The sequence below is a fragment of the Roseobacter fucihabitans genome (assembly GCF_014337925.2).
Classification (GTDB): domain Bacteria; phylum Pseudomonadota; class Alphaproteobacteria; order Rhodobacterales; family Rhodobacteraceae; genus Roseobacter; species Roseobacter fucihabitans.
In genome coordinates, this window is the sequence record NZ_CP143423.1 from 1,810,302 (window position 1) to 2,269,378 (window position 459,077).

The 459,077-nt window shown below is 58.1% G+C and carries 437 protein-coding genes, 6 tRNA genes and 19 pseudogenes (2 of these 462 cut by a window edge); 262 read left to right on the forward strand and 200 right to left on the reverse strand.

The window, feature by feature from the left end; translation table 11 throughout:
- The 3 genes from ROLI_RS08805 to ROLI_RS08815 all read right to left on the reverse strand — a co-directional run.
- Positions 1–428 (reverse strand): IS3 family transposase gene (locus tag ROLI_RS08805; RefSeq protein ID WP_338469255.1). Its coding sequence is split into 2 segments (ribosomal slippage): positions 1–182 and positions 182–428, totalling 1,131 coding nucleotides; it reaches 702 nt to the left of the window's first position; the frame shifts between segments, so codons are not numbered across the junction.
- A gap of 501 nt (positions 429–929) precedes the next feature.
- Positions 930–1,793 carry an MBL fold metallo-hydrolase gene (locus tag ROLI_RS08810; RefSeq protein WP_187429864.1) on the reverse strand — a complete coding sequence of 288 codons (864 nt, stop codon included), beginning with the start codon at positions 1,791–1,793 and terminating at the stop codon, positions 930–932.
- A gap of 64 nt (positions 1,794–1,857) precedes the next feature.
- Positions 1,858–2,100, reverse strand: a complete 243-nt coding sequence (locus ROLI_RS08815; protein WP_187429865.1) for a hypothetical protein — start codon at positions 2,098–2,100, stop codon at positions 1,858–1,860.
- 309 nt (positions 2,101–2,409) lie between these two features.
- Between ROLI_RS08815 and ROLI_RS08820 the strand changes: the two genes are divergently transcribed.
- Positions 2,410–2,694, forward strand: coding sequence for a DUF2312 domain-containing protein (locus ROLI_RS08820; protein ID WP_187429866.1), 285 nt, complete (start codon positions 2,410–2,412; stop codon positions 2,692–2,694).
- A 171-nt stretch (positions 2,695–2,865) separates the two neighbouring features.
- On the opposite strand, the gene ROLI_RS08825 is transcribed toward ROLI_RS08820, so the two are convergent.
- The 3 genes from ROLI_RS08825 to ROLI_RS08835 are packed head-to-tail and all read right to left on the reverse strand — an operon-like array spanning position 2,866 to position 7,187.
- The gene (locus ROLI_RS08825) at positions 2,866–3,942 is read right to left on the reverse strand and encodes an ABC transporter ATP-binding protein (protein WP_187429867.1); all 1,077 of its coding nucleotides are present in this window, start codon (positions 3,940–3,942) and stop codon (positions 2,866–2,868) included.
- Positions 3,939–6,158 (reverse strand): iron ABC transporter permease, encoded by a 2,220-nt coding sequence (locus ROLI_RS08830; RefSeq protein ID WP_187429868.1) that lies wholly within the window; start codon positions 6,156–6,158, stop codon positions 3,939–3,941. The genes ROLI_RS08825 and ROLI_RS08830 overlap by 4 nt, the downstream gene beginning before the upstream one ends.
- A gap of 3 nt (positions 6,159–6,161) precedes the next feature.
- Entirely contained in the window at positions 6,162–7,187 is a 1,026-nt protein-coding gene (locus tag ROLI_RS08835) for an ABC transporter substrate-binding protein (protein WP_187429869.1), read from the reverse strand.
- 898 nt (positions 7,188–8,085) lie between these two features.
- Here ROLI_RS08835 and phnD (ROLI_RS08840) point away from each other — a divergent pair.
- From phnD (ROLI_RS08840) to ROLI_RS08925, 18 genes are all read left to right on the forward strand, one after another.
- Positions 8,086–9,060 (forward strand): phosphate/phosphite/phosphonate ABC transporter substrate-binding protein, encoded by a 975-nt coding sequence (gene phnD, locus ROLI_RS08840; RefSeq protein WP_187429871.1) that lies wholly within the window; start codon positions 8,086–8,088, stop codon positions 9,058–9,060.
- 66 nt (positions 9,061–9,126) lie between these two features.
- Entirely contained in the window at positions 9,127–9,921 is a 795-nt protein-coding gene (gene phnC, locus ROLI_RS08845) for a phosphonate ABC transporter ATP-binding protein (RefSeq protein ID WP_187429872.1), read from the forward strand.
- Entirely contained in the window at positions 9,918–10,739 is an 822-nt protein-coding gene (gene phnE / locus ROLI_RS08850) for a phosphonate ABC transporter, permease protein PhnE (RefSeq protein ID WP_187429873.1), read from the forward strand. The genes phnC (ROLI_RS08845) and phnE (ROLI_RS08850) overlap by 4 nt, the downstream gene beginning before the upstream one ends.
- Positions 10,739–11,554 carry a phosphonate ABC transporter, permease protein PhnE gene (gene phnE, locus ROLI_RS08855; RefSeq protein ID WP_187429874.1) on the forward strand — a complete coding sequence of 272 codons (816 nt, stop codon included), beginning with the start codon at positions 10,739–10,741 and terminating at the stop codon, positions 11,552–11,554. The genes phnE (ROLI_RS08850) and phnE (ROLI_RS08855) overlap by 1 nt, the downstream gene beginning before the upstream one ends.
- A gap of 217 nt (positions 11,555–11,771) precedes the next feature.
- Positions 11,772–12,572 (forward strand): DeoR/GlpR family DNA-binding transcription regulator, encoded by an 801-nt coding sequence (locus ROLI_RS08860; protein ID WP_262386491.1) that lies wholly within the window; start codon positions 11,772–11,774, stop codon positions 12,570–12,572.
- Entirely contained in the window at positions 12,569–13,630 is a 1,062-nt protein-coding gene (locus ROLI_RS08865) for an ABC transporter ATP-binding protein (RefSeq protein ID WP_187429875.1), read from the forward strand. The genes ROLI_RS08860 and ROLI_RS08865 overlap by 4 nt, the downstream gene beginning before the upstream one ends.
- 53 nt (positions 13,631–13,683) lie before the next feature.
- On the forward strand, positions 13,684–14,970 hold the full coding sequence (locus tag ROLI_RS08870; protein WP_187429876.1) for an ABC transporter substrate-binding protein: 1,287 nt from the start codon (positions 13,684–13,686) through the stop codon (positions 14,968–14,970).
- Between the two features lie 73 nt (positions 14,971–15,043).
- Positions 15,044–15,919, forward strand: a complete 876-nt coding sequence (locus tag ROLI_RS08875; protein WP_187429877.1) for a carbohydrate ABC transporter permease — start codon at positions 15,044–15,046, stop codon at positions 15,917–15,919.
- Entirely contained in the window at positions 15,916–16,728 is an 813-nt protein-coding gene (locus ROLI_RS08880) for a carbohydrate ABC transporter permease (RefSeq protein WP_187429878.1), read from the forward strand. The genes ROLI_RS08875 and ROLI_RS08880 overlap by 4 nt, the downstream gene beginning before the upstream one ends.
- Before the next feature lie 43 nt (positions 16,729–16,771).
- Positions 16,772–17,551 (forward strand): phosphodiesterase, encoded by a 780-nt coding sequence (locus ROLI_RS08885; RefSeq protein ID WP_187429942.1) that lies wholly within the window; start codon positions 16,772–16,774, stop codon positions 17,549–17,551.
- Complete coding sequence (locus ROLI_RS08890; protein ID WP_187429879.1) at positions 17,548–18,357, forward strand: inositol monophosphatase; 810 nt, start codon at positions 17,548–17,550, stop codon at positions 18,355–18,357. Before ROLI_RS08885 ends, ROLI_RS08890 begins: the two co-directional genes overlap by 4 nt.
- Before the next feature lie 370 nt (positions 18,358–18,727).
- The gene (ugpB, locus tag ROLI_RS08895; RefSeq protein WP_187429880.1) at positions 18,728–20,032 is read left to right on the forward strand and encodes a sn-glycerol-3-phosphate ABC transporter substrate-binding protein UgpB; all 1,305 of its coding nucleotides are present in this window, start codon (positions 18,728–18,730) and stop codon (positions 20,030–20,032) included.
- Between the two features lie 44 nt (positions 20,033–20,076).
- Positions 20,077–20,958 carry a sn-glycerol-3-phosphate ABC transporter permease UgpA gene (gene ugpA, locus ROLI_RS08900; protein WP_187429881.1) on the forward strand — a complete coding sequence of 294 codons (882 nt, stop codon included), beginning with the start codon at positions 20,077–20,079 and terminating at the stop codon, positions 20,956–20,958.
- 17 nt (positions 20,959–20,975) lie between these two features.
- On the forward strand, positions 20,976–21,812 hold the full coding sequence (gene ugpE, locus ROLI_RS08905) for a sn-glycerol-3-phosphate ABC transporter permease UgpE (RefSeq protein WP_187429943.1): 837 nt from the start codon (positions 20,976–20,978) through the stop codon (positions 21,810–21,812).
- Positions 21,813–21,815: 3 nt separating this feature from the next.
- The gene (gene ugpC / locus ROLI_RS08910; RefSeq protein WP_187429882.1) at positions 21,816–22,826 is read left to right on the forward strand and encodes a sn-glycerol-3-phosphate ABC transporter ATP-binding protein UgpC; all 1,011 of its coding nucleotides are present in this window, start codon (positions 21,816–21,818) and stop codon (positions 22,824–22,826) included.
- A gap of 146 nt (positions 22,827–22,972) precedes the next feature.
- Positions 22,973–23,890 (forward strand): hypothetical protein, encoded by a 918-nt coding sequence (locus tag ROLI_RS08915; protein ID WP_187429883.1) that lies wholly within the window; start codon positions 22,973–22,975, stop codon positions 23,888–23,890.
- Complete coding sequence (locus tag ROLI_RS08920) at positions 23,887–25,020, forward strand: hypothetical protein (RefSeq protein WP_187429884.1); 1,134 nt, start codon at positions 23,887–23,889, stop codon at positions 25,018–25,020. Before ROLI_RS08915 ends, ROLI_RS08920 begins: the two co-directional genes overlap by 4 nt.
- The gene (locus ROLI_RS08925) at positions 25,017–27,956 is read left to right on the forward strand and encodes a P-loop NTPase fold protein (RefSeq protein ID WP_187429885.1); all 2,940 of its coding nucleotides are present in this window, start codon (positions 25,017–25,019) and stop codon (positions 27,954–27,956) included. The genes ROLI_RS08920 and ROLI_RS08925 overlap by 4 nt, the downstream gene beginning before the upstream one ends.
- 6 nt (positions 27,957–27,962) lie before the next feature.
- Here the strand turns inward: ROLI_RS08925 and ROLI_RS08930 are convergent, their stop codons facing one another.
- The 4 genes from ROLI_RS08930 to ROLI_RS08945 all read right to left on the reverse strand — a co-directional run bounded on the left by ROLI_RS08930 (position 27,963) and on the right by ROLI_RS08945 (position 31,120).
- A complete protein-coding gene (locus tag ROLI_RS08930; RefSeq protein WP_187429886.1) occupies positions 27,963–29,438 on the reverse strand; it encodes an alpha/beta hydrolase in 1,476 nt (491 codons plus the stop codon).
- Positions 29,439–29,594: 156 nt separating this feature from the next.
- Positions 29,595–29,975, reverse strand: a complete 381-nt coding sequence (locus ROLI_RS08935) for a VOC family protein (protein WP_187429887.1) — start codon at positions 29,973–29,975, stop codon at positions 29,595–29,597.
- Positions 29,976–30,058: 83 nt separating this feature from the next.
- A complete protein-coding gene (locus ROLI_RS08940; protein WP_187429888.1) occupies positions 30,059–30,799 on the reverse strand; it encodes an AraC family transcriptional regulator in 741 nt (246 codons plus the stop codon).
- A 147-nt stretch (positions 30,800–30,946) separates the two neighbouring features.
- On the reverse strand, positions 30,947–31,120 hold the full coding sequence (locus ROLI_RS08945) for a hypothetical protein (protein WP_187429889.1): 174 nt from the start codon (positions 31,118–31,120) through the stop codon (positions 30,947–30,949).
- 46 nt (positions 31,121–31,166) lie between these two features.
- Between ROLI_RS08945 and ROLI_RS08950 the strand changes: the two genes are divergently transcribed.
- Positions 31,167–32,198 carry a histone deacetylase family protein gene (locus ROLI_RS08950; protein WP_187429890.1) on the forward strand — a complete coding sequence of 344 codons (1,032 nt, stop codon included), beginning with the start codon at positions 31,167–31,169 and terminating at the stop codon, positions 32,196–32,198.
- A 217-nt stretch (positions 32,199–32,415) separates the two neighbouring features.
- On the forward strand, positions 32,416–33,075 hold the full coding sequence (locus tag ROLI_RS08955) for a hypothetical protein (protein WP_187429891.1): 660 nt from the start codon (positions 32,416–32,418) through the stop codon (positions 33,073–33,075).
- A gap of 114 nt (positions 33,076–33,189) precedes the next feature.
- On the opposite strand, the gene ROLI_RS08960 is transcribed toward ROLI_RS08955, so the two are convergent.
- The 8 genes from ROLI_RS08960 to pyrC form a co-directional block, all read right to left on the reverse strand.
- On the reverse strand, positions 33,190–34,215 hold the full coding sequence (locus tag ROLI_RS08960; protein ID WP_187429892.1) for an extracellular solute-binding protein: 1,026 nt from the start codon (positions 34,213–34,215) through the stop codon (positions 33,190–33,192).
- A 28-nt stretch (positions 34,216–34,243) separates the two neighbouring features.
- The gene (locus ROLI_RS08965; protein ID WP_187429893.1) at positions 34,244–35,050 is read right to left on the reverse strand and encodes an ABC transporter permease; all 807 of its coding nucleotides are present in this window, start codon (positions 35,048–35,050) and stop codon (positions 34,244–34,246) included.
- Positions 35,043–35,945, reverse strand: coding sequence for an ABC transporter permease (locus ROLI_RS08970; protein ID WP_187429894.1), 903 nt, complete (start codon positions 35,943–35,945; stop codon positions 35,043–35,045). The genes ROLI_RS08965 and ROLI_RS08970 overlap by 8 nt, the downstream gene beginning before the upstream one ends.
- On the reverse strand, positions 35,942–36,997 hold the full coding sequence (locus ROLI_RS08975; RefSeq protein ID WP_187429895.1) for an ABC transporter ATP-binding protein: 1,056 nt from the start codon (positions 36,995–36,997) through the stop codon (positions 35,942–35,944). The genes ROLI_RS08970 and ROLI_RS08975 overlap by 4 nt, the downstream gene beginning before the upstream one ends.
- A gap of 202 nt (positions 36,998–37,199) precedes the next feature.
- Positions 37,200–37,994, reverse strand: coding sequence for a DUF1194 domain-containing protein (locus ROLI_RS08980; RefSeq protein WP_187429896.1), 795 nt, complete (start codon positions 37,992–37,994; stop codon positions 37,200–37,202).
- A gap of 48 nt (positions 37,995–38,042) precedes the next feature.
- Positions 38,043–39,536 carry a replicative DNA helicase gene (locus tag ROLI_RS08985; RefSeq protein WP_187429897.1) on the reverse strand — a complete coding sequence of 498 codons (1,494 nt, stop codon included), beginning with the start codon at positions 39,534–39,536 and terminating at the stop codon, positions 38,043–38,045.
- A 244-nt stretch (positions 39,537–39,780) separates the two neighbouring features.
- Positions 39,781–40,458 carry an orotate phosphoribosyltransferase gene (locus ROLI_RS08990; protein ID WP_187429898.1) on the reverse strand — a complete coding sequence of 226 codons (678 nt, stop codon included), beginning with the start codon at positions 40,456–40,458 and terminating at the stop codon, positions 39,781–39,783.
- Positions 40,459–40,496: 38 nt separating this feature from the next.
- On the reverse strand, positions 40,497–41,531 hold the full coding sequence (gene pyrC, locus ROLI_RS08995) for a dihydroorotase (RefSeq protein ID WP_187429899.1): 1,035 nt from the start codon (positions 41,529–41,531) through the stop codon (positions 40,497–40,499).
- Positions 41,532–41,836: 305 nt separating this feature from the next.
- Here pyrC and ROLI_RS09000 point away from each other — a divergent pair, with 305 nt between their 5' ends.
- From ROLI_RS09000 to ROLI_RS09010, 3 genes are read left to right on the forward strand one after another with little or no spacing between them, the layout of a single operon-like run.
- Positions 41,837–42,745, forward strand: coding sequence for a MoxR family ATPase (locus tag ROLI_RS09000; RefSeq protein WP_187429900.1), 909 nt, complete (start codon positions 41,837–41,839; stop codon positions 42,743–42,745).
- Complete coding sequence (locus ROLI_RS09005; RefSeq protein ID WP_187429901.1) at positions 42,742–43,269, forward strand: hypothetical protein; 528 nt, start codon at positions 42,742–42,744, stop codon at positions 43,267–43,269. The genes ROLI_RS09000 and ROLI_RS09005 overlap by 4 nt, the downstream gene beginning before the upstream one ends.
- Positions 43,262–44,524, forward strand: a complete 1,263-nt coding sequence (locus ROLI_RS09010; protein WP_187429902.1) for a VWA domain-containing protein — start codon at positions 43,262–43,264, stop codon at positions 44,522–44,524. The genes ROLI_RS09005 and ROLI_RS09010 overlap by 8 nt, the downstream gene beginning before the upstream one ends.
- Before the next feature lie 3 nt (positions 44,525–44,527).
- Here the strand turns inward: ROLI_RS09010 and purL are convergent, their stop codons facing one another.
- The 3 genes from purL to ROLI_RS09025 form a co-directional block, all read right to left on the reverse strand.
- Positions 44,528–46,687 carry a phosphoribosylformylglycinamidine synthase subunit PurL gene (gene purL / locus ROLI_RS09015; protein WP_187429903.1) on the reverse strand — a complete coding sequence of 720 codons (2,160 nt, stop codon included), beginning with the start codon at positions 46,685–46,687 and terminating at the stop codon, positions 44,528–44,530.
- Positions 46,688–46,879: 192 nt separating this feature from the next.
- On the reverse strand, positions 46,880–47,794 hold the full coding sequence (locus tag ROLI_RS09020) for a DMT family transporter (RefSeq protein ID WP_187429904.1): 915 nt from the start codon (positions 47,792–47,794) through the stop codon (positions 46,880–46,882).
- Between the two features lie 257 nt (positions 47,795–48,051).
- Positions 48,052–48,957: a LysR family transcriptional regulator gene (locus ROLI_RS09025; RefSeq protein WP_187429905.1), complete on the reverse strand. Its 906-nt coding sequence runs from the start codon at positions 48,955–48,957 to the stop codon at positions 48,052–48,054.
- Positions 48,958–49,129: 172 nt separating this feature from the next.
- Here ROLI_RS09025 and ROLI_RS09030 point away from each other — a divergent pair, with 172 nt between their 5' ends.
- Positions 49,130–52,549, forward strand: a complete 3,420-nt coding sequence (locus tag ROLI_RS09030) for an indolepyruvate ferredoxin oxidoreductase family protein (protein ID WP_338469256.1) — start codon at positions 49,130–49,132, stop codon at positions 52,547–52,549.
- Positions 52,550–52,642: 93 nt separating this feature from the next.
- Here the strand turns inward: ROLI_RS09030 and ROLI_RS09035 are convergent, their stop codons facing one another.
- Complete coding sequence (locus ROLI_RS09035; RefSeq protein ID WP_338469257.1) at positions 52,643–52,792, reverse strand: hypothetical protein; 150 nt, start codon at positions 52,790–52,792, stop codon at positions 52,643–52,645.
- A 157-nt stretch (positions 52,793–52,949) separates the two neighbouring features.
- Between ROLI_RS09035 and murI the strand changes: the two genes are divergently transcribed.
- The 8 genes from murI (at position 52,950) to ROLI_RS09075 (ending at position 59,868) form a co-directional block, all read left to right on the forward strand.
- A complete protein-coding gene (murI, locus tag ROLI_RS09040) occupies positions 52,950–53,759 on the forward strand; it encodes a glutamate racemase (RefSeq protein WP_187429908.1) in 810 nt (269 codons plus the stop codon).
- Between the two features lie 30 nt (positions 53,760–53,789).
- Positions 53,790–54,818 (forward strand): N-acetyl-gamma-glutamyl-phosphate reductase, encoded by a 1,029-nt coding sequence (argC, locus tag ROLI_RS09045; RefSeq protein ID WP_187429909.1) that lies wholly within the window; start codon positions 53,790–53,792, stop codon positions 54,816–54,818.
- Positions 54,819–54,825: 7 nt separating this feature from the next.
- Complete coding sequence (gene ccmE, locus ROLI_RS09050; RefSeq protein WP_187429910.1) at positions 54,826–55,269, forward strand: cytochrome c maturation protein CcmE; 444 nt, start codon at positions 54,826–54,828, stop codon at positions 55,267–55,269.
- A gap of 80 nt (positions 55,270–55,349) precedes the next feature.
- Entirely contained in the window at positions 55,350–55,961 is a 612-nt protein-coding gene (locus tag ROLI_RS09055; RefSeq protein ID WP_187429911.1) for a holin-associated N-acetylmuramidase, read from the forward strand.
- Positions 55,952–56,542 (forward strand): holin family protein, encoded by a 591-nt coding sequence (locus ROLI_RS09060; RefSeq protein ID WP_187429912.1) that lies wholly within the window; start codon positions 55,952–55,954, stop codon positions 56,540–56,542. Before ROLI_RS09055 ends, ROLI_RS09060 begins: the two co-directional genes overlap by 10 nt.
- A 58-nt stretch (positions 56,543–56,600) precedes the next feature.
- Positions 56,601–58,568: a heme lyase CcmF/NrfE family subunit gene (locus ROLI_RS09065; RefSeq protein WP_187429913.1), complete on the forward strand. Its 1,968-nt coding sequence runs from the start codon at positions 56,601–56,603 to the stop codon at positions 58,566–58,568.
- A complete protein-coding gene (locus ROLI_RS09070; protein ID WP_187429914.1) occupies positions 58,565–59,020 on the forward strand; it encodes a cytochrome c-type biogenesis protein in 456 nt (151 codons plus the stop codon). Before ROLI_RS09065 ends, ROLI_RS09070 begins: the two co-directional genes overlap by 4 nt.
- A 71-nt stretch (positions 59,021–59,091) precedes the next feature.
- Positions 59,092–59,868 carry an enoyl-CoA hydratase-related protein gene (locus ROLI_RS09075; RefSeq protein ID WP_187429915.1) on the forward strand — a complete coding sequence of 259 codons (777 nt, stop codon included), beginning with the start codon at positions 59,092–59,094 and terminating at the stop codon, positions 59,866–59,868.
- Positions 59,869–60,023: 155 nt separating this feature from the next.
- On the opposite strand, the gene gltA is transcribed toward ROLI_RS09075, so the two are convergent.
- Together gltA and gltX are read right to left on the reverse strand one after the other, a co-directional pair.
- The gene (gltA, locus tag ROLI_RS09080) at positions 60,024–61,319 is read right to left on the reverse strand and encodes a citrate synthase (RefSeq protein ID WP_187429916.1); all 1,296 of its coding nucleotides are present in this window, start codon (positions 61,317–61,319) and stop codon (positions 60,024–60,026) included.
- Positions 61,320–61,404: 85 nt separating this feature from the next.
- Positions 61,405–62,817, reverse strand: a complete 1,413-nt coding sequence (gltX, locus tag ROLI_RS09085; protein ID WP_187429917.1) for a glutamate--tRNA ligase — start codon at positions 62,815–62,817, stop codon at positions 61,405–61,407.
- An 89-nt stretch (positions 62,818–62,906) separates the two neighbouring features.
- Here gltX and ROLI_RS09090 point away from each other — a divergent pair, with 89 nt between their 5' ends.
- Positions 62,907–64,955: a ComEC/Rec2 family competence protein gene (locus tag ROLI_RS09090; RefSeq protein WP_187429918.1), complete on the forward strand. Its 2,049-nt coding sequence runs from the start codon at positions 62,907–62,909 to the stop codon at positions 64,953–64,955.
- Here ROLI_RS09090 and lexA read toward each other — a convergent pair.
- The 7 genes from lexA to ROLI_RS09125 all read right to left on the reverse strand — a co-directional run bounded on the left by lexA (position 64,949) and on the right by ROLI_RS09125 (position 70,452).
- Entirely contained in the window at positions 64,949–65,650 is a 702-nt protein-coding gene (gene lexA, locus ROLI_RS09095; RefSeq protein ID WP_187429919.1) for a transcriptional repressor LexA, read from the reverse strand. The genes ROLI_RS09090 and lexA overlap by 7 nt on opposite strands.
- A 77-nt stretch (positions 65,651–65,727) precedes the next feature.
- Positions 65,728–66,900: a gephyrin-like molybdotransferase Glp gene (gene glp, locus ROLI_RS09100; RefSeq protein ID WP_187429920.1), complete on the reverse strand. Its 1,173-nt coding sequence runs from the start codon at positions 66,898–66,900 to the stop codon at positions 65,728–65,730.
- A complete protein-coding gene (moaC, locus tag ROLI_RS09105; protein ID WP_187429921.1) occupies positions 66,897–67,376 on the reverse strand; it encodes a cyclic pyranopterin monophosphate synthase MoaC in 480 nt (159 codons plus the stop codon). The genes glp and moaC overlap by 4 nt, the downstream gene beginning before the upstream one ends.
- Position 67,377: 1 nt before the next feature.
- A complete protein-coding gene (gene trpC / locus ROLI_RS09110) occupies positions 67,378–68,190 on the reverse strand; it encodes an indole-3-glycerol phosphate synthase TrpC (RefSeq protein ID WP_187429922.1) in 813 nt (270 codons plus the stop codon).
- Complete coding sequence (locus tag ROLI_RS09115; protein WP_405049007.1) at positions 68,187–68,858, reverse strand: uracil-DNA glycosylase; 672 nt, start codon at positions 68,856–68,858, stop codon at positions 68,187–68,189. The genes trpC and ROLI_RS09115 overlap by 4 nt, the downstream gene beginning before the upstream one ends.
- Positions 68,855–69,874 carry an anthranilate phosphoribosyltransferase gene (trpD, locus tag ROLI_RS09120; RefSeq protein ID WP_187429923.1) on the reverse strand — a complete coding sequence of 340 codons (1,020 nt, stop codon included), beginning with the start codon at positions 69,872–69,874 and terminating at the stop codon, positions 68,855–68,857. The genes ROLI_RS09115 and trpD overlap by 4 nt, the downstream gene beginning before the upstream one ends.
- Positions 69,871–70,452 carry an aminodeoxychorismate/anthranilate synthase component II gene (locus ROLI_RS09125; RefSeq protein ID WP_187429924.1) on the reverse strand — a complete coding sequence of 194 codons (582 nt, stop codon included), beginning with the start codon at positions 70,450–70,452 and terminating at the stop codon, positions 69,871–69,873. Before ROLI_RS09125 ends, trpD begins: the two co-directional genes overlap by 4 nt.
- A 290-nt stretch (positions 70,453–70,742) precedes the next feature.
- Between ROLI_RS09125 and ROLI_RS09130 the strand changes: the two genes are divergently transcribed.
- Positions 70,743–72,377: a divergent polysaccharide deacetylase family protein gene (locus ROLI_RS09130; protein WP_316247439.1), complete on the forward strand. Its 1,635-nt coding sequence runs from the start codon at positions 70,743–70,745 to the stop codon at positions 72,375–72,377.
- 31 nt (positions 72,378–72,408) lie between these two features.
- Here ROLI_RS09130 and ROLI_RS09135 read toward each other — a convergent pair whose 3' ends face one another.
- From ROLI_RS09135 to fabI, 7 genes are all read right to left on the reverse strand, one after another.
- The gene (locus ROLI_RS09135; RefSeq protein ID WP_187429925.1) at positions 72,409–73,446 is read right to left on the reverse strand and encodes a succinylglutamate desuccinylase/aspartoacylase family protein; all 1,038 of its coding nucleotides are present in this window, start codon (positions 73,444–73,446) and stop codon (positions 72,409–72,411) included.
- 3 nt (positions 73,447–73,449) lie between these two features.
- Positions 73,450–74,961: an anthranilate synthase component I gene (gene trpE / locus ROLI_RS09140; RefSeq protein ID WP_187429926.1), complete on the reverse strand. Its 1,512-nt coding sequence runs from the start codon at positions 74,959–74,961 to the stop codon at positions 73,450–73,452.
- 3 nt (positions 74,962–74,964) lie between these two features.
- On the reverse strand, positions 74,965–76,806 hold the full coding sequence (locus tag ROLI_RS09145; RefSeq protein WP_187429927.1) for a peptidyl-prolyl cis-trans isomerase: 1,842 nt from the start codon (positions 76,804–76,806) through the stop codon (positions 74,965–74,967).
- Between the two features lie 78 nt (positions 76,807–76,884).
- Positions 76,885–78,066, reverse strand: a complete 1,182-nt coding sequence (locus tag ROLI_RS09150; protein WP_187429928.1) for an aminotransferase — start codon at positions 78,064–78,066, stop codon at positions 76,885–76,887.
- Positions 78,067–78,156: 90 nt separating this feature from the next.
- Positions 78,157–78,684, reverse strand: a complete 528-nt coding sequence (gene gpt, locus ROLI_RS09155) for a xanthine phosphoribosyltransferase (protein WP_187429929.1) — start codon at positions 78,682–78,684, stop codon at positions 78,157–78,159.
- A gap of 1 nt (position 78,685) precedes the next feature.
- Positions 78,686–79,291, reverse strand: coding sequence for a LysE family transporter (locus ROLI_RS09160; protein ID WP_187429930.1), 606 nt, complete (start codon positions 79,289–79,291; stop codon positions 78,686–78,688).
- Between the two features lie 3 nt (positions 79,292–79,294).
- Positions 79,295–80,101 (reverse strand): enoyl-ACP reductase FabI, encoded by an 807-nt coding sequence (fabI, locus tag ROLI_RS09165; protein ID WP_187429931.1) that lies wholly within the window; start codon positions 80,099–80,101, stop codon positions 79,295–79,297.
- Positions 80,102–80,253: 152 nt separating this feature from the next.
- On the opposite strand from fabI, the gene pdxH reads away from it, so the two are divergent.
- The 6 genes from pdxH (at position 80,254) to ROLI_RS09195 (ending at position 87,171) form a co-directional block, all read left to right on the forward strand.
- The gene (gene pdxH / locus ROLI_RS09170; protein WP_187429946.1) at positions 80,254–80,859 is read left to right on the forward strand and encodes a pyridoxamine 5'-phosphate oxidase; all 606 of its coding nucleotides are present in this window, start codon (positions 80,254–80,256) and stop codon (positions 80,857–80,859) included.
- Between the two features lie 276 nt (positions 80,860–81,135).
- Positions 81,136–81,672: a cold shock domain-containing protein gene (locus tag ROLI_RS09175; protein WP_316247440.1), complete on the forward strand. Its 537-nt coding sequence runs from the start codon at positions 81,136–81,138 to the stop codon at positions 81,670–81,672.
- Positions 81,669–82,130, forward strand: a complete 462-nt coding sequence (locus tag ROLI_RS09180) for a DUF192 domain-containing protein (protein ID WP_187429933.1) — start codon at positions 81,669–81,671, stop codon at positions 82,128–82,130. The genes ROLI_RS09175 and ROLI_RS09180 overlap by 4 nt, the downstream gene beginning before the upstream one ends.
- Positions 82,131–82,171: 41 nt before the next feature.
- Positions 82,172–82,248 (forward strand) — tRNA-Pro (locus ROLI_RS09185).
- Positions 82,249–83,019: 771 nt separating this feature from the next.
- Entirely contained in the window at positions 83,020–86,670 is a 3,651-nt protein-coding gene (locus tag ROLI_RS09190) for a vitamin B12-dependent ribonucleotide reductase (RefSeq protein WP_187429934.1), read from the forward strand.
- Positions 86,671–86,682: 12 nt separating this feature from the next.
- A complete protein-coding gene (locus tag ROLI_RS09195; protein WP_187429935.1) occupies positions 86,683–87,171 on the forward strand; it encodes a hypothetical protein in 489 nt (162 codons plus the stop codon).
- Between the two features lie 558 nt (positions 87,172–87,729).
- On the opposite strand, the gene ROLI_RS09200 is transcribed toward ROLI_RS09195, so the two are convergent.
- On the reverse strand, positions 87,730–88,233 hold the full coding sequence (locus ROLI_RS09200; protein ID WP_187429936.1) for an RNA polymerase sigma factor: 504 nt from the start codon (positions 88,231–88,233) through the stop codon (positions 87,730–87,732).
- Between the two features lie 264 nt (positions 88,234–88,497).
- On the opposite strand from ROLI_RS09200, the gene ROLI_RS09205 reads away from it, so the two are divergent.
- A complete protein-coding gene (locus ROLI_RS09205; RefSeq protein WP_187429947.1) occupies positions 88,498–88,734 on the forward strand; it encodes a hypothetical protein in 237 nt (78 codons plus the stop codon).
- 100 nt (positions 88,735–88,834) lie between these two features.
- On the opposite strand, the gene ROLI_RS09210 is transcribed toward ROLI_RS09205, so the two are convergent.
- Entirely contained in the window at positions 88,835–90,373 is a 1,539-nt protein-coding gene (locus ROLI_RS09210) for a trimethylamine methyltransferase family protein (RefSeq protein WP_187429937.1), read from the reverse strand.
- Positions 90,374–90,779: 406 nt separating this feature from the next.
- On the opposite strand from ROLI_RS09210, the gene ROLI_RS09215 reads away from it, so the two are divergent.
- Positions 90,780–91,397, forward strand: coding sequence for an outer membrane protein (locus ROLI_RS09215; RefSeq protein WP_187429938.1), 618 nt, complete (start codon positions 90,780–90,782; stop codon positions 91,395–91,397).
- A 54-nt stretch (positions 91,398–91,451) separates the two neighbouring features.
- On the opposite strand, the gene ROLI_RS09220 is transcribed toward ROLI_RS09215, so the two are convergent.
- The gene (locus ROLI_RS09220; RefSeq protein ID WP_187429939.1) at positions 91,452–92,627 is read right to left on the reverse strand and encodes a pyridoxal phosphate-dependent aminotransferase; all 1,176 of its coding nucleotides are present in this window, start codon (positions 92,625–92,627) and stop codon (positions 91,452–91,454) included.
- Between the two features lie 222 nt (positions 92,628–92,849).
- Between ROLI_RS09220 and cysS the strand changes: the two genes are divergently transcribed.
- The 4 genes from cysS to ROLI_RS09240 all read left to right on the forward strand — a co-directional run bounded on the left by cysS (position 92,850) and on the right by ROLI_RS09240 (position 97,452).
- A complete protein-coding gene (gene cysS / locus ROLI_RS09225) occupies positions 92,850–94,265 on the forward strand; it encodes a cysteine--tRNA ligase (protein WP_187429940.1) in 1,416 nt (471 codons plus the stop codon).
- An 82-nt stretch (positions 94,266–94,347) separates the two neighbouring features.
- The gene (cimA, locus tag ROLI_RS09230; RefSeq protein WP_187432208.1) at positions 94,348–95,967 is read left to right on the forward strand and encodes a citramalate synthase; all 1,620 of its coding nucleotides are present in this window, start codon (positions 94,348–94,350) and stop codon (positions 95,965–95,967) included.
- Complete coding sequence (locus ROLI_RS09235; RefSeq protein WP_187432207.1) at positions 95,964–96,692, forward strand: trans-aconitate 2-methyltransferase; 729 nt, start codon at positions 95,964–95,966, stop codon at positions 96,690–96,692. The genes cimA and ROLI_RS09235 overlap by 4 nt, the downstream gene beginning before the upstream one ends.
- Positions 96,682–97,452, forward strand: coding sequence for a squalene/phytoene synthase family protein (locus ROLI_RS09240; RefSeq protein WP_187432206.1), 771 nt, complete (start codon positions 96,682–96,684; stop codon positions 97,450–97,452). Before ROLI_RS09235 ends, ROLI_RS09240 begins: the two co-directional genes overlap by 11 nt.
- A 2-nt stretch (positions 97,453–97,454) precedes the next feature.
- Here the strand turns inward: ROLI_RS09240 and ROLI_RS09245 are convergent, their stop codons facing one another.
- The gene (locus ROLI_RS09245; RefSeq protein WP_187432205.1) at positions 97,455–98,678 is read right to left on the reverse strand and encodes an MFS transporter; all 1,224 of its coding nucleotides are present in this window, start codon (positions 98,676–98,678) and stop codon (positions 97,455–97,457) included.
- Positions 98,679–98,829: 151 nt separating this feature from the next.
- Here ROLI_RS09245 and ROLI_RS09250 point away from each other — a divergent pair, with 151 nt between their 5' ends.
- The 4 genes from ROLI_RS09250 to ROLI_RS09265 all read left to right on the forward strand — a co-directional run bounded on the left by ROLI_RS09250 (position 98,830) and on the right by ROLI_RS09265 (position 101,526).
- A complete protein-coding gene (locus ROLI_RS09250; protein WP_187432204.1) occupies positions 98,830–99,573 on the forward strand; it encodes a precorrin-6A/cobalt-precorrin-6A reductase in 744 nt (247 codons plus the stop codon).
- The gene (locus tag ROLI_RS09255) at positions 99,555–100,202 is read left to right on the forward strand and encodes a DNA-3-methyladenine glycosylase 2 family protein (protein ID WP_316247511.1); all 648 of its coding nucleotides are present in this window, start codon (positions 99,555–99,557) and stop codon (positions 100,200–100,202) included. The genes ROLI_RS09250 and ROLI_RS09255 overlap by 19 nt, the downstream gene beginning before the upstream one ends.
- Positions 100,199–100,864 (forward strand): alpha/beta hydrolase, encoded by a 666-nt coding sequence (locus ROLI_RS09260; RefSeq protein WP_187432203.1) that lies wholly within the window; start codon positions 100,199–100,201, stop codon positions 100,862–100,864. Before ROLI_RS09255 ends, ROLI_RS09260 begins: the two co-directional genes overlap by 4 nt.
- Positions 100,865–101,034: 170 nt before the next feature.
- The gene (locus ROLI_RS09265; protein ID WP_187432202.1) at positions 101,035–101,526 is read left to right on the forward strand and encodes a DUF995 domain-containing protein; all 492 of its coding nucleotides are present in this window, start codon (positions 101,035–101,037) and stop codon (positions 101,524–101,526) included.
- A gap of 92 nt (positions 101,527–101,618) precedes the next feature.
- Here ROLI_RS09265 and ROLI_RS09270 read toward each other — a convergent pair whose 3' ends face one another.
- Positions 101,619–102,620 (reverse strand): AraC family transcriptional regulator, encoded by a 1,002-nt coding sequence (locus ROLI_RS09270; RefSeq protein ID WP_187432201.1) that lies wholly within the window; start codon positions 102,618–102,620, stop codon positions 101,619–101,621.
- Between the two features lie 126 nt (positions 102,621–102,746).
- Here ROLI_RS09270 and ROLI_RS09275 point away from each other — a divergent pair, with 126 nt between their 5' ends.
- The 8 genes and pseudogenes from ROLI_RS09275 to ROLI_RS09305 all read left to right on the forward strand — a co-directional run bounded on the left by ROLI_RS09275 (position 102,747) and on the right by ROLI_RS09305 (position 107,570).
- Positions 102,747–103,808, forward strand: a complete 1,062-nt coding sequence (locus tag ROLI_RS09275) for an alpha/beta fold hydrolase (RefSeq protein WP_187432200.1) — start codon at positions 102,747–102,749, stop codon at positions 103,806–103,808.
- Positions 103,809–104,008: 200 nt separating this feature from the next.
- On the forward strand, positions 104,009–104,593 hold the full coding sequence (locus ROLI_RS09280; RefSeq protein ID WP_187432199.1) for an HNH endonuclease: 585 nt from the start codon (positions 104,009–104,011) through the stop codon (positions 104,591–104,593).
- Between the two features lie 245 nt (positions 104,594–104,838).
- Complete coding sequence (locus tag ROLI_RS09285; RefSeq protein ID WP_222869720.1) at positions 104,839–105,015, forward strand: hypothetical protein; 177 nt, start codon at positions 104,839–104,841, stop codon at positions 105,013–105,015.
- Between the two features lie 59 nt (positions 105,016–105,074).
- A pseudogene (locus ROLI_RS09290) lies at positions 105,075–105,884 on the forward strand (transposase).
- A 224-nt stretch (positions 105,885–106,108) separates the two neighbouring features.
- Positions 106,109–106,291 (forward strand): hypothetical protein, encoded by a 183-nt coding sequence (locus ROLI_RS09295; protein WP_187431677.1) that lies wholly within the window; start codon positions 106,109–106,111, stop codon positions 106,289–106,291.
- Between the two features lie 21 nt (positions 106,292–106,312).
- Positions 106,313–106,615, forward strand: coding sequence for a hypothetical protein (locus ROLI_RS09300; RefSeq protein ID WP_262386641.1), 303 nt, complete (start codon positions 106,313–106,315; stop codon positions 106,613–106,615).
- Positions 106,593–106,682: pseudogene (locus tag ROLI_RS23800) on the forward strand (hypothetical protein); the annotation flags it as partial. The gene ROLI_RS09300 and the pseudogene ROLI_RS23800, both read left to right, overlap by 23 nt.
- Before the next feature lie 216 nt (positions 106,683–106,898).
- Positions 106,899–107,570, forward strand: coding sequence for a hypothetical protein (locus ROLI_RS09305; protein ID WP_262386642.1), 672 nt, complete (start codon positions 106,899–106,901; stop codon positions 107,568–107,570).
- A 306-nt stretch (positions 107,571–107,876) separates the two neighbouring features.
- Here ROLI_RS09305 and xth read toward each other — a convergent pair whose 3' ends face one another.
- Entirely contained in the window at positions 107,877–108,659 is a 783-nt protein-coding gene (xth, locus tag ROLI_RS09310) for an exodeoxyribonuclease III (RefSeq protein WP_187431679.1), read from the reverse strand.
- A gap of 360 nt (positions 108,660–109,019) precedes the next feature.
- Here xth and ROLI_RS09315 point away from each other — a divergent pair, with 360 nt between their 5' ends.
- Complete coding sequence (locus ROLI_RS09315) at positions 109,020–109,298, forward strand: hypothetical protein (protein ID WP_338469258.1); 279 nt, start codon at positions 109,020–109,022, stop codon at positions 109,296–109,298.
- A gap of 140 nt (positions 109,299–109,438) precedes the next feature.
- Positions 109,439–110,482 (forward strand): DUF6902 family protein, encoded by a 1,044-nt coding sequence (locus ROLI_RS09320; RefSeq protein WP_187431681.1) that lies wholly within the window; start codon positions 109,439–109,441, stop codon positions 110,480–110,482.
- Positions 110,483–110,517: 35 nt separating this feature from the next.
- Here the strand turns inward: ROLI_RS09320 and ROLI_RS09325 are convergent, their stop codons facing one another.
- Positions 110,518–110,841: an iron-sulfur cluster assembly accessory protein gene (locus ROLI_RS09325; RefSeq protein ID WP_187431682.1), complete on the reverse strand. Its 324-nt coding sequence runs from the start codon at positions 110,839–110,841 to the stop codon at positions 110,518–110,520.
- A gap of 83 nt (positions 110,842–110,924) precedes the next feature.
- Here ROLI_RS09325 and ROLI_RS09330 point away from each other — a divergent pair, with 83 nt between their 5' ends.
- The 6 genes from ROLI_RS09330 to scpB all read left to right on the forward strand — a co-directional run bounded on the left by ROLI_RS09330 (position 110,925) and on the right by scpB (position 117,365).
- Positions 110,925–112,064 (forward strand): deoxyguanosinetriphosphate triphosphohydrolase, encoded by a 1,140-nt coding sequence (locus ROLI_RS09330; protein WP_187431683.1) that lies wholly within the window; start codon positions 110,925–110,927, stop codon positions 112,062–112,064.
- Positions 112,065–112,141: 77 nt separating this feature from the next.
- Entirely contained in the window at positions 112,142–113,884 is a 1,743-nt protein-coding gene (argS, locus tag ROLI_RS09335; protein WP_187431684.1) for an arginine--tRNA ligase, read from the forward strand.
- Between the two features lie 78 nt (positions 113,885–113,962).
- Positions 113,963–114,910, forward strand: coding sequence for an SPOR domain-containing protein (locus ROLI_RS09340; protein WP_187431701.1), 948 nt, complete (start codon positions 113,963–113,965; stop codon positions 114,908–114,910).
- The gene (nagZ, locus tag ROLI_RS09345; RefSeq protein ID WP_187431685.1) at positions 114,907–115,905 is read left to right on the forward strand and encodes a beta-N-acetylhexosaminidase; all 999 of its coding nucleotides are present in this window, start codon (positions 114,907–114,909) and stop codon (positions 115,903–115,905) included. Before ROLI_RS09340 ends, nagZ begins: the two co-directional genes overlap by 4 nt.
- 9 nt (positions 115,906–115,914) lie before the next feature.
- Entirely contained in the window at positions 115,915–116,706 is a 792-nt protein-coding gene (locus ROLI_RS09350; RefSeq protein ID WP_187431686.1) for a ScpA family protein, read from the forward strand.
- Positions 116,706–117,365, forward strand: coding sequence for an SMC-Scp complex subunit ScpB (scpB, locus tag ROLI_RS09355; RefSeq protein ID WP_187431687.1), 660 nt, complete (start codon positions 116,706–116,708; stop codon positions 117,363–117,365). Before ROLI_RS09350 ends, scpB begins: the two co-directional genes overlap by 1 nt.
- 241 nt (positions 117,366–117,606) lie before the next feature.
- Here the strand turns inward: scpB and ROLI_RS09360 are convergent, their stop codons facing one another.
- The 8 genes from ROLI_RS09360 to ROLI_RS09395 all read right to left on the reverse strand — a co-directional run bounded on the left by ROLI_RS09360 (position 117,607) and on the right by ROLI_RS09395 (position 123,834).
- Positions 117,607–118,683 carry a 2'-deoxycytidine 5'-triphosphate deaminase gene (locus ROLI_RS09360; protein ID WP_187431688.1) on the reverse strand — a complete coding sequence of 359 codons (1,077 nt, stop codon included), beginning with the start codon at positions 118,681–118,683 and terminating at the stop codon, positions 117,607–117,609.
- A gap of 67 nt (positions 118,684–118,750) precedes the next feature.
- Positions 118,751–118,827 (reverse strand) — tRNA-Pro (locus ROLI_RS09365).
- 56 nt (positions 118,828–118,883) lie between these two features.
- Positions 118,884–120,356, reverse strand: a complete 1,473-nt coding sequence (locus tag ROLI_RS09370) for a MerR family transcriptional regulator (RefSeq protein ID WP_187431689.1) — start codon at positions 120,354–120,356, stop codon at positions 118,884–118,886.
- A gap of 4 nt (positions 120,357–120,360) precedes the next feature.
- Positions 120,361–120,663: an integration host factor subunit alpha gene (ihfA, locus tag ROLI_RS09375; protein WP_159979738.1), complete on the reverse strand. Its 303-nt coding sequence runs from the start codon at positions 120,661–120,663 to the stop codon at positions 120,361–120,363.
- 98 nt (positions 120,664–120,761) lie between these two features.
- Positions 120,762–121,733, reverse strand: a complete 972-nt coding sequence (locus ROLI_RS09380; RefSeq protein WP_187431690.1) for a beta-ketoacyl-ACP synthase III — start codon at positions 121,731–121,733, stop codon at positions 120,762–120,764.
- Positions 121,730–122,803 carry a phosphate acyltransferase PlsX gene (plsX, locus tag ROLI_RS09385; RefSeq protein WP_187431691.1) on the reverse strand — a complete coding sequence of 358 codons (1,074 nt, stop codon included), beginning with the start codon at positions 122,801–122,803 and terminating at the stop codon, positions 121,730–121,732. The genes ROLI_RS09380 and plsX overlap by 4 nt, the downstream gene beginning before the upstream one ends.
- A 49-nt stretch (positions 122,804–122,852) precedes the next feature.
- A complete protein-coding gene (gene rpmF / locus ROLI_RS09390) occupies positions 122,853–123,059 on the reverse strand; it encodes a 50S ribosomal protein L32 (protein ID WP_187431692.1) in 207 nt (68 codons plus the stop codon).
- Positions 123,060–123,270: 211 nt separating this feature from the next.
- Complete coding sequence (locus ROLI_RS09395; RefSeq protein ID WP_187431693.1) at positions 123,271–123,834, reverse strand: DUF177 domain-containing protein; 564 nt, start codon at positions 123,832–123,834, stop codon at positions 123,271–123,273.
- Between the two features lie 129 nt (positions 123,835–123,963).
- Between ROLI_RS09395 and ROLI_RS09400 the strand changes: the two genes are divergently transcribed.
- The 3 genes from ROLI_RS09400 (at position 123,964) to ROLI_RS09410 (ending at position 127,095) form a co-directional block, all read left to right on the forward strand.
- Positions 123,964–124,404: an outer membrane protein assembly factor BamE gene (locus ROLI_RS09400; RefSeq protein ID WP_262386643.1), complete on the forward strand. Its 441-nt coding sequence runs from the start codon at positions 123,964–123,966 to the stop codon at positions 124,402–124,404.
- A 70-nt stretch (positions 124,405–124,474) separates the two neighbouring features.
- The gene (locus tag ROLI_RS09405) at positions 124,475–125,209 is read left to right on the forward strand and encodes a GNAT family N-acyltransferase (RefSeq protein ID WP_316247492.1); all 735 of its coding nucleotides are present in this window, start codon (positions 124,475–124,477) and stop codon (positions 125,207–125,209) included.
- A 77-nt stretch (positions 125,210–125,286) separates the two neighbouring features.
- Positions 125,287–127,095, forward strand: a complete 1,809-nt coding sequence (locus tag ROLI_RS09410; RefSeq protein WP_187431696.1) for an ABC-F family ATP-binding cassette domain-containing protein — start codon at positions 125,287–125,289, stop codon at positions 127,093–127,095.
- Between the two features lie 141 nt (positions 127,096–127,236).
- Here ROLI_RS09410 and ROLI_RS09415 read toward each other — a convergent pair whose 3' ends face one another.
- The 3 genes from ROLI_RS09415 to tyrS form a co-directional block, all read right to left on the reverse strand.
- Complete coding sequence (locus tag ROLI_RS09415) at positions 127,237–127,992, reverse strand: SDR family NAD(P)-dependent oxidoreductase (protein ID WP_187431697.1); 756 nt, start codon at positions 127,990–127,992, stop codon at positions 127,237–127,239.
- A gap of 56 nt (positions 127,993–128,048) precedes the next feature.
- A complete protein-coding gene (locus ROLI_RS09420) occupies positions 128,049–128,933 on the reverse strand; it encodes a GNAT family N-acetyltransferase (RefSeq protein ID WP_187431698.1) in 885 nt (294 codons plus the stop codon).
- Between the two features lie 174 nt (positions 128,934–129,107).
- Complete coding sequence (gene tyrS, locus ROLI_RS09425) at positions 129,108–130,358, reverse strand: tyrosine--tRNA ligase (RefSeq protein ID WP_187431699.1); 1,251 nt, start codon at positions 130,356–130,358, stop codon at positions 129,108–129,110.
- A 64-nt stretch (positions 130,359–130,422) separates the two neighbouring features.
- Between tyrS and ROLI_RS09430 the strand changes: the two genes are divergently transcribed.
- A complete protein-coding gene (locus ROLI_RS09430; RefSeq protein ID WP_187431700.1) occupies positions 130,423–131,565 on the forward strand; it encodes an anhydro-N-acetylmuramic acid kinase in 1,143 nt (380 codons plus the stop codon).
- Positions 131,566–131,742: 177 nt separating this feature from the next.
- Here ROLI_RS09430 and ROLI_RS23805 read toward each other — a convergent pair whose 3' ends face one another.
- Positions 131,743–132,006 carry a cupin domain-containing protein gene (locus tag ROLI_RS23805; protein WP_350340416.1) on the reverse strand — a complete coding sequence of 88 codons (264 nt, stop codon included), beginning with the start codon at positions 132,004–132,006 and terminating at the stop codon, positions 131,743–131,745.
- Between the two features lie 29 nt (positions 132,007–132,035).
- Between ROLI_RS23805 and ROLI_RS09435 the strand changes: the two are divergent.
- Positions 132,036–133,142, forward strand: a pseudogene (locus ROLI_RS09435) (IS3 family transposase); the annotation flags it as partial.
- A gap of 107 nt (positions 133,143–133,249) precedes the next feature.
- On the opposite strand, the pseudogene ROLI_RS09440 reads toward ROLI_RS09435, so the two are convergent.
- Positions 133,250–134,598, reverse strand: a pseudogene (locus ROLI_RS09440) (IS1182 family transposase); the annotation flags it as partial.
- Between the two features lie 177 nt (positions 134,599–134,775).
- Here ROLI_RS09440 and ROLI_RS09445 point away from each other — a divergent pair.
- Together ROLI_RS09445 and ROLI_RS09450 are read left to right on the forward strand one after the other, a co-directional pair.
- Entirely contained in the window at positions 134,776–135,159 is a 384-nt protein-coding gene (locus ROLI_RS09445) for a hypothetical protein (RefSeq protein ID WP_187430474.1), read from the forward strand.
- Between the two features lie 181 nt (positions 135,160–135,340).
- Positions 135,341–136,420: an FAD-binding oxidoreductase gene (locus tag ROLI_RS09450; protein ID WP_187430362.1), complete on the forward strand. Its 1,080-nt coding sequence runs from the start codon at positions 135,341–135,343 to the stop codon at positions 136,418–136,420.
- Here ROLI_RS09450 and ROLI_RS09455 read toward each other — a convergent pair.
- From ROLI_RS09455 to ROLI_RS09470, 4 genes are all read right to left on the reverse strand, one after another.
- Positions 136,410–136,922, reverse strand: a complete 513-nt coding sequence (locus ROLI_RS09455; RefSeq protein ID WP_187430363.1) for a GNAT family N-acetyltransferase — start codon at positions 136,920–136,922, stop codon at positions 136,410–136,412. The two genes, ROLI_RS09450 and ROLI_RS09455, sit on opposite strands and share 11 nt — an antisense overlap.
- Positions 136,922–138,196: a phosphopyruvate hydratase gene (eno, locus tag ROLI_RS09460; RefSeq protein ID WP_187430364.1), complete on the reverse strand. Its 1,275-nt coding sequence runs from the start codon at positions 138,194–138,196 to the stop codon at positions 136,922–136,924. The genes ROLI_RS09455 and eno overlap by 1 nt, the downstream gene beginning before the upstream one ends.
- Positions 138,197–138,257: 61 nt before the next feature.
- Positions 138,258–139,130: a DMT family transporter gene (locus ROLI_RS09465; protein WP_187430365.1), complete on the reverse strand. Its 873-nt coding sequence runs from the start codon at positions 139,128–139,130 to the stop codon at positions 138,258–138,260.
- A gap of 291 nt (positions 139,131–139,421) precedes the next feature.
- A complete protein-coding gene (locus ROLI_RS09470) occupies positions 139,422–139,835 on the reverse strand; it encodes a Fur family transcriptional regulator (protein WP_187430366.1) in 414 nt (137 codons plus the stop codon).
- Positions 139,836–140,180: 345 nt separating this feature from the next.
- On the opposite strand from ROLI_RS09470, the gene ROLI_RS09475 reads away from it, so the two are divergent.
- Positions 140,181–141,488 carry a DEAD/DEAH box helicase gene (locus ROLI_RS09475; RefSeq protein WP_187430367.1) on the forward strand — a complete coding sequence of 436 codons (1,308 nt, stop codon included), beginning with the start codon at positions 140,181–140,183 and terminating at the stop codon, positions 141,486–141,488.
- Positions 141,489–141,538: 50 nt separating this feature from the next.
- On the opposite strand, the gene ROLI_RS09480 is transcribed toward ROLI_RS09475, so the two are convergent.
- On the reverse strand, positions 141,539–142,324 hold the full coding sequence (locus ROLI_RS09480) for a DUF533 domain-containing protein (RefSeq protein WP_187430368.1): 786 nt from the start codon (positions 142,322–142,324) through the stop codon (positions 141,539–141,541).
- A gap of 161 nt (positions 142,325–142,485) precedes the next feature.
- Between ROLI_RS09480 and ROLI_RS09485 the strand changes: the two genes are divergently transcribed.
- Positions 142,486–143,373: a DMT family transporter gene (locus ROLI_RS09485; protein ID WP_187430369.1), complete on the forward strand. Its 888-nt coding sequence runs from the start codon at positions 142,486–142,488 to the stop codon at positions 143,371–143,373.
- A gap of 2 nt (positions 143,374–143,375) precedes the next feature.
- On the opposite strand, the gene ROLI_RS09490 is transcribed toward ROLI_RS09485, so the two are convergent.
- From ROLI_RS09490 to mazG, 4 genes are all read right to left on the reverse strand, one after another.
- Positions 143,376–144,788 (reverse strand): YdiU family protein, encoded by a 1,413-nt coding sequence (locus tag ROLI_RS09490; RefSeq protein ID WP_187430370.1) that lies wholly within the window; start codon positions 144,786–144,788, stop codon positions 143,376–143,378.
- Between the two features lie 780 nt (positions 144,789–145,568).
- Complete coding sequence (locus ROLI_RS09495; protein ID WP_187430371.1) at positions 145,569–146,018, reverse strand: GNAT family N-acetyltransferase; 450 nt, start codon at positions 146,016–146,018, stop codon at positions 145,569–145,571.
- Complete coding sequence (locus tag ROLI_RS09500; RefSeq protein ID WP_187430372.1) at positions 146,015–146,956, reverse strand: nucleoside hydrolase; 942 nt, start codon at positions 146,954–146,956, stop codon at positions 146,015–146,017. Before ROLI_RS09500 ends, ROLI_RS09495 begins: the two co-directional genes overlap by 4 nt.
- 297 nt (positions 146,957–147,253) lie before the next feature.
- Positions 147,254–148,066 (reverse strand): nucleoside triphosphate pyrophosphohydrolase, encoded by an 813-nt coding sequence (gene mazG / locus ROLI_RS09505; RefSeq protein ID WP_187430373.1) that lies wholly within the window; start codon positions 148,064–148,066, stop codon positions 147,254–147,256.
- A 63-nt stretch (positions 148,067–148,129) separates the two neighbouring features.
- Here mazG and ROLI_RS09510 point away from each other — a divergent pair, with 63 nt between their 5' ends.
- Genes ROLI_RS09510 through ROLI_RS09525 form a run of 4 tightly spaced genes read left to right on the forward strand, consistent with a single transcriptional unit; the run spans position 148,130 to position 151,678 of the window.
- Positions 148,130–149,299 (forward strand): M20 aminoacylase family protein, encoded by a 1,170-nt coding sequence (locus ROLI_RS09510; protein ID WP_187430374.1) that lies wholly within the window; start codon positions 148,130–148,132, stop codon positions 149,297–149,299.
- 3 nt (positions 149,300–149,302) lie between these two features.
- The gene (speB, locus tag ROLI_RS09515; RefSeq protein WP_187430375.1) at positions 149,303–150,277 is read left to right on the forward strand and encodes an agmatinase; all 975 of its coding nucleotides are present in this window, start codon (positions 149,303–149,305) and stop codon (positions 150,275–150,277) included.
- Positions 150,274–151,224 carry an agmatinase gene (gene speB, locus ROLI_RS09520; RefSeq protein WP_187430376.1) on the forward strand — a complete coding sequence of 317 codons (951 nt, stop codon included), beginning with the start codon at positions 150,274–150,276 and terminating at the stop codon, positions 151,222–151,224. Before speB (ROLI_RS09515) ends, speB (ROLI_RS09520) begins: the two co-directional genes overlap by 4 nt.
- A 52-nt stretch (positions 151,225–151,276) precedes the next feature.
- Positions 151,277–151,678, forward strand: a complete 402-nt coding sequence (locus ROLI_RS09525) for a DUF1499 domain-containing protein (protein ID WP_222869541.1) — start codon at positions 151,277–151,279, stop codon at positions 151,676–151,678.
- On the opposite strand, the gene ROLI_RS09530 is transcribed toward ROLI_RS09525, so the two are convergent.
- A complete protein-coding gene (locus ROLI_RS09530) occupies positions 151,616–151,903 on the reverse strand; it encodes a hypothetical protein (protein ID WP_187430378.1) in 288 nt (95 codons plus the stop codon). The genes ROLI_RS09525 and ROLI_RS09530 overlap by 63 nt on opposite strands.
- Before the next feature lie 61 nt (positions 151,904–151,964).
- Here ROLI_RS09530 and prfA point away from each other — a divergent pair, with 61 nt between their 5' ends.
- The 3 genes from prfA to ROLI_RS09545 all read left to right on the forward strand — a co-directional run bounded on the left by prfA (position 151,965) and on the right by ROLI_RS09545 (position 154,635).
- Positions 151,965–153,020 (forward strand): peptide chain release factor 1, encoded by a 1,056-nt coding sequence (gene prfA, locus ROLI_RS09535; RefSeq protein WP_187430431.1) that lies wholly within the window; start codon positions 151,965–151,967, stop codon positions 153,018–153,020.
- Entirely contained in the window at positions 153,017–153,850 is an 834-nt protein-coding gene (gene prmC, locus ROLI_RS09540; RefSeq protein WP_262386524.1) for a peptide chain release factor N(5)-glutamine methyltransferase, read from the forward strand. Before prfA ends, prmC begins: the two co-directional genes overlap by 4 nt.
- A gap of 221 nt (positions 153,851–154,071) precedes the next feature.
- The gene (locus tag ROLI_RS09545) at positions 154,072–154,635 is read left to right on the forward strand and encodes a DUF4167 domain-containing protein (protein WP_187430379.1); all 564 of its coding nucleotides are present in this window, start codon (positions 154,072–154,074) and stop codon (positions 154,633–154,635) included.
- A 6-nt stretch (positions 154,636–154,641) separates the two neighbouring features.
- Here the strand turns inward: ROLI_RS09545 and rsmA are convergent, their stop codons facing one another.
- The 6 genes from rsmA to lptF are packed head-to-tail and all read right to left on the reverse strand — an operon-like array spanning position 154,642 to position 162,039.
- Positions 154,642–155,484: a 16S rRNA (adenine(1518)-N(6)/adenine(1519)-N(6))-dimethyltransferase RsmA gene (rsmA, locus tag ROLI_RS09550; protein ID WP_187430380.1), complete on the reverse strand. Its 843-nt coding sequence runs from the start codon at positions 155,482–155,484 to the stop codon at positions 154,642–154,644.
- 3 nt (positions 155,485–155,487) lie between these two features.
- A complete protein-coding gene (gene pdxA, locus ROLI_RS09555; RefSeq protein WP_187430381.1) occupies positions 155,488–156,462 on the reverse strand; it encodes a 4-hydroxythreonine-4-phosphate dehydrogenase PdxA in 975 nt (324 codons plus the stop codon).
- A complete protein-coding gene (locus ROLI_RS09560; protein WP_187430382.1) occupies positions 156,459–157,679 on the reverse strand; it encodes a peptidylprolyl isomerase in 1,221 nt (406 codons plus the stop codon). Before ROLI_RS09560 ends, pdxA begins: the two co-directional genes overlap by 4 nt.
- 4 nt (positions 157,680–157,683) lie before the next feature.
- Entirely contained in the window at positions 157,684–159,804 is a 2,121-nt protein-coding gene (locus ROLI_RS09565) for an LPS-assembly protein LptD (protein WP_262386525.1), read from the reverse strand.
- Between the two features lie 4 nt (positions 159,805–159,808).
- The gene (gene lptG, locus ROLI_RS09570) at positions 159,809–160,906 is read right to left on the reverse strand and encodes an LPS export ABC transporter permease LptG (RefSeq protein ID WP_187430384.1); all 1,098 of its coding nucleotides are present in this window, start codon (positions 160,904–160,906) and stop codon (positions 159,809–159,811) included.
- Positions 160,903–162,039 (reverse strand): LPS export ABC transporter permease LptF, encoded by a 1,137-nt coding sequence (lptF, locus tag ROLI_RS09575; RefSeq protein WP_187430385.1) that lies wholly within the window; start codon positions 162,037–162,039, stop codon positions 160,903–160,905. Before lptF ends, lptG begins: the two co-directional genes overlap by 4 nt.
- Before the next feature lie 137 nt (positions 162,040–162,176).
- Between lptF and ROLI_RS09580 the strand changes: the two genes are divergently transcribed.
- A complete protein-coding gene (locus tag ROLI_RS09580; protein WP_187430386.1) occupies positions 162,177–163,649 on the forward strand; it encodes a leucyl aminopeptidase in 1,473 nt (490 codons plus the stop codon).
- A 3-nt stretch (positions 163,650–163,652) separates the two neighbouring features.
- Entirely contained in the window at positions 163,653–164,117 is a 465-nt protein-coding gene (locus ROLI_RS09585; protein ID WP_187430387.1) for a DNA polymerase III subunit chi, read from the forward strand.
- Between the two features lie 43 nt (positions 164,118–164,160).
- Here the strand turns inward: ROLI_RS09585 and ROLI_RS09590 are convergent, their stop codons facing one another.
- The 3 genes from ROLI_RS09590 to ROLI_RS09600 are packed head-to-tail and all read right to left on the reverse strand — an operon-like array spanning position 164,161 to position 167,345.
- On the reverse strand, positions 164,161–164,742 hold the full coding sequence (locus tag ROLI_RS09590; protein WP_187430388.1) for a TIGR02281 family clan AA aspartic protease: 582 nt from the start codon (positions 164,740–164,742) through the stop codon (positions 164,161–164,163).
- A gap of 51 nt (positions 164,743–164,793) precedes the next feature.
- Entirely contained in the window at positions 164,794–165,426 is a 633-nt protein-coding gene (locus ROLI_RS09595) for a MarC family protein (RefSeq protein WP_187430389.1), read from the reverse strand.
- 59 nt (positions 165,427–165,485) lie between these two features.
- Entirely contained in the window at positions 165,486–167,345 is a 1,860-nt protein-coding gene (locus ROLI_RS09600; RefSeq protein ID WP_187430390.1) for an ABC-F family ATP-binding cassette domain-containing protein, read from the reverse strand.
- A 266-nt stretch (positions 167,346–167,611) separates the two neighbouring features.
- On the opposite strand from ROLI_RS09600, the gene ndk reads away from it, so the two are divergent.
- Positions 167,612–168,034, forward strand: a complete 423-nt coding sequence (ndk, locus tag ROLI_RS09605; protein WP_187430391.1) for a nucleoside-diphosphate kinase — start codon at positions 167,612–167,614, stop codon at positions 168,032–168,034.
- A gap of 470 nt (positions 168,035–168,504) precedes the next feature.
- Here ndk and ROLI_RS09610 read toward each other — a convergent pair whose 3' ends face one another.
- Entirely contained in the window at positions 168,505–169,203 is a 699-nt protein-coding gene (locus ROLI_RS09610; protein ID WP_187430392.1) for a hypothetical protein, read from the reverse strand.
- On the opposite strand from ROLI_RS09610, the gene ROLI_RS09615 reads away from it, so the two are divergent.
- On the forward strand, positions 169,202–169,444 hold the full coding sequence (locus ROLI_RS09615; RefSeq protein ID WP_187430393.1) for a hypothetical protein: 243 nt from the start codon (positions 169,202–169,204) through the stop codon (positions 169,442–169,444). The two genes, ROLI_RS09610 and ROLI_RS09615, sit on opposite strands and share 2 nt — an antisense overlap.
- Before the next feature lie 2 nt (positions 169,445–169,446).
- Here the strand turns inward: ROLI_RS09615 and ROLI_RS09620 are convergent, their stop codons facing one another.
- Positions 169,447–169,734: a DUF6471 domain-containing protein gene (locus ROLI_RS09620; protein ID WP_187430394.1), complete on the reverse strand. Its 288-nt coding sequence runs from the start codon at positions 169,732–169,734 to the stop codon at positions 169,447–169,449.
- 95 nt (positions 169,735–169,829) lie between these two features.
- On the opposite strand from ROLI_RS09620, the pseudogene ROLI_RS09625 reads away from it, so the two are divergent.
- Positions 169,830–170,135 (forward strand): annotated as a pseudogene (locus ROLI_RS09625) (transposase); the annotation flags it as partial.
- 1 nt (position 170,136) lies between these two features.
- Here the strand turns inward: ROLI_RS09625 and ROLI_RS09630 are convergent.
- The 3 genes and pseudogenes from ROLI_RS09630 to ROLI_RS09640 all read right to left on the reverse strand — a co-directional run.
- Positions 170,137–170,274 (reverse strand): annotated as a pseudogene (locus ROLI_RS09630) (TfoX/Sxy family DNA transformation protein); the annotation flags it as partial.
- A gap of 216 nt (positions 170,275–170,490) precedes the next feature.
- Positions 170,491–171,474, reverse strand: coding sequence for an aldose epimerase family protein (locus tag ROLI_RS09635; protein WP_187430395.1), 984 nt, complete (start codon positions 171,472–171,474; stop codon positions 170,491–170,493).
- 77 nt (positions 171,475–171,551) lie between these two features.
- Positions 171,552–172,271 (reverse strand): hypothetical protein, encoded by a 720-nt coding sequence (locus tag ROLI_RS09640; RefSeq protein WP_262386526.1) that lies wholly within the window; start codon positions 172,269–172,271, stop codon positions 171,552–171,554.
- Positions 172,272–172,473: 202 nt separating this feature from the next.
- On the opposite strand from ROLI_RS09640, the gene ROLI_RS09645 reads away from it, so the two are divergent.
- The 4 genes from ROLI_RS09645 (at position 172,474) to choV (ending at position 178,671) form a co-directional block, all read left to right on the forward strand.
- On the forward strand, positions 172,474–175,710 hold the full coding sequence (locus ROLI_RS09645) for a chemotaxis protein CheB (RefSeq protein ID WP_187430396.1): 3,237 nt from the start codon (positions 172,474–172,476) through the stop codon (positions 175,708–175,710).
- Positions 175,711–175,817: 107 nt separating this feature from the next.
- Positions 175,818–176,747 (forward strand): choline ABC transporter substrate-binding protein, encoded by a 930-nt coding sequence (locus ROLI_RS09650; protein WP_187430397.1) that lies wholly within the window; start codon positions 175,818–175,820, stop codon positions 176,745–176,747.
- A 62-nt stretch (positions 176,748–176,809) separates the two neighbouring features.
- Positions 176,810–177,643: a choline ABC transporter permease subunit gene (gene choW / locus ROLI_RS09655; RefSeq protein WP_187430398.1), complete on the forward strand. Its 834-nt coding sequence runs from the start codon at positions 176,810–176,812 to the stop codon at positions 177,641–177,643.
- Positions 177,640–178,671, forward strand: coding sequence for a choline ABC transporter ATP-binding protein (choV, locus tag ROLI_RS09660; RefSeq protein WP_187430399.1), 1,032 nt, complete (start codon positions 177,640–177,642; stop codon positions 178,669–178,671). Before choW ends, choV begins: the two co-directional genes overlap by 4 nt.
- Positions 178,672–178,681: 10 nt before the next feature.
- Here the strand turns inward: choV and ROLI_RS09665 are convergent, their stop codons facing one another.
- A complete protein-coding gene (locus ROLI_RS09665; protein WP_187430400.1) occupies positions 178,682–179,068 on the reverse strand; it encodes a cytochrome c in 387 nt (128 codons plus the stop codon).
- A 414-nt stretch (positions 179,069–179,482) separates the two neighbouring features.
- Positions 179,483–181,501 carry a transketolase gene (gene tkt / locus ROLI_RS09670; protein WP_187430401.1) on the reverse strand — a complete coding sequence of 673 codons (2,019 nt, stop codon included), beginning with the start codon at positions 181,499–181,501 and terminating at the stop codon, positions 179,483–179,485.
- 277 nt (positions 181,502–181,778) lie between these two features.
- On the opposite strand from tkt, the gene ROLI_RS09675 reads away from it, so the two are divergent.
- The 3 genes from ROLI_RS09675 to ROLI_RS09685 are packed head-to-tail and all read left to right on the forward strand — an operon-like array spanning position 181,779 to position 183,009.
- Positions 181,779–182,258 (forward strand): hypothetical protein, encoded by a 480-nt coding sequence (locus ROLI_RS09675; protein ID WP_187430402.1) that lies wholly within the window; start codon positions 181,779–181,781, stop codon positions 182,256–182,258.
- Positions 182,258–182,650: a cell division protein ZapA gene (locus ROLI_RS09680; protein ID WP_187430403.1), complete on the forward strand. Its 393-nt coding sequence runs from the start codon at positions 182,258–182,260 to the stop codon at positions 182,648–182,650. The genes ROLI_RS09675 and ROLI_RS09680 overlap by 1 nt, the downstream gene beginning before the upstream one ends.
- 5 nt (positions 182,651–182,655) lie before the next feature.
- Positions 182,656–183,009, forward strand: coding sequence for an MliC family protein (locus ROLI_RS09685; protein WP_187430404.1), 354 nt, complete (start codon positions 182,656–182,658; stop codon positions 183,007–183,009).
- A 45-nt stretch (positions 183,010–183,054) separates the two neighbouring features.
- On the opposite strand, the gene grxD is transcribed toward ROLI_RS09685, so the two are convergent.
- Together grxD and ROLI_RS09695 are read right to left on the reverse strand one after the other, a co-directional pair.
- Positions 183,055–183,417: a Grx4 family monothiol glutaredoxin gene (gene grxD, locus ROLI_RS09690; RefSeq protein WP_187430405.1), complete on the reverse strand. Its 363-nt coding sequence runs from the start codon at positions 183,415–183,417 to the stop codon at positions 183,055–183,057.
- Between the two features lie 165 nt (positions 183,418–183,582).
- Positions 183,583–183,819: a BolA/IbaG family iron-sulfur metabolism protein gene (locus tag ROLI_RS09695; protein WP_187430406.1), complete on the reverse strand. Its 237-nt coding sequence runs from the start codon at positions 183,817–183,819 to the stop codon at positions 183,583–183,585.
- A 165-nt stretch (positions 183,820–183,984) separates the two neighbouring features.
- Between ROLI_RS09695 and ROLI_RS09700 the strand changes: the two genes are divergently transcribed.
- From ROLI_RS09700 to ROLI_RS09720, 5 genes are all read left to right on the forward strand, one after another.
- Positions 183,985–184,953 (forward strand): XdhC family protein, encoded by a 969-nt coding sequence (locus tag ROLI_RS09700; RefSeq protein WP_187430407.1) that lies wholly within the window; start codon positions 183,985–183,987, stop codon positions 184,951–184,953.
- On the forward strand, positions 184,950–185,945 hold the full coding sequence (locus tag ROLI_RS09705; RefSeq protein ID WP_187430408.1) for a molybdopterin-binding protein: 996 nt from the start codon (positions 184,950–184,952) through the stop codon (positions 185,943–185,945). Before ROLI_RS09700 ends, ROLI_RS09705 begins: the two co-directional genes overlap by 4 nt.
- Before the next feature lie 132 nt (positions 185,946–186,077).
- Complete coding sequence (locus ROLI_RS09710) at positions 186,078–186,563, forward strand: (2Fe-2S)-binding protein (protein ID WP_187430409.1); 486 nt, start codon at positions 186,078–186,080, stop codon at positions 186,561–186,563.
- A 96-nt stretch (positions 186,564–186,659) separates the two neighbouring features.
- Positions 186,660–189,020, forward strand: coding sequence for a xanthine dehydrogenase family protein molybdopterin-binding subunit (locus tag ROLI_RS09715; RefSeq protein WP_187430410.1), 2,361 nt, complete (start codon positions 186,660–186,662; stop codon positions 189,018–189,020).
- 99 nt (positions 189,021–189,119) lie between these two features.
- Entirely contained in the window at positions 189,120–189,911 is a 792-nt protein-coding gene (locus ROLI_RS09720) for a xanthine dehydrogenase family protein subunit M (RefSeq protein WP_187430411.1), read from the forward strand.
- Between the two features lie 174 nt (positions 189,912–190,085).
- On the opposite strand, the gene infC is transcribed toward ROLI_RS09720, so the two are convergent.
- Positions 190,086–190,631, reverse strand: a complete 546-nt coding sequence (infC, locus tag ROLI_RS09725) for a translation initiation factor IF-3 (protein ID WP_187430435.1) — start codon at positions 190,629–190,631, stop codon at positions 190,086–190,088.
- A gap of 203 nt (positions 190,632–190,834) precedes the next feature.
- Between infC and ROLI_RS09730 the strand changes: the two genes are divergently transcribed.
- Positions 190,835–191,569 carry a translation initiation factor 3 gene (locus ROLI_RS09730; RefSeq protein WP_187430412.1) on the forward strand — a complete coding sequence of 245 codons (735 nt, stop codon included), beginning with the start codon at positions 190,835–190,837 and terminating at the stop codon, positions 191,567–191,569.
- A gap of 61 nt (positions 191,570–191,630) precedes the next feature.
- On the opposite strand, the gene ROLI_RS09735 is transcribed toward ROLI_RS09730, so the two are convergent.
- From ROLI_RS09735 to cysG, 6 genes are all read right to left on the reverse strand, one after another.
- Positions 191,631–192,479 (reverse strand): ferredoxin--NADP reductase, encoded by an 849-nt coding sequence (locus tag ROLI_RS09735; RefSeq protein WP_187430413.1) that lies wholly within the window; start codon positions 192,477–192,479, stop codon positions 191,631–191,633.
- 71 nt (positions 192,480–192,550) lie between these two features.
- Positions 192,551–192,952: a DUF934 domain-containing protein gene (locus ROLI_RS09740; RefSeq protein WP_187430414.1), complete on the reverse strand. Its 402-nt coding sequence runs from the start codon at positions 192,950–192,952 to the stop codon at positions 192,551–192,553.
- 19 nt (positions 192,953–192,971) lie between these two features.
- Positions 192,972–193,712 carry a phosphoadenylyl-sulfate reductase gene (locus ROLI_RS09745; RefSeq protein WP_187430415.1) on the reverse strand — a complete coding sequence of 247 codons (741 nt, stop codon included), beginning with the start codon at positions 193,710–193,712 and terminating at the stop codon, positions 192,972–192,974.
- Positions 193,702–195,366: a nitrite/sulfite reductase gene (locus ROLI_RS09750; RefSeq protein ID WP_187430416.1), complete on the reverse strand. Its 1,665-nt coding sequence runs from the start codon at positions 195,364–195,366 to the stop codon at positions 193,702–193,704. Before ROLI_RS09750 ends, ROLI_RS09745 begins: the two co-directional genes overlap by 11 nt.
- Positions 195,359–195,664 (reverse strand): DUF2849 domain-containing protein, encoded by a 306-nt coding sequence (locus tag ROLI_RS09755; RefSeq protein ID WP_187430417.1) that lies wholly within the window; start codon positions 195,662–195,664, stop codon positions 195,359–195,361. Before ROLI_RS09755 ends, ROLI_RS09750 begins: the two co-directional genes overlap by 8 nt.
- Positions 195,664–197,082, reverse strand: coding sequence for a siroheme synthase CysG (cysG, locus tag ROLI_RS09760; RefSeq protein ID WP_187430418.1), 1,419 nt, complete (start codon positions 197,080–197,082; stop codon positions 195,664–195,666). The genes ROLI_RS09755 and cysG overlap by 1 nt, the downstream gene beginning before the upstream one ends.
- Positions 197,083–197,222: 140 nt before the next feature.
- Here cysG and ROLI_RS09765 point away from each other — a divergent pair, with 140 nt between their 5' ends.
- Positions 197,223–197,684 (forward strand): Lrp/AsnC family transcriptional regulator, encoded by a 462-nt coding sequence (locus tag ROLI_RS09765; RefSeq protein WP_187430419.1) that lies wholly within the window; start codon positions 197,223–197,225, stop codon positions 197,682–197,684.
- A 4-nt stretch (positions 197,685–197,688) separates the two neighbouring features.
- Here ROLI_RS09765 and ROLI_RS09770 read toward each other — a convergent pair whose 3' ends face one another.
- Entirely contained in the window at positions 197,689–198,870 is a 1,182-nt protein-coding gene (locus ROLI_RS09770; RefSeq protein WP_187430420.1) for a cytochrome P450, read from the reverse strand.
- Between the two features lie 542 nt (positions 198,871–199,412).
- On the opposite strand from ROLI_RS09770, the gene ROLI_RS09775 reads away from it, so the two are divergent.
- The 3 genes from ROLI_RS09775 (at position 199,413) to ROLI_RS09785 (ending at position 202,547) form a co-directional block, all read left to right on the forward strand.
- Positions 199,413–200,414 carry a DctP family TRAP transporter solute-binding subunit gene (locus ROLI_RS09775; RefSeq protein WP_187430421.1) on the forward strand — a complete coding sequence of 334 codons (1,002 nt, stop codon included), beginning with the start codon at positions 199,413–199,415 and terminating at the stop codon, positions 200,412–200,414.
- Positions 200,415–200,482: 68 nt separating this feature from the next.
- Complete coding sequence (locus ROLI_RS09780; RefSeq protein ID WP_187430422.1) at positions 200,483–201,163, forward strand: TRAP transporter small permease; 681 nt, start codon at positions 200,483–200,485, stop codon at positions 201,161–201,163.
- Positions 201,164–201,167: 4 nt separating this feature from the next.
- Complete coding sequence (locus tag ROLI_RS09785) at positions 201,168–202,547, forward strand: TRAP transporter large permease (protein WP_187430423.1); 1,380 nt, start codon at positions 201,168–201,170, stop codon at positions 202,545–202,547.
- A gap of 51 nt (positions 202,548–202,598) precedes the next feature.
- Here the strand turns inward: ROLI_RS09785 and tpiA are convergent, their stop codons facing one another.
- Positions 202,599–203,345, reverse strand: a complete 747-nt coding sequence (gene tpiA, locus ROLI_RS09790; RefSeq protein WP_187430424.1) for a triose-phosphate isomerase — start codon at positions 203,343–203,345, stop codon at positions 202,599–202,601.
- Positions 203,346–203,468: 123 nt separating this feature from the next.
- On the opposite strand from tpiA, the gene ROLI_RS09795 reads away from it, so the two are divergent.
- On the forward strand, positions 203,469–204,377 hold the full coding sequence (locus ROLI_RS09795) for an isopenicillin N synthase family oxygenase (protein ID WP_187430425.1): 909 nt from the start codon (positions 203,469–203,471) through the stop codon (positions 204,375–204,377).
- Here the strand turns inward: ROLI_RS09795 and ROLI_RS09800 are convergent, their stop codons facing one another.
- The 6 genes from ROLI_RS09800 to ROLI_RS09825 all read right to left on the reverse strand — a co-directional run bounded on the left by ROLI_RS09800 (position 204,378) and on the right by ROLI_RS09825 (position 209,304).
- Positions 204,378–204,722: an iron-sulfur cluster assembly accessory protein gene (locus ROLI_RS09800; RefSeq protein WP_187430426.1), complete on the reverse strand. Its 345-nt coding sequence runs from the start codon at positions 204,720–204,722 to the stop codon at positions 204,378–204,380.
- Between the two features lie 23 nt (positions 204,723–204,745).
- Entirely contained in the window at positions 204,746–205,312 is a 567-nt protein-coding gene (locus ROLI_RS09805; RefSeq protein ID WP_187430427.1) for a sugar O-acetyltransferase, read from the reverse strand.
- A gap of 9 nt (positions 205,313–205,321) precedes the next feature.
- Entirely contained in the window at positions 205,322–205,684 is a 363-nt protein-coding gene (locus ROLI_RS09810) for an SUF system Fe-S cluster assembly protein (RefSeq protein ID WP_187430428.1), read from the reverse strand.
- Positions 205,626–207,626: a hypothetical protein gene (locus tag ROLI_RS09815; RefSeq protein WP_187430429.1), complete on the reverse strand. Its 2,001-nt coding sequence runs from the start codon at positions 207,624–207,626 to the stop codon at positions 205,626–205,628. Before ROLI_RS09815 ends, ROLI_RS09810 begins: the two co-directional genes overlap by 59 nt.
- A 120-nt stretch (positions 207,627–207,746) precedes the next feature.
- Positions 207,747–208,403 (reverse strand): hypothetical protein, encoded by a 657-nt coding sequence (locus ROLI_RS09820; RefSeq protein WP_187430430.1) that lies wholly within the window; start codon positions 208,401–208,403, stop codon positions 207,747–207,749.
- 421 nt (positions 208,404–208,824) lie between these two features.
- Positions 208,825–209,304 (reverse strand): hypothetical protein, encoded by a 480-nt coding sequence (locus ROLI_RS09825; protein WP_262386527.1) that lies wholly within the window; start codon positions 209,302–209,304, stop codon positions 208,825–208,827.
- Positions 209,305–209,696: 392 nt separating this feature from the next.
- On the opposite strand from ROLI_RS09825, the gene ROLI_RS09830 reads away from it, so the two are divergent.
- Positions 209,697–209,786: transfer RNA gene (locus ROLI_RS09830), tRNA-Ser, on the forward strand.
- 102 nt (positions 209,787–209,888) lie between these two features.
- Here the strand turns inward: ROLI_RS09830 and ROLI_RS09835 are convergent.
- The 3 genes and pseudogenes from ROLI_RS09835 to ROLI_RS09840 form a co-directional block, all read right to left on the reverse strand.
- Positions 209,889–210,728, reverse strand: a complete 840-nt coding sequence (locus ROLI_RS09835) for a site-specific integrase (protein WP_338469259.1) — start codon at positions 210,726–210,728, stop codon at positions 209,889–209,891.
- Positions 210,710–210,805, reverse strand: a pseudogene (locus tag ROLI_RS23950) (transposase); the annotation flags it as partial. The gene ROLI_RS09835 and the pseudogene ROLI_RS23950, both read right to left, overlap by 19 nt.
- Before the next feature lie 64 nt (positions 210,806–210,869).
- A pseudogene (locus tag ROLI_RS09840) lies at positions 210,870–211,124 on the reverse strand (IS110 family transposase); the annotation flags it as partial.
- A 357-nt stretch (positions 211,125–211,481) separates the two neighbouring features.
- On the opposite strand from ROLI_RS09840, the gene ROLI_RS09845 reads away from it, so the two are divergent.
- From ROLI_RS09845 to ROLI_RS09870, 6 genes are all read left to right on the forward strand, one after another.
- Positions 211,482–211,889 carry a hypothetical protein gene (locus ROLI_RS09845; protein ID WP_187430790.1) on the forward strand — a complete coding sequence of 136 codons (408 nt, stop codon included), beginning with the start codon at positions 211,482–211,484 and terminating at the stop codon, positions 211,887–211,889.
- A gap of 128 nt (positions 211,890–212,017) precedes the next feature.
- Complete coding sequence (locus tag ROLI_RS09850; protein ID WP_187430789.1) at positions 212,018–212,191, forward strand: hypothetical protein; 174 nt, start codon at positions 212,018–212,020, stop codon at positions 212,189–212,191.
- The gene (hemP, locus tag ROLI_RS09855) at positions 212,191–212,367 is read left to right on the forward strand and encodes a hemin uptake protein HemP (RefSeq protein WP_187430788.1); all 177 of its coding nucleotides are present in this window, start codon (positions 212,191–212,193) and stop codon (positions 212,365–212,367) included. The genes ROLI_RS09850 and hemP overlap by 1 nt, the downstream gene beginning before the upstream one ends.
- Positions 212,368–212,396: 29 nt before the next feature.
- Positions 212,397–212,846, forward strand: coding sequence for a hypothetical protein (locus tag ROLI_RS09860; RefSeq protein ID WP_187430787.1), 450 nt, complete (start codon positions 212,397–212,399; stop codon positions 212,844–212,846).
- Positions 212,847–212,879: 33 nt separating this feature from the next.
- A complete protein-coding gene (locus tag ROLI_RS09865; RefSeq protein ID WP_187430786.1) occupies positions 212,880–214,139 on the forward strand; it encodes an imelysin family protein in 1,260 nt (419 codons plus the stop codon).
- 154 nt (positions 214,140–214,293) lie between these two features.
- Positions 214,294–214,539 carry a DUF1289 domain-containing protein gene (locus ROLI_RS09870; RefSeq protein ID WP_187430785.1) on the forward strand — a complete coding sequence of 82 codons (246 nt, stop codon included), beginning with the start codon at positions 214,294–214,296 and terminating at the stop codon, positions 214,537–214,539.
- A 27-nt stretch (positions 214,540–214,566) separates the two neighbouring features.
- On the opposite strand, the gene ROLI_RS09875 is transcribed toward ROLI_RS09870, so the two are convergent.
- Positions 214,567–215,040, reverse strand: coding sequence for a Dps family protein (locus ROLI_RS09875; protein WP_187430784.1), 474 nt, complete (start codon positions 215,038–215,040; stop codon positions 214,567–214,569).
- 110 nt (positions 215,041–215,150) lie between these two features.
- Positions 215,151–215,582: a hypothetical protein gene (locus ROLI_RS09880; RefSeq protein WP_187430783.1), complete on the reverse strand. Its 432-nt coding sequence runs from the start codon at positions 215,580–215,582 to the stop codon at positions 215,151–215,153.
- A gap of 96 nt (positions 215,583–215,678) precedes the next feature.
- Between ROLI_RS09880 and ROLI_RS09885 the strand changes: the two genes are divergently transcribed.
- Genes ROLI_RS09885 through ROLI_RS09895 form a run of 3 tightly spaced genes read left to right on the forward strand, consistent with a single transcriptional unit; the run spans position 215,679 to position 219,248 of the window.
- Positions 215,679–217,199, forward strand: a complete 1,521-nt coding sequence (locus tag ROLI_RS09885) for a di-heme oxidoredictase family protein (RefSeq protein WP_187430782.1) — start codon at positions 215,679–215,681, stop codon at positions 217,197–217,199.
- Positions 217,199–218,173 (forward strand): imelysin family protein, encoded by a 975-nt coding sequence (locus ROLI_RS09890; protein ID WP_187430781.1) that lies wholly within the window; start codon positions 217,199–217,201, stop codon positions 218,171–218,173. The genes ROLI_RS09885 and ROLI_RS09890 overlap by 1 nt, the downstream gene beginning before the upstream one ends.
- A 4-nt stretch (positions 218,174–218,177) precedes the next feature.
- Positions 218,178–219,248: a DUF1513 domain-containing protein gene (locus tag ROLI_RS09895; RefSeq protein WP_187430793.1), complete on the forward strand. Its 1,071-nt coding sequence runs from the start codon at positions 218,178–218,180 to the stop codon at positions 219,246–219,248.
- 579 nt (positions 219,249–219,827) lie between these two features.
- On the opposite strand, the gene ROLI_RS09900 is transcribed toward ROLI_RS09895, so the two are convergent.
- Positions 219,828–219,998 (reverse strand): RSP_7527 family protein, encoded by a 171-nt coding sequence (locus ROLI_RS09900; protein ID WP_187430780.1) that lies wholly within the window; start codon positions 219,996–219,998, stop codon positions 219,828–219,830.
- Between the two features lie 535 nt (positions 219,999–220,533).
- On the opposite strand from ROLI_RS09900, the gene ROLI_RS09905 reads away from it, so the two are divergent.
- From ROLI_RS09905 to ROLI_RS09935, 7 genes are all read left to right on the forward strand, one after another.
- Positions 220,534–221,757 (forward strand): aminotransferase class V-fold PLP-dependent enzyme, encoded by a 1,224-nt coding sequence (locus tag ROLI_RS09905; protein ID WP_187430779.1) that lies wholly within the window; start codon positions 220,534–220,536, stop codon positions 221,755–221,757.
- 69 nt (positions 221,758–221,826) lie between these two features.
- On the forward strand, positions 221,827–223,245 hold the full coding sequence (locus tag ROLI_RS09910; RefSeq protein ID WP_187430778.1) for a deoxyribodipyrimidine photo-lyase: 1,419 nt from the start codon (positions 221,827–221,829) through the stop codon (positions 223,243–223,245).
- A 73-nt stretch (positions 223,246–223,318) separates the two neighbouring features.
- Positions 223,319–224,527, forward strand: coding sequence for a cyclopropane-fatty-acyl-phospholipid synthase family protein (locus tag ROLI_RS09915; protein WP_187430777.1), 1,209 nt, complete (start codon positions 223,319–223,321; stop codon positions 224,525–224,527).
- Positions 224,528–224,560: 33 nt separating this feature from the next.
- Positions 224,561–225,001, forward strand: a complete 441-nt coding sequence (locus ROLI_RS09920) for a TrgA family protein (protein WP_187430776.1) — start codon at positions 224,561–224,563, stop codon at positions 224,999–225,001.
- Between the two features lie 17 nt (positions 225,002–225,018).
- Positions 225,019–226,125 (forward strand): NUDIX domain-containing protein, encoded by a 1,107-nt coding sequence (locus ROLI_RS09925; RefSeq protein ID WP_187430775.1) that lies wholly within the window; start codon positions 225,019–225,021, stop codon positions 226,123–226,125.
- Between the two features lie 53 nt (positions 226,126–226,178).
- On the forward strand, positions 226,179–227,216 hold the full coding sequence (locus tag ROLI_RS09930; protein ID WP_187430774.1) for a cysteine synthase A: 1,038 nt from the start codon (positions 226,179–226,181) through the stop codon (positions 227,214–227,216).
- Complete coding sequence (locus tag ROLI_RS09935) at positions 227,213–229,537, forward strand: DUF3772 domain-containing protein (RefSeq protein WP_187430773.1); 2,325 nt, start codon at positions 227,213–227,215, stop codon at positions 229,535–229,537. Before ROLI_RS09930 ends, ROLI_RS09935 begins: the two co-directional genes overlap by 4 nt.
- Positions 229,538–230,597: 1,060 nt before the next feature.
- On the opposite strand, the gene ROLI_RS09940 is transcribed toward ROLI_RS09935, so the two are convergent.
- Positions 230,598–230,687: transfer RNA gene (locus ROLI_RS09940), tRNA-Ser, on the reverse strand.
- A gap of 160 nt (positions 230,688–230,847) precedes the next feature.
- On the opposite strand from ROLI_RS09940, the gene ROLI_RS09945 reads away from it, so the two are divergent.
- The 10 genes from ROLI_RS09945 (at position 230,848) to ROLI_RS09990 (ending at position 238,827) form a co-directional block, all read left to right on the forward strand.
- Positions 230,848–231,687 (forward strand): DUF2059 domain-containing protein, encoded by an 840-nt coding sequence (locus tag ROLI_RS09945; RefSeq protein WP_187430772.1) that lies wholly within the window; start codon positions 230,848–230,850, stop codon positions 231,685–231,687.
- Positions 231,688–231,690: 3 nt separating this feature from the next.
- Positions 231,691–232,500: a hypothetical protein gene (locus ROLI_RS09950; protein ID WP_222869576.1), complete on the forward strand. Its 810-nt coding sequence runs from the start codon at positions 231,691–231,693 to the stop codon at positions 232,498–232,500.
- Positions 232,501–232,685: 185 nt separating this feature from the next.
- Positions 232,686–233,333: a 50S ribosomal protein L21 gene (locus tag ROLI_RS09955; RefSeq protein WP_187430770.1), complete on the forward strand. Its 648-nt coding sequence runs from the start codon at positions 232,686–232,688 to the stop codon at positions 233,331–233,333.
- Positions 233,334–233,344: 11 nt separating this feature from the next.
- Positions 233,345–233,614, forward strand: a complete 270-nt coding sequence (gene rpmA / locus ROLI_RS09960) for a 50S ribosomal protein L27 (RefSeq protein ID WP_013961812.1) — start codon at positions 233,345–233,347, stop codon at positions 233,612–233,614.
- 91 nt (positions 233,615–233,705) lie between these two features.
- The gene (locus ROLI_RS09965) at positions 233,706–234,206 is read left to right on the forward strand and encodes a GNAT family N-acetyltransferase (protein ID WP_187430769.1); all 501 of its coding nucleotides are present in this window, start codon (positions 233,706–233,708) and stop codon (positions 234,204–234,206) included.
- Positions 234,203–234,805 carry a LysE family translocator gene (locus ROLI_RS09970; RefSeq protein WP_187430768.1) on the forward strand — a complete coding sequence of 201 codons (603 nt, stop codon included), beginning with the start codon at positions 234,203–234,205 and terminating at the stop codon, positions 234,803–234,805. The genes ROLI_RS09965 and ROLI_RS09970 overlap by 4 nt, the downstream gene beginning before the upstream one ends.
- 2 nt (positions 234,806–234,807) lie before the next feature.
- Positions 234,808–235,344, forward strand: a complete 537-nt coding sequence (locus ROLI_RS09975) for a GNAT family N-acetyltransferase (RefSeq protein WP_187430767.1) — start codon at positions 234,808–234,810, stop codon at positions 235,342–235,344.
- Between the two features lie 35 nt (positions 235,345–235,379).
- Positions 235,380–236,414: a GTPase ObgE gene (obgE, locus tag ROLI_RS09980; protein WP_187430766.1), complete on the forward strand. Its 1,035-nt coding sequence runs from the start codon at positions 235,380–235,382 to the stop codon at positions 236,412–236,414.
- On the forward strand, positions 236,402–237,508 hold the full coding sequence (gene proB / locus ROLI_RS09985; RefSeq protein WP_187430765.1) for a glutamate 5-kinase: 1,107 nt from the start codon (positions 236,402–236,404) through the stop codon (positions 237,506–237,508). The genes obgE and proB overlap by 13 nt, the downstream gene beginning before the upstream one ends.
- Before the next feature lie 53 nt (positions 237,509–237,561).
- Positions 237,562–238,827, forward strand: a complete 1,266-nt coding sequence (locus tag ROLI_RS09990) for a glutamate-5-semialdehyde dehydrogenase (RefSeq protein ID WP_187430764.1) — start codon at positions 237,562–237,564, stop codon at positions 238,825–238,827.
- 90 nt (positions 238,828–238,917) lie between these two features.
- Here ROLI_RS09990 and ROLI_RS09995 read toward each other — a convergent pair whose 3' ends face one another.
- The gene (locus ROLI_RS09995; protein ID WP_187430763.1) at positions 238,918–239,514 is read right to left on the reverse strand and encodes a histidine phosphotransferase family protein; all 597 of its coding nucleotides are present in this window, start codon (positions 239,512–239,514) and stop codon (positions 238,918–238,920) included.
- A 28-nt stretch (positions 239,515–239,542) separates the two neighbouring features.
- Here ROLI_RS09995 and ROLI_RS10000 point away from each other — a divergent pair, with 28 nt between their 5' ends.
- The 3 genes from ROLI_RS10000 (at position 239,543) to ROLI_RS10010 (ending at position 241,445) form a co-directional block, all read left to right on the forward strand.
- Positions 239,543–239,725, forward strand: coding sequence for a DUF3553 domain-containing protein (locus ROLI_RS10000; RefSeq protein WP_187430762.1), 183 nt, complete (start codon positions 239,543–239,545; stop codon positions 239,723–239,725).
- A gap of 128 nt (positions 239,726–239,853) precedes the next feature.
- Positions 239,854–240,618, forward strand: coding sequence for a GNAT family N-acetyltransferase (locus tag ROLI_RS10005; protein WP_187430761.1), 765 nt, complete (start codon positions 239,854–239,856; stop codon positions 240,616–240,618).
- The gene (locus ROLI_RS10010) at positions 240,615–241,445 is read left to right on the forward strand and encodes a 1-acyl-sn-glycerol-3-phosphate acyltransferase (protein WP_187430760.1); all 831 of its coding nucleotides are present in this window, start codon (positions 240,615–240,617) and stop codon (positions 241,443–241,445) included. The genes ROLI_RS10005 and ROLI_RS10010 overlap by 4 nt, the downstream gene beginning before the upstream one ends.
- Positions 241,446–241,454: 9 nt before the next feature.
- On the opposite strand, the gene ROLI_RS10015 is transcribed toward ROLI_RS10010, so the two are convergent.
- Positions 241,455–242,030 carry a PA14 domain-containing protein gene (locus ROLI_RS10015; protein ID WP_187430759.1) on the reverse strand — a complete coding sequence of 192 codons (576 nt, stop codon included), beginning with the start codon at positions 242,028–242,030 and terminating at the stop codon, positions 241,455–241,457.
- A 294-nt stretch (positions 242,031–242,324) separates the two neighbouring features.
- On the opposite strand from ROLI_RS10015, the gene rpsB reads away from it, so the two are divergent.
- Both rpsB and tsf read left to right on the forward strand, forming a co-directional pair.
- Positions 242,325–243,191 carry a 30S ribosomal protein S2 gene (gene rpsB, locus ROLI_RS10020; RefSeq protein WP_187430758.1) on the forward strand — a complete coding sequence of 289 codons (867 nt, stop codon included), beginning with the start codon at positions 242,325–242,327 and terminating at the stop codon, positions 243,189–243,191.
- 99 nt (positions 243,192–243,290) lie between these two features.
- On the forward strand, positions 243,291–244,166 hold the full coding sequence (tsf, locus tag ROLI_RS10025; protein ID WP_187430757.1) for a translation elongation factor Ts: 876 nt from the start codon (positions 243,291–243,293) through the stop codon (positions 244,164–244,166).
- Between the two features lie 129 nt (positions 244,167–244,295).
- On the opposite strand, the gene aroQ is transcribed toward tsf, so the two are convergent.
- The 3 genes from aroQ to ROLI_RS10040 form a co-directional block, all read right to left on the reverse strand.
- Positions 244,296–244,742 carry a type II 3-dehydroquinate dehydratase gene (gene aroQ, locus ROLI_RS10030; RefSeq protein ID WP_187430756.1) on the reverse strand — a complete coding sequence of 149 codons (447 nt, stop codon included), beginning with the start codon at positions 244,740–244,742 and terminating at the stop codon, positions 244,296–244,298.
- Complete coding sequence (locus tag ROLI_RS10035; protein WP_187430755.1) at positions 244,739–245,014, reverse strand: hypothetical protein; 276 nt, start codon at positions 245,012–245,014, stop codon at positions 244,739–244,741. The genes aroQ and ROLI_RS10035 overlap by 4 nt, the downstream gene beginning before the upstream one ends.
- Positions 245,015–245,147: 133 nt before the next feature.
- Positions 245,148–245,717 (reverse strand): DUF882 domain-containing protein, encoded by a 570-nt coding sequence (locus ROLI_RS10040; RefSeq protein ID WP_187430754.1) that lies wholly within the window; start codon positions 245,715–245,717, stop codon positions 245,148–245,150.
- A 301-nt stretch (positions 245,718–246,018) separates the two neighbouring features.
- Here ROLI_RS10040 and ROLI_RS10045 point away from each other — a divergent pair, with 301 nt between their 5' ends.
- The 4 genes from ROLI_RS10045 to ROLI_RS10060 are packed head-to-tail and all read left to right on the forward strand — an operon-like array spanning position 246,019 to position 250,272.
- Positions 246,019–247,632, forward strand: coding sequence for a murein L,D-transpeptidase (locus tag ROLI_RS10045; RefSeq protein WP_405049012.1), 1,614 nt, complete (start codon positions 246,019–246,021; stop codon positions 247,630–247,632).
- A 33-nt stretch (positions 247,633–247,665) separates the two neighbouring features.
- Positions 247,666–248,766: a UDP-3-O-(3-hydroxymyristoyl)glucosamine N-acyltransferase gene (locus ROLI_RS10050; RefSeq protein WP_187430753.1), complete on the forward strand. Its 1,101-nt coding sequence runs from the start codon at positions 247,666–247,668 to the stop codon at positions 248,764–248,766.
- Between the two features lie 32 nt (positions 248,767–248,798).
- The gene (locus ROLI_RS10055) at positions 248,799–249,056 is read left to right on the forward strand and encodes an acyl carrier protein (protein ID WP_187430752.1); all 258 of its coding nucleotides are present in this window, start codon (positions 248,799–248,801) and stop codon (positions 249,054–249,056) included.
- Positions 249,057–249,063: 7 nt separating this feature from the next.
- Positions 249,064–250,272: a beta-ketoacyl synthase gene (locus ROLI_RS10060; protein ID WP_187430751.1), complete on the forward strand. Its 1,209-nt coding sequence runs from the start codon at positions 249,064–249,066 to the stop codon at positions 250,270–250,272.
- 45 nt (positions 250,273–250,317) lie between these two features.
- Here ROLI_RS10060 and ROLI_RS10065 read toward each other — a convergent pair whose 3' ends face one another.
- The gene (locus tag ROLI_RS10065; RefSeq protein ID WP_187430750.1) at positions 250,318–250,920 is read right to left on the reverse strand and encodes an invasion associated locus B family protein; all 603 of its coding nucleotides are present in this window, start codon (positions 250,918–250,920) and stop codon (positions 250,318–250,320) included.
- Positions 250,921–251,344: 424 nt separating this feature from the next.
- Here ROLI_RS10065 and ROLI_RS10070 point away from each other — a divergent pair, with 424 nt between their 5' ends.
- The gene (locus ROLI_RS10070) at positions 251,345–252,892 is read left to right on the forward strand and encodes a helicase HerA-like domain-containing protein (protein WP_187430749.1); all 1,548 of its coding nucleotides are present in this window, start codon (positions 251,345–251,347) and stop codon (positions 252,890–252,892) included.
- Between the two features lie 47 nt (positions 252,893–252,939).
- On the opposite strand, the gene ROLI_RS10075 is transcribed toward ROLI_RS10070, so the two are convergent.
- The 7 genes from ROLI_RS10075 to ROLI_RS10105 form a co-directional block, all read right to left on the reverse strand.
- Entirely contained in the window at positions 252,940–254,283 is a 1,344-nt protein-coding gene (locus ROLI_RS10075; RefSeq protein ID WP_187430748.1) for a branched-chain amino acid ABC transporter permease, read from the reverse strand.
- Positions 254,280–255,290, reverse strand: coding sequence for a branched-chain amino acid ABC transporter permease (locus tag ROLI_RS10080; RefSeq protein WP_187430747.1), 1,011 nt, complete (start codon positions 255,288–255,290; stop codon positions 254,280–254,282). Before ROLI_RS10080 ends, ROLI_RS10075 begins: the two co-directional genes overlap by 4 nt.
- Entirely contained in the window at positions 255,290–255,748 is a 459-nt protein-coding gene (locus ROLI_RS10085) for a GNAT family N-acetyltransferase (RefSeq protein ID WP_187430746.1), read from the reverse strand. Before ROLI_RS10085 ends, ROLI_RS10080 begins: the two co-directional genes overlap by 1 nt.
- A gap of 3 nt (positions 255,749–255,751) precedes the next feature.
- Positions 255,752–256,576 (reverse strand): ABC transporter ATP-binding protein, encoded by an 825-nt coding sequence (locus ROLI_RS10090; protein ID WP_187430745.1) that lies wholly within the window; start codon positions 256,574–256,576, stop codon positions 255,752–255,754.
- 49 nt (positions 256,577–256,625) lie between these two features.
- Positions 256,626–257,258 (reverse strand): hypothetical protein, encoded by a 633-nt coding sequence (locus tag ROLI_RS10095; protein WP_222869575.1) that lies wholly within the window; start codon positions 257,256–257,258, stop codon positions 256,626–256,628.
- Positions 257,255–258,037 (reverse strand): ABC transporter ATP-binding protein, encoded by a 783-nt coding sequence (locus tag ROLI_RS10100; RefSeq protein ID WP_187430743.1) that lies wholly within the window; start codon positions 258,035–258,037, stop codon positions 257,255–257,257. Before ROLI_RS10100 ends, ROLI_RS10095 begins: the two co-directional genes overlap by 4 nt.
- Before the next feature lie 96 nt (positions 258,038–258,133).
- Complete coding sequence (locus ROLI_RS10105) at positions 258,134–259,324, reverse strand: ABC transporter substrate-binding protein (RefSeq protein WP_187430742.1); 1,191 nt, start codon at positions 259,322–259,324, stop codon at positions 258,134–258,136.
- Between the two features lie 229 nt (positions 259,325–259,553).
- Here ROLI_RS10105 and ROLI_RS10110 point away from each other — a divergent pair, with 229 nt between their 5' ends.
- Positions 259,554–260,591 carry a PQQ-dependent sugar dehydrogenase gene (locus ROLI_RS10110; protein WP_262386551.1) on the forward strand — a complete coding sequence of 346 codons (1,038 nt, stop codon included), beginning with the start codon at positions 259,554–259,556 and terminating at the stop codon, positions 260,589–260,591.
- A gap of 2 nt (positions 260,592–260,593) precedes the next feature.
- Here the strand turns inward: ROLI_RS10110 and ROLI_RS10115 are convergent, their stop codons facing one another.
- The gene (locus ROLI_RS10115) at positions 260,594–261,598 is read right to left on the reverse strand and encodes a GlxA family transcriptional regulator (RefSeq protein WP_187430740.1); all 1,005 of its coding nucleotides are present in this window, start codon (positions 261,596–261,598) and stop codon (positions 260,594–260,596) included.
- 191 nt (positions 261,599–261,789) lie between these two features.
- Here ROLI_RS10115 and ROLI_RS10120 point away from each other — a divergent pair, with 191 nt between their 5' ends.
- Positions 261,790–263,160 carry a class II 3-deoxy-7-phosphoheptulonate synthase gene (locus ROLI_RS10120; protein WP_187430739.1) on the forward strand — a complete coding sequence of 457 codons (1,371 nt, stop codon included), beginning with the start codon at positions 261,790–261,792 and terminating at the stop codon, positions 263,158–263,160.
- Positions 263,161–263,300: 140 nt separating this feature from the next.
- Here the strand turns inward: ROLI_RS10120 and ROLI_RS10125 are convergent, their stop codons facing one another.
- On the reverse strand, positions 263,301–264,011 hold the full coding sequence (locus ROLI_RS10125; RefSeq protein WP_187430738.1) for a PAS domain-containing protein: 711 nt from the start codon (positions 264,009–264,011) through the stop codon (positions 263,301–263,303).
- 250 nt (positions 264,012–264,261) lie between these two features.
- Between ROLI_RS10125 and ROLI_RS10130 the strand changes: the two genes are divergently transcribed.
- The 12 genes and pseudogenes from ROLI_RS10130 to ROLI_RS10185 form a co-directional block, all read left to right on the forward strand.
- On the forward strand, positions 264,262–265,152 hold the full coding sequence (locus ROLI_RS10130; RefSeq protein WP_187430737.1) for a YicC/YloC family endoribonuclease: 891 nt from the start codon (positions 264,262–264,264) through the stop codon (positions 265,150–265,152).
- Between the two features lie 3 nt (positions 265,153–265,155).
- Positions 265,156–265,800: a guanylate kinase gene (gmk, locus tag ROLI_RS10135; RefSeq protein WP_187430736.1), complete on the forward strand. Its 645-nt coding sequence runs from the start codon at positions 265,156–265,158 to the stop codon at positions 265,798–265,800.
- Positions 265,797–266,324: a gamma carbonic anhydrase family protein gene (locus ROLI_RS10140; RefSeq protein WP_187430735.1), complete on the forward strand. Its 528-nt coding sequence runs from the start codon at positions 265,797–265,799 to the stop codon at positions 266,322–266,324. The genes gmk and ROLI_RS10140 overlap by 4 nt, the downstream gene beginning before the upstream one ends.
- A gap of 1 nt (position 266,325) precedes the next feature.
- Positions 266,326–267,513: a PLP-dependent aspartate aminotransferase family protein gene (locus ROLI_RS10145; RefSeq protein WP_187430734.1), complete on the forward strand. Its 1,188-nt coding sequence runs from the start codon at positions 266,326–266,328 to the stop codon at positions 267,511–267,513.
- Positions 267,514–267,527: 14 nt separating this feature from the next.
- Positions 267,528–268,595, forward strand: a complete 1,068-nt coding sequence (locus tag ROLI_RS10150) for a cell wall metabolism sensor histidine kinase WalK (protein ID WP_187430733.1) — start codon at positions 267,528–267,530, stop codon at positions 268,593–268,595.
- A 182-nt stretch (positions 268,596–268,777) separates the two neighbouring features.
- The gene (locus tag ROLI_RS10155) at positions 268,778–269,818 is read left to right on the forward strand and encodes a substrate-binding domain-containing protein (protein WP_187430732.1); all 1,041 of its coding nucleotides are present in this window, start codon (positions 268,778–268,780) and stop codon (positions 269,816–269,818) included.
- 75 nt (positions 269,819–269,893) lie between these two features.
- Complete coding sequence (gene pstC / locus ROLI_RS10160) at positions 269,894–271,381, forward strand: phosphate ABC transporter permease subunit PstC (RefSeq protein WP_187430731.1); 1,488 nt, start codon at positions 269,894–269,896, stop codon at positions 271,379–271,381.
- Positions 271,378–272,739, forward strand: coding sequence for a phosphate ABC transporter permease PstA (gene pstA / locus ROLI_RS10165; RefSeq protein WP_187430730.1), 1,362 nt, complete (start codon positions 271,378–271,380; stop codon positions 272,737–272,739). The genes pstC and pstA overlap by 4 nt, the downstream gene beginning before the upstream one ends.
- Positions 272,740–272,752: 13 nt before the next feature.
- The gene (pstB, locus tag ROLI_RS10170; protein WP_187430729.1) at positions 272,753–273,550 is read left to right on the forward strand and encodes a phosphate ABC transporter ATP-binding protein PstB; all 798 of its coding nucleotides are present in this window, start codon (positions 272,753–272,755) and stop codon (positions 273,548–273,550) included.
- A gap of 4 nt (positions 273,551–273,554) precedes the next feature.
- Positions 273,555–274,265, forward strand: coding sequence for a phosphate signaling complex protein PhoU (gene phoU / locus ROLI_RS10175; RefSeq protein ID WP_187430728.1), 711 nt, complete (start codon positions 273,555–273,557; stop codon positions 274,263–274,265).
- The gene (phoB, locus tag ROLI_RS10180; RefSeq protein WP_187430727.1) at positions 274,266–274,955 is read left to right on the forward strand and encodes a phosphate regulon transcriptional regulator PhoB; all 690 of its coding nucleotides are present in this window, start codon (positions 274,266–274,268) and stop codon (positions 274,953–274,955) included.
- Positions 274,956–275,048: 93 nt separating this feature from the next.
- A pseudogene (locus ROLI_RS10185) lies at positions 275,049–275,842 on the forward strand (IS30 family transposase); the annotation flags it as partial.
- A gap of 222 nt (positions 275,843–276,064) precedes the next feature.
- On the opposite strand, the gene ROLI_RS10190 reads toward ROLI_RS10185, so the two are convergent.
- Positions 276,065–276,292 carry a hypothetical protein gene (locus ROLI_RS10190; protein WP_262386695.1) on the reverse strand — a complete coding sequence of 76 codons (228 nt, stop codon included), beginning with the start codon at positions 276,290–276,292 and terminating at the stop codon, positions 276,065–276,067.
- 287 nt (positions 276,293–276,579) lie between these two features.
- Between ROLI_RS10190 and phnC (ROLI_RS10195) the strand changes: the two genes are divergently transcribed.
- The 7 genes from phnC (ROLI_RS10195) (at position 276,580) to ROLI_RS10225 (ending at position 282,861) form a co-directional block, all read left to right on the forward strand.
- Positions 276,580–277,395 (forward strand): phosphonate ABC transporter ATP-binding protein, encoded by an 816-nt coding sequence (gene phnC, locus ROLI_RS10195; protein WP_187432136.1) that lies wholly within the window; start codon positions 276,580–276,582, stop codon positions 277,393–277,395.
- A 95-nt stretch (positions 277,396–277,490) separates the two neighbouring features.
- On the forward strand, positions 277,491–278,399 hold the full coding sequence (gene phnD / locus ROLI_RS10200) for a phosphonate ABC transporter substrate-binding protein (RefSeq protein WP_187432135.1): 909 nt from the start codon (positions 277,491–277,493) through the stop codon (positions 278,397–278,399).
- Between the two features lie 66 nt (positions 278,400–278,465).
- The gene (gene phnE, locus ROLI_RS10205) at positions 278,466–279,341 is read left to right on the forward strand and encodes a phosphonate ABC transporter, permease protein PhnE (protein WP_187432134.1); all 876 of its coding nucleotides are present in this window, start codon (positions 278,466–278,468) and stop codon (positions 279,339–279,341) included.
- Positions 279,338–280,651 carry a phosphonate ABC transporter, permease protein PhnE gene (gene phnE / locus ROLI_RS10210; protein WP_187432133.1) on the forward strand — a complete coding sequence of 438 codons (1,314 nt, stop codon included), beginning with the start codon at positions 279,338–279,340 and terminating at the stop codon, positions 280,649–280,651. The genes phnE (ROLI_RS10205) and phnE (ROLI_RS10210) overlap by 4 nt, the downstream gene beginning before the upstream one ends.
- Complete coding sequence (locus tag ROLI_RS10215; RefSeq protein ID WP_187432132.1) at positions 280,651–281,292, forward strand: SDR family NAD(P)-dependent oxidoreductase; 642 nt, start codon at positions 280,651–280,653, stop codon at positions 281,290–281,292. Before phnE (ROLI_RS10210) ends, ROLI_RS10215 begins: the two co-directional genes overlap by 1 nt.
- 11 nt (positions 281,293–281,303) lie before the next feature.
- Entirely contained in the window at positions 281,304–281,918 is a 615-nt protein-coding gene (locus ROLI_RS10220; RefSeq protein WP_262386694.1) for a chloramphenicol acetyltransferase, read from the forward strand.
- A 70-nt stretch (positions 281,919–281,988) separates the two neighbouring features.
- Positions 281,989–282,861 carry a lysophospholipid acyltransferase family protein gene (locus ROLI_RS10225; protein ID WP_187432130.1) on the forward strand — a complete coding sequence of 291 codons (873 nt, stop codon included), beginning with the start codon at positions 281,989–281,991 and terminating at the stop codon, positions 282,859–282,861.
- A gap of 15 nt (positions 282,862–282,876) precedes the next feature.
- Here the strand turns inward: ROLI_RS10225 and arsJ are convergent.
- Both arsJ and ROLI_RS10235 read right to left on the reverse strand, forming a co-directional pair.
- Positions 282,877–284,137: pseudogene (arsJ, locus tag ROLI_RS10230) on the reverse strand (organoarsenical effux MFS transporter ArsJ).
- An 11-nt stretch (positions 284,138–284,148) separates the two neighbouring features.
- Positions 284,149–284,322: pseudogene (locus ROLI_RS10235) on the reverse strand (glyceraldehyde-3-phosphate dehydrogenase); the annotation flags it as partial.
- A gap of 65 nt (positions 284,323–284,387) precedes the next feature.
- Here ROLI_RS10235 and ROLI_RS23955 point away from each other — a divergent pair.
- Both ROLI_RS23955 and ROLI_RS23960 read left to right on the forward strand, forming a co-directional pair.
- On the forward strand, positions 284,388–284,669 hold the full coding sequence (locus ROLI_RS23955; protein WP_405049013.1) for a 1-acyl-sn-glycerol-3-phosphate acyltransferase: 282 nt from the start codon (positions 284,388–284,390) through the stop codon (positions 284,667–284,669).
- A 151-nt stretch (positions 284,670–284,820) separates the two neighbouring features.
- On the forward strand, positions 284,821–285,027 hold the full coding sequence (locus ROLI_RS23960; protein ID WP_405049014.1) for a hypothetical protein: 207 nt from the start codon (positions 284,821–284,823) through the stop codon (positions 285,025–285,027).
- Positions 285,028–285,042: 15 nt separating this feature from the next.
- On the opposite strand, the gene phnF is transcribed toward ROLI_RS23960, so the two are convergent.
- Positions 285,043–285,756 (reverse strand): phosphonate metabolism transcriptional regulator PhnF, encoded by a 714-nt coding sequence (gene phnF, locus ROLI_RS10245; RefSeq protein ID WP_187432129.1) that lies wholly within the window; start codon positions 285,754–285,756, stop codon positions 285,043–285,045.
- 81 nt (positions 285,757–285,837) lie between these two features.
- Here phnF and phnG point away from each other — a divergent pair, with 81 nt between their 5' ends.
- The 7 genes from phnG to phnN are packed head-to-tail and all read left to right on the forward strand — an operon-like array spanning position 285,838 to position 290,841.
- Positions 285,838–286,293, forward strand: a complete 456-nt coding sequence (gene phnG, locus ROLI_RS10250) for a phosphonate C-P lyase system protein PhnG (RefSeq protein WP_187432128.1) — start codon at positions 285,838–285,840, stop codon at positions 286,291–286,293.
- Entirely contained in the window at positions 286,293–286,892 is a 600-nt protein-coding gene (gene phnH / locus ROLI_RS10255) for a phosphonate C-P lyase system protein PhnH (RefSeq protein WP_187432127.1), read from the forward strand. Before phnG ends, phnH begins: the two co-directional genes overlap by 1 nt.
- 1 nt (position 286,893) lies before the next feature.
- Positions 286,894–287,982, forward strand: coding sequence for a carbon-phosphorus lyase complex subunit PhnI (locus ROLI_RS10260; protein WP_187432126.1), 1,089 nt, complete (start codon positions 286,894–286,896; stop codon positions 287,980–287,982).
- Positions 287,979–288,830 (forward strand): alpha-D-ribose 1-methylphosphonate 5-phosphate C-P-lyase PhnJ, encoded by an 852-nt coding sequence (locus tag ROLI_RS10265; protein ID WP_187432125.1) that lies wholly within the window; start codon positions 287,979–287,981, stop codon positions 288,828–288,830. Before ROLI_RS10260 ends, ROLI_RS10265 begins: the two co-directional genes overlap by 4 nt.
- A complete protein-coding gene (gene phnK / locus ROLI_RS10270) occupies positions 288,827–289,597 on the forward strand; it encodes a phosphonate C-P lyase system protein PhnK (RefSeq protein ID WP_187432124.1) in 771 nt (256 codons plus the stop codon). Before ROLI_RS10265 ends, phnK begins: the two co-directional genes overlap by 4 nt.
- A gap of 3 nt (positions 289,598–289,600) precedes the next feature.
- Positions 289,601–290,284: a phosphonate C-P lyase system protein PhnL gene (phnL, locus tag ROLI_RS10275; RefSeq protein WP_187432123.1), complete on the forward strand. Its 684-nt coding sequence runs from the start codon at positions 289,601–289,603 to the stop codon at positions 290,282–290,284.
- Complete coding sequence (gene phnN, locus ROLI_RS10280; RefSeq protein ID WP_187432122.1) at positions 290,281–290,841, forward strand: phosphonate metabolism protein/1,5-bisphosphokinase (PRPP-forming) PhnN; 561 nt, start codon at positions 290,281–290,283, stop codon at positions 290,839–290,841. Before phnL ends, phnN begins: the two co-directional genes overlap by 4 nt.
- Here the strand turns inward: phnN and ROLI_RS10285 are convergent.
- Entirely contained in the window at positions 290,823–291,494 is a 672-nt protein-coding gene (locus tag ROLI_RS10285) for a DUF1045 domain-containing protein (protein ID WP_187432121.1), read from the reverse strand. The genes phnN and ROLI_RS10285 overlap by 19 nt on opposite strands.
- On the opposite strand from ROLI_RS10285, the gene ROLI_RS10290 reads away from it, so the two are divergent.
- On the forward strand, positions 291,493–292,686 hold the full coding sequence (locus ROLI_RS10290; RefSeq protein ID WP_187432120.1) for an alpha-D-ribose 1-methylphosphonate 5-triphosphate diphosphatase: 1,194 nt from the start codon (positions 291,493–291,495) through the stop codon (positions 292,684–292,686). The two genes, ROLI_RS10285 and ROLI_RS10290, sit on opposite strands and share 2 nt — an antisense overlap.
- Positions 292,687–292,835: 149 nt before the next feature.
- Positions 292,836–293,811: pseudogene (locus ROLI_RS10295) on the forward strand (IS3 family transposase); the annotation flags it as partial.
- A gap of 62 nt (positions 293,812–293,873) precedes the next feature.
- Here the strand turns inward: ROLI_RS10295 and ROLI_RS10300 are convergent.
- A pseudogene (locus tag ROLI_RS10300) lies at positions 293,874–294,415 on the reverse strand (IS1595 family transposase); the annotation flags it as partial.
- Between the two features lie 63 nt (positions 294,416–294,478).
- On the opposite strand from ROLI_RS10300, the pseudogene ROLI_RS10305 reads away from it, so the two are divergent.
- Positions 294,479–295,585, forward strand: a pseudogene (locus ROLI_RS10305) (IS3 family transposase); the annotation flags it as partial.
- A 95-nt stretch (positions 295,586–295,680) separates the two neighbouring features.
- Here the strand turns inward: ROLI_RS10305 and ROLI_RS10310 are convergent.
- The 10 genes and pseudogenes from ROLI_RS10310 to ROLI_RS10355 all read right to left on the reverse strand — a co-directional run.
- A pseudogene (locus tag ROLI_RS10310) lies at positions 295,681–295,866 on the reverse strand (transposase); the annotation flags it as partial.
- A 117-nt stretch (positions 295,867–295,983) separates the two neighbouring features.
- Entirely contained in the window at positions 295,984–297,204 is a 1,221-nt protein-coding gene (locus ROLI_RS10315) for a cysteine desulfurase (protein ID WP_187430655.1), read from the reverse strand.
- Positions 297,197–297,790 (reverse strand): YIP1 family protein, encoded by a 594-nt coding sequence (locus ROLI_RS10320; protein ID WP_187430654.1) that lies wholly within the window; start codon positions 297,788–297,790, stop codon positions 297,197–297,199. The genes ROLI_RS10315 and ROLI_RS10320 overlap by 8 nt, the downstream gene beginning before the upstream one ends.
- Positions 297,787–298,272 (reverse strand): YIP1 family protein, encoded by a 486-nt coding sequence (locus tag ROLI_RS10325; protein ID WP_187430653.1) that lies wholly within the window; start codon positions 298,270–298,272, stop codon positions 297,787–297,789. The genes ROLI_RS10320 and ROLI_RS10325 overlap by 4 nt, the downstream gene beginning before the upstream one ends.
- Positions 298,272–299,552 carry a Fe-S cluster assembly protein SufD gene (sufD, locus tag ROLI_RS10330; protein ID WP_187430652.1) on the reverse strand — a complete coding sequence of 427 codons (1,281 nt, stop codon included), beginning with the start codon at positions 299,550–299,552 and terminating at the stop codon, positions 298,272–298,274. The genes ROLI_RS10325 and sufD overlap by 1 nt, the downstream gene beginning before the upstream one ends.
- Positions 299,552–300,307, reverse strand: coding sequence for a Fe-S cluster assembly ATPase SufC (gene sufC / locus ROLI_RS10335; RefSeq protein ID WP_187430651.1), 756 nt, complete (start codon positions 300,305–300,307; stop codon positions 299,552–299,554). The genes sufD and sufC overlap by 1 nt, the downstream gene beginning before the upstream one ends.
- 63 nt (positions 300,308–300,370) lie before the next feature.
- Positions 300,371–300,685: a heavy metal-binding domain-containing protein gene (locus ROLI_RS10340; protein WP_187430650.1), complete on the reverse strand. Its 315-nt coding sequence runs from the start codon at positions 300,683–300,685 to the stop codon at positions 300,371–300,373.
- A gap of 241 nt (positions 300,686–300,926) precedes the next feature.
- Positions 300,927–302,462, reverse strand: coding sequence for a Fe-S cluster assembly protein SufB (sufB, locus tag ROLI_RS10345; protein WP_187430663.1), 1,536 nt, complete (start codon positions 302,460–302,462; stop codon positions 300,927–300,929).
- Positions 302,463–302,477: 15 nt separating this feature from the next.
- Positions 302,478–303,680 carry a cysteine desulfurase family protein gene (locus tag ROLI_RS10350; RefSeq protein ID WP_187430649.1) on the reverse strand — a complete coding sequence of 401 codons (1,203 nt, stop codon included), beginning with the start codon at positions 303,678–303,680 and terminating at the stop codon, positions 302,478–302,480.
- On the reverse strand, positions 303,677–304,138 hold the full coding sequence (locus ROLI_RS10355; protein ID WP_187430648.1) for an Rrf2 family transcriptional regulator: 462 nt from the start codon (positions 304,136–304,138) through the stop codon (positions 303,677–303,679). The genes ROLI_RS10350 and ROLI_RS10355 overlap by 4 nt, the downstream gene beginning before the upstream one ends.
- A gap of 181 nt (positions 304,139–304,319) precedes the next feature.
- On the opposite strand from ROLI_RS10355, the gene ROLI_RS10360 reads away from it, so the two are divergent.
- The 4 genes from ROLI_RS10360 to ROLI_RS10375 all read left to right on the forward strand — a co-directional run bounded on the left by ROLI_RS10360 (position 304,320) and on the right by ROLI_RS10375 (position 307,241).
- Positions 304,320–304,973 carry an alpha/beta hydrolase gene (locus ROLI_RS10360; protein WP_187430647.1) on the forward strand — a complete coding sequence of 218 codons (654 nt, stop codon included), beginning with the start codon at positions 304,320–304,322 and terminating at the stop codon, positions 304,971–304,973.
- A gap of 3 nt (positions 304,974–304,976) precedes the next feature.
- Entirely contained in the window at positions 304,977–305,213 is a 237-nt protein-coding gene (locus tag ROLI_RS10365; RefSeq protein ID WP_187430646.1) for a hypothetical protein, read from the forward strand.
- On the forward strand, positions 305,206–305,784 hold the full coding sequence (locus ROLI_RS10370) for an HD family hydrolase (protein WP_187430645.1): 579 nt from the start codon (positions 305,206–305,208) through the stop codon (positions 305,782–305,784). The genes ROLI_RS10365 and ROLI_RS10370 overlap by 8 nt, the downstream gene beginning before the upstream one ends.
- A 242-nt stretch (positions 305,785–306,026) precedes the next feature.
- A complete protein-coding gene (locus ROLI_RS10375) occupies positions 306,027–307,241 on the forward strand; it encodes an NADP-dependent isocitrate dehydrogenase (RefSeq protein WP_187430644.1) in 1,215 nt (404 codons plus the stop codon).
- Positions 307,242–307,285: 44 nt separating this feature from the next.
- On the opposite strand, the gene ROLI_RS10380 is transcribed toward ROLI_RS10375, so the two are convergent.
- Positions 307,286–307,492 carry a DUF6356 family protein gene (locus tag ROLI_RS10380; protein ID WP_187430643.1) on the reverse strand — a complete coding sequence of 69 codons (207 nt, stop codon included), beginning with the start codon at positions 307,490–307,492 and terminating at the stop codon, positions 307,286–307,288.
- A gap of 112 nt (positions 307,493–307,604) precedes the next feature.
- Here ROLI_RS10380 and ROLI_RS10385 point away from each other — a divergent pair, with 112 nt between their 5' ends.
- The 3 genes from ROLI_RS10385 to typA all read left to right on the forward strand — a co-directional run bounded on the left by ROLI_RS10385 (position 307,605) and on the right by typA (position 310,355).
- Complete coding sequence (locus ROLI_RS10385) at positions 307,605–308,063, forward strand: Lrp/AsnC family transcriptional regulator (RefSeq protein ID WP_187430642.1); 459 nt, start codon at positions 307,605–307,607, stop codon at positions 308,061–308,063.
- Between the two features lie 30 nt (positions 308,064–308,093).
- On the forward strand, positions 308,094–308,429 hold the full coding sequence (locus ROLI_RS10390; RefSeq protein ID WP_187430641.1) for a multidrug efflux SMR transporter: 336 nt from the start codon (positions 308,094–308,096) through the stop codon (positions 308,427–308,429).
- Positions 308,430–308,537: 108 nt separating this feature from the next.
- A complete protein-coding gene (gene typA / locus ROLI_RS10395; protein ID WP_187430640.1) occupies positions 308,538–310,355 on the forward strand; it encodes a translational GTPase TypA in 1,818 nt (605 codons plus the stop codon).
- Positions 310,356–310,405: 50 nt separating this feature from the next.
- Here typA and ROLI_RS10400 read toward each other — a convergent pair whose 3' ends face one another.
- From ROLI_RS10400 to guaB, 6 genes are all read right to left on the reverse strand, one after another.
- Positions 310,406–310,693 carry a DUF1330 domain-containing protein gene (locus tag ROLI_RS10400; RefSeq protein ID WP_187430639.1) on the reverse strand — a complete coding sequence of 96 codons (288 nt, stop codon included), beginning with the start codon at positions 310,691–310,693 and terminating at the stop codon, positions 310,406–310,408.
- 4 nt (positions 310,694–310,697) lie between these two features.
- Positions 310,698–313,358: an alanine--tRNA ligase gene (gene alaS / locus ROLI_RS10405; RefSeq protein ID WP_187430638.1), complete on the reverse strand. Its 2,661-nt coding sequence runs from the start codon at positions 313,356–313,358 to the stop codon at positions 310,698–310,700.
- A 145-nt stretch (positions 313,359–313,503) separates the two neighbouring features.
- On the reverse strand, positions 313,504–314,583 hold the full coding sequence (recA, locus tag ROLI_RS10410) for a recombinase RecA (RefSeq protein ID WP_187430637.1): 1,080 nt from the start codon (positions 314,581–314,583) through the stop codon (positions 313,504–313,506).
- A gap of 355 nt (positions 314,584–314,938) precedes the next feature.
- A complete protein-coding gene (locus ROLI_RS10415; RefSeq protein ID WP_187430636.1) occupies positions 314,939–317,242 on the reverse strand; it encodes an ATP-binding protein in 2,304 nt (767 codons plus the stop codon).
- Positions 317,243–317,336: 94 nt separating this feature from the next.
- On the reverse strand, positions 317,337–318,500 hold the full coding sequence (locus tag ROLI_RS10420) for an RsmB/NOP family class I SAM-dependent RNA methyltransferase (protein ID WP_187430635.1): 1,164 nt from the start codon (positions 318,498–318,500) through the stop codon (positions 317,337–317,339).
- A gap of 37 nt (positions 318,501–318,537) precedes the next feature.
- Complete coding sequence (gene guaB / locus ROLI_RS10425; protein WP_187430662.1) at positions 318,538–319,986, reverse strand: IMP dehydrogenase; 1,449 nt, start codon at positions 319,984–319,986, stop codon at positions 318,538–318,540.
- Between the two features lie 147 nt (positions 319,987–320,133).
- Here guaB and speB (ROLI_RS10430) point away from each other — a divergent pair, with 147 nt between their 5' ends.
- The 6 genes from speB (ROLI_RS10430) (at position 320,134) to ROLI_RS10455 (ending at position 325,675) form a co-directional block, all read left to right on the forward strand.
- Entirely contained in the window at positions 320,134–321,132 is a 999-nt protein-coding gene (gene speB, locus ROLI_RS10430; protein WP_187430634.1) for an agmatinase, read from the forward strand.
- A gap of 129 nt (positions 321,133–321,261) precedes the next feature.
- On the forward strand, positions 321,262–323,304 hold the full coding sequence (locus tag ROLI_RS10435) for an ASKHA domain-containing protein (RefSeq protein ID WP_187430633.1): 2,043 nt from the start codon (positions 321,262–321,264) through the stop codon (positions 323,302–323,304).
- A 94-nt stretch (positions 323,305–323,398) separates the two neighbouring features.
- Positions 323,399–324,544, forward strand: a complete 1,146-nt coding sequence (locus ROLI_RS10440) for a DNA cytosine methyltransferase (protein WP_187430661.1) — start codon at positions 323,399–323,401, stop codon at positions 324,542–324,544.
- 18 nt (positions 324,545–324,562) lie between these two features.
- The gene (locus ROLI_RS10445) at positions 324,563–325,282 is read left to right on the forward strand and encodes a GIY-YIG nuclease family protein (RefSeq protein ID WP_187430632.1); all 720 of its coding nucleotides are present in this window, start codon (positions 324,563–324,565) and stop codon (positions 325,280–325,282) included.
- The gene (locus tag ROLI_RS10450; protein WP_187430631.1) at positions 325,263–325,622 is read left to right on the forward strand and encodes a hypothetical protein; all 360 of its coding nucleotides are present in this window, start codon (positions 325,263–325,265) and stop codon (positions 325,620–325,622) included. Before ROLI_RS10445 ends, ROLI_RS10450 begins: the two co-directional genes overlap by 20 nt.
- Positions 325,602–325,675 (forward strand) — tRNA-Gly (locus ROLI_RS10455). The genes ROLI_RS10450 and ROLI_RS10455 overlap by 21 nt, the downstream gene beginning before the upstream one ends.
- Before the next feature lie 318 nt (positions 325,676–325,993).
- Here ROLI_RS10455 and ROLI_RS10460 read toward each other — a convergent pair.
- Complete coding sequence (locus tag ROLI_RS10460) at positions 325,994–327,613, reverse strand: long-chain fatty acid--CoA ligase (RefSeq protein ID WP_187430630.1); 1,620 nt, start codon at positions 327,611–327,613, stop codon at positions 325,994–325,996.
- A 106-nt stretch (positions 327,614–327,719) separates the two neighbouring features.
- Here ROLI_RS10460 and ROLI_RS10465 point away from each other — a divergent pair, with 106 nt between their 5' ends.
- Complete coding sequence (locus tag ROLI_RS10465; protein WP_187430629.1) at positions 327,720–328,202, forward strand: thioesterase family protein; 483 nt, start codon at positions 327,720–327,722, stop codon at positions 328,200–328,202.
- A gap of 82 nt (positions 328,203–328,284) precedes the next feature.
- On the opposite strand, the gene pgi is transcribed toward ROLI_RS10465, so the two are convergent.
- From pgi to zwf, 3 genes are read right to left on the reverse strand one after another with little or no spacing between them, the layout of a single operon-like run.
- Positions 328,285–329,880 (reverse strand): glucose-6-phosphate isomerase, encoded by a 1,596-nt coding sequence (pgi, locus tag ROLI_RS10470; protein ID WP_187430660.1) that lies wholly within the window; start codon positions 329,878–329,880, stop codon positions 328,285–328,287.
- A 2-nt stretch (positions 329,881–329,882) separates the two neighbouring features.
- A complete protein-coding gene (gene pgl / locus ROLI_RS10475) occupies positions 329,883–330,554 on the reverse strand; it encodes a 6-phosphogluconolactonase (RefSeq protein WP_187430628.1) in 672 nt (223 codons plus the stop codon).
- Positions 330,551–332,017 (reverse strand): glucose-6-phosphate dehydrogenase, encoded by a 1,467-nt coding sequence (zwf, locus tag ROLI_RS10480; protein ID WP_187430627.1) that lies wholly within the window; start codon positions 332,015–332,017, stop codon positions 330,551–330,553. Before zwf ends, pgl begins: the two co-directional genes overlap by 4 nt.
- A 170-nt stretch (positions 332,018–332,187) precedes the next feature.
- Between zwf and ROLI_RS10485 the strand changes: the two genes are divergently transcribed.
- Positions 332,188–333,135 (forward strand): radical SAM protein, encoded by a 948-nt coding sequence (locus ROLI_RS10485; RefSeq protein WP_187430626.1) that lies wholly within the window; start codon positions 332,188–332,190, stop codon positions 333,133–333,135.
- Between the two features lie 153 nt (positions 333,136–333,288).
- Here ROLI_RS10485 and ROLI_RS10490 read toward each other — a convergent pair whose 3' ends face one another.
- Complete coding sequence (locus ROLI_RS10490) at positions 333,289–333,558, reverse strand: usg protein (RefSeq protein WP_187430625.1); 270 nt, start codon at positions 333,556–333,558, stop codon at positions 333,289–333,291.
- Positions 333,559–333,787: 229 nt separating this feature from the next.
- On the opposite strand from ROLI_RS10490, the gene gyrA reads away from it, so the two are divergent.
- Together gyrA and ROLI_RS10500 are read left to right on the forward strand one after the other, a co-directional pair.
- Complete coding sequence (gene gyrA / locus ROLI_RS10495) at positions 333,788–336,496, forward strand: DNA gyrase subunit A (protein WP_222869564.1); 2,709 nt, start codon at positions 333,788–333,790, stop codon at positions 336,494–336,496.
- A 55-nt stretch (positions 336,497–336,551) separates the two neighbouring features.
- Complete coding sequence (locus tag ROLI_RS10500) at positions 336,552–336,902, forward strand: DUF6614 family protein (RefSeq protein ID WP_187430623.1); 351 nt, start codon at positions 336,552–336,554, stop codon at positions 336,900–336,902.
- A 3-nt stretch (positions 336,903–336,905) separates the two neighbouring features.
- On the opposite strand, the gene ROLI_RS10505 is transcribed toward ROLI_RS10500, so the two are convergent.
- From ROLI_RS10505 to ROLI_RS10515, 3 genes are all read right to left on the reverse strand, one after another.
- Positions 336,906–338,381 carry a carboxypeptidase M32 gene (locus ROLI_RS10505; RefSeq protein WP_187430622.1) on the reverse strand — a complete coding sequence of 492 codons (1,476 nt, stop codon included), beginning with the start codon at positions 338,379–338,381 and terminating at the stop codon, positions 336,906–336,908.
- Complete coding sequence (gene ctaA / locus ROLI_RS10510; protein ID WP_187430621.1) at positions 338,378–339,532, reverse strand: heme A synthase; 1,155 nt, start codon at positions 339,530–339,532, stop codon at positions 338,378–338,380. Before ctaA ends, ROLI_RS10505 begins: the two co-directional genes overlap by 4 nt.
- Positions 339,533–339,607: 75 nt before the next feature.
- Positions 339,608–340,363: an RNA methyltransferase gene (locus ROLI_RS10515; protein WP_187430620.1), complete on the reverse strand. Its 756-nt coding sequence runs from the start codon at positions 340,361–340,363 to the stop codon at positions 339,608–339,610.
- Between the two features lie 131 nt (positions 340,364–340,494).
- Here ROLI_RS10515 and ROLI_RS10520 point away from each other — a divergent pair, with 131 nt between their 5' ends.
- Positions 340,495–341,115, forward strand: coding sequence for a thiamine phosphate synthase (locus ROLI_RS10520; RefSeq protein WP_187430619.1), 621 nt, complete (start codon positions 340,495–340,497; stop codon positions 341,113–341,115).
- 3 nt (positions 341,116–341,118) lie between these two features.
- On the opposite strand, the gene ROLI_RS10525 is transcribed toward ROLI_RS10520, so the two are convergent.
- Positions 341,119–342,264, reverse strand: coding sequence for a HupE/UreJ family protein (locus ROLI_RS10525; protein ID WP_187430618.1), 1,146 nt, complete (start codon positions 342,262–342,264; stop codon positions 341,119–341,121).
- Between ROLI_RS10525 and ROLI_RS10530 the strand changes: the two genes are divergently transcribed.
- From ROLI_RS10530 to ROLI_RS10545, 4 genes are all read left to right on the forward strand, one after another.
- A complete protein-coding gene (locus tag ROLI_RS10530; protein ID WP_262386545.1) occupies positions 342,263–343,075 on the forward strand; it encodes a DUF4198 domain-containing protein in 813 nt (270 codons plus the stop codon). The two genes, ROLI_RS10525 and ROLI_RS10530, sit on opposite strands and share 2 nt — an antisense overlap.
- Before the next feature lie 55 nt (positions 343,076–343,130).
- The gene (locus tag ROLI_RS10535) at positions 343,131–344,024 is read left to right on the forward strand and encodes a PfkB family carbohydrate kinase (protein WP_187430617.1); all 894 of its coding nucleotides are present in this window, start codon (positions 343,131–343,133) and stop codon (positions 344,022–344,024) included.
- Positions 344,021–344,953 carry a pseudouridine-5'-phosphate glycosidase gene (locus tag ROLI_RS10540; protein ID WP_187430616.1) on the forward strand — a complete coding sequence of 311 codons (933 nt, stop codon included), beginning with the start codon at positions 344,021–344,023 and terminating at the stop codon, positions 344,951–344,953. Before ROLI_RS10535 ends, ROLI_RS10540 begins: the two co-directional genes overlap by 4 nt.
- Positions 344,954–345,029: 76 nt before the next feature.
- Entirely contained in the window at positions 345,030–345,749 is a 720-nt protein-coding gene (locus tag ROLI_RS10545; RefSeq protein ID WP_187430615.1) for a DUF502 domain-containing protein, read from the forward strand.
- Positions 345,750–345,751: 2 nt separating this feature from the next.
- Here ROLI_RS10545 and ROLI_RS10550 read toward each other — a convergent pair whose 3' ends face one another.
- On the reverse strand, positions 345,752–346,789 hold the full coding sequence (locus ROLI_RS10550) for a patatin-like phospholipase family protein (protein WP_187430614.1): 1,038 nt from the start codon (positions 346,787–346,789) through the stop codon (positions 345,752–345,754).
- Positions 346,790–346,851: 62 nt separating this feature from the next.
- Positions 346,852–347,637 carry a 3-hydroxybutyrate dehydrogenase gene (locus ROLI_RS10555; protein WP_187430613.1) on the reverse strand — a complete coding sequence of 262 codons (786 nt, stop codon included), beginning with the start codon at positions 347,635–347,637 and terminating at the stop codon, positions 346,852–346,854.
- 449 nt (positions 347,638–348,086) lie between these two features.
- Here ROLI_RS10555 and ROLI_RS10560 point away from each other — a divergent pair, with 449 nt between their 5' ends.
- Positions 348,087–349,802 (forward strand): extracellular solute-binding protein, encoded by a 1,716-nt coding sequence (locus tag ROLI_RS10560; protein ID WP_187430612.1) that lies wholly within the window; start codon positions 348,087–348,089, stop codon positions 349,800–349,802.
- A 9-nt stretch (positions 349,803–349,811) separates the two neighbouring features.
- On the opposite strand, the gene ROLI_RS10565 is transcribed toward ROLI_RS10560, so the two are convergent.
- Complete coding sequence (locus ROLI_RS10565; RefSeq protein WP_187430611.1) at positions 349,812–350,435, reverse strand: helix-turn-helix domain-containing protein; 624 nt, start codon at positions 350,433–350,435, stop codon at positions 349,812–349,814.
- A gap of 64 nt (positions 350,436–350,499) precedes the next feature.
- On the opposite strand from ROLI_RS10565, the gene ROLI_RS10570 reads away from it, so the two are divergent.
- From ROLI_RS10570 to ROLI_RS10580, 3 genes are all read left to right on the forward strand, one after another.
- Positions 350,500–352,014 carry a class I adenylate-forming enzyme family protein gene (locus ROLI_RS10570; protein ID WP_187430610.1) on the forward strand — a complete coding sequence of 505 codons (1,515 nt, stop codon included), beginning with the start codon at positions 350,500–350,502 and terminating at the stop codon, positions 352,012–352,014.
- Positions 352,011–352,652 carry a DsbA family oxidoreductase gene (locus ROLI_RS10575; RefSeq protein ID WP_187430609.1) on the forward strand — a complete coding sequence of 214 codons (642 nt, stop codon included), beginning with the start codon at positions 352,011–352,013 and terminating at the stop codon, positions 352,650–352,652. Before ROLI_RS10570 ends, ROLI_RS10575 begins: the two co-directional genes overlap by 4 nt.
- 183 nt (positions 352,653–352,835) lie before the next feature.
- The gene (locus ROLI_RS10580) at positions 352,836–354,002 is read left to right on the forward strand and encodes an MFS transporter (RefSeq protein ID WP_187430658.1); all 1,167 of its coding nucleotides are present in this window, start codon (positions 352,836–352,838) and stop codon (positions 354,000–354,002) included.
- On the opposite strand, the gene mfd is transcribed toward ROLI_RS10580, so the two are convergent.
- Positions 354,003–357,467, reverse strand: coding sequence for a transcription-repair coupling factor (gene mfd, locus ROLI_RS10585; RefSeq protein WP_187430608.1), 3,465 nt, complete (start codon positions 357,465–357,467; stop codon positions 354,003–354,005).
- Positions 357,468–357,500: 33 nt separating this feature from the next.
- Complete coding sequence (locus ROLI_RS10590) at positions 357,501–357,992, reverse strand: component of SufBCD complex (protein ID WP_405049024.1); 492 nt, start codon at positions 357,990–357,992, stop codon at positions 357,501–357,503.
- A gap of 158 nt (positions 357,993–358,150) precedes the next feature.
- On the opposite strand from ROLI_RS10590, the gene hemB reads away from it, so the two are divergent.
- Both hemB and ROLI_RS10600 read left to right on the forward strand, forming a co-directional pair.
- Positions 358,151–359,149, forward strand: coding sequence for a porphobilinogen synthase (hemB, locus tag ROLI_RS10595; RefSeq protein ID WP_187430657.1), 999 nt, complete (start codon positions 358,151–358,153; stop codon positions 359,147–359,149).
- A gap of 112 nt (positions 359,150–359,261) precedes the next feature.
- The gene (locus tag ROLI_RS10600; protein ID WP_187430606.1) at positions 359,262–359,828 is read left to right on the forward strand and encodes a YSC84-related protein; all 567 of its coding nucleotides are present in this window, start codon (positions 359,262–359,264) and stop codon (positions 359,826–359,828) included.
- A 68-nt stretch (positions 359,829–359,896) separates the two neighbouring features.
- Here the strand turns inward: ROLI_RS10600 and ROLI_RS10605 are convergent, their stop codons facing one another.
- Positions 359,897–360,769 carry an NAD(P)-dependent oxidoreductase gene (locus tag ROLI_RS10605; RefSeq protein WP_187430605.1) on the reverse strand — a complete coding sequence of 291 codons (873 nt, stop codon included), beginning with the start codon at positions 360,767–360,769 and terminating at the stop codon, positions 359,897–359,899.
- Between the two features lie 103 nt (positions 360,770–360,872).
- On the opposite strand from ROLI_RS10605, the gene ROLI_RS10610 reads away from it, so the two are divergent.
- A complete protein-coding gene (locus tag ROLI_RS10610; protein WP_187430604.1) occupies positions 360,873–363,338 on the forward strand; it encodes a penicillin acylase family protein in 2,466 nt (821 codons plus the stop codon).
- A gap of 4 nt (positions 363,339–363,342) precedes the next feature.
- The gene (locus ROLI_RS10615; RefSeq protein WP_187430603.1) at positions 363,343–363,906 is read left to right on the forward strand and encodes a pseudouridine synthase; all 564 of its coding nucleotides are present in this window, start codon (positions 363,343–363,345) and stop codon (positions 363,904–363,906) included.
- A gap of 15 nt (positions 363,907–363,921) precedes the next feature.
- On the opposite strand, the gene hflX is transcribed toward ROLI_RS10615, so the two are convergent.
- From hflX to trkA, 4 genes and pseudogenes are all read right to left on the reverse strand, one after another.
- Positions 363,922–365,199: a GTPase HflX gene (hflX, locus tag ROLI_RS10620; protein WP_187430656.1), complete on the reverse strand. Its 1,278-nt coding sequence runs from the start codon at positions 365,197–365,199 to the stop codon at positions 363,922–363,924.
- Positions 365,200–365,216: 17 nt separating this feature from the next.
- Positions 365,217–365,456, reverse strand: a complete 240-nt coding sequence (hfq, locus tag ROLI_RS10625) for an RNA chaperone Hfq (protein ID WP_007119530.1) — start codon at positions 365,454–365,456, stop codon at positions 365,217–365,219.
- Between the two features lie 130 nt (positions 365,457–365,586).
- Positions 365,587–367,138, reverse strand: a pseudogene (locus ROLI_RS10630) (TrkH family potassium uptake protein).
- Between the two features lie 3 nt (positions 367,139–367,141).
- On the reverse strand, positions 367,142–368,518 hold the full coding sequence (gene trkA, locus ROLI_RS10635) for a Trk system potassium transporter TrkA (protein ID WP_187431867.1): 1,377 nt from the start codon (positions 368,516–368,518) through the stop codon (positions 367,142–367,144).
- 38 nt (positions 368,519–368,556) lie between these two features.
- On the opposite strand from trkA, the gene ROLI_RS10640 reads away from it, so the two are divergent.
- Positions 368,557–369,105: a hypothetical protein gene (locus tag ROLI_RS10640; protein WP_262386662.1), complete on the forward strand. Its 549-nt coding sequence runs from the start codon at positions 368,557–368,559 to the stop codon at positions 369,103–369,105.
- 54 nt (positions 369,106–369,159) lie between these two features.
- Positions 369,160–370,194, forward strand: a complete 1,035-nt coding sequence (locus ROLI_RS10645; protein WP_187431868.1) for a nuclear transport factor 2 family protein — start codon at positions 369,160–369,162, stop codon at positions 370,192–370,194.
- Positions 370,195–370,262: 68 nt separating this feature from the next.
- Here ROLI_RS10645 and ROLI_RS10650 read toward each other — a convergent pair whose 3' ends face one another.
- From ROLI_RS10650 to dusB, 5 genes are all read right to left on the reverse strand, one after another.
- Complete coding sequence (locus tag ROLI_RS10650; RefSeq protein ID WP_187431869.1) at positions 370,263–371,675, reverse strand: sigma-54 dependent transcriptional regulator; 1,413 nt, start codon at positions 371,673–371,675, stop codon at positions 370,263–370,265.
- Positions 371,672–373,900 (reverse strand): PAS domain-containing sensor histidine kinase, encoded by a 2,229-nt coding sequence (locus tag ROLI_RS10655; RefSeq protein ID WP_187431888.1) that lies wholly within the window; start codon positions 373,898–373,900, stop codon positions 371,672–371,674. The genes ROLI_RS10650 and ROLI_RS10655 overlap by 4 nt, the downstream gene beginning before the upstream one ends.
- A 132-nt stretch (positions 373,901–374,032) precedes the next feature.
- Positions 374,033–375,397 (reverse strand): response regulator, encoded by a 1,365-nt coding sequence (locus ROLI_RS10660; RefSeq protein WP_187431870.1) that lies wholly within the window; start codon positions 375,395–375,397, stop codon positions 374,033–374,035.
- Between the two features lie 3 nt (positions 375,398–375,400).
- On the reverse strand, positions 375,401–376,489 hold the full coding sequence (locus ROLI_RS10665; RefSeq protein WP_187431871.1) for a nitrogen regulation protein NR(II): 1,089 nt from the start codon (positions 376,487–376,489) through the stop codon (positions 375,401–375,403).
- Positions 376,486–377,469, reverse strand: coding sequence for a tRNA dihydrouridine synthase DusB (dusB, locus tag ROLI_RS10670; protein ID WP_187431872.1), 984 nt, complete (start codon positions 377,467–377,469; stop codon positions 376,486–376,488). The genes ROLI_RS10665 and dusB overlap by 4 nt, the downstream gene beginning before the upstream one ends.
- Before the next feature lie 180 nt (positions 377,470–377,649).
- Between dusB and ispD the strand changes: the two genes are divergently transcribed.
- The 4 genes from ispD to ROLI_RS10690 are packed head-to-tail and all read left to right on the forward strand — an operon-like array spanning position 377,650 to position 379,739.
- Positions 377,650–378,315 (forward strand): 2-C-methyl-D-erythritol 4-phosphate cytidylyltransferase, encoded by a 666-nt coding sequence (ispD, locus tag ROLI_RS10675; protein ID WP_187431873.1) that lies wholly within the window; start codon positions 377,650–377,652, stop codon positions 378,313–378,315.
- Positions 378,305–378,784, forward strand: a complete 480-nt coding sequence (gene ispF, locus ROLI_RS10680; protein WP_187431874.1) for a 2-C-methyl-D-erythritol 2,4-cyclodiphosphate synthase — start codon at positions 378,305–378,307, stop codon at positions 378,782–378,784. Before ispD ends, ispF begins: the two co-directional genes overlap by 11 nt.
- On the forward strand, positions 378,781–379,278 hold the full coding sequence (locus ROLI_RS10685) for a phosphatidylglycerophosphatase A (RefSeq protein WP_187431875.1): 498 nt from the start codon (positions 378,781–378,783) through the stop codon (positions 379,276–379,278). The genes ispF and ROLI_RS10685 overlap by 4 nt, the downstream gene beginning before the upstream one ends.
- Positions 379,275–379,739, forward strand: coding sequence for a CinA family protein (locus ROLI_RS10690; protein WP_187431876.1), 465 nt, complete (start codon positions 379,275–379,277; stop codon positions 379,737–379,739). Before ROLI_RS10685 ends, ROLI_RS10690 begins: the two co-directional genes overlap by 4 nt.
- Here the strand turns inward: ROLI_RS10690 and ROLI_RS10695 are convergent.
- Both ROLI_RS10695 and ROLI_RS10700 read right to left on the reverse strand, forming a co-directional pair.
- Positions 379,719–381,020, reverse strand: coding sequence for an MmgE/PrpD family protein (locus ROLI_RS10695; RefSeq protein ID WP_187431877.1), 1,302 nt, complete (start codon positions 381,018–381,020; stop codon positions 379,719–379,721). The two genes, ROLI_RS10690 and ROLI_RS10695, sit on opposite strands and share 21 nt — an antisense overlap.
- A gap of 18 nt (positions 381,021–381,038) precedes the next feature.
- Positions 381,039–381,494 carry a type II toxin-antitoxin system RatA family toxin gene (locus ROLI_RS10700; RefSeq protein WP_187431878.1) on the reverse strand — a complete coding sequence of 152 codons (456 nt, stop codon included), beginning with the start codon at positions 381,492–381,494 and terminating at the stop codon, positions 381,039–381,041.
- Positions 381,495–381,563: 69 nt separating this feature from the next.
- On the opposite strand from ROLI_RS10700, the gene hpt reads away from it, so the two are divergent.
- Complete coding sequence (hpt, locus tag ROLI_RS10705) at positions 381,564–382,106, forward strand: hypoxanthine phosphoribosyltransferase (protein ID WP_187431879.1); 543 nt, start codon at positions 381,564–381,566, stop codon at positions 382,104–382,106.
- Between the two features lie 563 nt (positions 382,107–382,669).
- Here the strand turns inward: hpt and ROLI_RS10710 are convergent.
- The 3 genes from ROLI_RS10710 to ROLI_RS10720 form a co-directional block, all read right to left on the reverse strand.
- A complete protein-coding gene (locus tag ROLI_RS10710; protein WP_187431880.1) occupies positions 382,670–382,822 on the reverse strand; it encodes a hypothetical protein in 153 nt (50 codons plus the stop codon).
- A gap of 106 nt (positions 382,823–382,928) precedes the next feature.
- Positions 382,929–383,888, reverse strand: a complete 960-nt coding sequence (gene lipA / locus ROLI_RS10715) for a lipoyl synthase (protein ID WP_187431881.1) — start codon at positions 383,886–383,888, stop codon at positions 382,929–382,931.
- Between the two features lie 191 nt (positions 383,889–384,079).
- Positions 384,080–385,261, reverse strand: coding sequence for a DUF6456 domain-containing protein (locus tag ROLI_RS10720; protein ID WP_187431882.1), 1,182 nt, complete (start codon positions 385,259–385,261; stop codon positions 384,080–384,082).
- Positions 385,262–385,628: 367 nt separating this feature from the next.
- On the opposite strand from ROLI_RS10720, the gene ROLI_RS10725 reads away from it, so the two are divergent.
- A complete protein-coding gene (locus tag ROLI_RS10725) occupies positions 385,629–385,928 on the forward strand; it encodes a DUF6477 family protein (RefSeq protein WP_187431883.1) in 300 nt (99 codons plus the stop codon).
- Here ROLI_RS10725 and ROLI_RS10730 read toward each other — a convergent pair.
- Positions 385,921–387,465, reverse strand: a complete 1,545-nt coding sequence (locus ROLI_RS10730; RefSeq protein WP_187431884.1) for a trimethylamine methyltransferase family protein — start codon at positions 387,463–387,465, stop codon at positions 385,921–385,923. The two genes, ROLI_RS10725 and ROLI_RS10730, sit on opposite strands and share 8 nt — an antisense overlap.
- Positions 387,466–387,662: 197 nt before the next feature.
- On the opposite strand from ROLI_RS10730, the gene guaA reads away from it, so the two are divergent.
- Both guaA and ROLI_RS10740 read left to right on the forward strand, forming a co-directional pair.
- Positions 387,663–389,225, forward strand: coding sequence for a glutamine-hydrolyzing GMP synthase (guaA, locus tag ROLI_RS10735; protein WP_187431885.1), 1,563 nt, complete (start codon positions 387,663–387,665; stop codon positions 389,223–389,225).
- Positions 389,226–389,539: 314 nt separating this feature from the next.
- Complete coding sequence (locus ROLI_RS10740; protein WP_338469260.1) at positions 389,540–390,796, forward strand: tyrosine-type recombinase/integrase; 1,257 nt, start codon at positions 389,540–389,542, stop codon at positions 390,794–390,796.
- On the opposite strand, the gene ROLI_RS10745 is transcribed toward ROLI_RS10740, so the two are convergent.
- Positions 390,744–391,058 carry an AlpA family phage regulatory protein gene (locus ROLI_RS10745; RefSeq protein ID WP_338469261.1) on the reverse strand — a complete coding sequence of 105 codons (315 nt, stop codon included), beginning with the start codon at positions 391,056–391,058 and terminating at the stop codon, positions 390,744–390,746. The genes ROLI_RS10740 and ROLI_RS10745 overlap by 53 nt on opposite strands.
- Before the next feature lie 318 nt (positions 391,059–391,376).
- On the opposite strand from ROLI_RS10745, the gene ROLI_RS10750 reads away from it, so the two are divergent.
- Positions 391,377–392,506, forward strand: a protein-coding gene (locus ROLI_RS10750) for an IS3 family transposase (protein ID WP_338469156.1) whose coding sequence is annotated in 2 segments (ribosomal slippage) — positions 391,377–391,623 and positions 391,623–392,506 — 1,131 coding nt in all. Because the reading frame shifts where the segments join, the coding sequence is not laid out codon by codon here.
- Here the strand turns inward: ROLI_RS10750 and ROLI_RS10755 are convergent.
- The 5 genes from ROLI_RS10755 to pufB form a co-directional block, all read right to left on the reverse strand.
- On the reverse strand, positions 392,462–393,091 hold the full coding sequence (locus ROLI_RS10755) for a transposase (protein WP_262386569.1): 630 nt from the start codon (positions 393,089–393,091) through the stop codon (positions 392,462–392,464). The two genes, ROLI_RS10750 and ROLI_RS10755, sit on opposite strands and share 45 nt — an antisense overlap.
- A gap of 900 nt (positions 393,092–393,991) precedes the next feature.
- Positions 393,992–394,684, reverse strand: a complete 693-nt coding sequence (locus ROLI_RS10760) for a hypothetical protein (protein WP_187430971.1) — start codon at positions 394,682–394,684, stop codon at positions 393,992–393,994.
- On the reverse strand, positions 394,681–396,141 hold the full coding sequence (locus ROLI_RS10765) for a PucC family protein (protein WP_187430972.1): 1,461 nt from the start codon (positions 396,139–396,141) through the stop codon (positions 394,681–394,683). The genes ROLI_RS10760 and ROLI_RS10765 overlap by 4 nt, the downstream gene beginning before the upstream one ends.
- A gap of 97 nt (positions 396,142–396,238) precedes the next feature.
- Complete coding sequence (locus ROLI_RS10770; RefSeq protein ID WP_187430973.1) at positions 396,239–396,586, reverse strand: light-harvesting protein; 348 nt, start codon at positions 396,584–396,586, stop codon at positions 396,239–396,241.
- Between the two features lie 12 nt (positions 396,587–396,598).
- Complete coding sequence (pufB, locus tag ROLI_RS10775; RefSeq protein ID WP_187430974.1) at positions 396,599–396,754, reverse strand: light-harvesting antenna LH1, beta subunit; 156 nt, start codon at positions 396,752–396,754, stop codon at positions 396,599–396,601.
- A gap of 621 nt (positions 396,755–397,375) precedes the next feature.
- On the opposite strand from pufB, the gene ROLI_RS10780 reads away from it, so the two are divergent.
- A complete protein-coding gene (locus ROLI_RS10780; protein ID WP_187430975.1) occupies positions 397,376–397,813 on the forward strand; it encodes a universal stress protein in 438 nt (145 codons plus the stop codon).
- A gap of 14 nt (positions 397,814–397,827) precedes the next feature.
- On the forward strand, positions 397,828–399,378 hold the full coding sequence (locus ROLI_RS10785) for a sodium:alanine symporter family protein (RefSeq protein WP_187430976.1): 1,551 nt from the start codon (positions 397,828–397,830) through the stop codon (positions 399,376–399,378).
- Between the two features lie 192 nt (positions 399,379–399,570).
- Here ROLI_RS10785 and ROLI_RS10790 read toward each other — a convergent pair whose 3' ends face one another.
- The 4 genes from ROLI_RS10790 to ROLI_RS10805 form a co-directional block, all read right to left on the reverse strand.
- Entirely contained in the window at positions 399,571–402,597 is a 3,027-nt protein-coding gene (locus ROLI_RS10790) for a cyclic nucleotide-binding domain-containing protein (RefSeq protein WP_187430977.1), read from the reverse strand.
- A 500-nt stretch (positions 402,598–403,097) separates the two neighbouring features.
- A complete protein-coding gene (locus ROLI_RS10795; RefSeq protein ID WP_187430979.1) occupies positions 403,098–403,670 on the reverse strand; it encodes a hypothetical protein in 573 nt (190 codons plus the stop codon).
- Between the two features lie 92 nt (positions 403,671–403,762).
- On the reverse strand, positions 403,763–404,485 hold the full coding sequence (locus tag ROLI_RS10800; protein WP_187430980.1) for an RlmE family RNA methyltransferase: 723 nt from the start codon (positions 404,483–404,485) through the stop codon (positions 403,763–403,765).
- On the reverse strand, positions 404,485–405,600 hold the full coding sequence (locus tag ROLI_RS10805) for a Ppx/GppA phosphatase family protein (protein ID WP_187430981.1): 1,116 nt from the start codon (positions 405,598–405,600) through the stop codon (positions 404,485–404,487). The genes ROLI_RS10800 and ROLI_RS10805 overlap by 1 nt, the downstream gene beginning before the upstream one ends.
- A gap of 309 nt (positions 405,601–405,909) precedes the next feature.
- Between ROLI_RS10805 and ROLI_RS10810 the strand changes: the two genes are divergently transcribed.
- The 10 genes from ROLI_RS10810 (at position 405,910) to ROLI_RS10855 (ending at position 413,537) form a co-directional block, all read left to right on the forward strand.
- A complete protein-coding gene (locus ROLI_RS10810) occupies positions 405,910–406,206 on the forward strand; it encodes a virulence factor (protein WP_187430982.1) in 297 nt (98 codons plus the stop codon).
- Positions 406,207–406,253: 47 nt separating this feature from the next.
- Positions 406,254–407,180, forward strand: a complete 927-nt coding sequence (locus tag ROLI_RS10815) for a methylenetetrahydrofolate reductase (RefSeq protein ID WP_187431017.1) — start codon at positions 406,254–406,256, stop codon at positions 407,178–407,180.
- 15 nt (positions 407,181–407,195) lie between these two features.
- Positions 407,196–408,278 (forward strand): methyltetrahydrofolate cobalamin methyltransferase, encoded by a 1,083-nt coding sequence (locus ROLI_RS10820; protein ID WP_187430983.1) that lies wholly within the window; start codon positions 407,196–407,198, stop codon positions 408,276–408,278.
- 236 nt (positions 408,279–408,514) lie between these two features.
- The gene (locus tag ROLI_RS10825; RefSeq protein ID WP_187430984.1) at positions 408,515–408,790 is read left to right on the forward strand and encodes an STAS domain-containing protein; all 276 of its coding nucleotides are present in this window, start codon (positions 408,515–408,517) and stop codon (positions 408,788–408,790) included.
- Positions 408,787–409,152, forward strand: a complete 366-nt coding sequence (locus tag ROLI_RS10830; protein ID WP_187430985.1) for a response regulator — start codon at positions 408,787–408,789, stop codon at positions 409,150–409,152. Before ROLI_RS10825 ends, ROLI_RS10830 begins: the two co-directional genes overlap by 4 nt.
- 9 nt (positions 409,153–409,161) lie before the next feature.
- Positions 409,162–411,438: a chemotaxis protein CheA gene (locus tag ROLI_RS10835; RefSeq protein ID WP_187430986.1), complete on the forward strand. Its 2,277-nt coding sequence runs from the start codon at positions 409,162–409,164 to the stop codon at positions 411,436–411,438.
- Positions 411,435–411,893, forward strand: coding sequence for a chemotaxis protein CheW (locus ROLI_RS10840; RefSeq protein WP_187430987.1), 459 nt, complete (start codon positions 411,435–411,437; stop codon positions 411,891–411,893). The genes ROLI_RS10835 and ROLI_RS10840 overlap by 4 nt, the downstream gene beginning before the upstream one ends.
- A complete protein-coding gene (locus tag ROLI_RS10845; protein ID WP_187430988.1) occupies positions 411,890–412,738 on the forward strand; it encodes a protein-glutamate O-methyltransferase CheR in 849 nt (282 codons plus the stop codon). The genes ROLI_RS10840 and ROLI_RS10845 overlap by 4 nt, the downstream gene beginning before the upstream one ends.
- Before the next feature lie 36 nt (positions 412,739–412,774).
- A complete protein-coding gene (locus ROLI_RS10850; protein WP_187430989.1) occupies positions 412,775–413,161 on the forward strand; it encodes a response regulator in 387 nt (128 codons plus the stop codon).
- Positions 413,148–413,537 carry a hypothetical protein gene (locus ROLI_RS10855; protein WP_187430990.1) on the forward strand — a complete coding sequence of 130 codons (390 nt, stop codon included), beginning with the start codon at positions 413,148–413,150 and terminating at the stop codon, positions 413,535–413,537. Before ROLI_RS10850 ends, ROLI_RS10855 begins: the two co-directional genes overlap by 14 nt.
- Positions 413,538–413,958: 421 nt before the next feature.
- Here the strand turns inward: ROLI_RS10855 and ROLI_RS10860 are convergent.
- Positions 413,959–415,221: pseudogene (locus ROLI_RS10860) on the reverse strand (IS3 family transposase).
- A 450-nt stretch (positions 415,222–415,671) separates the two neighbouring features.
- On the opposite strand from ROLI_RS10860, the gene ROLI_RS10865 reads away from it, so the two are divergent.
- From ROLI_RS10865 to ROLI_RS10885, 5 genes are all read left to right on the forward strand, one after another.
- Positions 415,672–418,089 carry an FAD-dependent oxidoreductase gene (locus ROLI_RS10865; protein WP_187430991.1) on the forward strand — a complete coding sequence of 806 codons (2,418 nt, stop codon included), beginning with the start codon at positions 415,672–415,674 and terminating at the stop codon, positions 418,087–418,089.
- A 42-nt stretch (positions 418,090–418,131) separates the two neighbouring features.
- Complete coding sequence (locus ROLI_RS10870) at positions 418,132–418,752, forward strand: NTP transferase domain-containing protein (RefSeq protein ID WP_187430992.1); 621 nt, start codon at positions 418,132–418,134, stop codon at positions 418,750–418,752.
- 853 nt (positions 418,753–419,605) lie between these two features.
- The gene (locus ROLI_RS10875; RefSeq protein WP_187430993.1) at positions 419,606–420,046 is read left to right on the forward strand and encodes a plasmid mobilization protein; all 441 of its coding nucleotides are present in this window, start codon (positions 419,606–419,608) and stop codon (positions 420,044–420,046) included.
- On the forward strand, positions 420,043–420,837 hold the full coding sequence (locus tag ROLI_RS10880) for a relaxase/mobilization nuclease domain-containing protein (RefSeq protein WP_187430994.1): 795 nt from the start codon (positions 420,043–420,045) through the stop codon (positions 420,835–420,837). The genes ROLI_RS10875 and ROLI_RS10880 overlap by 4 nt, the downstream gene beginning before the upstream one ends.
- Positions 420,837–421,067, forward strand: coding sequence for a helix-turn-helix domain-containing protein (locus ROLI_RS10885; RefSeq protein WP_187430995.1), 231 nt, complete (start codon positions 420,837–420,839; stop codon positions 421,065–421,067). Before ROLI_RS10880 ends, ROLI_RS10885 begins: the two co-directional genes overlap by 1 nt.
- 1 nt (position 421,068) lies before the next feature.
- Here ROLI_RS10885 and ROLI_RS10890 read toward each other — a convergent pair.
- Positions 421,069–421,152: transfer RNA gene (locus ROLI_RS10890), tRNA-Leu, on the reverse strand.
- A gap of 203 nt (positions 421,153–421,355) precedes the next feature.
- Here ROLI_RS10890 and ROLI_RS10895 point away from each other — a divergent pair.
- From ROLI_RS10895 to ROLI_RS10905, 3 genes are all read left to right on the forward strand, one after another.
- On the forward strand, positions 421,356–421,694 hold the full coding sequence (locus tag ROLI_RS10895; protein WP_262386570.1) for a hypothetical protein: 339 nt from the start codon (positions 421,356–421,358) through the stop codon (positions 421,692–421,694).
- Positions 421,695–422,379: 685 nt separating this feature from the next.
- Positions 422,380–422,994, forward strand: a complete 615-nt coding sequence (locus ROLI_RS10900) for an exopolysaccharide biosynthesis protein (protein WP_187430997.1) — start codon at positions 422,380–422,382, stop codon at positions 422,992–422,994.
- Positions 422,991–423,446 carry a disulfide bond formation protein B gene (locus tag ROLI_RS10905; protein ID WP_187430998.1) on the forward strand — a complete coding sequence of 152 codons (456 nt, stop codon included), beginning with the start codon at positions 422,991–422,993 and terminating at the stop codon, positions 423,444–423,446. Before ROLI_RS10900 ends, ROLI_RS10905 begins: the two co-directional genes overlap by 4 nt.
- Here ROLI_RS10905 and ROLI_RS10910 read toward each other — a convergent pair.
- Complete coding sequence (locus tag ROLI_RS10910; protein ID WP_187430999.1) at positions 423,443–423,868, reverse strand: Lrp/AsnC family transcriptional regulator; 426 nt, start codon at positions 423,866–423,868, stop codon at positions 423,443–423,445. The two genes, ROLI_RS10905 and ROLI_RS10910, sit on opposite strands and share 4 nt — an antisense overlap.
- Before the next feature lie 110 nt (positions 423,869–423,978).
- Here ROLI_RS10910 and rocF point away from each other — a divergent pair, with 110 nt between their 5' ends.
- Together rocF and ROLI_RS10920 are read left to right on the forward strand one after the other, a co-directional pair.
- On the forward strand, positions 423,979–424,899 hold the full coding sequence (gene rocF / locus ROLI_RS10915) for an arginase (protein ID WP_187431000.1): 921 nt from the start codon (positions 423,979–423,981) through the stop codon (positions 424,897–424,899).
- Positions 424,900–425,021: 122 nt separating this feature from the next.
- Positions 425,022–426,074 (forward strand): ornithine cyclodeaminase, encoded by a 1,053-nt coding sequence (locus ROLI_RS10920; protein WP_187431001.1) that lies wholly within the window; start codon positions 425,022–425,024, stop codon positions 426,072–426,074.
- A 91-nt stretch (positions 426,075–426,165) separates the two neighbouring features.
- Here ROLI_RS10920 and ROLI_RS10925 read toward each other — a convergent pair whose 3' ends face one another.
- Together ROLI_RS10925 and dksA are read right to left on the reverse strand one after the other, a co-directional pair.
- Positions 426,166–427,311: an FAD-dependent monooxygenase gene (locus tag ROLI_RS10925; protein WP_187431002.1), complete on the reverse strand. Its 1,146-nt coding sequence runs from the start codon at positions 427,309–427,311 to the stop codon at positions 426,166–426,168.
- A gap of 77 nt (positions 427,312–427,388) precedes the next feature.
- Positions 427,389–427,811, reverse strand: a complete 423-nt coding sequence (gene dksA, locus ROLI_RS10930; protein WP_187431003.1) for an RNA polymerase-binding protein DksA — start codon at positions 427,809–427,811, stop codon at positions 427,389–427,391.
- Between the two features lie 170 nt (positions 427,812–427,981).
- On the opposite strand from dksA, the gene ROLI_RS10935 reads away from it, so the two are divergent.
- The 6 genes from ROLI_RS10935 (at position 427,982) to ROLI_RS10960 (ending at position 432,922) form a co-directional block, all read left to right on the forward strand.
- Positions 427,982–428,821, forward strand: a complete 840-nt coding sequence (locus tag ROLI_RS10935; RefSeq protein WP_187431004.1) for a MoxR family ATPase — start codon at positions 427,982–427,984, stop codon at positions 428,819–428,821.
- A 93-nt stretch (positions 428,822–428,914) separates the two neighbouring features.
- Positions 428,915–429,370, forward strand: coding sequence for a GNAT family N-acetyltransferase (locus ROLI_RS10940; RefSeq protein ID WP_187431005.1), 456 nt, complete (start codon positions 428,915–428,917; stop codon positions 429,368–429,370).
- Positions 429,367–430,731, forward strand: coding sequence for a DUF2927 domain-containing protein (locus tag ROLI_RS10945; protein ID WP_187431006.1), 1,365 nt, complete (start codon positions 429,367–429,369; stop codon positions 430,729–430,731). Before ROLI_RS10940 ends, ROLI_RS10945 begins: the two co-directional genes overlap by 4 nt.
- 45 nt (positions 430,732–430,776) lie before the next feature.
- Positions 430,777–430,944 carry an apolipoprotein acyltransferase gene (locus tag ROLI_RS10950; RefSeq protein WP_187431007.1) on the forward strand — a complete coding sequence of 56 codons (168 nt, stop codon included), beginning with the start codon at positions 430,777–430,779 and terminating at the stop codon, positions 430,942–430,944.
- A gap of 7 nt (positions 430,945–430,951) precedes the next feature.
- Positions 430,952–432,139 carry a VWA domain-containing protein gene (locus ROLI_RS10955; protein ID WP_187431008.1) on the forward strand — a complete coding sequence of 396 codons (1,188 nt, stop codon included), beginning with the start codon at positions 430,952–430,954 and terminating at the stop codon, positions 432,137–432,139.
- 84 nt (positions 432,140–432,223) lie between these two features.
- On the forward strand, positions 432,224–432,922 hold the full coding sequence (locus ROLI_RS10960; protein WP_187431009.1) for a M48 family metalloprotease: 699 nt from the start codon (positions 432,224–432,226) through the stop codon (positions 432,920–432,922).
- On the opposite strand, the gene ROLI_RS10965 is transcribed toward ROLI_RS10960, so the two are convergent.
- From ROLI_RS10965 to ROLI_RS10980, 4 genes are all read right to left on the reverse strand, one after another.
- Complete coding sequence (locus tag ROLI_RS10965; RefSeq protein WP_187431010.1) at positions 432,919–433,464, reverse strand: RSP_2648 family PIN domain-containing protein; 546 nt, start codon at positions 433,462–433,464, stop codon at positions 432,919–432,921. The two genes, ROLI_RS10960 and ROLI_RS10965, sit on opposite strands and share 4 nt — an antisense overlap.
- A gap of 4 nt (positions 433,465–433,468) precedes the next feature.
- Positions 433,469–434,692 carry an RSP_2647 family RNA methyltransferase gene (locus ROLI_RS10970; protein WP_187431011.1) on the reverse strand — a complete coding sequence of 408 codons (1,224 nt, stop codon included), beginning with the start codon at positions 434,690–434,692 and terminating at the stop codon, positions 433,469–433,471.
- A 207-nt stretch (positions 434,693–434,899) separates the two neighbouring features.
- The gene (locus tag ROLI_RS10975; RefSeq protein WP_187431012.1) at positions 434,900–435,169 is read right to left on the reverse strand and encodes a hypothetical protein; all 270 of its coding nucleotides are present in this window, start codon (positions 435,167–435,169) and stop codon (positions 434,900–434,902) included.
- On the reverse strand, positions 435,166–437,955 hold the full coding sequence (locus ROLI_RS10980; RefSeq protein WP_187431013.1) for a glutamine-synthetase adenylyltransferase: 2,790 nt from the start codon (positions 437,953–437,955) through the stop codon (positions 435,166–435,168). Before ROLI_RS10980 ends, ROLI_RS10975 begins: the two co-directional genes overlap by 4 nt.
- Before the next feature lie 274 nt (positions 437,956–438,229).
- Here ROLI_RS10980 and ROLI_RS10985 point away from each other — a divergent pair, with 274 nt between their 5' ends.
- The 6 genes from ROLI_RS10985 (at position 438,230) to ROLI_RS11010 (ending at position 443,275) form a co-directional block, all read left to right on the forward strand.
- The gene (locus ROLI_RS10985; RefSeq protein WP_187431014.1) at positions 438,230–438,646 is read left to right on the forward strand and encodes a DUF2852 domain-containing protein; all 417 of its coding nucleotides are present in this window, start codon (positions 438,230–438,232) and stop codon (positions 438,644–438,646) included.
- 57 nt (positions 438,647–438,703) lie between these two features.
- Positions 438,704–439,144, forward strand: coding sequence for an RDD family protein (locus tag ROLI_RS10990; protein ID WP_187431015.1), 441 nt, complete (start codon positions 438,704–438,706; stop codon positions 439,142–439,144).
- Between the two features lie 68 nt (positions 439,145–439,212).
- Entirely contained in the window at positions 439,213–440,031 is an 819-nt protein-coding gene (locus ROLI_RS10995; protein ID WP_187431016.1) for an arginyltransferase, read from the forward strand.
- Positions 440,032–440,176: 145 nt separating this feature from the next.
- Positions 440,177–440,974, forward strand: a complete 798-nt coding sequence (locus ROLI_RS11000; protein WP_222869594.1) for a site-specific integrase — start codon at positions 440,177–440,179, stop codon at positions 440,972–440,974.
- A 209-nt stretch (positions 440,975–441,183) separates the two neighbouring features.
- Positions 441,184–442,071 carry a site-specific integrase gene (locus ROLI_RS11005; RefSeq protein WP_187431423.1) on the forward strand — a complete coding sequence of 296 codons (888 nt, stop codon included), beginning with the start codon at positions 441,184–441,186 and terminating at the stop codon, positions 442,069–442,071.
- 10 nt (positions 442,072–442,081) lie between these two features.
- Positions 442,082–443,275 carry an IS91 family transposase gene (locus tag ROLI_RS11010; protein WP_187431424.1) on the forward strand — a complete coding sequence of 398 codons (1,194 nt, stop codon included), beginning with the start codon at positions 442,082–442,084 and terminating at the stop codon, positions 443,273–443,275.
- A 14-nt stretch (positions 443,276–443,289) separates the two neighbouring features.
- On the opposite strand, the gene ROLI_RS11015 is transcribed toward ROLI_RS11010, so the two are convergent.
- Positions 443,290–443,451 carry a hypothetical protein gene (locus ROLI_RS11015; protein WP_187431425.1) on the reverse strand — a complete coding sequence of 54 codons (162 nt, stop codon included), beginning with the start codon at positions 443,449–443,451 and terminating at the stop codon, positions 443,290–443,292.
- Positions 443,452–443,734: 283 nt separating this feature from the next.
- Here ROLI_RS11015 and ROLI_RS11020 point away from each other — a divergent pair, with 283 nt between their 5' ends.
- Complete coding sequence (locus tag ROLI_RS11020; protein ID WP_187431423.1) at positions 443,735–444,622, forward strand: site-specific integrase; 888 nt, start codon at positions 443,735–443,737, stop codon at positions 444,620–444,622.
- 10 nt (positions 444,623–444,632) lie between these two features.
- Positions 444,633–445,826, forward strand: a complete 1,194-nt coding sequence (locus tag ROLI_RS11025) for an IS91 family transposase (protein ID WP_187431424.1) — start codon at positions 444,633–444,635, stop codon at positions 445,824–445,826.
- 14 nt (positions 445,827–445,840) lie between these two features.
- Here the strand turns inward: ROLI_RS11025 and ROLI_RS11030 are convergent, their stop codons facing one another.
- Entirely contained in the window at positions 445,841–446,002 is a 162-nt protein-coding gene (locus ROLI_RS11030; RefSeq protein ID WP_187431425.1) for a hypothetical protein, read from the reverse strand.
- A 373-nt stretch (positions 446,003–446,375) separates the two neighbouring features.
- On the opposite strand from ROLI_RS11030, the pseudogene ROLI_RS11035 reads away from it, so the two are divergent.
- Positions 446,376–447,428: pseudogene (locus ROLI_RS11035) on the forward strand (IS3 family transposase); the annotation flags it as partial.
- A 338-nt stretch (positions 447,429–447,766) separates the two neighbouring features.
- Here the strand turns inward: ROLI_RS11035 and ROLI_RS11040 are convergent.
- From ROLI_RS11040 to ROLI_RS11050, 3 genes are all read right to left on the reverse strand, one after another.
- On the reverse strand, positions 447,767–450,121 hold the full coding sequence (locus ROLI_RS11040) for a TRAP transporter large permease subunit (RefSeq protein ID WP_187432308.1): 2,355 nt from the start codon (positions 450,119–450,121) through the stop codon (positions 447,767–447,769).
- Positions 450,122–450,162: 41 nt separating this feature from the next.
- Entirely contained in the window at positions 450,163–451,095 is a 933-nt protein-coding gene (locus ROLI_RS11045; RefSeq protein WP_187432309.1) for a TRAP transporter small permease subunit, read from the reverse strand.
- Positions 451,096–451,221: 126 nt separating this feature from the next.
- Complete coding sequence (locus tag ROLI_RS11050; protein WP_187432310.1) at positions 451,222–452,310, reverse strand: TRAP transporter substrate-binding protein; 1,089 nt, start codon at positions 452,308–452,310, stop codon at positions 451,222–451,224.
- A gap of 251 nt (positions 452,311–452,561) precedes the next feature.
- Here ROLI_RS11050 and ROLI_RS11055 point away from each other — a divergent pair, with 251 nt between their 5' ends.
- The 8 genes and pseudogenes from ROLI_RS11055 to ROLI_RS11085 form a co-directional block, all read left to right on the forward strand.
- Positions 452,562–453,989: a cache domain-containing protein gene (locus tag ROLI_RS11055; protein WP_187432311.1), complete on the forward strand. Its 1,428-nt coding sequence runs from the start codon at positions 452,562–452,564 to the stop codon at positions 453,987–453,989.
- Positions 453,986–454,630, forward strand: a complete 645-nt coding sequence (locus ROLI_RS11060) for a response regulator transcription factor (protein ID WP_187432312.1) — start codon at positions 453,986–453,988, stop codon at positions 454,628–454,630. The genes ROLI_RS11055 and ROLI_RS11060 overlap by 4 nt, the downstream gene beginning before the upstream one ends.
- Positions 454,631–454,836: 206 nt before the next feature.
- Complete coding sequence (locus tag ROLI_RS23965; protein WP_187431548.1) at positions 454,837–455,049, forward strand: transposase; 213 nt, start codon at positions 454,837–454,839, stop codon at positions 455,047–455,049.
- Positions 455,050–455,219: 170 nt separating this feature from the next.
- Positions 455,220–456,145 (forward strand): annotated as a pseudogene (locus ROLI_RS11065) (IS3 family transposase); the annotation flags it as partial.
- Positions 456,146–456,265: 120 nt separating this feature from the next.
- Positions 456,266–456,766, forward strand: a complete 501-nt coding sequence (locus ROLI_RS11070; RefSeq protein ID WP_222869656.1) for a hypothetical protein — start codon at positions 456,266–456,268, stop codon at positions 456,764–456,766.
- Positions 456,757–456,900: a methyl-accepting chemotaxis protein gene (locus ROLI_RS11075; RefSeq protein ID WP_187431591.1), complete on the forward strand. Its 144-nt coding sequence runs from the start codon at positions 456,757–456,759 to the stop codon at positions 456,898–456,900. Before ROLI_RS11070 ends, ROLI_RS11075 begins: the two co-directional genes overlap by 10 nt.
- Positions 456,901–457,236: 336 nt before the next feature.
- Complete coding sequence (locus tag ROLI_RS11080) at positions 457,237–458,988, forward strand: acetolactate synthase 3 large subunit (protein ID WP_187431592.1); 1,752 nt, start codon at positions 457,237–457,239, stop codon at positions 458,986–458,988.
- 1 nt (position 458,989) lies between these two features.
- On the forward strand, positions 458,990–459,077 hold the 5' portion of the coding sequence (locus ROLI_RS11085; RefSeq protein ID WP_187431593.1) for a hypothetical protein. It continues 305 nt past the right edge of the window; 88 of the gene's 393 nt are visible here — the first part of the coding sequence; its start codon is at positions 458,990–458,992; the stop codon falls past the right edge of the window.

Sequence of the window (459,077 nt, forward strand, 5' to 3'; positions counted from 1 at the left end):
GCGGATATGCGCCAGGATCACCATATCGTCGCGCTGTCGCTGGCTCATCGGGCGGCTTCGCCACGCGCGAAATCCTCGCGACGTAACCTGCATGACGCGGCAAAGAAATTCGACAGGCCATTCTTCTTTCCAGGCGTCGATAAAGGCGAACCTCACCGACTTTGGCCTGCAAAGAAGATTGCCGCTTTTTTTAACACTTCCCTCTCCTCGCGAAGCAACCGAACTTCCTTGCGAAGGCGTTCGTTCTCTTTCTCGACATCCTCGTGAGGACCCGACATCAGGTTGTCATGCTGATGCTTTTGAACCCACTTGTTCAACGTCGAAAGCCCAACTCCTAAATCCGCTGCCGCTTGCGGTCGTGTCAGCCCACTGGTCGTTGCGATGCGTACTGCATCAAGACGAAACTCGTCTGTGTATCTCGGTGCCATTCTCTATCTCCTTCATAGCAAACATTGCTCGAAAGAGACCGGAACTAAAACGTGGCAAGACCAATCAACCCCGAACACCATAGTGAGGCGCACCGCGCGACCTCGAAGAGAACGATGACCCTGAAGCACCGAGCTATCCCGCTCTTGGCTATCCCGCAAAAAGAAAACCTAACTCGATCACCTGTTCCATGCACTCTGAAAAACGTTTTACATTGAAAGGAGCATCCACACACGGGTTTAATAATCCACGACGGCGGTACGCGAGGTTAGGCGGCAAAAGCCCTGTCGTCTTGAAACGAAAGGCCGCATCAATGGTGCTTGGAGACCGGGCACGTCACTAAATCGCGACAGGTCCAGTTCCGCGCGGCCGCAACACCGCCTGCTTCGCCGATGAGACCGCAGGCCTGGCTCATTGACCCGGTTGAATTGCGATTGCAGGGCGGATGCAATATCGCGCCGCGCGACCCAAAATCCAGCCCGCCCGCGCTACTCTTCGCGCTGTCAGATTTTGTTAATGGGAAGTTTAAGCATCACATCGCCCTGTTCGTCCGGCTCGGGCATGTGACCTGCGCGCATGTTCACCTGCAAAGAAGGCAGGATAAGTTTGGGCATACCCAGCGTTGCATCACGCGCCTCGCGCATTTGCACGAATGTTTCCTCTCCACGATCCTGACCGATGTGAATATTGGCGGCCTTCTGGGCTGCAACGGTGGTTTCCCAGGCGAATGTCTCTCGCCCTGGTGCCTTGTAGTCGTGCCCGACAAAGATACGGGTACAATCGGGAAGCGTTAGGATGCGTTGGATGGATTGGTAAAGGTCATGCGCTGACCCTCCCGGAAAATCGCAGCGCGCGGTCCCGAAATCGGGCATAAAAAGCGTATCGCCAACAAAAGCCGCATCGCCAATCACATAGGTCATGCAGGCCGGCGTATGACCGGGCGTATGCATCACATCTGCGCGCATCTGTCCAATGTGGAAGCTGTCCTTATCGCCGAAAAGCCGGTCAAACTGACTGCCGTCGCGCTGAAAAGCCGTACCTTCGTTGAAGACCTTGCCAAAGGTGTCCTGGACCGTCTTGATCTGCTCGCAAATACCGATTTTTCCGCCCAGCTTTTCCTGAAGGTAGGGGGCGGCAGAAAGGTGGTCCGCATGCACATGTGTTTCCAGAATCCACTGAACCTGCAATTGTTCTGCTTGGATATGGGCGATGATTGACTCCGCAGATCGGGTGCTGGTACGTCCCGAGGCCTGATCAAAATCCAACACGGAATCCACAATGGCGCAGGCCGTTCCTTGCGGGTCGCGTACGACGTAACTGACTGTATTTGTTGCGGTATCGAAGAAGGCTTTGACATCTGGCGACATGCGGCACACTCCCTGTTTGACGGTGAGCATAGAGCCCACCCGACGGGCCTTGCAAGTGAAACCGTCAGCTCAGAAAGATGCCCAGAATGACCAGCATTAACCCGATCACGGAAAGGAACAATGCGGCGAGGTTCATCGGCAACGCTTTTCGCAATTTAGCGCGCATTTCCGTGTCATCAAGTTTGGCGCGTCTGGCGCGGGCGACATAGAGGATGCACCACAGCAATCCAAAAAGGCCTATAAGAGAGAGGGCTGCACCCCCCCAGATCAGGAGTTCGAATATAAAAGGTGTTTGCGTATTTTCCATGCAAAAGCAGCTATCCAATCGCCGTTCCAAGCGCAAGACGGGGGCGCAAGAGTTTTTTGAACTGGTGCTTGAGCTGTGCTTGCACGGCATTTTCACCAAGCTTTGCCCTTCCAAAACGGGAGTTCGAAGGGGCGGTTCTGGGACCCTCGCGGCGGATGATGGTGCCTTAAACGAGCATGCAAAAGGACACTCCGGGCGTCCGAAAATAGGGGATGACACGAAAGCCATGCCGATACGAAAGCCGCTTGCAGCGCGCGTTCCAGACCGCTAGGCAAGGGTCCTTAACATCACTTCTTTCAGGAGCGTACCATGAGTGACACCGCCACAGATCCTTCCGTCATCGAAACGCAAGGCGATGCAACTTATCGCGTAACCGCTAATGAATTACGTCAGTTCGTGGAGCGGATCGAGCGGCTGGATGCGGAAAAGAAGGACCTTGCGGAGCAGCAAAAGGAAGTAATGGCGGAGGCCAAGGCGCGCGGTTATGATACGAAAGTTCTGCGTAAAGTGATTGCGCTGCGCAAAAGAGACGCAGATGATATCGCCGAAGAAGAAGCGGTGATGGAGATGTATAAAGAAGCGCTCGGGATGTGAGCGGGGGCGGCCGCGTCCGGCAGGGCAATGAGCGCTGGAGCCGTTGCGCGGGTCGTTATGCTGGTGCAGGACGGATAAAAGACGTGCTATTGTACCGCGCCCCGCATCCATATGAGGACGACCAAACGCCGGGGGTGAGTTAAGCCGCTCCGTCCCAGAAAGCGGTCCCGCCTAGTCTTCCTGAGGCAGCAGTACGGGACCTTTTTCGGCAAAGGACATCCTCAGATCGGTGCCGACTTCCAGGGGTTCATCGACGTTGTCCTGCACGGCGAAGACTTTGCCAAATGCTCCCTCAAGCGTGTATTCCATCCGCACCCCGACGTAAGTGGCTTTGATGATCCGGGCTGCGACACCCTCGGATGCGCCCAAAACAATCCGGGAGGGGCGTATGGCCAGGGTGGCTGCACCCGCACCGAGCCCGCGGGCGGGCAGGTGGTGGCGGTAGCCTTCGATCTCTATGGTCGCCATCTCGCCGTCAACCGCCACGATCTGGCAGCCGATCAGATTGGCCTCCCCGATAAAATCCGCAACGAAACGGTCATTGGGCGCGTCATAGAGCTGGCGCGGGGTGCCAATCTGGGCGATGGCGGCGTTGCGCATCACGACGATCTGATCGGAAACGGCGAGGGCTTCTTCCTGATCATGCGTCACGTAGATCACGGTAAGCCCGAGGTCCTGCTGGATCGCGCGGATGTCCTCGCGCACCTGACGGCGCAATTTGGCATCCAGATTGGAGAGCGGTTCGTCAAACAACAGCACCTGCGGCTCCAGCACGAGCGCGCGCGCGACGGCGACACGCTGTTGTTGCCCGCCTGAAAGCTCGGACGGCAGGCGTTTGTCAAAGCCGTTGAGGCCGATAAGCTCCAGACCCTGTTGCGCGCGGGCGCGCGCCTCCTCCTTGCCGAAACCGGAAAATGTGAGCCCATACATCACGTTCTCAACCACGCTCATATGCGGAAACAGCGCGTAGGATTGAAACACCATCGACACATCCCGATCGGTCGCGGGCAGTTTCGTCACGTCCCGCTCTCCGATCAGGATGCGCCCGGAACTGGCCATCTCCAGCCCGGCAATCATGCGCAAAGTGGTGGTCTTGCCACAGCCCGAGGGGCCGAGCAACGTGACCAATGTACCCGCCTCGACATGCAGATCAATGGCATCGACCGCGATTACATCTTTGCCAAAGAGTTTGGACACGCCCTCAAAGCGAACCGGTGCCGCCTTGCTTGCGATTTTTGCCTCAGTCATGTCGATGCCTCCGTTCCATGTTGGCTCCGCCGTCCGATCTGCACGCGACCGACCAGAAATTGCAGCAGCCCAACAGCGCTCAGCATCACGAAGATCAATGTCGTGGAATAGGCGATGGCGAGGCCGTAGTCGTTATTTTCCACCCGACCGATGATGTAGCTGGTGGCCATGTCATATTCCGCCGACACCAGAAAGATGACGGCTGAAATCGCCGTCATGGCGCGCACGAAGGAATAGACGAGTGCGGCCAAAATCGCCGGTCTTAACAGTGGCAGGATCACAAGCCGGAAGGTTTGCCAGGAGTTGGCCCCAAGCGTCAGCGAGCTTTCATCCAGCGATTTGTCGAGCTGGCTCATCGAGGCGATCCCAGCGCGCACGCCCACGGGCATGTTGCGGAAGATGAAGCTGATGACGAGGATGACGCCGGTGCCGGTGATCTCGAGGGGCGGGACGTTAAAGGCGAGGATGTAGCTCACACCGATAACCGTACCGGGGATCGCGAAGGACAGCATCGTGCCGAATTCGAACGCGTTTTTACCCGCGAAATTCTGGCGGGTGAGCAGGTAGGCGGTGACAAGGCCAACTGCCGCCGTCAAGGGGGCGGCGATGGCCGCGATGGTGATTGTGGTCCAGAAACTATCCCAGGCCGCGCCGGTCCAGCGGATGCCGCTCTCCTCGAAACGCACCGAAAAAGCAGTGACATAATGCTTGAAGGTCAGCGAGTTATTAACGCCCCAAAGTTCAACCACGCTGCCGTAGATGATCATCGCGTATACAACCATGGTGAAAACCGCCCATCCCAAAGCGATGGATAATACCGGTAGGGACAGGCGCGTGGGCATCAAGGGATGCACCCCGGCATCGCCCTTGCCCGAGACGGTGGTGTAGCTTTTTTTGCCCAGCCACGCGCGTTGTGCATAAAACGCCGAGAGGGTGAAGAACAACAGCACCATCGCCAGAACCGCCGCGCGTCCCTGGTCATATTGCGCGCCGACAATAGCGAAAAATATTTCGGTCGATAGCACGTCGAAATTGCCGCCCAGAACCAGCGGGTTGCCAAAATCAGCCATGCTTTCGATGAAGCCAAGTAGGAACGCATTGGCCAGACCGGGGCGCATCAGCGGCAGCGAAACCGTACGGAAAGTCTGCCAACGGTTGGCGCGCAGGGTTTGGGCGGCTTCTTCCATGGATGGGCTGACGCCTTCGACCACGCCAATCAGCACCAGAAAAGCGATGGGGGTAAAGGCCAGCGTTTGCGCGATCAAGACGCCGGGCATGCCATAGAGCCAGCGCGTGGGTTGCACGCCAAACAGGTCGGCGAAAAAGACCGTGACGGACCCCGAGAGGCCAAAAAGCAGGATCAGGGCAAGGCCGATCACAAAGGGCGGGGTGATGATGGGCAGGACGGTCAGCGCCCGGATCGCGCGTTTATACCGGAACCCCGAGCGCGTGACGACAAGCGCAAAACACAATCCCAGAGCCGTGGTGATGAAGCCGACCATCAGCGCGAGGAACAGCGAATTCCAGGCCGCGCCGCATTTGGCACCCGTCAGGCAGCCCAGACCCCAGAGCCTGTCATCAAAGAATTTCGCGGCAAATACGGAGATGGAATAGGCTCCATCCTCGGTCACAAAGGCCGCAAAGAGCATTTTGGCGATGGGAAAGAAAACAAATACGGTAACAATGGTGATCACGCCGCCGATGGCGCTGACTACGAATACGTCGCCGTTGATCGCGCCGCGGGCCGCAATGCCTTGTGTCAGCAGAAACAGGAAGGCGGAGGCGGTGATCATCGCGCCGTACCCCATGCCGAATTGGCGATCCCCAAGCGGGCCAAATGATGCGGTGAGCCAGTCGAAATTGAACCCGCGGATGCCGATGCCGAAGCCCTGCGCGATCAGCCAGCCAAAGCCGAGCGTGCCGGATAGAAGCAGCAAGGTCGCAAACCGGGGATCGGATTTTGGGCGTCTGAGCGCAAACAATGGCAAGACCAGTGCAATCACCAGCGGGGCGAGCCAGAGCTTGGCACCCTGCGCGATCAGAAACGCCGCCGGGGCATAATCGGGGTCAAACGGATATCCCTCCCGCAGCCAGTCAAAAGACAGCAGCCCGTCCTCAAGCATATACCATGGCAAAAGGCAGTAGCCGATCCACCCGGCGATGACCCAGAAGGTCAGAACCGGATGGATCGCGCGTTCACTTGTCTGATCGGACATCACTTACTGCGCGAGCACCGAGACTTCCTCATCCCATTTCTGCAACAGACGTTTGCGCTCATCCGAGGAGCCGTATTTCTTGAAGTCATAATCAATCAGCTTGATCGTGCTCATGTCGGGCGCGCTTTCCGAGGTGGACGCGCCCTTGTTGGAGGGCACCTGAAAGGCGTTGACCTGGAGCGCGAGGTTCTGCGCTTCCGCGCTCAGCGCCCAGTCATAGAACTTCTTGGCTTCTTCCTCATTACGCGACCCGTCGATGATCGACATGGACCCGATTTCATAGCCCGTGCCCTCGCAAGGCGCGACGACTTTGATCGGGAAACCCGACACGGCCTGTGCCACCGCATCATGCATGAAAACGATGCCGACGGTGTTTTCGCCCCGGCCTGCCGCCTTGATCGGGGCAGAACCCGATTTGGTGTATTGGTTGATATTGGCATGCAGGCCTTTCATGAATTCAAAGCCTTCGTCCTCGCCAAAAATCTGCACCATCGAGGCCAGCGTTGTATAGGCCGTGCCCGACGAATTGGGGTTCGCCATCTGCACATGGCCTTTGAACTCGGGTTTCAACAGATCCTTCCAGCAGGCGGGTTCGGGCAGGTTATTCGCCGCCATCAGGTCGGTGTTATAGCCATACCCCAAAGCACCGGAATAGATGCCGATGGTGCGGTCACCGGCGCTTGTCGCCTGGTTGATCGCCCAGTCATGCAATTGATCGCGCATCGGCGAGACATAGGCCATCGTCAGGCCTTCTTCGGCCGCCTGAAGATGCGGATCACCGGTGCCGCCCCACCAGACATCGCCTTTGGGGTTAGCGGATTCCGCCTTGATCTGCGCAAAGGTCTCGCCGGAGGATTTGCGTGTCATGTTCACGTCAATCCCGCTCGCATCCTCAAAGCTGCGCGCCATCAACTGGCACCAGTCTTCCTGTGCGCTGCAATAAAAGGTCAGCTTGTCCGCCTGCGCCGCTGTCATGGACGCCGACAAGGCGATCAATGATCCCGCAACTGTGGTTGTAAAACGTTTCATTCTCACTCCTCCCAAGTGGTTCTTATGGTCCGGTTTGCCCGGTTCTGATGTGCAAGGCTTCTGAGGCGCTTGCGTCATTTCTGTTTCGTGAAATTCCTAGGTCCTGCGCAAAGGTCAGCATCGAAATGTAGTTGATGCAACAAAATAATTGTAATTCAGCCCGAAACACCACAAGGATTACCAAGAATTGGGTTGGATCGGATGTTTGTCAGAAGTGGCGTCACATGATTTTTGAGGAGGGCTTGCGTGGGGGGATTCTGGACGCCTTCGCGGGTGTCTTCTGGAAATGAAGCTGCGTGCCCCTGTTCGTTTCAGCGCTTTGGCGAACCCCTTGAGACCTGTTGGTGAGAGGTTGCGGTGCGATCCGGGCACCTTGGTCAAAAACGCCTTGATTGGGCTTCGGTCCGGTCGGTTTTTGGCGCGACTGCGGCGGCATATTTCGACGCTCACCGAACAGACAAATGCACCTCTTGTTGACCGCGACGCCACCGCGCATCGTGCCACCTCCAAACTGGAAAACCATGAAACGGTGATGATCGTGCCGGGGCCAACCAGCATCGAAGTGATAAAAAGTTTCGCCCCATCGGGATGCGTATCGAGCTTACAAATACGCGGTTGTCGGCGCGGCGGCACGGCCATTGTTGCGCGGGTTTTCAGGCGTCATGAACCGCAGCGTGGCACAGGGCACCCTGCGTCAGCTTTTGATCCCGTCACAGAAATTCGCTCGAAAGGGGTTGGCACGGGGTGGCAAATTGCGGCAGCTTTGCATGAGCTGCTTGGATGCCAAACCCAAAAGGGTCTGCTGGCATCATGGGACGCGGCCCGTGTTGATATTGGCGTTGCAGGCGCGATGCCGATGAGCACATAGTAAAACAATAAAATCCTTGGGAGGGAAAATATGACTGTTGAATTCAAATTGCTATTTGGGGCATGTGCGGTGGCGCTGATGTCCTATTCCACAACCGTGGCGGCACAGGATTGCCCGCGCGGCGATCTGGACGCACGGTTTTGCGATGTCGATGGCGACCTTGTGGCCGACACCCCCACCGACCCGGCCGATCAGGTCAATCCAGACACGCTGATCTTTGCCTATACGCCCGTCGAAGACCCCGCGGTCTATAAAGAAGCCTGGTCCGATTTTTTGACCCATCTGGAGGCGGAGACCGGCAAATCCGTGGTATTCTTCCCGGTTCAGAATAACGCGGCCCAGATCGAGGCCATGCGCTCGGGACGTCTGCACATCGCGGGCTTTAACACGGGCTCCAACCCGCTGGCGGTGAATTGTGCGGGCTTCAGCCCCTTCACGATCATGGCGTCAGAGGACGGCAATTTCGGCTATGAGATGGAGATCATAACCTATCCCGGATCGGGTATCGAATCGCCTGCCGACATCGAAGGCAAGCAGATGGCCTTTACCTCGCCCACGTCCAACTCCGGCTTCAAAGCGCCCTCTGCGATCCTCAAAGCGGAATTCGGATTGGAAGCGGAGAAGAACTTCGAGCCGGTCTATTCGGGCAAGCATGACAACTCGATCCTCGGCGTGGCCAATAAGGATTACGCGGTCGCCGCCATTGCCAATTCGGTGATGAGTCGGATGATCGAGCGCGACGTGATCACGCCCGATCAGGTCGTATCGATCTATAAATCGCAGACCTTTCCGACCACCGGTTTCGGCACAGCCCATAACCTTGCGCCGGAGTTGAAAGAATCCATTCGCAACGCCTTTTTCAACTTCGAGTGGGAAGGCACCTCGCTGAAAGCGGAGTTCGAAAAGTCCAACGAAGGGCAGTTCCTGGAGATGAATTACAAGGATTTCTGGGATGTGATCCGCAAGATCGACACGGCCAACGGCGTCAGCTACGCCTGCGAATAAAGACCGACCGGGCGGGCCTCAGTGCTCGCCCGATCCAATAATAATAGGGCAGGGGGGGACGCTTTGATGCTGCGGCTTGAGAAGCTTGTGAAGACGTATAAGACCGGGGATCAGGCGCTCAAGGCGGTCGATCTGGAAATACCAGAGGGCCAGGTGCTGGCCCTGATCGGCCCGTCCGGGGCCGGTAAATCAACGCTGATCCGCTGCATCAACAGGTTGGTGGAGCCGACGACGGGCAATGTCTATCTGGGCGATGTGGAATTGACCGGCCTGTCTTCGGGCGCGCTACGGCGCGAACGTCGCCGTATGGGCATGATCTTTCAGGAATACGCCTTGGTTGAACGGCTGAGCGTCATGGAAAACGTCCTGTCAGGGCGTTTGGGGTATGTTGGTTTCTGGCGCTCGTTTTTGCGCAGGTTCCCGCAATCGGATGTGGACGAAGCCTTCCGCTTGCTGGACCGCGTGGGTCTCGCGCATATGGCCGATAAACGTGCGGATGAGCTTTCCGGCGGGCAACGCCAGCGCGTCGGCATTTGCCGCGCCCTGATCCAGGACCCTGCCGTTTTGCTGGTGGATGAACCCACCGCCTCGCTCGATCCCAAGACCTCGCGCCAGATCATGCGGTTGATCTGCGAGCTGTGCAAGGAACGCGGGCTGGCCGCGATCATCAACATCCACGATGTCGCGCTGGCGCAGATGTTTGTGCAACGTGTGATCGGGTTGCGCTTTGGGGCGATGGTCTATGACGGCCCACCCGACGGGTTGACGCCCGATAAATTGACCGAAATCTACGGCGAAGAAGATTGGGAAGCGACCATCGAAGCCGTCGAGGACGACGAAGAGATCGAGGCTGCCCCATGAGCCTTTCCGAAACAAACCTTGAAACGCGGCTGGGACGTCCCTGGAAAAAGCCGCCCTTCATTCAACGCCGCTGGCTGCGCTGGAGCTTGATGTTGGGCTTCATCGCCTATCTGATCGCGGCCTATATGACCATCGAGGTGAATTGGTCGCGCGTCTATGAGGGGCTCGAGCGGGGCAAGCAATTCGTGCTCGCCTTCACCAGCCCGGATTTCACCACCCGCTCCAGCGATATCTATGAGGGCATGCTGGAGAGCATCATCATGACCGTCGCGGCGTCGGTTGTGGGCATCATTATCTCGATTCCCATCGCGTTGGGGGCCGCGCGCAATGTCGCCCCTTTGCCGGTCTATCTGATCTGCCGGGGCATCATCGCCGTTTCACGCGCACTTCAGGAAATCATCGTGGCAATTCTGTTGGTGGCGATCTTTGGCTTCGGCCCATTGGCGGGGTTTTTGACGCTGAGTTTTGCAACCATCGGGTTCCTGTCCAAGCTTCTGGCCGAGGACATCGAAAGCATGGACAAGGTACAGGCCGAGGCGATCAAAGCCTCCGGCGCGCGCTGGACGCAATGGATCAACTACGGCGTGCAGCCGCAGGTCATGCCGCGCCTGATCGGCCTGTCGATTTACCGCATCGACATCAATTTCCGCGAAAGCGCTATTCTGGGTCTCGTGGGCGCAGGGGGCATCGGTGCGACGCTCAACACGGCCTTTGATCGCTATGAATACGATACGGCGGCGGCCATCCTGATCATGATCATCGTGATCGTCATGGCGCTGGAATATCTGTCGGGCATCGTCCGGGCGAGGGTGCAATAATGCCGATACGTGACACAGAGGGCCAGAAGATCTGGCAACGCCGCAGCGGGCGCGAAAGCCTGTCCCATTGGGTGATGTGGCTGATTGGGGTGGCGATTTTTGCCTATTGCTGGCAGCAGATTTCAAACGCCACGACCTGGTTTTTCGTCTGGGACGCACCGCGCATCGCCGAGGATATCTGGACCCGTGCGACCCCGCCCAAGTGGAGCTACATCACGCAGCTGGGTGAGCCGATCTGGGATACGCTTAACATCGCAACGCTTGGGACCCTCATCGCGCTGGTGCTGGCCGTGCCGGTGGCTTTTCTGGCGGCGCGCAACACCACGCCGTCCACGTTGTTCATCCGTCCCATTGCCCTGCTGATCATTGTCTCGACCCGCTCCATCAACTCGCTGATCTGGGCGCTTTTGCTGATCGCCATCATCGGGCCGGGCGTGTTCGCCGGGGTCATCGCCATCGCGATCCGTTCCATCGGGTTCTGCGCAAAGCTGCTCTATGAGGCGATCGAGGAGATCGACACGACCCAGGTCGAAGCCATCACCGCTACGGGGGCCTCGCGCTGGCAGGTCATGGCTTATGGCATCATCCCGCAGATTTTGCCGGCTTTTGCCGGGATCGCGGTGTTCCGCTGGGACATTAACATTCGCGAATCGACCGTTCTGGGGTTGGTCGGAGCAGGGGGCATCGGATTGCAATTATCCTCCTCGCTGAACGTGTTGGCCTGGCCGCAGGTGTCGCTGATCTTGCTGGTGATCTTGCTGGCGGTGGTGATTTCGGAGTGGGTTTCTGCGAAAGTGCGGGGGGCTATCATCTGACGGCTTCACAGGCCTCAGGAGCCGCGCAAAGTAAAGTCGCGCATCCGCTCCGGTTTGCGAATTTGGCAGGGCACAACAAAACAAAGACTCCCGTCGGGGCCCTTATTCCTATTGTGGCATGTGCAAAATGAAAAATATCTTGCCTGATTGAACATGAGCGAGTACGAACGATAGTGACTGCTTGTGAGCGAAATACTTGATTGGACCGAATCCTGAAATGAGCGCCACCCTTATGAAACCCTCCGAAAACACCGAATTGGCCGCCGTCAGGCGGCGCAGAATTGCCGAGCAGGTGGTCGCGCGGGGTGCCATGACATTGCGCGAGCTTTGCGATCATTTCGGGGTGTCGGATGCGACGATGCGGCGAGATCTGCAAACGCTGGAGGAGGGGGGGCGCATCGCGCGTACCCATGGCGGTGCCATCAAGACCTCCAGTGTTCTGGTGGATCTTCCCAATGAGCAGCGCAAATCAATCGGTGCAGATGAAAAACGACGGATCGGGCGGGCCGCGATCAACCTGCTGCGCGGCGATGAGGTGGTGTTTCTGGATGCGGGCACCACGGCCCATGCCGTGGCGGTGGAGGCGGCCCGCAAACCTGCCTGCACCTATGTGACAACCTCGCTCGGGATCGCCAATACGCTCCAGTCGCTGGCGATCGACAAATTCTATCTGATCGGGGGCTCTTATGAGCCGATCAATGATTCATTTGCAGGCTCTTTAGCGGTCGCCGCCCTGCGCGCGCTGTCCTTTGATGTCGCTTTCATCTGCTGTTCGGCCATCGACCTTGAGAGCAGATCCATCAGTGTCGCCAGCGAGGCCTACAGCCAGGTCCAGAAGGAAGTCATGAGTATTTCGCGCAAAAACTACGTCATTGCCGACGCCAGTAAATTCAGGTCGAGCGCCTTCATGCGCACGGCCACATTTTCGCAGATATCAGGCGTCATCACCAATCGTGAACTCGGCCAGGACAGCCTTGATGTGCTGCGCGAAACCGATCTTGACCTGGTGCTCGCATGAGCGCGCCTGGTGTGTCGCTAGAAGTTTGCAACCTGCGTAAAAGCTGGGGTGCGACGGATGTGTTGATGGGGGTTGATTTTGACATTCAGGCCGGGGGGTTTCTGACGTTGTTGGGGCCGTCGGGATGTGGCAAGAGCACGGCGCTCAAGCTGATCTCCGGACTTGAGGACGTATCAGATGGCCAGATTTTGATCGCCGGGCAGGATGTCACGGCCAAGCCCGCCGCCGAGCGCAACCTGGGCATGGTGTTTCAGAACTACGCCTTGTTTCCGCATATGAGCGTGGCGGAAAACATCATTTATGGCCTCAAGGTCCGCAAAATCCCGAAGGCCACGCAAATAGCTTCCCTAAAGCGGGTGGCGGAGTTGATGGCTTTGAGTAAGCTGCTGGATCGCAAGCCTGCGCAGCTTTCCGGCGGGCAGCAACAACGCGTGGCCTTGGCCCGTGTTCTCGTCTCAGAGCGCCCGCTGGTGTTGATGGATGAACCGCTGTCCAATCTTGACGCCAAACTGCGCGTCGAAATTCGCAGCGAAATTCGCTCGCTCAACAAACGGCTGGGTATCACTGTCGTCTATGTAACCCACGATCAGAGCGAGGCCCTGTCCATGTCGGATAAGGTTGTGTTGATGAGCGATGGCAATGCGGTTCAAATCGGCACGCCCAAAGATCTCTATGATCGGCCAGCCAACACCTTTGCCGCGAGCTTCATTGGGACGCCACCGATGAACCTGTTGGCGGCCTCGGATGTGGCCTTGCCGGGATGGGTGGCAGATGACGCGACGGGAGAGCAAAGGGATGTCCTGGTCGGCGTGCGCCCGGAAGCCATGACGTTGGACGGGCAGGGCGCGGATTTTCGCGTGCCCTGTAAGGTTGCCAGCGTGGAATATGAGGGCAGCGTTTTTCTGGTGCATTTACAGTCACAATCTGGTGCGCCCTTCATTGTGGCGCATCACGGTGCCGATGAGCCTGAACCGGGACAGGAACTCGATGTCGGATGGGCCAATGATGCCGCGCATCTTTTTTCCAAAGCGTCGGGGCAACGCATTTCGAACAGGTAAACCTAATCGGCGACGTGCCGAAACAAGATCACTCAATCGGGGAGGAGACCCAAATGACGATCACCACAAACTTCGCAGCCTCTTGCTGCACGGCGGCTTTGTTCAGCCTCAGCGCAACCGCTCTTTCAGCAGCTGATCTGGAGTTCTACTTTCCGGTCGGCGTGAATGCACCGGCGGTTGAAACCATTCAGGCGCTGACGGATGAATGGGCCGCGCAGAACCCACAGCACAGCGTTAAGGCCGTCTATGCCGGGAACTACGAGGAAACCACCACAAAGGCCCTGACCGCCGCCAACGCAGGACAACCCCCGCAAGTCGCGGTGTTATTGTCCATCGATCTGTTTACCCTGGTGGAGGAGGACGTGATCGTCGCGATTTCAGATATCGCCAATACGCCTGAAGATCAGGCGTGGATCGACGGGTTTTATGATGGTTTCATGAAGGATGCCGAGTTTGAGGGCAAGACCTACGCGATCCCCTTCCAGCGCTCAACGCCGGTTTACTATTACAACAAGGATGCGTTCCGCGCTGCCGGTCTGGACCCGGAGGCCCCGCCCACGACATGGGATGAAATGATTGATATGGGCAAGAAACTGACCCTCAAGGATGACAATGGCAATGTCACCCAATGGGGGACGCGCATCCCAACGCTTGGTCTTGGCGGCGCATGGTTGTTTGGCGGTTTGGTTGTGTCCAAGGGCGATGTTTTGACCACCGAAACGGGTATTGAGGCGCGGATTGACACACCGGCGACGCAGGCTTCGCTTGAATTCCTGCTCGATCTGTCAAAGGAGGGGGTCATGGCACCTGGCGGTATTTCCTGGGGCGATACGCCCAAGGCATTCCTGGAAGGGCAGACCGCGTCCATGTGGACCTCCACGGGTAATCTGGCCTTTGTCGAGGAGAACGCAACCTTTGACTGGGGCGTTGGTTTTCTGCCGGGGGGTGACGGACCGGGTGCGCCTATTGGGGGCGGTAATTTCTACATCTTCAAGGACACCACCGGGGAGGAGCGCGAAGCCGCATTGGACTTTATCAAGTTCATGACATCGCCTGAAAACGCCGCCAAATGGAGCATTGCCACGGGCTATGTCGCACCGCGCGCGGATGCCTGGGAAACGCCTGAGATGAAAGCCTATGCCGAGCGATTGCCGCAGGCTCTGGTCGCGCTTGATCAGTTGCAATATGCCGAGCGCGAGTTCGCCACGTTCCAGCGCGCCAAGGTGACGCAATATCTGGTGGAGGCCATTGAAAGCGTTGTGACCGGCAATGCCGAGCCGGCTGACGCCCTCAAGGCGGCGCAGGAAGGTGCCGATGACGTGCTGAAAGACTACCGCTGAGCGACACAGCGTGCGGCCCTGCGCGTGATATGACGCGCGCGGGGCATCAGTCAAACCAGAGAGGGACGGATTTGTGAACAAGCGATTGCCACTCGGGCTTGGCCTGATCTTGCTGGTTTTTCCCTGCGTTTTGCTGGTGGCCTTTACCCATTATCCGGCCGCGCGCGCGCTGATGAATTCCTTCTGGAACAACGCCAGTTCACGACGCCCCTCAAAGTTCGTCGGCGTCGAGAATTACCAGACGCTTCTGGAAGACGACCGCCTGATGCAGGTGATGCTCAACAGCACGCTTTATGCATTGGGGACGATCCCGCTGGCCATCGGGCTAGCGATTGGCATGGCGCTATTGGTCAATGCGAAACTCCCCGGCACCTCGCTGATGCGCCTGTCGTTTTTTATGCCCACCATGTTGCCGATGATCGCCGTGGCCAATATCTGGCTGTTTTTCTATGCGCCCGGCATTGGCCTGGCCTCCCAGATCCTCGGTCTTTTCGGCCTGCCGCCGATCAATTTCCTGGGCAGCACCGAAACCTCGCTGCTCTCCATGATGTTCGTGGCGGTCTGGAAAGAGGCGGGGCTCTTCATGATCTTCTATCTCGCCGCCCTTCAAGCGGTGCCTACCACCCTCAAGGACGCCGCCCGGCTTGAAGGCGCGGGGCCGGTGCGCGTCTTTTTCGATGTGGTGATGCCGCTTTTGCGCCCCACGACCATCTTTGTGGCCGTCAACGCGCTGATCAATGCCTTTCGTCTGGTGGATCATGTGATCGTCATGACGCGGGGCGGGCCGAATAATTCCAGTGCCTTGCTGCTTTATTACATCTATGAGGTTACGTTTTCCCAGCGTGATTTTGCCTATGGCGCGACGCTCACGGTGTTGATGGTCTGCCTGCTGGGGATCTTGGCGGCCGTGCAATATTGGGTGCTCAACAGAAAGGCGCATTACCAATGACAAAAGGCCTCGACAGAATCCTATGGACCACATTCGGGTTGGTTTTTGCGGCCATCTGGGGCTTGCCCTTTCTCTACTCCGTATGGACCGCCTTTCACGATGAAATCTATTCGGCCAATTTCGTCTGGAACGCACCGCTCACTTTGGAAAATTTCGTTGAAGCATGGCAGGCAGCACCCTTCGCGCTCTATTTCCTCAATACGTTCATCCTGATCAGCATCGTTCTGGCGGCCAATCTGATCCTCTGCACGCTGGTGGCCTATGCCTTTGTGCGCTACCGGTTTCGGTGGTCGGGGTATCTTTTTGCGCTGATCATGGTGCAACTTCTGATCTCGCCCGAAATCCTGATCGTGGAGAATTACCTGACCCTGTCGCGGATCGGGATGATCGACACGATCCTCGGCATCGCGCTGCCCTATCTGACTTCGGCTTTCGGCATTTTCCTGCTGCGCCAGACATTTATGACGGTGCCTGTGTCGCTGGATGAGGCGGCCCAGATCGAAGGGGCCGGTGCCTGGCGGGTGCTTTGGAACATCTATGTCCCGCTGGCCAAACCGGTGTATTTGGCTTATGGGCTCGTCTCGATCAGCTTTCATTGGAACAATTTTCTGTGGCCGTTGATCGTCACGAATTCGCCCGAAGTGCGCCCTGTGACTGTGGGTCTGAGTGTCTTTGCCACGGTGGAGAGCGGTGTCGAATGGTCCCTGGTCAATGCGGCAACGCTGATGACCACGGCCCCGCTGATTATTGCTTTTGTGATATTCCAACGCCAGTTTGTCGCGAATTTCATGCGCGCAGGGATTAAGTGAATTTCATGCGCGTGGCGTCAAATAATGCCCTATGGATAAGACAATGCTGATCGCCCATATCTCAGATTTCCACGTCTTTGCCGACGCGCCCGAAACTTCCCTCGTGCGCGCGGATGCGGCTGATGCGGCGCGCAAGGTCATCGCGGATATCGCTGACCACCAACCAACTCTGGATGCGGTGCTTTTCACCGGCGATCTGACCGATGGCGGGTCGGGTGATGACTACGCGCTCCTCAAGGACATCCTTGCGCCGTTGGACATGCCGGTGTTTGTGGTGCCGGGCAATCATGACACCCGCGCCGGGCTGCGCGCCGCGTTTCAGGATGTGTTGCCGCTTGGGCCGGGGCCTCATCTTAACTACGCGACCCAACTCGGGGATCTGCGCATCCTGGCGCTCGACACGCTGGTGGAGGGTCATGTCCATGGTGCACTTGACCCCGCGCAACTGGGCTGGCTGAAAGACAACCTTGATCACGCCGCGACCACCCCAACAATGATCCTCATGCATCATCCGCCCTTCCCTTCGGGCTGCGCGCCGTTGGACGCCATGGCCTTGCGCGACGGTCGAGAGGCGTTTGCGGGCCTTGTGGCCGCGTATGAGGCACCGCTTTACATCTTTGCCGGGCACATCCACCGACCCTTTCAGGCGATCTGGCACGGGGCCTTCTGTCAGGTCGCCGGAAGCCCCGCGTTCCAGCACGCGCTTGATTTGCGCCCCGAGGCGCCCGAGCCGGGGGCGGTCAGCGAGCCCTATGCCTATTTCATCCTGCGCCTTGATCCGCAGCAAACCATGACAATTCACAAAAGGTGCGTACCCCTGTGACCCAAGCTGTAACAAACGACTGTATTCAAACCATCGAACGGATTGTGCTGGAGGCGGGCAAACTGGCCCTGTCGCATTTTCACAAACTCAGCACCGTTCCGGTGGAGGCCAAGGGTCACCTCGATCTGGTCACCGCCGCCGATAAGGAGGTTGAGGCCTTTGTCACGCAAGCCCTTGTCGCGGCTTTTCCGGAGGATGGTGTCTTCGGCGAAGAAGGTGCCGCGCGACCGGGGCGTTCGGGACGCACCTGGGTGATTGATCCGATTGATGGTACGTTCAATTTCGTGCGCGGGGGGGATCAATGGGCGATTTTGATCGGCCTTTACGAGGGTGGCGTTCCAACCTTTGGCGTGATCCATGTGCCGCTGCGTAAACAGACCCTTTTGGGTGGCAAGGGCATCCCCAGCACGCTCAACGGTGCCGCGATTGCGCAGCGCAAGGGCATGAAGCCGGGGCAGGCCTCCTGTGGTGTGGGGTTTCATCCGATGGTCCCGGTTGATCAGCGGCTGGAGACCTTGCGCTTTGTGCTGGAAGAGGCGCAGATGTCGTTTCGTTGTTGTGGCTCGGCGGCGCTGTCGATGATCGAAGTCGCGTTGGGACAGGTTGATGGGTATTTGGGGATGGGCGAATCCTCCTGGGATGTGATGGGGCCCGTGCCGATCTTGGAACAAATCGGCATTCAAACTACGCTGGATTGGACGCAATTTGACCTCAATGATAAATTGCGCTTTGCCTGCGGGACGCCCGAGTTTCTGAAGGCCGTCGCTCCAATTGTACCTTTCGGCACGACGCTGGATCTTAAATGATCGTGTCGTAACCGGCTGTATTTGAACAGAAAATATATGCCGCTCATTCCTTGCTTGCCCATTTCCCACCATGCACTTGGCGTTTGAACATGATCGCTGCCCTGGTTGATCGGGCGGTTTGAGCATCACTCAACCGTGCAGTGCAAAGCCCAGCCAAAATCGTGTTGATCCAGGCTTTAAGGCCCCGCAGAAATCAACCGCGCATATGGTGGTGTTTTCCCAGCCTTGCTTGGATCGCCGGAGCGCTACCTGTGAATTTCAAAGTTTTCTATATATTCGGTTGTATTCTTCGGCCATCCTCGCTTGAGTGTCACAAAAATGAAAAATGCTGCCCCTAGGCAGTGATCGACACTCAGGAGGATAAACGATCATGAAACATACATTACTTTCCAGCGCCTGTGCCATCGTGTTGGCCGGACCCGTCATGGCGCAGACCGAAATCGAATTCTGGCATGCCTTTACCGGGCGGTTGGGCGAATTGGTGGCCGAACAGGTCACGACATTCAACGCATCCCAATCCGATTATGTTGTTACGGCGTCCCACAAGGGCAATTATTCCGAAACGCTGAATGCCGGGATCGCGGCTTTCCGCGCGGGCGAGCAGCCTGATATCCTCATGGTCTTTGAGGTCGGCACGGCCACGATGATGGCAGCATCCGGTGCGGTCAAACCCGTCTATCAGGTCATGGAAGACGCAGGCGCGACATTTGACCAGGATGCCTATATCGGGTCGGTCAAAGGCTATTATACTTCCAGCGACGGCCAAATGCTGTCCCTGCCGTTTAACTCCTCCACGCCGGTTTTATGGGTCAACCGCGACGCGCTTTCGGCGGCAAATATCGACCCGGATGTGGATCTCTCGACATGGGAACAGGTCGGCGAAGTGCTGAGCCAGCTCAAAGACGCAGGCAACACTTGCCCGCTCACGACCGCCTGGCAAAGCTGGATTCACCTGGAAAACTTCTCTGCCTATCACGACACGCCTTTTGCGACCAAGGCCAATGGTTTTGGCGGCGTGGACACCGAATTGGCGCTGAATGGTCCGGCACAGGTTGCGCATATCGGCGCGATGGGGCAATGGGCGCAGGATGGCAAATTCATCTACGCGGGGCGTCGCAATGAGGGTGGCGCGAATTTCCGTGCTGGCGAATGCGCGCTCTTTACCGAAAGCTCTGCGGGCTATGCGGGTATCAAATCCGAGGCCGAATTCGAATTTGACGTGCGCCCCTTGCCCTATTGGTCCGCCGTGGCTGCCGAGCCGCAAAACACCATTATTGGTGGGGCCTCCTTGTGGGTCATGGAAGGGCAATCGGATGCAGAATATAAGGGCGTGGCCGAATTCCTGAACTTCCTCTCTTCCGCTGAAATTCAGGCCAAATGGCATCAGGATACGGGCTATTTGCCGATCACCAATGACGCCGCCACGCTGACCCGTGAGCAGGGGTTTTATGAAGCCAACCCCGGCACAGATGTCGCCGTGATTCAGATGACCGCCAAGGCCCCGACGGATAATTCCAAGGGCCTGCGTTTGGGCTCCTTTGACCAGATCCGCGGGATCATCGATGAGGAACTCGAAGCCGTCTGGGCCGGTGACAAGGACGCACAAACGGCGCTCGACAGTGCAGCCGAGCGCGGCAACGCCCTGCTGCGCCGCTTTGAGCAAGCCAACCGCTAAGGCATAGGCGCGCGCCGCATCCGCTGGGGCGCGCCGTTCATACCATGGAAAAACGCGTTACTTTCAAAGGCATCTGGTTGCCGCTGCTGCTGGTCCTGCCGCAGATCACAATCACGGCTGTGTTTTTCTTTTACCCCGCAGGCCAGGCGATTTGGCAGTCGCTCTTCATCCCCGACCCCTTCGGTTTGTCCATGCAATATGTGGGGCTGGGCAATTTCGAATATCTCTTTGGCGATCCGTTTTACCGCGCGTCTTTTGTAACGACGGCGGTGTTTTCCATTCTAGTCACCGTGGTGTCGATGGGCATCGCGCTCTATCTTGCCGTGCTGGCGGATCGGTTGATAAAGGGCTCCGGCGTCTATCGCACGCTGTTGATTTGGCCCTACGCCGTGGCCCCGGCTGTTGCTGGCGTGCTCTGGCTGTTCATGTTCAACACGCGCGTCGGCGTGGTCACCTGGTATCTCGGCCTTCTGGGCTATGATTGGAACCATGTGCTCAACGGCGAAGAGGCGATGGGCCTCGTGGTTGTCGCCTCCGCCTGGGGGCGGATCAGCTATAACTTCCTGTTCTTTCTCGCCGGGCTCCAGGCGATCCCGAAATCGGTGATCGAGGCGGCGGCCATTGATGGCGCGCGTTTCTGGACCCGGTTCCGCACAATTGTGTTTCCGCTGCTCTCGCCCACCACCTTCTTTTTGCTGGTTGTGAATATCGTCTACGCCTTCTTTGAAACCTTCGGCGTGATCCATACGATCACCGGGGGCGGGCCGCAGCAAACCACGACCATCCTTGTCTATAAGGTCTTCTCGGATGGCTTTGTGGGGCAGGACCTGGGTTCCTCGGCGGCGCAATCGGTGGTGTTGCTCTTCATCGTCGGGCTGCTCACCATCGTACAATTCAAATTCATTGAACGCCGGGTGCACTACTGATGGCGGATCGTACAGGCATGGTCGAAAAACGCGGCGCGGGGCTCTGGCTCACCCATCTGGGGCTGATCATCGGCTTGCTCTTCGTGTTCTTTCCGATCTGGCTGGCTTTTGTCGCCTCCACCGTGACGCAAGCTGAAATTGTACGCCCACCCATGCCGCTGCTACCCGGCGACCAGTTCCTGGAAAACTACAAACGTGCGCTGTTTTCGGGGATCAACGCGCCCGTGGCCTGGATGATGTTCAATTCTCTGATCATGGCGATGGGCATTGCTCTGGGCAAAATCGTGATCTCGCTGCTCTCGGCCTTTGCCATCGTCTATTTCAAATTTCCGGGGCGCAAAACATTCTTCTGGCTGATCTTCCTGACGCTGATGTTGCCGGTCGAGGTGCGTATCGTGCCAACCTATGAGGTCGTTGCGGGCTTTGGTATGCTCAACAGTTATTCGGGTCTCATCTTCCCGCTGATCGCCTCCGCCACCGCCACCTTCCTGTTTCGCCAGTTCTTCATGACCGTGCCGGATGAACTGGCCGAAGCCGCCCGTGTGGACGGGGCCAAACCGATGCGGTTTTTCTGGGACATCCTGCTGCCGATGAGCCGCACGAATATCGCAGCACTCTTTGTGATCCTGTTCATTTACGGGTGGAACCAATACCTCTGGCCGCTGCTGATCACCACGGATCCGTCGATGAACACCATCGTGATGGGCATCAAACAGATGTTTCCCTCGGGGGATGACACCGCCGACTGGCCGGTCATCATGGCCACCTCGATCCTCGCGATGATCCCTCCGGTGATCGTTGTGGTCTCCATGCAGCGCCTGTTCGTGCGCGGCCTTGTCGATAGCGAGAAATAACCCATGGCCACAGTCAGCCTCAAAGATGTTAAGAAAACCTTCGGCAAAACCGATGTGATCCACGGCATCGACATCGACATCAAGGACGGTGAATTCATCGTGATCGTCGGGCCATCTGGCTGTGGTAAATCCACACTCCTGCGTATGGTCGCGGGTCTCGAGACGGTGACATCCGGCGCGGTGCATATTGACGGGGCGCGGGTCAATGATCTGGAACCCATGGACCGCGACATCGCCATGGTGTTTCAGAACTACGCGCTTTATCCGCATATGTCGGTTTTTGACAATATGGCATATGGCCTGAAAATCGCCGGGACCCCCAAAAGCGAAATTGCGCAGCGTGTCGATACGGCCGCCAAACTGCTGCAACTGGAACCCTACCTCACACGGCGTCCGCGTGAATTATCAGGCGGTCAGCGTCAACGGGTGGCGATGGGGCGGGCGATTGTGCGCAAACCTTCGGTGTTTCTCTTTGACGAACCGCTGTCCAATCTGGATGCGAAACTGCGCGTGCAGATGCGTTTGGAGATCAAACAGCTTCAGCGCCGCCTCGGTGTCACCTCGCTTTATGTGACACATGATCAGGTGGAGGCGATGACGCTGGCGGACCGGATGATCGTGATGAACGGCGGTGTCGCGGATCAGATCGGTGCACCGCTTGAGGTCTATGCCAACCCTGCGACCGAATTTGTCGCCGGTTTCATCGGCTCGCCGCCGACGAATTTCATGGCGGCTGATCTTGCACAGGCGCGCCAACCTGGGTCCGGGACATTGGGTGTGCGCCCGGAGCATATGAACATCGCCACGATCAATCCGCGCGTGAGCGGCGTTGTGCTCTATAGTGAGGCGCTGGGGGCGGAAACGCTTGTCCATGTGAAACTGCCCGATGGCGCAATGGTCACGGTGCGCCAACCCGCATCCGATGCCTTGCCGCAAGAAGGAGCTGCGGTTGGTCTGAGCTGGTCGGATGCAGATGAGATGCTCTTTGATGCCGCAGGTCGGCGTTGCGACTGAGCCCGACCCGAGCAGTGTTATAACCCTGCCAACGCATATCAAAACTACGTTTTGGATCGGATCAGCGTCAAAAACCTTCTATTTTTCGCATAAGCGCCTATGCTTGACCCTTATTAAGGTAAATAACTTTCAAGGTGGGCAGAGATATGAGCTGGCCGAACCGCGCGCGGGCAATCCTCCCAATTCGGGTCAAGGATGAGGCGGATAGATACCGAATAGCCAATATTGAGGTGATCCGCGACACGCTCGCAGGCCAGGGACCGCATCGGACCGTGGCGGACCCCGAACAGGGTATGCGTGTGGTGTTCAACATCTCGGCCAAAAACGCCTTGGCCTTTCTGGATGTGCAGTCTGGCAAGCCGGGGCGCGGTGCCTATCTGAACCGCCGGGCGGCGGCGCGTGTCGTGGGGCAACCTCTGAAGGGGTCTACCATTCGCGACCGTGTGGATGATGTGCTCGCCGATATCGCACCCGGCACCCTGAGCGCGCAGAATGCCCATTACGGTGCCATGGAGCTAAACGGCACCGGCATGGCGTATTTCGGGGACATCTGTCTGGTGTTGAAAACGGCTGCGGTGCCCCAGAATACGTTGACTTTGCTTCGCAACAGTTACGATCTGACGGTCGCGCCGGTTGTCGCAAATTTATATGTGCCGGGGGATCGTACCCGGACCCATAAACGCGCGGTTCGACGCGTGCGTGAATGGGCGGGGCTTTGGTCGCAGGATGTACCAGATATGGCGGTGGTAAAGCTGCTCCAGCATGCGCCACCGAGCGAGAGGCGCTTGACCACCGGTCAGATATCGGACCGGCTTCTGGAGGATGAGGATTACATCGAGGTGGTGCTTGCGGCGGGTTTTACGCCCGCGGATGTTCATGAAATCCGGCTGTCGGCGCAGGACGTGGCCAAGCAGGGGCATATCGCGGATGCTCTGACGCGGGGGCCTGTGTCTTCGGTCTGTGACCTCCTGTGGCGCCATCGCCGACGGGCGGTGCAGGCTTTGGCACAACGTTCAGGTATGCGATGCCGTGTCGTTACCGCAACTGGTCGGAGCCGCGCATGACGGCGCTCTTTTTCATAGATGCGCTTGATGGTGACGGTGGTCTTGCCTTTGCCAGTACGCGCGGCGCGGATTTATTGGCCCCATCGCTGAGCGGGCAATCCCGGTCCTGGCGCATTGCGGCCCCTGATTTTCAGCCCGAACCGGTGGGCTCTCGTGCGATCGGACTGGCCGCCGCTACGCGCTCCTTTCAGCTGGGGTTTTCGCTGGATGGGGAGAGTGAGGTTGGTTTTCCCACGCTTGACGCGTTGGTTGAATTTGTCAGGCGGCTTTATCTGTCGGGGGGCGGCGGGGATGGTGCTGCGGGGCTTGGACCGACGCCGCCCGCGGGGCCAGAAGGCGCGCCACCTGCTGATATCGAGCCGACAACGCTGAGCGAAGGGGAAAGCGACATTCAAAACAACCTTGCGCGTTTCGGTGAGCTGTATCAGGCGCGGATCGCGGACCTTGAGCGCCAGGGGGGCGTGCAATCGGGTGCGATATCAGCGGCCATGACGTTTGAGGCGTCATGGCACCGCGATGTCAGCGAATTGGGTCACGAAGCGGGGCTTCTTTTGGAGGTGGCCTTGCTTCATGTGGCAAAGGTGTTGGTGAAAACAGAGCCGCCTTTTGCGCGCCGTGATCGTGCCAACTGGTCGCAATCGGTCGGTGCACTTGATGCGGTCCGGCGGCGTTTGGGACAAGACAACCCATTTGAAGACCTGTCGGATTCTTCTCCCGGCCCTTGGCTCAAATTTCCAATGGGCTACGGTGGCAACCAGGATGCCTTGGATCTGTTGTCGGCCCTGCCGATTGGTGGATTTGTGCAAATGAGCCGGGCAGCCCCGAACGCGTATCACCGCGAAAGCTGGCGCAGCGTGGCCGATTTGTTTTTTGGCTGTCTGGCCAACCCCTCGCTTCTGAGCGACTGCCGACATCCCGTCGACAGGCAGGCGATTTTCGTGCTGGCGGGTATTTTGATCTATGATGGCGGGCGGGGGGCCTATGCGGTTTTGGGGGGAACTGATGCATCGCTGTCCCTGGGCTTCCTGATGCGCGACGTCATGGCGTGGTTTGCGGATCAAATGCCCACCCATGCTTTTGCCGCGCCGCTTGAGGATTTGATACAACAACAAGGCAGGGTCACGCCATGAAAGAGCCAGAGACGCCGGTTCAGGATTTGATGGAAGGTGATGACGAAGGGTTGATCCGCAAGCGGCTGTTTTCGCCCTCCTTGCGCGCGGCGTTGGATGCTAGTGAAGTGAGTGAGCAGCCCAAACGATATTCGCTGGATGAGAGTATTCGTCGCCGCAGTCTTGAAAACATGAAATCTGGCAACTTCAGCGGCTATAGTTCAAGTCGCTGGAGTGTGTTTGGATTTTTGGCGGCGGTGGCGCGTAGTGATGGCGTCACGGGGAACGGTGCCGCATCTATCTTTAACCGACAAAATGAATTTGTGACTGGTAAGGAGCAAGAGGACTTTAGCCGGTATACATGGGCGCGTGCGCGCGGCACGCAAGAAATGGCCGAATTGTTGCGCGGCGCCATTGAATTGCGCAGCGCGACAGGTGGCAAAGACGCCTATATCGGATTGCGCCATGTCTTGATTGGTGCACTTCTGGGAGAGGTGGACGGTTTCGACTCTCTCCGGAAGATGGCAGAAGGCGGGACTGATCCCATGGTTCTGGCGCAATCCATTGCCGATTTTTGCCTCAAAGACATGGAGCCGGGCGAAGACCCGGACGTTTGGCAAGAATTTATTGACGAAGCCCTACCCTCAGCTCTTGCCCTCGACATCCGTCCGCGTCGCGCCGAGGAGGTGGCCACGCCGGGCAATGACGATCCTTGGGCGGGCGATGTGATTGATCGCTCCGGGGCCACGCTGGAGGCGGAGGCCTTTGCTTCGATGATCTGCTGGCGCGACCTTGATCCGCCTCTGGCCGTGGGCGTTTTTGGCAATTGGGGGACGGGTAAATCTTTCTTCATGCGCCTTGTGCATGATGCGATTGAACGACGCTGCGTTGCGGCGCAAAAGACACAGGACGGCGACACCGAAGAGCGGTTTCTGGATCACGTGGTGCAGATACGTTTCAATGCCTGGCACTATGCGGAAACCAACCTCTGGGCCTCTCTGGTGGATCATATCCTCACCAAACTCGACGCCTGGGCCAAGGCCCATAGCCAGGGTGACACGTCCGACCGGATGTTTGAGCAACTCGACAGCGCGCGGGACTGGACGCTGAGTGCGGCGCAGGACCTGGTGGAGCGACGGCGCGCCAAGCGTGAGGCAGAGGCGGAACTGTCCACGGCACAGGCGGCGCTGGAGCATAAGCAGGAACAGATTGCGGATGATCCCAAACTGTGGATGAAGGCCGCTTGGGATGAGGTGCTCGAGAGCGATGTTACCCCTGCGGCCAAAAAGGCGGCGCGTGATCTGGGGTTGTCCCAGGAGTTGCCCGAAGGCGTCGATGACATGCGCAAGGCAATGGAGCTTTACACGGCCGATAAGGGTCCGCAATCCAGCCGCGCGTGGTTGCATTTTATCGGCAGCAGACCCCTTTGGGGCATTGCGCTGGTCGCAGGGATTTTGCTGTTACCGATTGTGCTGACAGCGGCGCTTGCGGGGACGGCAACCTCTCCGGCGGCGGGGATCGTGGCGGGGATTATCGCCCCGGCGGTTCTGTTCCTGAGCAGCGTAACGCGGGGCCTGAGAAAAGCGCATGGGCACCTCAGCGCGGTCCATGTCAAGGTCAAGGAGGCCATGGCGCGTGAAAGTGCAAAACAACAACGCGCCCAGGACCTTGCGCGCGCCGAGTTGGAAGCGGCACGACAGGCAGAAGCCAGTGCCGTCGAGAAGTTGCGTGAGAAAGAAGCGGCATTGGATGCGGCGCGACTGGAATATCTCAGCCAGGAGGGCAAAGGGCGTATTCTCAAATTCGTGCGCGACCGTGTCAGCGCAGGCGATTATCGCCGTCAATTGAGCTTTATCGCGGAAATCCGGCGTGATTTTGATGAATTGAGCCTGTTGATGAGCCGTAAATCCCCGCCCCACGGCTCCGAAGAACGCCGCAAACAGCATGAAACCCGCGTCAAAGACCTCATCGCGGCGGCGCAAAAGGAGGGGCTGCTTGAGGGTCCGGAAGAAGAGCGGCTGCGTGCGACCTATGCGCCGCTTGAAGCGGGTGCCGAACCCCCGGTTTTCGAACGGATCGTTCTTTATATTGATGATCTGGATCGCTGCCCTGCGGATCAGGTCGTGATGGTGTTGCAGGCGATCCACCTGCTGCTGGCCTATCCGTTGTTTGTCGTCTTTGTGGCGGTGGATGTGCGGTGGTTGCAGGCGGCATTGGCGCAGGCTTATCCGCAATTTCTGGATGAGGATGAAACCGCCACCGCCGCTGGAACAGCCACGCCGGGGGATTACCTGGAGAAGATTTTCCAGATACCCTATTGGGTGCGCCCGATGACAGCCACAAACACGCAAGATTTACTGTCCGATTTGATGCGGGGAGGGCCGTTGCGGGAGCCCGAATCGGACCTCGATGCATCTGTGCAGATGGCCGAGCCGGCACCGGATGTCGAAACACCCCATGCGCCGCTGGAGACGGAAACCGAAACCCCGACAACACATGAACCGGCACAGACGTCCGATCCACTTGCCCCGGTACGTCTGGAATTCAGCGATGAGGAAAGAGAATTCGTCAAGGCGCTGGCCGGGGGGCTTGATGGCTCCCCGCGCAGATCTTTGCGGTTTGTCAGCTCCTATCGGCTGATCAAGGCCAGCCTGCCGCCCGGACAGCGCAAGAAGATGCTTCAAAGCGGATATAAACCCGTGCTGGCCTTGCTCGCTTTACAGGTCGGCCAGATCGATCAGATCGATGGTCTGGACCCTTTTCAGGCTGTGACGCGCCAGATTGCCACCGCTCCGATGGAATTGCTCAACTGGGCCGGTCAATTGGAGGCCTCTGCGGGACGCGAGCGGCTTTTGCATGTTCTGAGGACCTTTGAGGACGCGGAGGGCGACTGGGCGGATCTCGCCGAATACAGTGGTCTGGTCGCGCGGTTTAGCTTTGTTACCGACCGGGCCTGAAGGGGTTCAGGGCTGAAACAGCGGAAAACTGACGCCGAGCGCCCATGCCAAGACGAAACCCAGGGCCATGCCACAGGGCAAAGGTCCCGATTTTGCCGCCGCGCTGCGCCCGATGGTGCCGAAAACCGCGTAAAACAGCAACAGGACCGGCGCAATCATGATCAGGAAGAACAAACCCTCAAAATCCAGAAACACGGCGATGGCCAGTGACACAAGGAACCCGCCTCTCAGGCAGGCGCGCCGGAGCAGGGAGGCCTGCGTGCTCAGGACGGTGTCCGCGACCATATAGGGGAGGGTGCCCAGTAAGATGATCGCGATGATCCAGAGGCGTTCGGACGTCGGCATGAAATTGGCAGCGTAGCGATCCAGCGCAAAGGCAAAAATCGCGCAGAAGGCGAGCAGCATGGCAAGCCCACCAAAGGGGCCGCGCCCTAAAGTGGCGCGCCAAAAGCGCAGCAAACCCAATTGGATTACACCAAAGATCAGCAGATGCAGCATCAGATAATCCGCAACCAGCACCGGCAGGAAACTGGGTTTTAACGGAACGGCGAGGAGGGGGGCCACCAGCACCGGGGCACCCAGCGTGATGACCATTTGCAGGCGGCTCGGGGGCAGGGCGACAGGCTCGCGGGCGGGCAGAAAGGAGATCATGTTATAAAAAAGCGCGACCAGCCCGCCCAGCAGGCCAAGGATCGCCCACCCCGTTGGCAGGATGCGCACGTCAGATTGGCGGTTGAAATACCCATCGAGCCAGATCAGCGTTTCGCGGCGCGCCACACGGCTTTGCAGCACCGAGACATGTTCGTTGAACGGGGCCGCAACAGCGCGGCGCGTAATACCATCTTTGGACAGTGTTTCGCCCTCAGAAGCGTCAGGCGTGATCATCTGAACCGCCTCCAGGCCAAAACCGCGCAAGCCCGCCTCCCAGGCCCCGCTGACCAGCAGGAGGTTGAGCGGCTTGGTGGCGGTGATTTCCTGTGAAAACGCCGAGATCAAAACCATCGGCCCGATATCGTCGCGCTCTGCGGCGGCGCGCACGAGAATATCGGTTGCCATCGAATGACCAATGAGGACGGTTTTGCCATTGTCGTTGGTCACGGCGTCGATGACCCGTTGTGTTTGCGCCACAAGCAACCGCGTGGTGCCCTCTATGGCGCTGACATCCCCCGACATGGGCTGGCTGTGGCGTCCATGCCCCATGAATTCGAAGGCAAAAACATTGTAACCCGCCCGCGCCAGTGGCAAGGCATACCCCTGCATCATCTGTTGCGAACCCGCAAAACCATGCGCCAGAACGACCATGGGACCGGGCCCCGTGGTGTAATGCGTGACCGGTGTTGCATCGATCTCAAAGCTTGAAATCTGCACCCCGATCCGCGCGGTTTCCAGGACGGCAACGGATATGATAATCACAAGAGCGGCGATGAGCGCGTTCACCACATACAAGCGTCGGCGCGGATATGACCGGATTTTGCGTTGCATTTCGGGCGGGGCTCTTTCTGGCGCTGGTGCGTGGGGTGTTATGACGGGCGATGCCCTGCCTCCTTGAGCGGGGAGCAGGGCATCGATGTTCTTGGCTGCGTATGTCACGGGATGTGGACCCCACAGGCGACCGTTTAATGGTATCTCCCGAAGGGCCTATTGCAAGGAATTCAGGCCAATTATATTCCCCTCCGTATCCTGGCACAGTGTGACCCAACCAAATGCGCCGATTGAGAATTTGGGTCGGATCACGGTTCCGCCTGCCTCTGCCACGCGCGCTTCTTCGACAGCACAGTTTTGCACAGAGAAATAGATCGTGGTGCCCCCAACTCCGGGACGCCCGTGTTCGGATTTGCTCAAGGCACCGGCGGCACCATAGGCGCTCATATCGCCCGGAAAGCTCATCATTTGTGTCTCGCCCGTTGGATCTTCCATGCGCTCAAGCTTGCACGCCAGCACTGTTTCGTAAAAAGCCACGGCGCGGTCCAGGTCGTCTACGTGGATGTCGAACCAACCTACTGCATTCATCTTTGACATGTCTCATTCCTTTTTAATGTCGATCATGTCCCTTTCCTATCAAGGCCGCGGGGGCCTGTATTGTAGATTTCGGACACTGCATTTCAGACATCGAATTTGCGTGAATAACGCCCCGGCGTGTAGCCGGTCGCCTTTCGGAACGAATGAATGAAATGCGACTGATCGGCATAAGACAGGGATGGCTCGCCCTTGAGCGCCTGTTGCAAGCGCAGGATCTTGAGGAAATCATGCGGGCTAAACCCGGTTGTCCGTTTCAAGGTGCGCTGGAGTTGGCGCGTCGACAACCTGGCCACTTCGGCCATATCCGCCACGGAATAAATCTCTTCCATATGTTCAAAAATCTTTTCGGTCACCGGGTTGGCGATCACCAGCCCGCGCGCAACCATTTGATCCACTAGGTCGGATAAAATTGGTTGCGCACCGGTGATATCGGTTTTGCAAAGCATGCGGTTGGTCGCGATCAGCGGCAGATCCCCGGTATAGGCGCTGTTGACCATGCCATACCCAACCGGCGCGGATTGGCTTTGCCAGACGCCTGGCAAAAACCGGATGTTCATATAATGAAATTCCCGGCCCAGGTTCAATTCGTCAGAGGAGGCGCGCAGTTTCGTCACCCCGGCGATATTTGGATCACGCTGATCGAACACCAGATAGGTGCAGGCGTCCGGCAGGGCGTGAAAGCGATAATCTTGCTCCAACACGCCCTCGGTCTTGAGGTCCAGGAAACGATGCACAATGGCGCGCAGATGTCGGGGCGGTTCAAATTCGCCAAACTGCACGGGCTGAACGGCTTTTTCGGTGCTGTTTCCCTTGGGGTCATACATGTGTTGCGATGTCCGTTTGCTGACGTGAGGCGCGATCGTTTCCCAGATCGCGTCTCCTCCTAGGACATAGCGCATTCAAGTCATATGGTTTTTTTGAGATCTGAGCTGATAAATCTTGAAACCGGGCGATTGTTTTAAACCAAGGCCTCAGAAACGGACGTTCGAGCCGCTATTGCACGGGCTGCCGGCAAGGACGCGCGGATCATCGGGCGGCGCAACCGACCCCGCACCCAATAATGTCGCGACCTGCACGCGCCCATAGGTTTCGGACTTGGCAAGGGATGGTGCTTGAAAATAGAGTGCACCTGTCGTTTCGCGCATGTGACGCGGTACTGCAGCACATCCATTCAAAGGGAGCGTCACATAGATGCGTATCATTCATAGCGAAGACCACAGGCTTCACTTTCCACAGGCGGAACTCTCGGGCGGGCAATTCGTGACACCTTTTGAGCGGCCTTCGCGGGTTGAATACGTGCTGAACCGGCTCAAGGAACGCGGGCTGACCGACATTGTCGCGCCACAAGCGGTCGATATGACACCGGTGCAGGCGCTGCTTGATCTAGGATATCTCGAATTTCTGGAAACGGCCTGGGCGGCGTGGAAAGCCGAAGGCATGGCGGGCGAAATTATCGCCGCCAATGTTCCGGCGCGCGGGATGCATATGGACCGCATTCCCAACAATATCGACGGTAAGGTCGGTTATTACTGCCATGCCTCCGAGACGGCGATCACCCAAGGCACATGGCGCGCGGCGCTCTCGTCGGTGGCCTGTGCGCAGAGCGCGCAGCGGCTTGTGGCGGGCGGGGCGGATCATGCCTTTGCGCTCTGCCGCCCGCCCGGACATCACGCCACAGCGGATCAATATGGCGGCTATTGCTTCATCAATAACGCCGCCGTCGTTGCACAGATGTTTACGGATGCCGGGGCCGGGCGTGTGGCCGTACTCGACATTGATTTTCATCACGGCAATGGTACGCAATCGCTGTTTTATGACCGGTCGGATGTGATGTTTGCCTCCCTGCACGGCGCGCCGCAGGACGCCTATCCCTATTATCTGGGATATGGCGATGAAAAGGGGGCTGGGGCCGGGGAGGGGCTGAACCTGAACTACCCGATGCCGCCGGGGACGGATTATGCGACGTGGGGTGCCGCGCTGGACGATGCGATTGCCAAGATCACCGACTGGGGGGCCGAGGCGCTGGTGCTCTCGCTTGGCGTGGATGCCTACAAGGAAGACCCGATAAGCTTCTTCCGTCTGGAAAGCAATGATTTCACGGACGCGGGGCGGCGCATTGGAGGTATGAAATTGCCCACGGTGGTCTGTATGGAAGGGGGCTATGCCATCGAGGCTGTGGGCATCAACACGGTCAATGTGCTGGAGGGTTTGCAGGATGCATGAGCGGGTCTTTTCGCCATGTCTTATCGGATAGATCCTGCGAAGGTCGAGAACCCTTGTACCCCTGCCATGCGCGTGTGTGCTGCGCAACAGGGGCGCATCATTCACGCGCGGGCGTTTGTCACAGGTCTGGAAAACAAATTCCCTTTTGGGTTGTTGCTATCTAGATTTATTCAATCATTTGTAGGTATAATCAGGCAGACACGTAAGGAGCGATGTGATGTTACGATTTTGCCTGATTTTCAAAGCACTGGTTTTGGCCACGTTCCCAGCACAAGCCACAACGATCAGTTTTTCCAAAACCTACTACTCAGAGTATGAAGAACTGACCGGCATTGGATATGCGCCGAGCCTGACGGCCTATTCCAAACTGCAGTTTGATTTTGAAGGTACCGATAGCGATGGTGATGGTGAAGTAACATATAATCCCTCAGGATTTCCGAGCACCGGTCATGGTGCCACCACTGGAAGCCCGGATATTATTACCAAAGCAACGATGCTTGGGATCCATTACAACGGCGGTTTGGACTGTTCCTTAACCATATCGCTACCATGCACGTCCTTTGATTTGATAGAACAGTATGATCTTGGCGATTTGATATCTCTCTCAGTGACCAATGACTTGTCCAAAATTAACGTTTTCATGGTGAAGGGACCGAATGAGGCATCACTCAACGTGGCCGATGGGCAGGTGACCGGATATCTGCAATTTGTTGTCGACAGAAATGCGACAACCAAGTCAACCGGTATCCAATCCGTTAATCCGCCCTCAGCGGTGCCTTTGCCGGCTTCGGCCTTTTTGATGTCGTCACTGATCATGATCGCCTGGAACGGACAGATCTTCGGAGTTCGTCGGCGCTCGACTGCACAATCCGGCTGAATTATCTCTTTTGTGGCGCAACCGCAGATGTCTGTTTGCCGCCCGCGCGTTTGAGCGTGGAACCATCAGACATGACGCACGTGCGGGGCCATGTCATAGCCCCGCAGCAGCAAATTATTTCAACAGTTCCGTCCAGATCGCCGTATAGAGATCGGTCGCGGATTGCGGGCAGGTCGGCAGGAATTGTCCGGCGGCTGCAAATTCCGCGGGTGTGACGATCTCGGGGGCGGTTTTCATGTCCTCGGGCATGAATTCTTCCGAGCCGGCCACGCCATTGGCATAGCGCGCGAAGGCTGAAATCATCGCGGCGTTCTCTGGCTCCAGGATGAAGTTGATGAACTGATACGCCTCATCGACGTTCTGTGCATCCGCCAGCAAGGCCACCGAATCCATGAACAGCGGATAGCCCTCAACCGGGTAGCCATAGACCACATCGGGGTTGTTGATCCGCGCGCGCATGGTCGAGCCGTTCCAGTTGACCGAAGCCGCATAATCACCCGTGGAGAGCTTGTCGGTGGTGCCGTAATCCATCGACAGCCACTTGGGCTTGGCCGCCATCATCTTGTCGCGCACCTGGCGCAGCACGTCGAGGTCTTCGGTACAGGCCTCACCGCCCACATTGAAGATCGCCATGTTCAGAACATCCGTCATTTCGGGCACGACGTTGATTTTGCCTTCGAGCTCGGGCGGTGGGTTCAGGAACAGCTCGGAGGTGTTTACATCACCGCTGTAAACGCTGGTATTGACCGCGATCCCGACCGATCCCCACTGCCACGGCACGGAATATGTGCGCCCTTCGTCCCATTCCACGTTCATCCACTGCGGGGCAATATTGCCGATATTTGGTATGCGGGAATGGTCCAGCTCCACGATCAGCCCCTTTCGGGCGAAAACCGGTACATAGTTCCCAGAGGGCACCACCAGATCATAGCCCGATCCACCCGCTTCGACCTTGGTGAGGGCGGTTGTGTTGCTGTCATAATCGGTGATCGTGACCTCGATCCCGGTCTCAGCGGTGAACTTCTCGATCATCTCGGGGCTGGTGTAATTGCCCCAGTTGAACAGGTTCAATTGCCCTTCGGCATAGGCTCCGAAGGTGCTGCCCAACAGGGCGGTTGTCGCAATAAGGTAGGTCTTCATCTGGATCTCCACTATTGATGAATACGGGTTAATCCCGCTTTTTGGTAACGAAAACAAAACCTGTGAGGATCACCACCGTCAACGCCAGAAGGGCGGTTGAAATGGCATTGACCTCAGGCGTCAGTGCGCGGCGCAACTGGCCGAGCATATAGGTGGGCAGGGTATCTTGCCCGGCAGATTTTACAAACTCGGTGATGATGACGTTATCCAGCGAGATGATAAAGGCAAGCATTGCGCCCGCAATCACGCCGGGCAACAGCAAGGGCAGAGTGATATAGCGGAACGTCTGCCAGGGCGTGGCATAAAGATCGGCGGCGGCGGTTTCCATCGCGGTATCCATCCCCTCCAGCCGCGCCCTGATCGGCAGATAGGCAAAGGGGATGCAAAAGGCAGAATGGGCAAGGATCAGGTAGCCAAGCCCGGTATAGCCGGTGGCGATTTTTACGGAAGAAAAGAAGATCAACAGCGCCACGGCTGTGACGATTTCGGGCACCATGAGCGGTTGGTTGATGATCACATAGATCACCGTTTGCCCCTTGAAGCGGCCCCGGCGCGTTGTGCCAAGGGCGGCCATGGTGGCGAGTGCCGTAGAGATCACCGAGGCCCAAAGCGCGATGATCAGCGAGCGCGCGGTGGCGTCCTGCACCGCCTCGTTCTGCCAGGCCACAGCGTACCATTGCAGCGAAAAACCACCCCATTGGTTGACTGAATTGCCGCCGTTGAAGGAATAGATCACCAGCGTCACGATGGGCGCATAGAGCAGCACAAAGGCGAGGATCGCGACAAAAGTGAAGCCGGGCAGGGTGGTGACGTCAAAGGCGCGGGGTTTAGCCATGCGGACCCTCACGCGTGGAGGCTTTGGTGTAGACCACCAGCGAGACCAGCACGATCAGCAAAAGTACGGTGGAAAGCGCCGCCCCCAGAGGCCAGTTCTGGCCCTGACCGAATTGGAGTTCGATGAAATTGCCGATCATCATATTCTTGCCGCCCCCCAGCACGCGCGGCGTGACATAGGCCCCGAGACTGGGGATGAAGACGAGGATGCTGCCCGCGATGATGCCGGGCTTGATGATTGGCAGGATCACCCCGCGCAGCACCTGCCAGCGCGTGGCATAAAGATCATAGCCCGCCTCGATCAGCTTGAAATCAAACCGGTCGATAGCCGCATAGAGCGGCAGCACCATCAGCGGCAGATAAACATAGGTCATCCCGATCAGTACCGCCGTGTCGGTATAAAGGATCTGGATTGGCTCGGATATAAGCCCAAAGTGGATCAGGGCGGTGTTCAGGATGCCTTGATTGCGGATCACCTCCATGATCGCGAAAGTGCGGATCAACAGGTTCGTCCAGAAAGGGATGGTGATCAGGAACAGCCAGAAAGCGCGGGCTTTGGGGGGCCTCGTGGCGATGAACCACGCCGTGGGCAGACCAAAGGCGAAGGTAATCAGCGTCGTCATGATCGAGAGTTTGACCGAGCGCCAGAAGATCGTCAGGTTGGCATCTGCGAGGCTGACGGTCTGATCAAAGATGTCACGTTGAAACAGCACGCCGAACCAGCCATCCCCTGACAGAATCCAGCGCACGCCGGAATAATCGCCCTTTTCCAGCACCGAGTAGATGGCCACGATGATCAATGGACCGCTGGCCGCCAGCACAAGCAGCACCAGCGCCGGGGTGGACAATAGCCACCCGTTCAGCCCCTTGCTGCGACCGGGGGTCTTGGTGCTCATGCGGCCAGAACCTGCACGGATTGCGCATCTATGATGACGCCAACCGCATCGCCCACGGCGAAGGAATGGCCCGCATTGGATTGCACGCGGGCCACCACCTGGCTGCCCTCGCTCAAGGCCAGCGTGTAATGCGTATCGGTGCCCAGATAGGTTGTCTCGACAATGCGGGCGGGCAGGCCAGTGCCAGCAGGGCCCACGCGGATCTGTTCGGGCCGGACCGCCAAGGTCACTGTCCCCTCTTGCCCGTCCAGCGTCACATCCAGCGCGTCACCGGTGGCAATGCGCACGCGGCCTTGCGCGACCTGCCCGGTCAAGAAATTCGTCTCGCCAATGAAATCCGCGACAAACCGGTTCACGGGGTGCTCATAGATATCATGTGGTGTGCCGACCTGTAACAGCGCGCCTGCGGACATTACACCGATGCGGTCGGACATGGTCAGCGCCTCTTCCTGATCATGGGTGACAAAAATGAAGGTGATGCCGGTTTCAGTTTGCAGGCGTTTGAGTTCGCTCTGCATCTCCTTGCGCAGCTTGAGATCCAGCGCGGAGAGCGGCTCGTCCAGCAAAAGAACCTGCGGCTCGGGGGCCAAAGCGCGTGCAAGCGCGACACGTTGCTGTTGGCCACCTGACAATTGGGCGGGCAGGCGGTCGGCAAAGTCTTCCAGCTTCACCAAGCCCAGCACACGCGCCACCGCCCTTGCAACCTCAGCGGCCGGTTTGCCAAGCATTTTAAGCCCAAAGCCGACATTCTGTGCAACGCTGAGGTGAGGAAACAGCGCATAGGATTGAAACACGGTATTGACCGGGCGCTGGTTGGGCGGCGTGTAAGTGATGTCCTGCCCGGAGAGGTGAATCGCGCCTGATGTTGGCGTTTCAAACCCGGCGATGCAGCGCAGGAGGGTAGTCTTGCCGCACCCGGATGGACCCAGGAGGGTAAAGAATTCGCCTTTTTTGATAGAGATGGAGACATCCCCCAGGGCGGTCACGGCAGTCGCGCCCGCACCATAGACCTTGCCGACATTACGCGCGTCAATTGCGATACCTGTACTCAAATCTCATCCCCCATCCGATGCTATTCTGCTATGGCTATCGAGACTGTGCAAGCTAATCCGTTCATCCTGGGCTGCGCCGGTTCCTGGTGCAATTGCGCTGGCGTATCTCTGGGCATCCAGGCGGGTGGTGGTGACGAGATGAGAGGTTTGAGAGCATATCGCGCGGACACAATAGGGCTTGCGGGGATCCAAGCGTCTCCTTTTACGGAATATCGAAATAGGCGCGGTTCTGATCCCACATCTTTTCACCGATCAGGCAATCATAGGGCTGGGGCGGTTCGTATTGCGCTGGAATGACCAACGCGGGAAGGCCGGCAATTTCCAGCACCAATTTGCGTTTCACCGCATCGGCAAACTGGTCCCACGCGAGAACCGGGATGACGAAAGAGCCCGGCCCACCGATCACGCAATGCTGGTAATAGAGGTCCAGATCCGGAATGCCCCAGATATTGCTCAGCGCGTCCTGCGTCATCAGGGGCAAACCATTGATGACGAACCCTTGCTCAAGGGCGGCGTCGCGCACGCGGGTAACAGGGCGTCCCTGATTGTTGGGGCCATCACCTGATACATCAATAACGCGCCTCAACCCTTTGAACCCATTTGTGCTAAAGTCGTTTTTGGCAAAGAGGAGGGCCCCGGATATCGACGTCCGTCTCAGGCCTTCGTCAAATCGCGCGGTGATTTTCTGTGCGATGGCTTCGGCGTCTTTGGGGGTCTGCATCAGCGTCCAGGGGACGATCACGCGCTGCGCGTGCTCGCCTGCCCATTCGACATAGGTGATCGCGATGCGCCCCAACAAACCATTGTCGATGGCTGCTGCCACCTGCGCGCTCGTCAGGGCCTCTGCGTAGCCGCGCCGCTGGATCTCCAGCTCTGCGGGCGACATCGAACGCGAGACGTCAACGGCGAGGAATAACTCGACATCGACCTCCACGTCCTGCGCCATTGCCGGACCGGTAGCCCCCAAAAGAGCGCAAAAAGCAAAGATCAGACGCATAATATCATTGCGCCAGAAAAACCGCGCCCTGTCCAATCACAAATGCGATCAGTATTCCGGTTCGCTGCTTTGCTGCCAGGGCTGTACGAGATTACCAAAGCGGGTGAAGCGCCCCTCAAAACTCAACTCGACCGTGCCGATGGGGCCATGACGTTGCTTGCCGATGACCACCTCGGCGCGCCCGTGCAGGCGCTCCATTTCCTCTTGCCATTTCGCCATGGCTTCCAGGTCATGATCGCCGGGTTTTTCGCGCTCCTTATAATATTCTTCGCGGAACACGAACATCACCACATCCGCGTCCTGCTCAATCGAACCGGATTCGCGCAAGTCACTGAGTTGGGGGCGCTTATCCTCGCGGTTCTCGACCTGGCGCGACAACTGCGAGAGCGCGATGACCGGGATGTCCAGCTCCTTGGCGATGGCCTTGAGGCCCATGGTGATCTCGGAGATTTCATTGACGCGGTTCTCGGATTTGCCCGTGCCGCGCACCAGTTGCAGGTAATCCACGATCAACACATCCAGCCCATAGGTGCGTTTGAGGCGCCGCGCGCGGGCGGCAAGCTGGCTGATCGGCAGGGCGGGCGTGTCATCAATGTAAAGCGGACAGGCCTCCAGCGCCTTAGCGGCATCGACAAAACGGCGGAATTCAACCTCAGTCATATCCCCACGCCGGATCTGCTCGGATGGAACCTCGGCCGCCTCGGAAAGGATCCGTGCCGCGAGCTGTTCGGCGCTCATTTCGAGCGAATAAAAACCCACGACGCCCCCATCAACGGCACCCTCAGTGCCATCATGCAGTTTGCCACGCTTATAGGCTTTGGCAATATTGAACGCGATATTGGTCGCCAGCGATGTTTTCCCCATAGAGGGACGCCCGGCCAGGATCAACAAATCAGAGCGGTGCAGCCCCCCCAGTTTCTTGTCCATATCAATTAACCCGGTGGACACGCCTGCAAGCCCACCCTCGCGCTGATAGGCGGCGTTGGCAACATTAACAGCGTCCGTTACCGCCTTGAGAAAGCTTTGAAAACCACTTTCGGTCTGCCCCTGTTCGGCTAATTTATAGAGCGCCTGTTCGGCCTCGACGATTTGTTCGCGCGGCTCAGAGGCGACATCCACGGTTGCGGCCTTATCAGAGATTTCACGCCCCAGTTGGATCAGATCGCGGCGCACCGCCAGATCATAAATCATCTGGGCATAATCACGCACCGCAAAGGCGGAAATCGCCGCCCCGGCGAGGCGGGCAAGATAGGCCGGACCGCCCAATTCCTTAAGACCCTCATCCTCCTCCATGAAGGCCTTCAAGGTCACCGGCGAAGCGAGGTTATTCTTGGCAATGCGCGCGGCGGCGATGTCAAAAATACGCGCATGCACCGGGTCATAGAAATGTTTCGCCCCGATGATCGAGGCCACCCGGTCATAGATGTCGTTATTGGTGAGGATCGCGCCCAGAAGCTGTTGTTCTGCCTCAATGGAATGAGGCATGGAGTCGGGGGATTGTACGTCAACGCCGGTCGGATTGAAGGCCGCAATTTCGTTCATGTCTGTTCCTGTTTGCCCGGACGGCGCGCTTTGGCGCACCTTGTTTTATGCTGCCACGGTCTTACAGAAGTTTGCGCGCCGGCCCCATCTTCATATTTCCGGGGAAAACTCAGGGATAAAGCTGTGCACAAAATCTGGACCACATGTTTGCTACCCCATACTGTAGCAGGGCAGATCAAACACGCAACATCTGCTTTTTGTGAGGCGATTCCCGCGCGAATTGATACCGCCGCTGGGGGTAAGTTTATTTTGCGTTATCTGACTGCCACTTACGCGGATCATGCAAAAATCGCTCAACCTCGGTGAGGGTTTGCGCATCAAATGCGCCTTGGTTTTTGGCCTCGCCCAGAACGTCCCACCAGGTACACAGGCTGTGCAATTGCACGCCATGATCACCCAGCGTCTTTTCGGTTTCCGGGAAAATGCCGTAGTAGAAGATCACCGCCGTGTGGCCACAAGTGGCGCCGGTTTCGCGGATCGCATCTACGAAAGAGAGCTTGGAGCCGCCGTCCGTGGTCAGGTCTTCGACGAGCAAAACGCGCTCGCCTTCGCGCATCTCTCCCTCAATCCGCGCGCCGCGCCCGTAGCCTTTGGGTTTCTTGCGCACGTAGGTCATAGGCAGGCCCATGCGTTCGGCCACAAGGGCTGCAAAGGGAATGCCTGCCGTTTCGCCGCCCGCGATATTGTCGAAGGCTTCAAACCCTGCGTTGCGCATGACGGTCACGGTCAGAAAATCCATCAGCGTGCTGCGAATGCGCGGGTAGCTGATGAGTTTGCGGCAATCGATATAGGTGGGGCTTGGCAGACCGGAGGCGAGGATGAAGGGTTCCTGCGCATTAAAATGCACGGCCTTGATCTCCAGCAGCATACGCGCGCTCAGACGCGCGATTTCGGCAGGGTCGGGGTAACTGGTCGGGATCATGATGCAGTCCTTTGCTGGATTAATGCGTTGCCACTGACCTAACGCACGGCCCATTCCAAATCGAAACCGGGATCAAAGACCGTCACGGGGCCATCAGGGGTTTGCACATGTGCCGGGTAGGTCGCGCCGGATTTTTCCAGCGTGATCGTGGTCTCATTGACGGGCAGGCCGTAAAATGCCGGACCATGCAGAGAGGTGAACCCCTCAAGCCGCTCCAGTGCATTTTCCTGCTCGAAAACCTGCGCAAGAATCGACAGCGTATTGGGGGCGGTGAAACAGCCCGCACAGCCACAGGGCAGGAGCTTATTCGCATCCGTATGCGGTGCGGAATCCGTGCCTAGAAAGAAGCGCCCCTCACCGGATTTGGCGGCACCGCGCAGGGCAAGCCGATGTTCCTCGCGCTTGGCCACGGGCAGGCAATAGTAATGTGGCTTGATCCCTCCGGCCAGAATGTGATTGCGGTTGATCACCAGATGATGCGTCGTGATCGTGGCTCCCAATGTGTCATCCTGCGCGCGAGCGTAATCCACGGCATTGGAGGTTGTGATATGCTCCATCACCACGCGCAAACCGGGCGTGGCGCGCCGGATCGGATCCAGCACACGGTCAATGAAAACGGCCTCTCGGTCAAAGATGTCAATATCGGGATCGGTGACTTCACCGTGCACGCAGAGCGGCAGACCGATCTCGGCCATCTTCTCCAGAACCGGGCGTACCTTGTCGAAATCCGCGACACCGCTGGCGGAATTGGTCGTGGCACCGGCGGGATAGAGTTTCACAGCATGCACCAGCCCGGAGGCATGGGCGGCCGCGACATCATCGGGATTGGTGTTTTCCGTCAGGTAAAGCGTCATCAGCGGTGTGAAATCCGCGCCCTTTGGACAGGCCTCCAGAATGCGCGCCTGATAGGCCTTTGCATCGGCAAACGTCACCACGGGCGGCACTAAGTTGGGCATGATGATGGCACGCGCGAAATGGGCGGTTGTGGCAGGCAGGACGGTTTGCAACATTGCGCCGTCGCGCAGGTGCAAATGCCAGTCATCGGGGCGGCGTAGGGTCAGGGTCTGTGTCATGGCTCTGCGCTAGCATAGCTGTGTCGCCAGCGCCAGAGTGAGGCCGCGGGCGGGCGTTCAATTAACCTAGGAGGGTGGCAAAACGCGGCGCAGGGTGCCGGTCGGGCAGGTCATTTTCATCACTATCAGCTCGAATGAGGCAGAATTTCAGAAACAGCCGACCGATATGGCACGAATTGCTGCCGGAAGGGGGCTGATGGGAATGCATGCGGACAGAAGGGCTTTGCAAACACCGTGACAGAGGCGATCTGTGCTTGACGCCCGGATGCTGGGATGCAGGCTAAGGCTCAGCAAAAGGAGAGATCATGTCCGCACCAGAATCCATTGATGCCGTTCAGCAAATGTTGTCAGAGCAGGGGTATGTTTGTGACAGATCGTTGGGAACGGTAGTTTTTCTGGCGCTGCGGCTCGGGCGTCCGTTGTTTTTGGAGGGCGAAGCGGGTGTGGGCAAAACCGAGATCGCCAAGGCGCTTTCGGCGGGTCTGGGGCGTCGGTTGATCCGCTTGCAATGCTATGAGGGGTTGGATGCGTCGAGCGCGGTTTATGAGTGGAATTTCCCCGCGCAGATGGTGGCCATTCGCACCGCTGAGGCCACGGGTGGGGCCTCGCGCAAGGATTTGCAAACGGAGCTGTTCAGCGATGAATTTCTGATCGAACGCCCCTTGCTTGATGCCATGCGCCCGGATGAAAACGGCGCGCCGGTGTTGTTGATCGACGAATTGGACCGCACGGATGAGCCCTTCGAGGCCTTCCTGCTCGAAGCGCTGAGCGATTTTCAGGTGACGATCCCGGAGTTGGGGACGATCAAGGCCCCCGAGCCGCCCATCGTGATCCTCACCTCCAACCGCACGCGCGAGGTGCATGATGCGCTCAAACGGCGGTGCCTCTATCACTGGGTCGATTACCCGAATTTCGAGCGCGAAATGGAAATTCTGCAAGCGCAGGCCCCGGAGGCATCAGAGGCGCTGAGCCGGGAGGTCGTGGCCTTTGTGCAGCAGCTGCGCACCGAGGATTTGTTCAAGAAGCCGGGTGTGGCGGAAACCATCGACTGGGCGAAATGCCTGCTGGCGCTGGATGCGATCAACCTCAGCCCCGAGGTGATTGCCGATACGCTGGGCGCGATCCTGAAATATCAGGACGACATTCAGAAGCTGCAAGGTTCTGAGGCCAAACGCATTCTGGATCAGGTCAAAGCCACGCTGGAGGTGGTGTGAATTTTGCGGGGAGGCCGTTGCTGAGCCGGTCTACTCAAGCGACGGGCAGAAGCCTCTGGCTGCTGTCTCTTGCGACCGTGCTGACGGTATCGCTGGACATTGATACATCGCAGATGTCGGTTTTTGATGTTCCAATATCAGAGGACCAACTTGGAACCGCGACGCTTTGGAGCCTCTTTGTTTTGCTCGTCGCGCTGGTCGTAAACTGGACGGGTGATTTCGTTTCACTCGGAAAATGGAATTCGTTTATGAGCGAAAAACGCGTGGAAACGGTATGGGACGGTGGCAGTAAAATCAAAGGTCGTGTCGAGTTTGTCTTAGACTCTTTGGAGAGTGCAGCAAGTGATACTACCAATGAGAATTTGGATGATGCAAAACTGGATCATGTGACCGGTGTTTTCAAAGAACTCGAAAGCGGTCTTTGGAAATATGAAGTGACGGCTGTTTGCTATGTCGCGATCTGGGGATTTCTTGCACCTATGGTCATAGCAGTTTGGGCAATCTATCTGGTCTCCAATGCCTGAGTGCGCCCCCCTCGACCTGCCCGAAAACCCGAAACTGGCGGGCAACATCACCCATTTCGCGCGCGCCTTGCGCCGGGTGGGTATCCCCATCGGTTCGGGTCGTGTGATTGAGGCCATTCGCGCGGTGCAGGCCGCAGGCTTCACCGAAAAGCGTGACTTTTACTGGACGCTGCATGCCTGTTTCGTGAACCGGCCCGAGCACCGTTTGGTGTTTGCGCAGATCTTTCGCCTTTATTGGCGCGATCCGCGATATCTTGAACATATGATGTCCTACATGATCCCGGCGGTGCGCGGGGTGCAGGAGGGTCGCCGCGCGCAATCGGCTGAGAAACGCGCGGCGGAGGCCTTGCTGGATGGGGCTGAAGCACCGGATTTCGGCCCCGAAAAAAGCGGTGAGGAGGAGACTACCGAGGTCGAGATCGATGCCTCCCTCACCATGTCCTCGCAGGAACGCCTGCGCAGTCTGGATTTTGAGCAGATGAGCAATGCCGAAATGGCCGCTGCCAAGCGGATGCTGGCCAAGCTGAACCTGCCGGTGCCGCCGATCAAATCGCGGCGCGCAAAACCCAGTCTGACAGGGGGACGGGTTGACCGTGCGCGCTCCCTGCGCGCCGCCATGCGGCAGGGTGGGGAGATGCATAAGATCGCCTATCGCGCGCCGCGCCCGCGCTGGCCCAACCTTGTGGTGCTTTGCGATATTTCGGGCTCGATGAGCCAATACAGCCGGGTGGTTTTGCATTTTCTGCATGCGGTCTCCAATGCCAAGGGGGCGGGATGGGCCAAGGTGCATGCCTTTACCTTTGGCACGCGTCTGACCAATATCACCCGCCATCTGCGGCATCGCGATGTGGACGCCGCACTGGCCGCCGCCGGGGCGGAGGCGCAGGATTGGGAAGGTGGCACGCGGATCGGGGAATGTCTGGCGCGGTTCAATCGCGACTGGTCGCGCCGGGTCATGGGGCAGGGGGCGGTTGTTCTGCTGATCACCGATGGGCTGGACCGGGATGACCCGGAGGCGCTCGCGCGTCAAATGGAACGGTTGCAGCTGTCCTCGCGAAAGCTGATCTGGCTCAATCCGCTGCTCCGCTGGGAGGGTTTCGCACCCAAGGCCCAAGGTATCCGCGCGATGTTGCCGCATGTGGACAGTTTCCGCGCAGGCCATTCGATTGCCTCGCTTGAAGAGCTTGCCACGTCGCTGTCCCGCCCGGATGATATGGGCGAAAAAGACCGGCTGATGCGGTTGATCGGCGGGTAACCTTTAGGCCACCGCCGCGGCAAACGCGCCGCGATAGAGCTTTGATAGGGCGTCGAGGGGCGCGCTGCTGTCCCCCATTTGAACATCGTTACCGCCAAATTTGCCGACGCGCGCAAGCGTGAGGCTCGCCTCGGCGGCGGCAAATGCCAATGCGACGGCCTGTTCTTCGCTGCACACAATCAGGTAACGCCCCTGATCCTCGCCAAAGAGTGTAGCGGTATCACCGGAGTCCAAACGGATACCAACGGCGGTTTTTTCAGCCATTTCAAAAGCTGCCAGTGCCAGCCCCCCATCGGAAAGGTCGGTGCAGGCGCTAATATGGGCGCGGTTGGCGCGGATGAAATCGCCATGTGCGGATTCCTGTGTGAGATCCACGGCAGGGGCATCGCCCTCCGCGCGGTTGAATGCTTCGGCCAGCAGCGCGGATTGGCCCAGATGACCCCGCGTTTCGCCCAAGACAAGCGCGACATGCCCCGCCTGCACATCACAGCCGATGATATCATCCGTATGCGCCAGCAACCCCACGGCCCCGATGGTCGGCGTGGGCAGAATGCCGGTGCCGTCGGTTTCATTATAAAGCGAGACATTGCCCGACACGATCGGCATATCCAGCGCTTGGACGGCGGCACCGATGCCCTGGATTGCGCCGACGAATTGCCCCATGATCTGCGGCTTTTCGGGATTGCCGAAATTCATGTTGTCCGTGGTGGCCAAGGGTTTTGCCCCCACAGCCGTCAGGTTGCGATAGGCTTCGGCCACGGCCTGTTTACCACCCTCGACCGGATTGGCCTTCACATAACGCGGCGTCACATCAGAGGTAAACGCCAACGCCTTATGCGTGCCATGCACGCGGATGATACCCGCGCCAAGCCCTGGCACGCGCACGGTATCGGCCATGACCATCGTGTCATATTGCGTGAAAACCCATGCTTTGGAGGCGTAGTTCGGGCTGGAAATCAGCGCCTTCAAGCCTTCAACGGGATCGATCTCAAGCCGCTCAGTGAAAGGCGCGGGCGTCGGTGTGGGTTCCCAGGGCCGGTCATATTCCGGTGCCGTGCCAGCCAGCGTTTTCAAGGGCAGGTCCGCTTTGACCTCGCCGTGATGCAGGATCAAAAAGCGGTCCTCTGCGATGGTCTCGCCCACGATGGCAAAATCGAGGTCCCATTTATCAAAAACCGCCTTGGCCTCGGCCTCCAGTTCTGGGCGCAGCACCATCAACATGCGCTCCTGACTTTCCGACAGCATCATTTCATACGCCGTCATGCCGGTTTCGCGCACGGGAACGCGCTCCAGATCAAGCCGCACGCCAAGGTTACCCTTGTCACCCATCTCCACGGCGGAACAGGTCAGACCTGCCGCGCCCATATCCTGAATGGAAATCACTGCACCGGTTTTCATTAACTCCAGCGTGGCTTCCATCAAACGCTTTTCGGTGAAAGGATCGCCGACCTGAACCGTGGGGCGCTTTTCTTCGATGGTATCGTCGAATTCCGCCGACGCCATAGTCGCACCGCCAACCCCGTCGCGCCCGGTTTTCGCCCCGAGGTACACAACCGGCATGCCGACACCAGAGGCGGCAGAGTAGAAAATCTTATCCGCATCGGCCAAACCTGCGGCAAAGGCATTCACCAGACAGTTGCCGTTGTAAGCGGGGTCAAACCGCACCTCTCCACCCACGGTCGGCACGCCGAAACAATTGCCATACCCGCCAATCCCCTCGACGACACCGTTGACCAATTGGCGCGTCTTGGGATGAGAGGGGTCACCAAAGCTCAGCGAATTCATCGCCGCCACAGGGCGCGCGCCCATGGTAAAGACATCGCGCAAAATGCCGCCCATGCCCGTCGCGGCCCCCTGATAGGGCTCGATATAGGAGGGGTGATTGTGGCTTTCCATCTTGAAGACAACCGCCTGACCATCTCCGATATCGACCACACCGGCGTTCTCACCGGGTCCGCAAATGACCTGCGGGCCGGTCGTGGGCAGGGTGCGCAGCCATTTCTTGGAGGATTTATACGAACAATGCTCGTTCCACATCGCCGAAAAGATGCCAAGTTCCGTGAAGGTCGGTTCGCGCCCGACGATCTCCAGGATGCGCTGGTATTCATCCGGGCTCAGACCATGGCTGGCGATCAGATCGGGGGTGATGGCAGGTTCTTGCATGGGGCGCTTCTTCCTCGTGTCCTTGTGCGATGTCTTTAGAACAGGGGCTGGCGGGGGGAAAGGGGAGATTGGATGGGCGTTCTGTATCGCCGGGGTGGGCATGGATGGCGCGCGCGCGGGATGCCGAAGAGGGGCGGCGGTAGTTCCGGGATGCTGTCAAGGGCTGTCACAGATATTAAGTTACCGATCTGGTTACTTGCCAATCCCGCTCATCACAGGTCGTGCTGAGCGGTTTTGAATGAGCGCGATGGCACCCAAAATCAGCGCACAGGCAATGGCTTGTGCCCCGCTGATCACCTCACCGAACGCAAGAACGCCAACGGCAAACATTGTGGGCAGTTCGATGCTGCCGATGACGGCGGTGCGCGTTGCCCCGATCACCGGGGAGCAGAGGGTGTAAATCAGTTGCGGCACAAGCGCTGTTACAAGGCCGATCCCGATAATCAGAAACCAGTCATTCCCGTCTTTTGGCAGGATTGCATCGATCTGGGACGAGAGAATGAGAGGGGCAAGGCCAATGACCGAGCCAAGTGAGACAGAGGCTATTCTGGCCAGAGGGGCGATGCGCGACAAGCGGTGCACGAGGACACATATGCCGAAGCCAAATCCAAAAGGGGCCGCCAATGAGATAAGTAGCGTTGGAATTTCCTCTGGAGGCACCGAGGCTGGAGACCCCGCAATAATCGCGGCGACCACAATGAGCCCAGCGGCGATAAGGCTACGCCGCGTCGGTGGGTCGCTGAACAGTCCCCAAGAGATGAGGATCGTAAACACCGGATACGTCATATAGAGAACGCCAACCGTGGATGCCGGAACTGTTTCAAGAGCCGTAACATAGCCGACCCAGCCAAGGCCCATCACCGCGCCTGCAACCATACCCCAGACGATTTCCCGCCCCTTTGAGCGATGCTTCAGGAGCGCTGGCAACAGGAGAATCGCCGCCAAAATGTAGCGATAAAAAGCAACGGCGTAGGGAGCGAGCCCTTGATCGGTGAGTCCCCGGCTGAAGTAGGGCACAAAGCCAAAACAGATGGACGCAAAAAGCACACCGGCCACCGCAAGGGCGTAGTATCTGACGTCCGGCTTGGTTGAGGTTGGTCGGTCCATCCGTAACACCTAGCACTTAAACCCGTAGTTGGCATTACCGGGGCCAACGAATGGCACTATTTTTCGCCGCTTGTGTTGCATGCAAAAAAAAGGCCGAGCACGAAGCTCGGCCAAGTCCAACAGGGAGGTATGAAAGCGGATGCAAGCATCAGCGCCTTCATGAGATGAAATAGGGAGCATATTGCCTGCGATCAAGGCTGTTTTTAAACGCGGGGAGTCATGTCCGGTATGCATTCCATGCATAGCCCTCTGCGCCGCTAAGACTTTTGCTTGTCTCTCAATTGTTTGCGGTAGCTGATGATCTCTTCTTGTACGAAATCCTTGAACGCGGAAACACGCTGAGAGTGCCTCAGCTCTTCGGGATAGGCCAAAAATACGGGCACGTCTGCCGATTCTGCTTCCGGCAGCACCTGCACCAGATCGGGAAAATCCTCGGTAACGTAATCCGGCAGCACGCCAATGCCGAGATTGTTCAAGACGCCCTGCAAGACGCCGTAATAGTTGTTCACCGTGAGGGTTGAACGAATATCGTAGGTCATGAGATGTTGCACGAGATTAAGCCCGGCACCGACCTGATTGCTATCGGTGTTTTGACAAATCAGGCGGTGGTCCTTAACGTCCTCAATGTCCCCGGGCGTCCCGTTTTCATTCAGATAATCGGGTGTCGCAAACAGACACATCCGGATCATCATCAGCTTTTTGCGGATGAGGTCTGCCTGGCTGGGTTCTTTCATTCGGATGGCGACATCGGCCTCGCGCATCGGCAGGTCCAGAACGCGCTCCTCCAGCATCAGATCAATCTTCAGATCGGGATATTGCTCATAAAGCTTTGGCAGGCGCGGTACCAGCCATAGTGTCCCAAAACCGGTGGTGGTCGTGACCTTCAGCTCGCCAAAGACCTCGTCTTCGCTGTCCCGAATCCGTGCGGAAGCCGTATCGAGCCGTTTGGTCATCGCGATTGTGGCGTCGAAAAGCAACTCTCCCTGTTCGGTCAGGATCAGCCCACGCGCATGTCTGTGAAACAGAGTAGTGTTGAGCGATTCCTCCAAACCCCGGATCTGTCGGCTGACCGCGGATTGGGACAGGTTCAGCTTATCGCCCGCATGCGTCAGGGACCCCGCATCCGCAACCGCGTGAAATATCCTCAGCTTGTCCCAGTCCATACCCACGCCCCACGCATCATCACGCCCCTGTTAGCGGTATCCGGCTTTGAAATATAGGGGTGCGTGCTGCAAATTTCCCCATAGACAAGAAATTGGGTATACAGGTCAGCTAATGTGACCTATTATAACACGCAGAATGTGCAACACTGGTTCAACGCTGGGGAGGCGTCCGATGAGCACTCAGAAAATCTCGTTGAATGATCGCTATGATCTGAGCAAGTACCATGTGCTGCTGAATGGCACGCAGGCGCTTGTCCGTCTGATGATGATGCAAAACGCTCTGGATCGGGCCAAGGGGCTGCAGACCGCCGGGCTTGTCACGGGGTATCGCGGCTCACCGCTGGGTGCGGTGGATATGCAGATGGACCGGGCGCTGAAGCAGCTGACATCACATGATGTCAGCTTTCAACCCGGTCTGAACGAGGATCTGGCGGCCACCGCCCTGTGGGGCAGCCAGCAGGCTGAGTTGCGCGGTGAGGGGAAATTCGACGGTGTTTTTGGTCTGTGGTACGGCAAGGGGCCGGGGGTGGATCGATCCGGTGACGTGATGCGCCACGCCAATATGGCGGGAAGTTCCGCAAATGGTGGCGTCCTGATGGCGATGGGGGATGATCACACGGGCGAAAGTTCGACCGTTTTGCATCAATCCGAATGGGCCATGGTGGATGCCTATATGCCGGTTGTGAGCCCCGCCGGCGTTCAGGAAATACTGGATTATGGGCTTTACGGATTCGCGCTGAGCCGGTTTTCCGGTTTGTGGGTCGGCCTCAAGACGATGAAGGACACCGTCGAAGTTACATCGGTGGTAAATGCCGATCTGGCGCGGGCAGGTTTTGTGACGCCGCAGTTTGACATGCCCGAGGGTGGTTTGAACATCCGCCTGATTGACACGCCACATGCGCAGGAAGCGCGCATGATTGATTACAAAAAATTTGCCGCAGAGGCGTTCAGCCATGCCAATAAGATGGACAAACGTGTCTGGGGAAAACCGGGCGCAAAAATAGGGTTCGTGGCCGCCGGGAAAAACTGGCTGGACCTTGAGCACGCACTGAGTCTGCTCAATATTGACGCGGCTGAGGCCGAGCGGCTCGGGATCACGACCTATAAGATCGCTCAGACCTTTCCGCTGGACATGCGCGGATTCCACGACTGGGCCGAAGGTCTCGATTTAATCGTGGTTGTTGAGGAAAAGCGCAAACTGATCGAGGTCCAGATCAAGGAAGCGATTTTTGATGACCGTCGGGAGCGGCGGGTTTTTGGCTGGCACAAGGGCGGCGGCGCGGGCTCTATGCATGGGGAGGAACTCTTTCCTACGCGCGGGGCGCTCGATCCCATCATGATCGCGCAGAAACTGGGCGGGATCCTGCTTGAAGAAGGGCGCGATACCGAACGTCTGCGCGCCGGGCTTGCGGTATTGGATGAGGCATGCCGCAATGATAACGCGGAAAATATCGCCGAACGTCTGCCTTATTTCTGTTCGGGCTGTCCGCATAATTCTTCGACAAAACTCCCCGAAGGATCGCGCGCCTATGCCGGGATCGGGTGCCATTATATGGTGCAATGGATGGATCGGGAGACGACAGGCTTCACGCATATGGGCGGGGAAGGGGCCAATTGGATTGGCGAAGCGCCGTTTTCCAAACGTCCCCATATGTTCCAGAACATCGGCGATGGCACCTATAATCATTCTGGTGTGCAGGCCATTCGCGCGGCGCTAGGTGCGGGGACCAATATTACCTATAAAATCCTCTACAATGATGCGGTTGCGATGACGGGGGGCCAGGGAAATGACGGGGGTCTGGATGCGCCGCGCATCGTGCGCGAATTGCAGGCCATGGGCGTGGCGCAAATCGCTGTGGTCTATGATGAGAAGGAAGACGTCGATCTGAGCGCTTTTTCAGGGGTGCAAACCTATGAGCGTGCAGATTTGCAAACTGTACAGGAGAGGTTTGCAAAGATTGAGGGCGTTTCTGCCATCGTCTACATCCAAACCTGTGCCGCGGAAAAACGACGACGCCGCAAGCGGGGGCTTTTTCCAGATCCGGACAAACGTGTCTTTATCAACACAGACGTCTGCGAAGGCTGCGGTGATTGTGGGGTTCAATCCAACTGCGTGTCCATCGTTCCAAAAGAAACGGCACTGGGTCGCAAACGCGCGATCGATCAATCCTCCTGCAACAAAGATTACAGCTGTATCAAGGGGTTCTGCCCTTCTTTCGTGACATTGGAAGGCGCGCAGCCGCGTAAATCGCCGACGACAACGCTTGATATTCCGACCCTGCCGGACCCGGAATTGCCAGTGATCAACGGCACATGGAACGTCGTAATCACGGGTGTCGGGGGTACGGGCGTGGTCACGATTGGGGCGGTCATGGCGCAAGCCGCGCATATCGACGGCAAAGGCGCGGGTATGATGGAAATGGCGGGCTTGGCGCAAAAAGGCGGTGCGGTGCACATCCATTGCCGCATCGCCGAAAAGCCGGGGGATATCCGCGCGATACGGGTCGCCACCGGTGAGGCGGATGCTTTGATCGGCGGGGATCTTGTTGTCTCAGCGGGGGCGAAAACCCTTGGGCTGACACGGGCGGGGCGCACGGGTGCCGTCGTCAACAGCCATGAAATCATAACCGGGGATTTCACCCGCGACACTGAATTCCAACTCCCAAGCGCGCGCCTGTCTCTCGCGCTTGAGGCGCGCCTCAAGGATCACGTTGATCTTTTTGATGCTTCCGAACTGGCACGCGCGACACTCGGGGATTCCATCTTTTCCAACATGATGATTTTTGGCGCGGCCTGGCAGCGCGGCCTGGTTCCTCTTTCCCTTGGCGCGATTGAGGAAGCGATTGCATTAAATGGCACCGCCGTGGAGCGCAACAGGCGGGCCTTTGAAATCGGACGCTGGTCGGTGCTGTTTCCGCAGGAAGCTGGCGCGGTATCGCGCCCCAATGTGGTCAAGACACCCGAAAGCCAGGCAGAGCAGATCGCCTTTCGGGTTAATCACCTCAAGGCCTATCAGGGCAAGCGTTTAGCCAAGAGATATGAGACCTTGATCAATGCTATCGAAGATGACGAGGTGAAGGCAGAGGCTTTGAAATCCTACCATAAGCTTTTGGCCTATAAGGACGAATATGAGGTCGCGCGCCTGTTGCTCTCAACCCGTGAAAAGGCCGCGGCGGCATTTGACGGTGCGTTCAAAATGACCTTTCACCTCGCGCCGCCGATGCTGTCCAAAGCCGGTCCGGATGGGCGCCCGATGAAACGGGAATTTGGCCCGTGGCTGGAAAAGCTTCTGCGGCTCTTGGCAAAATTCAAATGGCTGCGTGGCACATTTCTCGATCCTTTTGGTTACACGGATGAGCGGCGCATGGAGCGCGCGCTGATCCGGCAATTCGAGCGCGATATCGCGGAGGTTCTCCCCCTTTTGAATGACAACACGCGCCCTGCAATCGTTGCCCTCGCAGCCTTGCCGCAGAAGATCAGAGGGTTTGGACCGGTCAAGCAGACGCATGAAACAGAAGCCGCGAAAACGCGCGAAACCCTCTTGACGGTGATCCGATCTGGCGGTGTGCAATCCGCTGAGGCAGCGGAGTGATTTGTCACATAACTGTGGAGTTGCGCGGATGCTAAACTTGGCGCAAGCAGATGGTGCATTCTCGAAAGCAGATCTCCATGAGATCGCGCGGTTTCACCGCTCTGATCGTGGCGCAATCGTGCGCTGGTTGACTTTGATACTCGCGCCAATCGCCTGTTTCAGATTGTAAGCCATGCGCAGGCGGAGTTGCTGATCAAGGGCTTTCGCGAATGCGCCGGTGCGCATTGCAATTGGGCGTGACATCATTGAGCCATGGGCAACAGATTGCAAAGCGATGATGGATTTTCTTTGCAAAGCAACGTATGGGCTTTGCACGTACCCGGAAAAGCGGTTTGTTCTGGGCAATGACATTGAAGATCGGCATCGCGTTTGACCGGATGTCCAAGAGGGTTCGCACACCATGGCAATCGGGATTTTTGATAGTGGTTTGGGCGGGTTGACCGTGCTGGATGCCGTACAAAAGCGGTTGCCCGATGTGCCGTTTGTTTACCTTGCCGATAGCGCGCATGCGCCCTACGGCGTGCGGACCGCTGATGATATTTTTGAATTGACCTGTGCGGCTGTCGCGCGACTTTTCGAAGCGGGGTGCAGTTTGGTTATTCTGGCCTGCAATACCGCGTCGGCGGCGGCATTGCGGCGCATGCAGGAATCGTGGGTGCCTCCGGACAAACGGGTGTTGGGTGTTTTCGTGCCCTTGATTGAAGCGATGACAGAACGCCAATGGGGCGACAATTCGCCGCCGCGCGAGGTCAATGTCAAACATGTGGCCCTTTTTGCAACCCCTGCGACGGTGGCCAGTCGGGCGTTCCAGCGTGAATTGGCCTTTCGTGCTATCGGTGTGGATGTGGAGGCGCAGGCTTGCGGCGGTGTCGTTGATGCCATCGAAGAGGGTGACATGATTCTGGCAGAGGCTTTGGTGCGCAGCCACGTGGACGCGCTGCGCCGCAAAATGCCCACGCCCGATGCCGCGATTTTGGGGTGCACGCATTATCCGCTGATGCAGCAACAATTTCAAAAGGCGCTTGGTGATGAGGTGCGCGTTTTCAGCCAGGCCAATCTGGTCGCTGAAAGCCTTGCCGATTACTTGGTGCGCCACCCGGAGATGGCAGGGTTCGGGGAGAGTGCGTTTCTGACGACCGGTGATCCGCATCGGGTTGGCGACCGGGCGACGCAGTTCTTGCGACGACAGATTACATTCCAATCTGCGTAACGTATAAACACTCTTCAAGACGGGTTTCACATGACTTATTCCATCGCAATTCTCGGGGCCTCCGGCTACACCGGAGCAGAGTTGATCAGGTTGATCGCCGATCATCCCGCCATGAAAATAACTGCGCTTGGCGCATTTTCCAAAGCCGGCCAAACCGTGACGGATGTCTTTCCGCATTTACGCCACCTGGATCTGCCACCTCTTTTGCAAATTTCTGAAATCGACTTTGCAAATATTGATCTGTGCTTTTGCGCGCTGCCGCATAAGACCAGCCAGGAGGTGATTGCCAGCTTGCCTCGCGATCTCAAGATTGTGGATTTGAGCGCGGATTTCAGGCTCCGCGACCCCGCGGACTATAAGAAATGGTATGGAAACGATCATGCGGCGGTGGCCTTGCAGAAAGAAGCGGTTTATGGGCTAACCGAGTTTTACCGTGACCAGATCGCATCCGCCCGGTTGGTTGCTGGGACCGGATGCAATGCGGCCACGGGGCAGTTTGTCCTGCGGCCATTAATCTCGGCGAGATGCATTGATTTTGACGATATCATCCTCGATATGAAGTGCGCGGTCTCCGGCGCGGGCCGCAGCCTCAAAGAAAACCTGCTGCATGCGGAACTCTCTGAGGGGTATCATGCCTATGCCGTTGGTGGGACACATCGCCATTTAGGCGAGTTTGATCAAGAATTTACGGCATTGGCTGGGCGTCCTGTCCATGTGCAATTCACCCCGCATCTCATTCCCGCCAATAGGGGAATTTTGGCGACAGCCTATGTCAAAGGGGACGCCGTGAGCGTGCATGAAACATTGCAGGCGGCTTATGCAGAGGAACCCTTCATCCATGTGCTGCCCATGGGCCAAACCCCGAGCACGCGCCATATCCGTGGATCAAATTTCTGCCATATCGGAGTTGTGGGGGATCGCACGCCGGGGCGGGTGATTCTGGTCGGTGCGCTCGATAACCTCACCAAAGGATCGAGTGGGCAGGCGTTGCAAAACGCCAACCTAATGCTAAGTATCAAAGAGACGGAGGGGCTCATGATGGCACCTCTCTTTCCGTGAGGGTGCGATGAAGAGCCTTAAGAAACAACGACGTATACAGGTGATTGCGGTTGCTGCCGTGGCGTTAACGCTATCCACCGCCCTGATTGGCTATGCGATGCGGGACGGGATTAACTTTTTCCGCGCCCCAAGTCAGATCATTGCCGAACCCCCCGGACCTTCTGAGGTGTTTCGGATTGGTGGGTTGGTTGAAGAAGGCTCAATTGTGCGCGGTCAGGGCAAGACGATCAAGTTCAGCGTGACGGACGGTGGGGCGGTTGTGCCCGTGACATATACCGGCGTGCTACCGGATCTTTTTGAAGAAAACCAGGGCATGGTCGGCACGGGCCGTTACATTAACGGTGTCTTTGAGGCCTCTGAAATATTAGCAAAACATGATGAAACCTATATGCCCTCAGAGGTCGTTGACGCCTTGAAAGCACAAGGCGTTTACAAGGGCGTCGAAGGGTAGCACCGCACGCTGGGGTCAAACGGAATTAACCTCTCTAAGTCCATCTTTGTCGCTGCGACAGGCAAGCAAAGGGGACATGCATGCAAACCGTCAGAGAAATCGCATCCGAAATCGTGGCGCGCGAAGGCGGGTTCGTAAACGACGAAGATGATCCGGGCGGGGCCACCAATTTTGGCGTGACCATCCATACGATGCGCACTTTGGGGATTGATCTGGACCGGGACGGCGTCGTCACCGTGTCCGATGTGCGCGCGTTAACCCGCCTACAAGCGATTGAAATCTTCGAAAGACACTACTTTGAAAAACCACTAATCGCGCTTTTGCCGCCCGCCTTGCACGCCACTGTTTTCGACATGTACGTCAATGCGGGCAGCAATGCGATCAAGATTTTGCAACGGCTTTTATGTGATATGGGGCATCAGGTCACAGTTGATGGCGCCTTGGGTCCGCAGAGCATCGCGGCGACACAGGTTGCCTTTGAAACCGCTGCGCACCATCTGGCGGACGCCTATGGCATCGCGCGGCGTAATTATTATTTCCGCATTGCAGATCGTCGATCGGCAAGTCGCAAATATGCGCGCACCCGCAGAGGCGGCAAGGGCGGATGGATCAAACGCGCCGAGGAATTCATCTCGGCCCGATATCACCTGACAGAACAACAGTTTCAGCAAAGGGTCGCGTCATGGGTTTGATAACGGGGATTTTGAGCACGATTTTTGGCAACGGGCGCAACGTGATTGTCGACACGGCTGAGGTGTTTCGTGAAAATACCGAGGCCGGCGCATCACGATCCCAGGAATTGCGCCTTGAGGCGATGCAACAGTTTGCGCGAGAGTTTGAAGCTTCAAAACAGGGTTGGTTCGATCGCGTCATGGACGGCGTCAATCGGTTGCCGCGCCCGGCATTGGCTTTGGGGACATTGGGGCTCTTTGTGGCCGCGATGGTTGATCCCATCTGGTTTTCCGCGCGCATGCAGGGCATCGCGCTTGTGCCCGAACCGCTTTGGTGGCTGTTGGGCGTGGTGGTTTCGTTCTATTTTGGCGCGCGCCATCAGATTAAAAGCCAACAGTTTCAACGATCCATTGCCCAGACAATGGCCGTGGCACCCCAGGTGATCAAAAACATTACAACGCTCAACACCCTGAGGCCGACCAGCCCAGGGCTTGCGGACACAGGACATGATGCGCGCCTGTCCGCCCTTTCCGTTTTGCCCGATGGCAACTCCGCTCTTGCGGATTGGCAGGCGCGCCACAAACAGACCGCGACAAAGTGATGCGCTAAAAAGCGCGAATGTCATTGGACGTTTTTGCACGGCGGCGTATAGTTCGTTCATGATTACAGAATTTGGACATTTCGCGCTGATCCTGGCCTTTATCGTGGCCATTGTTCAGATGATCGTGCCGCTGATCGGGGCGCATAATCGTTGGCCTGCGTGGATGGCGGTGGCGGAACCCGCGGCCACCGCGCAGTTCTGGCTCACCGCGTTCTCCTTTGGGGCGCTGATGTATGCGTTTATCGTGTCTGACTTCAGCCTCCAGCTGGTCACGCTCAACAGCCATTCCGCCAAGCCGATGCTCTATAAAATCAGCGGCACCTGGGGCAATCACGAAGGCTCCATGCTGTTGTGGGTGTTGATTGTGACGCTTTTCGGGGCGATGGCGGCCTGGTTTGGCGGGAATTTGCCCCCCACTTTACGTGCGCGTGTGTTGGCGGTTCAATCCGCGATTGCGGTGGCGTTTTTCGCCTTCATCCTATTTACGTCCAACCCCTTCATACGCCTCGCGGTGCCGCCTTTTGACGGGCAGGATCTGAACCCGTTGTTGCAGGATCCCGGTCTCGCATTTCATCCGCCATTCCTCTATCTCGGCTACGTGGGCCTCAGCATGACGTTCAGTTTCGCGGTCGGGGCGCTGCTTGAAGGGCGCGTGGATGCGGCCTGGGGCCGTTGGGTGCGCCCCTGGACCCTTGCGGCTTGGGTATTTTTAACCATCGGTATCGCTTTGGGTTCCTGGTGGGCATATTATGAGCTTGGCTGGGGCGGTTTCTGGTTCTGGGATCCGGTCGAAAACGCCTCCTTCATGCCATGGCTGCTGGCCGCCGCGCTGCTGCATTCCGCAATCGTCGTGGAAAAACGTGAGGCCTTGAAAAGCTGGACGATCCTGCTGGCCATTCTCGCCTTTGGCTTTTCGCTGATCGGCACATTTATCGTGCGCTCGGGGCTTCTGACCTCCGTGCACGCCTTTGCCAATGACCCTGAACGCGGTGTGTTCATCCTGATGATCATGGCATTTTTCATGGGCGGTGCCTTGCTGCTCTTTGCCTTTCGGGCCAGCACAATGGAGGCGAAGGGCGTGTTTGGCGTGGTCAGCCGTGAAAGCGCGCTGGTGGCCAATAACCTCCTGCTCGCGGTGTCGTGCTTTGTCGTTTTTGTCGGCACGATGTGGCCGCTGATTGCCGAGATGTTCTTTGATCGCAAGCTCAGCGTGGGTCCGCCCTTCTTCAACATGGCGTTTTCGCCCTTCATGTTGGTGCTCGGTCTCATTCTGCCCATCGGGTCGGCCATGCCCTGGAAACGGGCGCGCATGCTGCGCGCGATGCGGCCGTTGAAATACGTATTTATACTGGCTCTGGCCATTGGCGGGCTGGTGTTTGCGATGCAGACAGGGCGCACTTTGTTGGGTCCCATCGGGATGTTTCTGGCCGCTTGGGTGGTCATGGGTACAATCGTCGATCTGGCACAACGCACGGGCCGGGGGCCGGGGCGTCTGGCACGGCTGACCCGTTTGCCGCGGGCGGATTGGGGCAAGATGATTGCCCATGCCGGTCTCGGCGTGACGATCATGGGGGTGTCCGGCCTGATGGCCTGGCAGCAAGAGGATATCCAGGTCGCGCAATTTGGTGAGCCTTTCGAGGTGGGCGGCTATACGCTGACGCTGAATGAGGTGGTGCGCAGCGAGGGGCCGAATTACCTCTCGACGACGGGCTACATCACCCTCTCGGAAAACGGCAATGTGATCGCGCAGCTGGAGCCGGAAAAACGCATTTATCCCGTGGCGCAGATGCCCACGACCGAAGCCGCCATTGACTATGATCTGGCGCGCGACGTCTATGTGGTGATCGGCGATGAGCAGGTTGGCGGCGGTTGGGCGGTGCGCACGTACATCAAACCGCTCACCAACTGGATATGGATCGGGTGCGGCCTGATGTCGCTCGGCGGGTTGTTCAGCCTGTCGGATCGACGTTTCCGGGTGGCTGCGGGCGCGCGCAGCAAATCGGCCTCACCGGTGCCAGCCGAATGATACCCCGTATCAGCCTCGTCCTGTTGCTGCTGGCGAGCCCGCTTTGGGCGATGGATCCATCTGAAATGTTGCAGGATCCGGCACTGGAGGCGCGCGCGCGTGTCATTGATCACGAGTTGCGCTGTGTGGTCTGCCAGTCGGAATCTGTGGCCTCTTCCAATGCCAATTGGGCCGAAGACGCGCGCCGCACGGTGCGCGAGCTTTTGGACGGGGGCGCGAGTGACGATGATGTGATGGATTTCTTCGTCGCGCGCTACGGCGAATTCGTCCTGATGTCCCCGCGTGTGAGCGGGTCGAACTGGCTTTTATGGGCTGCGGGGCCGCTGATGCTGCTCACCGGGCTTGGGCTGGGCATCGGGTATATTCGCGGGCGCTCCAAACTGACATCGCCGCAGGAAGCCGTCCTGTCCGAAGCAGAGGCGGCGCGGTTGCGCGAAATCATGAAAGAGTGACGCTTCGTTGCTCTGTTCTGATGCGCTCATTTTGATATGACGGGGGCAAGCCCGAAGAAAAAGGAACCCCGATGGATTATCAAACCCTGATGTGTGACACAGAAGACGGCGTCGCAACGATTACCCTGAACCGCGCGGAAAAGATGAATGCGTTGAGCACGCAGATGCGCGCCGAAATTGCCTATGCCGTGTCCGAGGCGGGCAAGACCGCCCGTGTCGTGGTCTTGACCGGGGCAGGGCGCGCCTTTTGTTCGGGGCAGGATCTGGGCGACCGGGTCAGTGCGGCGAACCTTGATCTGGAACGCACCCTGCGCGATGAATATGCACCGATGTTGCGCGCCATCACCGAGTGTCCTGTGCCCACGATTGCTGCCGTGAATGGGGCCGCCGCGGGGGCCGGTGCCAATCTGGCGCTGGCCGCTGATGTGGTCATTGCAGCGGAAAGCGCGTATTTTTTGCAGGCTTTTGCGCGCATCGGTCTGATCCCGGATGCGGGGGGGACCTATGTTCTGCCGCGCACGATGGGGACCGCCAAAGCGATGGGGGCGGCGCTTTTTGCCGATAAGATCACCGCGCGTCAGGCAGATGACTGGGGCATGATCTGGGAAGCAGTTCCGGATGACGCCTTTGTGGCCCATTGGCGCGCGCGCGCGCAGCATTTGGCGCAAGGACCCACCGCCGCCTATGCCGCGATCAAGAAAGTGATCCGTGGCAGCTGGGACAACAGCATGGAAGATCAGCTGAGCTTTGAGGCGAAACAGCAGGGCGCTTGCGGCAAATCGCGAGATTTCAAGGAAGGGGTCCTTGCTTTCACCGAAAAACGCCCTGCACGTTTTGAGGGACGCTAAGACTGCGCGGCTTTCGCACTGACCCTCCCCAATCCTTTTAAGGCCGCGCCGAAGACTGGCTCACATGGCGCGATCAGCTCAAGACCCTCCGCCGCGTGGGCAGCGCCATTTTGGCATCGCGCGCCCTGTCTCAGGAGACGGGCGCGCCCCATCGATCAACGGTTTTCGATATCCTCGTAGTTGCGCGCAGTGCTGCCAAGATAGAGTTGGCGAGGACGCCCGATTTTATTCTGCGGATCGGCTATCATCTCTTTCCACTGCGAAATCCAGCCGACCGTCCGGCTGAGCGCGAAAATGGGTGTGAACATGGAGGTCGGGAACCCCATGGCTTCAAGGATAATACCGGAATAGAAATCCACATTCGGGAAGAGTTTCTTTTCGGCAAAATAGGGATCGGCCAGCGCTGCGGCTTCCAGTTCCTTGGCAACCTGTAGGATCGGATTGTCCTCAACCCCGAGCAGATCGAGCACCTCATCGGCGGATTGCTTCAAGACTTTCGCGCGCGGGTCAATGTTCTTATAAACCCGGTGCCCAAATCCCATCAGGCGGAAGGGATCATTTTTATCTTTCGCGCGGGCGATGAATTCGGGAATACGATCCGGCGTACCGATCTCGTTGAGCATCTCAAGACAGGCCTGGTTCGCCCCGCCATGCGCCGGACCCCAGAGGCAGGCAATGCCCGCCGCGATACAAGCGAATGGGTTTGCCCCGGATGAAGAGGCGAGCCGCACGGTGGAGGTTGACGCATTCTGTTCGTGATCCGCATGCAACGTGAAAATGCGGTCCATCGCCCGGCTGAGGATCGGGTTGACCTCATAATCCTCCGCAGGCACGGCAAAGCACATGCGCAGGAAATTGGAGGCGTAATCCAGATCGTTGCGCGGATAAACGAAGGGCTGCCCGATGGTGTATTTATAGGCCATCGCGGCGATGGTCGGCATTTTTGCAATAAGACGGATCGAGGCGACTTCGCGCTGCCAGGGATCGGATATATCGGTGCTGTCGTGATAGAAGGCGGACATGGCACCGACCACGCCAGTCATAACGGCCATTGGATGCGCGTCCCGGCGGAATCCGCGGAAGAAATTCATCATCTGCTCATGCAGCATGGTGTGGTTGGTCACCCGGCATTCGAAATCTTCGAGCTCGGCGGGTGTGGGCAACTCACCATAGAGCAGCAGGTAACAGACCTCGAGGTAATGCGACTGACCGGCAAGTTGGTCGATCGGATATCCCCGGTGCAGCAATTCACCCTTATCCCCATCAATGAAGGTGATTGTACTGTCGCAGCTCGCCGTTGAGGTGAAGCCCGGATCATAGGTGAATACACCCGCCTGCGCATAGAGTTTGCGGATATCCACCACATCCGGCCCCGCGGTCGGGGAGAGGATCGGCAGATCGAATTCCTTACCGTCAATGCTCAACTTCGCGGATTTTGTATTTTCAGACATGCGTGGTCCTTCCTGTCATTCTTGCGGGCGCACCTGACGTGCGGCTTCTGACGCGATCTGCGTCCAGTCGTTTATCGGTGCCGGGTCATCCCCCTGCATCCTCTGCGGCATCGCTCAATCGGGCGAGGGTCTCTTGCTGGCCCAGAACCAGCATCATGTCAAAAACCGAAGGTGTTGCGGCACGCCCCGAAAGTGCGGCGCGCAGAGGTCCGGCCAGCTTGCCGAATTTCGTATCCTTGCTCTGTGCAAACCGGTTCAGCACGTTCTCCAGATTTTCCTTCCCCCAGCTATCAGTTTGCAAATGCGGCGTCAATTCTCTGAGCATACCACGGGATACCGTATCCAGGTGCCGCGCGGCTTTCTCATCTTGTTCTACCGGACGAGTCGTTAACGCAAAGTGTGCTTTTTCAAGGAGTTCAGGCAATGTCTTTGCCCGCTCCTTGACGCAGGGCATGGCACGTAACAACATGTCTGACTGCGCCTGTGACAAGGGGGCCTGCCCGGAGGCCTCAAGATAGGCGACAATTTCATGCTGCAACGCGGCGTCATCGGCCTGCGCGATATGCTGTCCCGACAGGTTTTCCAGTTTCTTCACATCAAAGCGGGCAGGGCTTTTGCCGATCCCGGAGAGGTCGAACCAATCCTTTGCCTGCGCATCGCTAAAGAACTCATCATCTCCATGGCTCCATCCCAGGCGCGCCAGATAATTGCGCATCCCCGCCGCCGGATACCCCATGGCCTGATATTCCTGCGCGCCCAGAGCGCCGTGGCGTTTGGACAGTTTCTTACCATCCGGCCCATGGATCAGCGGGATATGCGCCCAGACCGGCACCTCCCAGCCCATCGCCTCATAGATCATCATCTGACGCGCCGCATTATTGAGGTGATCATCGCCGCGGATCACATGGGTCACCCCCATATCATGGTCATCAACGACAACCGCCAGCATATAGACGGGCGTGCCATCCGAACGGAGCAGGACCATGTCGTCGAGCTGATCATTACGGATCGTGACGTCACCCTGGACGCGATCCCGGATGATGGTCTGCCCGGTCTGGGGCGCCTTTATGCGAATGACAAAGGGGGCATCCGGATGGGTCGCAGGGGCGGCATCGCGCCAGGGCGAGCGGTAGAGGGTGTTTTGCCCCGCCGCGCGGGCTTGCTCGCGGAAGGTTGCGATTTCCTCCTGGCTTGCGAAACACTTATAGGCCTTGCCCGCCGCCAGCAGCTCATGCGCCACGGCGCCGTGGCGGGGGGCATTCTCGAACTGGCTGACGATCTCGCCGTCATGATCCAGCCCGAGCCAGCCCATGCCTTGCAGGATCGCCGCCGTTGCCTCCGGCGTGGAACGTGCGCGGTCCGTATCCTCGATGCGCAGCAGAAATTTGCCCCCCCGACCGCGCGCATAAAGCCAGTTGAAAAGCGCCGTGCGCGCGCCCCCGATGTGCAGAAATCCGGTAGGAGAGGGGGCAAAACGGGTGACGACGGGCGCTGACATGCTTGCGTTTACCTTTCAGTAACCATGAGGGGCGTAAATCTAGACCGTCTGTCTATCCAGTGCGGTGGACGGGGGCAAGGAGGTGCGGCGTGTTCCAAATCCGGGCGATCTTGCTCGAGCAGCGCGGCGCGCTGTTTGAATGGGTGCCGATTTGTCTGGCCATTGGTATTGGTTGGTATTTCCTGATCCGCTTTGAACCCTCGGACACCTTTTTGGGCGCGATCGGTTTATCCGCAATCACTTGCCTGGGTCTGGCGCGCTTGCTGGGGGATGCGTTTCGTCCGTTACTGATCGCTACGGCGCTGGTCGCCACCGGTTTTTTACTGGCCGCATACCGCGCGCATGATGTCGCAAGTCCGGTGATGGGGTGGCGCTATTACGGCCCGGTGGAAGGGCGCATCGTCAACATTGACCGCAGCGGCTCGGATGCGCTGCGCCTGACCCTCGATGAGGTAGTGCTGGAACGCACGCCACCGGAACGCACGCCGGAACGGGTGCGCATATCGCTGCACGGCGATCAGAGCCTGAGCGTCACCCCCACGCCGGGCCTGCGGGTGCTTACCACAGCGCATGTCTCCCCCCCCGGCGGGCCGGTCGAGCCGGGTGGTTTCGATTTCCAACGCCATGCGTGGTTTGGCCAATTGGGCGGCGTCGGGTATTCACGGGTCCCTTTGCTGGCGATTGCACTGCCAGAGGATGGCCGGCTTGATCTGGTGATTTTCCGGGTGCGCATGGCGGTCGCTGCGCGCATGCTTGAGGTCCTGCCCGGTGATGTCGGTGGCGTGGCGGTGGCGGTCACAACCGGCTCGCGCAGCGCCATCAGCCAGGAGGCGCTTGAGGATTTGCGCGCCAGTAATCTGGCACATCTATTGGCGATTTCGGGCTTGCATATGGGGCTGTTGACCGGCTTCGTCTTTGCCTTGCTGCGCGTCTCAATCGCGCTGATCCCGCCGCTGGCTCTGCGCATCCCCGCGCGCAAAATGGCGGCGGGTGGGGCGTTGATCGTGGCCTGCTGCTACCTCGCCTTGTCGGGCGGGAATGTGGCGACCGAGCGCGCCTTCATCATGGTCGCCGTGGCCCTGACGGCCTTGATGCTGAACCGGCGCGCGATCAGCCTGCGCGCGGTTGCCATTGCCGCCACCATCGTGCTGTTCCTGCGCCCCGAAGCTCTCCTGGGGCCGGGGTTCCAGATGTCCTTTGCCGCCACCACGGCGCTGGTTGCGGTCTTTGGATACATGCGGGATCATCAGATCTCGATGGGTCCCACCTGGGCAAAGCCGGTTGTTGCTGTGCTGATCTCTTCGGGCGTCGCGGGTCTGGCAACGGCCCCCATTGGGGCGGCGCATTTCAACGCGCTCTCACATTACGGGTTGCTGGCCAATCTGACCTCGGTTCCGATGATGGGCACGGTTGTGGTCCCGGCGGCGGTTGTAGCGGCGCTGCTGGCACCCTTTGGGCTGGATTGGATCGGTCTTTGGGTCATGGGCCTGGGGCTGCGCTGGATTCTTGAGGTCGGCACTTTCATCGCGCATCTGGACGGTGCGCGTTCCTTCGTGCACGGACCGGGCATTGCCGTCCTGCCCATGATTGCCCTGGGGTGCCTGTGGCTTTGTCTGTGGCAGGGGCGGACGCGGATGGTTGGCATCCTCCCTGTCATTGCGGCCTTCTGGCTCTGGGTTGATACAGATCGCCCCATTGGATTGATCGCGGAAAACGGCGCGTTGGTGGGGATCATGACCGCCGAAGGGCGCGCGCTCAGCAAGGCGAAAGGCGCTGGTTTTGTTGCGCGCAACTGGCTCGAAAACGACGGTGAGATGACCGATCAGGGCACAGCCGCCGCGCGCTGGCAGGACAGGCGCGCCACCCTTCTGCCCGGAGGCACTCGTATCACACATCTGGCGGGCAAAAAAGCCGTGGCGGGGTTCCGGGGCTGCACCCAGGATCAGATCATCGTGGCAAATCTCGACCTGCCCAAAACCGCAACCGGCTGCGTCCTGCTGGATCCCGCGCGCATGAAAAACATGGGCGCGGTCTATATCACAACGGGCGCAGAGGGCGTAAAACTGATATCTGTCAGGGACGTCACCGGCGACCGGCTCTGGTCACCCTGGCACAAGCCAAAACGCGGTGATCAATAGGTCCGGATCAGCCCGACCAGCTTGCCCTGCACCTTGACCTGATCATCCCGAAAAACCCGCGTTTCATAGGCAGGATTTGCCGCTTCGAGCGCAATGGTCTGACCTTTGCGCCTATAGCGTTTGAGGGTTGCCTCATGGTCCTCAACCAATGCCACGACGATATCGCCATTATCCGCCACACTGGTTTCCTTGATCACCACGACATCGCCGTCGTTGATCCCGGCCTCGATCATCGAATCTCCGCGCACTTCAAGCGCGTAATGCTCGCCCGATCCCGACAACATCTGGCTTGGCACTGTGACATTGTGGGATTGCTGGTTGATCGCTTCGATCGGCACGCCCGCGGCGATCCGACCCATCAGTGGCAATTCGGTCGAAAAAGCGGTGGTGACACCCTGTGCTGCGGGCGGCATGGGGGCATCGGGCTTATCCCCCTCGATCACGCGCGGGGTGAACCCGGCAGTTGGCGCGCCGCCAAGGCTCTCGGGCAATTTCACAATCTCCAATGCGCGCGCCCGGTGGGCAAGGCGGCGAATGAAGCCGCGCTCTTCCAGAGCCGTGATCAGCCGGTGAATGCCGGATTTCGAGCGCAGATCGAGCGCCTCTTTCATTTCATCAAAGCTGGGAGGCACGCCATCGCGCTGCATGCGCTTTTGAATGAACTCCAGCAAATCCAACTGCTTCTTAGTGAGCATCTTTTGGTCCTCCGACGCCTGAATTTGCATTTGTTCTAGGGATGTTCCCGTTTTGTGTCAACGTTTTCTTAAGGGTTTCACAGCGCCAGATAGGAGACAGTGTCACCAACTGCGCGCGCGGGGTCATGTGGTGGGCGCACGAGAAGTGCGTTTGAATGCGCCAGAACAGTCAAAAGCGAGCTGTCCTGGCGATCAAAGGCGCGCAACCCTTCGGGATCAACACTGGCACGCATGTAGTGCTCGCGCGGTCCGTTGGCCGGCAAGGGGGCGGCGAGTTGTGTCTGCAAGCGGGCCATCGCGCGCGCAGGCAAGCCCAGCATTGCGCAGACCAACGGGGCCACGAAAACCGTTCCACAGACCAGCGCCGAAACGGGATTGCCAGGCAGGCCAATCATCGCCGCCCCCTTCAATCGCCCGGCCATCAGGGGTTTGCCGGGACGCATGGCGACCTTGTAAAATGACTGCTCCATGCCCAGCTCCGCCGCCACGGGCGCTACCAGATCATGGTCCCCAACGGACGCACCGCCGATTGTGATGATCAAATCCGCACCGCCCGTCAGCGCAAAGGCGGTCTTGAGCGCGGCAGGGGTATCGCGTGCAATCGGTATCATGCGGGTCTCGGCGCCAATGGCCTCAAGCTGCGCGGCAAGCCCGAATGTATTGGAGGCGATGATCTGATCCGCTCCGGGCACCTCACCGGGCATGACCAATTCATCCCCCGTCGCCATGATGGCCACAATGGGCCGCCGCGTGACCGGGACAATCGCGATGTTCATGGCCGCCAGAAGTGCGACGTCGGGCGCTCCAAGGCGGCGCGGGGCCTTGATGACATCGCCGCGTTTGAAATCGCCCCCCGCCGGACGGATGTTATCCTTGTCGCCAATCTCGCGGTTCAGCGTGATCAGATCGCCGCGCCGTGTCACGTCCTCCTGAATCACAACAAAATCAACGTCTTGGGGGATTGGCGCACCGGTGAATATCCGCACGCATTGACCCGGCCCGATGCGGCCCGAAAACCCGTGGCCTGCTGCGGCCTCGCCAACGACTTTGAACATCGCATCCGGCTCCATCTCAGAGCGGCGCAGCGCATAGCCGTCCATTGAGGAGGCATCAAAAGGCGGCTGCGTGCGGGTCGCAACGGCATCCCGCGCCAGCACCCGACCGGCGGCCTGGCGCAGCGGCACAGATTCCACCTCGAGCGGGGTCACCAGACTGAAAAGATGCTCAAGCGCCTCAGCGACGGGTATCATTGTGCCTCGAACCGTCCGGACTTGCCACCGTCTTTAAGAACGACGCGCAGGTCATTGATTATCATGCCTTTATCAACAGCTTTTGCCATGTCATATACGGTCAGCGCAGCAACAGAGGCGGCGGTAAGAGCTTCCATCTCAACGCCGGTTTGACCCGTTGTCTTGACAGTGGCTTCGATGTGAAAGCCGGGCAAAGCGGCATCGGGGGTAAATTCGACGGCGACCTTGGTAATCGGCAGCGGATGACAGAGCGGGATAAGATTAGAGGTCCGTTTTGCCGCCATGATCCCGGCAAGCCGCGCCACGCCTAGAACGTCACCCTTTTTGGCGCGACCATCTATAATGATATCATATGTTTCTGGCATCATCTTAATGTTACAGCCCGCTGTTGCCACACGGTCCGTGATCGGTTTGTCGCCCACATCTACCATATGGGCGTCGCCCTTGGCGTCAAAATGCGTGAGTTTGCCCGTCACGTCACATGCCCCCTGCGGTCATCGGGTTGGCCAGCAAATCGCGCGTGGCCTGAGCGACATCCGCCTGGCGCATCAGGCTTTCGCCAATCAGAAAGATCCGCGCCCCATAGCGCGCCATATCGGCAAGATCTGCAGGCGTGCTCAGACCGGATTCGGATACGATCAACCGGTCTTCGGGGACATCGCGAGACAGGGTGCGCGTGGTATCAAGGGTTGTCTCAAAGGTCTTTAAGTTGCGGTTGTTGATGCCGATCAGACGGCTCTTGAGACGGCCGGCGCGCACAAGCTCTTGCCCGTCATGCACCTCAATCAAAACATCCATGCCCCAGTCAACGGCGGCGGCTTCCAGTTCAAGCGCCTGATCGTCACTGACGGAGGCCATGATGATCAAAATACAATCGGCCCCCAAGGCGCGCGCCTCGGCGACCTGATAGGTGTCATAGATGAAATCCTTGCGCAGAACCGGCAGATCACAGGCGGCGCGCGCTTGCACGAGGTATTCTTTGGCTCCCTGAAAACTTGGCGTGTCCGTCAACACTGAAAGGCACGTCGCGCCACCCTCGCTGTAGGCCTCTGCCAGCGTTGCCGGATCAAAATCGGCTCTGATCAACCCTTTGGAGGGGCTGGCTTTCTTGATCTCGGCGATCAACCCGTACCCATGAAACGTCGCATGGTGCAACGCATCCCCAAAGGGGCGCACGGGGGGGGCTTCACGTGCTTCCGCTTCGACCTCTGCAAGGGGCTTGGCGGCCTTGTCTGCGGCCACTTCGTCCAATTTATAGGCTTTGATCTTTTCAAGGATGGTATCGGTCATATGTTCTCCGGCGCATGCGTCCAGTTTATGGCCTGCGCGCCGCGCGCCTGCAACCATGCATTGACCCGACTGAAGGGGCGCGAGCCGAAAAACCCACGCCGTGCAGAGAGAGGCGAGGGATGGGCCGTTTCGATTTTCAGATTTGCGGTCGGATCGACGTGCCGCGCGGTTTTCTGCGCGCCCGCGCCCCAGAGCAGATAGGCGCGGGGTTGATCCTCCAGCCGGTCTAGGATGTCGCCCGTCAGACTTTGCCAGCCGAGCTTGTCATGCCCCTTGGCTTCCCCGGCGGGAACGGTCAGGATGGTGTTGAGCAGCAAGACGCCCTGATCGGCCCAGAACCCCAGATCCGCGTTGGGGGGGGCGGCCCGCAGATCATCCTGCATTTCCTTGAAGATATTGCCCAGGGATCGTGGCAGGGGACGGGTTTTTGCATCCGCTGAAAACGCAAGGCCATGGGCGTGACCCGGTGTCGGGTAGGGGTCCTGACCGAGAATGACGACCTTGACGGCCTCCGGCTGTACCCGTTCCAGAGCCCGAAACACCAGGCCGGGGGGCGGTAATATCTGGCGCTGATCTGCGCATAGCCGCGCCTTGATGTCGTGCCAGTCGCGTGCAAAAAAGGGCAATTGCGCCCAGTCTCCAATACCGCGCAGCGCACAGTCGCTCACGCTGTCTGGGTGATTTTGGCGACGGCGGCGATTTTATCCTGGGCTGCCCCGCTGTCAATGGCTGCCGCTGCGCGCGCCACGCCTTCCCTGAGGTCCGAAACGGCATCTGCCACGAGGAGTGCGGCGGCGGAATTCAACAGAACTGCATCGCGGTAGGCCGATGCCTGACCGTCCAGCAATGCTTTGAAATCTCGTGCATTTTCTTCGGGTGTACCCCCAACAATCGCCTCGAAAGGATGCACTGGCAACCCGGCGTCCTCCGGGTGGACCTCATGATCCGTAACGGAACCATCCGCATTGAGGGCCGCGACCCAGGACACACCGGTGATGGTCAATTCATCCGTGCCATCCGAGCCATGCACGAGCCAGGCCTTTTCGGATCCCAGAGCGCGCAGCGTCTCAGCCATCGGGCGGATCAGATCGCGCGAAAACGCGCCTGTCAGCTGACGTTTGACGCCCGCCGGATTGGTCAGCGGGCCCAGAATGTTGAAAATCGTGCGCGTCCCCAATTCGGCCCGCGTCGGCATCACATGAGCAATCGCAGGGTGGTGCATCGGGGCCATCATGAAGCCGATCCCGGCCTCGATTAATGCCTTTTCCACGATTTTAGGACCGACCATGACGTTCAGCCCCATTTGGGTCAGCGCATCGGCGGCACCGGATTTCGAGCTGAGGTTGCGGTTGCCGTGCTTCGCCACGACGACGCCCGCACCGGCCACCACAAAGGCGGTTGCGGTGGATATATTCAGCGTGCCCTTGCCGTCACCCCCGGTGCCAACGATGTCCATCGCCCCCTTGGGCGCGCGCACTGCATGGCATTTGCGCCGCATCACGGCGGCGGCGGCGGCATATTCGTCGACGGTTTCGCCGCGCGTGCGCAGCGCCATCAGAAAACCGCCTATCTGGCTAGGCGTGGCTTCGCCGTCAAAGAGGATTTCAAAGGCCGCCTCGGCCTGCTCCTTGCTCAAGGCACCGCTCGCGGCAGCCCCGATCAAAGGTTTCAGCGCATCACTCATGCCGGCACCTTCATTTCATTGAGGAAGTTCTGCAACAACGCGTGACCATGCTCCGAACGGATCGATTCCGGGTGGAATTGAACCCCGTGGATCGGCAATTCGCGGTGCTGCAACCCCATGATCGTGCCATCCGCGAGGTCGGCTGTGATCTCCAGACAGTCGGGCAAAGTGTCGCGATCCACGGTCAGCGAATGATAGCGCGTGGCGGCAAAAGGCGCGGGCAGCCCGGCAAAGAGGCCGGTGCCGTTATGTTCGATCTGGCCCATCTTGCCATGCACGATGTCGCGGGCCTGAACCACCTTGCCACCAAAGGCCTGCCCGATGGTCTGATGCCCCAAACAGACCCCCATCAAGGGCGTGCGGGTTTCCGCCGCGGCCTGGGTGATTGCAAGGCAAATTCCCGCCTGATCGGGATCGCAAGGTCCGGGCGAGAGTAAAATACCGGCGGGGTTCATCGCCATGGCTTGTTGCACATCCAGCGCATCATTACGGTGCACGACAACATCCGCCCCCAGACTGCCCAGATAATGCAGAAGGTTATAGGTAAAACTGTCGTAATTGTCGATCAGCAGCAACATGGTCAAATCTTTGAATTCGGGGCTGGAGCAGGAGGGCCCGAGCGCGGTATATATGGTGCATACATGTTCAGGCTTGCAAGGCTGCGTCAAGGGGCGCAAACACGCACAAAAGGTCAGGACGTGACTGGAGCAGAAGGTCCCGCAGCGCAGGGCTTGACGCATGAAACGGGACGAGATGGGGTGAGCGGATCGTGGCACGAGGTTTTCTGAGCGGAGCTTTTTGGGGTGGCGCAGTGAGTATCTGTGCCTTGGCTGTGGTCTCGACAGTTGCGCCAGGTCCACGGAGGCCGGTGGAGACGGTCGCGGCACCCGCACCCGTCGCATCCCAAACGCCCGAGCCCGTGAGGCAGGTGGAAACCGCGCCGACGTCCGAGGTTGAGAGGGTCGCGCCAGCGCAGATCGCCGTTGCGCCACAGACCGTGGAGAGCTTTGAGGCCGTTGATGTGCCGGATGAAAATACCCGGAGCACGTCCAAACAAGCGCCTGCGCCCGAGCCAGATACACTGGCCGCTTTGCCGCAGGAGGCGACGGCATCCGCAGCGCAACCCGAAACAGGTGATGCCTCCGATCTGATCGACCCGGATGTGGATACCGGCGCGCCGAAAATTGAGACGAGCCGGCGTGAAGCGCCCGTGACCTCCAGCGCGCCAGCCGCCGGGTTGCAGGTACCTGGCGACACGCCGTCGCTCTCCGTTTCAACTGACCCTGCGCAGCCACCAATCGCGCCAGCCGATCCCGAGTTGGCCCTGAGCATTGACCCGGTGCAACCGATGCCGCCGCGGGCGGATGATATGGTTTTCGGGGGTACCGAAGAGGTTGATCCGCCCGAAAGCCCGCCCGGCATTGCCGCTTCGATTTCAGCAGACCCCGACCAGCCCCGCGCCCCTGCGGTTCCGCTTGAAACGCAGCCCTTTGAGGTGCCCGCGCCGGTGGACGATCTCGGGACCGTGTCACAGGATGCCGCCATTGCGGCGGATCGCGATGCAGAACCGGATGACATCTTGCCTGTGCCCCCGGTTGAAACGGAAAATCAAACGGTGTTTGCGCCAACCGATGGGCTGGCACCCCCTGAAGAGCCATCGCACCGAAAAGATGAAATGGACCCCCAGGGTTCTGCGGGGTCTACAAATAATGCGGCCTCCGAAGTCGTCACAAACAGGTTGCCGGTCGTGCGTGATCTGTCCGCCGAGGAGGTAAATTCCGGGCCTGCGCGTGATGTTGGCCCCTCCGAAGCGTCGCTGCCGCGCCCGGTGGAGCAATTTGCCGTGCGGTTTGACAACAGTGAAAACAAGCCCGTCATGGCCATCGTTTTGATGGATGAAGGCGTGGATCTGTCGCGCGGTAATATCGGTTTGCCCGCTTTGCGTCGTTTTCCCTATCCCGTTACATTTGCCGTGGACGCCAAATTGCCGGACGCCTCAGAGCGGATGATGGCGTATCGGGCTGAGGGGTTCGAGGTTCTCGCCCTCGTGGATCTGCCCGCAGGGGCGAGCGCGCAGGACGCCGAAGTGACCCTTTCTGTCGCGCTAGAGGCTGTGCCTGAGGCGGTCGGTGTGCTGGAAGGTGTCGGTGAAGGTGTGCAAGGCAGTCGCGATGCAGCCCAGCAGGTGGCGGATATTTTGGCGCAAACCGGGCATGGGTTTGTGACGCAAAACAACGGATTGAATACGGTACAGAAACTCGCAGCCAAATCCGGTGTGCCCTCGGCGGTGGTGTTTCGCGACTTTGACAGTGCGGAACAGACACCAACCGTCATCCGCAGGTTTCTGGACCAAGCGGCGTTCAAGGCGGGGCGTGAGGGCAATGTCATCATGCTGGGCCGGTTGCGCGAAGACACAATCTCCGCATTGCTGATCTGGGGGCTACAGGACCGGGCCAAAACCGTGGCATTGTCGCCGGTTTCCGCCACTTTGCAAAGTCAGTAGTGCATGTTTGCAAACTTAGTTTGCACAAAGGTCAGATAATTTCATCTTCGTCAAACAGGGGATCGGTTTCCAGCTGAGTCGCGAGATCCTCGACTGTATCCTCTGAAACGCGCGGACTCAGCGCGGCAAGATGGAACACCGCGTCCCCCTCGTTGACCACAGGCAGGATGGCGCGCCCGATCAGGATGCCCGGCGATGGGGCCAGCAGATCGGTTTCCTTGCCGCCGAAGGGATCGGACACCGTCGCCAGAACATCATCCGTCTCAACGGTTTCGCCCTCGGCGCGGAATGTGCGCAACAGCCCACCCGCCGGGGCGCGCAACCAGGTGGAGGATTTACAATAATAGGGTTCAACCTTGGCTTTGGCGATGCCTTTGGCTGGGATCATATCAAGACTACGCATCACGCGCAGAATGCCCATGACCCCGGCCCGCACCGCCATTTCGTCAAAGCGCAGACCTTCGCCCGCTTCATAGAGCAGTACGGGCGTGCCGCGCGCTGCTGCTTCGCCGCGTAAAGAGCCCTCGCGCAGCGGCGAGGTCAAAACAACCGGCGCGCCAAAAGCGGCGGCCATTTTCCGGGTCACGGCATCACCTGGTGAAACCCGGATCTGGGGCAGGTTGGTGCGGTGGATGGCGGCGGAGTGCAGGTCAACCCCGACATCACAGCGCAGCACCACCTCATTGAGGAAGATATGCGCGAGACGCGCGCCTAAAGACCCCGAAGGATGACCGGGAAAACAGCGGTTCAAATCACGCCGATCCGGCAGATACCGCGAGCGGTTGAGGAACCCAAATGAATTCACAACCGGGATGACCAACAAGGTGCCCCGCAGCGTCTTGAGTTGGGGCGCGCGCAACAGCCGCCGCACGATTTCCACACCGATGACCTCATCGCCGTGCACGGCAGCGGAGACAAAAAGCGTCGGCCCCACGCGTTTGCCATGATGCACCTGCACCGACAGATTGACAGGCGTGTGATCCGGCATTGTCGATACGGGCAGGTGCACGGTCTCACTGCTGCCGCGCGCGATCCGTTTGCCTGCGATTTCAAACGGGGCGTTGGGCATGGATCAGTCGTTCCCTTGTCCGGAAAAACGCGCCGCATCTGCCGCCGCGCGCCTGATCGCGTTGGATTTATGCACGGTTTCCTGGAATTCCGCCTCAGGGTCGCTGTCATAGACAACGCCGCCGCCCGCTTGAATATAGAGTTTTTGGTCCTGAACCACCGCGGTGCGCAGCGCGATACACATATCCATATCGCCCCCCGCGCTGAAATAGCCGACACCGCCGCCGTAAACGCCGCGCTTTTCCGGCTCCAACTCGTCGATGATCTGCATCGCGCGCACCTTTGGCGCACCCGATACGGTGCCTGCGGGCATGCCGGCGAAAAACGCATCGAGCGCGTCTTTGTCGTCGTGCAATTCGCCCACAACATTGGAGACGATGTGCATGACGTGGCTGTAGCGTTCGACGATGAATTCTTCGGTCGGGCGCACGGTGCCGATCTTGGCGACCCGGCCCACGTCATTACGCCCCAGATCGAGCAGCATCAGATGTTCGGCCAACTCTTTCTGATCGGCAAGCAGATCCGCCTCCAAAGCGTCGTCCTCTTGGGGCGTTGCACCGCGCGGCCGCGTGCCTGCGATGGGTCGGATCGTGACCTCACTGCCAAAGACCCGCACCAGGATTTCCGGGCTGGCCCCGATGACCTGAAAGCCGCCGAAGTTGAAATAGAACATGAAGGGCGAGGGGTTCGTGCGCCGCAAACTGCGATAAAGCGCGAAAGGGTCCTGTTTGAAATCCTGTGTCCAGCGTTGCGCCGGGACCACCTGAAAAATATCGCCCGCACGGATGTAGTCGCGCGCCGTTTCGACCGCCGCCTTATACCCTTCATGCGTGAAATTGCTGACCGGTTCGCCGGGGGCGTCTGCGTCGCCAAGGTTTCGCGTGGCCATCGGCATGGCGCGTTCCAGATCGCGCACCGCATCCATGACGCGTTCGGCGGCCTGTGCATAGGCGGCGCGCGCCGATTGCCCCTCCGCGACCCAGGCGGGGGACACCACGGTGACTTCGCCTTTGACCCCGTCCAGCACCGCCACCACGGAGGGGCGCAGCATCACCGCATCGGGCAGGCCGAGCGGGTCGGGGTTGATGTCGGGCAGGTGCTCCACCAGGCGCACCATGTCATAGCCGAGATACCCGAACAGGCCCGCCGCCGCCTGCGGCAGATCATCGGGTAACGCGATCTTGCTCTCGGCCAGAAGCGCGCGCAGGTTGTCCAGCGGATTGCCTTCTTGGTGCGTAAACGCCTCCCCATCATAGCGGGCGGCGCGGTTGATCTCGCTGCGTTCGCCGTTACAGCGCCAGATCAGGTCGGGCTTCATGCCGATGATGGAATAGCGCCCCCGCACTTCACCACCGGTCACGGATTCCAGCACGAAGGCGTTTTCGCAGGCCCCGGTGAGCTTCAGCATCAACGACACAGGCGTGTCCAGATCCGCGGCCAGCCGTGTATAGACGATCTGGTTGCGTCCCGCGCCATAGGCGTCTTCAAAGGCGTCAAATTGCGGTGTGAGCGCCATGGATCAGGGGAAATTCACATGCACGGCCTGCAAGGCCAGCGGGTTGATCTGAGGATTGGCGCGCAGGGTCACATCCCCGTTATAGATTTCAAAAATATCCTGTGCCAGCGCTTGCCCTGCCTGTTGCGCCAGCTGCGTGCGCAGGGCGGCGGTGTCTTCTGTCTCTTCGGGCGCGGCAATGCCGTCCAGTCTCACCACCACGATGGCGGCCTGATCCTCCAGAACCGCGACGTCGGCGAGGTTCATATCAAACACATCCGACATGAAACCGGGCGGGGTGCCCATGACGAAACTGCTGCGCAAGAGGTTCTCTTCGCGCACCGCGTCAAGGCCCAGTTCCGCAAAATCCGTTCCCTCCCGCAATTGCGGCAGTTGCGCGTCAACCTGCGCCGCCAGGGCGGCCGCGACTTCAGCGGATTGCCAATGCGCCAGCACGTCCTCGCGCACCTCTTCAAAGGGGGCGGGACGGGGCGGCAGAACCGCATCAAGGCGCAGGGCGAAAAGCCCGCCGTCATCCAGTTGTTCGATCTCGGGGAAATCTTCGACCGTCACGGCAAAGGCCGCGCGGCGGAAGGCTTCATAGGCGGCGATGTCATCCGTGCTCTGCGCGCTCCAGTCGATGGTGCCCAAAAGCATATCGCTGTCCGTGGCGAGCTCTTCGAGTGTGGCCCCCCCCGCGAGCAGATCGTCCAGATTTTCGGCCTGCGCCTCGACCAGGCGGCGGGCGCGATCGGCGGCGATCGCAGGGCGCAGGATAGGTTGCGCCTCCTCAAAGGGAATGAACAGCGCAGGCAGCACCGCATTCACACGAAATAAGGCAGGTCCAAGCGTGCTGGGCAACGGCCCGACAATCGCGCCGACCTGTGCGGCAAATACCTCTGCCCCGGCTTGCGCCAATTCGGCTTCGCTCACATCACCCAGATCGATATCTGCCAGCTCCAGCCCGCGCGCCTCAACGAGGCTTTCAAAACGCGCACCGGCATCCAGTGTGGATTTGGCCTCACGCGCGGCGGCATCATCGAAATAGGCAAGCCGTTCGACCAGACGACGTTCGGGTTGGTCAAATTCGGCGCTGCGCTGCTCATAAGCCTCGCGCAGGTCGGCCTCGGCAATCTCGACCTCGTCGATCAACGCATCCGGTGTGAGTACGGCATAGGTGATCTTCTTAGTCTCGGGCAGGGTAAAGACGTCAACATTGTCGTCATAATGTGCGCGCAGCGTGGCATCATCCGGCGCAGGGATCGGCGCGACAAGATCGCTTTCCTCCAACCGGGTCCAGGTAAAGCTGCGCTGTTCGCCCACAAAATTCACCAGCGTATCGACATAGGCGTCGGGCATGACAACACCGTTCAGGATCGCGCCCTGAATAAGGGTGCGCGCCACTTCTTCGCGCAGCTGGATTTCGAACTGCGCTTCGGTAATGCCATTCTGTTCCAGCGCAAAACGGTATCCGTCCCGGTCAAACGTACCATCCACACCCCGGAACGCGGATATTTCCAGAATGCGGTCGCGCAGGTTTTGATCGCCAATGGACAGGCCGATCTGCGCGGCTTCGTGATCGAGCGCACGGGTCGCAACGACGCGTTGCAGGACCGCGCGGTCCAGCCCGATTTGTTGCGCTTGCGCGAAGGGTAGGGGTTCGCCGGTCTGGCGCTGTACGGCCTGCATTTCTTGTTGCAACTGGCGCGCGTAATCATCGACGGCGACGGGCAGGTTGCCCACCGTGCCAATGGTGCGGATGTTCCCTGACAGGTTGGTGGCCCCAAAGCCAGCCAGACCCAGAATAAGCAGACCCATCAGAATCCAGACGGCGGTTTTTGAAATGCTAGACGTGCCCTTGGCCATAATCACCCTTTGCGCGCGCGGCGCTTGTCACAATTTGGCCTTCTGTCTATGCGCCCGCGCGCCGGGGGGCAAGGGGGCTCAGGGGCTTGTGTGCATCGCAATCAGACGCTCAAAGAGCACCTCAATGCCGCTAGTGTCCAGATTGGCAAAAGCGATGCGCAGCTGTTGCGTGCCATCAGGATCGATTTGAGGGCAAAACATCGTCCCCGGCAGGCACAGGATGCTCTGATCGCGCACCAGTTTGGGGGCAAGATCCGCCGAACTTATGGCAAACGGATGCGCCATATAGGCAAAATACGCGCCCGATCCCAGGAGACTCCAGCCCTGCGCGGCCAACCGGTGAAACCCGCTCTCAATGGCGCCGCGCCGCGTCAGTATTTCGTTGCGTTCCCCGGCGAGCCACTGCGCCAGGTTCTGCATCCCCCAAAGGGCCGCATGCTGGCCGATCTGGCCAGGACAGATGGCGACGGTGTCGAGGAATTTCTCGACCTCTGCGAGCCGGGCGGGCGCGGTCACGATGGCCCCGACACGGTGCCCGGTCAGCCGATATGCCTTGGAAAAGGAATAAAGGTGGATCAGCGTGTCATCCCAGTCAGGGTCCATGAACAGCCCGTGCGGTGCACCCGTTTGGCTATGAAAATCGCGGTAGGTTTCGTCAAGGATCAGCGCAATGCCATTGCGTCGCGCCAGATCAAAGAAGGCCTGTAAAAGCTCCGCCGGATATTCCACGCCAGCGGGGTTGTTGGGGGACACAAGCGCAATGGCGCGGGTGCGCGGTGTGATCAAGGCCTGCGCAGCCTCCGGGTCGGGCAGCAGGGCGGCGTCGGTTTTCAGCGCCACGGCTGTCACGCCGGACATGTCGAGCCACATCTTGTGGTTGAAATACCAGGGCGTCGGCAGGATGACCTCATCGCCCTCACCGCACAGAGTCGCAATCGCCGCGGCAAAAGCCTGATTGCACCCGGATGTGATCGCGACATGGGATGTGTTAATGGTGCCGCCGTAGATGCGTGTGCTCTGCGCCGCCAGTTCCGCGCGCAACGCAGGCAGGCCCAGCACCGGCCCATAAAGATGCGCGTCATCGCGGCTCAGCGCGACATCGGCCATGACCTGACGCAGCGCATCGGGTGGCGGCTCAACGGGGGCGGCCTGGCTGACGTTGATCAAGGGCCGCTGCGCAGGGAACGCCATCCCCTCAAGCCAACGACGTGCTTGCATGACCGGCGGGGCAAAGGTTGCCGCAGTTCTGACAATGCTCATCAACTCACTCCACGCCACGCCGCCACCGCGGGGCCTCATTTCTTTTGGCCTCAAATACTCCCGCCGGAGGCATCCGACGGTGCCAACAGATCAATCGGTGCCGCGGTAAGGTTCGACATATTGCAGCGCCATGTCCCAGGGGAAAAAGATCCAGGTATCCTGGCTGACCCCGGTGATGAAAGTATCGACCTGCGGCTCGCCCTGCGGTTTGGCATAGACGGTAGCGAAATGCGCCTTGGGATATTGCGCGCGCACCAGTTCCAGCGTCTTGCCGCTGTCCACCAGATCATCGACGATCAATATGCCAGTGCCGTCGCCCATCATCTCCTGGTTCGGGGCTTTCAGCACCTCGGCGTCACGGCGCTCGTCTGCCTTGCCGCCGCCGGAATGGTAGGAGACGACCGAAATCGTATCGACCGTGCGAATATCAAGCTCGCGCGCCACGATCATCGCCGGGGCCATGCCGCCGCGCGTGATCGCCACGACCGCGCGCCAGCCGCCATCATCCGGCCCCTGCCCGTCGAGCCGCCATGCCAGCGCCCGGCTGTCGCGGTGGATTTGGTCCCAACTGATGTGAAAGCCTTTTTCATGGGGCAGGCGGCTTGGATCTTTGCTCATTTCAGGTCCTTTCAACAAGCAGACGCAGCCCCAGAGCCCCCAGAAGGGTCGCGGCGATACGATCAAGAATGGGTTTGGCGTTCAGATATCCGCGCCGGGCGGGTGCACTGGACAGTAAAACGGCGAAGAGGCCATAGAAAACCACTTCGAGGGCAAGGTGATTGGCCACGATCAATGTGATTTCCATAGCGTTCAGACCTTGGGGGAACACCACAAGGATCACGGCAGCGGCAAAGAGCATGGATTTCGGATTGCCGATATTGACCAGCAAGCCGGAGAGCAAGGCGCGTCCCTTGGGGCGGTCGATCTCGCCCACCGGGTCGCGCGCATGACGCCAGGTCTGCACGGCGATCCAGATCAGATAAAGCGCCCCGGTGATTTTCAGCAGCGTATAGGCCCAGGGGAAGAGCGCGAACAGGCTCTCAAGCCCCAGCAGCGCCGCCAAAGTCCAGCCAGCGGCGGCCAGCCCAAGACCAAGCCCCGTGGCAAAACCCGCAGCGCGCCCAGAGGCCACACAGGTCTTGATGAAATAGAGCAGTGCCGCACCCGGACTTGCAATGGCCGCCATAAGCACGAGGTTGAAAGCGATCAGGCTCTCGACGCTCACGGTTTATGCCTTGCTCATATCTGGCGCGTCGACCGCCTTCATCCCCACCACGTGATAGCCCGCATCCACATGCAGGTTTTCGCCCGTGGTGCCGGAGCCGAGATCGGAGAGCAGGAAGAGCGCGGCCTTGCCCACGTCCTCGGTGGTGACGTTGCGGCGCAGGGGTGAATTATATTCGTTCCACTTCATGATGTAGCGGAAATCCCCGATACCCGAAGCCGCCAGCGTCTTGATCGGGCCAGCGGAGATGGCGTTCACGCGGATGCCGTCCTTGCCCAAATCCTCAGCCAGATATTGCACCGAGGCCTCCAAGGCGGCCTTGGCAACCCCCATCACATTATAATGCGGCATGACTTTTTCCGCGCCATAGTAGGTGAGGGTCAGGCAGGAGCCACCCTCAGACATCATCTTTTCCGCGCGCTGCACAACAGCCGTGAAAGAATAGACCGAAATATCCATGGAGAGCGCGAAATTGCCGCGGCTCGTGTCCACATAACGCCCGCGCAATTCGTTCTTGTCCGAAAACCCGATCGCATGCACGATGAAATCGAGGGTGCCCCAGCGCTCCTTGAGGCTCTCAAACAGCGCATCCAGAGAGGCCTCATCGCCCACATCACAGGGCAGGACGATATCGCTGCCCAATTGCGCCGCGAGCGGCCCGACACGCTTTTTCAAAGCATCCCCCTGATAGGAAAACGCAAGCTTCGCGCCCGCGTCCGCACAGGTTTTGGCGATCCCCCAGGCAATGGATTTATCGTTGGCAAGGCCCATGATGAGGCCGCGCTTGCCTGCCAGAAGATCGTTTCCCATGAAGGTCCCTCGGTTTGTTTCAGGTGTTTGTGTCTGGCAGACCTTTAGGCGATTGCGCAAGGTGCATCAAGGCTGGTTGGGTTGTGGACGGGATGGGCTTGACCTTTCGGATGGTTCGGCCATCTGGTAGCGCGATGTAGACGGAGGGTATGATGGAAGAAAGAACCGGTAAATTTGCGGGCAATGACCCGTTCCAGATCGCGCGTGATTGGCTGGCAGAAGCGGAGAAAAGCGAACCTAACGATCCCAATGCCATCGCGCTGAGCACGGTAGACGGTCAGGGGTTGCCGAACGTGCGCATGGTGCTGCTCAAGGATATCGAGGCGGATGCTTTTGTTTTTTATACCAATTACGAAAGCGCCAAGGCGGGCGAATTGGAAAGCGCGGGCAAGGCCGCCTTTGTAATGCATTGGAAATCCTTGCGCCGCCAGATCCGTGTGCGCGGGCTTGTGTCGCGCGAGGATGGGCCACCCGCTGATGCATATTACGCCTCGCGCTCTCTTAAAAGCCGCCTGGGTGCCTGGGCGTCGCGGCAATCGCGTCCGCTCTCAAGCCGGGCCGCCCTTCTGGCAGAAGTTGCCAAGGTAACGGCAAAACATGGCCCCAACCCCAAGCGCCCCCCATTTTGGGGCGGCTTCAGACTCCAGCCGGTGGAGATCGAGTTTTGGGCGGATGGTGAGTTCCGTCTTCATGACCGATTTCGTTGGCAGCGGGCGGGGTTACAGGACGACTGGTCGATTTCGCGGCTCAATCCCTGATTAAGGTCACACATCAAAGGGGAATTAAAAACAGTGTTTGTAAGCGCACACATTTATGTGCAAAGATTATAACTGTGTTGGAATGTCAGGTGTTTACCCCAAGAAATTAAACCCTGGCGGGTAAATGTGGTGTTTTTGAGGCGACAGTGTGCTTGTATTGGCCAATTTTGTTGCTTACCCGAAGGTATCGGTGCATTTTTTGTTTTAAAGTGAGAGAATGAAGTTATTTCGTCTGATACCATGTTAAATAAATTTACGGCGGCTGAAAGTTTGCGTGTGAGCGATACCGAAGATATATCCCCCCGCGTGTCAGGGTTGGTTAAGTGGTTTGATCCGGTGAAAGGGTTCGGCTTCGTCGTATCTGATGCGGGTGGTCCGGATATTTTGTTGCATGTTAACGTCTTGCGCAACTTTGGACAAAGTTCCGTGGCCGATGGCGCGCGCGTCGAACTTGAAGTTCAAAAAACCGACCGGGGTGTTCAGGCGACGCATGTGATCGCGTTGCAGCCGCCCGAAACGGGTGAATCGGTAGGGCTGTCGGATATCGCAGCGCTGGATCCGGCCACCGTTGCCGCCGCACCATTAGAACCGGCGCGGGTCAAATGGTTCGACAAAGGCAAGGGTTTTGGGTTTGCGAATGTCTTTGGGCGGCGCGACGATATTTTCCTGCATATGGAAGTGCTGCGCCGCTCGGGCCTGTCTGATCTGGCACCGGGCGAGGCGCTGGCCTTGCGCGTGATCCAGGGCAAGCGCGGACACATGGCGGCCGAAGTATTTGCCTGGGAAGCCGCGCTGGATACTTCCGACGCATGATCCTGCGCGCGGCGGTTGTGTTTTGCGCTTTGGGGACCGCGGGTCTCGCGCAGACCTGTCGCGAGGATGCAGTTTTTCTCAAGGGCGACTGGGGGCAGGCGCGGTTTTCTGTCGAAATCGCCGATGATGCCGCCGAGCGGGCGCAGGGCTTGATGCACCGCGCGTTCATGCCGAGCAGTTCGGGCATGTTATTCGTCTATGAACGCCCGCAGGCTTTGTCTTTCTGGATGCGCAACACGCTCATCCCGCTCGATTTGTTGTTCTTGGATGCTTCGGGGACGGTCAAATCCATTCACCATTCCGCGCAGCCGCTGGATGACACACCGATTCCCGGCGGGCGCGACCTGACCCATGTGCTGGAAATCAACGGCGGGCTCGCAAAAGCGATGGGAATTGTGCCCGGCACCGTGATGCGCCACCCAACATTTTCCGGTCTTGAGGCGGTTTGGCCCTGTTAGGGCTTTTCAAACCCGCGCGCCCCGTCTAAAGAGTGCTTCGTCGGAGCGTGGCGCAGCCTGGTAGCGCACCTGTTTTGGGTACAGGGGGTCGGAGGTTCGAATCCTCTCGCTCCGACCATTTTCCAGTCTTTGAATTTGTTGATGTGGGCTGCGGTGATCCGCGCCGCATCGTGGTGCCTTGTGGTTGTTGTCCGTCGTGGCCTGCCTTGATCCCGCGTGACAGGGAATCGTCTGCGACTCACCACGTCCACAACATCTAGTGGATGCCCCGAGGGCCGAGCGGCGAACCCGCTAGATATGGGGATGCCTGCGGGCATGATCAGCGGTCAGATGCCATAAAACTGTAACATGGCGTGAATATGGTTAAGGGTTGAAAGGCGCGCGCGCCTGCAGCGTCAAATTGTATCTCTGCGCCTCGCGACTGTGGATTAATTCAAGTGCTACATCAACCTGCGTTGCTAAAGGGGCCTATCCATTGGGGTATTGGGCACCATAGGCACCGAAGGCGTTAACCGCCCGCTTGTGGATATTAACTTTGCATTAATATGTTGAATCACACGCGCTGGCTGGGTGCTCAAAACGGACAGGCCGTCAAGCGGTCGTCTGTCAAAAAAACTGTAAAAATTTCGTTGACCGGATAGGGTCCAATACGTCAGATTGTGGAGGCCGACGATGACGCCACAACATGTAGTGGTTAAACGCACAGAGGTGCATCGACGGACCAAGGGCAGACAGACGAAACATACCATCGTTCTGACGCAAACCGGCAGCACCCTATCGCGGTGCTGATCGAGTTTGGTTTACCGCCCCGGGTCCACGGCATGAGTGAGGCGTTCTGCTATGGCAGGATCGGCTCTTTGATGAAGACGCTGAAGATGAGGCAGCTAAAATGAAAATTGAACGTAAATTCACCAAAGTCGACCATGACGCCTATTCAGAGCTGGATTTTGTGACGACCGCGTCCGAAATCCGCAACCCGGATGGCACCATCGTGTTCCGCCTGGACGATGTCGAGGTCCCCTCCTCCTGGAGCCAGGTCGCCAGTGACGTGATCGCGCAGAAATATTTCCGCAAAGCGGGCGTCCCATCGGCCACGAAAAAGGTCAAAGAAAAAGGCGTTCCCGAATTCCTGTGGCGCTCTGTCCCGGCTGAAGGCGCGGAAATGGGCGGTGAAACATCCTCCAAGCAAGTGTTCGACCGGTTGGCCGGTGCCTGGGCCTATTGGGGTTGGAAAGGTGGCTATTTCACCACCGAATCCGATGCGCGCGCCTATTTTGACGAAATGCGCCACATGCTGGCCAGCCAACGCGCCGCACCGAATAGCCCCCAGTGGTTCAACACGGGTCTGCATTGGGCCTACGGCATCGACGGCCCCGCACAGGGCCACCATTACGTCGATTACAAAACCGGCAAATTGACCAAATCAAAGTCCTCATACGAACACCCACAGCCCCATGCGTGCTTTATCCAGTCAGTCTCAGACGACCTCGTAAATGACGGTGGCATCATGGATCTGTGGGTGCGCGAAGCGCGGCTGTTCAAATACGGCTCCGGAACCGGAACGAACTTCTCCTCCTTGCGCGGCGCCGGGGAAAGCCTGTCAGGCGGGGGTAAATCCTCCGGCCTGATGGGTTTCCTCAAAATCGGGGACCGCGCGGCGGGCGCGATCAAATCGGGTGGCACCACGCGGCGTGCGGCGAAAATGGTAATCGTGGATGCGGATCACCCCGACATCGAGGATTTCATCAACTGGAAGGTGATTGAGGAGCAGAAAGTGGCGAGCATCGTCGCAGGCTCCAAGATGCATGAACAAAAACTGAACCTCTTGTTCGCGGCGATCAAAGCATGGGACGGCGCGGTTGAAGACGCCTATGACCCGGCCAAGAACGACGCGCTGAAGCAGGCGGTCCGCGAGGCGAAAAAGGTTTCGATCCCAGAGACATATGTAAAACGCGTACTGGATTATGCCAAGCAGGGTCACACCTCGATTGAATTCCCGACCTATGACACCGATTGGGACTCCGAGGCCTATAATTCGGTCTCCGGGCAAAACTCCAACAATTCGATCCGCGTGACCAACGCTTTCCTGACCGCCGTTGAAAAAGACGCCGATTGGGAATTGATCAACCGGGTCAACGGCAAGGTTACAAAGACCGTCAAGGCGCGTGAACTCTGGGAACAAATCGGCCATGCCGCATGGGCCTGCGCTGATCCGGGCATCCAATATCACGATACGGTCAACGACTGGCACACCTGCCCCGAGGACGGTGCCATTCGCGGATCGAATCCCTGCTCGGAATACATGTTCCTCGATGACACGGCCTGTAACCTGGCATCGATGAACCTGCTGACCTTCCTCAAGGATGGTGTGTTTCAGGTCGAGGATTATATGCATGCGGCGCGTCTGTGGACCGTGACGCTGGAAATTTCCGTGATGATGGCGCAATTCCCGTCCAAGGAAATCGCGCAACGGTCTTATGATTTCCGCACATTGGGTCTGGGCTATGCCAACATCGGCGGCTTGCTGATGAACATGGGGTATTCCTATGACAGCTCTGAGGGGCGTGCCCTTTGTGGTGCGCTGACGGCGATCATGACGGGTGTGTCCTATGCGACCTCTGCCGAAATGGCGGGCGAGTTGGGACCGTTTCCGGGCTATGAAAAGAACAGCGCGCATATGCTGCGGGTGATCCGCAATCACCGTGCTGCGGCCAATGGCAAACTTGACGGTTATGAAAGCCTGGCGGTCAATCCGGTGGCGCTAGATCATCGCAGCTGCCCCGATCAGCGTCTGGTCGAAATTGCGCGCAGCAGCTGGGATCATGCCTTGGAGTTGGGCGAAAAGCACGGCTACCGCAATGCGCAGGTTTCTGTGATCGCGCCAACCGGCACCATCGGTCTGGTCATGGATTGCGACACCACGGGCATCGAGCCGGATTTCGCCCTGGTGAAGTTCAAGAAACTCGCGGGGGGTGGATACTTCAAGATCATCAACCAATCCGTCCCCGGTGCGCTTGAAAAGCTCGGCTATGGTTCCGCGCAGATCGAAGAAATCGTATCCTATGCGGTCGGTCACGGCACCATCGGCAACGCACCCGGCATCAACCACACGTCGCTCGCCGGGCATGGTTTTGGTCCCAATGAATTGGCCAAGGTGGATGGCGCGTTGGCCTCGGCCTTTGACATCCGGTTTGTGTTTAACCAATGGACGCTGGGCGAAGCGTTCTGCACGCAGGTGCTGGGGATCCCAGCGGCAAAGCTGAATGATCCGACGTTTGATTTGTTGCGTCATCTGGGGTTCTCCAAGAAAGACATTGATGCGGCCAATGATCACGTTTGTGGCACCATGACGCTCGAAGGTGCGCCTTTCCTCAAGGATGAGCACCTGAGCATCTTTGATTGCGCCAACCCCTGCGGCAAGAAGGGCAAGCGGTATCTGTCGGTTAACAGCCACATCCACATGATGGCCGCAGCACAGTCGTTCATTTCCGGCGCGATCTCCAAAACGATCAACATGCCCAATGATGTGACCATCGAGGATTGCCAGAAGGCCTATGAACTCAGCTGGTCGCTGGGTGTCAAAGCCAATGCGCTCTACCGCGACGGCTCCAAACTCAGCCAACCGCTCGCCGCATCGCTGGTGGAGGATGATGAGGACGCCCAGGAGGTGCTCGAAAGCGGTAATGCCCATGAAAAGGCCGCCGTTCTGGCCGAAAAGATCGTCGAGAAAATCATCGTCAAGGAGATCGTGAAGTCGCATCGTGAAAAGATGCCGCAGCGTCGTAAAGGCTACACGCAAAAAGCCATCGTCGGCGGGCATAAGGTCTATTTGCGCACCGGCGAATACGAGGACGGCAAGATCGGTGAGATTTTCATCGACATGCATAAGGAAGGCGCGGGTTTCCGGGCGATGATGAACAACTTTGCGATCGCGGTCTCCGTGGGTCTGCAATATGGCGTGCCGCTGGAGGAGTTCGTGGACGCCTTCACCTTCACCAAATTCGAGCCCGCGGGCATGGTGCAGGGCAATGAGACCATCAAGAACGCCACCTCGATCCTGGACTATGTGTTCCGCGAATTGGCCGTATCCTATCTGGATCGCACGGATCTGGCGCATGTCGCCCCCGCGGGTCACACGTTCGACGATCTGGGCCGGGGCGAGGAGGAAGGCGTGAGCAACGTCTCCGAATTGTCCGAAACGGCGGCGGCGAAGTCGTTGGAAGTGCTCAAGCAAATCAGCTCAACAGGGTATCTGCGCAACCGGATGCCACAGGAGTTGGTGGTTTTGCAGGGCGGTCAGGGGTTTGCCGACCGGGCGGTCGCCTTTGACGGGCTGTCGCCTGTTGCTGAGGGTAATGTCGCCGTGGCCATGGCGAGCACGGCTATCGCCAGCGGATCCATCAGCATGGACGCGCGCACCAAGGCCAAGATGCAGGGCTATGAGGGCGAGGCTTGCGGCGAATGTGGCAACTACACGCTGGTGCGCAACGGGACTTGCATGAAGTGCAACACCTGTGGCGGGACGTCTGGGTGTAGCTGAGGGGGGCATGTTATGAGTAGGATGAACTACGACAATCTGCCTGAAAATACGGCGATCAACGAAGAAGGGATGAAAAGAAAGAAATCGGTTGGAGTCAGTCTCGATAATCGCAAATATATCACTCTAAATAATCCCAACATCAAAAACTATGACATCGCTATTGATGCGACAAACTCTCATCACGTAGTTGTAAACGGTTTGAAGACTGAGGATTGCCGAGTTTCTCTAGTGGGTCACGGTACGAATAACCTCACGATGCTAAACATGGAGATCAATGGCTTTAAGCTAACTGACTTCACTGGAGATTTTGATTTTCTATCGGTGACTTCGGCTGACGAAATATTATTTCTCGGTGAAATCCTGACGACTGCGGACTTCAGAGATCGTCTGGAACTTCTGAAATCCAGTAAACTTGGTTTCTTTCTTAGAGATAGAGACTTTGGTGATTGGATTGGTTTGGCAGGGCTCCTCATTGGATTGAGTCAGTGTGTGAAGGGATAATAAGAACACGTGCCGGCAATGGCGCGTAGGGGTGTCGGCTGACCAAGACCGGTCGGCATCCTGACGAAACAGAAGCGGGTAGAGTTAATGCTCTTTTGCGTTCAACATTGGAGGGGTGAGACTACGCAGAAAACGAAGTCGTTTTCCGCTCTGTCTCACTCGTCGGAAATTCTTCGGATTTCCAACGTGATTGGGGACGGGCAGGGTGGGACCTTGGCCTCTCTAATATCCAGCGGAGAGAGACAGAGTAGGTTTTTTTTGCCGAAAACCCGCTCTGTTTCTTTCCACGAAAAATCTTTGGATTTTTCATGGGACAAGGGAGCGGATGCGTTCGTTCCTGGCGACGTTCAGGCCGCAGGCAAAAAAATACCGAGCGGTTAATATATTGAGCCTGAACGGCGAAACTGAATGGGGCTCTGCGGGGCCCCATTTTTTTTGTGCGGTACCCAAAATCGAGGGGTGTGTTTGGAAGGTGCTGTTTGCAAAGGTGGCCTGAAAGCCCACCCTACGGTGCATAAGAATAGCCGTAAGGTGGGCTTTCAGGCCACCTTTGCTCGGCTAGAACAATTCCGAAACAGGTGCTTTCTGTTTCAACCCCATCTCCTTGCGCAGCTTTGCCCTTGCCCGCGCCAAACGCGACATGACCGTTCCGACGGGTAGGCCTGTGAGCCGTGCCAACGACGCAGGGCTGGTTTCGCCCGCCGCGATCATCTGGATCAAAAGGGCCTGGTTTTCAGGCAGACGGCCAACAGCAGCGACGATCTCGGCAAAGGCCATGCGCGTTGGCGCATCCGGCAAAACGGCCATACTGTCCTCTTCCAGCGGATCGGTGGGTCTTTCAGATCGCCATTTCTGCCGTGCCAGATTGCGCAGAACCGTCATGGCATAGCGTTCGAGATCTTCCACCTCGGTGCCACTATGCAGCGCAGACCATAATTTCAGCGCCGCCTCCTGCGCCAGATCATCGGCATCGCTCTGGCTGTCACTCAGACGCTTTGCCCGCGTTGCCAGGCGTGGCAGCAGAGCGTTCAGATCATCGGGTTGTCTGTGAAGATCATGCATGTCGCGTTCCTTTTTGCCGGGACTGGATCAAACATGGCATGTCTGGCGCAGGTCACCAGATGGGGGGATTTTGCCGATGGCACCTTTGCGCTCTTTTTCGGCAACGCCTTGCCACCCCGGCGGGCGGGGATCGGCGGGGAATGGCGCGATAGCACCACGTACCACTGGGGCAGGGACGCAACCGGCGCTTCCCGCATCTTACTGGGTGAGGCGCATGAGAGCGCCTTGGAACACTTATGTTCAAACTTTAACGGGAGATCCCACATGACACTGTTCAACAAACCAACCATCGCTCTGATCGCTCTGATGTCGGCTTCTGGCGCAGTGGCCGCGCTGAGTGCGGACACGAATGGGGACGGCGTTTTGACCATCGACGAGGTGCAGGCCGTATACCCGGACGTGACGGCTGAGGCTTTCTCCACGATGGATCTTAATGCGGATGGCGCGCTGGACGAAGCAGAAGTGCAATCGGCGCAGGAAGCAGGGCTGATGCCAGCCTAAATCGCCGAAAGCCTGAGCTTGTCCGACCCTCACTGATCGGCGAGCATATCAGGATCAACGTGCCCGGTTCCACCCCCAGGAACCGGGCATTTTCGTGTAATCAGGTGGGTAAATATATCCTGAATCGCGCCCGAATCTGTGCATCCAGATGCGGGTCAAATCGCGCTGCCGAGCGTTGCGCGAGGATTTCCTCCTTACGTACAGTGGCTTTTTCAATGAGGTCTGGCTTGCCGCGCTCCACCCATTCCTTGGGCGAGGTGCGATCCCCAAAGGTGGGGTATACATGGTCCTGCTCCATGCGCCCGAGCGTCTGTTCGGTGCCCAGGTAATGCCCCGGCCCGCCGATACAGACCTCCCTGATCTGTTCCAGCGACAGAGTATCGGGCGTGACCTCGATCCCGCGGATGCAACGCATCGCCTGTCCGATCAGATCATTGCCCAATATCAGCGATTCATGGCAAAATCCCAGCAAAGACGCATGCATCCCGGCAGCTTCATAAACCATGTTCAACCCCGACAGACCGGCCATCACGTTGGAGCACATCTGCTCCCACCCCGCCTGCATGTCGGGCAGTTTGGAATCCGTAATGCCGGCAGCGGCCCCGCCCGGCAGGTCGTAGTATTTATGCATCTGCGCGCAGCCGGCCGTCAGCAAAGCCTGCTCACCCGACCCGCCCGTCATCGCGCCGGTGCGCAGATCAAGACCAAAGGGCCAGGTGCCAAAAACCGCCGGGTGTCCCGGTTTGACCGCGTTCACATAGACCAGACCGGCGAGACATTCGGAAACGGCCTGCACAATCGCGCCCGCAACCGTCGAGGGGGCCGTCGCACCGGCCATGCCCGCCGATAGCAGCAGCACGGGTATGCCCGCCTTGATGCATTCCTCCATGACTTCGCAGGACTCAGTGGCAAATTTCATTGGCGGCACGACGAAACAATTGCTGTTGCTGACAAAGGGCCTTTCGCGCCATTTATCCTCGCCCCCTGCAATCATATGCAGCATTTCAATGCCATGCTTGACGAAGCCGGGCTCGGTGAAAGAAACGCCAATGTGTTTCGTCGTTCCCGCACAGCAAGCATAGATGGAATTATAATCCATCTCCAGATTGTCGGTGATGTCGCGGCATACCATCGGGCGTTGCAAGAAGTGGATGTTATCGAGCGTATCCGCAATGCGCGCAGCATCATGCAGGTCCTGAACGCCACATTCGCGGTAATTGCGCCCGTCGGCCTCCACCAGATGCACGGCGGCCCCGGCAGTGCCATAATGCACGCGGTGCCCGGAAAGTTGCAGATCATGCTGGGGGTCGCGCGCCATCAGCGTGACCGAGCGATTGGCCCGCGCAATCGTGTCCTCAATCAGGGCGCGCGGAAAGCGGATACGCCCGTCATCGCCGAGAATTGCCCCCGCGCCGGTCAAATAGGCAATGCCGGAGGCGGGCGCATCCGCCAGGCCGATCTGCTCAAGCGCATCCAGTGCCGTGGCGTGTATCTGATCCATCTGAAGGGGGGTGAGCGGGGTGTAGGCCCCTCCGGGCATTCCCGGTCTGATTGGGCGCAGGTGCGAGGCGAGGGGAGCGGCACGCGCGGCACGGCGCGCAGCACGGCCCCCGCTGCGGATTTGTGTTCGTTGTGTCATGGGATCATCCTGAGAAAAGCGTTGCTGAAAACCGGTTATTCCAGCGGGGGGCGGCCCCGTGCTGCGCGCCCACGCTCAGCGCCGATCGTGCGCACCACCAAATTGATTTTGCTCAGATCATCCTGCATGGCGCGCGCCCCTTTCTCGCGTCGATTAGCGGCGGGAATTCGGGATCGGTCAAGCTTGTTTGCGACACCGTGTCGTTATTGGAATGAGCCGTCTGAGGGCGCAGGGGGCGGAGCCTTGCCGTTTTGAGCCAGATGTCTGCGCAGCTTATGGCCGGTTTTCGTCCAATCACAGATCAACGCGCAAATGTGTATTGAACCAAGCCCGCTGTTCACCAGTTTGGGGATCAAGGGCGCGCGGAAAAGCAAAAGCGCCCGAAACATAGACCGAGGATATCAGAATGAAGAACATCTTGAGTGCAGCAGCCGCCATCGTCGTCACGCTTGTGGCAAGCACCCCCGCCTTTGCCGGTGCGCTGAATGAACCGGTGATCGCGCCCGCCCCCGTCGCCCCCCCGCCAGCGCCTGTTTACACGGGCGGCGATTGGACCGGCTTCTATGGCGGTGCCCAGATCGGCAATTTGGATGTGGATGGCAAAAACGGCCTTGCGGGTGTTGGTGGTGATGACACAACCTTCGGTGTGCATGCCGGGTATAATTATGACTTTGGGGCCTGGGTTCTGGGGGGCGAGGTCGATTATGATGATGCGAGTGTCGATCTGGAATCGGCGGGCGCGCCGATTGGTCAATCCGTTGATTCGGTATGGCGCGCCAAGCTGCGCGGCGGCTATGACTTCGGTCGTACGCTGCTTTATGGCACGGTGGGGCTTGCGGATGTTGACACCAGCGTCGGGGGCGATACCGGCGATTTCTACGGCGTCGGCCTGTCCTATAAAGCCACGGAGCAGGTGATCATCAGCGGTGAATACCTCAAGCACAGCTTCAGCGATCTGGGCGGAACATCCGGTCAGGACGCGGATGCGGATACCTTCACCCTGCGTGCCTCCTGGCAGTTCTGATCGCGGATCGCACAAGCGTGAACCCGCCGCCGTGATTGGGCGGGTTCACCGATGTCAGCGGCGGCTCAGGGCGTCGGCATGCGCGCAAAGGGTTTGCAGCGCCTGTTCGAAACCCGCATCCTCGATGGTCATGGCGACGCGGATATGGCCCGCCGCGCTACTCCCGAAGCTCTCGCCGGGCATGACGGCGATGTGGTGTTCGGCCAGCAGATCATAGGCAAATGCCTCGCCGCTCATGCCCGTCGCGCGGATGTCCAGCATCAGATACATCGCCCCCTGCGCCGGGATCAACCCGACCGTGTTCTGGCGCGCCAGAACCCCCTTGGCGAGGGCGCGCCGTCGTTTGAAGGGGGCCGCGATTTCGGCCTCGAACGCCTCACCTTGATCCAGCGCGAATTTGGCGGCGTCCTGGATGAAGCCCGGCACGCCGTATGTCGTATGGGTCGCCAGTGTGATCAGGTTGGCGATGGCGTCTTGGGGTCCGATGATCCAGCCGCAGCGCGATCCGGTCATGGCGTGGGATTTCGACATCGACCCGACCACAAGCGTGCGTTCGGCCATGCCGGGCAGGGCGCGGGGGGATAGATGGTGCCCTTCCCAGACCTGCGTGTCATAGACCTCATCCGAAATCAGCCACAGGTCGTCCTCTCTGCAGATATCGGCAATCGCGTTCAGCGTTTCATCGGAATAAACTACGCCTGTGGGGTTGTTGGGCGTGTTGATCAACAGCGAGCGCGCCGCTTTTGAATGCGCCCTGAGGGCCGCAGCGCGCGGTTGAAAGGCATCCAGCGCTCGCGTTTCGATCACCTGCGGCATGGCCCCCGCGCCGCGAATTGTGCCGGGGTAGGTGGCATAATAGGGGTCGAAATAAAGTGCGGTATCGCCCGGATCGCAGGCCGCCATATGGGCGGCAAAAAGGGCCGCTTGCCCGCCCGGTGTGATCAACACGTTGTCCGGCGTGGTTGCAACATCCGTACGCGCCTGCACCCGCGCCGCCACCGTTTGACGCAAAGCGCGCGTGCCAGGCACAGCGGCATATCCGGTATGCCCGTTCATCGCCGCGGCGTGCATGTCCCGCAGTATGGGGGCTGCGGTGCGAATGTCATGCTCCCCGATGGTCAGTTCGGTAACATTGATGCCCTTCGCGATCATCGCGCGCGCCTTGAGGAACACATCCCACCCGTCAGAGCCGCCGCCCGTCAGGCCGGTAATACGTGTGGAGAGTTGCATGGCGGGTTCCTTCCCTGATCCCGGCGCAGGGGGGCAGAGCGGCTTTGATTCGTCAATCGCCCTTGACCCGCGAGGCATCTGCGGGTTACCCATGCGCCATGACCCAAACCGCTCCCATTTGCTGTATTATTTGCTGATCGCATTCCGCGGGCGGTTTCAGGTCGTTTTCATGCCTCCACAAGATTGCCAAGCCCGCGTCACCCCTGCGCAAGGACGCCTGCCATGACGACATTGAAGCTCTACAACACCAAAACCCGCTCCAAAGAAGAGTTCGTGCCCATTGATCCCGAAAACGTGCGCATGTATGTCTGCGGCCCAACGGTCTATGATCGCGCGCACCTGGGCAACGCGCGCCCGGTGATCGTGTTTGATGTGCTCTATCGTCTGTTGCGGCATGTCTATGGCGAAGATCATGTTAAATATGTGCGCAATTTCACAGATGTGGATGACAAGATCAACGCGCGCGCAGCCGAAAGTGGACGGTCCATCGGCGAGATCACGGATGAAACCAGCCGTTGGTTTTTGGAGGATATGGCCGCCGTTGGGGCGCTGGAGCCGAACGCGATGCCGCGCGCGACGCAATACATCCCGCAGATGGTCAAGATGATCGAGCAGTTGATCGCCAAGGATCATGCCTATGCCAAGGAAGGCCATGTGCTGTTCCGGGTGCGCTCTTATAAGGGCTACGGGAGGCTGTCGGGCCGGTCCGTCGATGATATGATCGCGGGGGCGCGGGTCGAAGTGGCCCCGTTTAAAGAAGATCCGATGGATTTCGTCCTTTGGAAGCCTTCCGATGCGCAAACCCCCGGTTGGGACAGCCCTTGGGGGCGGGGGCGTCCGGGCTGGCATATCGAATGCTCTGCCATGGCGCGCGAGTTGTTGGGACCCACGTTCGACATACACGCGGGCGGCAATGATCTGATGTTCCCGCATCACGAGAATGAGATCGCCCAAAGCTGCTGTGCCAATGAGACAGAGATGATGGCCAATGTCTGGCTGCACAATGAGATGTTGCAGGTCGAGGGCAAGAAGATGTCCAAATCGCTGGGGAATTTCTTTACTGTGCGCGATTTGCTGGACCAGGGTGTGCCGGGCGAAGTGATCCGCTTCGTGATACTGTCGACGCATTACCGCAAGCCAATGGATTGGACTGAGAAGAAGCGGGAGGAGGCGGAGGCAACACTGGTAGATTGGTATTCTAAAACAGATGGCATTGAACCGAACTCGGAGTTTGATTGCAATCTCGCGCGCGCGCTCGGTAACGATTTGAATACGCATCAAGCAATTCAGGAAATGCATTTTTGGGCAAGATCAAATATACCTAAAAGCGGTGAATATCTGAAATCAATGATGAACCTGATCGGCTTCAACGATGCCGAAAATACAAAGTGGTTTCGTGAAAAACAGGGTTCATCTTCTTGGTTCTCATACACGGGCTCTAAAGAACCCGATGTCAGAGTTCTTGAAGGGTTGATGCAAGAATGGCACAGTTTGCGGGCACGTAAAGACTATGCAGCCGCAGATGTTCTAAAGTCAAAAATTGAGAATGCCGGTTTGCAATTGAGCGTAAGTTCAATCGGGCCACACGCATCCCTTGCCTTAGACTTCGACCCCGCCAAACTCAAGGACCTGAAATGACCGGCGGAAGGTGGCCTGAAGCCCACCCTACGGCACGCCCCCGTAAGGTGGGCTTCAGGCCACCGCTGGTCGGGGAGCTGTCATGAGCGAACGGCTTTATCTTTACGACACGACCCTGCGGGATGGCCAGCAGACGCAGGGCGTGCAGTTCTCCACAGAAGAAAAACGCGCCATCGCTGAGGCGCTCGACAGCCTGGGCGTGGATTACATCGAAGGCGGCTGGCCGGGGGCAAACCCGACCGACAGCGCCTTTTTCGAGGATGCGCCCCAGACCCGCGCGACCATGACGGCTTTTGGCATGACCAAACGCGCGGGGCTTTCAGCGCAGAACGACGATGTGCTGGCCGCCGTCATGAACGCAGGCACGCCTGCCGTTTGCCTCGTGGGCAAAACGCATGACTTTCATGTCAGCGCGGCACTTGGTATCTCGCTGGAGGATAACACCGACAATATCGCGCGCTCCATTGCCCATCTCAAGGGCGCCGGTCGTGAGCCACTTTTTGATGCGGAACATTTCTTTGATGGCTATCGTACCAATCCCGACTATGCTCTCACGGCGGTGCATGCGGCTTACGATGCGGGCGCGCGCTGGATCGTTTTATGCGACACGAACGGTGGTACCATGCCGCAGGAGGTGGGCGATATCACCGCTCAGGTCATCGCCTCGGGCATTCCCGGCGATCGCTTGGGGATTCACACCCATAACGACACGGAAAACGCCGTGGCCTGTACGCTGGCCGCCGTCGATGCGGGCGCGCGACAGATCCAAGGCACCCTGAACGGTCTGGGTGAGCGCTGCGGCAATGCCAACCTGACCGCGCTCATCCCCATCTTGCTGCTCAAGGAACCCTACGCCAGCCGCTATGACATCAATGTCACCAAAAAGGCGCTCAAGACCCTGACCCGCACGAGCCGGATGCTGGATGAAATCCTTAACCGCGTGCCCTTCCGGCAGGCGGCCTTTGTCGGATCTTCGGCATTCGCGCATAAGGCCGGGCTGCATGCCTCCGCGATCCTCAAGGACCCTACTACCTACGAACATATCGACCCCGGCGATGTCGGCAACGCACGCATTATCCCCATGTCCAATCAGGCCGGGCAATCCAATCTGCGCCAACGGCTCAAGGACGCCGGGATCAAGGTGGCCAAGGGCGATCCGGCTCTGGGTTTGATCCTGGATCAGATCAAGACACGCGAGGCGGAGGGGTATGCCTATGACACCGCACAGGCGAGTTTCGAGTTGTTGGCGCGTGAGGCTTTGGGGAAAATGCCCACGTTTTTCGAGGTAAAGCGCTACCGGGTGAGCGTGGAGCGGCGCAAGAACAAATACAATAAGATGGTCAGCCTGTCCGAGGCCGTGGTCGTCGTCAAAGTGGATGGCATCAAGAAGCTCTCGGTCAGCGAATCCATGGATGAAACCGGTTCCGATCGCGGTCCGGTCAACGCGTTGGCCAAAGCTTTGGCCAAGGATCTGGGTCCCTATCAGGGGATCATCGACGACATGCGTCTGGTGGATTTCAAGGTGCGCATCACCCAGGGCGGCACCGAGGCCGTCACCCGCGTGATCATCGATTCCGAGGACGGGCAGGGGCGGCGTTGGTCCACCGTGGGCGTGTCCGCCAACATCGTGGATGCCTCTTTTGAAGCACTTCTGGATGCGATCCGCTGGAAGATTCTGCGTGACCGGAGCAAACCGGCATGACCCAGAGTTACGAAGAAGCATTTTTTACCCTGCACCGCGACTTGCCGCGTGAAGGTCCGGGCGAGGCCGCGGATATCGAGTGGGCGGCGCAGGTTGCGGGCCTTAAACCGGATGCGCGGATTTGCGATGCCGCCTGCGGACCGGGCGCTGATATTGCAACCCTGCGCGGGGTGGCCCCACAGGGCCATATCACGGGCATGGATAAAACCGACGCCTTTATCGCACAGGCCCGCAAACGGCGTGGGTCGGATCCGAATGTGACGCTGTCTACCTGCGATATGACGGCGCTCACCGGTCCGTTTGACATGATCTGGTGCGCCGGGGCGCTGTATTTTCTTGGCACCACAGAAGGCTTGCGCGGGTGGCGTCACGCCGTGGCACCGGGCGGTGTGATAGTCTTTTCCGAAGTCTGCTGGTTTGGAGAGGCGCGCCCTGCGGCGGCGGTGAAGCTTTGGGAGGAATACCCGGCGATGACCGATATTGAGGGCGTGGCGGCTCACGTGCAGGCGGCGGGTTTTGAGACGTTGGCGACACGGCGGCTTGGCGACAACGCTTGGGAAGATTATTTCGGTCCGCTTGATGCGCGTATTGCTCAATTGCGCCCTAAAGCGCGTGGCGCTTTGGCGCAGGTCCTGGATGAAGCAGAAGCCGAGGCCGCTTGCTGGCGGGCGCATCGCGACAGTTTCGGATACCTTTTGAGCGTGGTGCGCCCGCATGAGCTTTGAGCCAGACCTGACCGCTTGCGCGGCGCTGGTGGAAAAGGGCGACCCGGATCGCTTTGCCGCCACAATGGCCAGCCCGGTTGCCGCGCGGCGCGTCCTGTTTCCGCTTTATGCGTTCAACATCGAAGTGTCGCGCGCGCCTTGGGTGACGCAGGAGCCGATGATCGCCGAGATGCGCCTGCAATGGTGGCGCGATGCGCTGGAGGAAATCGCCACAGGCGATACCGTGCGCCGCCACGAGGTTGTCACGCCCTTAGCCGCCATATTGGACGCCGATGGGGCCAGGGTGCTGGACCGGCTGGTCGCGGCGCGGCGCTGGGATATCTACAAGGAGGCCTTTGAGGGCGCTGCGCATTTCGAGAGTTATCTCAATGACACGGCGGCGGGGTTGATGTGGGTGGCGACGCGCGCTTTGGGCGGGACCGATGCGCATTTCGAAACGCCGGTGCGCAAGCTGGGGCGCGCCACGGGCCTTGCGCGATTCCTGCAAGCGGTCCCGGCGCTTGAGGCGCAGGGGCGTATTCCGCTGGTGGATGGGCGTGCGCAGGCCATCGGGGTTCTGGCAGAGGTTACGCGCGGGGCTTGCCCGTCGGTTCGTGAGATCAAAACGCTATTGCCCGCAGGTGCGCGTCCGGCTTGCAGTGAGGCGTTTTTGACGCAGGACCTGCTGGATTTGGTCGTAAAGCGACCGCAGCGCGTGGCCGAGAGTGCGATCACGCTGAACCCTTTGAAACGGTCCTATCTGCTGTGGAAATGGTCCTGAGATCAGGCCGCTTGTGTCTTGGGGCGCAGCATCAGCCAGATCAGCGCGCCACCCGCCAGCACCAGAAACGGCACCATGGCGATGTTGACCGCGGCCCAGCCTTCTTGCGGTGTGCCGCCCGAGCAATTCATCAACCCGCCGGAGGACAGCGACGCCAGCGTCACGCCGCCAAAGACCAGCAGGTCGTTTACCCCCTGCATCCGGCCGCGTTCTTCGGGCCTATGCGCGCCCGCCAACATGGTGGTCGCGCCGATGAAGCCGAAGTTCCAACCCAAGCCAAGCAGGACAAGCGCGACAAAGAAATGCTCAAGTTCCACACCGGAAAGCGCCACCAGACCTGCCGCGCCCAGGATCAACAGCCCAAGCCCCATAATCCGCTCCACGCCAAACCGCACAATCAGATGCCCGGTGAAGAAAGAGGGCGCGAACATCGCCAGCACATGCCCGGTGACCACGTTGGACGCATCCGCCACAGCAAAGCCGCAGCCCACCACCGCAAGCGGTGTCGAGGTCATCACCAGGTTCATCAGCGCATAGGAGACCATCGCGCAGATCACCGCGACGGCGATGCGCGGGGTCTTCAACAGTTCGATCAGCGATCGCCCATGCGGGCTATCGACGGTCGGTTTGGGGGGTTTGGGGATGTCCAGAAACGCAAAGAGGAACATGCCCATGACGTTCAGGACCATGGCGGCGATATAGACCGGGAAAAACCGCATCACGGTTGCGTCCGGGTTGGTGCTGGTCAGGTATCCGACCAGTTGCGGGCCGATGATCGCCGATAAAAGCCCCCCCGCCATGACATAGGAAATTGCCTTTGGGCGGAACCCTTCAGAGGCGGTATCCGCAGCGGCAAAGCGAAAAAAACCTTGTGAAGACATGTAGATACCGGTCAGGTAGCTGCCCACAAGAAAGATCCAGAAATTCGATAGCGTCAGTGCATAAGCGCAGATCGCCGCCCCGATCAGACCGCCCAGAGCCCCGACGATAAAGCCCGCGCGCCGTCCAAAGCGATGCATCAGTCCCGACAGCCAGGGCGCGGTGGTCATGGAGCCAAAGACGATCATCGAAATCGGCAGTGTCGCAAGGCAGGCGTTGACCGCCATTTGTTGCCCGGCCAGCCCGCCGATCACGAAAATCATGGTGATCTGGCTGCCCAGAAAGGCCTGTGCCATGACCAGAACGGCCACATTGCGTTTTGCGCGGGTATCATCGACTTCTTGCATGGGCCTTGCGTAATCCTGTTGGCGAGACTGGGCAAGGGGTCATGCGTCTCTTGCCTGATATGGATACTGATATGGGTAAGTCCTGTTGCGTGTCTCGCGCGATGTGGCCACGCCCTCTTGCGCATCGCGTGATCTGCCATAAGGTCTCGATATGAAAGAGGATCAGACAACCTTGGTGATGGCGGGCGCGCGCGAGGCGCATGGCGTGATTGCGGGGCTATTGGGGCGCGGACGGCGCGTGATCGCGAGCCTGCCGGAACCGGAACGGGTGTTTGAGCCGATACCGGTTCCGACCCGTATCGGGGGCTTTGAACAGGCGGATGATATGTGCGCCTGGTTGCAACAAAATGGCGTGGGCTGCGTGATTGATGTGAGCCACGCGTTTGACGCTGAGGTTTCGGATATGGCAGCGCAGGTCAGTGGCGCGCAGAAGGTGCGCTATATGCGCTTGCTGCGCCCCAGCTGGCGCGCGACCCGTCAGGATGGATGGGAATTCTATGACACCATATCCGCGGCCGCGCGTGATGTTCCGCAAGCCGCCCGCGTCTTCAGCAATACCGGGCGCGCGTCGCTGCCCGCGTTTGCCGATTTTTCGGGTCAGGCCCTGTTTCTGCGTCAGACCGGACCCTCGCAGCATCCACCGCCCTATCCCTTTGTGAAATATATTGTGGGCACGCCGCCATTCTCGCAAAAGAGTGAAGAAATACTGTTTCAGGAACTGCGCATATCGCGGTTGATCTGTCGCAACGTTGGGGGGGCTGCAAGCAGATCAAAGCTGCTGGCGGCACGGCGGCTGGGAATACGCGTTTCGATGATTGAACGCCCGCCCGCACCCGAAGGCATGCCGCAGGTGTCAACCGTGGCAGAGGCGCTGGCGTGGGAGGCCAACCCTTGAGTGTGGGGCGCATCATACGGACGGACGCGGATGTGAGCGAGGGTGCCGCATGGCTTGCGCAACACGATCCCGTGCTGGCGCGCGCATATGCGGCAACCGGACCTTTGCCGCTGCGCCGCAGGCCGGATGGCTTTGGTCAACTACTGAGCGCGATTGTCAGCCAGCAGGTGTCAACGGCCTCGGCGCGCGCGATATGGGGCCGGTTGCAGGATGCAGGCGTCGATACTGTCCAAGGCGTAAAGGCGCTGGATGAGGCCGAGTTGCGCGCGCTCGGGCTCAGCCGCCAAAAAGCGCGCTATGCCCAGGCGCTGGCTGCGGCGGAGATCGATTTTGACGCGCTGCGTGAACAGCCCGACGACCACGTGATCAAGACGCTCACGGCGGTGACGGGGATTGGGGTGTGGACGGCAGAAATCTATGTCATGTTCTCCCTGGGGCGCGCCGATGTGTTTGCGCCCGGCGATCTGGCGCTGCAAGAGGCCGCGCGCGTCCTTTACGATCTGCCCGAGCGGCCAAAAGAACGCGCGCTTCGGCAGATGGCGCAAAATTGGTCGCCCTGGCGGTCGGTTGCGGCGCGGCTGCTCTTTGCCTACTACAGACACGCAAAACAAAGGGACGGGATTTCATGACACGGGTATTGAATGCAGAACGCCGCGCGCCGGTGTCGGGAGACACACGTTCGGTTGTGGTGTTCCTGCATGGCTATGGTGCCAATGGGGCGGACCTTCTGGGGCTGGCCGATCCGCTGGGTGAACATTTGCCAGACACGCTTTTTATCGCCCCGGATGCGCCGGAGGATTGCGCCGGTGCGCCGATGGGGTTCCAGTGGTTCCCGATCCCGTGGATTGACGGCTCCTCAGAGGAGGAATCCATGCGCGGGATGGCGCAATCGGTTGCGGATCTGAATGCCTTTCTGGATGCGTTGATGGTGGATGAGGATGTATTGCCCGAGCAGGTGGTGTTGTTCGGGTTTTCGCAAGGCACGATGATGGCCTTGCACGTGGCCCCGCGCCGGGAAGATGAGATCGCCGGGGTTGTCGGGTTTTCGGGGCGCCTGCTGAGCCCAGAAGCTCTCGCGGATGACGTGGTTGTGCGCCCGCCGATCCTGCTGGTGCACGGGGATGCCGATGACGTCGTGCCGCCTCAATCCTTGCCACAGGCGGCGGAAGCCTTGCAGGAAGCGGGTTGGAAAGACGTCTTTGCCCACATCATGAAGGGTACGGGTCACGGCATCGCGCCTGACGGTCTTTCTGTGGCACTGGCCTTCATGCGCGACAAGCTGAGCCTCTAATTCTCGGCCAAAACCGCTCCAAAACGACGCCCTCTTTCAGTGGATAAATAAGGCTGGTTGGCGACCGGACCCATTGTTGCGGGCGTTTTTCCGCGCAAAGTCGAAAGGCGTAGTCCAAATGGATCATGACCCGGCGCGCGCGGGTCGTGTAGTTTTCAAAGACATTTCATTTGGAGAAAAACATGATTTTTAAATCACTGAAGGGTGCGATCATTATCGCAACATTTGTATTTTCCGGGAGCGTCGCGCTGGCGGATAAGAAACCACGTGCGTCAAAACCCGCGGATCCGAATCAGATCATTCAGACCTATCTGGGCAATACCTGGGTCTGGTCGCGCGGCGGGTCTTACTGGGGTGGTGGCGGCACATTTCAGGCAGTCTGGACCAGCGAGAAGAACGGCAGCAAGTCTTATGCAGATGGAAAGTGGTATGTGACCTCAAAAGGGACGCTTTGCTATGAGGCCGTTTGGGAATGGAAAGACAAAGAGGAAGCGGACAAGGTTGAGAAAAATTGCTGGCAACATGTAGTCGATAAGGAAGGGCAGGTTTGGCAACGCCATCACGAAAAAGAAGAATGGTACAAGCCCGGCCCGGAAAAGATAAAGAGCGGTAACGCGATCAAAGCGGAGTACAGAAAACACCGCAAAGCCGTTGGTGGATAGGGGCCTGTCTGCTGATGTGAGGGCACCTTAGCAACCCGTTTTGGGACGAGCATATGCCGCCCATGCTATTTCAATGACCCGCAGCCCGGCGCTTAGCCCTTGCGGTATGCGCCGGGGCTTTGCCCGTATACGCGTTGAAATTCAGTATAGAAATTTGACCGGGTCAAAAAACCCGACGCCTCACCGATGATGCCAACGGGGTCCTTGGTGTCGCGCAATAATTGCGCGGCCTGACGCACCCTAAACCCGTTGATGAATTGCGACACATTGGTGCCGGTCTGGCGGTTGACGGCTGATGATAACGCCCGGTCCGTTACACCCAGACGCCGCGCCAGGCGGGTCAGGGAGAGGTCCGGGTCGGTAAACAGCTGGCTTTGCGTCAGAAATTCCTCCGCTTGGCGCAGGATGGCGGCGCTGTCATCGGTCTGTGGGGCACCGGGATGTGCGGAGTGGGCCGGGGTTTTCGCAACCCAGAACACCGCCCCCGCAAAGAGTGTGATCAATGCAAGGCTGCCAAAGGACAGGAGGCGAGACACGTTTTCCCCCTGATTTCTGGCAAAATCGACGGCGATGACCGCATCCATCACACAGGTTATGGCCAGCAACATGATGCCCAGAAGCATAAGGCGGCGCATCTTGGGAACATGGGCGACGGCCAGATGCGACAAGCGATCCGGACCGCCTCGCCACAGGCGCATGAGTAAAATCGCATAGGCGGCGTAGCTGAGCCCGATCATCAGATCGAGCGCAATGCGGGTCTGCGGTATGGCGGCGGTGATCGTGCTCAGGGCGAGCGCAACGCCCAAATGTTTCAAGACTGTTCGCGCCAAAACGTCGCTGTGATCCGACAAGGTCACAAAGCCGAGGTAGAGCAGGGGGCCGATCCAGAAGGGCAGGAGGCGTTGCAGAACGAGAACGCCCTCGATCTGATAGGCAAAACGCAACGCCACCAGGATGGTCTCGACCATGATCACGCCGACAAGGGCGACAAAAAACGTCTTGGCCCCGCGCATCAACCAGGGCCGCGTGAGGATCAGCAGCCCCATCAATGCCGCACATAGTGTCAGAAAAAGGGGAAGGGGGATGGAAATCACTGTTTTTCCTGCATTCTGTGGCGCGAACCTGTCCTGAAACGGCTTTCAGGACATGCCCCCCATTGCCTGAAATAGGGCGGCGGCTCAAGTCAGGAGCATCCCCAAACCAATGCAAGGATGTTTGATATGAACCGTAAACTCACCCCTCTCGTTGCTGCCTTTGGCCTGGTCATGTTGACGCAGATGCCGGTTGCGGCAGAGATCCAGACCTTTCGCCCCGCCGTTGCCGAATTTACCGCAGCGCACCCCTCCCCCGAACGCCGGTTAGACGGTCATGTTTGGTATCCGACGCTGGCAGAAGGCGAGGAGGGATTGTTACGCGCCAGTGCCGTCTGGCGCGATGTCACGGCGCATCTGGACGCGCGCATCGCTCCCGGTGTCTTTCCGGTCGTGCTGATTTCACACGGCATGTATGGTAATTCGCTCAATCAGGCGTGGCTGGCCAAACGGTTGGCCGCGGAGGGTATCATCTCGATCATGCCAAACCATCCGGGCACGACAAGCTTTGGCCGGGACCCCGAACAGGCCCGGCAATTGTGGCTGCGCGCAACCGACCTCAGTGTCAGCTTTGATACGCTGCTGAGCGATCCGCGTGTGGCGGATCATATGGACCCGACGCGGGTTGCGGCGGTGGGTCATTCCCTTGGCGGATACACCGTGATGGCGGCGGCCGGCGCGCGCCATGATGTGGCCCATTTCAATCAAAGCTGTGTGAATGCCGCCGAGCGCGCCGATTGCAACGCGCTTGAGATGTGGAAAGTGGGTCATAGCCCGGATGATCTCGACATGCTGCAAAGTGACCGTTCCGATCCGCGCATTCGCACCGTCATTCCTCTTGATCTGGGCGGGGCGCAGACCTTTGATCCGGCCAGTCTGGGGGCGATTGACATGCCGGTGCTGGTGCTGGGGTCGGGGCGCCAGGACATGCTCGATCAGGACGTCGAGTCGCGCGCGCTTGCCAAGGCGCTCCCGGCTGACCTTGTCACCCATGAGGAGATCGCGCAGGCGGGACACTTCGATTTCATGGGCCTTTGCGTGGAGGGCGGCTATGACATCCTCAAGCAGGAGGAGCCTGGCGATGAGATCGTGTGTCTGAAGGGCATGACCGAGCGCGCTGCACGTCATCAACAGATTTTCGATCTGATCATGGTGCATCTGAAAAACACCGGCGTGCTTAAGAACGGCTGAGAGATAAACTGCCCGTCTTCACGGGGACGGGCAGTTTGACGCATCCCTGTCATGCTGGCGTTACCAAAACACTCTATCCAGCCTGCGACATGTTGTGGTCCACGAGGGGCTTGCCAGACGCAAACCACGAGATATAGTCACACTATCGGCGGGAAGGTCCCGCCGGACCGGACGCGGAACGGCAGAGGGTACGTTTGACGATGGATGGCAATTTCAGAACGGAATTCACGCGTAACCCGGCAAGCCTGCGGCATCGCCCAGCACTTGTTCTCAACGCGGATTATCGCCCGTTGAGTTATTATCCGCTGTCGCTTTGGCCCTGGCAGGACGCGATAAAAGCCGCCTGGCTGGACCGGGTGGATATCGTCGCGGAATATGACGATATCGTGCGCAGCCCCAGTACACAGATACGGATTCCGTCGGTCGTGGTCCTCAAAGACTATGTGAAACCGCAAAAACGTGTGGCTTTCACGCGCTTTAATTTATTTCTGAGGGATGAATTCAATTGCCAATATTGCGGTGCAAAGGGCGAGTTGACCTTTGACCACGTCGTGCCGCGTGCCAATGGCGGCGTGACGAGTTGGCAGAATGTTGTCGCCGCTTGTAGCCCTTGTAACCTTAAGAAAGGGTCAAAACCGCTGCACCGGACCGGTATGAATCTGCGCAAACCGCCGCGCCAGCCCGGTGCCGAAGAGCTGCGTAACATGGGGCGCAAATTCCCTCCCGGCCATCTGCACGAAAGCTGGATGGATTTTCTCTATTGGGACGCTGAACTGGAAGCATGATGCCCTCTGCCGCGACCAGGCTGCGAATGGAACCATAGTTTTCACAATAGCGGGGTTTTTGGTTCCACACAGGAAGCATCGGATTTACCGAAGCTTGCTGTGAAAAATATATCGTTGAAGATCAGTTGGAACTTCTTCGCTCTAATAGTTTGAGTTTGAGGCGTTGCTAAGCCAGTTCCGGCTTTCTTAAGCCGCAGAATCCTTTCACGGTCACAACCTGAGGTATTCATCGAAAAGGCATATTGATGAAAAAAATGTTCCGCACGCTCCGTCATCGTATGAGTTGGACGAATGCAAAGAAGCTGCTCAACCCGGCGGGAATATCGATGAGCCATGGGTGGGATGGCACGCTCAAGAAACTCGATGCATCACCCCAGGAATTCGATATGGAAAAGATCGAACACGGATTGGCGGCATATTGAGGTGCCCCTAGATTTCTAGACGCTTTGCTTGGTAATTTTGGAACCAAGGGGAGACGGATATGAGTAAGGGAATACGGTTTACGGATAGGTTCAAGCAGGACGCTGTGGCGCAAGTTGTTGAGCGTGGATATGCGGTCAGCGAAGTAGCTGAGCGACTCGGGATTAGCACCAAGTCGCCGTACACTTGGAAGGCGCAGTTTGCGAAGTGGCCACGTGTCAGATCGGAGGTTGCGCGGCAATGTCGCGAGAGGGTCTAAAGCGCGAGCTGGCCCGGGTGACCGAGGAGCGGACAATCTTAAAAAAGGCGACCGCGTACTTCGCGCGCGAGTCTCAGTGAAATACGCGTTTATTCACTGCCCGGCAGGGTATTGTGCAGCAATATCCCGAGAGGGGAGGCCCATCGTGCAGAGTTTTCTGTACGGTCGATGTGTCGCGTGCTGGCTGTGCATTTCAGTGGGTTCTATGCATGGCTTAAGGAACCGTTAAGCCAACGTGCGCTTGAAGATGCACGGCAAACCGATCTGATCCAACAAGCATGGACGGATAGCGGCAAAGTATATGGATACCGCAAGCTGCAGGATGATCTACTTGATCAAGGTGAGATCTGTTCTGAGAACCATGTTGCGCGGTTGGCCAGTCTCGCGGGCATCACGGCGCAAATCGGCTACAAACGGTGACCTGGTCGTTATGGCGGCAAACGGGAGCGGATCAGGCGACGAACGTACCTCACACGCGACGCAGCAAGGCAAGACGTGTTCGACTACATCGAGATGTTCTACAACCCTACACGCAAGCACACGAACAATAGCATGCAGTCACCGGTTGACTATGAAATGGAACAGCAGAGAATGAACAAGGCAAGCGTCTAGGAAACTAGGGGCACGTCAAAGAACGGGCTCGCCAGTGGGCGGAGCTCGAGCAAAGGGAACTGAATGGTGAGTGCATTTCGGATGCTGAGCGCGACGCTGTCGAAAGAATACAGCCTCCTTCGATCAAAACCGTCAGGAGTTGGATTGCCGCTCTTTCGCCGCTGGAGGCATTACTGACAGGGAAGGGACCGGATTTCATTCTTCAGAATTGTCTTGCCGTCGGTATGGGATTGAAGGTCGAACGTGCTGGTCAGATTGTGATGATTGACGAGTATCCCGCGGATCTTATGACCATCACCCCCTTTGGTTTTATGTTTCATTGGCTGGGGCACGAAAAGGTGAAAAGGCTTGGGATTACTGCAGATAAGCCTTTGAGGGTGATGATCTTGGCGATGATTGATGCCTAAACCGCGAGCTACAGTGCAAACATGACAGCCCAGTGGCTTCAGCCGACAATCCCTTTCAATGATGATGAAGTTACTCAAGGGTATTTCGCGCGTATCGGTCATTTCCAAACTGGTGTAGATGCTGGCCGTTTATGTCGCTTCTTTGACCTTGCCCGTGCCGATTTTCGCGATGGCAACAACCAATGCGTCGAAGTTATCGCTGCCACATCCGGCGAGAGTTCATCCCGTCTCGAACATAACGGTCATTCAGCAAGATACAAGCGACATGTTGAGGTTGCGAGGCGAGAGTCTTGGATTGTCGATGGTCAGGTGGGTTTCTGTTAGATTTTGCCCACGTTGCCTTATGGCGGACGAGGATAAGGTTCCCTCCTTGGGAAGGGCCGCTTGGCGGTTTCGATGGAGTTGGCTTCTAAAGCCCGTGGTTGCATGTCCCGTCCACAACATCGCTCTTGTCACGGCTCCGGCGAAAGACCCGGTGAATGCATTTGACCTGCAGAAGCTCTCCGCGCAAAGTCACCTCGACCTTGCCCCACAAGAAAATCCAGAGCCTCTCTCACCTGGATCACTGCAGCGATACGTGCTCTCCCGCCTAAGTGGCCATGTCCCCATGACGGAAGGGGATGTCGGCTTGACCCGCGGTAATTTCAATCTGGATGATCTATCTGATTTTCTGGATGGCGTCTGCGCCGACACGCAGGTCATTACAGATGAAGCCGACGGTTTCGTTGACCTGACGCATGCGGCGCGTGGCCGTTCTTCAACCGCTGAGATCATTGGATGGCAGGTTACGGGGAAGTTGAAAGAAACGGGTCTCTTGAAAGGTTTCAAGCGGCTCGACCATCTGCGGTTTCGCCTTTCTGAAATCCGACAGCTGGTAGATGTCTCGCGTTGGCACGATTTGCACCGTCTTACAGCTGTAGCGCAAATCCTTGGCACCAATCTGGGCGCGGTAAAGCTTTTGATCTCCGGGAAAAGGGGTGGGGCTTGGCTAGCTGCTGCTCTGGCCAAAATGACCCGGGGTCTTCCCGGCTCCGCATATGTTTCGTCGACTGAGATCGAGTGCTTCAAAGAACGATATACAGCTCTCGGACTTGTCGGCAGGTCATTCTGTTTGAACCACCGCAAAGCAAGAACGGTGGTTGAGGCAAATGGGGTTGAGCCGGTGATCGATCCAGACTGGCTCGGTGCGAGGGTTTACCTGCGCGCCGATGTAGACGCGCAGGCAGACAATTTGTTTCAGGTAACAGCCGAAAAGTTTGCTGCGAGGCCAGAAGTCTAGGCAACGCCCGAAACTGCTTCTTTCGGTGCCAAAAAGGCTAAAGTGACGTAATTTGGGGAATCCGATGGTTCCATCCGGTGAATCCGATGCTACTCTTGTTTGAATGATGGCCCACCGAGATGTTGAAAATCAACGACTTAGGGTATCAACATTGTGAATATTATGCTACCTTTCACAGAGGCGTGTTTTGGTCTGTTCGTAAGTGAGGGGCGGTGCGCGCTTTCGAAACGAACGCGTCAAGCTGTGCGTGACTTTTCGATCGGAATTCTGCCCACCGCTGCCGTCTTAATCGCTCACAACAAAGGGCTACGCCGCCAGATCAACCCAAACCGGCACGTGATCGGATGGCTTGTCGCGCCCGCGCACGTCTTTGTCGATGGCACAATCCACAAGCATATCTGCCGCTTGTGGGCAAAGTAGAAAGTGGTCAATACGGATGCCATTGTTGCGGTTCCAGGCACCCGCTTGATAATCCCAGAAGCTGTAATGCCCCGGACCGGGCGTGCGCGCACGGAAGGCTTCGGTCAGCCCCAGGTTGATCAATTTGCGAAAAGCGGCGCGACTTTCTGGTCGGAACAGCGCGTCCTCGCGCCAGCTGTCGGGCTTGGCCGCGTCTTCCGCTTGGGGGATGATGTTGTAATCGCCCGCCATCAGAAAAGGGGTCTCTTCGGCGAGCAGGGTTTTTGTGCGCTCCAACAGTCGCGCCATCCAGTCGAGTTTGTAATCAAACTTGGGGCCGGGTGCCGGATTGCCGTTGGGAAGATAGAGCCCACAGATCCGCAGCGGCTGTTTTTCGCCGATAATAGTGGCCTCAATCCACCTGGCCTGCGCGTCATCGGGATCACCGGGCAGGCCGCGTGTCACGTCTTCAAGGGGGTGCTTGGAGAGTATGGCGACGCCGTTGAAACTCTTTTGTCCATGGGTTTCCACGTTATATCCGCGCTCTTCGAAAATCTCCGTCGGGAAGGCCTCATCGACCGATTTGATTTCCTGCAACAGCGCCACATCCGGCTGGGCCTGATCCAACCACTCGGGCAAGGCATTGATGCGCGCCTTGATTCCGTTGATATTGAAAGTGGCAATCTTCATGTGAACGCTCCCGATCCCGTAGGCTGTACCGCTATCGCGCAATGGGGGCTGTTGGGCAAGTGCTTAGCCGGATTCGAGGCTTCAGGGCTCCATTTTACCATGTGATTCTCGTTAAACGTTAACGTTAACACCCTCCAAAAGGTTAATATCCACAGGTTTCGCCTCTGTGGATAAAAAAAAATTAACCAAATTTCCCAGGATGAGTTTTGTGGCCGCCCCGCCGGCTATATGCGGTTTCTCGTGTGGATAACTGATGGTTAACATATTATTAACACGGAATAATCTTGGTTTCTCAGATCAATCGGGCAAGCGTTAAGGTGCAAACTTCATTTGAAAGGGATAACCATGAAGAGCAACGCAATGAGCGCACAGCCAGCAACACAAGAGATTTTCAACAAGGTTAACGATCTGCACAATGGTGGCGGCACGGATCTGTTTGTTTCCGCTTCCGTTGAGCAGGGCTCGTCGGTTTTGCACGGTGCCGGAACAGGGCTTTTCGTTTCCGCATCGGTGGAGCAGGGCTCAACCACATTGAGCGGTGCCGGGACGGGCATGTTCGTTTCGGCCTCTGTGGAGCAGGGTTCGACCACGTTGAATGGTGCCGGCACGGGCCTGTTTGTCTCTGCTTCTGAGGAATAGGGGCGCGCTAGGGCTGACGTTCTGAAAACCAAAGCGTGCAGCCCCCCCCTAAGACCACCCAAAAAGCCGGTATCATGGATGCTGTTCTGGGTTCCGGCTATTTTCTCTGCGGCAAATTCATCGTTGAAAGGAAGACCCCCATGTCAAACGTCATCTCTTTGGGTTTGCCGCACAGACCAAATCTGGCACAACGCCAGGCTCTCTTGATGCATAATTTTGCGCACAACCGCCGCGGCAAGGAGGATGTTTTCTGGCTCAAGGAAAACGCCGAAATCCTGAATATGCTTGCGACCAGCGGCGCACTTCTGGGGACTGAGGCGCTCGCGCCTTATCGCGATATCTATGACAGCCTCGAAGAGAAGTTGAAGTTCTTTCCGCAGTATTACCGATTTCTGATGTCGATCTGCCTCGACCTCGAAGATCTCGGAATGGGGAGTGGCAAGGGGACGGCTCTGTGTGACTGGGCCGTTCGGTCGGGCTTGGCAGAGGCAGAACTCTCTGATTTACAACGCGCGGAGGCCTTACGCCTTGTGGCACGGCGCGGTTTCAAAGGCGATGACCCGGCCCTCACAGAGCGGCTGCATCGTTTTATGAACCGGCCGCAGACCTTCGTGCTGCCAAATAAAAAGGCGGCCTATGAGCTGACCCATATCGTTTTTTACCTGTCGGACTATGGGGTTGTTAATCCCCAGCTGAGCCCGGCGGCGATCACCAGCCTCGAATTTGTCGGGCTGCTGGCTTATCTGGATCAGGATCTTGATCTGCTCGCAGAGGTCTGTGTGGCCCTGCGATTTGCCGGACACCTTCCCAGCGCGATCTGGGAGGATTGGGTTGGCGCAGAGATGAGCGGATTTATCCTGCAATCGCAAGGGAGCGGGCAGGGGGACGTCTATCACACCTATTTGGTGACGTCCTGGTGGGCCGAATTCGCGGAGCGCCCTAGCTTTCCCGGTGTGCCCGCCCAGAACGGATTGCACATCACCCGCCACGCGAGCCGACAGGGGCCCTTGCGCGCGATGTCAGAATATATGTTTAATCTCGGTACAGCGCGGCGCGGCGACTGGGAGGTCATGCGCCAGGAAATGTCGGATATTGTCGGTCAGGACGGTTTGGACATCCTATGTGGTGCGGAACAATCCTGCGAGAGATTCGGTGAATTCTTTGAAGGGTTTGCCCGGTATTGATTTATAAATCAATACCTTGTGACCCGATGTTCATGTCACATCGAAAACGATGTACCACAACCGCAGGAGCTTGAGGCGTTCGGATTGTTGATGACAAACCGCGCGCCGATCAACTCTTCGGTGAAATCGATAACGGCCCCTCCCAGGAACGGCAGGGACACGGCATCCACGACGACTTTCTGGCCTGACCCTTCGAGAATGAGGTCATCCTCGCGCGGATCATCCAGCTCAATCTCATATTGAAAACCGGAACACCCACCGCCCTCTACCGCAATACGCAGGGCCTTGCCGTCCTGTGCGGCTCCGATCTCAGCGAGGCGATCAAAGGCGCGCGGGGTCACTGTGGGAGGAAGTTGCATATGCGTGCTCGCTCAATCGGTTTCATTAAGTCTTCCGTTGCAATATAGAAACTCTCGACACAGGCGACAAGGACCAGCCCAAAATGACGGCTCCATATGCCTCCAATCCGCTGCATACCCGGGGACGGTACGTGCGGGAAGAGGAAAGCACGTTTCGATCCTGCTTTCAGCGGGACCGCGACCGGATCATCCATGCCAGCGCGTTTCGCAGGCTTAAACACAAGACGCAGGTCTTCATCGAACATGAGGGCGATTATTATCGCACGCGGCTGACCCATTCGATTGAGGTCGCACAGGTTGCGCGCACGATCTCGGGGGCCTTGCAGCTTAACCCCGAACTGACCGAGGCGGTGGCGCTGGCGCATGATCTTGGGCACACACCTTTTGGTCACACCGGGGAGGACGCATTATCGGTGCTGATGCGGCCTTACGGCGGATTTGACCACAACGCCCAGGCCATTCGGATTGTGACCGATCTTGAACGCCATTACGCTGATTTCGATGGGCTTAACCTGACCTGGGAAACACTGGAGGGTCTTGCGAAACACAATGGTCCTGTTACCGGCGATATCCCCTGGGCGCTGGAGGCGTATAATGCGCACCATGATCTGGAATTGCACAGCTATGCCAGTGCGGAGGCGCAGGTTGCCGCGATCGCGGATGACGTCGCCTATAATCACCATGACCTGCATGATGGCCTGCGTGCGGAGCTGTTCTCCACGGATGAGCTGGCGGCCCTGCCGATCCTGAACGCCTGTTTTGAAGAGGTCGACACGAAATATCCCGGCCTGAATTATTACCGCCGCCGTCACGAGGCCCTGCGGCGGTTCTTTGGTGTGCTGGTAGAGGATGTGATCGGCTTTGCTCAGGCGCGCCTGATGGACATGCAACCGCAATCGGTCGATGACATCCGCGCGGCCGGACGCACGATCATCCGCTTTTCTGATGATGTGTTTGCCGATTTGAAGGTTATCCGCTCCTTTCTGTTTGATCGCATGTACCGCGCTCCCAGCGTGGTCAAGATGCGCACTCAGGTAACGCAGGTGGTTGAGGAGCTTTTCCCGTATTTCATGGCGCACCCGGATCAATTGCCCAAACAATGGCGCAAGGATGTCGAAGCCGCACAGGATGAAACCGCGCTGGCGCGTATTGTGTCGGATTACATTTCCGGCATGACCGACCGCTTTGCCCTGCAAGAACATGAGCGGCTTGTCGGCGGTTGATCCACGCGGCGGCCATGTGTGGTTGACCCGGCCTTGGGGCGTGATAAACCGCGCAAAGCTTCTATAGGAACCGTATCATGAACCTTTTTGCCGATATCCGCGCGCTTGTGCTTGACTGTTTGCAAGACATGACAACCTCCGGCCAACTGCCCGAGGGCTTGGCCACGGGCAATGTGACGGTTGAGCCGCCCCGCGATGCGGCGCATGGCGATATGGCGACCAATGCGGCGATGGTTCTGGCCAAACCGGCCGGTTTGAAACCGCGCGACATCGCAGAGGCTCTGGCCGAACGGCTGATCAAGGATGCACGGATCGCCACTGCCGAGGTTGCGGGGCCGGGCTTTTTGAACCTGCGCCTCGCACCTGTGGTCTGGCAGGGCGTTGTCTCTGCCGTATTGGCGGAGGGGACTGATTTTGGCCGGGCCGCTTTGGGGCAGGGCAAGAAGGTTAACGTGGAATATGTCTCGGCCAATCCGACCGGGCCGTTGCATGTGGGCCATACGCGCGGCGCGGTTTTCGGGGATGCGCTGGCCTCTCTGCTGGATTTCGCCGGCTACGATGTGACGCGGGAATATTACATCAATGACGGCGGCGCGCAGGTCGATGTGCTCGCGCGCTCGGTCTATTTGCGCTACCTCGAAGCGCATGGGCAGGAGGTCGCCTTCCCTGATGGAACCTATCCGGGCGATTACCTCATTGCGACCGGCGTGGCGCTCAAGGAAAAGGTGGGCGATGCCTATCTCGACAAAGGCGAACAATTCTGGCTGCAAGAGGTGCGTAGTTTTGCCACCGAGGCGATGATGGATTTGATCCGCGCGGATCTCAAAGCGCTGGGTGTCGAGATGGATGTGTTCTATTCGGAAAAATCGCTCTATGGCACCGGTCGCATTGAGGCCGCGATTGAGGATTTGCGCGGCAAAGGTTTGATCTATGAGGGCGTGCTGGAGCCCCCCAAAGGCAAGAAGCCCGAAGATTGGGAGCCGCGCCAACAGACGTTGTTCGCCTCCACCGAGCACGGCGATGATGTGGATCGCCCGGTGCAGAAATCGGACGGCAATTGGACTTATTTCGCGCCCGATATTGCCTATCATTTTGATAAGGTCAGCCGGGGATATGACCAGTTGATCGACGTTTTCGGCGCGGATCATGGCGGGTATGTCAAACGGATGAAGGCGGCGGTTTCCGCGCTCTCAGAGGGTCAGGTGCCGCTGGATATCAAGCTGACGCAATTGGTGAAGCTGTTCAAAAACGGTGAACCTTTCAAGATGTCCAAGCGGGCAGGGACCTTTGTGACCCTGCGCGATGTGGTCGATCAGGTGGGCTCTGATGTGACGCGGTTTGTGATGTTGACGCGCAAAAACGACGCGATGCTCGATTTTGATTTCGACAAGGTGATGGAGCAAAGCCGCGAAAACCCGGTGTTTTACGTTCAATATGCCCATGCGCGGGTGGCCTCCGTGATGCGCAAGGCAACCGAGGCCGGGATTGCGGTGGATGAGGCGACCCTGCGGGGTGCGGACCTCAGCCTGCTGGATCATGAGGCGGAATTGGGTCTGGCGGCCAAGCTGGCCGAATGGCCGCGTCTGGTTGAAACCGCCGCGCGCAGCAATGAACCGCATAGGGTCGCGTTTTACCTTTATGAGCTTGCGGGAACTTTCCATGCGCTCTGGAACAAGGGCAATGACGTGCCATCGTTGCGTTTCGTGCAGGATGACCCAAAAGTCACAGCGGCGAAAATCGCCCTTGCGCGTGCCACCAGCGTTGTAATTGGCGCAGGTCTTGGTATTCTCGGCGTCACACCGGCTGAGGAAATGCGGTAGCAAATCGCGCCCTCCGCCAGAGCAGAGCATTCCAAGACAGACCACCGGGGCATGTATCCCGGCGGCAGCGAGGCGAAGATGGCGGATATTCAATTCTCCCATGGTATGGGGGCCTACGGAAACGATTCCGATGGCACGAAGGCGGATGAGTATTCATCCAACTCCCTGACTTTCATGACAAATATTGCAGGTGCGCTGGTGTCGCTTGCCCTGATCGCCGGGGTCGGCGTGTGGGGGTACAAGCTGATGGTACGCGATGTCAGTGGGGTCCCCGTGGTGCGCGCGGTTGCTGGCGAAATGCGTGTGCGTCCCGAAACGCCGGGCGGGCAAATGGCCCGCCATCAGGGGTTGGCGGTCAACGCCGTGGCCGCCGAAGGGCAAGCCGCAGGTCCGGTTGACAGTGTCATGTTGGCCCCCCAAAATACCGATCTTGCGCAGGAAGACCAACCCATTCGCGTCACGAGCGTTGCCCCTGTGACGCAGCCCGCGCCGCTCGCGCCCGCATCCGAGACCTTTGGCACGGATAAAGCCCCCCAGACGCGCCTGTCGCAGGATTTGCAAAACGGCGATATTGATGCGGTGGTGGCAGAGTTGATCGCCGGTACGGATCCCCTGGGCGGTCTTTCCGAGCCGCCGGAAAACGTCTCGCAAACCGAAAAATCACAGCGCACAGTTGCGCGCCCGAAATTGCGCCCCGCGAATATCGCGACATTGCAGGCGGCGGCCTTTGTCCCGAATGCGCCGGCTTCCGAAATCGACGCGGCGTCCATCCCCGCAGGCACGCGCCTTGTGCAGCTTGGGGCCTTTGACAGCGCCGATGTCGCGCGGGCAGAATGGGCGCGTCTGGACGCGCGGTTCGGGGATTACATGCAAGATAAATCGCGCGTCGTACAAGAAGCGCAATCGGGCGGGCGTATCTTCTATCGGTTGCGCGCCATGGGTTTTGTCGATCTTGGCGATGCGCGTCGTTTCTGTTCCGCTTTCAAGGCGGAGGGGGTGGATTGCATCCCCGTTGCGGTTAAGTGAGCCACTTCGGCGCCACAATCCTGGACGCGGAGGGGCTGCGCCTGAGTGGTGCGGAAAAGACGTTTTTTCGTGAGGCCAACCCGTTCGGTTTCATTCTGTTTGCGCGCAACATCGACACGCCGGATCAGGTGCGCGCGCTTTGTGCGGAAATGCGCGACAGTGTTGGGCGCGAGGCTTTGATCACCATTGATCAGGAGGGCGGTCGGGTCCAACGTCTGCGCGCACCGCAGTGGACGGAGTGGCCTGCACCGCTTGATTTTGTGACGGCCAGCGGGGAGGCGGCGGAACAGGCGATGTTCCTGCGCTACCGGCTGATCGCGGCGGAGCTCAAGGCCATCGGAATTGACAGCAATTGCGCGCCCATGGTCGATCTGGCCGGGCCTCAAACTCATGATTTCCTACGCAATCGCTGTTACGGGTCTGATCCGGGACGGGTCGCCGCCTTGGGGCGGGCTGTGGCGCGGGGCTTGCTGGAGGGCGGCGTTCTGCCGGTGTTGAAACACATCCCCGGACATGGGCGCGCGAGCCTGGACAGCCACAATGATCTGCCGCATGTCAGTGCGGATCACGCCAGCCTGAGCGCGCAGGATTTCGCGCCTTTTGCCCTGCTGAACGATCTGCCGATGGGGATGACGGCGCATCTGGTGTATGAGGCGCTGGATGATCGCCCGGCTACGCTCTCGCCCAAGGTCATGCGTGTGATCCGCGAAGAGATCGGGTTCGACAATCTGATCATGACCGATGATATCAGCATGAAGGCCCTGACCGGATCCTTGACCCAGATCAGTAGGGACGCGCTGGCTGCTGGTTGCGATGTGATCCTCTATTGCAATGGTCCGCTGGCGGGGCGACGCGAAGTGGCCGAGGCCGCCGGTGTGATGAACGCGGCGGCCCAGACCCGCGCGGAACGGGCGCTAAAGATGCGCAAAGCCCCCGTTGATATTGACATTGAGGCCGTACGCGCGCAGCTTGACAGGCTGTTGAACAAGGCGTGAAAACTGGCCATGGCTGAGGATTCCTTTGAAGAGGATAAGGTAAGCGTCGCGGATCGCCTTGCCGCTGAGGCGCTGATCGTTGATGTCGACGGGTTTGAGGGGCCGCTGGATTTATTGCTGACGCTCAGCCGAACCCAAAAGGTCGATCTGCGCAAGATTTCCGTGCTGGCCCTGGCCAAACAATACCTTGCCTTTGTGGAGCAGGCCAAGGCGCTCCGGCTGGAACTGGCGGCGGATTATCTGGTGATGGCGGCCTGGCTGGCCTTCTTGAAATCACGGCTTTTACTGCCGCCGGACCCCACGGAAGACGGTCCCTCTGGCGAGGAGCTTGCCGCCCATCTCGCCTTTCAACTCGAACGGCTGCAAGCCATGCGCGATGCCGCCGCGCGCCTTATGGGGCGGGACCGGTTGGGGCGTGATTTTTTCGCACGCGGGCAGGTGCATGAGGTCACACGCACGCGCAAGGTTGAATATACCGCGACCCTGCTCGATTTGATGCAGGGCTATGCGCGCATCCGCACCCGCGATGATTTCCGCCCCTTCGTGATGGATCGCGACGCCGTATTTACCATGGAGCAGGCGCTGGAACGGATGCGTGGGCTGATCGGTTTCGCCGGAGATTGGACGGATATTTCGAGCTATCTGCCCGAGGGCTGGGAGCTTGATCCGGTGCGCCGTCGTTCGGCCACGGCGGCGACCTTTGCGGCCTCGCTGGAGCTTGTTAAAGAGGGGCATCTGGAGATACGCCAGTCAGAAATGTTCGCCCCGCTCCAGTTGCGCAAGAAGGACAAGCCGCAGTGATGGATGACGCCCCCGAACCGATTGAGGAAAGCCTCTTTGAAGCGCCCCCCATGGGCGAGCAGGAGCGCATGATCGAGGCGATTCTCTTTGCCACGGCGGAACCGATTACGCTGCGCGAATTGGCGGCGCGGATGCCGCATGGGTCGGACCCTGCCGAAGCGCTTGTGTATCTGCGCAAACGCTATGAAGGGCGGGGCGTGACGCTGTGCCGGATCGGGGATGCCTGGGCCATGCGCACCGCGCCCGATCTGGGGTTTCTGATGCAGCGCGAAACGGTGGAGACACGCAAGCTGTCACGCGCGGCGATCGAAACGCTGGCGATCATCGCCTATCACCAACCCGTCACCCGCGCCGAGATCGAAGAAATTCGCGGTGTGTCCGTCAGCCGAGGCACGGTTGATCAGCTGTTGGAAATGGAATGGATTCGTTTCGGACGGCGCAAGATGACGCCGGGGCGGCCTGTGACCTTTGTGGTCACCGAAGAATTCCTCGATCACTTCGGTCTTGAAAATGCACGCGATTTGCCCGGGCTCAAGGAGCTTCGCGCCGCTGGACTTTTGGAAAACCGCCCGCCCCCCGGACTTGGCGTTCCCGGACCTCGGGAGGAGGGCGAAGAGGAAAGCACGCAAGGCCAGAGCGAGCTTTTCGAGGACGATTAGGTCCCGCCTCAAAACTGCCGTTTTTTGTGTCTAGGATATCTGTGAAGCGAAGCAATCACGGATTTTATCATGGAAAGAGTATTTACAATGATCCTGCGTCGGATCACCTGGCGTCTGATTTCAAAAACTACGAAAACGGGTGCGCGCCGAGGACAAAATCACCAAAGACGCATCGACGATCTGCGGACTTAGGCGCGTCGTGGCACAAACGTAAGAGCCCCGCAGGGGATCCCATCCGATATCAAGCTGGTTTGAAATGCTTGCTCAATTTCAATCCCTGACCTTGATAGTTCGAGGCAATCCCCACCCCATAAAGTTGGGTTGGCGTTTCGCTCATGTGTTCATAGACCAGTCGCCCCACAACCTGCCCGTGTTCCAGAACAAACGGTGCTTCGTGGCAGCGCACTTCCAACACGCCGCGCGATCCGGCACCCCCGGCGGCGTCATGCCCGAAACCGGGATCGAAAAACCCCGCATAATGCACGCGGAACTCGCCCACCATCGCGAGGTAGGGGGCCATTTCGGCGGCATATTCGGGCGGGATCGTGACCGCCTCGCGGCTGACCAGAATATAGAACGCGCCGGGGTCCAGAATGATCTGGCCATTGTCGCTATGAACTTCTTCCCAATAGGCGGCGGGCGCGTAGTGGTTGATCAGATCAAGATCAATCACACCGGTGTGCGGCTTGGCGCGGTAGCCCACAAGCGTGGTGTCGGGCAGCCGCAAATCCACAGAAAAGCCCAAGCCATCGTCGATCACGGGCGCCCCATCCACAAGCGGGGTTTGCGCATGCAGGGCGCGCAGGGCGTTATCATCAAGCACTGCTTGCCCGTCGCCGAAACGGATCTGGTTCAACCGCATGCCCGGACGCACCAGCACCGAAAAAGAACGGGGGCAGATTTCTGCATAAAGCGGGCCAGCGTATCCCGGCGCGATCCGGTCGAACTCGGTGCCGCCATCGGTGATCAGCCGGGTCAGAAGGTCCAGCCGCCCGGTGGAGCTTTTGGCATTGGCCACAGCCTGAATGCCCTCGGGCAGGGCGAGCGATTCCATTAAGGGCACGACATAGACGCAGCCCTTTTCCAGCACCGCACCATCACTTAGATCCACGCGGTGCATTTCAAACGCCGCGATGCGATCCGAAACCCGCTCACCGTGACCTGCCAGAAACGAGGCGCGTACGCGGTAGGCCATCGTGCCAAGGCGCAGATCAAGGCTTGCCGGTTGGATTTGGGCCGCGCTGATGGGACGGGTCGAGGCGATTTGACCCTGAGCGATCATGGCGGTGATATGTTGGTTTGGCAGCACGCCGCTCATGTGGTTTCCCCTTGATGTGCAAAGGCCCGCGCGAAGGTTGCGCGGGCACTTGGCATATGTCGGATGTTGGTCGGGCTAGCAGGACTCGAACCTGCGACCTTCCGTCCCCCAGACGGACGCGCTACCAGGCTGCGCCATAGCCCGACATTAGCCGCTTCATACCCGATCTGCGGGCCGAGGCAAGCATCATTTTCCATGCGTCAATCTTTGGCGACATCTTTGGCCGCGCCGTCCATCGTCGTACGCAGGCGGATCAGCTCATCAAGCAGGGGCTGGATCGCTTCATGCTGATCGGAATTCAACGCATTCACGCGCGACAGGGCGGAAAGGGCTGCGGGTTTTGCCGGGATATCCGCCTCGGCGGGGGGGAGCGGCGCGTCCACCACGCGCGGTTTGACCTGGGGCTCCTCCGGTGCGTCTAAGGCGGCTTCCTCCATCGGGGCATCGGGGGTCTCGGACGGTTTGCCCTCGGGTGTTGCCGCTTCGGTGTCATCATACTCCGCCGGGGCATCTTGCGGGATTGGTTCCGGCGTTTGAGATGTCGCGGGTGCGTCTGGCGTCACGGGCGCATCGGCACTGGACGGCGGTGCGGCCTCACCCTCATCGGGCAGGGTGCGCGCACGGCGCACAAAGCTTGGCGTTGCATCTGGTGATGAGTCTGCCTCCGAGCTTTCTTGCGGGCTTTCGGTGACCTCCGGCGCGTCCGGTTCGACCAGCGGTTCTTCTTGGGGGGGGCGCTCGGCTTCGGCCTCTGCGTCTGCGGGCTTTGCACAGCTTGGGTCTGTTTCACGGGTCGCGCTATCAGACGGGGCTGCGGCGTCGGAAACGGGTGGCGTTTGTGCGATCTCGTGCGGGGGCGCGGGAGGTGCCGTGATCTCTGCGTCAGTAACGACGGCCTCCGGCTCGGTTTCCTCGGATGCCGTGCTGCCCTCGTTCGTTTCGGGTTCCGTCTGCGTGATCACGTCAGGTACGGCTTCCTCAGACGCGGAGCGATCCTCGTTGGTTCCGGGTTCCATTTCCGGCTCCGCCAAAATCTCCGTCGGCTCTGCCGCCATATCATCGGTCTGAGGTGGTGGTGGGGAATCGTGCGGCTCGGCAGTCGCCTGCTGCGGTTCCTGCTCAAGCGGTTCAGGGGAACCCTCAGAGCTCGGCTCTTGAACGGCTGAGTCCTCCTCCTGCTGTTGCTCTGGCGGGTCTGCCTCGAGCGATGCAGGCGCGTCCATTTCTACCGGGGGCGTACCCCCCTCAGGTTCACCAGGCTCATCGGGCAGCTCCTCGGAGGTCTCTTCTTCATGAAGGTCTTCGGCCATTTCGGCAGCAATCTGTGCAGCGACGGCCTCCCGGCCTTCTCCAGATTCGAACGCGTCACCGCCCTGGATCACCGCCATGGTCAAATCATCCAGCGCCTGAGATTGATCGGCGACATGAGGCAGACCTTGTTCGCGCAGGATTTTCTGCACGCCCTTTATCGTAAGCCCATCATCATGGAGTAATTTCTTGATGCCGCCCAGCAGCAGCATGTCAGCGGGGCGATAATAACGCCGACCGCCCGCACGTTTGATCGGTTTGACCTGCGCGAATTTGCTCTCCCAAAAGCGCAGCACATGAGCCTGCACGCCCAGCCAGTCAGCGACCTCCGAGATCGTGCGAAAAGCGTCAGGAGACTTTGACATCAGATCAGGACTTGTTCCCGTCTGCCACGCGATCCTTCATCAGGTGCGAGGGGCGGAAGGTCAGAACGCGGCGCGGATTGATTGGAACTTCTTCGCCGGTTTTCGGGTTCCGCCCGATACGGGCCGACTTATCGCGTACGGAAAAGGTTCCAAATGAAGAGATTTTAACCTGCTCGCCCCGTACCAACGCGTCCGACAGATGCTCCAGCACCGATTCGACAAGCTGCGCGCTTTCGTTGCGCGATAAACCCACTTCGCGGAAGACGGCCTCACTCAGATCCATTCGTGTCAAAGTCTTCTCGGCCATGGTTGTCCCCCTCTTGGTTTTCAACAACCATAGGGCGGTAGGATTTTCAGAGTCAATATCAATGGCTTGGCGGATGGCGTTTAGGCAGGATTTATCCCCTACCAGCGCAGCACAACCGCCCCCCAGGCCAGACCCCCGCCGATGGCCTCGGTGACGATGACGTCGCCCTCCTTGATTTGGCCGCGTGCGCGCCCGACTGAGAGCGCCAGGGGAATCGAGGCTGCGGAGGTGTTTCCGTGATCCTGAACCGTCACCACGACCTTTTCCATGGGCAGATCAAGCTTTTTGGCCGTGCCCTGAATGATGCGGATATTGGCCTGGTGGGGCACGATCCAATCGACATCTGCCGGGGATATGCCTGCGCGCTCCATGGCCTTGGTGGCGGTGGAGGCGAGTTTTTCGACCGCATGGCGGAACACCTGATTCCCCTGCATCCGCAAATGGCCCGTCGTCCCGGTGGACACGCCCCCATCCACATAAAGCAGGTCCTTGTGGCGACCGTCCGAATTCAGATCCGTTGACAGGATCCCGCGGTCCTGCGCCGTGCCCGCGCCGCTTTGTGCTTCAAGGATCAAGGCACCAGCCCCATCCCCAAACAGCACACAGGTCCCGCGATCCGTCCAATCCATGATGCGGCTGAAGGTCTCCGCACCGATCACCATAACGCGTGTCGCCTGACCCGCCAGGATCAGCGCATTGGCGGTGCTCAGGGCGTATATGAACCCCGCACAAACCGCCTGTATGTCAAAGGCAAAGCCGTTTTCCATGCCCAGTTCCGCCTGCACCATGGTGGCCGCAGAGGGGAAGGTCAGATCGGCCGTCGATGTTGCCACGATGATCGCATCAACGTCTGACGCCGCAAGGCCTGCGTCCTTGAGCGCCGCACGCGCCGCAGCACTGGCCATGGAGGAGGTGGTCTCCCCTTCTGCCGCGAAATGGCGCCGCTCAATCCCCGAACGCGCGCGAATCCATTCGTCGTTGGTATCCAGCGTCGCCTCGAATTCCGAATTGGGCACCACACGTTCAGGCAAATAATGGCCAACGCCTTTTACAACCGCGCGCAGGGTCATGCTTCGCTCTCCTCTGCGGGCAGGGCCGCAACGCGCGCGGCCAGCTTGTCGGTGAATTTGATATCGGCCAGTTGCGCGGCCAGTTTGATCGCCGCGGAAACGCCGGTGGCATCCGCAGAGCCATGCGATTTGACCACCGTGCCGTTCAGCCCCAGAAATACGCCGCCATTGACACGGCGCGGGTCGATTTTCTTTTTCAGACGGTTCAGCGAGGTATAAGCCAGCACCGAAGCCAGACGCGACAGAGGCGAATATTTGAACGCTTCACGCAGGCGATCCCCGATCAGGCGTGCCGTACCTTCGCCGGTCTTGATCGCAACATTGCCGGTGAACCCGTCCGTCACGATCACGTCACAAGCATCGCCCGAAATATCGCCACCCTCGACGAAACCTACAAATTCGAACCCCGCATCGCGGCTTTGGTCGCGAATCAGCTCATAGGCCTCCTTGAGTTCGGGGCGCCCCTTGTGTTCCTCAGTCCCCACGTTCAACAGTCCGACACGCGGATGTGGCAGATCCAGACCGTTGCGCGCATAGGACATGCCCATCAACGCATAGCGCAGCAGGTCTTCGGCATCCGCCTTCACATCCGCACCCACATCCAGCATCACATTGAAGCCTTGAGGGTTGGAGGAGGGATAAAGCACCGCGATCGCAGGACGGTTCACGCCGGGCAATTTGCGCAGACGGATCATGGACAGCGCCATGAGCGCGCCGGTGTTGCCGCAGGAAATCGCCACCGTGGCGGCCCCATCCCGCACCGCCTCAATGGCGGACCACATGGAGGTGTCCTTGCCATTGCGCACGATATGGCTGGGCTTGTCATCCATGCTCACCACGCCGGTGGCGTCGCGGATTTCAACGCGCCCCAAAAGGGCGCGCTTGCGCTCAACGAGCGCGGAGAGTTGCGCTTCGGGTCCGTGCAAAATGAATTGAATATCAGGATTTTTGCGCGCTGAGACGTCACATCCCGCGACGATTACCGCGGGGCCTTCATCTCCCCCCATCGCATCCACCGATAATGTGATGCGTCTGGGTTTTGCTTCTGCCTGTCCGGCCTGCGCCGTCATGTACGACTGCCCCTCAAACCCGTGCCCCTTATTGTTTTAAGGGACAGGTTTAGGCTGCGTCGTCTTCCAGATCAATCTCTTCTGTGAGCGCGACGATTTCTTTGTCGTCATAATGGCCACAGGCGGCACAAACGTGGTGCGGGCGCTTCAACTCACCGCAATTGGTGCATTCGTTGGGGTTCGCTGCAACCAGGGAATCATGCGCACGACGGTTGTTGCGACGCGATTTGGAGACTTTGTTCTGTTGAACAGCCATTGTCTTGGGCCTTTTGTCTTTCGGGGCCGGTCGCGCAAGCGGGCGCGGGGCCGAGTTTCAATTTCGTTCCCAGCAATCGGGTGTGACGTGCGTTTAGGCCTATGCCTTCACCTTGTCCAACCCTAATTGGGTGAGCCGCGCAAAATACTGTGAAAATATCGCAACGCAAGGCGTTTTTCGCAGGGTATTTAACAGAGGTTGGAGACCTGTATCAGGAGGCGTCCTCTTCGGGGTCGGACATTTTGTTTCTGAGGGCAGCCAGGCCTGCAAAGGGGCGCGCATCCTCGTCCCGCATCGGCGTGACGCCCGGTTCGGCATGGACGCTCTCGCCCAGGGCGGCACCTTCGCTGCGCGGATAAAGCGGCAGGGCCAGAACCAGCGCCTCGATCATCACCGCTTCGGGGTCGATCCAGGCCCCAAGGGATTCGACACTATCGTCGTCTGGCATTTCAATCTCGACGTCCTGTGCATCATCCAGGTCATTCAGATAGGTCCGGCGCACTGGCACATCAATGCGAGTCGTCACCGGTTCAAGCGTCACGCCACAGGGCTGCACAACAGTTGCACCCAGTTTGCCCGATAAGACCCAATCAGACGCCCCCTGCGCCATAACCTCACCGTTAAAGGAGAGTTTGCGCAGAGCCAACAACCCCAGGTCGTCACCCAGAGCGTGAAGCGCCTTGGTATCGGGGCGGATCGTAAAACCGGTTGCGCTGTTTTGCTTAAGCTCCGCAACACGAAGCGCATGGGGGGCGGGGGGGATTTGCTTGGACATCTTACACTTTCGTTTCTTGTACCATGGGCGTTGCATGGTGTAAGCGGGATAAGAGCCGACACGCACAAGGGCAAGAGGGCACGACATATGGGTTTGGCGAGCGCAGCGATAAAAAGCACTCCCAGAGGGATGAAATGGGCGACCGTGGTGTTCCTGTGTCTGGGGCTTGCGGCGTGCAGTGGGCGATACCGCGATCATGGTTATGTGCCGCCGCCGGAAGATCTCGAACAGGTGGTCGTGGGTATTGATACGCGCGCCAGCGTGGAGCAGACATTGGGCTCCGCTTCATCGCAGTCGGTGGTTGATGATGGTAGCATTTATTTCGTGCGAAGCCGCGTGCGCACCCTTGCCATGCTGGCCCCGGAAGTGGTCGAGCGCGAGGTTGTGGCGATCAGTTTTGACGCCGGAGGTATCGTTTCCAACGTGGAAACCTTTGGGCTGGAAAAGGGTCAGGTTGTGCCGCTGGCGCGCCGGGTCACAAGTTCCGGCGTAAAGGATAAATCCTTCCTGCGTCAGCTGTTGGGCAATATCGGTCGCTTTACGCCGGGTGTGTCGTCTCTGGACGGCTAATGCCTGCGCCAGATGCAAGATGGCGCAGGGCGGGCGAATCGCTGGGGTGTCGCGGGCACGGGAGTGTTGTGTGACATCTGCTGAAAACTACCGCTATGGGGTTCGTTTCACGACCGACAAGGAAGATATCAAATCCGCGCAGGCCTTGCGCGCCCGATGTTTCGGGCTGGATGCTCACCTGGACCGGGACGCCTTTGATGCAGGCTGCGCGCATGTGCTGGTGTCCAGGGCTGACAGGGACGATTTGGTCTGTACCTTCCGCATGCTTGATCTGAACGGCGCGCAAATCCACAACAGTTACGCCGCACAGTTTTACGATCTCTCCGCGCTGGCAGGCTATGAGGGGCGGATGATTGAAATGGGTCGGTTCTGCGTGGATCCGGGCCTGCGGGATCCGGACATCCTGCGGCGTGCCTGGGGGGCGATCACGGCTTATGTCGATGCCAATGATGTGAAACTCCTGTTTGGTTGTGCGTCTTTTGGCGGGACGCAAGTCGCCCCCTATATGGATGCCTTTGGCTTGCTCAAGGCGCACCATCTGGCCCCGAAACGCTGGTCACCTCGGGTCAAGGCCCCTGATGTTTTCCCCTTCGGCGCGCGTATGCACCAGAAACCGGACCTAAAACGGGCCATGGCGTTCATGCCGCCCTTATTGCGCAGCTATCTGATGATGGGGGCCTGGGTCAGTGATCATGCGGTGGTCGATCACGATATGAACAGCCTGCATGTGTTCACCGCGCTGGAGGTCAGCGCAATTTCGGCCCCGCGCAAACGCCTGCTGCGCGCGCTTTGCGAGGGGGTTTAGCGCGCTGCGTGAGGAATATTGCATCAGATCGGAGAACATGCGTTGACGCTCGCGCCGATGCAGCTTAGCTGCCCGTCATGGCACGTATACCCTTATTGCAACTCAATGAAATTTCGCTGACCTTTGGGGGGGACCCGGTCTTTGCCGATCTCAGCCTGGTGGTGCAGCCCGGAGACCGTCTGGCGCTGGTCGGGCGCAACGGGTCGGGCAAATCCACCTTGATGAAGGTTATGGCTGGTCTGGTGGAGGCCGACTCCGGTGGTGTTGTGCCGGGGCCGGGGGTGTCGGTGGGGTATATGGAGCAGGACCCGGATCTGGGCGGCTTTGAGACCCTTGGGGAATTTGCCGCCCATGGGCTTGAAGCTTCCGAGATGTATCTGGTGGAGCGGGCCGGGGAGGGGTTGAAGTTTGACCCTGCACGCCCCGTTGCAACGGCCAGTGGGGGAGAGCGGCGCCGTGCGGCATTGGCACGATTGATGGCGGGCAGCCCCGATTTGATGCTGCTCGATGAGCCGACAAACCATTTGGACATCGAGGCCATTGCCTGGCTGGAAAACGAATTAAAACAAAGCCGTAAGGGCTATATCATCATCAGCCACGACCGCGCGTTTCTGCGCGCGCTGACCCGCGCCACGCTATGGGTCGACCGCGGCGCGGTGCGCCGGCAAGAAAAGGGATTCGCGGATTTCGAGACATGGCGTGATCAGGTCTGGGAAGAGGAAGACACCCAGCGCCACAAGCTCAACCGCAAGATCAAATCCGAGGCGCGATGGGCGGTTGAGGGGATTTCTGCGCGGCGCAAACGCAACCAGGGCCGTGTGCGCGCGCTGCAAGAATTGCGCGCAGAACGCGGGGCGCAGATTAGCCGCCAGGGAACCGCGGCTATGGCCTTGGACGCAGGGCCAAAATCCGGCCGCAAGGTCGTGGAAGTTACCGATATCACCAAGGCCTTTGGCGAGAAATCCATCCTCAAACCGTTTTCCCTGACCGTTCAGCGCGGGGATCGTATCGCCTTTGTCGGGCCTAACGGCGTAGGTAAAACCACGTTGCTCAACATGCTGATCGGGCGCGAAGAGCCTGACAGCGGGACGGTCAAACTCGGCACGAACCTTGAGATTGCGCTGTTTGATCAGGCGCGCGCGCGGCTTGATCCGGATATGAGCCTCTGGGACAGTTTGACGGGCGATCCGGACATGCGCGTGTCGGGCAAGGCCGATCAGGTCATGGTGCGCGGTATCCCCAAACATGTGGTCGGATACCTCAAGGAATTCCTCTTTGATGAGGCGCAGGCGCGCGCGCCAGTGCGGGCTTTGTCGGGGGGTGAAAAAGCGCGTCTGCTGCTGGCCAAGATCATGGCCAAGCCCAGCAACCTGCTGGTGCTCGATGAGCCGACCAATGATCTGGACGTTGAGACGCTCGATCTTATCCAGGAACTCCTCGGGACTTACGATGGTACCGTTCTGCTGGTCAGCCACGATCGGGATTTTCTGGACCGCGTGGCGGCGACCACCATCGCGATGGAGGGCGATGGCAAGGCGACGGTTTATGCCGGGGGTTGGACCGATTACATCCGCCAGCGCGGTCAGGATGATTTTGCCGGGAGCGTGACACCTTCGAAAACATCTGCTCGTGGCGAAAAGCCTAAATCCTCGCAGAAATCAGGTTTGAGCTTTACCGAAAAACACCGCCTCGAAGCCTTGCCGGCGGAAATTGCCCGTTTGGAGGCGGAAATCGCCAAGTTGGAAGTGCTGCTGGGCGATCCGGCGCTGTTCACGGACCATCCGGTGAAGTTCCAAAAGGCGACGGATGCCCTCGTGGAGCGCCACGAGAAGTTGCAAAGCGCCGAAGAGGAATGGCTGCTGCTTGAAGAAAAAGCCGGTGCCTGAAAGGTTTGCATTGAAATCGACCCCCGCCTTTATTGTCTGACACCAGAACGTTTCAGGCGAAACGGAATGTATCGCTCGGGCACAGAGTGCCGCTTGTGATGATGCGGCACTTCAAGACCCGAGCGGTACTTTTGCGCGCGCCTAGCGCATGCGCAAAGCCCCGTCGATGCGGATCACCTCGCCGTTGAGATACCCCGCGCTGACGATGAACCCGGCGAGGCGCGCGTATTCATCCGGGTCCCCCAGACGCGGCGGGCAGGGCACATCGGCGGCCAGTTGTGCCTGGACCTCCTCGCTCAAACCCGCCAGCATGGGCGTCATGAAAATACCCGGCGCGATGGTCATCACGCGGATACCGATGCGCGCCAGGTCCCGCGCCATGGGCAGACATAAGCCAACAACGCCGCCCTTGGAGGCGGCATAGGCAGCTTGGCCTTTTTGCCCGTCAAATGCGGCGATGGAGGCGGTGTTGATGATGACCCCGCGCGCACCGTCTGCTTCGGGCGCATTGCTTTGCATCGCATCCGCCGCCAGCCGCGCGACATTAAAGGTACCGACCAGGTTGATATCAATGCTGCGTTGGAAGGCGGCAAGCGAATGGGGTCCGTCCCGCCCGATGGTCTTGATCGCATCGGCGATACCGGCGCAGTTCACGGCGGCTGTGATCCGCCCCATTTTGTCGCGGGCAAAGCGTAGAGCGGCCTGGACGGAGGCTTCATCGGTGACGTCGGCTTCAGCGAAATGAGCGTTGATCTCTTGTGCGATCTGCGCACCGCGCGTGGCATCACGGTCCAACAGCGTCACCTGCGCACCCTCATTGGCAAAATGGCGCGCCGTCGCTTCGCCCAGACCGGACGCCCCTCCGGTAATGATCGCCGCCGTCGTGTTCAGATGCATCAAGGCCTCCATGGTATGAACCTGCGTTCATCTGATCACGGGAGCGGGGGAGCTGTCTAGATGCTGCCCATCAGGCGCCTGTCCAAATGTGCCACTGGTCGCAACAGTTGGCTGAACGGGGGCCAGTAAATCCATGTGCCGCCAAGCGGTCGCACCTGCGCCCCTGTGCCCAGCTTGAACCGCGCCAGGCCCTGACCTTCTTCGGTATCCACAACGCCCAGTTCCAGCCGTTCGACCCCCTTGGCCTTGCACCATGTGATCGCGCTCCACAGCAACAGGGTATGGGCCGAGGCGATGCGCCCGGACGCGCGGGCGTGCCCGATGTGATAGGTCGCCGATGTGCCGTGGCGCAAAATCAGGATGGCCGCGACGGGTTCACGGCCCCAAAAAGCGGTAAACAACTTGGACTGGCCGCGATTCTCGCGTCCATAGGCCAGCGTCAGATCGATCGGCCAGCTGCGATAGCGCCGCCGCGTTTGCTGAAGCGCGTCCGCTTGCAAAAGCCAGTGGTCGGGATCATCGGGCATGTTCTGGCGCGTCAGGCGAAGACTTTGCCTGCGGGCGTGTTTGAGACGATTGCGCCATTTCTGGTGCAGCCCTTTGTGCAGCGTGTCGATATCCGGGTTCAGATCAATCTGCGCGATGCCTGAGGGGCTCACCAGAGGCACCGCGCCGTATTTATGCAGCGGCATCGGCGTATCGGGGGCCAGAATCACCGGACCTTTTGCCTGAAGCGATTTGGCGGTCTCGATCAATTCTTGTGGGGATTGGGGCGCGGCACGTGTGATCATATGAACGGGCAGGGGGCCGAGTTGACGCTGCAAAGCCAGCGTGCCGTCCGCAAGCCGGTGTGCCGGTGTACCAAGGCTGATCAGGGCGCGCTCGAAAGCCTCGCTTTGCTGGAGCGCGCCGACATCATGCAGGGGGGCGGAATCAAACATGTCCGGTATTAACCCGGCTTTTACCTAAGTACCGGTTAATGGTGCCATGAAAAAAACCGTCCAAGGCGTATCCGCCCCCGCTCCTCGCATGACAAAGACCGCCGCGTTCCTGATCGCGACCGGTATGTCGGTCCCGGTATTTGTGATTATCTCTATGGTGGATTGGCTCTGGTTTTAGCCGAGCTGCACCATGGCGTGACGTTTCTTGCCTGCGCTGAGCTTGATCGGGCTTGAAAGCGCGCCCGCGTCGATCATCAGACCCGCATTCGTCAGGGGTTGATCATCCAGCCGCGCGCCGTTTTCCGCGATCAGCCGTTTGGCCTCCTTGCCGGACCCTGCAAGGCCTGATTTTACGATCAATTGCACGATGGAAATCCCATCGCCCAGATCGCTGGCCGATAACGTCAGGGTGGGCAGATCATCGCCAACACCGCCTTTTTCAAAAACCTCACGTGCTGTGAGTTCTGCGGTTGTCGCTGCATCCGGGCCATGCAAAAGCCCGGTAATTTCATTGGCCAATCGCACCTTGGCCGCGTTGACTTCGGACCCTTGCAATGCGCCAAGGCGCTCACATTCATCCACCGGCAATTCGGTATAGAGTTTGAGGAACCGCCCCACATCCGCATCCGTTGTATTGCGCCAGAATTGCCAGAATTCGTAAGGCGAAAGCATATCCGGGTTCAGCCAGATCGCACCGGATTGCGATTTGCCCATTTTCTTGCCATCCGATGTGGTAAGCAGGGGCGACGTCAGACCGTAAACCTCACCATCAATCACACGGCGCGTCAGGTCGATCCCATTGACGATATTGCCCCATTGATCCGACCCCCCCATCTGCAACACACAGCCGTAGCGGCGATGAAGTTCCATAAAATCATAAGCTTGCAGGATCATATAATTGAATTCGAGAAACGACAGAGATTGCTCCCGATCCAGCCGCGATTTGACGCTCTCAAAAGACAACATCCGGTTGATCGAGAAATGCCGCCCGATGTCGCGCAGGAACTCGAGGTAATTCAACCCGTCCAGCCATTCGGCATTGTTGATCATCATCGCGTCTGAGGCACCATCACCATAGGTCAGATAGGCGCTGAACACCTTTTTGATGCCCGCGATATTGTCGTCAATCGCCTGCGCATCAAGGAGCGGGCGTTCATCGGCGCGAAACGACGGATCGCCCACTTTGGTGGTGCCGCCCCCCATCAGCGTGATCGGCTTATTGCCAGTTTTTTGCAACCAGCGCAGCATCATGATCTGAATAAGCGAGCCCACATGCAGGGATTTCGCTGTGGCATCAAAGCCGATATACCCCGGTTGACCACCCTTGAGCAGCGCCTCATCCAAGCCCTGATAATCGGTGCAATCAGCGAGGAAACCGCGCTCCATCATCACGGATACGAAATCTGATTTTGGGTGGTAGGTCATCTTGCTTGCTCTCGCCTTGAATTGCGCCCAACCTATAGGCGCTGGATTGACAAAGGAAAAGGCTTTGAAACGCAGCCTCACGAAAACCGGCCCCGTGACGGCCGTGGGCACCATGAGCGGCACCTCTCTGGACGGGGTGGATGCGGCCGTTTTGCGCACGGATGGTCACCGGATCGAGGGTTTCGGGCGCTCGGGGTATCGCGCCTATACCGCGTCTGAGCAGGCTGTTTTGCGGGAAGGTTTGGGGCAATGGTCGGGTGCGCGCGTCCTGGCGGCAACCGCTGTGGTTGAGCAAGCGCATCTGAGCCTGCTTGAGCAATTTCAAGACGTCGATCTGATCGGTTTTCACGGCCAGACATTGGCCCATGCGCCGCGCACCTGTGGCACCTTGCAGGTCGGGGATGGTGCCGCTTTGGCGCAGGCTCTGGGCTGTCCGGTTGCTTGGGATTTCCGTTCGATGGACGTGGCACAGGGGGGCGAGGGTGCGCCGCTTGCGCCGTTTTTCCACTTCGCCTGCGCCAAATACATCAAGGCCACCGCGCCGCTGGTTTTCTTGAACCTTGGCGGCGTTGGCAACATAACTTATGTTGACCCGAATTTTGAACGACCAGAAGAGCCGGGTGCCCTGCTGGCCTTTGATACGGGCCCCGCGAACGCGCCGCTGAACGATTTGCTGCAATCGCGCCTTGGGCTTGCTTTTGATGAGGGGGGCAAAATTGCGCGCGCTGGACAGGTGTCATCTGCCGTAGTCGCGCAGCTCCTGCAACATAGATACTTCGCGAAAAAACCGCCTAAATCGCTGGATCGAAATGATTTCCCTGAGATAACAAATTGGGTGGCGCAGCTGAGTGACGCCGACGCTGCCGCAAGCCTCACGGCCCTCTGCGTGGCCGGGGTGGTTGAAGGCATGAGGCATTGTCCCCAGACCCCGTCGCGCGTTCTGGTCACCGGCGGCGGGCGGCACAATCCGGTTATGATGGAGATGTTGGCGCGCGATGTGCCGTGTCCCGTGGCGCCTGTCGAGGCGGTTGGGCTGGACGGGGACATGTTGGAAGCTCAGGCATTTGCCTATCTTGCGGTGCGTGTTGCGCGTGGGCTTGCGACCTCCTGTCCTGCGACGACCGGCGTGGGCAGCCCGGTGAGCGGTGGGACGCTTAGTTGGCCGGATGAAACAGAAGTCGCGGGGCCGGGCGTGGCGGACACCTGATCCAGATAAGTTTCGCCGTTATTCGCGCGGAATGTCGAATCTGGGCGGGGCCAGCGCGACCCCCTCAAACTGGAAACCCGGCGATACCGTGCCGTTGACCCGCAGGTATTCCCTGATCGTTTTCGTCGCCTGCAAATGTCTCTCAGGCACAATCAATTACGGTGCACCTGCGTGCAATTACGGCGCACCTGCGTGCCAGATCAGGTCTGAGCAGATGATCTCTGGCGGGGCCTTCATCCGTTGTACTGAGTGACTGAACAAGCGGCGCACCCGCGTGAAGAGCCAGATTTCGGTGGCATCGACGGGGTGCCAATGGCGGCTCTCCGCTGCGAACAGCAGAAAATAAAAACAGGTGTCGATTAGTCGCCCTGCGTTTTCAGTCGCGCAGGTCTGGTTTATAAGTACCCTGGACCTGTCGCGGTTTGATGCCGCTCCTTTGATAGCATTTACTGCACCAAAGGAGACGGACTATGGGACTGAAACGAACGGACGAATTCCGCCAAGATGCAATGCGTATCGCATTGACCAGTGGGCTGACGCGCAAGCAGGTGGCTGACGATCTGGGTGTCGGGATGTCGACGCTGAACAAATGGATCACCGCGCACCGAGATACAGACGTGGTTTCCAAAGAGGATTTGAGCCTCGCTCAAGAGAATGATCGACTTCGACGGGAGAACCGACTCCTGAAGGAGGAGAGGGAGATCTTAAAAAAGGCCACCCAGTTCTTCGCGGGCCTAAAGCAATGAGATTTAGGTTTATCCACTGCCCGGCAGTGCATTGAAAATGCACGAGAGAGGAAGAACGCAGGTGCAGCTTCCCAGCCAACCGGTTGTGCAATGTTGTGGGCGTCAGCACAAGCGGGCTACGCGCATTCCGCAACCGTCCTGCCAGCCGAAGACGGCGGTCTGACTTGGTCACGCTTGCGCACATCCATTGCCCGGCAGTGTATTGAAAATACATGAGAGGGAAGGAGCGGTCCCGTCTCAGCCCGGGCAGCTATGGTCGACCGCGCATGACTGAAGAGCTGAAGGAGATCGGTCTGAATGTTGGCCATCGTCGTGTTGGTCGTCTGATGCGTCAGAACGGAATAACCGTGGTCAGGACCCGTAAACACAAGGTCACAACCATTGCCCGGCAGGCGATTGCACAGCAATCTGCTGAGAGGGGGACAGCGACCATAAGTTCAACATAGCGCCGAACCTGCTGGATCGGGACTTCACCGCAGATGCGCCAAATCAGAAGTGGGCTGGTGACATCAGCTACGTTTGGACCCGAGAGGGTTGGTTGTACCTGGCTGTCATCCTCGACCTGCATTCAAGGCGCGTCGTTGGTTGGGCCGTCAGTAATCGCATGAAGCGCGATCTGGCAATTAGGGCGCTGAAGATGGCGATTGCATTCCGGTTACCGCCGAAAGACTGCATTTATTACCCGACAGGCGATTACAAGGTAATCTGCCGAGAGGGCACCACACGGATCGCGGCAGCCAATATTGTTCTCATGATTATCAGAAGGTCCTGCGCCAGCATGGCTTCAAGGTATCGATGAGCGGCAAAGGAAATTGCTATGATAATGCCGCCCCCTCTCGGCAGATTGCTTTGCAATCGCCTGCCGGGCAATGGTACGCTTTTGAACGGAAAGTGGCTTAAACGAGCACCTGGGGCGGCACAAAAGCGCGACAGGTCCACAATCGTCCCAGCCCGAGGATGCGTTTGAGATGCGCGAAGAGCATCTCAACTTTCTTGCGCAGCCGCATTGAGATTGCGTATTGCTTGGTCTTGGCAATGTCGCGGGCGACCTGACGGGCGTCTTCATGTTCTTCGCGGGTAATTTTTCGCGCATCAGCATTCGGGCAGCATTGCATTTCTGACAGACAGGCCTGACACGTCTGTTTAAGGGCCTTATACTTGGCGACGCCTTTGCCGGTTGGCCCACGATTTGGGTCAGAATAGTTGCGCCGGAATTGCTTGAGCGGCTCGCCTTCCGGGCAGATGTATTGGTTATTCTCCGCATCCCATTCAAAGTCCGCGCAAGACCATGTGCCATCCGTGCGGCTCGCTTTATCCATAACCGGAATGTGCGGTTCGATCTTGCGATCAACCAACCACCCGAGCATCGGGCCGGAACCGTAAGCTGTGTCCATTGCCCGGCAGTTGATTGCAAAGCAATCAATGAGAGGGGGCGATAATCCATTCGGGATGCAGATCGAACGTGTCTTTGACCCGATCCAACATTGAGCGCACAGACCCGACTTCTGCTTGCCGGATTGATCGTCTGGCCTCCACATCGACGATCACGGCATGATCCGTGTCGATCAGGTAATTGGTGGAATAACTGAAGAACGCAGGGCCTTTACGGGCTGCCGTCCATTGGCTTGCAGGATCAGAATGGGACGTGAACTTGGGTTCAACCTCAGATGCTGCGCCAAAAGCTGCGTTATCCAAGACATCAAGATACTCCTTCACGGCACGCGGCGCATCGTTTGGATCGATGGCATTATGGTCCCAATCTTCCTTCGGCGTCGCGTTTTGTTTGTTCGCATCTGCCTCGATCAAACTGGCGTCTGCCGCAAGGCGCTGGCCACTCACCAAGCCATCCGCGATGCACCGAGCTACGGTCTTCTCGAACAGGTGTCGCAACAATGCACTCTCCCGGAAACGCCCATGCCGGTTCTTGGAGAACGTCGAGTGGTTCGGCACCGGATCAGATAGATCGAGGCGGCAAAACCAACGATACGCCAGTTTCAAATGCACCTCTTCACAAAGACGGCGCTCCGAGCGGATGCCAGAACAATAGCCCACGAGCAGCATGCGCCCTCTCATGCATGTAAACATGCACTGCCGGGTAATAGATCAGCAGTTCTGGGTCGATGGACGGGCGGCCAGTGTGGCTATAAAAGTCCGCTAGGTATTGGCGGATGTCGCTTAGATCAACGAACCTATCAATTGACCGCAGCAGGTGATCTTGGGGCACATGATCGTCAATCGAGAACTCGTAAAACAGCGCGCCTTGTGCTTCTTGCTTTGGTCCCAGCATCGAAATCACCCCCGTTGCTAAGGAAAATTGAATCAGCGAATAGCCACCCGATCAAGCAAGAGTTTTTCAACAGAATCGGCTCAGTGCGGCCTTCCAAAGCGGTCGCTTGAGAACTAGATAAAGCACATAAAACCTCAAAGACCGGGCCTAGACGCAATCTGTTCAATAGCTGAGGGGATGGGTGTAAGCATCAACTGGCTTATTGGTCGATCTGACGAACATCTGGCCCCCGAATTCCGAACAGAAGATTATGCGCTGTTCTGTCATTCTGTGGTGATACGGTTGCTGTCAGAATTAATGCCACTTGCCGAAGATACCCCAGAAGCATTCAACGGCGATTTGTACCAGATAAATGGAATTAGCCACGCTGATATCGCGGCGGCTGCCATGTTGGACTTTATGTCGGTTGTGAACACCCAAGCAGGAAATGCGAGCCGCCCAAAGAGACACTTCGAACGTAATTTTAAATCGATCTGCGAAGCCGCCTTCAACAGCGGTATTCAATCTGATTTTTCGAAAATTTTCGAGCGTAAACCGTATACTAAAAGGTTGCCGAAATAATTCGGCAAACATTGATTTCATTACATCTCAAAATTATGGGGTGTCAGACCTACTGTCGCCGCCCAGGTCCGGGGATAGTGCCCCCTCGGGATGCGGGGAGAGGTTCAGGTGCGCGATGATCTCTTGTGCTGTCATGACGGCAGGCTAGTCTGTTCCCAAATGCGGGCCAGGGGAGAATTTCATGAAGGTCATCGTTGTGGGCGCGGGTATCATCGGTTCGCTCATCGCCTATCGTTTGGTGCAGGCCGGCGCAGAGGTCACCTTGATCGATGCAGGCTTGCCCGCGCATGCCGCATCCGGTGCCTCCTTCGGCTGGATCAACGCCAGCTTTTACGCGGATAATGACCATTTCAATTTGCGCGCAGCCGGCATTGAGGCGCATCGCCGTCTGGCCGCTGATTTGGAGAGCGATGCCGTGCAATGGCCCGGATGCCTGTGTTGGGAGCATCAAGGTGATGCATTAGAATCGCAATATAAGGCCCTGAAGGATTTAGGATATACGGTCGATATCATCTCAGAGGTGACCTTCGCGCGGATCGAACCTTTTGCTGTGGCACCGTCCAGAGCGCTGTATTTTCCGGGTGAAGGCTGTGTCGATCTGGCGGCATTGACCTGCGAGGCCATCGCAAGCGCGGCATCTGGTGGATTGCGTCTGATCATGGGCCATGCGGTTACCGGGTTGAGCGACGCGGGCGGGCGGATCAGCGGTGTAGAGACCGTTTCGGGACGGATTGCTGCTGATCGGGTCGTTGTTGCCGCGGGTGTCGCCACGGAAGCGATCCTCAAAGGGGTTGGCGTGGCGTTGCCCATGCTGAAGCGGCCGGGCCTGATGGTGCGCTCTGAACCTCTCAAGCCCTTGTTGCGGCATATTCTGGTCAGCCCGGTGCAAGAGCTGCGCCAGACACCGCAGGGGCATTTACTTGCGCCCGCCGCGGCAAGCCATCAAAGTGATGCAAGTGAAAGCATCGATCAAACCCCCGATGTGCTGGCGGATCGAACCATGCAGCGGGTGAGCGCCTTGATCGGGCGGGATGTCGCCTGGGAACAGGTCACGCTGGCGCACCGTCCTGTGCCACACGATGGGCTGCCTGCGGTGGGGGCTTGCGGACCCGAAGGCCTGTATGTCACGACGATGCATTCTGGTGCCACGCTGGCGCCGCTCGTCGCGGAAATGGCGGCGTCGGAGATTATGCAGAACGCGCTCGGCAATGAGCAATCCGCGCTTCTGGCCCCCTACAGACCGGCGCGATTCACAGATTGAGTTCGTAAAACACCAGATGTTGCTCGGTATCCGGCGGAAGATCCGAGTAAGGACCACGGCGCTCAAATCCGAGCTTTTCATAAAGCTTTTGGGCGGTGGTAAACTTCGCCGATGTATCAAGTAACAAGCGGAGATAGCCATCCGCACGGGCTTGCGCAATCAAGGCTCGTGACAACATCTCTCCGGCACCACTGCCACGTGCATCGGCACGGATGAACACGCGTTTGACCTCGCCGTCCGTCTCGCTCAAGGGCTGGATCATGCCGCAGCCAAAGGGCGTCTCACCGTCCTGGATCAGCATGATTTCTCCACGCGGGCGGGCATGTTTTACCGGTAAATCGGCCATCAGCAAGCGGTAGGCGTCTTGCGGGTAGAACGCCTCGACGATGTCGCGCATATCGGCGTCAAATCCCAGCAGGAATGCACGGTACTCCCAGCAAAGCTCCTGAACCACCGGCAGATCGCGCGGCATTTCAGCCGCGCGCACAGTCAACACGCTCATTAGCGCAGTATCGCGCGCCCGGCATATTGTGCCGTTTCACCCAAGGCTTCTTCGATACGGATCAGCTGATTGTATTTTGCCAACCGGTCCGACCGCGCCAGCGAGCCTGTCTTGATTTGCCCACAGTTTGTGGCTACCGCGAGATCGGCTATCGTTGCATCCTCGGTTTCACCGGAGCGGTGTGACATCACGTTGGTGAATCCCGCGCGGTGGGCCATGTCAACCGCTTTAAGTGTTTCCGTTAACGTACCGATTTGGTTTACTTTTACGAGCATTGAGTTTGCGGATTTGCGCTCGATCCCCATTGCCAGCCGGGTAGGGTTCGTCACAAACAGATCATCCCCCACAAGCTGGATCTTGTCGCCAAGAGCTGCGGTTAGCGCGTGCCAGCCGTCCCAGTCATCTTCGGACATGCCGTCCTCAATCGAGATGATCGGGTAGTCATCCACAAGTGCCTTGAGATATTCGACGTTTTCTGCCGATGTCAGCGTTTTTCCTTCTCCGGCAAGGACATATTTTCCGTCCTTAAAGTATTCTGTCGCGGCGCAATCCATGGCCAGATAGATATCATCCCCCGGCTTGTACCCTGCTTTTTCGATAGATTTCAGAATAAAATCAAGTGCATCACGGGTGGAGTTGATGTTGGGCGCAAAGCCTCCCTCATCCCCGATCCCCGTGGACAACCCCGCAGCCGAAAGCTCTTTTTTCAGCGTATGGAACACTTCGGAGCCCATGCGCACGGCTTCGCGGATATTTTCCGCCGCCACTGGCATGATCATGAATTCCTGAATGTCGATGGGGTTATCGGCATGTTCACCGCCGTTGATGATATTCATCATCGGCACGGGCAAAACCCGCGCAGAGGTGCCCCCGATATAGCGATAGAGCGGCTGGGTGGTGTAATCCGCCGCGGCCTTTGCGGCGGCCATCGAGACGCCAAGGATCGCATTGGCACCCAGGCGTGACTTGTTTTCGGTCCCGTCCAATTCGATCATCACAGCGTCGAGCTCGACCTGCTCGGTGGCATCAATCCCCACGAGTGCTTCGGCAATCTCGCCGTTCACCGCTGCGCAGGCCTCCAGCACGCCCTTACCCATATAGCGCGCCATATCGCCATCGCGCCGCTCAACCGCTTCATAAGCTCCGGTAGAGGCACCTGAGGGCACAGCTGCGCGCCCCATCGACCCATCTTCCAGGATCACGTCGACCTCGACCGTGGGGTTGCCGCGGCTGTCGAGAATTTCGCGGGCGTGGATGTCGATGATGGTGCTCATGTCAGGTTCCTTTGGTCTGCGTTATTTGCGTCATAGCGGGGTGCGCGCCGTAAGGGAAGGCTTAGGCGGTTTTGGCGCGCACATGACGTTCCCGCCAGAGTGTATAGAGCCCGGAGCCGACAATGATTGCGGCACCGGAAAGGGTCCAGACATCCGGACGCTCGCTAAAGACCAGCACGCCGACAAAAAGTGCGAAAATAATACGGGAGTAGCGGAAGGGGGTCACAAAGCTGACCTCACCAATGCGCATGGCGGCCACGATGCCGTAATAGGCCACCATACCGATCAGCAGCGCGAGGGTGAAGCAGAGCCAGTTCGCCAGCGATAGGGCTACGAGGCTGGATCCGTTGATCCACATCAGCACGCCAGCCGCCGGGATCAACACCAGAAAAGCCAAAAAACTCAACTGCATGGTCGAGGTTTCGCGCGGCACGCGCCGCGTTGCCAGATCGCGGATGCCCAGACCGATGACGCCTTGCACGGCAAAGAGCGACAGCCAATCAAAGCTCTCCATGCCCGGACGGATGATCATCAGCACACCGCCAAAGCCCACAAGGATCGCCGCCCAGCGTCGCCAACCGACCTGTTCCTGCAAGAACAGGGCCGCCCCGAGCGTCACGAAAAGTGGTGTTGCCTGAAGGATGGCGGATGCCGAGGAGAGTGGCGTCAGCGCGATGGCGGTCACGAACCCCAATGTGCCGATCAATTCGCCCAGAGCGCGCAGGGCAATTGCGGGGGTCAACATGGCGCGGGTGAACAGGGGTTGTTGTTGTATCCGCAGGATAACGGCCGCTAAAAGCGCGCTGCCCAGGCCCAACATGCCGATGATCTGCCCCACGGGCAGGGCGAGCGCCATGAATTTGATCAGCATATCCTCGATCGCAAAGCCGAGCATCGCCAGAACCATGAAGGCTGCGCCGCGTAGGTTGTCCATGAAATGTCCTTTGAGACGCCGGAGGCGCGCCGATGGTGCGGGGCTTTCCAGAAATGCCGCGAAAGGTCAAGAAATTAGGGGGGTATCGATCGGTTTTTACGCTCTGCCGGTGCCAAATGAGGTCGAACGGAAAGAAGCGGTCCGTCGCAGTGTCGCGAGCGGGCAGGGCTGCAACACCGACGGGCTCGGCTGGTTCTGTCTGCTCAAAGCCGCCAAGGGATGCGCCGCCATAGGGAGATAAAACGCCGTGGAGCCAACCCGCCACAGGGTTTCAAAACCAAGTGATCCGCTTCAGTCCTTCTTAAGCGGTACGCCGTAAAGCTCGAGGCGATGCCCGCGCAACTCATAGCCAAGCTTGCGCGCAATGCGTTCCTGCAAGGCCTCGATTTCGGCGTCAACGAACTCGGTGACCTCGCCCGAATTCATGTCAATCAGGTGATCATGGTGATCGCGTTCGGCGTCTTCATAGCGCGCGCGCCCGTCGCCGAATTCCAGCTTATCAAGGATACCGGCCTCCTCGAACAGCTTCACGGTGCGGTAAACCGTCGCGATGGAAATACCCGCGTCCACGCTGGAGGCGCGCGCATAGAGCTCTTCGACGTCGGGATGATCATCGCTGTCCTCCAGGACCTGCGCGATCACGCGCCGTTGTCCCGTCATGCGCAAGCCTTTGACCTCGCACCGTTTGATGATGGATTTGCTCATACCCGCGCCCCTGAACCGTGGCCCGAAGGTGTAACGCTATTTTGCGCACGCATCCAGATGCGTTTTGAACGATTGGTTGACTTTCGCGCGGATAACCCCCATGTGGTGATCAAGCGAAGCCTTCTGCCGCGTGAGCAGTTCTGAGTGCCCGGGTGAAACCCCGCAAGTTGCGCTCCTATCTCAAGGCTCGTCGATGTTCCCAAAATCACGCGTGGGTCCAAACGCAACGAACAGGTTCCGGCATTTGGTCGCGCCTGTGATCCGTTTTGCGTGTCCCAAGCGGCGTCATGAATGGCGCGGCAAATATGCAATGCGTTGCCCTTTGGGCGCGCTGGAAAGAAACGAATGAGCGATTTTGATATGATGGACCTGCCAGCCAAACTGGTGGCACGTCTGACTGAAATGGGTCTGAAAGACCCGACCCCGATCCAGAAACAGGCGATCCCACATGCGCTGAATGGGCGCGACGTGATGGGTCTGGCCCAGACAGGGACGGGCAAGACGGCAGCCTTTGGCGTACCGATCGTGGCGCAGATGATGGCGCTTGAAGGGCGCCCGGCACCCAAATCGGTGCGCGGTCTGGTGTTGGCACCGACCCGTGAATTGGCCACACAGATCAGCGTCAACCTGCGCGCCTTTGCCGAAGGCACCCCAATTAAGGTGGCGATGGTCGTCGGTGGGCAATCAATTAACAACCAAATCAAGAGGTTGGAGCGCGGTGTTGATCTTCTGGTGGCGACACCGGGACGCCTGCTCGACCTGATGGATCGCCGCGCGGTGCGGCTGAATGAAGCGGTGTTTCTGGTGCTGGACGAGGCGGATCAGATGCTCGACATGGGCTTCATCCATGATCTGCGCAAAATCGCCAGCGTGATCCCCAAGGAACGCCAAACCATGCTGTTTTCGGCCACCATGCCCAAGCAGATGAACGAACTGGCCCAAAGCTATCTGCGCAGCCCGATCCGGGTGGAAGTCTCGCCGCCGGGCAAAGCCGCCGATAAGGTCACGCAGGAAGTGCATTTTATCGCCAAATCCGAAAAACCCGCGCTGTTGATCGAAATGCTGGATAAGCACCGCGAAGAACGCGCGCTGGTATTTGGGCGTACGAAACACGGCTCTGAAAAGCTGATGAAAAACCTTGTCAAAGCCGGGTATGCCGCCGGATCCATCCATGGCAATAAATCCCAAGGTCAGAGGGACCGCGCGATTGCCGCCTTTAAATCAGGTGAAATTAAGGTGTTGGTTGCAACGGATGTTGCCGCGCGCGGCCTGGACATCCCGGATGTGAAACACGTCTATAATTTTGATCTGCCCAATGTGCCGGATAATTATGTACACCGGATCGGGCGGACGGCGCGGGCCGGTAAAGACGGCGCGGCCATTGCCTTTTGCGCCCCCGATGAGATGGGCGAGTTGAAGGCCATTCAAAAGACCATGGGGGTCAGTATCCCGGTCGGGTCTGGACGCCCGTGGGAAGGCGCGGATATTCCCGAAGGCACCAAGCCCAAGGGAAGGGGTCGCGGACGCGGTGGACGACCACAGGGCGGCGGTAACGGTGGCGGGGGCCAACCGGCACAGGGTCAAAAGCCCGGTGGTGGACGCAATCGTCGTCGCGGCGGCAAACCCGGTGGTGGCGGTCAACGCGCCGCCTGATCCCATCCAGATCATCCCCCGCGCCGCACAAATGGCGCGGGGGTTTGCCATCAGGTATAAAGCGACGGCACGCCAAGCTGGGCATGGATGTCATTGACCTCCTGCGCCTCCAGGCCATAGCCTTTGGCGAGTTTGTGCAGATATTGCGCTTCGGCCTGATCATCCAGATTGATGCCCATGACTGATACGGCATAGATCTGGGTTTCCAGGCCCTGCGGCGTTTCCTGGACCAAAGCATCGACATCCACAGGTTTTTGCATCTCGCTCTGAACGAAGGCGGCCTCATCGGCATCGACCTCATCCCCGAGCTGGCCCAAGAGCTTTTCGCGCTCAGCCTCGTCCAATGTACCGTCCGACTTTGCCGCCTGAATCATTGCGCGCAACATCAGCGCGGCGGCCGCTTCCTGATCTGCGCTGGGTTCGATTTCGCGCTGTGGCGTGGCATCAAATGCGGAATTCAGCACCTCACCGAAATTGGCGCTGCTGCTCTGGGGACGGCCCTGCATTTTGCCGCCAAGCGCACCTAGGAGGCCAGCCGCACCGGCGCCACCGGCAAGCCCAGACAGCATATCCTGCAAACCGCCGCCGCCCTTTGCGCCGCCCAGATTGTCAAGCAAACCGCCCAATCCGCCCGTCAACCCGCCCGCGGAGCCAGCCCCGGACACACCGCCTAAAAGCCCGCCAAGCATGCTCTGTAAATCACCGGATTTGCGCCCGCCTGCGCGTCCCGAAGCACCGCCCATCAGCCCGCCACCTCCGCCACGCATCACACTTTGCGCGCCCTTTGCGACAGCCACGCCAATTGCAACCTTTGCCAGCGTTTTCATGAAACTCATGTCGAAAATCCCTCATTTTGAATACTCTGCCTGATACTGTGCCATCAATCGATCCGTGGGTAGTGGGAATAATCCGCGCGCAGCAGCTTTTTGCCTGCCGCAGGATCAATGAGGGGACCGCGCGCGATTGACATTCCCCCGCACGCGTCGCCAGTTGAGGCATGGAACAGAAATCTCACATGGATGCATTTGGCGCCGCAGCCTTGATCGCGTTTGCCCTGCATCTTGCCTTTAACCAGATCGTGATCAAATTCACCAACGGTGGGTTTGGCCCGGTTTTTGCCGCAGGGCTGCGCTCGGCGGGGGCGGTGATTGTTTTGCTGATCTGGATGCGCTTGCGCGGGGTCAGTTTTCGGGTGCCGCGCAACGCAGTTCCGGCGGGTGTTTTCACCGGGTGCCTGTTTGGTCTTGAGTTTATGTGTCTTTTTTCGGCGCTGGACTTCACGACCGTAAGCCGCGCTTCGGTCATTTTTTATTCGATGCCGGTCTGGCTCGCGGTCGCCAGCCATTTTCTGAACCCGTCGGACCGGCTTAGCGGTCTGCGCAGCGTTGGTCTGTTGATGGCCATGGCGGGCGTGGCGCTGGCGCTGCTGGATCGCAGCGACACAACGGCAAGCCTATGGGGCGATATCCTCGCGCTCACTTCTGCGTTTTGCTGGGCCGGGATCGTGCTTTGCGTCAAAATCACGCCGCTGAGCAAGGTCCCACCGGCGCAACAACTGCTGTTCCAACTGATCATCTCCGCGCCTCTCCTCTTGCTGGCTGCGGTGTTTTTCGGGGATTTTATCCGGGACCTGCGCCCCATCCACATCGCGGGCCTCCTGTTCCAGATCATCGCCATCGCCAGCCTTGGTTTCCTCGCCTGGTTCTGGCTGATGTCGATTTATCCGGCCTCCTCCGTCGCCTCCTTCAGCTTCCTGTCACCGGTTTTCGCGGTGATCCTGGGGTGGCTGTTGTTGGATGAAACCGTGAGCCTAAAGGTCTGGATCGCCCTGAGCCTGGTGGCGGGCGGCATCTATCTCATCAACCGCCGCCCCAGATTTGCCTGATCTCAGGTGCCACAAAAGGTGGCGGGCACGCGTTGGGACTGCGTTGGGGGGCGCATCAGCTCGGTGTCCTGCGTGGTGTAGGGCGATGTCGTCGCCGCAAGTAATCGGGTAAAGGGCTGATAGTCGCCCCCCACAGCCGCCGCGATCATCTCCTCAATGCGATGGTTGCGCGGGATCACCCTGGGGGAGGCGGCCTGCATCGTTGTTTGCGCAGAGGTTTCATCCGCGATCCGGGCCCGCCACTTGACGCTCCAGGCGTCAAACGCCTCCCTGTCGGTAAATTGATCGCGTGCATCGCCGCGTGCCAGCGCGTCAAAAGTATTGGTGAAATCCGCGCCCTGCTGTTGCATCAGCGCCAGCAGGGTTTCGATCAATTCAGCATCCTGTGGCGTGGGATCGCAAATTCCGAGCTTTGCGCCAAACCGCTTGCGCCAGGCCGTGTCTATCTGCTCGGGCATCGCGTGTACGATCTCGGTTGCCTCTTCCACAGCGGTGCCGGGCTCTTCATAAAGCTGCAACAGGCAGGTCGCCAGTTGCGCCATATTCCACACAATGATGCGCGGTTGGTTCGAATAAGCATAGCGCGCGGTTTGATCAATCGAGCTGAAGACCGTATCAGCGTGATATTCATCCATGAAAGCGCAAGGCCCATAGTCGATGGTTTCACCGCAGATTGTGCAATTATCGGTGTTCATCACACCATGAATGAAGCCGACCGACATCCAGGCCGCAATCAGTTCCGCCTGCGCGCGACAGACTTCGCGCAGCAATCCCATCGGCCCGTCTGCCTCTGGGAAATGCCGGTCAATTGCGTAATCGGTCAGGCGTTTCAATTCGCCCTTTTGTCCGCGATGCGCGAAAACCTCGAAGGTGCCAACCCTCAGATGGCTTTGCGCAACCCGCGTTAACACCGCGCCGGGCAGGGCGGTTTCGCGCAAGACCTGCTCGCCGGTCAGCACGGCGGCGAGCGCGCGCGTGGTCGGTATGCCAAGCGCGTGCATGGCTTCCGAAACGATATATTCACGCAGTACCGGACCCAGCCAGGCACGCCCATCGCCCATTCTGGAATAGGGTGTCGGCCCGGACCCTTTGAGCTGGATATCGCGCCGCACCCCATCATCACAGACCACCTCGCCCAGCAGAACCGCGCGCCCATCGCCCAATTGCGGGTTGTAGCTGCCGAATTGGTGACCCGCATAAAGCTGAGCGATCGGGGTGGATCCATCGGGCAGCGCAGCGCCGCCGAACACCGCCGCATATTGCGCATCGGGTGCTGCGGGAATCCCGAGCAAATCTCCAAGCTCTTGATTGTAATGCAACAACTCAGGCGAACGCGGGGGCGTTGGAGATAGCTGGCTGAAAAAGCTGCGCGGCAGGCGGGCGTAGCTGTTATCGAAGGGAATTGGAAATGTCATGGGATGGATATATGGGCAGTTTGCATGACTTGCCAGTCATGACCCTCGCGTTTCGACTATAACTTGCTAAATCTCCGAGCGTCTTTTGCCTTGATGCTATCAAAATTTAAAGTGCGACAGCCCGCATATGTTTCTGCTCGATGATTTGCCTCTCGTCCTTCGAACCGGACCGCTTCTGCAGATAGGGTAGTAACCCTGTGACCTTATCCGCACCGGTCATGCACCTTCCAAGGGTCAGGGGGCGCATTTTTTGAGCGGATGAGGTCATGCCATATTGAACGTCCAAGCTTTTTGCGATCACCAGCATGCCTTTAAGTGATCCGCAAAGGATGGTTTCAAGGCGATATAAGGGCCGCTGCGCTTGAGGGTCGGTGAGGCTTTTGCGGACACTTCGCGCGAAAAGGGGTGCAGATCATGAGGGGGACCCTGTAGAGTAATCACCTCCGCATGTGCGTATCTCTGCACAGAAATGTGCGATCGGCGAGCCGATGTGGCTCTTAAAAGATGTGGCTCTTAAAAGGCGGGTCATTCCACAGACTCCGCCAGGCATTCCCGAAGATCAGAGAGCCATTATCCGACAGGTGTTGTTGGGATTCGCCGATGCTATTCAGTCACCAAGGGCACCATAGTAGCAAACGCCCGATTTCATGCGATACAGTGAACCGCAGATCCATGAAAGACGCAATGCTGATCGGTCGTTGACCTATTTGCAAATCCGTCTGTTCTCATTTGCAAAGTTTTTCAAGTTTGCAAATGGATGGGTTGTGGTTTGCAAACCTATTATAGTTTGCGGCTCATCAACATATATTTTTCTCGGGCAGAGAAGCCGGAACGCGCATAAAGCCGGTGCGCTGCTTTATCAGAACGGTCCACCTCCAGATGGATAGCTTTCAAACCAGCACCGGCCAGAGCGCGGGGAAGGCTTTGCAAAGTCTCCGATGCGATGCCGCGACCTCGCACACCAGGGCGCACATAGATTTCATCAATAAACCCATCCAGCCCACCGAACTCCAGCGACCATCCAAAGGTGATGACCACATAGCCGATGGGTGCTCTTGGAGGCCCGATCAGATATGCAGCACCATGCGGTGAGCCCTCCAGCAGCGGCGCGATGCCAGCGCGGCGCGCATCGGGTTCCAAGATTATTCCGCTTTCAAGATGAAACGCGGCCACCAGCGCGTCGAGCCGATCCAAATGCTGCGGTGTCGCCAGCGTAAGGGCGGCGCTCACAGCCGCGCCAGCCTCTCTGTCAGCAAGGTGAAAAACCCATCAGCGTCCAGATCGCCAATGAAAAGCGCATTTGCCGGGCGCTGCGTCACCCCCCACCAATCCGCCACGGTCATGCCCATGGTCAATTCCGACGTCGTTTCAATTTCAACATTGATATGGCGACCGGAAAATAACTCAGGATCAATGAGATAGGCGATCACACAGGGATCATGCAACGGCGCGCCATCCGAACCATATTTGGTCTTGTCGAAACGCTCGAAAAAATCCGTCATGTCAGCAACGGCGCGCCCGACAGGCGTGTTCAAAACCCTAAAGGCGGTATTGCGGGGGGAGGTCACCAGCGCCTTATGGGTGACATCCAGCGGCATGACCACGATGTCGATCCCGGATTTGAACACGATATCGGCCGCCTGTGGATCGACATAGATGTTGAATTCAGCGGTCGGCGTGATGTTGCCGACTTCGAAATAGGCACCCCCCATTAATACGATTTGTTGAACGCGATCGGCGATGTCCGGGGCTTTTTGCAGCGCCGTGGCGATATTCGTGAGGGGTCCCAGGGCGCAGAGGATCACAGTCCCGGCAGGCTCATCGCGCAGGGTCTCGATCAGGTAATCCACCGCATGACCAGATTTCAGCGCCATTTTGGGGTCGGGCAACACGGGCCCGTTCAACCCGGTCTCACCATGGACATGCTCGGCTGTGACCAACTCTCGCCCCATCGGTCTGTCGCAACCCGCATATACAGGGATATCAGTTGCGCCCGCTAACTCACAGATAATAAGCGAATTTTTTGATGTGAGCGGTAGTGGCACATTCCCCGCCACACAGGTAATTCCCAGAACGTTCACGTCTTCGGGACTGGCAAGTGCCATAAGAATCGCGACGGCGTCGTCTTGACCGGGATCGGTATCGATGATGATTTTGCGGGGGGACATTTTGGCTCCAGATTCGACCGAGGCGAACCCTCGCAAGACCTGCCTGCTTTGTCCAGCCGGTCCACGTTGAATGCGCGGTATCCTGTTTCACGATATGGCGCGAAACCTCATGCGGCCAGAAGTTCACCGCCTTTGAGCACCGTCAATGCTGCAATTCTATCGCCGTCAAAGATGGAGCGTATGAACGTAAGAGTTTTTTGCGAGGCCCAAACGCGCGCCTGGGCAAAAAGGAGGCATCATGGAAGCATTAAGGTTGCATGTGAAAATGCTTGATACATTTGAATCACATGTGATCGATCAGTCGCGCTCGGCCTTTTTGACGGTCTCCCAGAGCGCATCCATTTCGGCCAGATCACTCTGAGAGGGTGTTTTGCCGCGCGCCGCCAGCCGGGCCTCGACCGCTTCAAAGCGGCGCGTGAATTTGGCATTGGCCGCGCGCAGGGCGGCTTCGGGGTCCAGCCCCAGGTGACGGCCCAGATTGGCCATGACAAAAAGCAGATCGCCATATTCCTCTTCGACTTCGGCCTGGCTCAGCTGGTCTTTGGCCTCGACCAACTCGCCAGCTTCCTCCACGATCTTGTCGAGCACCTCGCTGGTGGAGGGCCAGTCAAAACCAACCCGCGCCGCGCGTTTTTGCAATTTCAGCGCCCGCAGCAAAGCAGGCAACCCGATCGCAACCCCCGTCAACGTGCCTTTTTGCGCCTTGCCCGCACGCTCAGCCGCCTTGATCGCTTCCCAGTCGGCACTTTGCTGCGCGACGCTTTTGTCCCGCGATGCATCGCCAAAAACATGCGGGTGACGCGCGACCATCTTGTCGGAAATTGCCTGCACGACCGTATCAAAACTAAAATGCCCGGCCTCTTCGCCCATCGCCGCATGATACACGGTTTGCAACAGCAAATCGCCCAATTCGCCTTCGAGGTCGGGCCAATCTTTGCGCGCAATGGCATCCGCCACCTCATAGGCCTCTTCGATGGTACAGGGAGCGATTGTGTCGAAATCCTGCGCGAGGTCCCAGGGGCATCCGGTTTCGGGGTCCCGCAGACGTCTCATAATTTCCAGCAGACGCGCAATGCCCGCATTACGGTCGTGGATCAAGTCTTCAGCCATTGCAGGTTGCCCATCTGTCATGTCACAAGCACCTGACAAATAATTCGATAAGGAGTCCAGCCCATGCCCGTGGTAAATCGCATTGCCGATATGAGTGCTGAAATGACCGCCTGGCGCCGTCACTTGCATAGCATTCCCGAACTTGGGCTCGACTGTCACCAGACGGCGGGTTTTGTGGCGGAACGTTTGCGCGCATTCGGGGTGGATGAATTGCACGAGGGCATTGCCAAGACGGGCTTGGTGGCGATCATAAACGGCCAAGGCACAGGGCCGACGATTGGGCTGCGCGCGGATATGGACGCTTTGCCGATCACCGAGGAGACCGGGGTTGAGTATGCCTCGACCCATCCGGGTAAAATGCACGCCTGTGGACATGACGGGCATACTGCGATGTTGCTGGGGGCAGCGAAATACCTGGCGGAGACGCGCAATTTTTCAGGCCGGGTTGCGCTGATCTTTCAGCCCGCTGAGGAATTTGGGGGCGGCGGCGAGGTGATGGTACAGGAGGGGATCATGGACCGTTTCGACATTGCGCAGGTCTATGCCATCCACAACGCGCCGGGCAAGGATTTCGGCAGTTTCAACACCACGCATGGCGCCATCATGGCGGCGGCGGATACGTTTCACATTCACATCACCGGGGTTGGCGGTCACGCGGCGCGTCCGCACAGTTGCGTTGATCCCGTGATCGCGGCCTGTTCCATCGTTCAGGCGTTGCAGAGCATCGTGAGCCGCAACCGGGACCCCAAGGATGCGCTGGTGATATCCACCACGCAGATCCACACCGGTACGACGGATAATGTGATTCCCGAAACCGTCTATATCAATGGGACGGTGCGCACCTTTGACAAGGAGGTGCAGGCCATGGTCGTGCGTCGCATGGAAGAGATCGTGGCGGGGCAGGCGGCGTCCTTTGGGTTGGAGGCGCGGTTAGAGTTTGAATATGGCTACCCGCCCACGATCAATGATGATGCCAAAGCGGGGTTTGCCGCAGAGGTTGCGGCGGAGATCGCGGGCGAAGGGGCGGTGGATGACAACATCACGCCGGTCATGGGGGCAGAGGATTTTTCCTATATGTTGGAGGCGCGTCCCGGTGCCTATTTGATGTTGGGGCAGGGCGAGGGTGCGGGCGTACACCACCCCAAATACAATTTCAACGACGAGATCGCGCCCATTGGCGCGTCGTTTTTCGCGCGGCTGGTGGAGCGGGCACAGCCTGTGGCGGGGGCGTGAACCGTGGCGCTTGAAGATGCAAAGACGCAGATGGATCACGCTTTTACCCGCGAGGACTTGAAGGGGCCGAGTTTCGAGCTGACCTTTGGCGGCGCGACCTCCTTTTTGCGGCGCAAATACACCAAGGACCTGACCGGTGTGGACATCGCCGTGACAGGTGTGCCTTTCGATCAGGCGGTAACCAATCGACCGGGCACCCGCTTGGGTCCGCGTGCGATCCGCGAAGCCTCCACGTTGCAGGCCCCGGATGCGCCCTATGGCTGGCCGTTTGACGTGTTAAGCGAGCGGGCCATTGTGGATTACGGCGATCTGGCCTTTGATTACGCGAATGTCCCGGCATTTCCGGCTGCGCTTAGCGCCCATATTCGCACCATCCTAGAGGCAGATGTGGCGAGCGTGGTTTTAGGCGGGGATCATTATATTACCTTTCCGATCCTCAAGGCCTATGCGGAGAAATTTGGGCCTATCAGCCTGGTGCAATTTGATGCGCATACCGACACTTGGCCGGATGATGATTTTGCCCGCGTGGATCATGGGACGATGTTTTATAAGGCCGTGAAGTCGGGCATCATTGATCCCGCCACCAGCGTTCAGGTCGGCATTCGTACCACCAATGAGGATACGCTCGGCGTCACAATCATTGATGCGCGCGAGGTGCATGAAAAAGGCCCCGCCGCCGCCGTGGCGCGGATCAAATCGGTGCTGGGTGCGCGGCCCTGTTATCTGACATTTGACATTGACGCGCTTGACCCGGCCTATGCGCCTGGAACGGGGACGCCGGTCTGGGGCGGGCTGACGTCGGCGCAGGCGGGCATGATGCTGCGCGATCTGGCCGGGATCAACATTCAGGGTGGCGATGTGGTCGAGGTCTCTCCACCCTTTGACACCGCGGGGGCGACCGCGATTGCGGGCGCGCATGTGGCGACGGAAATACTGAGCCTTTTGGGCTGGCGGATGCGACAAGAGGGTTCAGCATGAGCAAGAAAAACCAACCGATGAGCGGCAATGACCTTGCCCGCTTCTCTGGCACCGGCAGCTTTATGCGTTTACCTTTTGTTAATGACCTCAAAGGGTTGGATGTGGCGGTTTTAGGCATACCGATCGACATCGGAACGTCCTGGCGCTCGGGTACGCGGTTTGGCCCCAAAGAGGTACGCTCGCAATCGGCGATGATCCGACCCTATCATATGGGCACGGGGGCTGCCCCGTTTGACAGCCTGCAAGTGGCGGATATTGGTGATCTGGCGATCAATACTTTCTCGCTGCCCGAAAGCCTTAAGATCATCGAGGAGAGCTACGATTCGGTTTTGAATTACGACGCGATGCCGATCGCGATTGGCGGGGATCATTCGATCACATTACCCATCCTGCGGGCGATGAAAAAGCGGCATGGGCCAGTGGCTTTGGTACATGTGGATGCCCATGCGGATGTGAATGATCAGATGTTTGGCGAGCGCGAAACCCATGGCACCGTCTTCCGGCGCGCCCATGAAGAGGGGCTGATCCTGCCCGAAAAAACCTATCAAATTGGGCTGCGCGGCACGGGCTATACGGCGGAGGATTTCAGCGAGGCGCAGAAATGGGGCTTTCAGCAATTCCCCGCACAGGAGCTTTGGCACCGGACCCTCTCAACGCTGGGGGGCGAAGTGCGCCGCGATATCGGACCGGAAACCCCGGTCTATGTCAGCTTTGACATTGACAGCCTCGACCCGGCTTTTGCGCCGGGCACCGGTACGCCCGAAATCGGCGGGCTCACCACCGCGCAGGCGATGGAATTGATCCGCGCGCTCAAGGGGTTGAACATCGTGGGCTGCGATCTGGTCGAGGTCTCCCCGCCCTATGATCTGAGCGGTAACACGGCGCTGGTTGCGGCGAATCTGTTGTTTGAAATGCTCTGCGTTCTGCCGGGTGTGGCGTATCGTTAGGGCCGGAGTGTTTTGAGTATTTAGGGCCAAAAGAAGGGACAGAGGTGTGAAAATGGTTGGGGGTTTGCTAGTCGTTCTGGTGTTGGCGTTTGCGGCCTACGTGCGCTTTGCCCCTTTGCCGGTTGAGCAGTGGCATGTCCCGGTGACGGCGCGCGCGGATGCGGATAGAGCCGATGGTGCGGCGCGGATTTTGCAAGGCGGTGCACAGAAATTCGAAGGCTTGAACCAGGCCATGGCCAATATGGCCCGCACGCGGGTTTTGGCCGGATCGCTGGAGAGCGGGCGCATCACCTATGTCACACGCTCTGCCGTCTTCGGCTTTCCCGATCTGACCACCATCGAGCGGGTGGGCGATGAAATCCGATTGCATGCCCGTTTGCGCTTTGGGGCCTCAGATCTGGGGGTCAATCGGAAACGACTGGAGGGGTTGATCGCCACCGTGCAGGGAGGATGACAGGCACCCCGGTTCGACTTCGCGCCACATTGGGACATTCAGCGACATCTGGCATTGCGCCATGAACATCCGGCCATCGACTTGCAGACAAATGGTCTGGCCAAGCTCCACGCGCGATCCCGACCGATCCGTGCAGTAACACTCGACGGTTTTGCCGCTTGGGCTTGTGACATCCGCGATCCCGGGCAGCCCCAGGCAAATCAGGAATAGAGTCAGTTTTTTCATGCACAGATATTAGCATGCGCACCGCTCTTGACCAATGGCTTTCAATGTCGGACAGAACACCATGATCCCACGTGAGCGACTAGAACAGATAACGGCGCGCTTCCAATATCTTGAGGCGGCGATGGCAACCGGTGATGCGGTGGCGGATATTGCGACGCTGGCGCGTGAATATTCCGATCTGCGCCCCGTGGTGGAGCAGATCGCGACCTATCGCCAGTTGCAGACCGAACTGGAAGACGCCCAGGAGATGCTATCGGACCCGGATCTGACGGTCCTGGCACAGGAAGAAATTCCGCGCATCAAAGCGGCCCTTCCCGAGGCAGAGGCGGCGTTGCAATTGGCCTTGCTGCCCAAAGATAAGGCGGATGCGAAACCGGCGATGCTTGAAATCCGCCCCGGTACGGGCGGGGATGAGGCGGCATTATTCGCCGGGGATCTGTTGCGGATGTATCAGCGGTATGCCGAGAGCATGGGCTGGCAATTTGACATCATCGAGCTTCAGGAGACTGAATTGGGTGGCGTCAAGGAGGTTGTGGCGCACATCAAGGGGCAAAACGTTTTCGCGCGGCTCAAATACGAGAGCGGCGTGCACCGTGTCCAGCGCGTGCCCAGCACCGAAAGCGGCGGGCGCATTCATACATCGGCGGCCACGGTTGCGGTCCTGCCCGAGGCCGAGGACGTGGACATCCAGATCGACGCCAATGACTTGCGCATTGATACGATGCGTTCTTCGGGCGCGGGCGGGCAGCATGTGAATACAACCGATAGCGCCGTGCGCATCACCCATATTCCCAGCGGGCTCGTCGTGACGAGTTCCGAAAAATCGCAACACCGCAATCGCGATATCGCGATGCAGGTTTTGCGTGCCAAGCTCTATGATCAGGAACGCGCGCGTGTGGATGGTGAACGTTCCGCCGATCGTGCCGCACAGGTTGGCTCGGGGGATCGGTCTGAGCGAATCAGAACCTATAATTTCCCACAGGGGCGTATGACGGATCACCGCATTAACCTGACGCTCTACCGGCTGGATGCGGTGATGCAGGGCGATCTGGACGAGATTGCCGATGCGCTGACGGCGGATGCGCAGGCGCGCCTGATGGCGCAGATGGGCCAATGACCGCGGCTGAGGCCATGGTCGCGGCCACCGCGCGGTTGCGCGCGGCGGGGGTGCCCGATCCGGCCCGTGATGCACGTGTCTTGCTGGCGCATGCGGCATCGGTGGATGCGGCGCGTGTGACATTGATTGCGCCCGAAGACATCGCGCCCGACATTGCTGAGCGGTATGATAATCTGATCGCGTTGCGGGCCGTGCGGGTGCCGGTGTCGCAATTGATCGGTGCGCGTGAGTTTTACGGGCGCTCCTTTGACATCAGCCGGGACGTGCTGGACCCGCGCCCGGAAACCGAAGCCCTGATCGAGGTGGCTTTATCGGCACCTTTTGAGCGGGTGCTTGATTTGGGAACCGGGTCTGGCTGCATCCTGGTGACGCTTCTGGCGGAGCGCCAGGATGCCCAGGGCGTCGGCATCGACATCAGCGGAGGTGCCTGTCTGCACGCCAGCGCGAATGCCGCACGTCACGGTGTGGCGGCGCGCGCGGATATCCTGCTGTCGGATTGGTTTACGGCCGTTGAGGGGCGGTTTGATCTGATCGTCGCCAATCCGCCCTATCTCAGCGCGCGCGAAATGGAAGAGGTGCAGCCGGAATTGCGCGAGCATGAACCGCGCCTTGCTTTGACGGATGAGAAGGACGGGCTGACCGCTTATCGGACCATCGCCGCACAAGCGCAGGGGTATCTATGCGCACAGGGTCGCGTTCTGGTTGAAATCGGCTGGCAACAAGGGCGCAGCGTAACGGAAGTCTTTCGGGCGCAAGGATGGGGTGAGGTGACGATTCTCCCGGATATGGGGGGGCGTGATCGGGTGGTTTGTGCCGCGAAACCCGGCTGATACCACCTGAAAACGCAGGAAAAATCAGCAAATATAGTTAAAATTCAGTATTACCCCTTGCAGCATGGCGCACAGCATGCTTATTCAACGGTGTTGCAGCGGTGGAGGCTCAGTGAGCGGTCCCGCGCGGCATTATGCCCAACATATCATTACCCCGGTTTTCAAAGAGCGCGCGGCGCCCCCGGTTACACGTTTCACAGCACGAAGGCTGAGCCAACCTCATGAAATCATCGAGATCCCGGTCCCGCTCGAAGAGCAACCGCAACCGGTCCCATCAGGGCAATCAAGGCGGCAATGTCGTCAACCGTGTATTTGACAGTTCCGGGCCGGAAGGCAAAGTGCGTGGCACACCGCAACAGATCATCGAAAAATACAATCAGCTGGCGCGCGATGCCCAGCTGAGCAATGACCGGGTGGCGGCGGAGAACTTTCAGCAGCACGCGGAACATTATACGCGGATGCTGGCCGAGGCGCAGCGCGAGATTGACGCGCGCCGCGAAGAGCAGGACCGCCAGAACCGCGAGCGTCAGGCTGAACGTGACCGCGAGCGCGCAGAACGTCAGGAGCGCGATGCCGCGCAGGCCGCCGAACAGCCCGCAGCAGCCCCCGCACAGCCCGAGCCCGTGCCCGAAGAGGCAGAGAGCAATCTGGTCGAAACACCTGAAAGCCAGCCTCAGCCGAAACCAAAGCCAAAGCGCGCGCCACGGCGCAAACCGCGTCCGAAACCGGAAGCAGCCGACCAGGCACAGCCAAGCGGGGGCGATGCGCCTGAAGCTGCCGAATAGCTCAGATCAAGGGGCTGCGATGGCGCGGGCAAGCGCGCAAAACCCCTCAAGGGGCACTTGTTCCGCGCGGTCTGTGGGTTTCAACCCAGCCGCGAGCAGACGGTCTTCGATATCCGGTGCCACACCCTTTAGCGCGGAGCGCAGCATTTTGCGTCGTTGGTTGAACGCGGTGGCGACCACATGGCTCAACACGGCTGCATCCGCCGGGTAGCGCGGTTCCGGCAATGCCGTGAGATGCACAACGCTGCTCGACACTTTGGGCGGCGGTGTGAAGGCTTCGGGGGGCAGTTGCAAAACGATCCGAGCATCAGCGCGCCACTGCGCGAGCAGGGCGAGGCGGCCATAGGTTTTGCTGCCGGGCCGGGCCACGATACGCTCGGCGACTTCGCGTTGGAACATCAAGGTCAGGCTCTGCCAGAAGGGCGGCCATTCCTTGGGCGTCAGCCAGCGCACCAAAAGTTCGGTCCCGATATTATAGGGCAAGTTGGCCGCAACCCGAATGGGCGGGCTCAGATGGGCGAGCGGGTCAATCTCAAGCGCATCGCCCTCCAGAATGGTCAACCGATCCGGATAGGTCGCGGCAATTTCCGCGAGCGCGGGCAGGCATCGCACGTCTTTTTCAATGGCCAAAACATGGCGCGCGCCCTCCGATAGCAAACCGCGCGTTAACCCACCGGGACCGGGGCCGATTTCAAGCACATCGCATTGGGTCAAATCCCCCGCCTGGCGCGCAATCTTGGCCGTGAGGTTCAGATCCAGCAAGAAGTTTTGCCCCATGGATTTGCGCGCCTGCAAATCATGGGTGCGGATCACGTCGCGCAGCGGCGGCAGGCTGTCGATTGTGGACATGCCCTAACCCGCGCGCGCCATTTTCGCGGCCAGTTTCAGGGCCTCGATCATGCTGCTCGGATTGGCCAGCCCCTTGCCTGCGATATCAAAGGCGGTGCCGTGATCGGGCGAGGTGCGCACAAAGGGCAAGCCCAGCGTGACGTTGACGCCGCGGTCAAAATCCAGCGTCTTGATCGGGATCAACGCCTGATCATGATACATTGCGATGGCCGCATCATAGCCCGCGCGGGCGGCGGCGTGAAACATCGTGTCGGCGGGCAGGGGGCCGCGCAAATCATGCCCTTCACCGCCCATCTGGTCGATCAGATCGGCAATCCACTCAAGCTCCTGACGCCCCATCGCACCGCCTTCGCCTGCGTGGGGGTTCAACCCGGCCACGGCAAGACGCGGCTTGGCAATGCCAAACTGGTCATGCAAGGCCCGAGCGGTGATCTCGATGGTCTCGCGCAGCAGATCCGGGGTCAGGGCATGCGGCACATCCTCCAGGGCAATGTGGATGGTGGTCGGCACCACGCGCAATTGTTCCGAGGCCAGCATCATAATCGCGCGTCCGCCCCCTCCCAAATCCGACAGGTATTCGGTGTGGCCGGGATGGGCAAAGCCGGCCCCATCCATCAGCGCCTTTTTGTGGATCGGTGCGGTGCACAGCGCGCAGGCCTGTCCGGTTTGCACCAGCCCCACGCAGGCGGCAATCACGTCAATCACACCCTTGGCATTGCGCGGATCGGGGATGCCGGGTGTTATGGCGCTGGCAAAGGGGTGGTGCAGGACGGGCAGGGCGTTTTGCACCACATCGGACGCCTCCGCCAAATCGGTGATTGTCTGGAAAACGCTGCCTGCGGGCAGGTGGCGCGTATCGCCCATCCACACCATGTTAACGTCGGATTTCAGCGCCTCCCAAGCCCGCACCGCGATTTCGGGGCCAATGCCCGCCGGTTCACCGCAGCTGATGATCACGGGTGCCGGGCGGCGTGTCACGGGGTCACGATGCGGGCATCTGCGCGCAATTGATCCAGAAGGCTGTCGGCATAGGCGTTGATCCGGTTGGAGCGCAGGGCGGCGGCGGCATCCTCGCGCGCGACCTCTTCGTTGACCTGCGAGGTGCGCCCGCACATCATCAGGAACACAAGCGTTTGCCCCCCGTTGCGCGTGAGCGCGGTGGAAACCTCACCGGGGTCAAGTTTGCTGAGTTCGATCGCGATGTCTTGCGGGATGTCGGCGGGCGGCAGGACGGTGCGTTCAAGTATGCCTTCGGGCTCACCCTGGGCTTCGCCATAGAGATCATCGCATTGATCCACACGTGCTCGCAATTTATCCGCGGCAGCCAAACCCGCCGCCGTGCGCCCACCGGCGATGTAATAAGCGGCGTAGTCGATTGCAGCAAAAGCCTGGCTCGGTGCGCCGGTCTCCTCAATGTCGCGCAGTTGAAACAAAGCCACGGCATCGGGAATATTAAGCGGGTCGGTCACATCCCCCGGTGCCAGCGACAACAGCAAGGGCCGCAGCACGGGAGGCAGATTGTTCAGGTCCTGCCAGGGCAGACGTCCGCCATCATCGCGTGACGCCGTTGCGGAAAATTCACGCGCATAATCGGAAAACACCTCCTGGGAGGCGGAGTTGGCAATCTCGATGGCCAGTTGGTTAACCTCCTCGCGCCGCTCGGGTGGGGCGGGGATGATGATCTCCGAGACCAACACGCGGATTCCGGTCGTCCCCACGGTGGAGCCAAGCGCCCGATCAATTTCGGCTTCGGTGATCTCCACACGCGCACCAAATCGCGCCGCAATCAAGTCACGCCAGGCGATGCCCACTTCGATGAAGTCGCGAAAGCTTTCTTCGGCAACACCGTTTTCTTGCAACGCGGTGAGGAATTGATCTTTCTCCATATTGGCCCGCCCGGCGAATTCGGCGATCCCGTTTTCCACGCCCTCCTCGGTCAGCACCAGTCCGGAGCTGTCAATGGCCTGGGATTGAAGGCGTTCATTCACCAGAAGCTCGATCACAGCGTCCCGGTTGGAACCGGGCGCATTGAGCAAGCGCAAAAAGGTAATGCGCTGTTCCACCTCATACTCGGTCACAAGATCGTCATTGACCAAAACAACGGGGTCAAAGAGGTTCTGGGCACCAACAGGGGCCGCCACGGCCAAGCTGCATCCCAGCGCCAAACCCCGTATCATACTGCTTGCTACGCTCATTTTCTTATTTCCCGCATGTTCTTGTGTAGGTTTCGGTGCCTTTGCGCGCTGAAAACCCGCGTAGCCCGATGGATAAGCCCAAAGTCGTTGAAGGTGCAAGGCTTCGGGAGGTGGCGTAGTCGCGGCTGACGGCAAAATTCACCGAAACGCATTCGTTGTTATAGGTGAGGCCCATGCCAAGGTTGGCGGCGCGATCCAGAGCGATATCATACCGCCAGTTGGCCGAGGTGGTCCAGTATTTGTTGACGCGGTAAGCACCCCGCAGCGCGACCTCGGCAATACTGTCAGGCCGTTCCTCAACCGCGTCCTGCGTCAACCAGACGTAGCTGCCCGACAGGCTGCCCCGGTTGTGAATGTAATTCCCACGGATTTCGGCTTTGGAAAAATCAAACCCATCGTCAAACAGGGTGCGCGCGGTGATCGACCAATCGTCTTGAGATTTGACCTGACCGGCGATCAGGTAATTTGATGTCGTCCCGGTCAGCCCGGAGGTCACGGTAAAGGCCTCATCGGCCTCATCGCGCAGCACCTGACCCAATGTCAGGGAGGTATCATACCCGTTGGGATTAAACCGTGCCCAGTTTATGCCCAGGGCCGTGGCGCGTCCACGCTCGCGCCGGTCGGGCTCAGGAAAACGCGACAGGGAAATCAGATTGCCCCCGTCAAATTCGACGCGTGTGCTTTCCTCATTGGGGATGTTCAGGCGATTGCCGCCCGTCCAGGCAAATTGGACGATGGGTTCAAGCAGCTCGCTGACGCCGCCCGCGGTGGTGCGCGCCATGGGGTAGCGAAACGCGACCCGAGCGTGTGGGCTGAGTTGGGTCTGGTTTTGGGGCACGGTGCTGTCCTGGGTGATATTGAACAGGTCAGCCGCCGCCCCCAGAACCACCTCGCTGCGCAACCCTTGGGCCAGCGTCCAGCTGCGCAGCCAATCGACTTCGGTGCTAAAGCGTCCGACGTCACGCCCCACGATATCATCATCCGAATAGCGATAATGGTTGTGCCCATTCACATCCAGCCGCAATTCGCCGCCCATGGCCTGTGGAAAAAACCGGGCCTCGTAAATCCCATCCGCGACGATTGTGGGAAGTTCGGCGTTAACATCCGCATCGCGCAGGGATTTGAAGGCGATCACGCTTCCCGAGATAAATTCATCCCGGCGCGCCCGGCTGATCGTCAGCGCGCTGTCCAGGCGATCCTTGCCCGAGAAGGAATAATTGCTCAGATAGGCATCATCAGAGGTAATCTCGACATCAAAATTCAGGCGAAAGTCGTTTTTAAGGTCAAAGGCCCCCGCCCCAAACACATAGCCGCGGATCTCACCGGGGCGAATGTCATCACGGCTGATGGCCCCGTTGAACTCAATGCGCCCCCGAACGAAAGCCTGGCGGTAGCGCAATTCCAGCGTGCGCGTGTTTGCCGACAGATAGGGGGTTACGGTGAGGTCACGATCCTCTGCCAGCTCGATAAAATAAGGGATTTTGATCCCCGTGTCCAATTCGCTCGTGGTCCGCAAAGAGGGGATCAGAAACCCGGTAGCGCGCTCAACTGTGGGGTCCGGCAGGCGCAGTTGTGGCAAGTAGAGAATGGGAATGTTGAGGACGCGAAACTGTGCACCGTCGAAATAAAGCTGGCGTTCTTCTTTGTCATGCACAACGCGTTTGGCACGGATTTCCCACAGCGGAGGCCGCCCGTCATCGCAGACTTTGCAAGAGCTGACGGTGGTTTTGTAAAGCTGGCTATAGCGGCTGTTGACCCGTTGGAGTTGAACGGCAGAAAGCTGAAGTTGCTGGTTCAGCACCATCCGCGCGCTGGTTAACAGGCCGGTTTGCAAACTGGTGTCCAGTTCCGCCGCAGAGCCAAGGATGGTGATACCTTCGCCGTCCTGAAGCGTGATCGGGCCGGTGATGGTGAGCGCACCCGTCTGGCGGTCATAGCTTATTTCTGTTGCGGTGATACGTGTGCTGCCCTGGAAGGCTTCGACATTGCCGCGTGCGACCAGCGTTCGGTCATTTGTGATGAACAACTCATCCGCAATCAAAACCGCCGGAACGGGGTCGCTCTCCTGTGCGACAAGCGCGAGCGGGCACAGCAGAGCGATGCAAAAGAGGAGTGCGCGCAACATGGTTTCAACCATCCTCCGCATGCAACAGGAGCCCAAGGGCCAACAAAACAGCCGCAATTGGGGGCGCCCAGGCTGCGAGGTAAATGGGAATCTGCCCGTTTTCCCCCAAAATCTGTGCAAAACTACGAATGAAATACAAGCTGAACCCCAAAAGCACTGCGGCCAGCACCGCAGTGCCGGTCCCTCCAAAACGGGTATGGCGCATGGTAAAGGCGCTCGCAATCAAAACCATCGACATCAAAAAAAGCGGGCGCGCCAGCTCCGACTGAAACCAGACCCGATGTTGGCGCGACGAAAACCCGGCGCGATCCAGTTGTTCGATGAATTCGGGCAGTTTCCAGATTGAAATCGCACCGGGGCGGGCAAAGCTCTCGCGGATGCGCTCGAGTGTCAGGCTGGAGGCGATGAAAAACTCATCATGCGTCTGAGCGGTTGCTTCTGAGTTCAACCCCTCTTTGAGTTTCCAAAGCTTGGCATCGCGCAGCAGCCATCCGCCCTCCTGCAAGGCGGCGCTGCGCGCTGCGATCCGGCGCACGGGTCCTTCTCCGGGCATGTAGGTGATGATTGTGACGTCATAAAGCACGGAGGCGTCGGAATTGGTGCGCCATGCGCGGATCACCGATTGCCCGTCACTGTCGCCCTGGCGCAGCCACAGACCTTCGCCGGAAATCGACAGCGCAGAGGCCAAACCGGTGCGGTATTGTTCGGCCAGTTCCACATAACGTTTCGAGGTGCCGGCCACGATAGGGTTCAGGGTGCTCACGGCCAGAACCCCGATGATCAGGGCCACGACCAGCGGCGCAATCAGCGCGTTCAGGCCCGAGCGCCCCGCAGCCCGCGTGGCCACAAGCTCAGAGGAGCGCGCTAGCCCGATGAACAGAGCAATCGTGGCCAGAATCATGATCAAGGGCAGAATTTCATTGATCGTTTGCGGCGCATTCAGCAGCGTCAGACCGACGATTCGGGCAAAACTAACGTCCAGATCCCCAAAGCTGCGGGCCTGATCCACGAGATCCACCAGCGCCACGAGGGAAAATAAGACGGCCGTCAACAGAAAGAAACTAAGGGCAAACCGGCGCGCGAAGTAGAAGTGCAAGATCATGTGGTGACCTCTGTCGATGGCGCGGTGGGGCGTCTGCGTCCTTTGGGCCGCGCCACATACCACAGCATCAAGAACGCTAGAACCGCGCCAAAGAGGACCGGCGCATAGAGCAGGGGCCAGAGGCGCAGATCATCGCGCACCGGGTTTTGCAATGTCGAGCGCGCACCGTTGATCAGCAACAGCAAGCCAAAGGCGATCACAACTTCACGCCACACTCCGAACCGCGAATATCCGCCCACGATCAGCGTGGTGAACCCAATCAGAGCCGCGACGATGCAAAACAGTGGTTCTGCGAAACGGGAATGAAATTCTTCGACCAGATGTCCCTCGGGCTGTGCGGTCCGTCTAGATAAAACCTCCCATGGCTCCATCAAATCCGGTGTGATCATGTTGCGGGCGATCAACCCGTTGGCGGTATCATTTTGAACCAGCGTGCTGATATCAAATGAAAAATCTTGAAAGTTGGCGGTGGCAAGCCGGTTGGTGACCTTGCTGATGCGTTGCACCACACCGTCCAGCATGATCAGCGTGGTCGTATCCTGATTGCGAATCAAATAGGCCTCATTGGCAGTATAGATCACGCCCTCTTCGGGTTTGCGCCCATCAGAGAGGAAAACATCCCGCAGGACTCCTTCTTCGGTAATCGTACCGGCATAGAAGGTGACGGATTTCGAGGGGTGCAGGAAGGTGCCCTCAGTGAGCAGGCGGGAGGTCGCATTTTGTGAGATCTCGGCCTCTCTTTCGCCCAGTTGATCGAGGGCCAGCGGCAAAAGCAGATGATGCAGCACCGAGGACATCAGGAAAACGATAACCCCGAAAATCAGAACCGGGCGGGCGAGGCGAAACGGGCTGGAGCCGGTCGCCTGCATCACGGTGAGTTCGCTTTCATTATTCAGTCGGTTGGTCACGTAAACCGTCGCGGCGAATGCCGAGATCGGCAGTACCGTGGTGATCAGTTTGGGCAGCCCAAGTGCTGTGAACTCCAGAAAAACCAGCGCGGATTGGCCGTCGCTGATCAGGCGATCAAACAGGATGACCGCGCGGTTGATCCAGAAAACGGCGACCAGCACCAACGAGAAAAACCCGAATAACACAAGCAGTTGCGACAGCACGTATCTGTCGATTCTACTCACCACGGTCCCCTTTTGCTCAAACACTTACCTTGTGGGAACGATAAAGCAATCTGGCGCGCTGTAAAACTGCTATCTGGTCATTGGCAAAGGAGCGCGCTAGGTCAGAGTCCAGTTTAATTTTTTGAAAGGCCAGTCTCATGACCCTGCTCACCTCAGTCACATTCACGCAAACGGATATCGAACGGCTTGCGGCGCATGAGGGTCGCATTGGCATCATCGTGGAGACCACGGGTCGGTTGGATGTGGCGGGGCGCCGGGTTAACCGTTTGAGCAAAGGGGCCTTGAAGCGCGCGGTGGATGCGCATGTTGAAAAGGGCACCAAGGAGGGCGACAGCTTGATCCTGGCCTATCCGGCGGGCATGGCGGCGGAGGCGGTTGATGTGCTGTTTCTTGGACGATCTGCCACCGAGACCGTCGCGCGCCATGCGGGGGCCGCATTGGGATCGCAGCGCGGCAAGGCAAACCTGTTGATTGCGACAGGGTCGTTGCGGCGTGCGGCGCATCTTGTGCAGGGTGCCGTCTTGCGCGATTACCGGTTTCGCGATCACAAGACGTCCGATGATGCCGCCGCGGGTTCGATCGAGGTCATGTGCAATGACGCCGCGCGCGTTGAGGCGGCGGCGGCACCATTGCTGGCGGTCGCGGATGGGACATTCATGACCCGCGATCTGGTCAATGAACCCGCCAATATCCTGACAACCACAGAGTTTGCCGATCGTCTGGCCGAGATGGAAAAACTGGGCCTGAAAGTCGAGGTGCTGGAGGAAGATCAGCTTGAGGCTTTGGGCATGCGCACCCTGCTCGCCGTCGGGCAGGGCTCGGCCAGCCCCTCCAAAGTGGTGGTGATGCAGTGGCAAGGCGGCGAGGCGGGCGCAGCACCCCTCGCGTTGATTGGTAAGGGTGTGGTCTTTGACACCGGGGGCATCAGCCTGAAACCAGCCGGTGGCATGGAAGACATGACCATGGATATGGGCGGTGCGGGCACTGTGGCGGGCGTCATGCGCGCGCTGGCGTTGCGCAAGGCCAAGGCCAATGTTGTCGGGCTTGTCGGACTGGTGGAAAACATGCCTTCCGGCACGGCGATCCGTCCGGGGGATGTGGTTCACACGATGAAGGGCGATACCGTTGAGATCCTCAATACTGATGCGGAGGGGCGTTTGGTGCTCTGTGATGTGATGTGGTACGCGCAGGAGCGTTTTGAGCCTGCGGGTATGATTGATCTGGCGACCCTGACGGGCGCGATCATCATCGGTCTGGGCCATGAAAACGCAGGCGTGTTTTCCAATGATGATACGCTGTGTAATGCCTTTTTGAAGGCCGCGGCCTCCGAAGAGGAGGGTGCCTGGCGCATGCCTTTGGGACAGGCCTATGATGACATGCTGAAATCGCCGATTGCGGATATGAAGAATATTGGCGGTCGACCTGCCGGATCAATCACGGCGGCGCAATATCTGTTGCGCTTCGTCAAGAAAGACGTGCCTTGGATCCACTTGGACATCGCGGGTGTGGCTTCGTTGAAAACACCCTCAAAGCTTGCACCCAAAGGTGCCACGGGCTGGGGGGTGCGGGCGCTGGACCGGCTTGTGGCTGATATGTTCGAAAAGGGCTGATCCTTGGGCAGCGCGCTGTTTTACCACCTGACGCGGCGTCCGATGGAAGAGACGCTGGCGATGTTGCTGGGCAAGGCAACCGGGGCGGGGATGCGCGTGATTGTGCGCGGCTCGGATCTCGCGCGTCTGGGCTGGTTGGATGAAAAGCTGTGGCAGGGTCCCGAGGATGGGTTCCTGCCGCATGGTCTGGCGGGGGGCGAGCAGGACGCAATGCAGCCCGTTTTGCTGACCCTGGCGCAGGACAACCCCAACGGGGCCACCTGTTTGATGAGTGTGGATGGGGCGAGTGTGAGTGCGCAGGACGTTGATGGCATGGAGCGGGTCTGCGTGCTGTTTGATGGGAACGATGCGGAAGCCCTGGAGGTTGCACGCGGCCAGTGGAAGACATTGAAAGACGCAGGGACATCCGCGCAATATTGGTCCGAAGAAACGGGGCGTTGGGAGAAAAAAGCCGAAACCGGGGTATAGGCGGGGGCATAGGTGGCCTGAAAGCCCACCTTACGGCGTGTCCCTATCGTGTCAGCGTCAGTTCGCCGCCGGAGATTTCGATCTTGCCCCAGCGTTGCAGATAGCTCATGCCCAGCAGGCTTTGGGACATCTCGCCGCTGTTGACCACCGCCGTGACGTGCTGATCGATGGCCGGTCCGAGGCGCAGGGTGTCAAGGCGCACCGGGGCTGTGCGCACCTCGCCATTGGCCGTCATCGCGCGCCCGGTGAAGTTGAGATCCTCAGGATGCAGCCCGGCCGCTGACGCATCCGCGCGGGTCAGCACGATTTCGGTGGCCCCTGTATCCAGGACAAATCGTACGGGTGCGCCGTTGATTTCAGCGGCGATATAGTAATGCCCATCGGGGCTGCGCGGGACGATGATCTTGCCGGCTTCGGCAAAGACGGATTGTTGCGGGCGCACCGTCTGGCTGATGTCATCCCAAAGGCCGTAGGCTGCGATGGCACCCAAAAAGATGAACCCCCAGAGCGCGGCCTGTTGCAGGGTCTTGTTCATGGATTGGCGGTTCTGCGTAAAGAACCAACCGCAGATCATCAGGACCAGCAGGATAAGGTAGATCAGGCGGCCTGTGTCGTTGCTATCCACGCTGGGCTCCTTTTGTGCGTCACCTTGATATAGGCGGTTTGGTGCGCGATTTCAGCCCGCACCCGGTCCGAAGCCAAAGGCGCTCAGCCCATCGAGCACGAATTGTACCGAAAGTGCGGCGAGCAGCATTCCCAGAAGCCGGGTCACCACGGTGATGCCGGTTTTGCCCAAGGCCCGCTCAATCAACCCGCTGGCCAGGAAAAACGCCATCACGATCAACATCACGCAAGCGGTTGCACCCAGGACGATCACCGTGCCCTCAACGCCGGGCCGTTGTCCCATCAGCAAGATCACCGACGCGATGGAGCCGGGTCCCGCGATCAGCGGAATGGCAAGGGGGAAGACGGATGGGTCGTCGCTCTCTTCTTCTTCGCTCTGATTTTCGCGGCGTTTGGTGCGGCGTTCAAAGAGCATATCGAGCGCGGTCAGGAACAATAAAACCCCGCCCGCCACACGGAAAGCCGCCATCGAGATACCGATAAAAGACAGCAGCGCCTCGCCGAAGGCGGCAAAGGCCAGCAGGATCAGGATCGCGGTACCGGTTGCGCGCAGGGCAATGCGCCGTCTGAGCGCGGGGGTCATGCCCTGGGTCAGTGCCACAAAGAGCGGCGCGAGACCGATAGGGTCGATGACCACCAACATGGTCACAAATGAAGTGATGAGAAAGGCGGTGTCGATTGTCATTTAGCCGACCATAGGCCAAGCCGAGACCAGCGCATAGATACCGGAATTGTAAATTTCGATCATGCCTGCGCCTTTTCGAGTTTTTCCAGCGCGCTCATCCACATGCCCTCTGCACGCTCAAGGGCGGTCATGACTTCGGCGTATTTCTTGTTCCAGACCTCCAATTCACCCGCCTTGCCATCCTCATAAAGCGCGGGGTCGGCCAGCTTTTTGGCCAGCTTGTCTCGCATCTCGTTGAGTTTTTCGACGCGGGCCTCAGATTTGCGGGTCTCGGATTTCAGCGAAAGAATGTCCTCGCGGCTGGCGCGTTTCGGCTTTGGCGCATCCTGCGGCTTCTTGCCGGTTTTTGACACGGGCTTTGCGGGTGCCAGCAACATTTTGCGATAAGCTTCGAGATCATCCTCATATGGTTTCACGGTTCCATCCGACACCAGCCAGAGGCGATCCGCGACCATCGACAACAGATGCATGTCATGACTGACAAGGATCACCGCGCCGGAATAGGCGGTCAGCGCCTCAACCAGCGCCTCGCGCGATTCGATATCAAGGTGGTTAGTCGGCTCATCCAGGATCAGCAGATGCGGGGCGTGCAGCGTGGCCAGCAAGAGCGACAACCGCGCTTTTTGTCCGCCCGAAAGACGCCCCACTTCGGTTTCCGCCTGATCCGGCCCAAGACCAAAACCGGCCATTTGCGCGCGCAGTTTGGAGTGTAAAATGCCGGGACGGGCGGAAATCATGTGCTGCAAAGGCGTTTCATTGATGTGCAATTCATCGACCTGATGCTGGGCGAAAAAACCGATGCGCAGCTTATTTGACTGCACCGATTTGCCGTTCATCAGCACAAGGCGGTTGGAGAGCAGTTTGGACAGGGTCGATTTGCCCTGACCGTTCTTGCCCAAAAGCGCGATGCGGTCGTCCTGATCAATGCGCAGGTTCAACCGGCTCAGCACAGGCGTATCCGTATAGCCAACCGCGCCGCCCTCGATAGAAATGATCGGGGGGGACAGCTCTTCGGGTTCGGGAAAGGTAAAGACGCGCTTGGCCACCTGTTCGGGGCTGGCGATCATATCCATTTTCTCGATCATCTTGAGGCGGGATTGCGCCTGTTTAGCCTTGGACGCCTTGGCTTTGAAGCGATCCACAAAAGCCTGCATGTGGTCCTTGCGGGCCTGTTGTTTTTTGGCCATGGCCGCTTGCACCGCGCGCTGTTCGGCGCGTTGGCGGGCGAATTGGTCATAGGGGCCTTGGTAAAACGTCAGCTTGCGTTCTTCCAGATGCAGGATCGCGCCGACCGCCCGGTTCAACAACCCGCGGTCGTGGCTGATGATGATCACGGTATGAGGATAGCGCGCGAGGTAGGCCTCAAGCCAAAGCGCGCCCTCAAGATCCAGATAGTTCGTCGGTTCATCAAGCAGCAACAGATCGGGCTGCGCGAAAAGCACCGCCGCCAGCGCCACACGCATTCGCCAGCCGCCCGAAAAATCGGAACAGGGCATTTGCTGTTCGGCGTCATCAAACCCGAGACCCTTGAGGATCGTGGCCGCGCGGGCCTCGGCAGACCAGGCGTCGATATCGGCCAATCGCGTTTGAATTTCGGAAATGCGGGCGGGATCAGTGGCGGTTTCGGCCTCCTGCATCAGGGACGCGCGTTCGGTGTCCGCTTCAAGCACTGTGTCGATCAGGGAGGTGGCGGAGGAGGGCACTTCCTGGGCCACGCCGCCAATCTTGGCGCGGCTGGGCAGGGACAAGGCACCCCCATCCAGGCCCAATTCACCCCGGATGATGCGAAACAACGTGGTTTTGCCTGCGCCATTGCGCCCCACGAGCCCGACTTTATGACCATCGGGAATGACGGCGCTGGCCCCTTCAAAAAGCGGACGGCCTTCGACGGAATAGCTGATATCTGAAATGCGTAACATGGCCGCTGCACTGAACCACGCTTGCTGCCATGTCAATGCATCCGGCCCATCATGGCACCAATTCTGTTCCCGGTGCTATGTGTTCGGGATGGGGAGTGGCCCTTATGCTGCGCGACCAAGGCATCCATACCCGCAGGGGTTGTCGTGCGTTTTGCGGGTGCGCCCAGGCCTTTGATGTTTCGCTCAAGCGCGTCACACAAAGACCTTTCCCCTTGCAGGGCAGCATGCTAGACGCGCCGCAAATCAACCCTTGCAGGAGATATTCCATGGCCCTTGAGCGCACGTTCTCGATCATCAAACCCGACGCGACCCGCCGCAATCTGACGGGCAAAATCAATGCCAAATTCGAAGACGCAGGTCTGCGAATTGTCGCGCAAAAACGCATCCATATGACCAAGGCTCAGGCCGGTGTGTTCTACGCGGTGCACTCTGCACGTCCATTTTATGACGAGCTGTGCGAATTCATGGCCTCCGAGCCGGTCATCGTTCAGGTGCTTGAAGGGGAAGGTGCAATTGCCAAAAACCGCGAAGTCATGGGTGCGACGAACCCTGCGGATGCCGCACCGGGCACAATCCGCGCGGAATTTGCCGAGAGTGTTGGCGAAAATTCCGTACATGGATCGGATGCGCCGGAAACGGCCGCCGAAGAGATTGCCTATTTCTTTGCCGGAATGGAATTGGTGGGCTGAACCGCGCCCACATCGATATGATATCTTAAGGGGTCAGCCAGCGGCTGGCCCTTTTATTTTGACTTCGAGACGGGCTGCGGGCGGATGCCAATGCGGGTCGTCATGATCTCAAAGGCGTCACGGTCTTTGTCGAAACAGGAAGATTTGAGCGCGTCAAACCGTATACGCAACGCTTTTTTCTGGTAGTGGGTCACTTTGAATTTTAAAATACGGCGTTCTTGGGAGGGCTAATGTTGTCCCACTTCTCTGCGATGTCTGAGCACACGGCTTTCATCTCGTTAAACTTATAAATGGGCTTGCTGGGTGTGTGATGGGTTTCGCCAGTATTTGCACACAGAACGAAGCAAAGTTCGGCTTCCGGCTTTGCCTCCTCAATGAATGGGAAGTTCGAGAAATATCCGAACATGAATGCTGCTTGGAACTGCGGCATTATGGAGCAAACTCACCAAATAAGGTGAGTATTGCTTGATTTAGAGCGTCGGCCAAAGAGCGGCGATAAACTGACACGCGCCAGTAATGTCTTTGGTTCTTTGAGTTGTGGCCTTGGGGGCCATGAAGGCCTCACCATGCTGCACGTCGATTGACATGCAAAGCCGATTTGAGGGAGTGCGGTTGCTTGAGATGTTCTGATCGACATGCAAGCGCAAGAGCGTGGCGACATACAGCCCCATGTTTTTCCGCTTCTCTTTAGCTGCATCTGTTGCCGTGTCATCCTGTGTCATCCGGAGGACTGCTGCACCTATTTGCTCCACCCCCTTTTCTTGTCCATGCACAAGCATATCCGCGTAAACGGACACCTCAACGCCACCAATCGACAACTTGGCCTGTTTTGCAGGGGAGGACACGAATTGAAAGCCGCTTGTCTGGTTGGACATCGCCAGCAGTGAGTGAAGCACTTCTATGGATTTCACCGCATCATCTTGACGCAACGTACCCTCTGCTGGGTCTGTTGACCTTTGAAGCAACATTTGCTCTGCGGCAACAAGTGGTGATTTAGAGCGTCCGATGTCGCAAAGAAGTTCGACAATCGCCCTGCGTGCGTCACTATACCTTATGATCGGTGCTTTCTGAGGGTGCTTCGCGTTCTTTACAATGCTGATCTGTGTAGTCGGCTTCGACACTAAAAAACGGGCAAGTTCATTTGCTGAAATCTTGGGAGGCTTTGCCATGGATGACTTTCTATCAACTAAAGAATTGGGCGAAGGAAAATCCCTTCATATTGCCAGCCTTTCGCGGCAAGCGATTATAGAATGCGAAGCTGAACACCTCGGCTTTGACGGCTTTTTCGTTTTCGAGACTTCCGAAGCCCCCGGCTCCAAGGGCATAAACATACTCGGCAAGGTTGCGTCATTTGAAGCTGGGGTTCAACTTGCAAATCTGCTGTCAGGATTACGTTTGAACCCCGCCTAGCCCTACTTATCTTTCGGCGCTAATTCTATGTCGAGCGCAGCCATGCACTGCAACAGAAACGCAGAACTGAACCCGCCACGGCTTATCTTGTTCGCCACCCCGCCAGAACTCATATCAACGCCTATCGCCTTAAGGCGCTCTGTAAGCTGGTCTACGGTCACGCCTTGAGCCTTCATGGCCTCGCGCACCATATCCTTCGCCTTGTCCTCGTACTCCGCGTTTACAGGGCTTGCCTTGCGCGCAACGGGTTTCGGCGGCGCTGGTCGTTGCGCCTGATCAATAGTATTCATGCGGCACCTTCTTTAATAACCGAATATGGTGAATATAAGTGTTGACGTGGGTTCTGTCCACTGCCATATATGACTAACCAAATAAGGTTAGCATCATGTCTCAACACTTCCTCCTCTCCCCAGCCGCCAAAACACTTTCACTTGTGAAGGTCATGCGTATGTCTGAGGAAGAAGCCCGCACCGCGTTTCGTCAAATCCGTTGGGCCGAAACCGAAGGAGAGCCGATCTGCCCTGAGTGTGGTTGCGTTGATCATTACGACCTCAAGACCCGTCAGGTATACAAGTGCAAGGGCTGCGCAAAGCAGTTCAGCATCACGTCCGGTACGATCTTCGCCAGCCGCAAGTTGCAGGTACGCGACATTCTGGCGGCAATCGCAATCTTTATAAATGGCGCGAAGGGTTCCCGCTGGTCAACAAGCGCGCATAGGCGGCATCAGCCCCAAGCGCACGCGGTTCTTCAGCCAAATGTATGCCCGCCGCAGAGCATGCGGTTTCAAAGGCTGGGCCAAGGTTTCGAATGGATGATACAGGCGTGCTCATGCGCGCCGGAATAGCCAACCGCACGGCCTTTTGTCACCTGTCTGATCGCTCAAATGCTGGCGTAGTCGGTGATCGGGGGCTGTTGGGGCTCTTTTTTGGGTTCTGCGGCTTTCGCAGACACGGGTACTGGTGTGTTCTGAGACATGATTACAACCTTTAAACTAGAAACAAAAACAACTGATTACGAATATCAATATACGCGCTTAAATGGCCCGTTCAAGACATGGATGTGGCAATTTCGGGGCGATCTAACGCGTCACGGGCAATCCGGTAGCGGGTTTGCTGGTGATACTGCTCCCCAGCTTTCAGCAGGATCGAGGGAAAACCGGGGTTATTGGGGGCATCCGGCCAGCCTTGGGGTTCCAGTGCAATCCCGGAGAATGGCGCGATGGTCTGGCCCGGCAGCGCGGGCGGACCATCCGCTGGCAAACCGCTCCCGTTGTAAATTTGAAGGCCGGGTTCTGTCGTCGCGATCTGCAGGCAAATGCCGCCGGTGCCGGTGAGGGTGGCGATATCCCTGGGGTTGTTCAGGCGTCTGGGCGACAGGCACAGGTTTGCATCCAGGGGGCGATCCACAGGCACGGCGCGATCCGTCCGAAAATCATACTGCGACCCGGCAACAGAAAGGATTTGTCCTGTGGGCAAATTCCGGTCATTCACCGGAAGGTAATGCGCGGCATCGACCCGGAGCCTGTGGTGTCGTATATCCGCACCGTTATCAAGCGTCCAATAGGGATGATGTGCAATATTCACGACCGTATCAAAATCGCTGCTTGCGGTGATTTTCACGCTCAGGGTGCTGTCCTGCTCAAGCGCGTAAGTGACACAAACCCGCCGCGTTCCCGGCAATCCCATCGCGTAATCGGCCAGTTCAACCGCAAGGGTTACCGCCACATCGGTCTGCTCGCAGACCTCCCATTCCAGCGTATTCAACCCCTCATCACCGCTGTGCAGGCAGTTCACACCTTCATTCAAAGGCATCTGGAACAGCTTGTCATCAATGTGCACCTGCCCGCGCGATATGCGGTTGGCAACCGGACCGACGATCGCGCCTGCATAAAAGGCAGCGGCCTCAAAAGAAAACGGATCGGCAAACCCCAGAACCAGACTGCGTGGATGTCCCCTGAGCCAAAGCCCTGCCAGTGTTGCACCGCGCGCCAGGATATGTGCGGTCAGATCGGCAGACTCCAAGACTATCATGGGCATCACCCTCCAGCATCATGGCGCGTTGGTTTGTGACACTAAAAATCGCGACCGCCAAGCTTTAGCTGCAGCTTTTAGGACGGCGCAATCTTCAAGGGCTGCGATTGGTATTCAGGTTCCAGATAAACCTGCGTCGCCTGCGCATGACCGGTCCCGGCATTGTAGATGAAGCGTTTGAGCAATTCGGTCTGAAATTCAAACTCCCTTGCGCGTTCGGCAAACCCTGTTGGCAGGTGATCGCGCGTGTCGATTTGGGAAAATTCCATTTCCCGGCACATGTTCAGCAACGGCATGCAGATATCAGCCAGGACATTCGTTGCCAGCCGTTCAGCGTGATCAGAGTAGGGTTCCTGAAAACCGATGTCCTGATGGAACGCGTTGTTCAGAGAGCCCATGAACTCCTTGACCCTGAAAATCGCGTTTCGTACGCCGTCCTTCAGTTCCATTACCAGAACATGCACGCCCGAAAGAACGAGGCCGGGCAGTTCCACCAGGAATTCGGGCATGGCCAGAACCTGCTTGCCATCCGTGAGTGACAACAGACACTTGCGAACCGAATGAGCCAGGCGTGCGACGAGAATAGCATCGATGTCGCTTCGCTCCTGAAAGGATACGCGATTGCGAAAGCCGCGGCCCAGCACCTCACAGGACCGCAATGTGATGGTTCGGTCCTCGCCTAATGCAAGGTTCAGCGTTAAAATACGTTCGCTCAAATCCGACGGGACTGGCATGACTGCATTTCGGTTAACCATTTCATTCGTCCAAGCATATTGATCTATGCTGACAGACTGCATGAAAATTCCCTGCCAAAGGTAAATGGACCGTACGGTGCCTGTTGCGTTATGTGCGCGCAACACTTGAGGATCGCGTATCTTTTGGTTGAATATATCTTGATTAGGTTGATAAATTGCAACTATGAGTTGCTTAATTCAGATTTTAGTTGGGCCATGGTGGTCATTTACTATTTGGAATTGAAACGGTTGGGGGAGCGGGCTTTTGGATGGGGCAGACACAGCGGACTTAACGATTATCGGTATCGGTTCATCTGCGGGCGGGCTTGAAGCCATCCGCGAATTGGTCGCGACGCTACCCACCGATTTACAGGTGGCCTATGTTGTCGTGCAACATATGTCACCGCATCATAAAAGCCTTATGACGGAACTGGTTGCGCGCCAGACAAGTCTTGCAGTGCGTGATGTCAAAGATGGATGCAGGCCTGAGCCTAACGTCATCTATGTGACGCCCCCCAAGACGGATGTTGTCTATGATGCCGGCAAGCTGTGTCTTGTCGATCCGAGCCACGAAGTCGCCACTCCCAAACCTTCGGTAGATCGGTTTCTATCCAGCCTTGCCGATGAGCATGGCGAGAAATCAATGGCGATTATCCTGTCGGGCACGGGTACAGATGGAGCTTATGGGGTCCAGGCGATCCGTGAAGCGGGCGGCATTACAATCGCACAGGACACCGAGAGCGCGAAATACGACGGCATGCCAATGGCGGCGATGCAAACCGGCTGCGTCGATTTGGTGTTGCGCCCCTTTGAGATCGGCACCCATCTTCAGAAAATACTGACCTCGCCACGCGATTTTGATGCCTTCCGCCAGGAAACAAGCGAACAAGGCCCTTCATCTGATCTGTTGCAAATCCTGTTGGCCCGCACCCGCGTGGATTTCAGAGAATACAAGCAAACCACCATCAACCGGCGCATAGAACGGCGCATGATCGCTCTGGGTATCGATAGCCATGAGGAATACACGCAATTTTGCCGCGTCAATCCAAACGCTGTGGATGCGTTGTTCAAGGATCTGCTGATTTCAGTTACGCGGTTTTTCCGCGATAAAAACGAGTTCCAAACCCTTCGGGAACTTTTGCCTTCGCTTTTGAACAAGCAGAGCACGGCCCCTTTTCGGGTCTGGATCGCCGGCTGCGCGACCGGTGAAGAGGCCTATTCCATCGCGATTTTACTGTCCGAAGCTCTAGGCGGCGCAAAGGTGAACCTAAAAGACCATGTGCAGATTTTTGCCACGGATATCGACAAGGACGCTTTGGAAGTGGCCCGCAAAGGTGTCTATGGCATGGCCGCGCTCAACGATATTCCGCGCGATCTTGCGGACCGGTATTTCATCCAGCAAAATGACGGAATCAGGGTGATCGACTCCCTGCGTTCCGCGATCTTGTTTTCGGATCACAATGTCTGTCAGGATCCGCCGTTTCAGAAGGTGGACTTGCTCTGTTGCCGTAACCTGCTGATTTATTTCGGGAATGCGCTTCAACATAAGGTCATGTCACGCTTTCACTATGCGCTCACAGACAACTCCCTGATGTTTTTGGGCACGGCTGAAACCGTTGCCGGTTCTGACGAACTTTTCATTCAGGACAGCCAATCCGCTCATATCTATCGGCGCCGCTCAATCCGGCGCTCCGAGCAAACGCCCTTTGCCAATCCGCGAAACCTGCCGCAGTCGCGCAGAATTCCCGCACCGTCCTCCGGCAGCCCCGCTGGCGATTCTACCGATCGTCAGATGTTCGAAGCCCTGGCGCTGGCCCTGGGCAAAAATTCGGTTCTGGTTACAAACGAATATTCGATCGTTCGGATTTATGGCAACGTCAGTTCCTATATCGAGATGACCGAAACCAGCAACCTCAAGATGCACATCGATCTTTTGCGCCGACCGTTTCGTGAAGAAGCGCGCAGTCTGGTGACCCTTGCGCTAAAGAACGCAGAGCATCGTTCCGGGGTGCGCCATCTTCTGGCCGAGGATGATGATGCGGAAATTCGTCTGGATGTTTATCCGATCATCGCACGCGATCTGAACGAACGCGCGGCACTGGTGGTTTTCAGCGAAGTACAGGTCGATCGTGCCCGCGCTTTCGAGCGACAGGACACTACGGGCGAAGACGCTTTTGAAACCGACCGCATTCGCTTGTTGGAAGACGAGGTTGCCACGACGCGTGAAGCCTTGCAGCAAACCATCGAGGAGTTGGAGACTTCCAACGAGGAATTGCAATCTCTGAATGAGGAGTTGCAATCCACCAATGAGGAGTTGCAGGCCACCAATGAGGAGTTGGAAACCTCCAACGAAGAGTTGCAATCGACAAATGAGGAATTGATCACCGTCAACGAAGAACTGCAGGTGACTGCGGCAGAATTGAGCGGGCGGACGGGTGAATTGATGTCCGTGCTTGAAACGGCACCGCTTGCGATCATGGTGCTTGATACGGCGTTGCAGATTACCCAAGCCACGAATGCCGCTGCCGAGCTTTTCAACCTGTCGCGCCCCATTGCACACCCGCATGTCAGCCAATGTGTCTTGCCCGAAAACTGTCCCGCTCTGGCTCCGATTTGCAATGAAACCCTGAAACTTGGAGAACCGATTTCGCGTGAGTTCACTTCCAAAGGCGGTCGGTTCACTCTGATGTGTTCGCCCTTCTTTGACATGCGGGGCCAGATGAAGGGGTCCACCATGGTCATATCCCAGTTCCCCGGCCTTGCGCAGGAGTTGGATATGATCCTGGATCATGCCGAAATTTTCATGCTGAACCGGGCAACGGACGGGACCATCCTGAGAATTAGTCAGAAGTCTGCCGATCTTCTTGGCACAACGCGCCGCGAGGCCGAAGGTCAGAACTTTTACAAGTTGGCGAGCAAACAAGTGGCAAATGCGGTTAAGGAGCGCGACAAGCTGTTGATGGAGAACACATCCGGGCGGCTCCAGCACGTTAATGCTGTTGTCGAACAGCAAAGCGGTCAAAAGCGCTGGATGAGTTCTGAAAACTTCATATTCGCAGATCCCTCACAAAAGGAGTCTTCGATCTATTCTGTTGGCACCGATATCACCGATGTCGTGATGGCCAGAGACAAGGCGGAAGATGCGCTTGAACAGCTTACCTTGTTGCAAAATTTGGCACATGTTGGGTTTTGGGCGATCGACTTGAATGACAGATCGGTTTACTGGTCCTCTGAGGTCTACCGCATCCACGGCGAGGACCCGGACGGGCCACCGCCTGATCTCTCCAAGGGTCTTGACTATTATCACCCCGAAGATCGCGCAGCGGTCGAAAAGGAAGTTGCGCGCGTCATGGAGAAGGGTGGTGATTTCCATTTCATCCGTCGGATTATCACCCGACAGGGCGAGGCCGTCAAAGTCGAGTCCTTTGGGTTGGCGCGTGCGGATCAGGATGGTGAAATCAAGCGTATCATCGGCGTGTTTCGCGCCATGCCAGAGGATTGAGAACGCATATTGACCTATCGTCTGATCGGCCGGAAATTTTGGCTTTCGCCTTGACGCTTTGGTGTGCGGGGCGCATTGATAAGGCAAAACCGATGGGGAGAATGAACATGAATTTCAAATCAACAGTGACAGCACTTGCCTTGATGGGATCGGCCGGAATGGCCAGCGCACAATGCAACGAGGTTGTATTCTCTGACGTGGGTTGGACCGATATTACCGCCACCACGGCGGTGGCGACGGTGATTCTGGAAGCTTTGGGCTATGATACAGACATCAAAGTCCTCTCGGTTCCGGTTACCTATACGTCCATGGCACAGGGCGATATCGACGTATTTCTGGGCAATTGGATGCCGACGATGGAAGCCGATATCGCGCCCTACCGCGAGGCCGGAACGGTGGAAACCCTGCGCGAAAACCTGAGCGGCGCAAAATACACATTGGCCGTGAACAAGGCGGCCAAAGACCTCGGCATCAAGGGTTTTTCCGATATTGCAGCCCATGCTGAGGCCCTGGATGAGCAGATATACGGCATTGAACCTGGCAATGATGGCAACCGGCTGATCCAGTCGATGATTGACGCGGATGCCTTTGGTCTCAAAGAATTTGAGGTCAAGGAGAGTTCGGAGCAGGGGATGCTGGCGCAGGTCGAAAGGCTCACCAAAAAGGACGAGCCCATCGTCTTCCTGGGCTGGGAACCGCATCCGATGAATGCGAATTTCGATATGGGATATCTGACCGGGGGCGATGATTTCTTCGGCCCGAACCTAGGCGGGGCCTCGGTCTTTACCAACACGCGCAAGGGATATTCCGCGGAATGTCCCAATGTTGGCAAGCTGCTGGCAAACCTTGAGTTTACCCTCGCCATGGAAAACGAAATCATGGGTGCGATTTTGAATGACGGGACGAATCCTGCCGAAGCTGCGGCTTTGTGGATCGAGAATAACCCTGATGCGCTCAAGACCTGGCTCGCCGGCGTCAAAGATGTCGAAGGCGACGATGATGCCTTTGAGGCCGCCGCCAAAGTCCTGTTGAAGTAATCCAATCAATACTGTCGCGCCCGCCTCCTTTGGGGGCGGCGTGCATCCGGGGAAGGGGCGGCATGAACTGGCTGACGGAAAACAAGATACCCGTGGGCCAGTGGGCGGCGGCGTTCTTTGACTGGCTGCAAACCAACGGTGAGTGGTTTTTCGATGGGTTGGCCGAGTTCATGGAGGGCATGATCGACCTGATCCTCTGGATTTTGCAGACACCGCATCCCTTTGTGATCATTGCCGCTTTTGCCGGGGTAACGTGGTTCATGCAGCGCAGCTGGAAGGTTTGCCTCTTCGTGACCTTCGGCTTTTTGTTCATCCTCAACCAAGACTATTGGGAGGAGATGACGGAGAGTATCACGCTTGTGCTATCGGCCTGCGTCGTTTGCATGGCCGTGGGGGTGCCCATCGGGATTGCCGCCGCGCATCGCCCGCGCTTGTTTCAGGCAATGCGCCCTGTGCTTGATTTGATGCAGACCCTGCCGACCTTTGTCTATCTCATTCCGGCGATTGTGTTTTTCGGGATCGGCATGGTGCCGGGCCTGATTGCGACCGTGATCTTTGTGGTGCCGGCCCCGATCCGCCTGACCCATTTGGGGATCAGCTCGACCCCCAAACCGCTGTTGGAGGCCGCGGATGCCTTTGGGGCCACGCCGATGCAAAAACTCTGGAAGGTCGAACTGCCCTATGCGCTGCCGCAAATCATGGCCGGTCTGAACCAGACGATCATGTTGTCGCTCTCCATGGTGGTCATTGCCGCCCTTGTCGGGGCGGATGGGTTGGGCGTGCCGGTCGTGCGGGCGCTCAATCAAGTCAACACGGCGCTCGGGTTTGAAAGCGGTTTCATCATCGTCGTGGTTGCGATCATGCTGGATCGAATGCTGCGCGTGGATCGCAAATGACAAGCGCTGTGGAATTTGATAATGTGTCGATTGTTTTTGGGGATGCGCCTGCCAAGGCTTTGCCCGAAATGGATGCGATGAAAACCCGCGCCGAGGTGCAGCATGCCACCAATCAGGTGCTGGGCGTGCACGATTGCTCGCTGACCGTCCCAGCGGGTGAAATCCTGGTTCTGATGGGGCTATCGGGGTCTGGAAAATCCACTTTGTTGCGCGCGGTCAATGGGTTGAACCCGGTTGTGCGCGGTGCGGTACGCGTCTTTGACGGCGAATGGTCCTGTGATGTGACCCAAAGTTCTGCGCAGGATTTGCGCCGCGTGCGCCGTGAATGTGTATCGATGGTGTTTCAGCAATTTGGCCTGCTGCCCTGGCGCACGGTGCGTGAAAACGTGGCTTTGGGGCTGGAACTGGCGGATGTGCCCAAATCGGAGCGCATAAGGCGCGCCAATCAACAGCTCGAACGCGTTGGTCTGAGCGATTGGTCAGATCGCAAGGTCGGGGAATTGTCGGGAGGTATGCAGCAGCGCGTCGGCCTTGCGCGTGCCTTTGCGACGGATGCGCCGATCCTTCTGATGGACGAGCCGTTTTCCGCGCTCGACCCCTTGATCAGAACCCGCCTTCAGGATGAATTGCTCGAGCTGCAAGGGGATCTGAAACGCACGATCATCTTCGTCAGCCACGATCTGGATGAGGCCTTTAAGCTGGGCGACCGGATCGCCATCATGGAAGGGGGTCGCATCGTGCAATGCGGCACGCCGCAGGAGATTTTCTCAAATCCGGTGAATGAGTACGTTGCCGATTTCGTCGCGCATATGAACCCGCTTGGCGTGCTGAATGCGGCCGACGTGATGGAGCCGGTGGATAGCGTCCCGGCCGATAGCGTCCCTGCCGATAGCGATGTCGAGACGGTGATGCGCAGGCTGCTGCAAACCGACAGCCCGCTCGGTGTGGAGAAAGACGGCACCGTGATCGGGCAAATTACCAGGCGCGGCGTGATCGCGCGGCTGTTGGATCCGCGCGACAAGGCCTGAGGGCGCGCGACTACTGCAGGCTTTGAAGGTATGCGAGCAGATCGGCGATGGGTTGGCTTGTCATGATCGGTTGGCCTGTTTCGGTGGCGATCGCAACGCCCTGACCCTCAAAAAACCACCCGTAAACGGGCATATCGCTGCCGTGGCTGACCAAAGGGTCGCGCCCATCAATGCGCTTGATGACGCGGTAAATGGGAAATTGCCCGTCCGCCCTCGCCGAAAGCTGTGTGAGATTCGCAGGCTGCACCAAGAGAACAGGTGCCATCGGTCCGTTCCCCTCGGCCTGCGCCCCGTGACAGGCCGCGCAATGCAAATCATAGAGTTTTTCACCCTCTGTGACATCCTGCGCATGCGCTACGCTGCTCAAGAACACCAAAATGGTCGCAATAAATCGCATTGTCCTCTCCTTTTGCTGATCCGCTTAACCCTAGCACTGTCTTTTCAGAGCGGCGTTGACCTGCATCAAGCCACGTCGCACCGTGATGGCGAAAGATAATGCTTTTTAGGACCGCTCGGCGCGTTATGACACCGTCAATCAACGGGTATGAATAAGAGGCGTTGCGCACGCAAATCAAACCGCGCTTTCGACAACCCGGACCGTTTGGGCGGCTCAATCGGCTGCGCTGAGTGGCGAGCATGTGGCTGCGGCATTAGCGCATCGGGTGGAGAGCCCGAGCGCCAGGCCAATGTCAGCGGTTCGCTTTCGATAGGACGCGCTTTTCAAGATTGCGCGCAATCAATGCGCTTCATCCTCCCGCGCCGCCTGCTACGGCGCGGTTTTTTGAAGCCATCGATCCGGCGCTTAAAAGCCTCACTTAATCAGGGATTTGACCTTCTGGGCGACCGCTTCGGCGGTAATGCCAAACTCTTCGTAAAGCGTGCTGGCAGGGGCGGATGCACCGAAATCATGCATGCCGATAAATCCGGATTTCTCACGCTTGCCGCGCTCCCCGAACAGCCAGCGGTCCCAGCCAAAGCGAATACCCGCCTCAACCGCCACGCGCACCGGTCCACCGGGCAGAACGCGTTTGCGGTAGGCTTCGTCCTGTTCCTCAAAAAGCTCCCAACACGGCATGGACACGACGCGCGTCCCGATCCCATCCGCCTGCAAAATATCGCGCGCGGCCATTGCGATCTCGACCTCAGAACCCGTCGCCAACAGGATCGCCTGTCGTTTTCCGTCGGCATCCGCCAGCACATAGGCCCCCTGTGCCACCATATTCTTGGTCTTATGCTCGGTGCGCAGCGTCTTGAGCCCCTGCCGCGTCAGTGACAAAACGGAGGGTGTCTGTTTGGACGTCAGCGCCAATTCCCAGGCCTCTGCCGTCTCGATGGTATCGGCGGGGCGGAACACATGGGTGTTGGGTGTCGCGCGGCTGATGGCGAGGTGTTCAACCGGTTGATGCGTCGGGCCATCCTCACCCAGACCGATGCTGTCATGCGTCATCACATAGACGGTCGGGATTTTCATCAAGGCCGACAGGCGCATTGCCGGGCGCGCGTAATCGGTGAAACACATGAATGTCCCGCCGTAAGGGCGCAAACCGCCATGCAGCGCCATGCCGTTCATCGCCGCCGCCATGCCATGCTCGCGAATGCCCCAATACACATAACGCCCGGCGCGGCTATCAACGTCGAAAACACCCAGATCGCTGGTTTTGGTATTGTTGGAGCCCGTCAGATCCGCAGAGCCGCCAATGGTTTCGGGCATTACCGGGTTGATGACTTCGAGCACCTTTTCGGAGCTTGCACGGGTGGCAAGCTTGGGTGCGGCTTCCGACATTTGTTTTTTGAACGCCTTGATCACCGCGCTCAGCTTCTTGGGGGCCTCAAGCGCATAGGCGCGGTTGAAGGTCTCGCGCTTGGCGCGGGGCAGGGCGTCGAAACGTTCTTCCCACGCGCGCCGGACGTCTGCACCGCGCGCGCCAATGGCTTCCCAGGCGGCTTTGACATCTGCGGGCACCTCAAACGGTCCGGTTTTCCAACCATATGCCTCCTTGGCCGCCGCCATCTGATCGGCATCCGTCAGAGCCCCGTGACCCTTGGACGTGTCCTGTGCCGCGTGGCCCAAAGCGATGTGGGTTTTGCACGCAATCATCGTGGGTTTTTTACCCGTCTTGGCCTGGCTCAGGGCGGCATCAATCGCGACCGGGTCATGCCCGTCAGTTTCCAGCACGTCCCAACCGGCGGATTTGAAGCGTCCGATCTGATCCGTGCGATCCGACAGCGACACGGGGCCATCGATGGTGATATCGTTATTGTCCCAGAGCACGATCAATTTGCTCAATTGGTGGCGCCCGGCCAGCGTGATGGCCTCCTGGCTGACACCTTCCATCAGGCAACCATCCCCCGCGATCACATAGGTATAGTGATCCACGACCTTCTTGCCGTATTGCGCACGCTGGATTTCTTCGGCCATGGCGAAACCCACCGAATTGGCGATGCCCTGACCCAGCGGGCCGGTCGTGGTTTCAATGCCTGAGGCGTGCCCATATTCCGGATGCCCTGCGGTGCGCGATCCCCATTGGCGGAAATTCTTGATCTCCTCCAGTGTCATATCCGCATAGCCCGTCAGGTGCAGCAGCGCATAGAGCAGCATGGAGCCGTGTCCCGCCGATAGGATAAAGCGATCCCGGTCCGGCCAATTGGGCTGTGTCGGATCAAATTTGAGGTGTTTTTCAAACAGCACTGTCGCCACATCCGCCATGCCCATCGGCATACCAGAATGGCCCGAATTGGCGGCGGCGACCGCATCCAGAGTCAGGGCGCGAATGGCCGTGGCCTTTGACCAATGATCGGGGTTGGCGGCAGCAAGGGCTTTTAAATCCACGGGGTAGAATCCTTTGTCGTTTGAGACGCCCCCGGAGCGGGGTTTTTGACACGAACGCCAGCGTTTGCGCGTTGCATAACAGCCACCTCGCAAAGATCAAGAGCCGGGGAAGGGCTTTGATCATACAGCGACTTCAAGAGTCCCCGGCAAGCAATTGATCATAAAGAAAGGCGTGTTTGTGAGGGGCGCGGAATCGCGTTAATCTGGCGCAATATAAAAGCGATTCGGGCCGCACTTAGCGCTGCGGTGCCGTATTCAGTATGAAAAAGAGGTGGGCATGAGCGAAATCGAAGATCTCCAAACCCGGATTATGTCCGCCCTGGACCGGGTGGCGACGGGTGTCGACGCCTTCGCTGATGCTGAGGATATCGATGCGCTCAAGACAGCACTTGAGGATGAAAAAACCGTCAACGCCGAGTTGAACGAGCAGGTGCGCGAATTGGGCGAACGTCAGGCAGCCGCGCTGGAGGCTCTTGAGGCCCGTGCCGCGGCGACGGCGGCGCGTATGGATCAGTTTGATCAGGATTTGCAGCGGTTACGGCGCGCGAATGCGCAGCTTGGTGAGGCTTGCGAGGCGTTGCGCGCGGCTAATGCCGAGGGCGTCGGCGAACCTGAGTTGATCAATCAAGCCATGATCGCCGAACTTGACGCCTTGCGCGCCGCGCGCAGTGCCGAGATCAGCCAGGCGGATGAGATCATCGCCGCATTGACACCGCTCCTCGAAGCAGGCGCACCCCAAACACAGGAGACAGCCTGATGCCGGAAGTCACAATCACAATTGGGTCGCGTCAATTCGAAGTCGCCTGTCAGCTTGGCGAAGAGCATTATCTGCATACCGCCGCCAAGATGTTGGATGATGAGGCGCAGGTATTGGCCGATCAGGCCGGGCGTATGCCCGAAGCGCGGATGTTGTTGATGGCCGGTCTGATGCTGGCCGATAAGACGGCGAGCGTGGAGGATCAGGTTGCAGAATTGCAGGCCAAACTAACCGCCCGCGAGGCCGAGCTTGCCAATTTGCGCGACACGGTTGTTGAGCCGGAACGCATAGAGGTACCGGTCGTGCCGCAATCGGTCACGGATACGCTTGCGGAACTGGCCGCGCGCGCAGAGGCTTTGGCGGCGTCCGTTGAGGAAAAAACCAAGGCGTGATCGTGATGCATCGCGCGGTGTATGCGCTCGTGCTCTGGTGTCTGTGGGGTATGACCGCCTATGCCGGGCCGATTTCCGCGACATATACCTGCGAGCGGTCGGTCAAAATTCCAACGGTCTTTGCGCAGGATAAGGACGCGGGGTCCATTGTCGTGATGATATTAGAAGGCGCGTTGATCCAGCTCGCCATCACGCCCGCTGCATCCGGGGCGCGATATGCTGACACGACAGATCAATCGGGTTATGTCTGGTGGACCAAGGCGGAGGCCGCCACCCTGTCGTGGTTTGACGCGCAAACCGGTCAGGAAACTTTTGTCTACCGCCAGTGTCGAAAATCTGACGATGAGGTGCCGGGATAAAGAGAGGAAGCAAGAGATGCTTCCTTTCTTTATCGATATAGTGATTTAGCCGTTGGCCTCGCGGATTTTATCGGCGGCGTCCTTATCAAAGCTCACGCCATTTTCTGAAAACAGCGTGTCCAATTCGCCCGACAGGGTCATTTCGGTGATGATGTCGCAGCCGCCTACGAACTCGCCCTTGACGTAAAGCTGTGGTACTGTCGGCCAGTCCGAATAATCCTTGATGCCCTGGCGCAGGGTCTCGTCAGACAGAACGTTCACGTCGGAAAAATCGACGGCCATGTAGTTCAGAACACCTGCCACACGGCTGGAAAAACCACATTGCGGCATCTCCTTGGTGCCCTTCATGAAAAGGACCACGTCATTATTGGTGACGGTTTCTTTGATCGTAGATTGTGCATCAGACATTCAGGGGTCTCCATGTTATGCGGCGCAGTTTTGAGTGCATACGCCGAAATCTCGGTCGATGTTTCAGAAATTTTGGCCATTTTCGTCTAAATATGGCCAGCGTGTCACAGATGTCCAGAAGAAGGCGACCAAATTTCAGGGCCGCTCAACCCGCAGGATCATCGATTAATCCGGGACTTTCGTCGTGAGTGCCAGAGCGTGTAATTCACCGTTTGAGCCGTCCATCTTGCCTTTGAGGGCCGCATAAACGGCGCGCTGTTGCTGGACGCGGTTCTTGCCGCGAAAGCTTTCGTCCACCACCATGGCGGCCATATGCACACCGTCGTTTCCTTCAACCGTTATGGTCGCATCGGGAAAGCTGGCGCGCAGCAGGTCTTCGATTTCATGGGCTTGCATCGGCATCGGGTCGGCTCCGTTTTATCTTTGTCTTAGATGTAATAGGCGGTGCCGCCGGGAACAAGGTGTCAAATTGCGCGCCAGAGCACAGATCACATGCCCGCAAGGGCGCGCGATTGGGGCAGACAAGCCGGGCCACATGTTGAATAATCCACCGAAGGGAGAGTCGCGATGGATGTTTTTGAAAACGCGCCGGAGCAGGCCTTGGCCTGGCATGACGCGGGTCGGGGGGCGGTTCTGGCCACGGTGGTTGAAACCTGGGGCTCGGCACCGCGCCGCGTTGGCGCGCAGCTGGTGATTGCCGGGGATGGTGAGATGCAAGGCTCGGTCTCGGGCGGATGTGTCGAAGGCGCGGTCGTTCTGGAGGCCACGGAGGCGCTGGAAACCGGCACGCAAAGGCTGCTTGAATACGGCATCAGCGATGGGGACGCTTTTGCCGTTGGGTTGGCCTGTGGTGGAACGATCCGCATTCTGGTCGAGCCGGTTGGTGCCGTTTTGCCGGTTGATCTGTTGCGCACGCTGGTTGCGGCGCGGGCGGATCGCACACCAATTGCCTATCAGGTCAATTTGGATACCGGTGCGCGGGCACTGATAGATGACGCCTATGCGGATCGTTTTGCGACAGACCGATCCGGGTTTGAGGGTGAGGGCAGGATTTTCGTTGCCATTCACAACCCGCCCTTGCGGTTGATTGTCGTGGGAGCGGTGCATATCGCGCAGGCATTGGTGCCGATGGCGCGGATTGCCGGGTATGATCCCTTTATCGTGGATCCGCGTGCCGCTTTTGGGTCTGAGGCGCGCTTTCCCGGCGAAAGTATACTGCCCGATTGGCCGGATGAGGCGCTGGAAGCCATCGGCGTGGATAGCCGCACGGCTGTTGTTTTGCTCACACATGATCCGAAACTGGACGATCCCGCCCTGCATATCGCGCTGGCCTCGCGCGCCTTTTATATCGGGGCGTTGGGATCAAAACGAACACAGGCCGCGCGCCAGCACCGGTTGGCGGAGGCCGGTTTTGAGCCGCATCAGATCGGGCGCATCCATGGGCCGGTTGGTCTGGACATCGGTGCCGCCGCGCCGCCGGAAATCGCCCTGTCCATCCTCGGCGAAATGACCCGTGTCTTGAGGCGCGGGTCTTGAAGTTCGGCACCATCGACCTGGCACAGGCGAAAGGTGCCATTCTGGCCCATTCGGTTTCCCTGGGCGGGCGCAAGCGCCTGCGCAAGGGGCGTATCTTGTCGCCCGAAGACATCGCGGCACTTGAAAGTGCCGGCATTCATCACGTCACGGTAGCGCGCCTCGAGGCGGGTGATGTGATCGAAAACGACGCCGCTCAGGCCTTGGCCGCTGCTATCGTACCCGATCCGGGCGGCCAGGGGATACGTGTGACAGAGCCCTTTACCGGCCGCGTTAATCTTTTGGCCGAGGGGCCGGGGGTTGCGGTGCTGAATGTCGCGGCGCTCGAAGCCATCAACCGCGTGCATCCGATGATCACGCTGGCAACCGTACCGCCGTTTCAGCAGATGTCGGCAGGCGGCATGATGGCCACGATCAAGATCATTTCTTACGGCGTGCCACGGGTCGCCTTGCTTGAGGCCTGCGCTTTGGCGGATCGATCCATGCGTCTTGCCAGGCCGGCGATCGGATCGGTCGGGTTGATCATCACTGAAATTGCAGGAGGGGCTGGTTCAAAAGGCCGCAGCGCCATTGCGGCCCGGGTGGCCGCATTCGGCATGACGCTCAGTGAACCGGTGGTGATTGCCCATGACGAAGGCGCGCTTGCAAAGGCACTCGGTGAGAGTACGGATGAGCTGATGTTGATCCTCAATGGCTCCGCAACCTCGGATATCGACGATGTGGCACCTGCCGCCTTGCGCCGCGCGGGAGGGCAAGTGGACAGGTTCGGCATGCCGGTTGACCCCGGTAACCTATTGTTTATAGGTAGACTTATGGATCGAACGGTCATCGGCTTGCCAGGTTGTGCGCGCTCTCCGGCATTGAATGGGGCGGATTGGGTGCTGTCGCGGATCATTTGCGGTCTGGACGTGAGCGGTGATGTCATTGCGGGCATGGGCGTTGGCGGATTGCTCAAGGAGATACCGGCACGCCCGCAGCCGCGCGCGGGAAAGTGACAGATCACCTTTGAAAGCTGCCCGTTAGACGGGCACGAGGGTGCAGCATCGTCCTATTGACGAAATTTGTGGTTCTCAACAGGCGAACGGCGTGCTTAACTCCTTTCAACAACAGTACTCAGGGAGGAAACTATGACAAAGGTCTCAATGACCGTGAACGGTAAGGCAGCGTCTGGTGACGTGGAGGGGCGCACGTTGCTGTCGTCTTTCTTGCGCGATACGCTGGAACTCACCGGCACCCATGTCGGGTGTGACACCAGCCAATGCGGCGCATGTGTGGTGCATGTTGACGGTGAAGCGGTAAAAGCTTGTACGATGCTCGCCGCCGAAGCCTCCGGTCGCAAGGTGACAACGATTGAGGCCATGTCCAATGCGGATGGATCGCTCAGCGTCCTGCAGCAGGCCTTTCAGGATCACCACGGGTTGCAATGCGGATTTTGCACGCCGGGCATGGTTATGAGTGCCGCAGCGCTTTTGAAAGAGAACCCTGATCCAACGGAAGCGGAAATTCGAGAGTATCTCGAAGGTAATATCTGCAGATGTACGGGATACCACAATATCGTCAAAGCCATCATGGCCGCCGCCGGGCAAGACGTGAGCCGCATCGCTGCCGAATAAAACAGAGGGTCGGCAGGGGTGGCCTAAAAGCCCACCTTACAGCCGATAGCACCGTAAGGTGGGCTTTTAGGCCACCGCTTTTCAGGGAGGAATAACATGCCAAAAGATGGAGGCATCGGCGCAAGCTCAAAGCGCCGCGAGGACATCCGGTTTTTGACCGGCGAGGGAAATTATACCGATGACATCAATCTACGAGGGCAGGCACATGTGTTTTTCCTGCGCTCTGATATTGCACATGGCACGATCACGTCAATTGATACCGCCGCTGCCGAGGCGATGCCCGGCGTCGTCAAAGTATTTACCGGTGTGGATTTTGAAGCGGTCGGAGGGATACCTTGCGGCTGGCAAGTCACCGACAAGCACGGTGAACCGATGCAGGAACCCCGCCACCCCGTCCTGGCGCATGGCAAGGTGCGTCATGTCGGCGAGCCGATTGCGGCCGTTGTTGCAGATACTTTGGAGCAGGCGCGCGATGCGGCTGAGGCCATTGAGGTCGATATCTCCGAATTGCCCGCCGTCGTTGATATGAAGGCGGCCGTGGCAGCTGGCGCAACCAAAGTCCATGACGATCTGACGTCAAACCTCTGTTATGACTGGGGTTTCGTTGAGGAAAACAAAGCCGCCACGGATGAAGCCTTTGAAAAGGCGGCCCATGTCACCACGCTGGAACTGGTCAACAACCGCCTGGTTGCCAATCCGATGGAACCGCGCGTTGCCGTGGGGGATTTCGCCCGTGGCACCGGGGATCACACCCTATATACGACGTCACAAAATCCGCATGTGATCCGGCTTTTGATGGGCGCGTTTGTTCTGGGCATTCCTGAACACAAGCTGCGCGTCGTCGCGCCGGATGTCGGCGGCGGTTTTGGCACCAAGATCTTCCACTATCAGGAAGAGGCCTTCGTGACTTTCGCAGCCAAAGCCTGCAACCGGCCCGTCAAATGGACCTCCAGCCGGTCCGAGGCCTTCATGTCGGACGCGCATGGCCGTGACCATGTGACCAAAATCGAATTGGCGCTGGATGCGGAGAATAATTTCACGGCCCTACGCACGGATACCTATGCGAATATGGGTGCCTATCTCAGCACCTTTGCGCCCTCTGTCCCCACCTGGCTGCATGGCACGCTCATGGCGGGGAACTACAAAACGCCGCTGATCTATGTGAACGTCAAGGCGGTATTTACCAACACGGTGCCGGTGGATGCCTATCGCGGCGCGGGTCGCCCCGAAGCCACTTTCCAACTGGAACGGGTGGTCGATAAGGCGGCACGCGAATTGGGCGTCGATCCGATTGCGCTGCGCCGGCAGAACTTCATCACGCAATTCCCCTATGCCACCCCGGTGGCCGTGGAATATGATACGGGCGATTACGTGGCGACCATGGATAAGCTCGAAGAGCTTGGTGATTTGTCCGGCTTTGAGGCGCGTCTCAAGGAGTCCGAGGCCAAGGGGAAGTGGCGTGGTCTTGGCATCAACTGCTACATTGAGGCTTGTGGCATCGCGCCCTCCAACCTTGTGGGGCAACTTGGAGCACGTGCGGGACTTTACGAATCCGCCACTGTGCGGGTCAACGCAACGGGTGGTCTGGTCGTGATGACGGGCAGCCACAGCCACGGGCAGGGGCATGAAACCGCTTTCCCACAGGTGATCTCGGAAATGATCGGTATCCCCGAGGACATGATCGAAATCGTGCATGGTGACACCGCCAATGCGCCGATGGGCATGGGCACCTATGGCTCGCGCTCACTGGCGGTGGGCGGCTCGGCCATGGTGCGGGCCACCGAAAAGATCATCGCCAAGGCCAAGAAAATCGCCAGCCACCTGCTGGAGGCCTCCGAGGATGACATCGAACTCAAGGACGGCGCCTTCAGCGTCGCGGGGACGGATAAATCCGTGGCCTGGGGCGATGTGACACTGGCCGCCTATGTGCCGCATAACTACCCGCTCGAAGACCTCGAACCGGGGCTGGAGGAAACGGCGTTTTACGATCCGAGCAACTTTACCTACCCCTCAGGGGCCTATGCCTGCGAGGTCGAAGTGGACCCCGACACCGGCAAGGTCACCATCGAACGCTTCACCGCCGTTGATGATTTCGGCAATGTGGTGAACCCGATGATCGTGACCGGACAGGTGCATGGCGGGCTGGCGCAGGGGATCGGGCAGGCGTTGCTCGAAAACTGTTCCTATGACGAAAATGGCCAGCTGCTGAGCGCCTCCTATATGGATTACGCGATGCCGCGTGCCGATGATGTGCCGTTCTATGCGGTCGATCATTCGTGTCAAACGCCCTGTACCCATAACCCACTGGGCGTGAAGGGCTGCGGCGAGGCCGGGGCCATCGGTTCACCGCCCTCGGTCGTCAATGCGGTGGTGGATGCGCTGCAACGCGGTGGCAAGGACGTGACGCATATCGACATGCCGCTGACGCCCTCGCGCGTCTGGGCGGCGATGCAATGACCTGAACTGGCGGGGGAAGGGTGCCGCCCGAACCCCGCCACGGTATTTATGGACCGGCACGGCCATGCGCCGATGCGGGGCCAACAGAAAGGACGAACGATGTACAACTTTGATGTGGAAATGCCCAGTTCGGTGGGGGATGCGGTCTCCGCACTCAGCCGTGAAGATGCGCAGGCCCTGGGCGGCGGTCAAACGCTGATTCCGACGTTAAAACAACGCCTTGCAAGCCCTTCGGTTCTGGTGAGCCTCTCTGGTATCGCCGAGATGAAGGGGGTGTGCACGGGGGATGATGGTCAGCTTTGTATCGGTGGATCGACCACCCACGCGACGGTGGCCACCGATGCAGCCTCAAAATATCCGGGTCTGGCCGACCTCGCCAGCCATATCGGTGACCCCGCGGTACGTAACCGCGGCACCATTGGTGGCAGCCTTGCCAATAACGACCCCTCCGCATGCTATCCTGCTGCGGCACTTGGGTCGGGCGCGACCATCGTGACAAACACCCGTTCCATCGCGGCGGATGACTATTTTCAGGGCATGTTCACGACCGCTTTGGAAGAAGGCGAAATCATCACCGAAGTGCGCTTTCCGATCCCGCAGGCCTCAAACTATCAAAAATTCCTGCAACCGGCGTCACGCTTTGCGCTTGTAGGCGTTTTTGTGGCGAAATTCGCGGATGGCGTACGTGTGGCGGTGACTGGCGCATCCAATGACGGTGTGTTCCGCTGGAGCGAGGCTGAAGCAGCTCTGTCGTCCAATTTTTCTGCGGATGCGCTTGATGGAATGACCGTCAGTGGTGATGACATGATCAATGATCTCCATGGCACAGGCGCTTATCGCGCGCATCTGGTGGGTGTCATGACCAAACGGGCGGTCGCCGCAGCGGCCTGATCGAAGGATTTTAATCAACGACCGGGGGCTTGGCCCGGTCGTTGCCCGCATGGCGTAGACGCTTGCCGATCACCCGGCACTGAAATGGTTGGAGTGATCAGTGTTTCAGCCACGCCAACGAAAAACACCCCGACCAAAAGGCCAGGGTGTTCAAATCAAACCAACAGAGTGGGGTTATTTCGGCAACGGCCCGATCAGCATGACCATCTGGCGGCCTTCCATTTTGGGAAAGTTCTCGATGCGGCCCACGTCTTTGGTATCCTCAGCAACCCGTTCGAGCAGTTCACGGCCCAGGTTCTGGTGCGCCATCTCGCGCCCCCGGAAGCGCAGCGTAATTTTCACCTTATCGCCGTTTTCGATGAACTTGAAAACATTGCGCATTTTCACATCATAATCGTTGGTATCGGTGTTGGGTCGGAACTTGACCTCTTTGATCTCAATGATTTTCTGTTTCTTGCGGGCTTCGGCTTCGCGTTTTTGCGTCTCGTATTTGAACTTGCCGAAATCCATGATTTTGCACACGGGCGGGTTGGCGTTCGGCGAAATCTCTACAAGGTCCAAACCGGCGTCATTTGCCATCTCCATGGCGCGGTCGGGCGTCACGACACCGACATTTTCACCATCAGCACCAATCAGGCGGATTTCTGAGTTGCGAATTTTTTCGTTGACGCGCGGGCCTGTGTCACGTTGAGGCGGCGCGTTATGGGGTCTGCGAGCGATGATTGTCGTCCTTGAGTTGTTAATAAATTCTAGACGCTAAAGTAACCGGGCAAAAGCGCCACTTCAAGTCGCAATTTGGGCTGGAAGGAGCCGAAGGGAACAGTTTCGTCATTTGAGGGTTGGTCTTTGGTCGCTGCGCGGGCAATACAATGCGCAGAGCTGTCCGCATAACGTTCTGCGGAGAATTAATGAGGGAAAATACTATGAAAAATCTGATTTGGGTTTTGGTCGCTGCGGTCATCCTGGGGGGTGGTTATTATCTGATTTCCGGTCAGCGTGTGGATGAAGCCGTTCGCGAGGTCATTACCACCGAACCGGACACTGATACAGCACAGGCGGTTCCAGAGGTTGATGATACAGCGGCGCAAGCCGAGGTCGTGCTGGACAACGCTGCTTCTGATGCGAGCGGGACGGTCGAAAGCACCGCAGAAGACATCGCAACCGCAGCGGGTGATGCGGTCGAGGACGCCGTTGAGACAATGGCTGATGTTGTAGATGAGGCAACGGCGGCGGTTTCGCAAGCGGCTGATGAAGCGGCTGAGCAGGCCGCCGACCTCGCCCAAGAGGCAACGGCTGCAACCGAAGAGGCCGCTACAACCGCCGGTGAAGCCCTTACTGAAATGGTGCAGGATGCCAGTGAAGCTGGCGAAAACCTCCTGAGCGATGCGACGCCCGATGCCGCGACGGACACGCCCGCAGTTGCCGAGCAGAGCGCTCCAACGCGCGAAAGTCTGGCCGCTGTGGATGACGTAAAAGAGGCAGAAGCCCTGACTGTGGCAGGATTCGATTTGGCGAAGGTCAATGAGATGATTGAAAATTCAGATCTGGCGACAACGCAAAAGCTGGTGTTGAGCAACGCGGTTAAATCGGCGCAGGATAACCCGGCACTTCTTGAAGCCGCTTTGACCCAATTGCGCAACGCCTTGGGCGGTCAGTAAGCCAAGATAAAAAAGGGCCCGATCCAGAGATCGGACCCTTTTTACGGCTCGTTTTGCCGATTTAACCGACGAAGGCCTTTTCCACGACGTAATGTTTAGGATCGGAATTGGCGCCCTCTTCCAGGTCAAACCCTTCGAGAATTTCCTTGAGGTCCGTGTTAAGCCCCATGGAACCGCATACCATCGCGCGATCGGTGTCAGGCGAAATGCCATCGATCTCCAGGTCCGCAAACATAGTGCCGTCTTTCAACAACGTCGTGATCCGTCCCATCTTGGGGGACGTCTCGCGCGTGGTCGTCGGGTAATAGGTGAGCTTTTTGAGGTTTTCTTCGCCCAAAAGCTCCAGCATCATCTCATCGCTGCGCAGGGTCTCGATCAATTGGCGACCATATTCCAATTCCGCCACATCGCGGCAGGTATGGGCGATAATCACCTGTTCGTAATCCTCAAAGGTCTGCGGATCACGCAGCAAGGACGCAAAGGGGGCGAACCCGGTGCCGGTGGCAAAAAACCACAGCCGTTTGCCCGGCAACAGGGCATCATGCACCAATGTGCCAACGGGTTTGGGACGCAGGATGATCTCATCGCCCGGCTTGATATGTTGCAGCTTGGAGGTCAGCGGCCCGTCCTGCACCTTGATTGAATAGAATTCCAGTTCCTCGTCCCAGGAGGGCGATGCGATGGAATAGGCGCGCAGCAACGGCTTTTGCTTGCCGGTTTCGGGATGCGGGTCCCCCATCAGCCCGATCATCACGAATTCGCCGGACCGAAACCGCAAGGACGCAGGGCGCGTCACGCGGAACGAGAACAGGCGATCCGTCCAGTGCTGAACGCTGGTTACGGTCTGCGCATCGGGCAGGGTGGGGACTTTTACGGCGGCGGCTTGGGTCACAGGTGTTTGCTCGGTCATGAATGTGTCAACGCAGGCTTACACCTGCGTCTCCCTTTTAGAAAGAAAATTGGATGAGGGGAAGGCGTCAATCAGCCACGCAGGCGGGATTGGTAATTATGGTCCTTCCAATTGGCGCGGAACTGCCATTGATCTTCGGGCTGGCGTGCGGCCAGTTCATCGGAGATTTCAACCTCGTCAAATCCGGCCCGGCGCGCCATGGCGTATTGATCCGCCAGAACATGCCCGCGCGCGCGCAACCGCCCGGTAAAGCCGCGCAACCGAAGTTGTCTTGCGATGGTAAAGCCGCGCCCGTCAGCAGAGGAGGGGAAATCCACCCGGATCATGTGCAGCCCGTCGCACAGCGGTATATCTGCGGGCTCCGCATTTGAGGGAATATCCAACGCTGTGGCGTCATTTGCCGCGTCCAATGTGATGAAAGGCTCACACCAATCGTCTTGTGTGAAACCGGTATCTGTAACGAGAATGCTCATGTGGGGACTCCTGTGCGGATCATTTTGCCATTGATCCCGTGCGGATCATTTTGCCATCGACGAAGTGGATGCCACATTCGTCTTTTTCTGTGTTGCGCCAACGGCCTGCGCGGGGGTCTTCGCCAGCCGTAACGGGGGAGGTGCAGGGCGCACATCCGATGGAAGGATACCCTTGCGCCACCATCGGGTGACGCGGCAGGCGGTTCTCGGCGATGTAATCGACGACGTCACCGGGTTGCCAATGGGCTAGCGGATTGACCTTTATGCGCTCCGTGCCCGGCTCAACCTCAAAGAATTCCATGTCAGCGCGCTTGCCCGATTGGAACCGTTTGCGTCCAGTGATCCAACCGCCGTGCGATTCCAGCGCGGTTTGTAACGGCTGTGTCTTGCGCAGCGCGCAACAGGCATCCGGGTCGCTCTGGTGCAGGGTCGCGTGCGGATCGCGGGTTGTGTTGGCGCGATTGCGCAGAATACGCAAATTGCGCAGGCCAAGACGTTCGGCCACCTCCTGTTGATAGACAAGCGTCTGCGTGAACAGCATTTCAGTGTTGATGAACAACACGGGCACATCGCGGTTCACCATCGCCGTCAGATGCAGCAACACCACCGATTCCGCCCCGAAACTGGAGACCAACGCCAGATCGGGAACCTCGTCAAAGGCCACACGCAACACATCCGTCGCGCTGTGATGGCGCAGCTGATCGTTTAGCCGCGCCACTTTTGCGCTTAGAAGTGTCGTTGGCGCGTGATCAAGCGGCATTGGCCCGCGCCTCTGGGTAAAGCGCGGCTTTGAACGGGGCCAAGCCGAGGCGACGGTAGGTGTCAAGGAACGTCTCGCCTAGTTCGGAGCGCAGGTCGAGATAAGCCATGACCAGACGCTCGACCGCCGGGATGATCTCCTCGGCCGAAAAACCGGGGCCAGCACGCTCGCCAATGGTGGCATCCTGCGTGTGATCCCCGCCCAGCGTGATCTGGTAATTTTCCACACCTGCGCGGTCCAGGCCCAAGATGCCGATGTGACCCACATGGTGGTGTCCACAAGCATTGATACAGCCCGAAATCTTGATCTTCAGCGGGCCGACGTCATGTTCGATCTTCAACTCATCAAACCGGGTCGCGATTTCCTGCGCAATCGGGATCGAACGGGCCGTGGCCAGCGCGCAATAATCCATCCCCGGACAGGCGATGATATCCGAAATCAGACCAATATTCGCCGTCCCCAGACCCGCCGCGCGCAGGGCAGAATAGACCGAAGGCAGATCGTTTTTATGCACATGGGGCAGGATCACGTTCTGCTCGTGGCTGATGCGCAATTCATCATGGCCGTAGCGTTTGGCGAGGTCCGCCATCAAACGCATCTGCGCGGATGTGGCGTCACCTGGTGTCGCGCCATGAGCCTTAAGGCTGATCGTGACGATGGCATAGCCGGGTGCGCGGTGCTCGGACAGGTTGGTGTCGGCCCAACTGCGGAACGCCGGATAGTGGCGGCGTGCGTCCTGATATTCCGTGTCAGGAGCGCTGCGGAATTCGGGCGCGGCAAAATCGGATTCAATCGCGGCTAACATTTGTTGATCCACGCCGGTGAACTGCGGACGGATCAGGGCGAAACGCTCCTCTACACGCGCGCCGAAATCCTCCAGACCGTTCTCATGGACGGTGATCTTGATGCGCGCCTTATATTTATTATCGCGCCGTCCCAATAGGTTATAAACGCTGACAATGGCTTCGAGATAAGGCAGCAGATCTTCGCGCGGCAGGAAATCCCGCAACACCTTGCCGATCATCGGCGTACGGCCAAGGCCCCCGCCAACGATAACCTCAAAACCCGCCAAACCGTCGCGCTCCACCATACGCAACCCGATATCATGCGCCTTGATCACAGCACGGTCGTTGGGCGATCCGGTCACCGCGACCTTGAATTTGCGCGGCAGGAACTGAAATTCCGGATGATCCGTGGACCATTGGCGGATCAATTCGGCAACCGGGCGCGGATCGGCGATTTCATCGGCAGCAGCACCGGCGAAATGATCCGCCGTGACGTTGCGGATGGTGTTGCCGGAGGTCTGGATCGCATGCATCTGCACCGCACCCAGAGCGTCGAGCATATCGGGCACATCGCGCAATTCGGGCCAGTTGTATTGGATGTTCTGGCGCGTGGTGAAATGGCCATACCCCTTGTCCCATTTGTCCGCGATATCCGCCAGCACATGCATCTGGCGGCTGTTGAGCGTCCCATACGGGATCGCCACGCGTAGCATATAAGCGTGCAATTGCAGATAAAGACCGTTCATCAGGCGCAGCGGCTTGAATTCATCCTCGGTAAGCGAGCCATCAATACGGCGTTCGACCTGGGCGCGGAACTGGGCATTGCGTTCCTTGATGAAGGCGGTGTCAAAGTCGGTATAATTATACATGCTTAGGTGCCTCTTGTTTGCCATGGACGTAATTGGACGGGCCGCGGGCGCGGAAATCTTCGCGAAAATGCGTCGGCTTGGGGGTAGGGCCGCTGATGTCCACATCGGCCAGATAAACGCCCACGACCCGGTCGTGTTGTTGGGAAGCATCAATCAGGCGCAGGTCGGCATCTGCCTCATCGGTCAGGACTTCGGCCTCGGCCAGATTGCGGCTCCAGCCGGTCGCGGTTTGATAGATCACATCGCCCTCCAGCAGGGCGTTGGCGGTCACGACTTTGGGGATATATGCGCGGGGCATTACAGCGCCTCCTTTGCTTGGATGGGAAGGGAGTAGGGATCGGTCTTGCGCAGGCGTGCTGCGGCGGCTTCGCGCGGAGCGAGGCCATAGAATGTCAACGCCGGACCAGACATTTCAGCCGCGCTCAAGGCGGCGGGCAGGGCATCCAGCGTGGTTTCCAAAATACGTTGATCGGGGCGCGAGGCGTTTTCGATTACGGTGACGGGGGTGTGGCGATCCGCGCCGTGCATGATCAGGCGGCCCTGAATGAAACGCGCGGATTTCTTGCCCATATAGATCGCGGCGACCTGACCGGGTTGCGCCAGCGTGGCCCAGTCGTGATCTGCAAAACCCTTCATGTCATGGCCTGTCAGGAACCGCACGGAGGCGTTACGCCCGCGTTTGGTCAGGCTTTGGCCAATTTCCGCCACGGCGGCAGAGGCCGATGTAATACCCGGCACGATGGACCAGGCGATCGCATGGGCATCCACCGCGTCAATCTCTTCGTCCAGACGTCCGAAAACGGTCGCATCGCCGGATTTCAGCCGCACGACCTGCGCGCCTGTTTGCGCGTGCTGCACGATAAGCGCGTTAATATCTTCCTGCTTCATCGAGGGGCCGAACCCTTCTTTGCCGGCATCGATCATTACCGCTTCACGGCGCGCCAGTTCCAGAATGGGCTGGCTGATCAGACGGTCATAGATGACAACATCGGCCTCATCGAGCACGCGGCGCGCCTTCATGGTCAACAGATCCGGATCACCGGGGCCGCCACCGACAAAATGCACATGACCTGTACGCGCCTTGCGGTCCAGATGATCGACCAGCAACGTATCAAGCCGGTCTTTCACAGCGTTTTCGCCGCCTGTGATCGCGGCAGGGCCCGCGTTGAAATAATAATCCCGCCAGAAATCGCGGCGCGCACGTCCAAAGGGCAGGGCGTCCGCGGCCTTGCGGAAGGTTTTACCGATGCGCGCCAAAGGACCGAGTGTTGCGGGCAGGCGGGTTTCGAGGTCGGCTTTGATTGCGCGGGCCAGAACGGGGGCGGCGCCTTCGGTGCCGATGGCGATGGTCACGGGGTCACGGTCCACGATGGCGGGCGTGATGAACTGGCTGTCTTGGAGATTATCGACGATGTTCACCAAGGCCCCATCGGCGCGCGCGATGCGTGACGTGCGTGCATCCTCGGCAGCATCTTCATCCGCTGCGTAAAAAAGGGCCGCGCACAGGGTATCGCCCGGTGCCATGGCACGGCGGATCAGGGTGAGCTTTCCCGCGTCGGCCCAGGCGGTGATGTCATCAGCGGGCGCGGGGCTGAAGACCGTGATATGTCCCGCAGTTTTCATCAAGAGGCGCAGCTTTGCCAATGCCGCCTCGCCGCCACCCGATACGATGATACGGCGACCATGCACGCGCAGGAAGATTGGGAAGTGATCCATTGATACCGGCCTTTCAGATTTTCTTATCCCTAATATAGGAAATATTCCCGGTTATTTACTAGATGCGCGGGTTGATAAGGACATGTGTTCTGTTTATCTTGAAAAATGGAACATTTGACCCCGCAGAGGAAAAAATCAGAATGAACGTTCGTATCGATGACGTAGACAGGAAAATCCTCGGCGAGCTGCAACGCGATGCCAGCCAGTCGCTGGATGAAATCGCCGCGCGGATCGGCTCCTCCAAGACCCCTGTGTGGAACCGGATTCGCAAATTACGCGACGCGGGTGTGATCCGACAGCAGACGGTTTTGCTGGATGCCGAGGTCTTGGGTTTTGAAGCCTGTTTTTTCGTTCTCATTCGCACCTCCGCCCATGAAGCGGAATGGCAGGCGGCATTTCTCAGAGCCCTGCGTGATCGCCCGGAAGTGCAGGAAGCCCATCGTCTGGCCGGAGATATCGATTATATTCTTAAAGTGCGGGTAAAGAATGCGCGCGCCTATGACGTCTTCTATCAGGCGCTGATTTCGGAAGTCCGCGTCCATAATGTGACCGCACTTTTGTCCATGGAGGAGATCAAATCTACCACGATGCTGCCGCTTTGAGCGGTTATTGGCGCACCATCAGCCGAGCAAGCCCGTGAAAATGGTAGCTGTTGGAATATTCGGGCGTTTCAGCGAGCCGCAGATCCGGGGCATGCGCAAAGAGCCTTTGCAGCCCCAATTGCAATTCCAGCCGCGCCAGCGGGGCGCCGACACAAAAATGTAATCCACCACCAAAGGCGACATGCGGCGCGGGCGCGCGAAACGGGTCGAACAGGTCGGGGTTTTCAAAGCGCGCAGGGTCCCGTCCCGCCGCCCCGAGCATCAGGGCGACCTGTTCGCCCGCCTTTAATTCATGCCCGCCGACCGTGATATCCTCATAAGCATAGCGCGTGAACATATGCAGGGGCGGATCATAGCGCAGCACTTCCTCGACCGTGCCCGCAATCGCCTTGGGTGCCAGAGCGGTCAGGGGCGCTTGATGTTCCAGCAACGCCTTCACCGCATTGCCCATCGTGTGCACGGTCGCCTCATGCCCGGCATTCAACAGCAAAATACAGGTCCCGATCATTTCCTCGCGGCTCAGCTTTTCGCCATCCGCCTCGGCGGCAATCAGATGGGTGATCAGATCGTCGCGCGGATCGCTGCGCCGCTCTTGGATATAGCCCGACAGGAATGCGCTAAATTCAGCGGCGGCGGTATTGGCCGCAATTTCGGTCTCATGCGTGCGGCTGGCCTGATACATCGCCACCATCGCATTGGACCAGCGCAGCAACTGGTCCGACATCTCTTCGGGAACGCCAAGCAAGCGCGCGATGACACGGACGGGCAGGGCAGTGCAGAACGCAAGGTTCAGATCAAAGGGTTCCGTCGGAAACGCATCAAGAAGGTCGTCACAGATCGCGTCGATATCCGGCGCAAGCGCCTTGACGCGCCGCGACGTGAAGGCGCGCAAGACCAAACCGCGCAGACGCGTATGATTGGGCGGTTCCATATCCAGCATGGAATGACGTTCCACCGCATGAAAATCCCGCAAATGATCCGGCACCGGGTTTTGGTGTTCTAAGGGGACGGCCCGTCCCAAACGGCGGTCGCGCAACAAAGCATGTACAGATTTTGCGTCAAACACGGCCATCATCTTGTAATCCTGCCAGTATTGGACCGGGTCCTGCGCCATGACACGCGCATAAAGCGCATAGGGATTTTGGACAAAGACCGGATCGAGCGGGGATTGAATAAGTGATCGCATGACATTCTTTAACGCGTGAAACAGGTGCCAAGGCAAGGGGCTGTTTCCAGGCTTGCTGATAAGTCCGCAAATCCGCCGCGCGACCTTCATTACTTTCGGTTCTGTGGCGATGGGTTGCGTGCGCGTTTGCGTCCTCCACTCCAGTCTCGCATTTTCTTGAAAAAACTGAGCGAACATGTGGGTCCCGACGCGAGGAGCAGAGGATAAGTTTTTGGCGTATAAGTAATTGATTTTAATTTAAAAAAATTACTACAAAATCAAAAAACCAAATGGATAGCGTGGAGAATACTCGACAGCTAAGGTCTTACTCAACTTTACTTTTCGACATGTGGTTGATTGCAGGAGGGCGCAGGGTCTGAAAGGAAAAGCGAGGTAAAGAGTGTCCCTTACAGCATTGATAAAAAGCATCAAAAAATCGCAGCGCAGTTCGAAAATCATATCTCTTGCTCTTATGCGCGAACGCCTGTTTGATGAGGCTTAGTGCATTATAGTTCAAATACGCGATCAATATCAAAAAAACAATGTTTCTGGGAGGAAACCTCATGAAGACTATGACCGCTGTCTTAACGGCATTGACCCTATCCGTCAGCGCCTCAGCCGTGGCCGCCGCCTGTGATGATGGTGAGATCGTCATCAAGTTCAGCCACGTGACAAACACCGACCGTCACCCCAAGGGCATTGCCGCCTCGCTATTACAAACCCGCGTGAACGAAGAGATGAACGGCAAGGCCTGCATGGAGGTGTTCCCGAACTCGACGCTCTATAACGATGACCAGGTTTTGGAAGTCTTGTTGCAGGGTGATGTGCATCTGGCGGCACCGTCCTTGTCCAAATTCGAGCAGTTCACCAAAGTGTTCCGCATTTTCGATCTGCCCTTCATGTTCAAGAACATCGCGGCCGTGGACGCGTTTCAAACCTCCGAGACCGGTCAGGCGATGAAGGAATCCATGACGCGCCGGGGCCTTTTGGGGCTGGCGTTCTGGCACAATGGTATGAAACAGATGTCGGCCAATGTGGCGCTCAACAGCCCGGCGGATGCCAGTGGTCTGAAATTCCGCGTGCAGAATTCCGACGTGCTCAAGGCGCAGATGGCGGCTCTGGGCGGCTCACCGCAGCCGATGGCATTCTCTGAGGTTTACGGCGCGCTGCAAACCGGTGTTGTGGATGGTCAGGAGAACACATGGTCCAACATCTACGGCCAAAAATTCTTTGAAGTTCAGGACGGTATCACCGAAACCAACCACGGCATCATCGATTATATGGTCGTGACCTCCACCGATTGGTGGGATGCGCTGGACGGCGATATCCGCGACCAGCTTGCCACCATCATCACGGAAGTGACCAACGTTCGCAACGCTGAATCCACCTCCGTCAATGAGCAGGCCAAGGCTGATATCATCGCAGCGGGCGGCGTTGTGCGCAAGCTGGATGAGGCCGGACGCGCCGAGTGGGTCGCCACGATGAAGCCGGTCTGGGAAGAATTCAAAGATGACGTCGGTCAGGAGAACATCGACGCGGCACAGGCGATCAACGCCGGTTTCTAAAGCCAATACCAATGCTGCCCGGCCCTGACTTCGCGGGCCGGGTGGATCATCAAGGGGGAGGGGGGCGCATGGCGCATTCCTATGAGGCGGAAACGATTCTGGGTCGGATCGTGAACGAAATAGAGGAGACGGCGATTGCGCTGATCCTCGGGTTGATGACCCTTCTGACATTCATCAATGTGGTGCTGCGGTATGGCTTCAATACCGGGATCATCTGGGGCTTGGAGGCGGTGACGTTTCTGTTTGCCTGGCTGGTGCTCTTTGGTGTGAGCTACTGCGTCAAGGTCACAGCGCATCTGGGTGTGGATGCGGTGATCAACCTGTTTTCCCCGCCGATCCGGCGCATTCTGGCGCTCATCGCGGCGGCGGTTTGTCTTGCCTATGCCTTTCTGGTTTTCAAAGGGGCTTGGGATTATTGGGCACCATTTGCGGGGTTCGATGCGACCTCCGGGCGCTGGTTCCCCACGGGGTTTGAAAATACCCGCGATCAGGCCTGGTATGAGGTCGTCGATATGCCGATGCCCGACTGGTTGCGCTGGATCGAGCCGATCTTCAATCAGGGCGAGGCCTATGAGAAAATCCCGCGCTTCATCCCCTATGCGATGTTGCCTTTTGGCATGGGATTGCTGCTCTTTCGCTTCATTCAGGCGACGGTGCGATTGGTACGGGGCGATGCCACCAGCCTGATCGTCAGCCATGAGGCCGAAGACGAGGTCGAAGCCGTCAAACACATGAATTCGGGGAATTAGGCCCATGGAAGTCGCAATCCTCTTTACCATGGTGATTGGGCTGATGCTGATCGGCGTGCCGATCGCGGTCAGCCTGGGCATGTCCTCCATCGTGTTCCTGCTGGTGCTCGGCGATACCTCGCTGGCCTCCATTGCCCAGACCCTGTTTCAGGCGATGGCAGGCCATTATACGCTGCTCGCCATCCCGTTTTTCATTCTCGCCTCCAGCTTCATGTCCACGGGCGGCGTGGCACGGCGCATCATCCGGTTTTCCATCGCACTTGTCGGGCATTTCCCCGGCGGTCTGGCGATTGCGGGGGTTTTCGCCTGTATGCTCTTTGCGGCGCTCTCAGGCTCCTCTCCGGCAACGGTCGTGGCCATCGGCTCCATCGTCATCGCGGGGATGCGACAGGTCGGCTATACCAAGGATTTCGCCGCCGGTGTCATCGCCAATGCGGGCACGCTGGGGATCCTGATCCCACCCTCCATTGTCATGGTCGTCTATGCCTCGGCCACGGATGTCTCGGTGGGGCGCATGTTCCTGGCCGGGGTCATTCCGGGCCTTTTGGCCGGGTCCATGTTGATGATCACCATCTATATCATCGCCCGGATACGCGATTTACCCAAAGGGGAATGGCGCGGTTGGGGAGAGGTTTTCGAGGCCGGGCGCGAGGCCGGCTGGGGCCTGTTCCTGATCGTGATCATTCTGGGGGGCATCTATGGCGGTATCTTCACGCCAACCGAGGCGGCGGCGGTCGCAGCGGTCTATGCGTTTTTCATTGCCTGTTTCGTCTATCGCGACATGGGGCCGTTGCACGTCAAGGGCGATGACACCCAAAACCTGACCCTGATGCGCAAACCCATCGCGCTGGTCACGGCGTTTTTCCACCGCGACACCAAGAAAACGCTGTTTGAGGCGGGCAAGCTGACTGTGACCCTGATGTTCATCATCGCCAATGCGCTGATCCTCAAGCACGTGCTGACCGATGAGCAGATCCCGCAGCAGATCGCGGCCGCCATGCTGGATGCGGGCTTCGGGCCGATCATCTTCCTGGTAATCGTAAACGTCATCCTGCTGATCGGTGGCCAGTTCATGGAACCCTCGGGCCTCTTGGTCATCGTGGCCCCCTTGGTATTCCCGATTGCCATCGAGCTGGGCATCGACCCTATTCATCTCGGCATCATCATGGTGGTCAACATGGAAATCGGCATGATCACACCGCCGGTGGGCCTCAACCTCTTTGTGACCTCTGGCGTGGCCAATATGCCGATGATGTCGGTGGTCAAGGCCGCACTGCCCTTCACGGCCGTGCTCTTTGTGTTCCTGATCATGGTGACCTATATACCGATCATCTCGACCTGGTTGCCGACGCTGGTGATGGGGCCTGAGATCATCATAAAATAGCCAAAGGCGCGCTGTCGGTTCACATCTTCGGCGCGCCCTTCATCGACCGGTTCAGCTGGCGGCAAGCGCCTCGATGATCGGCGAAAAATCTTCTGCTTTCAGGCTCGCTCCGCCGACCAATGCGCCATCAACCTCAGGCGTGGCGAAAATATCTGCCGCATTGCCCGGCTTTACCGACCCGCCATAAAGCAGGCGGATCGCATCGCCTTCATCGCCAAACCGCGCCACCAGTTCTGCGCGCAACACGCCGTGAACCTCGCCGATCTGCTCCAGTGTGGGGATCTTGCCAGTGCCAATGGCCCAGATCGGCTCATAGGCGACAACGAGATTGGCACCCGTGCTTGCCTCTGGCACGGACCCGGCAAGCTGGGCTTTGAGAACGGGCAGGGCGTCCCCGGCCTCGCGCTGTGCCAGGCTCTCCCCAATGCAGACAATCGCGATCAAACCGGCCCCCTGCGCGGCTTCCCCCTTGGCGCGGACCTGCGCATCCGTGTCGCCGTAAGCCTCGCGGCGTTCGGAATGGCCCACAATGACATGACCCGCACCGGTATCGACAATCATGCCGGCGCTGATGTCTCCGGTGAAGGCCCCTTTCGGCTCGGGGTGGCAATCCTGCGCCCCAATGGCAACAACACCTTTCGCAGAGCGCGCAACAGCCAAAATCAACAGCGGCGCGGGGGGGCAGATCACAATGTCACAAGGGCTTGAACCATGGGTCGCATTGAGGTCGTCCAGCACGTTGAGATCAGCCTGTGTGCCGTTCATTTTCCAATTGCCCGCTGCCATTTTCCGCCGCATGAAACGCTCCTGATGTGAATATAACCCTTGGTATCAGCATGATCGCCGCGCGGCAATCGGCCAGCTGCGCTTGCACGCGCTGCTTTGGTATGGCAGGGGCGTAGAAAGGGTTCGGAGGTTGCCATGATCCCAAGATTGGATGCCAGATTACTGATGGCGCGCGACGCCAACACGCTGGACCGGCTGCATGAAGCCGCAACGGGCATTGGTTTTTTCACCGTCTTCAACACCGATATCACCCCCAAACGAATGCATGCGGTGCTCGCGCAGTACCGCAGGTTCTTTCTGCTGCCAGAGGCCGATAAAATTGACCTCGACATGTCGCGCACGGGCGCAAACCGGGGTTGGGGCGCGTCGGGCTCTGAACAGGTCGACCCGGCGGCAAATCCCGATTTCAAACAGTTCTTTGACAGTGGGTTTAGCCTGCCAGCGGATGATCCGCGCAGCAAATTAGCCGTTTACGCGCCAAACCAATGGCCTCAGGCCCTGCCGGATTTTCAAAGTGATATCGAGCACTATTACGATCAGGCACGCGGCGTTGCGATGGATGTGTTGCGCGGGATCGCGCGCGCCATTGAGGCGCCCGATGATTATTTCGACCAATCCTTTGAGACGCCAATGGCGTTGTTACGCGGTAATTATTACCCGGCGCGGCCCGCTTGGGCGACCGCGCGTGATTTCGGAATCGCGACCCATACTGATTACGGTTGCCTGACGTTGCTGGCCACCGATGGCGCGCCGGGCCTGGAAGTGCGCAAACGCGGTGGCGGCTGGATCCCGGTTTCGGCCCCGCCCGGCGAATTCGTGATCAATTTCGGGGAAATGATGGAAATCTGGACCGATGGCCTGGTCAAGGCGACACCGCACCGGGTGATCGGCACGGACCGCGAACGTATTTCCATCCCGCTGTTTTTTAACCCATCTTATGACACGAATATCGCGCCGCGCGGTTCCGGTAATACCATCGTGGCGGGGGAACATCTGTCCCGGCGATTTTCCGAGACCTACGTGCATTTGCAAAAACCGCGATGATCAGCCGAACTTGATGGACTCGCCGCAGCCACAGGCTTCGGTCACATTGGGGTTGCGAAACTTGAACCCGCTTTCCAGCAGCGAGGTTTCATAGTCGATTTCGGTCCCGAACAGGAACATCTGCGCCATCGGCGCGATCATCACGCGCGCGCCGTCCTGCTCCACGACCTCATCATTGGGATCGGTGGTTTCGACGTATTCCATGGTATATTCCATGCCCGCACAGCCACCCTTCTTGATGCCGATGCGCAGACCCGCATGACCTGCGGATGTCATCAGCTTGGCCACTTGTGACGCGGCCTTCGGGGTCAGGGTCACGGCCTGTTTTCCGGGGATACCAAACATGGAAACTCTCCTTTGCGCCTAATCTAAGCAGTATCGCTGCGTGGAACAAGCGGTCGTGCGGGATTTCCCGCGACCGTCGTGCCTGGTGCCACATCGCGGGTGACCACCGACCCCGCACCGATGATCGCATCATCTCCGACTGTGACGCCCGGCATGATCAATGCGCCCCCGCCGATCCAGACATTGCGCCCAATTCGAACCGCCCGGCTGAATTCCAGCCCCGCGTCGCGATCTTCGGCCCGGCGCGGGTGGTCAGCAGTGAGGATTTGAACCATCGGACCGATTTGAGTTTTATCGCCGATGTGGATGGTGCAGCCGTCCAGCAAGACGCAACCGTTATTGAAGAACACATCCTCGCCCAAATGGATGTTATAGCCGTAATCGACATAAAAGGGCGCGCGGACCGATCCGCGTGAACCGCGACTTCCAAGCCATTGATCCAGAATGTCTTTGCGGTCTTTGGCATCCGTCACAATCGTCGCGTTGTAGCGGCGTTGCAGATCCTGACTGCGCGCCCGGTCCCGCACCAATTCAGGATCGCCCGCCCGGTAGAGTTCACCGGCGATCATCTTCTCTTTTTCGGATTTCATTTGCAGAAATTACATGAAGCCGAGTTCAAGACGCGCCTCATCCGACATCATATCCATGCCCCAGGGCGGTTCCCAGACCAGTTCGACATTAACGTGTTTCACGCCCGCGATCGGTTCCACCGCATCCGCCACCCATCCGGGCATCTCGCCGGCGACAGGACAGCCGGGCGCGGTCAGGGACATCTTGATAAAAACTTCACTTTGTTCATTTATATCAATGGTATAGATTAGTCCGAGTTCGTATATATTGACTGGAATTTCGGGGTCATAAACGGAGCGACACGCCTCCACGATTTGCTCGTAAAGCGGGTGGTCAGTTGTTGAGGGCGCAATCAGCGGCGCACCCTCCAGCGGTTCGGTTACGTTGTTCATCGCGAGCCTCACTATCTATTCTTAGTCTTTGTATAAGGATTACGGTGCGAGGGGTAAAGGGGGCCACTGGCTTGCAATTGTGGTTGTTGTTTGTAGCGCTTGTAGCGCGACAAGGATTTCTGCAGTGAATGACAGAGATAATTGCAGCAAACGGTTTTGTCAAAAACAGCTTTGAACGCCTTTCAAACAGGTTTCGAAGGTGCTCAAGTCCGCTTCGCCAATATCTGCACTGCACTCCCCTGCGCGGATCATCCCACCAAGGCGTCTCTGTCACGCTCCTGGCGATCTGATAACTTGCGCGCGGATTATCGAAATCATTAAGCGACCTCGCCATGCCGAAAGCACCGAATTTCCCCGGCTGGCCGATATGATTATAATCCATGTGTTGACCGTCACCGATCAATGCCCAGGCGTCCATCAGCGTTGCATATCTTGCCGCAAGTTCGGGTGAGTATGAGTATGCAGTCAAAGCGGGGATGCAAGCCTCGTAATCGGCCTCTGATACACCCTGCACCGCGAACCAGTGTTGAATATGCGTGCCGCCCTCGTAGAGGATCAGAGGGATGCTTCCTGCCGCTGTCTTGCTCGCTTGCAACCACCCAATCGCCTGACCGATGTAATCCAGAGCGCCAATCCGACCATCGATATAAGTGATCAGTTCTTGCTCTGTATCGCCCGCATCGACGCGCGCTTTTAGGTTAGCGATCTCATTTGGTGCCGAGATAAACCCGCTGCCAAAATACGAGGCCACGCAAATACTATCAAGAACCGTAGCCGGGTCGATCCAGTTATCCGGCTCTTCACTCTGCCAGACACTTGCGGTCGCGAACTGCGAGGTAACGCCCGCGCTTGCTGCCTGCGATCCGGCTGAGTAGTGCAGTCTGGTTGCTGCCTCTGCGCCGTATTCTTCCTTGCACGCTTGAGCCAAAACAACATCCGCCATGGCCCAATAAGACACGCTGTTGTTTACATCAGACCAACCCCGGTCGCGGGCCTCGTTGAACACCTCTGCAAACTGGTCAAAGGTAGAATTCCACGTCTCATTGCTGTTTTGAATGTAGGCGATCAGTGACGGGTCCAGATTGGCCTTGAGGTATCCGCACAGATCACGCGCAAAAGTCGTATCCACAATGCCCGGACCTGCAATCTGCATCGCGCGATGTGGCATACATATCCACGGATCTATCTTTGTTTTGTTGTGCAGCTTCATAATCACCGACAAGGGTATGGGCGACCAGAATGGATTGTCTTCAATTGGAAAATCGTTAATGCTGTCCATCTCACTGCCGTTGATACCCAGCGTGTTGAGGTGGCGTAATTGGCTCAAACCGCGCAGCGATGCGATGTACTCAGGGTTGAATATCTCGCCTGCGTCGTAAAGGTCCTGGTAATCCTCTCGAACACAAACAAAGTTTTGCGGGTAATTGCTTGGCGTGATTGTAGCCCAAAACCATCCAAACTGGCCGGGTGTTTCGCCAATGTTAAAGATCAATTCCCCCGGCGTGTTCGAGACAACCGAAATGCCCAACGTCCCGGTAATTTGATCCCCCGTGTAGGTGAAGCGATATCGACCAGCTAACGGCTCAAATCCCGGCCCCTGCCAAGACCAGAGCGCCCATAGACCTGACGTTGCTTCTGGCGGTCTGGCCGTTACATAGCCGATTGCGTCAGTGTAGCCCCCCGCAACGATTTCCGGGTATTCAATCTTGGTGCCGCTGATCCCAAAAGCCAGCGGCGTCATTGATTTGCAGATGTTGAGAAAGGGTGACGCGGTCCCTGATGCACCAAAGCCGCTGGCGTTGACGCTCAGGGTGCATGTGATGTTTTGATCAGGTCCGGTATCCCCCCAGTTCATCACGTCGCCAAATGTGGTATCCGCCCCTTGTTTGACGATATGGTTGACGTAGCCCGATTTTGCAGAACTTTCTAAACGTATCGGCATTTTACAGTCCTGTTATTGAAGAGTGTCGCGCTTTAACTGCCGCTCGAATATCGGCCAAGCCTTGCGCGTTTGGTGTTGGCATAAGAACTATGTCATTTGCTGAGCCGAGATACGGAAAGTTCAGGCCATCATTGGCCCCAAACAGTGCGATGGATGCCCACGGTGCTGCTGACAGATCAAGCCCGGAATATTCGACGTAGACCTTAGACCCTGTTGAAACGGCTGTGTGAAGATTGGCGCGTGTGCTGCCAATTGCCGAGCCATCCACAAAGATCGAGGGGGAACCCACACCGCCGTGACTGCTGCTGCCGCTACAGGCGCAACGCTAAGATCACCACTACCGAGTTCATTGACCGTTACTGTACCGGCATCATTGCCGACAACCTCAAGGGCAACGGGATCTGATTGCATGCCAGCATATGCCGGATCTGTGCGCAGCGTGCCATCAAGGTTAAGATCAAATGGAGCCTCAGAATAACCAGACACAATGCCCTTGGCTGGTGATCCGTCTGCAAGCGTCAGATCTGGAACTGTGATCGTTGGGCGATGGCCTTCGCCGATGACCACCGCCGCGTCGGGATCAACAAACAGCGGATCAGTGCCGACATAATCGCCATCCTGCGCGTTGAGATTGTCATCAACCGTGAAGCCCGTTACGCTGATGAACGTGTTCAGAACCTTGATGTCATCTGTGTCATTCCAGATGATATTCCCGATAAATTCAAAGTCGCTGACAACGCCAGCAGATACGAAATCAGCGTAGGACCACCCCGACAAGTTCAGGCCGCGCCCGGTGCCTGCGCGGTTGGCGTTATAGACCGTGTTAAAGCGCCAGCGAACGCCTTCAATGGCACCGTCTGGCCCGTCTTTTTGTGGGTGGCGTTAGCAGTACAAACCCGCAAGATTGATGTCCCAAACCAGATTGTTGTAGATGTCGATATTCTTGAAGGTCTGGACGAATTCCGCCGCGCCTTTCGACGCCTTGAAAGTGGCGTATCTATGCGCCGGTCGTGGCGCTCTCGATGGTGTCAATCGTGCCAAGTCGAGTGCCCTCGAGTGGACCGGCGATGTCCTCCCAAAGGTCGGACAGGTTCAGGATGATCTGGACCACGCCGCCCATTGCAGCTCGCGGCGCGGGGTCTCCTTGCGGATCTCGAGCCAGTCAGCTCCAATTCGCTGTATGTGATCTGTTTCCCCTTCATTTCGAGGAACTCCCGATGATCTGGGGCAGGTGGCCCAGGACCTTGTCGCCATGCTCGGCAAAGAGCTTCGCGGCCTTGAACTGAAGATCGGCATTGCTGCTGATATGATCGGCGACGGCGACCAGCGCGCCCGCGCGCTTCACCTCTTTGTGTATGTCCTCGGGCGACAGGCTTTCATCAGAAAGACGCTCCAGCTGCATGAACAGGTGATCATTGAGGTCTGAGAGTTTGTTGTTCATCGCTCCGCCCTCCGCCCGCAACTGCGCATTCATGGCACTCGCGACCTGCTGGGCTGTGGCTTTGAGGTCGCCGGTGCTGGGGAGGGTTTCACAGATGGTGCGCGAGTCTGAAATCACTGTCTGCTCGCCTTTTTCCGTGCGGATCTGCGCTGGGAAGCACCGCTCCAGCCCCTTGACGCCCTCACGCGCAAAGACACGTGTCACGAGCGGCACCTGACCGCCTGCGATCAGACGCAAGATACCGCATTGGTGAGGTAATTTGCGGACATGCATTTCGGCCTACAATCCGATGTCTTCAATGGAGAAAATCAGACTGGTGACGGCCACCTACCAAAAGCTCTTTTTGTTTGCCTCTTCCGTGTTCTTCGATGGTCTTCCAGTTACTGCAATACTTAGTGTCTCACTACAGCTGTGCAACAAAGGTGTTTTATTGAATAGTGCTCGCATCTGCATCAAGCGACAGAACGGTGTCGAGCGCATAATTCCAGACTTGATTCATTGGCTCGTGCTCCGCGCCATTCCAGCATTGCGTCGAAATCGTTTTGTCCTCGGAGAGATTAGCTTATTACGTTACAAATTAAGATTTGCCTCTTGCACATCTTGCCAGGAGCGCGCTAAACCACTTATATGGAGCGGTGGCCGAGTGGTCGAAGGCGCACGCCTGGAAAGTGTGTAGGCGGGAGACCGTCTCCAGGGTTCGAATCCCTGTCGCTCCGCCATGATCAATTTACAACATGTTGTTTTTAAACGGAAATAAGATAATTTTTTATTTCGTTCCCACATTTATTCCCACATCGAGCTGTTGCTTAGATTGGGCAGTTTCAATCCACATCAGACGTAGTTCCCGTAATCAACTTGCGTTGTGCATCGCGGCTGATTTGGCCGTAACTGCGCAAGGTGGTCAAGACATCTGTGTGCCCGAGGTTTTGAGAGGTGACGACGAGTTCTGCCACGGACGTGCAATGTTTGGCTGCATGGCGTGCAAGCATGTGACGAAAGGCATGCGGGCCGTAGTTGGGAATGCCTGCAGCATCATACGCTATGCGAACAATTTTGCGCACGGGTTCGGTGGTTTTCCAATGTTCACGGGTAAAGCCGTTTGCTGCGAAACCTAAATTTGAGTTGGCGGCTATAGCGGTTGCTGAAAACAATGGATCATCGGGACCGTAAAGGGCCACCTCATCGCAATAGGTCATCCAGTCCGCAAGGGCGGTTTCTGCATCATCAAATCCTTTGGCAAAGAAGGTATCAATGACCTTGCCAAATTTGGTGGCCACCTCGCGTGGGTTTTGGGTGACAGATTGTTCCCGCAGATTAATGTGTTTGATCTTGAGCGATACCAAAGCCGCGACACGAACACCTGTTAGGCAAAGAAGGGCAAAGACAGCCTTGTCGCGCTTTTGTTGTGGTGTGGCGCTGGGCATAAGGTCAAGGGCGCGATTGGCTTGGTTTATGCTGGGTGCAGGACGTGGCGGGGCCGCGCGGGCCTCTGCTTCATCGCGACGCGATAGATTGAAATAATCCGCGTCTGCCGCTCTGATACGGCTGCGAAACCCATCTTGCTGAGAAAGCCACAGGACAAATTCCCGCAAGGTTGCCAAGACAGATCGCATTGTGGATTGCTTCGCAATCGCCTGCCGGGCAATGCATGCCGCCGACATACATCAGCAGTCTTCTCGCCAGCTTCCTGTTCCTTGATCATTGCTATGATTTGTTCGTCCGTGAAACGTGCCTTCATTTGTCCGTCCTGTTGGTGGGCAGACTCTACATAAATTTAGAGGAGTTTAAGGGGCGCAGGTCAGCTTCACAAAAGGTTTGACGTGGGCAGGCGGGATCAACCTGGCTGTGTGACCGAGATCGCCGATCGCCCGCCCCCAGTGATGGGCACTCGCACAGGCCTTCATTGCCACCAAGCATGGCGGCAGCTCGCTCAGAAATTTTAACAGCTCAGCACGTGACAACTTGCGCCAGAACACAACCAATCCATCGGCTCCGGCACCATGCGCCTGAAGTATGTTCTTGGCCAGATCCAGGCCGATAATGCTAACCTCATTCATGGACGCTCTCCTCGTAGAAGGTTTCCCCACTACCTTGGCACATTCGATGCCGCCGGGGGCGTCCACCCCATCGCTTACGATCAGGCTGGGCCGTCACGCCATTATCACCTGCTTTTCCCGGAATATTGGTCTCAAGACGCGCCCACACGCAATCCGAATCCCCAAACGTTCCCCAATCCTTCGAACCTCTATTTTTTTAAGCTTGACGCGGATATCGGCGAATTAGGGTAGCCTGAATGGCCTCGGGTTCTGGTTATATAGGAAAAAATATTTCCCGACAAAAACAATCAGGAAGCTTGATTTATGTCATCACTTAGTATCTGACTGTTTTAGTAAACAAAGCGATGGAGAGTGACAGTGTCACGTTCTTTGACGAAATTAACCACGGCGCGATTAACGACGGCGAGGACAACAACGACGGCGACGGGGGCGCTTGCATCGGCATTGGCATCGGCATCGGCATCGGCCTTTGCCGGGGGCGCATTGGATCTGTATGCCTCACGTCATTGCGATGCTGATGCGTGCCCGGCTCCCGATTTCAGCGAAGCCAGGGGGATCGAAGCTGATTGGACCGATGGCAAAGCCGATTGGGTCGGGTTCCCGGCACAGCTGGCCCCGGATCAGGCACCGCATGCTGGCAAAGACGAATACCCTGCTGATGCGCCGCGCCGTGGCTGCACCTGGCCATTTGCCTCAGATCTGAGCGCCATGGCCAAATCCCTACCCCATGCCCAACAGTTTTTTGACGAAACCGGTTGGACATGACGTGAATTTTCGCAACGGGCGGCCTCTGCTGCCCGTCTTCTTCCCCCTTTCGCAGGGGGGTCAACACCATAGTCTTCCCAGCCACCCGTATTGGGCAAGCCCGGAAATCCACACCCCCGGAGGCAAAGATGACAGACCTGAATGTAACACGTTCTATGCCGTCACCATCCCCACAAGCTGCGCAGATACCCGATCAGAACGACAATTATTGGCGCGAAATTCTGCAACATGCGGCAGAAGGGCAATACGGTGGCGGCCTTTCGATCGAGCATCTGATCGACCGTTTGGAGGGCGCAAAGTGATGCCAACCCTGCAAAGCCCCCCGCGCACCACCACAGTTCAGCCCAAGAGCGAAGAATTACCCGCATATGATGTGCGACATATCGTGCAGGGCGGGGATCAGGCCCGTCTGATCCTGGACGGCCAAACCTATCTGCTGCGCATCACGCGGGCAGGCAAGTTGATCCTGACCAAATGACACCGGAGCATTATAAACGTGGCGGCGCCATGATGGGTCATCTTTCGACGCTGGAGGATTGGGAGGCGTTATTGATCCGCGATCTGCGCCTGTGGTGCCATGGTCCGGAAGGGCAGGCGGAGGTTTGGAATGGCTATGCCGTGAACCTGCCACAGGGAAAGGCCGTCGCTGAAATGCGCGTCTTCGAGGATCTGATCAACACCCTGTCCACATTCGCCCGCCGCCCGCTGGTGCGCCATGAGGTGCAGTGTGACTGCCTGGGCGCAGATGAGGCTGTGTTCCTGCACATCGTCAAAGCGGCTTGCACGGGTGAATTGGATGATGCGGCGATGGTCGCGGCCCTTGTTGTGATACCCGCACATGCCGTGCGTGTGGCCCTGATGGCGGCGCAGGTCGGCACATCCATTCAGATCATCAGCGCCAATCAAGGTGCGCAGCCAAAACCTGACATGCCGCACAATGTCGTGCGGCTTCATTAACCAATCGTTTTCAATCCAAAGGGAAGCCAATCCATGAAAACCAGATTATCAGCCATCCTCGGCACCGTTGCGATGATTGCATCGCCAGCCTTTGCGGATAAAGCAGCCGTGCTTGACAATTACGCCGACATCGCGCTGGCGAAATACACCGATAGCCTAACGACGGCGCAATCGCTGCTGGAGGCGGTGAATGCCCTGACCGCCAACCCGTCAGCCGAAAACCTGCAAGCGGCCAGGGCGGCATGGTTGGCGTCCCGCGTGCCTTATCAACAGACGGAAGTCTATCGTTTCGGCAATGCCATCGTGGATGACTGGGAGGGCAAGGTGAACGCATGGCCGCTCGATGAGGGGCTGATCGATTACGTCGATGCGACCTATGGCGGTGCCACGGATGAAAACGAATATGCCGTTCTGAACGTGATCGCCAACCCGTCTTTCACCCTTTCGGGTCAAACCATCGACGCGGCACAAATCACGCCTGCCTTGCTTGAGGGCGCGTTGCATGAGGCGGACGGTGTGGAAAGCAATGTGGCCACCGGCTATCACGCGATCGAATTTCTGCTCTGGGGTCAGGATCTGAACGGTCACGGTGCCGGTGCGGGGAACCGGCCCTGGACGGATTATGCCATGGGCGCGACCTGCTCCAACGGCAATTGTGATCGACGCGGCGCGTATCTGGTTGCTGCTACCGAACTGCTGGTGTCCGATCTGGAATGGATGGTGGCACAGTGGCAGGGTGATGGGGCCGCGCGCAGCACGGTGTTGGGCGATGAAACCGCCGGGATTGCGACCATCCTGACGGGCATGGGCTCGCTGAGCTACGGTGAGCAGGCGGGCGAGCGGATGCGTCTTGGACTGTTACTGAACGATCCCGAAGAGGAGCATGATTGTTTCTCGGATAACACCCATAACAGCCATTTTTTTGACGCGCTTGGCATTCGCAACGTCTATTTGGGCAGCTACACGGGCATTGACGGCACGGTTGTGGCGGGTGCATCGCTGTCCTCGCTGGTCGCCGCAGCGGATGCGGGTGTTGATGCAGAACTGCGCGCCAGGCTGGATACCACCATGCTTGAAATGTCCGAAATGAAAACGGCCGCAGAAGCCGGTTTTGCCTATGACATGATGCTGGAACGCGGAAATGCCAAAGGGGAGGCGTTGATCATGGGGGCGGTTGACGCGCTGGTCGATCAAACCCGCTCGATTGAACGCGCCGTTACCGCTCTGGGTGTGGATCAGATTGCATTTGAGGGCTCAGACAGCCTTGATGATCCCAACGCTGTTTTCCAATAAGAGCGGACAGAATATGGCGGTATGTTCCCCGTAACCGTCATATGTTTGCCACTGATACCAGTGGCTTACACGCGCCCGGATCATTTTGATCTTTGGGCGCGTGTTGCAATTCAGACAGACCCATCCCAGCTATAATGCCAGCAAGGATATAGCGATGCCGAAAACACCCAGCCCCTGTATTGATGTGTGCAAATTCAAACGCCAAGGACATTGCATCGGATGTTCGATGACCAAGGCGCAAAAGTCGATGTTCAAGGCGCTGAAGAAAGACGCCCATCGCGCTGGGTTTGTAACAATGCTAATCGCGCAACAGGCGCGTCTGGGCAAATACAAGCATTGGGAGCAGGCTTATCGCAAGAAGCTGGCGAAACGAAAAATCGCGGCCAAGGATATCCTCTGACCGCGATTTAGTCGATTATGGTCGGGTTCAACCGGCCAGATGCGCCCGCAGGAACCAAGCGAATTTCTCATGGGTCTGGCCGCGCGCGATGCAAAGATCTTCGGTAAGCGTATCACCATGCTCAGCGGCCAGCGCACCACATCCCGCAAGGGTGGAGGCCAGCGTTTCCTGCGCTTCTTTCATCACGCGGATCATTTCCTGATCCGTTGCATGGCCGTCATGTTCGTGGATTTTCGAGCGTTTCAGCATCCCGGCAAGCGTCCCTTCCGCATGCACGTCAAGCGCACGAATACGTTCGGCCAGATCGTCTTGAGCGACAAAATGGTCTTCATACATCTGTTGGAACAGGTCGTGCAGGGGACCAAAGGCCATGCCTTTGACGTTCCAGTGAAAATTCTGTGCCAACATCGTGGTCACGGCGGTTTCCGCGACGGATTGGTTCAATGCTTCGGCAATGGCGGAACGTGCATCTGTGGTCAACGCAACGGCTGTCTGGGTCATGTATTCACCTCGAAATATGATTTGATCTGGCTGGCTGGCGTGACGCTGGCTTGCTTCTACTTAATAAATAGGAGGAACAGTAGCTTTGCCAAGCCCTTTTTAGAATTATTCTAAACCTGAGAAAATTTCTCAGAAACACGCGCCATCAGAAAGCCGATGTAGCGCCGATCCGCAGGCGTAACCCGTGAGCGCAGGAGGAAGTCGAGACTTGCCGTATCTTTTTGCTGGATCGAGGTAAGACAGCGCATGATCCAGGCCTCGTCAAAAGACATCTCGCGACTGCCTGGGCTGAACCAGATGATGCGTTTGCAAACGGCATCAGACAGGCATTTCACGAATGTCCCAAGGTAGGTCCGCTTTGCGTCTTCGCCGTCCAGCGACAACAGCGCACAGGCCTCGAACAGATCGGTATGAGCGGCGACCCGGCACCCCATGCCAACCAGACGCAATCGGTTCAGCAAATCACGCTGTGTATCCGGAACGGCCGGCGCTTGAAAGCCATGGTCCGGCAGGGGCAGGGGCGGCGTTGATAATGGCACCATATCGTGGTCGGTCCGTTGATTGTGAGCGGCGAGAGACTCGCCTCTGGTAATTCCTGAGTATACTTATAAGGTATTACGAAAGGAACAATAGACTCAATGTGCACCACATCTAAAATATACCTCTTTATCTGCGTTCTGGCAGCAAGCCCTGCTGGCGCGGACCCCTTGGGCGATCCGCATTTGTCTATCGTTCCGCGTACGGAGGCGGAACAGGCCAGAATCGCTGCGATCATTGCTCCGACGGATGATTTCACGACATCCGAGCGTTTCGAGGCCAATCAAGGCGGGGCCGCAACGGTGCGTGCCAGAAAGACAGCGGACGCATTTTCCCAACCCTCGGGTAACATCTCGTTTGAGAAGGAACTGGATTTCAAGGTCGGAAACGGTCTGTTCAAAAAGCTCTGGGTGTCATCGCCGTCCTCGACCCTTGCCTCGGATGGGCTTGGCCCGCTCTATAATGCGCGTTCCTGCCAGCGTTGCCACCTCAAGGACGGGCGCGGGCACCCTCCCCAGGGGCCTGATGACACGGCAACATCAATGCTTGTCCGTCTGTCCGTGCCCACGGATCAAAGCGGTGCACCCGAGATCGAGGATTATATAACCACCGCCCCCGAGCCGACCTATGGCGGCCAAATACAGGATTTCGGCGTGGCGGGCCATGCCAGCGAGGCGCGCTTGCGCATTACCTATGAAGAGATCGATGTGCCGTTATCTGACGGGGAAATGGCGATGTTACGGCGGCCCGCAAACGCCCTTGTTGATCTGGGCTATGGCCCCTTGCACCCTGATACGACGCTGAGCGTGCGGGTCGCGCCGCAGATGATCGGCCTTGGCCTGCTCGATGCAATTGCGGCGCGCGATATCCTGGCGAGTGCCGATCCGGAGGATGCGGACGGCGATGGCATTTCAGGGCGTACCAATATTGTGATGTCCGACGTTTACGGCATACCGATGCTGGGGCGGTTTGGTCTGAAAGCCGGAAAGCCCAGCGTCCTTGAGCAATCCGCAGCAGCCTTTGCTGGCGACATCGGTATTTCCACCAGCCTGCACCCGAAGGGCTATGGTGATTGCACCGCGGCGCAAGCAGCCTGTCGCGCGGCACCGGATGGGAACACCGATGCCCATGATGGGGTCGAAATCTCGGACACAAGCCTCGCATTGGTGTCGTTTTATTCTTCCAACCTTGGCGTTCCGGCGCGGCGCGACGTCGATGACCCCCAGGTCTTGAACGGCAAGCGTGTGTTCTATGAGACGGGGTGCATTGCGTGTCATACACCCAAACACGTGACTCATCGCCTGACGGGTCAGCCCGAGCAAAGCTTTCAACTGATCTGGCCCTATACCGATATGTTATTGCATGACATGGGACCGGGCCTTGCCGACAATCGCCCCGAAGCGCGCGCGACAGGACAGGAGTGGCGTACCCCGCCATTGTGGGGGATCGGCCTGACGCAACAGGTGTCCGGCCATAGCTATTTCCTGCACGATGGCCGCGCGCGCAACCTGCTTGAGGCGGTCCTGTGGCATGGGGGGGAGGCGGAGCCCCACAAACAACGTGTCGTTGAAATGCCCGCGCCGAACCGCGCGGCGCTCATTCGATTTCTGGAGAGTTTATAATGCGCATTCTGGCAACTCTGGCCCTGGCGATCACAGCATCAAGCCCGGCGCTGGCGGACATAGAGCAAGCGGTTGAGGACCAGATTTTACCCGGCTATGCAAGATTTGCCGAAGCCGGGGAAACCCTTGCCAATGCGGCGCGGATGGATTGCGCGCCCCAACAACTCTTGCCCGCCTACTACGCCGCATATGATGCGTGGATCAGCATCAGCCACATTCAATTTGGCCCCCTTGAAGCGCGTCATTTCAATCTGGCGATTGCGTTTTGGCCTGACCCCAAGGATCGGGTGGGCAAGGCGCTTTCGCGTTTGAAAGCGGATAAGGATGTCACGCTATCGGACCCCGGCGTTTTTCGCGAAGTATCCGTCGCGGCCCAGGGTTTTTCAGCCTTGGAGCGGTTGTTGAGCGCGCCGCAGGAGGATGCAGATTACGCCTGCGCCCTGACCCGTGCCATCACAACCCACCTTGCGGATGTGGCCCGGATTTTGCACGAGGATTGGACCGGTGGATTTGGCGAAGGCTTTGTTGCGGGGAAGACCGAAGTTTACAAAACGAAACAGGAGGCACAGCGCGCGCTCTACACCTCCCTTTCAACGGGGCTGGAGTTCCTGCATGATCAGCGGCTTGCTCGCCCCCTTGGCACATTTGATCGCCCACGCCCCATGCGGGCCGAGGCGCGCCGCTCCGAACGGTCCTTGCGGCATGTTTCGCTGAGCTTGATTGCGCTGCGCGCGCTTGCCGAAACCGGTTTTGATGCAACGATGAGCGATGATCTGCGCAGGGCATTTGACACCGCAATCGCGCAGGCCAAGGGTCTGGATGATCCCGCAATGAGCGGTGTGGGCGATCCTGTCAAAAGGTTCAAAATCGAGGTGTTGCAACGCATGGTGCGCGATGTGCAGGCGGGTGTTGCGCAGGACATTGGCGCGCCGCTTGGCATTTCGGCGGGTTTCAATGCGCTGGACGGGGATTGAAGCGATGCCGTCGCGCCGCAGCTTTTTGGGTGGGGTCCTGGCCGCAGCGGGGTGTCCCTCCTTGGGGTGGGCCGCGGCGGGCGCGCCGGCATATTTGAGCGCCGCGCGTAACGGGCAGGGGCTCTATGTCCTGATCGGCCTGTGCGCGGATGCCAGCATCGCCTTTTCCATCCCCTTGCCGGATCGCGGCCATGCGGCGGCGGCGCATCCAACACGGGCCGAGGCCGTTGCATTCGCACGCAGGCCAGGCACCTATGCCCTGGTGATCGGCTGTGCGCAGGGGGTGGTATTACACCGGATGAGAGCGCCTGCGGGACGACATTTTTACGGGCATGGTGCATTTTCGGCGGATGGAGAAACGTTATTCACCACCGAGAACGAGATCGCGACAGGGGCCGGGCGGATCGGAATCTGGGACGTCACGCAGGGGTATCGGCGCAGCGGCGAGGTGGCCTCGGGCGGGATCGGTCCGCATGAGATTGTGCGCCTGCCAGGACGCGACAGGTTTGCCATTGCCAATGGCGGCATCCGCACCCATCCCCGAACCGGGCGACAAAAGCTGAACCTTGACGCGATGCGACCCAATTTGACCGTCATCAACGGTGCCGGGCAGGTGATTGACAAGGCCAGCTTGCCAAACCGGCTGCACCAAAACTCGCTGCGCCATATTGCAGCCTTCGCAGATGGGCGTGTGGCCTGCGCGTTCCAGTGGCAGGGTGATCCGTTTGCGGCGCCCTCCCTTGCTGGGATTTACACGCCCGGAGCGGGTCTGGCAGCGGTCCCGATGCAAGACGACGTCCTCTATGGGCTTGATGGCTATGCGGGCAGCGTTGCGGTGATGGATGGGTACACTATGGCGCTCACCTATCCACGCGGCGGGGCGATCCAGATTTTCGATACCGCTATGGGGACGGATACCGTGCTGCGCCAGATGGATATTTGCGGGGTCGCGGGGGCAATGGTTACCGATGGTCTGGGCCGGGTCAGCCGTATCGATCATACAACGCTTGAACCGCTTGCGCAGCATCCGCTGGCCTTTGACAATCATCTGGTTTTGATCGGGCAAGAGGAGTAAAACCTGGCCGATTTGTGATGAATGGTGCTCTGAGCGCATGTGAATGCAATGCCCAAAAGGGTACTCGCAATCACCTGTCGTATTAAATTTCGATGCGCGCATTCTGGGCGCAAGTCCTGGGGTTTTACGCACAGACGGGGTTTGCATCCGCTGATCGATCCATAAAGCTTCGCAACTGACCCTAACGGGCATGACGTCCAAAGGCTGTGTTTGTACTTTGAGCGATGATGGCCTGTCTCCTCAGTTAGAGAACAGGCACACCTTAAACGCCGGAGATTTCAGGGAAGCACGGCAGCGCATGTCATTCTGCCGCCAATTGACACAGGGGATAGCGGTCCAACCGGCCTGATGACGCGGATCGCCGCATCGCGCCCAACACTCGGGTCTGGACGCGTTAAGGTTTTGGCAATGCCGGATAAACTGATCTGATCAGGGCTGGTGCATTGATCCGTCGGGGCCTTCAGCGTGGACCATGGGTGCTGGGAAATTTGAAATGTGCAAATATCGATCATTCAGATCTCGTTTTTTATTCACAGGCGATGTTCCTTTGCCAGCCAGACGCCTCGCCGGGTGCGTTGGTTATGCTGACGCCTTACCCATACCGCTTTTTTGCGTGAACACAGCGCGCAGCTGTGCAAATCCGGATTTCAACAGCCGGGAGATAAATTCACTGCGCATTTGATGCGCCTGAGCAATCGCCCTATCGACATCAGCCCGGTCGGGTGTTTCGAAGGAATTTTGCGTACTCATGAGGTTTTCTTTCATATTGCACGGCAACATCGCCGCCCCCCTCAATTGTGGGCCGTGGGAAGAAAACGCAAACCATAGTCGGCATGCACGCAGAACATAGCTGAGCGAATTGCCAGCGTGCCATACGGTCGGCGCGCGCAAATACAACAGGGCACGGGCCCCATGACAGCTGCGCTGAGTGTCATGGCCGCGCACGCGAATCACGGTCACCCTGAACCGCCTATGTCTGCATCAAGCTTCCAAAATAGAGGTTTGAACGATTGGGAATCGTTTTGTGGGTTGAGAATGCCTGTGGGCGCGTGCTGAGCTTTATCTTGCGGGGCAAACCGAAGCGTTCGGCTTGGCCACCTGGACCAAATGCGAATTCACGATATCAGGAGGCGGCGCGTTAACATCTCGCATAGCCCCCTTGAGCGGTGCGACCGTCGGTTTTCGTCAGGGTAATGCGCCTGCATGCAACGCCTAACAGGCGCAATGCAGCGATGATGCAAATTGTGTTCTTGACCTCCTGGACGTCACAAGAGACGTTGCGGGCATGAAATTAGATATCGAATTTGTCCGCCGGCAATTCCCGGCATTTGAGGCTGCTCCGCTGCGGGGCCAGGCGTTTTTTGAGAACGCGGGCGGGTCATATACCTGCGCGCCCGTGATTAACCGTCTCACGCGGTTTTATACCGAACGCAAGGTCCAGCCCTATGCGCCCTATCCGGCCAGTCGCTTGGGGGGGGCCGAAATGGATGAGGCGCGCCTGCGTCTGGCAGGGCTGCTTGGTGTGGAGAGCGATGAGGTCAGTTTTGGTCCCTCCACCACGCAAAACACCTATGTTCTGGCCCAGGCCTTTGCTGAGATGATGCAGCCCGGCGAGGCCATCATCGTAACCAATCAGGACCATGAGGCCAATTCCGGCCCCTGGCGGCGCCTGACGCAGCGCGGCATTGAAATCCGCGAATGGCAGCTGGACCCGGAAACCGGGCATCTCGACCCGCAAGACCTTGAAAACCTGCTCGATGACAGGGTGCGGTTGGTGTGTTTTCCCCATTGCTCCAACGTGGTGGGCGAGATCAACCCGGTCATGGAAATCACCGCGCTGGCGCATGCCGCCGGGGCGTTTACCTGCGTCGATGGCGTCTCCTATGCACCGCATGGGTTCCCGGATTTGCACGCGCTGGGGCCTGATATCTATCTGTTTTCGGCCTATAAAACTTATGGGCCGCATCAGGGGATCATGATGATCCGTCGCACCTTGGGCAATCTGTTGCCCAATCAGGGGCATCATTTCAACGCGGATACGCTCTACAAACGCTTCACACCTGCGGGTCCGGATCATGCGCAGGTGGCCGCCTGTGCGGGTATGGCCGATTATGTCGATCAGCTCTATGCGCATCATTTCAAGCAAGATGCCACACCAAGCGCGCGCGGTGTTGCGGTGCATGATCTGATGCGCGCGCATGAACGCGCCTTGCTGGCACCACTGCTGGAAGCGGTGAAATCGCGCAATTCGGTGCGCCTGATCGGCCCGTCCGATCCGCAAAACCGCGCCCCGACCGTGGCACTGGCGTTGAAACGCAACGCCGAAGAGGTTGCCGCGGAACTCTCCTCACGTGGGATCATGGCGGGGGGTGGTGATTTCTACGCCGGGCGCGCGCTTGCGGCGATGGGAGTGGATGACGCTTTGGGTGTGTTACGGCTCAGCTTTACGCATTACACGTCACCTGATGAAATTACCCAGCTTCTTGAGGCACTTGACGAGATGTTGTGATCTTTTACCTTGATCCATCGGCAATTGATTTACGTACATCCTTTAATGAAACGTTAAGGGTTTTCCGGTGTGTCCTCATCTCCTGTTCTTGTCTGGTTCCGACGCGACCTGCGCCTGAGTGACCACCCGGCGCTGCATGCGGCTTGCGCGACGGGGCGTCCGGTCATTCCGGTGTTCATCCACGATGACCCTGTTGCGCGCCTTGGAGCCGCACCTAAATGGCGGCTTGGCCTTGGCCTTGGAACCTTCGCGGACAGCCTTGCCGAGAAACAAAGCCATCTGATCCTGCGCCACGGGCCTGCCTTGGAAACGCTGCAAAAGCTCATCAAGGAAACCGGCGCGGGCGCGGTATATTGGTCGCGCCTCTATGATCCCGATGCGGTCGCGCGCGATACAGAAGTTAAGGAGACCCTGAAAGAACAGGGGATCGAGGCCAAATCCTTTGGCGGGCATCTGATGTTTGAACCCTGGACCGTGGAGACGAAAACAGGTGGGTTTTACAAGGTCTACACGCCCTTCTGGAACATGGTGAAGGGGCGGGATGTCGAAGCGCCCTTACCGGCCCCAAGCGCGATCCCAGCACCGCAAAATTGGCCCGCCAGTGATGCATTGGCCGATTGGCATATGGGTGTGCGCATGAACCGGGGGGCGCAGATCGTGCGACCTCACGTGCGTCTGGGAGAAAAAGCGGCACAAGCCCGGCTTGGCGCCTTCATCGCGCAGAAAGTCGACGGTTATGACACGACGCGTGATTTGCCGGGGGTGGATGGCACCTCTGGCCTGTCCCAAAACCTCAGCCTTGGGGAGATTAGCCCCCATCAATGCTGGCATGCCGGGATGCGGGCGCGCCAGGAGGGCAAGACGGGCGCAGAAACCTTCCTCAAGGAGTTGGTTTGGCGCGAGTTTGCCTATCATCTGATGCATCACACGCCGCGTCTTTTGACCGGAAACTGGAAAGAGAACTGGGATGCCTTCCCCTGGCGTACCAACCCTGATGCGCCCGAAGTCATCGCCTGGAAACAGGGGCGCACCGGCATTCAATTCGTCGATGCGGCCATGCGCGAGCTTTATGTGACCGGCATCATGCACAATCGCGGCCGCATGATCGTTGCCAGCTATCTGACGAAACATCTGCTGACGCATTGGCAGATCGGCCTGAAATGGTTTGAGGACTGCCTGATCGACTGGGACCCGGCCAGCAACGCCATGGGCTGGCAATGGTCCGCAGGTTCCGGCCCGGATGCCACGCCCTATTTCCGCGTGTTCAACCCGGTCACGCAGCTCGATAAATTCGACAAGAACCGCGACTACGCTCATCGCTGGATCGCAGAGGGTCGCTCCAACCCGAGCCAGGACGCGCTGTCCTATTTTGAAGCCATCCCGCGCGCCTGGGGATTGTCACCGAATGACGCAATTCCCGCTCCGGTTGTTGCCGCAGATGAGGGGCGAAAAATCGCCCTGAATGCCTATGAAAACAAAGGCTTTTGAAATGCTTGATTCCACCTTTGCGCCTCATAAAAAACTGGGTAAACACCCGGTTCATACAGCAGACGGAAACCACATGACCCTGACCAGCACTGACGGCCAAAACGACCTGCCGCGTTATTTCACGCATGTGTTCGCCATGGCGCAGAAAATGAATAACGGGCGTGTGGATTTCGTCGTACCGGACGGGCGACGGTTTCGCGCGGAAGGGCAGAATCCGGGGCCGGTTGCCGAGATTGAAATCCACAATGGCGATCTGTTTGCCCGCCTGATCCGCGAGGGCGATCTTGGATTTTGTGACGGTTACCTCGATGGGTGGTGGTCAACACCTGATTTGCAGGCCTTCATGGACCTCGTGCACGCGGATAACGAAGACATCTATGATGGGTTCCCCGGCATGGCCATTTTGCGCAATTTTGAACGGTTCCGGTTCTGGCTGCAACGCAATCACAAGACGCAGGCGCGCAAGAACATCAGTTTTCATTACGATCTGGGCAATGAATTTTATGGTTTGTGGCTGGATGAGACGATGACCTATTCCTCCGCGATGTTCCGCAGCGGGCAGGAAAGTATGGAAAACGCCCAGATCGAGAAATACAAATCCATGGTGGATGAAATGGGGGCGCAACCGGGCGATCATATCCTTGAGATTGGTTGCGGCTGGGGCGGGTTTGCCGAATATGCCGCCAAGGAACGCGGCTTGCGGGTGACCGGCCTGACCATCTCTGAAGAGCAGATTAAGTATGCGCGAGACCGTATTGAAAACGCTGGACTTTCTGAAATGGTTGACTTCAAGTTGCAGGATTACCGCGACGAGACCGGTACCTATGATGGCATCGCCAGTATCGAGATGTTCGAGGCTGTGGGTGAAAAATACTGGCCGACATATTTCAATGTCGTAAGGGATCGTTTGAAGCCGGGCAAAAGTGCTACGCTCCAGATCATCACCGTCGCGGACCGGCGTTGGCATGTTTACCAGCGCGGTGTGGATTTCATCCAGAAGTACATTTTTCCGGGCGGCATGCTGCCAAGCCCCTCGGCGCTGCGTGATCAGGTCAAAAAGGCCGGGCTCAGCATCGAACGATCTGTCGAATTTGGCCACAGTTATTCCATAACTTTGCGCCGATGGCACGATACCTTCAATGCGAAATGGGATCAGGTGGCCAAACTCGGCTTTGACGAACGCTTTCGGCGGATGTGGAATTTCTACCTGACCTCCTGTGCATCGACGTTTGAAAGCTCGAACTGCGATGTGACGCAAATTACAATCAAGCGGCCCGGCTAAAGAGGGGCGCGCGCCCTCGAAAGGACCGATCCGATGCCCACCGCAGCCCGACTTGTCGCGGCGATCTGTATTTGCCTCGTTGCATTTATCGTGTCCCACCTGATCATGCCTTTGATGCCGGAAAGCACCGCATTTGGCATGTTCGCCTATGTGAACGCGGGCATTGGTCTCTGTGTCGGCTGGAGCGTCATGGGCAAGCGGGCAGGGGGCGGCAGTAGCGCCGCGCTCAACAACGGGTTCAGCGGCATTTTGATGCTGGTGCTATGGGGCCTGTTTTTACATTCCTGTTACCAGATGTTCGGTCGGGCCATGGCGAATTGGTATGACGGGGCGTTTGATGCGCTGCTAGCGGTGTTCAAATTCATGGCGGAATTTGCGCTGGTCATGGCCGACCCGCTGGTGATCATATCCCTGATTACGGGCGGTATTTTATCGGGTCTGGCCACCGAATACGCATGGCGCAGATGGCGTTGAGGCGCTAAAACGCGGATATGGATCCGCTGTTTTTATTTGGGACGATGCAACATCTCCCGCTGCTTGAGGCCGTGCTGGGGGAGGCCGCGCACATCCGGCTGACGTCGGCGGAACTGCGTGGATACCGTGTCGATGCCGCATGCGAAGGCCCCTTTCCAACGCTGACGCCGCAAGAGGATGCAATCGCTGTGGGGCTCTTGGCCGAGGGGCTGACCGGAGCTGATATTGCGCGGCTGGATTATTACGAAAACGCCTTCGAGTATAGCTTGCAACCCGTTGTGCTCACCGATCGGCGCGCCGCGCGCTGCTATATGGCGCGACCGGAGCGCTGGAAGGGCAACGGCATATGGTCGCTTGAGGATTGGGCCGCGGAATGGGGTGCCTTGAGCGTCATCGCGGCACATGAGGTCATGGGATACTTCGGGCAAAAGCCCCCCGAGGTGATTGCTGAGATGTTCCCGATGATCCGGGCGCGCGCCTGGTCGACCGTGAACGCGGCTGAGACCCGTGAAGGGGTGAATGGTTTTACGGGCAGGGTGGAGATTGCGCAGCGGCGCCGGGTTTACGCGCAGTATTTTGCGCTGGATGAATTTGATATCAGCCACGCACGCTTTGACGGCTCGATGACACCTGAACTGATGCGCGCGGTCTTCATCGCGGCGGATGCAGCGCATGTTCTGCCCTATGATCCCGTCCGGGACTGTGTATTGCTGGTGGAACAGATGCGCATGGGGCCACTGGCGCGCGGCGATGCCGCGCTGTGGCAGCTGGAGCCGATTGCGGGCCGCCTTGATCCTGGCGAGACGCCGCAGAACACGGTGCGCCGCGAAGCGCTTGAGGAAGCTGGCCTGACCATCGGGGCGCTGCATGCTGTCGCGCAAACCTATAGCTCGCCTGGAAATTCGACCGAATTCCACTACTCCTATGTTGGGATTGCGGATTTGGGTGAGGGGACCGCGGGGTTGGGCGGGCTCGAGTCTGAGGATGAGGACATCCGATCCCGCGTCATGGATTTCGAGGCGCTGCTGGCGCTTTGCGATGACCAGAAACTCGAAAACGCGCCGCTGGTTTTGATCACCTATTGGCTGGCACGACACCGGGATCGGTTGCGCGCTTCCTCTTGAGGTCGCGCCCCCGCAGGTCTAGGAGTTAAGGCATCACTTTGAAGGGGAATGCCATGCACGTTGCAAGCGATCTGGCCGCGGCCATTGGAAACACACCGCTGATCCGGCTGAAACAGGCCAGCGCGGCGACGGGCTGCGAGATTCTGGGCAAGGCGGAGTTCATGAACCCCGGTCAATCCGTCAAGGACCGCGCGGCGCTCTTCATCATCAAGGATGCGGTTGCCAGGGGTATGCTGAAACCCGGCGGCACCATTGTCGAGGGTACCGCGGGCAATACCGGCATCGGGTTGGCGCTGGTCGGGGCGTCCATGGGGTTCAAAACCGTGATCGTCATTCCCGAAACGCAAAGCCAGGAAAAGAAAGACATGCTGCGCCTTGCGGGGGCGGAATTGGTCCAGGTCCCGGCCGCGCCCTATCGTAATCCCAATAATTTCGTGCGCTATTCCGAACGCTTGGCAAATGAGCTGGCGCGCAGCACCAATGAAGGCGTGATCTGGGCCAATCAGTTTGACAATGTGGCCAACCGTCAGGCCCATATTGAGACGACCGGGCCTGAGATCTGGGAACAAACCGGTGGCAAGGTCGATGGGTTCATCTGTGCGGTGGGCTCGGGTGGCACATTGGCGGGCGTGTCGGAGGTGTTGAAGCCCAAGGGCGTCAAAATCGGATTGGCGGATCCGGATGGTGCATCGCTGCACAATCATTACACAACCGGTGAATTGGTGATGTCTGAAGGGTCATCCATCAATGAGGGCATCGGCCAGATCCGCATCACCAAAAACCTCGAAGGCTTCACGCCGGATTTCAGCTACAACATCCATGATGCTGAGGCCTTGCCCATCGTCTTTGATCTGCTGGAACACGAGGGCCTGTGCCTGGGTGGCTCCTCTGGTATCAATATCGCCGGGGCCATGCGCATGGCGCGCGACATGGGGCCGGGCCATACGATTGTGACGATCCTGTGCGATTACGGCACGCGCTATCAATCCAAATTGTTCAACCCCGAGTTCCTGCGCGAAAAAGGCCTGCCCACGCCCGGCTGGCTCACCAAGGCCCCGGCGAGCATCCCGGGGGTCTTTGAAGACGTATGAGCCGATTTCTCCATGCCTTTGCCATCGCGCTGATCTGGCTGTGCGCTGTTTTCACCGGAGGCGTTACAGCACAAAACGCACCGCAAGAGACCCCCGATTATAAGACATGGGAACAATTGGCCGACCTGACCGAAAAGGCCATCGACACCGGCGCAAGTACCAATGAGCAATTCGAAGTTCTGCGTCAGAGTGTTGTTAACTTCAGGGCGCGCTTTGCAACAGTACAAAGCGCCAATGAGCCGCGAATATCCGCATTAAAACGACAAATAGAGGCGTTGGGGCCGGTTCCGGAGGCCGGGGAGGAAGCCGCTGAAATCGCGACCCGCCGCGCCGAACTCGAAGGCCAGCTCCAGGAGCTTCAGGCCCCGGTTCAGGTCGCATTGGCCGCCTTTCAAAGAGCGGATGCGATTGTCGGTGAAATCGACAGTATCATCCGGGACCGTCAGACCAAACGTCTGCTGTCGCTCGGCGCGTCGCCCGTCAATCCATCCAACTGGCCGATAGCGCTCAAGGAACTCGAGCACACATTTAGCAATCTCAGTGCCGAAATTAGCCTCCACAAAGACCCTGAACGGCGACGGGTTTTGCGCGAAAACGCCCCCCTTGTCCTGTTCCTGCTGACGATATCGCTGATCTTCATCTTTCGCGGCCGTGCCTGGGCCGGTTTTGCGCTAAGCCGCCTGCGGGCCATGGGGGGGCGAGGGAGCGGGGTCTGGCGGTTCCTTGTTTCACTGTTTCGCATTATTATACCCCTGATCGGCGTGGCAATTTTTGCCCATGCGTTGCGGGTGACGGGGCTGGCGGGTGAACGCATCAACCTGATTCTTGATGCATTGCCGGTCTGGGCCGCGTTTCTGTTGGGGTTCCGGTGGTTGGCCGAACGGCTGTTTTCGCGCGATCCCGATGATGCTCTGATCCTGCTAACGCCTGAAAAACGCGCGCAGGCGCGGTTTTTATTGCTGCTTCTTTCCGTGTTCCTGGTGGTGCGCGGCATCATACGTCTGCTGCTTGAATTTGACAGCATGCAGCCCGAAGGCGAAGCGGTCCTGGCGTTTCCCATCATGGTTTTGATTGGTGTGACGCTGGCGTGCATCGGTCAGTTGATGCGGGGCTATGTGGCTTCCGACGGCACCGAAGAAGAGGACACCCCGCGCGGGACGTCAATGGTGCGCGCGATCAAAACGATGGGGACAGGGCTGATCGCCATTTCCGTCATCGCCCCCTTGATGGCGGCTGTGGGGTATAGCGAAGCGGGCAATGCGTTGCTGTATCCGGCGGTGAGTACGATGTTGGTGTTGGGGGGGGTGGCTGTTCTCAATCGCTTTGCGGCGGATGTTTACGGGCTGGTGACGGGTATGGGTGTTCAGGCCCGCGACGCCTTGTTTCCGATATTCGTCGGGTTTTTTCTACTGCTGGCGTCGCTGCCCATTCTGGCCCTCGCCTGGGGTGCAAGGGTCGCTGATCTGACCGAATTATGGTCGCGCTTTACGCTGGGTTTTGCCATTGGGGACACCCGTATTTCACCGGGTGATTTTCTGACGCTGGTGATCATTTTCGCCGTCGGTTACGGTCTGACACGGCTTTTGCAAAATACGCTGCGGGTGAGCGTTTTACCCAAAACCCAGATCGACATCGGCGGGCAGAACGCAATTGTGTCCGGGCTCGGTTACTTTGGTATTTTTCTTGCCGGGCTATTGGCGGTCACGGGTGCGGGGCTCGATCTTTCCTCGCTGGCGATCGTTGCAGGGGCCTTGTCGGTTGGGATCGGTTTCGGTCTGCAGACGGTTGTTTCCAATTTCGTTTCGGGCATCATCTTGCTGATCGAAAGGCCGATTTCGGAGGGAGATTGGATCGAAGTGGGCGGTCAGATGGGCTATGTAAGGGACATTTCCGTCCGCTCCACCCGCATCGAAACCTTTGACCGTACCGATGTGATTGTCCCCAATGCCGATCTCGTATCCGGCACGGTGACGAACTACACGCGCGGCAATAAAGTCGGGCGGTTGATCGTGTCGGTTGGTGTCGCCTATGGCACGGACACACGTCGCGTCGAAGCGATCCTCAAGGAGATCGTCGAGGAACAGCCGATGGTGTTGCGCAATCCGGCACCGATGATCCTGTTCAACAATTTCGGCGCGGATGCGCTGGAGTTTGAACTGCGCATGATCTTGCGGGATGTGAACTGGATCATGAACGTCAAGAACGACATCAATCATGCGATTGCCAAACGTTTTTCGGAGGAGAATATCGAAATCCCCTTCGCACAACGCGATGTCTGGCTTCGCAATGCCGAAGTGCTCAAGGATCCGGTTTCCCGCTGAAGCAAGATTACATCCGGGCAAGTAAGCCGCTCCCAACCAAAGCGACATAGGATGCATGCCCGGTTTCCGTGCATATTAAGCGCAACGTGGATTGTTCTTGCATGAGGCGACATCTTCGGCGCTTTGATGATATGTTCGTGCCGTCTAGGTCTTGTCATTTCACCAACGCCTCTGCGCCGTTGTGCGCGGCTGCGTTTCTGGGCGCAGGCTCAAACCCTTGTCAGTGCTTTTTCTTTTGAGCCCGTGAGGATACGTTTTCAATAGCTTCTCTTGCGTGTCGAAAGTCAGATTTAACATCCGGTTGAGCGCCCGATGTTTTTTTTGCGGGAAGAGAGCCTTCCACGTCTTAAAGCTGGATTATTTGAGGGGCAAGATGTCCAGGTTGGATCATCGATTCATAGACCTCGGTATCCGCGCCGCAGCGACGGCTCGCGTCCAGATAGCGCGCATACGCGGTGACATTAATGGCTCTTGGAAACGGTTGTCCGCGTCTGGCGAATGGAAAAATTACACCAATGCTTATCAACAAGCGGTTGTCGCAAAGAACAGTGTCCGTGATGCGATGCAATTGGCGAAGCCGGTGGGCAGTTTTTATCCGGATGGTTATGTCGTGTTCACTAACCCAATCCCAGAAGGATCAGAGATAATTGCGCCATGTAGACTTCTAGATACCGTGACAGCTTAGTCGCAGGGTCCTTTGCGTGTTCAGTTGGTGGCAACATTCGTTGACCCAAGAATGGGTCTTTTAGGGATGGATCGGCTTGCACCTGCTCTGGTGTAAGGAAGTTGAAAACGGTCTTTTGAGGCTGCTGCTCCAGCGCAAGGATTGCGCATCAAGCTCCGTGTAAATCTTCGCTGCCAGTTGATGAGATCGTATCTCAGCCTGTAGTTTTGTCGGCTTGGTCACCACAACATACCATTTATTCCCTTTTGAAGGGATCTTGACCAACTTGGCAGGGTGATAGTTAGTTCCCAATTTAGTACCCGTTCTAGTGTCTTAGGCTGCTGTATGCCCTTGATTTACTAGTATATTAGGGTTTCGAGGTCGATCACGAACTAATGGCGGAGAGACAGGGATTCGAACCCTGGGAACCCGTGAAGGCTCAACGGTTTTCGAGACCGCCCCGTTCGACCACTCCGGCACCTCTCCGCGGGGGTCTTGTGGTCGTGCGTTTAGTCGCCTTTTTGGACTCTGGCAAGGGGGGATTGCCCAAAGACCGGATCACATGGGAAAATTCATTGCCCCTTGACGTTATGCGCCTACACTTCCACCTAAGGATGTATAGGCAATGTCAACGCAGGAGACAGATATGACCGCATTGATCCGAAATTGCGCGTTTTTTCTTATGGCAGCCGCGATTGGGTTCACGCTGACGAGCCCCGCGCGTGCGACGGACCTGGATCGGCTCGAAGCCTTTATGGAGGTGACAGGGTTTGACGTCGCTTTGGACAGCATCCGGCTGTCTGCCGAAACCGCACCCAATATGATTGGCATTGAGGCGGAGGATTTTGGTTCCGAGTGGACCCGTCTGGTAGAAGATGTGTTTGACACGGAACAAATGCATGACATGGCGATTGATATCCTGTCTCAGACGCTTGACGACGATATTTTGAACCATGCGGTCGAGTTTTATGCGTCAGATCTGGGGCAGCGGCTGGTAGTCGTTGAAAATGCGTCTCACCTCAAGGAAGACGATGCGCTGAAAACCGAAAGCGGTGAGGCGATTGTTGCGGGGCTGGTGGATATTGGATCGCCGCGTCTGGAAGAGCTCAAGCGCATGAATAGCGCCATTGGCTCGGAAGATGCCTCGATCCGTGCCATTCAGGAGGTCCAGGTGCGGTTTTTGATGGCCGCCGCCTCGGCCGGAATCATTGATCTGCGGATGGATGAAGAGGATTTGCGCGAGAGCCTCAAGACGCAGGAGCCGGAAATCCGCCTCAATATGCAACGTTCTGCCCTGTCAGGATCGGCCTATACCTATCAGGCGTTCTCGGATGCGGAAATTTCGGCCTATGCCGATGCGCTGGAAAACCCCAAGATGCAGCAAGTTTATGAACTTATGAACGCCGTTCAATTCGAGATCATGGCGAACCGCTATGAAGCTGTGGCGCAACGCCTGCAAGCCTTGCGACCCAGTCAAGACCTCTAGCCCATGCGCGCGTTTGCCCTGTCTTGTGTGATGTGCTTTTGCGCAATGTCCGCTTGGGCGGATGCGCGTGTGACTGTTCTGATGGATGCGCTGCGTTTGTCCGATCTGGCGCAGATCATTCAAGAAGAGGGGCTTGCAGACGCCGCGCAGATCAACGCTGACATGCTGGCGGGGCAGGGCGGGACTTTTTGGGAAGGGCAGGTGGCGGCATTATATGATCCGACTGTGATGTTGGATGGCTTTCACCAGGCCCTGCTTGCACGCCTGCAAGGGGATAGGCTGCAAACCACTGTGACTTTTTTCGATAGTGTGCGTGGACAAAAGATTGTTGCGCTGGAAATTGCAGCCCGTGAGGCGATGGTCGACACGGCGGTGCAGGACGCAGCTTCCGAGGCCTTTGCCGCGTTGCAAGCGCACCAGGACCCTTATGTCGATTTTGCCACACAGCTCCTAAAGGTCAATGACCTGCTGGAATTCAACGTGGCCGTCACGATGAGCACGAGCTACCAGTTTTATCGCGGGTTGTCGGATGGCGGGTTTTTACGCCAATCGGAGGCCGAAATTCTGAGCGATGTCTGGGCCTCTGAGGCGGATGTGCGCAGGGAAGCGCAAACATGGTTACATGCATATTTTCTGCTGGCCTATCAGCCGCTTGATCCGAGCGACCGGCAAGCCTATCTCGCATTCCTTCAAAGCCCGGCAGGACAAGCGCTGAACAATGCCCTTTTTGCTGGTTTTGAGGGTTTGTTCAAGGATATCGCCTATGGTCTTGGCCGCGCGGTCGCCCTCAACGCGGTAGGCAATGATATCTGATCGGATCGTCCTTGACATGTGCCGGCAGATGGTGCATTCGGCGCTCTCTTAATCAGGGTTCGGTGCGCCGGGCCTTGGTGTTATTTAATCACTACTCTGAGAAGAGTGCGCAGTTCGAGGTGGCCGAGAGGCCAAAAACACCCGAAGACGGGGACCACAGAACGCGGTTAGGCAAAGGAAATGCTATGTTTGCGGTCCTCAAGACCGGCGGCAAGCAGTACAAGGTTCACGCGGGCGACACGCTGCGCGTTGAAAAATTGGCTGCTGATGCAGGTGAAACTGTTCAATTCAACGATATTTTGATGTTGGGAGGCGAGACCACTGTTGTTGGCGCGCCCTTCGTGAGTGACGCCGGTGTTCAGGCCGAAGTCGTCGATCAGATCAAAGGCGAAAAAGTTATCAACTTCGTCAAGCGCCGTCGGAAGCACTCTTCCAAGCGCACCAAGGGTCATCGCCAAAAGCTGACCCTGATCAAGATCACGGATATTTTGGCGTCTGGTGCTGATAAATCCGGCGTTAAGGCCGCGATGGGTGCAGGCTCGGTGTCGAGCAAGGCAGTGGAAGCAGCCGCCCCCAAAAAAGCAGCGCCAAAGAAAGCTGCGCCTAAGGCGGAGGCCCCAGCGGCGGCTGCCGGCGCGGATGATTTGAAGAAGCTGTCCGGCGTGGGTCCAGCCCTTGAGAAAAAGCTGATCGAAGGCGGCGTAACGTCCTTTGCGCAAATCGCAGCATGGACCGAGGCGGATGTTGCTGCTATCGACGAGAAACTGTCATTCAAAGGTCGGATCGAGCGTGAAGGCTGGATCGCACAGGCCGCTGAACTGGCTAAAGGCTAAGGAGAGACCAAATGGCACATAAAAAAGCAGGTGGTTCATCCCGGAACGGGCGCGACTCAGCAGGTCGTCGTCTGGGCGTGAAAAAATACGGTGGCGAAGCCGTCATCCCCGGCAATATCATCGTGCGTCAGCGCGGTACGAAGTTCTGGCCGGCGGCTGGTGTCGGCATGGGCAAAGATCACACGATCTTTGCAACTGTTGATGGCTCCGTGACCTTCCACAAGGGTCTCAAGAACCGTACGTTTATTTCGGTTCTCCCGGTGGCGGAGGCCGCTGAATAAGCCCTTCCTCAAGGACTTGAAAAACAGGGGATCGGCGATTATTGCCGGTCCCTTTTACTTTTTTGCCATACTGAATTGTTAGGCATGCACGATGTCAAAGAGCATCCAGACAGACAGGCTTGTGTTGCGTCGGTTTCGGCGTGCGGATGCTTTGGGCATCACAAAGTTATTGGGGAATCTGTCTGTATCGCGCTGGTTGACGCGTGTCCCGCACCCCTATTTTGAACATGATGCGCAACAATTTATCGACCGCCATTGCGATAAGGACAGGGCTCTGGCGATCACCCTGTCTGATGAGATCGTGGGCTGTTGTGCCATTGGCAATGAGCTTGGGTATTGGATCGGGCAACCCTTTTGGGGACGTGGTTATGTCAGCGAAGCCACGTTTGCGATGGTCACGCGGTATTTTCATTTCGCTCAGACAGACTTGAAATCAAGCTATATTCTGGGCAATTCGGGCTCCGCCAAGGTGCTGCGCAAGCTTGGTTTTGCTCCCACAACACATGATGAGGCGGTCTGCGCGTCGCTGGGTCGTCTGGTGACGTTGCAGAGGATGTCGCTCTCTCAAGAAAGATGGGAAGCGCGGGCATGAGTGTTGCCATCGCCTCTTTCGCGGTTTTTGCGGCCTCACAGGTCGGCACGCCGGGTCCCGCCAATATGGCGCTGATGGCCACCGGTGCGCGCTATGGTTTCAAGGCGGCCTTACCGTTTGTGGCTGGGGTCGCCCTTGGCAAGCAACTTGTCATCTGGCCCGTTGGTTTTGGCCTGATGGAATTGGCGGACCGCGCGCCTTGGGTCTTTGAAACGCTCAAATATATCTCCGCCGCCTATATCATCTGGCTGGCGTGGAAGGTGGCGAATATGCGCTTGTCCTCGGTGCGGGGCGCGGATCAGGCCCCCGGCTTTGTCGCCGGGCTGATCGTGCATCCGCTCAACCCAAAGGCCTGGGCGATGATCGTGGGCGGCTTTACGGCCTTTGTGGGCCCTGGCACCTCGACACTTGAGGCCACGGCGAGCATCGCCGCTGTTTTGCTGGCCTGCCAGATCATCTTGCATCCGCTCTGGACCCTCGCAGGTGACAGAATCGCACGCACGCTGGCGGGAACGCCATTTGAACCTTATCTAATGTGGACACTGGCGGCGCTGACTGTCGCTTCGGTCCTTTTCGTACTGTTCGGAGGAGGGACATGACGATGGAAATGAAGAAAATCACGATACAGCCCGTTGTGGAAATGGAACGCTTTGATCTGCGCCCTCTGCGCAAGTCCGACCAGGGGCTGATTGAACTCTATGCCAGCGATGAACGCGTGGCGCGTATGACCACCTCGATCCCGCACCCCGTTCCGCCGGGCATGACCGAGGCATTGATCGAGCGCGCGCTTGCGGATGTCCGGTTCGAGGATATCTGGGCGATGGATGGGACAAAATCGGGTGCTTCCGAAGTCATGGGGCTGATTTCGCTGGAACGGATGGACCGCGAGCAGACCGAAGTGGGGTATTGGGTCGGACCGCCCTATTGGAACACGGGCCTGGCATCAGATGCGGTACAGGCGCTGGTCACGGCCAATCCGTTGAAGAACGCCGCGATGTTTGCGAGTGTTTTTCAGGATAATCCGGCCTCGGCGCGGGTATTGACGCACTGCGGGTTTCAGTATCTCGGGGATGCGGAAAGCTATTGTGTTGCGCGTGATACCACCGTACCCACCTGGACTTATCTGCGAAAACTGTGATTGAGGGCGGCGCGTCCTCAGGCTAGGAAGCCCTCATGAAATTTCTTGATCTGTGCAAAGTATATATCCGCTCCGGGGCTGGCGGCGGGGGCTGTGTCAGCTTCCGGCGCGAGAAATATATCGAATACGGCGGGCCGGACGGCGGTGATGGCGGTACGGGCGGCTCGGTTTGGGCGGAAGTCGTCGAAGGCCTCAACACGCTGATTGATTTCCGCTACCAGCAGCATTTCTTTGCCAAAAACGGCATCCCCGGCATGGGGCGTCAACGCACCGGTGCGGATGGCGATGACATCATCCTGCGCGTGCCAGTGGGCACTGAAATCCTTGATGAGGATCAGGAAACGGTGATTGCCGATCTGACCGAAGTGGGCCAGCGCGTGGAACTGGCGCGCGGTGGCAATGGCGGTTTTGGCAATCTGCACTTCAAATCCGCCACCAATCAGGCACCGCGGCGCGCCAATCCCGGACAGGACGGCGTGGAACGCACGCTTTGGCTGCGGTTGAAATTGATTGCGGATGTGGGCTTGTTGGGGCTACCCAATGCGGGCAAATCTACCTTTCTGGCCGCCACCTCCAATGCCCGTCCCAAGATCGCCGATTACCCGTTTACCACTTTGCATCCCAATCTGGGCGTGGTCGGTGTGGATAATACAGAATTCGTCGTTGCGGATATTCCGGGCCTGATTGAAGGGGCCTCGGAGGGGCGCGGTCTGGGGGATTTATTCCTGGGTCATGTGGAACGCTGCGCGGTGCTGTTGCATCTGATGGATGGCACATCCGAAACGGTGGCGCAGGACTACCAAACCATTATCACCGAGCTGGAGGCTTACGGCGGTAAACTGGCCGAAAAGCCGCGCATTACCGTGCTGAACAAGATCGACGCTCTGGATGAAGAGGAGCGCGAGGCGACGCGCAAGGCATTAGAAGATGCCGTCGGCGGTCCCGTGATGATGATGTCGGGCGTTGCACGCGAAGGTGTGACGGAGGTGCTGCGCGCCCTGCGCGGGCAGATCGACGATGATCGGTTGCGCCATAAACCCGCCGAGGAGGAAGTGCCTTGGCATCCCTGATATCCGCCCGGCGCGTGGTCGTCAAAATCGGCTCGGCCTTGCTGGTGGATCGCGGGAGCGGTCATCTGCGCCAGGATTGGCTGACCTCGCTGGCGCAGGATATATTCTGGCTGAAATCATACGGGATTTCCGTGGTTCTGGTCTCTTCGGGCTCCATCGCTCTGGGGCGGGGTGTGCTGAAACTGCCCGCGCATGATCTGGCGCTGGAACAATCTCAGGCCGCCGCCGCCGTGGGTCAAATCCGGCTCGCGCGCGCCTATGAAGAAGTCCTTGCCCCGCATGGCATCACCACGGCGCAGGTTCTGGTAACACTTGAGGATAGCGCCAACCGGCGGCGTTATCTCAACAGCCGCGCGACGCTGGAGCAGCTTTTGTCGTTGGGTGTTGTGCCGATCGTGAATGAAAACGATACCGTGGCCACGGATGAAATTCGCTTTGGTGACAATGATCGACTGGCGGCGCAAATCGCGGTGACTGTGGGCGCGGATCAGTTGATCCTGCTGTCGGATGTAGACGGGTTTTACTCCGCCAATCCCACCGAGGATTCCACCGCCACGCGTTTTGAGGTCATCGACAAGATCACCAGCGAGATCGAAGCGATGGCAGGGGATGCCGGGTCGGGTCTGTCCAAGGGCGGCATGAAGACCAAGCTGATGGCGGCAAAGACGGCAACGGCTGCGGGTTGTGCGATGGCAATTACCGAAGGTTCCCCGCATAACCCACTGAAATACCTTGAAAATGGCGCGGCGGCGACATGGTTTACCGCCGATACCGACCCTCAGCTTGCGCGTAAACGCTGGATCGCGGCGATGAAACCGCGCGGTGTCCTGACGCTGGACGCGGGGGCTGTGGCGGCCTTGATGTCAGGCAAGAGCCTCTTGCCCGCCGGTATCGCTGCCATATCGGGCAGTTTTGGACGCGGCGATTCGGTCGCGATTGCCGATGCATCGGGCCATGTCTTGGGCCATGGGTTGAGCCGCTACACAGCGCAGGAAGCTCGTATAATCAAAGGTCGAAAATCGCAGGAGATCGAAGCTTTGCTTGGTTATCCGGGGCGCGCAGCTTTGATCCACCGCGATGATATGGCACTTTAGGGCTGAAAAATTGATCTGACGTGTGTTCAGATGAACCAGAAGGATGACGCAGGATGAAGGACTTGGACAGCATTCCCGACCTCATGGCGGACATCGGCGCGCGTGCGAAATCCGCCGCCGCCGTCTTGGGGTTTGCCAATGCGGCAGATAAGAAAGCCGCCTTGCGCGCGGCGGCAGAGCACATCTGGAACAGACGCGCCGACATTCTGGAGGCCAACGCAAAGGACCTCGCCTTTGGCCGTGACAAGGGGCTGTCGGATGCGATGATGGACCGTCTGGCGCTGGATGAAGACCGTTTGCGCGGCGTCATCGATGGGCTGCGCGCGGTGGCACAGCAGGCCGATCCGGTGGGCGAGGTGATCGCGGAATGGACACAGCCCACAGGCCTTCACATCCAACGCGTGCGCACGCCCCTCGGGGTTGTGGGTGTCATCTATGAAAGCCGCCCCAATGTGACGGTGGATGCGGGCGCGCTATGTTTGAAGGCCGGAAATGCCGTGATCCTGCGTGGCGGCTCGGAGAGCTTTCACTCCTCCGCTGCCCTGCATGGCTGCCTGGTGCAAGGCTTGCGCGATGCGGGTCTTCCCGAAGACGCCATTCAACTGGTGCCCACGCGGGATCGCGCCGCCGTGTCGCAAATGCTGACCATGACCGACACCATCGACGTCATCGTACCGCGCGGCGGCAAAGGGTTGGTGGGCCTGGTCCAACGCGAAGCGCGCGTCCCGGTCTTTGCACATCTGGAGGGGATCGTGCACATCTATATTGACGCCGAGGCCGACCCTGAAACGGTTCTTAAGGTTGTGTTAAACGCCAAGACGCGACGCACCGGCATTTGCGGCTCTGCAGAATGTCTGTTGATCCACAAGGACATCGCTCTGACAATCGGGCGAGGGGTGATCCGCGCGTTGATTGACGCAGGGGTCGAAGTGCGCGCCGATGAAACGCTGGCGACGATTGAGGGTACGGTGCCTGCGCAGGCCAGCGACTGGGGACAGGAATACCTTGATATGATCATTGCCGCCCGCGTGGTGGAGGATCTGGAGGCGGGGATGGCGCATATCCGCACCCATGGCTCAAACCATACCGACTGTATCCTGACCGAAAATATTCAAACCGCCCGGCGCTTTATGACGGAGTTGGACTCCGCGATCCTGATGCATAATGCTTCGACTCAATTTGCTGATGGCGGGGAGTTCGGCATGGGCGCTGAAATTGGCATCGCCACGGGTAAGATGCATGCCCGTGGGCCGGTGGGTGCGACGCAATTGACCAGCTTTAAATATCTGGTGACGGGGCAGGGGAGCGTGCGCACCTGAGGTGTTTGTCGGAAAACCTGATACATGACCTGACCCCTAACGCGTTGATCTCCATGGTGTCGGACAGCGTGCGGTATTCCCAAAGGCGCGCTAAAAGCTCAGCTTCACTTCCGTGTCGCGCAGTTCAACGGAGACGGCGCGTTTCTCATCCGCCGCAATCGTTGGCAGCAGGGCGAATTGCACATGTGCCGGGCGCAGGTCATCAGGCGGGTTTTTGTTGTCGAGCGACGCCCAGAGATCAGCGTCCAAATTGAGCTTGTCCGCACGCCCGTGCAGCAGCCAATAGGTGCCGTCATGACTGATTTCCACGCGACCGCCATAGGGCATCGCGGCCTCAAGGCACTGAAGTGCCAGAAAAGCCAGCCTTACCCCGGTGCGCGGTTGCGGGTCCAGCGGCCCCCAGGCGACATCAAGGCGCCCACCCTGCATCATATCGTCAAGGATGGAGGTCACCTCGGCGCGCCCCATCATCTGCTCACCCGCCGCCCCAAAGGCGATCCGAAAAAACCGGATGCGCGCACTGGCATTGCCAACGCTTTCCTGAATGAGATCAAGTTCGGGGCCCGCGGTGCCGCCCGCCATCCCCAAAAGCTCCAACCCATTGTTGATTGCGCCAATCGGCGATATGAGGTCATGGCAGATGCGGCTGCCGATCAATGCGGCTAGGTTGATGTCACTGTGGCCCAATTAATGTCTCCTGCTGGAAAAGGACGCCATGGAAGATTTGAACGCGATTTTATCACCCGGAATGTTCGTCAAACACCCTGATTTTCCAGATTGGGGCACAGGACAAGTCCAAAGTAACGTAAATGCGCGTGTTACGGTGAATTTTCGTGACCATGGTAAGGTCTGCATAGATAGCACTCGTATCGTTCTGGTCCCGATCTTTGATGTTTAACGAATTGCAGGGCGATACTAGCGTGCACGCTTGCATTGTAAACCCAATAAGACTTTCACGCCTAGATGGTGTTGGAAAGGAACCATGATGGGCCGCGATTTGACCATGCATAAACGGGTGTCACCTTGATGGATGAAAAACCACCTTCGGCGTTTTCTGTCAAGATTGCGCAAACCGAGGCTGAACGCCAGGCCGCACAGCGGCTTCGATACCGTGTTTTCGTCCAGGAACTCGGCGGCGGCGGTGATATGGTTGATCATCTGGGGGGGCTGGAAGTCGACCGCTTCGACGCGCATGCGGATCACCTGCTCCTGAGCGACACCGCCAGCCAGGAGGTCGTCGGCGTTTATCGGTTGATGCGTAGCGATCAGGCGCGCGCCGCGGGCCAATTCTATTCCGCGGATGAATATGATCTTTCGGTGCTGTTGAACTCGGGGCGCAACCTGTTGGAATTGGGCCGGTCCTGTTTGCACCCTGACTATCGGGGCGGCATGGCCATGTATCATTTGTGGAACGCTTTGGCGGATTATATTGCACAACACGACATTCATGTTCTCTTCGGTGTGGCGAGCTTCCACGGTACCGATATTGCCAAGCTCGCAGCGCCCTTATCCGTGCTGCACCATCGTTATCTGGCCCCACAAGATTTGCGAGTCAAAACCCTGCCCGATGCCTTTCAGTCTATGGATATCATCCCATCGGCCGATCTGGAGGTGCGCGCGGCGATGCGTGCGGTTCCGGCGTTGATCAAAGCCTATCTGCGTCTGGGCGGTTTTGTCGGCGAGGGGGCCTATATCGATCACGCATTCAATACCACCGATGTCTGTCTGATCCTGGATACAGCGCGTATGAACGAACGTCAGGCGCGGCTATATCGGGGCGCGTCCGGATGAGCATCACCTGGCAAGGCGGTGCGCCGCCACCGGCTTCGAAAATCACGTGGTCGGGGTGGATTTTGGTGGCGCTGCGAGGCCCGGCCTTGGCGTTTCTCCTATTTGGCGGTTTTTTGGTTTTGCTGGCATTGCGTCTCTTCGAACGCCCGCTCTTCGGGCAGGCGCGCCCCGTAACGCCCTTCATCACCGTTTTTGTCTGTCGCATGGCGCTGTGCATTATCGGGTTGCGGATGCAAAGGGTGGGGCAAGCGATGCAAGCACCCGGTGCGATCGTGGCTAATCATGCCAGCTGGCTGGATATCTTCGTACTGAACGCAGGCCAGCCAGTTTATTTCGTGTCTAAATCCGAGGTCGCGCGGTGGCCGGGGATCGGATGGCTTGCCCGAGCAACAGGGACCGTTTTCATTGAACGATCGCGCAGCAAGGCCAGCGTTCAATCCGATGTTTTGCGCGGCAGACTTGCGGCCGGCCACAGTCTGCTTTTCTTTCCCGAAGGCACCAGCAGCGATGGGCTACAGGTTTTGCGCTTCAAAAGCGCGTTGTTTGACGCATTGTTTAAAAACACCCTGCGCGATTCCCAGTATGTTCAGCCGGTGAGCGTCACCTATGACGCGCCGCCCGGCTCAGATCCGCGGTTTTACGGCTGGTGGGGAGATATGGACCTTGGCCCACATCTGCTCAAAGTGCTCGCGACGCGCAGGGGCGGATACGTCCGTGTGATCTACGCCACACCCCTCAAAATCAGCGCATTTGAGGATCGCAAATCACTGGCAATGGCCTGCGAGACAGAGGTGCGATCAGCGCATGGCGCGCGCGGGGCGCGGTAATCAACCGGCTCAATGAAAAAAAGCGCTGTCGGGTACCTGTTCGAGACCATCGCTATCGGGACCCCATTCCATCAGCAGACACGCGCTCCCCTTGCGCTGGAAATAGATCGCATCGAGCGTGTAATACCCCGCCTGGGGCACGGTGACCTCCTGTTCGCCCACGTAACCACAGGCATGAACCCCATCATAAAGCCCAACCTCTTGCTCCCCGATCACGATTTTCAAACCGTCATTGGACAGGAATTCCAAAACATAGCTGCCGGACGCAGGAAACTTGATGTATCCGGAAATGGCGGCCGCAATTTTCTCCGAATGCTCGGTGGTGAGGACATTTTCACCGTCTTTCGTGTCCTCATAAGACAGCCCCCTGAGCGGCGTGCCGGGCTTTCCCTTTTTCAGCACCCGAGCGGCATCCACCAGGGAGCGACCATGATTGCGAAGCGCGTAGTTGACCGCCAATCCGGGCGTGAGGTTGCCCGCGCTGGGTTGCGGGTTCGCCGGGGTGAGGGTCAGGGGGGCGGACATCGCCGCGCTTGGCAGCAGCAGCGCGACTGCGACGCAGGCGGATTTCAAAGTCGTATTCATGGGGTCTCCCGGTGTTTTTGTTTTTGGCTATCGCGCTCTCTGCGAAACGCTATGGCGTAACGTAAAGCCCGAAGTCGCCGGGAGACAAGCGTTCCGATCGATTTTGTAGTCACTTCTTGCGTGAAACGCGGCGTTATGGGCTTGCGGGTGTGCTGTGGCTGGCCTATAGCGCAGGCATTGAAACCCACAGGCGGGGTTTGGGCTTGTGCAGGGAGACATCCTGTCAAGTCCGCCGGTTGGCACCCAAACGGTGTCATGCCCCCGCCGAGGATAAAACCGGAAAGGTATATCGACATGGCTCTTCCAGAGTTCACCATGCGCCAATTGCTTGAAGCAGGCGTACACTTCGGCCACCAGACGCAGCGTTGGAACCCTCGTATGGGTCCGTTCATTTACGGCGCGCGCAATGGCATCCACATCATGGACCTCACACAGACCGTTCCAATGTTGGATCAGGCGTTGCAGGCCATTCGTGACACCGTCGCCAAAGGCGGCAGCATCCTGTTTGTGGGCACCAAGCGTCAGGCACAACAGCCCATCGCCGATGCCGCAGAAAAATGCGCACAATATTACATGAACCACCGTTGGTTGGGGGGCACGCTGACCAACTGGCAGACGGTTTCCAAATCCATCAACCGCTTGAAAAATATCGACGAGCAATCCGAGAACGGTTTTGCGGGCCTGACCAAGAAAGAGCGTCTTGGCATGGAGCGCGATCAGGGCAAATTGCAGGCCTCCTTGGGCGGTATCCGCGAAATGGGCGGTCGTCCTGACCTGATTTTTGTGATCGACGTGAAAAAAGAAGCGCTGGCGATTGCTGAAGCCAACAAGCTGGGCATTCCGGTTGTGGCCGTGGTCGATACGAATTGTCCGCCCGATGGCATCGATTATATCATTCCAGGCAATGACGATGCGGCGCGTGCCATCACGCTTTATTGCGATCTGGCAGCGCGTGCAGCGCTTGACGGGATGAGCGCACAATTGGGCGCAGCCGGTGTGGACATCGGCGCCATGGAAGAAGCCCCCGAAGAGGAGGCCGTTTCTGAGGGCGTAGAAGTCGGCAGTGCGTCAATTGAGACAGTTTCGAACGATGCAATGGCCAAAGAAGCCCCGCTCGATATCGAATCCAAACAAGAGACAGTTGCCAAAGCCGAAGGCTGAGGCCGGTCACGGCTTTGACGTATGGGGCAGGGGTAACCTGCCCCAACCCTAGTATTCCAGCGCGCCTTGCGCTCTATGATTCCCAAAGGAGAGCCTCAGATGGCAGTTACAGCATCTATGGTCAAAGAACTGCGCGACACCACCGGTGCGGGCATGATGGACGCGAAAAAAGCGTTGACGGAAAATGATGGCGATATGGAAGCGGCGATCGATTGGCTGCGCACCAAAGGTCTGGCCAAAGCGGCCAAGAAATCCGGCCGCACGGCAGCAGAAGGTCTGGTCGCGGTCAAGGTCGAGGGCGGTCACGGCGTTGCCGTGGAAGTGAACTCAGAGACGGACTTTGTGGGCAAAAACGCCGACTTCCAGAAAATGGTGGCAGGCATTGCTGATGTTGCGCTGACGGTTGGTGACGTTGACGCGCTCAAAGCTTCCGATATGAACGGCAAAACCGTTGAGCAGACCGTGACCGATGCGGTTGCGGTCATCGGCGAAAACATGTCGGTGCGCCGGATGTCGACCATTGATGGCGATGTCGTCGTGTCTTATTTGCATAACGCTGCGGCACCTGGAATGGGCAAAATTGGCGTGCTGGTCGCAATGACCGGTGGCGATGAAGTCTTCGGCAAACAGGTCGCGATGCATATCGCCGCGGTGAATCCTGCGTCCCTGTCTGAGGCGGATCTGGACCCAGAGGTCGTCGAGAAAGAGAAACAGGTCCAGATGGATATTGCGCGAGAAAGCGGCAAGCCAGAGCAGGTCATCGAAAAGATGATTGTGGGTCGCATGAAAAAATACATGTCTGAGGTCACATTGCTCAATCAATCCTTCGTCGTGAACCCGGACCTCACGGTCGGTGACGCCGCCAAAGAAGCCGGCGCAACGATTTCCGGTTTTGTTCGCCTCGAAGTGGGTGAGGGCATCGAAGTGATCAAGGAAGACTTTGCCGCAGAAGTTGCCAAGGCTGTCAAAGGCTGATCATGACCTGACTGTCATTGACGTAAAGGGCGCAGAGATGCGCCCTTTTTTGTGCATGGTTTCGCGAATAAACGGATGAAATTCTTCGTTTGTGCCGGCCCTGCTCAAGGTTGGGCCGCCGTGACAGTTTTACGTTTTCTGATCCGAAACATGCGCCAACATCGCATCAAGTGCCATGATGTACCCACGCGCGCCAAAGCCACAGATTATTCCAATCGCCACCTTTGCGATGTAGGAGACATGACGAAAATCTTCGCGCGCATGCACGTTGCTGAGGTGCAATTCGATGGCCGGTAAATCGACCGATGCGATGGCATCCATGAGCGCAATGGAGCTATGGGTATAAGCCCCGGCATTCAGGACAATTCCATCATGAACCCCACGCGCTGCGTGAATTTGATCAATCAGATGACCTTCGTGGTTAGATTGTCCAAACGCGACCCCGCACCCCGTATCAGCGGCCCAACCTGCGCAGAGCTTCTCGATATCCGCGAGGGTCGTCGTACCATAAACCTCAGGTTGCCGCGTTCCGAGCAAGTTCAGGTTTGGTCCGTTGAGAACAAGAATAGAGGTCATAGGTCGCTCACTTTCACTGAGTTAGCTTCCATAGACCGATGGTAGGACAGCTGTCCAGAGCCGTGCCCGCCAATTTCTTGGGGTGCCAAAAACGGGGTCCGCAAATTTAATGTACCGATTGTACGGATCGGTACCGCATTGACGCTTTTTTGGTGGTGAACTTGGGCTGCATAAGAAGCAAAGCGGGCGTCGGATGTTGCAAAAGCATCCAAACTGTCAAAGCCAACCCAAAAATTTCCCTGTTCGTTTTGAGGGAAAGCAATCAGGCGCATAAGAAAAGTCAAAACGCATGATATCCGAGGACATATTGAGATCCGCGAAAAACACACCGCCACTCTTGAGGTCACGGACGCTCAGACCAAAAAATGCTCCGGAACAGACGCCACCTATCCAGTAGTCTGCTTTTTAGCGACCCCAGGTGCGGACGACACCGCAATCCATATGCACAAAATTTGACCGGGAGTATTTACCAACTCCGCCGCCCTTGCAGGCCTGCGCGGCCCGTGCGACCTGCGACACAGAACGGCTGGCAAGGCGCAAATCCGCAGCCTGACCTTTCACGTGAAGGGAGTTTTTTGCAACGCCCCGGCTGCGGCTTCGCAGCATTGCATTTGTCTGTGGGCTGCGATAGCCAGACAGCAACATGTAGGGCTCGCTCGCATCCAGAAGGTTATGTGCCGCCGACATGATATCGATCGTGCGCAAGTCCATGGACTTAACACCGTCGGTCCGCCAGTCTCGCATGAAGTGATTGATTTCCCTCACAGCTTCGGGGACATACTTCCCTTCGATCCAGTAAATCATGTCAATGCGTTCACCGGTTCTGCCGGAATACATCCGGATCCGCCGAATGTCGCCACCCCCGCGCAAGAAGCCTGCCGCGTTCGAGAGAGTTGGTGCTGCCGTTAGTGCCGTCGCCGCAAATGCACCCAAAAGTGCACGGCGGGACATACTCGTTGAGCTGTCAATCGTCATTTGGTTTTCGCCCCGTAATCTGCCTTTGCTCGTGATGTTACACGAGGGTGTCATCTCTTCCCCAGACGCAACATGGTTATTTCATACCGGCGATTGTTAACCAAGTCCTGAAAATGGACGAGGTTAATTAGGCGCAATTTTAGGCAAAATATCGCCAATGGGACGTATTGCGCCATCATGCGGGTTGGGCCGATGCGTGGTTGCATCAATCCGGGCTTTCTTTGCGTCACAGTCAAAATGTTATTGGACAGGCGCATTTGGGCAGGCCAAAACCGTTGGAAGATTTAAAAATGGGGTCTTCATGTTGGTTTTTGGTGTGCACAATCGGTTGCGTTTTGAAATGCTCGCGGCGGCGGTGTTTTTCCTGTCTTGTCTGATCGCAGCGCCCGCCGTGGGAGCGCAGGATGTTGCGTTCAAACAGGCGGTGGCAGAAGCCGCAGCGCGCGATCAGGATATTGCGGCCTTCTACCAGGCCAATGCATATGACGGGATTTGGACCGGAAGTGGGCGCGACCGAGCCCGGCGTGCGGCTTTGATTGAGGCGCTGGATGCGGCATCGACCCACGGGTTGCCTGCCGCACGCTATGACTTGCCCGGCTTGCAGGCCAAAATGAAAGCCGCACGCAGCGCGCGCGACCTTGGTCTTGTCGAGGTCGAAATGTCGCGTGTGTTTTTGAAATATGCGCGTGACATCCAGACCGGCGTGCTGGTGCCGGGACGTGTGGATGATGCAATTGTCCGCCAGGTGCCCTATCGTGACCGCGGGTCCTATTTGGTGAATTTCGTGAAGTCCTCTCCAAAGGGTTTCTTTCGCGCATTGGCCCCGACAACCCCCGAATACGCTGGTTTGATGAAAGAGAAGCTGCGCCTTGAAGGGGTCTTGGCGCAGGGCGGATGGGGTCAGACGGCACCGTCGCAAACCCTTAAACCGGGCGCAACGGGCGCGGCGGTCGTAGCATTGCGCGACCGATTGGTGCGCATGGGGTATATGAAACGCAATCCCGGTCAGACCTATGACGCTACGATGACGGCGGCGGTGCAGCGCTTTCAGCGCGATCACGGATTGGCGCAGGACGGTGTTGCCGGACCTGGCACGCTGCGCGAGGTGAATACATCGATGCAGGCGCGATTGCAGTCCGTGATTGTGGCGATGGAGCGCGAACGCTGGCTCAACCAGGAGCGCGGCGCGCGCCACATTGAGGTCAACCTGACGGATTTTTCGGCCAAGATTATCGACAATGGCAAGGTGACATTCCAGACGCGTTCGGTCATCGGGCATCGCGAAGCGGCGCGTCAATCGCCGGAGTTTTCGGATGTTATGGAATTCATGGTGATCAATCCAAGCTGGTACGTGCCGCGCTCCATTGTGACCAAGGAGTACCTGCCGGAGTTGCAAAAGGACCCCAACGCGGTGAATCACATTGAGATCACCGACCGGCAGGGCCGCCAGATTGACCGTGCCGCCGTTGATTTCACCCAATTCACCGCGCGCACCTTCCCCTTTGCCATGCGCCAGCCGCCCAGCCGCGGAAATGCGCTGGGTCTGGTGAAATTCATGTTCCCCAACCGGCATAATATTTATCTGCATGACACACCGGCCAAGAGCCTGTTTGCACGTGAAACCCGCGCCTATAGCCACGGGTGTATCCGTCTGGCGGACCCCTTTGATTTCGCCTATGCGCTGCTGGCCAAACAAACCAACGACCCGGAAGGGTTGTTTCAGGCCAAGCTGGCAACCGGTAAGGAGCAGCAGGTGAACCTCAAAGAGCCGGTGCCGGTGCATATCATCTACCGCACGGCTTTTGTGGACCCCAAGGGCAAGGTCGAGTTCCGCCGCGACGTCTATGGCCGGGACGGGCGGATTTGGGACGCTCTGTCCAAAGCAGGGGTGGTCTTGCAGGCGGTTCAAGGGTAACTCTTCACGCGAAACAGCGTGAGGGCCATTGCTATGGCAGGGACGAGCTTTACCGTCGCAGATATTGCCGCATCGCTTGAGGCGGATGCCTTTGGGGATCTGTCGCTACGCATCATGCGGGTATGCGAGCCAAAAGACGCAGGGCGCGACGATCTGGCGATTGCGACCAATAAGAGCTACGCCGAGGATTTGAGCGCGGGGCAGGCGCGCGCAGCACTCTTGTGGCAAGGGGCTGATTGGGAAGCACTTGGCCTGAAGGCGGCGATCATTCCCAGACGCCCACGCTATGCGATGTCCTCGCTGACGCAACTGATGGACGCGGGGCAGGGGTTTGGCACCGGCATCCATCCCAGTGCCGTGATCGACCCAAGCGCCAGCATTGCGGAGGGCGTTACGATCGGACCCCTCACCGTCATCGCAGCCGGAGCGCAGATCGGCGCAGGCAGCGTGATCGGCCCGCAGTGTTTTATCGGCTGGAACGCCCATATCGGCAAAAACGCCTCTCTGCGCGAAGCGGTGTCAATTGGCGCGCGCGTGACCATCGGCGCGGGTTTCATCGCACAGCCCGGTGCGCGGATTGGCGGGGATGGGTTCTCCTTTACCACACCCGACGCATCCGGCGTCGAGGCCGCGCGTGAAACCCTTGGCGATCAAAAAGACACCACCGCGCAATCCTGGCGACGTATCCATTCGCTGGGCGCGGTCACCATCGGCGATGACGTTGAGGTGGGGGCAAATGCCACCATCGATTATGGCACCATTCGGGATACGAAAATCGGGGATCGCACCAAAATCGACAACCTCGTGCACATCGGCCATAATTGCATCATTGGCGATGACTGCCTGATCTGCGGCCAGGTCGGGATCGCCGGGTCGGTCAATGTCGGCAATAACGTCGTGCTTGGGGGCCAGGTCGGCGTCAGCGACAACATATTCATCGGCGACGGTGTCATCGCGGGCGGTGCGAGCAAGATCTTCTCTAACGTGCCTGCGGGGCGCACTATTCTGGGCTCACCGGCGACCAAGATGGAAACTCAGATGGAGAGTTACAAGGCAATGCGGCGCCTGCCACGAATGATGCGCGATGTCGCAGCCTTGAAAAGGGTGGTTTTCAAAACCGGTTCGGATGACTAAATCGCCATCATGTGAATAAAGGGGCGGGACAGATGAGCATCAAAGACAAAGTGATCGCCATTATCGCCGAACAAGCGGTACTGGAACCGTCCGACGTCACACTGGACTCCACATTGGAAGATCTGGGGATCGACAGTATGGGTTTGGTGGAGAGCATCTTCGCGATAGAGGAGGCATTCGACATCACCATCCCGTTTAATGCGAATGCGCCGACGGAGTCCGATTTCGATATTTCCAGCGTCGCCACGATTATCGCTGGAATTGAACGCCTGCAAAAAGAACACCGGTGAGCGGCCAATGAAAACCGTCGTGATCACCGGTGCAGGCACCATCAACGCGCTTGGGCTTGATGTTCCCACGACCATGGCCGCGATGCAGGCCGGGACCTGCGGGATCGGTCCGCTGGCGATCCGGGACGTCGAGCGCCTGTCGATCCAGATCGGCGGGCAGGTGCGCGGTTTTGAGGCCGAAGGGCGGTATAACCGCCAGCAAATGTCGCTTTATGATCGCTTTACGCAATTCACGCTGGCCGCCGCCAAAGAGGCCATCGAACAATCCGGGCTGGTGTTCAGCGGTGAACTGGCCGCGAAATCCGGCGTGGTTTTGGGCACCGCAGGGGGCGGGGTCAGTACGTGGGATGACAATTACCGTTCGGTCTATGAGGATGGCAAAAACCGCGTGCACCCCTTTGTGGTGCCCAAGCTGATGAACAACGCGGCGGCTTCCCATGTCAGCATGGAGTATAACCTCAAGGGACCATCCTTTACGGTCTCAACCGCCTGCGCTTCCTCCAATCACGCAATGGCACAAGCGTTTTCCATGGTTCGCTCGGGGATGGCCCCGGTCATGGTGACGGGCGGATCGGAATCCATGTTATGCTTTGGTGGGGTCAAGGCCTGGGAAGGGTTGCGCGTCATGTCGCGAGACGCGTGCCGCCCGTTTTCCGCCAATCGCAACGGTATGGTGCAGGGCGAGGGCGCGGGCATTTTTGTGTTTGAGGAGCTTGAACATGCGCGCGCGCGGGGGGCTGAGATCCTGTGCGAAGTGGCCGGGTTTGCCATGTCCTCAGATGCCAGTGACATCGTGATGCCGTCAAAAAACGGCGCGGCGCGGGCCATGGCGGGAGCGTTGCAAGACGCCGGGGTAAACCGCGACGAGATCGGATATATCAATGCCCATGGCACCGGCACGGCTGCAAATGACAAAACCGAATGCGCCGCCGTGGCGGATGTGTTCGGCCCGCATGCGGATCAGCTGATGATCAGTTCGACCAAATCAATGCACGGACATTTGATCGGGGGGACCGGGGCGGTGGAACTGCTGGCGTGTATCATGGCACTGCGCGATGGGGTCATCGCGCCGACCATTGGCTATGAAGAACCAGACCCGGAATGCGCACTGGATGTGGTGCCCAATACCGCGCGCGCCGCGCAGGTGGATGTGGCGCTGTCCAACGCCTTTGCCTTTGGCGGCATGAACGCTGTTCTGGCGTTGCGTCGGATTTAGCAGCCACGCGTTATGAAAGGCGAGCCGGTCGTTCGCGCGGCGGCGTTACTGCTCAATCACCGACACCTGATCGAAGCTGGCGGTAAAGCCGTTCAGGGATAAGGTGACGTTCACCCGCTGATCCGGGGCGACAACGGGTACGATGGTCAAAATCGCTTCGCCACCTTTCTTGAGCTGCTCCACATCCTCCGGGGTTAACCCGATGCGCGCATAGCAGCCGACCTGATTGCAAAACGCGAAAGGATAGCGTTTGGCGGGCGCATCATCCACTTTGATGCTCAACTGTGCCGCAAGCGACGTCTCAAGCGGCACGACAACGGTCGCACCGGCCTGGGCCTGGTTACCTTCGGGCAATTTGAACAGGGTGAATTCAGAAATCGGAGCGCCTTGCTCGTCCTCCAGCAGCTGGTACATCTGGCAGGGGTCTTCATCCTCTTCGGTCTTGATGCACCGCAGGTCCCAATCACCAAACTCTTCCTTGATATAGGTCTCGCCAACCCGTGGCGAGGCGTCACCAAGGCTCAATTCATCCGCAATCGAGGAACTATCCGTGGCAGTGTCCGATTGCGCCATCGCCAATGTGCCCGCGAAAATAAATGGCGTTGCCAGGCCCGCGATACGGGCCAAAAGTGATGGTGAATAGGACATGAACGCTCCGTTTTTCTGTGCTGTTCTCGAGATGTAGCATGGCGATTTCTGACTGTCAGGCCCGATGCGTTGAAAACGCCTTATTGTCACGGATTTTTTTCTGATGTCTGCCAAAAGGAAAAGGGATGCGCGATGCATCCCCTCCCAATTTTTTTCTCCCCGTCGGACTGGCCGACTTATTGCGCAAAACTTACGAGACGCCACAGAAGCCGTCAACAGGAATCTCCACTTAGCTCGGAAATCAAGCGGGTTGTTCAACCCTTGATAGAAAAAAGGCCGTACCGATAAACGGCACGGCCAGTCTGACAGGGAGGATGCCCGGATCAGGAGGGACATAACCACCGATCCGAACCATTTCACTATGGCCTCCAAAGGTTAAAAACGTATGGTCAATCTCAGAAAAGATCACTCGAGGAGCGGCGCGATGACATCGGATATCTTTATTGGCGGTGGCGGGCCTGATTATGGCACGCAGCAATATATGAGCCTGGGCTATGCCAACCGGCATGGTCTGATCGCGGGGGCGACCGGCACAGGCAAGACCGTCACGCTGCAAATTCTGGCCGAAGGGTTTTCCAGGGCGGGGGTGCCGGTCTTCCTGTCGGATGTGAAGGGTGATCTTTCCGGCCTGGCCAAGCCCGGATCGGAGACGCATAAATTGCATGGCCCCTTTAGCGCGCGCGCAGAAAAGATCGGTTTTGCGGATTTCACCTATGAAGCCTTCCCGGTGACCTTCTGGGACATCTTTGGCGACCAGGGCCACCCGGTGCGCACGACCGTCTCCGAAATGGGTCCGCTTTTACTGGCGCGCCTGCTGGAATTAAGCGAAGCGCAGGAGGGCATCCTGAACATCGCTTTCCGGCTGGCGGATGAGGATAGCTTGCCACTGCTCGACCTCAAGGACCTGCAATCACTGCTGGTCTGGATCGGGCAAAACGCCAAGGAACTCTCGCTGCGTTACGGCAATATCTCCGCCGCCTCCATCGGGGCGATCCAGCGCCGGCTTCTGGTGCTGGAAAATCAGGGCGGCACCGGGCTTTTTGGCGAACCGGCTCTGGCGCTGTCCGATCTGATGCGCACGAACGCGCAGGGTCGGGGTGAGATCAATATCCTCGCGGCGGATAAGCTGATGAACGCACCGGGGCTTTATGCGACGTTCCTGCTGTGGCTTTTGTCCGAACTCTTTGAGGAGCTGCCCGAGGTGGGCGATCCCGAGAAACCCAAGCTGGTCTTCTTCTTCGACGAGGCGCATTTGCTCTTTGAAGATGCCCCCAAAGCACTGGTGGATAAGGTCGAGCAGGTCGCACGATTGATCCGCTCAAAAGGCGTCGGAGTTTACTTTATCTCGCAAAACCCCGCCGATGTACCCGATGATATTCTGGGTCAGCTGGGCAACCGCATCCAACATGCGTTGCGCGCCTTTACCGCCAAGGACCGCAAGGAATTGCGCATGGCCGCGCAAACATACCGCGAAAACCCCGCTTTTGATACGGAGCAGGCCATTCGCGAGGTCGGCGTGGGCGAGGCCGTAACCTCCATGCTTCAACGCAAGGGGGTGCCCGGCATTGTCGAGCGCACTCTGATCCGCCCGCCATCCTCGCAACTCGGTCCCGTGACAAAGGCGGAGCGCGCAGCATTTATGGCCGCCTCTGATATGGCCGGGAAATATGATAATCCGGTGGATCGTAAATCGGCCTATGAAATCCTGCAAAAACGCGCAGCAGAAGCCGCCAAACAGGCCGAAGCCGCTGAGGAAAAAGCCGAGGCCGGATCACCACAACTGCGCGAATTCAACGCTGCGCGCCGTTTTACCGGGGGCAGGGTGGCCCGCTCCACCGCAAAGCGCAGCCAAACCCGTCAGACCCAAAGCATCGGCGGTGCCATGGCATCAGCTGTGATCAAGGAGCTACAAGGCACCACGGGGCGCCGCCTTGTGCGCGGGATTCTCGGCGGTTTGTTCAAAGGGCGCTGAACCCCTTCATTGTTCTTCAAATATGCAGGCCCCGGTCACGCACGACCCTACTTCTCCGGGATCAACCCCCGCGGGCTGAAACGCAGCACCAGAAGCAAAAGCACACCAATGGTCAGCAAGCGCATATGCGCCGCTGATTCAATCAGATGGTCCTTGAGCGCACTGCCATCGGGCATACCCGCCGTAATCCCCTGCATGACCCATAGACCGATGGATTCGCCCTGATCCCACATCAGATAAATCAGCATACCCCCGAGAACCGCACCCAGATTATTGCCCGATCCGCCCACGATCACCATCACCCAGATGAGAAACGTGAACCGCAGCGGCTGGTACGTTCCGGGCGTCAATTGACCGTCCAGCGTGGTCAGCATCGCCCCGGCAATACCACAGATTGCAGAGCCCAGAATGAACACCTGCAAATGGCGCGCGGTGACGTCTTTGCCCATGGCTTCAGCGGCGACCTCATTGTCGCGAATGGCACGCATCATGCGCCCCCAGGGGCTGTTGAGCGCGCGCTGTGCCATCCACAGCAAAAGCACCAGAACGAAGGCAAACAACCCGCAATAGAGCAGTTTTACATAGATCGTGGAGGCGGTAACGGCATCAACACCAAAACCCGCCGCGCGTTGCACGAATTCGGGATTATTTTGCAGATCGATTTCATAGGGCACAGGGCGCGGCACGCCGACCACGTTTTTCACACCGCGCGACAACCAGTCCTCATTCTTGAGGATCGCGATCACGATTTCCGCGATCCCGAGCGTCGCAATGGCGAGATAATCCGAGCGCAGGCCAAGAGCCGTCTTGCCGATGATCCAGGCCGCGCCTGCCGCAGACAGCCCACCCACGGGCCAGGCAATCAGCATCACCCAGCCGTTGCCCGGATCGCGGTAGGTTTCCGCCGTATAGGGGTTCAGCCCGCCAAGATATCCGGTGAGCGCGGGGTTGATGCTTTCAATGGCCTCAACGGATGGGTCAAACACCGCGCGATAGAGCATGAACCCCACAATCAGGATCGCGATGACCACGCCAGCGCGCAACCAACCGCGTGCCATGCGTTTGGCGGTGAAAATCGCCACAATGATCGTCACCGCCCCCATGCCAAGCGCGCCAATGATACCAAAGCCGCCCGCCTGCCAGGCCCCCGGCGTGGCGGGCATACCGATCAGCACCGCCGCAAGCCCCCCCAGAGCGACAAAGCCCATGATCCCGACGTTAAATAGCCCCGCAAACCCCCATTGCAGGTTCACACCAAGCGCCATGATGGCCGAAATCAACCCCATGTTGAGCACGAAAAGAGCGGCATTCCAGCCCTGAAACGTAGCAATGAGCGGGATCATCGCAAAGACGGCGGCAAAGAGGATCAGGTTTTTGAGGGTCGCATTCATACGGATTTCCCCTGAAACAGACCGGTGGGTTTAACCAGAAGAACAATGAGCAGGATCACGAAGCTGACCGCGAGTTTATAATCGGTCGACATCAGCTGGATCAACGTATCTGGTGCCATGCTCTCGGGCAGCACGTAGGTCGCGACCTTTTTCCAAGCATAGGTCACCGTGACCTCGGAAAAGGCAATCACGAACCCGCCTGCAATGGCCCCGAGCGGGTTGCCAAGCCCGCCGACAATGGCGCTGGCGAAAATCGGCAAGAGCAGTTGGAAATAGGTGAAAGGCTTGAAGGATTTATCGAGCCCATATAGCACGCCCGCAATGGTCGCGAGCCCCGCCACGATCAGCCAAGTGATCATCACCACGCGTTCGGGGTTGATCCCAGACAGCAGTGCGAGGTCCTCGTTATCTGAGTAGGCGCGCATGCTCTTACCCGTTCGTGTCCGGTTCAGGAACCAAAACAGGACGCCAACCACGATCACGGCGGTGACGATGGTAATGCCCTGGGAGGTCTTGAACGCCAGCCCTTCTTGCAGACCTGTCATTTCCTTGAAGGTCCGCGCGGAGATGATGAAACGCTCGCCGTCCTGAAAACGTTGATCATCCGGGCCAATGATGAAACGCACCAAGCCGTTGAGGATGAAGGTCACGCCCAGCGAGACGATGACGAAAATCACCGGCTTGGCCTTTTGCGCGCGGTAAAAGCGGTAAACCACCCGGTCCGTGGTCAGAACCAGCGCCATGCAGCCCAAGATGCCAAAGGGCAGGGCGAGCAGGGCAGTGGGCAGGGGACCCAGCGATATACCCCAGCTTTGGAACAGCCATGTGAACAGCACAGTGACCATCGCTCCAAAAGCCATCGTGTCGCCATGGGCAAAGTTCGAAAACCGCAGGATGCCGTAGATCAGCGTCACCCCAAGCGCCCCGAGCGCGAGTTGCGCGCCATAAGAGGCCGCCGGGATGATCACGAAATTCAGCAAGGCGATGAAGGCGTTCAGCAGATCCATTAAATCGCAAGCTCCATGTAGCGGCTGAGAGGCGCGTCAGGCAAATAGCTGCCAAAGGCGTCGCAATCGTGAAAACCGTGGCGTTCATACAAGCGATGGGCGGCCTCAAGGCCAGTGCCGGTTTCGAGCCGGATGCAGGGCAAATTGGCGTCGCGCGCCTGGGCAATCACAGCTGACAAGAGCGCGTCGGCGATCCCCTGTTTGCGGCGAGAGGGGCTCACGAACATTGATTTGATCTCGCCATAACCTGGGTAAGAGGCGAGTGCCACGCAACCGACCAGCTCTTCGTCCATCTGTGCAACGAAAAAACTGATATGCGGCGCGGCCAATGCCTCGACTGACAGAAAGTGGTTCGCTTCCGAAGGGAAAAGCCGCGTCATCAGAGCATGGCTGGCGTGCAGCAGTGATGTCGCTTGCGGCTCACTTGGCGCACCTTTTCGGATGGTAACAGACCCCATACCCTAGCCTCCCAAAAACGATTTACGCACGTCCGGATCGGCCAGTAATTCCTGCCCGGTGCCGGTAAAGGCGTTGCGCCCCTGCACCAGCACATAGCCCTTGTCGGCGATCTCCAGCGCCTGACGCGCGTTCTGTTCGACCATCAGGATTGGGATGCCGGTGCGTGCGACCTCGATGATGCGGTCAAACAACTCGTCCATCACGATGGGCGACACCCCGGCGGTGGGTTCATCCAGCATCAACACCTTGGGCTTGGTCATCAACGCGCGCCCCACGGCCACCTGCTGGCGTTGGCCCCCGGAGAGTTCCCCCGCCGCCTGGTTGCGTTTATCGCGCAGGATCGGGAATAGGTCATAGATCTGCTCCATCGTCGGGCGAATGTCATCGGTGCGGATGAAAGCGCCCATCTCAAGGTTTTCCTGCACCGTCATCGAGGTGAAGATATTGGAGGTCTGCGGCACAAAGCCCATCCCCTTGGCGACGCGGTCTTGTGGCGAGAGTTGCGTAATATCCTCACCGTCGAGCTTCACATGCCCCTGACGCAGGTTCAGCATGCCGAACACCGCCTTCATGCCCGTCGATTTTCCAGCTCCATTCGGCCCCACGATCACGGCGATTTCACCGCGATCCACGGCGATGGTGCAATCGTGCAGGATGTCTGGCCCAGCACCGTACCCGCCAGTCATGTTTTCACCAGCCAGAAACGGCCCGCCCGTGGACGGAAAGGATTTGCCGCCCTGTTTCACCGGGGTCGCGGTGCCCATGCCCCTGGCGTTGCCGAGGGACAGGTCCTTGTTGCCGCGGTCGTCGTATTTTCCGGAACTCATAGGGCCTCCTGGCGGGCGCGCAAAATTGCGGGGATATATGCCATTGGGGTCATTCGATTTTCACCCGCGACAGGAAATCCACGTGCAACCGCTCCATTTCGGGCGTTTTCTGCTTTCCGACAGCGAAGGTCATCAATTGAAAGGTACGTTGTGGCAAAACAACAATGGTATTCAGAAACACCACATCAACACCTTCGAGACCGAGTTGATAGACAACCATTTCTCCCGGCAGATCTCCCAAAGTGACGTCGCGCACATCCAATATCGCCACATCCTGTTCGCGCAGGCCGGCAACAGACGCGGCGTTATTGATCATCGCCTTGCGCATGAATTCAGTGGACATGCCATCTTGCGTACCGACCGCCTCCAAGATCATTTGCGCATAGTTGCGGTCGTCAAAGCGATATTGCGCCGCGATTTCATTGCTCGGCGGCGTTGTCGGTTTCCAGTCGGTCCCGGCACAAAAGGACACGCCAAGCGGCAGGCTGTCGCAGGCGGCCACGGCACTGTCCGGGTCCGTGAGCCGCCAGGTCTTGTCAGAGAGCAGTTCCACCTTTTGGCCGTCCACGACGCTGCGCCCGACGACAGTCTGCGCCAATGTCGGTGACGTTGCAGAAAGAGTAACCCATACAACCAGTGAAAATAACGCCACGGCCCGTCTTTTGCACTTTGCGCGGATCATGCGCCCACCTTGTCTTTATTCTTCAGGCCGGTGCCGAGATAAGCCTCGATCACCTGCTCGTTGGCCTTGATGTCATCCAATGTTCCTTGCGCCAACACGCGCCCTTCAGCCATGCAGATCACCGGATCACACAAGCGCCCGATGAAATCCATGTCATGCTCGATCACCACAAAGGTATAGCCGCGCTCCTTGTTCAGGCGGATGATCGCATCGCCGATGGTGTTGAGCAGCGTGCGATTCACGCCCGCGCCGACCTCGTCCAGAAAGACGATTTTTGCATCCACCATCATGGTGCGCCCGAGTTCGAGCAGCTTTTTCTGCCCGCCGGAAATCTGGCCCGCGCGGTGATCGGCCAGATGCGCGACGGTCAGGAATTCCAGCACCTCATCGGCCTTGGCACGCAGCGCGCGCTCCTCATCGGCAATGCGCTTGCGCCCGAACCAGGTGTTCCAGAGCGTTTCACCCGATTGCGCCCCTGGCACCATCATCAGATTTTCGCGACAGGTCATGGAGGAAAACTCATGCGCGATCTGAAAGGTACGCAAAAGGCCTTTGTGGAATAATTCATGCGGGGGCAGGCCGGTGATGTCTTCTCCCGCCATGCTGACCCGGCCCGAAGTGGGTTGAAGAACGCCCGCGATCACGTTGAAAAGTGTGGTTTTTCCCGCGCCATTGGGGCCAATCAAGCCGGTAATCGAGCCTTGCGCGATCTCCAACGTGGCACCGTCAACGGCGTGGAAACCGCCGAAGTGTTTGTGAATATCGTCAACGACGATCATATGTTTTCCCCGTCAGTGCCGCTTTTCGCGGCTCTCTCATTGGAACCGCCCGGACAGCACAACACGGTCCGGGCGGTTCGGTTCTTGTCGCTTGGCTTACTTGAACCCGATGGTGGCGTTCTTGCCGTCCTGCACTTCGATCAGACGGTAGGTGCCTGCGGATTCGCCGGGACCGATCAATTCAACCGCAGAGGCGCCGACGTAATCCACATCGCCACCCTCGCGCAGGATGTCGAGGGCTTTACCCAGATCACCGGGATAGATTTTTTCGCCCGGCGCATTGGCCACATCCAGGATATGCTTGCCATATTCTGCCGGGTCCGTGCTGTTTGCCGCCTGCATGGCCAGCATGAAAAGTGCAGCCGCGTCATAGCTTTCGGGAGTATAGGGCGACGTGGCGTCAAACGCATCACCGGCCATGGCGACCAGCTTCTCGATGCCTTCGCCACCCGAACCCGCGATCTGACCATAAGAGCCGTTCAGCGCGGAACCAACGTTTGTGGGCAGGCTGTCCCCGATCATGCCGCCGGGCAGACCAAAGGTGTCAAAGGCACCCGTGTCGAGTGCCGCATTGATGATGCCGAGACCGCCCTGGTCGAGGTATCCCGCAACCACCAGCAGATCACCGCCAGCAGAGGCCAGCGCGCCCATCTCAGCGGAATAATCCGCCTTGCCGTCTTCATGCGCGGCCACGATGGTGACCTCGCCGCCAGCGGCCTTGAAGTTGCTTTCGATCGCGTCCGCCAGACCCTTGCCATAATCGTTGTTGGTATAGGTCAGGGCGATGGATTTCACGCCGCGTTCCATCAGCACTTCGGTCATGACCTGGCCTTCGCGCGCATCCGAGGGGGCCGTGCGGAAGAAGAGATCATTATCCTCAACCGAACTCAGACCCGGCGATGTGGCCGAGGGTGAAATCATCACCATGCCGTTCGGGATGGCCACATTCTGCAGGATCGCGCCGGTGACGCCGGAACAATCGCCCCCGATCAACCCGTGAATGCCGTCCGCAATCAGGCGCTCACCGTTGGAGGTGGACAGACCGTTGTCGATGCAGCCAGTGTCGGCGCGGATCGGTGTGACCTTCGCCGCATCCAGCAGCTTGCCGCTTTCGGTCACTTCGGTCATCGCCATTTCAGCGCCCGCCGCCATCGGCCCGGTCAGCGATTCAATCGGGCCGGTGAAGCCGATCAGAATGCCGAGTTTTACTTCATTGGCGTGCCCATCCGCGAATACGGATGTGGCCATCAGAGCTGCGGCTGTTGAAGCCAAAAGCATCTTTTTCATGATATTCTCCCATATTGGAACTTTACGTTCAGCGCGCAGATTAAGCGTGCCCCGCTTAAAAGAAAAGCCATTTTCCAAGACTCACAAAGCAGTGCGCGTGACTTGAGGAAGGGACCTGCAACCCTAAGTTAGCATGAAGCAAGAACGAGAGGGAGGATCGCCGATGCTAGAGCGCAGCTTTTGGACATGTTTGACCGTTTTAGCGCTGTTGGGCGCTGGTGGACCTGTGATGGCACAGGCGCCGGGTGGCGTGAGCTTAACTGCGATGATCAAGGGTCTGGACACGCCCTGGGGGTTGGCATTGCTGCCCGATGGCGGGGCCTTGATCACGGAACGCGACGGGGCTGTGCTCTATTGGAACGGCGCCGAGACGCGCGCGCTCGCCAATGTGCCCGCCGTGGTGGCGCGAGGGCAGGGCGGGTTGCTGGATGTGACCCTTGCGCGTGATTTCAAGCAGTCGCGCGAGGTGTTTCTGACCTATGCCAAACCGGTGCGCGGTGGGGCCGCGACCGCGCTGGCCGTGGCGCGATTGTCGAACGATGCGACACGGTTTGAGAATTTGCGCGATATTTTCGTGATGTCCACGGGCGATTCTTCGGGCAGGCATTTCGGCAGCCGCGTCGTTGAAGCCCCGGACGGCACGCTGTTCATCACCATCGGGGATCGCGGCGACAGACCCTCGGCGCAGGACCGCGCGCGCCACAACGGTTCTGTCATACGCATAAACCGCGACGGCTCGGTGCCCGCAGATAATCCTTTTGTCGGCCAAGCGGGCATATTGCCGGAAATCTGGTCTTTCGGGCACCGCAATCCGCAGGGTACGGATTTTGACGCGCAGGGGCGGATGTGGACGGCCGAACATGGCGCACGCGGTGGCGATGAGGTGAACCTGATCAAACGGGGCGCGAATTTCGGCTGGCCGGTGATATCTTATGGGCGCCATTACATCGGCGGCAAGATTGGCGAAGGCAGCGTCAAGCCGGGCATGGAGCAGCCGGCGCATTACTGGGACCCGTCCATGGCGCCCTCCGGGATGATCATTTATGGGGGCGATATGTTTCCCGAATGGCGCGGCGATATGTTCGTGGGATCCTTGAAGTTCGATTATATTTCGCGCCTGGAAATCACCGCAGATCAAGCGCGCGAGGTCGAGAAGATCCAAACCGATGAGACCGAACGTGTACGTGATCTGGTGGAGGCCGATGATGGCAGCATCTGGTTCATCGCGGCCGGAAGCGGTACCGTCTATCGCATGGCGCGGCCTTAATCCTAGATCGACAAACGGCTCGCGTGGCTGCCGCGCTCGCGGTAGGGGGTAGTGTCGTAATGCGAGCGGTAGCATTTGGAAAAATGGCTTGGGGAGGCAAAACCACAGGCCAGGGCGACATTGATCACGCTCATATCCGTCTGCATCAGCAGGTTGCGCGCTTTTTGCAGGCGCAGCTCCATATAATAGCGCTTGGGCGACCGGCTCAGATAGCGGCGGAACAAACGTTCCAACTGCCGCGTGCTCATGCCGACATCCTTGGCCAATATTGACGGGCTGATCGGTTCTTCGATGTTGCCCTCCATGATCTGGATCACTTTGCTCAGCTTGGGGTGACGCACGCCGATCCGGGTGGGCACGCTGAGCCGTTGTGTGTCCTGATCAGTGCGGATGGAGGCGTAAATCAACTGATCCGCGACCATATTGGCCAGATCTTCCCCCCGATCATCCGCGATGATCTTGAGCATCAGATCAATCGAGGATGTCCCGCCCGCCGTGGTCATACGATTGCCATCCACCACGAACACGGATTTGGTCAGGTCCACCTCTTCAAATTCTTCCGAGAAACTGTCCTGGTTTTCCCAATGAATCGTCGCGCGTTTGCCGTCAAGCAATCCGGCCCTGGCCAGCGTATATCCAGCCGTGCACAAGCCCCCCACCACCAGACCCTTGCGCGCTTCGCGCCGCAACCACCCCAACAATCGCTTGGACGTCGCGTCTTGAATATGGATGCCGCCGCAGATCATCACAACATCATCGCGCATCAGATCTTCGAGATCACCATCCAGCTTGAAACCGCTCCCGGTCGAGCAATAGACAATATCGCCGCCCTCTCCCAGGATGCGCCAATCATAGATCTTTTTGTTCGCCATCCGGTTGGCAATCCGAAGGCTCTCGACTGCGGCGGCAAAACTGAGCAAGGTAAAGTCGTTCAGCAAGACAAAAACAAAGCGTTTCGGTCTATCTGTCGGCGGCTCGTTCCGCTGAGCTGAAGGCTGTTGGGACATTACAGTCTCTTGATCTTGTCGTGAAAGGCTCGAATCTGCATGCAGAAAGAGCCTAAACTCACTTGGTCATGGTGTGATTGCGACGTCAAGAGGACGAATTTGGGATATGGTCACTCGCCTCAGCCTTTTGTATAGAGGACGCCGAAACGTGAGGGCGGGCAGTTTTGCGCGCACAACCCGGAGTGAGAACGATGAGTGAATGGACAAAATCAAGCTGGCGCAACAAACCGCGGATCCAGATGCCGGACTATCCTGATCAGGCCGCGCTGGAAGCCGTCGAGGCCCAGCTGTCGCGTTTTCCATTGTTGGTCTTTGCCGGTGAAGCACGGCGTTTGAAGAAACATCTGGCGGCAGCGGGTCGCGGTGAGGCGTTCCTGCTTCAGGGCGGAGATTGCGCGGAGAGTTTTGATCAGTTCAGCTCAGACGCGATCCGCGATACTTTCAAGATCATGCTGCAAATGGCGATTGTGCTGACGCATGGGGCCAAGGTGCCGGTGATCAAAGTCGGGCGTATGGCCGGTCAGTTTGCCAAACCGCGCTCGGCCCCCACCGAGACGGTAGAGGGCGTGGAATTGCCCAGCTACCGCGGTGACATCATAAATGAGCTGGATTTCACGCCCCAATCCCGCATTCCCGATCCCGAAAAGATGTTGCGCGCCTATACGCAGGCGGCCGCGACCTTGAACCTTATCCGTGCCTTTTCTACGGGCGGCTATGCCGATGTCAATCAGGTCCACGCCTGGACGCTGGGGTTCACGGAGGCCGAGAAGGTTGAACGATACCGCGAGATCGCCAACCGGATTTCGGATACGCTGGATTTCATGACCGCCGCCGGGGTGACGCCGGAAACCGCACATACGCTGCAATCGGTGGAATTCTACACCAGCCATGAATCGCTCCTGTTGGAATATGAAGAGGCGCTGACACGCGTTGACAGCACCACAGGCAAATGGCTCGCGGGCTCTGGTCACATGATATGGATCGGGGATCGCACGCGTCAGCCTGACGGTGCGCATGTGGAATTTGCCAGCGGCGTGCAGAACCCGATTGGGATGAAGGCTGGACCGTCGATGACCTCTGAGGACCTCAAGGTGTTGATGGCCAAGCTGAACCCGGAAAATGAAGCGGGTCGTTTGACGCTGATCGCGCGTTTCGGTGCCGGATCGGTTGGCGAGCATTTGCCCCGTTTGATCAAGACGGTGCGCGAAGAGGGGGCGAACGTCACTTGGGTTTGTGATGCAATGCATGGCAATACGATCAAATCCTCGACCGGCTATAAGACACGTCCCTTCGATTCCGTTCTGCGCGAAGTGCGCGAGTTCTTTGCCGTGCATGCGTCTGAGGGCACCGTGCCGGGGGGCGTGCATTTTGAGATGACCGGGCAAGACGTGACCGAATGCACCGGGGGTGTACGCGCCGTCAGCGACGAAGACCTGTCCGATCGCTATCATACCGCCTGTGATCCGCGCCTGAACGCCAGCCAATCGCTGGAATTGGCCTTTCTGGTCGCCGATGAATTATCCGGACGGCGCGCAGCACGTCAGGACAAGGCGGTCAGCTGAACAATATCATCTGTCGCGGCGCGTCTGTGCAATGCGCGCCGCGCCGGTGTCTGATTGGGGGCGGCGGATAAAATAAAACCGCCCGCACTTTCTGTGCGAGCGGCCTTCCTGATCAAAGGAATTCGTAATAGCTGCGCGGCTCAGTCGTCAGATTTGACGAGCCTCAGATAGGGGGCTTTTTCGCGTGGTGTTTCGCTTTTGAAATCGGCTTTCGCTTCGTGAAACCCCGGAATCATCGTCGGTGCCTGAGGTTTAGGCATCGGAGCAGCAGGTTTGGGCTTGGTGGCCAAAGGCTTCGCGCTATCCGCGATGATCGGGCGCACTGCGGTGCGTGTCACGTCAAAACGACGCGGGCTGCGGCCCATGTCACCCACGGAGACCAAAGCGCCCAGGATCCGGCTGACATCCCCCAGATCGCTCTTGAGCGGCATCAGCACCATGCGTGCCTCCAGCGCGGGCATGCCAGGCCCCTGTTCGGAGCGCAGTTGAATGGAACATGTCGCGGGCGTTTCGAACACTTCTTCAAGAATGTCGCTGATCTGGCGGCGAGAGCCTGGTGTGATGAAGGAGGTCAGCGGCATGCCGCGCACTTCCATGCCCATCAGATCGCTCAGGTGGCTGCCGGCGATGCGCAGGCGGGCAATGCCCGGTGCAATCCGCTCGATCACAAAGGAGTATTCCAAGGCCCGTTCGATCCCGCGCGGGTCGATCTCGGCGCGGTTCGGCATCAAGCGGTTTCCCCGCAGCGCTTCCCAATAAGCCTCCAGCTGGGCAAGGGGCGCAAAGCCGTTATGAGAGTTATTCTGCGTCATTGTGAATACATTGTGCGTGTTTTGACCGCCGTTGTCCATTGCCGCCCCCTTCACTTTGCGCGCCGTTGCGCGATTTTAATTTATTAGGATCACTGCCTGTCATGTCGTCCTGCAGCCCCATCCTGGTTACTGAAACTTTAATACCAACAATTTTCTACAAACGGTAAGATATCTTTAGATTTGGTTAACCCAAATGCGAAGCTTTCCGAGCAGGCAAGGTTTCGCCGGGGGTTGCTCTGCAAGCCAGTTTCGCCATAAGGCTCCTGATCAGCAACCAAGGGATATCTACATGATCCGTTCGATGACTGGCTTTGCCTCAAGCACCGGCACGATGACGCCCCATTCATGGGCGTGGGAGCTGCGGGCGGTCAATGGCAAGGGTCTTGATCTGCGGCTGCGGGTGCCAGACTGGATCGATGGGCTGGAGGTGGCGCTGCGCAAGCAGTTGGGCCAAGCGGCGGCGCGTGGTAATGTGACGCTGTCGCTACGGCTGGCGCGGGATGAACAAGCAGGCACTCTCCGGGTCAATGAAACCCATCTCTCTGGCGTGCTGGAAGCGATGGCCATGATCGAGGCGCGTGCCATGGAGGAGGGCGTTTCGCTGGCACCGTCCACATCCTCCGATATCGTCGCCCTGCGCGGCGTGCTGGAACAATCGGCGGCTGAGGATGACATCGCCCCGCTCAGGGTTGCGTTGCTGGAGGAGGCCCGCGCGCTGATTGCTGATTTCAACGGGATGCGCGAAGGGGAGGGGGCGGCCTTGCAATCTGTATTATACGAACAACTCGATGAAATCGCGCGCCTCACACAGGAAGCCGACGCCTTGGGCGACGCGCGCAGTGCGGCCATGGCCGGTACGTTAAAACGCGCGCTTGCAAAGGTCGCGGATGCGGCGGAGGGGATCGATCCGGATCGCATCGCACAGGAACTGGCGTTGATTGCGGTGAAATCAGATGTGACCGAAGAGATCGACCGGCTCAAGGCGCATGTCGATGCGGCGCGCGATTTGATCGGGCAGGGCGGTGCGGTAGGGCGCAAGCTTGATTTCCTGATGCAGGAATTCAACCGCGAGGCCAATACGCTTTGTGCCAAGGCACAAAACAGCGATCTCACCCGCTGCGGGCTTGCGCTTAAGGCGGTGATTGATCAGATGCGCGAACAAGTCCAGAATGTGGAGTAACCCATGAGTGCAACACGCCGTGGTCTCTTGATTATCCTCAGCTCCCCTTCGGGTGCCGGTAAATCCACGCTTGCGCAACGTTTGCGCGCCTGGGACCCTGAGATCGAATTTTCCGTTTCGGCCACCACCCGCGCCGCCCGTTCGGGCGAAGAGGAGGGGCGCGAGTATTATTTCGTGGATCAGGCCAGCTTCAAGGCGCAGGTCGCCGATGAGGGGATGCTGGAGCACGCGCATGTGTTCGGGAATTTCTACGGCTCGCCGCGCGCGCCGGTGCAAAAGGCCATCGCCGCCGGGCGCGATGTTTTGTTCGATATCGACTGGCAGGGTGCGCAGCAGATCACCAATTCGGCGCTGGGGGCGCATACGCTGTCGATCTTCCTGCTGCCGCCCTCTATTGTGGAACTGCGCAACCGGCTGGAACGGCGCGGACAGGATGATGCGGCGACCATCGCGCGGCGGATGGAGAAAAGCTGGGACGAGATCAGCCATTGGGGGGCCTATGATTTCGTGCTGGTCAATGACGACCTGGACGTCACGGAAGCGCAGCTTAAGACGATCATATCGGCCACGCGCATGCGGCGCAGTCAGGTGCCGGGGCTCACGGATCACGTGCGCGCGCTGCAATCGGAATTTGAGGATTTGACATGACACTATATGCTCTGGGCGCGGACGCCCCGCAATTGCATGAAGACACCTGGGTTGCGCCAGACGTCAATCTGGTGGGCAAGGTCGTGCTGGAGGAGGGTGCGTCGGTCTGGTTCGGCACCACCATCCGCGCAGATCATGAGGAAATTCGGGTCGGTAGGGGCTCCAACGTGCAGGAAAACTGCGTTTTTCACATTGATGCGGGCTATCCATTGCGCATCGGAGAGAACTGCACGATTGGCCATAAGGTCATGCTGCACGGCTGCACGATTGGCGATAACAGCCTGATCGGTATGGGGGCCACGGTCCTGAACGGGGCGCAGATCGGCAAGAATTGCCTGATCGGAGCGGGGGCCTTGATCACGGAGAACAAAGTGATCCCGGATGGCAGCCTTGTAATGGGTGTGCCGGGTAAGGTTGTGCGCGCATTGGACAGCGAGGCCATCCAAGGGCTGACCCGAAGTGCGGTAAACTATCAGGAGAACATGCGTCGATTTAAGCGCGACCTACGCGCCATAAAGGTCTGATATGAAAAATGAAAAAGGTTCGATTATGCGACCAGACGCACTCCCTGAGAGCGCCAGCCGCCCGGTCGCGACCCCGCTGAGCCCCTCCGTCGTCTATGCCTCGGACACCCCCGACATGCTGGATCAGCAATATGAGGGCGCGCTGCACGGCTATACCTATGCCCGCGAAGGGCACCCGAATGCGGATGTGGTCGCCAAGCGGTTGGACCGGCTGGAGCAGGCACCCCACTCCGGCGTTGTCACCGGGTCCGGCATGGCCGCCGTCAGCGCGGTGCTGTTGGGGCTGACCCGGGCCGGGGATCATGTGATCGGCGGTAATCAACTCTATGGCCGTTCCCTGCGGATGATGACCGAAGACCTGCCGCGGCTGGGGATTGCCACCTCCATGGTGGACCCCGGTGATATGGACGCCATGCGTGCGGCGATCCGGCCCGAAACCCGCATGATCATGATCGAGGCCGTGTCCAACCCGACCCTGCAGGTGGCGGATGTGACCGGGCTTGCGGCTTTGGCGCGCGAAAAAGGCGTGTTGCTGGTTGTGGATAACACCTTCACCACGCCGCGCGCGTTTCGCCCGTTTGAGCATGGAGCGGATATCGTGATCCATTCGATTACCAAACTGCTGGCCGGACATTCCGATGCGATGCTGGGCTATGTCGCCGCGCGCGACAAGGCGTTGAACGACCAGCTGCGGATTTTCATGATCACGAGCGGTATGAACCCAAGCCCGTTCGATTGCTGGTTGGCTGAGCGCGGCATGCTGTCTTTCGAGCTGCGTTTTGATCGCGCACAGGCCACGGCTATGATCCTGGCCGATCATCTGGCCGGGTTGGCGGGCATAAAACGGGTGATCTATCCGGGGCGGCGCGACCATCCTGATCATGCGCGCGCGCAAAAGCTGCTGGCGGGGCAGTTCTGCAATATGGTGAGTTTCGAGTTGGACGGTGCACGCGGGGCGGCAAACGCTTTTACCCGCGCGGCGGACGGGCTGCGCTTTGCCCCGACACTTGGAGATGTGGGCACAACCCTGTCACACCCGGCCTCTTCCTCGCACCGCGGCCTGAGTGCGCAAAACCGTGAAGCCCTCGGCATGTCCGAAGGGTTCTTTCGGGTGTCGGTGGGATTGGAAGACCCGGACGCGCTTTGTGCGGTCTTCACGCAGGCGGTTGCGGCAGCACTGGAAAGCTGATCGGGGAGCTGGAAATGAGCAAGGCTCTGGCGGATATCCTGGCGGCCCTGCCGCTGCCGGCGCTGGCCATCGAGGGATCCGAGCGGATCATCGCTGCAAACTCTGAGGCGCGGGCCTTGATCGGGCAGGGCATTGAGGGGCGCAACTATGTCACCATGCTGCGACAGCCCGCCTTGCTGGACGCCATTGACAACGTGCTGCGCGACAGCCGCCCGCGAACTGCGCAATACCTGGTGAGTGATGATGTGCACGACTGCATCTACGACGTCTCTGTCCGAGCGGTCGCCACGCAAAGCGTCGTTCTGGTGAGTTTCCAGGACATCACCCATCTGGAAAAGGCGGGCCAGATGCGGCGTGATTTCGTGGCCAACGTCAGCCATGAGCTGCGCACGCCCCTCACGGCCCTGATGGGGTTCATTGAAACCCTGCGGGGTCCGGCAAAGAATGACAGCGCAGCACGCGACCGGTTTCTGGACATCATGCAGGGCGAAGCCGGGCGGATGAACCGTCTGGTGGGTGATCTTTTGTCGCTGAGCCGCGTTGAGAGTGACGGGCGGGTGCGCCCGCGCGATACCGTAAATCTGACCGATATTCTGAATTCCGTTCTGCGCACGTTGAAACCGCTGGCGACGGATGCGGGTGTCACCTTGGAGGTCGACTTTGAGCAAACACCTGTTGAGGTCACAGGCGACGCGGATCAGTTGATGCAGGTTTTCACGAACCTGATCGAAAATGCGGTGAAATACGGGGCATCCGGAAAACGTGTGACGCTTCGGATTGAGCGGGTGGCGCGTGATGCCGCGCTGCGCAGCCCCGGTGTTGTGATCCACGTTGTGGATTATGGACCCGGCATTGACGCGGTTCATATTCCGCGCCTGACCGAACGGTTCTACCGCGCCGATAACCACCGAAGCCGCGCGCTGGGGGGGACGGGCCTTGGGCTTGCGATCGTGAAACACATCATCAACCGGCACAGGGGGCGACTGCGGGTGCACAGCACATTGGGGCAGGGGGCGCAATTCAGCGTTGCCCTTCCAAGCGATACCGATGCATCCGCAAGCGAGACCCCGTCTGAGGCTTGATCGAAGAAGATCATAAAAAATAGATATAAAGTTCAGACTGTTATAACTATTTTTGCTCTATAGATATCCTTGTCATAAAACCGTTACGTTTCTGTCACAAAAGCTTTGTTAGAGCTTCGTACCAAGCGCATCAAGGTTGCCAGTGGGGCGACCAGATTCGAAATAAAATGACAGGAGACATCATGTCGTTCGTAAAACTCACCACCTCCGCACTGGCCATTGCAGCCGTTTGTGCCTCCACCGCCAGCGCGCGGGATCAGGTGCAGGTTGCAGGCTCATCGACCGTGCTTCCCTATGCCTCCATCGTCGCCGAAGCCTTTGGCGAGAACTTTGATTTCCCAACACCAGTTGTTGAATCAGGTGGCTCCTCGGCTGGCCTGAAACGCTTTTGTGAAGGCGTCGGCGAAAACACACTCGATATCGCAAATGCCTCGCGCAAGATCAAAGACGGTGAAGTTGCTGTCTGCGCCGAAAATGGCGTGACCGACATTATCGAGGTCCGCATCGGGTATGACGGGATCGTATTTGCCTCCGATATTGGGGGCAATTCTTTTGAGTTCACGCCCACCGATTGGTACAAGGCGCTCTCTGCACAGGTGGTTGTGGATGGCGCAATCGTGGAAAACCCCTATACGATGTGGAACGAGGTGAACCCGGATTTCCCCGCGCAGCCCATTCAGGCCTTTGTTCCCGGCACCAAACACGGCACACGCGAAGTTTTCGAGGATAAAGTGATCCTTGCGGGCTGTGAGGCGACGGGCGATTTTGACGCGTTCAAGGCGGCAAATGGCGATGACAAGAAGGCCGCCGAAAAAGCCTGTATCGGGCTGCGCACGGATGGTAAATCGGTCGATATCGACGGCGATTATACCGAAACACTGGCGCGTATCGACAGCAATAAGGACGGTATCGGTGTCTTTGGTCTGGCGTTCTATGAGAACAACACCGACAAGCTCCAGGTCGCCAATATGTCCGGTGTCACACCCTCCACTGAAACGATTTCGACCGGCGAATACCCGGTATCGCGCCCGCTCTATTTCTATGTGAAAAAGGCACATATCGGCGTGATCCCAGGCCTGAAGGAATTCGCGGAGTTCTTTGTGGCTGATGAAATCGCGGGACCGGATGGGCCGCTTTCCGAATATGGTCTCGTGGCGGATCCCGAGCTGGCGGAGACGCAGACCATCGTTGCCGAAGAAGCGGTTCTGGGCGGTAACTCCTGAGCCTGACCTGACATGCGGGGGCTGTTTTGACGGCCCCCGCACTAAATTTTGAAACTCTCTTTTCTGGTGGACCGCATGTCATTGAGCTTGACCGGATACGTGATCCTGATCGTCCTGGCGCTTACGATTGCGGGCTTTTTTGCCGCGCGCAGCCGGGCGAAGACCTCCGCGGGCGGTGACATCCGGCTGCTGCACTCTCTGCCGAATTATTACGGGTATAACGCGGCCATGTTTACGGCGGTCCCGGCTTTTGGCGTCATGGTGATCTGGTTGTTTGCGCAGCCGATGATGATCGACAATGCCATTTTCAGTGACATCCCCGATGGCATGATCGCAGAAGGCTCCTCTCGCGGTCTGGTGATGAGCGACGTCCGTCGTATTGCCGAAGGGTTGGATATCGCGGTGGCCCAAGGCGCGCTGAGTGAAGCAGAGGCCGCGTCCCTGCAATCGGATGAAACGGATATCCGCAGCCTTTTGGGCGAGGTCGGGGTCGCATTGGGGTCCGATGTCGAGGCAGAGGTACTGCTTGCTGCGCAGTCATATCGCGCGCAATCGGTTTCGGGCACCTTCTGGATGGCTATCGTCACCATCGCGCTGGCCGTTTTTGGGGGGGCTGCGACAATCTTTGTAGCCCGCGCCGATTTTCGCGCCCGCAACATGGTCGAGCGCGGGGCCTTGGCCGTGCTGATCCTCGCAGCGTCGCTGGCGATTTTGACGACGATCGGCATTGTCTTTTCGATGTTGTTTGAGAGTATCAATTTCTTTCGCCTGCACCCCTGGACCGATTTCTTTTTTGGGACCAGCTGGGCCCCGAATTTTCGCGGCGACAGTGATCTGTCGATCCTGCCACTGCTCTGGGGCACGCTCTACATCTCGATCATCGCATTGCTGGTGGCCGTGCCCATCGGGCTCTTTGCCGCCATTTACCTGTCCGAATACGCAGGCCTCAAGGTGCGCGCGGCGGCCAAGCCTCTGCTGGAAATCCTCGCGGGCATCCCGACAATTGTTTATGGCCTTTTTGCGCTGCTGACGGTCGGCCCCGCGCTGGTGCGCGTCTTCGGGCGCGGCGAAGAAGGTCTTTTGGGCGTGGAATGGATGAGCGGGGCGACGGCGGTGCTGACGGCCGGTCTGGTCATGGGCATCATGCTGATCCCCTTTGTCTCCTCACTCAGTGACGATATCATCAACGCGGTGCCGCAATCGTTGCGCGACGGCTCCTTTGGCCTTGGGGCGACCCATTCCGAAACCATCCGGCAGGTCGTTTTGCCTGCGGCCTTGCCGGGGATCGTTGGGGCGATCCTGCTGGCGGCTTCGCGCGCCATCGGCGAGACGATGATCGTGGTGCTGGGCGCAGGGGCCATCGCCAAATTCTCCGCCAATCCGCTGGAGGCGATGACAACCATCACCACGCGGATCGTCAGCCAATTGACCGGTGACACGGATTTTTCCAGCCCCGAAACGCTGGTGGCTTTTGCGCTCGGTTTGACGCTCTTTGTCCTGACACTCGGGCTTAATGTGATCGCGCTTTATATTGTGCGCAAATATCGGGAGCAATACGAATGAGCGACGCAACACACCCCTCGGCTCCCGCCGTCACGCCCGTTCCCGGCAAAGGGTCCTTGTTGATACAGGACGCCCGCACCCAAAAGCGCAACGCCGCAGAGCGCCGCTTCAAGGCTTACGGCATCATCGCCATCACCATCGGCATGCTGATGCTGATCACATTGGTCTATAATATTCTGTCGCGGGGCACCGGGGCATTTCAGCAGACATTTGTGACCATCGAAGTCACCCTGCCAGAAGCCAAGCTGGACAAGAATGGCAACCGAAATATTGATGACATCAAGAAGGTTTCGACCTTTGGTTATGCACCTTTGCTGCGCAGCGCCTTTGAGGAGAAGACCGCCGCACTTGGTATACAAACCGGCATGAAATCCAAGGAAATGGCGGGAATTCTCTCGGCCAGCGCCCCTGCGCAATTGCGGGACTTCGTTATTGCCGATCCTTCGGTTATCGGCACGACCGTTGCGTTTGAATTTCTGGCCTCGGGTCGGGTTGATGGGTATCTCAAAGACCGGGTGAGCCGGGACAGCATTGCCAATGACAATAACATCAGCGTGGCACAACTCGATCTGGTGGATCAACTGGTCGCGGCCGGCAGTATTGAAAAGCGGTTCAATCTGGCCTTCATCACCGGCTCGGACAGCTCGGATGCGCGCCCCGAAGCCGCCGGCATGGGCGTGTCGATGCTCGGCTCACTCTTCATGATGCTGGTTGTGCTGGCGCTGGCGCTGCCCATTGGCGTGGCGGCCTCGATATACCTTGAGGAATTCGCGCCCAAGAATTGGATCACCGATATCATCGAGGTCAATATCTCCAATCTGGCGGCGGTGCCCTCGATCGTCTTCGGCATTCTCGGGTTGGCGGTCTTTATCAACTACATGCACCTGCCGACCTCGGCACCGCTTGTGGGCGGGCTGGTTTTAACCCTGATGACCTTGCCCACTATCATCATCTCGACACGCGCCTCGCTCAAGGCCGTGCCGCCATCGATCCGGGACGCAGCCCTTGGGGTAGGGGCCTCGAAAATGCAATCGGTGTTCCATCACGTCCTGCCGCTCGCCGCGCCAGGTATCCTGACCGGGACAATCATTGGCCTCGCGCAGGCGCTGGGGGAAACCGCGCCGCTTTTGTTGATCGGTATGGTTGGTTTCATCGCCTCCAACCCGCCCGACAGTATCGCAAGCGGACTGCTCGATCCAAACTCCGCCATGCCCGCCCAAATCTACGAATGGGCCAAACGCGCGGACCCGGCCTTTTACGAACGCGCCTGGGGCGGCATTATTATCCTCCTGGTGTTTTTGATCACAATGAACACGATTGCCGTCATCTTGCGGCGCCGTTTTGAGCGCCGCTGGTAAAGAGGACATTGCTATGAACGATATGAGAATACTGGAGAGAGACGTGGACACCAACACGGTCAAAATCGCAGCCAAGGGCGTTCAGGTCTATTACGGCGACAACCATGCCATCAAGGACGTGAATGTCGACATTCAGGACAAGACGGTCACGGCTTTCATCGGTCCGTCCGGCTGCGGAAAATCAACTTTTCTGAGGTGTCTCAATAGGATGAACGACACGATTGATGTATGTCGTGTCACTGGAGATATTCGGATCGACGGCGAGGACATCTATGACAAGAAGGTCGACCCGGTGCAGCTGCGCGCCAAGGTCGGCATGGTTTTTCAAAAACCAAACCCTTTCCCTAAATCGATTTTCGACAATGTCGCCTATGGTCCGCGTATTCACGGGCTGGCGCAAAACAAGGCGGATCTGGACAATATCGTCGAGCAGGCCTTGCGCCGGGCGGCGATCTGGAACGAGGTCAAGGATCGCCTGAACGCGCCGGGCACGGGGCTTTCAGGGGGCCAACAACAACGGCTCTGCATTGCGCGCGCCGTCGCCACCGAGCCGGAGGTGTTGTTGATGGATGAACCCTGTTCCGCGCTGGATCCGATCGCCACGGCGCAGGTGGAGGAATTAATTGATGAATTGCGCCAGAACTACTCCGTGGTCATCGTCACGCATTCCATGCAACAAGCGGCCCGCGTCAGTCAGAAGACAGCGTTTTTCCATCTGGGCAACCTGGTGGAATATGGCGAAACAGGTATGATTTTCACCAACCCCGAAGATCCGCGCACCGAAAGCTACATTACTGGTCGAATTGGATAATATTATGCAAGATCAACATATTGCGTCGGCTTTTGACCGTGATCTGGAAGCCATTCAAGCGCAAATCATGAAGATGGGCGGGCTGGTGGAAGCATCAATCCGCGAAGGATCATTGTCGCTGGATACGCGCGATGAGGAATTGGCCGAAAAGGTTCGCCGCGCGGATCGCGTCATCGATGATCTGGAGGAAATGATCAACGAGGAAGCTGCGCGCGTGATCGCCTTGCGTGCGCCCACGGCGCGGGATTTGCGCCTCGTTCTGAGCGTGATCAAGATTAGCGCCAACCTGGAACGTATTGGAGATTATGCGAAAAACATGGCCAAGCGTACAGGCGTCCTGTCGCGTATGGCGCCAGTGGATGACAGCACCAGCGCCTTGCGCCGTATGGCGCGCGAGGTCGAAATGATGCTTAAGGACGCGCTGGACGCCTATATCCAGCGCGATGCGGAATTGGCCATGGATGTGATCAATCATGACCGCGACGTGGATCAAATGTATAATGCGTTGTTTCGTGAATTCCTGACCTTCATGATGGAGGATCCGCGCAATATCACGGCCTGTATGCACTTGCATTTCATCGCAAAAAATATCGAACGCATGGGGGATCACGTCACTTCCATTGCAGAACAGGTGGTCTATTTGGTGACCGGTGAGCACCCCGACGAAGCCCGCCCCAAGGCCGACAAGACGTCGGTGGTTGCGGAGGACGGGTAGATGTCAGTTGATCAGCCCCGTGTTCTGATTGTGGAGGATGAGCCCGCGCAGCGCGAGGTTCTGGCCTATAATCTTGAAGCCGAAGGGTTTGCCGTGAGCCGAGCCGAAAACGGCGAGGAAGCCTTGATGCTGGTGGATGAAACGGCTCCCGACGTGATCGTTCTGGATTGGATGATGCCCAATCTTTCGGGTATCGAAGTCTGTCGCAGGCTCAAGATCAAATCGGAAACGCGCAGCATTCCGATCATCATGCTCTCGGCGCGCTCTGAGGAGGTGGACCGGGTCAGAGGGCTTGAAACGGGCGCGGATGATTATGTGATCAAACCCTATTCCGTGATCGAATTGATGGCGCGGGTGCGTAGTCAACTGCGCCGTGTGCGTCCGGCGGCGACAGGGGAAAGGCTTGAATATGAAGATATTCTGCTGGACGCGGTGACCCATCGCGTGAGTCGCGACAAGCATGCATTGAAGCTTGGGCCGACCGAGTTTCGTTTATTGTGCACATTTATGGAAAAACCAGGGCGCGTCTTTTCACGTGAGCAATTGCTGGACCGTGTCTGGGGGCGTGATATCTATGTGGATACGCGAACTGTTGACGTTCACATAGGTCGTCTGAGAAAGGCACTGACCCAAAACGGCGGTTCAGACCCGCTGCGCACGGTGCGCGGTGCAGGCTATGCCTTAGGATAGTATGGTGCGCTGTTGAGTACCGATGTTTTGGATTATAAATTGACATATTTATTTACATAATAACCATTATGATACTTTTTCGCCCATAGGGACGCGTTGAATGCGCAAGACCTGTACGAAGACCGGCGCGCCATCCATCGCAAGCTGAACCGATTTCCAGAAGTCATGGCCGCTGTGCGCAGCGGTTTTGACGCTGGATGGTCGCCCGAAAAAATCGCTGGCCGGATGCGGTTGGAGCGGCATCCCATGCGGGTCAGTCATGAGACGATCTACCGATACGCATACTCGAAAGATGGCCGTGCTGAGAAGTTCTATCAGCATCTGCCGCGTCATCGGCGCAACCGCAGACCTCGCGGCATGCGCAAGCGGTATGGCAATCAGTTCCTTGATGAATTAGCGATTAAGCACCGTCCCGAAACTGTTGGAGATCGCGTTCAATTCGGCCATTGGGAGTGCGATCTGGTCATGTTCCGCAAGGAATTTGGCAAGGCCGACGTCACCTCTCTGGTCGAACGCGTCAGCCGGTTCGCAGTCGTCCTGAAGAACCTAGACCGGCAGTTTAAACCTGTCATGGAAGGCCTGGTCGATGGCCTGTCATCCCTACCAGCGCATGCCCGGCAATCCATCACCTTTGATCGCGGGACAGAGTTCAGCGCCTGGCAACATATGAAAGACGGTCTTGGCGCTGGCAGAAAGGCACTGTCGAGAACACCAACAACCGTCTGCGCCGATGCCTCCCCCGCAAGTCTGATCGGACGGCATTCACAAATCGATATGTGAAGTCGATTTGCGACCGCCTCAACGCGACGCCGCGTAAATGCCTAGGGTATCAAACGCCAGCAGAAGTGTTTCGCAAAAAACTCATAGAAGGAGCTACAATACCCTGATAAACTCGAAACACAGAAATTGCGCTTCGCCGTGAGTTCACAACGGGGCACATTACACAATGCTGCTGTAACAACTCCGATCATCAGCAAACGCATTGTTGAGCAACTGAAGCCTTATTTGGATGCTAAATATCTGATGTTGAGCGCGGCAGTTTATGTGCGCATGGAAGCTCTGTCACCAAGACCTGCCCCAGCGACGGATCGGCTTAAGGAAGCCAGCAATTAGGTTGGTCCGGGAATTTCGCCTTCCCAATGTTCGCCCATGGCGACAATGCACGATGTTCCGTTTGTGTAATTCTGTACGATGATCCAGTCGCCGTTCCTTTGGGTGACCCAGATTTCTAACAGGGTTTCAGGGTCCCGCAGGCCCCTCCCCTGACGCTCTGCACCCAGAGCATTCGTCAGCATATGCGCCATGCGCGTGCTGTCATCACAACTAACATCAGTCATTTGCGCTTCCGCAAGTGCAGGAATCGAGAAGCAGATAGAAAGAGTTAGCGCATAACGAAGAACCATAAGAGAATCCTAATCGCCTGACTTTTAAAATGTAACAGTTTTATGAAGTAATGTGGATAACTATGGCCCCAAGGCAATATGTCTCAATCATTATAAAAGCTTGCGCCTCTAGCGTTCTGGGAGTGTCATGTTTCTTTTACTTTTATGTAAAGAAACTGATTCAAAACCGTCATCAAACTGCAGCCTCCGCCGATTAAGTGCTCACCAAACATGGGGGCGATATGCTGAAGATTGATAAGCTGACCAAGCGGTTCGGGGATAAAACGGCTGTAGATGCTGCAAACATCTTGGTGGAAAAACCGTCAATGATTGGGATCATTGGCCGTTCTGGCGCAGGTAAGTCCACGCTTTTGCGGATGGTCAATTGTCTGAGCGATGCCTCTGAGGGCACGATTACCTTTGAGGATGAAAAGATCACTGGGCTGCGGGGAGCTGCGCGGCGCAATTGGCAATCGCGATGTGCCATGATTTTCCAGCAGTTCAACCTCGTCCCTCGCATGGATGTCGTATCAAACGTGCTGCACGGCACCCTGAACAAGCGGTCGACCTTTGCGACAATGTTCAACCTTTACCCGCAGGCCGATATTCATCGGGCCATTGAAATCCTTGACCGGCTCGGTATTGCCGAACAGGCCCCGAAACGGGCCGAGGCACTATCAGGCGGCCAGCAACAGCGCGTGGCGATTGCGCGGGCCTTGATGCAGGACCCGAAAATCATCCTTGCCGATGAGCCGATCGCCAGCCTTGATCCGATGAATGCGCAAGTGGTCATGCAAGCCCTGCGCCGCATTCACGAAGAAGACGGGCGCATGGTCATCGCAAACCTTCACACGCTTGATACTGCGCGACGCTATTGTGATCGCGTAATCGGGATGCGCGATGGGCGTATCGTCTTTGATGGCACGCCAGAGCAGCTGACCACCGGGGTCGCACGTGACATCTACGGGGCTGGCGCAGATTTTTCCGAAGCCGCCACTTCCACCGAAATCGAAACACTGGACAGGTCAGAGGTTCGCGAATTGAAAGCCTACGCCTGAGCCAGTTTCAGCCTGCGCATCTGCTGGAGGCCACCTTAATCAACCCGCCCTAAGATAGCCGCAAAGCGGTGGGGCAACAAACCACGGAGACAACGATGAAAAAGACCCTCGCACTGGCACTTGCCGCTTCTACAGCTCTTAGCACAGGCGCTTTCGCAGAAGAGATCACTGAATTTCGCATTGGAGTCCTCGGCGGCGAGAACGCTCAGGACCGAATGAATTCCTTTCAATGCTTGGCTGACTACACGACACAGGCACTTGGCGTTGAAACCAAGGTCTTTGCGCCCGCCGACTATAACGGCGTGATCCAGGGCTTGCTTGGCGGCACCATCGACATGGCTTGGCTGGGCGCATCGTCTTACGCTGCAATTTATCTGCAGGATACTGAAGTAGTTGAACCGGTTCTGGTTAAGGTGAACCTTGACGGTTCAATCGGATACCACTCAATCGGTTTCGCTCGCGTCGATAGCGGCATCACGTCTTTGGACGATATGCAGGGCAAGGTGTTCGGTTTCGGTGATCCCAATTCCACATCGGGCTACCTGATCCCCTCTATCGAAATTCCGCAAGCCACTGGGGCATCAATGGCATCTGGTGACTTTTTCGGTGAAGTCAAATTCACCGGCGGCCACGAGCAGACCATTGTCGCCGTCTACAACGGCGATATTGACGGCGGTGTCAGCTGGGCAGATGGACAGGGAAATTGGGAAGACGGGTACAATTCCGGTGCGCTGCGCCGGGCGGTTGACGCTGGTCTCGTTGACATGAACGACATGGTGGAAATCTGGAAGTCGAATGTGATCCCTGAAGGCCCCGTGGTTCTGCGCACAGCACTTCCAGAGGGTGTGAAAGCGACGATGATCGATCTGATGGACAACTTGTACGAGAACGACGCCGAGTGTTCCTACGGCGTCTTTGCGGGCGAGAATCTTGGTGCGCAACCCGTGACCCACGACACCTACCTTTCTGTGATCGAAGCCCGCAGAGCCGTAATTGGAAACTAAAACATTTTTTATAACGCATCCGGTAGCCCTTTGGGGCTGCCGGTATTTCTTTGTCCGGGGGTCAGGATGGCAGATATATCACTCAGTGGCGCGCCACACCACGTAGATGGCATTCAAGCCAGCTATATGGCGCAGGTACAGCGCCGCAGGCTCTATGGCGGTCTCACTCTTCTGATTTTCGTCGTTCTGATGGTTTCCGGGTTCAATGTCGCAGATGACCGCAACGCTGGCGGTTTCTGGGATGGGCTGCATCAGATCGGCGACTACCCCGCCGATGTTCTTTCAGAGGCATGGGAAAAGCGGGCCGATCTGCCTGCCCTCATCGTTAAGTATTTTCCCGCCTTGGTAGAAACAATAAATATCGCCGCTGTGTCGACCCTCATCGGGGCTATTGGCGGCTTGTTCCTGTCGTTGCTCGGCACGCGTGGCCTTGCCAAATGGCCACGCATGATACCTCTGTTCCGCCGCATCTCGGATATCATGCGCGCCGTGCCCGAGATCGTCATCGCGCTGGTCCTGATCTTTGTGCTGGGCGGTGGGCCCGTTCCCGCGATGATCGCAATTGCCATCCACACGGCTGGTGCTCTGGCCAAGATGTTTTCCGAAGTGTCTGAGAACACAGATTTGAAACCTGTCGAAGGGCTTGCCTCCGCAGGTGCCACATGGTCGCAGCGGATGCTTCTGGGTGTGCTGCCGCAGGTCGCGCCAAACTACGTGAGCTACGCATTGCTCCGGTTCGAGATCAACATTCGTGCATCCGCTATACTAGGCTTTGTTGGTGCGGGTGGTCTTGGATATGAGCTGCGCAATTCCATGGCTTGGGGACCAGGCCGCTTTGACGAAGCGGCCGCGATTTTCATCCTCCTGTTCGGCACGATCGTGTTCTTCGATCAAGTGTCCAGCCGCTACCGCAATCGTTTGACGGAGGGACAAGGCCAATGACCACTATTGATCTGGACGCGACCAAGTTTGAGGCCGAAAAGCTCTTTCAGCGCAAGCGCTTGATTGGTTTTGGCATCCCTGCGGTCATCGCAGTTTATTTCGTCTATATCTTCTTCGCGTTTGACCTGCCGGGTCTTGCCGGACGCGCCAATATGGAAAACGCCGTGACGCTGGCTTCCGACAGCTGGTCCCACAAGGTGCATGTCACCCGGGACAATCGATCAGGAGAGATCACCTATGCCGTCGAAGGAGAGCGCAAGGGCCGCTACCCCGAAGATCAAAGACCCGATTGGGTGACCGGCGATGATGCTATCATCATTGATCTGGGGCGTGAGCATATTGTGCGATATCTGCCAGACAACCGGACCGAGATCGAAATTCCCGGCTTCCAACTGATCGAGGCGCAGGCCGAGGGGCGCACCGTCACGACCAACCTGCCCGATGATCTGCCCGATTGGATTTCCGCCTCGGACCGCCGCGTGGGCATCACCACGCCCGAAGGCCGCATTACCTTGACGGGCGCTCGGACCGAGGTTTTTAATTATTTCCCCGGATGGGAGCTGTTCTGGTTCACGCTCGACAGCCCCTACTACGGACAGTCCTTGGCCACGATCCTGTTTGGCGACCAGATCGACCCTGCGCGCGGCAACATCACTGGCGCAGTGTCCGATTGGTGGAACAACGCCATGTGGCGGCACAAGGATGTGGCTTGGGCGATTGGCGAGACGATCCTGATGGCCTTCCTTGGAACAATGGGGGCAGCGATCATCGCCCTGCCCTTGGGCTTTCTGGCAGCCAAACGGTTCTCGCCGTTCATGCTAGTGCGCGCTGCGACCCGCCGCCTGTTCGATTTTGTGCGCGGTGTCGATGCGCTGATCTGGACGGTGGTCCTGGCCCGCGCCTTTGGCCCCGGCCCGCTTACTGGCGCATTGGCAATCCTGATCACGGATACCGGCACCTTTGGCAAAATCTTCTCGGAGGCTTTGGAAAACGTGGATCAAAAGCAAATCGAGGGCGTCGCCTCGACCGGAGCCAAGCCGCTCCAACGCTACCGCTTTGGCGTCATACCGCAGATTGTGCCGGTGCTTCTGGCCCAAATCCTTTACTTCCTTGAATCCAACACCCGCTCTGCCACCATCATCGGCGCGATCACGGGCGGTGGCATCGGCCTTATGCTGACCCAAGCAATCCAGACCCAGAAAGACTGGGAGGAGGTTGCATATTATATTGTCCTGATCATCGCCATGGTGATGTTCATGGACTGGTTCTCAGGCTGGCTGCGCGGCAAGCTGATCGGGCGCAAAGACTAATGGCCTGCATCCTGATCACCGGAAGCAACCGGGGGATTGGCGCGGCACTGGCTGCACGTACAGGGGATCTCGGGCATGACGTGCTGCGCGCCTCGCGTGCGGGACAGGGTGGCGATGTCATCTTTGATGTCAGCAATCCCCAGCAAGTCCAGGACGCGATATCAGCGATCAACCATCCGATTGATATTGTGATCAATAATGCAGGTATTATCGGACCGGACAGCCTTACAACCGATATGGATTGGACTGCAATGGCCTATACATTTGCGGTCAATGTCGCTGGTGCTCTGGCCGTCAGCACGGCCTGTCTGGATCATTTGCGGCGTAGCAGCAGGCCCCGTATCCTGACAGTTTCAAGTCAGATGTCATATATGGGTTATGCCAAATCGGATCGTATTGCCTACCGCGCCTCCAAGGCTGCGGTAAATAAGGTCATGCAAGGCCTGGCGACGGACTTGCACCCTGACGGCATTGCCGTCGTGCTTGTCGATCCCGGTTGGGTGCAAACCGATATGGGTGGGGCAGAGGCGGATCTTACCCCGTGTGAGGTCGCGGCAGGGATCGTCGCACTGGCGGAAACGCTTAAGTTTGAGCAAACCGGCAAGTTCTTTCGGTGGAATGGCGAGGAGCGCGCGTTTTGAATGCTACCAGATTGAAACCGGACGTCCCCTTTATTCATCCCGATTGCGAGATCACAGATGCAACGTTCGGACAGTATGTGGAAATCGGACGCGGCAGCCGCTTGGCGCATTCCCATATGGATGACTATTCATACTGCGACCGATTTGCCGACATTGCCAATGCCTCCGTGGGCAAGTTCTCCAACATTGCAGCGTTCGTACGGATCGGCGCCACAGACCACCCGATGGAAAAAGCGAGTTTGCATCACTTTCACTATCGCTCAGCCGATTATTTCGAAGATGCAGATCACGATGACGCTTGGTTCGCCCACAGGCGCAGCCGTCGCACGGTGATTGGTCACGATACATGGCTTGGCCATGGCGCGCAGATCCGGCCCGAAGTGAACATCGGCCCTGGGGCAGTTATCGCAGGCGGTGCAATTGTCACTAAGGATGTGCCTCCCTACATGATCGTGGCAGGCATCCCCGCTGTCCCGATGCGTCCTCGTTTTGAACCACGGGTTGTTGAAAGGCTTATGGAACTTGCATGGTGGGATTGGCCGCACGCACGCCTGCGCGACGCGCTTGAGGATTTTCGCAACCTCAGTGCAGAGGAATTTCTGGAGCGCTACGAGGGCACGATCTGACACCAGACGTCACAAAGTTGTAGCGTTGCGCCGTTAGGCAAAGGCAGGCGTATCATAAGGGTCAAAGCAGATGGATAGACGCGACCGTTCTCAGGTTTCCTATGCCAAGTCCGCACAATCACGCTCGGGCCAAGCAGTGATCAAGCTGATCGAGAATGCAACCGGGCGGCTTCATCTGATCCAGCGGGCGCGAGACTATGATGCCGAAATTGCGCAGGGCCGCAGTTTCTGGGAAGTCATGGTCAGCCGCTATGGGTTAAGCCTTGATGTGGTTTCGGGAGCTATCGCGGACATTCCTGCGGAGGGTCCATTGGTTGTCGTAGCAAATCATCCTTTTGGTATCCTTGACGGGTTAATCATGGGATACCTCCTGTCCACGCGGCGTGGTGATTTCCGCATTCTGGCAAATAGTGTGTTTCAGGATGCGCCGGATCTTAACCGGATTGTTCTGCCCATCAGTTTTAACAACACTAAAGACGCGTTAAAGCTGAACTTGGAGACCCGCGCGAAGGCTCTGGAATTTCTAAAGGCAGGCGGCGCGATAGGCGTCTTTCCCGGTGGGACCGTATCGACCGCAGCAAAACCTTTCCAGCAGCCATTTGATCCCGGCTGGCGACGGTTCACGGCGCGCATGATTACCAAATCAAATGCGACCGTGGTTCCGGTCTTCTTTGACGGTCAGAACTCGCGATTGTTTCAGTTGGCCAGCCATATCCATTATAATCTGCGCGTGGCGCTCTTGCTGAAAGAGTTTCGGCGCAAGACTGACAAACCAGTGGAGATCGCAATCGGCGCGCCGATCTCGCCTGCAACGATTGCCACATTCTCTGATGACGCACAGGGGATGATGGACTTTCTCAGAAACGAGACATACGGGCTTTCACCCCGAAGTATTGCCCATTCGATCTATGGCTTCGAGTTTGAAGAACGGTATAAGGCCTGAAGGGCCGCGACCCCGTCATTTCAAACCATTCTCCGGCTTCAAGAAACCCACCGTGATCGCCGACGCTGCAACCATCCCTGCGGCAGTGCCCAGCATCAGCGCAAGACCACCTGCCTGATAAGTCAGGCCCGACAGCAAGGTTCCAGCCAACCGCCCGCCCGCATTGGCCATGTAGTAAAAGCCCACATCCATCGTGACCCGCTCTGCCTTTGTAAAGGTCAGGATCAGGTAGGAATGTAAGGATGAGTTCACTGCGAAGACCGCCCCGAAGATCAGCAAGCCGATGACAAGCGTGAGGGTGAACCACAGTTGCTGCTCTGTGGCGGTGACAGCCGCGATTTCAGCATCACCGGAACTGCGGCGAGGCCCCAGCCATGTGCGGGCAGCGCCAATCAGATCCGCCTCGGACCGCCCCTTCGCCCGCAAGATGCGCGGCGCGTTAGCCTGAACGAGGCCATAGAGAATGACCCAAACGGCCACGAACGTCCCGATCATGAAGAATGCGGCGCGGTTGCCCTCGGTTGTGCCATCCGACAGAACGGCGTAGAAATAGATCAGAATGCCGACAAAAAACCAGAGGTCCCGCGTCCCGAACAAGAACACCCGTGTCGTACTAAGCCAGTTCACGTTAGAAGATTTTGAAAATACCTCCGAAAATTTCGTGTCCTTGCGTCCCTTGGGCAGCCCCCGGCGGCATGGCAATCAAAACGGCCAGCAGAACCAGCAAAATTGCGGTAAGGATCGCGGCCATGCCCAAAACCGCCCAGACAAATCCAAGCGTTGCCCCCAAAACCGCGCCTAGCAGAAACCCTGCGCCTTTCACCATGTTCTTGGACCCTGTCAGAATTGCCACCCAGCGAAAAAGCGCTCCGTCCTGAGATGGTGCCAGCAATTTGACGGCGGATTTCGACGACATCTTGGCAAGGTCCTTGGCCACGCCGCTTGAACCCTGCACAAGCATGACAAAGGCAACCGATGCGCCAATCGCCCAGCCCGGATCAAGCTGCGCCAAGGCCAGCAGCGCCAGCACTTGCAACGCTAGTCCTGCATAGAGCGTCGACGTCAGGCCAAACCTTGCGGCAATCCAGCCTGTGCACAAATTGGTGATGACGCCCGCGATTTCATAAAGGACAAAAAGATAAGCCAGCTGTATCGGAGAGAAGCCCAGCGTATGAAAGTGCAACAGCACCAGCATGTGCAATGCACCGTCGGACAGCATGAACGCCCAGTAGGCCGCCGTTACCGCGATAAAGGCCGACAGGCCTTCGGGCCGCATAACGCTTTCGGTTACAGACTGTCCTCGACCATGCAGGCCACATCCACCAGCCGGTGCGCATAGCCCATCTCGTTGTCATACCATGCGTAGACCTTCACCTGCGTGCCGTTGATCACCATGGTTGAGAGCGCATCAATGATGCTTGATCTTTTGTCATTGGTGTAATCAGTGGAAACAACCGGGCGTTACCTGCAGTGGCCTTGACCTTATCCCCGCTACCGGTATCCCCGCTACCGGTCCGGTACTGATTGTGGCTAATCATCCGACAGGCATCGCAGACGGGATCATCCTGCACTGGCTGCTTGCAGCAAAGCGACCCGATACATGTTTTTTCACCAATAGCGACATTTTGCGCATCCTTCCCCAGATGGAGGATATGATCGCAGCCGTTGAATGGCGCGTTAACCGCCGCAGCCATGCCAAGACGCGCGCGACGATGGCCCACACTAAACAGGCGGTTGAGGCGGGTTGGCTTGGCGTGATCTTCCCTTCGGCGCGGCCCGCCAAGCGGCGGGGCCTCCAGCTTCACTAACGACGCTGGATGTCATCTCCGGTGACAATTGCGCGCAAACTCGGTGTACCCATTATAGCGATATAGCGATATAGCGATACGGATAACGGCTCGCAATTCGGCGCTGTTTTTTCTGTTCGACGCCATCCACCACAGTCTGCGCGACATAACGTTGTTCCACGAGACGCTGAACAAACATCGGCAAAGGTTCCAAGTGAATGTGGGGGCGCCGATTGCGGCAAAAGATCTGCCCATCAAGCATGAGGAGGCAATCACGATGCTTTACCATGTCGCGCTGGCGCTGGCGGGCACCGGGCGCGAACAAGACAAAGCTGTACCGCTTCTGCCGAAATGGCGTACAAAACCTGCAAGAGCATGACGAGCGGTAAGTGGATCAAAGCGTCAGTGTGACGCGATCTCCCGCAAACCACGTGCGACCGTATTCTACAGGTTGCCCGTTCGCGCATTGATTAACACTGGAAGACCTTAGCAGTGGGTCGCCCTCTGTAACATGCAAAAGCAACGCTTGGGTTGCCGTGGCGCGGACAGCTGTTATGCGGGTAGAGGTACGCGTATAGTCGTCGATGCCCACAACACTCAAAGCTTGTGTGACGCTACTCGTGTCCTTTAATGCAGCGGTGATCCCCACAAGGCGCGGCAGTGGAAACAGGCTTTTAAATACGGCAATCGGCTGGCCATCTGCCAATGAAAGCCCGTGATAGACACAAATCGGATCGCCCGCCTCGATCTGCAACGCCTGAGCCTCGCCAATCGTCGCAGCGCGCTCGTCCAACGCGAGCATGCGCTTTTCGGGTCTGCGGCCTGCGGCGATCAGGTTTTCGTGGAACCGCACCCGATTGCCAATCGGATAGTTGGTCGGCGTGGCCGCGACAAAGGCCCCTGCACCGCGACGGGTGCGCACCAGCCCTTCCTCAACCAATACCGAAATCCCGTGGCGCACCGTGTGGCGGTTCACGCCAAAGCGGTCTGCCAGCGCAGCCTCGGTCGGCAACTTGTCCCCCGGCGCATAACGTCCTTCAGCCAAGTCACTGCGCAATGCATTGGCGATGGCCTTCCAGATCGGGGTTTTGTCGGAACTGTCACGCAAATTTCACAAAACTCTTCTGTCATGAGGACATCAATATGATAAGATATGTATAGTTGTATAGGAAAGAGACAAGTTGTCGAGATGAAAGACACTGTGAGCGAAAATAATCCCCGCAAGGCGTGGATGGGTCTGCTGGCTAAAGCGCCCGAAGGCCGCGTGGCCGCACTGCTGGATGCTGAAATATCGCGCCCTGCTTTTACGTGGCTGCGTGCACCAGAGATTGGCAGCACGATGGTCCGCGCACGCGCTGGTGCCACCGGCGCACCCTTCAATCTGGGTGAGATGACTATAACCCGCTGCGCTTTGACGTTGGAAACCGGCGAAGTCGGGCATAGCTATATTCAAGGGCGTCGCAAAGCAGATGCCGAGGTCGCCGCTCTCGTCGATGCGCTTATGCAGACCGCAATGGCAAGCAGGCTGCGCGAGACGGTCCTTGAGCCTCTGGAAGCAGGGATGGCCACCATGAAAGCCGCCCGCGCGGCCAAGGCAGCCGCGACAAAGGTTGATTTCTTTACCATGACCCGAGGAGAAGACTGATGCAGGCAAACACCCTGTCCGGCGGCTTTGCCAATCCAGCCACCCAGTCAGCCCACGCCTTTCGCAGTGTGATGGAGGCCATGGCGCGCCCGGGCACCATTCAGGATATCGAAGGGGCAGCACCCCCTGCCCCGCTGTCGCCCGCGATGGGCGCCGTTCTGCTGACACTCTGCGATACGGAAACACCGGTTTATCTGGCTGGCGATATGGATTGCGAAGCGGCGCGGGCGTGGCTGGCCTTTCACACAGGTGCCCCTTTTGTTGGCCCCGCACATTGTATGTTTGCGGTTGGCAAGTGGGACGCGCTCGCGCCGCTCGCGCTCTACCCGATCGGCACGTCCGAGTACCCGGACCGCTCGGCCACGCTCATCGTCGAATGTTCCGAACTTGCGGCAGGCGCAAGTTTGACGGGTCCCGGCATCAAGGATCAGGCAACGCTTTCCTTGCCAGAAGTGGAAGCGTTTCAAGCAAACCGGACGCTGTTCCCGCTGGGGCTGGATTTCATTTTCACTTGTGGCGAACGCCTCGCCGCTTTGCCCCGCTCAACCGAAGTCTCGCGCTCAAGTAGCGAAGCGATAGCGCAAGTAGGAGCATCCTGACATGTATGTAGCAGTCAAAGGCGGAGAGAGGGCAATCGAGCATGCCCATGCCTGGCTTGCCGAAGAACGCCGCGGTAACACGGATGTCGCGGAGCTCAGCATTGCGCAAACCCGCGAACAACTAAGTCTTGCCGTCAATCGCGTCATGGCCGAAGGGTCGCTGTATGATCCGGACCTTGCGGCACTTGCAATCAAGCAGGCGCGTGGCGATCTGATCGAAGCGATCTTCCTCATTCGCGCCTATCGCACCACTCTGCCGCGCTTTGGTGCGTCCGAGCCTGTCGATACCGGCATTATGGCCTGCGACAGGCGGATCTCGGCCACGTTCAAGGACTTGCCCGGCGGGCAGGTTCTCGGGCCGACCTTTGACTACACGCACCGTTTGCTTGATTTTAAACTGGCCGCTGATGGCGAGGTGCCTAAGGCTCCATCACGTGACGCCGAGACGGGCACTGTCCCGCATGTCACCGAATTCCTGAACCGCGAAGGGCTGATCGAAGAGGCTCCCCATGACGATACGCCGCCCCCCGACCTGACCCGCGAACCACTGGAAATGCCCGCCGACCGCGCCCTGCGCCTGCAAGCCCTGACCCGCGCGGACGAAGGCTTTACCCTTGGCCTCGCCTACTCCACGCAGCGCGGCTACGGGCGCAACCATGCCTTTGTGGGCGAGCTGCGGATCGGGTCAGTTCCGGTTGAGATGGAAATCCCCGAACTGGGATTTGCCGTTGAGATCGGAGAAGTAATCCTGACCGAATGCGAAACCGTCAACCAATTCACCGGCTCGAAAACCGAGCCGCCGCAGTTCACCCGCGGCTACGGGCTGGTCTTTGGCCAGACCGAGCGCAAGGCGATCTCTATGGCCTTGGTTGATCGCGCGCTACGTTGGGAAGAATTGGGCGAGGATAACGTTGGTGCACCCGCACAGGACGCAGAATTCGTTTTGTATCACGCCGACAACATTCAGGCGACGGGGTTTCTAGAACATATCAAACTGCCCCATTACGTCGATTTTCAGTCTGAATTGGAACTGGTGCGCAAGCTCCGTCGCGAAGCGGGTGCGCAACAGGTGCAGGAGGCAGCGGAATGACCGAGTATAACTTCGCCTACTTAGATGAACAAACCAAGCGCATGATCCGCCGTGCAATCCTTAAGGGTCTCGCCATTCCCGGCTATCAGGTCCCTTTCGCCTCGCGCGAGATGCCAATGCCCTATGGCTGGGGAACAGGCGGCGTGCAGGTTTCGGCTGCGGTGCTGACGCCCAAGGACACGTTCAAGGTGATCGACCAAGGGGCCGATGACACCACAAACGCGGTTTCAATACGGACTTTCTTTCAACGCACAGCAGGGGTTGCGACGACCACTGCGACAAGTGATGCCACTGTGATCCAGACCCGGCACCGCATCCCCGAAGAACCGCTGCACGAGGGTCAGATCCTTGTTTATCAGGTGCCAATCCCGGAACCGCTGCGCTTTCTCGAACCCCGCGAAAGCGAGACCCGAAAGATGCACAGCCTTGAAGAATATGGCCTGATGCATGTGAAACTTTATGAGGATATCAGCCGCCACGGTCATATCGCGACCTCTTATGCCTATCCGGTCAAGGTCGAAGGGCGCTATGTGATGGATCCCTCGCCGATCCCTAAATTCGATAATCCCAAACTGAGTGATATGGCCGCAATCCAGCTTTTTGGCGCGGGGCGCGAACAACGAATTTACGCGCTGCCGCCCTATACCCAAGTGGTCAGCCTCGACTTTGAGGATCACCCTTTCGAGGCGTCCAAGGCCAATCACCCCTGCGGGATGTGCGGTGCGACCGACAGCTACCTGGATGAGTTGATCATTGATGACGCAGGTGGGCGGATGTTTGTCTGCTCTGACACCGATTATTGTGAAGCACGCCAGGCAACGGGCCACAAAGGAAAGGACGCAGCATGACACCTTTGCTATCCGTTCAGGGCATCACCAAGCGATATGGTGCGCATATCGGTTGCGCAGATGTGTCTTTCGACCTGTATCCCGGTGAGGTTATGGGGATCGTTGGCGAAAGCGGATCAGGCAAATCCACCTTGCTCAATTGCATGGCAGGGCATCTGACCCCCGATGCGGGACAGGTTGTGTTCGACACCCGTACCGACGGCCCGCGCGACACAATTACCATGTCAGAGCCGGAGCGGCGGATGCTCGGTCGCACCGATTGGGCCTTTGTCCACCAACACGCCCGTGACGGGCTTCGCATGGGCGTCAGCGCCGGTGGCAATGTGGGCGAGCGGTTGATGGCAGTGGGAGAGCGTCACTACGGCGATATCCGCGACAAGGCCACGGACTGGCTGGGCCGAGTCGAGATTGATGCATCACGTGTGGATGATCGACCCACAACCTTCTCGGGCGGGATGCAGCAACGCTTGCAAATAGCGCGCAACCTCGTGACGGGCCCGCGTCTTGTGTTCATGGATGAACCCACAGGCGGTCTTGATGTGTCGGTGCAAGCGCGACTGCTGGATCTGCTGCGCGGACTCGTGCGCGACATGGGGTTGTCAGCGATCATCGTCACCCATGACCTGGCTGTTGTTCGCCTGCTGGCGGACCGCCTGATGGTCATGAAATCGGGCCGCGTGGTCGAGGCGGGCCTGACAGATCAGGTACTGGACGATCCGCAGCATGCCTATAGCCAGCTTCTTGTCAGTTCAGTTTTACAGGTATGAGCCATGATAGACCTTAGCAACGTTTCCAAAACCTTTACCCTGCACAATCAGGGAAGTGCCGTGATAGAAGTGATCAGCAATGTGTCCTTCGCGGTTGCCCCTGGCGAATGCGTGGCGCTCACTGGGGCCTCTGGTGCGGGTAAATCCACGCTAATGCGGATGATCTATGGCAATTACCTGACGCAGGCAGGTGAAATTCGTATTGGCGGTTTGGACATCGTGAGGTCTGAGCCGCGCGATATCATCAAATTGCGCCGTGATGTGCTGGGCTATGTTAGCCAGTTCCTGCGTGTGGTGCCGCGCGTGCCAACGCTCGATGTGGTTGCAGAGCCTCTGCGGGCTCTAGGCGTCCCGGCAATCGACGCGCAGGACCGCGCATCGGCGCTTCTGACCCAGTTAAACATCCCAGAACGACTGTGGTCATTGTCCCCCACAACCTTCTCGGGTGGTGAGCAACAGCGCGTGAACATTGCCCGTGGCTTTGCCCATACCTACCCTGCGATGTTGCTTGATGAACCCACCGCGAGCCTCGACGCTGCGAACCGCGAGGTGGTGCTCTCCTTGATTGAGGACGCCAAAGCGCGCGGCGCGGCCATCATCGGTATTTTTCATGATGAAGCGGCCCGTACCCGCGTCTGTGATCGTGAAATTGATGTCGGCCACTTTACTCCCGGAATGGCTGCATGACGCTTGCCTCAAAGTCCGGGGGACGCCTCATCGCGGTTGCCGGCCCATCCGGTGTTGGCAAGGACAGCGTGATGGCGGGCCTAAACGGCGCAATACCCGATTTGCATCTGGTGCGCCGCGTCATCACACGGACGCCCGACTTGGGCGGCGAGGATTACGATGCGGTGTCAGTGTCACAATTTGAAGCCTTGGTTGAAGATGGGGCTTTTGCTGTGCATTGGCGCGCGCATGGGCTGTATTACGGCATTCCGATCACCATCAAATACCAACTTGGCAAGGGCACTGATTGCCTTGTCAATTTCTCCCGCAAGGCTCTGGCCCAAGCGGCCGAGATTTTCCCACGCTTCGTCGTTCTCAACATCACCGCGAAACCGGAAACGCTTGCGCACCGTCTGGCCGCGCGGGGACGTGAGACGGAAGAAGAGATCAGCAAACGCCTTGCCCAGGCTGACAAGCCCTTGCCGACTGGGCTTAAGGTGATCCACCTCGCCAACGATGGTCCGCTGTCCCGGACCATCGCCCGGGGGGCGGCACTGCTTCAGCCGGTGAGCGTGTAGCGATGGATCACCTCGAACCGGCCATCTTCCCGCTCACCGCACAAAGCGATCTGGTCAAGGGCAAAGGGCGTGGGCAAATCGGGCAGAAACCGGCGTACATTCTCGGTCCAAGTTGGGATCGCAGCGTCGGGCAAACGCCCCGACAAGGTCAAGTGAAACCTGAACTCTTCCATCACGTAAGGGTACCCCCACTCAATAAGCAATGCGTCCTGACGTGCACTCAGTCCTGCTGCGCGGCGACGCGCCATCTCCTGCTCCTCGACTGGTGCGCGGAAACCGTCGAGATCACGAACGCAAGTCTGCGCAACCCGCTGTACGGCCTCTGCTCCGCCCTGCGACGTCAACGCCAGAAACCGACCCATCGTCGTCAGCTGCAAACAATCGCAGATCGCGGGGGCAAGCGATGCCGCCATCTCCGAGGTGGCCTGCTCCAGTTCTGCAATTGCGCGCGTTTGGATCAAGCGAAACGGCGGCTTCAACGTTCCGTGAAACCCGTATTTACGCGGTGTCATCGTGATGCCACGCAAACCGCTCAAACTTGGCTGACGCGTCTCACAGCCCTGCACAACATCCCAGCCCAGCCAAGATGCTCCGAAATCGGCCAAGGGCCCATTCGGCGGCACATAGTAAATTGCAAATCGAGAGTATGACATGAATTCCCCTTTTCCCACGTCCTCTTTGACAAAGGCTTGTGACAACGATGTGTCAAGCGACCTATGTCTCGCCAATGCGCAGCTTGTGTTGGAAGATCGGGTACTCACTGGTGCGGTGACAATCGAACAAGGCGTCATTTGTGACATTACTGAAGGGGATCATGTCCCGACCGGTGCCCTGGATTGTGCCGGTGATCTCGTTATTCCCGGTCTTGTCGAACTGCATACAGATAATGTCGAACGCCATATCGAACCGCGCCCAGAGGTGGACTGGCCACATTTGCCCGCCCTGATCGCGCACGATGCAGAGCTGGCGTCCACGGGCATCACGACGGTGTTTGACGCCATGCGGGTGGGGTCCATCCATAGCGGCAAGGGACGCTACATCGACTACGCCCGAAAGCTGGCGGATGAACTCCTGGCGGCCCGCGCGCAGGGGTATTTCAAGATCAGTCATTTCCTGCATCTGCGGGCCGAAATCTGTTCAGAGACGTTGCTTGAGGAATTGGCGGCATTCGGAGCATCCGACAGGGTCGGCATCGTCAGCCTGATGGATCACACACCGGGCCAGCGCCAGTTCCGTGACCTGACCGCGCTGAAAACCTATGTCGCTAAGAAGCGCGGGATGAACGACGCGGAATTTGGCGAACATGTTGAGACTCTGTTGGGTCTGCAAAAACGCCTTGGGGCAAAGCACGAGGTGGGTGCCGTGAAAGAAGCCCGCCGCCTGGGTGCAGTTCTGGCCAGCCATGATGATACCACGGCCGATCATGTCGGAACCTCTGCGGGAAACGGCGTGGGTTTTGCAGAGTTTCCCACAACCGTTGAGGCCGCAGCCGCCTGTCGGATCCACGGCATTGCCGTGATGATGGGCGCACCCAACCTGATCCGCGGCGGATCGCACTCCGGCAATGTTGCGGCAGAGGATCTCGCAAAAGCCGATCTTCTCGACATTGTCTCGTCAGACTACGTGCCTTCGGCGCTGCTTTTGTCGGCCTTCCGCCTTGCAGATATCTGGAATGACCTGCCCCGCGCCATTGCTACAGTCACCAGCAACCCCGCAAAGGCCGTGCGGTTGCATGACCGTGGTGCTTTAAAAACAGATTTGCGCGGTGACGTTCTGCGCGTGCGCAAAATCGGCGAAACGCCTCTGCTCCGAGGAGTCTGGAGCCAAGGCAACAAAGTTGGCTAAGGTTTTTGGAGGTTCGGCGGCATAGGTCACAAAGATTTCATGAAACTGTAGCGTAATTGATACGCATCCCCATCATGCATCCACACTGACCTGCGCCCCTTAAACTCCTCCAAATTTGTGTAGAGTCTGCCCACCAGCAGGACGGACAAATGAAGGCACGTTTCACGGACGAACAAATCATAGCAATGATCAAAGAACAGGAAGCTGGTGAGAAGACTGCGGACGTATGTCGGCGGCATGCATTGCCCGGCAGGCGATTGCGAAGCAATCTGCCGGGAGGGGGATCAGCTCAGCAACGTTCTACAAATACAAATCGAAGTATGGCGGCATGGAGCCGTCCGACGCGAAGCGACTGGGTGCGCTTGAGGATGAGAACAGCAAGCTGAAGAAGCTGTTGGCTGAACAAATGTTGGACAACGCCATGTTGCGAGACATCAATTCAAAAAAACGGTGACGCCCGCCCTGAAGCGGCAAGCTGTGGTGCATTTGATGGCGGCCCATCAAGTCAGTCAACGGCGGGCGTGTGATGTTTTACAAGTTGATCGATCCTCGGTGCGATATCTGTCGCGCCGAGGCGATGATGCTGAGCTAAGAGATGCAATCAAACGCGTTTCTCGTGAACGACGTCGGTTTGGGTGCCGCCGCATCCACGTGATGATTGCGCGGGAGGGCTTTGAGGTGAACCACAAGAAAGTGCGGCGCATCTATCGTGAAGAGAGAAGCTTCAGGTGTGTCGCAGGGGTGGCAGGAAGCGCGCGTTGGGAACGAGGAAGCCAATGGCATTGCCCAACGGACCGAACCAGCATTGGTCGTTGGATTTCGTGTCTGACGCGCTGACAGATGGACGTCGGTTTCGCATTTTGGCAGTTGTCGATGGCTTCAGCCGCGAGAACTTGGTGCTGGTGGCCGACACGTCGCTGTCTGGTCAACGGTCGCGCGTGAACTGGATCAGATCATTACTGAACGCGGCATGCCAACGACGATTGTATCGGACAACGGTACCGAGTTCACCAGCATGGCGATCCTCTCAAATGGGTTCAGGATACCGGCATTGACTGGCACTACATCGCGCCCGGAAGGCCCCGGCAGAACGGTTTCATTGAAAGCTTCAACGGCAAGCTGCGCCCCTCTCGTGCATGTAAACATGCACTGCCGGGCAGTGGATACCGGTTCAGTTCTCAGTGACATTCAACAGCCCTGGTATGCGCCATGTCGCGGACGTACTCGCCAGCGGAGTGCCGAACTTCTTGTGTGTGTAGCCTTTGGCCTCAAGGCCGTTGTAGGCGCGGAATTCGTCGCCGCCCTCTGGTGCGTTTTCCTGCGCGAAACCAACCAGTGTGGCCGCATTGGTGCGCTTAACAGGCTTGGCGACAACTTGGCCACTTTCGTCGCGCATACCAACAACAGCGATCTTGCCAACCGCGCCACGACCCGCTTTCAACTTCTTATCGGCGTGCTTGTTCTTCTCTTTTCCGCCCACATAGGTTTCGTCCACCTGAACCTGGCCGTCCATCTTATCAGAGCCGCCACCCATCCAAGTTTCACGTATGCGCTGCGCAAGGAACCATGCGGTTTTCTGAGTGACACCCAATTCGCGAGCCATCTGAGTGCTAGGGATGCCTTTGCGGGCGCTGGTGAGCATGAAGATAGCCAGCAACCACTTTTGCAGGGGCAGACGACTTTCGGCCAGAACCGTGCCTGTGCGAACGCTGAAATGCTTGCGGCAATCTGGACCTGTCGCGGTTTGATGCCGCTCCTTTGATAGCATTTACTGCACCAAAAGAGACGGACTATGGGACTGAAACGAACGGACGAATTCCGCCAAGATGCAATGCGTATCGCATTGACCAGTGGGCTGACGCGCAAGCAGGTGGCTGGCGATCTGGGTGTCGGGATGTCGACGCTGAACAAATGGATCACCGCGCACCGAGATACAGACGTGGTGTCGAAAGAGGATTTGAGCCTCGCTCAAGAGAATGATCGACTTCGACGGGAGAACCGACTCCTGAAGGAGAAGAGGGAGATCTTAAAAAGGGCCACCCAGTTCTTCGCGGGCCTAAAGCAATGAGATTTAGGTTTATCCACTGCCCGGCAGTGCATTGAAAATGCACGAGAGGGGAAGAACACAGGTGCAGCTTCCCAGCCAACCGGTTGTGCAATGTTGTGGGCGTCAGCACAAGCGGGCTACGCGCATTCCGCAACCGTCCTGCCAGCCGAAGACGGCGGTCTGACTTGGTCACGCTTGCGCACATCCATTGCCCGGCAGTGTATTGAAAATACATGAGAGGGAAGGAGCGGTCCCGTCTCAGCCCGGGCAGCTATGGTCGACCGCGCATGACTGAAGAGCTGAAGGAGATCGGTCTGAATGTTGGCCATCGTCGTGTTGGTCGTCTGATGCGTCAGAACGGAATAACCGTGGTCAGGACCCGTAAACACAAGGTCACAACCATTGCCCGGCAGGCGATTGCACAGCAATCTGCTGAGAGGGGGACAGCGACCATAAGTTCAACATAGCGCCGAACCTGCTGGATCGGGACTTCACCGCAGATGCGCCAAATCAGAAGTGGGCTGGTGACATCAGCTACGTTTGGACCCGAGAGGGTTGGTTGTACCTGGCTGTCATCCTCGACCTGCATTCAAGGCGCGTCGTTGGTTGGGCCGTCAGTAATCGCATGAAGCGCGATCTGGCAATTAGGGCGCTGAAGATGGCGATTGCATTCCGGTTACCGCCGAAAGACTGCATTTATTACCCGACAGGCGATTACAAGGTAATCTGCCGAGAGGGCACCACACGGATCGCGGCAGCCAATATTGTTCTCATGATTATCAGAAGGTCCTGCGCCAGCATGGCTTCAAGGTATCGATGAGCGGCAAAGGAAATTGCTATGATAATGCCGCCCCCTCTCGGCAGATTGCTTTGCAATCGCCTGCCGGGCAATGGTACGCTTTTGAACGGAAAGTGGCTTAAACGAGCACCTGGGGCGGCACAAAAGCGCGACAGGTCCAGTCCTTGCAGCGGTAGGCCATTGGTTTGTGGTCTTTACACTCAGTTACGGAAACCGAACCGCAATAACCGCATACCGCCTCACCAGCCCAGCGGCGGTTCTCGAAAAAGAGGCGGGCCGCTTCCTCATTTGAGAATTTCTGGAAGAATTCAAGTGTGCTAGGTGTATCGGTCATGGGCCTAATCTCTCTTTTTGAGATTAAACTAGCCAATTGGCCAATGAAACAGCGTGTACATTATGTGCCCGCGCGCAAATTTCTCCACCACCTCAAGTGGCGCTGCCGACGCCCGCGTCAGGCAAAAAGATCATGCGCAAGTTCAAGCGCATCCACCAGAACATCCACCTCAGCTTCGGTATTATAGAGCCCGAATGACGCCCGGCAGCTCGCAGTGATCCCCATATGCTCCATCAGGGGGCCGACGCAATGCTGCCCTGCCCTAACGGCCACGCCCTTTTTGTCCAGAATGGTGGATATATCATGCGCATGAGCCGCACCGTCCATCGTGAAACTAAAGATCGCGGCCTTATCCGGCGTGGTGCCTTGTACCTGCAACCAATTGAGACCACTCAGTTTTTGTACGGTATAATCGCGCAGCCGATCTTCATGGGCGGCGATGTTATGCATACCCAAGCCCATCATGTAATCGAGCGCCACGCCAAGACCGATGGTCTGCACAATACCCGGCGTGCCCGCCTCGAACATCATCGGCGGATCGTTATAGGTGACGGTCTCCTTGCTCACCTCTTTGATCATGTCGCCACCGCCGATAAAGGGGCGCATTTCCGCCATCCGCTCGGATTTCACATAGATCGCGCCTGAGCCTGAGGGGCCGTAGAGTTTATGCCCGGTGATCGCAAAGAAATCACATCCGATATCGGAAACATCCACGGGTTGATGCACCGCGGATTGGCTGCCATCCACCAGCACCGGCACCCCGCGCGCATGCGCTTCACGGGTAATGGTTTTCACATCAACACGCGTTCCCAGAACATTGGACAGATGGGAAACCGCAACAAGCTTCGTTTTCGGCCCGATGGCGTCAATCACGGCCTGGGGATCCAGATGGCCGGTGCTGTCGACATCGACCCATTTCAACACGACACCCTGGCGCTCTCGCAGGAAATGCCAGGGTACGATATTTGCGTGATGTTCCATGACGCTGAGAATGATCTCATCGCCCGCCTGCATCCGCGGCATGGCCCAGCCATAGGCGACCATGTTGATGCCTTCCGTGGTGCCGGAATTCAGGATGATTTCATCCTCGGAGGCGGCGTTAAGAAATTTGGCGATCACGCCGCGCACGGATTCGTATTTGTCCGTGGCCAGATTGGACAGAAAATGTAGCCCGCGATGCACGTTGGCGTATTCATTGGCATAGGCGTTGGTGATCGCGTCGATGACTACCTGCGGCTTTTGCGCCGAAGCCCCATTGTCCAGATAGACCAGCGGCTTGCCGTTGACCTCACGGCTTAGTATCGGAAAGTCACGACGAATTTGATCGACGTCATACATTTGCGGGCACTCCCAATGCGTTGAGGCCGATCATCGGACCAAAGAGGGCAATCAAGAAAACAATCGCCAAAAGCGTGACAAGACAGACCACAACCGCGCGTGTCAGCGAGTTTAAATGCAAGCCGACACTGATGAAGTTCACGAATATCCAAAGCGTCGCCATCAGGATGAAAAGCACCAGAAAGGCAGCAATAACCGGCGCGACAAGCACCGTGACCAGGATCGCGACCTGTGCGAGCGCGCGCAGGATCTGGAGCCAGACCAGCAGCGCCAAAAGATCATCCAGTTCGCCGGTCGCCCCCATGAGGCGCCCTACCCCGAAAAGCAGGTAGACAGAGATCAGGAACACGCCGCCCATAATGGCAAAGAGACGCAGCGGCTGTTCAACGAGGGACGCATAGGGCGGCGGCACCGGCGTCATGAAATGCGACAGATAAGACACGATGGTGGAGCAGACAATGACGAGGGCGGCCAGCATCCAGAGAGTATTACGCTCGATCTGCCAGCCCAAAATCTGGGCGGCGGCCGTTTTCGGGTCTCGCACAGTCAGCAAGGCCAGCTGGGGCCAGTTTACGACTAAACTCACGCGGGCGTCCTCTCTGCGGCGATCAAACCACCGATCCAGAACCACATAAAAGCGCCAAACCACGCCATCCCAACCAATTGCAACTCCAGTCCCGGACCGATGAAGCCGGCCACAAGACCGTTGAGCAGCATCAGTGGAGATGCCGCAAGCAAGGCCCAAAAGAGCGCCAGACGCGCCCCATAATGGCTCCCTTTTCCGCGAAAGAGTTTCGCCATCAGATGCGATATTGCCGCCAGCGTGTAGAGCATCAAGGGCGCGATAAAAACCCAGGCCATCAAGGAAGCCCCCATCAACATATCCAATTCTGACCCCTCAATATGCGCCTGGCGGGCCAAGCGCGGCATCTGTGCGATGAACACGATGAGGCAAGCCGCCATCAGATAGGCCAAAGCGCGATCTTCGCGCGGTCCCAGCGACAACAACCCGCGCATGACTTTGCTCGGGTTGCGATAGGTTGCCGTTATGTTTCGCGTGACCGCCATCAGCCGCGATGCCGTTCCAGCCAGGCCGCCAAACGGCCGGTGATTTCTTCACGCAGGTCCTCGTTTTCGATCTCCTCAACCGCTTCGGCGAGAAAGGCCAGCGTCAGCAGATCCGTCGCCGCCGCCGTCGGCACACCGCGCGAGCGCAGGTAAAACAACGCATCCTCATCAATTGCCCCGGAGGTCGAGCCATGCGAGCACACCACGTCATCGGCATAGATCTCAAGCTCCGGCTTTGCCAGAAATTGGCTGTCTTCATCCAACAGCAAGGATTGGCTGATCTGATAACCGTCGGTTTTCTGCGCGTCTTTCTTGACCAGAATCTTACCCTGGAAAACGCCCGTCGCGCCGTTGCGCAGCACCTTCTTGAACACCTGACGGCTTTCACAACCGACCGCGTCATGCGTAATGAAAACCGTGTCGTCATGGTGGAAATCACCGTCTCCGACACAGGCACCCGCGACATGCGCCACTGCGTCATCGCCCGTCAGTTCGATAATGCACTCGTTGCGCGTCAACACGCCATTCGCGGTCAGCGTGAAGGATTTGAACGTGCTTTCAGTTCCCAGACGTGTGAAGATATGGGTCGCCGCGCGTCGCTCATGATCACGCCCTTGCGCGCGCACATGATGGAACGTGGCACCATCGGCAATATCCACTTCCATCGCCTTGTTGAAACGTGCGGCAGCCGGCCCGTTTTCCAGAACCGTCACCTCGGCGCCCGATTCCACGCGGATAACATGGTGCAGGATCGCATCGCTTGTTTCATCCCGGTGATGGTAGGTCAGGTTGATCGGTTTGGAGGGCGTTCCGGTCACGCGGATCAGCACCCCATCCGTCGCAAAGGCGGTGTTCAGAGCTGCCAGGGGGCGCTGAACCGGGTCCTGCCCATTCTTCTCCAGGACGCCATATATATCGCGTGCCCAATGCAGGTCCGCCGTGGCCTCGACCAACCGCTCGACGCTAACGCCTTCAAGGCTCAAATCATCCGACGCCTCAGCGTCAAAGACACCATCGACAAATACGATCTGCAAACGGTCGATTTCGCCGAAAATCGGGGACTCCTGACTATCAAACAGCGCGGCATGCACCGCACCGGCTTGCACCAAGGTCTCGGGTCTTGTGTACTTCCAATACTCATCGCGCCGCTCGGGCAGACCCATGGCTTGCACACGGCCTAAGGCGTCTTTGCGCGCGGCCTCGGACCAACCGCCCGTTGGCATGGTAAGGCCGGCAATCCGCGCTTCAGTCGGTGTCATCTTAAGTGCTGCCTCTGCCATTATGCCACCTCGGCTAGGATATCGGCATAGCCGTTGTTCTCGACTTCCAGTGCCAGTTCCGGACCACCGGTTTTGATGATGCGACCATCGGACATAATGTGCACGACGTCCGGTTTGATGTGATCCAGCAGGCGTTGGTAATGCGTGATCACGAGGAACCCGCGCCCCTCAGAACGCAGAGCGTTCACACCTTCGGCCACCAGCTTCATGGCATCCACGTCGAGCCCGGAATCGGTTTCATCCAGGATGCACATTTTCGGCTCCAGCATCGCCATTTGCAGGATTTCATTGCGTTTTTTCTCACCACCGGAAAAGCCGACATTGACCGGGCGTTTCAGCATATCGGCGTCGATTTTCAATTCCTTGGCCCGCGCGCGCACGACTTTGAGGAATTCAGCGGCCGACATTTCCTCCTGTCCGCGCGCTTTGCGTTGCGCGTTCACGGCGGTGCGCAGGAAGGTCATATTGCCCACACCGGGGATTTCCACGGGGTATTGAAACGCCAGAAACAGGCCCGCTGCGGCGCGCTCTTCGGGCTCCATATCGAGCACATCTGCGCCCTCCAGATGCGCGGAGCCGTCGGTGACCTCATAGCCGTCCTTGCCCGAAAGCACATAGGAGAGCGTTGATTTGCCCGAGCCGTTGGGCCCCATGATCGCGTGGACCTTGCCCGCCTCGATTTCCAGATCGACGCCTTTGAGGATCTGCTTGTCCTCTTCTTCGAGTTTCACGTGCAGGTTCTTGATGCTCAGCATGTTTTCTTCCCTTTATGTCTATCCGCCAGAGCGGTTTATTTTCAGCGTCTTGCGACGTGTTCTTTATGTAATTGTGACGGCGGTGCCGGAGACAGAAACCATCAGCATGGAATCCCCGATTACCTCGTAATCCAGATCAATTCCGACCACAGCGTTGGCCCCGAGGGCGGCGGCGCGTTCCTCAATCTCCTGCATGGCCTCATCGCGGGCATCCTTGAGTTTGCTCTCATAAGCGCCCGAGCGCCCACCGATCACATCCGTCACGGAGGCAAAGAAATCCCGCACGATATTCGCGCCCATGATCGCCTCGCCCACAACGATGCCTTTATAGGCGGTGATCGTGCGGTTTTGAATCGTGTTGGTGGTGGTTAGGATCATCGAACCGTCTCTTTATAAACTTTCATGTCACCAAACGATCCAGTCGGATCAACACCGCATTCATAGTCCCCACGGGTAAGATTTGGATCGCCATTTTCGGCTGCTGCCCGTTGCACAATCACCCTGCACTGCTCCACTGACCCCACGTCGAGAAACTCTTCATGAACGGTTAGGTCGTTTTTGTCTGGATAATAAAATGCATCGACCTGTGTGCATAAAATTCCCAAGACCGCACAAAGCATTACCCCACAGACCCTTCGAGCGAAATCGCCACCAACTGCTGCGCTTCCATGGCGAACTCCATCGGCAGCGCCTGCAGCACGTCTTTGCAGAAGCCGTTCACCACCAGCGCGACGGCCTCTTCTTCGTCCATCCCGCGCGAGCGGCAATAGAAAAGCTGATCGTCATCCACTTTGGAGGTCGTCGCCTCATGCTCCACCCGCGAGGAATTGTTGCGCACTTCAATATAGGGCACCGTATGCGCACCACAATCGCCGCCGATCAGCAGGCTATCGCATTGCGTATAGTTGCGCGATTCCTTGGCCTTGGGGTGCATCGAGACCAACCCGCGATAGGTGTTCTGCGCTTTGCCGGCGGAAATCCCCTTGGAGACGATGCGCGATTTGGTGCGCTTGCCCAGGTGGATCATCTTGGTGCCGGTATCGGCCTGCTGCATGTTGTTGGTGATGGCGATGGAGTAAAACTCGCCCTGGCTGTCATCCCCGCGCAAAATGCAGGAGGGGTATTTCCACGTTACCGCGGAGCCGGTTTCCACCTGTGTCCACATCACCTTGGCGCGATCGCCCCGACAATCCGCGCGTTTGGTCACGAAATTATAAATCCCGCCCTTGCCGTTTTCATCACCGGGATACCAGTTTTGCACGGTGGAATATTTCACCTCCGCGTCTTCCTCGATGATGATCTCGACCACGGCCGCGTGCAGTTGCGCGATGTCGCGTTGCGGGGCGGTGCAGCCCTCAAGGTAGGACACATATGAGCCCTTATCCGCGATGATCAGCGTGCGTTCGAATTGGCCGGTGTTTTCGGCGTTGATACGGAAATAGGTCGAGAGTTCCATCGGGCAGCGCACGCCCGGCGGCACGTAGACGAAGGAACCATCGGAAAACACCGCGGAATTCAGCGTCGCATAATAGTTGTCGCTTACAGGCACAACGGACCCGAGGTATTTCTTAACCAGTTCTGGGTGATCCTTGATCGCCTCGGAAATCGAGCAGAAGATCACACCGGCCTTCATCAATTCATCGCGAAAGGTCGTACCCAGCGAGACGGAATCAAACACCGCATCCACCGCTACCTTGCGCGGCTCATCGCCAAGTTCCTCGGCCCCCTCGACACCGGCCAGGATCATCTGTTCCTTCAGCGGAATACCGAGTTTCTTGTATGTTTCCAGAAGCTTGGGGTCGACCTCATCCAGGGATTTCGGCTTGACTTCCATCGATTTGGGACGGGCGTAGTAATATTGGTCCTGAAAATCAATCTCAGGATAATCGACCATCGCCCATGTCGGTTCCGTCTTTTGCAGCCAACGATCATAGGCGGCCAGGCGCCATTCCAGCATCCATTCCGGCTCTTCGTTTTTCTCCGAAATCAGGCGCACGATGTCGGGCGACAACCCTTTGGGGGCGTATTCCATTTCGATGTCGGTCGACCAGCCGTGTTTATATTTGCCGCCAACCTCGCGCACCGCATCCACAGTGTCCTGATCGACGCCTTCTTTCACTTGAACATCGTCCAGTGGTTGATCCAGTGCAGTCATCATATCCTCCAAGGTTCACGCCGCGCGGGCACGAAATTTACGTTCTTTGTCAAGCCAGGCTTCGGCGAAGCGCCGGATGTCCTGCTCGGTTGTCTCCAATCCCAGCGACACGCGGATCGCGCTGCTGGCGGTTTCTTCGTCATAGCCCATCGCCCGCAACACGTTGCTGGCCTTCACCTTGCCGCTGGAGCAGGCCGATCCCGCGCTAATGGCGAAACCAGCAAGGTCCATCTGGATCACCTGCGCCTCGCCCTTCCAGCCCGGCGTGGCAAAACAGCTTGTATTCGGCAGGCGATTTGCGCTTTTCCCGACAAAAATAGTCGTCTTGGCGGCGTCTGCAAGGGTGTTTTCTAGAATCTTTCTAAGTTCGGCGATTTCTTCCCACCGTCCGGCGGCAACATCACGGGCCGCCGCCTCTGCTGCGGCACCAAAACCGGCAATCCCGATGATGTTTTCCGTGCCGGACCGTCGGCCCATTTCCTGACCACCCCCGCGCAGAATCGCCTGTGGGTCCTCAGAGGTAAAATTGATCAGCGCCCCCACACCTTTCGGGCCCCCCAACTTGTGCGCCGACAGGATCATGTAGGCGGGCCGTCTGTCCCCATGAGATGTGCGTTTGGTGTCTTTCTCGTATAGCACCGGCATCTTACCCGCCATCTGCGTAATATCGCAGACAACGGAATAGGGCAGGACCCCGATAGCCAAGGTATTCAAACGACCGCTCGGAGACACCCGTGCGCGAGGTGTCAATATGCCCGTCTCGCTGTTTGCAGCCGACATGGCCATCAGGGCAAGCGGTCCGTCGGTGTGATCCCAAAAATCTTCGACCTTATCACAGAGCCAGTCCATTACCCCGTAGCCGGACCGGTCTTCGTTGCCATCTTGTCCGAAAAATGCGGGCAACTCTTCGTCCGCCCAGACCCGCAGACAATCATGCTCGGTTGGCAAGGCCGCAAAAACGCCACCATGTTGATCTTTTTGCGCCGCGGCCAAGGCTGCGGCCTCCGTCGCGCTTGCGGTGAAAATTACCTGTGATGGTGTGCAACCGACCAAGGCGGCCACCTGCGCCCGTGCCTGTTCCAAAAGCCCCTTGGCCGCGCGCCCTTCTGCATGCACGGAGGACGGATTGCCCATCACATCCATCGCGGCGATCATCGCATCACGCGCCTCGGCCCGAAGCGGGGTCGTTGCGTTATGATCGAGATAAACCCGGCTCATTCTTCATCCACAACGTCAAACAAGTGCGGCACGGCGGGACAGGGCACAAGTTCGTTGGCGATCACGTCGGACAGGCGCGTCTGGTGCAGGAAGACATAGACATGCGCGCTCAAGCCTTCCCACAGCCGGTTCGTCAGAGATTGCGCACGGCTGCCCGAGGCACCACCGGAGGCCCCTGCCCCCTTGTGCATGGCGTCCACCGTTTCATCCACCGCCGACAGGACATCTACGACGCGGATATCGGAGGCGCGCCGCGCCAGACGATACCCGCCCCCCGGACCGCGCACCGACGCCACCAGTTCCGCCCGGCGCAGTTTCACGAAAAGCTGTTCCAGATAGGGCAGCGACACGGATTGACGCGCGGCAATATCCCCCAGCGTGACCAACTGCCCTTCTGGCTGCAAGGCGATGTCGGCCAAAGCAACCATGGCGTAACGTCCTTTTGTCGAAAGCTTCACAGTTGGGCTCCTCTCGCTCGTGGCACGCGCGCATTAGATTGACGCGGCGCAATAAAATGCCTAAGTCCGGGTTTCGCACTTCGACACACGCAGTGCGCTCAAATTAGAACCGTTCTAAGGTGCCTGAGCGAAGCCGTCAAGAATTCGCGTGAGCCCGATAGACATTGTTACAGGGACGCTCATGCCCGAGGTCATTTTTCCCGGACCCGAAGGCCGCCTCGAAGGCCGCTACCACCCCCAAAAAGAACGTGACGCCCCGATTGCGATCATCCTGCACCCGCATCCACAATTTGGCGGGACGATGAACCAGGTGATCGTGCACAGGATGCATTACGCGTTTTATAACATGGGCTTCACCGTGCTGCGGTTCAATTTCCGCGGCGTCGGGCGCAGCCAGGGCGAATATGATCAAGGCATTGGGGAATTGTCTGATGCGGCATCCGCGCTGGATTACCTGCAATCGATGAACAACAACTCCAAACATTGCTGGGTTGCCGGGTTCTCCTTCGGGGCCTGGATTGGAATGCAACTTTTGATGCGCCGCCCGGAAATCACCGGGTTCATCTCGGTCGCACCGCCCGCAAATATGTATGATTTCTCCTTCCTCGCGCCCTGCCCGGCCTCGGGTCTGATCATCAACGGGACTGCGGATCGTGTAGCCCCGCCCAGCGATACGGAATCGTTGGTGAGCAAATTGCATGAGCAAAAGGGCATCACCATTACGCATGAGCAGATTGAGGGTGCGGGGCACTTCTTTGAGGAGCCGCATGTGGATACGTTGATCGATTCGACGACATCCTACGTCAAGCGGCGTCTGACGGAGACCTCACGCTAGGCCATGGGGCGGGTTGAGGATATCGCGGATGAATTGGCGCTCAAAAGCCTCAAGATCATCAAGGCTACGGGCGATGATGCCTGTGTGCGACAGGTTGCGGATGCCATCGGCGGTTCGTCTCAGACCATGGAAGAAGCCTATCTGACGGCTGTGCGAGTACGGCGCGCCGAAGAGCGTGCGCATGCCGTTCTCAAAACCTTGATGGATCAAATCGCCCATGAGGCGCGCAACGATGGATGACCGTCTGTCGGCACAGATCGCCTTTCTGAGCGAAGCGGATCGGTTGAAATCCATTCTGCGCGCCTCCCGCCTGCATGATGACAGCCGGTTCGAGAATTCCGCAGAACACTCATGGCATGTGATGCTCTATGCCTTCGTGCTGGCAGAGCATGCAAGCGCAGAGGTGCAGATCGACCGGGTGCTCAAAATGCTGTTGTTGCATGATCTGGTGGAGATCGACGCGGGTGACAATCCGATCCACGGCGACGTCGATGAACACGCCGTGGCGATTGCAGAGGCCGCCGCCGCCGAGCGTATATTCGGCTTGTTGCCCCTGGATCAGGCGTCGGATTTCCGCGCGCTGTGGGATGAATTTGAGGCGGCGCAGAGCCCGGATGCGGTGTTTGCAAAGTCCATCGACCGGGTGCAGACGCCCATCGCCAACCTTGCCAATGGTGGCGGAACATGGCGCGATTATAACGTGAACCTTGCGCAGCTCGAAACGCGCGTCGGCTCCCCGATCAAGCGCGGCGCGCCGGGGGTCTGGGCCTGGCTACGCCCCCGGCTGGCGGCGTTTTTCGCGCGCGCCTGACGGGGTCTGGTTTACCAAATCGTCACTGTTTTGCCCTTACACCCCTCAGGGGCCGGCCCAGTTTGTGTTGATAAATGGGCCTGGCCCCGCCTGCGTTAGGTCAAAAGGAAATGCACTTTTGGGAGGAACCACGCCCAACACGGCACGAATTCTCAACAGTATGCAATTGCATACCGATTTTTCGAGTATATACTACGATTAACCACCGCAGCCCCTCTTAACAGTCACAAAGGACGCGCCGCATGACCAAGATCAAGGTCGAAAATCCCGTGGTCGAACTCGATGGCGATGAAATGACCCGCATCATTTGGGATTTCATCAAAAAGAAACTCATCCTGCCCTATCTTGATATCGACCTGAAATACTATGATCTCGGGATTGAGGCGCGCGACGCGACGGATGACCAAATCACCGTGGATGCGGCCCATGCGATCAAACAGCATGGCGTTGGCGTAAAATGTGCCACCATCACGCCGGATGAGGCGCGGGTGGAGGAGTTTGGCCTCAAACAGATGTGGCGTTCGCCCAATGGCACGATCCGCAATATTCTGGGCGGTGTGATTTTCCGCCAGCCGATCATCTGCCGCAACGTGCCGCGCCTCGTGCCCGGCTGGACCAAACCGATTGTGGTGGGGCGGCATGCTTACGGCGATCAATATAAAGCCACAGATTTCAAATTTCCCGGTGCGGGCAAGATCACATTGAAGTTCGAAGGCGCAGACGGGACCGTGATCGAACGCGAGGTGTTTGACGCGCCCGACAGCGGTGTGGTCATGGCGATGTATAATCTTGATAAATCTATCATCGATTTCGCGCGCGCCTCGCTGAATTACGGGTTAAACATGGGCTGGCCGGTGTATCTCTCCACGAAAAATACCATTCTAAAACAATATGACGGGCGGTTTCTGGAGCTGTTCCAGCAGATTTACGACACTGAATTTGCAGATAGATTCAAGGAGGCGGGTATCTGGTACGAACACCGCCTGATCGACGATATGGTGGCCTCTGCCATGAAATGGTCCGGTGGCTATGTCTGGGCGTGCAAGAATTACGATGGGGATGTGCAGTCCGACACTGTTGCGCAGGGGTTTGGCTCTCTCGGCCTCATGGCCTCCGTTCTGATGACCCCGGACGGGCAGGTCGTGGAATCAGAGGCCGCGCATGGCACGGTAACGCGCCACTACCGCCAGCATCAAAAGGGGGAGCAGACCTCCACCAATTCCATCGCCTCGATCTACGCCTGGACGGGCGGATTAAAGCACCGCGCAAAACTCGATGACAATACGCCGCTCGCGCATTTTGCCGAAACGCTGGAGAAAACTGTGGTCGATACCGTGGAAAGCGGCTTCATGACCAAGGATCTCGCGCTTCTGGTTGGCCCGGATCAACGCTGGCTGACCACTATGGGCTTTCTTGAGAAGATCGACGAGAACCTCAACAAGGCGCTGGCGGGGTAGCCCTCAAGGCCCTGCCGCAGCGGGCGGCCGGGCGAGCCAAACACTCAATGGCCCCGGTTATGGATGCGCCCATATAGGCGCGTGATGATCCGGCTTGCGGTTTTCTCGAACAGGCATGGGATGAAGGCATGCACCAGCGCCGCCCCCGCCGCGCCAAAGAGCAGGGCCGCGAAACGCATCGCGAACCACATGTGTTGAAGAAAAGTCTCATCGACAGTCGCCGGGTGGGACAGAAAAATACGTTGGATCATGCGAGGTCTCCTTTGTGTTTCGTCGTTTATAATCATGCATATTTGAAAATTTTTCCCAATAATTGCGCTAATTCGATTTACGGTGTGAGAATATCCCGACATAACCGTATTTATGGTGACAATTGATGATATCGACCGACGAATCCTGGCGCTCCTGCAACAGGATGCCAGCCAATCGCTTGACGCGCTCGGAGCTGCGGTCCACCTCAGCCGCAACGCTTGTTGGCGCCGTATCAAGGCGCTTGAAACCGCAGGCGTCATTTCGGCGCGTGTGACCCTGCTGGATCCCGACAAGCTCGGGCTTGGGCTAATGGTCTTCATGATGATCCGCACCAATGCCCATGCCCCCGACTGGCTGGAAACCTTCAAAAAGGCCACACAAACCATGCCTGAAATCCTCGGGGTCTACCGTATGACGGGTGATCTGGATTATCTTATCCGCGCGCGGGTTGCCGATATGGCCGATTATGATCGCCTCTATCAGGCTCTGATCCGCCGCGTCCCGCTTTCGGATGTATCGGCCAGTTTCGTCATGGAACAGATCAAAGACACCCACGTCCTGCCCCTCTGAACAAACCCTCTGAACAAAAAAGGTCCGCTCATGCCGCCGCATTACATCTACCTCATTGTGGCCATCATCGCCGAAACAATTGGCACGACCGCGCTGCAAGCCAGTCAGCAATTCAGCCGCCTGTGGCCCTCTGTGTTGGTGGTGATCGCTTATGGCGTTTCGTTTTATCTGCTGGCATTGGCGTTGAAATTCATGCCTGTCGGGATCGTCTATGCGATCTGGTCCGGCCTCGGCATCGTGATGATTTCGATCATCGGTTTCGTGATTTTTGGCCAGCACCTCGACATGCCGGCTGTGCTGGGGTTGAGCCTGATCATTGCCGGTATTCTGATCATTCACCTGTTTTCCCAAAGCACCAGCCATTAGGCGTTAGCCGTCTTTGCAGATTTCCCCTAGCAATCTGGCAGGAGGCGCGGTATGCGCCCCCAAACAAACGCGCTCCCGGCGCGACATTCCCCAATAAAGGCTCTCGTCATGGACCTGCGAAACATCGCAATCATCGCTCACGTTGACCACGGTAAAACCACGCTTGTGGATGAATTGCTCAAACAATCGGGCACCTACCGCGAAAATCAAGCCACCGCCGAACGCGCCATGGATAGTAATGATCTGGAGCGCGAGCGCGGTATTACCATCCTCGCCAAAGCCACTTCGGTGGAGTGGAAAGGCACCCGCATCAATATCGTGGACACGCCCGGTCACGCCGATTTCGGCGGGGAAGTCGAGCGCATTCTATCGATGGTCGACGGTGTTGTGTTACTGGTGGATGCCGCCGAAGGGCCGATGCCGCAAACCAAATTCGTAACCTCCAAGGCGCTGGCGCTGGGGTTGCGTCCGATTGTGGTGTTGAACAAGGTCGATAAGCCCGATGCGGAACCCGACCGTGCGCTCGATGAATGTTTCGATCTGTTCGCCAACCTCGGGGCGGATGACAACCAGCTTGATTTCCCCGCAATGTATGCTTCGGGGCGTAACGGCTGGGCCGATATTGAATTGGACGGACCGCGCAAAGATCTCTCCGCGTTGTTCGATCTGGTGGTCGAACATGTGCCAAGTCCTGCGCAGGTTGCGCGCCGCGAAGAACCGTTTCAAATGCTGGCCACGACCCTCGGCGCGGATCCCTTCATCGGGCGCATCCTGACTGGTCGGGTCGAAGCCGGAACACTGAAAGCGGGCGAAACCGTCAAGGCTCTGACGCGTGATGGCGGGTTGATCGAGAATTTTCGCGTGACAAAAATCCTCGCCTTCCGTGGGCTGAACCAGCAACCGATTGATCTGGCCGAAGCAGGCGATATCGTGAGCCTTGCTGGCATGTCCAAAGCAACCGTGGCCGATAGTATCGTCGCGCCGCAAGTCACCACCGCCCTGCCCGCACAACCAATTGATCCACCCACCATCACGGTGACATTTGGTATCAATGACAGCCCGCTTGCCGGACGTGACGGCAAGAAAGTTCAGAGCCGCGTGATCCGCGAACGCCTGATGAAAGAGGCCGAATCCAACGTTGCAATCAAGATCAGCGACACGCCTGGTGGTGAGGCCTTTGAGGTCGCGGGACGCGGCGAATTGCAGATGGGCGTTTTGATCGAAAACATGCGCCGCGAGGGATTCGAGCTGAGTATTTCGCGCCCGCAGGTGTTGTTTCGCGACATTGACGGCGTGCGTCATGAGCCCATTGAGGAGGCCACGATTGACGTGGATGATGAATATTCCGGCGCTGTGATCGAAAAAATAACTGGCGTGCGGCGCGGTGAACTGGTCGAGATGAAACCCGCCGGTGCGGGCAAAACACGTATCGTGGCGCATGTGCCCTCGCGCGGTTTGATCGGCTATCACGGCGAATTCCTGACCGATACGCGCGGCACGGGCGTCTTGAACCGGGTGTTTCATGCCTGGGCGCCGCATAAGGGCGCGATCCCGGGACGGCGTGCGGGCGTTTTGATTTCCATGGAAAACGGGACATCGGTCGCCTATGCGCTGTGGAACCTCGAAGAGCGCGGCCGGATGATGATTGGCGCGCAGACCGACATTTACACCGGTATGATCATCGGCGAGCACAGCCGTGAAAACGATCTTGAGGTGAACCCGCTGAAGGGCAAAAAACTGACCAATGTGCGCGCCTCCGGCACCGATGAAGCGGTGCGGTTGACAACGCCAATCACGCTGAGCCTTGAAGAGGCCATCGCCTATATTGACGATGATGAGTTGGTCGAAGTGACCCCAAATGCGATCCGCTTGCGCAAGCGTTATCTTGATCCGCATGAGCGCAAACGCATGGCGCGCGCGGGCTGAGCCACGCGCCGAAGACCGTAAAAAGGGCCGCTCGATTGGAGCGGCCTTTTTTATTCGCTGATCTCTATGATCATCAATTCGCGTTCACTGGCGTCGCGTGCGTGGCTTAATGCTCGCTGATAAACTTCGGAATTGTAACATTTTTCTGCGGTTTCGACATCCGGAAAACGCGCAACAACATTGCGCGGGCGGGCTTGTCCTTCGAGTTGGACAAACCGACCGCCTCTCGCAATAAATACGCCACCGTGATCGGCAATCGCCTGTGTCGCGAGGGCTGCGTATTTGCCATAGGCCTCCTCATCGGTGACCGTCACATGTGCAATCCATAGAGCACCCATCGTTTTATCCTTTTACCACTGCTTCGGCAGCCGCGATTGCAGCCGCTGCATTTTGCGCGTCTTTTGCGCCGCCCTGCGCCATATCGGGGCGTCCACCACCGCCTTTGCCGCCAAGTTCCGCCACTGCGGCCTTGACGATATCAACGGCAGAAAGCTTCGCGATGAGGTCTTTGGTCACGCCCGCCGCCACCGCCACTTTGCCGTCGGCTTCTGCGATCAGCAATACCGCCCCGCTGCCAAGTTTGTCTTTGAATTGATCCACGAGCGCGGGGAGGTCTTTGCCCGTGATACCGGATACGACCTGCGCCATGAAGGCCACGCCGCCGACGTCACGGGTTTCCGGCACTGCCGCGCCACCGCCGCCCGACATGGCCAGTTCCCGGCGCAATTGCGCCACCTCATTGGACAAAGCGCGCCGCTCTTCCATCAAAGCGCGTACCCGCTCGGGCACATCACTGGACGGTGCCTTGAGATCAAGCGCGACCTGCGCCAAACGATCATCCTGCCCGCGCAGATATGAGAGGGCCGCAGCGCCGGTTAGGGCTTCGATCCGACGCACCCCGGCACTGCTTGCGCTGTCCCCAAGCATAACGAACGCCCCGATGTCCCCGGTCCGGCGCACATGCGTACCGCCGCAGAGCTCCAGCGAATAGGTCGCCTCATCCGCGCCCTTGCCGGACCCTGCCTTTTGACCCATTGAAACGACACGTACCTCATCGCCATATTTTTCGCCAAAAAGCGCTTGCGCGCCGAGCGCACGGGCATCATCGGGCGTCATGATGCGAGTCTCAACCGCCGCGTTTTGGCGAATATAGGCGTTCACATCCATTTCCACCCCGATCAGCTCCTCCCGGCTCAACGCCTGGGTATGACTGAAATCAAAGCGCAAACGGTCATCCGCGTTCAATGATCCGCGCTGCGCCACGTGATCGCCCAGGGCCTCGCGCAAGGCTTCGTGCAACAAATGCGTGGCCGAATGGTTTGCCCGGATCGCCGCGCGGCGGGAATGGTCGACTTCCAGTACAGCCGCCTCGCCGACTTTTAGGGTGCCTTGCGTGATTTGGGCGATGTGAACGAAAACGCCAGCGGTTTTGCGCGTATCGGTGATGTCGGCGACACCGCTGGCTGTGCGCAACGTGCCACGATCCCCGATCTGACCCCCGCTTTCGGCGTAAAACGGCGTCTGGTTCAGCGCGATCTGCACGCTATCACCGGTTTTAACCGAGCCAACCGCGGCCCCATCCTGCACCAACGCTACGATCTGACCCTCAGCCATTTCCGTGTCATAGCCCAGAAAATCCGTCGCGCCGTGCTGATCCGCGACATCGAACCAGATTGTCGCATCCGCCGCTTCCCCCGATCCAGACCACGCCGCGCGCGCCTTGGCTTTCTGCTCGGCCATCGCGGCATCAAACCCTTCGGTGTCCACAGCGCGGCCTTTTTCACGCAGCGCATCCTGGGTCAGATCAAGCGGAAATCCAAAAGTGTCATAAAGCTTGAAGGCTGTTTTTCCCGGCAAGGTCGCGCCGTCATCCAAATGCACAAGCTCTTCGTCGAGAAGTTTTAGCCCGCGCTCCAATGTCTGGCGGAACCGGGTTTCCTCTTGCAACAGCGTCTGTTCAATCATGCTCTGGGCCTGACCGAGTTCGGGATAGGCCGCGCCCATCTGGCGCACCAAAGCAGGCACAAGCCGGTGCATCAGAGGATCTTTTGCCCCCAGAAGATGCGCATGACGCATGGCGCGGCGCATGATCCGGCGCAAGACATAGCCGCGCCCATCATTGGACGGCATCACCCCATCCGCCATCAGGAAGGACGTCGAGCGCAGATGATCTGCAATGACCCTGTGGTGCGTGATGACCTTATCATCGGTCCCGGTAGAGGAGGCATCTGCGGAGGCCTCCACCAAAGCCCGCATCAGGTCAGTTTCAAAGACGTTATTGGTGCCCTGAAGCAGGGATGAAATCCGTTCCAGGCCCATGCCCGTGTCAATGGATTGCATGGGCAGCGGTTTGGTTGAGCCGTCCTCGAATTGTTCATCCTGCATGAAAACGAGATTCCAGATTTCGATGAACCGGTCCCCATCCTCTTCCGGCGAGCCGGGAGGACCACCCCAGATGTGATCGCCATGATCGAAAAACACCTCGGTGCACGGCCCACAGGGACCGGTCGGCCCCATCCGCCAGAAATTATCATCCGTGGCGATCCGGATGATGCGGTCATCGGGCAGGCCTGCAACTTTTTTCCAGATCGCGGCGGCCTCTTCATCGGTGTGATAGACCGTGACCAACAGCTTTTCCTTGGGAATGCCCAACTCCTTGGTCAGCACTTCCCAGGCAAAGGGAATGGCTTGCTCCTTGAAATAATCGCCAAAGCTGAAGTTCCCAAGCATCTCGAAGAAAGTCAAATGGCGCGCGGTCATGCCGACATTGTCCAGATCATTGTGCTTGCCACCGGCGCGCACGCATTTCTGTGCGGTGGTGGCGCGTTGATAATCTCGTGTCTCAATGCCGGTAAACAGGTTCTTGAACTGCACCATGCCGGAATTGGCGAACATCAATGTTGGATCATTGCGCGGGACCAGCGGGCTTGAAGACACGACCGCATGGCCCTGCTTGTCGAAATAGGACAGGAAGGTGGAGCGGATATCGTTCAGCGTTTGCATGATGCGGGGCCTTTGAGCAGGAATTTCACGTCTTGCTCAAATAGCCGCCCCGATGGCCGCTGTCCACGGGGCAAGCGGGGTGTGGCAACGAAAACAGGGCGCGCCGCTTTGGCACGCCCTGCATTTTGGTTTATGCTTGGAAGGGTCAGGCCTCCAGCACGCCGTCATCGTCTTTGCGCTCGGCTTTTGGCATGTCGAAATCCAGACCATGTGCGGCGCGGATCTTATCTTCGATCTCCAGCGCCATCTGGACGTTTTCACGCAGGAAACCTTTGGCGTTCTCACGCCCTTGCCCGATGCGTTCATCGCCATAGCTGAACCAGGAGCCCGATTTATCCACGACCCCGGCGGCCACGCCCAGATCAAGCAATTCGCCCATCTTGGAGATGCCTTCGCCATACATGATGTCAAATTCCACCTGCTTGAAGGGGGCCGCGACCTTGTTTTTCACAACCTTGACGCGGGTGTGGTTGCCGACGATTTCATCGCGGTCCTTGAGCGCGCCGATGCGGCGGATGTCCAGACGCACGGAAGAATAGAATTTGAGCGCATTACCACCTGTCGTCGTTTCAGGCGAGCCGAACATGACGCCGATTTTCATACGGATCTGGTTGATGAAGATGACCATGCAGTTGCTGCGGCTGATCGAACCGGTCAGTTTGCGCATGGCCTGGCTCATCAGGCGGGCCTGCACGCCGACAGAACTGTCACCCATGTCACCTTCAAGCTCGGATTTCGGCGTCAGGGCCGCAACCGAATCGACCACGACCATGTTCACCGCGCCCGAGCGCACCAGCGTGTCGGTGATTTCCAACGCCTGCTCGCCCGTGTCGGGTTGGCTGATCAGCAATTCGTCGATGTCCACGCCGAGCTTTTTGGCATAGCTGGGATCAAGCGCGTGTTCCGCATCCACAAACGCACATACGCCGCCGGCTTTCTGCTGTTCGGCAACACAATGCAGTGTCAGCGTGGTTTTGCCGGAGCTTTCGGGTCCGTAAATCTCAACGATGCGCCCCATTGGCAGACCGCCGATCCCAAGCGCGATATCAAGACCCAGCGATCCGGTGGAGCTTGATTTAATATCCTGAACCGCACCAGCGGTACCGAGCTTCATGATCGAACCCTTGCCGAACTGCCGTTCAATCTGCGCCAGGGCGGAATCAAGCGCCTTCTGCTTGTCTGCTGTTTTTTTGCTGTTCATGCTCAATAAATCTGCCGTTGCCATTGCGTTTCCTTTTAGTGTCATACTTCGCCAAAATCAGCAATGACGCCGCTATAGCGAAAACAGGATGTTCTCATTCCGTTCCTTATGAGATCAAAAAGAGAACATTTCAATCAAAATTTCACTAAATGATCATCAACCGAATCTGGTTAAAGAGCGGTTTAAATTGACTGGAATTTGCCCGCAATTTGGTGCGGATGGTAAAAGGATCATAAAAAACAAATTGTTATGATGCGTATATGATGTAAAAATCACCCCAACCCACGGTGCAATGTGTGCTCATGGCAGTCCCAAATTCCATGCCTGCGCGAGAGATATGGAGGTTTGGTCTGAGGTGTCGCAATCTTGCAGGCCGCACTTAATGCAATTGACGGTGAACCGTATCGGTCAGATCGCTCAGCGAGAAGGGTTTGGGCAGAAACACCGAATTGGGAATCTTGATCTGGGCTTCGCCGAAACTGTCCTCGGCATATCCCGAAACAAACACGACCCTCACGCCCGGGCGCTCCTTGAGCGCCTCGCGCACCCAACTTGGCCCGTCCATACCCGGCATTACGACATCGGTGACAAAAACGTCGATATTCAGCGACGCATCCTCCAATGTCTTTAACGCCGCCTCCGCCGAATCCGCCTCCAAAACCGTATACCCCCGCAGACGTAGCGCGCGGCTGGCAAAGGCGCGCACAGGTGCCTCGTCTTCCACCAGCAAAATGACACCATCCCCATGCTTGGCGGCTGGTTTTACCTCGATCGGTTTGGGTGCGGCCACGGGCAGGTCGACCTCTTCGAGAACCGGGAAATAGAGTGTGAACGTCGTCCCGACCTCCAACTTGCTATCGACAAAAATGTAACCGCCCGTTTGTTTGATAATACCATAAGCCGTGGACAGGCCCAGCCCCGTGCCTTCACCGGTCCGCTTTGTGGTGAAAAACGGTTCGAAAACCTTTTGCAGCTTATCCGGCGCAATCCCGACGCCGTCATCTGAGACCTGAACCGTGACGTAGCGCCCGACCGGCACGCTCACGCGGTCCCGTTCCAGCGGCGCGTTCAGATCGGTACATTCGGTTACGATGCGAATCTCCCCGCCTTGCCGCATCGCATCGCGTGCATTGACCACCAGGTTCATCAACACCTGTTCCAACTGACGCTTATCCGCGCGGATTGGTGGCAAAACCGGATCATGGCTCAGCGTTAGGGTGATTTTTTCGCCCACCAGCCGGTTCAAAAGATGGGTCAGATCGGACAGTGTATCGCGCATATCCAGCGTTTCCGGGCGCAGGGTCTGTTTGCGCGAAAATGCCAACAATTGCCCCACAAGGGCGGCGGCACGATTGGCGTTCTGATTGATCTGCACCAGATCGCTGAAATCGGGATCGCCCTGATCATGGCGCAGCAGCAGCAGGTCACAATGGCCCGAAATCGCCGTGAGCAGGTTGTTGAAATCATGCGCCACCCCGCCGGCCAATTGCCCGATGGCCTGCATTTTCTGGCTTTGGACGAATTGCGCCTCGAGTGACTTCAATTCGGTCGCATCATTGAGGACGGCAATAAGCGCAGGCTTTCCCTCTTCGGTGACGCGGTTGAGCGTGACCTGAACGAACACCTCCTTATCGGTGCGTTTGAGGCGCAGGAATTCCGATTGCTGCGTAGCGCGCCCGGCCAGTGTTTCGGCGAGCCACCCGGTGATGGAACGCCCAAGCCCTTCCATCAGATCTGACAGATGCACTTTGTTCTTGAGCGAAATACCGATCAAACTGGCGGCCAGACGGTTGTAAGCTTGAATATCGCCCTCGGGGCTGACCTTGAGGAGCGGTACCGGTAAGTCCTGAAAAACGTTCCAACCATCGCTGGCAAGTGTTTCGGCTCCTGGCGGCAACAGGTAGATCGCACGCCGACCCGCTCCGGCTTCCACTTCGCTGACCAAGGCGCGCGTCGGCCCCTCGACCCCCGTGATATCACAGACGGTTCCCGGCACGATGGGCAGGTATTTGAACAAGCGGTCAAGCGATTTGATCCGCCCCCCGGCGAGTTTTCGCGCCTCTTCGTTCATATAAAGAACCGCGTTCGTGCGCCCTACCAGCAGCATCGGGAGCATCGGCCCATCCGCAGTTTGTTGCGCATTTGGCACATCTTCCAGGCGCCATAGATACTGCCCGGTACCAGCGGGGTGCACCGACAGGCGGATATGCCCGCGCCGTGTCACCAGGTCTTCACGCGCGCAACCTTCCGTGTCGGCGCGAACCTGAAGGCGAAACATGATCCCGCTTGGGTTGGCGAGGGTGTTTTTCAGCGTCCCGCTTACAGTAGCCCCCAGATCGGCCTCAAAACGTTTACGCGCGGACAGGTTTGCAGAGAGAATTTCGCCCTCTTCATCTGCCAGAAAACTCGGGGCGGCGTCGTTATCGATGAAATCCGAAATCGTCGCCAGCGTATCGGTGCGGCGCGCGGAAAATCGATGGGAAAGCCACATCAACAGCCCACTAAGCCCAATCAGGGCAATGCAAGCCGAAAATAACGCCTGCCGCAAGAGCGGGTGGGGCGCGGCGAGCGCCAATATTCCCAGCAGCACGGCAGTTAGAACAAGCGTTCCCAACCGTTTTTGAGCGTGCAGCGCGATGCGCGTCAGCTTGGACGGTGTCAAGGCGCTTCCCGGCAAAATCATACTCCTATTACTTCGAATCATTGAGGCATTAACACGTGGCAGAAGTTAAGCTTGGCTTAACCACGATAGATGAACGCCTTAAGGTTGAGTATGGTCAGTCCTTCACGCGCGTCAAGTGTGCAGAAAAAAAACCGTCACCTGTGTCTGATACGCTGAAGCGGCGTTCGAATGTACAATGCCAGTCGGGGTTCCGTTCCACAAATGTTGCGACGCGGTCTTCGTTTTCAACCCGCAGGACGGAACAGGTAGCATAGATCAGCCAGCCGTTCGGGTGCACGCTTTGCACGGCGTCATCCAGAATATTGTCCTGAATCTGCGTTAGCTCATCAAGCCGTTCAGGATAAAGGGCCCATTTGGCGTGGGGTGCGCGCCGCCAGGAACCGCTGCCCGAACAGGGCGCATCACAGAGCACCAGATCGAAAGGATCAAGCGCGCCAAGGGTTTCACGCGTAACCTGCGCAACAGGTGTCCCGGCGCGCAGGGCGCGCGCGGGCAGGTCACGCATGCGCCCAGGATCAATGTCATGCGCGCTCACATCACGCCCCTGTGCGGCCATCGCCAGCGCCTTGCCGCCCCCACCAGCACAGAAATCAAGGCACCGCTCAGCCGCAGGCAAATCCGCGATGATCGCCTGAGAGGCGGCATCCTGAAGCTCGACCAGACCTTCGAGATAGACAGGGCTGTTGCGCAATCGCCGCGCGCCAAGCGTCACGCTCAGCGCGGTTTCTGCCAGCGGGTTGATCTCAGTCTCTACCCCTTCGGCTTGCAGCGCGCTCATGGCACCGAGGCGGGTGGTCTTGGCCAGGTTCACCCGCAGGCTGACGGGCGCGCGTTGCGCCAGCGCCAGCGCCGTGGCCTCGGCCTCGCTCCCCAAACTGCGCTGGAATTCCGCAAGAATCCAGTCGGGCAGGTTCCAGCGCTCACCCGTTTCGCCGGAGAAGTCGGGGCTTCGCCTCTCCTCCTCGCTCATAGCCGCTGGCGCATGGCCCTCGCCGGTAAAGAACAGCGCCGGGTCTTCGCCCTGCTGGCGCAGCAATCCGATCATCAAGGCGCGCCCGTCAGTGCCACCGCCCAACACGGCCACGGACCGCCTGTTGCGCAGCACGTCAAACACATGATCGCGCACGGCGGCGCGGTCCTTGGAGCCGGCATAACGGCTGGCACGCGCCCAGCGGGTCAGGGCCTGCTCGGCTGGTGTACCCGCACCGATCACGTCCAAAATCTCGATGGCGGCCGCCACCCGCGCGCCGGGCGTCACCGCGACACCCCACGCGACGGATTAAACCAGATGCGCATCATCCCACCCGATAGTTTGGTGACTCGCGGGTGATCTGAACGTCATGCACGTGACTCTCTTTCAACCCCGCGCCGGTGATCTTGACGAATTTGCAATTGGTGCGCATTTCATCGACCGTCGCGCATCCCGTGTAACCCATTGCGGCGCGCAAACCGCCCACCAATTGGTGCAACACGGCACCGGCAGTGCCCTTATAGGCCACCTGCCCCTCGATACCCTCCGGCACCAGCTTATCGCTGGCCGCGTCCTTCTGGAAATAGCGATCCGCAGAGCCGCTGGCCATGGCGCCGAGGCTGCCCATGCCGCGAAAGCTTTTGAAGCTGCGCCCCTGATAGAGGATCACATCGCCGGGGCTTTCATCGGTGCCTGCGATCATGCTGCCGACCATGGCACAGGACGCCCCCGCTGCGATTGCCTTGGCGAAATCTCCGGAAAATTTGATGCCGCCATCCGCGATCACCGGCGTGTCGCCAGCGGCGGCGGCGCAATCCATGATCGCCGTCAATTGCGGCACGCCAACGCCTGCCACCATACGCGTGGTGCAGATGGAGCCTGGCCCGATGCCGACCTTGACCGCATCCGCGCCCGCATCAATCAAAGCGCGCGTCGCTTCACCGGTGGCGACATTCCCGGCCACAATCTGGACCTCATTGGACAATTCCTTGGCGCGGCGCACGGCAATGGCGACCCCTTCGGAATGCCCATGCGCGGTATCGATCACGATCATATCCGCACCCGCATCGACCAGGGCCTGGCTGCGTTCAAATCCCGCATCCCCCACAGTGGTGGCGGCGGCCACGCGCAGACGGCCCAAATCATCCTTGCAGGCGGTGGGGTTCAGCACGGCCTGTTCGGTATCCTTAAGCGTCAGGAGCCCGGTCAGTTTACCGTCCTTATCGGTGATCAAGAGTTTCTCGATCCGGCGCGCCTTCATCAGGCTGATAGCCTCGTCGCGATCCGCAGGTTCATGCAGAATTGCAAGGTTATCCGTGCTCATCATCACCGAGACCGGCGTGGCATCCTCCTTGGCGAAACGCATGTCGCGGTTGGTCACGATCCCCACGACCCGACCGCGCTCATCCACCACGGGAAAGCCTGTGACGCGGTAGCGTTCCTGCAATGCCTTGGCATCGGCCAGCGTCTGATTGGCGCGCAGGGTGATCGGGTTATAGACGATCCCGCTCTCGAACCGCTTGACGCGGCGTACCTCTTGCGCCTGTTCCTCAATGGACAGGTTACGATGCACCACACCGATGCCGCCCGCCTGTGCCATGGCAATCGCCATGCGTGCTTCGGTGACCGTATCCATGGCCGAACTCAGCAGCGGGATGTTCATGGAAATGGCGCGCGTCACGCGCGTGCGGGTATCGGCTGTGGAGGGAAGAACCGAGGACGCCCCCGGCACCAGCAGCACATCATCAAAGGTTAAAGCCTCACGAATCTCCATAGCAACCTCGCTTTGGGAGTGTCTCATTTGGCAGTTTCCTATTTCACGATGTGGCAAAAATGAAAAGGCTTAAATCCCCGGGTAACGGCCCATTGCCAAAAGCCCGCGCGGCGTGGATGTTGCCCCCAGCAGCCAAAGGAGACACAGATGAGCACACATGGCTATGACGCAGGCAGGCTTGATCTGCCGTTTGTGGGTATTTCCACCTTTGGCAAGCGGCCCTTTGTCGCGGATTGGCACACCATCGACGCCGATGTCGCGGTGCTCGGCGCGCCCTTTGACGCTGGCACGCAGTTTCGCGCGGGCGCGCGTTTCGGGCCGCGCGGGGTGCGTGAGGCATCGACCCTGTTCAGCTTTGGCCACGCGGGTGCCTATGATCACGAGGATGATGCGACCTATCTGCCCGCCGAGGTGCGCATCGTGGATATGGGTGATGCGGATATCATCCATACGGATACCGCGCAAAGCCACGCCAATATCGAAACCGGTGTGCGTGCGGCACTGGCCGCCGGTGCGTTGCCCGTGGTGATCGGCGGGGATCATTCGATCAATATTCCTTGTATTCGCGCCTATGGCGGTCCGGAATATACCGGCCAATCATTTCATATCCTGCAAATCGACGCGCATCTGGATTTCGTCGATGAACGCCACGGGGTGCGCCATGGTCATGGCAATCCGATGCGCCGTGCTGCCGAGATGGAATACGTCAGCGGGCTCACACAGGTCGGCATCCGCAACGTCAGCTCCACCGCGCGCGAGGGCTACGCGGCAGCCCGCGCCATGGGCTCTAACATCATCTCCGTCCGGCAAGCGCGAAACATGGGCACGCGCGGCGTGGCCAATACCCTGCCCGAGGGCGCGCCGGTCTATATCACGCTGGACATCGACGCCTTCTGCCCCTCCATCGCGCCCGGCACCGGCACGCCCAGCCATGGCGGCTTCCTCTATTACGAGGTGCTGGAATTGCTGCAAGCGGTCGCCCAACACCATCCCATCATCGGCATTGATCTGGTCGAGGTTTCCCCCGATCACGACCCCGCAGGCGTGACCTCCATTCTGGCCGCGCAAATCCTGCTGAACCTCTTGGGCTTCATCTTTCACGCCCGCAGGTCCAACCCGGCTTTGGCGGGCGTGGCTTCACGTTGATTTCATAATCAATATGATAATTTCAGACAGGCAATGCCGCGCCAGACGCATTATGTGACGCTGGACGGCCTGCGCCCCGGTGCCTGGGCGGTATGGTGCAGGCAAAACAATCGCAGGTAATCGATCGCAATGACAAATGACCCTCTCGTGGTGTTCACCCCCTCCGGCAAACGCGGACGTTTCGCCGTTGGCACACCGATCCTGACTGCCGCACGCCAGCTCGGTGTCGATCTTGATTCGGTTTGCGGCGGGCGCGGGATTTGTTCCAAATGCCAGATCACGCCGAGCTACGGTGAATTCTCCAAACACGGCGTGACCGTACAGGGCGGTGCCCTCTCGGAGTGGAACTCCGTCGAGCAACGCTACCAGGACAAGCGCGGCCTCAAAGAGGGGCGCCGTCTGGGCTGTCAGGCCGCCGTGCAGGGCGATGTGGTGATCGACGTTCCCCCCGAAAGCCAGGTGCATAAACAAGTGGTGCGCAAACGCGCCGAGGCGCGAGACATCGTGCTCGACCCCTCCACGCGGCTCTATTACGTCGAGGTCGCAGAGCCGGACATGCACGACCCCTCGGGCGATCTGGAACGGCTGCGCGACGCGTTGAAAGACCAGTGGGAGATCGAGAACGTCACTGCCGATCTGCATATCCTGCAAACCATGCAGCCCATCCTGCGCAAGGGGGCGTGGAAAGTCACCGTAGCGGTGCATCTTGGCGACGGTGAAAACCGCCCCCGCATTATGAATATCTGGCCGGGGTATTACGAGGGTACGGTCTACGGGCTCGCGGTTGACCTTGGCTCCACGACCATCGCGGCCCACTTGTGCGATTTGCAAACAGGCGAGGTTCTCGCCTCTTCGGGCGTCATGAATCCTCAGATCCGCTTTGGTGAGGATTTGATGAGCCGGGTGTCCTATTCCATGATGAACGCAAAAGGGGCCGATGAAATGACCCGCGCCGTGCGCGAGGGCATGTGCGGGCTGTTTACGCAGATCGCCGTGGAGGCCGGGATCGACAAGGAATTGATCGTGGATGCGGTTTTTGTCTGCAACCCGGTGATGCATCACCTCCTGCTCGGCATCGACCCGTTCGAGCTGGGACAGGCACCCTTCGCGTTGGCCACGAATAACGCGCTGCGCCTGCGCGCTGATGATCTGGCGCTCAACATTCACCCCTCCGCGCGCATCTATATGCTGCCTTGTATCGCCGGTCATGTCGGCGCGGATGCTGCCGCCGTGGCGCTCTCGGAGGCCCCGGATAAATCCGATGATCTGGTGCTGGTGGTGGATGTCGGGACCAATGCGGAAATCCTGCTCGGCAACCGCGACAAGGTGCTGGCCTGTTCCTCGCCCACCGGTCCCGCCTTTGAGGGCGCACAGATCAGCTCGGGCCAGCGCGCCGCGCCCGGTGCCATTGAGCGTGTGGAAATCGACCCGGTGAGCAAGGCCCCACGCTTCAAGGTCATCGGCTCGGACCTGTGGTCGGATGAGGAGGGCTTTGACGAGGTGATCGCGACCTCCGGCGTCACGGGTATCTGTGGGTCGGGTATCATCGAAATGGTCGCCGAAATGCGCATGCATGGCATTGTCGACGCACCCGGTCTGATCGGATCGCCCGAACAAACCGGCTCGGACCGCTGTTTTCTAGACGGGCGCACCTATTCTTACCGCGTCTATGACGGCGCCGCAGCAGGCGGCCCGCTGATCACCATCACCAACCGCGATATCCGCGAAATCCAGATGGCCAAAGCCGCCCTTTATTCCGGCGCGCGTCTGTTGATGGATAAATTCGGCGTCGACAAGGTCGACCGCGTGGTGCTGGCCGGGGCCTTTGGCGCGCATATCTCGACCAAACATGCGATGGTTTTGGGCATGATCCCCGATGCGCCGCTGGACCGGGTCACATCGGCGGGCAACGCCGCCGGGACCGGGGCCCGCATCGCCCTGCTCAACACCGCCGCGCGCGGTGAAATCGAGGCTACTGTGCGCGCCATCCACAAGATCGAGACCGCCATTGAGCCGCGCTTTCAGGAGCATTTCGTCAATGCCTCCGCGATCCCCAATGCGGTCGAACCCTTCCCGATCCTCAATTCCATCGTGACCCTGCCCACCGCGACCTTCAACACCGGCGGCGGGGATGCCCCGGCGGGCGGGCGTAGGCGACGGCGGCGCGCGTGATCTCGCCTCGGGATTTATCGCGCGCACCACCCTTCTAAAACCTTGAAAGGCATCCCATCCCCTGCGATAAACCACATATTGTGATGGAGAGATGATGCGCCACAGTTACTATGACTTCTTTGCGGGCGGTGGCATGGCGGGCATCGGTCTGGGTGATGCCTGGACCTGCCTGTTTGCCAATGAAAATGATCCGCAGAAGGCCGAGAGCTACCGCGCCAATCATCACGGTGGGCGCGAATTGCTGCTGCGCGATGTGGCCGCTGTGACGCGCGATGATCTGCCGGGATCGCCCGACCTCGTCTGGGCCTCCTTCCCCTGTCAGGACCTGTCGTTGGCGGGCAATGGCGCGGGGCTTGCAGGCAAGCGCAGTGGCATGTTCAAACCCTTCTGGCAGCTCATGCGCGCCCTGCACGCCGACGGTCGGGGGCCGAAAATCATCGCCCTCGAAAACGTCTACGGTGCCATTACCAGCAACGGCGGGCGCGATTTCGCGACACTGGCCGCCGCCTTCTCCGGGCTCGGTTATCGGTTCGGTGCCATGGTCGTGGATGCGGTGCATTTCCTGCCCCAATCGCGGCCTAGGTTTTTCATGATCGGGATTCGCGGCGATCTTGCGGTCCCACCGGGACTGACGGGCGACGGCCCCTGCGCGCTCTGGCACCCGCCCGCATTAGTTGAAGGGTGCAACTTGTTGTCACGCACGGCTGCATCGCGCTGGCGCTGGTGGAACCTGCCCACGCCCCCCGCGCGCAACACCACCCTCGCCAGCCTGATTGAGAATAAACCCACCGGGGTGGCGTGGCACAGCAAGGCGGAAACCAGATACCTGCTCGACATGATGAGCGATCACAACCGCAAGAAGGTCGATGCGGCGTCGCAAGCAGGCGAACGCGTGATCGGCACCATCTATCGGCGCACCCGTACGGGGCCGGATGGCATCAGACGCCAGCGCGCCGAAGTGCGTTTTGATCAGATCGCTGGCTGTTTGCGCACCCCTGCGGGCGGATCAAGCCGCCAGACCATCATGGTGGTGAGCGGCAAGACCATACGCTCGCGTCTGCTCTCCACACGCGAGGCCGCCCTGTTGATGGGCCTGCCCGAAAGCTATGTGCTGCCCGAACGCTATAACGCGGCCTATAAGCTCGCGGGCGACGGTGTCGCCGTACCCGTCGTGCGCCATCTGTCGCAGACGCTTTTTGAACCGGTGCTGCATCGCAATCGCCTGGCTTTGGTCGCCTGACCCCGGCAAGGATCCTCCATGATCGCGCGAAACCCCGACAACACCAATTTCCCGCCCTTTGAGACTGAAGATTTGCGCGCCAATCTGGCGGGTTTTCTGGCGTTGAAATTTGACGATGCCGTGACCGGTAAACCGCGTGCGGTTGGTGGTTTCAAGTGGGGCGTCTATGCGTTTTTCGACTATGACGGCGAGCCGATCTATGTCGGGCAGACCAAGGAGAAACTCAGCACCCGTATCCGACGTCACTTGACGAACCAGCGCACCGATGCGGTGGCAATGTCCGTGCTGGACCCCTTTGAGGTCTATGAGATTGAGGTCTGGCCGCTGGCGCAATTCCAAAACACCGGTGCGGGGGATACGGCGGCCAAGGCGCATCTGGATGCGCTTGAGGACCTTATCTATCAACAAGCGATTGTGCAGAGCACCTTCAAGGCTGTGTTGAACGAAAAGGACCCGCCAACTGCAACGATGGTTGTCGATAAACCGCCCTCGCTGCGCCACTGTCTGGTCTCCGAACCCGTGCATCGGATCAGATCGCATCCGGATTTTCGCATCGCACGGCGGGCCTTGATCCTGTCGCGTCTGGCGCAGGTCATCTCGGAGCGCAAGGTGCAGGGGGGCCTGCGCCGTGTCCTGCTGACACAATCCAAACGGCTGCAATGGCTGGCGGAGCGACGCTATCAGGCGCTCGGTGGCGCGCATTCTCTGGCCGCAACAGATGAGGAACAAAACGACTGACGCGCAGACCGTGCCGCGCTGGATCAGTTTCGTTTTGCGCACCGCAGCCGGCACGCAGACCCTGCCCCTGTTCACATGTTTGAATTCCCCCCAGATCACTCAACGGCCACAAATTCCGTCGTTAATTTCTCGCCAAACCGGTTTCATCGGTACGGGCGGCGGCGAAGGCAAGCCCAAGGCACGCATCCAGAACCCGCGGCATTCAGGATATCTGGATCATCTGCATCCATCATGCTGCCCGGGTCGAGCAGATGCCACGACGCAAAATCACCATAGCGCCTTGCGCAGTCCTTACGAAAACACTATGAGCAACGGCGACGCGGGTGTAGCTCAATGGTAGAGCTTTTGCTTCCCAAGCAAGTGACGAGGGTTCGATTCCCTTCACCCGCTCCAATCCCGCGATGCCTGCACTTAATCGTTGATCGACAGCACATGTTGGATGCTGCGAAACAGAGGCCTTATTTCCATTGGATTGATCGGCAATGGTGCCCATAGCCCACGCCAAATCACTGTCGCGCCAGAACTCAATCGCGGACCTAAATAGCATTAAACCTTGAATGCAGCGCCAAATGCGCGTCATCGCGATCACCATCGCAGTATAATACCGCCAGTTTCATTCCATTAATCCCCATCAAACAGGTTCACATACAAGTCTCGCGCCCGACCAGAAAAAACAATCTGCGACGAAACAACCTGTGCCAAGGCAGTGGTCTAATTCAAAAGGATGTTTCTGAATTTATCACGCAGATCCCGCTTCAAAACCTTGCCCGTGGCATTGCGCGGCAGAGCATCCGTAAAAACGACCGTATCAGGAACCTGCCACCGGGCAATCTTACCCTCGAAAATGCTTAGAACGTCGCCGATATCGGGGTCTTCGCCTTCTGCCTTGACTGCCACCAGCACGGGGCGTTCGTCCCATTTTTCATGGCGCGCGCCAATCACGGCGGCATCCGCCAGCAACGGATGGGCGATGGCGATATTTTCCAGCTCCACCGAACTGATCCACTCGCCGCCCGATTTGATGATGTCCTTGGAGCGATCCTTGATGCTCAGGAACCCGTCTGAATCCAGCGTCGCCACATCGCCGGTATTGAACCACCCGTTCTGCAACGTCTCCTCCGGCGTCGCGCGGAAATAAGCGTTCAGAATGAAATGGCCGCGCACCACCAATTCGCCCTGCGTCTTGCCATCATGCGGCAGGCGCGCGCCCTGATCATCCACGATTGCCAGTTCCACACCCCAAGGCGGGCGGCCCTGATTTTCGCGCAATCGGTGCAGCGCGTCGAGTTCAAGGTCGAGATGTTTGGCCAGCGGTTGATTGACCGAACCGATCGGCGACATTTCCGTCATGCCCCAGGCGTGGATCGTTTCCACACCGTAGCGGTCTCGGAAGGCTTCGATCATCGAGGGTGGACAGGCCGAGCCGCCCACAACGGTCTTCTGCAGGCTTTCGAGCTTGCTGCCTGCCTTTTCCGCCTCCCCCAGAAGGCCCAGCCAGATGGTCGGTACACCCAGTGCGGTGTTCACACGGTGCCGGTCGATCAGCCCAACAAGCGAAGGCCCATCCAGCCCCGGCCCCGGCAGAACCATACGCGCGCCCACCATCGCGCAGGCGTAGGGCGAACCCCAGGCGTTGACGTGGAACATCGGCACCACGGGCAGGACGACGTCCATGGCCGAAAATCCGATGCTATCGGCAAGATTGCTGGCGAAACTGTGCAACACGGTGGAGCGGTGCGAAAACAGAACGCCCTTGGGATTGCCGGTGGTGCCGGACGTGTAACACAGGCTGGAGGCCGTCAATTCATCGAATTGCGGCCAGGCGTATTCGGGATCGCCCTGCGCCAGCAGATCATCATAGGCGATGATGCCGGGCAAGGCCTCTGCCGCCTCCCCGACCTCTGGCTCCATCAGGACAATATGCTTGAGCGTGGTCAGCTTGTCGCGAATGGCCGCCACCAGCGGGACAAAAGTCGCATCGATGAACAACACCTCATCCTCGGCATGGTTGATGATATAAATCAGTTGCTGGGCGAACAGACGCGGATTGATCGTGTGACAGACGAAGCCGCCGCCCGAAACGCCGAAATAGATTTCCAGATGACGGCGGTTGTTCCAGGCGATGGTGGCGCAACGTGCCTGGCGACCCAGCCCAAGACGGTCAAGCACGCTGGCGAGCGCGCGCGCGTTACGGCCGACCGTGCCCCAGCTTATGTGCTCCTCGCCGCCGTGGGTATTGACGGAGATCACATCCGTTTGAGCGTGAAACCGTTGTGCATGCTCGATCAGCGAGGAAATCAACAATGGCGCTGTCATCATCTGGCCGAGCATGTGGAATCTCCCTTGCGTGCTTGCGCGGTGCATGTTGCCACCGTGCATCGCTGGACCCTTTCTGGCAAGTCTTGGCAAATCAAGCCACAGGGCTTAGGGCAAACATATGTCACTTCTCTATCACACACCGCTATCACCGCGCATCCAACAAGACCTTGGGATCACGCCGCCCGCCCCGCTGGCGATGGCGGATCAGGTCCGGTTTTCCGAATTGGATGTGCTGAACCACGTGAACAACGCCGTCTACATGCATTGGTTTGAACGGCTGCGTATCAGATATACGCAGGACTGGGGAATTTCGCGCTTTAGGGGCACGGGGAAGGACCCGCGCATCGTGATCCGGTCGGGAGAGATCCACTATCGCCAGGAAATGCTTATGGATGAGGACTACGTGGTCACTTGCGGATGCACAGCGTTTCGGAACACGTCTTTTTCGCTGTCCCAGGCGCTGTGGTCCGGCGGGACGCTGCGTGCGACATTCGAGTGCGTGCTTGTCATGCTGAATGCGGATGGGTCGGGGAGATACCCAATCCCGGCAGAGGTGCGCGAGCGCTTCGTTCAAATCGACAGTGCGGAGCATCAGCCGTGAAGGTGGCCTGAAAGCCCACCTTACGCGATAAACGCAACCGAACCGTCTAGGTGCCGTAGGGTGGGCTTTGAGGCCACCCGGATCACCCTTCCTGCTTTTGATGTTGATGCAGAAAGCCTACCAGCGCTGCGGTTGAACCATCCTTTTCCGACGCGTCCGCATGGCCTTCAATGATTGGCTGTAGGGAGGTCGCAAGTTCTTTGCCCAACTCGACACCCCATTGATCAAACGAATTGATGCCCAGAATGACGCCCTCGACAAACACGCGATGCTCATAGAGCGCCACGATTTGGCCCAGCACAAAGGGATCGAGCCTTGGATAGGCAAGCGTCGTGGACGGGCGATCACCGGTAAACACCCTATGGCGCGCCTGGCGTTCCAACTCATCCCCGCTTAACCCGGCCGCCTCCATCTTGGCGCGCGCCTCCTCAAGCGACCGCCCGCGCATCAGCGCTTCGGATTGCGCGAGGCAATTGGCGATCAACAGCTGGTGGTGATGGGCTAGATCCGGCTCATGCCCTTCCGCAGCAATCATGAACTCGCAAGGCACAATCCGCGTCCCCTGATGGATCAGCTGGTAAAACGCATGCTGCCCATTGGTTCCCGCCGCGCCCCATACAATCGGCCCGCTCGACACATCCACCGGCGTACCATCCATTTGCACAGCCTTACCGTTGCTTTCCATTTCCAGCTGCTGGAAATAATCCGGCAACCGCGCCAAGCGTTGGTCATAAGGCAACACAGCCCGGCTGGCATATCCGCAGACCTGCGCATGCCAGATCCCGACCAGCGCCAGCATCACCGGCAGGTTTCCAACGCCCTGTGCCGTCTGGAAATGGCGGTCCATCTCCTGCCCGCCCCGCAGAAACGCATCAAAACGATCCGGTCCGATGGCAATCATCAGGGACAATCCAATCGGCCCCCAGAGCGAATAGCGCCCGCCGACCCAATCCTCAAACCCAAATACGCGCTCGGGCGGGATGCCGAAATCGCGGGTCTTTTCCTCAGATGTGCTCAGCGCGGCAAACTGCGCGCTTGCATCACCCCCCTGCGCTTGCATCCAGGCCTTGGCGGTGCGCGCATTGGTCATGGTCTCGATTGTCGTGAAGGTCTTGGAAGCCACAATCACCAAGGTGGTTTTCGCCTCCAGCCCGCGCAGCACATCCGCGATATGCGCCCCATCCACATTGGACACGAAATGGCACCGTGGCCCGTCATGATAAGGCGACAACGCCTGCACCGCCATGGCCGGCCCCAGATCGGATCCGCCAATCCCGATGTTCACCACATCCGTGATATCGCTGTTGCGGATATGGTTGGCGTAAATGCGCATCCGTTCCAGCGTCGCATGGATCCCCGGCATGACATCGAACCCATCCACATACACCGGCCCCCCATCAAGGTTGCGCAGAGCGGTATGCAGAACGGCACGGCCTTCGGTGTCATTGATCGCTTCGCCCCCAAACATCGCGGCGCATTTTGCAGGCGCATCCGCCGCCTCGACCAAGGCGAGCAGCGCGTCACGGGTTTCCGCATCCAGGTTCGTCTTGGAATAATCAAACAGCATATCACCGGTCTGCGCGCTGAACTCTGAGGCCCGGTTGGGGGTGTCAAACAATGACAGGATGGAACGGCCCTGGTTCTTTTCTTTCAGGGCCGCAAGCGCTGCCCACTGCACACTCAGGCTGCCCAATGCACGACCCCCCCTTTGATCACGGCCCCAATTGGAGCGTCCTGCGGCGGCAATGTCATCGCGCGCTCCAGGGCTGCGCGTTTGTCATCACCAAAAATCACCAGATGTTTGTCCATCGCCCCCGCCAGCGCGGGCGCGCTCAGCGAGATGCGATCCTCTGGCTGGTCTGGCGGGCTCACCGCGCAAATCAACGGCGCATCACGCCCCATCGCCTCCGCCAATCCCGGCGCACCCGGAAACAGCGAGGCCGTATGCATATCCGCACCCATGCCCAGCAACAAAACCGAAATCGGCACCTCTCCGGTCAATTTCTGTGACAGCTGCGGCGCGGCCTCCTGCGCGCGCAGACCCTGCCGATAATAGGACACAAACCGCGCCGCCGCCGCTTTCCCGGTCAACAGCCGCGCCTTGACCAGCCCGGCGTTGGAGCGCGCATGATCATCGGGCACCCAGCGCTCATCCGTCAGCATCACATGCACCCGGTGCCAGTCGATCTCCACCGAACTCATCGCATCAAAGATCGGCCCCGGCGTGGTCCCGCCGGGCACCGCAAAACTGGCAAATTCATGCTGCAACAAACACTTGCGCAAATCGCTGGTCAACGCGTGGGCGATATTCATCACCGCCATGTCGCGATCCGCGTTTTCAATAAACTTCATGGTGTGACCTCCCGCCATTCCCGCCCGTCACGGCGCATCAATTGCGCGGATGCATCCGGGCCTGCGCTATGGCTGTCATAGGGTTTTGGCACGTCATTGCTATTTGTCCACCCCTCAATGATCGGATCGGTCCAGGCCCAGGCGGCCTCGACCTCATCCCCGCGCATGAACAGCGTCTGATTGCCCCGGATCACATCCATGATCAAGCGTTCATAGGCATCCACATTATCCGCCCCCTCCGGCCCAAGCGCATCCGCAAATGTCATGTCCAGCGGCACGTCGATCAACCGCATACCACCAGGCCCCGGTTCCTTGATCGTCACGCCAAGCTTGATGCCCTCATTGGGTTGCAAGCGGATCGATAGCACATTGCGGTGGCGTCCGGCCTCCTCGCCAAAAATCGAATGCGGGGTGTCCTTGAAGACAATCGAAATTTCTGAGGAGCGCGCACAAAGCCGCTTGCCCGTGCGCAGATAAAACGGCGTTGCCGCCCACCGCCAATTGGCAATATGGGTTTTCATCGCGATGAAACTCTCGGTCTTGGACTTGGGATTATCGACCGCGGTGCGATAATCGGGGTGCTCATCGGGATCATCCACATCCGCGCCGTATTGGCCGCGCACGATGTGATGTGGCTCCACAGGTTCCAGCGCGCGAATGACCTTCAACTTTTCATCACGCACCGCATCCGGGTCAAACCTTGCGGGCGGCTCCATCGCGATCAGGCAGAGCAATTGCATCAGGTGGTTCTGCACCATGTCGCGCATCGCACCGGATTTGTCGTAATATTCACCGCGCCCGCCCACGCCGACCGTTTCGGCCACGGTGATCTGGATGTGATCCACAAACTGGCTATTCCAGAGCGGCTCAAACAGCATATTGCCAAAGCGCACCGCCATCAGGTTTTGCACCGTCTCCTTGCCCAGATAATGATCGATGCGGTAAATCTGGCTCTCCTCAAAGAACGCCGCCAGATCTCCGTTTAGCTTCTGTGCCGTCTCAAGATCGCGGCCAAAGGGTTTTTCAACCACAATACGGCTGTTGTGATCCGTCAGCCCGTGATTGTTCAGCCGCTCGGCCAAATCACCAAACAGGCTGGGGGCCACGGAGAAGTAAAATGCGCGCACGACCTTGCGCCGCATCAACGCCTTAAGATCGCGCCAGCCGGTCTCCCCGCGGGCATCAATCGCGACATAGGAGAGGTTTTGCAAAAAGGCGCTCAACTGGGCTTCATCGGTCTTTTCCACGCCGCCGAATTCCAAAATAGCATCCCGGATCATGTCACGATACGCGGCTTCGCTGATCTCGGTACGCGCGGCGCCAATAACATGCGCATTATCTGGCATCTGCCCCGCACAAAACCGACGGAACAACCCCGGCAAGATTTTGCGACGCGCCAGATCACCCGTGCCGCCAAAGATTACGAGATCGAAAGGATCGACCGGAATTACGCGCGAAACCATATGGTGTCATCCTGATTGACGGCGTCCATTCGCCGCAGTTGATGTTAGCGCAAACATGCCCCAAGAATCCTGCAATCACAAGAGCGTGCTTTAGTAGTAAAACCGGTTTTCTTACATTTATATATCTCTTAGCACAGTTTTACAAAAACCACCCAAGGACGTTATCCTTTATGAAAGATCTCGCAGCGGCCAACGCAGGCAAGTTCCTAGACCCTGAACGCACCGCAAAGGGTGAAGAACGTGCGCATGTCAGCCTGAGCGCGCCGAAAACGCTTTGGTTTAACACCGGGACGCTGTGCAACATCGAATGTGTGAACTGCTATATCGAGAGCAGCCCGAGCAATGATGCGTTGGTCTATATCAGCGCGGATGAGGTGAGCGACTACCTCGATCAGATCAAAACCCGCAGCTGGCCGATCACGGAGATCGCTTTCACGGGGGGCGAGCCCTTCATGAACCCGCAGATGATCGAGATCGCTCGCCGGTCGCTGGCACGCGGCTTTGATGTTTTGATCCTGACCAATGCGATGCGCCCGATGATGCGCACCAAGATGCAGGCGGGCTTGAAGGAATTGAACGCCGCTTATCCCGGCAAACTGACGTTGCGCATTTCCGTCGATCATTACAGCGCGGCGTTGCATGATGCTGAGCGCGGTGTCGGGGCCTTTGACAAGACGCTGGCGGGGATGAAATGGCTGCGCGATGCCGGGATCACGATGGCCGTTGCAGGTCGGTCGATCATGGCCCATAGCGAGGCCGAGAGCCGGGCGGGGTATGCCGATTTCTATGCACGCCACGGCTTTGAGATTGATGCGATGGACCCCGGCGCGACCGTCCTGTTTCCGGAAATGGACGAGAGCGTTGAGGTGCCCGAGATCACCACCGCCTGTTGGGATATCTTGGGTAAATCACCAGACGCGCTGATGTGCGCCTCCTCGCGCATGGTGGTCAAGCGCAAAGGGGCCGCGCGCCCTGCCGTGCTGGCCTGCACGCTCCTGCCCTATGCGCCCGAGTTTGAACTGGGGGCGACACTGGCCGAGGCTGAACGCGATGTTTCGCTCAATCACCCGCATTGCGCGAAATTCTGCGTTCTTGGTGGTGCCAGCTGCTCTGCCTGAGACGGGTCAGTTGATGCGCATTGAACGCTTCACGATCCTGCATCAGCTTTATGCGCCAGCGAGAAATGACGCCATTGTGCATGTTGAGCAGCAGATCAGACTCCGTGACCCGATAGGTTCCGCGCGTCGCGCGCCTGTCCGGTCAGGACCCCCTTAGTGTAGTGTAAACTCACCCGTTACATTGCGCCATTCTCCGGAACTGAGCATCTTGCGATGGGTAAATCGCACTGAATGCAGCGGCCCTTCGATTTCGGATTGCCAGAATTCTACGAATTTGAACAGCTTGGGGTGGTCGGGCGCGATGTCATATTCCTGCCAGACGAAGCTGTTGAGCACATGGGTATAATCGGGCATATGATAGAAGAATTCCGCCGTTGTCAGGCCATATCCTTTCAGCATCAGTTCGGTTTCAGATTGGGGCATATTGTGTCCTCTTGACTGCTACAGAATTCCAGAATGCCATGGATAAATTACTTTTCAATGAAAACAATATATTAGCACTTGACTGTGATGGCTGCCAAGGACGAGAAGCCTCAGGCATTGCACCTCATATGCGCCGCTGATAAGGTCGTTCTACAATATATAGACCCCGCGGCAAAGATGGGCAAAGCACGTGAGCGATACACCACAACCCCCTGAGAACGATGATGAAATGACGCCTGAGCGGCCTGTCTATGACGGTCCCTCGGTCAGCATCGAACATGAGATGCGCACGTCCTACCTTGATTATGCCATGTCGGTTATCGTCAGCCGGGCGATCCCTGATTTGCGCGATGGGTTGAAACCGGTGCACCGCCGCATCCTGTTTGCGATGCATGAAACCGGCAATACGCACGATAAATCCTACCGTAAATCCGCGCGCCCGGTTGGTGATGTGATGGGTCAATACCACCCGCATGGGGATTCCGCGATTTACGACGCCCTTGTGCGGATGGCGCAGGATTTCTCCATGTCGCTGCCGTTGCTGGATGGGCAGGGTAATTTTGGCTCCATGGACGGCGATAACCCGGCCGCGATGCGTTATACCGAAGTGCGCATGGACAAGCCTGCCGCCTATCTCCTGGCGGACATCGACAAGGATACTGTCGATTATCAGGACAACTATGATGGCAAGCAGCAGGAGCCGACCGTGCTCCCTGCCCGCTTTCCCAACATGCTGGTCAATGGTGCCGGTGGGATTGCCGTCGGCATGGCCACCAATATCCCGCCGCATAACTTAGGCGAAGTGATTGATGCGACGTTGGCGCTAATTGAGGAGCCGGATTTGACGTCCGAGCAACTCATCGAATATGTGCCCGGTCCCGATTTCCCGACCGGCGGCATCATGCTGGGCCGCACGGGCGCGCGCAAAGCCTACCTTGAAGGGCGTGGCAGCGTTATCATCCGCGCTAAAACCCGCGTTGAAGAAATCCGCAAGGACCGTTGGGCCATCGTCGTCGATGAGATCCCCTATCAGGTCAACAAGGCCTCGATGATCGAGAAAATCGCCGAGCAGGTACGCGAAAAGAAGATCGAAGGCATCTCCCACGTACAAGACGAATCCGACCGCAATGGCGTGCGGGTTGTGGTGGAGTTGAAACGTGACGCCACCGCCGAGGTGGTGATGAACCAGCTTTACCGTTTCACGCCGATGCAGACCTATTTCGGCTGTAACATGCTGGCGCTAAACGGCGGGCGCCCCGAACAGCTCACCCTGCGCAAGTTCCTGACCTATTTCATCGATTTCCGCGAGGATGTCGTCGCGCGCCGCACCGCCTATCTGTTGCGCAAGGCCCGCGAACGCAGCCACGTGCTCTGTGGACTCGCCGTGGCCGTCACCAATATTGACGAAATCGTCGCGACCATCCGCTCCTCTGCTGACGCCGCCGAGGCGCGCAGCAAGCTGATGACGCGCCGCTGGCCTGCGCAGGACATCCTGCCCTATATCGCGCTGATCGACGATCCGACCCATACCGCGAATGACGATGGCACCTATAACCTGTCGGAAACGCAGGCCCGCGCGATCCTTGAATTGCGCCTGCAACGTCTGACCCAGATCGGCGTGAAAGAGGTCACCGACGAGCTTGAAGAGCTGGCTGGCAAGATCAAGGAATACCTCGAAATTCTGGGCTCGCGCGACCGCATCATGGGCATCATCGCGGATGAGCTGCGCGAAGTGCGCGACCTCTTCGCCGTGCCGCGCCGCACCGAGATCGTCGATTGGTCTGGGGACATGGAAGACGAGGACCTGATCGCGCGTGAGGATATGGTCGTGACCGTGACCTCTGGCGGCTATATCAAACGCACGCCACTCGCCGATTTCCGCAGCCAAAAGCGTGGCGGCAAGGGTGTGTCCGGCATGCAGACCAAAGAGGAGGACGTCATTACCACCCTCTTTGTCGCCAATACCCATACGCAGCTGTTGTTTTTTACCACGGACGGCATGGCCTATAAACTCAAGACCTGGCGTTTGCCCCAGGGGGGTCGCACCTCCAAGGGCAAGGCGATCGTGAATATCCTGCCGATCCCGCCCGGTGTGTCCGTGGCCGATATTATGCCGGTGGATCGCGATGAAAAGGACTGGTCCGAGCTACAGATCGTATTCGCGACCTCTGCGGGCACCGTGCGGCGCAATGCGCTCAGCGATTTCACCAACGTCAAATCCAACGGCAAGATCGCGATGAAGTTCGAGGAGGATCATGCGGAAACCACGCTGATCAATGCGAAAATCGCATCCCGCGATGAAGATGTGATGCTAGTGACGGCCTCCGGGCGTGCTATCCGCTTCCCCAGCGAAGACGTGCGCGTGTTCAATTCGCGCAGTTCGGTCGGCGTGCGCGGTGTGCGCTTGTCCGGCAAGGATAAGGTCGTATCCATGTCGGTGATCCGCCACTTTGATGCGACATCGGATGAACGCGCGGCTTACCTGAAAATGCGCCGTGCGATGGTCGGGTTGACCGATGATACGGAGGCTGCGGATGAGGATGACGCGGATGCAAATGCCACCATCAGCCCGGATCGTTATGCCGAAATGTCGGCGGCTGAAAACCTGATCCTGACGCTGACGGCACAGGGTGCGGGCAAGTTAAGTTCGAGCCATGATTATCCGGTGCGCGGACGTGGCGGCATGGGGGTTCAGGCGATGGATAAAGCCATGCGCGGCGGTGCCTTGGTCGCCTCTTTCCCGGTTGAAATGGACGACCAGATCATGCTGGCCACCTCCAAGGGCCAGTCGATCCGCGTCCCCGTTGAGGGCATTTCGTTCCGTTCCCGCTCTGCGGGCGGTGTAAAAGTGTTCAACACCGGCAAGGGTGAAGAGGTCGTAAGCGTGGCTTGGATTGCGGATCAAGGCGAAGAAGAAAGCGGCGAAGACGAGGCTTAACAGCTTTTCAATTTTTTCCGGGCACAGTGGCGTTTCAAACCTGCGAGGTGCCCGGATGAATGTTTATTGTTGCATGATCACGCTGAAAGATAATGCCAAAGCCCTGCTCTTTGCCAAGGCGCTTGAGGATTGGATGGGCCATTTGCGCGCCAGTGATGCCATCGGTGATTGGCGGCTGATGCGGCGCAAACTAAACCTTGCGGCAGATTGCTATCGAGATTTCCTGTTGGAAATCGAGGTGGATGGCTTGGCGCAGCTCGAAACAGCGTTTCGCCTGACCGGGACCCATGACGATGAAGTCGCTCAATTGCACCGCGCGGTGCATGATTTGATCGAGACTGCGGAATTCGCCCTATATCGTCCCTACCCGGACATGGAACGATCCGAACGCATGGCGCTGCTCTAACCGTTACACCCCATAGATACCGGTGAATTTCTCTTTGAGATAGGCGAGCAGCGGTGCCTCGCTGGGGGCTGACCCGCTGGCTTTTGCAATGACATCGCGCGGCTCATAAAGCCCACCGTGGGTCTGGACATGCTTGCCCAACCACGCGGTTGCGCCGGATGTGTCCCCGCGCGCCAGTTGGGCGTCAAGGTCGGGAAGTGCTGCGCGCATGGCCTTGTTCAAGCACCCTGCGTAGACATTGCCCAAGCTATAGGTCGGGAAGTAACCGAACAATCCAACGGACCAATGCACATCCTGCAAAACGCCGTTCGACGGTTTATCGACGGCAAATCCAAAATCCGCCTCAAAGCGGTCATTCCAAGCGGCCTCCAGCTCAGCGACCTTCAAATCCCCTGCAACCAAAGCGCGCTCCAGATCAAAACGCAGCAGCACATGCAGGTTATATTGCAATTCATCAGCTTCCGTGCGGATGAACCCATTGGAGACGCGATTTACGCAGGCATAAAACGCTTCCTCATCGCGAATGCCAAAATCGCCGAAAGCATCGCGCATCTGCCCGTAAAGCCAGCCGGTAAAGGCGCGGCTGCGTCCGATCTGATTCTCATAGATGCGGCTCTGGCTTTCATGCACGCCCATGGACACGCCCGCCCCCAAGGGGGTCAGCAGGTAATCGGTATGGATGTTCTGCTCATAGGCTGCATGGCCTACTTCATGGATCGTGGAGTAAAAACAATTGAACGGATCGACAGGGTTGGTGCGTGTCGTGATGCGCACATCAAGCCCGGAGCCGGAACTGAACGGATGCACGGCCTTGTCCACCCGCCCGCGTGACATGTCATACCCGAAGGTCTTGGCCAGCTTGCGTGTCAGGCCCATCTGCGCGGCCTCATCAAATTCGCCGGTGAGCCTGGAGGGCGCATCGGCTTCAAGCACGGCGGCGCGCAAGGTGGCAAGCTCGGGACGCAGGGCTCCAAACATCGCCTCCAGCTCAGCACCTGTGGTGCCGGGCTCGTAGTCGGCCAACATCGCATCATAAACGTCACCGCCATCCGCCAGCGCGTGCCCCTCTTCGCGCTTGAGCGTGAGGACCTCGTCAAGCGTCGGGGCAAAACGCGCAAAATCATCGGCCGCGCGCGCATCCGCCCAAACGCCCTGCGCCTTGGATGTGACGCGCGCGATCTGTGCGGCCAATGCGGCGGGGACCTTGCGCGCGCGCTCAAAATCCCGGCGAATGTGACGCAGTTGTGCCGCGGCGACGTCATCCAGCGGCGTGCCAGCAAGGGCGTCGAGCCAATCCCCGACCCGCGGATCAACGCGCCGGGCATGCAGAACACTTGCAATTGCGGCACATTCCTCACCGCGTTGCGGCGCGGCACCGCGCGGCATCATCGTTTCCTGGTCCCACTCCAGACGCCCGGCGATCTGGCTCAGCGCCTGAGTTTCGCGCACGAAAGCCATCAGATCATCATAGGCACTCATGCGGGTTTTCCTCTCAGGGATGTGGCGATGGGATAGCCGCTCAGGAAGCGCGCGCGCAGGATCAGAACCCAAAGGATCACAGCCATGACCTGATGCACCAGCGCGATATGCACGGGCGCGCCATATAGCACGGTGGCAATCCCGATCACGACCTGCAAGGCTACGGCGGCGATCACCGCGTTAAATGCAAAGCGCGTGTTGGGATGTACCGATTTGCGCCCGCGCAGCCAGACGATAAGGGCAAAAGCGGCCAGCAGATACCCCGCGATACGGTGAATAAATTGCACAAGACCGGGGCTTTCAAAGAAGTTCCGCCAGAGGGGGTCCAGCGTCAATGCGCTGGCTGGGAAGACTTGCCCGCCCATCAGGGGCCAGTCGGTATAGCTGCGCCCGGCGTCAATCCCCGCGACCAGCGCCCCGATCAGGATTTGTAGGAAGGCAAAATGCATCAGCCCCGTGGCCATACCCCATTGTTTGGTCTCCTTGGCACGGCGCGCCTGCATCAAATCGCGCCCGGAACGGCCCATTTCCATCGCATACCATGCAATGAACCCCAGGATCACAAAGGCCAGGCCAAGATGCGTGGCCAGCCGGTAACTCGCCACATCGGTGACGCCCTCGCCCTGCGTGACACCAGAGGAAACCATCCACCAGCCGATGGCGCCCTGCGCACCGCCCAAGGCCCCGAGCCACAGTAACTTGGGTGTCCAGCCGGTCGGGATCTGGCGGCGGATCACGAAATATCCAAAGCCCAAGGCCCAGACTACGCCAATCACGCGCCCCAACTGACGATGACCCCATTCCCACCAGTAAATTACTTTGAAATCATGCAGTTCCATCCATTGGTTCTGGATACGGAATTCGTCAATCGCCTGGTATTTGGCGAATTCGGAGTCCCAATCGGCGGCGCTCATCGGCGGCAAGGCCCCGGTAAAGGGCCGCCATTCCGTGATGCTGAGCCCGCTGTCCGTCAGGCGCGTCAGCCCGCCCACGGCGATCATGATGAACACCAGCGCAAAGAGCATCATCAACCATACCCGTATCGCGCCGCGCGCCCCGCCGTGACCCTGATCGATCAACCCCGGTTGCACTGCGAGCCGCGTCGCCTCAATGCTGCCCACTTCCTCGAAAAGCTTTCGCTTACCGCTCATCCTTGCGTCCTCGTCTTGCGCGTCGCCTGCATACCTATGCCCTGTGTGCGGCGGGGTCCAGAGAGACCAGCGCGTCTAGTCGTCGCGCATTTTCCATCGCACCATCTGGCGCAACACCCCGTGCATCATCTGCACATCCGCGCGGGTCAGCGGCATCCGGCTCCACATATTGCGCAGGTTGGTTTTCATCGACTGCGCTTTGTGCTCGGGAAAGAAGAACCCGGCCTGCTCCAGCCGGTCCTGATAGTGATGCGCCAGATGTTCGACTTCGAGCGTTTCGGCCCACTCTGTACCGGCCATTTCGGTGCTCTCATGGGTGACCTCCCCGGTGGCGCGCATCCATTCGTACCCCACCAGCAAAACGCATTGCGCCAGGTTCAGCGAGGCAAACTGCGGATTGACCGGCACCGAAATAATCGCATTGGCGCGCGCGATATCCTCGTTTTCCAACCCCGCCCGTTCGGGGCCAAAAAGCACGGCAACCCGTTGCCCTGCGGCGATTCGTTCTGCTGCAAGGCGCATTGCGGCCTCGGGGCTGAACACCGGTTTGGTCAAATCCCGCGCCCGCGCCGTGGTCGCAAAAACATAAGAACAATCGCCTACGGATGTCGCCACGTCATCGCTGAGTTGCGCCTCATCCAGCAGCCGCCCCGCACCACTGGCCATGGCGGTCGCGTTTGGATTTGGCCAGCCGTCGCGCGGTGCCACGATCCGCATCCGGTCCAGCCCGAAGTTCCACATCGCACGCGCCGCGGCACCGATGTTTTCACCCATCTGTGGGCGCACCAAAACAAAGGCCGGGCAAGCAGGGTGTTCAACAGGATCATTCATAGGGGCCTCATAGGGTGACACCGCCCCGCTCGCAAGCAGGCGCGCGCGATGCCCCCTCAGAAAGGCATAAAAGTTTTCATTTCCCAAAGCTTGCGTTACTGGTCTGAAAAAGATTTCCAAAGGACACGCCCATGGACACGCCCGAGCAACCCCAGCTGTATCTGATCACACCCTCCGAGATTGAGCTCTCGACCTTTCCTGATCTCCTGGCCGCCGTGCTGGATGCGCAGCCCATCGCCTGCGTGCGCCTGAGCCTTGCCACACGCGACGAGGATCGATTGTCACGCGCCGCTGATGCGCTGCGCGAGGTCACACATGCGCGCGACATTGCGCTGGTGCTCAGCGATCACACGCTGTTGGCGGATCGCTTGGGGTTGGATGGCGTCCATTTGAGCGATGCGGCGCGCTCGGTGCGCGACACCCGCAAGACACTTGGTGAAGATGCGATTGTTGGCAGTTTCTGTGCGACCTCGCGTCATGACGGCATGAGCGCGGGCGAAGCGGGCGCGGATTACGTCGCATTTGGTCCCGTGCAAGCGGGCGTCCTTGGCGATGGTAGCTTTGTCGATCTGGAGGTGTTTCAGTGGTGGTCCGAGACCATCGAAGTCCCGGTTGTGGCCGAAGGTGCGCTGGATGAAACCATGGTCCGCACGCTCACGCCCTATACCGATTTCTTTGGCATCGGTGAGGAGATCTGGAATACCGATGATCCCGCCCAATCGCTGGCGCGCCTGGTTGCGGCGATGGGCTGAGGCTTACAAAAACACGCGCTCCACGAACCAATATGCCCCGACTGCCGCGATTGCGCAGGATGCGGGGACAGCGATGCGCGCACGGTACCATTCTTTGCGCGCAAACCAGCCGACACAGGCAAAGGCGATGGCAATCACCGTCAACTGACCCAGTTCAACGCCCACATTGAACCCGATCAGCGCGGGTACAAACTGACCTTCGGGCAGGCCGAAATCCCCCAACACGGAGGCAAAACCCAATCCGTGCAATAAACCGAAACAAAAGATCACCACCGGGCGCCACGGGTTAAGACCTGAGGCGAAGACGTTTTCGATTGCCACAAACACAATAGAGGCCGCAATCAGCGGTTCGACAAGCGCAGGATTGATGCTCACAACGCCCAGAGCACCGAGCGCCAGTGTCACGGTATGCGCCAGCGTGAAGGCGCTGACCTGCCAGACCAACGGCCTGACGCGCGCGCTGAGGAAAAACAGGCCCAGCACAAATAGGATATGATCCAGCCCTTTGGGCAGGATATGGTCAAACCCCACCGGGATATATCCAAAAAACGCCTCGCTCAAACTCTGCGCGCCGCCCCCTGCAAATGCGATGGGCGGGCTGGTCTCACCGCCCGCAAGATATCCGGTAAAGGGGGCATCGACACCCTGTTGGCGCAAAACCAGAGCTCCCGATCCATCGGGCCAGTTCAGCGTCATATTACGCGCGCCCTCCGGCAAAAGCGCCGTCAACGTGAGCAGCGAGATGCGCGGCAACTCCTCGCTCAACCCCTCGGGCACCTCAACGCGGGTGATCCCGAATACCAATGCGCCATCGGCTTCACCCAGCCGCGCTTGGTTCCAAAGATCGACCAACTGTGGCACCCGCGCCCTCAATTCCGACGCGCCCAACCCGCGAAGGGTTGTATAGGCTTCCCCCGCATCATCGTCATCGGTGTTCTGGGCCGCGTCCAGATCAACGCCTGCCAGAAAGGCTTCCAGGTTGATCCGAAAATCGAGAACCACGCTCTGCGCGTCCAGCACGGTCATATCCGCGATCGTTGGGACCAATTCGTGGCTGAGACCGCGGGGGGCCGTGATCGCGAGACCCGCAGTTGACATCACTCCCAAAAGCAGCAGCTTTAAGATAAATGTGTTGAGGGATGACATCATGATATTCTCGCGTCTGTTACTCGGTTGTGCAATGCTGGCGGCCAGCCCTGTGCTTGGCCATGAGTTTTGGATTGACCCACAGAAATATCAAGTGGAAACCGGCGCCCCGCTTGTGGCCGACCTGCGCAATGGCCAAAACTTCGAAGGGATCACCCTGGCGTGGTTTGATAACCGGTTTACGCGGTTTGACATGGCGCAGGGCGATGCGGTCCAGCCCGTAGAGGGGCGCATCGGGGATACGCCCGCGCTGAACACGCTCGCGCCGGGGGATGGGTTGCTGGTCATACTGCATGAAACGACCCCGTCCAGTCTGACCTATAAGGTGTGGGATAAATTCCTCGCCTTCGCCAAACACAAGGATTTCACCAAGGCCGCTGCGGATCACGCGGCCGCGGGATGGCCCCAGGAGGGTTTCCAGGAAAGCTATACCCGTCACGCCAAATCGCTCATTGCCGTTGGGACTGGCTCGGGCGCGGATCGTGCTTACGGGATGGCGACGGAATTTGTCGCCCTTACCAACCCCTATGAACCCGGTTTCGACAATCAGATGCGCGTGCGGGTGCAGTATAACAACGCCCCACGAACGGATGCGCAGATCGAGGTCTTTGAGCGCGCGCCCGACGGCACGGTGAACATCACGCTGACCCGAACGGATTTAGCAGGCGAAGCCAGCATCCCGGTCCTGCCCGGTCATCATTATCTGTTTGATGCGGTCGTGTTGCGCGCCAGCCCGCAGGCCGGCACGTCCGAGCAAGCCCCGGTTTGGGAAACGCTCTGGGCGGCGCTGACTTTTGCGGTGCCGGGCGGATAGAGGATCGCACCCACAGCCCCTTGAACCCGCCCAATTTCGCAGTCACAAGACAAACATGACCCGAGAACCTGATATTTTATGCATTGGCTCCGTGCTGTGGGACGTGATCGGGCGTTCGGCCAGCGCAATGCGGCAAGGCTCGGATGTGCCGGGGCGTATCACGCGGCTGCCGGGCGGTGTGGCGATGAACATCGCGATGACGCTGGTGCGCTTTGGCCTGACGCCCGCGCTGCTGACGGCGGTGGGCCGTGATGGTGAGGGCGATGAGTTGATCGCGGCCTGCACAGCGCGGGGAATGATCACCGACACCGTGTATCGCTCTGATGACTTGCCCACGGATGTTTACATGGCCGTCGAGGGGGCCAATGGGTTGATCGCCGCCATCGCGGATGCGCATTCGCTGGAAGCGGCGGGCGCGAAAATTCTGGCACCACTTTCAGATGGGCGTTTGGCAACGCCGCAGGCACCCTTTGGCGGTCTGGTCGCGCTTGATGGCAATCTGACGCTGACCTTGCTCAGCGAGATCGCGCGCAGCCCGCTTCTGGCACAGGCCGATCTGCGCGTCGCACCCGCCTCGCCCGGCAAGGCGGAACGGCTGACCCCTTTTGTACAAGCCGGTCGCGGGACGCTTTACGTCAACCTCGAAGAAGCGGGGTTGCTCTGCCAGACTGATTTTGACAATTCGCGTGACGCCGCCGCAGGATTGCTGAAACGTGGCGCGGCCCGCGTTCTGGTCACGGATGGCGGATCAGACGCCACCGAAGGGCGCAGAGATGGGTTGCTGACCCAGACACCGCCGCAAGTGCTGGTGACCCGTGTGACTGGCGCGGGGGACACCTTCATGGCCGCCCATATCGCCGCAGATGCCGGCGGTGCCCCCCCCGAGGACGCGCTGAACAAGGCGTTGCTGGCCGCCGCAACCTATGTTTCCGGAGAGACCGCTTTATGACCACCCTGCCCCTGATCCATTCTGCTGAAGTCGCCGCCGCCAAGGTCGCCAATAAGCCCATGGTCGCGCTGGAAAGCACGATCATCACCCACGGCATGCCTTATCCGCAAAATCTCGAGGTGGCGCGTCAGGTCGAAAACGACATTCGCGCGGCGGGTGCCACCCCTGCGACCATCGCGGTGATCGCGGGGGTTTTGCACATTGGTCTGGAGGATGGCCAGCTTGAAACACTGGCGCAGGCCCGCGGTGTGGCGAAACTTTCGCGCGCCGATCTGGCGGCCTGCATCGCGACAGGCGGCACCGGCGCGACCACTGTTGCCGCCACGATGATTGGCGCGCATCTGGCCGGTATTGCGGTCTTTGCGACGGGCGGTATTGGCGGGGTGCACCGGGGGGCGGAGAACAGCTTTGACGTCTCTGCCGACCTTATGGAACTGGCGCAAACGCCCGTCACCGTGATTGCCGCCGGGGCCAAGGCGATCCTGGATGTCGACAAGACGCTGGAGGTTCTCGAAACCCAAGGCGTCCCCGTGATCGCCGTGGGTCAGGACAGCTTTCCTGCCTTCTGGAGCACCACATCGCCGCTCAAGGCACCGCTGCGGATGGATGATCCCGCCCAGATTGCCCGCGCGCATCACATGCGCGGCGCGCTTGGCCTGCCGGGGGGGCAGCTGGTGGCCAATCCGATTCCCGTCGAGGATGAAATTCCGGCCAAGACCCTCGCCCCTATCATCGCGCAGGCTCAGGCGGATGCCGACACGCACGGCATCCGCGGGAAAGCCGTGACCCCCTATTTGTTGCAGCGTATTTTCGAGCTGACAGAGGGAAAATCCCTGACGGCGAATATTGCGCTGGTGCGCAACAACGCGCGGCTGGCGGCGAAAATTTCATCAGAACTCGCCACACTTGCTCGGTCTACGGGAAATTAACCAATTTGACGGCCAAAGCCATTGTGAACCCTGCCCATAGCGCCTACCTAGCGAGCACGCCAGTTAGAGTTGTGTCATGAACACCCCGTTTGATCCAGAACCGCCCGTATCGAAACGCAGCCTCTTTGCCGCGCTTCGGGCGTCGTTTTTGACAGGTCTTGTCGTGATTGCCCCTGTTGGCCTGACGATCTGGTTGATCTGGTCGGTTGTCGGCTGGATAGATGGGCTTGTCTTGCCACTGGTGCCCGGCTCTTATCAGCCCGACCGCGTGTTGCAGGACTGGCTCGGGCTTGATCCGGAAATTCAGATCAACATTCGCGGCATCGGCGTGGTGATCTTTTTGGCCTTCACCATTCTGGTTGGATGGATGGCCAAGGGGTTTCTGGGGCGCTCCTTCATCCGCTTTGCAGAAAGCCTCGTGGAACGCACGCCCGTGGTGCGCTCAATCTATTCGGGCATCAAGCAAATCTCGGAAACCGTGTTTGCGCAATCGGACCGTTCATTCGAAAAGGCCTGCCTGATCGAATATCCCCGCCGGGGCATCTGGGCGATTGGTTTCATTTCCACGACCACAAAAGGCGAAATCGCCGCCCGTGCCAATAACGCGAATCCGATGGTCAGCATATTTGTGCCGACAACACCAAACCCCACCTCGGGTTTTTTGCTGTTTTTTCCCGCCGATGACGTGATCGAATTGGATATGACCGTGGAAGATGCCGCCAAGCTGGTGATTTCGGCGGGCCTTGTTTACCCCAATGGCAAGGATCCGACCGTTCCGGCGGTCAACAGTGCCTGAGCTTACTGAAACATCTCCACTAGATCCACCGAGCTGCGCTTATTGAGGTCATCTTTGTGGTGCGTCAGAAAACCATCCGCTGCCTTCTGCCCGGCCTCCTTGAGGCGCGCCAGCGTAAAGGGTGTCGGGACCAGTTTTGTGGCGACCGAGAGTTCATTCATCAGAGCATCATCCGCAACCATGTGAACCAACACGCGGCTTTTATGCTCGGTGCTTAACGCCCCTTGCGCCAACAGCCGCTGAACGAATTCGATGGCACGCAATTCGCGCAACAGGGATGAATTGAAACTGATCTCATTGATTCGGTTCTGGATGGCCTGTGCGGTGCGCGGCAATTCCGTGCGCTCCAGCGGGTTGATATTGATGATCAATATGTCATCGGGCAGCGCGGGGTTGAACAGCGGAAAAAGCGCCGGGTTGCCAGTATAACCGCCGTCCCAGAAAGCTTCCCGCAGGCCGGTTTCCGCATCCTCGACCTCCACAGCCTGAAAGACGGTGGGCAAACAGGCGGAGGCCAGAATCGCATCGGTGCTGATTTCGCTGTCCTTGAAGACCCGCACCTTGCCATTGCGCACGCGGGTGGCACAGATGAACAGGCAGGGTCCCTTCCCGCCCTCCTCATGCACCGCGTCCAGATCGAATTGTTCCACTATGGGGCGCAGCGGGTTCTTGTAAAACGGCCCGTAAGCATAGGGCGAGACAGAGCGTGACCAGGCGTCCGCCGCCATGACCGGCCAGGAATACTCAAGCGCCTGACTGAAATCCGTCAGCGAAAACGGCTGCATCCACTCCGGCAATTGCAGATCGGGGCGCGCCCCCACCTCACCCCAGAGCCAGTCCAGCCGATCGCGCGCGCCCTGCCGTCCGCCCTCAATCATCCCCGCCTTGAGCGCCGCCCCATTCAGCGCCCCCGCCGAGGTGCCCGAAATGGCGGCGATTTCGATATCCTCCTCGCACAGAAGTCGATCCAGGACGCCCCAGGTAAAAGCCCCATGCGCGCCCCCGCCCTGAAGGGCCAGATTGATCTTTTTGACTGCCATATCGGGTCCATTTCAGTGGGGTTGCGTTTGTTTAAAATTGCCCGCGCAGGGTAAAGAAGCCCTTACAAGGCCGTCCAGCCGCCATCTACGCTGATTGTCGTACCAGTGATCTGCGCCGCAGCATCCGAGCACAGAAACGTCGCCGTGCCGCCCATCTGCTCCACCGTGGCGAATTCCTTGGAGGGCTGGCGCGTCAGCATGACGTTCTCGATGACCTCCTCGCGGGTCATGTCATATTCCTTCATCGTATCGGGGATCTGCTTTTCCACAATCGGCGTCAATACATAACCTGGACAGATCGCATTGGCGGTGATCGGCTCCTTGGCGGTCTCAAGCGCGGTGGTTTTGGTCAGCCCGACCACCCCGTGCTTGGCTGCGATATAGGCGGATTTATAGGGCGAAGCCGTCAACCCATGCGCGGAGGCAATATTGATCACCCGCCCCCACCCGGCCGCACGCATCATCGGCAAGGCGATGGCGGTGGTATGAAACGCCGAGGACATATTGATTGCGATGATCGCGTCCCATTTTTCCACCGGGAAATCGGGGATCGCGGCCACGTGCTGAATACCGGCGTTATTCACCAGAATGTCGCATTTGCCCGCATCCTCGATCAGGCGGCGACATTGATCGCCCTTGGACATATCGGCCTGAATGTAGCGAACGTTGACACCGGTTTCCTGCGCCATTTCCTTGGCGAGCGCGTGATCCTCTGCGGCATCGGTGAAGGAATTGAGCACGATATCGGCCCCCGCGCGGGCCAACTCCCAGGCAATGCCCAACCCGATCCCGGAGTTTGATCCGGTGATGACGGCGGTTTTTCCGCTCAATGAAATCTCATATGCCATGGGTAGGCTCCTTTTGATCAGGGGTCATACTGCGCTGCACAGATCATGGCGTGCTGCGCTTGCAAAGGAAACGCGGTTTTTGAGGGTGGATCCGGAAATGATGCGGGAACGATGTTGTCCCACCAAATGCCACCGAAACACAAGTTTGGATAGGCACAAAAAAAACGCCTGCACAAGGCAGGCGTTAAGTTATTGAGGCAGGTTTCATACAGGCAAGAAACCTATCGAGCAGTGAGATCGTTATAAGCAATCTGGCGCCGCTGGCCAAGCTAAAAGTTTGATAAGATGTAAATACCTCGGTACGCTGGCGTTCAAGAAAACAAGGCACGCAGGGGATTGTCGCTAAAATGGGTACTGATTTTTTCCGCCACTTCACGCGGATTTTGACGCCATGCGTCGCGATTCTGTGGATCACAAGTGCTGCGGCCGAGCCCCAACACGGGATATCTATGTATGGGACCCCCGACTTGCCACCTGATTTTGTGTCGCTCCCCTACGTTTGGGCGGACGCCCCCAAGGGTGGCAATATTACGCTGGGCAACACCGGCGGCTTTGACAGCCTGAACCCATTTGTGCGCAAAGGGACGGTGCCGTGGCAGCTCAGTTTCCTGACCCATGAGAGCCTGATGGGACGGTCCTGGGAAGAACCTTTCACGCTTTACGGGCTTTTGGCCGAATCGGTTGAGGTGGCCCCGGACCGCTCCTGGGTCACCTTCACGCTGCGCGAAGGCGCGCAATTCTCGGATGGCTCCCCTGTGACGGTGGAGGATGTGATCTTCACCTATGACCTGCTCGCCACGCAAGGCCATCCGAAATACCACAGCCTGGCCGCCCAGATCGAGCAGATCACAAAAACCGGGCCGCGCACATTGCGCATTGATTTCAACACTGAAAATCGCGAATTGGCTCTGCTGGCAGGCATGCGGCCTATCCTGAGCCGCGCGCAATGGGAGGGTCGCGATTTTGCCAATGCACCGCTGGCTGAAATTCCCCTTGGCACCGGCCCTTATACGGTGACCGATTATGAAGCCGGGCGTTTCGTGCAACTGATCCGCAACCCCGACTATTGGGGGGCGGACATCCCGTTTCGCCGCGGCACCCACAATCTGGATGGAATCAAGCTGGATTTCTATGGCGATGCCTCGGTGATGTTTGAGGCCTTCAAAGGCGGTGATATCTCTGCTCTGCGCGAATTCAACGCGGAAAAATGGGCAACCCAATATGATTTCCCGGCCATCGACCGGGGCGATATGGTGAAATCGGAAATTCCCCATCAAAAGCCATCCGGTATGACCGGCTTCGTAATGAACACACGTAACGCGCCCTTTGACGATTGGCGCCTGCGCGAGGCACTGATCCAGGCGTTCAATTTCGAGTACATCAATGACACGCTGACGGGCGGGGCGCAGCCGCGGATCACATCATATTTTTCCAACTCCACACTGGCGATGAAACCGGGTCCTGCGCAAGGGGCCGTGGCGGCCTTGCTTACGCCTTTTGCGTCCGATCTGTTGCCCGGCACCTTGGAGGGGTATGCGTTGCCTCAATCGGATGGGTCCGCGCGCAATCGCAAGGGCATCCGCACGGCTCTTGCGCTTCTGGCGGAGGCCGGATGGACGCCGAAGGACGGTGTGATGCGCAACGCGGAGGGGCAGCCGCTCGCCTTTACCATCCTGTTGGCACAAAACAGCAGCGAAAACATCGCCATTGCCGATCTTTATCTTTCGGCCCTCACCCGCCTGGGTATTGATGTGACGATTGAGACCACCGACAGCGCGCAATATACCGCGCGCACCAATGCATTTGATTTCGACATGACCCTTTATCGGCGCGCTTTGTCCCTGTCGCCGGGCAATGAACAGAGGTTCTATTGGGGGTCGGAAGCCGCCGATCAACCGGGATCGCGCAATTGGATGGGTGTGAAATCGCCTGCGGTGGACGGTATGATCGATGCGATGCTCTCTGCCAAGGATGAGGCGGATTTTAACGCCGCCGTGCGCGCATTGGACCGGGTGCTGACGGCGGGGCGCTATGTGATTCCGTTCTGGCAATTCACCACCGGTCAGATCGCGCATATCAAGGCGTTGAAATACCCCGATACCTTGCCGATTTACGGCGACGGTCCGAACTTCATGCCAGAGGTGTGGTGGTACGATCCCTCCTGAACGCCCGGTTCAGCTCAGCGATGTGACCCAGAGTATCTCGGCATCCTCATTGCTGAGCGAGACCACATTGTGACCCATCGTAGCGTCATAATAAGCGCTATCTCCCCGGCGCATCTCAACCGGCTCATAAAATTCCGTAATCAGTTGAATGACGCCGGTGAGCACATAGAGGAATTCCTCGCCGTCATGACGCACCCAGCCATCAAATTCATCCATACTGCGCGCCCTCACCTTTGCACGGTAGGGCAACATCCGTTTTTGCGTCAGCGCTTCGGCCAGCAATTCATGCTCATAAGTCACAGTGGCCTGCGCCGCCCCCTGCCCTGATTTCGTCACGGCCATACGCCCGTTGACCTGACCGGTTTGTGGCTGCGTGAACAATTGCGGTACAGATATTTCCAGCCCCGTCGCCAGTTTTTTCAGCGCGTCATAGGTGGGGGACATCTGCCCGTTTTCGATCTTGCTCAGCGTGGAGCGCGCCAATCCCGCCTGGTTTGCCGCCTGCTCCAGCGTCCAGTGGCGCGCCTTGCGCAATTCGCGCACCCGCTCTCCAAGGTCCACTGGCGTGCCATGCTCTGCATCCCCGCTCTGGCGTGCAATTTGGATCAGGTGCTTTGGATCAGATGTTTTCATTTGCCAGCTATAGAACCCGGCCAACAGGCTTGCAACGCAGGTCTGCGCAGGCTAGCACGCAAAAATGCTGTCAATCTTTGATCACGGGCGCGCTGCTGCCTGCCCCAGCCCGTTCAATATGGCCGCCCATGTCCTTGCGCGCGCGCATCTGGATCCGCTCAAGGATGCGCTTGTGATCATCGGGGCCAATCACGTCGAACGCTGGTCTTATGGCGATCTGGAGCGGGCGGTACGTGCCACAGCAACGGGCCTGCTGGAGCTGGGTCTGGTGCCCGGTGACAGGGTGCTGATGCGGCTGGGAAACACGGTGGATTTTCCAATTGCCTATCTCGGTGCGCTGACCGCCGGTTTGGTGCCCATCCCAAGCTCTTCGGCTCTTACCGAGCCCGAAACCGCCCGCATCATCGCGCAGACCGCGCCCAAACTCATCCTGCGCGATGAAACTGTCGCCTGTCCCGCAAATGCCGCGATCCTGTCGCTCGAGACGTTGCGCGGCTTTCGCACCCTGGCTCGCGCGCCCTTTCATATGGGGGATCCCGAGCGGATCGGCTATATCATCTATACCTCGGGCACCTCAGGCGTGCCGCGCGCGGTGGCCCATGCACATCGTGCCATCTGGGCGCGCCAGATGATGTTTGAGGGGTGGTACGGTTTGCGTCCAGATGACCGGGTGTTACACGCGGGGGCCTTCAACTGGACCTATACGCTTGGCACCGGCCTCATGGACCCTTGGACGATGGGGGCAACCGCTTTGATCCCGGCACCCGGAACTGCCGCCGATGCGCTGCTGGCGTTGCTCGCAAGACATGAGGCGACGATCTTTGCCGCCGCACCGGGGGTTTATCGACAATTGCTTAAATCCACCGAACCCTTTGAAACGCACAGGCTGCGTCACGGATTAAGCGCGGGCGAGAAATTGCCGCCGCGCCTTGCGGATGGGTGGCGTGACCGTACCGGCACCGATCTGTTTGAAGCCTATGGCATGTCGGAATGCTCGACATTCATCTCCAGCGCCCCTGCCCATCCAGCGGCCAGCGAAACGCTCGGCCGCCCCCAACCGGGACGGCGCGTTGCGTTGCTGGATGAAAACGGCCCCGTCCCCCTGGGCCGCGAGGGTACCATCGCCATAGACCGGCGCGACCCCGGTCTGATGCTGGGCTATCTGGATGCGCCCGATGCGACCGCCGCGCGGTTTCAGGGTGAGTGGTTTATGACCGGCGATCAGGGCGTGATGAGCGAAGATGGGCAGATCACCTATCTGGGGCGCAATGACGATATGATGAACGCCGGGGGCTACCGCGTGTCCCCCATTGAGGTCGAAGCTGTCCTGACCACCCTGCCCGACATGACCGCCGTCGCCGTGACGGATGTTCTGATCAAGGAAGACACCCGCGTGATCGCCGCCTTTTATACCGGCCCCGTTGCGCTGGACGATCAGGTGTTGAACGCCTATGTGTCTGATAAGTTAGCGCGTTACAAACAACCGCGCCTTTATATCCACCTGTCCGAGCTGCCTATGGGCGCGAATGGCAAAATCCTGCGGCGTGCTTTGCGGGACAATTTTGAGGTTCCCGAATGAGCGATCCGATCAAGCTTGATATCATGTCCGACCCGATTTGCCCCTGGTGTTTTATCGGTAAGGCGCATCTGGACAAGGCGCTCAGCGATATTCCCGATCATCCTTTCGCGATCGAATGGCATCCGTTTCAGCTCAACCCCGACATGCCACGCGCTGGCATGGATCGGCGCGCCTATCTGGAGGGTAAATTCGGCGGCAAGGACGGTGCCGTGCGGGCCTATGCGCCCGTGGTGCAGGCAGCCGAGGCTGCTGGCCTGACCATCGACTTTGAGGGGATGAAACGCACGCCCAACACGCTGGATGCGCATCGCCTGATCCACTGGGCCGGGATCGAGGGGCGCCAGACCGCCGCCGTCTCAGCACTTTTTCAGGCCTATTTCGGGCAGGCCCGCGACATAGGGGATCATGATGTGCTTGCCGACATCGCCGATGGCATCGAGATGGATGCCGCCGTGGTGCGCAAATTGTTGGAAACGGAGGCGGATGCGCAGGATATCCGTGACCGGGATGCCCATAGCCGTTCGATGGGGATCAATTCGGTCCCGACCTTCATCGTGGCGGGCAAACACGCCGTGCCCGGTGCCCAGCCGCCAGAGCTTTGGGCCAAGGTGATTGAGGAGCTCGCGGCCACCGCCTGACGTTTCCGCGCGAACCCTGCGCTTTCGCACGCTTGAATGTGTAAATTTACGGCGTTGTCTGATTTTCAACTGTGGGTTACACCGCGTTAACCTTTGCGTAGCTGCGCGCAATCAGGCGGGAGTTCTTAAGTGTCGCAACGGGTGTCGCAGCCTGCTATCGGGCGGGCTGAGTTTATTGCTTTGATGGCGATGATGTTCGCCACAATTGCATTTTCCATTGATGCGATGCTGCCCGCCCTGCCCAATATCGCGCAGGAACTGACCCCGGATGATCCCACACGCGCACCGCTAATCATGACCGCCTTCGTGCTGGGCATGGGCTTGGGTACGTTTTTCACCGGGCCGCTCTCGGATGCCTATGGGCGCAAGGTCGTGATGGTCTGCGGGGCCGCGATTTATATCATCGCCTCCGCGATTGCCTGGGCCAGTTCGACGTTTGAAATCGTGATCGCCGCGCGTATCCTTCAAGGGCTGGGAGCGGCGGGTCCGCGGGTGGTCTCCATCGCCGTCATTCGCGATCTGTTTTCGGGCCGTGAAATGGCCAAGATCGTGTCGATTGTCATGATGATCTTTACCCTCGTGCCCGGCATCGCGCCGACCCTTGGCTATGTCATCATCACCACGCAAGGATGGCGCGGGATTTTTGCCGCCTTCATCATTTTCTCGCTGATCACTGTCATCTGGATGACCTTCCGCCTGCCCGAAACGCTTGCGCCCGAAAACCGTCGCCCCATGCGCGTCGGGCTGCTATTCAGTGCCGTGCGCGAAATGTTTACCCACCCTATCGTGCGCCTGTCCATCTTCGTGCAGACCCTGTGCATGTCCATGTTGTTCACAGTTCTGATGCTGATCCAGCCGGTCTATGAGCAGGTCTATGACAAGCAGGACAGCTTTCATTTCTGGTTTGGTGGCATTGCCTTGATCTCGGCACTGGCCAGCCTTCTGAATGCGCTGCTGGTGGTGCGCTTTGGCATGCGCCGTCTGATCACCATCGCGCTGGCGTTGCAGATCATTCTGTCGCTCGGTGTCTTGCTCAAACATGAATCCATAGGCTTCAGCAGCTTTGCACTCTTCGCTTTCTGGCAGGCCTATGTGTTCTTTCAGGCCGGGTTGACCATCGGTAATCTGAACGCGATCGCGATGGAGCCGATGGGCCATATCGCAGGCATGGCCGCCAGCGTGATTGGGGCGGTGTCCACGGTGCTGGCGGCGGCAATTGCCTCGCCCATCGGCTTGCTGTTTGATGGCACGATCCGCCCCCTTGTCGGGGCGATCCTGATCATGGCTTTTCTGGCCTATCTGTTGATGCGCCATATGGGCCGCGTCGAGGCCCGCCTTCCGGCCGAATAATCAACCTGCCTTGGCTTTGCGCGCCTTCTTTTCGGCAACAACCTTCTCGGCCAGATCGCGGGCAATGGCAAAAGCCCCTTTGATCTTATCCGTATCTGACGTCCAATCCCGGCGCACCACGATTTTATTGTCTTTGACTTTTGCCTGCCCACGCTGGTCCTGGATGAAATCAACCAATCCCTTGGGAGAGGCGAATTTATCATTGTGAAACTGGATCGTGGCCCCTTTTGGCCCGCCATCCAGTTTGGCAATCCCTGCGCGTTTGCACATCGCCTTGATGCGCACGACCAGCATCAGCGTGTTGACCTCGCGCGGGAGTTTACCAAAGCGGTCAATGAGTTCGGCGGCAAAGCCTTCGAGTTCCACCTTGCTGCTCAGGCTGCTGAGGCGGCGATAAAGCCCCAGACGCACGTCGAGATCGGGCACATAGGCTTCGGGTATCAACACCGGCACGCCGAGGTTAATCTGCGGGGCCCACTGGTCATCCGCCTCGCTGAGACCCTCCATCTCCCCGGCCCGGATTTTGGCAATCGCCTCCTCCAGCATGGATTGGTAAAGTTCGAAACCGACGTCGCGCATTTGTCCCGATTGCTCTTCGCCCAGAAGGTTACCCGCGCCGCGAATATCGAGATCCTGTGACGCCAGCGTGAAGCCCGCGCCCAATGTGTCGAGGCTGGAGAGCACCCGCAGCCGCTTTTCCGCCGTCGCGGTCAGCTTCGCGCGTGGTTTTGTGGTGAGATAAGCATAGGCGCGGGTTTTGGAGCGCCCGACCCGACCGCGGATCTGGTAAAGCTGCGCGAGGCCAAACATATCGGCGCGGTGGACCACCATTGTGTTGGCCGTGGGAATATCGAGGCCCGATTCCACAATTGTTGTGGCCAGCAGCACATCGAATTTCCCGTCATAAAATGCGTTCATTCGGTCATCAAGCTCGCCCGCCGCCATTTGCCCATGCGCCACGACATAGGAGAGTTCGGGCAGTTGCTCTTTGAGGAATGCCTCAATCTCAGGCAGGTCCGATATGCGCGGCACCACATAAAAGGATTGCCCCCCGCGATAATGCTCGCGCAACAAGGCCTCGCGCAGCGTGACGGTGTCAAATTCGCTGACATAGGTGCGGATCGCCAGACGATCCACCGGCGGTGTGCCGATGATGCTCAAATCCCGCACCCCCGTCAGGCTCAGCTGCAAGGTGCGCGGGATCGGCGTCGCGGTCAGTGTCAACACGTGGATGTCCGTGCGCATCTGCTTGAGGCGCTCCTTATGCGTCACGCCGAAATGCTGCTCCTCGTCGATCACCAACAGGCCGAGGTTCTGAAACCGGATGCCCTTGGCGAGCAGCGCATGGGTGCCGATCACGATATCCACCGTGCCGCGCGCCATCCCGTCGCGCGTGGCATTGGCGTCCTTGGTGGACACAAACCGGCTCAATTGGCGCACGTTGATCGGAAAACCGCGAAAGCGTTCAGCGAAACTTTTGTAATGCTGGCGCGCCAGCAAGGTCGTCGGCGCGATCACAGCCACCTGCGTGCCGGACATCGCCGCGACAAAGGCCGCGCGCATGGCGACCTCGGTCTTGCCAAAGCCCACATCGCCGCAGACCAGCCGATCCATCGGATTGCCGCTCGTCAGATCATCAATCACATCGCCAATGGCGCTCAGCTGGTCGTCGGTTTCCTGATAGGGAAAACGCGCGGAAAACGCGTCCCACATGCCTTCGGGCGGTTCCAGAACGGGGGCTTTGCGCAGGGCGCGTTCGGCTGCGACGCGGATCAGCTTGTCTGCGATCTCGCGGATGCGCTCCTTAAGGCGGGATTTCTTGGCCTGCCATGCCCCACCGCCCAGACGGTCCAGCAGGCCCTCTTCATGGCCGTATTTCGACAGCAGTTCGATGTTTTCAACGGGCAGGTAGAGCTTTGAGTTTTCTGCATATTCCAGCAGGATACATTCATGCGCGGCACCGGCCGCCGTGATCACCTCAAGCCCTTTGTATCGCCCGATCCCGTGATCCACATGCACGATCAGATCACCAGGGCTCAGCGATTGGGTTTCGGTCAGGAAATTCTCCGCGCGCCGCCGCTTCTTGGCGCTGCGGATCAATCGGTCCCCCAATACGTCCTGTTCGGAAATCACCGTCAGGCCCGGGGCCTCGAACCCATGCTCCAAGGCCCAGACCGCCAGATGCAGCCCGCGTTTTCCAACGCGTGTGATGTTGGGCACCGGAATGGCCTCGCCCAGCCCCTCATCCTCGATCAACCCCGTCAGACGTTCGCGCGCGCCCTCCGAGTAGCTCGCGATCAGCACCGGTCCGACGTCCATCTTCACTTTAATATGCGCGGCCAAGGCCCCGAAAAGGCTTAATGATTCCTGTTGACGTTCCGGTGCGAAATTCCGCCCCATCCGCGCGCCGGCATCTATGACACCCGGACCCGTGGCCTGCGGCAAGGTCGCCAGCTGTACAACGCGTCGCCCTGCCACGGCATTTTCCCAGGCGTCATCATCAAGATAAAGCGCCTCCGGCGGGCAAGGTTTATAAACGCTGTCCATCTTGGAGCGATGCGCCATCGCCAATCGCCGCGTTTCATATTGATCCGCGATGCTCTCCCAGCGGGCCAGTCGGATTGGCGTGACCTGATCATCCAAGGTGACAGAGGCCTGCGGGACGTAATCGAAAATCGTTTCCAGATTTTCGTGGAAAAACGGCAGCCAATGTTCCGCGCCCTGATGCTTGCGCCCGGCGCTGATCGCCTCATAAAGTGGGTCGTCCGTGCCAGCCGCGCCAAATTCGATCCGGTAATTCTGGCGAAACCGGGTGATGGCGGCCTCGTCCAGGATCACCTCGGAGACAGGGGCCAGTTCGACCACCTCCAATTTCTCTGTCGTGCGCTGCGTGGCCGCATCGAAACGGCGCGCCCCGTCCAGCACATCCCCGAACAGATCGAGCCGTACCGGCCCCAGATCGCCGGGGGGAAAAATATCGATGATCCCGCCGCGAATGGCATAATCGCCGGGTTCCGTCACGGTCGGGCTTTGCACGAAACCCATGCGCACGAGGAAATTGCGCAACGCGGCCTCATCCAGCCGTTCACCGACATGGGCCTTGAAGGCGGCGCCTTTGAGCGTCGCGCGCGCGGGAACGCGTTGAGACGCGGCATTAAGCGTGCTCAGCAGAATGAAGCGATCCGGCATGCCGTGCACCAGACCGGCCAGCGTTGCCATGCGCCCGGCGGAGATATCGGCGTTGGGCGAGACCCGGTCATAGGGCAGGCAATCCCAACCGGGGAACACCACGACGGGCATGTCGGGGGCAAAAAAGCGCAAACTGGCCTGCATCCCGGCCAGCCGTTTGGCATCGCGCGCCACGTGCAAAATCGGGCCGTCCTGCTTGTCAAGCTCGGACAACAGGAACCGCGCATCAAACCCTTCGGGCACACCGGAGGCGGTAATATGGGATGGATCAGCCATGGGGCGTTTCAATTGGCGTTTGCATGGGCCATGTCAACCACCCAATGGGCCAACGGAGAGGTTTTGATACATCCCCCAGAGAGCGGTGACAAAAATCGAGATCACACCAGTCATTTGCACATAGAGCCGGTGGCGCGTCAGCCGCGCTCGCAGCTGTTCGCCTTGTGACATTTCATGCTGGATCAACCGCGCCGTGGAGAGCGAGATCAACCCGACAAGCGACATCGGAAACCCGAGCAGAAACAGCGCCTGGGCAAATTCCACGCGGTAAACGAACCCCAGCACGCAGAGCGTCGTCAACAAAAAGCACCCCAGCGCCAGCATCCAAAGACCGGATACATTCGCGATATAAAGCAGGCGGTTGGTATTGATGCGCACGAGGTCTTCGAGGTCCTGCTCGATTTGCCCGCCATTGCGCCGCGCGCGCAGCACCATGTCATAAGGCACGCCCAGCACCCAATGGCTGGCCGATGACCACATCACCGCCAATGCGATCCAGAACCACAGGTTCGAGAAGGACCGCATGTCAATCAGTTCGAAAACACTTTGATAAAAACTCAAGGGCGATGGCTCTTGTTGGGGTGACGGTCTCTCTTAGCCTTGGATTTGGATGATTCCCACCCTTGGCTTGCGGAAAATTCCGTGGCACTCATGAAGTGTCACTCAAATTGGACATATATCTCATGCGCCCCACCCAAGCCCCCTTTCCTGCCACCCGTATGCGCCGCGCGCGTCAAAGCCCCGCGATCCGGGCGTTGACGCGCGAAAACACCCTCAGCGTGGATGATTTCATCTGGCCGGTCTTTGTGCGCTCAGGCGAGGGTATCAAGGAGCCGATCCCCTCCATGCCAGGTGTTTTCCGCCGGTCGGTTGATGAAATCGTAAAGGCCGCGCGTGAGGCCGCGGATCTGGGCATCCCGGCGATCTGCATTTTCCCCTATACGTCACTGGAAGAGCGCACCGAGGATTGCGCCGGGGCTTGGGATCCTGAAAACCACGCCAATCGCGCCATTCGGGCCATCAAGGCGGCCGTCCCCGAGATTGCGGTGATGACCGATGTGGCGCTCGATACCTATAACATCAACGGCCATGACGGGTTTGTGGAGGACGGCGAGATCGTCAATGACCGCACCGTGGAGGCCCTGGTCAAAATGACGTTGGCACAGGCGGAGGCGGGTGCTGATATCATCGGACCGTCCGATATGATGGATGGGCGGATCGGTGCGATGCGTGCAGCCCTTGAGCGCGGGGGCCATCAGAATGTGATGATCCTGAGCTATGCGGCGAAATATGCTTCGGCGTTTTACGGACCTTTCCGCGATGCCGTGGGGGCCTCCGGAGCGCTGAGCGGGGATAAGAAGACCTATCAGATGGATCCGGGCAATTCGGATGAGGCCATGCGCCTGATTGAACGCGACCTGCGCGAGGGCGCGGATATGGTCATGGTCAAACCCGGCATGCCCTATTTGGATATCTGCCGCCGCGTGAAGGACAGCTTTGGCGCGCCGACCTATGCCTATCAGGTGTCGGGCGAGTTCAGCATGATCCAGGCCGCAGCAGAGCATGGCTGGATTGACGGGGAAAAGGCGATGATAGAGAGCCTGTTGGCGTTCAAACGGGCGGGATGTGACGGTATCCTGACCTATTTCGCCCCCGCCGCCGCGCGATTACTCAATTCATAGCGATAAGCCGCGCAAGCTGGGACGTTTCGGGTGACACCCGGTCTCAATCGGCGTATGTTTGCGCATAAGTCGGGATAACCGGCAATCGAGCAACAGTTTACAGGCGGACATCATGGACGGAAAAACTCTCTCCCGCAGGGTCTTCACCCTTGGCGCGCTCGCAGGCGTGTCTGTCACGGCGGCATGTGGCAATGGCATTGGCTCGCAAGGGGCCGCAACGATCGATTCGCGCGTCGAGCGGACCCTGGCGGAAATGTACCGCCAATTCCCCAACACGCAAAATCTGGCGGATAAAGCGAACGGGATGCTGGTCATGCCGCTGGTCACAGAGGCCGGTTTTGGCTTTGGCGGGGCCTATGGGCGCGGCGCGTTGCAGGTCAATGGTATGACGGTGGATTATTATTCCACAACGCAGCTGTCGGGCGGTCTGCAAATCGGCGCTCAGCAATACTCACATGTGTTGTTTTTCATGAACGAGAGCGCGCTGACGGAATTCCGCCGCTCTCCCGGCTGGGCTGTCGGGGGCGATGTGGAATATGTCATCTCCGCACAGGGCGACGGGTTTAAAGCCGACAGCACGACGACCTTCTCGCCGGTGCTTGCGGCGGTCTTTGGACGCGCAGGGCTTTTGATCGGTGCCACATTGCAAGGCACTAAGTACACGCGCATCATCCCCTGAGGTTCGCAGAGGCGTGATATGGAAAAAAGGCGCTCGCAGAACATGCAGAGCGCCTTTTTATCATAAATTCAGCCCAGAGCTTGCAGCCGTTTGAACAGGCTCGAGGTATCCCAGCGACCACCGCCCATATTTTGCACATCTTTGTAGAATTGATCGACCAGCGCCGTGACCGGCAGGCTGGCCCCGGTTTCATCCGCTGTGGACAGGCAAATCCCGAGATCCTTGCGCATCCAGTCGGTGGCAAAGCCGTGATCGAAATGATCATCCAGCATCGTTTCATATCGGTTGTTCATCTGCCAGCTGCCCGCCGCACCCTGGCTGATGACCTCGACCACCGCGCGCCCGTCAAGGCCCGCTTTATCCGCGAAATGCAGCGCTTCGCTCAGCCCCTGCACCAGACCGGCAATTGCGATCTGGTTGCACATCTTGGTCATTTGCCCCGCACCGCTGTCACCAATCCGCCGACAGATTTTGGAATAAACCTCCATGATCGGCAACGCGCGCGCGTAGGCACCTTCTTCACCGCCGCACATGATCGACAGGGCCGCGTTCTCCGCACCCGCCTGCCCGCCCGAAATCGGCGCGTCCACGAAACTGATCTGCGCTACATTGGCCGCGCCGTAGAGTTCGCGCGTCACCGCCGCCGATACCGTCGTGTGATCCACGAACACCGCACCGGAGATCATACCGGCAAACGCGCCGTCAGCGCCCAGACAGACAGAACGCAGATCATCGTCATTGCCAACGCAAGACATCACGAAATCCGCACCCTGCGCGGCCTCGAGCGGCGTTGTGGCCATGGCACCCCCATGGGTTGCAACCCAATCCTCGGCCTTGCTCGCGGTACGGTTGTAGACCGTTACGTCATGTCCCGCCTTTTGCAAATGGCCCGCCATCGGGCCTCCCATGACGCCCAATCCTAAAAATGCCAGCTTGGCCATATCGTTGCCCTTCCCGTTTTCCGTGTTGCGTTACGCTGCGGACCTACCTAACAGTCAAATCCCAAGGGTCAATAAGACGACGGATAATAGACACGGAGACCGGATGAATCTGATCTTTCGATGGTTGATGCGATTGAGCGCCACTTTGGTAGTGGTGATCGTGCTGGGTGTGGCGATGGTCTATTACCTCGCCTCTCGTTCCTTACCGGAATATGACAAGGTGCTGGATCTGCCGTATCTGACCGCGCCAGTCGAGATCGTGCGCGACAATGCCAATGTCCCCCATATCTTTGGTCAGGCGGATACCGATGTGTTTTACGCGCTGGGGTATGCGCATGCACAGGACCGGCTTTGGCAAATGACCATGCTGCGCCGCACCGCACAGGGGCGATTGTCGGAGATATTCGGGACCGCCACGGTTGAGATCGACAAGCTGATCCGGCGTCTGGATATTTATGCGCTGGCCGGGGCGTCAGTCGAGGCACAGGACGCGCGCACCAACCTGATGCTGCGCGCCTATGCCACCGGCGTGAACGCGCGCCTTGACGAGATCAACACAAGCGCGCTGGGACGCGGTGCGCCGGAGATGTTCATCTTCAATGCGCCCGTGTCGGCATGGCGGCCCTCGGATTCGCTGGCGATCGTCAAGCTGATGGGCTTGCAGCTGTCGGGTCACCTCAACCATGAGGTGTTGCGCGCGCAGATGTCGCTGGCGGTGCCTGATCCCGCGCGGTTGGCGGATATTTTGCCCGATAATCCCGGCTCCGGGCTGACCGCGCTGCCGGAATATTCTCAGATCGTGCCCGGTGTGCAGCGTTTTGCGGAAACCCTGCCGCGCGACGATCATCCGCTGTCGCCCTTCAAGGCGCGCGCTTTTGCCGGTGCCTCCAATGTCTGGGCGGCGGCCCCGTCACGTTCGGCCTCGGGCGGCACTTTGCTGGCAAATGATCCGCATCTGGGTTTCACTGCGCCCTCAATCTGGTATCTGGCGCGGCTGCAATTGCAATCGGGCAGCGTCATCGGGGCGACGATCCCCGGCATGCCGGTTGTGCTGAGCGGGCGCAGCGAGGCTCTGGGCTGGGGGCTGACGTCGGCGGGGCTGGATGATCAAGATGTTTACATCGAGCAGGTAAACCCGGAAAATCCCGAAGAATACCGCACACCGGATGGGTTCAAAACCTTTGAAAAGCGCGGCTCGATCATCAATATCAAAGATCAGGCCCCGATCACCATTACCCTGCGCTGGACGGAGAATGGACCCGTTTTGCCCGGCACGCAGTATAACCTCGCCAGTATCACGCCGCCGGGTCATGTGGCGGCCCTCGCCTGGACCGTGCTGAGCCCTAAAGACACCACGATGAGCGCCGCCATGCGCCTGATGGAGGCGAAATCCGTCCATGAGGGGATGACGGCCATTGAGGGCTATATCGCGCCCGCGCAAAACCTGATGTTGGTGGATCGTAAAGAGATTGCGATGAAAATGATCGGCGCAATGCCACGCCGGGACGCGCGCCATCAAAGCCAGGGCCGTTTGCCCAGCCCCGGCTGGATCGAGGCGAACCGCTGGCAGGGGCGTTTGCCCTATGCTTCCAACCCCGAGTTTATCGCGCCCAATGGCGGGATTTTGGGCAATACCAACAATAAGACCGTAGATCGCCCGTTTCCCAATCACGTCTCCTTTGACTGGGGCGACACGCAGCGGGTGCAACGCTGGCAACGGCTGATGCAGGCGCGCGAGGTCCATACGCGTGACAGCTTCATTGAGGCGCAACTGGATACCGTCAGCTTCACCGCGCGCTCGCTCTTGCCGCTGATCGGGGCGGAATTGTGGTTTACCGGTGAGGCCGCGCCCGAGGGCACACCCCTGCGCCAGCGTCAACGTGCCTTGACCCTGCTGGCCGAATGGTCCGGCGAGATGAACGAACATCTGCCAGAGCCGCTGATCTATGCGGCCTGGCTGCGCAGCTTGCAGGACCGGATGGTGCGCGATGAATTGGGACCCCTGGCGCGGGAGTTAACCCATGTCGAGCCACTGTTCATCGAGCGCGCGTTTCGCGATGTGGATGGCGCTGCGGTCTGGTGTGACGTGATACAATCTGCGCTGGTGGAAAGCTGTGCGGATATGGCGCGGCTGGCTTTGGATGATGCGTTGATCTGGATCGAGGAGAGCTGGGGGTCTGCGCTGGAATCCCTGCGCTGGGGGGATGCGCATCAGGCGACGCATGATCATCCCGCTTTGGGCGATGTGCCGCTGCTGCGCTATTTCGTGAACATCCGCCAATCGACCAACGGCGGGGATAACACCTTGCAGCGCGGGTTGACTCGCGGCACCGGACCCGCCCCGTTTGAGAACGTGCATGGGGCCGCCTATCGCGGCGTTTATGATTTTGCCGATCCGGATAGTTCGGTTTTCATCACCTCGACGGGGCAGTCGGGGCATTTTCTGTCGCGCCACTATGATGACATGGCGCAGCTGTGGCGGCGCGGGGAATATATCCCGATGTCGCTGGATGAGGAACTGGCGCGCGCTGCCGCCGTCGGTGTGACCGTTTTACGCCCGCTGCGCTGAGCCGATGACGCGGGTGATCCTGTTCCATAAACCCTTTGGGGTTTTGTCGCAATTTACCGACAAAGGGAGCGAGGGGTCACCGCGCCCGACCCTGTCGGGGTTCATTGAGGCACCGGGGTTTTATCCCGCTGGACGTCTGGACAAGGACAGCGAGGGGCTGATGGTGCTGACCGATGATGGCGCTTTGCAGGCGCGCATTGCCAATCCCAAGCATAAGATAGCCAAGACTTATCTGGTGCAGGTTGAAGGGACACCGGATGAGCGCATGTTGGCCGCGCTGGGGCGCGGTGTGGCGCTGAAAGACGGGATGACGCAGCCCGCGCAGGTATCACAGATTGCCCAGCCCGAACCGCTCTGGCCGCGCAACCCGCCCGTGCGGTTTCGCAAGACCGTGCCCGAGGCCTGGCTGCGCATCACCATCCGGGAAGGCAAAAACCGGCAGGTGCGCCGGATGACAGCGCATGTTGGATTACCCTGCCTGCGGTTGATCCGGGTGCAGATTGGGCAATGGGGTTTGAATGAGCTGGCACCGGGTGCCTGGCGCTATGCCAGCGAGGGTGGCCCATAGGCCCACCTTACGGCGCTAGAGACGCTGGAACTGCGCTTCCTGCTGAGCGGTCCAGCGCACGGTGATCTCGAACCCCGCATCGGTTTGCGTTTCGCTTTGTACGAGGTCTTGTGAAAAGAGCCACGCACGTTCCTTGCCTTGCGCAAAGGTCAGGGCCAAATCAGCCTCGCGTTTGGCACCTTGCACCTGGAGCGTGACAGCATCGAGCAGATCCTCAATCCCCTCCCCCGTCAGCGCGGATATGGCGAAGACATGATCATCGCGCTGCGCCCGCACACGCATGGCCTCGCCAGCCTCGGGTGTCATCAGATCCAGTTTGTTCCAGATCTCATAGCTTGGCCGCTCTTCCGGCACACCAAGCGTGTTCAGGATATCGCGCACATCCTGTGCTTGCGCCTCGCTCTCGGGATGCGAAATATCGCGTACGTGGCAGATCACATCCGCCGCCAGCACCTCTTCGAGCGTGGCGCGGAAAGAGGCGACCAGTTCTGTCGGCAGATCGGATATGAACCCAACCGTGTCAGACAGGATCACCTCTGGCCCATCGGGCAATTGCAAGCGCCGCATGGTGGGATCCAGCGTAGCAAAGAGCATATCCCTGGCCATCACATCCGCGCCCGTCAACCGGTTAAACAGCGTCGATTTGCCCGCGTTGGTATAGCCGACTAGCGCCACGATCGGATAGGGCACCTTGGCACGCGCTGCGCGGTGCAGCGCGCGGGTCTTAACAACCTTTTCCAACTGGCGGCGCAGGCGTGTGAGTTGATCGTCAATCGCGCGCCGGTCGGCCTCGATCTGGGTCTCGCCCGGACCGCCGACAAATCCCAAACCGCCGCGCTGGCGTTCCAGGTGGGTCCAGGCCCGCACCAGACGCGTGCGCTGATAGCTGAGTGCCGCCATCTCGACCTGCAACACGCCTTCGCGGGTGGCGGCGCGGTCGCTGAAAATCTCAAGGATCAGGCCGGTGCGATCGAGCAGTTTAACACCCCAGGCTTTTTCGAGATTGCGTTGCTGCACCGGGCTGACCGGACCATCCACCAGCACCAATTCGATCTCGCGCTCCTCCAGCGCGTCATGGATCTCTTTGATCTTGCCCGAGCCAAACAACATGCCCGCCTTGACGGTTTTAAGCGGCACGATATCCCCGCCCACAACTTCCAGTTCCGGCAAGGCGCGCGCCAATGAAATCGCCTCGGCGAGCGCGTGATCAGGCAAGCGCCGCTCGGGATCGGATTTGATGTCCGGATGCAGCACCCAGGCACGGGTTACCCGCGAGGCGTCGTCATTCTCGATTTGAAACGGCGGCTTGCTCAAGAAGCGTCTTCGCCCTCATACAGGCTGATCGGCTGGCTTGGCATGATCGTCGAAATCGCGTGCTTATAGACCAGTTGGGATTGCCCGTCCCGGCGCAACAACACGCAGAAATTGTCGAACCACGTGATGACGCCTTGCAGCTTTACGCCATTTATCAGGAAGATTGTCACAGGAACTTTTGTCTTGCGCACATGATTCAGGAACGCATCCTGAAGGTTCTGTCTGTCCGACGCCATTTTAGCACTCGCCTTTTTTTCTTGCCGGTGCCCGCAGATCGAGCCCGCCCCTCACGCCGATTATGGAGCTTGGAACAAGGACATTCCACCCCAAAAAACAGTCCGTTACGGACCTAAACCCGAAAAGGCGTCAGTCGCGCCATAAATCCGGCGTCAAAAGAGCGATGATGGCCAGTGTTTCAAGGCGCCCCAGCACCATTGCTGCACAAAAAACGGCCTTGGCGTAGGGGCCCAGTTCCAACAGCGAAATTGGCGTATCAGCAGCAAAAGTGATCAACGGTCCGGTGGTGGACAGACCCGCGATGCTCAACACCAGCGCGTCCTGAAAGGAAACCCCCAAAACCGCCAGCAGGATCGTCAATACGGCAAGTGTCAGGGCGAAGAGCATGAAGAATATCCATGCGATAAAGGCCCCGTTGCGCTGTATCCGCCGTGTTTGGGAGCCTGCGCTGCTGACCGATGAGGGATGCACAAGTCGTTCCATCTCGCGCAGCCCGTTGAGATAGAGCGCAAAGACGCGCAGCAGTTTCACCCCCCGCCGTGGTGGCTACCCCGCCCCCGATCAACGCGAGACCCATCAGGATGAGCCCCGGCGTCTCGAGGCCCGACCAGGCCTGTGCCTGCACCCAGTTTTCGCTGACGAAACCTGTTGTCGTCAGAAAGGACATGACGGTAAAAACCGATCCCCACAAAGCCCCTGCGGCCTGCCCGATGTCATCTTCGGCAGAGACGTCCAGAGCACCCAGCCAGTGACGCAAAAACAGGATCACCGGCACCCCGAGGACCAATAATATCCCAAGACGGAATTCCGGATCCGTGCGCAAACCGCTCTGGGTTGCGGTGACGGTGTCGGAGGCAAAAGTCAGCCGGGACAGCGCAAACAGCATGAAAAGCAGCATGACGGCCTCTCCGGTAATGCCCGAGCCGCTATATTGCACACCGCCCACGGGAGAAATCCCGGAGGTTGCCATGATCGACATTGCATGACTGAGCGAGACCAGCGGGCGATCGCCACTTGCCAGCAGCAGCACCCAGAGCAGAACGGTCAGCCCGATATAGATCGGCAGCAACGCGGCCGTCACACGCACCAGCCGTTCGCGCGGATCAGCCCGGCCAATCAGGCTGGAGCGGGCTTCACGCTGGCCGGGTTCGGCCTGAGCGGTGACTTCGAAACCGCCCAGATTGAGCGGTGCCAGGATCGCAGAAGCGGCGATCCACATGACAGCCCCCCCCATCCAGCCCACCTGCGCGCGCCACAGATGCAGGGTTCCATCCAATCGCTCAGGGTCCTCAAACAGGGTCGCCCCCGTGGTGGTGATGGCGCTCACCATCTCGACATAGGCATTGAGATAGGTGGTGGTCCCAAGGCCCTCGTAAAACGGTATCGCCAGGAACGCGGGCAGAAAAACGAAAGTCGCAAAAAGCGACATCAGCGAGCCCAAAGGACCCCGGCGGTCGCGCCGCCCGGCATGTGCGATGGCGATCAGCGTAAAAAACGTCACGCCCAGAATGGCGCAGTAAAAGAACATCCGCGCGGTATCAAGATTGCGCGCCGCCCCGCCATGCAGCGCAGGAATGAACATCGACACGGAGGCCACGCCAAAGATCAGCAGAAACAGCGGCAGGTCCATCAGTTGGACAAATGCGCTGCGCTGTTTCTTTCTATGCGGGGCGCGTTGCATCACTCAGAAGAAATCAATCGAGACCTGCAACAGGCGTTCCACTTCGGGCACGTCCTCTGCCAGGGCAAAAATGGCGATCACGTCGCCTTCTTCGATGCGGGTTTTGCCGAGCGGGCGGATCACCTCATCGCCCTTTTTGAGCGCCCCAACCAGAACGCCTTCGGGGAAATCGACCTCCGCAATGCGTTTGCCCGCCAGTGGCGAGGTAGACAGGACCTCGGCCTCGATCACTTCCGCCTCCGCATCTCCGATGGAATAGACCGCGCGCACCCGCCCGTGACGGATGTGACGCAGGATTGAACTGACCGTTGTGGCGCGTGGGTTGATATAGGCGTCAATGCCCAGAGGCGTCATCAGCGGCACCAGTGTCGGGTCGTTGATCAGCGCAATGGTAAAGGGGCAGCCTTCGGCCTTGGCACGCACGCAGGCCAGCAAGTTGGTCTTGTCATCATCGGTCACCGCCAGCATGCCATCCGCGCGCGAAATCCCCGCTTCGGCGAGAAGACCGGAATCCAACCCATCGCCATTGAGAACGATCGTGCGTTCCAGCGCTTCCGCGGCCTTTTCCGCACAGATGCGGTTTTTCTCGATCACCTTGACGCGCACGCGCTTGGTTTGTGCCTCCAGCGTCTGCGCCACGGCCAGACCGACATTCCCGCCCCCGACAAGGACGACCCGGTCCTGTTTGCTCATCTTCTTGCCAAAGATCTCCAGGGTCCGCGGTACGTCTTCGCCGTGGGTAAAAACATAGCAATCATCGCCGACAAAAAGCTGGTCCTTGGCCTCGGGCGCAAACAGCGAGCCGTCCCGGCGCACCGCAACCACGGTCGCCCGCAACGTCGAGAACAGGTCCGTCAACTGGCGCAGAGGCGTGTTCACGACCGGGCATTCCTCCTCGATGGTGATCCCCATCAGATGCGCACGCCCGTTCATGAAGGTTTCGGTATCAAAAGCCGCGGGCGCGGAGAGGCGTTGCAAGGCCGCTGCGGCCACCTCCTTTTCGGGGCTGATCACCACATCGATGGGCATGTGATCGCGCCGATAGAGATCGGAATAGATCGCATTGAGGTAGGATTGGCTGCGCAACCGCGCGATCTTGCGATTGATGCCGAACACCGAATGGGCAACCTGACAGGTCACCATATTGACCTCATCGGAATAGGTCGCGGCGATGATCATTTCTGCATCGCGCGCCCCGGCGCGGTCCAGCACATCCGGGTAGCTGGCAAAGCCCGCGATCCCCTGCACATCAAGTGTATCCGTGGCGCGGCGCACCAAATCAGGGTTGCTGTCCACCACGGTGACATCGTTGCGTTCGCCCGACAAATGGCGCGCGATCTGCCAGCCGACCTGGCCTGCACCACAGATGATCACCTTCATGCGCCCTTGGTCCTTCACGCCGTTTCGCAAGTTTGTGCATGGCAGATGGCCTTTGGGCGGTCAATTCAATTGTCCTTTGGGCCAAAGCAAGCCAAAATGGGGAGATGAAGGTTTTTGGTGCCCTTATTAAAATCGGTCTGGTCTGTGTTGCGCTTGTGGCCTGTGCGCCCTTGTCGATCTATTACAAGGAGGGTGCAGAGGTCACGCGCCTGCAAACCGACCAACTCAATTGCGAGATCGCGGCCCTCTCTGATGTGCCCGTCAGCAACCAGATCCGACAGGAACCCCCCGTTTATATCCCGTCGCGCCGCTATTGCGACGGTGCCGGGCGCTGTCATATCCGTGGTGGTTTTTTCGAACCCGGTCAAATCTATACCGTGGACGTCAATGCAAACCTGCGCGGGCGGGCCGAAGGTCAATGCATGGCGCAAAAGGGGTATGCGCCGGTAACCGTCCCCAATTGCCCGAACGCCGTGTTTCGCGCCGCGCCCAAAGGGGCGACACAGGTATTGCCGCGACTGTCCGCACAAAGCTGCGTCATCCAATATCAGGACGATACCTGGCAAATTGTGAACCAGTCAGGCTGATCCGGTTGCATTTGGGCTGGAAAACGGTTGCGGGTTTTCCTAATGCTCGGTGCCATGAATATATCGAATCCCACCGCCCCTGATGTGCAACCCGCCAAAGCGTTGGTGCAAGATCACTACGCAGCACTTGCCAGTGCCACCCCCGACACGGTTGCGGACGTTCTGGCGCAGAGGTTGGATCCGGCCTGCCACTGGTACGGGATGCATCCGTTTCACGAACAGACCGGGCCACAAGCGATCGGCGCTACATTCTGGACGCCTTTTCTGCGCGCTTTTTCCAATGTTCAGCGGCGGCAAGATATCTTTTTCGCCGGGCTAAACGAAATCGACGGGTTTCAGGGGGTTTGGACCTGCTCCATGGGTCACTTGATGGGGCTGTTTGATGCGCCGTTTCTGAACATCCCTGCGAGCCGGAAAATGACCTTTGTACGTTATGCGGAATTCAACAAGGTTGAGGACGGGCGGATCACACGCAGCGCGCTTTTTGTCGATCTGTTGCACCTGATGATGCAGGCCGGGCTGAACCCTTTGCGTGCGCCTCAAACCGGGCAGCACCTGGTACAGCCGGGGCCGATGACCCATGATGGTCTGTTGCATGGGGCCCAGGACCCGCGTGAAGGGGTGCGGACGCTCGCGCGCATCAACAATATGATCGGGTCGATCAACCACGCCAATGTCGCCCAAAAACCACCCTCCCCGCAAGAAGAACTGGCGGTGGACTGGCATCATGACATGATCTGGTGGGGGCCTGCCGGGATCGGGGCCACCTACACGATTGAGCGCTACATTGAACAGCATCAGCGCCCCTTCAGGACAGGTATCTCAGACAGGACCTATAATGGTCATCTGTGTCGCATGGCCGAAGGGACATATGGCGGTTTCTTTGGCTGGCCCAACCTGACGCTGACCAACAGCAACGGGTTCATGGGCGTGCCGGGCAGCGACACCCGCGCGGACATGCGGGTCGTGGATGTCTACCGACGCGCGGGCGACAAGCTGGCAGAGAACTGGATCTTCATCGACATGCTGCATTTCCTGAAAATGCAGGGGGTGGATGTTCTGGCGGAATTGGACGCTCAAACGGATTGATCCAGACGCTGACCCGCGCCTCTGAGGCGCAAGGCAATTCGTTCTGCATTATGGCGAACGGTTCTTGATCACTCGGCGGCGTCGATTTCCTCATCCACATGCGCCACGCGCGCGCCTGATTTGGCAGAGGTCACCACGCCCAGAGATTTCAATTTGCGGTGCAGGGCAGAGCGTTCCATCCCGACGAAATTCGCCGTGCGCGATATATTACCCCCAAAGCGGTTGATCTGCGTCAGCAGGTATTCCCGCTCAAAGGCCTCGCGCGCTTCACGCAACGCCAGCGTCGCCAAAGCCCCCGACAAAACCACACGGCTTTCGTCATCGCTGCCCTCTTCGGTGCCCGGCAATTCACGCGCCTCTATGGGTCCCGTGCCATCGCCCAGGATCAACACCCGTTCCACCAGGTTTTTCAGCTGGCGCACATTGCCGGGCCAGACCATGGTTTGCATCAAGGCCTCCGCGTCTTCACTGATCTCGCGCAGCGGCAGGCCTTGTGCCGCGTTCATCTCAGCTATGAAATGCCGCGCCAGCATCGGAATATCCTCGCGCCGTTCTTCCAGCGAAGGCACCGCAATCGGCACCACGTTCAGGCGATGATACAGTTCTTCGCGGAACGTCCCCGCCACAATTGCCGCTGTCAGATCCCGGTTGGTCGAGGAAATCACCCGCAGATCAACGCGCACCTTGTCATTGCCGCCCACCCGCTGGAATTGCTGATCCACCAGCACCCGCAGGATCTTGGATTGGGTGCCGACCGGCATATCCGCGACCTCGTCGAAATAAACCACCCCGCCATGTGCCTCCTCCAGCAGACCGGGCTCGACACCCCGCTCCGCGGTTTCGCGGCCAAACAGCACTTCCTCCATGCGCTCGGGGGCGACCCCGGCGCAATTCATCGTCACAAAGGGTGCCGAGGCCCGGTTGGAATTGGCATGAATATAGCGCGCGGCGACATCCTTGCCCGATCCCGCAGGCCCCGTCAGCATCACACGCCCATTGGATTTGGTCACCTTGTCCAAATGCCCAACCAGCGCCCGGAACCCCGCAGATTCACCGATCATATCGGAACTCGTCACATCACGGCGGCGCAGGCTCTGGTTTTCACGGCGCAGACGCGAGGTCTCCATGGCGCGGCGAATGACCACCAGCAATTGGTCAATGTTGAAGGGTTTTTCGATGAAATCATAGGCCCCCTGTTTGATCGCGGCGACCGCGATCTCGATGTTGCCATGCCCTGAGATGATCACCACGGGCACATCCGGGTTATCCCGCTTGACGGTCTTGAGGATATCGATCCCATCCATGCGGCTGTCCTTGAGCCAGATGTCGAGCACAATGAGCGCCGGGGCGTCGGCATTGATCGCCGCCATCGCATCATCGGAATTGCCCGCCAGCCGGGTGCCATAGCCTTCATCAATCAGGATATCCGAAATCAATTCCCGAATATCACGTTCGTCGTCAACAATGAGTATATCGCTCATGGGGTATTTCCTTCCAGCAAGGGGGGCGGTTCGGTTTGTGCGGTGTCTGTTGAGCAGGGCAAACTGATGATCGCCATCGCCCCTGCCTGGCTTTGGCCTTCAAAGAGCGGCGCATCCTCAAGGGTCAATGTGCCGCCATGCTCTTCGATGATCTTCTTGACGATGGGCAGGCCAAGGCCGGTGCCTTCGCTGCGCGTCGTGACATAGGGTTCAAACAGGCGCGCGCGATCTTCCGGCAACCCGATTCCATTGTCGGCCACGGTGATCACTGCGCGATCCTGATCTGTGGTGAGCTGCACTTTGATCATCGCTGAATGCCCGTCTGGCGCGCCTTTTTTCAGCAATGTTTCAATGGCTTCGCCTGCGTTCTTAATCAGGTTTGTAAGGGCCTGGCTGATCATTGTCGCATCCAGATCTGCCTTGATGGGCGCATCCGGAAATTTTGCGGCGATCTGCACATTCGGTTGTCCGGTTTGCTGCAACAAGACTGCATCCCCCACGAGCGCGGTCAGATCAAGCGCCTTGCGGTCAGGCTCCGGCATCCGTGCAAATTTCGAGAATTCATCAACGATGCGACGCAGATCACCGGTCTGGCGGATGATCACGCCCGTCATCTGTTCCAGCGCCTCGCTGTCCTCGCCGACTTTTGAGGAAAACTTCCGCTTGATCCGCTCCGCCGAAAGTTGAATCGGCGTCAGCGGGTTCTTGATCTCATGGGCGATCCGGCGCGCGACATCGCCCCAGGCGGCCATGCGCTGCGCGCTCACCAGATCGGTCACGTCATCAAAGGAGACCACATAGCCTTCCAGCTCCCCGGACTGCGAGCGCCGCTTGGCCATACGCACCAGCAGGTTTTCCAAACGGCGCTGCCGGGTGACTTTGACCTCGCCCTGCGCCACCTCATAATGAGGCTGGGTTATTGTATCAAAGATCGGTCCAAATTCCGGTACAGCAACTTTGATCGCCAGTGTTTCCTGACCTGCTTTCCAATCCAACAGCCGTTCGGCGGATTTGTTCACAAATCTGACGCGCCCCTCAGGGTCCAGACCCACAACACCTGATGTGACCGAACTCAGCACGGAATCAAACAACCGGCGGCGGCGTTCAATCTGCTCGGTGTTTTCAACCAATGCATCACGTTGCGCCTTGAGCTGCTTTGTCATCTGGTTGAAATACCGCCCCAGCATGGCGATCTCATCATCGCCCTCATCCTCGCGCACCTGCACGTCCAGATCCCCCGCGCCGACCTGTTGCGCAGCCCCCGTCAGCCGCCCCACAGGCACCGAAAGACGTTCCGCAAACCACAGCCCCAACCAGATGGCTGCAAGGATCAGGATCACCGCAAAGGCCAGATAAAGCAGGACAAAATCAAACAGAAGGCGCCCGCGTTCGCTCTCCAATTGCTCATAGAGCCGCACCGTTTCCTTGGTTTCATCCAGCAGTGAGAGGATTTCACCATCCACCTCGCGGCTGATGTAAAGGAACCGGTCCACAAAGCCGGAAAGGCGCACCAGAGCGCGATATTCATTATTGCTCCAATCCTCGATGACCAGAACCGGCACCTCATCGGCACCACTCAGCTGCTCTTCAGAGGGACGCTCGAAATCAAACAGATAAGAGCGATCACCGCGCGCGCGGATATCGCCTGTGCCGTCAATCAGATAGGCCTCACGCAACCCGCGCTGTATCTGGCGTTGCCCGTCGCTGAGCAATTCGCTGTCGGAGACATTGACCCCGGTGCGGCGCGCCTCATCGAGGCTGCGTGCGAGCGCCCGCGCATCCTCTGCAAGATCCTCGCGCTGCTCGATTTCATAGGCTTCGGCGGCGGCAAGTGAGTTGCCCACCACCTGGCGTACCCGGTCCGAAAACCACCCCTCAAGCCCCACATTCACCGTCAGACCCGCAAAGATCGCCACCGTCACGGTCGGAATAAGCGCCATGAGCGCAAAAACACCCGTCAGGCGCAGGTGCAGCCGGGAGCCCGCGGATTTGGCACGCCGCGCCGCAATCAGCCGCCCGACCTGCGCCAGAACAAGGGCCGCCACAACCAGAATATACACCAGATCGGCCAGCAGGATCAGCCGCAGGCCCAGCGTATTGCCCGCCTGCCCCAACGGGCCCAACACCAGATAGGTCGAAAGCGCCAGCACCGGCCCGAGCACAACAAGCCCCAAGGTCGCGAAATTGCGCACACGGCGAATACGACGCAAGCGCCCTAGCCGCAGCCATAGTGACTTTTCTACCCGGGGGTTCACCCGATGACCTCACTTATGATGTGGCGCAAGCGCGCCGTACCGCTCTATTTTGTGGTCCTGATCAGGGGGTGTCCCCCAATGGCCACGGTTTATGTGGCAGTTTTACATCAATTTGCGACGCCGTGTCACCTCAATATCGAGATCGGTGATCTTTTTTCTCAAAGTGTTCCGATTTATGCCGAGCAGATCGGCGCATTTCGCCTGGTTTCCGCCCGTCGCTTCGAGCGCGATTTCGATCAGCGGCGCTTCGACCTCACGCAAAATACGCGCATAAAGCCCCGCAGGAGGCAGCATGTTGCCATGAAGATCAAAATACCGCCGCAAATGGGCCTCAACAGATGCGCCCAGCTTATCGGTGTTGCCCGCCACACGCATCGGTTCGAGATCGGGTTGCGCGCCCAGAACCTGTTCGACTTCCGAGACCGATATCTCAGTTGCCCGGCTGGTCAGCCCCAGGCGACGGACTGCATTTTCAAGCTGACGCACGTTGCCCGGCCAGCTGTAATTACGAAATATCTCAATGGCTTCACGCGACAGGGCGCGTGGTCCTGTGCCCGTCACTTCCATTTTCGCCAAAAAATATTCCGTCAGGATTGGAATGTCATCTACGCGTTCGCGCAGCGCGGGCACGGTAAGCGTCGCGCCGCTTAATCGATAATAAAGATCCTTGCGCATGCGATCCGCCTCCATCGCACCGGCCAGATCGGATTGGCTGGTGGCCAGAAAGCGCGGTGCATACTCGCCGGGGGAATCCATCATATGGACCAGACGCGCCTGCAGCTCAGCGGGCAGATCGGCGATTTCCTCGATCAGAAGCGTCCCCCCCTTAACCCGCGCCAAAAGCCGTGCAGGCCCCTCCAGATCCCGTAACTCCTCTGCTGAGGCGTTGATGAACGGCAGGCTGCGACGGTCCGAAAAATCGTGAATGGAGCGCGCAATCAGAGATTTTCCGGTGCCCGATTCTCCCCATATCAACACCGGCAGATCGGTATTCATCACCCGCGCCACCACGCGGTACAGCGCCTGCATCAACGCGGTGCGCCCCACCAGCGGCAATTCGTCGGGCCGCTGGTTGGCGTCCTCGACAACGCGCTGGTTCTGCGGACGCATCTCAAGCGCGCGCGCCGTGCGTTTCATCAGATCGGGCAAGTCAAACGGCTTGGGCAGATAATCATAGGCCTCGGCTTCGGCGGCCTGAATGGCGGTCATGATGGTGTTTTGCGCGGAGATCACGATGACCGGCAGGCCGGGACGGTCCTGTGCGATTTTCGGCAGCATTTCCAGACCATTGCCATCCGGCATCATCACGTCCGATATGACCACATCGCCCTTCCCCTCCCCGACCCAGCGCATCAGCGTGGTCAGGCTGGAGGTGGCATGCACCTTGCAGCCCGCGCGTGTCAGGGCCTGGGTCAGAACCGTTCGGATCGTGCGGTCATCATCCGCAACCAATACCGTGCCATCCATAGATCAATTCTCCTTTGGGGGGGCCTGCTCGGGCGTTATCGGCGCGCGCGGCAGGGAAATACGAAACACGGTTTTTCCGGGCACCGAGGTGACGGAAATCCAGCCGTGATGGTCCGAGATGATCTTGCTGACCAGCGCCAGACCGAGGCCCGTGCCGTTTTCGCGCCCCGATACAAACGGGTCAAACACATCCCCCTTGATCGCTTCGGGCAAGCCGGGACCATCATCGATCACCTCGACCTGCAAGGGCAAGGATTGACCGGAGCCGTCAGAGCGGCGCAAGCGAAAGGAATGCTCAAAATAGCTGTGCAACCGGATCGTGCCCGGCGCGCCGTTCGAGGCTTCCGAGGCGTTCTTCAGTAGGTTCAGGATCACTTGCAGCAATTGATCCGGATCCCCCTGCGCCATGGGCAGGGAGGGGTCGTAATCCTCAATGATCTTCATATGCGCCCCGAATCCCAAAAGCGCCGAGCGACGTGCCTTGTCCAGCACATCATGCACATTGACGGGTTGGAAATCTGGTGCCGAGAGGTTGCCAAATTGCTCCACCTGTCCCAGCAGCTTGACGATCCGGCGGCTCTCCTCGACGATCAGATCGGTCAGTTCCAGATCCTGCGGGCTCAGGTTCATGCTCAGCAATTGCGCCGCCCCCGTGATCCCCGCCAGCGGGTTCTTGATCTCATGCGCCAGCATTTCCGCCATGCCGATCGCGGATTTAGCGGCGGATTTCACAGAGTGGTTTTGTGTCATCCGACCGGCCAATTCGCGCGGCGAGATCATCAGGATCATATGACCGGGGTGGCCGACCAAAGGGGCCACCTGCAAATCCGACTGCATCGGCGCGCGCTCCCCGCTGCCCACATCCACATCATTGACAAAAAGCGGCGTATTGGTGGTGCGGGCGCGCTCAAAGGCGGCCTCCAACGGATCATTCACCGCAATCAGATCCCAGACCGGCACGCCCTTTACGGATTTGGAGGAGACGTTCAAAAACCCTTCGGCGGCGGAGTTGATGTCCAGAATGCCCTCATCCGGCGCGATGATCAGCGTCGGCACAGGCAGGCTCGCCCAAATGGAGAAATCCGATGTCATGCGGCCACCAGTTGATCGAACGCACAGGCCTGCAAGATCAGCGCCTGAGTTTCGCGGATGCTCGTTGCCCTCAACACCGCCTGGCGCAAATCCTGCGGCGTGGCGCAGCTGTCCATATACCACCCCAGATGTTTGCGTGCGACGCGCAGCCCCACGTCGGGGCCGTAAAATGCAATCATGGCGTCGTAATGCTGCGCCACCATTTCGGCGTATTGCTTGGCCTTGGGCACAACCGGAGCCGGGGTGGCAAATAAATCATGTGCAATCTGCGCTAACAGCCAGGGTCGCCCCCGCACGCCGCGCCCGATCATGATACCATCCGCGCCCGACAATTTCAGAGCATGTCGCGCCGAGGCGGTATCGATGATATCGCCATTGGCAATCACCGGGATAGAAACCGCACGTTTCACCGCGTTGATCGCGGCCCAATCCGCGCGCCCTTTATAGAACTGGCACCGGGTGCGTCCGTGGATGGTAATCAGCCGGATCCCCGCCGCTTCCGCGCGCCGCGCGATGTCGGGCGCATTGAGCAAGCCGTCATCCCACCCCAGCCGAGTTTTAAGCGTGACCGGGATTTGCACCGAATTCACCACCGCCTCGATCAAAGTCAGCGCGTGATCCGGGGTGCGCATCAGAGCGGAGCCGGAAAAGCCCTGCGTGACCTTCTTGGCGGGACAACCCATGTTGATGTCGATGACCTGCGCGCCCTGCCCTTCGACCATCCGAGCGGCTTCGGCCATGGGGGCGGCTTCACGTCCGGCAAGTTGGACGGCAGTGCCCACCTGGCCCAGACCCAATTCCGCCTTTTCACGGCTGCCCGGACGGGCATTCAACATATCCTGGCTGGCGACCATTTCCGACACCACCAGCCCCGCCCCAAAGGTGGCGACGAGCGAGCGAAACGGCAAGTCGGTGATTCCCGCCATGGGGGCCAACATCACCGGAGGCGATAAAACAAAGGGAAAGGCAGAGGCAGGCAAGCGATTAATCCTTAGGCATGTGCTGGAACCCTATCCATGCAACGATTTTATCTCAATATATCAGACCTATTGCACAGCTTGCTTACGTCAAGGTGCCCATTTATTAGGCACGTCATCAGAGCAATTGCCTCTCCGCCGCCAAACTCTTAGACACAGAGACATGACAATGGCCCCTCGGATATGAAAATCGCAGCAATTATCGTCGCGGCGGGGCGTGGCCTGCGCGCGGGAGGCGATACCCCGAAACAATGGCGCCCGCTCGCCGGGCACAGCAGCACATATTTTGCCGTGCAGGCCTTTGTCAGACATCCGCGGGTGTCGCGCGTGGTATTGGTCATGAACGGCGCGGACATCGCCGCTGGCCTATGGCCCGGAGGCTTTGATGCCGATGTCGTCGCAGGCGGCGAGACGCGCAGCCTCTCGGTGCGGGCCGGGCTGGAACAGGTCGCGCCAGACTATGATCAGGTCTTGATCCACGACGCGGCACGGGCCTGCATCATGCGCGACGTGATTGACGGTGTGATCGCAGCCTTGCAAAGTCACAAGGCTGCGGCCCCTGCCGTGGCGGTCGTTGATGCGCTGTGGCGCGGCACATCGGGACATGTGGAGCAAACCGTTGATCGGACCGGGCTTTTTCGCGCGCAGACACCGCAGGGTTTTGATCTCAAAGCGATCCTCGCCGCGCATCGCCAATTTCCCGAGGGGGGAGCTGATGATGTGGAGCTGGCACGCCTCGCGGGAATGGATGTTGCGATCACGCCGGGTCACGAGGATAATATTAAAATCACCCTGCCCGAGGATTTTGAGCGGGCCGAACGCATTCTGAGGGCGCGCGATGGACATTAGGCTTGGCAATGGTTTTGACGTGCATGCTTTTGGGGCGGGCGATCATGTGATCCTGTGCGGTGTGAAAATCCCGCATGATCACGGGTTGGTCGGGCATTCGGATGCAGATGTAGGGCTGCATACGGTAACGGATGCGATTTACGGCGCGCTCGCGCAGGGCGATATCGGCCAGCATTTTCCGCCCAGCGATCCACAATGGAAGGGGATGTCCAGTGATGTGTTTCTACGCCATGCCGTTGAATTAACGGCTGAAATGGGGTTTTCGATCAGTAACGTGGATTGCACGCTGATCTGTGAATTTCCCAAGATCGGACCCCATAGCGATGCGATGCGCGCGGGCATGGCCGCGATCATGGGGCTTGATGTGGCGCGCGTGTCGGTCAAGGCGACGACCTCCGAGAAACTCGGGTTCACCGGGCGCGGCGAGGGTATCGCCTGCATCGCCACGGCCGCTTTGGTGAAACCATGAAGGGGCTCGCAAAACTCATCGCAACGCTCGCCGGGGTCGGTTATATCCGCCCCGCGCCAGGCACATGGGGCTCGCTCGTGGCCCTGCCCTGGGGGTGGTTGTTGCATGTTCTGGGCGGGTTTCCCTTGCTGCTGCTGGGGGTGGTCGTGGCTTTCGCAAAAGGCTGGTGGGCCACCGCGCAGATGACCAAAGATAGTGCGGATCATGACCCCTCCGAGATCGTCGTAGATGAGTTGGTCGGGCAATGGATCGCGCTTTTGCCGCTCTCTTATGCGGCCTGGTCGATGGGGTTGAATATTCTGGTGATGTGGCCGGGCTGGATCGCCGCCTTTGCGCTGTTTCGCCTGTTTGACATCCTCAAACCGGGCCCTGTCGGCTGGGCGGACCGGCGCGGCGATGCATTGGGCGTGATGCTGGATGACGTGATCGCGGGGTTCTTCGCCGCTCTGGGTGTTTTGGTTCTGGCCGGGTTGTATCATGGCATTCTAACATGAATATCGCCGAAGAGGTCCTTGAAAAGGCTAAGCTTTCAGGCGTCATGATATGTGTCGCTGAAAGCTGTACCGGTGGGATGGTCGCAGCGGCGCTCACCGATATTCCGGGATCTTCCGCTGTGCTCGAGCGTGGCTTCGTGACCTATACCAATGCCGCAAAAGTTGAGATGCTGGGCGTCACCCCACAAGCGCTTGACGCGCATGGCGCGGTTTCCGAGCAGGTCGCCGCACAAATGGCGCAGGGCGCGCTTCGGGCCTCTCATGCGCAACTGGCCGTATCGATCACCGGCATTGCAGGTCCGGGTGGGTCCGAACACAAGCCGGAAGGTCGGGTTTGTTTTGGCGTGGCGCTGGGTGCGACCTTGCGCAGTGAAACGGTCGAATTCGGGTCAAGAGGTCGGGCGCAGGTGCGCGCCGCTGCCCGTGATCATGCATTGAAACTACTGCTCGCCGCGCTCTGAGCTTCCAATCGTCTCCAAAAACCCGGTCATATCGCTGGTCTTTATGGCCGACCAAAGCCGCGTTTCACGCGCCGCGCCAAGCAGATCCGTCGCTTTTGAGCGCAATTTTTGCTGCCGGATGGCCTCGGGAAGCGGCGCGGCAAGATCATGCGACACATCAATCCTCTTGCCGCAGGTCAACATAATCGTCACTTCGGCCTGCATCTCGCTCAAATCGGTATCGCCTTTTACCGTGACCTTCCGGCGCAAGGCGAGGACCTCAGCGTCCTGCGCCATCACATCGCTGAACATATTGCGCTGCGCCGTGGATTTTCCCAGCATGGCCATGGCGGCCGTGTGCCGGTAACTGAACTTACTCGCCAGACCGGTGTCGGGCTCGGGAATGTTGCAAACGCTTAACCAGCGAGGATGAGTTTTTACCTCTATGCTTTCAATCTCTTGCGCGTCGACCGACACACCATCCAAAGCTTCCAGCATCGCGTGCAACCCGTGACAGCAGGCGTGGAGCTTGTGGCTGATCGACAGGATTTGCCAGGGTGTTTTACCAAGCGCGGCCAAATGGGTCTCATCCTGCGCGCCGTGATGGGTCGGGCCAAACCCCAAAGGCCCGGCCAACCCGTCCGCTGCCGCACTCATGCCGCACTGCGCCCAGAGCGCCGCCTCGACACCGCTGCGCGCGGCCAACCCCGCATTCAGAGGTTTGCCGCCGGTGCCAAATTGCGCCTTAATCCCCGAGGCCAGCGAGGCACAAAGCCCCAATGCGTGGCGGGTCTCGACCTCAGACAGCCCTAAAAGCCGCGCTGCGGCCAGCGTCGCCCCGAAGGCCCCCGCGGTCGCCGTCTGGTGAAATCCGATCTGATAATGATCGCGCCCCAGCCAGAGGCCGACGTGGATGGATGCCTCTACACCAATCAGCGCGGCGTCAAACATCGCGTCAAAATCGCGCCCCTCCCGTTGCGCCACAGCAAGCGCGGCAGGCGCAACCGCCACGGAGGGATGACCGATGTGGGCGAAATGCGTGTCGTCGAAATCCAGAGCGTGGCTGAGCGTGCCATTGATCAAGGCGGCTGCGGGTGCGGGCATGAGGGCACCGCCAAACACCATCGCCTCGCCCTGCCCGCCTTGTGCGCCTATGGATTTTTGGAACCGATCAAAGCCGCCCTCCTGCGCCCCGGCGATGCCACAGGCGGCCCAGTCAAACAGCGAAAGGCGCATCATCTCGCATGCCGCGCGGTCAGTTGGCGCCGTGCAAAAAGCGATGAGATGGTCCGTGATACTCATGCGCCAACGGCCATCGTTTCAGGACCCCGGTTTTCCGTAAAGCGCCTCGGCCCGCGCCTCAAAAGCCCGCACGATCCGCTGCATCGCCTCGTTGAAAACCACACCGATCAGACGTTCCAGGATCATGTTTCGAAAAGCGAAATCGACAAAGAAACTGACTTCGCAGCCCCCCTCAACATCCGCGAAAGCCCAATTGGATTTCATGTATCGAAAAGGCCCATCAAGATATTCGGTATCGATATTCTTGTCATCCGGGGTCAACACGACACGGCTGGTGAAACGTTCGCGAAACACCTTAAAACTCACAACCAGATCGGCCACCATGATCTGTTGATTGTCCTGGGGCGTCACGGATTTCACGCGCGCCGCCGAACACCAGGGCAAAAACTCTGGATAGCGCGCCACATCGGCCACGAGGTCATACATTTGTTGCGCCGAATACGGCAGCTTCCGGGTCTCTGAGTGCGTAGGCATTGCTTTGTCGATTTACTAAGGTTAGCCATTCGTGTCCTATTTCCGTCGTTCAAGATCAAGGCCTAACCCATGTCCACGCGTCCATATGTCATAGATGAAATGATTTCCGCCAAGTCGATTGCCGCGCGCATTGAAGAGTTGTGCCGCGAAATCCAGACCGAATTTGCCGGTACTGATAAGTTGGTGGTGGTCGGCCTGCTGCGGGGCAGTTTCGTGTTTATCGCCGATCTGGTGCGCGAATTAGACCTGCCCATCGAGGTCGATTTTCTGGAAGCCTCGAGCTATGGTGACGGCATGGAAAGTAGCCGGGAAGTGCGTATTCTCAAGGATTTACGCGGTACCATAGAGGGGCGAGATGTGTTGGTGGTGGAGGATATCGTCGACACCGGGCACACGTTAAACCATGTGACGCACCTGTTGGAAAGCCGCCTGCCCGCGCGTCTGAAATCCATCGCATTGCTGGACAAACCCAGCCGGCGCGAGGTCGATTTCAAAGCGAGTTGGACAGGTTTCGAGATCCCGGATGAATTTGTCGTGGGCTACGGCATCGATTTTGCCCAACGCAATCGCAACCTGCCCTATATTGGCAAGGTGCGGTTTGAAGACGGGTAGTATATCACGCTCACCAGTTCTATCCCTCTGGTGCCAGAACTGCGGCATCAACCCTATACCTCTTCGTCAAAACACCTCCCGCTTGCGCAAATCGGCGCGCAAAAGCGGATTATCTTTCACCAAAGGGCATTTTTCCTTGATAAAGGACGTGCTCAAATGCGCGATGATAGGCCCCCGTCGGTTCAAAAACCACCATTCTGAGAGGGCTTTTGATCCAGAACAGCCCTAAGAGTTCCGACCAAAGGCTTCTTGCCAGTGCAATAATACCATTTTCCTTCATTTTTCTAGAAATGTGAACTGTTGGTCGGCCGCGGTGCCGTGGGACCAGGAGCCATATAAAACGGTACTAAATATATCAGAAAATCCTCTTTTCTCAGAAAGCACTTTGAGCGTGCCGTTCCAAGAGCAACGACGATGGCACCGGCGGTCAAACGGCCATTGCATCGCTCTTCCTCGGGCTTGCCAAAGGGGTCATGTCAGACTCAGTCCGGTTCACGCGATGTAATCCGTGCGATTCGCGCAGATGGGGCCTGGGTTTCTACCGAACGGCTCGAAAAGAGGGTCTATGCCTCAGGCGCGGGATCCGATTGCGCATCACGCGCGGTGATTGCGTTGATGGCATCATCGATATGATGGGTAGCCACATCGTATTTTTGAGTGTCCAGAGACTTCTGGATATCGCGGAGGGCGCAAATCGCCCAGTAGGAATCGGTCATAACCACAACTCTTGATAGAAAATTTCTTCCACCACTACATCAATGACGCCCACCTCTTAACGGGAATTCTCAAAAGGAATTCCCCGCAGCCATGATCATTCCCGCTTCAGGCGATACCGAGCTTGCGATTTCGCGCAGCCCGCAACCGTGCAAAATCATCACCCGCATGATAAGATGACCGCGTCAGCGGTGTCGCTGAAACCATGAGGAACCCCTTGCCATAAGCCGCTTTTTCATAGGCCGCAAACTCATCAGGGTGCACGAAACGGTCCACCGCGTGGTGCTTTGGAGTCGGTTGCAGATATTGCCCGATGGTCAGAAAATCGATGTCAGCGGCGCGCATGTCTTCCATCACCTGCATCACGGCCTGTTTGTCCTCTCCAAGGCCCACCATGATCCCTGATTTCGTAAACATGCCAGGATCGAGCTCTTTCACGCGCTGCAACAGGCGCAGCGAATGGAAATACCGCGCGCCGGGGCGCACTTCGGGGTATAATCCGGGCACCGTTTCAAGGTTGTGGTTGAAGACATCCGGGCGCGCTTGCACCACCTGCTCCAGCGCTTCGGGCGCGCATTTGATGAAATCAGGCGTCAGGATTTCGATTGTCGTATCCGGGCTGCGATGCCGGATGGCGCGAATCGTCTGCGCAAAATGATCCGCACCCCCATCCTCGACGTCATCGCGGTCCACCGAGGTGATGACCACATGATTGAGGCCCAGCTTCTCCACGGCATGCGCCACGCGTCCGGGCTCAAAAGCATCCAGCGCGTCAGGCGGTTTGCCCGTTGCGATGTTGCAGAACGTGCAAGCGCGGGTGCAGACCTCGCCCATGATCATCATAGTGGCATGGCCCTGGCTCCAACACTCCCCGACGTTCGGGCACCCGGCTTCTTCGCAGACGGTGACCAATTTATGTTCGCGCATGATCCGTGCGGTTTTCGCATAACCTTCGCCGCCGGGGGCCTTGACGCGAATCCAGGCGGGCTTTTTGGGTTGCGGATTATCGGGACGGCGGGCTTTTTCAGGGTGGCGTTGCTCGGGAATTTTCAGATCGCGCGGGGCCATAATGGTGTTCCTCAAACAGCAGGCGGTGAACGCGCCCAGGGTCATCCCCTGTGTAAACGGATTGTAGGGAGAGATTCAACCGGCGCTCCGGTCGCAGGGCACATGGGAGCCATGCATTTCATTACTGCCCAAAACGACAAAGGGCGCCAAAAAGACGCCCTTGTGATGGTTTATCCGACCGCTTTGGGAAGTTACCCGATCAAGGGGCCGCCCGGACCAATCGTCTCGTCATAATGCCGTTTCAGCCGCATCAGCGCGATGCGCAGCACGATCTTGCCCGAACGCGCCGACCACCCCAGTTTTTTCTCTGCCGTCTCCAGCCCCTCAAGGTAGCAACAGCAGCGCAATACGACATCGGAAAGGCCAGGCCCGAGGTCCGCCAGCGCATCGGCAACACGCTTGCGCGCATTGGAGGGCCCATCGCCGACACCGCTGTCGGGAACGAAGCTGCCACACCCGCCAGACGTCAGGAAGCGGTCCCAATTCTGGGTCACGCGGGGGCCCATTTGCGCCAATTCGAAGTCTTCACGCAGACGTTCCCCGACCGTAACCAGATCATCGTCCAGAAAATTCTCGCCGTTCTTGTCGCGCCGCCGCGCCAGTGCTGTCAGCGGGCTTTCAGCCAGATTGTAGCGCATACGGCGCGGTCGCCCGGTATCCACATCAGGCAGGGTTTTTTCGCCCCAATTGTTGCGCTGACCCGCGAAATCGGCAGGGGCTTCGGCAAAACCGCCCACAGCGATGATGCCTTCTTCGCTGCCAAGCATCCCCTCCAACGCCGCCCGCCCGGCCGCCGTAATCGTATAGCGCGTGATTTTGCCCGTGGTTTGCGGTGATATCCATTCCTTCAACGCCATCGCCTCGGCGATCTTACGCGTCACAACGCCGGTACGGGTGGCTTGCGTTCCGGCACCGTCACGCACAATCACGGCTTTTTCCATTTCGGCGGCAACCGCCAATACAGCCCCTTTTTCGCAGAGCCTGCGCAGCACGCGCGCGCCCTCTGCCATCAGCGAGGCTTCACTGGGAGGGGTATCCGGGTCACCCAAGGGGGTCGTCATTCGATCTTGAAAACTCATGGGCATTGCGTCCTTTTTAAGCTCTTGCACTGCGGTGGCGCCGGTAACAAAATGAGCAGCACCCAATGCCTTGAGGGCCGCATCCACCAATGGATCGTCACGCCGTGTCTCAACCCGCCGAATTTGGCGCAGTATCGTTGAGGCGTGGCAGCCTGCCGCCCGCGCGAGCGCTCGGATTGGCAGTCCTGCTTCGGTATGGGCCAGATAGACCTGCGCCGCTGCTGGAACCCAATCCGGCAAAGCGGTCTGATGGGCCTCATTGTGTCGCAAAGAAGGTGTTTCTAGCTCGTTCATGTCATTGGCACCGTATTGTTCTCTTAGTTGATTCAATTTGTGTCAAATACAACCTAAAGATGAACGCGTTACCGGATGGTTAACAGTTTCTGATTTAGCAAGTATTGTATCTAAAACATAAACAGTATTTAAACCTGCGCACGCTTGCAGCGCGGCGCACGCAACGCCCCGGCCCTTCACATCCCACGCCGCCGCACAGCCCGTTGATTTCTTAACAAAATCCTAATGTTTCAAACGGTTAACAAGTCCCTAAACCCAACGCGCGTGGATTTGAAGGCCTGCGCAACAGGTCAATGTTGCATGTAATATCCGTCTCAGCAGAGTGAAAAAGCTCTGTTGGGGAAAGACGGATATAAAGGAAAACCACATGCAAGACCTGATCTCAATGCTGCACGCCATTCGCCGGCCACCACTTCTTATGCGCGCCGCACGTATTGGTGCAGAAGACTACAGACGCGCCGTCCACCTGCCACGATTGCTGGGCTATGGGATATTGCCCCGGCATGGTTCGGCGCTGCTGAAGCTGATGGAGATCGAAGCAGATTTAAACACGCAGCGCACAGGCGGAGATACAAGCTACAGCCTGATCCGCCACGTGGATGTGCTGATTGCGATGCTGGGTGAGGCCCGCGTGCTGCAAGCCTCACAAGCCGCCTGCGTTACATAAAGCTGTCGGGCATTTCGGATTTCTTGCGTGCGACATAATCCGAAATCGCCTCATCGATGGCGGGATCCAAAGCAGGTTGCTGATAGTCGTTCAGCATCTTCTCAACACGCAAACTGGCAAGGGCTTGCGTGTCCCGGCCCCCTTCATCCTCCCAGGTTTCGTAGGGTTTGTAATCCAAGAGGTCTGACTTCCAGAAGGCAGCCTTGAAGTTATTCTGCGTGTGCTCGCATCCAAGATAATGACCACCGGGGCCGACCTCGCGGATGGCGTCCATGGCCTGTGCATTGGTGTCGATCTCAATCCCGCGCGCCAGGTGGTGCAGCGTGCCGAGTTGGTCCGCGTCCATCACGAATTTTTCAAACGACGACACAAGACCGCCTTCAAGCCAACCACAGGCGTGCAGCATGAAATTCACGCCCGACAACAGCCCCATGTTCAGGCTGTTGGAAGTCTCGTAAGCGGCCTGCGCATCGGGTAGTTTTGAGCCACAAAACGATCCGGCGGAGCGGTAGGGCAACCCAAGACGGCGTGCCAATTGTCCGGCCCCATAGGTGATATGCGCAGCCTCCGGTGTGCCAAAGGTCGGCGCGCCCGAATTCATGTCGATAGAGGTCACAAAGGCCCCCATGATCACCGGCGCACCGGGACGAATCAGCTGGCTATAGGCGATGCCCGCCATGGTTTCGGCCAGAACCTGCGTCAATGTCCCCGCAACGGACACGGGTGCCATGGCACCGCCCACGATAAAGGGCGAAATAATGCAGGCTTGGTTATTTTTCGCATAGACCTCCAAGGCCCCCATCATCACGTCATCAAAGGTCATCGGCGAGTTGATATTGATCAGCGAGGTCATCACAGTGTTTTGCTGAACGAAGTCTTCACCAAACAGCAATCCGCACATATCCACCGAATCCTGCGCGCGTGAGGGTTCCGTGACGGATCCCATGAACGGCTTGTCGCTCAATGTCATATGAGCTTGCAACATATCAAGATGGCGCTTGTTCACCGGCAGATCGGTGGGCTCACACACCGTGCCTCCCGAATGGTGCAGCCATTTGGACATATATCCCAGCTTCACGAATTTGCGGAAATCTTCCATCGTGGCATAGCGCCGCCCGCCGATGGCGTCGCGCACAAAAGGCGGGCCGTAAACCGGCGCAAGCACCAGATTGCGCCCGCCGACCTCGACGTTGCGCGCCGGGTTGCGCGCATGTTGCGTGTAGCTGGAGGGCGCGGTCTTGCACAGCTGACGCGCCAACCCGCGCGGAATGCGCACCCGTTCGCCCTCAACATCCGCACCGGCATCACGCCAGCGTTGCAGCGCCACGGGGTTTTCGACAAAATTCACGCCGATCTCTTCAAGGACCGTTTCCGCGTTGGTTTCGATGATTTCCAGGGCTTCCTCGGTCAAAACCTCGAAATTCGGGATATTGCGTTCGATGAATCGCGCGGTCTCAAAAGACACGGCACTGCGTTCGGCGCGCCGGGCTGCTCCGCCACCGCCCCGTCTGCCTCTGCGCTCTGCTGCTTGCACCATTTCCGTCTCCCGTCCTGTGTTAGGGCCGGTGCTATCCTATTCCGCCCGACCTATTGATGCGGTTAACGTCTTTGCAGGGAAAAAAGCGACATAACGCTCCGGGTCACGCGGCACACTGTGCAAATTTCGCAAGCCTGACCGACGTTAGCCTCATTCCGGCCCTTGCCACGCGCGCGCGGCGCGCCTAATCAGCACTCATGCACACACATGATCATGACCGCCTCCTCATCATCGACTTTGGCAGCCAGGTAACGCAGCTGATTGCGCGGCGCTTGCGTGAATTGAACGTCTATTGCGAAATTCATCCGTTCAACATCGTAACAGACGCGTTTCTGGCCGAATTTGCCCCCAAAGCGGTGATTTTTTCCGGTGGCCCGGCGTCGGTTTTTGCCGATGGCGCACCCATGCCCCCCAAAGGCGTGTTTGAACTGGGCGTGCCAATCCTTGGGATTTGCTATGGTCAGCAGGTGATGATGCAATGTCTGGGCGGCAAGGTAGAGCGCGGTCACGGCACGGCAGAGTTTGGACGCGCCTTCGTGACGCCGCAGACGCGCCGTCTGGCCTTATTGCAGGGCTGGTTTGAGGCGGACCGCGAGCAGGTCTGGATGAGCCACGGCGATCACGTCAGTGAAATCGCGCCCGGTTTCGAGGTTTATGGCACCTCGCCCAACGCCCCCTTTGCCATTACCGGCGATATCGAACGCAATTTCTATGCGGTACAGTTTCACCCCGAGGTCCACCACACGCCGAATGGATCGAAACTCTACGAGAATTTCGTGCGTCTGGCCGGGTTTCGCGGGGATTGGACGATGGGGGCCTACCGCGAGGAGGCGATCCAGCGGATCCGCGATCAGGTCGGCTCGGGCCGGGTGATCTGCGCGCTGTCGGGCGGGGTTGATTCTTCCGTCGCGGCGGTGTTGATCCATGAGGCCATCGGCGATCAGCTGACCTGCGTCTATGTCGATCATGGGCTGATGCGCAAAAATGAAAGCGAACAGGTCGTGGGTATGTTTCGCGAACATTATAACCTGCCGCTGATCCATGCCGATGAATCCGATCTGTTTCTGGGCAAACTCGACGGTGTCAGCGACCCAGAGACCAAGCGCAAGATCATTGGCGGGCTGTTCATTGAAGTGTTCGAACGTCATGCCCGTGAAATGGGGGGCGCGGAATTCCTCGCCCAGGGGACGCTTTACCCCGATGTCATCGAATCGGTCAGCTTTTCGGGGGGGCCGTCCGTCACCATCAAATCGCACCACAATGTCGGCGGATTGCCCGAGCGGATGAACATGCAATTGGTCGAACCTTTGCGCGAACTCTTCAAGGATGAGGTGCGCGCGCTGGGGCGTGAATTGGGCCTGCCCGAAAGTTTCATCGGACGTCACCCCTTTCCCGGGCCGGGCCTCGCGATCCGCTGTCCTGGCGAAATCACGCGGGCGAAACTTGATATCCTGCGCGAGGCTGATGCCGTTTACATCGACCAAATCCGCAAACATGGGCTCTATGATGAAATCTGGCAAGCCTTCGTGGCGATTTTGCCCGTGCGCACCGTGGGCGTGATGGGCGACGGGCGCACCTATGATTTCGCCTGTGCATTGCGCGCTGTGACATCGGTGGACGGCATGACTGCGGATTATTATCCGTTCAGCCATGAGTTCCTGGGCGAAACCGCCACGCGCATCATCAATGAGGTACCAGGGATCAACCGTGTGACCTATGACATCACCTCCAAACCTCCCGGCACCATCGAGTGGGAATAACTTTGCCTGCGCCAGCGTAGCCGATTTCCCTCTAGAGGGCGAACTAAGTATCTGATAACAAATAATACAACATGCGAGATGCTTTAATATCTATCGGTGGGCTATCGAATATTATGAGGGTATACCTGACGGTATGCGGGATTTCGAAATATGTCGAAATCTGATATAATATCAGCACTTCCAAGGCGATGACGGTATAAATATCTCCATAACATGCTGATTTATTGGATAAAATATCGAAATCGGATGTGAAATTCCAGCTGACGGTATATTTCCGTATTTTCGCTCGATAAACCCAGTTTTGGGAGAGTGTTATGCTGACAGATGCCGCCCTTAGATCCCTGAAACCAAGGGACAAATTGTATAAAATTTCGGACTGTGACGGTATATACGTCATGGTTCAACCTTCGGGCGCAATCATGTTCCGTTTCGACTATCGTTTGAATGATCGTCGTGAGACGCTCACCCTTGGTCGATATGGCTCAGCGGGCCTATCTCTGGCTCGCGCTCGAGAGGCATTGATCGATGCGAAGCGTCTCATTGCCGAAGGTCGTTCGCCCGCGCAGGAGAAGCAACGCGACAAGCGTCGCCTGAAAGAAGCGAAGAGCTTCGGTGAGTTTGGCGAACGGTGGTTGAAAGAAGCCAAGATGGCGGACAGTACGCGCGCCATGCGGCGTTCCGTGTTTGAGCGGGATATTCTTCCAACGTTCCGAAATCGGTTGCTGTCGGAGATCAGTGCTGACGACCTGCGAATGAGATGCGCAACGGTAAAGGATCGCGGCGCACCAGCGACCGCCGTCCATGTTCGGGACATCGTGAAACTCATCTACGCATTCGCGATCCTTCACGGAGAGAAAGTCGCCAATCCTGCGGATGAGGTTGGACCGTCGTCCATAGCCACGTTCGTTCCAAGAGACCGGTCGCTGTTGCCCTCAGAGATAAGGATCATGCTAAACCAGCTTGAACATGTCGCGACCCTTCCGACCATTCGTCTGGGCGTCAAAATGTTCCTGTTGACCATGGTTAGAAAGAGCGAACTTCAAGACGCAACTTGGGATGAAGTCGATTTTGAAAACGCGGTTTGGTCGATTCCGAAGGAAAGAATGAAGCGATCCAAGCCCCATAACATTTACCTGGCACAACAGACGATCGACATACTGATCGCGCTGAAGACCTGCGCAGGCAATTCCAGATATCTGCTTCCTTCACGTTATGACGCGGATGCCCCAATGTCGCGGGCGACATTCAACCGCGTAACAAAAGCTGTAATCATACGAGCACAAAAGGAGGGCCTACCTCTCGAACACTTCACCGTTCACGACCTGCGCCGAACTGGCTCAACGCTGTTGAACGAACTGGGGTTCAATGTTGACTGGATTGAAAAATGTCTTGCACACGAAGACGGACGGTCATCGCGCGGAATTTACAACAAGGCCGAGTATGAGCACCAGCGCCGACATATGATGCAAGAGTGGGCCAATCTCGTGGACGCTTGGATGGCAGGTCAGAAATATCAACCTACGCTCTATCCGCCTGCGATGGACCTTCTCGTCCCCGAACCGACGGTTTGACCGGGCGGGCTTTGCGTAAGCGTACGTCCGGTATAGGGGCTCGCTTATCTGTTTTAGCGTCCGATATCCTACGGCGCTCGTCGAGCCATGCCTCTACCTCGCCTTGGTCCCAGACAACGCACCTGGCTGACAATCGAAACCGTCTTGGGAATTCTCCACGTCTTTCGAGTTCATAGATGGTGGTGTCAGCCAACGGTACCATCTCGCGAAGCTGATGACGCCTAATTGTTCTTCTCATGGGTTGCAACTTTTCGCGTGGCATAAGGCGTCCTTTCGATTCTCACATATAGTTCCTGATAGAGACCGAAAGCCTTGGTTGAACGGAAGCCCTTGCCCAGCAGCTAACGGTAGTCGGATATTGTGGCGTGTAAATCGGATAGAGCAGCAGAACTTGGTTTCGGGGGCTCGCTGGGATCTCAAGTTGCTTTTTCAAGCGGCATCATAATATCGCACAAAGACTTGCTTTACCCTATGTCTCGATATTCGAACCTGCATCCAGTCGCTTGAGGGCCACCAATGGTCTTGCCACGTTTTAGTTCCGGTCTCTTTCGAGCAATGTTTGCTATGAAGGAGATAGAGAATGGCACCGAGATACACAGACGAGTTTCGTCTTGATGCAGTACGCATCGCAACGACCAGTGGGCTGACACGACCGCAAGCGGCAGCGGATTTAGGAGTTGGGCTTTCGACGTTGAACAAGTGGGTTCAAAAGCATCAGCATGACAACCTGATGTCGGGTCCTCACGAGGATGTCGAGAAAGAGAACGAACGCCTTCGCAAGGAAGTTCGGTTGCTTCGCGAGGAGAGGGAAGTGTTAAAAAAAGCGGCAATCTTCTTTGCAGGCCAAAGTCGGTGAGGTTCGCCTTTATCGACGCCTGGAAAGAAGAATGGCCTGTCGAATTTCTTTGCCGCGTCATGCAGGTTACGTCGCGAGGATTTCGCGCGTGGCGAAGCCGCCCGATGAGCCAGCGACAGCGCGACGATATGGTGATCCTGGCGCATATCCGCGAACAGCACCGCTTAAGCCTGCAAAGCTATGGCGGGCCTCGCATGACCGAAGAACTGCAAGAACTGGGTCTGCAAGTTGGGCACCGGCGCGTGGGCCGCTTAATGCGGGAGAATAGCATCAAAATCATCAGGACCCAGAAATACAAGGTTACGACCGACAGCAATCATGCGTTTAACATCGCCCCTAACTTGCTGGGCCAGGACTTCTTTGCAGATGGTCCAAACCAAAAGTGGGCCGATGACATTTCCTACATCTGGACCAGTGAGGGCTGGTTGTATCTGGCAGTGATCCTTGATTTGTATTCCCGTCGTGTCATCGGTTGGGCGGTTAGCAATCGTATGAAGCGGGATCTGGCGATCCGAGCATTGGATATGGCTGTGGCACTGCGGCAACCGCCGAAGGGCTGCATGCATCATACGGATCGCGGGTCGCAATATTGTTCAGGCGACTATCAGAAACGGCTGTCTAAACACGGCTTCCAAGTTTCGATGAGCGGTAAGGGAAACTGCTACGACAATTCCATGGTTGAAACGTTCTTCAAATCACTCAAGGCAGAGCTGATTTGGCGCAACCGCTGGGAAACCAGGCGTAAAGCCGAAGGGGCGATTTTCCAGTATATCAATGGGTTCTACAATCCACGACGGCGGCACTCGTCATTAGGTGGCAAAAGCCCCTTGGCCTTCGAACGAAAGGCTGCCTAAATGAGTTGAGAGACCGGAACGCAACCGCGACAAGACCAATTGCGCGCAGAGGCGGAAATCACTGCAGCCAGAAAGACAGAACTTCAAGCGGATGTGGCAAATACCTTGGCAGAGCGCCGCGCCACGCAGGATTGGAAGCCGTCTTCTGCCGACAACAACGAGCTTGGAAAAAGTGAACGTGCTGAAGTCGCGCCGCGCCGTTGGGTAGACCTCCTCAAGGTGGGCGCGGATGTCGCGGGTCGACAGGCCAGCCGCGTAGAGACCAATAAATTTGTTATCCATGCCGTCGATCCGGGTCTGGCCCTTCGGGATCAGTTCCGGCCCAAAACTGCCGTCTCGGTCACGTGGGATGTCGATTGGCATCGCGCCGTCATTGCCCTTCAGCGTTTTGCGCGTCGTGCCATTGCGACGGTTGCTTTGTTGGTTCGAGGGTTCTGTATCAGGTTCATAGCCCAGATGGTTGGTCAGTTCCGAACCCGGCATCCGCTCCTTGAATTCTTTCATCAAGCCTTTGTCGCCCAGAAAATCTTTAGGCCGTTCAACACCGCTCAGAAGCTCTTCCAGTAGTTCCTTGGAAATCGTCATTGTCGTCATGCTCCTTTAGTTTGGAAGCATGGGCCAAATTACTCATACACAGAAAATCGAACACTCTCGTACGCCAAGATTACTACGGGCAAAGGTTTCCCGTTAAATCATGCCAATTCCAAAAAAATCAATACAATGATCGGACCTACCCAACCACCGTTTTACATGCCGATCGTGTCACGCCAGAAGGCGCTGCACACCCAAATCCCATCGCGGCATCGGCCTCCTACTCCCCCGAAGCACATCGCCCACCATCATCCATTCAGCTGCAAGAAGATGTATTTTATAACTTTAAAACATAAACTTGTATCAACCAACGTCGCCGTACCAAGTGATCTTAACAGTCTTTTCAATGTGATCCTGACCACCCAAACAGGTCATCGGCAGGTTCATGAAAGCAATCAAAAACCTTCCAAGGACCGTGTAGCCCCTCGCATGTCAATCACCATTGACGCGGCACCGAGTTTGTTTTTCTGGCGGCATCCGCAGGTTAAAATTGGTTAACAGACATGGTTCTGTCATCTCGCATGGCTTCAAGCAGCCACTGCCGTGCCGTGGGCAAAACGAAACGGTGGAAACCAGAAGTCGCCGTACGCGCCACATCCGCAAAATGGTCGATCACGCCATGGAGGTGATCTGCGACCGTCTTAGAAAAACGCCCGTCGAGGTCTTCTGCCAGAAAATGACAAGATCCCAACCCTGAGACTCACAAGAATAGCAACTCAACTGTCGCTCACCAAGACACCGCACTTGCGTCTGATGAATGTGGTGAAATTCCTGCTCGGCACCAAGCAACAATGAGCCGTACGAGCCGCGCGCATAAAAAAAGAGCCGCAGAACATGCGGCTCCCGTTTGAAAATGCAACCCATACGGACCAAACGCTGTCTGATGATGTCCGATCAGCTCACAGCGGGCCAGCCAAGCGCGCGCGAGAAGGGCAGATCGCCACCCTTAATCACTGAATTCGATCTCTTGCTGGCGGACAACAACGGCATCGGCCAGAACGACTTTGACATATGACGCCCACCGCTGATCACGGATCTTTTGCGCGACTTAGTCGACAACAACGGCATCGGCCAAAAAGCGCGCGATTTGAAACCGCCACCAGAAATCGCGGATTTCCGTTTGCGCCGCACACTCAACAGTCGCATGCCAAAACCTGATGTTATGGGACCGCCCTCATACTCGGTACGCTTCGGGCTTACCGTCAAAAACCGCGGGTGTTCGAGCAAAATACTCGGCGTACGTTCGGGACCATCAGGCATGTAGTAATCATCCACCACATCCCCTGCGCCCACGGTGTCAAAACCCGCCATCATACCCCGCACGATCGTCGCGGCCGTCAGCGGGATGTAGGTCGCACGTACGACGACCGCCGCCAAACCCTTGTCGATATGCTTGGCATAAGGATCAACAGCCGCCTCATTGACCTTGGCAGAGGTTAGTCGCGCTTTGAGGTCCTTGGCACCCTCACCCTCTTGAGAAGCGATCACCGAGCATGCCCGCCTGGGCACACCGCGATCCATTATTTTCTTGGCGGCATCTCGCGCGGATGCCTCATCTTTGAACAAGCGTGTGATGACTGTCGTCATATTACCTCCACCGGGTTTGTGTTTGCGTTCGAAAGCTCAGAGCCCGGGGCGCACGTATCCGGCTGATGTCTTTGGCGTTTTGCATTCTTGAGGAAGGGCGCGGCGACCGCGATTGCCAACATCAAAAATACGATCTCGATCGTGAATACTACATTATAGGGTGTTTCCGAAACGTTTCCACCCCCCCCCTGAAAGCCGACGATCAGATCACGCACGATCCCCGCCAGCGCTATTCCGAGCCCAGCGGCCGTGGCTTGCACGGCACCCCAGGCACCCAACGCAAGACCGATCCGTTCTTTCGGCGCCGCGCGAATGGTGGCCGTGAGTGTGGCGTGACCAAACAGCCCGGCACCGATCCCAGTTGCCAGAACGCCCAGAAGGAATGCTGGTATCCCAGCACCCTGCGATGACAGGATAATGGCCAAAAACCCCGGAATACCCACTGCGGCACCGATGATGCCGAAACGCGCGGGCAGACCATTGCGTGCCAGCCCGCGAGACGCGATGCCAAATCCCAGCAGGGTCCCGGTCGCAAAAAGAGCGGTCAGCTTGGTCGTATCGGCCACCGAAAGCCCCAGCGCCTGCCCCCCGTAAGGTTCCAGTAAAACATCCGCCATGCCAAAGCCGAAAGTGCCCAGACCGATTACGATCAACAGGCGTAACATGCCATCTGCCCGCATCAACAGCGCCCAGGCCTCGGAGAACCGGATCGGAACGGCGCGTTTCATCGCTTGCGCCCGCGCCCTGTCGCGCGGCTCCTGCTGCCACATCGCATAAAGGTTCAGCCCAACCGTGACGACCGCAGCACCCTGTATCACCTGCGCCAGACGTCCGGCGGTGAACTCTTCGAGTAAAGCGCCGAAAATCAGCGCGCTGACCACCATACCGACGAGCAGCATGACATACATCAGGCCGACGACCTTGGGTTGGTCGTCTTCCTTGACCAGGTCAGTTGCCAGTGCCAGGCCGACGGTTTGCACCATATGCACACCGGCCCCCACCAGCAGAAAGGACAGCGCAGCAGATGTATAACCCAGCCAAAGCGGGGCTTCTGCGGCATATCCATAGCGCGACAACACCAGCAGCGCGAAGGGCATGATGGCAAAGCCACCGAATTGATAAAGCGTGCCTTTCCAGATGTAGGGCACGCGCCGCAACCCCAGCGCAGAGACATGCACATCCGAGCGAAAGCCGATCAACGTGCGGAACGGCGCGAAAATGAGGGGAAGTGCGAGCATGAGCGCAACAAGGGAGGCCGGGACCGACAGCTCGACGATCATGACGCGGTTAAGCGTTCCGACAAGCAGCACCAGCGCCATGCCGACGGTCACCTGAAAAAGCGATAATCGCAGCAAGCGGCGCAGCGGCACCTCAGGCGTGGCCACATCCGCAAATGGCAAATATTTGGGCCCGAGAGCCGCCAGTTTGCGGGTGGCAAAATTTCGATAATCAAACATATCTACGATCAATTCCCGCCCTTGGTACAGGGTACGACAATGACATTCTCAATTGACAAATGAATGGGCCCGTCAGCAACGCTGCGGGCCCGATCTTTTATTGAGTTATGACCGAGTAGGTTCCGGAACCGGCCGTGGCATGCACCTCTGGCGGTTGCAGGATTGCCTTTACGGGCGTGCCATCCGAGAGGATGATCGTTACTTCGCGCGCGTCACCAGTGGGCGTTACGTAGGATGCCTTTGCCGTATCCGTGCCCTCCAGTATCGCGGCGGAAGCAGATTGCCCGCCTGAGCCCAGTTCATTGCCTGACAGGAAGTCAGAGACCCAGGTGGTATTACTGAGCACGGCCACGTGAACAGCGAAGGATCCGATTGCGACGGCGCTCAGAAAAAGCGGAACACCAACTGTTGGCTTAACGACAAGCCACATCTTTGCATTATTCATGAAGGGCCTCCCTTATCCGAGCCAAGGGGTCGCGACCGCGACCAGAATATGCGCCAAAAGCGCAATTGCGCCGAAAACGCGCGTGCCATCAATCAGATAGCTGTGCACCTCTTCGGCCTCGTCAAGCGTCAAGCCTGTTGGCCAAACCTTATCATCATTATCCGCCATATTTCGTCCTCCGTTATATTGACGTAAGCCGATGCACCCGGAAAACGATTAATCCGAAACACCCAACTTGAAAGAACGCACACTGTAAGTAAGATCGAATGTGTCACGAATTAATTACAATCACAACTGTAAATTTAATCTGACAGTTTTGAATTGCGAGAAGTTCAGGCAATCCTCGCCTCAAAAAGGGTTCATATGGCGAAGTCTCTGTCTCGCCGTTCGTTTTAAGTGCAGGCCCTGCTGGCCTTATCAATACCGCCAAACACACCAACATGTTGCAATCGGCGACAGGCCTGACGGCAGCTTTGAAAAAACGACATGCGGTTATTATCGTCCGCCCGTCGGGGCAGTATTTCAGAATCAACGCGTGAAAATGACACCGATGCCGCGCGATCAATCCCCACCACAACGAGGCGATTGTCCTGCAAACGGGCCAAAAAAAGAGCAATCCTCCGTCGAAAATTAAATTGAAGTCATAAAGACTATTGAATTTGACTAAAATGACCAGCACGCTGCCTGATCTGACCGGCGGCTCCAATTTAGAGTTTGGGGCTTTCTAAAGACAGATATACGTCAAAATGATCCGCAAGACGGACATAAAAAACTAAAAAGGGACAAAAAATGACCATTAAACTGGTGATTGGCATGGACGGGCAAGGGTCTGGGGACCGCGCTGTCTCCTATGCCAAGGATCTGGCGGAGAAGATTGGAGATTGTGAACTTTTGATCGCTTATGTGATTGAATGGTCACCCTACTCCTTCCAGACCGCCGAAGAAAACGCGCAGCGCCACAAGCGGCGTGAAGAAGAAATTTCCATGGCCAAGGAGCGTATCGTTGATCCGGCCGTGGCCGCATTGACCGGCGCGGGCATGAAGGCGAAAGGAATCGTACGTCACGGTGACGTCGCCCAAACCCTCAACAGCATCTGCGAAAAAGAGGGCGGGCATCAGATTATCGTAGGGCGTTCCTCAGAGGGTGGATTTGCATCGCGCATCTTCGGCAGCTCGACCGGCAACCTTGTGATGAGCGCAACCGTGCCTGTGACGGTCATTGGATGAAAAGGACAGCAATCATGAAATTTTTTAACAAAGCCGCGCTCGCCGCGCTGGCGAGTGGGGCCGCATTTCCTGCGCTGGCACAGGAAGCGATGTCACTGGATGAGAAGGTCAATCAAACCTTTGCCCAATTCACGGGTCCCTTTGTCAACCTGATATTCGCCCCCCTGCCCGGCACCAGCTTCCCTTGGATTGTGCTGTGGCTGGTTGTGGCGGCGACGGTTTTCACCATTTACTTCTCCTTCGTGCAAATTCGGTTCTTCACGCACTCAATTTCGCTGGTCAAAGGGGACTATTCAGACCCGGATGACGCAGGCGAGGTGAGCCACTTTCAGGCACTCGCAACCGCATTGTCGGGCACCGTGGGCCTGGGGAACATCGCGGGTGTTGCGGTGGCCGTGGGCATTGGTGGACCGGGCGCGACCTTCTGGATGATTCTAGCCGGTCTTTTGGGCATGGCCTCAAAATTCACCGAATGTACGCTGGGCGTGAAATACCGCAATGAATACCCCGATGGCACCGTCTCCGGTGGTCCGATGTATTATATGAAAAAGGGCTTTCAGGAACGTGGCCTGCCGGGCGGTGGCTTTTTGGCGATCCTGTTTTCGATCTTCTGCATCCTGGGCGCGCTCGGGGGCGGTAACATGTTCCAGGCCAATCAGGCCCATGCGCAGATCACCCAGATTACCGGAGATTTTCCGGGTTGGATCACGGGTATCATCTTTGCAGCGGTCGTGTTCGCGGTCATCGTCGGCGGTATCAAATCCATCGCAAAGGTCACCGAAAAGATCGTGCCGATCATGGGCATCCTCTATGTCGGTGCAGCGCTGATCATCCTGCTGGTGAATTATGACCAAATCGGTTGGGCCTTTGGCCAGATCTTCGCGGGTGCCTTTACCGGTCTCGGTGTTGCGGGCGGCTTTGTCGGCGCGCTGATCCAGGGCTTCAAACGGGCGGCCTTCTCCAACGAGGCGGGCGTCGGTTCCGCGGCCATCGCGCACTCTGCGGTCCGCACCAAAGAGCCGATCACCGAAGGGTTCGTTTCCTTGCTGGAGCCGCTGATCGATACGGTCGTGATCTGTACCATGACGGCTTTGGTCATCACCATCTCCGGTCAGCTGATCTTTGACGCTGAAGCAGGCGTTTATATCCTCAATGAGGCAGGTTCTGCCATCGCGACCGTAGGCGATACCAGCGGCGTCGCACTGACCTCTGCGGCCTTCGCGTCGGGCATCAGCTGGTTCCCCTATGTGCTGGCGATTGCGGTTGTGCTCTTTGCCTTCTCCACGATGATTTCGTGGTCCTATTACGGGTTGAAGGCCTGGACCTATCTCTTTGGCGAAGGAAAAATATCCGAGCTCACGTTCAAGATCATCTTCTGCATCTTCATCGTGATCGGTGCGGCGGCCAGCCTCGGTCCGGTCATCGACTTCTCGGATGCGGCGATCTTTGCCATGGCGGTGGTCAATATCACGGCGCTCTACTTCCTGATGTCGATCGTACGCGAAGAACTGCGGTCTTACTCCGCACGCCTCAAGTCGGGCGAAATCAAGAAATTCGCCCACTAAACGAAACGTCCAAGGCGGCATCTACGCCGCCTTGGCAACCGCGTCCAGGCTTCGGCTGTGAACCTTTTTTTGTCACATTCCATACCAGACGATCTCCGCCGGGCGGCATGAGATAGTTTCGATTCCAGTGGTGCCGATTTGACCGCGATTGACGGTGCCTATGATCCGTTGCGCGGGCGCCCAAAAAGAGCATTACGTCTTATATCCGGCAATGACCTGCAACAATTTGAACGACGTTGCGGCGTCATGTTCGATGACCGCCAGAAACTCTTCTGCCCCAAGACGCAGCGCCGTGACATCGGTTTGCGCCCGCATACTCAAGGCGCGCGGGACATTGCGGATGACACCCAATTCCCCAACCAGCGCGCCCGGTTCGACCTGTGCCACCACCTCATCCGCAGAATTGTCTTGCAGTTTGTAAAGCTGCGCCCTCCCCGTCAGAATGACATAGGCACCATCTTTGGGATCATCGTGTTGGTTGAAAATGACTTCCCCTGCCGCAGCATCAAACCATTTGGCACCAAAGGCCAGCAACCTCAGTTGTTTGCGGTTGAGGCCTGAGAACATCGGCGTGGCTTCGAGAGCGCGGACCTTGCGCAGGAGATCCGCTTTGCTGGCACTGTCTTGAGGTTTTTCCTCGCCCTGGGGCGCAGAGATCATCCGGCCCTGATGGATTTCGACAAACAGGTCGAACTGTTCCGGAGAATCAAACCGATCCGCCAGACAGATCATCGTCGTCTCCGGCAGGAGCTTGCGTAGCTTTTCAATGACCTCCAGACGGATCGCGGGGTCAAAACCTGTGAACATCTGATCCAGGATCAGAATATCGGGGCGCTTGATCGCAGCACGGCTTAATGCCAGCGGTTCGGTGAAAACCCCCGGAAGATTGCCCCCCCCCAGCGCCAGAGGAAAATCATAGATCAGATCAATGACGGCGGGCTTCATGCCCTCTGCCTCCAGAACATCGGCTACGATCCCGCGCAGGTCATCGCCGCGCGCGCCCGCCTCGTCAGAAATCTTACCATAAAGCGCATTTTCAAGCAGGGAGAGCCCCGGTGCAATCTCTTGCGGGTTCAACGGCACAAATAGCGCGCTGAGCCTATCCTGAATTGCCAGACCATTTGAATGGCGCAACTCAAGAATGCGCTGCTTCATGGTATCGCTGAAGGCGGGGCCAATCTGCTCAGCGGTAATCTGCGCAGCAAGCGTCATCAGCATGATCCTGTCGGCGCGGTTCAGGCGTGATGTATCAGAGCGCGCCCCCGCGCTCAGCAATTGCACGGATCGTTCATAAAACTCAGGATCCAGACCAAGCTTGCGAAACAGCGGGTGTTCGGTTCCATCCGTGCCAAATATCTGGCTCAATAGCGCGACAACATCGCGCGACAGCGCCAACAGGCCCTCTTCAAGTTCCAGCTTATGCAAAACGTCAAACAAATCGCTTTGCGTTGCAAGCTCACGCTGGGTCAGCGTTTTTCGCATGGTTGCAAAAAACAAATTCCCGGTCACGGGCAGCGCCGGGTTGTAAAGCGCCGGATCAAACCGAAACACATGCCGCTCCAACCCGGCTTCCAACACCGCAGCCCAGACCTTAGGACGGGCAGAAACGAGTGCTTTATGCAGTTCAGTGCGGGCTTCCAGCGATGGTTTTTGATCGAGCGCACGCCGGTAGAGCGCGCCGCCCTGCCCCATTGTCTCGAGCAACGAAAACCACCAATTGCGCACCTCACGTTCCTGCGTACATCCAGCAAGTTCGGGGTTAAGCCAGGTCGCGTTGAGCGGGTCCGCGCTGTTCCCGGCGGCCTCTGCTTCACGCGCCGCAATCTGCGCGGTGGATGATAAAACGCCTGAGGGTTTCTGTTTCACAGACATCATCGTGTTATCGCCAAGGCTGCCCTGAAACAGCAAAGGATGCGCGCTGGCGGCCCCAATCCGCGCGGCAATCACACCCTGATGCAGCGCGCTCAAATCATGATCGCCGATAATGACTTTCCCCGACACCGGAAGGGTTTCGCGCGTCAAAACCTCTACCAAAACGCGCCTGTCTTCTTCGCTGGACGCTTGAATGCCCACCAGTGATCCTGCATCGAATCGCAGGGTGATATTGTCCAGTACCGTGTTCCCATCCGCATCCTCGACCTTGATTGCATCAAGAGACAAACGCTGGTTCAGTCGAGGCATGTCATCGGGAACCCCCTCCATCAACCGGGCATCTATGGCACCGTTTGGCGCGAATTTTTCCGTGACGATTTGCCAGCGCAGACTCATGTCCTGTGCCTGGTTGTAAAAGGTCAGCAACTCTTTCCACGGTGAGCTGAGGTCCTTGTAAGCCGCCAGCGCCGCCACCAAGGCCCCCAGTGAAACCGCCCCCTGGATAACCAGGTACCCCCCGACGGAAAAAAAGAAAAACGGCGTGAGTTGCGTGATGAAGTTGTTGATGAACTTCATGAAGAATTTCTTTTGATAAATTTGCAGGCGGATATTGAACACGCGCCCCAATCGATCGCTCATCATCGCAAGCCGAAAACGCCAACCACCATGGATGCGCAAGTCCGACGCGCCAGCGGCAGTTTCACCAATCATCGCAGCGAGTTGTCGAATTTCCTGGATCCGCTCTTTGTTCATGAGGTTGATCTGGCGTTGCAGTTTCGGGATCAGCCAGGCCTGAAGCGGAATGAGAGCAACGGCCGCCAAACCGAACCACAGGTTTTGCAAAAAGAGAAACAACAGGATCGTCATCATCTGACCGGCTTGCAGGACGGGCTGCGTCAACGCATCCCCCATCATCCCGCCCATCGGTTCGGTTTCGCCGGTAATCATGGCGACCATTTCACCCTGAGACGTGCGTCTATAATATGATTTGGGAAAGCCGAGCATACGCGCAATCAACCCAAACCGCAGACGCCGCAACATCCGTTCAGACAGCACGCCCTTCATGGTATTAATGCGCATTTTGAGGAGGCCGTGCATCAGAACACAAAGCAAAAACAGCAGGCATAGAAAGAACAGATAGCCGGTTTGGGTCAATTCATACCCCCAAACGATAACCCGCGAGGATTGTGCGCCAATCGCGTCATTAATGATGCGTTTTGGGAGTTCCAGCGTCAGATAAAGAAAGGGGAAAAGGGTGCTGGTGAAGAGCAGCAGGATCAGTTGGTCCCGCTTTGAATGCTTCCAAATGTACCTAAAGAGAGATTTTTCGATGCTTCGCACCCCCATGCGCGCCTGATCGACCTTGCAGGTTGTTTATGCCCCAGGCAGTTCGGCGCAGCAATAAATTTAACAAATTCCGCCAGTTACTTCTATCATTGCGGGAATAGAGGGGTTTGAAAGCAACAACCTTCACATCTTTTGTGACTTTGTCGACGTGCAGAAAATCAGGGGGATGTGTTCGCTACGTCATAGAAATTGCCAGATGTCTGGCGATTGCGCTGGAATGTTGTCAGCTTTCCGCCGTATCCGTGCCCTAATTTGCTGCCAATAAAAGCAGGAAAAAGGAATGCGGAGCACAATCTCATGTCAACTTTTAAAACGCCAATTGCTGCGCGTCGCGCACAATTGTTCGAGGTTCTGCGCCAGACTTACAAAGCGGAAACGACGACTGCTCAATATTTGAGTGAAGACGCCAAGCCTGTCAGCGCTAAGGACACTCTGCGTTTGCAAAGTGCTGCAACCAGATCATTGCAGGCGAGCGGGTGCGCGCGCCTGCAATAAAAACGTCAAAAGAAGGCTTCTGCGTTCAACCCAATCGTCATGGCACCAATCACCGCACCGGTTGCCGGGTCGGTCAATGCCACAGACACCTGGCCCTGATAGGTTTGCGCGCTCTCGTCGAATTCAACCTCATCGACAAACACTGCGCCCGCCCCTGCGCCGTAGGTCTTGGCGTGTTTGTCCTCATCACCTTGCCAATAATCGGATGTCACATCGCTTGCCGCGACATTCAGGCCCGCAGCGTCCATCACGAAAATCTCGGTGATGCGTCCGCCTGCAGCTTCAACCTGCTCGCTCAGGAAGGCAGACAGGGGGTGCCCCATCACTTCGCTGATCAACGGCTGGCTGGCGGCACCGACTTCACCGCGCCATTGTGTGTCCCACTCCTCAATCTGCGCAGCACTGGCACCGGAGGTCTGGGTATTTTGCGCATTGATTGCATCAACGACATTAGCGCCCTGCGCCCAGGCCATGACGTCGGTTTCAACGAAGGCCTTCATCGCGGGTGGGGCATCAACGGCGTGAACAATGGATGCCGCGACCAACAAAGGCGCGGACAACAGAAGTTTGCGGAACATATCGGGGTCCTTTTTGTTAACATCGGCGCACCCGATTGGCGCACCATTGTTCGCAAAATAACCACGATAGGTTTAAGGGATGGTAAAAGCCACTATTCTGAGGCCCGAAAACCAGTCGCCACAACAAATTTCTCCGAACTATCGGAGCGGGACGCCGGCGGCTTTATATTCGCGACTTTCGTAAACCGTTGTTTCAAAAGCTTTTGCAATTCCCCTTCGGCCCCCCCGGCAAGGACCTTGGCAACAAACGTGCCGCCCTCTTCCAAAACGTCAAATGCAAAATAGGCGGCTGCCTCGCAAAGCGCGATAATGCGCAGGTGGTCGGTTTGTTTATGTCCCGAGCTGCTCGCGGCCATATCCGACATCACCACATCAGCCTTGCCGCCAAGCAGATCCTTTACCTTTTGATCCGCATCATCCTCCATGAAATCCAGCACGTGCAGCTCGCAGCCCGCGATGGGTTCCATTTCCTGCAGATCAATGCCGAGGATCGAGCCGACGGATTTGCCCGAGCGCTCATTAAGCGCATTGACGCGTTTCACGGCAACCTGACACCACCCACCCGGCGCGGCACCCAGATCCACGATCCGCGCACCCGGCACCAGAAACCGGTATTTATCGTCCAATTCCATGATCTTGAACGCCGCGCGTCCACGATACCCTTCGGCTTTTGCGCGTTTGACATAGGGATCGTTCAATTGCCGTTGCAGCCAGCGTGTGGAGCTCAGCTTGCGGCCGCGCGCGGATTTGACCTTGATCTTTAACTCGCGCTGTCCGCGTCCGGATGTATTTTTGCCTGTCGGGGTCTTGCCCATCAGTATTCTCCATCTTCCAAGACGCCATCTGCGCTCATTTGGGCGTATAGCAGCCCCTCGCGCAAACCGCGATCCGCAACCGACAAGCGGTCCGTCGGCCAGCATCGCATCAGGGTTTGCAGAATCGCCGCCCCCGACATGATCAACGCCTGACGGTCCTGCCCGATGCGCGGATCGGCGCGCCGCCCGGCCGGACCCAAGGCCAGATAAGAGCGGATCACCCGGTCGATTTCTTCCGATGTCATGTGCAGCCCATCCACCTTGGTGCGATCATAGCGTTTGAGCCCCAAATGGCTGGCCGCAACCGTTGTGACCGTACCAGAGGTCCCGACGATCTGAAACTTCTCATGCGGTTCAGTGTCATGATAGGGTGCGAAATCGGCAAGGTTCTCCTCAAAGAACCAGCTCATCAGGGCAAAACGCGCCGCGTCATCCTCAACGTCATTGAATTGCTCGCGCAGCGTCGCCACACCCAGCGGCACCGAAATCCAGTCAACGACACGGGCGGCGGGAAGATCGGATAGGGTCTGCTGAAACCCGCTGTGCAGACGCATGATCGCCTTGGCGCGGTCATGGGGTGGCACGTCCTTGAGGTCGATCCACACCAATTCAGTGGAGCCCCCCCCAATATCCACCACCAAGAGGTTTTCGGTGGACCGCCCCACCAGGGGCGCACAGGAAATCACCGCCAATTGCGCCTCTTCCTGCGGCTTGATGATATCAAGCCTCAAGCCCGTCTCCCGCTGCACGCGTTTGATGAAATCATGCGCATTCAGGGCACGACGGCACGCCTCGGTGGCCACCAAGCGCATGCGACGCACCTTATTACGCTTCAGTTTTTGCTGACAGATGCGCAGGGCCTGTATCGTGCGGGTCATCGATCCGCGCGACAAGCGCCCGGTTTTCTCAAGGCCCGCGCCAAGCTGCACGGATTTCGAGAAACTATCCACCACATGAAAACCACTGCCCCTGGGCTGGGCGATCAACATGCGGCAGCTATTTGTGCCCAGATCGAGTGCCGCATAAAGCTCACCAGATTTGGGCGCAACGGGCGCGGGGCTCAGAGCCGATTTATTTTCGAGCGCGCCCGCACCATCGGGACGCTGTGGCGCCATCTTATGCGCCTTTCATTACGAGTTGGTCCTAAGCTAGTCGCTGCCCGCGTTTAGCGCAAGCGGCAGTCATGCGCCCAAGGATCATTTCGCCCGCGCCCGCCCGGCATTTGCCAACAAGGGGGTGACGGCTTTGCAGATAAACCACCTCACAGTCATTATGAGAATTTTGCGCCGCACGCCCTCTCGCGGGCCACAACGCTTCGCGCTACAAGGAAGCGTCGCGGAAGAACGGTGTTCTGTCGAAAAACGCCATCGGTATCGGGAACGATGTCGTTAGACAGGCCAGAACGGATCAGGAGGAATCACACCATGCCCGAGGTCACGATTGTTTACTGGCGCGATATTCCGGCCCAAGTGATTGTGGGCAAGGGCCGTCGTGGCTCCAAACGCCCCCTGCCAGAGCGGTTTGAGCAGGCCATTGACCGCGCCGCCATGAAGGTTGGCGCGGAAGATACCGACGCCTATCTGGCAGAGTGGCGCAAGGCGAAACCGTTTACGGTGGAAGGCGATCCGGAGGCGGTGGCGGATGCGCAAGCCGCGCGGCTGGACGCAGAGTATGACCGCGAGCGCATCAAGGCGCTGATCAACAACGACGGTTGGGCCTGACCCTGACCGCATTCTTCGACACCCTTCTTTCCCGAAAGGAACGCATGATGGCCTTGTTGAGCTTCAAAAAGAAAGACGCAGCCCCCGCCGCACCCTCCAACCCGGACGTGGCGGCGTTTCTGCGCGACTATTCCATCGAGGTGATGCCGCGCACCGCCCAGAAGGTCGAAAACTTCCAGGACCTTCTGCCCAAAGGCACACGCGTCTATGTCGCCCATATCGAGGGCACGCCCATTGAGGAGATGGTGGCCACGGCCAAACGCCTGAACGCGCAGGGCTATCCGGTCATGCCGCATTTCCCGGCGCGCATTATCAAGGACAAAGCAACGCTTGGCGACTGGATTGCGCGCTATCAGGGCGAAGCGGACGTGAAACAGGCGCTTTTGCTTGCCGGCGGTGTGAGCACGCCCCACGGTGATTTCCACAGCTCCATGCAATTGATGGAAACCGGGCTGTTTGATCAGGCGGGTTTTGAGCGGCTGCATGTCGCGGGACACCCCGAGGGCAACCGCGACATCGATGCTGATGGCTCCATAAGCAACGTCACCGCCGCCCTGCGCTGGAAGAACGACTTCCAAACCCGGACAGACGCAAAAATGGCCATCGCGACGCAATTTGCATTCGATGCCAAACCGATCATCAAATGGGCCGACGATCTGGCGGCTCAGGGCATCACCCTGCCCGTCCACATCGGCATTGCAGGTCCTGCCAAGCTGCAAACGCTGATCAAATTCGCGATCGCCTGCGGTGTGGGCCCTTCGCTCAAGGTTTTGCAGAAACGGGCGATGGATGTGACTAAATTGCTCTTGCCCTATGAGCCCACGGAGGTGGTCGCACAACTGGCCGCCCACAAGGCCGCGCATCCCGACTTCAACATCAGCCATGTGCATTTTTTCCCGCTCGGCGGAATCAAGAGCAACGCCACATGGGCCATGCAAAACGGTGGCGCGGATGCCGCCCCCGCAAATACCTGATCCAAGGACAGTATAATGACAAGAACCATCGTCGAATCGAAAACCAAGACCGCCATCATTGGTTTTGATCAACCGTTCTGTGTGATCGGGGAGCGGATCAACCCTACCGGGCGCAAGAAATTGGCGATGGAACTTGAAGCCGGTGATTTTTCCATGGTCGAAGCGGATGCGATTGCGCAGGTCGCAGCCGGTGCCACGGTGCTCGACATTAATTCCGGTGCCGTATTCACCAATAAGATGGCCGAAGACAAACGTTACGCCGATAATAATTTCGTTGAACCGCCTTTGATGAAGGAGTTGGTAACGCGGGTGCAGGCCATCGTTGATGTGCCGCTGTGCATCGACAGCTCCGTGCCGGGCGCTCTGGAATCGGGTCTCGCCGCCGCAGAGGGGCGCCCGCTGCTGAATTCGGTCACGGGCGAAGAGGAACGTCTTGAATTGGTCTTGCCGCTGGTCAAAAAATACAATGTGCCGGTTGTCGCGATTTCCAATGATGACACGGGCATTTCTGAGGACCCGGATGTGCGATTCGCCGTCGCCAAGAAGATCGTTGAGCGCGCGGCGGATTTCGGCATCCCGGCGCATGATATTGTCGTTGATCCTCTGGTGATGCCGATTGGTGCCATGGCGACGGCTGGTCATCAGGTGTTTACGCTGGTGCGGCGCCTGCGCGAGGAACTCGGAGTGAACACCACCTGTGGCGCGTCCAACATCTCTTTCGGCTTGCCGAATCGTCACGGGATCAACAATGCGTTTCTGCCCATGGCCATGGGGGCCGGTATGACATCGGCGATCATGAACCCGGTTGCTTTGCCTGTGTCGTTTGCGCGCATTGAAGCGAAGAAACTCGAGCTGGTGGCGGCTGGTGTGGTGATCCCCGATGACATGGACCTGGAGCTGTTTTGTCAATTGACGGGTCTTGGTTCGACAAAGCCCCGCCCCGGCAAAGAGATGGAAGCTATCCGAGCCGCAAACTTCTTGACGAACAATGATCCGCATGGCGGCGCCTGGATTGAATTCAACAAAGAAGCCCCAAAACCTGGCCATGAAGGTCGAGGCCGTGCGGGGCGTACGGGTGGGCGCAGAAGACGCGCATAACCCTTTAAAATAAAACACAATAGGTCTCTGACCCGGTGGTGCGCCACCGGGTTTTTTTGTTGTTTGTGATCCAAAATACGGGTTCTATTGCCCTCGCAGATCAGACAATTCAGAATTTTTTTCACTGGTAACCCCGTCTTAACGGACTGCCCGCTACAACCTCTTTCATCGAATATGACAGCCGATGTGGAGAGAGCGATGCAAAAGCAAAGATCTTGTTTTTTAGGGGTGACAACATGAGTGAACCGATCACCCTGGCATCCCGGCTCGATTTGCCCGCTGCCTCCGCCCTGATGACGACTTTCAGGGACCATCAGGAGGGTGACCTTGTCATGGATTTATCGGAGGTGGGGCACTTGGGCTCATTGTGCCTTCAAGTCATGATCGTAGCCGCGACTGATGCTGTTGCGGCAGGACGTAATGTCTCTGTGCTGAACGCCTCGGACCGCGTGCTCGATCAACTTCGTGTCATGGGAATGACACCTGAAACCATATCAAGGGGGCGTGTATGACACTCGAAATTTTAGCGGTGGATGACAGCCGAACGATGCGTGACATGATCAGATTGGCGTTATTGCCTGCAGGGTTCAATGTCCACACGGCTGACGATGGCGTGCACGGTATTGAGGTGCTCGACGGTATCGAACCTGATGCAATTATCACGGATATCAATATGCCGCGAATGGACGGTTTTGGGTTTATTGACGCCGTACGGGGTCAAGACAAACATCGGGCGACACCAATTTTGGTCCTCACGACAGAAGCAGCTCCAGAGCTCAAGGCGCGTGCGAGAAACGCCGGTGCGACAGGTTGGATAGTCAAACCCTTTGATCCGAGCAAACTCATAAAAGCACTTCAAATGGTCGCAGGATAATATATTGCCATGAATGACTCCAATGATCCAATGGCGGAAATCCGGGCTTCGTTCTTCATTGAATGCGAAGAGCTTCTGGAGGCGCTGCAAGACGGTTTACAATCTCTTGATGACGGCGATGTCGACTCGGAGACCATCAATGTGGTGTTCCGAGCGGTTCATTCAATCAAGGGTGGTGCTGGCGCTTTCGGCCTCGAAGCACTGGTAAGATTTGCGCATCGTTTCGAAACAGTGCTTGATGAGGTTCGTTCGGACCGGATGACACCTGACGCTGAAGCTTTAAAAATCTTTTTTCAATGCGCGGATCATTTGTCCGACCTGGTCCGTGTCAGCAGAGACGATGCGCCGCTCCCTGAGGGCACGACGGCCGCGTTATTGGCTTTGTTAGGTGGGCTACTTGGTGATGACCATATCGAAGAAGACGAGGCAGAAGACGAAAATATCGAGTTTCAACCGGCGACTCTCTCCTTGGATCTGGATCTAGGCGGTGACCCACTACCCGGCGATTTACCAGCTATTCAAAATCTCGATGAACCCTTACCCTCGGACGTGGCCGGTTACAAAATTACTTTTCGGCCCGACAACGAGCTTTTCGAAACCGGAAATGAACCGTTCCACATGCTGCGTGCACTTGATGAAATGGGCGAATGCTCTGTTACGTGTCATTTGGAGAAACTCCCTGACTTTAATGCCCTGGCACCGGAGCAATCCTATCTTTCATGGACAATAGAACTGAAAACGGCTGTAGACGAGGATGAGATCACGGCTGCGTTTGAGTTTGTTGAAGGTCTATGCGAACTGGTTATCGTCAAGCTCGGGAATCAGGTCGAGCCAAGCTCATTGCCACAACAATTGGAAGAGACACCCGTGTCCTTGCATGAAGAACCTGGGGAGTCGGAGCTAAATGCAATAATAAACCCACCCCAAATGGTAGAAAACTCTATTGCCAACGTTGAACAAGAAACAGCCATAGAGATTACGGTTCCGAAAGATGTCGGTACGCCCCCCCCACCCGCCGTAACCTCCGGCAAAAACGTTACCGCTCCAAAACAAGCGGCTTCTACTACTGCCCCGAAATCAGTGGTAAGGGTAGATCTCGACCGTATCGAAAGACTGGTAAATCTAGTCGGAGAGCTCGTCATAAACCAAGCTATGCTCTCACAAAGCTTGGAGAGTTCCGGCTTGTCGCCGCATTCAGATGCAATGAATGGTCTGGAAGAATTTCAACGCCTAACACGAGATATTCAGGACAGCGTGATGATGATCCGCGCTCAGCCGGTTAAATCACTATTTCAACGAATGTCTCGAATTATTCGCGAAGCTTCAGCTGCTGTCGGAAAAGACGTCAGGTTGCACACGGATGGAGAAGGTACAGAAGTCGACAAAACTGTCATCGAACGGTTGGCAGATCCACTTACACATATGATACGAAATGCTGTGGATCACGGTCTGGAATCTCCTGAAGAACGCACAGCGGCCGGAAAACCTGAGCAAGGCCGAGTCAATTTGAGTGCGGCGCACCGTTCTGGCAGAGTGATAATTGAGGTTTCGGATGATGGAGGCGGCATCAACCGCCCAAAAGTTCTTCAAATTGCTATCGACAAAGGTCTGGTGCCTGAAGACGCTTCGCTATCTGACACCGAAATCGACAACCTCCTATTTTTGCCTGGGTTCTCTACCGCTACCGTAGTATCAGATCTTTCCGGCAGGGGCGTTGGAATGGATGTAGTTAGAACCTCGATTCAAGCATTAGGAGGACGCATTACGATTTCGTCCACTCCAGGTGAAGGGACGACCTTTTCCATATCACTTCCGTTAACCTTAGCTGTCTTGGATGGAATGGTCGTACAAGTAGCTGATGAGACCTTAGTTCTGCCGCTTAACGTCGTTATTGAAACACTGACGTTGTCAAATAATGATGTCGAGATGGTTCGGCCTGGTGCGCACGTCGTTCGTGTAAGAAGTGGCTTTGTTCCCTTGTTTGATCTCGGGAAAGAACTTGGCTATCGCGAGCCTGTAAGAGACTATGAGGGTTGCGTTGTTCTGCTGATTGCTCACGAAGACGACAGTCACGCTGCCCTCATTATAGACAGCATCCAAGACCAAAGGCAGGTTGTCATTAAAGGTTTAGACGATAGTTTTTACAGAGCACCAGGGATCGCTGCAGCGACAATTCTAGGTGACGGTCAGATCGCTCTAATTTTGGACACATCCGATATCATATCCAACGCAATCGGAAATACCGGCAATCAACCCTCTCAAAATCTAACAGGAGCATCGGCATGAGCGAAAAAGAAATCCCCGCTTCAATTGAATTGTTGACATTCCAACTCGCTGATCAAGAGTACTCCCTCGACATAATGTCTGTTCGAGAAATAAGAGGATGGACACGGACGACTCCTTTACCTCACGCTCCAGCGTATATGAAAGGTGTCATAAATTTACGTGGCACAGTCTTGCCAGTAATGGATCTATCAGAACGGTTGGGTCTAAAGCCGCAACAACAAACAGACCGCAATGTTATCATAGTAGTGAACCATGACGACGTGATGACTGGCCTACTGGTCGATGCCGTGTCTGATATCATAGCCCTAACCGCTGACGATTTGCAACCTCCACCGGAAATGCAACCAGGTTCTACTCCAAGCGTCGTAAGTTCTTTAACTTTGATTGATGATCGAATGATCCGAGTTCTTGATCTAAGCTCAATCGTACTTTCAGTACAAAGCAATGCAGCATGATAAATAGACCAAATTCAAATAGCGAAATTGATCCAAAGAGTTTTGATACAATTGCAAAGTTAGCATATCGTGAAAGCGGGTTGATTTTGGCAGTCGAAAAAACATCTATGATACAATCACGCCTCAGGCACAGGCTGAAAGAATTAGAATTGCCTAATTTTGAGCTCTATACTGACTATGTTTGTTCTGAGCAAGGCTCAGTTGAGCGTAAGCACATGATTTCTGCGTTGACGACGAACGTTTCTCACTTCTTCCGAGAGCAACATCACTTTGACATTTTACAAAAGCAAGTGCGTGAAACATTACTTCCACGACTTCAAGCTGGGGATAAGGTCAGAATTTGGTCGGCCGGTTGCTCCAACGGGCAAGAAGCTCTATCGATCGCTATGTCTCTTTTAGAAATTAGTTCAGATATCGAAAAACTCGATGTAAAAATTTTGGCAACCGATATCGACGGCGAAGTGGTTCGTTTCGCTACCAATGCGCTCTATCCAGAACGATTTGTTTCCGGAGTGCCTTCAATGTTACTTGATAAATATTTCACTGAAGAGCTGACAAAAACTGAACGCGTTTACCTTGCGAAAGCAAATTTACGCTCCCTAATATCATTTAAAGAATTGAATTTGCTTGCGAATTGGCCAATGAATAGAAAGATGGATATAATTTTTTGTAGGAACGTGGTAATCTATTTTGATCAAAAGACACAGAATGATCTATGGCCTAGGTTTCGACAGTTGATTGATGACGAAGGTTTACTTTTCCTTGGCCACTCGGAACGAATACCGGAGCCAGAAAAAGTTGGGTTTCAGACAAGTGGGCCGACCGCATACAAACCAATATGCTAAACAATCGTCACTCCACTAAAAAATGAAGGAAAGAATATGTCTTTGCGTGATCAATTACGCATCATGGTTGTTGACGATATGTCCACTAGCCGCGGCCTAATTACACAAGCACTAGATGCCTTTGGTATTCCAAACGTGGCAACTGCAGAAAATGGGGTTGATGCATTGAAGGCTCTAGCAAGTAGCCCTGTTCACTTGGTAATTTCAGACTATAATATGCCTCAAATGGATGGCCTTCAGCTTTTGCATCAACTCAGATCTTCACCAAAAACAAAGGGGGTTGGGTTCATTCTGATAACTGGCAGGGCCGAACAACAGATAGTAGATCATGGGAAAAAATTAGGAATGAACAATTACCTAAAGAAGCCTTTTGAACAAGAAGGTCTAAGGAATTGTATTGAGGCCGTAGTTGGACGTCTTTAAAGTGCATAAAAACCCTGATTCCCCGGCATTTTCTTTGCGATTATTGAAGCGTATTAGCTTGCACCTGGACGTGCTTGCAGGCCATGTTTTTGATATTGAACAAACAGTTGGAGATACTGTTGCATCAAATGCATCGCATGATGACCTGGCAATTAGGAATTTGCAAACATTAGATTTTTTGCGTCAATCTTTGGAGGATATGGCTTTGCTTGCAGCGCTTTTGAGCAAACAGAATGAAGAGAGTTTTGATGAAAAAACAATTGAGCTGATTGGACGACAATTGAAATTAGAATCGACCCGTTGCTTACTAGAGTTTGGGGCTATAAAAGAGTTACAATCTAACGAAGACAGCCGAGGGGAATTGGACTTATTGTAATTTGGAAGTATGTTAAGGGGTTAAAAATGACCTTCTGATCTATTCATTTTTTTCAAGCTCGTAGAGTGATTTTTTTGGTTTTTTGGTCCAGATTTAAACGGTGAGGGTTTCTCGTTGGTGTTAGATCGCGCGGTAATCCCCGCTAGAATTGGTAGTGTTCAAAAGTGGATTTTTTTCAGTTTGAGACCTGCGCCCCTTAATATCCGCTAATTTGAGTTAGCTCTGTTCAGAATTGCTGCCCTACCCAAATTGGTCCCGGTCTGGGCAAGAATGAGCAGCCTCACTTGAATGGTCCGGATCGAAAGTTAGTGCATGATTGGCATTTGGTACACCGGGACGATGATTTCTGGCTCAGGCGAGCGGTTACCAACGGTAGCCATGACCGATCTGACGGCACACGCGGTTCTGGACCTATCGCGCTTTAGTGCCGCCCCCGGTGCTCGTTTAAGCCCCCTTCCGTTCGAAAGCGTACCGCTGCCCGGCAGGCGATTGCAAAGCAATCTGCCGAGAGGGGGCTTTTCCAGCCAAGTGCTGAGTGGCGGCGACGCGGATTGTAGAAGCCGTTGATGGATTCGAAGATGGCCATCTCAGCCTGTCTGCGTGTGTTCCAAGTTTCCCGCCAGATCAGCTCAGCCTTGATGGTTTTGAAGAACGTCTCGACAGCGGCATTGTCATAGCAATTTCCTTAACCGCTCATGCACTGCCCGGCAGCACATGTTTACATTTGCGAGAGGGGACGCTTTGAACCCGTATTGGCGTAGGATCTTCTGAAAATCATGCGAACAGTACTGGCTGCCACGGTCCGTGTGATGGATGCAGCCTTTTGGTGGTGTGCGGAAGGCGATGGCCATCTTCAACGCTCAGATTGCCAGATCACGCTTCATCCGGTTCGAGACCGCCCAGCCGATCACGCGGCGGGAATGCAGGTCGAGGATCACAGCCAGATACAACCAGCCCTCGCGCGTCCAGATATAGGTAATGTCACCGCCCACTTCTGGTTTGGTTGATCCGCCGTAAAGTTACGATCCAGCAAGTTTAGCGCAATGTTGAACTTATGATTGCTATCTGTCGTCACCTTATGTTTGCGCGTTCTGATGACAGATATGCCGTTCTGGCGCATCAACCGACCAACACGGCGGTGACCGATATCCAAGCCAATCTGTTTCAACTCCTCAGTCATGCGCGGCCTGCCATAACTGCCAAGACTAAGACGAGATTGTTCTTTGATGTGCGCCAACGTGACCAGATCAGACCGCTGCCTGCGGCTCGCAGGGCGACTGCGGAATGCCCGCAACCCACGCGAGCTGACACCCATGACACGACACATCCGGCCGATAGAGAACGCAGATCGGTGTTCCTCAATGAACCTAAACCTTACGGCTTTTGGCTCGCGAAGAACACCGTGGCCTTTTTTAGGATCTGCCTTTCCTCCTTGAGAATGCGCCCTCTCACACATGCAAGCATGTGCTGTCAGGTAACAGTATCTCGCGACGAAGCTGGTCATTCTCTTGGGCGAGGCCTAAATCCTCTTTGGACACTACATCCGCGTCACTGTGTGTCGTGATCCACTTGTTCAGCACATGCCCACACCCAAATCGTCAGCCACCTGCTTACGCGTCAGCCCACTGGTCAGCGCAATACGCACCGCATCTTGGCGGAATTCGTCTGTCCGTTTGAGTCCCATAATCAATCTCCTTTGTTGCAGTAAATGCTATCAAAGGAGCGGCATCAAACCGCGACAGGTCCAATCTGTCTCGTCGTTAGCACGTGTTTGGCACGGTCGGATGACCAACCTCAAACCCGGACGGTACTTTATTCAATCATCGGCAACGCCTTGAAATAAGCGTTTTCACCACTCGTTGGTCGTTTTGAGGGGTAGCGGCAACGCGGGTTTCAAATTTCTATGCTGGGGTATGGCATTGCAATATCTTTCACATAAGACAATGTTCGTTTTCCAGCAAAAGGTGAAGATCAATCAGCGTCCGTCTCGCGAAAAACCCTGACGGGCATAGTCGATCTGTGATGTCGCTACCGCCTGTCCAATCTCCATAAAGCGGCAAAAATTGTCGCTTCCAGGCCAGCCCTTCGACTTTGGACACCGGAGATTGGGACCAAGATCAGCCGGAGGTATCCCATGCAAACAACCACCCGTGTTGCCGTCATCGGCGGAGGTGTCATCGGCACTTCTGTTCTTTATCACCTAACGAAACTGGGATGGTCGGATGTGATGCTGCTTGAACGCTCTGAACTCACCTCCGGTTCAACATGGCATGCGGCGGGTGGGTTTCACACGCTGAACGGCGACACGAATATGGCCGCTTTGCAGGGCTATACCATTCGCCTTTACAAAGAACTCGAAGATATCACCGGCATGTCATGCGGCCTGCATCACGTCGGTGGGCTCACATTGGCCGATAATCAGGACCGGTTTGACATGCTGCTGGCGGAACGCGCAAAGCATCGTTTCATGGGGCTTGAAACGGAGATCGTCGGCCCTGATGAGATCCGCAAAATCGCACCCGTCACCAATATCGAGGGCATCATAGGCGCGCTTTATGACCCGCTGGATGGGCATCTTGACCCTTCCGGAACCACGCATGCCTATGCCCGCGCCGCCCGTATGGGGGGCGCTTCGATTGAGACGCAGTGCAGGGTGAGCGACACCAAACAGCGCGCGGATGGCACATGGGATGTGTTCACCGACAAGGGGGTCGTGCATGCTGAGCATGTGGTCAACGCGGGTGGATTATGGGCGCGTGAGGTCGGTGCCATGGCGGGGATTTATTTTCCGCTGCTCCCGATGGAGCACCAATATATCGTCACCGAAGACGTGCCGATGATTGTGGAGATGGCAAAGGACGGCAAGGAACACCCGCATGTGATGGACCCTGCGGGCGAGAGTTACCTGCGCCAGGAAGGCCGGGGGCTTTGCATCGGGTTTTACGAGCAACCCTGCCGTCCCTGGGCGGTTGATGGCACCTCTTGGGATTTCGGTCAGGACCTGTTGCCCAATGATTTCGACAAGATCGAAGAAAGCATCACCTTTGCCTATAATCGGTTTCCCGATCTGGCCCGCGTGGGCGTCAAGAACGTGATCCACGGCCCCTTTACCTTTGCGCCGGATGGTAATCCGCTGGTTGGCCCGGTGCCGGGGATGCGCAATTATTGGTCAGCCTGCGGTGTCATGGCCGGGTTCAGCCAGGGCGGCGGCGTTGGGTTGATGTTGGCGCAATGGATGATTGAGGGGGAGCCCGAGCGCGACACCATGGCGATGGATGTGGCGCGGTTCGGCGATTGGATTACGCCGGGGTACACGCTGCCCAAGGTCATCGAAAACTATCAGAAACGGTTTTCCGTCTCCTATCCTAATGAGGAACTCCCCGCAGCCCGCCCCCATCGCACCACGCCAATGTATGACATCTTGACGCAGATGGGCGCCGTCTGGGGCCAGCAATTCGGGTTGGAGGTGCCGAATTACTTTGCCGTTGGCGATGAGCCGACTTACGAGACGCCTTCCTTCCGCCGCTCGAATGCGTTTGAGGCGACGGCGCGCGAGGTCAAGGCCGTGCGCGGCGGCGTCGGCATCAACGAATTGCATAACTTTGGTAAGTACCGTGTCACAGGGCCAAAAGCACGCGCCTGGCTGGACCGGATCATGGCCGGGCGCGTACCAAGCCCCGGACGCGTGTCCCTGAGCCCAATGCTGTCGCCCAAGGGAAAACTGATAGGTGACTTCACCATCTCTTGCCTGGCGCAGGATCACTTTCAACTCACCGCCTCCTATGGCAGTCAGGCGTTCCATTTCCGCTGGTTCCAGGCGCATCAGGAACCGGGCGTAACCCTATGTAACATAAGCGATCAACGCACGGGTTTTCAAATCGCGGGACCGCTGGCGCGCAACGTTCTGGTCGCCTGCACCCGCAGCGATATTACCGATATGAAATTCCTCGACGTGCGGCGCCTGACCGTCGGGAGCGCGGATTGCATCGTGCAACGGCTCAGCTACACAGGCGATCTCGGCTTTGAAATCTATTGCGATCCAATGGACCAACGCAGCCTCTGGCACACTCTTTGGACCGCAGGTCAGGCACATGCAATCACGCCTTTTGGCATGCGCGCGATGATGTCACTGCGGCTGGACAAGTTCTTTGGCAGCTGGATGGCGGAATATTCACCCGATTACACCGCAGCAGAAACCGGTTTGGACCGTTTCATTCATTTCTCAAAGGACGCCGCTTTCATCGGGCGCGGGGCGGCCGAACTCGACCGCACCTCCCCGCCCAGGCGCCAGCTGGTGGCCTTTGAGGTCGATGCGGGTGATGCGGATGTGCAGGGATACGAACCGATCTGGCTGCACGGCGAAGTGGTTGGCTTTTGCACCTCAGGCGGGTTTTCGCATCACGCCGGGAAATCGATCGCCCTGGGATTTTTCCCGGTCAAACGGCTCAAGGGCGCACCAGAGGTTCATATTGAAATACTGGGCAAAATGCGCCCTGCGCGCCTGGTACACGACACGCTATTTGACCCCGATGGCACACGCATGCGGGGATGAGTATCGCTATCTTTCTCGCTGTGAGTGCGATATCCTACACCCATGAGCATGCAAGCGCCCCGTGATCTGCCGATTATCATCCTTGCCGCCGGCCAGTCGAAACGCATGCGCGGCGCTGACAAACTGCTTGAAGAAATCGACGGTGTCCCCCTGCTGCGCAGGCAGGCCAATCTGGCATGCAGCGTGACACTCGGGCAGGTGCTGATCGCCCTGCCCCCGCCCCCGCACCCGCGGTACCAATGCCTTGACGCGCTCGCCGTCAATCGCATCGGCGTGCCGGACGCGGTTGAGGGCATGAGTGCAAGCATCCGCACGGCAATCGCAGCGCTGCCCGAGGATGCGCCTGCTGCAATGTTGCTTTTGGGTGATTTACCGGATTTGACCAAAGATGACATTAAAAATGTTATTGAGGCCATTGATTTTAATAAAAATATATTGATTTGGCGTGGTGCCACAGAAGATGGTGAACCCGGACATCCCATCGTGTTTGCCGCAGAACTCTTTGGCGCGCTGATGGGCATTACTGGCGATGAAGGCGGGCAATCCGTCGTACGCCAGGCCAAAGATCGCGTCGCGCTCATCAGGTTGCCAGGTCACCGGGCGCGCAAGGACCTGGATACACCTGAAGACTGGGCCGCCTGGCGTGCGCAGCGCAGGGGGTGAGCGCCTTTTGCCGGGACAGCGGGCGCGGCACTCACACCATGGCATCGCCGCTGGCAAAGGCGCACAACCGCGCACCATGTGAAGACCTTGATCCATCATGCGATTGAAAAAATAGGATGGCCGCCGCCGCCGCCGATGAAATCAACCTTCGTGCTAAAGCGGGTGCCTCACGCGCTGCAAAGAGCGCAGAAGGACGGGCATGTGGTGCATGATTTCGGGCCGGACGGGTGTTTGTGGCAAATGTCAGGTCAGGGGCTTTGAACCGCTAAATACGGCCATACCCACAAACCGTTCAATCGTGATGATGTACAGAACTGTTTTTACCTCAGAAAACCGATCGGACATTCGTTCGGCGTCAACAAAGGCCGCCCCCAGGTTCCGGTTGATGATAATCACTGACCGGCGTGCACCGTTCCGGGTAATATGTAGCCCAACTTCGGGAACGTCTGGAAACGCCACCCCGCCAACGGTCACTCACATCCCTATCCGGCTTGCAATATGCGCCCATGGTGGGCAATTTGGGATTCTGCTTTGCCTTATCGTATTCAGCTTGGGTGTGCTTTGGTACTTTGTTGCGGACCCACTCGTGAGCTTCACGCAGCATTTTTCACGCAAGGTTTCTCCGGCGTTAAACATGGTCATTGATTTTCCTTTGGGGTGGTGCACCGGGGAGGAACAACCTAGAACCTTCTGAGTGCGTTCGTGTCCTTGAAGAATTAGAGAACTGGAGTGAGGTTCTCAAAGCTGAGCCGGACGTTATTCACAGGTTAGCCGCTTTTGCCAAGGCTGCATCAGTTGAAGCGAGTGGCCAAAAATCATCGTTTCCTGCGACTGATCTACCGGGGCTTGAACCATGAGCGCGGGTGTCGGCACAGAGGCTGGACAGGCAACGGCGGGTTTCAATGACGTTGCCGCTGCTGCGCCAAAGGCGGGCAAACGCCGTGATCGCTCTCCCCTGACATTACGGCTTACGACCGATGAACGGCAGAGGCTCGAAGAACTGGCGGCGGGCATGACGCTGAGCGCCTATGTGCGCGCTTGTGTGTTTGGGGCCGAGGCGGCGAAGCGCAAGCGGCGGCCCAAGGATGTTGTTGAAGACAAGAAGGCGGCAGCGGAGGCACTGGCCTTGCTGGGACAATCGCGGATGGCGAGCAATCTCAACCAGCTTGCCTATCATGCCAATGTTGGCGCTTTGATCATCGGCGAACAGGAAAAGGCGAATATCGCCGAGGCCAATGCCCATTTACTGGCCATTCGCACATTGCTCGTCAAAGCTCTGGGCAAATCACGATGATCCTTGAGGGCAATGCGCGGGGTTACGGCGCGGAACTGGCGCGGCATTTGTTGAACATCCGCGACAATGATCATGTGCAGGTGCATCTGCTCGACGGGTTTCTCGCCGATGATCTCGCGGGCGCGTTTGAGGAAGCCGAAGCGATTAGTCAGGCCACGCAGTGTAAGAAATACCTATTTTCCCTGTCGCTGAACCCGCCGCCGGACGCGCCTGTGTCCGTCGAAGCCTTTGAGGATGCCATTGCTAAAGCCGAGACGGCGCTGGGGCTGACGGGGCAACCCAAAGCCGTGGTGTTTCATGAGAAAAATGGACGGCGGCATGCGCATGCGGTCTATTCGCGCATTGATGGCGACCAGATGAAGGCGGTCCAATTGCCGCATTTCAAGCGCAAACTGATGGCGGTGTCGCGGGAATTGTATTTGGAACATAGCTGGGAGATGCCGCGCGGGTTTGACGATAGACAGCAGCGTGACCCAAATCGTTTTACGCACTCCGAGGCCGGGCAAGCCAAGCGGGCCAAGCGGGATACCGTCGCGCTCAAGAAAATGTTTCGGGCGTGCTGGGATGGCGCAGACAATCAGCAGGCCTTTGCAGCAGCACTTGCCGATCAGGGATACGCGCGGGTGTCGACTGACGACCAACGGCTCAAGGAAACGAAAATCGGGCCGGTTGCCGCCCTTACGCTGGATGAGGTCAAGGCTGCTGCAATTCAGCATGCAGTTAAGGTTGCGAAGACGAGCGTGGACAAGCTTGAGGCGTTCGCGCGCAATGCCACACAGGGAGACAGCTAATGCAAAATGCACCGCTTTACACCCGCATGAACATGGTTGCCGAGGTCTATGGCGTATCCGAGGACACCGTGCGGAGATGGGCCGGAAATGGGCTGCTGAAGATTCACAAGCGTGGCCGCATGTCATGGGTAAAGGCAAAAGAAATGATCGAAATAATAGAGACGCCTTGTGGGGCTGAGTGTGGGGCCAGCACTCAAAAAGACGATATTAACCGACAAAATATGGCTTAAGTGGTGCCCTTCCCCGGACTCGAACCGGGACGCCGTGAAGCAAGAGATTTTGAATCTCTCGTGTCTACCATTCCACCAGAAGGGCACTGAGGGGCGGTGTAATGAGGTTTGCTTAGGGTTTCAAGAGTTAGTCGCCGCTTTGTTTAAACAGTATATAGGCGATAATATTATCAGTAAAATTCCCGCGAACGGATTGTGCATGAACTGTGTGAAACTCTCGAACACTATTTAATTTCCTATTGCTACTGGCGCATTAGGAGATTTCAGAAAAACTAGCTAGGGTTTCAAGTGCTCATCGATGCGGTTGAGGTAGACCGCCATGACATGCGTCAGGTCAGCCAGATCGGCCTCTTCAGCAAGCCTCTTGATGGTCATAGCTGGGCGCTCTTGGTTGTAGCGTCGGCCACGAAAGTCAATGAAGGGTTCTTCCGTATTGATCACAGGCTGGACTGGACCAAGCTCAGACACCTTCCCGGTGATGTGAAGGAGTTATGTGAAGATGGGCCGGAGAAATTCGTGTATCTCATGGCCCCTCAGTTTGTTGCTCTTGGCGCTCTTATTGACAACCTCAAGCATGACCCCTACCGGAGCAACTTCTGTCAAGGGCGACCAGGAGGTGGGAAATAAGACCGTCACCTTCAGATAGCCATCCGGCCCATTCTCGGCATGCAGCCAAGAAGCAGTAGGGGCTGTCGGCTTCACCGCTTCGTAGACATCGTCTAGGTCCATCTCTTCGAGGCTGTCGAGGGATCTCTTCTGGTGGGTCTTAACGAAACGCACAGGGCGCACGCGGCGGGTCAGGTAGCCACCGTTGAAAGGTGACGACCAGTCTCTGCTTAGGGAACAATCATCGGCTCATACATAGGTCGCATTAGAGCGGCGCTGTCGGAACGATGGGTGATGAAGTTACGGGTTGTCTCTGTCGCCATCACGTAGGTTACGCGCTGGTCCTTACGGCTAATCAACTTGAGACCGCGTCACTGGTGATTTGGCGGCGTCGTGTAGCTGACGCAGAGATGGGTGAGCGTCACTTTCAGGTGTGACCTGCACTTGTAGATGAGCCCCAAAATTGGAGCTAATTAGACACAGTATTTGAACCCCCTGCATCGACCATTCCGCCACTTGGGCACTGAGCGGTTCATTATCCGAGCTTGCCCATTGCGTCCAGCCCACAGAAACGCTCCTTAAAAATTGACGCCTTTTCATATCGGCATAAAGCCTGCGCACACGCTGGTACAGCACTCTCGAATTTGCTAGGCGCTGTCACAACATCAATTAATCAACTCTGTCCAATAGCCTGGGAGATGCGTGCATGACGGATCATGCCACCAACGAAATAGCGATTTCGGACCGGCTCGACCAATTGGCGCAAAACGCACAAAGCGAGACCGTCTCCCTCGATTGGATACTCGGCCAGCTTCACGAACGAGCCTTTGGTCTTTTTCTTCTGGTGCTTGCGCTGCCGTGCTGCATACCGCTGCTCTACGGGATCCCACAGATCGTCGCTTTGCCGCTGATGTTTGTATCCGCGCAGATCCTTATGGGGCGTCAAACCCCGTGGTTGCCCGCGCGGTTGGCGGCGCGAAGCGTCTCGGTGCAAGGATTGCAGAACCTCGCACAGCGCGCTGGTCCGTGGTTGCGCCGCATCGAAGCCTTTAGCCGCCCGCGACAAGCGCAGCTGACCCGCGCACCGCTGGACCGGATCGTTGGGCTCGCGCTGGTGCTCTTTAGTGCATCGATCCTTGTGCCGCTTCCGGGTACCAACACGGTGCCTGGATTCGCCGTCGTGCTCGTCTCGATGGGGCTGTTGCAGCGCGATGGTATCCTCGTGTTGTTTGGTATGATGCTCGGCACCGCATGGATCGCTTCCCTGATCTTTGCCGGGGCGACGCTGGTCAGTTTGTTTAAAGGGTGGATGGGCTTTTGACACACGTACGTTTCATCACCCTGGCCGCACTTGGCTCTGCTTTCCTATTGGCAGGGGCGTTTGTGTTTCAAATTCTGGGCTATGCCCCCTGCACCATGTGCATCTGGCAGCGCTACCCGCATGTTCTCGCCGTGCTTATCGGTCTCATCGCGTGGCGCATCAACCACGCCTTGGTGATCCTCGCAGGTGCAGGGGCGGTTTTTACATCTGGTGCCATTGGGGTTTTCCACGCCGGTGTGGAACAAGGCTGGTGGCAAGGCCCGACCACCTGCACAGCCGGTCCCGTTGGCGATCTGAGCCCCGAAGAGCTATTGAATCAGATCCTGACCGCGCCGCTGGTGCAATGCGACCAAATCGCCTGGCAAATGATGGGAATCAGCATGGCAGGCTGGAACGCCATCCTGTCGTTCGGCCTGACGGCACTCTGGCTCTTGGCCCTCAAACGCCGCTAGGAGGCCTTGCGCGTACTCAGCAGCAGGCTCGTTTCACTGGCGCTGACCCCTTCTAGGCGGCGCACCTGAGACAGGACCCGGTCGAATTCCTCCAGCGTCGCTGTGCCGATCTCCACGATCACATCCCATCGCCCATTCGTGGAATAGACGCGGCGCAAGGCCGGCATGCCACTCAACTGGCGAATGATCCGATCCGTCCCCCGCCCCTCAATCGCGATCATCATCAACCCGCGCACCGGATCGCTCAGCCCGTCCTGCTTCATCACGACCGAAAACCCAAGGATGTCGCCGCGCGCCTGGAGCTTTGCGATGCGCACGCGCACCGTGGCGCGTGTCAACCCCAACAGCGATGCCAGGTCGGAAAGTGACGCCCGTGCATCATGCCGCAGCGCGCTGATCAGCCTATTGTCCACTTCATCCATATTTACCGTCCATTTTGGTCGATTGACGTGCATTATGCACATTTTGAATGCTTGTTGATACGACATATTGGTCATTATATTCTGCGCAACACGTATTGACGGAGATGCAAATGACCCAACAGACCTGTATCCTGATCGGCGCACCCGTCGATAGCGGCAAACGACGTCGGGGCTGTTTGATGGGTCCGGATGCCTACCGCACCGCCGGACTGGCCGAGGCTCTGCGCGACCTTGGACATGGCGTGCAGGACCGGGGCGACGTGCGCCCTGCGCCGTTCACGCCAAAACCCCATGCCAAATTGCACGCGCTTGAAGAAACCATCGCATGGACCACCGCACTTGCGGAAGCCGCAGAGGCCGGGCTGCGCGACGGCTTGCCGATTTTCATGGGCGGGGATCACGCCCTGTCGCTTGGCACGGTTCTGGGGGCGATGCGCCATTCGGAGGCGCAGAACCGGCCGCTGTTTGTGCTCTGGCTCGATGCCCATAGCGATTTTCACACCCCTGAGACCACCGATAGCGGTAACCTGCATGGCACACCGCTGGGCTATGTGACGGGGCGCCCGGATTTTGACGGTTTCCCGGAAATCCCAATGCCCCTGGCTCAGGATAACATCGCCATCATCGGATTGCGGTCCGTGGATAGTGCCGAGCGTGCCGCCTTGCAGGACACTACCGTGCAGCGCGTGGACATGCGCGAGATCGACGAGACCGGGATCGCCAAGCCCCTTTCGGGTTTTCTGGAGCGCGTGGCGCGATCAAACGGCATGCTGCATGTGTCGCTGGATGTCGATTTTCTGGACCCCTCTGTGGCCCCTGCCGTTGGGACGACCGTACCCGGTGGTGCCACCATCCGCGAAGGCCATCTGGTGATGGAAATGCTGCATGATAGCGGTCTGATGACCTCGCTTGATCTGGTTGAACTCAACCCCTTTCTGGATGAACGCGGCCGCACCGCGCAGGTCATGGTCGATCTCGCCGCATCGGCCCTGGGGCGCCGGGTGTTCGACCGCCCCACGCGCGCCTTTTGAAGATGCCCGCCCGGCGAAATCGCTGTGCCACCCCACATCACGCCTCAAAGCCGTCACAGATCCAAGCCGCTGTTTGACGGCAGCATTGCAACAAACCTGTTAGCCTCCAAAAGGGATTTGATATGACCACCAACCCGCTCCCCTCAGACAAGGCACTTGTGCCCTTTGTATCTGTTGATCACATGATGCAATTGATCCACCATATTGGCATTGAACCCATGCTCTGTGGTCTGGCGGATTACATTGAGGCCGATTTCAAACGCTGGCAGCTGTTTGACAAAACGCCGCGCGTGGCAAGCCATTCCGCCGAAGGGGTGATCGAATTGATGCCAACCTCGGACGGTGAGGTATACGGTTTCAAATACGTCAACGGCCACCCAAAGAATACCGCCGAAGGATTACAGACCGTCACGGCCTTCGGTCTGCTGGCAAATGTGGGGAACGGCTATCCGGTGCTGCTATCGGAAATGACCCTGCTGACGGCACTGCGCACGGCGGCCACGTCCGCCTTGGTCGCGCGCACTCTGGCCCCGCAAAATGCGCGCACAATGGCGATGATCGGCAACGGGGCGCAGTCCGAGTTCCAAAGCCTCGCGATGAAGGCAATCTGCGGCGTCCGTGAAATCCGCCTCTATGACACCGACCCGAAGGCCACGCAGAAATGCGCGACGAACCTGGCGGGCCTGGGTTTGAGCGTGACCCCCTGCACGAGCGCGCAGGAGGCCATCCTGGGCGCACAGATCATCACGACCTGTACCGCGGACAAGCAATATGCCACCATTCTGAGCGATAATATGATTGGCGCGGGCGTCCATATCAACGCCATCGGCGGGGATTGCCCCGGCAAAACGGAACTCGCCGCGGCGATCCTGCACCGCGCTGACATTTTCGTGGAATACCCCGAACAGACCCGTATCGAGGGCGAAATCCAACAGCTGGACCCGGCCCACCCCGTCACGGAGATATGGCAAGTCCTGACCGGTCAGGCCAAGGGGCGCACATCGGACAAGCAGATCACGCTGTTTGATTCCGTCGGCTTTGCGATTGAGGATTTCTCCGCGCTGCGCTATGTCCGCGATCAGCTGGAAACAACCAGGCTTTTCCACCCGCTTGATCTGCTGGCCGATCCGGATGATCCACGCGACCTTTTCGGCATGTTGCAACGCGCGATCTGATCGCAACATCGCCGGGCGCGCCGTTTTGGGCTTGCCCAAAACCAAAACATGACGTGCGCGGGGAACCCGCGCGCCGCTGGATCACGGCGCGTCAGGCCGTGACATCATGCCCATAGATCCAATCAAACTGGCGCATCATCATACCCGGTGCCACCCGTCCACCCAGCGAAAGACCCATATGCGCGAGGGCGCGCAAGGGCCCTTCCGGCAAATGGTATTTCCAGGCATTCTTGTTAGCAGCCGCGATCACCCTGACCGCGCGCGCGCGGCGCAGCGCCTGATAACGACCTGAGGGCGCGCCGCTGGTCAGGCACTCGGCCAGCACCCAAGCATCCTCCAGTGCAAGATTGGCCCCCTGCGCCAGAAACGGCAAAGTCGGATGGGCCGCATCGCCCAGGAGCGCAACATTGCCCGACTGCCATGTTTCAACAACCGGATGGCGGAACAACCCCCAGAGCTTCACCTCCTGCACCTGCGACAGAAGCTCCCGCATCGGACCACCGAATTCGGCAAATGCTGCACGCAGGTTGTCGGGATCATCTGCGTGCTGCCACCCCTCAACCGCCCAAGCCTCACGTTCCTGAACTGCTACGATGTTCATCAGCCGGCCCGCTCTAATGGGATAGCTGACGATATGACGGCCCGGCCCCATGCTCACGCGCACCTCAGGGGCGGCATCTGTCGCCGGTATCATAGCGCGCCAGGCCACTTGCCCGGTAAAACCGGGCGCTGGACCCGGCGAAATCACTTGCCTGCCAATCGAATGCACGCCATCCGCGCAAACGACCGCGCCCGCGCTGAGGGTGGCACCCCCCTCAAGAGTGACGCTGGGAACATCTCCCGAAGAGACCGCAACGACCTTCTGGCCCAGCGTGATAGAAACGCCAGCCTGTTGGGCGGCCTGTGCTAGCGTTGTGATCAAATCATGCCTGTGCATGAACAGATATTGCTGGTTTTTAAGCCGTGTCAGGTCCAACTGCACGACATCGCGCCCCTCCCGGTAATCCGCCAGCACCACCGCCCGCGCCCTTACCGCACCGCTTTGCATCAAAGCCTCTTCAAGCCCCAGAGCGCGCAACACGGCCAGACCGTTGGGGCTAACCTGCAAGCCTGCGCCCACTTCGGTAATTTCGCTGGCCTGTTCGAGCAGGGTCACCGCCACGCCCTTGCGCGCCAACGCCGTGGCGCAAGCCAGCCCCCCGATCCCCGCACCGACAACAATCACATCCTTGATCATGTATCCTCCGCAAAAGCAAAAGCGCCGAAGCTGCTGCTTCGACGCTTTTTAACTCGTTTTAATTGTGCCGCGAGGGATTAATCGTCGCGGTGCACTTTTTCGCGTCGTTCATGACGCTCCTGTGCTTCAAGGCTCATCGTCGCGATGGGCCGTGCATCCAGACGTTTCAAGGAGATCGGCTCACCCGTCACCGAGCAATATCCAAATTCGCCCTCATCAATCCGGCGCAACGCACCGTCGATCTTGCTCACCAGTTTGCGCTGACGATCGCGTGTGCGCAATTCGAGCGAGCGGTCGGTTTCCTCGGATGCACGATCTGCAACATCAGGAATGTTGCGCGTGCCATCCTGAAGCCCCTCGATCGTGTCTTTGCTACCGGCCAGAAGTTCGGCGCGCCAATCCAAAAGCTTGCGCCTGAAATATTCAGCCTGGCGTTCATTCATGAACGGTTCGTCCTCGGCCGGGCGATAATCCTCCGGCAGAAATGCTTCCTGCTTCATTTGCTTCCCCTCAACGTGGCTCACGTCAGTCATATGCATCTTGTCCTCAGGCCAAGCGCCCCCAATGGTGCAGGCTCTACCCCACGTCCTTACAATTGTCACTACACAAAGCTGAAGAATTCTGGCTAAAAGCGAAACAAGATTTCACCGCGCAAAGGGTTGACACAAGAATGAAATTCCAGGGAACCGCTGATTATATCGCCACGGATGATCTCAGTATCGCCGTGAATGCCGCCGTCACGCTGGAGCGTCCCTTGTTGGTGAAGGGTGAGCCCGGGACCGGCAAGACTGAACTGGCGCGCCAGGTCAGCCTGTCGCTTGATCTGCCTATGATTGAGTGGAACATCAAATCCACCACCCGCGCACAACAGGGGCTTTATGAATACGACGCGGTCAGCAGACTGCGCGACAGTCAGCTGGGCGAGGAGCGCGTGCATGATGTGAAGAACTACATCCGCAAGGGCAAGCTCTGGAAGGCCTTTGAGGCCGATCAAAAGGTCGTGCTGCTGATTGACGAGATCGACAAGGCGGATATCGAATTCCCCAATGATCTGTTGCAGGAGCTCGATAAGATGGAGTTTTTTGTCTATGAGACCGGCGAGACCATCAAGGCGCGCCACCGCCCTGTGGTGATCATCACCTCCAACAATGAAAAGGAACTGCCCGACGCCTTCCTGCGCCGCTGTTTCTTTCACTACATCCGCTTTCCCGAACTCGAGACGCTGCGCCAGATCGTCGAGGTACATTTTCCCGGCATCAAGGAGGCGCTTCTGACCACCGCGCTCACGCAATTCTATGACATTCGCGAGCAGGCGGGCCTGAAGAAAAAGCCCTCCACCTCCGAAGTGCTGGATTGGTTGAAACTGCTGCTGGCCGAAGATCTCAGCGCGGAGGATTTGAAAAAATCCGGCACCAACGCGCTTCCGAAACTGCACGGGGCGCTGCTCAAGAACGAACAGGATGTGCATCTTTTTGAGCGTCTGGCGTTTTTGGCGCGCGGTGGCCGCTAAAAATCATGGAATCTTGTTTTATTTTCTGGCTGCTGTAAACTCGCAAGAGCGGCGCAAAGACCGTAAACGAGAGCAAAGAGCAGGCAATAGAAAATGACAGAACAAGCGAGCGTTGTCGTGCGCGCCCTGCGCAGGTCCGATAAAGCACAATGGGCCAGGTTGTGGCAGGGCTATTTGGCTTACTATGAAACCGAACGGCCCACCGAGATTTTTGACCTCTATTTCGACCGGCTGATCGGGGATGACCCGCAGGATTACCATTGTGTGGTCGCGGAAATGGACGGGACGCTCGTTGGTCTGACGCATTACCTGTTTCATCGCCACGGCTGGTCGGTGGAAAACGTCTGTTATTTGCAAGACCTTTATGCCGACCCGTCCGTGCGCGGCACGGGCATTGGGCGCGCGTTGATTGAAGCCGTCTATAAGGCTGCGGATGCCACGGGCGCGCCGGGCGTCTATTGGTTGACGCAGGATTTCAACCAGGCCGCGCGCAAACTCTATGACCGCATCGGCAAAAAAACACCATTCATCAAATACAGCCGCGCATGAAAAACCGGCTGGTTCTGCCGCTGATCATGATGCTGAACGCCTGTGTGCCCCTCACCCAGAGCGGCCTGCCATCGCGCGCGATGATCGCGCAAACCAGCCTGCCCCCCATGAAAACCTTCGGGCGCGCGGATGTATCGCGCGCCGTTATCGCCAACGCCGATCTGGTGCGCGATTTCCTCGATCTTTCGTTTCAAATGGAGAGCGGGCGCGCACTGCCCGTCTTTACCCGTTTCGAAACCCCGATTACGCTGCGCGTGACGGGCGCACCGCCGCCCTCCCTGAGTACTGATCTGGCGGCACTTCTGGGACGGCTTAGGACGGAAGCGGGGATCGTCATAGAAACGACCTCCGCGCCCGAGGCCAACATCACAATCCAATCGGTCCCGCGCGCCGAGATTCGCCGGATTTTGCCGCAGGCTGCCTGTTTTGTGGTGCCCAATGTCAGCTCCTTGCGCGCCTATCGGTCGGCGCGCCGCAGCCCTCAAACCGATTGGACCTTGCTCAAATCACGCGAAAAGCTGGCGATTTTTATACCAAGTGACGTCAGCCCACAAGAAATCCGCGATTGCCTGCATGAGGAATTGGCCCAGGCGCTCGGGCCGCTCAACGACCTCTATCGCCTGCCCAATTCCGTGTTTAATGACGACAATGTGCATACGATCCTGACCCATTTCGACATGCTGATCCTGCGCGCCACCTATGCGCCGGAGTTGAAATCAGGCATGTCGCGCCAGCAGGTCGCAGCGCGCCTGCCCGCGATTTTTGCGCGCCTCAACCCGCGCGGCCAGACCGGCCCGACACCTGCCCCCGGCGCAACACCGCAAGCCTGGAATACCGCCATTCAAGCCGCCCTTGGCCCCGGTGCCAGCCGCGCAACACGCCGTAACGCAAGCGGCGAGGCCCTTACCATTGCCCAACAACAAGGGTGGCGCGACAACCGGCGCGGCTTTGCCCATTACGCAAGGGCGCGCGTCTTGCAGGCCAGCGATCCAGGGGCGGCCAAAGCGCAATACACACTTGCGGATCAGTTTTATGCCCTCTCGTCGGACACCAGATTGCACCGGGCTTATGTCGCCACGCAATTGGCCGCCTATGAGATTGCGGCTGGAAACGGCGCGGCTTCCCTGCGGCTCATCGCGCCCAATATCCAGATCGCAGTGGATGCGCAAAACGCCTCGCTGCTGGCGACGCTGCAACTGCTCAAGGCCGAAGCCTTGAGCCTTGAAGGCCGTGTGCAAGAGGCCGGTACGGTCAGGCTGGACAGTCTGGGATGGGCGCGCTACGGGTTCGGGCCAGATTGGGCCGTGCGCGCCAAACAACGCGAAATATCCGCGCTCAACCCTGGAAACACACCGTCCTGACCTTTGGCGCGCCTGAGGTCCAAACGCATTGAAACGAGGAAACAGATGATCGGGATCGCAGTAACCCTGCTGGGTGCACTCATCGGCGGCGTGACCGCAGCGCGGCGCAAAGGCAACCGCAAGGACATCGCCCAATATGCGGCCGTTTATGCGCTGATCTTCACCGTTGCCTATATGGTTTTGTCTATTCTCGGTCTGCGCGCCATGGTATAGTGGACCGATGTTTCTGCCCTTTTTCGATGCCTTGCGAAAATCTGGATTGCCCGTGTCGCTGCGGGAATTTCTCTCGTTTCTGGAGGCCGTGCAGGCGGGCCTTGCGACCTATGATGTGGATGCGTTTTACTATCTGGCGCGGGTCACATTGGTCAAAGACGAGCGCAACATCGACAAGTTTGACCGCGCTTTTGCCGCCGCCTTTTCGGGCCTCGAAAACATCTCCGCTCAGAACGTGATGGAAGCTGTCGACATCCCGACCGAGTGGCTGGAAAAACTGGCCGAAAAACACCTCAGCCCCGAAGAGAAAGCCGAGATTGAAGCTTTAGGAGGCTTTGACAAGCTGATGGAAACGCTCAAGAAACGCCTTGAAGAGCAAAAGGGGCGGCATCAGGGCGGCAATAAATGGATCGGCACGGCGGGCACCTCGCCTTTTGGTGCCTACGGGTATAATCCCGAAGGCGTGCGCATCGGGCAGGACGGATCGCGCCACCAACGCGCCATCAAGGTCTGGGACAAGCGCGAGTTCAAAAACCTCGATGACACCGTTGAACTGGGCACCCGCAACATCAAAGTCGCGCTCAAACGCCTGCGCCGTTGGGCGCGGGACGGGGCGCGCGAGGAATTGGATTTGAACGGCACCATCCGCGCCACGGCCGAACACGGGTATCTCGACGTCAAAACCCGTCCCGAAAGGCGCAATGCGGTCAAGGTCTTGCTGTTTCTGGACGTCGGTGGGTCCATGGATGCGCATGTTAAGGTGGTCGAGGAACTCTTCTCCGCCGCGCGCGCCGAATTCAAGCACATGGAATATTACTATTTCCACAATTGCCTCTATGAGGGCGTTTGGCGCGACAATCGCCGCCGCTGGGACGCGCAGATCCCGACGCATGAGGTGTTGCGCACCTATGGGTCTGATTACAAATGTATCTTTGTGGGGGACGCCTCGATGTCACCCTATGAGGTCGCCTACCGTGGGGGGGCTTCTGAGCATTGGAACGCCGAAAGCGGAGCGACATGGCTCACGCGGGTGCGCGATCACTGGCCCTCCACGCTCTGGATCAACCCGGTGCCGGAAAAATACTGGCCCTACACGCAATCCATTGCGATGATCCAGGAAATCGTCGGCACCGAGGCGATGGTGCCAATGACGCTCGAAGGCCTGTCGCAGGGCATCAGAACGCTGGCACGCTGAGCAGCCGCTTCTTTTGGCAAGAAATACTCCCGCCGGAGGCACCTGAAACTTGCCCTTTCCTAAGCGTCACCCCATATCTAATCCATGATCAAGGTCACCCCAATCCTTTTGGCCATTCTATATGCGCTGGCCATGTACCGCTTCTCCGCTTGGCGCACGGCGAAGGAATTGGACGCGCGTTCCACGGAACTGGCCGATCCCAAGCTCAAGGCCCTGACCGACCGGATGGCCGCCGCCCTTGAATTGCCGCGCATCCGGGTTAACATCTATGAAATCGACCCGGTGAATGGCTTGGCCGCCCCGGATGGGCGCATTTTCATCACGCGCGGATTTTATAACCGGTTTCGCGCCGGTGAGGTAACGGATACGGAAATGGCCAGCGTGATTGCGCATGAAATGGGTCATGTCGCCCTCGGCCATTCGCGTCGCCGGATGATTGATTTTTCGGGTCAAAACGCGTTGCGCACCGCCCTGGCGATGGTTTTGGGGCGCTTCATTCCGGGTGTCGGCGTGTGGATTGCGGGGATGCTGACCACTCTGTTGGCCGCGCGCCTGTCGCGTTCGGATGAATATGAGGCAGACGCCTATGCTGCCGCCCTGCTGACCAAGGCCGGGATCGGCATCGCGCCCCAGATCAGCCTGTTTGAGAAACTGGAATCCCTGACACAGCAAAACGGCGGCAAACCGCCAGCGTGGATGTTGAGCCATCCCAAAACCGAAGAGCGCATCGCCGCCCTACGCGCGCTTGAAGCGAAATGGGGGGCACAAAACCCGATTGTCTAGAGGTGGCTCAGGGCCTTTGCCAGACGCGGCAAACGGGCTTTTTTCAACAGCGCGCGCATCTCCCAGTCTTTGCCGGACAGGCGGCGGGCCTCGGATAGAACCGCTTGCGCCACTTCCGCCACCGGCCCCGGATCATCCTGCCAGATGCGATGCAAATAGCCGTCTGGGTCCACACGTTCCAGCCCTTCTTCGGTCAAAACATCGCGCGGAAAATCTTTTGCATTCAACGTCATGATCGCGTCACTTGATGTGGCAACGGCCACCGCCAGCACATGGATGTCATCCGCGTCGGGCAACCAGAGCAACGCCTGCACATGTGGCACCGCGGCGGCTTCGGCCTTGGGCCACCCCGCCCGCAACAACGCGATTTCACCGCGCGCCTGAGCCTCACCTGTGGGCCCGAGCTTGATTGCCGCGCGCGCCCATTCCTCCAGGATGCGTTCCGACCAGACCGGCTCGAACGCGCCCTGCTTTGCCACGCCAAGCACCATTTCGCGCATCACCGTCGGATAGAGCACGCAGGTGTCGATAACGATCTTCATGGGCTCAAAGCTGGAAGAAGATGGATTTGAGATATCCGCTTTCTGCCAGCTGGGGCAGTTGCGGATGATCGGGTCCAGCAAAACCCGTGTGGATCAGGGAGGCGCGCCGTCCGGCCCGCCCGATCCCGCGCACACTGGCCACGCGGAAGGCCGACAGATCAGCCGCATGCGAGCAGGAACACAGGCCCAGAATACCGTTTTCCGCAACCAGGGGTGCGGCCAATCGTGCAAGACGTTCATAGGCGCGCAACCCCGCCTCCAAGGCCGGGCGCGCCGGCGCAAAGGCAGGCGGGTCACAGATGATCACGTCGAATTCCCGACCCTGCGCGCGCAATTCCGTCAGCGCATCAAAAGCATCCCCCTTGAGGACGCCAAACCGGTCCTGCACCCCCATCGCGCCAGCCCCCGCCTCTGCGAGATCCAGCGCGGGTTGCGATCCATCCACGGCCAAGGCCGTTGAAGCCCCGCCCGCCAGCGCGGCGAGTGAAAACCCACCGACATGGCTAAAGACATCCAACACCCGCGCACCGCGTGACATCGCGGCGGCAAAGGCGTGATTGGGCCGTTGATCGTAAAATATCCCGGTCTTCTGCCCGCCCAGAAGGTCGGCCATGTAAATGGCCCCGTTCATCGGGACCTGTACCGGGCCGTCCGGCGCGCGGCCTGCCAGAACGGCGTTGATGTCATCCAGACCTTCGAGCCCGCGCGTGCGCCCGGCGGCGTTTTTCAGCACGGTGGTGACCCCGGTCACCGATTGCAACGCGGCCGTGAGCTGGGCCAACAACATCTCGGCCCAGGCTGCATTGGGCTGCACAACGCAAATCTCATCGAAACGATCAATGACCACGCCCGGCAAACCATCCGCCTCAGCGTGGATCAAACGGTAAAACGGCGCGTCGAAAAACCGCGACCGCGCGGCGAGGGCCTTGGTGAGGCGGGTTTCAAACCAAGCCTGGTTGATATGCGCAGTGGGGTCTTGATCCAGCATCCGCGCGATGATCTTGGAGGTCGGGTTGACCGCGACAATACCCATCGGGGCGCGCGCATCATCCTGCAATTGCGCCAATGTGCCGGGGGCCAGGGCTTTGGTGCGCCGGTCCGTGACCAGCTCATTGGCATAGACCCAAGGGAATCCGTGGCGAATGGCCCTTGCATTGGTTTTGGGTTTCATCCGGACAACGGGGAGGTCATCGGGCGCGAGAGCGGGACTGGCGATAAGAGATGTCATAGCGCCCTCCTCTACTGCGTTACGGTGCCGGGCGAAAGATCACAAAAGCACGCAGTGTTATTTGACCGAAACGCCGCCGCATACAAAACCCTTGCATGCGCGCACCCCTTAACGGCCAAGACATTTCAATACCTCTCAGCAATGCACGAGCACCGGGATTGCGGGGGGATAAGACGGGATCCGTAAATATACGCCTGCCCCCGCGCCTCAATTGCGCGGTCGGGATCGCCATCCACCACGGCGGCGCGGTGTGGCCATGGACACCAGGCCTTCATTCATCACCTCGGTCATGGGGTGGTTGGTCTGCAACGCCCCATATTGCCCCAACAGGGCTTTCAAAACAACATGGGTGTCCTTTTCCACAGGGAGGCTCAGCGCCCAGTCGAGGAAGATGGTGCGACATTCGGCCTTTGTGATGCCCTCTATGCGGAAAGCCTCAAAGATCAGCCCTTTGGGGTCGTTGTCATCCCCTTTCATGGCGCAGAATTCCGTGCGTCGGGACCGGTAAGTGCTGCGTCGATCAAGCGCACGGCGGCATCGTAGCTGACGCGCAGGCGGTCTTGCAGACATTCCATCGTCTCCTCCTCCAAAACGCGCAACAAAAAGGATTGCCCCGCAGGCCCCAGCGCCTGAGCGTCCAGCGGTTTATCCGACAACAGGCGTGCCACCTGATGCAGCCTTGCGTAAAACGCATAGAAGGCCTTTAGGTCGCGCCCGTCTGCGTCCTTCAAAAGACCTGCTGCGACAGCGGCGTCCAGCCCGGTTTCGGTCTGCCCACTTGTGTCGCCCTGCATCAAGGCGCCCGCCTGCGCGAGAAGTTCGATTTCCTGTAGCCTGCCCGGACCGATTTTCGCATCCCACAGGCTGTTCGGCGCTTTTGCCGCCTGTATTCGCGCCCGCATCTGCGCCACCTCCGCGATGACATCGGATTTGACACGTTTTTTCTGCAACAGCTTGCGCAGATACGCGTCGATATCATCCGCCAATGGCTTGGGCCCCGCAATGGTCTTGGCGCGGGTCAAGGCAAGATGCTCCCAAACCCAGGCCTCCTCACTCTGATAGCTTTGAAAAGCCGCCCAGCTGGTTGCCACAGGCCCTTGGTTGCCTGAAGGGCGCAGGCGCATGTCGACCTCGAACAGCCGTCCCTGCGCCATCGGGGCGGTCAAGGCGGTGATCAGCGCCTGCGTCAGCCGCGCGTAATAGGGCCGTGTGGAGAGCGGTTTGGGACCGCTGGACATGTCGCATTCCAGCGGATCATAGATCACGATCAGATCGAGATCAGACGCCGCATTGAGCCGACCCGCCCCCAGCGAGCCCATGCCCAATACCACCGCCCCGCGTCCCGGTGGCGGCCCATGACGGATCGAGAACTGGTCAATGACCGCCGGCCAAATCACCGCCAGAACAGCGCGCGCGATGTCTGAATATTGCCGCGCCGCACCGTCGGGGGTGATGAGACCGCGCAGCATATGGACCCCGACCCGGAAATGCCACTCCTTACTCCAGCGGCGTGTGGCATCCAGCCGTGCTTCATAATCGGCTTCGGCGCGCAAACTCTGGCGCAACAGCTCTTCCAGACCCGATTGCTCCGGCCAGTCGGTAAAGAAATCCCCCCCGATCACCGCGTCAAACACACCGGCATTGCGCGACAGATATTGCGCCAACTCGCCCGACGTCCCGGTAATATCAATCAGCAGATCCATCAGCTGCGGGTTCGCTTCCAGCAGCGAGAACAACTGCACCCCGGCAGGCAAACCCGCCAGGAAGCGATCAAAGGTCAGGAGCGCATCCTCAGGGCGCGATGACCGCGCCAATCGGGACATCAGATCCGGGCGCAGGCGGCGAAAGATTTCACGGCTGCGTTCACTGCGCAGCGCCGGGTAGCTGAGCCAGCGGGTCAACATGTCACCGTCCAAAAGCGCCGACGCGCCCGGATCAGGGGTCGCAGGGGCAAAGAAGCCTTCGGTCATCTCATGCACCGCCCCCAATCGTTCTGCAAGCTCGCCTTGCAAGGTGGCCACGTCACAATCCATCAGGCAAGCCAGGCGTTCAAACCCTTCGTCACTGCCCGGCAGGCTATGGGTCTGCGCGTCCTGCACCATTTGCAAACGGTGCTCCACCGTGCGGTGCGCGACGTAATGATCCGCCAGCGATTGCGCCATGGGGCCTTCGACCCAACCCTTGGCGGCCAGCGCATGCAGGCTCTCGACCGTACCGCGCGTTCGCAATTCGGGATCGCGCCCCCCGGCGATCAATTGCCGCGTCTGGGTGAAAAATTCGATCTCGCGAATGCCACCGCGCCCCAGCTTCATGTTATGCCCCGGCAGCGTGATCGGCCCCCCCAGCCCCTTATGCTCGCGAATGGCCAGCCGCATGTCATGGGCGTCCTGAATGGCGGCAAAATCCAGATGCCGGCGCCACACGAAAGGCGTCAGCTCCTTGAGGAAACGGTTGCCCGCTTTGGCATCCCCCGCCGCCACACGCGCTTTGATATAGGCCGCCCGCTCCCAGGTCCGCCCGAGGCTTTCGTAATAGCGCTCTGCCGATTCCATCGCCATGCAAACCGGGGTGACGGCGGGATCAGGACGCAGGCGCAGGTCGGTGCGAAACACATAGCCCTGCGCGGTCATCTCGCTCAACGTGGCCGTCATTGCGCGTGTGGCGCGCACGAAACTGGCGCGCGCATCGTGAAAATCATCTCCATCAAAGCGGGTTTCGTCAAACAGGCAAATGAGATCAATATCAGAGGAGTAATTCAGCTCCCCTGCCCCCATCTTGCCCATGGCCAGCACGCACATGCCCGCGGCGTCCTCCAGATCGTCCTCGGTCATGCCGGGCAGCTTGCCGCGTTTGATCTGGATGGCAATCCCTGCGCGCAAGGCCGACTGGCAGGCCGCATCCGCGAAATCACTCAGAGCGCGCGTGACCTTTTCCAGCGGCCAGGCCCCGCCCAGATCCGCCAGCGCGCTCAATAAGGCAACGCGCCGCTTGCCCCGGCGCAGCGCATCGCCGATCCCCTCGGGCGGGGCGTTGCGCGCAGCTTTTATCTCGGTGGCAAGCGCGTCATCCGGCGCGGTCAATGCCTGCCGCAACCAGGCGGCCTCCTTTGCGATCAACCCTGCCAGATAGGGGCTGGAGCCTGCCGCCCCCCGGATCACCTCGCGGGCCTGCGGCGCGATATCGGGCACAGCCAGCACCGCCTCCGCCCCCCGATCAGGGTTGAAGGCGCGCGGACAACGGCTAAAGGCATCAACAAGTGTCATGGCATCCGTTTTTGCGCTTGCGTGGGGGAACGTCAATGGGGGACGAAAAGGGATAAGCGTGCCCTAGCTATCGGTCACAGCGGTTTATTTTCGAACACCGGGCATAAAATAACTCACCCTATCTTACTGATATATATAAGGTATATGCCTCAATGTAAAAAACATTCACATACCCTCTTGCAACCGGGGCGACATATGCCAATCTATTTAATGTGAAAGACATTCACATCCCGGACACACCGGACCCCGCAAACCTAAACCGAAAGGCATTTTCATGACCACGATCACAGATACCAGCCCTCTGGCGCACCGGCCCGGATGGTTTACACGCGCCGAAAACTGGCTGGACGCCAAGGGAAGAGGCGCATGGATTGCCGCCATGGTCCTCGGCTTTGTCTTCTTCTGGCCAGTCGGCCTCGCCCTTCTCTTCTACATGATCTGGAGCAAACGCATGTTTTCATCCTGCAACCGCAAAAGCACCTCGATGCGCCAGGGCATGAACGCCATGCGCCCCAGCGGCAACAGCGCCTTTGACGCCTATAAGACCGACACGCTGCGCCGCCTGGAGGAAGAACAGCACCAGTTCGAGGCTTTCCTGGAGCGCCTGCGGGATGCCAAGGACAAGGCGGAGTTCGACCAATTCATGAACGATCGCGCCGACAAGGCTGACAATAGCGCAGTACAAGCCTAAAAGACCGGTGCCGGGGCTCGCTCCGGCACGTCACCCTTACCAAAGAAGACCGAAATCATGACCACCCCAGACCCCCATGCACAGCCAGATTTTTACAAGGACGTCCCCCTCAAGCGCCTCCTGGCCTGGGGAGTCGATGCGCTTTTGACGTTTATCGCCTGCCTGGTCATCCTGCCTTTTACCGCCTTTACGGGGCTGTTTTTCTTTCCGCTGCTGTTTCTGGTCGTGGGATTCATTTACCGGATGATCACGATTGCCAATGGCTCTGCGACCTGGGGCATGCGCCTCTTTGCCATTGAACTGCGCCAGTCGAACGGCGCGCGCTTTGATGCCGGCAGCGCTTTTGCCCATACGCTCGGCTATACGCTCAGCTGGGCCATCTTCCCGTTGCAGCTGATTTCCATGGTTCTCATGGCAACATCCGAGCGGGGTCAGGGGCTGAGCGACCACGCTTTGGGCAGCGTCATGGTCAATCGCCGCGCAAACACGCGCTCATAAGGGGCAAACTACGCCTTGGCGGCTGGCACATGTCTTGTTATCCTGCGCTGAAACAGTCATGGAATCCAATGCGCCACACGCTTCCCATCGCCCCGCAATTCTATGTGACGGCTCCGCAGCCCTGCCCCTATCTCGAAGGGCGCATGGAGCGGAAGCTGTTCACGGCGTTGCAGGGAGAAAACGCGGATAAGCTCAACGACAGCCTGTCCCAGCAGGGGTTTCGCCGCTCGCAAAATGTGCTCTACCGCCCGTCCTGCGCGGAATGTTCGGCCTGTCTGAGCGCGCGCATCGACGTGAACGCCTTTACCGCCTCTCGCAGCCAGCGCCGCACGATGCACCGTAACGCCGATCTGAACCGTCGCGCCAGTTCGCCCTGGGCCTCGGAAGCGCAATACGAATTGTTCCGCACCTATCTGGACAGCCGCCACGCCGAGGGCGGCATGGCGGATATGGACGTCTTCGAGTTCGCCGCCATGATCGAAGAAACCCCGATCCGCAGCCGCGTGGTTGAATATACCGATGAGGCGAGCAAAGAGCTGATCGGGGTCAGCCTGACCGATGTGCTCTCGGATGGGTTGAGTATGGTTTATTCCTTCTATGCGCCCGATCATCTCAAACGCTCGCTCGGGACATATATGATCCTTGATCACATCAGGATCGCGCAGGAAGCGGGCCTGCCCTATTTGTACCTAGGCTATTGGGTGCCCGGCAGCCAGAAGATGGGCTATAAGGCGAAGTTCTCAGGACTTGAGGTCTACATCGGCGGGCAATGGCAGGCGATGCGCGATCCCGAAGCGTTCAGCGCCGACACCCATCCGCTCTCCACGGATCCGATTGCCGAACAGGTCGCGAATATTCACCTGCCGGATACGCGCCCGACGCGGTGAAGTAGATTCGGCAGGATTGCATACAAGAACGAAGCACTGGCACTTGTGGCTGATGTCTTGTGTTGCTCTGAACGCTGCGCATTTTGAGATCTGACGAACCTGACTGACGATTGAGCCTTCTCAATCAACGGACAGGAGAGTTTCCATGACAGATGAGAAGATGAGCCCGCTACGTGAGCGGATGATCGAGGATATACGTATCCATGGGATGTGCGACAAAGCTCAAAAAGCATATATCAGGGCGATTAAACATTTTGCCGAGTTCTTGAAGCGGTCCCCTGACACCGCCACGCCGGATGATTTGCGCGCCTATCAGCTTCATATGACCGATACGGAAGTGACCCCGCCGACGTTTAATGCTCGAATCATGGCGCCGCGGTTTCTATTTGGTACCACCTGTGACCGTGGGGAGATGAAGCGCTATATGCAGTTCCGGACGCAGCCGCGCAGGCTGCCGACGGTTCTGAGTATCGAAGAGGTGTCCGAGGTCATTGTGGCGGCCCCTGGGCCAGGTCTCAAATATCGCGCGGCACTCAGTATCAGCTATGGAGCGGGTTTACGGGCGTCTGAAGTCTGTAGCCTCAAAGTCAGCGACATTGATAGCGACCGGATGCTGATCCACGTTGACGAGGGCAAAGGCGGCAAGGACCGCAAGGTGATGCTGTCGCCTGACCTATTGGACCTGCTACGCGACTACTGGCGCGAGGCGCAGCCTGCGGGGTGGTTGTTTCCGGGTAAACCCAAGATCAACCCAATCTCTGCACGACAGTTAAGTCGGGCATTCAACTCAGCCAAGCATTTGGTAGGTATTTCCAAGCCCGCAACTTTACACACGCTGCGGCACAGCTTTGCCACGGACCTGTTGGAGGCAAACATCGACGTCCGGGTGATCCAAGTGTTGCTCGACCACGCCAAGCTGAGCACGACGGCGCGTTCCTCCTAGTCATGTTTCCCAACGCGGGCCGCCGTCGCACAGAAACGAAACCCTTCGCTCAGGCCAGCATCGAAAAACCTTAAACAAAGGACGAAGCCGCTGCCGCGGCAATGGCGATTGTTGCGGGTGTTGTGCGCTGACTTTAGCCGTGTGGATTTTGAGATTTAACGAACCTGTCTGACGATTGAGGCTTCTCAATCAACGGACAGGAGTTCCCCATGACACATGAGAAGATGACCCCGCTTCGGGAGCGGATGATGGAAGACATGCGCATCCACGGGATGGGCGACAAGGCTCAGAAGGCGCACATTCGGGCGATCAAACACTTTTCTGGTTTTCTTGGGCGCTCGCCCGATACCGCCACGCCAGATGATCTTCGGGCGTATCAGTTGCATATGACCGATACGGAAGTGACACCGCCCACATTCAACGCGCGGATCATGGCGCTGCGGTTCCTGTTCGGTACAACCTGCAACCGTGAAGACATGAAGAAGTACATGCAGTTCCGCACGCAGCCACGCAGGCTGCCAACAGTGCTGAGTATCGAAGATGTTTCGGAGCTTCTTGCTGCGGCACCCGGCCCGGGTCTGAAGTATCGGGCGGCGCTAAGTATTTCCTATGGTGCGGGTCTGCGGGCATCTGAGGTTTGCAATCTCAAGGTCAGCGATATCGATAGTGACCGGATGTTAATCCATGTCGATGAAGGCAAGGGGCGCAAGGACCGCAAGGTCATGCTGTCACCCGATCTCTTGGACTTGTTGCGTGACTATTGGTGCGAAGCGCGCCCCGAGGGATGGCTCTTTCCGGGCAAGCCGAAGATCAATCCGGTCACGTCGAGGCAATTGGGTCGGGCGTTCAACTCGGCCAAACATCTGGTTGGTATTTCAAAGCCAGCCACGCTGCATACCTTGCGGCACAGCTTTGCCACCCATCTTATGGAGGCTGGAACGGATGTGCGGGTGATTCAGGTCTTACTGGGTCACGCCAAGCTGAGCACGACAGCGCGTTATACCCATGTTGCGACTAAAACAATCCGGGATACGCCCAGCCCGTTTGAAGCTCTCAAAAGGCTGAACGTACAGACCCGCAAGCGCAGACGGGAATAACCGAGGCCGGGTGCCCCGGCCAGAACTGGAGATTGCGGATATTTTCCGAAAGTTTGGTCCTGCGTGGCGGCAGGTCAATAAGGGCCATGTCAACCTGTCCCAGCTCAAAGTGATGTCCTCAATCGAAGCCTGCCGAACTGAGGCGCTCGGCGGGCATGTGGCGGCCTGTACCAAATGCAACCACATGCACATTGCGTACAATAGCTGCAAGAACCGGCACTGTCCCAAGTGCCAGAGTCCGGCCGCGCGCGACTGGATGGAAGCGCGCGCCGAGGATCTGCTGCCCGTGGAATATTTCCATGTCGTCTTCACGTTGCCTGCGCAGATCGCTCGTATCGCCTACTGGAACAAGAAGGCCGTCTATGGCCTACTGTTCAAAGCGTCTGCGCAAACGGTGATGACAATTGCAGCCGATCCCAAACGGCTCGGCGCGCGGGTTGGCATGACCAGCGTCCTTCATACGTGGGGGTCGGCACTTACGCACCATCCCCATGTCCACATGATTGTCCCAGGCGGCGGTCTGTCGTCAGATGGCAAGAGATGGATCGCTTGCAAGCCGGGGTTCTTTCTACATGTGCGGGTGTTGTCACGACTGTTCCGGCGGCTGTTTATCGAAGGGCTGCTTGCCCTGCACCGCGCAGGTGAACTGTCCTTCTTCGGCGATCTGAACGGGCTGTCGGACCCACAGGCCTTCGCCGCATATCTCGCCCCACTGCGCAAAACCAAATGGGTGGTCTATGCCAAACCGCCATTCGGCGGGCCCGAAGCCGTGCTCGCCTATCTCAGCCGCTACACGCACCGCATCGCCATCTCAAACAGCCGTTTGATCAGTGCCGATGCCAACACCGTTGCGTTCCGATGGAAAGATTATCGCTTCAAATCTGGTGACGGGCGATCCGTCATGCACCTTTCCACATCAGAGTTCATCCGCCGCTTTCTGATCCATGTGCTACCGGACCGGTTCCACCGCATCCGCCATTATGGCCTGCTCGCCAGTTCGACCCGTAAGGCTAACATCGCAAAAGCTCGGACCTTACTTGGCGCACAAACCGCCAAACAGGATGACCCACCAGTCGCCGAGGTCATCCCGCTCACACTGCGAGACCCATGCCCCGGCTGCGGCGGGAAAATGCGCATCATCGAGACCTTCCGGCGGGGCCAAAGACCACAATCCCGCGCACCACCCAGAAAGGCCGCAGCATGACGGGGCGCACGTCATCAATCAAAGACCATTCCCCGAACTGCATCGCGTTTTGGGCTGGTATCGGCTTGGGTGAAGGAAAATTGATGGCGTCCAATGCGCCCAAACTGGTGCCAAGCCACTCCGAAAAAGACGCTCAAGGGCACCAATCCATGAGAAATGATGCCAAGCAATTCCATCTCGCAGCATCCTCGGCTGAACCTGATTGGCGCTTCCCCCATAGCGCGCGCCCAGACCCCACGGCTTCCTCCTAGTCATGTTTCCCAACGCGGGCCACACTCACACTAAGCCGAAAAGTCGCGCACAGGCCCGCATCGAAAAACCTTAAACAAGGACGAAGCCGCTGCCGCGGCAATGGCGATTGTTGCGGGTGTTGTGCGCTGACTTTAGCCGTGTGGATTTTGAGATTTAACGAACCTGTCTGACGATTGAGGCTTCTCAATCAACGGACAGGAGTTCCCCATGACACATGAGAAGATGACCCCGCTTCGGGAGCGGATGATGGAAGACATGCGCATCCACGGGATGGGCGACAAGGCTCAGAAGGCGCACATTCGGGCGATCAAACACTTTTCTGGTTTTCTTGGGCGCTCGCCCGATACCGCCACGCCAGATGATCTTCGGGCGTATCAGTTGCATATGACCGATACGGAAGTGACACCGCCCACATTCAACGCGCGGATCATGGCGCTGCGGTTCCTGTTCGGTACAACCTGCAACCGTGAAGACATGAAGAAGTACATGCAGTTCCGCACGCAGCCACGCAGGCTGCCAACAGTGCTGAGTATCGAAGATGTTTCGGAGCTTCTTGCTGCGGCACCCGGCCCGGGTCTGAAGTATCGGGCGGCGCTAAGTATTTCCTATGGTGCGGGTCTGCGGGCATCTGAGGTTTGCAATCTCAAGGTCAGCGATATCGATAGTGACCGGATGTTAATCCATGTCGATGAAGGCAAGGGGCGCAAGGACCGCAAGGTCATGCTGTCACCCGATCTCTTGGACTTGTTGCGTGACTATTGGTGCGAAGCGCGCCCCGAGGGATGGCTCTTTCCGGGCAAGCCGAAGATCAATCCGGTCACGTCGAGGCAATTGGGTCGGGCGTTCAACTCGGCCAAACATCTGGTTGGTATTTCAAAGCCAGCCACGCTGCATACCTTGCGGCACAGCTTTGCCACCCATCTTATGGAGGCTGGAACGGATGTGCGGGTGATTCAGGTCTTACTGGGTCACGCCAAGCTGAGCACGACAGCGCGTTATACCCATGTTGCGACTAAAACAATCCGGGATACGCCCAGCCCGTTTGAAGCTCTCAAAAGGCTGAACGTACAGACCCGCAAGCGCAGACGGGAATAACCGAGGCCGGGTGCCCCGGCCAGAACTGGAGATTGCGGATATTTTCCGAAAGTTTGGTCCTGCGTGGCGGCAGGTCAATAAGGGCCATGTCAACCTGTCCCAGCTCAAAGTGATGTCCTCAATCGAAGCCTGCCGAACTGAGGCGCTCGGCGGGCATGTGGCGGCCTGTACCAAATGCAACCACATGCACATTGCGTACAATAGCTGCAAGAACCGGCACTGTCCCAAGTGCCAGAGTCCGGCCGCGCGCGACTGGATGGAAGCGCGCGCCGAGGATCTGCTGCCCGTGGAATATTTCCATGTCGTCTTCACGTTGCCTGCGCAGATCGCTCGTATCGCCTACTGGAACAAGAAGGCCGTCTATGGCCTACTGTTCAAAGCGTCTGCGCAAACGGTGATGACAATTGCAGCCGATCCCAAACGGCTCGGCGCGCGGGTTGGCATGACCAGCGTCCTTCATACGTGGGGGTCGGCACTTACGCACCATCCCCATGTCCACATGATTGTCCCAGGCGGCGGTCTGTCGTCAGATGGCAAGAGATGGATCGCTTGCAAGCCGGGGTTCTTTCTACATGTGCGGGTGTTGTCACGACTGTTCCGGCGGCTGTTTATCGAAGGGCTGCTTGCCCTGCACCGCGCAGGTGAACTGTCCTTCTTCGGCGATCTGAACGGGCTGTCGGACCCACAGGCCTTCGCCGCATATCTCGCCCCACTGCGCAAAACCAAATGGGTGGTCTATGCCAAACCGCCATTCGGCGGGCCCGAAGCCGTGCTCGCCTATCTCAGCCGCTACACGCACCGCATCGCCATCTCAAACAGCCGTTTGATCAGTGCCGATGCCAACACCGTTGCGTTCCGATGGAAAGATTATCGCTTCAAATCTGGTGACGGGCGATCCGTCATGCACCTTTCCACATCAGAGTTCATCCGCCGCTTTCTGATCCATGTGCTACCGGACCGGTTCCACCGCATCCGCCATTATGGCCTGCTCGCCAGTTCGACCCGTAAGGCTAACATCGCAAAAGCTCGGACCTTACTTGGCGCACAAACCGCCAAACAGGATGACCCACCAGTCGCCGAGGTCATCCCGCTCACACTGCGAGACCCATGCCCCGGCTGCGGCGGGAAAATGCGCATCATCGAGACCTTCCGGCGGGGCCAAAGACCACAATCCCGCGCACCACCCAGAAAGGCCGCAGCATGACGGGGCGCACGTCATCAATCAAAGACCATTCCCCGAACTGCATCGCGTTTTGGGCTGGTATCGGCTTGGGTGAAGGAAAATTGATGGCGTCCAATGCGCCCAAACTGGTGCCAAGCCACTCCGAAAAAGACGCTCAAGGGCACCAATCCATGAGAAATGATGCCAAGCAATTCCATCTCGCAGCATCCTCGGCTGAACCTGATTGGCGCTTCCCCCATAGCGCGCGCCCAGACCCCACGGCTTCCTCCTAGTCATGTTTCCCAACGCGGGCCACACTCACACTAAGCCGAAAAGTCGCGCACAGGCCCGCATCGAAAAACCTTAAACAAAGCCGACCTTAGCTGCACTTGCGTCAATGTCCGGCTTGGCAAAATATTCAAAAAACGTTCGTTTTCGGGAGGGTCAGCGCTACAACAATGAATGGCTATTAATCTATTCGATGACAGGACCAGACAACCAATGGCGCGCTGATCGTATCTACTGGACTGGACCTGTCGCGGTTTGATGCCGCTCCTTTGATAGCATTTACTGCACCAAAGGAGACGGGCTATGGGACTGAAACGGACGGACGAATTCCGCCAAGATGCAATGCGTATCGCATTGACCAGTGGGCTGACGCGCAAGCAGGTGGCTGACGATCTGGGTGTCGGGATGTCGACGCTGAACAAATGGATCACCGCGCACCGAGATACAGACGTGGTGTCGAAAGAGGATTTGAGCCTCGCTCAAGAGAATGATCGACTTCGACGGGAGAACCGACTCCTGAAGGAGAAGAGGGAGATCTTAAAAAGGGCCACCCAGTTCTTCGCGGGCCTAAAGCAATGAGATTTAGGTTTATCCACTGCCCGGCAGTGCATTGAAAATGCACGAGAGGGGAAGAACACAGGTGCAGCTTCCCAGCCAACCGGTTGTGCAATGTTGTGGGCGTCAGCACAAGCGGGCTACGCGCATTCCGCAACCGTCCTGCCAGCCGAAGACGGCGGTCTGACTTGGTCACGCTTGCGCACATCCATTGCCCGGCAGTGTATTGAAAATACATGAGAGGGAAGGAGCGGTCCCGTCTCAGCCCGGGCAGCTATGGTCGACCGCGCATGACTGAAGAGCTGAAGGAGATCGGTCTGAATGTTGGCCATCGTCGTGTTGGTCGTCTGATGCGTCAGAACGGAATAACCGTGGTCAGGACCCGTAAACACAAGGTCACAACCATTGCCCGGCAGGCGATTGCACAGCAATCTGCTGAGAGGGGGACAGCGACCATAAGTTCAACATAGCGCCGAACCTGCTGGATCGGGACTTCACCGCAGATGCGCCAAATCAGAAGTGGGCTGGTGACATCAGCTACGTTTGGACCCGAGAGGGTTGGTTGTACCTGGCTGTCATCCTCGACCTGCATTCAAGGCGCGTCGTTGGTTGGGCCGTCAGTAATCGCATGAAGCGCGATCTGGCAATTAGGGCGCTGAAGATGGCGATTGCATTCCGGTTACCGCCGAAAGACTGCATTTATTACCCGACAGGCGATTACAAGGTAATCTGCCGAGAGGGCACCACACGGATCGCGGCAGCCAATATTGTTCTCATGATTATCAGAAGGTCCTGCGCCAGTTTGCTGTTCTTCGTTGTTCACTTTGCTCGAATCTTTTTCGGTCATCCGATCAGGATCTAAGCTGTTTTTGTTCACACAACAATGCCCGCCAAATCCCAATTGCCGATCTTCAGGACCATACCAAGAACCCTCCTTTTTGGCACGCCTACAAAAGTCCTCGTTTAATGCTTCCACAAACCCTGTTCAAAACCCAAGTGGTTGTTGAACGTTTTTGCCTCCACCGTGATAGCTAAACATTAGCCGCAATGCAGAAATGCAGTGAGGAGGGCTCACCGCCAACGTTCCGGTTCGTTCTGTAATCCTGAGGACGTGTCCGTCTCGCCCTCAGGTAACGCGATCAATTCGGAATCAGATCCGGGATGATCGTCACGATACCGGGGAAGGTCCACAGGAGTGCGAGCCCTGCGACCTGGATCATCACAAAAGGGATGATGCCGCGGTAGATGTGGCCTGTCGTGACCTCTTTGGGGGCCACGCCGCGCAAATAGAAGAGCGCAAAGCCAAAGGGCGGCGTCAGGAAGGAGGTTTGCAGGTTCACCGCGATCATGATCGTCACCCATTTAGGATCGAAGCTGCCGCCATAGATGACCGGCCCCACGATCGGGATCACGATGTAGATGATTTCGAGGAAATCGAGCACGAAACCCAGCACGAAGAGCACCAGCATGACGATCAGGAAGACCTTGAACTCATCATCGAAGCTCTTGAGAAACTGCTGGATGTAATGCTCGCCGCCAAAGGAGATCACCACGAGGTTCAAAAGCTGCGAGCCGATCAGGATAGTAAAGACCATCGATGTGACCTTGGCGGTTTCACGCACGACCGGGCTCAACACGCCGGAAGTATAGAGGATCCAGCAGGAGAACAGCAGACCAAACAGCGCATAGAGATAGGCTGCATAGGCGACAAAGAAGGCGACCCAGCTTTGAAAGCCCACGTCTTCCTGATTGATCCTGAGATCAAAATTGATGCCCACAAGGATGCAGACCATGATTGCCAGCGTCGACCAGATGATCGCCTTGGGCGAGCGGTCCTGGTCCTTGAGCTTGCGGTAGGCGGCGAGCATGATCGCCCCGCCTGCGCCGAGGGCTGCGGCCGGTGTCGGGTTGGTGATGCCGCCAAGAATGGAGCCAAGCACCGCCACAATCAGGACAAGCGGTGGGAAGACCACGCGGATCAGCTCATTCGTGGCGCAGATTTTGGTGGCATAGACCACGCCGTACATGAGGGCTGCGAAGGGCAGCGCCATCAGCACCACCAGAACGCCTGCCGATGTCGCGGGGCTGATCAGGGCGATGTCCACAAGGATCATCAGCACCGCCCCCAACCCGCCAATCAGAAGGGGTCGCGTTGAACTGGTCGGCGACACACCCCGCGCGGTTGTGAGGAACAGACCGGTCAGTACGAGTATGATCGCGATACCTGTTCCGATGGGGGCCGCATTGGCGATCTTATCCGCTTGGGCCTGCACCAATTCCTCTTCGGTCAGGCGCTCGGATTGTTGAATCCCACCCGCTTCATTGATCACGGTCTGCTCGGTGAGGGCCGCGTCCCATGCCGCCTGACCGTGCAATTCGATCATGGAAGCCTGGCATTCCGGACCCACATTGGTGCGCAGCGATGCGCCCTGCCCGATGTCGGAATAGCGTGAGACATTTGTCGACTGATCCCCGATGATCCCAAGGTTGCCCAATAAGATCGCGCCCACAATCAGCGCGATAGGAGCACCGAGAAACCAGGTGAAGGCTTCCGAGCGGGTGACCGGTTCGGCATTGGTGCTGCCCATCGGCACGGCGGGGGCTTTGTCCGGATTGAGCAGCGCAAAGCCGAAAGCATAAAGCGCGTAGAGCAACGCCAGCATGATGCCCGGCAGCAACGCGGCCTGAAACAATGTCCCAACCGAAAGCACAGCAGGCTCACCGAGGAAGGTCAGCGCGTCCGTACACCCGGCAACGACTGCGCGTTTTTCCTGTGCGGCGGAGTAGAGATCACCCGCCAACGTACCCAGCAGGACGATCACAATGGAGGGCGGGATGATCTGCCCAAGTGTGCCGGAGGCGGCAATCACGCCGGTGGAAAGTTCAGGCGAGTAGCCATTGCGCAGCATGGTGGGCAAGGCAAGCAGCCCCATGGTGACAACCGTCGCACCCACGATGCCGGTCGAGGCCGCAAGGAACGCGCCCACAACCACGATGGAGACCGCAAGACCACCGGGCAGCGGGCCAAAGACGCGCGCCATCGTTGTCAGCAGGTCATTGGCGATTTTCGAGCGCTCCAGCGTGATGCCCATCAGCACGAACATCAAAACCGCCAGCAGGGTTTCGATAGATTGCCCCGCGAGCACGCGTTCATTCATACGGTTCACAACAAAGGAGACGTTGCGGTCAAGCGCGACTTCCCAGCCGCTGGGAAAAACGGCCTCTGCGATGCGCGGGAGTTCGGGGTATCGGAACAGAGATATCGTATCGGCCTTGACGCCCGAGTTTACCAGATCGCGGTAGGCTTGCGAGCTTTGGTCGATCGCCTGATGGATCAGCAACCCCGCGGAGTCGAGCGCGGCGATGATGCCAAAGGAGATGATGCCCGCGCCGGCGATGGCAAAAGCCACCGGAAAGCCCGACAAAATGCCGCCAAACAGGCATATGAAAACGATAATGAGGCCAACTTCGACGCCGTCCAAACCGAAAAACATGTCGTTATGTCCCTTACTGCGCGGCGTTGAGCCTGCGTCTTTTAATGTGCGCCCTCATAGGCTTCTTCGCCCTCTCCCAAGGAATCCTTGTCGAGATATTTGCCTTCGCTTTCAGGCCCTTCTTTCCACTCCAGATAGGAGCGGTAAAACATCGCCATCGCCTGCAAGAACAACATGGCCGTGAAGGCGCAGAGCAGGATCTTGAAGAGGAAGTACCCGTTGAAGCCATTGGGGCTGAAGCCGATGGTTTCCACGTTCCAGCGCAGGGCGCGCGATTTGTTGAGCAAGCGGTCCAGCGTGTCGGAGGCCGATGGGTTCGGCACGATCAAATGGCGCCACAGGAAGAACCAGCCATACATCCAGATCAGCACCGCCACCGGCATCATGAAGAAGAGCGCGCCAAACATGTCGATCACCTTCTTGGTGCGGAATCTTACCGCCGAATAGACCAGATCAACCCGCACATGGCCGCCCTGCACGAAGGTATAGGCCATGCAGAGGCAGACGACCAAGGCGTTGTATAATTTAAGTTCTTCGGCAAACCAGCTGATATCGAATTGCAATGGGATGCCAAAGCCGAAAGAAATATCGGGGCGCGTGAAGATCCGTTGCATGAAGACGATGATGATCTGTTGCAGCACCATCAACAGCCCCGCCCAAGCAAAGAAGCGGCCCACCACATTGGCGAACCCCTCGAGCACGCGCACATAGCCCCACATGATATTATTGCGCCACACACCGATGGCGAACATGATCAGGAAAGCCGTCAGGACAACAAAGAAAAACTCCTTTGACCCGCCATAATAGACGAACCGCATGATCGCCTGCTTGTCGCTCCAATCAAGCCACAAAGAGGGATGCGATATGGCATAGAAGAAATTGTAAACGGACATGCCGATATTGGCAAAAAACCACAATATCCCGTCAAAGATGACCGAGAGCGATCCGCCACTGGCCTCAACGTCGTTTTCCATAATCTCCCCCTCAACTGGTCTGCGCGCTTTGGCACTCCAGGTGTCGTGTGATCCCGATTGCCGGTGATCTATTTTTGCGAGGGGCCGCCCCAATGTGACGGCCCTTCGTTAATTTGTAACGCCGGATCAGCCGTTTGCAAGCACGCGGTTGCGTTGCTCGACATAGAAGCCATCCGATTTCAGCAACCAATCCGAGCTCTGCGCCAGCGATTCCTCAAAGGAGGTGCGGATCTTGGCAAACAGCTCATCATCCATGTTTTCATCCATGACCTTCTTGGAAGCCGCGCCGAAAGCATCCCAGACATCATCCGGGAATTGCAGCGTCTTGACGCCCTGCGCCTGAAGACGTTTCAGCGCCGCACCGTTATTGGCAAGCGTTTCAGCCAGCTGTGTGTGGGTGGTCGCCATGGCAGCGTTGGAGATGATCGCCTGATGCGCCGGGGACAATTCGTTCCAGACGTCAAGGTTGCAGGCCGCAGTCAGGCCGGAACCCGGCTCGTGGAAACCCGCCGTGTAATAGACCTTGGCGACTTCCTGGAAACCCGCGCGCTCATCCGCAAAGGGACCGACCCACTCCAGACCATCCAGCGCGCCCGAAGACAGCGCCTGATAGAGTTCGCCACCGGGGATGTTTTGTACCGATGCGCCAAGTTCGCCCAGCACCTTGCCGCCCAGACCCGGCATGCGGAATTTCAGACCGTTGAAATCCTCAGCAGAGTTGATTTCATTGCGGAACCAGCCACCCGATTGAGACCCGGAATTCCCGGCCAGGAAAGATTTCAGGTTGAAGATTTCGCCCAATTCGGTGTGCAGATCATGCCCGCCACCGTGGTGATACCAGTTGGTCAATTCCTGCGCCGTCGCGCCAAAAGGCACCGCGGTGAAATAGGCATAGCCCGGATGCTGGCCGATGAAATAGTAATCCGCCGAGTGATACAAATCGGCCTGACCGGATGAAACCGCGTCAAAAACCTCAAAGGCGCCCACAAGCTCGCCGGGGGCCTTTTTGTCGATGGTCAAGGTCCCGTCGGACATCGCATCGACCATATCGTTGAAATACGTTGCCGCATCATCCAGCACGGCAAAACCACGCGGCCAGGACGTGACCATTGTCAAGGTGCGGTTGCCCTGTGCGTAGGCGGGTGCGGCCAATGTTGTGGCGGCTGCGGCGGAACCGCCCAGTGCAGATGTCTTTAGAAATGAACGACGATCCATTTAGATACTCCTCCCAGGTATAACGCCCACGTCGTATTCACCACGCGCAGGTCGCTTTGAGTGTCGCCACACTAGCGAAGCGATTTCCAATTGAAATACCTACTACTGCGTAGAGAACGCGGATTTAGTCGATTTTGGCCCTGTTTTTTGGCCGGTTTGCGGTTCTTGAGGGGCTGTTTTGGTGCCAGACCCACCCCGGTAACGCGCAAACACGCTTTGATTCGATGTGATTCCATCTTAAGCGAGGGCTCATGAAACCCATTGCCGCATGGTTGCGACCCAGCTACGCACAAAAACTGTCCCTGGTGGCGACCGTGCCGCTGATTGCGGCTGTGGCGGCCATTGCCGTGCTGGTCGCGTTTCAGTCGCGCGCGCTGGCGGAACGCGAGATCAAGGCGCTCGAGACGCAATTGCTGGAGGCCAAAAAGGCGGAACTGGCCAATTACGTCACACAGGCGCGCAACGGGTTCTATTTCATCTATGGCAGCGCCGCCCCCGATGATCAGGGCGCGCGTGATAAGGTGGCCCAGATCTTTTCGGCGATGATCTATGGCACGGATGGCTCGTTTTTTGTCTATGATTACGATGGCACCAACCTGGTCAGCCCGCGCCAAACCGAGATGATCAACAAGAACTGGACCGGTCTGAGGGACAGCGAAGGCACGCCGGTGGTGGATGAAATCATTCGCATTGCGCGCTCGGGTGCGGGCTATCACAGCTATCTATGGCCCAAACCCTCCACCGGTGAAGAGGCGCGCATGATCACCTATGTCACCAGCTTTCCCAGTTGGCAGTGGGCTGTGGGCACCGGCGTGTTTATCGACGATGTGCTGGCCACGGTCGCAACGGCGCGCGCGGATGTCGAGGCCCGCGTACAGCAGACGTTTTTTTATATCGGCATGATCACATTGGCCGCGCTGATGGTTGTGTTCCTGACCGGCATGGGTCTGAACATTCGCGAACGCCGCCTTGCCGACGCCAAACTCAAGAAGCTGACCCAGCGGGTTCTGGATGCGCAAGAAGAAGAACGCGGACGGGTCGCGCGCGAGCTGCATGACGGCATCAGCCAATTGCTGGTGGGGGTGCGGTATGCGCTGGACACGGCACGGCGCAAGCTGGATCGGGGCGACCCGACCGCGCCCGAACCGCTTGGCAAGGGTATTGAAACCCTGGGCGTGGCAATCTCAGAAGTCCGCCGGATCAGCCGCGATCTGCGCCCCGGTGTGCTTGATGATCTCGGGCTTGGCCCGGCCCTCAAGGCGCTGACGGAGGATTTCAGCGCGCGCACCGGCATAATTGCTGAATTCGACACGGTCGTGTTTCGAAACCGGCTGGACGGTGAGGCCAAGATCGCGCTCTACCGCATTGCGCAGGAAGCCTTGACCAACATTGAACGGCACGCACAGGCCACGCACGTGTTCATTGACCTGCGCGGGCATAAAAAAGGTGCAACCCTGCGGATCCGTGACAACGGGTGCGGGATCACAGGTGCCAGCGCGAACCCCACGGGCGGCCTTGGATTACGCAACATGCAGGAACGCGTTGAACAACTGGACGGTGAATTCAACCTCACCACCCCAGACCGCGGAAAAGGCACCGCCATAGAGGTCACCGTTCCCCTGTCCCACCTGCTGCCGCCGGAACCTGAACGCCGCGCAAGAGCGAAAGCCGTCTCATGAAAACCCCCATCAAAGTCCTGATCGTCGATGATCACCCCATGGTTGCCGAAGGCATCCAATCCATCCTTGAAAGCTATGACGATATTTCGGTCGTCGGCACCTGCAATGCCGCGCGCGAGGCGATTGACCGGCTCAGCACGCTGGACCCGGATGTGATTCTCATGGACCTCAACATGCCGGACATGGGCGGGTTGACAGCCACCGAAATCGTGCTCGAACAACGCCCCGGCACACGGATCCTGGTGCTCTCTATGCACGACAGTCCCGAGTATATTGCCTCAGCCCTCAACCACGGTGCGATGGGCTATGTGCTCAAGGACGTGCCGACCGATGAAATCAAACAGGCCATTGATGTCGTCATGTCGGGGGAGCGTTATTTATGCACTGGCGCGCGTGGCTCGCTTGAACCTAAAGACGCCTCCGCGCGCGAGGCTCTGACGGGGCGTGAACAGACGATCCTGTTGCAATTGGCGCAAGGAAAATCCAACAAGGATGTCGCCCTTGCTCTGGAAATTTCGGTCCGCACGGTCGAAACTCATCGCAAAAATATTAAGCGCAAACTGGGGATTTCCAGCACCGCCGGTCTGACGCGATATGCGCTGGAACACGGGGTTTTGCAGGGCACTGGCGCGCGGTTCTGAAATCCGGTTTCAGGGGTACATAAGTAAGACGTTTTCTTTGCGCAAAAGCCCGCGAAAAAACGCGGCTGGGATGCGACGTTCAATATTTTTTTAAACGCGGTTTCTTAAGATTGCCGCCATGAACACACAAAGCCCCATAAAGAGGTTGTCGCAAGATTTCGGACCAGTCGTTAAGGTGGATTAATTTGTGAAAGAAGTGATCCCAAATGACGAAACGAAAGAATTATTCGCCCGATTTCAAAGCTAAGGTTGCGCTTGAAGCAATTCGCGAGGAGATGACGTTGGCGGAGCTGTCCAAGAAATATGGCATTCACCCGACGCAGATTGGGACATGGAAATGCGCGGCGATAGAGAACCTGGCGACGGCCTTTACGCGCCGAGGGTCCGTCGCTGAGCAGGTGCAGCCCCAGAACAGGTGAGCATTGCGGACGTCGACAAGTTGCATTCTGTCAACCGGCAGGTGATTGCCTGCAATCACTGAGAGGGGAAGATCGGCCAGCTGGTGGTGGAGCGGGATTTTTTGGCCCCCTCCCGGCAGCATGCTGCGCATGCGCCTGTCGGGCAGTGGATGCCTCGCATCAGTTGCTCGGGACGCGAGGCAAAAATGGTGAGTAAGGAGCACAAGCTGAGTGTACGCCGTCAATGCAAGCTGCTGACGCTGACCCGATCCCACTTGTACTATGAACCGAAGGGGGAGAGCGCTGAGAACCTACGGTTCATGGAAATCATTCACTGCCCGGCAGGGTTATGCGAAGCATGATCCCGAGAGGGGATAAGCAATTCCTCGAAACGCCATGGTAGGGGTCACGTCAAATGGCGCGGTGCATGCAACGCAACAACCACAAATGCGGTCGCCATTGCGTGCGCCCTCTCATGCGGCTCATGCGTTTGGTCCCGATCTATCAGGAACCCAACACGAGCAAGAAACATCCCCAGCATAAGATCTGGCCGTATTTGCTTAGGAAAGCCGTGATCGACCGCCCGAACCAGGTATGGTGTGCTGACATTACCTACATCCCGATGCGGCGTGGCTTTCTGTATCTGGTGGCAATCATGGATTGGTACAGTCGCAAAGCCCTTGCTTGGCGGTTGTCCAACAGCATGGACGCGGACTTCTGCGTTGAAGCCTTGAAAGAGGCACTGGCAAAGCACGGCAGGCCAGAGATATTTAATACGGACCAAGGCAGCCAATTTACCAGTGGTGCTTGGATCGACGTGCTCACGGATGCAAAGATCAAGATCAGCATGCCTCTCGTGACATTGCTACGCAATGCACTGACGGTAATAGATGGCAAAGCTGCCTGGCGGGACAATCGCATGATTGAAAGGCTTTGGCGATCACTGAAATACGAATGCGTCTACCTGAACGCCTTTGAGGCGGGTTCAGAAATGCGGGCGGGGATCAGCAAATGGCTGACCTATTACAACTCTGAGCGCCCACATTCGACCCGCGGCATATTGACCCCCAATGAGGCCTATGTCAGCAAAACAGAACCAATGAGATTGGCAGCCTAAATGAAACCCTGATCCATCTTAACAAGGCTGCAAACTGGTCGGAAAAGTAAGACCAACTCTTAACGATGCCTGATGCATCGGCCATCGACAAATTGCCTTACCGCGTGGGGATTGATCAGGTTGCGACTCTTCGGGCTTTTGGTCGGGCGTATTGCGTTGAACTGCTGTTTGCTGTTGAGCAATCCGACACAAGAGGCGCGTGAAAAGCTTGCTCAGGTGCTGCAACAGCAAGCCAAGACTCTGCGCAGCACACTGGACGTGCTAAATGGCAAGGACACTCTGACCAATCTACCCGAGGAACTGAGCGCCTGGCTGGCGCAAATCGGCAAGACGCAGGACACCCATATTCGGGTGATCACCAGGATGGCAGAACAGACCGACATCTTGATTGAGGCCGTCCAGAGCGAAGATGATTCGGCCCAAAGACTGCTGCAAACCTATATTGCGTTTGGCCAGGGCGCGTTTTTTGCAGCGGTCACGACCCTGACGGATCACATCTGGGTTCAGATCGAAACCGGTCGCAGCATGCAGCTAGAGATTGCGATGAAATCCGCGACCCGTCCGGGCGAAGGGTTAACCGCCTTGATCGGATCAGGAAATACGTCCGCTCGATGTCGATAAACGCCTCCATGGAGGCCTCCCGCGCGGGCGAGGCCGGCAAAGGACTTGCGATTATCGCGCAGGAATTCAAAACACTGGCCGAAGAAGTACAACAACTGACCTCCTCGGCCCGCGAGGACATTCAAAACATCTAAGCGTCAAGATAGTAGAAAACCAAGTGAATCGCGGAGATATTTTCCATATATTTTACTACACACCCCTGTGACGCAAGTTAATGACAAAAAAAATCACCCCTGCGACATTTATTTCTCTTTCTTGCTGCTTGACGCCACCTTGCCAGACACATAATGTCTCGCGAGCACAAGGGAGCCTTTTGGTAATGACACCAGTTGTCGTCATTCTAGGAAACACGCGCATGGGCCGGTAACGGTAGACCATAGTCTGACCCATGCGCCCCCGCCAGAACGGGGGCTTTTTTTTGCGCAAACGCTGGCACTGGCCCCACGCGGCCCGACACGGAGAAGAACGATATGAAACGGCAAATGTCCGGAGCAAAAATGATTGTCCAAGCCTTGATTGATCAAGGCGTGGATACCGTCTTTGGGTATCCCGGAGGGGCCGTGCTACCGATTTACGACGAAATCTTTCAGCAAAATGCCATTCGCCACATTCTGGTGCGCCATGAACAGGGTGCTGTGCATGCGGCTGAGGGCTATGCGCGCGCGACCGGCAAGCCCGGCGTTGTCTTGGTAACATCCGGCCCCGGTGCCACAAATGCGGTGACCGGCTTGACCGATGCGCTGATGGATTCGATCCCGATTGTTGTTTTGACCGGACAGGTGCCGACCTTCATGATCGGCTCGGACGCGTTTCAGGAAGCCGATACCGTCGGCATCACGCGCCCCTGCACCAAACACAACTGGCTGATCAAGGAAACCGACGCCCTGCCCGGTGTGCTGCATGAGGCGTTCCATGTCGCCACCCAAGGCCGCCCCGGACCGGTGCTCGTGGACATTCCCAAGGACGTGCAATTTGCCACCGGCACCTATGTCGGCCCAAAGCCATCGGTGTCTCATTACCAGCCCAAGGTCAAAGGGGATATGGAGGAGATCGTCGAATTGGTCGCCGCCATGGAAAAGGCAAAGCGGCCGATCTTTTACACTGGCGGCGGCGTCATCAATTCCGGCTCTGCGGCCAGCCAGCTGTTGCGCGAATTGGTCAAGGCCACCGGCTTTCCGATCACTTCGACGCTCATGGGGCTTGGCTCCTATCCGGCTTCGGGTGAAAACTGGTTGGGCATGCTCGGGATGCACGGGCTTTATCAGGCCAATATGGCGATGCATGATTGCGATCTGATGATCAATATCGGCGCGCGGTTTGACGACCGCATCACCGGACGTATTGACGCCTTCAGTCCGAAATCGACCAAAGCCCACATCGATATTGATCCCTCCTCAATCAACAAGGTGATCAAGGCCGATATTCCGATAGTCGGTGATGTCGGGCGTGTGCTTGAGGATATCCTTAAGGTGTGGAAGTCACGCGGGCGCAAGACCAACTCCGAAGGATTGGCCAAATGGTGGCGCCAGATCGAGGAATGGAAGGCCATTGATTGCCTGAAATTCACCCAGACCGGCAAGATCATCAAACCACAATATGCTCTGGCGCGTCTTGAAGAATTGACCAAGAAGCATGACCGTTACATCTGTACCGAAGTCGGCCAGCATCAAATGTGGGCGGCGCAGTACCTTGGGTTCGAGGGCCCAAATCGTTGGATGACATCGGGGGGCTTGGGCACCATGGGGTATGGGTTTCCTGCCTCAATCGGCGTGCAGATGGCACACCCTGACGCTCTCGTGATCAACGTGGCGGGTGAGGCAAGCTGGCTGATGAATATGCAGGAAATGGGCACGGCCGTGCAATATAACCTGCCCGTCAAGCAATTCATCCTGAACAACGAACGCCTCGGCATGGTACGTCAGTGGCAGGAATTGCTGCACGGTGAGCGCTATTCGCAAAGCTGGTCCGAAGCCCTGCCCGATTTCGTGAAACTGGCCGAAGCCTTTGGGGCCAAGGGTATCCTGTGTTCGGATCCCGATACGCTGGATGATGCGATCATGGAGATGATCACGCATGACGGGCCGGTGATCTTTGACTGTCTGGTGGCCAAGCATGAGAACTGCTTCCCGATGATCCCATCGGGCAAGGCGCATAATGAAATGCTGCTGGGTGAAGCGGATACGCAGGGCGTGATCGACAGCAAGGGGAGTGTGTTGGTGTGACATGGAACAAGGTGTAGAATCAATCATCGCCTTAGCTCTATTCGCTATCATAGCTTTGGCTGCGTGGGGTTACCAGAACGCGAGACTGC

Coding starts and splice junctions, on each gene's coding strand:
- ROLI_RS08810 (WP_187429864.1), bottom strand. CDS start 1,793: ATGTCGCCAGATGTCAAAGCCTTCTTCGATACCGCAACAAATACAGTC.
- ROLI_RS08815 (WP_187429865.1), bottom strand. CDS start 2,100: ATGGAAAATACGCAAACACCTTTTATATTCGAACTCCTGATCTGGGGG.
- ROLI_RS08820 (WP_187429866.1), top strand. CDS start 2,410: ATGAGTGACACCGCCACAGATCCTTCCGTCATCGAAACGCAAGGCGAT.
- ROLI_RS08825 (WP_187429867.1), bottom strand. CDS start 3,942: ATGACTGAGGCAAAAATCGCAAGCAAGGCGGCACCGGTTCGCTTTGAG.
- ROLI_RS08830 (WP_187429868.1), bottom strand. CDS start 6,158: ATGTCCGATCAGACAAGTGAACGCGCGATCCATCCGGTTCTGACCTTC.
- ROLI_RS08835 (WP_187429869.1), bottom strand. CDS start 7,187: ATGAAACGTTTTACAACCACAGTTGCGGGATCATTGATCGCCTTGTCG.
- phnD (WP_187429871.1), top strand. CDS start 8,086: ATGACTGTTGAATTCAAATTGCTATTTGGGGCATGTGCGGTGGCGCTG.
- phnC (WP_187429872.1), top strand. CDS start 9,127: ATGCTGCGGCTTGAGAAGCTTGTGAAGACGTATAAGACCGGGGATCAG.
- phnE (WP_187429873.1), top strand. CDS start 9,918: ATGAGCCTTTCCGAAACAAACCTTGAAACGCGGCTGGGACGTCCCTGG.
- phnE (WP_187429874.1), top strand. CDS start 10,739: ATGCCGATACGTGACACAGAGGGCCAGAAGATCTGGCAACGCCGCAGC.
- ROLI_RS08860 (WP_262386491.1), top strand. CDS start 11,772: ATGAGCGCCACCCTTATGAAACCCTCCGAAAACACCGAATTGGCCGCC.
- ROLI_RS08865 (WP_187429875.1), top strand. CDS start 12,569: ATGAGCGCGCCTGGTGTGTCGCTAGAAGTTTGCAACCTGCGTAAAAGC.
- ROLI_RS08870 (WP_187429876.1), top strand. CDS start 13,684: ATGACGATCACCACAAACTTCGCAGCCTCTTGCTGCACGGCGGCTTTG.
- ROLI_RS08880 (WP_187429878.1), top strand. CDS start 15,916: ATGACAAAAGGCCTCGACAGAATCCTATGGACCACATTCGGGTTGGTT.
- ROLI_RS08885 (WP_187429942.1), top strand. CDS start 16,772: ATGCTGATCGCCCATATCTCAGATTTCCACGTCTTTGCCGACGCGCCC.
- ugpB (WP_187429880.1), top strand. CDS start 18,728: ATGAAACATACATTACTTTCCAGCGCCTGTGCCATCGTGTTGGCCGGA.
- ugpA (WP_187429881.1), top strand. CDS start 20,077: ATGGAAAAACGCGTTACTTTCAAAGGCATCTGGTTGCCGCTGCTGCTG.
- ugpE (WP_187429943.1), top strand. CDS start 20,976: ATGGTCGAAAAACGCGGCGCGGGGCTCTGGCTCACCCATCTGGGGCTG.
- ugpC (WP_187429882.1), top strand. CDS start 21,816: ATGGCCACAGTCAGCCTCAAAGATGTTAAGAAAACCTTCGGCAAAACC.
- ROLI_RS08915 (WP_187429883.1), top strand. CDS start 22,973: ATGAGCTGGCCGAACCGCGCGCGGGCAATCCTCCCAATTCGGGTCAAG.
- ROLI_RS08920 (WP_187429884.1), top strand. CDS start 23,887: ATGACGGCGCTCTTTTTCATAGATGCGCTTGATGGTGACGGTGGTCTT.
- ROLI_RS08925 (WP_187429885.1), top strand. CDS start 25,017: ATGAAAGAGCCAGAGACGCCGGTTCAGGATTTGATGGAAGGTGATGAC.
- ROLI_RS08930 (WP_187429886.1), bottom strand. CDS start 29,438: ATGCAACGCAAAATCCGGTCATATCCGCGCCGACGCTTGTATGTGGTG.
- ROLI_RS08935 (WP_187429887.1), bottom strand. CDS start 29,975: ATGTCAAAGATGAATGCAGTAGGTTGGTTCGACATCCACGTAGACGAC.
- ROLI_RS08940 (WP_187429888.1), bottom strand. CDS start 30,799: ATGTATGACCCCAAGGGAAACAGCACCGAAAAAGCCGTTCAGCCCGTG.
- ROLI_RS08945 (WP_187429889.1), bottom strand. CDS start 31,120: ATGCGCGAAACGACAGGTGCACTCTATTTTCAAGCACCATCCCTTGCC.
- ROLI_RS08950 (WP_187429890.1), top strand. CDS start 31,167: ATGCGTATCATTCATAGCGAAGACCACAGGCTTCACTTTCCACAGGCG.
- ROLI_RS08955 (WP_187429891.1), top strand. CDS start 32,416: ATGTTACGATTTTGCCTGATTTTCAAAGCACTGGTTTTGGCCACGTTC.
- ROLI_RS08960 (WP_187429892.1), bottom strand. CDS start 34,215: ATGAAGACCTACCTTATTGCGACAACCGCCCTGTTGGGCAGCACCTTC.
- ROLI_RS08965 (WP_187429893.1), bottom strand. CDS start 35,050: ATGGCTAAACCCCGCGCCTTTGACGTCACCACCCTGCCCGGCTTCACT.
- ROLI_RS08970 (WP_187429894.1), bottom strand. CDS start 35,945: ATGAGCACCAAGACCCCCGGTCGCAGCAAGGGGCTGAACGGGTGGCTA.
- ROLI_RS08980 (WP_187429896.1), bottom strand. CDS start 37,994: ATGCGTCTGATCTTTGCTTTTTGCGCTCTTTTGGGGGCTACCGGTCCG.
- ROLI_RS08985 (WP_187429897.1), bottom strand. CDS start 39,536: ATGAACGAAATTGCGGCCTTCAATCCGACCGGCGTTGACGTACAATCC.
- ROLI_RS08990 (WP_187429898.1), bottom strand. CDS start 40,458: ATGATCCCGACCAGTTACCCCGACCCTGCCGAAATCGCGCGTCTGAGC.
- pyrC (WP_187429899.1), bottom strand. CDS start 41,531: ATGACACAGACCCTGACCCTACGCCGCCCCGATGACTGGCATTTGCAC.
- ROLI_RS09000 (WP_187429900.1), top strand. CDS start 41,837: ATGTCCGCACCAGAATCCATTGATGCCGTTCAGCAAATGTTGTCAGAG.
- ROLI_RS09010 (WP_187429902.1), top strand. CDS start 43,262: ATGCCTGAGTGCGCCCCCCTCGACCTGCCCGAAAACCCGAAACTGGCG.
- purL (WP_187429903.1), bottom strand. CDS start 46,687: ATGCAAGAACCTGCCATCACCCCCGATCTGATCGCCAGCCATGGTCTG.
- ROLI_RS09020 (WP_187429904.1), bottom strand. CDS start 47,794: ATGGACCGACCAACCTCAACCAAGCCGGACGTCAGATACTACGCCCTT.
- ROLI_RS09025 (WP_187429905.1), bottom strand. CDS start 48,957: ATGGACTGGGACAAGCTGAGGATATTTCACGCGGTTGCGGATGCGGGG.
- ROLI_RS09030 (WP_338469256.1), top strand. CDS start 49,130: ATGAGCACTCAGAAAATCTCGTTGAATGATCGCTATGATCTGAGCAAG.
- ROLI_RS09035 (WP_338469257.1), bottom strand. CDS start 52,792: ATGTCACGCCCAATTGCAATGCGCACCGGCGCATTCGCGAAAGCCCTT.
- murI (WP_187429908.1), top strand. CDS start 52,950: ATGGCAATCGGGATTTTTGATAGTGGTTTGGGCGGGTTGACCGTGCTG.
- argC (WP_187429909.1), top strand. CDS start 53,790: ATGACTTATTCCATCGCAATTCTCGGGGCCTCCGGCTACACCGGAGCA.
- ccmE (WP_187429910.1), top strand. CDS start 54,826: ATGAAGAGCCTTAAGAAACAACGACGTATACAGGTGATTGCGGTTGCT.
- ROLI_RS09055 (WP_187429911.1), top strand. CDS start 55,350: ATGCAAACCGTCAGAGAAATCGCATCCGAAATCGTGGCGCGCGAAGGC.
- ROLI_RS09060 (WP_187429912.1), top strand. CDS start 55,952: ATGGGTTTGATAACGGGGATTTTGAGCACGATTTTTGGCAACGGGCGC.
- ROLI_RS09065 (WP_187429913.1), top strand. CDS start 56,601: ATGATTACAGAATTTGGACATTTCGCGCTGATCCTGGCCTTTATCGTG.
- ROLI_RS09070 (WP_187429914.1), top strand. CDS start 58,565: ATGATACCCCGTATCAGCCTCGTCCTGTTGCTGCTGGCGAGCCCGCTT.
- ROLI_RS09075 (WP_187429915.1), top strand. CDS start 59,092: ATGGATTATCAAACCCTGATGTGTGACACAGAAGACGGCGTCGCAACG.
- gltA (WP_187429916.1), bottom strand. CDS start 61,319: ATGTCTGAAAATACAAAATCCGCGAAGTTGAGCATTGACGGTAAGGAA.
- gltX (WP_187429917.1), bottom strand. CDS start 62,817: ATGTCAGCGCCCGTCGTCACCCGTTTTGCCCCCTCTCCTACCGGATTT.
- lexA (WP_187429919.1), bottom strand. CDS start 65,650: ATGCTCACTAAGAAGCAGTTGGATTTGCTGGAGTTCATTCAAAAGCGC.
- glp (WP_187429920.1), bottom strand. CDS start 66,900: ATGATACCCGTCGCTGAGGCGCTTGAGCATCTTTTCAGTCTGGTGACC.
- trpC (WP_187429922.1), bottom strand. CDS start 68,190: ATGACCGATACCATCCTTGAAAAGATCAAAGCCTATAAATTGGACGAA.
- trpD (WP_187429923.1), bottom strand. CDS start 69,874: ATGAGTGATGCGCTGAAACCTTTGATCGGGGCTGCCGCGAGCGGTGCC.
- ROLI_RS09125 (WP_187429924.1), bottom strand. CDS start 70,452: ATGTTGCTGCTGATCGACAATTACGACAGTTTTACCTATAACCTTCTG.
- ROLI_RS09135 (WP_187429925.1), bottom strand. CDS start 73,446: ATGCCCAACGCCCCGTTTGAAATCGCAGGCAAACGGATCGCGCGCGGC.
- trpE (WP_187429926.1), bottom strand. CDS start 74,961: ATGGCGCTCACACCGCAATTTGACGCCTTTGAAGACGCCTATGGCGCG.
- ROLI_RS09145 (WP_187429927.1), bottom strand. CDS start 76,806: ATGGCCAAGGGCACGTCTAGCATTTCAAAAACCGCCGTCTGGATTCTG.
- ROLI_RS09150 (WP_187429928.1), bottom strand. CDS start 78,066: ATGAGCATTGTCAGAACTGCGGCAACCTTTGCCCCGCCGGTCATGCAA.
- gpt (WP_187429929.1), bottom strand. CDS start 78,684: ATGAGCAAAGATCCAAGCCGCCTGCCCCATGAAAAAGGCTTTCACATC.
- fabI (WP_187429931.1), bottom strand. CDS start 80,101: ATGGGAAACGATCTTCTGGCAGGCAAGCGCGGCCTCATCATGGGCCTT.
- pdxH (WP_187429946.1), top strand. CDS start 80,254: ATGGAAGAAAGAACCGGTAAATTTGCGGGCAATGACCCGTTCCAGATC.
- ROLI_RS09180 (WP_187429933.1), top strand. CDS start 81,669: ATGATCCTGCGCGCGGCGGTTGTGTTTTGCGCTTTGGGGACCGCGGGT.
- ROLI_RS09190 (WP_187429934.1), top strand. CDS start 83,020: ATGAAAATTGAACGTAAATTCACCAAAGTCGACCATGACGCCTATTCA.
- ROLI_RS09195 (WP_187429935.1), top strand. CDS start 86,683: ATGAGTAGGATGAACTACGACAATCTGCCTGAAAATACGGCGATCAAC.
- ROLI_RS09200 (WP_187429936.1), bottom strand. CDS start 88,233: ATGCATGATCTTCACAGACAACCCGATGATCTGAACGCTCTGCTGCCA.
- ROLI_RS09205 (WP_187429947.1), top strand. CDS start 88,498: ATGACACTGTTCAACAAACCAACCATCGCTCTGATCGCTCTGATGTCG.
- ROLI_RS09210 (WP_187429937.1), bottom strand. CDS start 90,373: ATGACACAACGAACACAAATCCGCAGCGGGGGCCGTGCTGCGCGCCGT.
- ROLI_RS09215 (WP_187429938.1), top strand. CDS start 90,780: ATGAAGAACATCTTGAGTGCAGCAGCCGCCATCGTCGTCACGCTTGTG.
- ROLI_RS09220 (WP_187429939.1), bottom strand. CDS start 92,627: ATGCAACTCTCCACACGTATTACCGGCCTGACGGGCGGCGGCTCTGAC.
- cysS (WP_187429940.1), top strand. CDS start 92,850: ATGACGACATTGAAGCTCTACAACACCAAAACCCGCTCCAAAGAAGAG.
- cimA (WP_187432208.1), top strand. CDS start 94,348: ATGAGCGAACGGCTTTATCTTTACGACACGACCCTGCGGGATGGCCAG.
- ROLI_RS09235 (WP_187432207.1), top strand. CDS start 95,964: ATGACCCAGAGTTACGAAGAAGCATTTTTTACCCTGCACCGCGACTTG.
- ROLI_RS09240 (WP_187432206.1), top strand. CDS start 96,682: ATGAGCTTTGAGCCAGACCTGACCGCTTGCGCGGCGCTGGTGGAAAAG.
- ROLI_RS09245 (WP_187432205.1), bottom strand. CDS start 98,678: ATGCAAGAAGTCGATGATACCCGCGCAAAACGCAATGTGGCCGTTCTG.
- ROLI_RS09250 (WP_187432204.1), top strand. CDS start 98,830: ATGAAAGAGGATCAGACAACCTTGGTGATGGCGGGCGCGCGCGAGGCG.
- ROLI_RS09260 (WP_187432203.1), top strand. CDS start 100,199: ATGACACGGGTATTGAATGCAGAACGCCGCGCGCCGGTGTCGGGAGAC.
- ROLI_RS09275 (WP_187432200.1), top strand. CDS start 102,747: ATGAACCGTAAACTCACCCCTCTCGTTGCTGCCTTTGGCCTGGTCATG.
- ROLI_RS09280 (WP_187432199.1), top strand. CDS start 104,009: ATGGATGGCAATTTCAGAACGGAATTCACGCGTAACCCGGCAAGCCTG.
- ROLI_RS09285 (WP_222869720.1), top strand. CDS start 104,839: ATGAAAAAAATGTTCCGCACGCTCCGTCATCGTATGAGTTGGACGAAT.
- ROLI_RS09295 (WP_187431677.1), top strand. CDS start 106,109: ATGGGATTGAAGGTCGAACGTGCTGGTCAGATTGTGATGATTGACGAG.
- ROLI_RS09300 (WP_262386641.1), top strand. CDS start 106,313: ATGACAGCCCAGTGGCTTCAGCCGACAATCCCTTTCAATGATGATGAA.
- ROLI_RS09305 (WP_262386642.1), top strand. CDS start 106,899: ATGACGGAAGGGGATGTCGGCTTGACCCGCGGTAATTTCAATCTGGAT.
- xth (WP_187431679.1), bottom strand. CDS start 108,659: ATGAAGATTGCCACTTTCAATATCAACGGAATCAAGGCGCGCATCAAT.
- ROLI_RS09315 (WP_338469258.1), top strand. CDS start 109,020: ATGAGCGCACAGCCAGCAACACAAGAGATTTTCAACAAGGTTAACGAT.
- ROLI_RS09320 (WP_187431681.1), top strand. CDS start 109,439: ATGTCAAACGTCATCTCTTTGGGTTTGCCGCACAGACCAAATCTGGCA.
- ROLI_RS09325 (WP_187431682.1), bottom strand. CDS start 110,841: ATGCAACTTCCTCCCACAGTGACCCCGCGCGCCTTTGATCGCCTCGCT.
- ROLI_RS09330 (WP_187431683.1), top strand. CDS start 110,925: ATGACGGCTCCATATGCCTCCAATCCGCTGCATACCCGGGGACGGTAC.
- argS (WP_187431684.1), top strand. CDS start 112,142: ATGAACCTTTTTGCCGATATCCGCGCGCTTGTGCTTGACTGTTTGCAA.
- ROLI_RS09340 (WP_187431701.1), top strand. CDS start 113,963: ATGGCGGATATTCAATTCTCCCATGGTATGGGGGCCTACGGAAACGAT.
- ROLI_RS09350 (WP_187431686.1), top strand. CDS start 115,915: ATGGCTGAGGATTCCTTTGAAGAGGATAAGGTAAGCGTCGCGGATCGC.
- scpB (WP_187431687.1), top strand. CDS start 116,706: ATGGATGACGCCCCCGAACCGATTGAGGAAAGCCTCTTTGAAGCGCCC.
- ROLI_RS09360 (WP_187431688.1), bottom strand. CDS start 118,683: ATGAGCGGCGTGCTGCCAAACCAACATATCACCGCCATGATCGCTCAG.
- ROLI_RS09370 (WP_187431689.1), bottom strand. CDS start 120,356: ATGTCAAAGTCTCCTGACGCTTTTCGCACGATCTCGGAGGTCGCTGAC.
- ihfA (WP_159979738.1), bottom strand. CDS start 120,663: ATGGCCGAGAAGACTTTGACACGAATGGATCTGAGTGAGGCCGTCTTC.
- ROLI_RS09380 (WP_187431690.1), bottom strand. CDS start 121,733: ATGACCCTGCGCGCGGTTGTAAAAGGCGTTGGCCATTATTTGCCTGAA.
- plsX (WP_187431691.1), bottom strand. CDS start 122,803: ATGACGGCGCAGGCCGGACAGGCAGAAGCAAAACCCAGACGCATCACA.
- rpmF (WP_187431692.1), bottom strand. CDS start 123,059: ATGGCTGTTCAACAGAACAAAGTCTCCAAATCGCGTCGCAACAACCGT.
- ROLI_RS09395 (WP_187431693.1), bottom strand. CDS start 123,834: ATGTCCAAGCAAATCCCCCCCGCCCCCCATGCGCTTCGTGTTGCGGAG.
- ROLI_RS09400 (WP_262386643.1), top strand. CDS start 123,964: ATGAAATGGGCGACCGTGGTGTTCCTGTGTCTGGGGCTTGCGGCGTGC.
- ROLI_RS09410 (WP_187431696.1), top strand. CDS start 125,287: ATGGCACGTATACCCTTATTGCAACTCAATGAAATTTCGCTGACCTTT.
- ROLI_RS09415 (WP_187431697.1), bottom strand. CDS start 127,992: ATGCATCTGAACACGACGGCGGCGATCATTACCGGAGGGGCGTCCGGT.
- ROLI_RS09420 (WP_187431698.1), bottom strand. CDS start 128,933: ATGTTTGATTCCGCCCCCCTGCATGATGTCGGCGCGCTCCAGCAAAGC.
- tyrS (WP_187431699.1), bottom strand. CDS start 130,358: ATGACCTACCACCCAAAATCAGATTTCGTATCCGTGATGATGGAGCGC.
- ROLI_RS09445 (WP_187430474.1), top strand. CDS start 134,776: ATGGGTGTAAGCATCAACTGGCTTATTGGTCGATCTGACGAACATCTG.
- ROLI_RS09450 (WP_187430362.1), top strand. CDS start 135,341: ATGAAGGTCATCGTTGTGGGCGCGGGTATCATCGGTTCGCTCATCGCC.
- ROLI_RS09455 (WP_187430363.1), bottom strand. CDS start 136,922: ATGAGCGTGTTGACTGTGCGCGCGGCTGAAATGCCGCGCGATCTGCCG.
- eno (WP_187430364.1), bottom strand. CDS start 138,196: ATGAGCACCATCATCGACATCCACGCCCGCGAAATTCTCGACAGCCGC.
- ROLI_RS09465 (WP_187430365.1), bottom strand. CDS start 139,130: ATGGACAACCTACGCGGCGCAGCCTTCATGGTTCTGGCGATGCTCGGC.
- ROLI_RS09470 (WP_187430366.1), bottom strand. CDS start 139,835: ATGAGCAAATCCATCATCAAACGGTGCGAGGTCAAAGGCTTGCGCATG.
- ROLI_RS09475 (WP_187430367.1), top strand. CDS start 140,181: ATGAGCGATTTTGATATGATGGACCTGCCAGCCAAACTGGTGGCACGT.
- ROLI_RS09480 (WP_187430368.1), bottom strand. CDS start 142,324: ATGAGTTTCATGAAAACGCTGGCAAAGGTTGCAATTGGCGTGGCTGTC.
- ROLI_RS09485 (WP_187430369.1), top strand. CDS start 142,486: ATGGAACAGAAATCTCACATGGATGCATTTGGCGCCGCAGCCTTGATC.
- ROLI_RS09490 (WP_187430370.1), bottom strand. CDS start 144,788: ATGACATTTCCAATTCCCTTCGATAACAGCTACGCCCGCCTGCCGCGC.
- ROLI_RS09500 (WP_187430372.1), bottom strand. CDS start 146,956: ATGTCCCCCCGCAAAATCATCATCGATACCGATCCCGGTCAAGACGAC.
- mazG (WP_187430373.1), bottom strand. CDS start 148,066: ATGGCTGAAGACTTGATCCACGACCGTAATGCGGGCATTGCGCGTCTG.
- ROLI_RS09510 (WP_187430374.1), top strand. CDS start 148,130: ATGCCCGTGGTAAATCGCATTGCCGATATGAGTGCTGAAATGACCGCC.
- speB (WP_187430376.1), top strand. CDS start 150,274: ATGAGCAAGAAAAACCAACCGATGAGCGGCAATGACCTTGCCCGCTTC.
- ROLI_RS09525 (WP_222869541.1), top strand. CDS start 151,277: ATGGTTGGGGGTTTGCTAGTCGTTCTGGTGTTGGCGTTTGCGGCCTAC.
- ROLI_RS09530 (WP_187430378.1), bottom strand. CDS start 151,903: ATGAAAAAACTGACTCTATTCCTGATTTGCCTGGGGCTGCCCGGGATC.
- prfA (WP_187430431.1), top strand. CDS start 151,965: ATGATCCCACGTGAGCGACTAGAACAGATAACGGCGCGCTTCCAATAT.
- prmC (WP_262386524.1), top strand. CDS start 153,017: ATGACCGCGGCTGAGGCCATGGTCGCGGCCACCGCGCGGTTGCGCGCG.
- ROLI_RS09545 (WP_187430379.1), top strand. CDS start 154,072: ATGAAATCATCGAGATCCCGGTCCCGCTCGAAGAGCAACCGCAACCGG.
- rsmA (WP_187430380.1), bottom strand. CDS start 155,484: ATGTCCACAATCGACAGCCTGCCGCCGCTGCGCGACGTGATCCGCACC.
- ROLI_RS09560 (WP_187430382.1), bottom strand. CDS start 157,679: ATGAGCGTAGCAAGCAGTATGATACGGGGTTTGGCGCTGGGATGCAGC.
- ROLI_RS09565 (WP_262386525.1), bottom strand. CDS start 159,804: ATGTTGCGCGCACTCCTCTTTTGCATCGCTCTGCTGTGCCCGCTCGCG.
- lptG (WP_187430384.1), bottom strand. CDS start 160,906: ATGATCTTGCACTTCTACTTCGCGCGCCGGTTTGCCCTTAGTTTCTTT.
- ROLI_RS09580 (WP_187430386.1), top strand. CDS start 162,177: ATGACCCTGCTCACCTCAGTCACATTCACGCAAACGGATATCGAACGG.
- ROLI_RS09595 (WP_187430389.1), bottom strand. CDS start 165,426: ATGACAATCGACACCGCCTTTCTCATCACTTCATTTGTGACCATGTTG.
- ROLI_RS09600 (WP_187430390.1), bottom strand. CDS start 167,345: ATGTTACGCATTTCAGATATCAGCTATTCCGTCGAAGGCCGTCCGCTT.
- ndk (WP_187430391.1), top strand. CDS start 167,612: ATGGCCCTTGAGCGCACGTTCTCGATCATCAAACCCGACGCGACCCGC.
- ROLI_RS09615 (WP_187430393.1), top strand. CDS start 169,202: ATGGATGACTTTCTATCAACTAAAGAATTGGGCGAAGGAAAATCCCTT.
- ROLI_RS09610 (WP_187430392.1), bottom strand. CDS start 169,203: ATGGCAAAGCCTCCCAAGATTTCAGCAAATGAACTTGCCCGTTTTTTA.
- ROLI_RS09620 (WP_187430394.1), bottom strand. CDS start 169,734: ATGAATACTATTGATCAGGCGCAACGACCAGCGCCGCCGAAACCCGTT.
- ROLI_RS09635 (WP_187430395.1), bottom strand. CDS start 171,474: ATGATAGTCTTGGAGTCTGCCGATCTGACCGCACATATCCTGGCGCGC.
- ROLI_RS09640 (WP_262386526.1), bottom strand. CDS start 172,271: ATGCAGTCTGTCAGCATAGATCAATATGCTTGGACGAATGAAATGGTT.
- ROLI_RS09650 (WP_187430397.1), top strand. CDS start 175,818: ATGAATTTCAAATCAACAGTGACAGCACTTGCCTTGATGGGATCGGCC.
- choW (WP_187430398.1), top strand. CDS start 176,810: ATGAACTGGCTGACGGAAAACAAGATACCCGTGGGCCAGTGGGCGGCG.
- choV (WP_187430399.1), top strand. CDS start 177,640: ATGACAAGCGCTGTGGAATTTGATAATGTGTCGATTGTTTTTGGGGAT.
- ROLI_RS09665 (WP_187430400.1), bottom strand. CDS start 179,068: ATGCGATTTATTGCGACCATTTTGGTGTTCTTGAGCAGCGTAGCGCAT.
- ROLI_RS09675 (WP_187430402.1), top strand. CDS start 181,779: ATGAGCGAAATCGAAGATCTCCAAACCCGGATTATGTCCGCCCTGGAC.
- ROLI_RS09680 (WP_187430403.1), top strand. CDS start 182,258: ATGCCGGAAGTCACAATCACAATTGGGTCGCGTCAATTCGAAGTCGCC.
- ROLI_RS09685 (WP_187430404.1), top strand. CDS start 182,656: ATGCATCGCGCGGTGTATGCGCTCGTGCTCTGGTGTCTGTGGGGTATG.
- grxD (WP_187430405.1), bottom strand. CDS start 183,417: ATGTCTGATGCACAATCTACGATCAAAGAAACCGTCACCAATAATGAC.
- ROLI_RS09695 (WP_187430406.1), bottom strand. CDS start 183,819: ATGCCGATGCAAGCCCATGAAATCGAAGACCTGCTGCGCGCCAGCTTT.
- ROLI_RS09700 (WP_187430407.1), top strand. CDS start 183,985: ATGGATGTTTTTGAAAACGCGCCGGAGCAGGCCTTGGCCTGGCATGAC.
- ROLI_RS09710 (WP_187430409.1), top strand. CDS start 186,078: ATGACAAAGGTCTCAATGACCGTGAACGGTAAGGCAGCGTCTGGTGAC.
- ROLI_RS09715 (WP_187430410.1), top strand. CDS start 186,660: ATGCCAAAAGATGGAGGCATCGGCGCAAGCTCAAAGCGCCGCGAGGAC.
- ROLI_RS09720 (WP_187430411.1), top strand. CDS start 189,120: ATGTACAACTTTGATGTGGAAATGCCCAGTTCGGTGGGGGATGCGGTC.
- ROLI_RS09730 (WP_187430412.1), top strand. CDS start 190,835: ATGAAAAATCTGATTTGGGTTTTGGTCGCTGCGGTCATCCTGGGGGGT.
- ROLI_RS09735 (WP_187430413.1), bottom strand. CDS start 192,479: ATGACCGAGCAAACACCTGTGACCCAAGCCGCCGCCGTAAAAGTCCCC.
- ROLI_RS09740 (WP_187430414.1), bottom strand. CDS start 192,952: ATGAGCATTCTCGTTACAGATACCGGTTTCACACAAGACGATTGGTGT.
- ROLI_RS09745 (WP_187430415.1), bottom strand. CDS start 193,712: ATGCCGCTTGATCACGCGCCAACGACACTTCTAAGCGCAAAAGTGGCG.
- ROLI_RS09750 (WP_187430416.1), bottom strand. CDS start 195,366: ATGTATAATTATACCGACTTTGACACCGCCTTCATCAAGGAACGCAAT.
- ROLI_RS09755 (WP_187430417.1), bottom strand. CDS start 195,664: ATGCCCCGCGCATATATCCCCAAAGTCGTGACCGCCAACGCCCTGCTG.
- cysG (WP_187430418.1), bottom strand. CDS start 197,082: ATGGATCACTTCCCAATCTTCCTGCGCGTGCATGGTCGCCGTATCATC.
- ROLI_RS09765 (WP_187430419.1), top strand. CDS start 197,223: ATGAACGTTCGTATCGATGACGTAGACAGGAAAATCCTCGGCGAGCTG.
- ROLI_RS09770 (WP_187430420.1), bottom strand. CDS start 198,870: ATGCGATCACTTATTCAATCCCCGCTCGATCCGGTCTTTGTCCAAAAT.
- ROLI_RS09775 (WP_187430421.1), top strand. CDS start 199,413: ATGAAGACTATGACCGCTGTCTTAACGGCATTGACCCTATCCGTCAGC.
- ROLI_RS09780 (WP_187430422.1), top strand. CDS start 200,483: ATGGCGCATTCCTATGAGGCGGAAACGATTCTGGGTCGGATCGTGAAC.
- ROLI_RS09785 (WP_187430423.1), top strand. CDS start 201,168: ATGGAAGTCGCAATCCTCTTTACCATGGTGATTGGGCTGATGCTGATC.
- tpiA (WP_187430424.1), bottom strand. CDS start 203,345: ATGCGGCGGAAAATGGCAGCGGGCAATTGGAAAATGAACGGCACACAG.
- ROLI_RS09795 (WP_187430425.1), top strand. CDS start 203,469: ATGATCCCAAGATTGGATGCCAGATTACTGATGGCGCGCGACGCCAAC.
- ROLI_RS09800 (WP_187430426.1), bottom strand. CDS start 204,722: ATGTTTGGTATCCCCGGAAAACAGGCCGTGACCCTGACCCCGAAGGCC.
- ROLI_RS09805 (WP_187430427.1), bottom strand. CDS start 205,312: ATGAAATCCGAAAAAGAGAAGATGATCGCCGGTGAACTCTACCGGGCG.
- ROLI_RS09810 (WP_187430428.1), bottom strand. CDS start 205,684: ATGAACAACGTAACCGAACCGCTGGAGGGTGCGCCGCTGATTGCGCCC.
- ROLI_RS09815 (WP_187430429.1), bottom strand. CDS start 207,626: ATGCCGATACGTTTAGAAAGTTCTGCAAAATCGGGCTACGTCAACCAT.
- ROLI_RS09835 (WP_338469259.1), bottom strand. CDS start 210,728: ATGTCGGCGGCATGCATTGCCCGGCAGGCGATTGCGAAGCAATCCACA.
- ROLI_RS09850 (WP_187430789.1), top strand. CDS start 212,018: ATGACAGACCTGAATGTAACACGTTCTATGCCGTCACCATCCCCACAA.
- hemP (WP_187430788.1), top strand. CDS start 212,191: ATGCCAACCCTGCAAAGCCCCCCGCGCACCACCACAGTTCAGCCCAAG.
- ROLI_RS09860 (WP_187430787.1), top strand. CDS start 212,397: ATGATGGGTCATCTTTCGACGCTGGAGGATTGGGAGGCGTTATTGATC.
- ROLI_RS09865 (WP_187430786.1), top strand. CDS start 212,880: ATGAAAACCAGATTATCAGCCATCCTCGGCACCGTTGCGATGATTGCA.
- ROLI_RS09870 (WP_187430785.1), top strand. CDS start 214,294: ATGCCGAAAACACCCAGCCCCTGTATTGATGTGTGCAAATTCAAACGC.
- ROLI_RS09875 (WP_187430784.1), bottom strand. CDS start 215,040: ATGACCCAGACAGCCGTTGCGTTGACCACAGATGCACGTTCCGCCATT.
- ROLI_RS09880 (WP_187430783.1), bottom strand. CDS start 215,582: ATGGTGCCATTATCAACGCCGCCCCTGCCCCTGCCGGACCATGGCTTT.
- ROLI_RS09885 (WP_187430782.1), top strand. CDS start 215,679: ATGTGCACCACATCTAAAATATACCTCTTTATCTGCGTTCTGGCAGCA.
- ROLI_RS09890 (WP_187430781.1), top strand. CDS start 217,199: ATGCGCATTCTGGCAACTCTGGCCCTGGCGATCACAGCATCAAGCCCG.
- ROLI_RS09895 (WP_187430793.1), top strand. CDS start 218,178: ATGCCGTCGCGCCGCAGCTTTTTGGGTGGGGTCCTGGCCGCAGCGGGG.
- ROLI_RS09900 (WP_187430780.1), bottom strand. CDS start 219,998: ATGAGTACGCAAAATTCCTTCGAAACACCCGACCGGGCTGATGTCGAT.
- ROLI_RS09905 (WP_187430779.1), top strand. CDS start 220,534: ATGAAATTAGATATCGAATTTGTCCGCCGGCAATTCCCGGCATTTGAG.
- ROLI_RS09915 (WP_187430777.1), top strand. CDS start 223,319: ATGACCCTGACCAGCACTGACGGCCAAAACGACCTGCCGCGTTATTTC.
- ROLI_RS09920 (WP_187430776.1), top strand. CDS start 224,561: ATGCCCACCGCAGCCCGACTTGTCGCGGCGATCTGTATTTGCCTCGTT.
- ROLI_RS09925 (WP_187430775.1), top strand. CDS start 225,019: ATGGATCCGCTGTTTTTATTTGGGACGATGCAACATCTCCCGCTGCTT.
- ROLI_RS09930 (WP_187430774.1), top strand. CDS start 226,179: ATGCACGTTGCAAGCGATCTGGCCGCGGCCATTGGAAACACACCGCTG.
- ROLI_RS09935 (WP_187430773.1), top strand. CDS start 227,213: ATGAGCCGATTTCTCCATGCCTTTGCCATCGCGCTGATCTGGCTGTGC.
- ROLI_RS09945 (WP_187430772.1), top strand. CDS start 230,848: ATGACCGCATTGATCCGAAATTGCGCGTTTTTTCTTATGGCAGCCGCG.
- ROLI_RS09950 (WP_222869576.1), top strand. CDS start 231,691: ATGCGCGCGTTTGCCCTGTCTTGTGTGATGTGCTTTTGCGCAATGTCC.
- ROLI_RS09955 (WP_187430770.1), top strand. CDS start 232,686: ATGTTTGCGGTCCTCAAGACCGGCGGCAAGCAGTACAAGGTTCACGCG.
- rpmA (WP_013961812.1), top strand. CDS start 233,345: ATGGCACATAAAAAAGCAGGTGGTTCATCCCGGAACGGGCGCGACTCA.
- ROLI_RS09965 (WP_187430769.1), top strand. CDS start 233,706: ATGTCAAAGAGCATCCAGACAGACAGGCTTGTGTTGCGTCGGTTTCGG.
- ROLI_RS09970 (WP_187430768.1), top strand. CDS start 234,203: ATGAGTGTTGCCATCGCCTCTTTCGCGGTTTTTGCGGCCTCACAGGTC.
- ROLI_RS09975 (WP_187430767.1), top strand. CDS start 234,808: ATGGAAATGAAGAAAATCACGATACAGCCCGTTGTGGAAATGGAACGC.
- obgE (WP_187430766.1), top strand. CDS start 235,380: ATGAAATTTCTTGATCTGTGCAAAGTATATATCCGCTCCGGGGCTGGC.
- ROLI_RS09990 (WP_187430764.1), top strand. CDS start 237,562: ATGAAGGACTTGGACAGCATTCCCGACCTCATGGCGGACATCGGCGCG.
- ROLI_RS10000 (WP_187430762.1), top strand. CDS start 239,543: ATGGAAGATTTGAACGCGATTTTATCACCCGGAATGTTCGTCAAACAC.
- ROLI_RS10005 (WP_187430761.1), top strand. CDS start 239,854: ATGGATGAAAAACCACCTTCGGCGTTTTCTGTCAAGATTGCGCAAACC.
- ROLI_RS10010 (WP_187430760.1), top strand. CDS start 240,615: ATGAGCATCACCTGGCAAGGCGGTGCGCCGCCACCGGCTTCGAAAATC.
- ROLI_RS10015 (WP_187430759.1), bottom strand. CDS start 242,030: ATGAATACGACTTTGAAATCCGCCTGCGTCGCAGTCGCGCTGCTGCTG.
- rpsB (WP_187430758.1), top strand. CDS start 242,325: ATGGCTCTTCCAGAGTTCACCATGCGCCAATTGCTTGAAGCAGGCGTA.
- tsf (WP_187430757.1), top strand. CDS start 243,291: ATGGCAGTTACAGCATCTATGGTCAAAGAACTGCGCGACACCACCGGT.
- aroQ (WP_187430756.1), bottom strand. CDS start 244,742: ATGACCTCTATTCTTGTTCTCAACGGACCAAACCTGAACTTGCTCGGA.
- ROLI_RS10035 (WP_187430755.1), bottom strand. CDS start 245,014: ATGCGCCTGATTGCTTTCCCTCAAAACGAACAGGGAAATTTTTGGGTT.
- ROLI_RS10040 (WP_187430754.1), bottom strand. CDS start 245,717: ATGACGATTGACAGCTCAACGAGTATGTCCCGCCGTGCACTTTTGGGT.
- ROLI_RS10045 (WP_405049012.1), top strand. CDS start 246,019: ATGTTGGTTTTTGGTGTGCACAATCGGTTGCGTTTTGAAATGCTCGCG.
- ROLI_RS10050 (WP_187430753.1), top strand. CDS start 247,666: ATGGCAGGGACGAGCTTTACCGTCGCAGATATTGCCGCATCGCTTGAG.
- ROLI_RS10055 (WP_187430752.1), top strand. CDS start 248,799: ATGAGCATCAAAGACAAAGTGATCGCCATTATCGCCGAACAAGCGGTA.
- ROLI_RS10060 (WP_187430751.1), top strand. CDS start 249,064: ATGAAAACCGTCGTGATCACCGGTGCAGGCACCATCAACGCGCTTGGG.
- ROLI_RS10065 (WP_187430750.1), bottom strand. CDS start 250,920: ATGTCCTATTCACCATCACTTTTGGCCCGTATCGCGGGCCTGGCAACG.
- ROLI_RS10070 (WP_187430749.1), top strand. CDS start 251,345: ATGACATCGGATATCTTTATTGGCGGTGGCGGGCCTGATTATGGCACG.
- ROLI_RS10075 (WP_187430748.1), bottom strand. CDS start 254,283: ATGAATGCGACCCTCAAAAACCTGATCCTCTTTGCCGCCGTCTTTGCG.
- ROLI_RS10080 (WP_187430747.1), bottom strand. CDS start 255,290: ATGGATCTGCTGAACGCCTTCATCGCCTTGCTGAATTTCGTGATCATC.
- ROLI_RS10085 (WP_187430746.1), bottom strand. CDS start 255,748: ATGGGGTCTGTTACCATCCGAAAAGGTGCGCCAAGTGAGCCGCAAGCG.
- ROLI_RS10090 (WP_187430745.1), bottom strand. CDS start 256,576: ATGAGTTCCGGAAAATACGACGACCGCGGCAACAAGGACCTGTCCCTC.
- ROLI_RS10095 (WP_222869575.1), bottom strand. CDS start 257,258: ATGATCCGCGCAAAGTGCAAAAGACGGGCCGTGGCGTTATTTTCACTG.
- ROLI_RS10100 (WP_187430743.1), bottom strand. CDS start 258,037: ATGATCGTCGTTGACGATATTCACAAACACTTCGGCGGTTTCCACGCC.
- ROLI_RS10105 (WP_187430742.1), bottom strand. CDS start 259,324: ATGAAAAAGATGCTTTTGGCTTCAACAGCCGCAGCTCTGATGGCCACA.
- ROLI_RS10110 (WP_262386551.1), top strand. CDS start 259,554: ATGGCACAGGCGCCGGGTGGCGTGAGCTTAACTGCGATGATCAAGGGT.
- ROLI_RS10115 (WP_187430740.1), bottom strand. CDS start 261,598: ATGTCCCAACAGCCTTCAGCTCAGCGGAACGAGCCGCCGACAGATAGA.
- ROLI_RS10120 (WP_187430739.1), top strand. CDS start 261,790: ATGAGTGAATGGACAAAATCAAGCTGGCGCAACAAACCGCGGATCCAG.
- ROLI_RS10125 (WP_187430738.1), bottom strand. CDS start 264,011: ATGGACAACGGCGGTCAAAACACGCACAATGTATTCACAATGACGCAG.
- ROLI_RS10130 (WP_187430737.1), top strand. CDS start 264,262: ATGATCCGTTCGATGACTGGCTTTGCCTCAAGCACCGGCACGATGACG.
- gmk (WP_187430736.1), top strand. CDS start 265,156: ATGAGTGCAACACGCCGTGGTCTCTTGATTATCCTCAGCTCCCCTTCG.
- ROLI_RS10140 (WP_187430735.1), top strand. CDS start 265,797: ATGACACTATATGCTCTGGGCGCGGACGCCCCGCAATTGCATGAAGAC.
- ROLI_RS10145 (WP_187430734.1), top strand. CDS start 266,326: ATGAAAAATGAAAAAGGTTCGATTATGCGACCAGACGCACTCCCTGAG.
- ROLI_RS10150 (WP_187430733.1), top strand. CDS start 267,528: ATGAGCAAGGCTCTGGCGGATATCCTGGCGGCCCTGCCGCTGCCGGCG.
- ROLI_RS10155 (WP_187430732.1), top strand. CDS start 268,778: ATGTCGTTCGTAAAACTCACCACCTCCGCACTGGCCATTGCAGCCGTT.
- pstC (WP_187430731.1), top strand. CDS start 269,894: ATGTCATTGAGCTTGACCGGATACGTGATCCTGATCGTCCTGGCGCTT.
- pstA (WP_187430730.1), top strand. CDS start 271,378: ATGAGCGACGCAACACACCCCTCGGCTCCCGCCGTCACGCCCGTTCCC.
- pstB (WP_187430729.1), top strand. CDS start 272,753: ATGAACGATATGAGAATACTGGAGAGAGACGTGGACACCAACACGGTC.
- phoU (WP_187430728.1), top strand. CDS start 273,555: ATGCAAGATCAACATATTGCGTCGGCTTTTGACCGTGATCTGGAAGCC.
- phoB (WP_187430727.1), top strand. CDS start 274,266: ATGTCAGTTGATCAGCCCCGTGTTCTGATTGTGGAGGATGAGCCCGCG.
- ROLI_RS10190 (WP_262386695.1), bottom strand. CDS start 276,292: ATGACTGATGTTAGTTGTGATGACAGCACGCGCATGGCGCATATGCTG.
- phnC (WP_187432136.1), top strand. CDS start 276,580: ATGCTGAAGATTGATAAGCTGACCAAGCGGTTCGGGGATAAAACGGCT.
- phnD (WP_187432135.1), top strand. CDS start 277,491: ATGAAAAAGACCCTCGCACTGGCACTTGCCGCTTCTACAGCTCTTAGC.
- phnE (WP_187432134.1), top strand. CDS start 278,466: ATGGCAGATATATCACTCAGTGGCGCGCCACACCACGTAGATGGCATT.
- phnE (WP_187432133.1), top strand. CDS start 279,338: ATGACCACTATTGATCTGGACGCGACCAAGTTTGAGGCCGAAAAGCTC.
- ROLI_RS10215 (WP_187432132.1), top strand. CDS start 280,651: ATGGCCTGCATCCTGATCACCGGAAGCAACCGGGGGATTGGCGCGGCA.
- ROLI_RS10225 (WP_187432130.1), top strand. CDS start 281,989: ATGGATAGACGCGACCGTTCTCAGGTTTCCTATGCCAAGTCCGCACAA.
- phnG (WP_187432128.1), top strand. CDS start 285,838: ATGAAAGACACTGTGAGCGAAAATAATCCCCGCAAGGCGTGGATGGGT.
- phnH (WP_187432127.1), top strand. CDS start 286,293: ATGCAGGCAAACACCCTGTCCGGCGGCTTTGCCAATCCAGCCACCCAG.
- ROLI_RS10260 (WP_187432126.1), top strand. CDS start 286,894: ATGTATGTAGCAGTCAAAGGCGGAGAGAGGGCAATCGAGCATGCCCAT.
- ROLI_RS10265 (WP_187432125.1), top strand. CDS start 287,979: ATGACCGAGTATAACTTCGCCTACTTAGATGAACAAACCAAGCGCATG.
- phnK (WP_187432124.1), top strand. CDS start 288,827: ATGACACCTTTGCTATCCGTTCAGGGCATCACCAAGCGATATGGTGCG.
- phnL (WP_187432123.1), top strand. CDS start 289,601: ATGATAGACCTTAGCAACGTTTCCAAAACCTTTACCCTGCACAATCAG.
- phnN (WP_187432122.1), top strand. CDS start 290,281: ATGACGCTTGCCTCAAAGTCCGGGGGACGCCTCATCGCGGTTGCCGGC.
- ROLI_RS10290 (WP_187432120.1), top strand. CDS start 291,493: ATGAATTCCCCTTTTCCCACGTCCTCTTTGACAAAGGCTTGTGACAAC.
- ROLI_RS10285 (WP_187432121.1), bottom strand. CDS start 291,494: ATGTCATACTCTCGATTTGCAATTTACTATGTGCCGCCGAATGGGCCC.
- ROLI_RS10315 (WP_187430655.1), bottom strand. CDS start 297,204: ATGTATGACGTCGATCAAATTCGTCGTGACTTTCCGATACTAAGCCGT.
- ROLI_RS10325 (WP_187430653.1), bottom strand. CDS start 298,272: ATGGCGGTCACGCGAAACATAACGGCAACCTATCGCAACCCGAGCAAA.
- sufD (WP_187430652.1), bottom strand. CDS start 299,552: ATGGCAGAGGCAGCACTTAAGATGACACCGACTGAAGCGCGGATTGCC.
- sufC (WP_187430651.1), bottom strand. CDS start 300,307: ATGCTGAGCATCAAGAACCTGCACGTGAAACTCGAAGAAGAGGACAAG.
- ROLI_RS10340 (WP_187430650.1), bottom strand. CDS start 300,685: ATGATCCTAACCACCACCAACACGATTCAAAACCGCACGATCACCGCC.
- sufB (WP_187430663.1), bottom strand. CDS start 302,462: ATGACTGCACTGGATCAACCACTGGACGATGTTCAAGTGAAAGAAGGC.
- ROLI_RS10350 (WP_187430649.1), bottom strand. CDS start 303,680: ATGAGCCGGGTTTATCTCGATCATAACGCAACGACCCCGCTTCGGGCC.
- ROLI_RS10360 (WP_187430647.1), top strand. CDS start 304,320: ATGCCCGAGGTCATTTTTCCCGGACCCGAAGGCCGCCTCGAAGGCCGC.
- ROLI_RS10365 (WP_187430646.1), top strand. CDS start 304,977: ATGGGGCGGGTTGAGGATATCGCGGATGAATTGGCGCTCAAAAGCCTC.
- ROLI_RS10370 (WP_187430645.1), top strand. CDS start 305,206: ATGGATGACCGTCTGTCGGCACAGATCGCCTTTCTGAGCGAAGCGGAT.
- ROLI_RS10375 (WP_187430644.1), top strand. CDS start 306,027: ATGACCAAGATCAAGGTCGAAAATCCCGTGGTCGAACTCGATGGCGAT.
- ROLI_RS10380 (WP_187430643.1), bottom strand. CDS start 307,492: ATGATCCAACGTATTTTTCTGTCCCACCCGGCGACTGTCGATGAGACT.
- ROLI_RS10385 (WP_187430642.1), top strand. CDS start 307,605: ATGGTGACAATTGATGATATCGACCGACGAATCCTGGCGCTCCTGCAA.
- ROLI_RS10390 (WP_187430641.1), top strand. CDS start 308,094: ATGCCGCCGCATTACATCTACCTCATTGTGGCCATCATCGCCGAAACA.
- typA (WP_187430640.1), top strand. CDS start 308,538: ATGGACCTGCGAAACATCGCAATCATCGCTCACGTTGACCACGGTAAA.
- ROLI_RS10400 (WP_187430639.1), bottom strand. CDS start 310,693: ATGGGTGCTCTATGGATTGCACATGTGACGGTCACCGATGAGGAGGCC.
- alaS (WP_187430638.1), bottom strand. CDS start 313,358: ATGCAAACGCTGAACGATATCCGCTCCACCTTCCTGTCCTATTTCGAC.
- recA (WP_187430637.1), bottom strand. CDS start 314,583: ATGGCAACGGCAGATTTATTGAGCATGAACAGCAAAAAAACAGCAGAC.
- ROLI_RS10415 (WP_187430636.1), bottom strand. CDS start 317,242: ATGATTTTGCCGGGAAGCGCCTTGACACCGTCCAAGCTGACGCGCATC.
- guaB (WP_187430662.1), bottom strand. CDS start 319,986: ATGGAGATTCGTGAGGCTTTAACCTTTGATGATGTGCTGCTGGTGCCG.
- speB (WP_187430634.1), top strand. CDS start 320,134: ATGAGCACACATGGCTATGACGCAGGCAGGCTTGATCTGCCGTTTGTG.
- ROLI_RS10435 (WP_187430633.1), top strand. CDS start 321,262: ATGACAAATGACCCTCTCGTGGTGTTCACCCCCTCCGGCAAACGCGGA.
- ROLI_RS10440 (WP_187430661.1), top strand. CDS start 323,399: ATGCGCCACAGTTACTATGACTTCTTTGCGGGCGGTGGCATGGCGGGC.
- ROLI_RS10445 (WP_187430632.1), top strand. CDS start 324,563: ATGATCGCGCGAAACCCCGACAACACCAATTTCCCGCCCTTTGAGACT.
- ROLI_RS10450 (WP_187430631.1), top strand. CDS start 325,263: ATGAGGAACAAAACGACTGACGCGCAGACCGTGCCGCGCTGGATCAGT.
- ROLI_RS10460 (WP_187430630.1), bottom strand. CDS start 327,613: ATGCTCGGCCAGATGATGACAGCGCCATTGTTGATTTCCTCGCTGATC.
- ROLI_RS10465 (WP_187430629.1), top strand. CDS start 327,720: ATGTCACTTCTCTATCACACACCGCTATCACCGCGCATCCAACAAGAC.
- pgl (WP_187430628.1), bottom strand. CDS start 330,554: ATGAAGTTTATTGAAAACGCGGATCGCGACATGGCGGTGATGAATATC.
- zwf (WP_187430627.1), bottom strand. CDS start 332,017: ATGGTTTCGCGCGTAATTCCGGTCGATCCTTTCGATCTCGTAATCTTT.
- ROLI_RS10485 (WP_187430626.1), top strand. CDS start 332,188: ATGAAAGATCTCGCAGCGGCCAACGCAGGCAAGTTCCTAGACCCTGAA.
- ROLI_RS10490 (WP_187430625.1), bottom strand. CDS start 333,558: ATGCCCCAATCTGAAACCGAACTGATGCTGAAAGGATATGGCCTGACA.
- gyrA (WP_222869564.1), top strand. CDS start 333,788: ATGACGCCTGAGCGGCCTGTCTATGACGGTCCCTCGGTCAGCATCGAA.
- ROLI_RS10500 (WP_187430623.1), top strand. CDS start 336,552: ATGAATGTTTATTGTTGCATGATCACGCTGAAAGATAATGCCAAAGCC.
- ROLI_RS10505 (WP_187430622.1), bottom strand. CDS start 338,381: ATGAGTGCCTATGATGATCTGATGGCTTTCGTGCGCGAAACTCAGGCG.
- ctaA (WP_187430621.1), bottom strand. CDS start 339,532: ATGAGCGGTAAGCGAAAGCTTTTCGAGGAAGTGGGCAGCATTGAGGCG.
- ROLI_RS10515 (WP_187430620.1), bottom strand. CDS start 340,363: ATGAATGATCCTGTTGAACACCCTGCTTGCCCGGCCTTTGTTTTGGTG.
- ROLI_RS10520 (WP_187430619.1), top strand. CDS start 340,495: ATGGACACGCCCGAGCAACCCCAGCTGTATCTGATCACACCCTCCGAG.
- ROLI_RS10530 (WP_262386545.1), top strand. CDS start 342,263: ATGATATTCTCGCGTCTGTTACTCGGTTGTGCAATGCTGGCGGCCAGC.
- ROLI_RS10525 (WP_187430618.1), bottom strand. CDS start 342,264: ATGATGTCATCCCTCAACACATTTATCTTAAAGCTGCTGCTTTTGGGA.
- ROLI_RS10535 (WP_187430617.1), top strand. CDS start 343,131: ATGACCCGAGAACCTGATATTTTATGCATTGGCTCCGTGCTGTGGGAC.
- ROLI_RS10540 (WP_187430616.1), top strand. CDS start 344,021: ATGACCACCCTGCCCCTGATCCATTCTGCTGAAGTCGCCGCCGCCAAG.
- ROLI_RS10545 (WP_187430615.1), top strand. CDS start 345,030: ATGAACACCCCGTTTGATCCAGAACCGCCCGTATCGAAACGCAGCCTC.
- ROLI_RS10550 (WP_187430614.1), bottom strand. CDS start 346,789: ATGGCAGTCAAAAAGATCAATCTGGCCCTTCAGGGCGGGGGCGCGCAT.
- ROLI_RS10555 (WP_187430613.1), bottom strand. CDS start 347,637: ATGGCATATGAGATTTCATTGAGCGGAAAAACCGCCGTCATCACCGGA.
- ROLI_RS10560 (WP_187430612.1), top strand. CDS start 348,087: ATGTATGGGACCCCCGACTTGCCACCTGATTTTGTGTCGCTCCCCTAC.
- ROLI_RS10565 (WP_187430611.1), bottom strand. CDS start 350,435: ATGAAAACATCTGATCCAAAGCACCTGATCCAAATTGCACGCCAGAGC.
- ROLI_RS10570 (WP_187430610.1), top strand. CDS start 350,500: ATGCTGTCAATCTTTGATCACGGGCGCGCTGCTGCCTGCCCCAGCCCG.
- ROLI_RS10575 (WP_187430609.1), top strand. CDS start 352,011: ATGAGCGATCCGATCAAGCTTGATATCATGTCCGACCCGATTTGCCCC.
- ROLI_RS10580 (WP_187430658.1), top strand. CDS start 352,836: ATGGCGATGATGTTCGCCACAATTGCATTTTCCATTGATGCGATGCTG.
- mfd (WP_187430608.1), bottom strand. CDS start 357,467: ATGGCTGATCCATCCCATATTACCGCCTCCGGTGTGCCCGAAGGGTTT.
- ROLI_RS10590 (WP_405049024.1), bottom strand. CDS start 357,992: ATGCGGTCCTTCTCGAACCTGTGGTTCTGGATCGCATTGGCGGTGATG.
- hemB (WP_187430657.1), top strand. CDS start 358,151: ATGCGCCCCACCCAAGCCCCCTTTCCTGCCACCCGTATGCGCCGCGCG.
- ROLI_RS10600 (WP_187430606.1), top strand. CDS start 359,262: ATGGACGGAAAAACTCTCTCCCGCAGGGTCTTCACCCTTGGCGCGCTC.
- ROLI_RS10605 (WP_187430605.1), bottom strand. CDS start 360,769: ATGGCCAAGCTGGCATTTTTAGGATTGGGCGTCATGGGAGGCCCGATG.
- ROLI_RS10610 (WP_187430604.1), top strand. CDS start 360,873: ATGAATCTGATCTTTCGATGGTTGATGCGATTGAGCGCCACTTTGGTA.
- ROLI_RS10615 (WP_187430603.1), top strand. CDS start 363,343: ATGACGCGGGTGATCCTGTTCCATAAACCCTTTGGGGTTTTGTCGCAA.
- hfq (WP_007119530.1), bottom strand. CDS start 365,456: ATGGCGTCGGACAGACAGAACCTTCAGGATGCGTTCCTGAATCATGTG.
- trkA (WP_187431867.1), bottom strand. CDS start 368,518: ATGAAGGTGATCATCTGTGGTGCAGGCCAGGTCGGCTGGCAGATCGCG.
- ROLI_RS10640 (WP_262386662.1), top strand. CDS start 368,557: ATGGCAGATGGCCTTTGGGCGGTCAATTCAATTGTCCTTTGGGCCAAA.
- ROLI_RS10645 (WP_187431868.1), top strand. CDS start 369,160: ATGAATATATCGAATCCCACCGCCCCTGATGTGCAACCCGCCAAAGCG.
- ROLI_RS10650 (WP_187431869.1), bottom strand. CDS start 371,675: ATGAGCGATATACTCATTGTTGACGACGAACGTGATATTCGGGAATTG.
- ROLI_RS10660 (WP_187431870.1), bottom strand. CDS start 375,397: ATGGATGGCACGGTATTGGTTGCGGATGATGACCGCACGATCCGAACG.
- ROLI_RS10665 (WP_187431871.1), bottom strand. CDS start 376,489: ATGACATCGGATTTCTCCATTTGGGCGAGCCTGCCTGTGCCGACGCTG.
- ispD (WP_187431873.1), top strand. CDS start 377,650: ATGAAAATCGCAGCAATTATCGTCGCGGCGGGGCGTGGCCTGCGCGCG.
- ispF (WP_187431874.1), top strand. CDS start 378,305: ATGGACATTAGGCTTGGCAATGGTTTTGACGTGCATGCTTTTGGGGCG.
- ROLI_RS10685 (WP_187431875.1), top strand. CDS start 378,781: ATGAAGGGGCTCGCAAAACTCATCGCAACGCTCGCCGGGGTCGGTTAT.
- ROLI_RS10690 (WP_187431876.1), top strand. CDS start 379,275: ATGAATATCGCCGAAGAGGTCCTTGAAAAGGCTAAGCTTTCAGGCGTC.
- ROLI_RS10695 (WP_187431877.1), bottom strand. CDS start 381,020: ATGAGTATCACGGACCATCTCATCGCTTTTTGCACGGCGCCAACTGAC.
- ROLI_RS10700 (WP_187431878.1), bottom strand. CDS start 381,494: ATGCCTACGCACTCAGAGACCCGGAAGCTGCCGTATTCGGCGCAACAA.
- hpt (WP_187431879.1), top strand. CDS start 381,564: ATGTCCACGCGTCCATATGTCATAGATGAAATGATTTCCGCCAAGTCG.
- ROLI_RS10710 (WP_187431880.1), bottom strand. CDS start 382,822: ATGACCGATTCCTACTGGGCGATTTGCGCCCTCCGCGATATCCAGAAG.
- lipA (WP_187431881.1), bottom strand. CDS start 383,888: ATGGCCCCGCGCGATCTGAAAATTCCCGAGCAACGCCACCCTGAAAAA.
- ROLI_RS10720 (WP_187431882.1), bottom strand. CDS start 385,261: ATGAACGAGCTAGAAACACCTTCTTTGCGACACAATGAGGCCCATCAG.
- ROLI_RS10725 (WP_187431883.1), top strand. CDS start 385,629: ATGCAAGACCTGATCTCAATGCTGCACGCCATTCGCCGGCCACCACTT.
- ROLI_RS10730 (WP_187431884.1), bottom strand. CDS start 387,465: ATGGTGCAAGCAGCAGAGCGCAGAGGCAGACGGGGCGGTGGCGGAGCA.
- guaA (WP_187431885.1), top strand. CDS start 387,663: ATGCACACACATGATCATGACCGCCTCCTCATCATCGACTTTGGCAGC.
- ROLI_RS10740 (WP_338469260.1), top strand. CDS start 389,540: ATGCTGACAGATGCCGCCCTTAGATCCCTGAAACCAAGGGACAAATTG.
- ROLI_RS10745 (WP_338469261.1), bottom strand. CDS start 391,058: ATGCCACGCGAAAAGTTGCAACCCATGAGAAGAACAATTAGGCGTCAT.
- ROLI_RS10755 (WP_262386569.1), bottom strand. CDS start 393,091: ATGACGATTTCCAAGGAACTACTGGAAGAGCTTCTGAGCGGTGTTGAA.
- ROLI_RS10760 (WP_187430971.1), bottom strand. CDS start 394,684: ATGACGACAGTCATCACACGCTTGTTCAAAGATGAGGCATCCGCGCGA.
- ROLI_RS10765 (WP_187430972.1), bottom strand. CDS start 396,141: ATGTTTGATTATCGAAATTTTGCCACCCGCAAACTGGCGGCTCTCGGG.
- ROLI_RS10770 (WP_187430973.1), bottom strand. CDS start 396,586: ATGAATAATGCAAAGATGTGGCTTGTCGTTAAGCCAACAGTTGGTGTT.
- pufB (WP_187430974.1), bottom strand. CDS start 396,754: ATGGCGGATAATGATGATAAGGTTTGGCCAACAGGCTTGACGCTTGAC.
- ROLI_RS10780 (WP_187430975.1), top strand. CDS start 397,376: ATGACCATTAAACTGGTGATTGGCATGGACGGGCAAGGGTCTGGGGAC.
- ROLI_RS10785 (WP_187430976.1), top strand. CDS start 397,828: ATGAAATTTTTTAACAAAGCCGCGCTCGCCGCGCTGGCGAGTGGGGCC.
- ROLI_RS10790 (WP_187430977.1), bottom strand. CDS start 402,597: ATGGGGGTGCGAAGCATCGAAAAATCTCTCTTTAGGTACATTTGGAAG.
- ROLI_RS10795 (WP_187430979.1), bottom strand. CDS start 403,670: ATGTTCCGCAAACTTCTGTTGTCCGCGCCTTTGTTGGTCGCGGCATCC.
- ROLI_RS10800 (WP_187430980.1), bottom strand. CDS start 404,485: ATGGGCAAGACCCCGACAGGCAAAAATACATCCGGACGCGGACAGCGC.
- ROLI_RS10805 (WP_187430981.1), bottom strand. CDS start 405,600: ATGGCGCCACAGCGTCCCGATGGTGCGGGCGCGCTCGAAAATAAATCG.
- ROLI_RS10810 (WP_187430982.1), top strand. CDS start 405,910: ATGCCCGAGGTCACGATTGTTTACTGGCGCGATATTCCGGCCCAAGTG.
- ROLI_RS10815 (WP_187431017.1), top strand. CDS start 406,254: ATGGCCTTGTTGAGCTTCAAAAAGAAAGACGCAGCCCCCGCCGCACCC.
- ROLI_RS10820 (WP_187430983.1), top strand. CDS start 407,196: ATGACAAGAACCATCGTCGAATCGAAAACCAAGACCGCCATCATTGGT.
- ROLI_RS10825 (WP_187430984.1), top strand. CDS start 408,515: ATGAGTGAACCGATCACCCTGGCATCCCGGCTCGATTTGCCCGCTGCC.
- ROLI_RS10830 (WP_187430985.1), top strand. CDS start 408,787: ATGACACTCGAAATTTTAGCGGTGGATGACAGCCGAACGATGCGTGAC.
- ROLI_RS10835 (WP_187430986.1), top strand. CDS start 409,162: ATGAATGACTCCAATGATCCAATGGCGGAAATCCGGGCTTCGTTCTTC.
- ROLI_RS10840 (WP_187430987.1), top strand. CDS start 411,435: ATGAGCGAAAAAGAAATCCCCGCTTCAATTGAATTGTTGACATTCCAA.
- ROLI_RS10845 (WP_187430988.1), top strand. CDS start 411,890: ATGATAAATAGACCAAATTCAAATAGCGAAATTGATCCAAAGAGTTTT.
- ROLI_RS10850 (WP_187430989.1), top strand. CDS start 412,775: ATGTCTTTGCGTGATCAATTACGCATCATGGTTGTTGACGATATGTCC.
- ROLI_RS10865 (WP_187430991.1), top strand. CDS start 415,672: ATGCAAACAACCACCCGTGTTGCCGTCATCGGCGGAGGTGTCATCGGC.
- ROLI_RS10870 (WP_187430992.1), top strand. CDS start 418,132: ATGAGCATGCAAGCGCCCCGTGATCTGCCGATTATCATCCTTGCCGCC.
- ROLI_RS10875 (WP_187430993.1), top strand. CDS start 419,606: ATGAGCGCGGGTGTCGGCACAGAGGCTGGACAGGCAACGGCGGGTTTC.
- ROLI_RS10880 (WP_187430994.1), top strand. CDS start 420,043: ATGATCCTTGAGGGCAATGCGCGGGGTTACGGCGCGGAACTGGCGCGG.
- ROLI_RS10885 (WP_187430995.1), top strand. CDS start 420,837: ATGCAAAATGCACCGCTTTACACCCGCATGAACATGGTTGCCGAGGTC.
- ROLI_RS10900 (WP_187430997.1), top strand. CDS start 422,380: ATGACGGATCATGCCACCAACGAAATAGCGATTTCGGACCGGCTCGAC.
- ROLI_RS10910 (WP_187430999.1), bottom strand. CDS start 423,868: ATGGATGAAGTGGACAATAGGCTGATCAGCGCGCTGCGGCATGATGCA.
- rocF (WP_187431000.1), top strand. CDS start 423,979: ATGACCCAACAGACCTGTATCCTGATCGGCGCACCCGTCGATAGCGGC.
- ROLI_RS10920 (WP_187431001.1), top strand. CDS start 425,022: ATGACCACCAACCCGCTCCCCTCAGACAAGGCACTTGTGCCCTTTGTA.
- ROLI_RS10925 (WP_187431002.1), bottom strand. CDS start 427,311: ATGATCAAGGATGTGATTGTTGTCGGTGCGGGGATCGGGGGGCTGGCT.
- dksA (WP_187431003.1), bottom strand. CDS start 427,811: ATGAAGCAGGAAGCATTTCTGCCGGAGGATTATCGCCCGGCCGAGGAC.
- ROLI_RS10935 (WP_187431004.1), top strand. CDS start 427,982: ATGAAATTCCAGGGAACCGCTGATTATATCGCCACGGATGATCTCAGT.
- ROLI_RS10940 (WP_187431005.1), top strand. CDS start 428,915: ATGACAGAACAAGCGAGCGTTGTCGTGCGCGCCCTGCGCAGGTCCGAT.
- ROLI_RS10945 (WP_187431006.1), top strand. CDS start 429,367: ATGAAAAACCGGCTGGTTCTGCCGCTGATCATGATGCTGAACGCCTGT.
- ROLI_RS10950 (WP_187431007.1), top strand. CDS start 430,777: ATGATCGGGATCGCAGTAACCCTGCTGGGTGCACTCATCGGCGGCGTG.
- ROLI_RS10955 (WP_187431008.1), top strand. CDS start 430,952: ATGTTTCTGCCCTTTTTCGATGCCTTGCGAAAATCTGGATTGCCCGTG.
- ROLI_RS10960 (WP_187431009.1), top strand. CDS start 432,224: ATGATCAAGGTCACCCCAATCCTTTTGGCCATTCTATATGCGCTGGCC.
- ROLI_RS10965 (WP_187431010.1), bottom strand. CDS start 433,464: ATGAAGATCGTTATCGACACCTGCGTGCTCTATCCGACGGTGATGCGC.
- ROLI_RS10970 (WP_187431011.1), bottom strand. CDS start 434,692: ATGACATCTCTTATCGCCAGTCCCGCTCTCGCGCCCGATGACCTCCCC.
- ROLI_RS10975 (WP_187431012.1), bottom strand. CDS start 435,169: ATGAAAGGGGATGACAACGACCCCAAAGGGCTGATCTTTGAGGCTTTC.
- ROLI_RS10980 (WP_187431013.1), bottom strand. CDS start 437,955: ATGACACTTGTTGATGCCTTTAGCCGTTGTCCGCGCGCCTTCAACCCT.
- ROLI_RS10985 (WP_187431014.1), top strand. CDS start 438,230: ATGACCACGATCACAGATACCAGCCCTCTGGCGCACCGGCCCGGATGG.
- ROLI_RS10990 (WP_187431015.1), top strand. CDS start 438,704: ATGACCACCCCAGACCCCCATGCACAGCCAGATTTTTACAAGGACGTC.
- ROLI_RS10995 (WP_187431016.1), top strand. CDS start 439,213: ATGCGCCACACGCTTCCCATCGCCCCGCAATTCTATGTGACGGCTCCG.
- ROLI_RS11000 (WP_222869594.1), top strand. CDS start 440,177: ATGACAGATGAGAAGATGAGCCCGCTACGTGAGCGGATGATCGAGGAT.
- ROLI_RS11005 (WP_187431423.1), top strand. CDS start 441,184: ATGACACATGAGAAGATGACCCCGCTTCGGGAGCGGATGATGGAAGAC.
- ROLI_RS11015 (WP_187431425.1), bottom strand. CDS start 443,451: ATGGAATTGCTTGGCATCATTTCTCATGGATTGGTGCCCTTGAGCGTC.
- ROLI_RS11020 (WP_187431423.1), top strand. CDS start 443,735: ATGACACATGAGAAGATGACCCCGCTTCGGGAGCGGATGATGGAAGAC.
- ROLI_RS11030 (WP_187431425.1), bottom strand. CDS start 446,002: ATGGAATTGCTTGGCATCATTTCTCATGGATTGGTGCCCTTGAGCGTC.
- ROLI_RS11040 (WP_187432308.1), bottom strand. CDS start 450,121: ATGTTTTTCGGTTTGGACGGCGTCGAAGTTGGCCTCATTATCGTTTTC.
- ROLI_RS11045 (WP_187432309.1), bottom strand. CDS start 451,095: ATGGAAAACGACGTTGAGGCCAGTGGCGGATCGCTCTCGGTCATCTTT.
- ROLI_RS11050 (WP_187432310.1), bottom strand. CDS start 452,310: ATGGATCGTCGTTCATTTCTAAAGACATCTGCACTGGGCGGTTCCGCC.
- ROLI_RS11055 (WP_187432311.1), top strand. CDS start 452,562: ATGAAACCCATTGCCGCATGGTTGCGACCCAGCTACGCACAAAAACTG.
- ROLI_RS11060 (WP_187432312.1), top strand. CDS start 453,986: ATGAAAACCCCCATCAAAGTCCTGATCGTCGATGATCACCCCATGGTT.
- ROLI_RS23965 (WP_187431548.1), top strand. CDS start 454,837: ATGACGAAACGAAAGAATTATTCGCCCGATTTCAAAGCTAAGGTTGCG.
- ROLI_RS11075 (WP_187431591.1), top strand. CDS start 456,757: ATGTCGATAAACGCCTCCATGGAGGCCTCCCGCGCGGGCGAGGCCGGC.
- ROLI_RS11080 (WP_187431592.1), top strand. CDS start 457,237: ATGAAACGGCAAATGTCCGGAGCAAAAATGATTGTCCAAGCCTTGATT.